Genomic DNA, 461,373 nt, shown 5'->3' on the forward strand with positions numbered 1-461,373 from the left:
AGCAATGTATGCAGCGGACTGATACTAATAGGTCGAGGGCTTGACCTAAATTTGATTTGGGTAAACTCGGAAAAATGCTTCTGTCGAGTTCATCGTTGTTCAGTTTTGAGGGTGCAGAAATGCAAACCAAAATAGTAGGTGTTGATTGTGATGAGGGTACACCCGTTCCCATTCCGAACACGGTAGTTAAGCTCATTTACGCTGAAAATACTTGGCTGGTGACGGCCCGGGAAGATAGGTCGATGCCTACATCAAAAACGGAACTGATTTTTTCAGTTCCGTTTTTTTGTGAAAATATCTATTCGGAGGAACAACACGTGACATATTTGATTATTTGTCCGCTGGTATTTTTAGCCGGATTTGTGGATGCAGTTGCAGGCGGTGGTGGATTGATTTCACTGCCTGCGTATATGCTTGCTGGGCTGCCGGTACATAATGCGATTGCCACAAATAAAATGAGTTCTACAATGGGAACATCCATTGCTACGTACCAATATGCAAAGAGCGGGTATATTCCGTGGAAATTGGTTGGATTCTGCATTGCTGCAGCATTTGCCGGTTCTACCTGCGGTGCAAATTTAGCGTTGATTGTAGATGATTATTATTTTAAAATTCTGATGCTGATTATACTGCCGCTGACTGCTTTTTATGTCACACGCCCACGTTCCTTTGCAGACGACAAAATACCATATTCGCAGACGCGGACAACAGTATACAGCATGTTTATCGCATTGGGTGTCGGTGTGTATGATGGATTCTATGGCCCGGGTACCGGTACTTTTTTGATTCTTTTTTTGACCGCGCTTGCACACATGGACTTGAAAAAAGCAAACGGAACAACCAAAGCGGTTAATTTGACAACCAATATATCTGCCTTGGTGATTTTTTTGCTCCATGCAAAAGTTGTTCTGCCGCTTGGTATCATTGCGGGTGCATTTAATATTGCAGGAAACTATATTGGCACGAAGTTTTTTGACCGAGGCGGCGCAAAATCGGTAAAAATGCTTACGATTGTGGTCATCGCCATCTTTTTTGTCAAAATTTTATTGGAAGTGTTATCTTAATTGTATTTTGCTCAGGCTGGACGTCGGTTCAGCCTGATTTTTTTATAATTGGCAAGAAAAATGTAAAAAAGTTTTCCTGTGTTATTGACTTTGTTTTGGGTCTATACTAATATTTTATATAAAGATTATTGTGTAAAGAGGAACGTGTTTTATGAAGATTGGCTTTGATAATGACAAATATTTGAAAATGCAGTCCGAGCATATCCGTGAACGGATTGCAAAGTTCGATAACAAATTGTATCTGGAATTTGGCGGAAAGTTGTTTGACGATTACCATGCATCGCGTGTTCTGCCGGGATTTCAGCCGGATTCCAAGCTGCAGATGCTGATGCAGCTGAAAGATCAGGCTGAAATTGTTATTGTAATCAATGCAGAGGATATTGAGGCCAATAAAATCCGCAGTGATTACGGTATTTCTTATGATTTGGATGTTCTGCGTCTGATTGATGAATTTCAGAATGTGGGATTGTACGTCGGCAGTGTTTGCCTGACTCGCTTTGCATCGCAGCCGTCTGCGATTCTATTCCGCAAGAAGCTGAAGGAACTGGGCATCAAATCGTATTGCCATTATTCGATTCCGGGTTATCCGAGCGATGTCGCTCATATTGTCAGCGATGAGGGATATGGACGAAATGACTATATTGAAACGGAACGCCCGCTGATCGTCATTACGGCACCGGGTCCGGGCAGCGGCAAAATGGCAACCTGTCTGTCGCAGCTGTATCATGAATACAAGCGCGGTGTAAAGGCTGGATATGCAAAGTTTGAGACATTCCCGATTTGGAACTTGCCGCTCAAGCATCCAGTCAATTTGGCATATGAAGCGGCGACTGCCGATTTGAATGATGTGAATATGATCGACCCGTTCCATTTGGATGCATACGGAAAAACAACGGTCAATTACAATCGAGATATTGAAATCTTTCCGGTCGTTCGCGCCATGTTTGAGCTGATTGCCGGCAAGAGCCCATATCAGTCTCCGACAGATATGGGTGTCAATATGGCGGGCAACTGCATCATAGACGATGATGCGTGTCGCAGAGCATCGGAGCAGGAGATTATCCGCAGATATTACAAGTGCCTGTGCGACAAAAAACGAAACGGCACGACAAAGGATGATTTGAATAAGCTGGAGCTGCTGATGAATCAGGCTGGTGTCAGCGTGCACGACCGCGCGGTGCGCAATGCGGCGCTTGACAAAGAAGAACAGACAGACGGACCGAGTGCCGCTATTGAATTGCCGGATGGCACCATTGTGACGGGAAAAACCAGCGCGCTGCTGGGCCCGATGGCAGGCGCACTGCTCAATGCACTCAAGCACTTGACAGGTATTGACAAAGAAACCGATTTGGTATCTCCGCAGGCAATTAAGCCGATTCAGGATCTCAAAACAGTCTATTTGGGAAGCAAAAACCCGCGTCTGCACACCGACGAAGTTTTGATTGCGCTGTCTGCATCGGCAGAAGACAATGTGCTGGCGCGTCAGGCGATGGAAAAGCTGCCGGAGCTGCGCGGCTGCGATGCACATTGTACTGTGCTGCTGTCCAGTGTGGATGAACAGATTTGCAATCGTCTGGGAATGTATTTGACGTGTGAACCGAAATATGAGGAAGCATCTCGGTTGTATCATAAAAATTAAGAACGAACAACATGGAACGGCTGATTTTTCATATTGATGTCAACAGCGCATATCTTTCTTGGGAGTCAGCGCGACGCCTCAAAGAAGGAAAAGAAGATTTGCGGTTGATTCCTGCCTGTATTGGCGGAGATCCGAAAAAGCGTACCGGTGTTGTTCTGGCAAAATCTATTCCGGCAAAACGGTTTGGCATTTGCACGGGAGAACCAATGGGAGCGGCACTGCGAAAGTGTCCGCAGTTGGTCATTGCTCCACCGGATTTTTCCCTATATCAGCAGTATTCTGAGGCATTTCTTGCGATTTGCCGTCAATATGCACCGGCTTTGGAGCAGTTTTCCATTGACGAATGTTTTTTGGATATGACCGGTACGCGCACAACATATCCGGATCCGATTGCACTGGCATATGAAATCAAGAACGTCATTCGCGACACCTTGGGGTTCACAGTAAATGTGGGCATTGCACGCAATAAACTGCTTGCAAAAATGGCGAGTGATTTTGAAAAGCCGGATCGCGTACATACGCTGTTTCCGGATGAACTGGAAAATAAATTGTGGCCGCTTCCGGTCGGACAGCTTTTGACAGTCGGAAAAACAACCGCGAATAAGCTGCAAAAAGCGGGTATTGCGACGATTGGAGATTTGGCACAGCAGCCGGCTGCGCGATTGCAGGCCATGCTTGGAAAAAAATGGGGCATACAGCTGCACGCGTATGCAAACGGCATTGACCATTCGCCGATCATCGATGTGCCGCAAAAGGCCAAGGGATACAGCATTTCGACAACGGTAGAGGACAACGTTTCTTCCGCCGAACAGGCAAATCACATTTTATTGACGTTGGCGGACAGCGTTTCTGCGCGTATGCGGGCGGATGGAGCGAAAACCGCGTGCATTGCTGTTAGCATTCGTTCCAATGACTTCCGCAACCGTTCGCATCAGTGCAAGCTGCATCAGCCGGAGGACACCACGCAGGTCATTTACGAAACCGCAAAACAGCTGTTCTCAGCCTTGTGGGATCAGCACACGCCGCTTCGGCTGCTTGGTATTTCCCTGACAGAGGTGACGTGGGATGAGAATGAACAGCTTTCTTTGTTTGCCGACCCAAAGCATGAGAAGGAAAGAAAGCTGGATCGCGCGGTGGATGCCATTCGGAAGAAATATGGCATGGATACCATTGCGCGCGGAGCAGTTTTGGGTGACAAGCATATTGTTGGCAAAAAGTATCGCGCGCAAGTGGAAAATAAGCGAAAAAGATAGACAAAACCCGTGGGTGAAACAATCACTCACGGGTTTTGCTGTTAAAATGAAGCATGGAGCTCCAATTGCCGCATATGCTGCATTTCCTGTCGAATCATAAAGACGCTGACAACGGCGGCTACACCGTCCGCAATGGGGCCGGAATATAAAATGCCGTCTATGCCGAAAAATAACGGTAGAATCAAAATCAGCGGCAGCAGGAATAAAATCTGTCGGGTCATGGACAAGAACAGTCCCTTGACCGGCTGACCAATTGCCGTGAAAAACGTAGAGAAAATTGGCTGCAGACAATTCAAAAACGTGCAGAAGAAAAAGACGCGGAAGTACGAAATCGCGAATTCAAAATACAAGGCATCGCCGGAGCCAAACAGAGAGGTAATCTGCCGCGGAAACAGCTGAAATACGACAAACGATGTGATAGAAATCACGAAGCCGCAGCGGATGGCAAGGTGGTATACCTTGCGGACGCGGGCATATTGCTGTGCGCCATAATTGAAGCTGGCAATTGGCTGTACCGACTGCGAAAGACCGATAATCACGGAGAAGAAGATCTGATTGACCTTGGTGATGATGCCGGCGCAGGCGAGCGGAATTTCTTCGCCGTATATCGACATGGCGCCGTAATGCGTCAGAGACTTGTTCAGGGCGATTTGTACGACGGTCATGGCAATCTGATTGAAGCTCTGCGCGGCGCCCAGCGCGGCAATGCGGCACACGCAATCTTTGCGAGGATGCAAATGCTGGCGGGTGATAGCGACTGTTTTATAGTGCATGAGATAGCGCACCGCCAGTGCAGCGGAGACAATTTGTCCTATAATGGTCGCCAGTGCGGCGCCTGCCATGCCCCAATGAAAACCAAAGATAAAAATAGGGTCTAGAATCAAGTTGATGATTGCGCCGACCAGATTGCAAGTCATGGTGAAACGCGGGCTTCCGTCTGCGCGAATCAAATGTCCGCCGCCGGTAGCCAAAATCAAAAACGGAAAACCAAACGCTGTAATCGCTGTATATGTTCTCGCATAGCCCAAAATGTCTTGGGTGGAGCCGAAAAACCGAAGCATGGGCGTCAGAAATAGATGGGCGACAATACACAGCACGACACCGCAGATGACGAGCATGGAAATCGCGTTGCCGACATAGAAAGCGGCGCGCTTGGCGTCTCCTTCGCCCATGGTCAGATTAAAGGCAGAGGCGCCGCCGATGCCGAACATCAGCGCGATGGCGATGCAGATGGTTGTCAGAGGAAAGGCAACGTTTGTCGCAGCGTTGCCAAGAGCGCCGATGCTCCAGCCGATAAATACCTGATCGACAATGTTATACAGCGCACTGACCAGCATGGCGATGATGCTCGGAATGGCAAAGGTGCGCAATAATTTGCTGACTTTCTCTGTTTTCAGCGGATTTTGAACTGCTTGCAAAAGAAAACTCCTTTCTGAATCATCGTGAATTTTACGGAGTATTAGTGTACCAAATACAGGGATAAAAGTCAAGAAATGCAAACATGCACTGCCGAAAATCGACAGTGCATGTAATTATTATATGCGGAATCGTTTGATAGAAAGTTTTTTCAGTTTTTTCAGCTTTTTCCATACCCATGGCGTGACAAACCAGCCGACGCAGCTTCCCAGAAGGATGCCCCCGAGCACATCTGTCGGATAGTGCAGATACAGATATAGGCGGGAAAACGAAATGAGACCTGCGAGAACATACGCCGCCATGCCCGCACGTTTGTGATTGCGCAGCAGAGCGGTTGCCGCAGCAAACGAAGAGGACGTATGTCCGGATGGAAAGGAAGATGTCGTTGGCAGCGCAATCAGCATTTGTGAAATGGGATGTACGACAAACGGGCGGGCGCGATTGAGCAGATGTTTGAGAATTCCCTCGCCGAGTGCCAGATTGACCAGCAGGCAGACAGCCATGCAAAGACCTGCCGTGCGTGTCTTTTTTCTGTACAACAGGACAAGAGTAATCACAATCCAGATAAAACCGGCGTTGTTCAGCTTGGACAGCACAGGAAAAATGACATCCGAAAATCCGCACCGCAGGTGTTCCTGTATTTCCAATAAGATAGAGAGGTCGAGATTTGTAATCGCTTGCAGCATCGTGCACCCTCAGGCAAACAGATGCGCCAGACCGACAACACCGCGCGAAGCAACGGTCATAATGATGCCGGCGGTCAGGATGCCGAGCAGAACGGCAGGAAAGGACTTTTTCGGCGGAACTTCCAGCAGAGACGCGATGACGGAACCGGACCATGCGCCGGTGCCTGGCAGCGGAATGCCGACAAACAGCCACAGACCGACAAATGCCACCTTCTGGATGGTGTCCGATTTGCTGAGCAGGTGCTTTTCGTACCAGTGGGTCAGGCGGGAAAGCATCGGCAGCGTTTTCATCCAAGCGATGAGCTTTTTTCCGAAAATCAGGATAAACGGAATCGGAATCATATTGCCGACAATGCTGAGCAGCAGCACGTTGAGCCAAGGCAGGCCAAACGCTGTGCCGACGATGACGGAGCCGCGCAACTCAATCAGCGGAATCATGGAGACGATGAATACCGCACCATATGCACTGATGTGCGCAACGAGAAAATTGAATATAGTGTTGATCATGTGCAAACTCCTTGTATGCGGTACTCGATGTACTCGCAGAATATGTAAGATATAGTATACCACAAATATACGGGAGAAACCGTAAATAAATTGGAAAATATACACGATACAAACGGGAGTCTTTGTGTGCACAATCATGAAATCATCACGAAAAAAACAGAAGCCGAACGCGTGCGCGGTTGCAAGATGCGTGGGGTTGTGATACAATCATTTATATGCGTATTCTTTTGTATAACAGAAGCTGCGAAATTTAAAATTCATTGACAGGAGCGTTTATGATGGAATATAAAATTGCTGACCATATTGCGGCAATGAAGCCGTCCGCAATTCGTGAGATTTTCAAAGTTTTGGTAGATCCGGAAGTCATTGCACTTTCCGCAGGTTCCCCAGACTCCAGCGCGTATCCGGTAAAGGAAATGGCAGAAGTGGGCGATGAAATCTTTGCAAATGAGTTTGTCACCACGCTGGGCTACGGCACGACAGAGGGCTACACGCCGCTTCGCGAGCAGACCAAGAAGCGCCTGCGCGAGAAATATCAGACCGGCACAGATGACGACGATGTTATCATCACAACCGGCGGTCAGCAGACAATCAGCCTGTTTACCCAGACCATGATTAACAAGGGCGATGTCATTGTATGCGAGGAGCCGAGCTTTATCGGCGCACTCAATGCATTCCGCAGCTTTGGCGCACAGCTCAAGGGCGTTCCGATGGATGATGACGGCATGCGCATGGATCTGCTGGAGGAAGTGCTGTCCACGACAAAAAATGTCAAGTTTATTTACGTCATCCCTACCTTCCAGAATCCGTCTGGCCGTACTATGACACTGGAGCGCCGCAAGCAGCTGCTTGAACTGGCAAAGAAGTATGACGTACTCATTTTGGAGGACAACCCGTACTTTGAGCTGCGCTATGAGGGCGAACCGGTGGCAACCGTGAAGTCGATGGATACCGAGGGCCGCGTGGTATATGCAGGCTCGTATTCCAAGGTGCTGTCTCCGGGCATGCGTATTGGCTTCTGTCTGGCAAACAAGGAAATCATCAATCGCATGGTTGTGTGCAAGCAGGTCAGCGATGTACACACCAACATGTACTTCCAGATGCTGGTATCGAAGTATTTGGACAAGTATGATCTGGATGCACACATCAAGGAAATCTGTGAGCTGCATAAAATCAAGCGCGATGCTATGCTCAAGGCACTGGAAAAGTATGTAGACCCGCGCGTGACCTTTACGCATCCGAACGGCGGCCTGTTTATCTGGGGCGAACTGCCGAAGGGCTATGACGGCTTCAAGCTGTGCCAGGAGATTACCAAGAAGAAGGTCGCCTGTGTGCCGGGCAATGCATTCCTGACCGATGAGAACGGCGTGTCGAATGGCTTCCGTCTCAACTTCTCGATGCCGAGTCTGGAAAACATTGAAATTGCCTGCCAGCGCATTGGCGAAACCGTTGCAGAGTTCTTGAAGTAACAGAAACTACTGTGTTTTTGAGGAAATTAACGATATGGATGAAGTATATCAGGTTGTGCTGAAGGTACTGGCGGCGTTTTTTGTGACAGGAATTTTGTCCTTTTTGCTGACGCCGCCGGTCAAACGACTCGCACACCGCATTGGTGCGATTGACGTGCCGAAGGATGCGCGCCGTATGCACAAAAAACCGATTCCGCGTCTGGGCGGTCTGGCAATCTACATCAGCTTTGTTATTGTCAGCTTGGTGCTCGGACAGTGGAATATGCAGAATTTTACCATTCTGATCGGTTCGGCGATCATTGTCGTTTTGGGCATTTTCGATGACAGAAACGCGCTGAGCGCCAAATTTAAGTTCGGTATTCAGCTGATTGCAGCGGCAATTCCGGTGGTATTCGGCAATTTGCGCATCGAGCTGATTACCAATCCGAATCTGTTCAGCGGAGAGCTGTATGTGAAGTTCGGTGCACTCGCGATTCCGATTACAATTATCTGGATTGTTGCCATTACCAATGCGGTCAATCTCATTGACGGCTTGGATGGCCTGGCGGTTGGCGTCTCTGCGATTGCCTGCATGACTATGCTGGCGGTATCGCTGCTGATTGGTGAGGTGCCGATTGCGATTTTGCTCGCCGTGCTGGCGGGTGCCTGTGTGGGATTTATGCCGTTCAATTTAAATCCGGCAAGCATCTTCATGGGAGACACCGGCTCGACATTTTTGGGCTTTATGCTGGCAACACTGTCCATTCAGGGCATGTTTAAGGTTTATGCCATTATTTCGTTTGCGGTTCCGTTTTTGATTTTGGGTCTGCCGATTTTTGACACGGCGTTTGCATTTACACGCCGTATTCTGTCCGGACGCAGCCCGTTTTCTCCGGATCGCGGACATGTACATCACAGACTGATTGACATGGGATTCAATCAGAAGCAGACCGTGGCGATTTTGTATATCATTTCGACGGTGTTGGGATTGCTCGCCGTTGTGCTGACAACCTCTGGTGAGTACCGTGCCATTGTGATGGTACTGGTTGTGCTGATTACCTGTGTGGTCGGCGGAGGCATCTATTTGTCTGCGGAACGCAGAAAGATGAAGCTGCACGAGCAAAAGCTGCACGAGCTCAATCAGCAGGAGAATGAACAACAAAAAATTGCAGAACAGACGCAGGATGCCGATGACACATCGGATCGCGGAGGATTTGACAATGAAGACAATTAAGGTAATGACAGTCTTTGGCACACGGCCGGAGGCCATTAAAATGGCTCCGCTGGTGCATGAGCTGGAGCGCACGGACGGTGTAGAATCCATCGTGTGCGTCACGGCGCAGCATCGTCAGATGCTGGATCAGGTCATGGACATTTTTCATCTGAAGGCAGACTATGATCTGGACATTATGCAGCCGCGCCAGACACTGGCAACCATTACGACAAAATCGCTGGTCGGACTGGATGAGGTGCTGGATGAGGCAAAGCCGGACATCGTTTTGGTTCACGGCGATACATCAACGACGTTTGCAGGCGCACTGGCTGCGTTCTATCATAAAATTCCGGTAGGACATGTGGAAGCAGGTCTGCGCACGTTTGACAAGTATTCTCCGTTTCCGGAGGAGATGAACCGCAAGCTGACCGGTCAGATTGCCGAGCTGCACTTTGCGCCGACCGAGCGCAACCGCAAGAATCTGGCAGCAGAGGGCATTACAAAGGGTGTCATTGTGTGCGGCAACACCGTTGTCGATGCGATTCACTCGACGGTCAATCCGGATTTTGTATTCCGTGATGATACCCTCAACCAGCTGGATTATGAGAACCGCCGCGTGATTCTCGTCACGGCACATCGCCGAGAAAACTACGGCGAAGCAATGGAACATATCATGCGTGCTCTGCGCCGTCTGGCGGATGATTTTGAGGATATTGATATTGTATATCCGGTACATCTCAGTCCGTATGTGCGCGAAACTGCGGCAAAATATCTGTCCGGTCATGAACGCATTCATTTGATTGAGCCGCTTGCCGTTGATGAAATGCACAATTTGATGGGACGCAGCTACATGGTCATGACGGATTCCGGCGGACTGCAGGAGGAAGCACCGAGCCTTGGAAAGCCGGTTCTGGTTCTGCGCCGTGAGACCGAGCGTCCGGAGGCCATCGAGGCGGGTACGGTTCGTCTGGCAGGCGTGGAGGAAGATACGATTTACTCCATGGCATGCACGCTGCTGCGTGATGAGAACGAATATCATCAGATGGCGCATGCGGTCAATCCGTATGGCGACGGCCATACCTCGCGCCGCATCGTGCACATGATCCGTCATTATTTCGGTCAGCTGCCGGATTTGCCGGATGAATTCCGTCCGTAACGAGGAGAAACAAGGATGGAGGAAAAAACGCAGGCACAGAAAGAAAAATCTCCCAAGCGCAAGCATGTGGGGCTGATTGTTTTTGCCTGTGCTGTGCTTTTGGCGATCATTCTCGCTGTGTGTTTGACCGGAACGCCGCGCCATGCGATTACGCTGCCGACCGGCAGTGCGGATGTATCCGCGGGGAAGGAACAGGCAGGATATCAGCTCAAAGATACCAACATTACGGTTGACAACGTACAGCAGGTTATTGCAAGCATGAAACGGCCGAGTTCGTACAGTGCATCCGTGACCAACACGCTGTACTGGAGCGGAAGCTGGCAAAAAATTAACGCCATGACCTATGTGCGCGACGGCATTTCCGTGACGGAATATAAAAACGCACAGGGAACAGCGGATCACTATATTGCCATTCGGGACAATCTGTATTATGCGTGGAGAAACGGCAGTACGGCGCAGTACACAGCGTCTACAGGCTCAATTTCCGCGGACGATACCAGCATGATTCCGACATACGAGACGGTTGTGTCGGCGAGCAAGCAGTCCATTTCTGCGGCAGGTGAGCGCACGGTCAATGGAGAATCGTGTATTTATGTCACCGTGCAGGCGGACAATGGATACAGCTTGACGTACTGGGTATCTACCGTCAGCGGTCTGCTGATTCAGGCGGACTACACAAAAGAAGGAGATCTTGTGCGCAGTGTTGTTCTGGACAATATTCAGAGCAAGGAGCCGGATGACGCTTGGTTCCAGCTGCCGGACGGAACCAATCTTTTGGAGAAAGAAACAGCCAATGGCTGATGCAATGGCAGAAAAAAGGACGGAGTGCAGAGATGCGCCGTCCTTTTTGATGAGATGAAGAGGTTACACATGCAGTACATATGGAGTGAACAAGGGCAATTGCCTGTACAAGCACAGCGCATTCGGCGCGATGTGTTTATGCAGGAGCAGGGCTTTTGTGATGAATTTGATGCATTCGATAAAAAAAGCTGGCATGTTTTGCTGCAAACGAATGGCAAGACCATTGGCACAGCGCGGATGTTCTGGGAGCAGAATCATGTGATGCATATTGGCCGCGTGGCTGTTTGCAAAGATGCCAGAGGCGGCGGAAACGGTGCACGCATTTTGCAGGCGTGCTGTGAAAAAGCAAAGGCAGTGGGTGCCAAGCGAGTGATTCTCGGTGCACAGTGCCGCGCAGTGGAATTTTATAAAAAGAGCGGATTTACGCCTTACGGCGAGATTTTTGACGATGAAGGCTGTCCGCACCAGATGATGGAGAAGAAATTATGAGTTTTTTAGATATTTCCGAAGAAATTCGCCAGCTCGGCGCACAGGCTGAAAAGGCGGTTCGCCCGTATTTTGACGTAATTGACGAAATCAGCGAATACAATACCGAAAAGGTGCTGGCGGCATTTGCAAAGAACCGTGTGGCAGAGGCTATGTTCGCAGGAACAACCGGTTACGGCTATGATGATAAGGGCCGCGATACGCTGGATCAAATCTATGCCGATATTTTCGGCACGGAAGCAGCACTCGTGCGCATCGGCTTTGTCAATGGCACCCATGCGCTGTGCTGCGCCATGTATTCGGCAGTCAAGACCGGTGACGTTGTGCTGTCGGCGACCGGTCCGGCATACGACACGCTGATGAACACGATTACCGGCGATATGGCTGGCAGCATGAAGCAGTATGGCATTGGATACCGTCAGGTTGAAATGAAAAACGGTCTGCCGGATGTGCCGGCGATTGCCGAAGCGGCAAAGGCAGAGGATGTCAAGCTGGTATTCATTCAGCGAAGCAAGGGATATGGCGTGCGGGAATCGCTGTCCTGTGAGCAGATCGGTGAGGTTTGTCAGGCGGTTCGCGCGGTGAATAAAGACGCCGTGATTATGGTAGACAACTGCTATGGCGAATTTGTGGAAAAGCTGGAGCCGACACAGGTGAGCGCAGATATCATTGCCGGTTCACTGATTAAGAATCCGGGCGGCGGATTGGCACCGACCGGCGGCTATATTGCCGGCAGAAAAGATTTGGTAGAAAATGCTTCGTTCCGTCTGACGGCGCCGGGCATCGGCGCGGAGTGCGGCTGCACGATGGGACAGAACCGCCTGCTGTATCAGGGCCTGTTTATGGCGCCGCATACGACTGCACAGGCCGTCAAAACCGCCGTGTTCGGCGCACAGGTCATGCAGATGATGGGATTCGAAGTGCATCCGCTGCCGGAAGATCCACGCCATGACATCATTCAGACCATTGCGTTTGGCAAGCCGGAACCGCTGTGCCGCTTTTGCGAGGGTATTCAGGCGGGCGCACCGGTGGATTCCTTCGTGACGCCGGTTCCGTGGGATATGCCGGGATATCAGGATCAGGTTATCATGGCGGCGGGCGCCTTTGTGCAGGGCGCTTCGATTGAGCTTTCCGCAGATGCACCGATGCGTGAGCCGTATGTCTGCTATATGCAGGGCGGCTTGACTTATGCATCCGGCAAAATGGGTGTTTTGCTGGCAGCACAGCGCATTCATGCGGCCGGCTATGGAAAGTAATGCAAAAAACAAGCGAGTCTTGTCAAACCGACGGGAATTTCTTGTGAATTTACGCAAAATGTGGTACACTAAACAAGTATATAACCTACAGCGGAGGTGCACATGCTGATACTGGGAATTGACCCGGGCTATGCCACGGTGGGCTATGGATTGGTACAGCATGAACGCGGAAAATTTACGCATATTCGGCACGGTGCGATTACAACGCAGCCGCATGTTCCGATGCATTTGCGGCTGAAAGAAATCCATGAGGATATGCTGACGCTGCTGGACACATTTCATCCGGATGCTGTTTCCGTGGAAGAATTGTTCTTTAATACGAACATTACGACCGGCATTCAGGTTGCCCATGCGCGCGGGGTTATCCTGCTGGCATGCGCAGAACGCGGCATTACGCCGGCAGAATATACGCCGTCACAGGTCAAACAATCGGTTGTCGGCTACGGCAGGGCGGAAAAGCGGCAGGTTATGGAAATGACCAAAACCATGCTGCATCTCCAGCGCATGCCGCGGCCGGACGATGCCGCAGATGCCTTGGCGCTGGCGATTTGTCATGCGCATACAGAGGGCTCGCAGCTTGTGCGGCAGCGCTTGCAGAAATTTGAAGTGGATGCCGGACAGGGCGGCACGAGAAAACGATAAGCGCATGCGGAAAGGACACACAATTTGTTTTATTATTTGGAAGGAACCGTTGCTCTGATTGAAAAAGAGCTGGCTGTCATTGACTGCGGCGGTGTCGGCTATGCCTGCCACACCTCGCAGAACACCTGCGCTTCGATTCGAATGGGCGAAAAGACACGGCTGTATACCTATCTGAGCATTCGGGAAAATGCTTGTGATTTGTACGGATTTGCACAGCAGGAAGAACTCAACTGCTTCAAGCTGCTGCTCGGCGTGTCCGGTGTCGGTCCAAAAGCGGCGCTTGCCATTTTGGGCATCGCGCCGCCGAGTCAGCTGGCTCTGTCTATTATTACTGAGGACGCCAAGTTCCTGACACAGGCACCGGGCATCGGCAAAAAGATTGCGCAGCGCATTTGTCTGGAGCTGAAAGACAAGCTGGCAAAGGAGCAGGGCAGCTTGCCGACAGGCGGCGGCTTGGTGATGACACCGAAAGCTGCGGCGGCCGGCGCGGTCGATGCAGTCAGCGAGGCGGTTTCCGCGCTGGTTGTGCTGGGCTATTCGCAGGCAGAAGCGCTGCAGGCGATGGAAGGCATCCAGACAGACGGCACTGTGACATCAGAACAACTCATTCGTACCTGCCTGAAAAAATTGGCGGCACAGTAATCGAGGAAAGATTCTATGAGCATTGAATTTGATGATGAATTTTCCGAACGCATTGTCTCGACCGATGCGACACCGGCGGATGACGGAGAATTTTCTCTGCGTCCGAAGTCGATGGAGGAATACATCGGGCAGAGCAAAGCAAAGGAAAATCTTGCCGTCTTTATTGAGGCGGCAAAACGGCGGGGAGAACCGCTCGACCATGTCTTGCTGTATGGTCCGCCGGGTCTTGGCAAGACGACACTGGCGAACATCATTGCCAATGAGATGGGCGTCAATATCCGCGTGACCAGCGGTCCTGCCATTGAAAAGGCGGGCGATTTGGCGGCGCTGTTGACCAATCTCAGCGAAAATGATATTTTGTTTATTGATGAAATTCATCGTCTGGATCGCAGTGTAGAAGAAATTCTGTATCCGGCGATGGAAGATTTTGCATTGGATATTATTATCGGCAAGGGACCGTCGGCGCGTTCGATTCGTCTGGATTTGCCGCGGTTTACGCTGATCGGCGCGACGACACGCGCCGGACAGATGACCTCTCCGCTGCGTGACCGCTTTGGCGTGATGCTTCGACTGGAGCTGTACACGCCGGAGGAATTGCAGCAGATTGTCGCGCGGTCTGCAAAAATCCTGCAGGTTGACGCACAGCCGGAGGGCACGTATGAGATTGCGCGCCGCTCCCGCGGCACGCCGCGCATTGCCAATCGCATGCTGCGCCGCGTGCGGGACTTTGCCGAAGTACAGTTTGACGGCGTAATTACGCGGGAAGCCGCGGATACGGCGCTGCGTGCGCTGGAGGTCGATGAGCTGGGCTTGGATGCGATTGACCGCCGCATGCTGCGCAGCATTATGACGACATTTGGCGGCGGTCCGGTCGGCTTGGAGACGCTGGCGGCAACGATTGGCGAGGAAGCCGTGACGTTGGAAGATGTCTATGAACCGTATCTGATGCAGATTGGATTTTTAAACCGCACGCCGCGCGGACGCTGTGTCACAGCGCTGGCGTATGACCATATGGCGATTCAGCCGAATATGCCGGCGGTACCGGAACAGATGCGGTTGGACGAAAACCCCAATAGCAAATAATAGCCTGTGCCGCATAGATTGGGGCACACGATTTTATCTGATAGTAGAGGAGTATTGATTGTATGGGCAAGTATTTTGGAACAGATGGCATCCGCGGTGTTGTCAATGTAGAACTGGACGCACATCTGGCATTTAAAGTAGGCCGCGCCGTTGCATATGCGCTGTCTCAGCAGACCAAGCACCGCACCAAGATTTTGATTGGCAAGGATACTCGTATCTCGTCCGATATGCTGGAAGCTGCCTTGGTTGCCGGCATTTGTTCTTCCGGTGCGGATGTAGAGTCGCTGGGCGTTATTCCGACTCCGGCGGTGGCACATTTGACCATCAAGCACAAGGCGGATGCGGGCATTGTGATTTCTGCATCGCACAATCCGTATGAGCACAACGGCATTAAAATCTTTGCCGGCAGCGGCTATAAGCTCTCGGATGAGCTGGAAGCGCGCATCGAGGAGTATATTGACCACGTGGATGAGCTGCCGAAGGCAACCCACGATGCCATTGGCCGCGTGCTGCCGCTGAGCATTGATCCGGTAGAAGAATATACCGATTATCTGGCAGAGACCATAACGGGAGATTTGTCCGGTCTGCGCGTTGCGGTAGACTGCGCAAATGGTGCATCGTCTGCAACCGCTTCGGTTCTGTTCCGCAAGCTCAAGCTGGATGCTGCCATCCGGTACTATGAGCCGGACGGCACCAACATCAATGCACACTGCGGCTCGACACATCTGGAAGCGCTGCAGAAGATGGTCAAGGACGGCGGCTATGATGTCGGCGTGGCATTTGACGGCGATGCGGATCGCTGCCTGATCGTCGATGACAAGGGCGAGGTGCTGGACGGTGACCGCATCATGGCTGTGTGCGCTGTCGAGCTCAAGCGCCAGAATAAGCTGCGCGGCAATGCATTTGTGGCAACGATTTTGTCCAACATGGGTCTGCACGCATATGCAAAGCAGCACGGTATCAGCATCGAGTGCTCCAATGTTGGTGACCGCTATGTGCTGGAAAAGATGCTCGACAAGGGATATATTCTCGGCGGCGAGCAGTCGGGTCATGTCATCTTCTTGGAGTATGCGACGACCGGCGACGGTGAGCTGACGGCTATTCAGTTCCTCAAGATGCTGAAGGACAGCGGCAAGCGCGCCTCGGAAATTGCGGCAGAGGTTGTTCCGTGGCCGCAGATTATGATTAACGTTCAGGTGCCGACGGCAATGAAGTACGCCATTTCGGATCGTCAGGAAGTACAGGACGCGATTGAGAAGGAAAAGCAGGGTCTCGGCGAAGGCCGCATTCTGGTTCGCCCGTCCGGTACGGAGCCGCTGGTTCGTGTCATGGTAGAGGGCAAGGACAAGGATTCCGTATACAAGGCAGCAGAGGCTGTTGCCGGTGTCATCGAATCCATCTTATAATTTGTGAAACGACAACGGTCTGGTCGGATGCCGTGCGGCGGAAGACCAGACCTGTTTTCTGCTTTGCACAGCGAAATATGCACAAAAGTAAAAAGTAAATTTTGATACTTGTTGACTGGAATATACAAAGATTCGTTGACATTTTTTTGATGATAGGGTATAATGAGTAACAATATGATGTATGGCAAAGAATCTTCGGGACAAAAAACGGTTTCGGATGAGAACCTGTGCCGGCTGGCGCAGCAAGGAGACCGCAATGCGGAAGAACAGGTGGTCGTTCGGTATTTTGGCTTGGTAAAAGCCTGTGCGCGGCCCTATTTTCTTGCGGGCGGCGACGGAGAAGATCTCATTCAAGAGGGCATGCTGGGACTGCTCAAAGCAGTCCGGACATATGAACCGACGCGCGGCGTTCCATTTGAAGCGTTCGCGCGCTTGTGTGTGACGCGCCGCGTGTACAGCGCCGTGAGCGCAGCGGCGGCAGACAAGCACGAACCGCTCAATCATTCGGAAGACCTTGCCAAGACCCCTCTGTTTGACGAACATTCCAAAGCAGCGCATACCGCTGCGGATCCGGTGAATTTGGTCATTGACAGGGAAGAGCACCGCGAACGGCAGGAAAAACTAAAGGATTCCCTGTCCGCGTTTGAAGCACGGGTTCTCGCATTGTATTTGGACGGCAACTCCTATGAAGAGATGGCGTCCGAGGTCGGAAAACCCGTGAAATCCGTGGACAATGCCATTCAGCGCATTCGCCGCAAGGCAGCAGCGTTGTTTCCGGACGAACATCGGTAATCCCGAATGATTCTAAACACCGCCAAAGAGAGAAAGGAAAAATCATGTATCAGGACAAGACGATCGTATGCAAAGACTGCGGACAGACATTTGTTTTCACCGCCGGAGAGCAGGAATTTTACGCAGAACGCGGTTTTCAGAATGAGCCGCAGCGCTGCAAGAGCTGCCGCGACAAGAGAAAGAATGGCAGCCGTCCGGCACGAGAGTATTTTACTGCGACCTGCGCTGCCTGCGGCGGAGAAGCGCGCGTGCCGTTCCAGCCGAAGGACGACAGACCGGTATATTGCAGCGAATGCTTCGCAAAGATGCAGGCAAAGGACTAATTCAGTCAAATCTACAGAACACCCGCGGATAAAGTGGGTGTTCTTTTGTGCGATTGTATCAAATTGTTGGAATGTGTATTGAAAAAACACAACGGAGACAGTATAATACAAACAGAATTTATTTAGAAATACAGGAGGTCATTCCTATGGCTATGGTTACCAAGAGCACCACAATCGGTGAGGTTCTGGCTCGTGATATCAATACCGCTCAGTTTTTCATCAACATCGGCATGCATTGCCTGGGCTGCCCGCATTCGCAGGGTGAGAGCATCGAAGAAGCATGCATGGTGCATGGCACAGATGCAGATCAGCTGGTAGAAGAAATCAACAACTACTTCCAGAGCATCGGCTAATTTTTGCCGAAGAACGAAACAACAAGGGGAGCCGATACGATGTGTGTCGGCTCTTTTTTCTACAGAAAGGAACGCTATGCAGGAAAATCGCATGCATTTGACACCGCGGCTGCGCACCATTATGCAGCAGGTGCCGGAAGGCGCACGGTTGGCGGACATCGGGACAGATCACGCACTGATTCCGACGGCGCTGCTGCGCCGCGGTGTGATTCAAAGCGCCATTGCGTCGGATTTGCGCGAGGGGCCGCTGGACAGCGCTGCGCGCACGGCAAAACAATTTGAGGTGGAGCACAAGCTTTCTCTGCGTCTGGGCGGCGGACTGCAGACGGTAAAACCCGACGAAGCAGATACCATCGTTATCGCCGGCATGGGCGGCGAGACCATTGCGCAGATTTTGGCGGATGACGCGTGGGCGCTGGACGGAGCGCATTTGCTGCTGCTGCAGGCTATGACTGCACAGCCGTATTTGCGGCAGTATCTCGCGGCGCATGGCGGTGTCATTCAAAAAGAGTCGTTGTGCCGAGAGGGACAGCGCATATACACGGTTATGACTGTCGTTGGCGGCGGAAAGCGGGAACAGAAAAAACTGTCCGCGTGCTGCATTTCGGATGCGCTGCTGTGCGATCCGATGGCGGAAGAATACATACACAAGCTGCTGCATCGAGAGCAAAAAATTGCGCATTCTCTGGAAACAGCCAAGCATCAAAAACCAGAGAAGCTGCACATGCATCGGGAAATGATTGCGGTGCTCTCGCAGGCATTACACGCGCTGGGAAAGGACGATTAGTATGATTCAGGTAAAACAGATTTTACACTGTCTGGAACAGGCAGCGCCGTATGAGTTGGCGGAGCACTGGGACAATGTCGGCTTGTTGGTCGGAGATCCAGAGGCGCGTGTGGAAGGCGTGCTGTGCGCGCTGGACATCACGGAAACCGTGGTAGAGGAAGCGGCAGAGCGCGGCTGCAATGTGATTGTGGCGCATCATCCGGTCATTTTTACTTCGGTAAGCCGTGTGACTGCCGATACCGTCACTGGACGCATTGTCATCTCTATGATTCAGAAGGGCATTTCCGGCATTTGCATGCACACCAATATGGATTGCGCGGATGCCGGTGTCAATGATTTGCTCGCAGCATCGCTGGGTCTTACCGATGTCGTAAACATGGGCGCAGGCGAAGGCGGCAACCTCGGCCGCGTCGGCAATCTGCCGCGCCCGATGACGCTGGAGCAGTTTGCACAGCACGTCAAGCTGTCTCTGGATGCCGGCGGTGTTCGCGTGGCAGACGGCGGAAAAATGGTGCGGCGAGTCGCTGTCGGCGGTGGTGCCTGCGGTAAGATGATGGATGAAGCGGTTGCCAAGGGGGCAGACACGTTTGTCATCGGCGACTGCAGCTATGATATTATGATGCGTGCGCACGACATCGGATTGAATCTGCTGGATGCCGGACATTTTCCGACGGAAAATCCAGTTGCACGTGGATTCCGCGACTTGGTTGCAGAACATTTTCCGGATGTACCCGTCTATGTATCTCAGCAGCACAAGGATTGCATTACATTTTATTAAAACAAAAAGAACCGCGGCACAGCTGCGGTTCTTGCATTGTCAGTGTAAAAATAGACGCACGAGATGGGAATAGCTCTTGCGATAGGGCTGATAGCGCATCGGCAAATCCAGCCAGGTTTTCTTGTCTACGATGCTTTTTCTGTGTGAAAACGTTTCGAAGCCGGTCTTTCCGTGATAGGCACCCATGCCGCTGGCGCCGACACCGCCAAAGCCTATGTGCGGTGTTGCTAAATGGATGATGGTGTCATTGATGCAGCCGCCGCCAAACGAGCAGGTTTCTGTGATATGCCGGATGGTCTTTTTGTCCTCGGAAAACAGGTACAGCGCGAGCGGGTGCGGATGGCTGTTGATGACCGTGAGTGCCTCGTCCAGCGAACCATACGTCAAGATGGGAAGAATCGGCCCGAAAATTTCTTCCTGCATCACGGGATCGTCCCATGTGACATCGGTCAGAATGGTGGGGCTGATGCGGTGCTGCTCCGGCTGGAATTTGCCGCCATAGACCAGCTTATTTCGGTCAATGAGACGGGAAATTCGGTCAAAATGCTTTTGATTGATGATTTTTCCGTATTTGGGATTACACAGAGCATCCGCGCCGAATTGACGGCGGATTTCGCGCATGAGTGCTTTTACCAGCGCATCGCGCACGCGTGCATCGCAGTAAATATAATCCGGTGCGACGCAGGTTTGTCCGCAGTTTAAGAATTTGCCGAACACAATGCGGCGCGCGGCGCGTGCGATGTTGGCGGTGCGGTCCACAATGACCGGACTTTTGCCGCCGAGCTCCAATGTACAGGGCGTCAAATGTGCCGCCGCACGGCGGAGCACCTCTCTGCCGACCGCTTGACTGCCGGTAAAGAAAATGTGGTCAAAGACTTCGTCCAATAGATGCCGGTTTTGCTCTCTGCCGCCGGTCACGACAGCGACGTACTGCGGGGCAAAGCATGCGGACAAAATGGTCTGTATCACAGCACTGGTGCAGGGAGAATAGGCGCTCGGTTTGACGATTGCGGTATTTCCGGCGGCAATCGCGTCGATGAGCGGATCGAGAGTCAACAGAAACGGATAGTTCCAAGGGCTCATGATGAGCACCACACCGAGAGGGGACGCCTTGGTATAGCTGCGGGCGGCGAACTGTGCCAACGGCGTACGGACGCGATGCTCCTTGGCGTAGATGCCGGTATGGCGGAGCATAAATGTCAATTCATCCAAAACCATGCCGATTTCGCACAAATAGCTTTCCTCGGAGCTTTTGCCAAGATCTTGATATAGGGCGCGCGCAATGTCTGCTTCATGCCGGACAATGGCGGCCTTGAGTCTGCGCAGCGCATCCAGCCGGATGCCGACAGGCAGCGTTGCGCCGCTGGAAAAATAGCTGCGCTGTGCGGAGACAATTTTGTGAATCTGTTCCGGTTTCATAGGACTCCCTCCAACAGGTTTCTAGCTGCATTGATGATAGCACAAGATGTCCGCGGCGTCAAACGAATCTAGAACGGGATGCCTTGACATGATGTTGTGTGGTCAAGTATAATTTTATGTGAAAAAGATTACGAATAAAGGAGTAAGCGTATGCCTTTAGATGCTGTGTGCCTGCTGGCGACCGTGCGGGAAATCAATGCCCGCACGGCAGAAGGACGCATTGATAAAATTTACCAGCCGGAGCGCGATGAGATTGTTTTGTCGATCCGGCTGATGCGCGGAAGCGTCAAGCTGCTGCTGTCTGCCGGTGCAGGCTCTCCGCGCATGCACTTTATTGAAAAAGGACGGGAAAACCCATCCGCACCGCCGATGTTTTGTATGCTGCTGCGCAAGCACCTGCAGGGCGCCAAAATTGTGTCGGTTGTATCGCCGGATATGGAGCGTATGGCGATTATCACCTGTGATACCGTTGACGAGATGGGCGTTCCGAGCAAAAAGTATTTGGCTGTCGAACTGATGGGCAAATATTCCAATGTCATTTTGTACGACGCGGACGGGCGCATTCTCGATGCACTCAAACGTGTCGACGGTGATACCTCCGGCAAGCGGCAGGTTCTCCCGGGGCTGTTTTACCGCATGCCGCCACCGCAGGACAAATTGAATTTGCTGGAAATTTCACCGGCAGGTGTCGCGGCAGCCATTCGAGCCGCAGAGGAAGAAACCGGCGTGGATCGCTGGCTGCTGAATCATTTTAAGGGCTTGTCTCCGCTTGTCTGCAGAGAACTGGCATGCCGTGCCTGCGGAGAGACCGAAAAGCCGATGCACGCTTTGACGGATGGAGAGCGCGGCAGTCTGGCGGATGTGCTGGCGGATTTTGTACAGATGATTGAGAAAAATCGCCTCAAACCGTACCTGCTCACAAAGCGTGCAGACGGAACGGTCTTTGACTTTACGGTCATGCCGGTCAAGCAGTACGGAGATCTGATGCAAAACACGCAGGCAGACAGCTTTTCACAGATGCTTGCGGATTTTTATGAGAAAAAGAGCAATACCGAGCGCATTCGACACCATGCGGCGAATATGACGCACACCCTGCAGAATGCGCGCGACCGCATGCGCCGCAAGCTGGCTGCACAGCGCAAAGAACTATCTGATTCCCAAAATCGCGACAAATTCAAGCGGCGCGGCGATTTGATTACCGCCAATTTGTATCAGATTGAGCAGGGCGCGCGCAAAGTAAAAGTCATTGACTATTACGATCCGGCGTGTCCGGAGGTCGAACTGAATTTGGATGCGCGCCTGACGCCGCAGCAAAATGCACAGCGGCAGTTTAAGCTGTATACAAAGGCGAAAAATGCCGAGGAGCATTTGACGCAGCAGATTGCGCAGGGCGAACAGGAGCTGGAATATCTGGACAGCGTGCTGGAAGCGATTACCGAGGCGGAAAATTTGACGGATTTGGCGCAGATTCACGAAGAACTGGTCAAGACCGGCTATCTGTCCGCCAAGCAGGACAAGAAAAAACGCCGCAACGCAAAGCCTGTTCAGGGCAAGCCGTTTCACTACAGGACAAGCGACGGGTTTGACGTTTTTGCCGGCAAAAATAATATACAAAACGATTTGCTGACGCTGAAAACCGCATTTAAGCGGGATATGTGGTTCCACACGCAAAAGATTCACGGTTCGCATGTTATTTTGGTTTGTGACGGGCGGGAGCCGACGGATGAGGCGATGACCGAGGCGGCAGAGATTGCGGCATGGCATTCGCAGGCGCGGGGTTCTTCGCAGGTTCCGGTGGATTATTCGCAGGTGCGCAACATCAAAAAACCAAACGGTGCAAAGCCGGGCATGGTGATTTATCATACCCATCAAACAGCATACGTCACACCGGATGAGAAAAAAATCGAAAAACTGCGTGTGGAGTGAGAAAAACGCTTGTTGTTTTGGCACAAGTGTGTCATAATAAATAATATATTGAATTCACAAAAAAGGAGTCGTACAGATGCAAAAGCAAGAGCTTGTTGTAATTCTTGACTTTGGCGGACAGTACAATCAGTTGATTGCCCGCAGAGTAAGAGAATGTAATGTATACTGTGAGATTAAGCCGTATACGACCCCGTTGGAAGAGATTAAGGCGCTGCATCCGAAGGGCATTATCTTTACCGGCGGCCCGAACTCTGTCTTTGATATGAGTTCTCCGCACTATACCAAGGAGATTCTGGAGATCGGCGTGCCGATTCTCGGTATCTGCTATGGCTGTCAGCTCATCGCGTGGATGGGTGACGGCGAAGTAAAGACCGCACCGGTATCCGAGTACGGCAAGATTGAGCTGCAGGTAACCGATCCGGCATCTGCGCTGTTCCGCGATGTGCCGGAGACCTCCATTGTATGGATGAGTCATACCGACTACATTGCTACACCGCCGGAAGGCTATCAGATTGTTGGCAAGACCAACGATTGCCCGTGTGCTGCCATGCAGAACACCGAAAAGAAAATCTATGCGGTACAGTTCCATCCGGAAGTAACCCATTCCGAGTACGGCAAGCAGATTCTGCGCAACTTCCTGTATGAAGTGTGTGCATGCTCCGGCGACTGGGTGATGGATAACTTTATTGAGAACACGGTTGCTGCTCTGCGCGAAAAGATTGGCGATAAGAAGGTTATTCTTGGTCTGTCCGGCGGCGTAGACAGCTCGGTAGCAGCCGGCCTGCTGTCCCGTGCTGTTGGCAAGCAGCTGACCTGCGTGTTTGTCGATCAGGGTCTGATGCGCAAGGACGAGGGTGACTTTGTCGAGCAGACATTCACGACCATGTTTGACATGAACTTTGTGCGCGTCAATTGCGGCGAGCTGTTTATGTCCAAGCTCAAGGGCGTGACGGATCCGGAAGAAAAGCGTAAGATTATTGGCACGGAGTTTTACAAGGTATTCTGGAATGAGATTCGCGGTCAGGCAGAGGATGGATTCTTTGCACAGGGCACGATTTATCCGGATCGCATTGAGTCCGGCAAGGGCAAGAGCGACGGCAAGGCAAATACTGCTGTCATCAAGACCCACCACAACATGGCGAAAATGCCGGATGACATTCAGTTCCTCGGTGTCATTGAACCGCTGGGCGATTTGTTCAAGGATGAAGTGCGCGAAGTAGGCGAAAAGCTGGGTATCCCGCACGAGCTGGTATGGCGTCAGCCGTTCCCGGGTCCGGGTCTCGGCGTGCGCATTATTGGCGAAATCACCGCGGAAAAGGTCAAGATTCTGCAGGAAGCAGACTGGGTACTGCGTGATGAAATGTCCAAGAACGGCTATGAGTCTCAGCTGTCTCAGTTCTTCTGTGTTCTGCCGGGCGTCAACACGGTTGGCGTTATGGGCGACCACAGAACCTATGACAATCTGGTTGCCATTCGCGCCGTTACCACGGACGACTTTATGACTGCGGATTGGGCAAAGATTCCGTATGATATTCTCGCAAAGGTATCCAACCGTATCACCAACGAGGTAGAGCACATCAACCGCGTTGTGTATGATATTACCTCTAAGCCGCCAGGAACGGTAGAGTGGGAATAAGTTCCTCAAAATAAACATCAAGACTGCTTTCTATTCAGAAGGCAGTCTTTTTAAATTTATTGCAAAATGTGGAATAAAACCGCAAATAAAATAACGAAAGCGTTTCAAAAGCCAAAAACAGGCAGACGAAAGAAGACGGAATATATCCTAAAAAAATTCAAATAAGCGAATGTTTTTATAAATCACAGCAAATAGCTATGCGTTTGTAAAATAAACGCAAAATAAACATGAAAGAAAAGAGAAAGAAAAAGCCGAAAATTTAAATGAATATGGGTTAAAAAGTTATTTTAAATTCATTATTTCGGTATTTCGAACGAACATTCGATAAAACGGCATAGGGGGATGAAGCTAGAAGCATAAGGCACCGCTGTTTGAGACGGCAAACGATATTTTTTGTACATACAGTTTGAAAACTAACTATTTTTTACGATGAATACTTAGGGAAATTTGTATAAAATTGTAGTTTATTTTTAGATATGTTTCTGGAAGAAACTAAAAAGGGGCGGTGTGCTTATCTCTAAATGGTTGACATTTGCTGTTGCAGACCGTATAATAATGATAACCATCATACGCGTAATTGTGAAAAGCGGGGGGAAGTTTTGTGAAGATTACGGTATGATTAGCAGAATATATGTTTTCCTACGCTTGTAGAAACGAATGAAATCGGATGATTTTGTCAGGATGCTCCGCTGTACAAGACACAAGGGGAATGATAAGGAGATTTTTACGAATGAACGAAAGTAAACCAACGCAGACAGGTGTTCCGAGCGCAGACCGCCCGTGGATGCAGTACTATCCGCCGCAGCTGATTGAAAATCTGGAAATTCCAGAGCAGACCATTGGCGAATATCTGCGCGCACACTGCCCGGGAGACGATGTCGTTGCCATGCATTACTATGGAAATGACATCACATGGAAGCAGCTGTTTGAGCAGGTTGATGCGACTGCACGCGGTCTGAAGGCGCTGGGTCTCGGTGAAGGCGATGCGATTCCGACCTTCCTGCGCGCTGTGCCGGAATTTATCTATCTGTTGTTGGCAGCAGAAAAAATTGGCGCGTCGATTCTTTGCCGCGACAACACGCTGGAAGAAAACGTAGAAGCGGTTCGCCGCTCCGGCGCAAAGGTTATCTTTACGCAGGATTATCTCTCACAGAGAGAACTGAACTCATACCGTCACGGCTCGGAGACGCAGATTGCGGTGCTGGTATCTCCGTACCGCAGCGCACATTACGCATCTATGCCGGCGCATATTCAAAAGTACATTGACAGCAACTATCCGGATAAGCCGGCATACGGCGGCAGAACCATGTCTTGGGATTGGATTCTTGAGATGGGCGAGAAGTATACCGGTCAAGTGGAAGCGCCGAGAGACATAGATCGTCCGCTGTTCCGCGCGTATACCAGCGGTTCGACCGGCCCGTCCAAGCAGGTTATTCATTCTGCACACACCATGATTGGCAATCTGCATCAGATGAATTTTTATGGTGCATCGGACGAATTCCGCCCGACATGGCTGATGACGCAGCTGCCGCCTAGCTTGGTTGCTGTTGTTGTAGCGATGATGCTGCTGCCGCTGGCTTCCAACAAGCTGTTGATTCTGGATCCGTTCTGTGCTCCGGAAGATGTTGACCTGGAAATGATGCGGTATCGTCCGAATTGCTGGCCGCTGATTCCGATGTTTATCGAGACCATCATGCGCAATGGCCGTGTGCCGGATGACTACGACATGTCTCATCTGTTCTCGACCGGCGCAGGCTGCGAGGCATTTAACAACAACCAGATGAAGCGTGCACAGAAGTTCCTGTATGACCACAATTGCAAGGCACAGTTCACCAGTGGTTACGGATGCAGTGAGGCAGGCTCCAATCTGACACTGCCGATGTCCTCCTATCCGCTTGGCAACGGTAATGTTGGCATTCCGATGCCGCTTTCTGTGATGTCGGTTTTCCGACCGGGCACGCATGAAGAACTGGGATACAATGAAATGGGCGAGATCTGTGTGACCGGACCGGGCAACATGATCGGTTACGATACAGCAAGAGCAACGGCTCGCGCACTGCAGAAGCACGATGACGGCCGCATCTGGCTGCACACCGGTGATATTGGATATATGAACGAAGACGGCGTTGTGTACGCGCTGACACGCGGCAGTGCACCGCGCTTTGGCTTCCCAGGCAAGGAGCTGGCAACGCTTCCGATGGAGAATCGTCTGGCAGATGCAGAAATTGAAGGCATCAAGGACGAATTCTTTGTTATCATTCCGGATACCGAGCACAATCATCATTTCCTGCCGTATCTGTATGTCGTACTGGAAGATGGTTACACGATTGACGATATTAAGGATGATGTGGATGCCTGTCTGGATGATTACATGAAGCCGATGGACATTTTCCAGCTTCCGGAACGTCCGTTCTTCCACTTCAAGACAAACCGCATTGGTTTGACGCAGGAACTGATTCATTCCGATTTATAATTGGCTCTTAGACCGCACAAATCCGGTCAGAAGCATATGATGAACAGCAAAAGGGCAGTGTGCGGCGCAGCGCGCTGCATATTGCCCCATCACTGGGAATACTCTAAAAACAAGAAAAGGGGTGTTACATTGGCGCGTTTTCCAAAGGAAAACAAACCAACCAACGCAAGGGAAATGTATGATAAGGGAAGGGCACGTTCACAAATTTGGACAAAGATGGAGAAAAGATTATGAATCAAAAATTCAAACGAATTTTGAGTCTGTTCCTGTCTTTACTCATGGGCATGTCGGCATTGCCGGCATATGCAGCTCCGGAGCAGGCGGCAGACCAGTCCTCCACAACATCACAGACCGCTGAAACAAACACAGAGACAAACAAAACTGCTGCCAAGCAGAAAATCTCTGCAAGCGGTTCGATTACCGTAGGAGACGAGCAGGTTCCGTTCAGCATGGACGAGTCTGACATCAATGCAGCAATGGTTGCGGATAATTCCGAGGATACAACCGTTGATACATCTGATCCGGCTGTCAAGTCCGTAAAGAAGGAACTGAAAAACATTCGAGTAAAGTCTACCAAGGCAGACGGCACCGAAGAAAAGAAAAAGCTGACCGCAGAACAGCAGCAGCAGGTTCTGGTTATGTTCCAGAATTATCAGGACAACTGGAAGGCAAATGCAGACGTACTGGGTGCACAGCTTCCGTTCTACATGCAGTACAATGACAAGGGCGAAGACGGTCTCGGCGTTCTGGGCGAGATGCTGATTCTGGCGAATAAAACTGTAGATGATGTCAGAAACGGCAACTACAGCTTTGACGATCTGGTTGGCACTATCCGCACTTTCATGTACGGCGATCAGCTGGGTGTAGAGTACTATGGCGGCACTGTACGCGACAAGCGCGACGACGCCATCGAGGCTGTCAAGGCATCCGGCGCAAAGACCGAGTATCAGAAGCTGTTGGTTCTGAATGACTGGCTGGCATCGCAGGATACGTTTGATATGTCCTATATCATGAATATGGGCAAGGATACTCCTACCATGGCGGCGGAGACTCCGAAGGATCCGGATCATTATAAGGATGTACATGATACGCTGTATGCTGATTATGAATCGCAGATTCGCAGCAACTTCCATGATCAGATCTATGCGGGAGTTAAAGAAAATTTCCGTCAAGAGTACTACAAAGGAGCAATCAAGAAAGCAATTTATCTTCGGTCTTTAGGTAAGGCTGAAGAAGATGCAACAGCTGAAGAGAAGACTGCTGCAAATGAGCAGGCAGATGCCTATATGAAGGACAATGAGAAAGACATTTCCAAGGATCCAGAAGGCTTCATCAAGGAAAACTTTGGCGAAAATGCACAAGCCATGATTGATGGCGTAGAAGCATCGCTTGAAGACGCGGAAAAAAATGGCGTAGATGTTAAAGGCGATGGAAATAAAGTAACCTTTGAGCAGATGACCCAAAATTCCATGGCAACCGATAAGATTGCTGACTTGGATAAGGACGGCGTAAATGAAGCAACTGCGAATGAGGCGATTCCGGCCTATGCAGAGCAGGCTGCACAAGGATTGACTGACGGTGTTATCAACTACTGGGAAAGCAACCAGTTTGGTGCGCTGGCACTTGGCAAATCCGTTTGCTTGGGTTACTCCAAGACCTATGCATATCTGATTCAGTGCATGCATCCGGAAATCTACGGCAAGAACGGCGCTTCTACCGATATGTCCAAGGCGGACAACTGGAAGGAAGCCAAGGATCTGTACACCTTCAGCTCTGACGGCAAGAAGGTGAACACCGATGGCAACTACAGTGTAGACTTGGTTCGTATTACGTTCAAGGCTAATGTTACCATGTATGGTGAGACGCAGCCGGACTTCAACTCCGACCATTTCTGGAATGCAGTCAAGGTAGGTAAAGAGTGGTATTATGTTGACCCGTGCTACACCGACTGCTACAGTGAAGTTATGACGCGCGACCGCGTGGAGACCGATGGTTACATGAACCATATGTACTTCATGTTCAGCGATACGACCGCAAGAAATCTGTACGATGGCTACTTCCAGACATTGAATACGGCTTATAAGGATATAGCTACCGACAAGACCTATGAGGACGCTTGGTTTGCTCGTGCAAAGAGCGATGTCAGCTCGGATGGCACGAACATGTACTATGTATATGATTCTACCAACCTGATTAAGCGGCTCAATGATTCACAGCAGGATCAGACGACAACTTCTCAGGAAGATACGAAGTATAAGCTGGTCAGCCACCCGATTACCAATAAGGATTCCGGCGATGGCGATACCGATTATAAGACCCTGATTGATTTCACCTACAAGCCGGATTCCGACAAGGACGATACGGTTGTTCAGGTTTACAATCCGGAAACCAAGAATATGGAAACCAATGATATGCTGACCGAGCTGTATGCAAAGCATGCAGAACAGGCTGATATCTATCCGTCTATCGCAATCACTTGCGCACAGTATGAGGGTAAGCTGTACTTTAACCTGTCTAACTACATCCTGAGCTATGATTTGACCAGCGGTGAAGTTGCAACTGTCAAGAAGTACGATACCGTTTATGGCAAGCGCGACAAGACCAACGCATTCGGCGGCATGTCGTTCGCTCTGGTAAACAGCGCAGATGGCGCAGACTTTACGTTCCGCGATCATCCGATTGCAGGCATCAGCCTGAAGAGCGATGGCAAGCTGTATGTTTCCGTCGCAACCAATCTGGCTTACATCTCCGGTAAGGATGATGTAAGCAACCGTACCAAGCCGACCGATTCTAAGGATTATACCATTGACAGCAAGGACAATGGCTATGGTTACGAATTTGAGGAAAGCAACTACAATCCGGACTACAGCAACTACAGCAACGATAAGTACAGCGATTCGATGATGGAGCAGTTCGGATACACAAGAGAAATCAACGACAACGATGAGTTCATGTGGGTCGCAAACCTGAGAGGTACCGAGGCAATGTCCAGCATCGCTGGCGAGAGCGTTGAGTACAAGAAGGAAACTTGCGATCATCATTACATCCATTTTGACGAAACCTACTTCACCAAGAAGAAGGATTCTGACGGCAATAAGACCGATGAATGGAACACTGGCGAGAGCTATGTCTGCACGGTTTGCGGCAAGTCTGTAGAGGAGCCGACCGAACCGAAGAAGAACAGCATGGGCAGCAACAGTGACTACGAAAAGAAAAAGGCACAGTATGATAAGGACAAGGCAGAATACGACGAAGTTGTAAAGAATGCCGGCCATACCTATACTGCAAAGGATCCGAAGTGGACCAAGAACGATGACGGCACCTATTCCGTAACCTTCGATACGCTGGTTTGCTCCTCTGTTTGTGAGAAGGAAAAGAATCAGCGCGACTGCTTGGTCAATGATGATACCATCACGATTAAGCTGAACAATCCGGTTACAGCACAGGCAGAAATCACCAAGACCGAAGGCGCTTGCACCGATGAAGGCGGCGTAAAGGTAACGTATACCGCTACCGGCGAGGCTGAAGGTCACAAGTACACCGTAAGCAACGTTGTAGAGACCGGCAAGGGCGAGCACACCCTGAAGTCTGAGTTCAAGTGGACCAAGCTTGAGGACGGCGGCTATTCCGCTACCGTTTCTGCAAAGTGCGAAGTTTGCGGCGCAGAAGAGAAGGACGTACAGGCGGAAGTAACTTCTGAAAAGAAGGATGCAACCTGCACAGAAGATGCGCAGATTACTTATACTGCAAAGGCAACCTGTCTGGGTCAGGAACTGACCGAAACAAAGGCTGCTGAAGTACAGGAAGGTACTGCTCTGGGTCACGATTACAAGAAGTCCATCGTATGGAACGACGACAAAACAGCAGCAACTGGTGAGTTCACCTGCTCTCGCTGCGAGTTTAAGGAAGAAGTTCCGGCTGAGGTAAAAACCGAGACCAAACCGGCAACCTGCACCGAAAACGGCGAGACCACAGCTTATGCAAAGGCAGAGCTGAAGGACAAGGACGGCAAGGTTATTCAGACTGTTGAGAGCACCGTCGTTACTGAGACGATTCCGGCACTGGGTCACGATTACGAGTCTAAGTTCGACTGGGCAGAAGATGGTTCTTCTGCAAAGCTGACGCTGACCTGTAAGAGAGGCGACGACAAGCAGACTCCGGAAGTTAAGGTAGCGAAGGACGAGCAGAACAGTGTTGCAGCAACCTGTGACAAGGCTGGCAAGAACGTATTCGTTGCAACTGCAACTTATGACGGCAAGGACTACACCGACACATACACTGTAGAGCTTCCGGCAACCGGTCATACCTATAAGGGCGATGGCGTAATTGTTTGGGGCGAGAATGATAAGTCTGCTGTTGGACAGTTTACCTGTGATACTTGCAAGGCTGTGACAGAAGTGAAGGCTGACGTAACAGAAAAGACCGATAATGCAACCTGCACGACCGGCGGCAAGGTAACGTACACCGCAAAGGCAGAGCTGAAGGACAAGGACGGCAAGGTTCTTGCAACCGCAACCGATACCAAGGAAACCACTGTTGATGCACTGGGTCACGATTACGAGTCTAAGTTCGACTGGGCAGAAGACGGTTCTTCTGCAAAGCTGACGCTGACCTGTAAGAGAGGCGACGACAAGCAGACTCCGGAAGTTAAGGTAGCGAAGGACGAGAAGAACAGTGTTGCACCGACCTGCACCAAAGCTGGCAAGAACGTATTCACTGCAACCGCAACCTACGAGGGCAAGGACTACACCGACACCAAGGAAGTAGAAGTTCCGGCAACCGGTCATACCTATAAGGGCGATGGCGTAATTGTTTGGGGCGAGAATGATAAGTCTGCTGTTGGACAGTTTACCTGTGATACTTGCAAGGCTGTAACAGAAGTGAAGGCTGATATTAAGAACGAGAGCAAGGCAGCCACCTGCACAGAAGATGGCATCACAAAGACAATTGCTACAGCAGAGTTGAAGGACAAGGACGGCAAGGTTCTTGCAACCGCAACCGACTCGAAGGAAACTGTAATCAAGGCAACCGGTCATGATTATGACGCGAAGTTTACGTGGGCAGAGGACGGTTCTTCCGCAACCGTTGCGCTGACCTGTAAGAAGTGCAATGATAAGCAGAATCCGAAGGTAACAACAGCCAAGGATGAAAAGAGCAGTGTTGCACCGACTTGTACCGAAGCTGGCAAGAATGTATTCCATGCAACGGTTGAAGGATACGATTTCACCGACACCAAGGAAGTAGAGCTTCCGGCACTGGGTCACAAGTACAAGGGCGCAATCAAGTGGAGCGAGGATTACAAGTCTGCAAATGCAGAGTTCACCTGCGAAGCTTGTAAGGACGTACAGCATGTCAATGCTGACGTAGCTGCAAAGACCGATGATGCAACCTGCACCACCGGCGGCAAGGTAACGTACACCGCAAAGGCAGAGCTGAAGGACAAGGCTGGCAAGGTTCTTGCAACCGCAACCGAGTCCAAGACTGTGGATGTACAGGCACTGGGTCATGAGTACGAGTCTAAGTTCGACTGGGCAGAAGATGCTTCTTCCGCAAAGGCAACGCTGACCTGTAAGAGAGGCGACGACAAGCAGACTATTGACGCAGTTATTGCCAAGGACGAGAAGAGCAGTGTCGCACCGACCTGCACCGAAGCTGGCAAGAATGTATTCGTTGCAACTGCGACTTATGACGGCAAGGACTACACCGACACCAAGGAAGTAGCAGTTCCGGCACTGGGTCACAAGTACAAGGGTGCAATCAAGTGGAGCGAGGACTTCAAGTCTGCAACTGCAGAGTTTACCTGCGAAAATTGTAAGGATGTTCAGACTGTCAAGGCTAACGTAACCGCAAAGACCGATGATGCAACCTGCACGACCGGCGGCAAGGTAACGTACACCGCAAAGGCAGAGCTGAAGGACAAGAACGGCAAGGTTCTTGCAACCGCAGCCGATACCAAGGAAACCACTGTTGATGCACTGGGTCACGATTACGAGTCTAAGTTTGACTGGGCAGAAGATGCTTCTTCCGCAAAGGCAACGCTGACCTGTAAGAGATGCAATGACAAGCAGACTGTTGACGCAGTTGTTGCCAAGGACGAGAAGAGCAGTGTCGCACCGACCTGCACCGAAGCTGGCAAGAATGTATTCACTGCAACCGCAACCTACGAAGGCAAGAACTACACCGACACCAAGGAAGTAGCAGTTCCGGCACTGGGTCACCACTATGTTGATGGTGTTTGTGATCGTTGCGGTGCAATCAAGCTGCCGTTTACCGATGTAAACGAGGGCGATTGGTTCTACGACAAGGTAGCATATGTATATCACCATAAGCTGATGACGGGCACTTCTGAGACGACCTTTGAGCCGAACGCAACACTGACCCGTGCGATGATGGTTCAGATTCTGTACAACAAGGAAGGTCGACCGGCAGCAACCACGAACGGAAATCCGTACACGGACGTTCCGAAGGATCAGTGGTACTACAATGCTGTACAGTGGGCATATGAAAACAAGATCACGAGCGGTACCAGCGAAACGACCTTTGAGCCGAACAGCGAGGTTACCCGTGAGCAGTTTGCACGGTTCATGTACAACTATGCAGGCAATCCGGCAGTTAGCGGCAAGCTTGACTTTGTAGATGCTGATCAGGTTTCTGATTGGGCATATGACGCAATGGTTTGGGCAAACCAGAACAACATTATCCTTGGTAAGAAAAAGAGCGATGGCAGCGTTGTTCTTGATCCGAGAGGAAATGCAACCCGTGCTGAAGCAGCAACCATTCTGATGGGATACTGCAAGGCGCAGGAAAATCAGTAAAAGAGTCGGAACGATTCCGATAAACTGATTCAGAGAGTCATATCTCTGGCCCCGCAGTGGTTTTCACTGCGGGGCTTCTTTTTCATCCGGAATTCACAAAAGAAGAAATTGGAAAAATTGTGATTTTTCTTGATTGTGGTATAATGGAACAAGATGCATGCAGGGAGGTGCGAAATATGGAAACAGAGAAAAATAGATTTAGCCAGCTTCTCGAACAGCTGATGAACTTGGGAGAAATCAAAAATGCAGCGCTGGCGAAGGCTTTGCAGTATGATGTGAGCTACATCAGCAAATGGGTCAGCGGGCGGATGCTTCCGGCGGAGAAAAATAAGCGCAATGTGCTAAAGCGCATCGGACAAGAGCTTGTGCGGCTGAGTTCCCAAACAGGCAAAGAAAACCTGTATGAAAATTATCAGATTTGGAACGATGCAGAGCTGGGAGAAGCGATTTTTGACAACTTGGAAGCGGAATATGATTTTGTTCAAGATACACAACGCCTATATGGCTCCTCGATTGAACCGAAAACCGTATTTTTTGCGGAGCTGAGCCCTGCACAATACATTGCGAAAATGCATCATCCTGTGCTGCGGAGAGTGAGTCAGCTACACATTACGGCGGAAATGGACTTGCTTGCGCTCACACATGAATACCGCTTACAGATTATTCAGGGCAATATTCGGCGGGATATCCATGCATTCTATCCGGATGTGCACTTTTCGCTGATGGTAGATCTGTCTCCGGAAAAATTTGATTATACATATGATCCGATTTTTCTTATCAATATGATGTCGGATATGGCGCGTATTGATTTTAAGCTGTATAAAGGGGCGCAGGCGGCAGGACGGCTGATTTTTGCCGTAAAAGATGAATTTATGATCAGCGGTATGCTGATGGACTTCAATCGCTGCATGGCAGTTACAGTGAGCAGTGATGCGGAAAACAGCAATCCCATGTACCACAGCATTCGGGATTTGTGCACGCGGGAGATGCTTTTATACCGCAGCACGACCATGCAGAAAATGATAGATGGAAAATACTATGTGCGTGCAATCTTGGCTGTAAATCAAAAATGGGTTGTCGGGCATCTAACGGAACATTTTCTGCCGGATGACCTGTTCGAAGAACTGCTGGAACAGGTAAAAGAACAATACGATGAGGAGCAGGAGCAACGCATCAGGTATCTGCATACGCTGACCAACAAAATGATGGAAACGACAAATATATCTGTTATCCTGCACAGCATCGCTTTGGCCAATCTTGCGGTAGACGGAGAACTGGACTTTTTTGATCATCCCATGCATCTGTCGCTGCAGCAGAGAAAGCGCTGTTTGCAGTATATTCTAGAACTGTGCACACAGCGAGAGAATTTCAATGTGAAATTGGTATACGGCTGTTTAGTGGCGGATTTTCAGTATGCCGAGACACAGTGTGTATTTTTGTCGGATACCATTTGTTATGTCAGACTGCACACGGAAAACCGAAAGAATAATCTTGCTCTCTTTAATCATCCGGATATGAAAACAATCTTCCTGCGTTTTTTTGAACACATGTGGTCAAAAAAGAGAAAAGTTATCCGAGAAGAAACCGAAGAGATTTGCGCATTTATTCAGGAGGCAATCCAAAGAGTTGATATTTTGGATCGTGCCAGTAAAGAAAAAGAAACCGATTGACAAATCGTAACCAGCTGTTCGTATGACGAATAGCTGGTTTTTCCGCTTTTTTGTAGCCTTCCACTTTTTTCACGTTCATTCCTGTGTTTTCATGGTAAACTATATTCATCTAATAAGATGATTCATATAATTAGATGGATAACAAAGTAGGGCTAAAAAAAGAAAGGGGAATACATATGAACAAAACGTTGACTGGCAAGCCGAGCGTAGATCGTCCGTGGATGCAGTATTATCCGCCGCAGATGATTGAGGGGCTGAGCATTCCGGAGCAGACAGTGGCAGAGTATCTGGAGGAGCGCTGCCCGGGAAGCGATGTTGTAGCCATGCATTATTACGGCACAGACATTACATGGAAAGAATTGAACGAACAGGTCGACAAGACAGCCCGCGCACTGCGCGCGTTGGGATTTGGTGAGGGAGACCAGATTCCGACTTTCCTGCGTTCGGTTCCGGAGTTTTTGTATCTGCTTTTGGCAGCAGAACGAATCGGTGCATCGTTGCTCTGCCGCGATAACACGATTGAGGAAAATGTGGACGCGGTGAAAAAATCCGGTGCAAAGATTATTTTTGCACATGATTTTCTATCGCATGATGACCTGAATGCATACCGCAATGGTGCCGGTGTGCACGGTGCGGTTTTGCTCAGCCCGCTGCGCAGCGCCGACCGGACACAGATGCCGGATTATTGCTGGGATTATATGGATTCGCTTTACAGCGACTATCCTGCATACGGCCCGTGCACGATGTCTTGGGATGCATTCCTGCATCAGGGTGACGGATTTACCGGTACCGTAGAGGCGCCGAGAGACATTGACCGTCCGCTGTTCCGCGCATATACCAGCGGTTCGACCGGTCCGTCCAAGCAGGTTATTCATTCTGCACACACAATGATCGGCAACATGCATCAGATGAATTTCTATGGCGGTGCCAGCGATTTTCGCCCGACATGGATGGTAACACTTTTGCCGCCGACGCTGGTTGCCGTGGTGGTAGCTATGCTGCTGATGCCGCTGGCATCCAACAAGCTGTTGATTCTGTCTCCGTTTGTTGATGTCAATGACGTGGACTTGGAACTCATGCGCTATCGCCCCAATGCGTGGCCGCTGATTCCGATGTTCATTGAAATTGTGATGAGAAACGGCCGTGTGCCAGACGATTATGACATGTCGCATCTGTTTGCGGCTGGCGCAGGCTGTGAGGCGTACAACAACAACCAGCTCAAGCGTGCACAAAAATTCCTGAATGACCACAATTGCAAGGCGCGCTTCACAACCGGATACGGCTGCAGCGAGGCAGGTTCGAATATGACGCTGCCGATGACACCGCATCCGATTGGAAACGGCAACGTTGGCGTGCCGATGCCGCTGACCGTGATATCCATTTTTAAGCCTGGCACAGAGGAAGAGCTGACCTATAATACAATGGGTGAGATTTGCCAGTGCAGCCCCGGAACCATGATGGGATATGATGACCCGAAGGCAACAGCAAAGGCAATCAAGGTTCATTCGGATGGCAAGAGATGGCTGCACACCGGTGATATTGGCTATATGGCAGAGGACGGCACAATCTATGCGCTGACACGTGGTTCTGCACAACGCTATGGCGGCGGAGAGCTGATGACACTGCCGATGGAGAACCGTCTGGCAGATGCCAACATTCCGGGCATTGATGATGAGTTCTTCGTTATCATTCAAGATCCGGAGCATCACCATTGCTTCGTACCGTATCTGTTTGTCGTGCTGGAAGACGGATACACAGTGGACGACATTCGCGAGAAAGTCGCTGCATGCTTGGAGGATTACATGCAGCCGGTTGAAATTTATGCACTGCCGGAACGCCCGTTCTTCCACTTTAAGACCAACCGCATTGGCATGGTAAAGGCAATTTGCGAGGGGACTTTGGGAAAAAAGTAAGCGTATAAACACAGAAATGGCATAGGGTACATCGTTGGCACGGTGATGCTGGTCGGTGCTTTGGCATCCGGCGTCACGACGCATGTTCCCAATTATTTGATGTCTGTCGGCTGGACGACGCAAGGAACAGGCTATATTTTGTCTGTATACTCTATTGTCGTTTTGGTTGCCACGATTATTGCAGGATTTATGATGGATCGCTGGGGCATTCAAAAAACGGTGCTTACCATGTCTGTTTTGATTGTACTCGGCATGATTTGCCTGTACTTATCAGAGTTCAACATGAATTTTGCGTGGGGATACTGTGTGTTCTTCGGGCTTACGATGAGCCTGCCGAGAATGCTTCCGTCTCTTTTGACTTCCACAGTATTCGGCACAAAGGATTATGCAGGAATCTATGCGTTTTTGAATCTGTTCTTCCTGATTGGTGCAGCGGTCGGCTCTGTGCTGACGAGCATTTTGCAGGGCATCTTGGGATATGGCATCACGTGGATGATTTATGCAGGATTTGCAATCTTGCTGTTCTGCTGCGTGACGGTTGCACTGTCTAACGGAAATAAACTTCGCACGGTATATCCGGATGGAGAGCTGGCGTAACCGTAAAGAAAACATAAAAGCTGTGTGTGGTAAAAACCATGCACAGCTTTTTTCGTCTTGACAAAATAGATAGCGTGTGCTAATATGAAGCTAACTTCACGAGAAGTAAACTTCATATTCGAGGAGGCTCGAATGAAAACAAGAGTCAAAGAGCTGCGGCAAGCGGCAGAAATGACACAGCTTCAGCTGGCAAAACGCGTGCATGTGTCATCACGCACGATTATTTCCATTGAACGAGGACAGTACAATCCATCGCTCATGCTGGCATATCGCATTGCACAGGTGTTCGGCGTCAGCGTAGAAGATTTATGTTGCTTGGAGGAAAACAAGCAGGAGGAGGATAAACAATATGAAGGTTTATAACAAGAACGACTTGATAGGCGGCATCAATCGGATTTGGATGAGTGTGATCTGGATCGCTTTGGCTGTAGGTGAAAAAGGAAAGACGCAATGGATCTGTGCCGGTCTATTGGTTGTGAGCAGCATCGTTCTTATCATGCGCGCCGTTAAAAAGCCGTCTGCTGGGGAACAGATTGCAGCCTTGGATGAGAGAAACCAAATGATCGACTTAAAATCCAAAAGCCGAACCTATGATATTATGAATGTGCTGGACGTTGTGCTGATGATGATTTTTATCGTGTTGGGAAAATATTGGGATATATCCGCCATTTCATTTGTTGGCATCGGTATCGGCATCGTGGGTGTTGTCACGTCTCTGGCACAGAGTATCACGTACAGTTATTACAATGAAATCTAAACAAAAAATGCCGTGTTAGAGAACTTTCTCGAACACGGCATTTTTATACGATAGATTTTAAATTTTCAGTTTGCCGACTGCACAGAACAACGCAAACGCAACAATATTGACCGCAACGATGGTAGAACCGACCGGTGTGCTGGCGAGAATGGAAACAAGGATTCCCAAGAATGCGCAGATGACGGACAACACCGCGGAACAAATGGTCACAGCGCGGAAGTTTTGAAATACGCGCATCGCGGACAGCGCAGGGAAGATGACCAGTGCGGAAATCAGCAGCGAGCCGACCAAATTCATCGCCAAGACAATGATAACGGCAATGACAATTGCAATGAGCAGATTGTATGCGTTGGCGTTGGTTCCTGCGGACAGCGCAAAATTTTCATCAAAAGTCACAGCAAAAATTTTGTTGTAGAACAAAATAAAGATAGCAATGACAACGAGCGACAGAATCGCACACAGCCAAACCTCTCCCTGCGTCAGGGTCAGAATAGAGGTAGAGCCGAACAGTGTACTGCACACATCACCGGATACATTGGAGGAAGCGGAGAACAGATTCATAATCAGATAACCAATTGCCAGTGCTCCGACAGAAATCATAGCAATGGCGGCGTCACCCTTGATTTTTGTGTTTTGTCCGGTGCGCAGCAGCAAAATCGCGCACACAATGGTGATTGGAAAGACCAAAATCATTTGGTTGGACAGATTGAGAACCGCTGCTATGGCGATGGCGCCGAACGCGACGTGGGAAAGACCGTCTCCGATGAAGGAAAACCGCTTGAGCACCAGCGTCACGCCGAGCAGAGAGGAGCACAGCGCAATGAGTACGCCGACAATCAACGCGTATCGAACAAACGGATAGGCAAAATAAAATGCCAGTGTGTCCAAGAAACTCATTGTGCGTCACTTCCTTCCAGAGAGGCAAAGCGTTTGCCGATTTTGCTGTTGAGATATTGTGCCTTGGTGCCATAGAACGAGGTCTCACCGATGTGAAGGATGTGAGTCGCATAGTGCAGAGCAGCATCCATATCATGAGAAATCATGATAATGGTGATGCCGTCCTGCTTGTTCAGGTCATCAATGATGCGGTACATCTCGGTGGTGACTTTCGGGTCGAGACCAGCAACCGGTTCGTCGAGCAGCAAAACCTTTTGCGTGGCGCACAGAGCACGTGCGAGCAGAACGCGCTGCTGCTGTCCGCCGGAAAGCTCTCGGTAGCAGCGGTTTTCCATGCCGTCCAGCCCCAGCTTGTGTATCATTTCTGCGGCAAGCTTTTTTTCCTCGCGATTATAAAAGGGACGCAGTCCGCAGCGCCCTTGACAGCCGGAAATGACAACTTCGCGGATAGAAGCCGGAAAGTCGCGCTGTACTGCTGTTTGCTGCGGCAGATAGCCGATTTCATTGGGGCGGAGACCGTCTCCGGCTTCAATGCTGCCGCTGATGGGCGGCTGTAAATGCAGCAGCGTTTTGATAAGCGTGGATTTACCGGAACCGTTTTCGCCGACGATGCACAAATAGTCGCCGGTGTGAACGGAAAAATCAAATGCTTGTGTGATGGCTCGGCCGTCGTAGCCGAGAACCAAGTCTTTACAGGTAATGAGTGCCATGGGGTATATGCTCCTTATTGCAAAGCTGCCGACAAAACAGAAAGGTTTTCTTTCATGATGGAAAGATAGGTTGTGCCGGATGCGAGATCGTTGGATGTGACAGTCTGCATGGAATTGAGGGTGCGAATCTGCTGATCTCGGCTCTGCGTGTTTTGAATGATGGTGTTCGCAATTTTATCATCGGAATTTTCAATGGTTAGAATGCTGTGCAGTCCCAATTCGTTGACTTTGTCTGCCAGAAAAATAATGGTATCAAAGCTGGCCTGTGTATCCGCCGAGCAGCCGGAAAACGCCGCATAATACGACAGCCCGTAGTCATCTACAAGATAGCGGAATGGAAAACGGTCTGCAAACAAGACGGTTTTGATCGGCGCGGCGTCTACCGCGGATTGATAGGCGGCGTCCAACTGTGCCAATTGTTTGTTGTAAGCAACCGCATTGGCAGCATATGCATCTGCATGGGCGGTATCTGCCTGAGAAAGGCTGTCTGCAATGGCGGAAACAAACAGCTGCGCATTTTTGAGGGATAACCAGACATGTTCATCATATTCCGGTTCTTCTTCAGACGATTCTCCGCTTCCGTGCTCGTGGTCATGGTCATCGGCACCCTGCATCCCTTCGACAGTTTCTTCTTCCTTAGCATGTTCGCCGAGAACATCCAGCAGATTGATTACCTGCATGTTTTTGTTGGATGCATTTTTCAGCGCATCGGACGCCCAAGCGTCCGATTCACCGCCGACGTACACCAAGACATCGCAGGAAGAAATCTTCATAATATCTTCTGCGGAGGGCTGATAGCTGTGCATGTCTACGCCGTTGTCAAGCAGAAAGGTGATTTCTGCATTGTCCGCCTGATCGCCCAACACTGTCCGCACCCAATCGTATGTCGGGAAGATGGTTGTGACAATGTGAAGCGATTTGGTTTGTGTGTTTGGTGCGCTTGTATCAGAGGCTGTTCCGCAGCCGGTGAGCAGTCCTGCCAGCAATACCAGTGTTAAGCAAAAAGAAAATATTTTTTTCATGTGTGTCCTCCTGTCTGCTGACAATCTTCGCAAAGACCATAAATAACAGAACGCGGTGCGTCCACCTGAAATCCGTGATCGTTTAACAGGTGCAGGTACACAGCTTCCAGTTCTTTGCAGTGCAGATGAATCAGCTTGCCGCATTTTTTGCATTTGCAGTGAAAGCAGACGGTGGGATGACAATGCGATTTGTCGCCGAGATACTCAAAGCAAGCGCTGCTTTTTTCATCGACAACATATTTGGTAACAATGCCCTCTGCCACCATGCGGTCCAAATGCCGATAAATGGTTGTTGTTCCGACCGAAATATTTTTGCTCTTGAAATAAGCATGAATATCGTGCACCGTCACATGGCTGCCCTGCATAGATTGCAGGTACGAAAGAATCTCTGCCATCTGTTTGGTGCGGTATTGTGATTTATTCGCCATATAGTATGCCCCCATAAATTGAAAACCATTTTCAAATTATAGCACAAGCGCGGAAAAAGTCAATATGAAATGGATTTTCAATTTCGCTTTTTTGTATTTTGCTCAAACTTAAGAAAAATTAAGAATTCTTTATGGTACAAATGCGGCAATCTTTTGTATAATAGAAGCACAGAACTGGTAAGGAGCGTGAAACAATGATGACGAGAATTTTGCTGATAGAAGACGATGCAGACATTCGGGAAGGTGTTCGATTGCTCCTGTCCGCTGAGGGGTATGAAATTATAGAAGCGGATTGCGGCACCAAAGGCTTGGAACAATTGGACGAATCCATTGACTTGGTAATTTTAGACGTGATGATGCCGGGCATCTCCGGCATCAAAACATGTGAAGAAATTCGCAAGGTATCCTATGTTCCGGTGCTGTTTCTCACGGCAAAATCCAGCGAAACGGATAAAGTCATGGGACTGATGGCGGGCGGAGACGATTATATCATCAAGCCGTTTTCCTACGCGGAGCTGCTGGGACGTGTCAAAGCGCTGCTGCGCCGATACCATGTGTACAGCGGCAAAAAAACCGTCGAGGAGACTGCGGCAGAGCAAACGATTATTCAAGTCGGTGATATCAAAATCAATGAATTGATGAAAGGCGTCTGGAAAAACAACCGGCCGATTCGCGTGACAGAAATCGAATATAAGATTTTATTGCTGCTCATGAAGCATCCGGGAAAAGTCTTTTCTGCACAGCAGGTATATGAAAACGTTTGGAAAGAACCATATTTGTATGCCTCCAACAGTACCATCATGGTGCACATTCGAAATCTGCGCATAAAAATTGAAAATGTACCGGAAAGTCCGGAACACATCAAAACCGTTTGGGGAAAGGGTTACCGCTTTGAATAAGCTGAGACTGAATCTGAAAAATCAGGCGATTGCAGTCGTGTGTGTTTCTGCGCTGATTTCTTGTGTGTGTTATCTGATTCTCAACAGTGTCGGTACATATCTGCTGGATCAGTGTCTGTCCAAACAAGTGCATGTCGAACAGCGGAATAAAGAGATGCTGCAGTCTTTGCAGGAGTATGTGTCTCAACAGGATTTACACGTAGAAGATACGAATGACATTGATATTTGGCTGGACGGTCAGCGCGAAGGCTATTTGATGATGGGCATTTATCAAAACGACCAGCTGATTTACGATTCGACAGCCTACCGCTTGGGAACAGGATATTTTAACAAGACGTATTCGGAAAGCGAAACAGACGGCTTTACGACACAAACCATTGCATTTGCCGATGGAGATGCGCAGGTTCTGCTGTACGGATACTACGACAGTGCGTATTATACAACTGCGACCGTTATAGAAATCGGCATCTGTGTCATCTTGTTTGTCCTGCTGTTTGTGGGCTGGTTTAGCAAAAAGATTGCCTATATCCGAAAACTCGAGCAGGAAATCAAAATTTTGGAGACCGGCGGCTTGGAAAAACCGATTACCGTGCGCGGAACCGATGAGCTGGGTACGCTGGCAAACGGCCTCAATCAGATGCGCATGGCGCTGGCGGAAAACATGGAAAAGGAAGCAGAAGCCAAGCGGGCGAACTATGAGCTGATTGCCGCGGTATCGCACGACCTGCGCACGCCGATGACCAGCCTGAGCCTGTATTTGGATTTGCTGCGTGAGGGCAGATATGATACCGAACAGGAGATGCATCAGTATTTGGACAAGAGCCGCGAAAAGGTTGTCCAAATCAAGCAGCTGTCCGATCAGTTGTTTGACCGGTTTTATATGTCCAAAAAAAGTTCCGTTCAATTGGAACCGCCCGTCAAAGCCCAGTTTATTCTAGAGGACTATCTGTCTAATCTGGTGGGATTTTTGGAGATCAATGGCTATCACATACAAGCACAGCTGGATTGGCCGGAGGCGTATATCGCCGTATCTATGGAATATATGGGACGAATCTTTGACAACATCGGCTCCAATATTTTGAAATATGCCGACCCGCAGCATCCGGTGCTGCTGACGGTTTCCGGCAGCAGACGGCAGCTTGTCATTCGATTTGAAAACGAGATTCTATTGCAGAGCAAAAATCCGGAGAGCACGGAGGTCGGTGTGCGGAATATTTGCCTGATGATGGAGAAAATGCACGGACTCTGTCAGGTGCGAAAGACCAAGGGACGATATTGCATCCAATTGGCATTTGCTGCTGAGAGAGAATAACGAAGGAAAGGAAGAACATCATGAAGAAACACATTTTAGGAGGTTGTTTGGCGGCTTCTCTGTTGCTGCTGTGCGGCTGCGGAAGTGGAACAATCAACCAGACTGTGTATGTGCAGAGTGTGGGGGATATTCTGGGATATGACACAACGGCGAGTCAGTTTTCCGGTGTCGTTGAGTCGAGCAAGGCGCAGAAAATCGAAAAAGACGATGATAAGACGATTGACGAGGTCAAGGTACAACAGGGAGACAGCGTGAAGAAGGGACAGGTTCTGTTCTCTTACAATAAAGATTCTTTGCAAATTTCCGTGGATTCTGCGAAGCTGGAAATAGAATCTATCCAGAACAAAATCACATCGTATCAGCAGCAGATTACACAGCTGAAAAAAGACAAGAAGTCGGCGGGAAAATCCGAGCAGCTCAGTTATAACCTGCAAATTCAGGAAGCACAGCTGGATCTGACGTCGGAGCAGTACAATTTGAAGAAAAAGCAAAAAGAACTGGAGGATCTGCAAAAGAATTTGCAGAATGCGGACGTTGTCGCAGAGGCAGACGGCGTGGTGCAGTCGATTTCTACGGGCAAATCGTCGGACGGCAGCGATACCTTTATGACAATCCTGCAAACCGGCGCATACAAGATTAAGGGTAAAGTCAGTGAACTGGAAGTTGGAGATTTGGAAAAGGGCGCAGAAGTGACCATCCATTCCCGCATTGACGAGAGCAAGACTTGGGCGGGCACCATTTCTCAGGTGGATACAGAAGGTGCGGTCAGCGAGTCGGATGATTCTTCCATGGGAAATGACCAGAATGCAGACAATACCGCGTCCAAGTATACGTTTTATGTGGTGCCGAATACACAGGATGATATGATGATCGGACAGCACGTGTATATCACGCTGGGCAGTCAGGAAACCGATAAGGGTATCTGGCTCAATGCAGACTATGTTGTGCAGGACGGCGATGACACCTACGTTTGGCTGGCGAACAACGAAGGCAAGCTGGAAAAGCATCATGTCACGATTGGCAGACACAATGAAGAAACCAATACCTATGAAATCACAGACGGTCTGACACTGCGTGATTATTTGGCGTTCCCGACGGATACCTGTAAGGAGGGCGAAAAGACAACCGTCTCCAATGCCGGTGACTCCGGTGAATCAGAGGATTCGTCTGCGGATACATCCGGCGATATGGGCTCTGCAGCGATGCCGGCCGAGGAGGGAGCGTCATAATGAGTCAAATCATTGCATGCCGCGATATTTTCAAAGATTATGCGCGGGGAAAGCTGACGGTTCCGGTGCTCAAGCATGTGACTTTTACGGTGCAGCAGGGCGAGTACATCGCGATTATGGGACCGTCCGGTTCGGGAAAGACCACGCTGATGAACATTATCGGCTGTTTGGATGTTCCGACCTCCGGTACATTTTCGCTGGATGGAGAAGAAATTTCCGGTTTGTCGGAAAATCGAATGGCGGAAATCCGGAATAAAACACTGGGGTTTGTCTTTCAGCACGCGGATTTGCTGCCGGAACTGACAGCACTGGACAACGTCGCGCTGCCGCTGCTGTATCGCGGCGTGCGCAAAAAAGAACGCCGCGCACGGGCGGCAGAGGTACTGGAAAAAGTTGGACTGGGTGACCGCATGGAGTTTTACCCGAATCAGATGTCCGGCGGTCAGTGCCAGCGCGCAGCGATTGCCCGCGCAATTGTGGGCAATCCGAAGCTTTTGCTGGCGGATGAACCGACCGGCGCATTGGACAGCCAGTCCGGTAAAAATATTATGCAGCTGTTCCGACAGCTCAACCAAGAGGGCATTACCATCATCACCATTACCCATGCGGCAGAAGTCGCGCAAGAAGCGGACAAGTGCTTTCATATTTATGACGGAGAACTGTTTACAGATAGGGAGGTTTCGGCACGGTGAAAAAGATTCCGAAAAAAGCAAAAATAATCGTAGGTGCTGCCGTGCTGGCGGGTGCGGTCGGATTTGGCTGCTTCTGTGTGTATCAGAGCCATTTCAACGGAACGGTTGCCGTCTATTCCGCTTCCGATGACAGCATTTCGATGAGCGAATCCAACTGGTGGGGTGGCGGACAATACGATGGCACCATACAGGCAGACGGCGTGCAGACCGTCATGATATCCGAATCGCAGACGGTAGGCGAAGTAGCTGTCAAAGAGGGACAGCAGGTGAAAAAAGGAGACAAGCTGTTTTCCTATGATACCACGCTGTCCGATTTGGATATGCAGCGGGCGCAGCTCGACATCAAAAAGCTGGAACTACAGCTGAAAACGGCAAAAAACAACCTGAAAATTGTGCAGAAATATCGTCCGGGCGAACCGATTCAGGAACAGATTACGCAGATAGATCCGGTTGAATCAGGCGGTTCGGACAGCAAGGATTCCGGAAGCAACATGACCAATACCGGTGCGTCCGGCTCGGCTGTAAAGGTCGTGCTGCTGGGCGGTGACGCAGAGTCGGTCAAGAAACCGGATGACGATGCGCCAAGCGGGGAGGCGGACGACAAAAACGGGTCTCAAGCGCCGTCTGATGCCGCGGGAAACGGAGAAAACATTCCGGCAGATGACAACGGAGAGACCACCTATACCAAACAAGAAATCGAGCAGATGATCAAAGAACAAAAAGAGTCGATTCGAGATTTGGATTTGCAGCTGCGGCAGGCAAAGCTGCAGTACACAAAGAAGCAGAAGGAAGAACAGAACAACACGGTTTACAGCGAATTGGATGGAACGGTGACATATGTTGGCGATTCGAGCAATAAGAGCAAGGCTTTTATGAAAATCAGCGGTGGCGGCGGTTATCTGGTAAAGATTTCTGTCAACGAATTTACTCTGAAAGAAGTTCAGGTTGGTCAGTCTGCGACGGTGCAGGATTGGATGACCGGAGAAAGCTATACAGGCAAGGTCAAGAGCATCAGCACCTATCCGAGTGATGACCAAGGATATACAGGCAACACCAATTCGTCCTACTATCCGGTATATATCCAGCTGGATGACAGCGGCGAGCTGACAGATCAAAGTTCGGTTAGCGTTACGCTGGAGACCGAATCGGAACAGAACAGTTTGTATTTGGAATCCGCCTTTATTGTGAAAGAAAACGGCAAAAACTATGTGTATGTGCAGGGCGAAGATGAAAAATTGGAAAAGCGCCAAGTTACAATCGGAAAATCGTTGGATGGCTATTATACACAAATCAAAAACGGATTGACCGGAGATGACTGGGTTGCCTTTCCGTATGGAAAAAACGTCAAGGAAGGCGCTGCGACACGGCAGGCGGATACTTCCGAGCTGTGGCAGTAAAGAAGGAGTGAAACGATGTTTGAAAATATGAGGCTTGCCTTTCAAGGCATTTGGAGCCACAAAATGCGTTCCGCTCTGACGATGCTGGGCATTATCATTGGCATTGCGTCCATCATCTCGATTGTATCCATGATGAAGGGAACCAATGAGCAGATCAAGCAAAATTTGATTGGCAACGGAAATAATATTGTCGAAGTACAATTGTGTCAGGATGACAATCCCATTCAGCTGGATTATCAGTCGGTGCCGAACGGCGTTTCTACCATTTCCGAGTACACACGGCGAAATCTGATGGACATTGACCACGTAGAGGGCGTGTCGCTGTATACACAGCGGCAGTACAGCAATGATGTGTATTATCAGAATCAAAGCTTCAGCGGCAATGTGAATGGCATAGACGAAAACTACTTGAACGTGTATAAGTATCAAATATCTGTTGGGCGGCCGTTTACCACAAGCGATTATATGCAGCGCCATAAGGTCGCGCTGTTGGATGAAAAAGCATCGGTGACCATGTTTGCGGGAGAAGACCCAATCGGCAAGACCATTGAAATTAAGGGAGAACCCTTTCAGGTGGTCGGCATTGTCGCGGTTTCCAGCAAATCAACAAAGGTCATTAACAGTTACAGCGATTATCATATGTACGCAGACAACGGAAGTAGCGGCACGGTTATGATTCCCAATACGGCTTGGCCGATTGTCTATCAGTTTGATGAACCGCAGAACGCAGCACTTCGCGCAGATACAACCGACAATATGACACAGGTTGGTGAAACGGCGAGTGAAATTATCAACGCGTCATTTCCGACACTGGACACCTCGGAAGCTTGCTATGACAGCCCGAGCATCAAACAGGCGGCACAGCAGCTGCAGGATTTGTCGGATTCCTCCGGCAAGCAGCTGATTTGGATTGCGGGCATCTCGCTGATTGTCGGTGCGATTGGCGTCATGAACATCATGTTGGTGTCCGTCACAGAACGCACGCGGGAAGTGGGCTTGAAAAAGGCACTGGGCGCAAAGCGTGGTGTGATTTTGGGTCAGTTCCTGACAGAGGCATCTGTACTGACCTGTATTGGCGGTTTGATTGGTGTAATCAGCGGTTTGGTTCTGGCGAAGATTATCAGCCTGCTGACAGGAACACCGACGGCGATCAGCATTCCCGCCATGCTGCTGGCGGGAATGCTGTCCATTGTGATTGGCGTCATTTCCGGTGTGATTCCGGCTGTAAAGGCGGCAAATCTCAATCCGATTGATGCGCTGCGCAGAGATTGATAGTACAATAAAAAAAGGCTTGAAAGAGACATCTTTCGAGCCTTTTTTGCAGGAAAAATAGAATACAGGAGCTGCGCGGGCGGATTTCCTGCAAAAAAAGAAAAATTTGTTGGTTCTGACCATAACAGTTTCTTAACAAAGGCTTTTCAATTCGCGCAAAAGGCGGTATACTAAGATGTAAAATACTGTCGAATCTCAGAGCATCTGCGATTCGAGAGAGGAGAACATATGAAGGGCAATATGAGAAAGAAAAAAACCATTCTCAAACGGTCTATTCTGACGCTGATTGCAGTGGTGTGTGTGGTGCTGCTGGTCATCGCGCGTCAGGCGGGCGATGTGACAGGAACGGCATGGGCGCTTATGCCGCCAATTGTGGCGATTACGTTGGCGCTGCTGACAAAAGAGGTATACAGCTCCTTGTTTGCCGGTATTGTCGTTGGCGGCGTGCTGTTTTCTGGCTGTAGCTTTGAAGGAACTGTGACGCATGTGCTCGAAGACGGCTTTTTGTCTGTGCTGTCAGATTCCGGCAATGTGGGCATCTTGATTTTCCTGATTCTGCTTGGCACGATCGTTGCACTGATGAATAATGCGGGCGGTTCTGCGGCGTTTGGTGAATGGGCAAAATCGCACATCAAAACCAAAGCCGGCGCGCAGCTGGCGACGATTTTGCTGGGTATCCTCATCTTTATTGATGACTACTTCAATTGCTTGACGGTTGGCAGTGTCATGCGTCCGGTGACAGACGGACACAATGTATCGCGTGCCAAGCTGGCATTTTTGATTGATGCAACGGCTGCGCCGGTGTGCATCATCTCTCCGATTTCGTCTTGGGCTGCTGCCGTTTGCGGCTTTGTAGACGGTGAAGACGGCATGAACCTGTTTGTCAGTGCCATTCCGTACAATTTTTACGCCATTCTCATGGTCGTGCTGATGGTTGGCATGGTACTTGCCAAGGTGGAATTCGGTCCTATGGAGCTGCATGAGCGCAATGCTGAGCGCGGTGATCTGTTATCAAACGGCAGCATCCGCGTGCAGGAAGATGTCACGGAGAAGGACGGCAAAAAGGGAAGTGTGGCGGATCTCGTCATTCCGATTATCAGCTTGGTTATTTGCTGTGTGATCGGCATGATTTACACCGGCGGATTTTTCTCCGGCGCCGATTTTGTCACGGCATTCTCTAACAGCAGCGCTTCTGTTGGTCTGTCTATGGGCAGTTTCTTCGGTCTGGTTATTACTATTCTGCTCTATCAGGTTCGCGGCGTTTTGTCGTTCCGCGACTGCATGGATTGTCTGTCTGAGGGCTTCAAGGCGATGGTTCCAGCAATTCTGATTTTATCGTTTGCGTGGACGTTGAAGGCAATGACCGACAGCATTGGCTGTAAGGAATTTGTTGCAGGCAGTATGAAGCTGGTTGCAGGCGATTTACAGATGTTCCTGCCGGCTGTTATCTTCTTGGTTGGCTGCTTCTTGGCATTTGCGACGGGCACCTCATGGGGCACGTTTGGCATTCTGATTCCGATTGTTGTTGCGGTATTCGAGGGCACCAACCATGAACTCATGCTGATTTCCATTTCGGCGTGTATGGCAGGTGCGGTTTGCGGCGACCATTGTTCTCCGATTTCGGACACGACCATTATGGCGTCCGCCGGTGCACAGTGCGATCATATGAATCATGTATCCACACAGCTTCCGTATGCCGTCTTGACAGCAGTTGTGTCGTGCGCAGCATATGTTCTGGCAGGTTTTGTACAGTCTGCATGGATTGCACTGCCGATTGCAATCGTTTCCATTGTGCTGATTATTCTGCTGCTGCGGTTTGTACAGGCGTCTAATCGCAAACGCGAGGAAGAATTAAAAGAAGTACATTGAAGATAAGAGAAAAAAACCAGCATGGATCATTCCATGCTGGTTTTTTGCGTGCGAATATTCTTTTGCGGCAGGGGAATCTGTGACAACAGCACAGCGGCAAAGACCAAAACACAGCCGAGAAATTCGCGCAGAGAAAAGCTCTGGTGCAGAATCAGCCAGCCGGACAGGGCGGCAAAGACAGATTCCAAGCTCATCAGCAGGGTGGCGGAAGTCGGATCCGTGCGCTTTTGACCGAGAATCTGCAGTGTATAGGCAACGCCGCACGACATCACGCCGCTGTATAAAATAGAGGAACGCGCGGCGAAAATATGCGCCCATGTCGGCGATTCCAAGGCAAACATCGCAATCAGGCTGATGCCGCCAGCGACAAGAAACTGTACACAGGACATCAAGACGCCGTCTATGCCCTTTTCGCCGAAATGGTCGATGACCATAATATGAATAGAGAAAAAGAATGCACAGCACAAAACGAGCAAATCGCCGGTTGAAATGGTAAATTGCTCGGTGACACACAGCAGATAAAAGCCGAACAATGCGGCGGCGACGCAGAACCAAACAATTTTGGGGATTTTCTTTCCGATAAATATGCCGAGCAGCGGGACAATGACGATGTACAGGGAGGTGATAAATCCCGCTTTGCCCGGAGATGTCGTGGTCATGCCAAACTGCTGCAAATCACCGGCGATACACAGCACGAGACCGCAGCAGATGCCGCCGATGAGGGACATGCGGTCTATGTGCCGCTGTACTTCCGGCGCACGGCGCTGCGCTTTCGACTGCATGCGCCGCTGGAACAAAATAACGGGAATCAAAACCAGTCCGCCGAGCACGGTACGAATGCCCATGAACGTAAACGGCTGCACATGCTCCATGCCGGTTGTCTGTGCGACAAACGAAGAGCCCCAAATCAGAGCTGTGAGCAGCAAAATAAGATTTCCGGTTTGTTTTTTTATCATAGACTGCCTTCTTTCTTTGAAACATTCTTGAATAGTGTACCATATTTTCCGCCGCAGTACAATTGATATTGGTCATTCGGCACGAAATTTGACGAAACAAACGGAAGAATATTACCGGATTGCACGTAGTTTGCAGGAATATGAAATTTAGACTTGAAATATGTGCAAAAAGCATGTAAAGTTAAATGTGTATTTTCAAAAGTGCAAGTTTCCTGCCAACGACTGGCAGATAGAAAATTCCGGAGGTTTTCAAGAATGAAAAAGGTTGTAAAGTTTGGCGGCAGTTCTCTTGCCAGCGCTGAACAGTTTCAGAAGGTAGGAGAGATCATCCGGGCGGATGAGAGTCGCGTATACGTCGTTCCGTCCGCACCGGGCAAGCGTTTCTCTGACGATACGAAGGTGACCGATATGCTGCTCCATGCATACGATTTGGCTAGTCAGGGCAAGGACATTGCCGAGCAGATGGCTGCCATCAAGGCTCGCTATATGGAGATTATTGAAGGTCTGCATTTGGAGAATTTCTCTCTGGATGAGGATTTTGCAATCATTGAAGAACAGCTGCGCAATGACCCGCAGAAGGACTACACGGCATCTCGCGGCGAGTATCTCAACGGCAAGATTATGGCAGAGTATCTGGGCATCGAATTTATCGACGCACAGGATGTCATTTTCTTCAACGAGGAAGGCAATCTGAACCCGTACAAAACCGAACGCGTGCTGGGTGCTCGTCTGGCAGAGGCTTCCCGCGCAGTCATTCCGGGCTTCTACGGCTTGGGCAAGGACGGCAACGTCAAGACCTTCTCCCGCGGCGGCTCTGATGTCACTGGTTCTATCGTTGCACAGGCGTGCAAGGCGGATATTTACGAGAACTGGACCGATGTTTCCGGCTTCCTCGTAGCTGACCCGCGCATCGTAGACGATCCGATCAGCATCCGTTATATCACCTATCGCGAGCTGCGTGAGCTGTCTTACATGGGTGCTTCGGTTCTGCATGAAGAAGCAATCTTCCCGGTTCGTCACTGTGGTATTCCGATCAACATCCGCAACACCAATCGTCCGCAGGATCCAGGCACTTGGATTGTAGAGACTACCGGTCAGAAGCCGGATTACGTGGTAACCGGTATTGCCGGCAAGAAGGGCTTCTGCACGATTCTCGTCACCAAGGCAATGATGAACTCTGAGGTTGGGTTTGGCCGCAAGGTGCTGCAGGCACTGGAGGACAACAACATTTCCTTTGAGCATATGCCGTCCGGCATTGACACCATGACCGTTATCGTGCACGAGGACGAGTTCATGAACAAGGAACAGCAGGTCATTTCCGCTATTCATCGTCTGGCAAAGCCGGACAGCGTAGAAATCGAGTCGGATTATGCGCTGGTAGCAGTTGTCGGCCGCGGCATGCGTTCCGCCAGCGGAACCGCTGCAAAGCTGTTCTCTTCTCTGGCAGGTGCAGGCGTCAATGTCCGCATGATTGATCAGGGTTCGTCTGAACTCAACATCATCATTGGAATCAAGAACGATGATTTTGACAAGGCAATCCGTGCTATTTATGACGGCTTCGTAAGAAACCAGACCAAGTAAGGCTAACCAGATAAAAAAATACCGCTGTGCGTTCGATGCTTCATCGTTCACACAGCGGATTTTTTTGCACTTTTTTTAAGCGTTTTCAGTCAGCAGGGTGCAGAGAATGTCAATGCAGCTCTCTACGCCCAGTGTGCCGGTATCCAGACAGATGGTATAGTTCTTGTACAGACCCATCGGGTGACCTGTGTACTGCTTGTAATAGGTCTCGCGCTTCTGGTCTTTTTTGACAAGAATCTTTTTGAGTTCCGGAGAATTGGGACGGCCTTCCAGCTCTGCGGCGCGTTCCAAGCGGTGTTCCTCGTCTGCATACAGGAAGATTTTGAATGCCGGAATGCCCTTCTGGGTCAGAATATGGTCAGCACATCTGCCGACGATAATGCACGGCTTCTGTGCCAGATTCAAAACAACTTCTTTCTGTGCCTTGTAGATGCCGTCATAGGAACTGGAATAGGCGTTTGCGTTGTTGAGCAGGCTGTTCATAAATTTGCTTGCCGGACTCATGTCCTCGCCCTCGCGCACGATATCTTCTTCGGAATATCCGCTCTGCTTGGCGGTCTCTTTAACAAAGTCCTTGTCATAGAACGGGATGCCCAGACGGTCGGACAGACCCGCTGCGATGGTGCGGCCGTAAGCGGCATACTCGCGGCTGATTGTAATTACCGGATATTTGAGTTTTCCTTCCATATCGAGATTACCTCCTCTGTGGGTTGCGTGTCGTTACTGCGCGGCAGCTTTCCGCTTTTTAGAAAGCACATACTGGAATCCAAGGCTTACAAATACGATAATCAGACCGACAAGATCCGTTGCCAGTGCCGGATGAATGAGCAGCAGACCGCCGGCAGCGATAACAATGCGGATGACAGCGTTCATATTGGCGAAGCAGTAGCCTTCCAGTGCAGCGGCCAGCGCAAAGATACCGATGAATGCAGTAATGGCAATCTGTACAACCTGAATGGCTGTCGTGTCGATCAGCAGCATAGCAGGGTTGAAGCAGAACATGTACGGTACGATAAATGCGGCAACGGCGAGCTTGGACGCGTTGAATGCGGTTTTCATCGGGTTGCTCTTGGCAATGGCAGAACCTGCGTAGGCTGCCAGCGCAACCGGCGGGGTGATATCTGCGACGATGCCGAAGTAGAATACAAAGAAGTGTGCAGCCATAACCGGAACGCCCATGCGAATCAGAATCGGAGCAGTGGTAGCGGCCATGATGCAGTAGTTTGCAGTTGTCGGAACACCCATGCCCAGAACAATACAGCACAGCATGGTAAGAATCAGTGCGATAATCAGGCGGTCACCGGCAACGCTGACAATGGCATTGATGATGTCATTGGCAAGACCGGTCATGGTGATGGTGCCGGAGATAATACCTGCAACGCCGCATGCAGCGCCTACGGTGATGGCACTCTTGCCGCCGGCTTCCAGTGCTTCGAGAATCTTGCCCGGTGTGATGCGGTTGTCCTTGTTGAACAGGCTGACAACCACCGTCAGTACGATGGCGAGGGAAGCGGCTTTCTGCATGGTCATGAAGTTGCCGGACACCCAAACAACGAGCATAATCAGCGGAAGCAGCAGATAAATTTTCTTTACCAGCTTTCTTGCCTTCGGGAGCTGTTCCTTCGGCATGCCGTGCAGATCCAGCTTTTTCGCTTCCAGATGAACCGAAATGAAAATGCCTGCAAAATACAGGATGGCCGGCAGGATGGCGCGGCCGATAATGCTGGAGTACGGTACGCCGACAAAGTCCGCCATCAGGAAGGCAGCAGCACCCATGATCGGCGGCATGATCTGACCGCCGGTGGAGGAGGTTGCTTCAACAGCGCCGGCGAACTCCGGCTTATAGCCGGTTTTCTTCATCATCGGGATGGTGACGGAACCGGTCGTTACCGTGTTGCCGACAGAGGAGCCGGATACCATGCCGCACAGAGCGGAGGAGATAACCGAAACCTTGGCAGGGCCGCCTGCAAAGCGTCCTGCGATGCAGTTCGCCAGATCAATAAAGAAGTTGGAGATGCCAGTGCGCTCCAAAAACGCGCCGAAAATAATAAATACAACGATATATTTGGAGCAGACATTTACCGGAGTGGAAAAGATGCCTTCCTTGGTGTAAAACAGGTTGCGCACGAGATAGCGCAGTCTGCCAAAGAATTCCGGATTTGTCAGGCCGTATGCCAGTGCGTATACGATGAAAACACCGGCAACAATCAAAATCGGCAGACCAACACAGCGGCGGGTCACTTCAATCAGTGCGAGAATCGCAAGAATACCGATGACAATCTGGAACCACGTAAAGCGGGTGCCCTGATTGATAATCTGATTGACGTTAAACGTAAAGTAAAAGAAGGAGCCGACACCGACGATCATAAAAATAATGTCGCTGATCGGCATGTGATTGACTTTCTGATCGCCCTTCTTAGACGGATAAATCAAAAATCCCATCAAAATAATGAGACCCATGAAAGAAGTCAAACGGATTTCTTCCAAAAATGTTGCGAACAATGTGACATAGATACACCACAGAGAGAACGCGGCGAGAATGACAGTAATTGCAATCTTCGGCTTGCCCTCCCAGATACGGGTGTTGGACTCTCTGTCATATTTTCGCATGACGGAGTCCACATCAGCCTGCACATCCGCATCTGCAGAAAGCATGTCCGGATCATGCAGCTTGGTTTTTTCTTCGTTCTTATTCACAGATACCGTACCCTCCTTTATTCATCTGTATTCACGGTGATGCCGTGTTCCGCATAGTACTTTGCTGCGCCTGCGTGATAGGGAACCGTCGTGATGCTCGTCGCGGTTTCCAGTTTCAGCTCTGCGCCCTTGGCATTTTCCTTTGTGATGTCATCGACATGGTCAAAAATAGCCGAGGTCAGCTTGTAAACGGTATCTTCATTTGCCTGTGCAGAGACGACAACGGTAGCCTGTACCGTGATGGTGTTGACCGGTTCCGCCTGTCCTGGATAGGTATCCGCCGGAATGGTATAGGTCTTGTAGTACGGGCACTTGGACAGGATGTTGTCACGAACGGTGCCGTCAATGTTGATGAGGTTGACGCCGTTTGTCGTGGCAAGCTCAGTAATCGCAGAGGTCGGAGGACCTGCGACAATAAATGCGGCATCAATCTTGCCGTCCTTCAGAGACTCCTTCGAGTCCTCGAACGACTGATACTGCGGCTTGATGTCCTCAATGGTCATGCCTGCGCCTTCCAGAACATCCACTGCGTTAAAATACGTGCCAGAACCGGCCTGACCGATGGATACGCGCTTGCCGCGCAGATCTTCTACCGAGGTGATGTCCTCATCCATTGTGAGCAGCTGTACGGTTTCCGCATACAAGGCGCCGAGGGTACGGAAATCATGTGTCGGGCCGTCCTGCTCAAATGCGCGGGTTCCGTTCCAAGCGTATGTCATAACATCGGATTGCGTGAATCCGAGCTGGAAGTCTCCATCCTGAATGCTCTGGATGTTGACCTTAGAACCGCCGGTCGATACCGCGGTTGTGCGTACGCCAGCATATGTTTTCATGTACTGCGCGAGGATGCCGCCGTATGAATAATACGTGCCGGCAGTACCGCCAGTGCCGAACATCATTCTGGTCTGCGACTCGGAACAGCCGCTCAGACAAAAGACCATCATGACAGCGAGAAACAAGCTGATCAGTTTGAATCGGAATTTCTTCACTTTTTGTTCTTCTCCTTTTTCGTAGTTCGATTTGCAGAAATTTCTATATTCCTACAAATATCATTGTACCATGGATTTGTGCAGGATTCAATGTAAATACGACGAAATCAGACAGGATGTTTTGAGAAAAGCTGCAAAATTCTCGATATTATCCCAGATATATGCAAGGAAAAGAATAGAACGCAAGAAAAAACAAATCGCGCTGCCGGCGCAAAATGAATGGAAAGAAGTATAAGGGAATATTATGCTTCCGACGGGATATTGCAGCGGAACTTGATGGAGATGTCTGTCAGCTGAATACGCTGCTCCGGCATTTGATGGTTGGACAAATACTCATACAGAATCTGAATCGGGCGGGTGCCCTGTGTTTCGATGTCCTGCCCGATGACAAAATCGACAATGCCCTGCCTGACAAGAGAAAGATTGGACGGGGTAATGTCGTGAATAATTACGTGGATTTTTCCGGCAGTGCCGGTCTCCTGCAAAGCCTTTGCGACGCCGCGGCGTCCCATAGAAGAAACAAAGATGCCGTTTAATTCCGGATCCGCCTGAATTGCGCGGCAAGTGATGCGTTTGGCAAGCTCTCCATCCAAAAAACAGCATTCCGGATGCAGAATTTCAATATCTGGATAGTTGGCGGACATTTCTTCCAGAAATCCGGTTAGGCGTTGGCTGTCGGCATAGTGACCGCTCTGCTGACCGAGAATCGGGAGAATGTGCCCGCGTCCGCCGGTCAGCATGCCCATCAGCGCCGCGGCAGACCGTCCGGCAGCAATGTCATCCGGACCAATGTACGCGAGACGATTGGCATCGCCGATGTCGGTATTCAATGTGACAACGGGAATGCCGTTTTTTTCACTGATTTGATTGATTTTTTCGCGGATTAAGCTGTTCGCCAGCGGCATGAGGGCGAGCGCATCAATGTGTTCGATTTCTACCAGCTCGTCAATCAGCGCCAATTGATGCTGAATGTCCACGCCGTCCATGGTGCGCAGGATAATTTTGACGGGAAGCAAGCTGCTGTTTGGGAACTGCTCAAATAAATGTGCCAATTCTTTGACGAAATCGGAAGCGGCAGAGTGCAGAACAACGCCGATTTTCCACGTATTGAGCAGAGAGGGCATGAGCCGCGACGAAATATACCCCATATCCCGTGCTTTTTCACGGACACGGTCGGCGACCTCCGGACGAATGCCGGGTTTGTTGTGTAGGGCACGGTCTACCGTGCCGCGGGAGACGCCGCAGGCATCTGCAATTTGCTGCATTGTTACCATGATTTATCACGCTCCTAATGCTTGTATCATATCATAGATTTGTGGACTTGAAAAGATGTGACAAATGCACGAAACTATTTTTTGTAACATGTGGACTCTGCGGGAAAACAAGAGATTCTTGGGCAATACATCTAAATAAATAGAGGAAAAACTAGGAGAAATCACGGGATTTTGCACGCGAAAATGATAGTACGGCAAATTGCTTGAAACAAATGCACAAAAATGGTATCGTAAGAGACAGAAGAGAGGACGACCAAAACAAAGCATGATGTGGTTCGGCGCGCAGCACAATTTGCTGCTCTTTTCTGCGGATTTCCGATGCATACGATCCCAAGCCGTGTGCATCGGGCTCCATCCGCTTCTTTCGACAACAACAATGTAATAAAAGGAGAGTATACACATGAGATTAGGTTTTAATGAGGCAAACGACCGCTTTTGTCAGGGACACACGGTGATGCAGGATCTGGAGCTTTGCGAGAAGTACGGCTTTGACTGCATCGACATCCAGTCCGAGTGCCTGAACCGCGATTTGGAAAAAGGCATCGTGACCATCGAAGAGCTGGGTACATGGTTCGCAACGCATCATCTGAAGATGCTGTCTTACAATGCACTGTGCTTCTTCAATATGAAGCAGACGGCAGAGGAAAAGCAGGCAGTGATGGACGAACTGGACGAAATCATCCGCCGCTGCAACATTCTGGGCTGCAAAATGATTGTTGTCGTTCCGTCTCAGGACATGAAGGCACGCGGCCTGCAGCCGACGCGCAAGGAAATCCGTGAGGATGCCGTTGCCGTTCTGAAGGAAATGGTGAAGAAGGTAGAGCCGCACGGCATCAAGCTGAGCTTGGAGTTCTGCGGTGCACCGGATATGACCATCAACCGCTTTGAAGATGCCTATGCCATTGTGGAGGCTGTTGACTCTCCGCTGGTTGGCGTGACGCTGGATCAGTACCACTTCTACGCAATGGGCTCCGGATGGGAGTCTCTGGAGAAGGCTGACGGCAAGAAAATTTTTGTATGGCATCTGAACGGCACGGAGGATATGCCGTGCGGTGCATACTACAATAACGATGAAAAGCGCCTGTGGCCGGATGCAGAAGGCGATTGCCTGCCGCACGCACGCTATGCAGACACGCTGAAGAAAATCGGATTTGAGGGCGACTGCTGCACCATCGAAATCTTCCGTCCGGCATACTATGAGATGACGCAGGAAGAAAACGTAAAGAAGTCCGCAGAGGTTACCCGCGCACATGTGGAAAAGTACTGCAAATAAGTACCATCGGATATAGAAAAAATCCCGTGCTGACCCAGTCGGCACGGGATTTTTGACAAAAAGAAAACAGCGAGAAGAAAATTCTTCTCGCTGTTTTTGGTGCCGGTGACCGGACTCGAACCGGTACGCTGTCGCCAGCGGTGGATTTTGAGTCCACTACGTCTACCAATTCCATCACACCGGCACATAACAATATGTATTATACAGGAATGCGGTAAGGTTTGCAAGTGTTTTATGAAAATTTTTCAAAAAAAACATCCAGACAATGCTGTCTGGATGTATCGGTTAAAAATCTGCGTCATCGTCCGCCCAGGAATCCACCAACTGGATGGTCTTGTAGACAAACAGAGCGACGGATGCAACAAACGCAAAAACGACGAAACCGCGGTGCTTTTTGAAAAAGTCAGAAAAAGCAGTGCCGATTAAAACACCAAAAGAAATCAGCATCAGTTTGAGTACAAAAACTTCGGACAATACAAACTTGCTGAGCAGGGAAGACAACTGGTCGTGCGCGGTGTTGTATCCGAGCTGCGCATACTTGCGGAGATCTTCCGCATGAGCGGCTGCCAGATCGCGGTACTTTTCCGTCTGTTCAAATACATGGTTTCTCATGAGTGTTTGGCTCCTTTCTCTGCGGTCAACCGGCGCTTGGCATAGTAGCGCCGCCGACTTTCCTGTTTTTTCTTTTCCGACTGAATTTTTTTGCGAATTTCTGCCGAAGTAGAGCAGCTTTGCCGTCCTGCCTGTGAAACATGTCCGATGCGCATTTCCAGAGCATCCATTAAATCTTCGGTCTGGAAACAGTGCTGACTCTTGAGCGCCTGCGCAAAGATGAGACCGCACGCGCGCGCGTCAGACAATGCTTCGTGATGATTGAGGCGAATGTCCAAATCGCTGCACACGGTATCCAGCTTATGATTCTGCATTTCCGGCCAGAGCAGCTGGGAAATTTTCACCGTGCAGACGTAATCGAAGTTCGGCACCGGAATGCCGTAGTACTCCAGCAGCTTGCACAGAACGGCCGTGTCAAACGCGGCGTTGTGGCAAACAATAAGCTGGTTTTCAATGCTGCTGTGAATGCGCTCCCAAACTTGGTCAAAGGTCGGAGCATCTTTTACCATATTCTTTTTGATGCCGTGAATGCGGACGTTGTACCAGTTGAATTTTCCATATTCCTCCGGTGGACGAATCAACGTGATGGTTTCCTTGACTGGAACGTTATCTTCAAACTCAACGACGCCGATTGAGCAGGCGCTGAGCATGGATGCATTAGCGGTTTCAAAATCAATTGCTGTGAATTTCAAAAACAAGCCTCCAGATTTATTGATGGCGAACCCGCTCTTCGGCCGTGCGAAGAAAATAGTAAAACGGCGCAATTCGCTTCAGATGATATATCATTATATCATAGAATGAGCCGTCAAACAAGGCGGTATGGTCGTCACAGAAGTAACTGACGCCAATATTTTTTCGATTTAACCATGTTTGTTCGCTCTCCGGCGCATCGGGAAACGGCGGACGCTTGTAGCAGTCGCCGTACAGGGAAAAGGCCGGTGTCTGTTCAAGAGCTTGTCTTGCCTGCTGATACCGCATGTCATGATGCAAAATCATCCGGCGAAATTCATCGCGGACATCAGTGGGAATGTGATAATAGCCCACGCCATAGCCCCAGCCTTCCTGTTCGATTTCAAAATAATAGCACAGAGAATCACTCAAATGCTTTTTTGGATGACGGAAGGTCAGCCAGAGATGGTCACGGTATAAGTCTTTGTTTTTGGTGAAGCGGTTGTCGCGGCGCACGCGGCTGAGCACTTTGTACGGCGTCACGACAAACTGCGGGTCGATTTCCAGCATGGTCGGCGCCAGATGCTCGGTCAAATGATAAAACGGCTCGATGGCAAGCCTGCGGCAGTCTGCTTTGTGTTCTTCGTACCAGACTTTGCTGTTGCGGATGTGATTTTCTGCGAGAAAATCCAGCATTTGCGGGGTAAATTCTTGAAATATCATAAAGATACTGTCTCCTTGTGTGGTTGTAGAATTCTATTGTAACGCATCTCATTTCTTGTTTCAAATTTTTCTGATATATGATATAATCAATTTGCAAAACTGAACGATTTATTGGGAGGAACGCATGGAAAAAGAGACCAAGCAGGAAACACAGGATAAGCAGGAAAAGCCAAAGAGAAACAAGAAGAAAATCGCGATAATTGCGGTGCTTGTTATTATCGCAGGCGCTTTCTGCGCCACATCCCTCGATCGCGTCGGACAGGGCGAGGTCGGCGTCGTGTACACGATGCGCAGCGGCGTACAGGACAAAACGCTGTCACCGGGCTATCACTTTATTGCGCCGTGGGCAACGGTCAAGCATTATCCGGTTGCACAGCAGCAGTTGGTGCTGTCCGACAATCCGGAGGATTACCACGGGGACGAAAGTGCAGATTGGCATGTGGACGCGCCGGCAAATGGCGGCATGGTGAAGCTGAATATGACGGTCAACTACAATTTCATTCCGGACCGCGTGACGGATCTGTATGAGAAATTCAATGGCATGGACGGCGACCAGATTGTGGATACCATGGTGCAGAACAGCATCATCGCGTACATCAAGGAAGTGACACCGCAATTTTCGGTCATGGACATTTACAGCGACAAGCGTTCGGAGGTCAGCAAGACCATTACAGAATATCTGAACGCCAAGCTGACCGAGGAGTACGGCATCAATATTTCCTCCGCACTGATTATTGACGTACAGCTGGATGAAGCCCTGCAGGAAAAGGTAAAGGCGAAGGAACAGGCCAAGCAGGATGCAGAAAAAGCCGAGCTGGACAAACAGACCGCCATTGCGCAGGGTGAAGCGGACAAGGCGCGTGCAGAAGCCGCAGCAGCGGTTACGATTACCAATGCAAAGGCGGAAGCAGAGGCAAACAAAATCATCTCCGACTCCATCACGGACAATTTGATTCGTATGACGGAGGCTGAGGCGCGCAAAAAGCACGGATGGGTCACCGTAAAGGGTGCAGATACCGTGGTTGCCGATGCGACAAAAGGACAATAATGGCGGCACACACGTGACGCACAACCATAGTTTTGCAGCAAACGGCCGTTCTTCTTGCAAGAGCGGCCGTTTTATTTTGGTAAAAATTTTTGCAACATGCGCAGTTATACTTTCCTTTCTGCCGATTCTGTTGTATACTTATTAGTACTTTATGAATCGCAGGAGGTTTTCTTATGCATAGAATTTTACAGCTGCTGGAACAGGATGCCCGTATTACACCGGCTCGCATTGCGAAGATGCTTGGCATGACCGAGCAGGAGGTAAAAGACAGCATTCGCAAGTATGAGCAAGATGATGTCATTCTGGGCTATAAGGCGATTGTTGACTGGGGCAAGATCAAGCGCGATAACGTCACTGCGTTGATTGAGGTTCGCGTTAGACCGCAGACCGGCGCCGGATTCGATGAGCTGGCACAGCGCATTTATAACCACAAGCAGGTTGTAGATATGTATCTGATGAGCGGTTCGTTTGACTTTACGATTATTGTCAATGGCCGTTCCCTGCAGGAGGTTTCCCGTTTTGTATCGGAGAATCTGGCTCCGATGGAGAACATTATCTCGACCTCGACACACTTTGTGCTTAAGACTTACAAGAACGCAGGCATTGCGTTCAACCCGATTGACGAAAGAGAGGATTTCCGGAATGATTGATTACTCGGCTCTGATCTCGGACAAAGCACGGGACATCAAGCCGTCCGGTATCAGAAAATTCTTTGACATCGTCAATACCATGGAGGACGCAATCTCTCTGGGTGTCGGCGAGCCGGATTTCCAGACACCTTGGCAGATTCGCCGCGCAGGCATTGATTCGCTGCAGCAGGGCAAAACGTTCTACACGTCCAACTGGGGCTTAGCAGACCTGCGCAAAGAGATTTCTCACTATGCGATGGAGAATTATCATCTGGAATACGACTACCACGATGAGATTATCGTAACGGTTGGCGGCTCCGAAGCGATTGACAACGCCCTGCGCTCGTTTGTATCTGACGGTGATGAGGTGCTGATTCCGGAACCATCCTTTGTGTGCTATACACCGCTGGCCATGATGGCGGGCGGTGTGCCGGTTCCGCTGGAAACACGCATGGAGGACGGCTTTAAGCTCACCGCAGAGACATTGAAAAAGGCGATCACGCCGAAAACCAAGGTGCTGATTATGCCGTTCCCGAACAATCCGACCGGCGCCATTATGACGCGGGAGGATTTGGAGGAAATCGCAGCGGTTTTGCGCGACACCAATATTGTTGTCATTTCGGATGAAATTTATTGCGAGCTGACATATGGCGGCAAGCAGCATGTCTGCTTCGCAGAGCTGCCGGGCATGCGCGAGCGCACAATTGTCATCAATGGTTTTTCCAAATCGTTTGCGATGACGGGATGGCGACTCGGTTGGGTCATGGCGCCGCGAGAGATGCTCAAGCCGCTGGTAAAGATTCACCAGTTTGGCATCATGTCCGCACCGACAGTCAGCCAGTTTGCCGGCATTGAAGCGCTGCGCACGGGACGAGAGGACATCAAGTACATGCGTGAGCAGTATGATCTGCGCCGCCGCTTCATGTATTATCGTCTGCAGGAAATCGGCATGCCGTGCTTTGAACCGGAGGGTGCTTTCTATATCTTCCCGTCTATCCAGAAGTATATGGACGATGATGAGAAGTTCTGTGATGAGCTGCTCCGAAAGAAAAAGGTTGCCGTGGTTCCGGGCAGTGCATTCGGCGAAAGCGGCCGCGGACATGTCCGCATTTCGTATTCGTATTCTATGATGCATCTGGAAACTGCAATGGAACGCATCGAAGAATTTGTGCAGGAACTGTAACAAAAAATGCAATGGCAGAGGACAGGACGCGTGCTGTCCCTGCCATTTTTCCTGTTTTCAAAACTGTGCTGATAAAATAAGCCAAAACTGTACATTTTATTGTGTACAGTTATGCGATATAATAGCTGCAATGAGAAAATTACATCTGTAAGAGGTGACACGACATGAGTAATTCAACGTATACAACGCGGTTTTTGTGTCTGACGGCTGTTATGGCTGCAATTACTTGCATTGCGACCATGGTTATCCAGATTCCGATTCCGCTGGGATATGCGCATCTGGGCGATGCATTTATTTTGCTGACTGTTTTGTTTATCGGCAGAAAGTCCGGTATTTGGGCAGGCGGCATCGGTTCGGCACTGGCTGATTTGCTGACCGGTTATGCGTACTGGGCGATTCCGACTTTTATCATCAAGTCTCTGATGGCATATTTTGTAGGAAAGATTGCGTATAAGGATGACGCGTGCAAGCTGTTTTCCGGCAGAACGCTGCTCGCCTGTGTTGTCGGCATGGTCTGGATGGTTGTCGGTTACACGGTAGCCGGTGCATTTCTGTATGGCGGATTGACACAGGGACTGGCATCTACGCCGGGACTTTCTGTCAAGGCGGTGCTCAATTTGGCTGTTTGCTACGGTGTCGGTGCGCTGCTTGAAAAAGCAAACGTTCGCACCTTCCTCGCCACGGACAGAAAGGGTCGTGCATGATAGATCACAACAGACAAAAGAAGATTGCTGTTATCAATGACTTTTCCGGCTTTGGACGCTGCTCAATCGCAGTGTCCATGCCGATTTTGTCTGCTCTGAAGGTTCAGTGCTGTCCAGTCCCGACGTCGATTTTTTCCAATCACACAGGCTTTCCACAGTTTTTCTTTGACGATTACACGGATAAAATGCAGTCATATATTGACAACTGGAAAAAGCTGAACTTGCAGTTTAACGGCATTCAGACGGGTTTTCTCGGCTCAGAGCGCCAGATTGCCATTGTGCAGAAATTTCTGGAGGATTTTTGCACGGCGCATACCACTGTGGTCATTGATCCGGTGATGGGCGATCACGGCAGCATGTATCCGACGTATACCGAGGGCATGTGCCAGTCTATGAAAAAGCTGGTGGCATATGCGGATATTTTGACGCCGAATTTAACGGAAGCATGTATTCTGACGGATACGCCGTTTCACGAAGGGCATTGGACCATGAAGGAACTGGATGTTCTCGCGCGAAAATTGGCGGAGCAGGGGCCGGAAAAGATTGTCATTACCGGCATTCCGCAAAAGGCATATGTCTCCAATCTGATTTATGAAAAGGGCGGAGACGCCAAGCTGCTGCGCACACTGCGCATCGGCAGCGAACGCTCGGGTACCGGCGATGTCTTTTCTTCTATCATTGCGGCGGATGCCGTCAATCAGGTACCGTTCGAAACCTCTGTGCGCAAGGCATCTCGATTTATCAAAAAATGTATTTTGCGTTCCATTGAAATGGGACTGCCGAAAACAGACGGTGTTTGTTTTGAAGAATATTTGACTACCTTGAAATAAGGAGCATTGTACGATGAAAAAAGAAATGACGATTGTATATGATGTACACGATGGATTGTACATCAATCTGACAAACCGCTGTCCGTGCGCCTGCACCTTCTGCCTGCGCCAGACGATGGATACCGTCGGCCAGTCTGGCGGGCTGTGGCTGGAGCATGAGCCGAGCTTGGAGGAAGTCAAACAAGCCATTGACGGCGTTGACCTGAAGCACTATGCGGAGATTGTATTCTGCGGATTTGGTGAACCGACCGAGCGGCTGGATACGCTGCTCCAGACTGCCGCCTATATCAAGCAGGTATGTCCAGATAAGAAAATCCGCATCAATACCAACGGTTTGGGCGATTTGGTCAACGGAGAGCCGATTGCACCGAAGATGCGCGGGCTCATTGATGTCGTGTCGGTCAGCCTGAACACGCCGAATGCGGAGAAATATCTCAAGCTGACACGCAGCAAGTTCGGCGCACAGTCGTTTGATGCGATGCTGGCATTTGCCGAGAGCGCGGGCGAGCAGGGCATCGAAGTAGTGATGACAACGGTGGATACGACTATTTCCCATGAGGAAGAAGCGCAGTGTCAGGCAATCTGCGACCGCATTGGCGCGCGCTATCGCATCCGTCCGTGGGAGGACTAAAACCGCAATATTTCGATATGAAATAAATTGAGATTTTCTCATAGAATCCGTATATTTTTTGTACGGAATGCGGATTGTAAACAATATGTAAACGTGATAGGATAAATTGGTACCGGATTTTTCGGTACCAATTTTTTTGCAAGAGGATAGAAATACATGAAAGATATGACAAAAGGAAATCCGACGCGGCTGATTTTGCAATTTGCGATTCCGCTGCTCATCGGACAGCTGTTCCAGCAGGTGTACAGCCTGACAGATACACGCATTGTCGGCAGCTTTCTGGGAGAGAACGCGCTGGCGGCTGTTGGTGCGACCAATTCGCTCAATTCGTTGGTCATTGGCTTTTTGATGGGCATGACAAACGGTTTTGCGATTGTCACGGCGCGTTTTTTCGGCTCCGGCGATAAAAAGAGCATGAAGAAGGCGATTGCAGGCACGGTTGTTTTGAGTGCGGGGACGATTGTTGTGCTCACGCTGCTGTCTGTGGGCTTTTTGAAACCGCTGCTGCGCGTCTTAAACACACCGGAAAATCTTCTGCCGCTGGCATGTTCGTATTTTCGTGTCATTTTGCTGGGTATGATCGTCACCGTGTTTTATAACGCATGTGCCGCGACCCTGCGCGCCGTCGGAGACAGCATCACGCCGCTGATTTTTCTGTTGGTTGCTACAATCGGCAATGTGGGATTGGATTTGCTGCTCATCTGCGTCTTTCATATGGGCGTTGCCAGTGCCGCCTGTGCAACGGTATTTTCACAGTTTATTTCCGTCATCATGTGCTTGGTGTTTATCAAGGTCAAATATCCGGAATTGGTGCCGTCTCGCGAAGATTTTTCTCGATTCTTGCACGATTCGCATACGTTTAAGTGGATGTACAGCACAGGCCTTTCGATGGGCTTTATGCTGTCGCTGGTCAATCTGGGTTCTGTGGTATTGCAAAGCGCAATCAATTCGTTTGGCGCCAATATCATCGTTGCGCATACCGCGGCGCGCAAGCTGACGGAACTGTTTATGATGCCGTACTCTGTTCTTGCCACAACCATGGCAACCTATTGCAGCCAGAATTTGGGCGCCGGCAAGCTCAAGCGCATCACACAGGGCATCTGGCGGGCATTGATTTTGTCATGGATTTGGTGTCTGCTTGTTGTTCTCATGGCATACACGATTGTTCCGTCTCTTGTATATATGGTGACGGGTACACATGTGCCGGAGATTATCGAGACAGCGTCGCTGTACTTGCGCATCAATACCGTGCTGTACTTTGTCACAGTGGTCATTTCGGTACTGCGCAATTCGCTGCAGGGCATGGGCGATATGGTGACGCCGTTGGTATCCAGTGCTATTGAACTGATTGGCAAGGTTGCCGTTGTATTTTTGCTGGTGCCGCGTTTGGCGTATATGGGCGTCATTTTGTCCGAACCGATTATCTGGTGCATCATGGTCATTCCGCTCATCGTGCAAATTCTGTTCGGCAAGCGTTTCCGTGATTTGCGTGAGGAAGCAAGACAGACAGCGTAAAACAAATAGAGAGATAAAAATCCCGTTGGACACAAGCAAAGTGCCAACGGGATTTTTAATGAAAGGAGTAAAAAATGAAAAAGAAAAGATATCATCAATTCACATTCAGTCGTGCTGAATGGAGCTTGTAGGTTGTCTGCCTCTTTTCAGCGATTGCTGCGGTTGGGCAGTTAACCGATTGAGTTAAACTATGTTTTAAGTCGCGTGTTTTTTTGTTTTCCTTAACTCTGGTATTAGTATACCGCAAAATATCTGGCTTTGGGTGAACATATGAAGAACAGTTTTTGAAGAAATTCGGTAGAAATTATTACGAAATTGTTGCAGAAATGATTGGAAATCCGGAACCTCAGCATGAAAAAAGCCGCGGCGTCATGCCGCGGCAATTTTTTCGGAAAGGAGAAAGAAAAAGAAAAAATATATAGGAATCTTTTTTGACGTCTTTGTTCAAAAAAGAGAGATTGGTAGTCTGCCGCTTTTGAATAGAAATTCAGGTCGGGCAGCTGACCTTTTGTGAAAGTGCTTCATTCGTTTGTCTGATACTATCATACACGATCCTGCATCCGGAATGGTGACGAAATTTGAAAGAGAATTTAAATAATTCATGGAAAATTTATGTCTGAATTGTAAAGATATCCGGCGCGGCATAAAAACACCGCAGGTACATACCTGCGGTGCTTTTAAGAAAGGAAAAATATGAAAAAATATAAGGGTGATTGAAACGAAAGAAAAGAGGAACTTCCGCTTCAATTGGAAGAGTTTTGTTTTGGGTGCAGGTCTCATCTGCACTGGTATTATCATACACGATTTCGAACGAGAATGCATGAACAAAAATAGAAAAAATTATTGATAAAATGTGAACAAAAAAAGAAAGCTCAGACAGAGCTTTCTTTTTGAAATTCAGATGGCGCGGAATACAGCATCCATGATTTCCGAAATACGGGTGCCGGTTACCGAGCGGTCTGCGCAGTTTAAATAAATCTTTTTGCGCTTGTTGAACAGCAGGCGGGTTTGCTTTTCTTTGTCTCCCTGCAGCAGCGGGCGGGAGGTGTCGCGGCTTAGATTTTGTACGATGCGATAAAACGGTGTGTTGAGATGAATGAGCAGACCGTTTTTCTTGTACAGCGCTACGTTCGTCTGCCGCAGGACAGCACCGCCGCCCAGAGCAATGACACATCCGGTGCGGTCGGAAATCTCGCGTGCGCAATCGGTCTCAATGTCGCGGAAACCGGATTCGCCGACTTCTGCGAAAATATCAGCGATTTTTTTGCCCTCGCGCTTCTCCAGATAATCGTCCATATCAACAAACTCATACTGCAACGCGCGCGCGAGCTTTCTGCCAATCGTCGTTTTGCCGCTGCCCATAAATCCGCACAGCACAATATTTTGCTTGCCGTATACGTCGTGCAGACGCTTTTTCGCCATATCACCGGATAACAGCCGCAGGATGCGGGTCAAATCCGCAGAATCAAACTGCGTGCCAAACCAAATGGTCTGTGCATATGCTGCCTGCAACACCAGCATGAGCAGTCCGTTGCGCGTCTTGACGCTGCGTGGAGCCAGCTTCATCAAGGCAGTCTCCGGCGGATTATAAATTGTGTCAAAGACATATTCGGTTCCGATGGGCAGTTTTTCCAGCGGGCTGGCATGTTCATTCGGATACATGCCGAGCGGCGTGCCGTTGACGACAATCGCTGTAGCCCGCGGCAGCTGTGTCGCAGGCATAATGTTGATGCTCGCCTGCGGGAGGTAGGAGCGAATGTCATTGCGCAGCGCCTTTGCCTTGGTTAGGTTGCGGCCGGTAATCAGAACATGTGCTCCTGCATTTGCCAGATGGTAGCAGATGACGCGGGCGACACCGCCATATCCGCACACAACAGCGGTTTTGTTTTCCACGGAGATGCCGTCAAATTCCAACGAACCGGAAAATCCCAAAATATCCGTGTTGTAACCGACAGAAGTGCCGTCATGAAAGAAAACCGTGTTGACACTGCCGAGATTTTTAGCCGTTTCATCTACGGCATCTAAATATTGAAAGACCGCCTTTTTGTGCGGAATTGTCAGATTGAGACCGCCGCACGTCTGCGATGCAATGCGCATGGCTTCTTCCAAATCTTCCGGCGGCACATCGACAGCAAAATATTCACAGTCTTTGCCGGAAGCGCGAAACAACTTGCTGTGCAGCTCTGGAGACATCGTGTGTGCGATGGGATGACCAAACAAAGCAAACGTTGGCTTTTCCGGCACATACTTGCGGAATTCATCCATTGTCAGAATCATGAGCTCATTCTCCTTTCTGCTTGAGTGCGTCCAGCGTTTCAAAGAATGTCGGATAGGAAATGGCAACGCAATCCGGATCGTCTATCGAGGAGTCGCCCTCGCAGGCGAGTGCACACACTGCCATACTCATGGCAACGCGATGGTCGGCATAGCTTGCAAAGTTTGCGCCGTGCAGAGGCTTGTCGCCGCGGATAATCATACCATCTTCGGTCTCGCGGACATCCGCGCCGGTTTTGGAAAGCTCCGCGGTCATGGTTGCGATACGGTTGGACTCTTTTACTTTTAACTCCTGCGCGTCACGAATGACGGTTTCGCCCTCTGCAAACGCAGCGGCGACAGCGAGAACCGGAATCTCATCAATCAAACGCGGAATCATATCGCCGCAGATGGGCGTGCCGTGCAGGTGAGAGGAGCGAACGCGCAGGTCGCAAATCGGCTCTACCGTACCGCGCTCGTTGAGACGCTCGATATTTGCGCCCATGGCCTCCAGTGCGTCAAGAATACCGGTTCGCGTCGGATTGATGCCGACATTGCGGATGACAATGTCACTGTCCGGTAAAATTAAACCGGCAACCAAGAAATATGCGGCGGACGAAATATCGCCCGGAACTTCTACATTGACGGCATGCAGTGCTTTCGGCGGCGTCAGCGTAATTTCCGTTCCGTTGGAAACAACTTGTGCGCCAAGACCGCGCAGCATGCGCTCGGTGTGATCGCGGGATGGAGCGGGTTCAACGACCGTTGTCGGGCTGTCCGCGAACAAGCCCGCGAGCAGAATGGCAGACTTCAGCTGTGCCGATGCGACCGGCATGGTGTAGTGAATGCCGTGCAGTGGGGCAGGATGAATGGTCAGCGGACAGAGATTGCCGTCTTTGCCGGAAATATCCGCGCCCATTTCGCGCAGCGGCTTCATGATACGTCCCATCGGGCGCTTTTGAATGGAAGCGTCACCGTTTACCGTGGAAGAAAACGGCTGACCGGCGAGAATGCCGCACAGCAAACGGGTGGTTGTGCCGGAATTGCCGGTGTACAGCAGTTCATCCGGCGCCTTGAGACCGTGCAGCCCTACGCCGTGTACAACAACTTCTTTTTCAGATACGTCGATGGACACACCCATTTTCTTGAAACAGGAAATGGTAGACAGACAATCTTCTCCCATCAGGAAACCGGTAATATGCGTGTCGGCATCTGCCAGAGCGCCGAACATGACAGCGCGGTGAGAGATGGACTTGTCGCCTGGAACCGTTACGTCACCGCGCAGAGACTGCGCGGCAGTCAGTGGATAACTCATGCTTTCACCTCACTGTCTTGCGTTACAGAGTAAGAACCCAGAATGCGAACATACGAACACTCCTGCATGGTCTGATAAATCAGTGCGCGGGTATCCTGACGCAGGAGATTGCCGTCAAAATCAATATAAAAACAATAATTCCAAGGCATGTCGCGCAGCGGACGCGAATGAATCTCCGTCATGTTGACGCCGTAATCTGCAAATACGGCGAGCGCACCGTACAGACTGCCGACAATGTGCGGCAGTGTCAGCACAAGACTGACGCGCGTATCCGCTTCCTGTGTGGACAGGAAACGAGAGACCGCAATAAATCGTGTCTGATTAAAATCTGCATCATTGACGTGATCTTCCAAAATTTCCAGACCATACAGCCTTGCTGCGGCTTCGGAGCAAATTGCAGCGCGAGTCAAATCACCGCTCTGTGCGATGGCGTGCGCGGCAACCGCCGTGTTGCTTTCTTCTACCGGCGTCAAATTGTGTTGCTTGATGTATTGCTGACACTGGCGCAATGCCTGCGGGTGCGAGTGTACCTCTTTGATCGTGTCAAACGATGCGCCTTTGCAGGCGGCAATGCAGTGACGGATGCGCTTGATGTGCGAATGCGTGATATACAGACCATACTGCTCCAGCAGGTCATAGACTTCATTGACGGTTCCAGCGGTTGAATTTTCTACCGGAACGACGCCGATATCTGCTTTTCCGTCCAAAACAGCATGGAATACATCTTCCCAAGAGTTTTGCGGGATGCGCTGCGCATGCGGAAATAAATCTTTGGCGGCAATGTCTGCATAAGACGCCGGCAGACCGCCATAATATACGGTTTTCGGGTCGTTGTTGCGCGGATGCAGATCCAATTGCAGACGCTGCGGTTCCGCTTCCAGCATACGTGCGTACTGATGCTTGCGGCTGACGCGCGTCGTTGTGCGCAGCAGGGAGGAGTACTCCAGCTTGAGTTCGTCCGGAATATCCTGCAGCATCGTGTTCATCAGTTCGGTCTCGCGGGACGGAACGAGAACCTGTCCGCCGTGCTCCATTTTGTAGTCGGAAACTTCCTCTGCGCATTTCATGCGCTTGAGGAACAGCTTTAAAATTTCGTGGTCAATCGCGTTGATGTCGCGGCGTACATCTTTAAGATCTCGCATATCCGTAAGCCTCCAAATACAAATCCGTCACAGCGACAGCCACGGCAGCTTCGATAACCGGTGCAGCGCGCGTGACGATACACGGATCGTGGCGTCCCTTGATGACCAGCGGTTCGACCTGCTGATCTATGAGGTGTAATGTGCGCTGTTCACGGGAAATGGACGGCGTCGGCTTGATGGCTGCGCGGACGATAATCGGCATGCCGTTGGTGATGCCGCCCAGAATGCCGCCGTTGTTGTTGGTCTCGGTCTTGACGGTGTCACCGTCCAAATACATGCAGTCGTTTGCCTCAGAGCCGCGCATTGCTGCGATGGAGAAACCTGCGCCGAATTCTACGCCTTTGACAGCCGGAACAGAAAACAGAATCGAGGACAGACGGCCCTCTACCGGAGACAGCATTGGAGAACCAATGCCGACCGGCATGCCGGTGACAGCGCATTCGATGATGCCGCCGACAGAATCCTGTGCTTCACGCGCTTGGTCGATCTGTACGAGCATGGCTTCCTCTGCGCGCGGATTGATAACCGGATATGCCTGCGTGCGCAGTTTTGCCAGCAGTTCGGTTGGTACATGGACGTCATCGAACGGGGTGTCCATGATCTGACCGATGGCAGAAATATGCGAGCCGACTTCGATGCCCTTGGAACGCAAAAACAGCTTGCACATGGCGCCGGCAAACACCAGCGGCGCAGTCAGGCGGCCGGAAAAGTGCCCGCCGCCGCGGTAATCGTTGCAGCCCTGATAGCGCACGCGGCCGGTATAGTCTGCGTGTCCCGGACGCGGCTGCTCAATCAGATTGCGGTAATCCTTGGAACGCGTGTCCGTGTTTTCAATGACACAGGAAATCGGCGCACCAGAGGTTTTGCCCTCAAACACACCGGAAAGAACCTTGGGAAGATCCTTTTCTCGGCGCGCCGTGGACTGGCGGTTTTTGCCCGGTGCGCGGCGATCCATTTCGGCGAGAATAAATGCTTCATCGTATGGCACGCCGGCCGGAAAACCATCGAGCACACAGCCGATGCCGCCGCCGTGTGATTCACCAAAGATGGAAAGCTTGATTGCATTTCCCCAAACAGAACCCATATGACGATCTCTCCTTATTCAGCGGTGAGCAGAGTATGCAGCTGCTCCAGCGGGATTTTATGAATGTTTGCCTTGCCCATAGGATGTATAAGAATCATGTTGATGCTGTCACCGGCACGCTTTTTGTCGTGCAGCATGGCGGCATATACCTCCTCGATGGGATACGGCAGCTGTGTCGGCAGCTCATGTGCCTGACAGATTTCCGTGATTTGCTGGGTATAATCCGTCTCTCCCAACTTGGCTCCGAGCTTTGCCGCCTGCACCATGCCGATGGCAACGGCCTGACCGTGCGTCAGTTCGGTAAAATGTCCGACTTTCTCTGCGCCGTGGCCGATGGTATGACCGAAATTCAAAATCATGCGCAGACCGGTGTCATGCTCGTCCTGCTGGACAACATCGCGCTTGATGCGCACGCATTCGTAGACAATATGCTGCATATTGCTCTTGAAGTCCGGCTGAGCAATCATGTTCAGAATGTCCGGATTGGCAATGCAGCCATATTTGATCACTTCCGCCATGCCGTCGTTGAAGATGTGTTCGGGCAGGGAAGTGAGAATATCGGTGTCGATGATGACCAGCTCCGGCTGATAAAATGCGCCGACCAGATTTTTGCCCTGCGGCAGATCGACGCCGGTTTTTCCGCCGACAGAAGAATCCACCTGTGCAAGCAGGGTGGTCGGAATCTGGCACACATGAATGCCGCGCAGATAGGTCGCTGCGGTAAAGCCGGTGATATCACCAACAACACCGCCGCCCAGTGCGATGACCAGATCCGAACGGGTCAGTTCCGCTTCGCTCAGATCCGCATAGATACCCGCGACGGTATCTAAGGTTTTGTATTCCTCACCGGCCGGAATCACGGTAGTGGTAACTCCGATTGGGAACTCTGCGCGCAGCTGTTCGAGATACAGCGGTGCGACGTTGGAATCCGTGACGATGTGAATGCGGGTTGGCTGGAATTTTTCTGCGATGTGCTTGGCAGTCTGTGAGAAAATGCCGGAACCGATGTAAATATCCGAATCGGTGTTGGAGCCATGAAGGGAAAGATGATACATAATATGTATAGCCTCCTGCTTAGACTTCGCGGCCGACAGCAGCTGCGACAGCGCGCACCTTATCCATCGTGCGTGCGAAGTGCTTGTAGGTCAGAGACTGTGCGCCGTCGGACAGCGCATGCGCCGGATCATTGTGCACCTCGATAATCAGACCGTCTGCACCGGCAGCGACAGCGGACATTGCCAGAGGTTCTACCATCCAGTAGATGCCAGCAGCATGAGACGGGTCAACAACGACCGGCAGATGGCTCAGGCGCTTCAGAGCCGGAACAGCGCTGATATCCAGTGTGTTTCTGGTATAGGTTTCGTAGGTACGGATGCCGCGCTCGCACAGGATGACCTGATCATTGCCGCCTGCCATGATGTACTCGGCGGACATCAGGAATTCTTCCAGTGTATTGGCGAAACCGCGCTTGAGCAGAATCGGTGTGTTGGTCTTGCCCAGCTCCTTGAGCAGCTCAAAGTTCTGCATGTTGCGGGCGCCGACCTGATAGCAGTCTACGCGGCCTTCGAACAGCTCGATGTGCGCCGGGTTGGTGATTTCTGTGACGATCGGCATGCCGGTCTTTTCCTTTGCGATGCAGAGCAGATCCAGACCCTGTGCCTTCATGCCCTGGAAGGAGTACGGGGAGGAACGCGGCTTCCATGCGCCGCCACGCAGAATGGCTGCACCCTGACGCTGTACTTCTTCAGCAATTTCGCAAATCTGCGGCTCGCTCTCGACAGAGCACGGGCCTGCCATCACGACGATTTTTTTGCCGCCGACTTCCACATTGCCGCCGATCTTTACAACGGTGTCATTCGGGTGCATCTGACGGTTTGCCAGCTTGAACGGCTCCTGTACCTTCATGACGCGGTCAACCCAGTGGTTGAGCATCAGCGTGTCTTTTTCAACGGCAGAGGTATCGCCGACCAGACCCAGAATGGTAGTTTCTTCACCGACGATTGGATTTACAGATACGTGAAAATGCTCGATCCAGTTGGTAAGGCGTTCTACTTCTTCCTTCGGGCATCCTTTTTTCAATACAACGATCATGATATTTTTTCTCCTTGGAAATGATATTTCCCGGCTGTGCCGCACAAAAGTGAGCATAAAAAAAGCCTTTCAGCCCGCGAACAGGGACGAAAGACAACTCCGTGGTACCACCCAAATTCGGCATAAACATGCCGCACTTTTTCGAATACGAGGCCGGGAAGCCCGATATTCTAGCCTACTAACGGGGGCGGCCGTTCGCACCTACTTGTATTCAGCGCAAAAGCTCAGGAGGGAACTTCAATCCGACTTGTTCAAAGCGCGCTCTCAGTCTATGGCACGCTATCCCTGGTAAACCGTTCCGGAACTACTTTTCTCCGTCATCGCTGTGTTGGTATCAAATTCTGAATTCATTATACATCGGATAAAAGTGCGATGTCAAGGGCTTTTGTGCGAAAAAGTTATGTTTCTTTTTGGATAACTTTTGTTTGGCTTTGATTCTTTTGCAAAAAAATTGCGGGGGAACGCTTGACAGACGCGAAAGAAGTGAATATAATGTTAACCATAATCATTAAATACTCAAATGTGATGAAAAGGTTTAGTAACTGTAAGCCGTCTCCAGAGAGCTGCCGTTTGGTGCGAGGCAGCGGCGTTCAGCAGTGAAACTCGCCTTGGAACAGTCCGCTGAAACAGATGTATGTACCGTCTGATTAGGTTGGAACGGATCTCCCACCGTTACAGGGGAAACGCATTGCTGGATGCGTTGAGCGGTCGTCTTACGGTACAAGTAGAAGTATGGCGGCAAGTAGAGTGGTACCGCGGAAGTTTGCTTTCGTCTCTGTTTCCAAAGTTATTTTGGCGAGATGAGAGCTTTTTTTTATGCCCATCGCGCACACCGTCTGAATTGGTAATTTTTTTACATTTGTATGGAGGATATACGTTATGTCAAGACAGATTCGCATTTTTGATACGACACTGAGAGATGGCGAGCAGTCTCCCGGCTGCAGCATGAACCTGAGCGAGAAAATTGAGGTAGCTCGTCAGCTGGAAACTTTGGGCGTTGATATTATGGAGGCAGGCTTTGCCATTGCATCCCCGGGTGATGCCGCTGCAATTGCAACCATTGCACATACCATCAAGAATTCTACCGTATGCTCTCTGGCGCGCTGTGTTGAGAAGGACATTGACGCCGCTTGGGGCGCAGTCAAGGAAGCTGTTGATCCGCGCATTCACGTATTTCTGGCAACTTCTCCGATTCACATGCAGTACAAGCTGAAGATGAGCCCGGAGGAGGTTCTCGAGAGCGTTCGTTACCATGTGTCGTACACCAAGAAGTTCTTGAACAACATCGAGTTCTCCGCTGAGGACGCAACCCGTTCGGATTGGGATTTCCTGTGCCGCGTTGTCGACACGGCAATCAAGGCCGGCGCCAATACCATCAACATTCCGGATACCACCGGTTATCTGACGCCGGGCGAGTACTACGATCTGATTAAGTACCTGCGCGAGCATGTAGATGGTGTGGAAAACGTCATTCTGTCCTGCCATAACCACAATGATCTGGGTATGGGCGTTGCAAACTCTCTGGCCGGCATTCAGGCAGGCATCGGTCAGGTAGAGTGTACCATCAATGGCATCGGCGAGCGCGCCGGCAATGCTTCTCTGGAAGAAATTGTCATGGCACTCAAGACCCGCAAGGACTACTTTGACTGCGATACCCGCATTGACACCAAGCAGATTTATCGTTCCAGCCGCATGATTCAGACCATTACCGGCGTTCCGGTTGCTCCGACCAAGCCGATTATCGGCGCAAATGCATTTGCACACGAGTCCGGCATCCATCAGCACGGTGTACTCAACAACAAGTCCACCTACGAGATTATGACGCCGGAGTCGGTTGGTATCCCGAAGAACGCGATTGTTCTGGGCAAGCATTCCGGCCGCCACGCATTCGAAGCTCGTCTGAAGGATCTGGGCTACACCCTGACGACAGAAAAGCTGGATAAGGCATTTGAGAAGTTTAAGGTACTGGCTGACCGCAAGAAGGTCATCAAGGATCGTGACTTGGAAGCACTGATCGGCGTTGTTCCGGTATCCGGTCCGGTTCGCTACACGCTCCAGCAGTACGTTATTAACAGCGGCAATACCATCAGCACCACAGCTGTTATTAAGATGTCCAAGGGCGATGAGAGCTTTGAGCGCGCTGCGCTGAGCGATGGCCCGATCAATGCATCGTTTGCAGCAATCGACAAGATTACCGGTCTGAAGGTTCAGCTGGAGGACTACCAGCTTCGTGCACTGACCGATGGTCAGGACGCACAGAGTGAGGCTGTCGTAAAGATGATTATCGGCGAGAACAGTCAGGACGTCATCACCGGCCGCGGCGTTTCCGTCGACATTGTAGAGGCTTCGATCAAGGCTTACATCAACGGCGTAAACAAGTACCTGAACAACTAAACAGATAGAGAAAAGCCCTGCCTGCTTTGGCGGGCAGGGCTGATTCATATACAGAGGAGGTAAGCCACCTATGGCAATGACAATGACACAGAAGATCCTTGCAAGCCACGCAGGACTGGAAAGCGTAACCGCAGGCCAGCTCATCGAGGCAAATTTGGATCTGACCCTGGCAAATGATATTACCGGTCCGGTTGCAATCCGCGAAATGGAGAAGGCTGGATTTGAGCATGTATTCGACAAGAATAAGATTGCGCTGGTTATGGACCATTTTGCACCGAATAAGGACATCAAGTCCGCAGAGCAGTGTCTGACCTGCCGCAATTTCTCCGGCAAGCACGAAATTGTGAATTTCTTCGACGTTGGACAGATGGGCATTGAGCACGCGCTGCTGCCGGAAAAGGGTCTGGTAGGCCCGGGTGAGCTGATTATTGGTGCGGACTCGCATACCTGTACCTATGGTGCGCTGGGCGCATTCTCCACCGGCGTAGGCTCCACCGACCTCGCAGCAGGCATGGCAACCGGCAAGGCATGGTTCCGTGTTCCGTCCGCCATTAAATTTAATCTGACCGGCTCTCTGCCGAAATATGTTTCCGGCAAAGACGTCATTCTGCATATTATTGGCAAAATCGGCGTAGACGGCGCACTGTATCGCTCGATGGAATTTGCTGGCGACGGCGTTGCCTCCCTGACCATGGATGACCGCTTTACTATTTGCAACATGGCAATTGAAGCCGGCGCAAAGAACGGCATTTTCCCGGTAGACGATAAGACGCGTGCATACATCAAGGGCCGTGTAAACCGTGAGGTGACCGAGTTCGCAGCAGATCCGGATGCACAGTACGATGAGGAGTACACCATCAATCTGTCCGAGCTGCGCCCGACCGTTGCTTGTCCGCATCTGCCGGAAAACACCAAAACCGTAGACGAGCTGGGTAAGATTGAGATTCAGCAGTCCGTCATTGGTTCCTGCACCAATGGCCGCATTCAGGATATGCGCGATGCCGCAGCCATTTTGAAGGGCAGAAAGGTAAAGAGCAACGTTCGCACCATTGTTATTCCGGCAACACAGGAAATCTACCTGCAGTGCATCGAAGAAGGCTTGGCAAAGATTTTCGTGGAAGCGGGCGCCATTGTTTCCACGCCGACCTGCGGTCCGTGTCTGGGCGGTCATATGGGTATTTTGGCACATGACGAGAAGGCAATCTCTACGACGAACCGTAACTTTGTCGGTCGTATGGGACATGTTTCTTCCGAAATCTATCTCGCCAATCCGGCTGTTGCAGCAGCTTCTGCTGTCACCGGCTATATCACCGATCCGGCAGAGCTGGACTAAGGAGGTTTTTACACATGAAAGCAAGAGGTTCTGTTTTTAAATATGGCGATAACGTCGATACCGACGTTATCATTCCGGCGCGCTATCTTAACATTGCAGATCCGGTAGAACTGGCTACCCACTGCATGGAAGACATTGATACCGAATTCGTAAAGAACGTAAAGAAGGGCGATATTATGGTAGCAACCAAGAACTTTGGCTGCGGCTCTTCCCGTGAACATGCCCCGCAGGTTATCCGCGACAATGGCATTTCCTGCGTCATCGCATCTTCTTTTGCTCGCATTTTCTATCGTTCTTCTATCAACATCGGCCTGCCGATTATGGAGAGCGAAGAAGCTGCCAATGCAATCAGTGCAGGAGACGAGGTCGAGGTTGATTTTGATACCGGCGTTATCACCGATATCACAACCGGTCAGACGTTCCAGGCAGCAGCATTCCCGCCGTTCCTGCAGAACATCATTTCCGCAGGCGGTCTGCTCAAGAGCCTGAAAGAAAGAGAGGACAACAAGTAATGCAGTACAATATTGCGGTTATTAAGGGCGATGGTATCGGTCCGGAAATCGTTACAGAAGCAATGAAGGCAATGGAAGTTGTCGGTGAAAAGTTTGGCCACACTTTCAACTTTACCGAGTGCTATGCGGGCGGCAACGCCATTGACAAGTATGGCATTCCGCTGCCGCAGGAAACGCTGGATGTATGCAAGGCATCGGATTCCGTTCTGCTGGGTGCTGTTGGCGGCCCGAAGTGGGACAGCGTTCCGTCTGATAAGCGTCCGGAGCGCGCGCTGCTGGGTCTGCGTTCCAATCTGGAGCTGTTTGTCAATCTGCGTCCGGCACAGATGCATGCCGCTCTGGCAGATGCTTGTCCGATTAAGCCGGAAATTATCGGTGACGGCTTTGATATTCTGGTTTGCCGCGAGCTGACCGGTGATGTTTACTTTGGTAAGCGCGGCCGCCGCGAGAGCGAGCTGGGCGAGACCGGCTGGGACGATATGAACTACTCCGTAACCGAGGTAGAACGCATTGGCCGCCGTGCATTTGACATGGCAATGAAGCGCAACAAGAAGCTGACCTCCGTGGACAAGGCAAACGTACTGGAGACCTCCCGTGTATGGCGTGAGACCATGCACAAGCTGCGTGAGGAATATCCGGAAGTAGAATATCAGGATATGTATGTGGACAATGCTGCGATGCAGCTGGTTCGCAATCCGGGTCAGTTTGACGTCATCACGACTGGCAACTTGTTCGGTGATATTTTGTCCGACGAAGCAAGCATGATTACCGGTTCTATCGGTATGCTGCCGTCCGCTTCTATCGGCAAGACCAAGCTGGGTATGTATGAGCCGATTCACGGTTCTGCTCCGGATATCGCAGGCAAGGGCATTGCAAACCCAATTGCAACCATTCTGTCCTGCGCAATGATGCTGCGCTATTCGTTCGGTCTGGGCGAAGAGGCTGATTGCATCGAAGCAGCAGTGGAGAAGGCGTTGAATGACGGTCATCGCACCGCAGACATCGCAAAGGAAGGCGAAAAGGTTCTGTCTACCTCTGAGATGGGCGCAATTATCTGTGAAAACATCAAGGGATAATTCCTAGATAGATAAAAACGGAGTCTAGTGTGATGCTAGACTCCGTTTTTGATTTTTTGTAAAATTTCAATATCTGCCGGACAAAATTCAAATGCATTGATTTCAGCCGGTGTAATCCAACGCATATCGTGATGCTCGAGCATTTGAGGTGTGCCGGATGCGATTGCCGCGTCAAATAACGTCAGATGCACTGTCAAATCCGGATAGAAATGCGTGACTTCTGTGAAAACATCGCCGACGGAAAGTGTGACGGCAAGTTCTTCCTGACATTCCCGAATCAATGCCTGCTGCTTGGTCTCGCCGGCTTCTACTTTGCCGCCGACAAATTCCCACAGCAATCCGCGCGCCTTGTTTTTTGGACGCTGACAAATCAAGAATCGCTTGTCTTGCCAGATGAGTGCCGCGACAACTTCTGTTGTTTTCAGAATCTGAATTGCGGTTTGATATTTCTCTCTGCGTGCCAGATCCGCCTGCGTCACAGTTGATAGCCGCGACAAATCGCTGTTGTGTGCAAGGTCCGCCAGCTTGACGCGGACAGCAATGGGATCACTGCGCAAATTGCGGATGTAATCTAAATACGGAACTTCTGGCTTGCGCGTCAGATGACAAATAGAATTCACAGCGCGTTCCGGAATGCCTGCCTGCATCAAGCTTTCAGCGGTCATCGGTGTGTCCTCTAAGACGTCGTGCAGCACAGCGACAATCGTGCTCAATTCATCTGGCATGTGCTCTGCAACGTGCAGCGGATGACAAATATACGGCAGACCTGCCTTGTCCGTTTGCCCGCGATGCGCTTGGTACGCAAGCTGTACCGCGAGATTGGTTTGCTTGGTATCAATCATGGTTACTTCCCTTTGATTTGAATGGATGCTGTGCCGTCGTCGCCAATGACCAGAGAAAGCGATTTGACGTATTTTTGATAAAATTGATGCTTTTCCGTGTCCGACATGACTGCGCGTGTGGATGTATATAGATGATCCATCATGTCTGTGACATTCAGATCAATGTGTGCCGCCAGATAGCGTTTCATTTCCGTCAGCATGGCTGTGAGCTTGATGTCCTTGCCAGAGCCGGAATAGAAATCATCAATATAGCAATAGAAAATTCCGCTGTCATCTAGTGCTTCTTTCAGCTTGCCGCTGCATTTTTCGTGCTCTACCATGACGAGAAAGCGTGCTTCTTTCAATGTGCTGATGACGCTCCAATAGTCCGAATCACTGGCGACAATGACAAACGAATCAACATGGTTGGCATAGAATTCGCGCACCACATTGGCAGTCAAATGTGTATCGACAAGCGATTTGTCCTCCTTGAGCCGAGCAACTTCGATGCGCTCAATGGGAATATCCGTGTGCTCCTGCAATACCTTCCAAGCGGAAGACGTATGTACATCATCAAACAGCATGATTTTTGAGATTTTATCCCGCAGATAATCTTCCAAATCGTTCAGGGTAGCGCACAGATCGTAGGGGTCTGAATTTTCGCAGTCAACGACAATAACCGTATCGCGGCTTTCCGACAAAAAGTCATAAATATTATTTTTGACCGTGTTGTCGACGTTGGATACCTTGTTCAAATCGGAAAAATCATCCTCATGCCAACGATACAGCAGCGTAACAAACTTTTTATCATTATACAAAATGTTTCCGTCATTTTGAAAAAATACCCAGTTGATATATGTTTGATACGGATAGCAGTCAAACGACGCATAATAATTATCCGATGCCTGTTTGGTGCCGGTTTCCGTCAAGCCGTCCGGCATGATAAAAATATCCTTGATATAACGCCATTCCAGCCAGAGCGGAAAGAGATTTTTACAGTTGTTGATACGGTCGGAAATATATTTATTGATGTCTACGATGTACTGCGCCAGACGTGTATTTTTCTTTAACAGATTGATGCCCCAATTGCCGAGCTCATGAATGCACTGCACCGGAATGTATTCCTTTAGGGAAGACAACAGCCGATAATTGTGAAAAACCTCTTGGTTCACGCGCTTGAAATTGCGGATAATTGCGGTTCGAACCATACATAGATCGCGAATGATACAGGCATTTCGATTGAATTTTAATTTTTGGTAAATGGCTATATCGGGTGCTTCGTGTTCGTTTTCAAAAATATGTTCTGGAACACCGATTAAAAAAGCAACAGTTGAAATGACGGTATAGGTACTGGTCGAGCTTTTTTCATGGTGAATCGGGCTTGCCGAGATTTCTGTAACAAGGTCAAGATTTTGCATGGTAATGATTGTCCTTTCTGAAAAGATTATAGTATTATTGTATCGTATTTTAGATAAATTTTCAATCTTTATCTAATTATACCGCATCCGGCTTGTATTGTTTGTACAAAATGTGGTAAAATTTTATCAGGAGAGGATGGTGGAATAGTTGCAAAGGGATTTTATCACAGTTTTGACGGAAAAAGAAGTCAATATTGTAACGGATGAAACGCTTCGTGAAATGAAGAAGCACGGAACAGAGCGGTTTCCGTTTCAATACTATCAAGAGCATTTCAATTGGAACCGGTTAGAAACGGTGGAGTGGCATTGGCATAGTGAGCTGGAGTTTGTAGAAATTTTGCAGGGGGCGATTGAATGCCACATCGGAGAGGAAATCATAGAGCTGCGAGAAGGAGATACTTTTTTTATCAACAGTGGTGTGATACATAAATATCAGGCGCCGAAGGTATGCAGAGAGAAGCAATGTATGTTTTCGGATATTTTGTTTCTGCCGGAAATCATCGCGCCGAATTCTTCTTTGATTTATGAAAAATATATTCGTCCCATTGTGCTGTATGGAAAACCATTTCTTGTCATGCGGCAGACGCAGGCGTGGGAAGAATCGGTTCAAAATCTATACCATCATATTGTAAATGTCTGCTTGGCCGAGGAGGATTTGACAGAATTGCGCATACAAGCGGGTGTTTCAGAGTTGTGGACGCGGTTGTTTCATTATTTGTATCGAGAAGAATCGGAACAGCAGGAAAACAAAAATATTTTGGCACAGGCGCGGCTGCGAAAGATGATGCAGTTTATTTGGGATCATTTTCATGAAAAAATCACGTTGGATGATATAGCGGCTTCTGCGAATATCAGCAAGAGCGCCGCGCTGCGTTGTTTTCGCTCGGGGATGCAGACATCGCCGGTCGGCTATTTGAACGATTTTCGTCTGAACCGTGCAAAGGAACTGTTATTGACCTCGCACAGCACAGTGTCAGAAATTGCGGTTTCTGTAGGATTTGACAATGTGGGATATTTTGACCGCGTATTCCGCCGTACATTTGGACTGACACCAAAACAATTTGCAAAGCAGGGCGGGGAGTGTGTGTGAAAATACACTCCTCGTTTCAAAAAAATGGTTGACAAAGGGTAGATTTTTTGGTATATTAATATCACTGTTTAGCGATACGGACACTTAGCTCAGTTGGTAGAGCATCCGCTTGACGTGCGGAAGGTCAGCGGTTCGAGACCGTTAGTGTCCACCAAAACGAATCCCCTAGAATCTGCGCGGTTCTAGGGGATTTCTGCATGTATTCGAAACTTTTAAGTAGAAATTGTTTTGAAATATGAAGATTTCTATTTTTCGGTTTAAGCGGTGTTAACCGCTGTATTTGGAGCTATTCCTGAAAATGTGTGGCAAAAATGTGGCAAAGATGTGGCAAATAAAATTATTCAAAATTCCAGATTGACGTTACATCAATCTGTGCTGCAAGCCGCTTGGCATCATCGTTTTCGATGTGGCTGTAAATATTTGCGGTTGTCCGAATATCTGAGTGACCTAGTAAATATTGTGCTGTTTTCAGGTCATATCCGGCACGATGCAGCTGAGTTGCATATGTATGTCGCAGATAATGCGGCGTAATGGATTGGTCAATAGCGTGATTCACAACGGCGTTACGATATGTCTTTGCGCCGGCTGTCAAATCCCACGTCCGCATGAAACTGTGCCAGAGCCGCCGAATTTTCGTCTCAGACATGCAGCTTCCATTTGCGTTGCGAAAAACAAAGCCGCGACGAATGTTGTGCGATTCGATGTATTGCAGCAGATCGGCACAGAGGTCATCCGGCAGCGGAACGCAGCGTGTGCTGCTTGATGTTTTTGTATCTTTTATCCGGCCGCTGTTGCCGGATGCGTATTCGACAGAATGCACGACATGGATCAACGAATCTGCCGTGTTGATGTCCTCAACGCGCAGAGCAACCGCCTCGCCGCGGCGCAAGCCACACTGCAGCATAAGCCGCACCCACAAGCCGCCACGGTGTTTTCTTGCTGCCTGCATGAAAGTAGATATCTCTTGTGAGGTCAACGCCCTGCGCGTCTCTGCTGCGCTGCAAACAGGTCTCACAAGCTTGCGGGCGGGAGAGACTTCTATCAATCCGTCGATTTCGGCTCGTTCAAATATCTGCCGCAGGGTGCCCATCAATTTATCCATGCTGGACTGCGAGCGAGCGGGGGAACGGTCCAATACCTCCTGCAAATGAAACGCTTTGACTTGCCGCAAATCCATGTGGCCAACGACGGGACAAATGTGTTTGCGAAGCAGAATGTCATAGTTCCGCAACTGTGACACGCCAACACTTGGTTTTTTGTACTTTTCAAGCCAGGCATATGCGTACTGCTCCACGGTAATGCCTTTGCCTACAACTTGCACGCCTTTTGCATACAGATTTCGGTAATACCGTACCTTTGCGTCAAATTCCTTTTTGTTATTGCTGCGAATTTCCTTCCTGATCGGCTTTCCGTCCGGTTTATTGCCGACTACAAATGTTTGCCTATATTTGTAAGACACAAAAACCACTCCTTTTATTTACTCTTAAAATATGATATAATAAAAGGGCTGAATATAACCTGGTCAAAAGTTTTTCAGCCCATGTCCCGTTTCGGTGCTACCAACACCGGAGCGGGATTTTTTTATTTACTGCATTTCGATTCCTTGTATTGTGTGCTGATACAGAAATTCTTTCAAGTCTGCGCTGCTGCCGGTGTTGTAATATTGCAGCAGCAATGTATTGAACTGCTCCATGTGCTTGTCTGTAATGGTAAGGATACCGGCACCGGCAGAGACAAGAATCTTGTTTGCGAGGGTCATGCTGGTGCGCTTGTTTCCATCCCAAAAGAATTGGCCGCGTGCGCCCCACACGAACGCCTCCAGTGCTTTTTCTGTGGCGGTCATATCAGTATTATTTATCAGTGCATGAAGTGCGTCGGACACTTCCTCATAGACAGGAACAGGCGGCATATAATCTGTACCGGAGATTCCAACGGAACCGGTGCGCAGTACGCCCCATTCCAGAGCTTCATTGCGTGCAATGAATTCATTGAGCTTGCACAGATATTCCAGCGTGACCGGCGCATCTATTGTCTTGACCAGGTACTTCCATGCATCACGCATGTTCAAAATCGCCTGTATGTCATCCAACTGGACATTCGGAACATTGACACCGTTCAAGATGGTCTGTGTCTGCGGAAATGTGACCGCTCTGTTTTCCATTTTCATACCGCAGTAAATGTTTTCGTCCCACTTCTTTTTTGCGAGAAATAAGCTTTGCTGCGGCGTCAGATGGTATTTATCTTCAAAATGCATATTTATATCACCTCCGTAATGCGTTCACCAATTGGCTGAGTGCTCAACAAAATTTTGCATAAAAGTAAATGCGCGGTTTTCAGGGCTTACCATATATTTTTCAATAAAGTGGCAAAGAGAACCAATTTCAACTTGTAATGATTCATCACTGGCGGCATATATATCATCGTAAGGCATATGCGTTAAATACCCATCACTACCTTCTTGACCAAGAAGGATTTGAAAATCTTGCCAAGGTGGATCTGAAGAATCAGGATTTGGATAGATGACATCCAGGAACAAGATGAATGTGTTATCAAATACAGTATAGAAACATCGGCTATAGTTCAGTTTGTATTTTCCTGTTTGATTGTCAAAATCATCAAGCAAATATTTTTGATACTCTTCAGGAAAACGAAAAGAGCCGATATTGTAAATCTGACGCCAGTGAATGTTGCCTGATTTTGTAGATGTTTTCAAAGAACGGATAAAATTTTTTGTGGTTTCTGATTCCGATATATCTAGTTCGGTAAATACGTTTTTTCTTTCCGGTGAAGTGTTCATATTTTTTCACTCTCCATTTTACAAATAATATCGTTCAGCAATACGCTAGTTTGCTGACATAACCGCATAATCTCAACATTCATATTTTGAGATTGGGAAGAATTTTTTAATTTTTCTAAAAGTTCGTGATAATTTTCGCTAATATTTCGGATTTTTCTTCGATGTCTAAAGGGAAAAAGTGAACTTGCTTCTTTCAAATGAATAATGCAAGCGCCCAAATCTTTTTGAATAGAAATAGGAGAAAGCGATGGTAGATTATCGTCAATAGAACATTCGATAGATTTAATGTTTGTTCTATATCTCTTTAGTTCTTTTATGATGTTTTCAGAACGATTTCCGATATACAATTGCTTCTTGAGACCTTTTGCTGTTTTCCATGTGAGAAATGTAATAGATAATGAGATAATATCTGCTAAGCTAAAGAGATAAAAGTTGCTAGATGATATGTAATTTAATATGTAACTTACTATTCGATTTACCATGTGCGAATGAATTCTTTCTTAAAATTAAACAGGGCGAATGATGACGAAATTTTATTGTTGCAATACCTTTTTAAATCAGTTACACTAAAGATAGCATAAAATAGAAAGAAGGAGTGTACAGTGTATTCGATTATCGTTGCGGTTATTGTTTCGCTACTTATTTGTACGTGTGTATGCGGTACGACGTATCATATATTGAAAACAAAACAGGATAAAATGCTCCTGCTTTTTTTAGATGCTAGAGCAGAGTTACATTTATTGAAAGATGAATTGAAATCTAATGGCCAAATAAAATAAGGTTTGCTTTCCCGCTGACATTTGTCGGCGGGATTTTTTTAATTATTTAATACGTACTCGCTGATAACACGATTGATTTCCTGAACGTTACAGTTCGCGGCGAATTCAAACCGAACCTTTCCGACCGAAGAGAACCAAAGATCAAGCTCGGCATCCAAATCAAACGTGCCGGCCGTTTCTACAGAAAATGCCTGGATTTTTGAATACGGAAGAGAGGTAAAATCCTTTTTTGCACCAAGAAATCCTTGGATATTAATAGCAATAACACGTTTATTTGTGAAGATCACCTTGTCTCGCACCGTTGTATAAGTTTGATACGCTTCCTCACCGGCAACAAGAATGTCTTTTACCAGCCCCAAATCCAATTTTTTGTCCAACGTTAGCTTAAAGACTGCTGATTTGCTGAAATCAATCATTTCTCTACCTCCTAATTTTCCTGATAGTTAAGACTTTATTTCATTTCAATTCACACACCCATGTGCGGTGCGATTCGTTTGCCCTACCAATCAATCCAACGTGAATTCAACTTTTACAACCTTGCCGATAATATGAATCGGCGTATGCTTCAAATTATAAATCTGCGGCATATGCTTGGGATTTGTTGATTGCGGCATGAGAGTGACCGTATCGCCGTCCTGATAGAAGCGCTTCATAGTTGCTTCATTATCACCGACCAGAACTACACAGATGGTACCGTTATCTACATAATCCTGCCGTCTGACAATAACCAGATACCCTTCTTTGATGCCCAAGGCGTCCATACTGTCACCATGCACTCGTAAAGCAAAATATTCGCCGCCATGATTTAAGTCTGTGTATGTGTAGCCTTCTATCTGCTCATCGGCATATAGAGGCAAGCCCGCGGAAATCCTGCCCAGAATCGGAATGCGCTGCGTCGGCGCGTAGGGGATAGCGTCGGGTGGGAGGGACGGCTGTGGGTGCTCCTCTGCATTTATAGATACTTGAGTATCTGGGTCAAGTATTGCAATGAGGTCATTAAAGTCCGTATTCATAGCAGTTGCCACGCTTTTAATAGTTGCTACTGATGGAATAGGTTGTTTTTTGTTAACCGGATTGAAGTTCCGTTCTAAAATAGATATATATGCTTTGCTCAATCCTGTTAAATCTGCAAAGGCTTGTTGACTCATGGAGTGCTCTTTGCGATATTTCTTTATAAGATTACCTAGTGTCATGAGATCACCTCCGTTTTGTCTAGTATACAATACAAAAAAATAAAAATCAAGATTTCTTGTAAAATATGCTTGACAAATATTGTCTAGCATGCTAGACTTTAATCAGCTCAAGAAGAGCGAACAAAATAGAAGAGAGGAGGATACAGCGATTGAACTTTAAGATTCGTGAAATCCGTACAGGCTTGAAGATGACGCAGGAAGACTTGGCACACAAGTCTGGCGTATCGAGAGCGACAATTTCAGGGTTGGAAAGTGGCAATATTCGAGTTACCACAACGGAAACTCTGCGCAAGATTGCTATTGCACTCGGAGTACAAGTCAGTGATCTTATTTTTTTAGAATAAATGTCTAGCAAGCTAGACAAAATTAACAAGACAAGAAAGGAGACTATATGAACGAGATCATCAACATCAACTACAGCAGCGACCGCCCGACTGTGTTGGGCAGAGAGCTGCACGATATGCTTGAGGTTAAGACACCGTATGCAAAATGGTTTAGCCGCATGTGTGAATATGGATTTTCTGAAAATGTCGATTACATGACGGTGGTCAAAAATGTCCTCCGTGTTGACGGCACAGAAATGCCACAGACGCAAACCGACCACCAGCTGACCATCCCGATGGCGAAAGAGATTTGCATGTTGCAGCGTACAGAACGCGGCAAGGAATGCCGACAGTACTTCATCCGGATTGAGGAGGAATGGAACAGTCCGGACGCGATCATGCAGAGAGCGTTGCAGATTGCGAACAGCCGCGTAGAAAAACTGAGGGGTGAGAACCAGATACTACTTGAGCAAAATACAGCCATGCAGCCGAAAGCACTGTTTGCCGATTCTGTGTGTGCGAGCAGCACATCTATCTTGATCGGCGAGCTGGCAAAGATTCTCAAGCAGAACGGCGTTGCAACCGGTCAAAACAAGCTGTTTGCATGGATGCGCGATAACGGCTATCTGATTCGCCGCAAGGGCGCAGACTACAACATGCCGACGCAGCGCAGCATGGAAATGCAGCTGTTTGAAATCAAAGAGACGGTCGTGACCCACGCAGACGGTCACACAAGCATCAACAAGACCACGAAAGTGACCGGAAAGGGTCAAGTCTACTTTGTGAATAAGCTGTGCGCAGGAGTGTGAAAAGCTATGAAATACATGACGGTGACTGACGTAAAAGACCGCTGGGGTGTCAGCAGTGACGTTGTGTACGACTATATCGCTGCTGGACGGCTCAAGGCGGTCAAATTCGGACGCGCTTGGCGTATCAAGCAGTCTGATTTGGAGACGTTTGAGCGCAACAAGTATACAGAGGACGCAGCGGAGCTTCGTGCGCGCAGAACAGGAGGCTTTGTGTAATGCGCAAGGATATTATTGCTGTAGCGCTTGCAACGGCAATCACACTGGGAATTTATTATGCAATCTGCATGGCGGCTCTCGCCGTGCTGACGGAATTAGGAGGTATTTTATGATTACATTTTTGAGTGGTATGGCGGCGGGTGCTGCCGCGCTGCTGGGGCTTTTCAAGGTGTGCTGTGTGCGCTGGGAGCGGATGGAGCGCAATAAGCGCCGCCGTGCAAAGCGTGCGGCACAGAGCAAACCGCGCGGCTTCTGCGGTGACATACGGCGGGACAACACTTGGATGCAGGAGACAACGAGATTATGAAGCAACAAACCTCAACCATTCTGCGCCGATGCCTGCGCAAGGAAATGGAGAAGGCCGCCAGTGCAGCGGAATACTACCCGAACTGGCATATCCAAATCGAACAGGCACGGCGGCAGGGCGTGCGTCCGGATTTAATTGCGGCGCACGAACGGCATCTGAAAAGAAAAAGCACCCAGCGGAACGGCAATTCCAACTGAGTGCAAACAAAATACAACAAAGCTATTATAGCTGAGAGGAGATGGAAAATCAATGATTTTCTATAGTGACGATCCAGAGAAGGATTTCGAGCGTTGGGACGCATGGTGCCAGCAGGAAAACGAGCGCATCCGAGAGGAGGAGCAGGAAGATGATTCGTAAAATCAGCACCGCGAACATGACGCGGGAGGAATGGCTGGAAGCGCGAAAGCATAGTGTCGGCGGCTCTGAAATCGGCGCAATTTTAGGCTTGAACCGATACCAGACCGCGCTGACCGTCTGGTCAAACAAGACCGGACGGCTGCCGGACGCAGAGGACAACGAAGCGATGCGGCAGGGCAGAGACCTTGAAGCATATGTCGCTGAACGCTTCTGTGAGCTGACCGGAAAGAGGGTCAAGCGGAACAACTACATCATGACAAACGATGACTTTCCGCACTTGCACGCGAATGTTGACCGGTTGGTGATCGGAGAGCACGCCGGATTGGAGTGCAAGACGGCGAGCGCATACAACGAGGACAAGTTTCAGACTGACGAGTTCCCAGACAGCTACTATGCGCAATGTGTTTCCTATATGGCAGTAACCGGACTGCCGATCTGGTATCTCGCCGTGCTCGTGATGGGCAGAGCATTCAAGGTGTATGCTCTTGTCCGCGCTCCGAGCGAGTTTAAGAAGCCGGAATGGTGCGAAAGCATCACGAAGGTTAATGAGGAAGAATTTGCGGCAATCCGCGAGACCGTACAGACATTCTGGCGGCACGTAGAGACCGACACACCGCCCGCGCCGGACGGCAGCACGACAGACAAAGAAGCTCTCGGCAAGCTGTACAAGGACTGCGACGCGGACGCAGAGGTGATGCTGAGCAAAGACCTGCTGCGTGAATACGAGGAGGCAAAAGACCTCCTGAGCCGTGCAGAGGAGCGCAAACGCGGCGTCGAAAATCAAATCAAAGCGCAGATGGGCGAATGCTGCACCGGATACACGGACGGTTGGAGTGTCACGTGGAAGCCGCAGCAGCGCAACACCTTTGACCGCAAGGCATACGAAGCAGCCTGCGGAACGATTGACAAGAAATACTTTAAGACCAGCAGCACGCGGGTGCTGCGTGTGAAGAAAATGGAGGATTGACCATGGCAATGGAAGGAAAAATTACGAAGAAGCAGCAGGCAGCTGCACCGGCAGAGAACCGTAAAAAGACGATGGCGGACTACATCAAAAGCATGTCCGGCGAAATCGCGAAGGCGCTGCCGAAGACTATCACAGCGGAACGCTTTACCCGCATCACGCTGTCCGCGCTGAGCAGCAGCCCGAAGCTGCAGCAGTGCACGCCGAGCAGCTTCTTGGCGGCGATGATGACCGCCGCACAGCTGGGTGTCGAGCCGAACACGCCGCTGGGACAGGCGTATCTGGTTCCGTATTACAGCAAAGGTGCGCTGGAGTGTCAGTTCCAGATTGGCTATAAAGGCTTGATTGACCTTGCGTATCGTTCCGGTGAGGTGCAGAGCATTCAGGCGCACGAAGTGCACGAAAACGACGAGTTTTCTTATTCCTTCGGCTTAGAGCCGGAGCTGCATCACGTGCCTGCCATCCGCGACCGCGGCGCAGTCATTGCCTACTACGCCGTCTGGAAGGGCAAGGACGGCGGCTATGGCTTTGAGGTCATGAGCCGCGAGGACGTAGAGCGGCACGGACGGAAGTTCTCAAAGAGCTTCTCGTCGGTTCCTTGGAAAAGGAACTTTGACGAGATGGCGAAGAAAACCGTGTTGAAAAGGGCGCTGAAATATGCGCCGATGAAAACCGAGCTGACCTATGCAGCTGTCGCAGACGAGACGGTAAAGCACGGGCTCTCCGAGAATATGTGGGAGGTTGAAACTATTCCGGTGGATGAAGAAACGGAAGAAACGGAGACTGACGAAGTGGTTTCCGAGCTCGATCCGGATCAGGTGACGATCGTTGAGAGCTAAGTATCACAATCGAAAAATTACCCGCGACGGCGTGACCTTCGACAGCAGGAAGGAATTCCGCAGGTATGAGGAATTGATGCTGTTACAGCAAGCCGGAGAGATTACAAATCTCCGGCGGCAGGTCAAATTCGTACTCATCCCGACACAGCGCGAGCCGAGTAAAATCGGCACGCGCGGCGGGGTGAAAAAGGGCAAGCTGCTTGAGCGTGAATGCGCTTATGTTGCGGATTTTGTGTATTCAGAAAACGGCAAAATCGTCGTTGAGGACACAAAAGGTTTGCGCACGAAAGAGTATATAATAAAGCGCAAATTGATGCTTTATGTGCACAACATCCGCATCCGCGAGGTATAGGCGCAGATTTGTTGCGAACGGCGACGGCATAGCGCAGAGAAGCGCGGCAAAGGCAAAGCAAAGCTGAGAGCGGAAAAGGCGCTGCAAGGCAAAGCGTGGACAGGCGAAGGCGCAGTTGGGCTCAGATCAGATACGCAAAGGCAATGCAAGACATTGCAATGCACCGCAACGGAAATGAGACGCCGAGAAAAGTTAGGAACCGCAACGGAAATGCAGAGCGGGGCGAAGATTAGCAACGGAAGAGCGCAGCAGAGCGAGGCAAAGGCGCAGAAATGAACCGAGCAGCTAAGGCAGAGTAGAGCAGAGAACTGCGACGATAAGCAAGGCGAGGAGATGCGAAGAACCGCAACGGCAGGGTCTTGTGCAGCAGAGCACTGAATCGCAATGGCATAGCGGAGCCGTGAGAGGCAGCGCCATGTCAAGGCTGAAACAAACGACAAAAAACAGGAGGAAATCAAAATGGAAATCAAGGAAATGCACGTAAGATGGACTTTTACGGAGGACGCACTGGGCGGACTGCCGGAAAACCGCGACATCTACCGCGAATACATCGCGAGCAAGGCGCCGGACGCGGAAGGAATCGAGGATGAGGTCGCAAACCTCGGCATCGAGGGCGCGGCAGAGAAGGGTAAGACCGTGTTCCCGAAGCTGCCGGACGGTACACCGTTCGTTTACGATTACCAAATCCGCGGATTTTTTAAGTCCGCAGCTGGTGCACTGCGCCGCGTCAAAGGCAGCAAATCGGCAAAGATGTCCGCGTACAAACGCAAAATCGACTTGCTTGTTTTTATCGAGCAGCGCCGAAACCCGATCGACATGCACGGTATGCTGCTCGACGAGTGCACACGCCCGCTGCGCGCGTCTACGCCGCAGGGCGAGCGTATATCTATCGCGTGCAGCGACAGCGTTCCGGCAGGCTCTACGGTTGACTTTACCGTGCAGATGCTTGACGGAGATTTAGAGCCCTTTGTGCGCGAATGGCTCGACTACGGCAAGTTCAACGGCTACGGACAATGGAGGAATAGCGGCAAGGGACGCTTCCTCTGGGACGAGCTGGACAAAGACGGAAACGTGATTGGAGGTAACAATGCTTAATAAGTCAATTCTGATGGGTCGCCTGACGCGCGATCCGGAACTCAAGCACACCAACAGTAATCTGCCGGTCATCCGCTTCTCTATTGCGGTTGACCGGAACAGAACTGGACAAAACGGAGAGCGACAGACGGATTTTATTGACATCGTCGCATGGCGAAAGACCGCAGAATTTGTTTCGCAGTGGTTCACCAAAGGGCAGATGATTGTTGTAGTGGGCAGCATCCAGTCCCGCCGCTGGCAGGACAAGAACGGCAACAACCGCACATCAATTGAAGTTTTCGCGGATGAGGTGCAGTTCGGGGACAGCAAGAAAACCCGCGAGGGCGGCACGCAGCAGCGGCAGAACAACTATCAGCCGTATGCCGATCCGGCACCGGCACAGAGCTACAATGTGCCCGCCGCGAACGACTTTTCGGAAATTTCGGACGATGACGGGGAGGTGCCGTTCTGATGAGTGAAAGGCGACTGTACTGGCTCAAGCTCAAGGAAAGTTTTTTCACGGACAAGGCGATGAAAAAGCTGCGCCGCATGGCAGGTGGGGATACATACACTGTGATTTATCTCAAGATGTTGCTGCTCGGTTTGAAAAACAACGGTCGCATTTACTACGACGGCGTAGAAGATACGTTTCACGAGGAAATCGCGCTGGAGCTGGACGAAGAGCCGGAAAACGTACAATTCTGTATGCTGTTTCTCGAAAAGAACGGACTGCTTGAAAAAGTTTCGGAAACTGAGGCTTTTTTGACGGAAACGCCGGAATTAACTATCTCTGAAGCTGCATCTACCGCGCGCTCTAGGCGCAGTCGAGCAAAGAAAGCGTTGCAATGCAACAGTGCTGCAACAGTAACGCAACAGTGCTGCAACAAAAATGCGACGCTAGATATAGAGAAAGATAATAAGAGAAAAGATAATAAGAGAAAAGATACAGATATAGAAGCTTATATAGCTCCGAGCTGTGAAACAGCATCGGAACCAGCACCAGCCGAACCTGCTGTATACACACTGCCTTGTATCAAGAACGAGGTCTATCCTATCGTGCAAAGTCAGATTGATAGCTGGGCAGAGGCGTATCCAAATGTTGACATTGATCTGGCAATCAAGCAAATGGTTGCATGGTTGGACGCGAATCCGAGGAAACGGAAAACACGTGCAGGCGCTCCGCGGTTTGTGAACATCTGGCTGGGGAGAGAGCAGGATAGCGGCAAAACGCCACGACGTCACGAAAAGGACGGCGGCGGAACAAAGCTGGACGACTGGGAACAGGACTGGCTGGCAGAGTACAGAGCAATGACAAAGGAACAGGAGGAACAGAATGAACAGAAAGCAGCGGCGGGCGAAGCGTAAGCAGCCGGTCAAGACGAATCACAGCATGACGATCCAGCTGGCGAAAGCGCGAGACTTAAAAACTCTCGCGCATCGCGTGGAGAGCGACAGACAGGCGCAGCGGTGCTTATGGCTCGCAGTCGTGAGCATGAACGATGCGTTCGGCATCGGCAAAGACCGACTGAAAATCTGGGCTCAAAAGCTCAAGGAAAATACAGCGGAATACGCAAGGATGAGCCGTGAAGTCGATGCAGATTATGCGAACGAGAAGTTGAGACAGCGCGTCTCGCAGGTGTACGGAGAAGAAGTATCGTGCCTGTACGAGGACGAATTGAGAGGTGGAAAATGACAAAATCGGAAATTGTTAAGAGGCTACAGACAATACGCGACATAATGCAAAAAGGCGATTTATTTTACGCGGACGCTGAGGTGATGACTGCAGCAATCGAGGCTATCAACGCACCGGACACCGGCAAGCTGTACACGGCGTTTGACGTTATCAAACTTGTGCAGGCAGCCGTCAGCGACGCAGTTTGCGGGATGGGCGCGGAAGAGTCGGCTGTGACCGCGTATGAGATTGAGCGCGAGATTATCGCAAAGCTGGTGCAGGAGGACGCGAATGACGATTGAGGACAAAGCAATCTTGCGATTGCAAGAAGCTGCACAGATGTCGCAGCAAATTTACGAAAAGCCGCTGCTGCTTACTTATTCCGGCGGCAAGGATTCTGATTTGACGGTAAATTTGGCAGTAAAGGCGGGCATTCCGTTTGAGATTGTGCACAGCTTGACAACAGTAGACATGCCGGAGACTGTGTACCACACACGACAGGTTTTTGCAAAGTTGGAAGAAAAAGGGTTTTCGTGCAAAATCATAAAGCCAACCTACAAAAACGCTCCGGTGACGATGTGGACACTCATACCACAGAAGTCTATGCCGCCAACGCGCTTTGCGCGATATTGCTGCTCGGTGTTAAAAGAAACAGCCGGTAAAGGCAGATTTATCGCAACAGGAGTTCGGCGTGCGGAAAGCGCAAAACGTGCGTCAAGAGAGTCTTTTGAGATTATCGGTTCGCGAAAACAGTACAGTGTTTTATTGAGCGACAACGAAGTTTTTATGCAGGACAACACGGAAAAACGCACGATGTTTGAGACGTGTCGACCGAAGGCAAAACGAACCGTGAATCCCATCATCGACTGGACAGACGATGATGTATGGGATTATATCGCGGCAGAAAACATTAACGTCAATCCCAAGTATCGTGACGGGTACAAACGTGTAGGCTGTGTAGGCTGCCCACTTTCAAGCAAGTGTAACCGAACGCGGGAATTTGAAGAATACCCTACTTATAAGAGGGCGTATATCCGAGCGTTTGACAAAATGCTGGACGTGCGAAAAGCAAAAGGCTTGGCTACTGAATGGAAAACTGGCGAAGAAGTTTTTGAATGGTGGGTAAACAGATAGCAAGAGGATAACACATGAAAATCGGAGAACAAGTCAACGTGCGCATGGGCGCAACAGGGACATTGCAGCAGGGGACAATCGTGTATGTACATCCAGCAGGACGGTACGCAGTGGCAGACGTAGAACTGCCGTATGACGCACATGTCCGAGAGACCGTGTACCCATACGAGAGAGGCACCGAGGATGGCGAATAGTGTTTTTGAAACGTCAGGGATTTTAGATTTGAGAAAGTGATTTTAGATTCTGTACGGGAGGATTGAATGAAAACAACAGAAGCGATTGGCTACATCGACAAAATAATCTGCGATCAGGAGCGATACGAGGAGTGGGCGCTGGAGGAAAAGAGCGAGGACGAAGAACTGCTGCACGAGATTGAGTGTGAGCTGGAAGCTCTGCGCATGGCCGTGCAGGCGCTGAAAGAAAAGCCGCGCTGGATTCCGTGCGCAGAGCGCTTACCGGAAATGCACGAGGAAGTCGACTACACCGGCAGACAAGAGGAGTCCGACTTTGTGCTGGTTTGTGATGCGAGCGAGTTGCACCCACAGGTGCACGTCGGACGCTGCGTGAAAATCGAGGACAGAACGTGGTGGAGGACGAGAGAGTGGAAGGTGCTTGACAAGGTGACGGCATGGATGCCGCTGCCGAAAGCATATGAGGAAGAACGATGAATACTGATGTGATGTTTTCAAGTAAAACAGATCTGTGGTCAACTCCGCAAAACTTTTTCGACAATCTTAATCAAGAGTTTGATTTCAACCTTGATGTGTGTGCATTGTTGGAAAATTCAAAATGCGAAAAATTTTATAGCCCAGATATTGACGGTCTGAAACAGGAATGGGGGGGGCGCGTGTGGTGCAACCCACCGTATGGCAGAGGGATTGCCGAATGGGTCAAAAAAGGTTTTGAATCCGTACAAGATGGAACTGCTTCTGTCTGCGTTATGCTTTTGCCAGCAAGGACGGACACACGATGGTTTCATGAGTATATTTACAAAAAAGCTGAGATTAGATTTGTAAAAGGGCGGCTGAAATTTGGGAATAATAAAAATCCAGCCCCTTTTCCATCAATGGTTGTTGTGTTTAAGCAAAACAAGGAGGAACGCGGTGAGAAAATTTGAAACAGTGGTGGCGTTAACAATCAAAACGCTGGTATATGTGTGCGCGATTGCGGGCGGCGTAGTGTTTGGGATTGGGATGGCGGACTGCATCACGTTCTCCGAGTTTAGCAATGTTGCTTTGGTGCTCCCGATGAGAATTGCGGTCGGAGTTTTTACCGGATGTTGTGCGACGATCATGTGTTTGATTTTTTTAGATGGTCTGCTTGACCTGTGAGAGGAGGAGTGCATGACAAGCTGGCAAAGACAACAAGATATTGACGACGAGGAGGATTAACATGATAAAGACAAGACCGAGAGATTACTTAACAGAAGGCGAGCTGCTCTGCCAGCTGGCGGAAGAAAGCGCAGAACTCGCGCAGGCGGCGCTGAAAGAGCGTCGCGCGTTAGAAGATGATAATCCAACGCCGGTTTCGTACCCTGATGCTCACGCGAATCTGCTGGAAGAGGTCGCGGATGTATACGTGAGCTTGGGTGAACTGCTCAGCTTAGCGGATTGGGAGACAGTCGCGCACACCAGAGCGAAAAAAGAAAACCGCTGGATCCGGCGGTTAGAGGAAAGGGAGAGCAAGTGATGCGCATCATTGACGGCGCGAATCCGACGCCGGTAACACCGGAAGCAGGTTGGAAAAAGCTGCTTGAAGAATCGGCAGACGTGCAGGTCTGCTTGGGTGAAATCCTGTCCATTGCGGACTGGGAGCGCGTGGCGCACACCCGAGAGGAAAAAACAGCACGCTGGGTGCAGAGACTGGAAGAGAAGGAGGGCAAATATGAAACGGCCTTGTGACACGTGCGGGGCAACCGCGTGTGCAGCTGTTCGCGGCTGTGGCTGGAAGCAGTGTGAAAGATACAAGGCTTGGTTGCGCGAGTACTGGAAGGCTTTGCCTGATGCTGCACGCAGGCTGGATCACATCAATTGGATGCTTCGACATCTGCGGCTGAAAGAAAGAACGGAGGATGAACATTGAACTGGGTCAAAGAGGCGGAATCGAAGCTGCGCGATTATGCAGCGAAAGAACAGTCGCTTGAATCTGTGGCAGAGCGTATTGCACAGCTGCAAGCAGAGATGACTTGCGTGCGGTCGGCAACAACGGATAGCACAGCGGTACACGGCGGCGGAAATTGCCGCGAGGACGCGCTGCTGAACAACATTTCTGAACGAACAGAGCTGGAACGAGCAAAACAAAAAACGGCAGAATGGGTAGAGTGGGTAAATAAAGCCCTCAGAGCCTTGACAGACACCGACAGGCATCTGCTTGACGTGTTTTACATCAACAGGCACAAAGGATATGTAGAGCGGCTCTGTGAGGAAATGAACATTGAGAAGTCGCAGGTGTACAATCGAAAGAATGCTGCACTGCGGAAATTTACAATTTCACTGTACGGCGTTACCGAGACATAACGCAAAGTTGGAAAAAAACTGGGCGATTTTCGAAAAAGCATCTGCTATACTGGTAGTGTCCAAAAGGTGAACGAAGCAGCGGGCTGGGAATCTGCTGCTTGCACCGCAAACGCATTGGTTCCTTTTTTCTCCAATATAAAACAACACATACTTTGCTTGTTTCCCTGACAGCCGGGAAAGACCGGCAATACGCTGCTGTAGCTTCAGTGGTAGAGCAGCCGACTTGTAATCGGCAGGGCGTTGGTTCAAATCCAACCTGCAGCTCCAATGACATTTTTGTCATGGCATATTAAATCTCCTTTCAGCGGGCCGCTCCAATCGGGGCGGCTTTGCTGTACAAAAAAGACCGCCGGCATGAACCGGCGGCTTGCAATCAATTACTGATTGTCTTCAATATACTGGTTGATAAACTTCTTGATTTCAGTAGTAGCTTTCGTTCCGTTCTTCTCACAAGCGGCGCGGAAAGCTTCTAATACGTCCGGCTTGAGATCAAGCGGAAAACGAACGTAATTCTTGCGGAGATTCTTCATTTGAGACTGATATTTACTTTCTGACATGTTGATGTTCCTTTCTTTCGGTCAGATTCCGCCGTGCACAAGCAGATAAATCAATGCGCACAAGAAAGCGAATAATCCGATGCAAATAGCGACATGGAAAATAAGTCTGAAAAATTGATTTTTCATCTTGAATTGAAAGAGCACTTTATGCTATGATTCTTATGAGGGTGGGGGCTAAGCCCCCACGGTCTCAATAGAACAGCTTTATCAGAATCAGTATCCAGCCGACAACTGATATAAGCTGTATGAGGAGTTTTTCAAGCTGTTTCAGCAGTTCGATGAGCTCCTCTATTTTGTTTCCCAGCTCTTTCACTTGTTCACCTCCTTTCTATGTTCTTATCATAACATACGGACGTATAAATGTCAAGCATTCCACAGTAAAAAATTCAAAAATATTCAAATTATTCCAACCGTCTGCGGATTTCGTGGGCGGTTTTGTTATGCTATGAAAAAGGAAGGTGGTGACGGTGGCGAATGAAGAAAACTTGATACCGAATGAAGAACGAACTCCGAGCGAACGCCGAGAAAACGCAAGGAAAGCCGGCATCGCATCCGGTAAGGCAAGACGCAGAAAGCGCAGCATGAAAGAAGCTGCTGATCTGTTTCTTTCGTTGCCGGTATCCGACAAGCGAAAGTTTAACAAGGCGGTACGGCGGTATGTCGATGTAGAAGATATTGACAATCAGATGCTCATGATTATGGGATTGGTTGATGCGGCAACGGACGGCGATGCCGGAGCGGCAAAGGTTGTTATTGACCTACTAGGAGAACGAACGCCGCGAGAGGATGCAGAGCAAGACCAGCTTGCGCGTGCAGCTGAGTTGTTAGGAGGGATTGACAGCGCCATTGACTGAGTATCAGCAGATGTATTTACGACATTGCAATCACAGGTGGAATGTCAAAACTGGTGCAACCGGCAGCGGAAAGAGTTGGATAGATTACGCTGTGACGATTCCGAAGCGCATCATGGCGTGCCGCGGCGAGGGATTGATTGTCTTGATCGGCAACACACAGGGCACGTTGGAGCGCAACATCCTAGACCCGATGCGGAATATCTGGGGAGATGTGCTTGTCGGTACAATCAACAGTAAAAACACTGTGCAGCTATTTGGTAAGAAGTGCTATGCGATTGGCGCAGACAAGAAGAATCAAGTGGCAAAGATTCAGGGCGCAACAATGGAGTACGTTTACGGCGATGAGGTTACAACATGGTCAGTCGATGTATTTCAGATGCTGAAATCGCGTTTGCGCTGCGAACACAGCCGCTTTGATGGGACGTGCAATCCAGACAGCCCGCTACACTGGTTTAAGCAGTTTTTGGATTCGGACGCAGATATTTATCAGCAGTCATACACGATTGATGACGGATGCCTGCCGGAAAATATTGTGTCGGAGCTGAAGAAAGAATATGCTGGCACAGTTTATTATGCACGGTACATTCTCGGTCAGTGGCAGCGCGCGGAAGGTTTGGTGTATCCGACATTCAGCGCAGAAAAGCATGTTGTGTCAAGCTGTCCGGACAAAGGGCTGTATTACATCAGCTGCGACTATGGCACGATGAACCCGTGCTCTATGGGGCTGTGGTGCATTGATGGCGGCACAGCGTACCGCACAGCAGAGTACTACTACAACGGACGCGAGGAGCGCCAGCAAAAGACGGATGAGGAGTATTACAGCGCACTGGACAAGCTGGCGAGAGGTCGGACGATTCAGGCGATTGTAATAGACCCGTCTGCGGCATCGTTCATCGAGACAATTCGGCGGCATGGCAAGTATCGTGTCATCAAAGCAAATAATGCTGTGCTGGACGGCATCCGCGTTACAAACTCACTGCTCAACGCGGAGCGTATCCGAGTTCATGAGAGCTGTACGGATATTATTCGAGAGTTCGGCGCGTACAGCTGGGATGACAAAAAGCAAGAGGATGCAGTGATTAAGGAAAACGATCACGCGATGGATGACATGCGCTATTTTTGCATGACCGTTCTGCACAAGAAATTCAGGTGGTAAGATGTTTCAAAAATTTTTGTCATGGATAAGGCAGGTGGTAAGCAAGATGCTTGGTGCATCAAATATCAAACAGGCAACACACATGGATGTAGATGTTTCCAGCGATATGATAGTCGCGCTGGAACAGTGGGAGAGGATGTACCGCAACGAGCCGGATTGGAAAAATAGCACAACAGTTCCGCTTGGGCTGCCTGCTGCTATCGCTGGAGAATTGGCGCGTCTTACCGTGCTGGAAGTAAAGAGCGAGGTAAGCGGCAGCACACGAGCTGAATACATCAATGAGCAGTACAAGCATTTGCTTGCGGGATTGCAGCAAAAGATTGAGCAGGGCTGCGCACTGGGCGGCATGGCGTTCAAGCCGTATCCTACAGATGCGGGGCAGCTCGTTGTTGACTGCGTTCCGGCAGACCGATTTTTCCCGACTGGTTTCGATTCATCCGGCAATCTGTCCGGCGGCGTATTCGTTGACAGATACACACGAGGACGGCAGTTTTATACGCGCTTTGAGTGTCACCAGTTGACCGGCACAACGTACACGATCAAAAATGTTGCTTACATGTCGTATGATCGTGACAGCATCGGCGTACCCGTGTCGCTGGATGCGGCGCCGCAATGGGCTGGGCTGGATAGTGAGCTGACGCTTGACGGCATTACACGCCCGCTGTTTGGCTATTTCCGTGTACCGACGGCAAACAACATTGACCGCGACAGCCCGCTCGGTGTATCGGTATATGCACGTGCGGTTGATACCATCCGACAGGCAGACGAGCAGTGGAGCCGGATGCTGTGGGAGTTCGAGGGCACGGAACTCGCCGTAGATATTTCTGCACAGGCATTTATGCCGGATGAAAACGGCGGTGTCAAGATTCCAAAGCGATTCAAGCGGCTATTCCGCGCGTTGGATTTAGGTGATTCTGACAATCCGTTGTATCAGGTGTTCAGCCCGCAAATCCGGGAAGAGCCGCTATATAAGGGGCTCCAGCACGTGTTGCAGCTGATTGAGTTCCAGTGTGGGCTTGCCTATGGCACATTATCAGATCCGCAAACAGTCGAAAAGACGGCGGAAGAAATCAAGGCGAGCAAGCAGCGATCGTATTCCACAGTTGCATCCCTGCAAGCGGCGCTGGAACATGCATTGAACGATGTTGTCTACGCGATGGATGTATGGGCAACCATCAACCATCTTGCACCGGCGGGAAAATATGAAGTATCGTTCGGCTGGGATGACAGCATTGTTGTAGACACTGACAAGGAGTTTGCGCAGCGTATGCAGATGGCATCGGCACAGTATATCCGCCCGGAACTGCTGCTATCGTGGTACTTCGGGTGCAGCGAGGAAGAAGCACGGAAGATGATGCCGGTGCAAACAGACGAAGCGGATCCGTTTGGGTTGAACGGCGATGCTTGACCCGAATGTACTAGACAGCTTGCCGGATGCGCTGGTTGCGCTGTATGCACAGGCTGAGCAGGATATTCTTGCTGACATGGCGCGGCGGCTGGCACAGTATGATTACTGGATACCGGCGGCAGAGCACCAGCGGCAAAAGCTGCGTGAAATGAATGTGACGCAGCAGGAAATCATCAAGCAGCTGTCACAGCTGACCGGCAAGAGCAAAGATGAAATCAAACAGCTGATGCAGCAAGCCTGTGACGATGCACTCGAAACTGACCGAGAGTATTACCGACAGCATGGTACAGATGTTCCGACGGCATTGTCACAAGAGATGAAGAATATCCTGAATGCCGGATATACATCAACTGGAAAGTTGTTTAAGAATCTGACGAAAACAACAGCGTCCGCTGGTCAAACACAGTTTGTACATGCGCTTGACCGCGCTTGGCTGGAAGTACAGAGCGGAGCTTTTGACTACAGCACAGCAATACGCAGTGCAGTCAAAGAGCTATCACGGCAAGGCTTGCACGCGGTACAGTATCCGTCCGGCAGATCGGACACGCTGGAAGTGGCGGTCAGGCGGTCTGTTGTAACCGGCATCAACCAGACAGCGGCACAGATGCAGCTACAGCTTGCGGATGAGTTGGACAGCGACTTGGTAGAGACTACGGCACACGCCGGTGCGCGTCCCTCACATGTTGTGTGGCAAGGGCAGGTGTTCAGTCTGTCTGGGAAAAATCCAAAGTATCTAGATTTCCGGTCAGCAACGGGATACGGAACAGGCGCGGGCTTGTGTGGCTGGAATTGCCGACACAGCTTTTTTCCGTACTTCGAGGGTGCAGGACATGCATACACATCTGACCAGCTGAGAAGCTACGAGGATAAGAGTATTTCCTACAACGGGAAAATGTACACCGAGTATGAAGCAAGCCAAATGCAGCGACATAATGAACGCCAAATCAGACGATGGAAGCGTGAGTATGCAGCAATGGAAGCCGCTGGATTGGACACGACAGAAGCAGCAGTTAAGCTGCGTAGCTGGCGGGAACGACAGCGGGATTTCTTGGAGCAAACCGGATTGAAGGTTCAGAGCGCAAGACAGGAAACCGTTGGGTTTGGCAGAAGCCAGGCGAGAAAAGCGGGCACAACCGCGAAAAAGCAAGCTGATATGATAGAAAACTTTTCTCAAAAGATGCGAGAGAAGGGTTACACTGTGAAAGGCTTTGATAGATACTATGGAGATCAAGAGACTTTATCGCATATGTTGTCGGCTTTTGAGCGCATGGCAACTGTATATCCACAAGTCGCGGAAGGCTTAACCATAGCGTATTCTTACAGCAAAAATTCTGATACCGTTGGTTGGTATAACCCTAAAACAAAAACGATAGGATACAACAAACAGACCATAGGTAATTGGAATTATCATTGTGAAGAGTATGAAAAATTGGTAAAAGAAGGATGGTTTCCGCGGGGCACAACTCCGGATGGTGCATTCTATCATGAGTTCGGACATGCTTATGCATATGCGAACAACATGACGGGTTATAAAAAGAAAATAGATAAAGTTCTTAAAGATATGGGATATGGCTACGTTAATGTTCAACAACGTGAAAATGCACTGACGAAAGAACTATCTCAGTACTCTACAGTAGATACCATCCCTATATGTCAAGAGGTTATTGCAGAATCATTTAGCGAATGGTATACTAGTAACAAGCCAAGAGAATTCTGTACTACATTCATGAAGGAGGTTGGTGCTATATGACATTAAGTGATCATGTGAAAAAATTATTGTATTTTAAAACCAACCCTGAGTGGGTATGGTATGATGATGAAGAACTGCCACATCTGACAGAGAAAGCTCCGCCAGAAGCTGTGGAATCGTATAACTATTGGAAAGAGTATTACGAAGAGCAAAAAAGAACAGGAATTATCAAATACTGAAATCAGAAACCGCCAATCTTCGGAAAGGCGGTTTTGTTATACCCGTTTTTAGGAGGAAACTATGATTTATGGAATTATGCTGTTGATGATTGGACTAAAGCTGAAAATGTCTGCGGTATATTACTTGCTGCTCGGCGTGGCGGCTACATTGGAAGTTGTGAGAGCGTTTGTAAAAGCTGTTGCGAAAAACAAGTGAACCTTGTTTCTGAAAGGAGACACCATGAAGTATAAAAAGAAGCCGATAGTCGTTGAAGCATTTTGCTGGACGGGTGACGAGAACCAGCTGGAAGACCCTACGTGGATTGCTGAGATGATTAAATCCGGCACATGTGAGATTCTAACGGAAGAAAGAGGTTATCTTGGTATGGGTCTCAATCCTAGAATCTGTCTGGCAATCAAAACCTTAGAAGGAATACATTATGCTCTTCCGGGTGATTATATCATTCGCGGCATTAAGGGTGAAGTATATCCCTGCAAGCCGGATATTTTTAAACAAACATATGAGCTTGTTTGATTATTAACAACAGAATACCAAGGCTATTGCGTAACAGCAGTAGCCTTTTATTATGCCCTGAGTACGGCGTTAAACTGCTCTATTTTTGACCGTGCCGAAGTCGCAAAACTACGGCGCCGCAGCGGATGCGACCCGCGACAACAAAGCGCAGCGGCAGGAGGAACACACGATGAAGCGTGAATTTATCAAGGGTTTGCTGCCGGACATCGGCGATGACGTTTTGAAGCAGATCATGGATCAGCACAGTACAGATGTCGGTGCGCTGAGAAGTAAAATCGAAGCACTGGAAACCGAACGAGACGGACTGAAAACCCAGCTGAACGATGCCAATACAGAAATTCAGTCGTATAAGGATATGGATATTGACGGCATCAAGCAGAAGGCGGCTGATTGGGAAAACAAGTACAACACAGACACACAGGCATTAAAGGATAAGCTGTCCGAGCAGGAATATAGCTATGCTGTCAATGGTGCGGTGTCTGGTATGCAGTTTACCAGCGCAGCAGCCAAGAAGGCGTTTGTGTCCGATCTCAAGGATAAAGGTTTGAAGCTGGAAGATGGCAAGCTGCTGGGTCTTGACGATTATGTAAAGACCTACAAGGAAAGCGACCCACACGCTTTCGCGGACGATGACGGCGGGGATCCGCAGCCGCGCGTAGTCGGAAGAACAACTGGCGGAAATGCTGGGGGTGCAATGGCTGCCATGCGTGCAGCGATGGGGCTTCCAAATAACACAAAGGAGTAAACAATAATGGCAAATGCAATTGAATTGGCAAAGCAGTATGTGCCGCTGCTTGACGAAGCATACAAGCTGGCTTCGTGCACATCCGTACTGGATGGCGCGTCTGATCTGGCGCGACAGGGCGCAAACGCAAACGAGCTGATTATCCCGAAGATGTCTATGCAGGGTCTGGCAGATTACAGCAGAAACAGTGGCTATGTCTCCGGTGACGTGACACTGACGAACGAGACCGTGAAGTGCAATTTTGACCGCGGCAGATCTTTCGTTATCGACAGCATGGACGATCTGGAAACCGCAGGCATTGCGTTCGGCCGTCTGTCCGGCGAGTTTATCCGCACAAAGGTTGCACCGGAGCTGGACGCATTCCGCTTTGCAACGTATGCAGGTATCACCGGCATCTCTAAGATTGCCGCAGGTGCTGCGCTTGCAACTGGTGACGCTGTCATCAAGGCGATTCGTGCCGGCGCAACTAAGATGGACGAGGACGAAGTCCCGGCGGATCAGCGATATTTGTTTGTGACACCGACTCTGTACGGCATGATTCAGGATCTGGAAACCTATAAGTCCCGCGCTGTGCTGGAAAACTTTGCACAGGTTATCACTGTGCCGCAGACACGTTTTTACACTGCGATTGACCAGCAGGACGGCACATCTTCCGGCGAGGAAGCAGGCGGCTACATCAAAGAAAAGACCAGCGGCAAGAACATCAATTTTATGATTATTCATAAGCCTGCGGTTATCCAGTTTGAGAAGCACGTTGCGCCGAAGATCATTACACCGGAAGCAAACCCGGATGCGGATGCGTACAAGTTCGGTTATCGCAACGTCGGTATTGCTGACGTGTACGACAACAAGGTTGCAGGCATTTATCTGCACTATGCTGCATCGTGATGGGCAGATTCGTAGGGCTGCGGCAGCCGAAAAAGCCGAAGGAAAACAAGACGCAGGACGTAAAGATTGATAAGTAGGTGTTTGCATGTGTTACGCAGACTATGACTATTACATCAACGATTATTGCGGCAAGACAATCGCCGAGGCAGACTTTATCCGTCTGTCTCGGCAGGCGTCCGCTTATCTGGATATACTGACGCTGGACAAGATCACAGACGATTGGACAACGGATGAGCGCGTGAAAAATGCGTGCTGTGCAGTCGCAGATGTGTACGCGAAGCAAGATGCAGGCGGCGAAGTCGCCAGTGAGAGCAATCATGGTGTGTCTCGAACATATGTGGCATCCGGTAAGAGCACAGACAAGCAGTTGTATGATGCTGCGGTGCTGTACCTTGCAAACACCGGACTACTGTACAGAGGTGTTACATGATGATTGGATACAATGCAACGGTAACGGTTTACAACAAATCACTGACAGACGATGCGGTGGCATGGGAACCGACAACGGTAAACGGTGTGTACACAGAGGATGTTCGGGCGATCAACGCAAGCAGCACAACGACCGCAAGTGCACCAGCTACGTTGGTAGATTTTCCGGCGGATGCCTGGGCAGAGTGCACCGTGCATCAAGGTGATTACATCGTTGTTGGCGGCTGTGACATTGGGGCGTTTACGGGCAATGCGGCTGCACTGATAGACGCAGGCGGGCGTCAGGTCGAAAACGTATCAAAGTATCTGTTTGGTACGCCGTTGGATCATGTGGAGGTGACAGCGCGATGAGAGTGCAGATTACCGGGGTTGCGGCATCCATTAACACAGCGGAGATTTTACGCCGCAGAGGGCTTGGACAGAGCACGGCAGCTGTAAAAAAGCTCGGTACTACAATCGCACGCTATGCAGACTGGCGCGTACCAATGCAGACTGGCGCGCTGAAAAATAGCAAGCAAATCATCGTAAGCGGAGGCGGAAACGGATACATTGTGTATCCAGCACCATACGCACACTACCAGCACGAGGGTAAGGCGATGGGCGGTCGCGCACCGAAGCACTACACAGGCAAAGCGCTAACCTATCACGGGGCGCCGACGCGCGGATCTAAGTGGGTAGATCGGACGATGAAAGAGGATGGAAAACGTATATTGTCTGACTTTGCTAAAGCGGTAGGAGGAAAAATCAAGTGAACGGAAAAGACACAATGATTTCCGGCTTGAGAAGGTGGCTGCAAGGATATGACGGCATGTCGGGCGGTCGGCTGAACGTAGACGGCAATCCGGGAAAAATTGGTGACTTTTCTATTGTTGCTGATGATATACCGGAAGACGTGACGCAAATGATGTGGGCGCGTCATCGCAAGCGAACATTTTATCTTGTGCGAGATTGTCCGTTTGATGCCGAGGATATTGCGCAAAATACAGAGAATCTGAACTGGTACGAAGATTTTGCGCACTGGATATATCAGTGCAATTTAACCGGGAATTATCCGAGTTTAGGTGAAAACATCACTTGCGTTAGTGTGATCGACAGCAGCATGGGTGCGATTGTAACCGTCGTTGAAGACGGCCGCGCGGCGTACCGAATCACGCTGCAAGTGGAATACGTAGAAAGGATTTTTTGAATGAAAGTAAGCGAATTGATTAAGTCGGCCGGATTCACGCCCGGAACTAAGGGCGAAGGAGAAGTAAAAACTAATCACTTCATCCTGGGCATCCAGACCGAAACGTCTCAGGCTAAAGAGGTGGATTACACAGTTGCGGGTCCGCATGTAGAAGCGCTTGGTCAGAGCATTGAATCTGAAACAGAGGATGCGAACTACATGTATGAAGGCAAGTCTACGAGTCGAACAAGTGCACAGAGAAAGTTTAAAGTTTCCGGCAAGCGCTTGGTTGGCGATGCCTTTCAGGACTGGGCTTGCAGTCATAAGATTAAGTACGGCACCGGTTCGGGTGTAATTGTACCATATGTGTATTTCAATGCACTGACCGGCATGGGCGAGAAGGGCAATTTGACCATCAATGTGACATCCGATGGTGATGGCGACGCAAATGCGCTGGCTGCGTTTACCGTAGAGGCATCGTCCGTCGGCATTCCGACAGAGTACACATACAGTGCAACCTAAGGGGGGAAGAAAACATGGGCTTTGAATTTAAAAAGAAGGAATTGACGCTGGATATTGCAGGATCGCTCTTTAAGGTGAAGTTGAACGCGGAATTCATGGAAAAGGTGCTGAAAACAGGTAAGAAACTGCAGGAATACGGCAATGATCCGGCGGTCGAGGCGGATACGCTGGAAGATCAGTTTGCGTTTGCTTGCGATTGCATTGATGACATCTTGGGCGCCGGAGCGGCTGATAAAATTTTCGAAAACGCGGAAGAACCGGATGCATTTGACGCATTTGACGTGCTGCAATATATCGTCGGCGAAGTAACGAAAGCGGATCAAAACAGAGCGCAGCGCAGGACTGCGGCGAAGCAGAACAGGCCGAGCGGCAGCAAGAAGCGGCGCTATAAGGGCAATCACAAGTGATGTTTCGCAAGCCGCCAATGTCCGTGCGTGTTGATGGCAGAAAATACCGAATCAATCCAGATTTTCGCATTTTCGCAAAGCTGGAAGCAGATGTACACCGTGATAAAATAAATATCGAACAGGTCTTACGGGCGTTTTACCGCAACGACATCCCCGACAATGTGGATGCCGCGGTAGAGCGCCTGATCTGGTTTTATCGCGGCGGCGCGGAGCAAAAGGAAGAATCAGGTGACAAACGCACCGTACAGCTTGGATACGACTTTGAGCAAGATGAAGATGCGCTGTATCAGTCGTTTGCGCGAGATTACAAGATTGATTTGTACACAGTAAATCTCCACTGGTGGAAATTTTGTCAGCTGTGCGCCGGGCTGAGTGATGACGCGCCATTTCGGCGGCTGATATACATTCGCACGGTTGATACATCAAAGTTGCCGAAGGAACAGCGGGCATCGGTTATGAAAGCGCGTGAGCAATGCCAATTAGGATTTGATGCGCAGCAGCAGCCGCGAACAGTTGAAGATTATGAAGCGGCAAGAATCGCGGAATTGCGTAAGGCATACGAAGAAGCATGAAAAGAAACAAACTGAAAAAAATATGCTGCCCATTTTGCGGACGAGAAAACGCAGCTGTGCAATACAAAGACACCGCCAATAGCACTGGAATGTGGGCGGTATGCAAGAACCGGGCGTGCAAACGAACGTTTGAAATTATTATTATAGACGGAAAACAGATCACCTAACAGTGCCAATGTGCCTGTGATCTCCTGAAAGAAGGAGGGACGGCATTGGCATCAGAAAGCGGATCGGTAATCATCAAAATTGAAGGTGACGATACCGATTTTAAGAGTAAAGTAAACGGCCTTGGAAAAACTGCGGAATCTGGCGTAAGTAAATTAGGAAACGTAGTCAAAACGGCGGCTGTAGGCATCGGCGGTGCAATGGTTGCAATAGGCGGATATGCAATCAAGGTCGGCAGTGACTTTGAAAGCGCTATGTCAAACGTTGCTGCGATCAGTGGCGCGACTGGCGATGATCTGCAAATGCTGAAAGATACGGCGCAGGAAATGGGTGCAACGACGCAGTTTTCCGCGACGGAAGCTGCGAATGCGTTGTCATACATGGCACTTGCGGGCTGGGATGCGAATCAGTCCGCAAGCGCTCTGCCGGGCGTTTTGAACCTTGCTGCAGCGTCCGGAATGGAGCTGGCATCCGCGTCCGACATGGTGACAGACTATATGTCTGCCTTCGGTATGTCTTGCGAGCAATCTGGGTATTTTGCAGACATGCTGGCGTATGCGCAAAGCAACGCAAATACAACAGCTGAACTGCTAGGTGAATCGTATAAAAATTGTGCGGCCAACATGGCTGCTGCCGGACAGGATGTAGAAACCACAACGTCCTTGCTGGCAATGATGGCAAATCAGGGCTTAAAGGGCAGCGAAGCTGGTACAGCCCTTGCGGCTGTTATGCGTGACCTGACTGCTAAAATGTCGGATGGCGCAATTAAAATCGGTGATACATCTGTCGCTGTGCAGGACGCAAACGGCAATTATCGTGATCTAACGGATATTTTGCAGGATGTCGAAAGTGCGACAAACGGTATGGGCGACGCCGAAAAGGCGGCTGCGCTATCAAGCACTTTTACTGCAGATAGCATCAAGGGATTAAACCTGATATTAAACGCAGGTGTCAGCAATGCGGCAGATTTTGAAAATCAGCTGCGAAATTCCGGCGGCACGGCGGAAAATATGGCAAATGTCATGAACGACAACCTGGCGGGCGCGATGAAATCGTTACAATCCCGCGCAGAAACGTTCGGAAACGCTATATACGAAAGTTTTTCGGTCCAGCTAAAAGATGCGGTTAACACAGCTGCTGATGCGCTGGGCAGTCTGACGGATGCGTTCAAAACCGGTGGAATCGAAGGGGCTTTTAACCAGTTAGGAATACTGGCACAGCAAGGCATACAGACAATTATTGCGCAAGCTCCTGCTATGACGCAGGCTGCCGCACAGATGATAAACAATTTTGCATCCGGCTTGGCGGAAGGCATACCGAACGTGCTGGCGCAGGCACTTCCGCTGATTTTGCAGTTTACCGAATCGCTGCGGGAAAACGCAGGAACGCTGATTGACGCAGGACTGAATTTAATCTTGCAGCTGGCGCAAGGAATTGCAAACAGCTTGCCGCTGCTGATTGAATACATTCCGCAGATTGTCACGAATATAGCAGGGATCATCAATGACAATGCGCCGAAAATACTTGCAACGGGTGTACAGATACTCGCAACGTTGGCGCTGGGCATTATACAAGCGCTTCCGGTTTTGATTGCCAGCCTGCCGAATATCATTTTGGCAATTGTAAATGTGTTCAGTGCATTTAACTGGATCTCGCTGGGTCAGTTGATTGTAAACGGCGTCAAAGCCGGAGTTTCGCTGCTTGGCACTGCGCTAAAATCAGCAGGCACGGCCGCAGCAAATGCATTCCGGTCAATCAACTGGGCATCGGTCGGACAAGCTGCGATCAACTTCATCAAGTCGGCAATTTCCGGCGCCGCAGGATTGGTTTCTAGCGGTCTGCGCTCGGTCGGAACACAGGCCATGAATGCATTCCGGTCGATCAACTGGGCAAGTGTTGGACGTGCTGCAATCAATTTTATCAAGTCGGCAATTACCGGCGCAGCAAGCTTAGTGGCGAGTGCATTGAGAGCGGCGGCAACAGCTGGAATGAACGCTTTCAAGAGCGTGAACTGGGGAAGTGTCGGCAAGCACATTATTAGCGGTATTGTTAATGGCATCAAAGGTGCCGCGTCGGCTTTGTTTAATGCATTAGCTGGACTTGCGAAAAATGCGCTGAATGCAGCAAAAAACGCGCTCGGAATTAAATCGCCGTCGCGCAGATTCCGCGATATGGTTGGTAAATTCATCCCGTTAGGCATTGCGGCAGGTGTAGATAAGTACAGCAATACGGCGGCGAATGCGGTATCAAACATGTCAAGCAAATTGACGGATGCTGCAAGTGTGTCTGCATTAAACAACAAACTAAAAGCTGCGGTTAGTGCACAGAGTTTGAATATGACTGCGCAGCTGTCTGGTAAATCGGATAAGCCGAGCGAACCAAGCGGGCAGAAGATCATATATATCACATACGCGCCCGAACAAAAATTTGACGAACCGATCACGCTGTCACAGCGGGAAGCAATGAACCGCCGTGACGCGCGAAGGATAGAAAGGTTAGTAAAAAATGCTTAAAGGGTTTTATTCCATACCGGCGGGATCTGCGGCGATCCCTGCCGGTAGCCCAAACTTAATACACATTGACCGATTCGGCATTCGGGAAATTGACGGTGTCGGCCGACCGCAAGCGGACATGTACACAACCGAGCTGGTCGGCGCGGATGCGTCAGTATACAGCGGACAGACGGTTAAAAACCGCACGATTACACTGTCCGTCGATGCGCAGAACGAATATGCTGCGCGTGAACTGTATAGACAATTTCCGTACAATACAAGGCGGCGTTTTGTGTTTGAAACAGAATACGACACATACTTTATCGAAGGAATCATAAAAGGTATGCCGCGCACACAAGGAACCAGTCGCCGATCAGAATTTGAAATACCGATTTTTTGTCCGTATCCGTGGTTCCGGTCACTGCGTGCGCACGAAGTATCTGTGCCGTATGGCACAAGCTTTTCTGCGCGGCAGGCGGGAGATATTCGCGCCGGCATAGTTGCATATGCAGAGATGGCGGCGGGCGGCAAGTTGAGGACATTTGAGCTATCCGACAATGTGGGCAACGCAGTGTCGTACAGAAGCTCTATTTACTACCAGCACGTTGGAACAAAAGGATATGTACGATTAGTTGATACAACACCGGGCGCACACGGATTCATAACTATGAAAGCAATACAGGATATTACGCTGACGAATGATTGGGTCACGGTGCCGCCGGACGAAGAAGGAATAACAATAACAGCAACATTTAACACAAGTGAGACACAAAACGGGAAATTCGTCTGGTATGACACGTGGGGCGGGATTTAATGGAAATTATTGCGAACATCTACGACAAAGATCTGAACAACGTGGGATACTTATATAATGTATCGGAACTTGTAAGAACGCATAAATACCGAGAACCGGGCAAATTTTCCATGCGCCTTCCGGCGTCTGCGGGTGATGTCGGTTTAATGATGACGGGATTTATCATCGTGTTTTCGGACGACACAAAAGAAGGATATTTAATCGAAACGGTTGAGCCGTCTGAAGATTATCCGAATGTGGCGGAAATTGCAGGGCGCGACTTGCGAGCAGTGTTTGCGATGCGAATTATTCAAAACATGACGGTAGACGGGTCAATGTCAAACCGTATGTGGTGGATGATCCATAATCATGCGGTTGCGCCGTCAGACAGCAACCGTGCACTGCCGTTTGTGCAAGATTTAGATAGGTCGCCTGTTGGAGACGATATTGGTCCTGCAGCAAATCAGCAGCTGACGGGAAAAAACTTGTTGACGGCTTTGACGGATACAATTGGGCAGGACGCATACGGCTGGCGCTGTGACTTGAATTTGAGCGAAAAAACAATTACGCCTGTATTTTATCGCGGCACAGACCGGACAAAGACAGTGCTGTTTGACGATGTACTGTGCACAATGGATAGCTGTGATTACACGCGCGATGTCTCTAAGTATTGCAATGTTGCAACGGTCGCAGGAGAGGGCGAGGGCAGCGCTAGAAAATACGCCGGCATTGACATTACCGGAACTGCGTCAGGAACATTTACCGGCTTCAATCGCCGCGAATTATTTGTTGATGCTCGTGATTTACAGTCGGAGACAGAGGACACGAACGGAAACAAAACAACCATGTCGGATGCCGATTACACAAGGGTACTGCAAACACGCGGACTGGAAAAGCTGAAAGAAAACGATGTAGAAACTAAGCTGGAATTATCGGTGAATGAAGCTTATTTGACGTATGACGAAGATTATACACTGGGTGATGTTGTGTCATTTGCAAATCACCGGCAGATCGGCATTACCGGTACGGCGCGCGTAACATCTGTACAGATTGACGGCGTAGGTGCAGAAAAAACAGTAAAGCCGGAATTTGAGGTTTTGACAATCGAGGTAGGAACGGAGGTGCTTGAGTGAAAATTGAATTTACGCAAGAAGGGCAGTCGTTGAGACTCACAAGCGATAGTAAGCCGGTGCAATTTGGTGATAATATCCCCGTTGCGATTGCGGTAGATACTGAATATAGTAGCGCGACAGAAATTGTTTTGCTGACACAGGCATACAAATCACTGCCAGCGCGCTGTGTGTTGACACTGTCGGGAAACACGGCGTCAGGAACAATGAGTCGTGCACAATTGACGGAGTGCGGAACTGTAAACTTTGTGCTGGCGGGAAAGATTAACGATATGATATTGCCGACCGCTGCAGCAAAGATTGATGTGCTTCCGTCTGTAGATCCGCAGAGCGCGGAATTTGTGCAAAATCCTGCGTCAATCAAAGACATCATCGCCGAAACGGTAGGAGACTATTTAAACAGCAATCAAAACTTAGTTGAATCGGTAAACAGTGCAGTTTATACGTATCTTGCCGAACATCCGGACGACCGCGTTGCCGTATCTGGTTATGACAGTAAAGATGCAGGAAAAATACCGGTCGTGAATACGTCGGGAAATCTGACTGTGCGCAACGTACATATGTTGCTTGAACAGGCGGACGGCGAAGATGCGCTTGTCCTGCGCGGCGCAGTCAATCAGATTGTTGCATCAGTCGCAATTGCAGATCTGAAAAATGCGCTTGGCATCTCGAACGGTGCAACCGTATTAGACATGTATCCGGTCGGCTCGATCTATCAGACTACCAGCAGCACGTTTGATCCGGCTGCCGCTTGGGGCGGCACGTGGGAGCGCATCAAGGACAGATTTCTGCTCGCGGCGGGCACTGCGTATGCAGGCGGCAGCACCGGCGGCGAAGCGACGCACAAGCTGACCGCACAGGAGATGCCGAGCCACACGCACACCATGTACGTCAATAACGATGGCTCTGCCTCTAGCTGGTCTCCGACATTTGGTGACTACCTGATCAAGCCGGATGGTGTCACGACCAGTAAGAAAAACTATCAGGCCAAGCTGGCGCAAAACGGCGCAGGTCTCGATCAGGCACACAACAATATGCCGCCGTACCTCGCCGTGTATATTTGGAAGCGGACAGCGTGAGAGGTGTAAAAAACCATGTTAATGATTAAAAACGGAAAAATCATGTTGACCCGTGGCGACAGTGCCTATATTACAGTAACATTGAAGGCACAGGACGGCGCGGCATATACGATGCAGGCGGGCGACAAGCTGACGCTGACAGTACGCAAACAGGCAGTTGATACATCATCTATACTGCTGCAATCTGTCAGCGATTCAAACACAATCAAGCTAGCGCCGGAGCAGACCGAGAAGTTAGCATCCGGCAGTTATAGCTATGACATTCAGCTGACAACGGTTGCCGGAGATGTCTTTACTGTTGCGGGCGCAACAAGCATTAACAGCAATCTGGCTAACTTTATTGTGCTGCCGGAGGTCACGGTATGAGCAAGATCATTGGCGAGTTGAATGCTGGGATTTGCGGCAGTACGAACACAGCAAACATGACCGGCACAATCGGGAACGGCGTTGTGAAGTATGATAGCAGTACGGAATTATATACCGGCGAGTATGATATTGTACCGAAAGCTGCCGAAGAACAGAAATTGCCGTGTGCAGGCAAGAAGATGGAAAAGGATGTTACGGTACAGAAGGTACCGTATTATGAGACATCAAATGATACCGGCATCACGGTATACATAGCATCGGAGGTATAAAATGGCAGATGTAAAATATAAAAACAAGGTCGTGTACGATGGGGAGGTTTTGATTGATCTGACCGCCGACACAGTTACACCGGACAAGCTGGCATCCGGCATTACTGCGCACGACAAGTCCGGCGCACCTGTTACCGGCACGAGCACAAAGGACAGTGACACCAGCAACGACACGGCGGCTGTTGCCGAAATCTTAAAGGGGAAAACAGCGCACGCACGCGGTGTACAGCTGGTTGGCACGATGCCAAATAACGGCGCGGTCACGGGTACGATTTCAACCAAAGCTGGGTCGTACACTATCCCGCAGGGCTATCACGACGGCTCTGGTAAAGTGGCAATCAGTACCACGGAGCAAGGAAAAATTGTTGCTGGTAACATCAAGTCTGGTGTGTCTATCCTTGGCGTAACTGGTACTTACTCTGGCGCGTCTATCAAGGCGCAGACAAAAACAGTAACGCCGAAAGCAACCGCACAGACGGTTCAGCCCGACAGCGGTTACGACTACTTGTCTGCCGTGACCGTTGAGAAAATCCCGTATGTGGAAGCAGAGAACGCTGCTGGCGGCATCACTGTAACAATCGGGTGATTAGATGGCAGCTAGTGTAAATCAGGTAATCGTGAATGGTGAAACCATCATCGACTTGACCAACGATACCGTAACCGCAAACGATTTGGCTGAAGGGGTTACGGCACACGATTCGTCAGGTGCATTGGTCAACGGAAATCTTTCTGAGATTGAAGCGTTTGAAAACAATCCAACCATTACATTTAGGACAGAAGGCCCGTTTGGCTTGTTTAGATGCTATCCTATTGTACGCAAAGATTATATTATACGAAAGACAAGTAAACCGATTGTTTTTTTAGACGCTGACGGTTTCGGTGACGCAATGGTGGCTGATGTAATTAAAGGTAAAACCTTTACGTCTAAAAACGGGTTGAAAGTTAGTGGAACATACGAACCTCCGAGCACTGAACCAACGCTGCAAATCAAATCCGTTACCCCGTCAGCAGCACAACAAGTCATCGCGCCGGACAGCGGCTATGATGGTCTGTCGCAGGTCACTGTATCCGGTGACAGCAATCTGACACCGGAGAATATTAAGTCCGGCGTAAGCATTTTTGGCATCACCGGCACGCTGGCGGCAGCTGCATCGGACAACAACTGCGAGGCGTATGTGATTGACGCCACGAACCCAACTGTCAGTTTCAAGGCGAGCGGCACCATTAAAGTGTATGGATATGGATACACAACCAGCTCGTCCGGCTGGGGCGGCTCGACAACCACCGTACACGCGTTTTGCGGCGACGGGTATTATAAAGCGGCGAGCTGGGGCAGTCCGTCAAAGACCAACTGCACGTTTGGTGTATCTGGCGGCAAGCTGACCGGTCTGCCGAGCCTGAATGGCGGCACGCTGATTGCGGTGTGCGGAATCTGAAATATGTGAAGTCAGTTGAGAAATTTTATTAAGGAGTTAGGTGATAATGATGATTTATGCAATCACATGTGCATTTATCGTGCTGGATTTTGCGACCGGACTGATTAAAGCAGTCGCAACTGACAAATTCAAAAGTTCGATGATGCGGCAGGGACTTTTCCACAAGGTCGGAGAAATTTTGTGTGTTGCGCTTGGCATCCTGATTCAGTATGCAGAAGGCTATTTGGATTTAGGCATCAATCTTCCGGTCGCTGCAGCGATTTGCACGTACATTGTGCTGATGGAAATCGGCAGCGCGGTAGAAAATATCGGTGCAATCAATCCGGACCTTGTGCCGGCAAAGTTACGCAAAATTATTGGGATTGGAGGAGATGACAAGTGAGCTACAATGTACATTTTCAGACAGACGCGTCCTACAAAAATGTCAAGTATGGACAGGGCACGGTATATAGTAGCGGCTGCGGCCCTGCCAGCCTGTGCAACGCACTTGATGCGCTGGGCATCGCAAAGGTCACGGTAAAGACTATGTGTGCCTATGCGGTCAGTGTAGGTGCAAGAGTATCCGGCGGCACGGATGAAGCAACGCTGTTGAAACATGCGGCGAAAAAGTACGGATTTACATATCGCGCAACCAGTAAAAATTCGAAACTGCTGGCGCATTTGAAAGCTGGCGGCGTGGCAATCCTGCATGGCGGCAGCTCGCACAAGCTGTTCAGCAGCGGCGGTCACTTTGTCTGCGCGGTCAAAGCGTCCGGCGAAACAATTACTGTGCTGGACAGCTATTGGTACGCTGGTAAATATACTTCCACCAAGCTGCGCAGGCAGAAAGCAAAGGTGCTGGCAAAGGGTGTCATTACTACGAGCCTGTACCAGTGTGGACTTGCGACAGCGGACCGTGCACCGAGCTACTACCTTATTAGTAAGGCAATTCAAAAGCCGCAGAAGCCGGCAAGCAGCAATACAACAACAGACAAAAAGCAGGAGGACGATGATATGACCTACTACAAGAAATTCGAGAATATCCCGACATGGTACCAGACGGCCGTGAAGAAGGCGATGGACGCGGGCGCGCTGAATGGCACCGGAAACGGCGAACTGAATGTGTCCGAGGATTTGTGCAGAACGTTGACCGTGCTGGACAACATGGGACTGCTGGACAAGAAGTAAACCTATTTGCCGATGTCGGCAAAATGGGCAGGTGCGGAAAGACCTAGGGTGATTGCCCTAGGTCTTTTTTGATGCTCGCAATTTTATAATAAATGTGTTATAGTAACATTAAGGTTAGCAGTGCTTTTGAAAAAACATGTGGCAAACATGTGGCAAATATTAAACGCAGACTTGCGGAAAATTCCCAAATTTCGGTGCATTTGAACATTTTTGTCTTTTGCTTGACGTGCGGAAGGTCAGCGGTTCGAGACCGTTAGTGTCCACCAAAACGAATCCCCTAGAATCTGCGCGGTTCTAGGGGATTTCTGCTATTGTAAACATCATTTGACAACGAACCAGAGATTGCCGAAATTGACATAGATTCTGGAATTCCAAACGCTTGTTATGGACTGATGGAATCTGAGATTTCTGACATAGAAGAACTGAAAGACTGATTGCATGACATGCGGCACAGCGGCATATAGTTTGGAAAGAAACTTTGGGGGATGCAGCTATGTGGAGAAAGAAACGTGTGATTTTGGCAGCGATTATAGTGCTGGCTGTTTTATCTGTCGTTTTTCCGTATTATAATCAAACCATGCTTTTTCTTGCGTTTGCACCGCATCATAATCAAAACACGTTGGTGCTGGATGCCGGACATGGCGGCATAGACGGCGGCGCGGTGGCAGAGGATGGGACGGCAGAACAAGACATCAATCTGGCAATTGTTCAGAAATGTCAGGCATTGGCAGAGTTTTTCGGTATTCGTACCGTTTTGACGCGCACAGACCGGAATTCTTTGCAATATGATCCGAACCAGACGGTGCGGTACAATAAAATACAAGACATTCATGCGCGGGAAACGCGCACCAATCAAACGCAAAACCCTATTTTTATATCCGTGCATCTCAATAAATTTTCAGACAGTCGCTACACAGGAGCACAAACCTTTTGGTCAAAGAACAATCCGGAGGGGCAGCTGCTGGCGCAGTCGATACAAAAGCAATTGACAAACGGCCTGCATCCGGAAAAACAGCGGACGGCAAAGCAGGCGCCGGACAGTGTGTATTTGATGAAGCATTTGACGTGTCCGGCGATGATTGTAGAGTGCGGATTTTTGTCTAATAGAGAAGAAACCGAACGGTTAAAGCAAGACGGTTATCAGAAAAAGCTATCTGTTTGTGTGATAAACGGATATTTGAACTATTTAGAAGGATAAGCAATTTATGAAACAAAAAACAGTGTTTTTATGCAATGAATGCGGCTATGAAAGCCCCAAATGGTATGGAAAATGTCCGTCCTGCGGTGCTTGGAATTCTATGGATGAATTCAAAGAGGCAAAGGCAGCCGCTGCGCCGCGCGGGGTGCTGCCTAAGACCGAGAGAAAACGCAATCGGCCGCTGGAAATCGGAAAAATTGAAACCAACGAAGAAACGCGCTTTCGCACTGGCATCTCAGAATTGGATCGTGTGCTGGGTGGCGGCGCAGTGCATGGCAGCTTTGTGCTGGTCGGCGGCGAACCGGGCATTGGAAAATCTACACTGCTGCTGCAAATGTGTCAGGAGATGAGCCGGCAGGCAAAGATTTTATATGTATCCGGCGAGGAATCTTTACGGCAAATTCGTCTGCGTGCCGATCGGCTGCATATTTCTTCTCCGGAATTGTTTGTGCTGGCAGAGACAGACTTGGAAGAAATTTTGGCAGAGACAGAGCTGCTCCTGCCGGATGTTCTGATTGTGGATTCCATTCAGACCATTTATAAATCGGACTTGAACAGTGCGCCGGGCAATACCACGCAGATCAAAGAATGTGCGATGACGCTCATGCAGTATGCCAAGCGGCACAATGTCACGATTTTCATTGTCGGTCATGTTAACAAAGAAGGCACGCTGGCAGGACCGAAAATTTTAGAGCACATGGTGGATTGTGTGCTGTATTTTGAAGGAGAAAAGCAGGTCTCTTTTCGCTGTCTGCGCGCTGCGAAAAATCGCTTTGGTTCGACCAATGAAATTGGTGTATTTGAAATGAGCGACTGCGGCTTAGTCGAAGTACCGAATCCGTCCGCCGCGATGCTTTCCGGTCATCCCACAGACGCCTCCGGCAACTGCATTGCCTGTACGATGGAGGGCAGCCGGCCGATTCTGGCGGAAATTCAGGCACTCGTGACAAAAACAGCGTATGGCACGCCGCGCCGCATGTCTGCGGGTGTGGACTATAATCGGATGGTGCTGCTGCTTGCTATTTTGGAAAAGCGAGTGGGGCTGTATTTGTCATCCAGCGATGCCTATATCAATGTCATCGGCGGGATGCGTCTGGATGAGCCTGCGATTGATTTGCCGATTGCGCTGGCGGTTGCGTCGAGTTATCGGGATCAGCCGCTTCCGGAAGGTGTGATGTCGTTTGGAGAAGTTGGTCTGACCGGAGAACTGCGGGCGGTTACTGCAGTGAGCCAGCGCATCCACGAGGCAATTCGTCTGGGCTTTACGACTTGCATCATGCCGAAACAGGACATTGGACGCATGGAGATTCCCAAAACCTTCCGCATTGTACAGACGGAGAATATCGCACAGGCGATTGGTGCGGCATTTGGCAGGAAGTAACGATATTGTTGGCAGCAGGGCGGTGAAAACATGCAGGAACGATTGGATATTTATAATGAAGCTTGGCAGCGCATAGGCACAGCGCCGCGCGATGAAGTGCATGAAAAAGGACTGCTGCACCGTGTCGTGCACTGCTGGATTTTGGAAAATCAGCAGCCGGTGTTCTGGTTTCAGCAGCGGGCGCACACAAAAAAGGATTTTCCAGATTATTTTGATTTGGCGTGCGGCGGGCACGTCGATGCCGGAGAGACGCCGCAGCAGGCGATGCTGCGCGAGCTTGGAGAGGAAATTGGGCTGCATGTGACAGAAAAAGACCTGATTCCCCTCGGTGCGTACCGCGCGCCGGATTTTCGCATGCCGGGGTACTATGATCGAGAAATGTCATATGTGTTCATGATTCGAGTGGATGAACCGGCGTTTGAGCTGGGCGATGAAGTGCAGCGCATGGTGCGTGTTCGTGCGGAGAATTTTTATCAAATGGAGGTAAATGGACGAGAAACCATACCCGTTGAGATGGAAAACGCAAAACACATTTCCGTAAGCCGAACGCGCTGGTGCTGTCATGACGGAGAGTTCCAAGCGATGGTTTTGCCATATTTGAGCAAAAAAAATTCTGATATTTTTTCAGTGGAAGATTGACAAAATCGCTGTTTTTAGTATAATAAACGGAGTGAGTAAAGTTAGCAGTCGCGCAGACCGTGCCGAAAGGCCCTTCTGTGAGGAAAGTCCGGGCTGCGCAGGGCAGGATAACGGATAACGTCCGCCGGAGGCGACTCTAGGAAAAGTGCAACAGAAATATACCGCCGCGGCCTCGGCTGCGGTAAGGGTGGAAAGGCGAGGTAAGAGCTCACCAGTTCCATAGGTAACTATGGAACTCTGTAAACTCTATCCGCAGCAACACCGTGGAGGGACACATAGGATTTGCCCGATCCGTCCCGAGGAGGTGGCTTGAGGCGTATGGCAACATACGTCCAAGATAGATGGCTGCTCCAATGACAGAACCCGGCTTATTCTTTGCTCACTCTTTTTAGATTGAATGCAGGATAATTACCGCCCGCAGGGGCGGTTTTCCTGACATGGAATAAAAATCCCGACAGGGTAATAAAATGGGTGCTTCGCTTGGATTTGAGAGAGATCGGCGGCGAAACATGTTGGAGGTTCGAGAAATGAGTGCATATGATCGCTTTTTGGAAACCATGAGTGGCAAACATGTCACCGTCATTGGCATCGGGGTCAGCAACACGCCGCTGATTAGTCTGCTGCTGGAAGCCGGCGCACATGTCACGGTACATGATCGGAAAACGACAGAAGAACTGGGAGAAATTTATGAAGGACTGCACGATATCGGCGTAGAATTCTCCGTTGGCAGTGAGTACCTGAACAATTTGTCCGGAGATTATATTTTCCGCACACCGGGCATGCATCCGAACCAGCCGGCACTGGTAAAGGCGCGGGAACAGGGAAGCATTATCACCAGCGAGATGGAAGTGTTCATGCAGGTTTGCCCGTGCCCGATTCTGGCGATCACCGGTTCTGACGGCAAGACAACCACGACGACACTGACCTGTGAGATTCTCAAAAGAGCGGGTTATACCTGCCATTTGGGCGGCAATATCGGTCATCCGCTGCTGGCAGACGTGCCGTTTATCAATGAAAATGATTTTGCAGTTGTGGAACTATCCTCGTTCCAGCTGATGGATATGACTTGTTCTCCGGCGGCTGCGCTGGTCACCAATGTCACGCCGAACCATCTGGATATCCACAAGGATATGGCAGAGTACATCGAGGCGAAAACACACATTTTTGTCAACCAGAAGCCAGGAGCAAAGCTGGTGCTCAATGCAGACGATAAGGTCTCTCAGGATTTCCGTCCGGCAGAGGGCGTAGAGCTGCTCAAATTCTCCATGAAGGGACCGGTTGAAAACGGTGTTTACTTGGAGGACGGCGTCATCTGGTATGCTGAGGACGGCAATCGCCGCAAGATCATGAATGCAGATGAGATTCGCATTCCGGGCGCACACAACATTGCCAATTATATGGCGGCGATTTGCATGACGCATGGCAGAGTGACGTTTGACAACGTATGTGATGTGGCGCATGAATTTGGCGGTGTGGAGCATCGTTTGGAGTTGGTGCGCACGCTGAACGGCGTCAAGTATTACAACGATTCGATTGCATCCAGCCCGACGAGAACCGCAGCAGGTCTGCGCTCGTTTAAGCAGAAGGTCATTTTGCTGGCCGGCGGACATGATAAGAAAATTCCGTATGATTCGTTTGGATCGATTGTCTGCGATCACGTCAAGCGTCTGGTGCTGATTGACGCAAATCCGGATGATTCGACGGCACCGGCAATCAAGGCTTCCGTGCAGGCGGCGGACAACTATAAAGCAGACGAACTCCCGATTGACACATACGATGATTTTGAAAAGGCAGTTCGCGGTGCGGCGGCAGTCGCACAGGAGGGTGACATTGTTCTGATGAGCCCGGCGAGCGCATCGTTTGATATTTTCAAGAATTTCATGGAGCGCGGCAACCGCTTCAAGGATATTGTCAATAGCCTGTAATAAAATAACACAATCACAGCCGCCGGATGAAAGTCCGGCGGCTTCTGTGTATACAAGGAAGGATTCTATGGTATTACTCAACGCAGAACATATTTCCCTGAGCTGGGGAGAAAACACATTATTTGATGATGTCAGCTTTGCGCTGGAAGAACAGGATAAAGTCGGATTTATCGGCATCAATGGCACGGGCAAATCGACATTTCTGCGCATTCTTGCGGGGATGCAGGAGCCGGATGCGGGAACCATCACACTGGCGCGCGGCGCCCGCATCGGTTATCTGCCGCAGTCTCCGGACTTTTCCGAGCCGATAACCGTGCTGCAGCAGGTTTTTCGCGGCGCGGCAACGGATTTTGCTGAGGAACGCGCGTATGAGGCGAAGATGCTACTGACACAGCTCGGCATTACGGATTTTGATAAAGATGTGCGGCTGCTGTCCGGCGGACAAAAAAAGCGCATAGCAATTTGCTCTGCGCTCATCAATCCGAGTGAAATTTTGATTTTGGACGAGCCGACCAACCACATTGACAATGAAACCGCAGCATGGCTGGAGCAGCAACTCAAGGCATATAAAGGCGCTTTGGTCATCATCACACATGACCGCTATTTCCTCAATCGTGTGACCAACCGCATTTGTGAGCTGGATCATGCCAAGCTGTATTTTTATGAAGAAAATTACGAGGGCTTTGTCGCGCGCAAGGCGGAACGCATTGCCAGTGCGGCGGCGTCTGAGCGCAAGAGACAGACCATTCTCCGGCGGGAGTTGGAATGGATGCGCCGCGGTGCAAAAGCACGCACGACAAAGGCAAAGGGGCGCATTCAGCGATTTGAGGAGCTATCCAGCAAGACCGTGCAGGAAGAAGACGGTCAGGTAGAAATGAAGTCGATTTCCACGCGCCTTGGCAAAAAGACCATCGAAGTGTCCGGACTGTGCAAGAGCTGGGATGGAAAGACGTATATTCGGGACTTTGATTTGACCGTAGCGCGTGACGATCGAATCGGCATTGTCGGTCACAATGGCACGGGCAAATCGACATTTTTGCGCATCCTCGCGGGACAGGCGCAGCCGGATGCGGGAACCGTATCCTACGGCGAAACCGTGAAGATTGGCTATTTCGCGCAGGACTGCGGCCATATGGATCAGGAGCAAAAGGTCATCGAGTTTATTCGAGACATTGCAGAGACCGTGCGCACGCCGGATGGAACGCTGTCCGCGGCACAGATGCTGGAGACGTTTTTGTTTACCGGAGAACAGCAGTGGACGCGTATTGGCAGCCTTTCCGGCGGTGAACAGCGCAGACTGTATCTGCTCAGCGTGCTGATGTCTGCGCCGAATATCCTTCTGCTCGATGAGCCGACCAATGATTTGGACATTGAGACACTGAATATTCTGGAAAATTATCTCGAGGGATTTGAAGGCGCTGTTCTCGCCGTATCACATGACCGCTATTTTCTCGACAAAACAGCACGGCGCATCTTTGAATTCCGTCCGAACGGTGACGTACAGGAATATCTCGGCAATTATGCGGATTATTTGGACAAACGCAAAGAGCTGGAGCGACCGACTGCAGAAAAAACCGAAAAAACAGAAAAGTCGAAGCCGAAAAATACCGGAAAGACAAAGATGAGCTATAAAGACCGGTATGAGCTGGAACATATCGACGATGAAATTGCCGAGCTGGAACAAAAGCTGGCGGCATTGAAAGAGGAACAGGCGCAAATCACATCGGATTTTGTGCGGCTGCAAGAGCTTTCCGAACAGATTGAAACGGTGTCCGGCGCATTGGACGCGAAGGAAGAGCGCTGGATTGAGTTGCAAGAGATGGCGGAGCTAGAAAACAGCTGACTGCTATGCCAATTTCCAAAATCCAAGTGCGATGAGAACTATGCCGCAAGAGATCGAGCGCGCGCGTTCGCTGGGAATTGGGATTTTTGTGCCAAACCATCGCCCGTACCAAACTGCGAAGAAATTCCAAATCAACGCGATGCCGAACAGCGGAATCAACGTCCATCCAGTGGCTGTAATGCCCAAACCGCCGATCAGGGAGTCGATGGACACCGGAATGGCGAGAACGATGGATTCCGGAACCGATAAAATCTTGGAGTGGTCGCTGTCTGCACGCGTGTGGTCAAGAAACACAGCGGCGCCGACGCGCACGGGAGATAACAACGGTGTTTTCGTCTTTTCCAGCAACAGAGAAATCTGTGTGCCGAATATTTGCAGCAGTCCGATGCAGACCAACGCATAAAATCCAATCCAACGGATGGCGTCCTGCGGAAAGTCCCGAAACAGCAGGCTTTTTCCGGCAGCGGACAGAAGCAGGAACCCGCTGCTGACAGCCGCCATACACAGGCGGGAGCGCCAAGGAATCCGGATTTCTGACGTGCCGCATGCCATGGCGGCGAACATGACATCCGCCGTCACGGCGACAATAATCATAAAATCCAAGAAAAAATCCCCTTTCTCTGTAAATTGCTTATGAGCAGTGTATGCTGCCCGTGCAAAAACAGTGAGAAGGGGATTTTCTGTTTTCTTATTCGTTTGCGGAGAAATTAAAATACCTGCCAGAACGCGGCGTAGTATGGCGGAAGCTCGGAACCGCCGCCGAAATCATGCACTTCTCCGGTGATGAGGTCGCGGGCGCGGCCTGCTTCTGCGTTAAAGTGTGCGGAAAACGGCTGATCGTCGGCATTGATGGCAACCATAACGCGTTCATCCTCAAAAGCGCGCTCAAAGATGATCTGCTTGTTGGTCATCAGACGAATGGTGTAACCGCCGTAGCACAGCGCCTTGGAGGATTTCTTTGCCTTCGCGAGCTTGGCAATCCATTCGGTCAGTTCATTGGTTTGCGGCTCGTCAAAGCATGGACGCAGATTGGCGTCAGAACCCTGCTGCTTTTGTGCTTTCTCGCCCCATTCACTGCCGTAGTAAATGCACGGGATGCCCGGCATGCCAACCATCATCGCGTAAATAAGCGGCAAGTGCTTTTCGTTGGTCAAAATAGATGCGACGCGGGTGACATCGTGATTGTCGACAAAGGACAGCAGATGCTTGCCCTTGTACAGCGTCCACGGCTCCGGTCCAAACTGGCGCTGCAGCGAATGGCCGATTTCGAACATATTCATGGAGTTGAAGGAGGAGTATAAACCCTTGTAGCAATCGTAATTGGTGCAGGAGTGCAGCATACCGTCTGCCAAAAACGGAGAGCAGTCGCTGCTCATGACCTCGCCAACCAGAAAGAAATCCGGCTTGAGAGAATCGCAGAACGAGCGCAGGCGGCGGATAAAATCGCGATCCAAGGAATAGGCAACGTCCAAACGCAAGCCGTCAATGTCAAACTCTTCTACCCAGCCGCGAATGCAGTCAAAAATGTGCTGGATGACTTCTTCGTTGCGCAGATTCAGCTTCACCAGTTCATAATGACCTTCCCAGCCTTCGTACCAAAATCCGTCGTTGTAATTGGAGTTTCCGTCAAAGCTGATGTGGAACCAATCTTTGTACGGAGAATCCCACTTTTTTTCCTGTACATCCTTGAATGCCCAGAAGCCGCGGCCGACATGGTTGAACACGCCGTCCAGCACAATGCGCACGCCTTCTTTGTGCAGCTTGCCGCAGACTTCGGCAAAATCTTTGTTGGTGCCGAGGCGGCAGTCGATTTTTCGGAAATCTCGGGTATCATAGCCGTGGCTGTCCGATTCAAAAACAGGGGAAAAGTACACGGCGTTGCAGCCGACAGACGCAATGTGTGCCGCCCAATCGCCGACTTTTTCGATGCGGTTCACGGTTTTTCCGTCGTTTTCCCACGGTGCGCCGCAAAAACCCATTGGATAGATCTGATAAAAAACACTCTCATAAGCCCACATAACAGCAGAACCTCCTTGTTATGGAAAATGTATTTCCTATGACAAAACTAGTATATCATATTTGGTGAGAATGAACAACAAAAATGCACAAAATAATTCTTTATTTTTTGTATATTTCTCTTGCATTTTGCGGGTGTTCATGCTAAAATATCTAACTGAAACCGGACAATCCTCTGTTCACCCGGCTGAGAAAGGCTCGGCCCCCGGGTATGCGGCGCACAAGCATTGTGCAGGAAAAATCAGCGCAGTACCGGACAGGAGGTTTTAAAAGAGACACGATTGTCTAAGATTTGGAGGATTATACGATGGACTTAGTTAAGGTTCTCGCAGAGCAGCAGATCAAGAACGATCTGCCGGAACTCAAGGTTGGCGCTACCGTTAAGGTACACCAGAAGATCAAGGAAGGCAACCGCGAAAGAATTCAGATTTTCGAGGGTACCATCATCGCTATCAAGCACACCGGCATCAACAAGTCTGTAACCGTTAGACGTATTTCTTACGGCGTAGGCGTTGAGAAGACTTTCCCGGTACATTCCCCGAACATTGCAAAGTTCGAGATCGTTCGTAACGGTAAGGTTCGCCGTGCTAAGCTGTACTACCTGCGCGGCAGAGTCGGCAAGGCAGCAAAGGTTCAGGAAAAGCTGTAAGTTTCAGCCTGTATTCAGGAACCACAAAGGAGAGAACAGTTGTGTTCTCTCCTTTTTCTTTGAAAAATTGGGAAAACTCGGGGGATTTGCGGGTATTTTGCCGGAAATTACTTGCCATTCGGGGTGGAATCGGTATAATATAAAAATATATGTGTATCCGATGAAAGGATGATGAGACCCGATGCGCAGAGAGAAAAAATCTTCTGAAGAAGAAGCACCAAAGGGACGATTTCACAGCGAGCTGTTTGACTGGGGCGAGGCACTGATTTTATCCTTGACCATCGTCATTCTGGTTTTTGTGTTTGGCGTTCGAATTATCGGTGTAGAAGGATCTTCTATGGTGCCGACTTTGCAAAATGGCAATCAGCTGTTGGTTTCCAATCTGTTTTACACGCCGGAAAAAGGCGATATTGTGATTTTGACCAAGGATTCATTTATGACAAGCCCGATTGTCAAGCGTGTCATTGCGACGGAGGGCGACACCGTGGACATTGATTTCGAAACCGGCGAAGTGTCCGTCAACGGCGAAGTGCTGGATGAGACGTATATCGCGGAGAAAACGCAGACGCATTTTGACATGGATTTCCCGCAGACCGTGCCGGAAGGATGCATTTTCGTCATGGGAGATAACCGCAATCATTCAACGGACAGCCGCTGTGAGGCGCTGGGCATGGTGGACACGCGCTATGTCATCGGCAAGGTGCTGATGCGTATTTATCCGCTGAATGAAATCGGTACCGTATCATAAGGAGAAAAGCATATGAATATACAGTGGTATCCCGGTCATATGACGCGCACGCGTCGGCAGATGGCGGTCAGCCTGAAGCAGGTGGATGCGGTCTGTGAAGTGGTTGACGCGCGCATTCCGCAGGTCAGCCGCAATCCGGATATGGACGAAATCGCGGGCAACAAGCCGCGCATTCTGATTTTAAACCGCACGGATCTGGCGGATCCGGAAGCGACCAAACAGTGGGCTGCCTTTTATCGCAGCAAGGGCTATGCTGTTTTGACAACCGATGCCAAGAGCGGCGCAGGCGTCGCCAAGTTCTCTGCAGCAGTTCGCACGCTGCTGGCAGATAAAATCGAAAAGTGGAAGGAAAAGGGTCAGACCGGCCGTTCCGTCAAAGTCATGGTTGTCGGCATCCCGAATGTCGGCAAGTCTACGTTTATTAACAAGGTGCTTGGCCGAAAGTCGGCAAAGGCTGCGGATAAGCCGGGCGTTACGCGCGGACAGCAGTGGTTCCGCGTGGAAGGCGGCTTGGAGCTGCTTGACACGCCGGGTATTTTGTGGCCGAAGCTGGACGATGAGCGCACAGGCATTCTTCTGGCAGTGACCGGCGCAGTGAAGGATAACATCTTGGATGTTGAAACGCTGGCGTGCAAGTTGATGGAGATTTTGTACCATCATGCACCGGAGCTGCTGACCGAACGATATAAGTTTGAACTGCCGCATGAGGACGAAGAAATTGATTTTCTCGGATACGAATTGCTCATGCGTGCGGGCAGAAAACGCGGCTTCCTGATTTCCGGCGGTGAAATTGACACCGAGCGCATGGCGCGTATTTTGCTGGACGAATACCGCGGCGGCAAGCTCGGCCGCATCACGCTGGAGACACCGGATGAGTACGCGGAGGAGCAGGCGAATGGCTAAGAGCAAGCAGCCGGTTCTCCTCACGATGGAAAAAGAAGCGGAAGTGCGCGCCAAAGGCTTTACAGCCGTGTGCGGCATTGATGAGGCGGGACGCGGTCCACTGGCAGGTCCTGTTGTCGCGGCCGCAGTGATTTTGCCGGAGGGTATTGAACTTCCGGGGGTCAACGATTCCAAGAAAATTACAGAAAAAAAGCGTGAGGTATTGTTTGACTTTGTCAAGGAACATGCGCTTGCCTATGGCATCGGTCAGGCGAGTGAACAGGAAATTGATGAGATCAATATTTTGCAGGCGACGTTTCTCGCGATGCGCCGTGCAGTGGAAGCTCTAGACGTTCCGGCAGATTTTGCCTTGGTAGATGGCAATCGCATTCAAGGCTTAGATATTCCGGCAGAAACGGTGATCGGCGGCGACGGCAAAGTGCTGTCCATCGCTGCGGCGTCTATTCTCGCCAAGGTCACGCGAGATCGGTACATGCGCGAAATGGCACAGACATATCCGGAATATGGCTTTGAAAAGCACAAGGGCTACGGAACCAAGGCGCATTACGCCGCCATAGAGCAGTACGGCATTTGTCCGCTGCACCGCAGGACATTCTTGAAAAAGATTCTCAACAAATGACAACGGGACAGCGCGGAGAGCAGCGTGCGGCTGAATTTTTGCAGCGGCATGGATATGTGATTTTGGCGCGGAATTATCGCTGGAAGCACGGTGAGATAGATATTATCTGTGCGGATGCGCGCTATCTGGTTTTTGCGGAAGTCAAAACCCGCTCCGGAGAGCAGTGGGGCACGCCACGCGAAGCGGTGACAGCGCGCAAGCGCGAACGATTGGTTCAAACCGCGCAGTGCTGGCTGCTCCAGTATCCGACAACGAAACAGCCGCGGTTTGATGTCATAGAAATACTGGTCAATCAGCAGCGCGGCACGTGCCGCATTCGGCATATTCCCAATGCATTTGAGGTGAATTGATTGCGATATTTTGATCTGCACTGCGACACCATCTACCGTTTGACGGATTTCGAACAACGGCTGCCCGCGGGAGAAAATTTGCTGCAAAACACCGGACATGTGGATTTGCGGAGAGCTGGTTCTCTGGAGCAATATGCGCAGGTGTTCGCTTTGTTTTGCGGGTATCAGCCGGTGGCATCGCAGCAGGACGCGCATCAGCGGCTCACGCGCATGCTGGATACGGCGCGCAGTGCGTTCGCTGCCAACGGTTCCCGCTTGCGGCATTGTACCTGTGCCGCGGATTTTCTCGAAGCGCAGGCACAGCGGCAAGCGGCGGCATTTTTGTCCATCGAAGGTGCAGAGCTGCTGCAAACCGAGGCGGATTTGCAGCTAGCGCTGCAGGCGGGCGTGAAGATTGTCACGCTGACATGGAATTTTGATTCTGTCTATGGCTGCGGTGCATCCACAGACGATGCGGCGGGACTCAAACCTGCGGGAAAACAGCTGGCAAAGACATTGGCGCAGCGCGGCGTGTTTCTGGACGTTTCCCATTTGTCCGCCAAAGGATTTTGGGATTTGGCGGACTGCATTGATGCGCCGATTTTGGCAACGCATTCCAACAGCCGAACCGTTTGCAATCATCCGCGCAATTTGACCGACGAACAGTTTTGTGAGATTATTCGCCGCGGCGGCTTGGTCGGCATCAATTTTTACGTTCCCTTTGTCACTCATCGGCGCACGGCAACGTGTGATATGGTTGTCCGGCATATCGAGCATTTCTGTGAATTGGGCGGCGCGCACAATCTGTGTATCGGCGCAGATTGGGACGGCTGTGACCGGTTTCCCAAAGGCATTTCCGACATGACGGGGATTGCTCTGCTGGCAGAAGCGCTGGCGAGAAGAAACTATTCGGAACAGCAGATTGCTGGTTTCCTGTATGACAATGCAGCTCGATTCGTACAAACGAATTTTTAACGATAGCGAAATACCCAGGAGGTTTTCAACTCATGAATTATGTAAGCACAAGAGATAAGAAGCTGAGCATCAGCGCGGCAAAGGCGATTGCCACCGGCATCGCTCCGGATGGCGGTTTGTACTGCCCGACAGAAATTCCGCAGCTGACAGCAGAGGACATTGCTGCCCTGTGCAAGAAGAATTACCGCGGCAGAAGTGCCGATATTCTGGGTCGCTTTTTGACCGATTTCACCGCAGAGGAACTGGAGCAGTTTGCTGCCCGTGCCTATGCGGATGAAAAGTTTGGCGGCTCGGACACGGCTCCGCTGGTAAAGCTGGAGGACGGCACGTATATTTTGGAGCTGTGGCATGGCCCGACCTGCGCATTCAAGGATATGGCGCTGCAGATGCTGCCGCATCTGCTGACTGCTTCGCTGAAAAAGACCGGAGAGCAGCGCACAGCGTGCATTCTGGTTGCAACGTCCGGCGACACCGGCAAGGCTGCTCTGGACGGCTTTGCGGATGTAGAGGGCACGAAGATCATGGTTTACTATCCGGTAGACGGTGTCAGCACGATTCAGAAGCTGCAGATGGTCACCCAGCGCGGCAACAACGTACAGGTATGCGCGATTCGCGGCAATTTCGACGATGCGCAGAGCGCAGTCAAGAAAATCTTTACGGATAAGGATTCGATTCGCAAGCTGGATGAGCAGGGCATGACGCTGTCCTCTGCAAACTCCATCAACTGGGGTCGTTTGGCGCCGCAGATTGCATACTATGTCTCTGCATACTGCGACATGCTCAACCGCGGAGATATCCAGATGGGCGATGCCATCAACGTCTGCGTGCCGACCGGTAACTTTGGCAATATTTTGGCAGCTTATTTTGCAAAGCAGATGGGCGTTCCGATTGCCAAGCTGATTTGCGCATCCAATGAAAATAACGTGCTGACAGACTTCTTCCGCTCCGGCGGCACCTATGACAGAAACCGTCCGTTCCACACGACGATTTCTCCGTCGATGGATATTCTGATTTCCAGCAATCTGGAGCGTTTACTGTTCTTGGTTTCCGGATATAATGATGCTATGGTTGCGGATTTGATGAAGCAGCTCAACGAAACCGGCAAGTACTCGGTACCGGCTGACGTCTTTGAAACCATTGGCAGCCAGTTCGAGGGCGGCTTCTGCGATGACGTGCAGACCAAGCAGACCATCGCACAGCTGTTTGACGAGAAAAAATATCTGGCAGATACGCACACGGCGGTAGCTGTCAAGGTATACGAGGATTACCGTGAACGCACGGGCGATACGACACCGACGGTCATCGCTTCGACAGCAAGCCCGTTTAAGTTCTGCCAGAGCGTTATTTCTGCGCTGGGCGGCACTGTGTCCGGCGACGGCACAGAGCTGCTGGATCAGCTGCACGACATGACCGGCGCGCCGATTCCGGCACCGCTTGCTGCTCTGTCCGGTCTCAAGCCGCGCTTTGACTTGGTTATTGACCGCGAAAACATTCTGAATACCGTAGATCTGCTGGGACAGATTTAATCCATGGCGCTGTATACGATTGCAGACCTGCATTTGTCCGCCGGTGTCCAAAAGCCAATGGACATCTTCGGCGGCAAATGGCAGGGATACATGGAAAAGATTCAGAAAAACTGGCGGGCAGTCATTCAGCCGGAGGATACGGTCGTGATCGGCGGCGATATTTCCTGGGGAATCAATCTTCAGCAGAGCCTGCCGGATTTTCGGATTTTATCCGATTTGCCGGGGAAAAAAATCATCGGAAAGGGCAATCATGACCTCTGGTGGTGCACGGTAAAGAAGATGAAACGATTTTTTGAAGAAAATCAGATAAAAAATATTGATTTCCTCTTTAATAATTGTTTCATTTATGATAATATTGGTATTTGTGGAACACGCGGTTGGTTTTACGAGGAAGATTTCAAGGAAAGTCACGACGAAAAGATCTTTCGGCGGGAGCTTCTCCGGCTGGAACACTCATTTCAGGCCGCGCAGGCGCAGGGCGCGGAAGAAATTTACTGCTTCCTGCACTACCCGCCCGTCTTCACGAGCTTTCGCTGCGGGGAGATCATTGACCTGATGCATCGGTATCAGGTCGAGCAGTGCATCTATGGACATTTACACTCGGACAGCCTGCGCTACGCGGTGACGGGCATCCATGAAGGCATCAATTTTCGTCTGGTTTCCGGAGATTATATTGATTTTATGCCTGTACTGCTAAAAAAATAGAAAAAATTGTAGCCAAAAAGCCAACTATCTGATAAAATAGATTGGACATATATTTAGGAGGAGTCATTTAATATGGAACTCAAGAATACCGAAAAGCTGGAGCACAGCCAGGTAAAGCTGACTGTTGCAGTATCTGCTGAAGAATTAGATAAGGCAAAGGAAGCTGCTTACAAGAAGAACAAGAATCAGTTTCAGATTCCGGGCTTCCGTAAGGGCAAGGCAACTCGTAAGGTTATCGAGCGCCTGTACGGCAAGGATTTCTTTGTAAACGACGCAATCAACAACCTGTATCCGGAGATGTATCCGCAGGCTCTTGAGGCTGCTGGCATTGAGCCGGTTGGCCAGGGCGATGTGAAGATTGACGAGTCTCTGGAGAACTTTGACAACGGTTTTGACTTTATCTTCACTGTACCGGTTTACCCGGAAGTTTCCGTTGGCGAGTACAAGGGCATCGAGGCAGAGCGCGCTGACGACACCGTATCTGAGGATGACGTAAACGCTGAGCTGAACCGTCTGGCAGAGCGTGACGCAAGCACCGAGACCGCTGAGCGTCCGGCACAGAACGGCGATACCGTAGTCATCGACTTCGAGGGTTTTGTTGATGATAAGGCATTTGAAGGCGGCAAGGGCGAGGACTACAGCCTGAAGCTGGGTTCCGGCACCTTTATCCCGGGCTTCGAGGATCAGCTGGTTGGCAAGTCTGCTGGCGAGTCCTGCGACGTAAACGTTACCTTCCCGGAAGAGTATCAGGCTGCTGAGCTGGCAGGCAAGCCGGCTGTATTCAAGTGCACCGTGAAGTCTGTTCAGGAGACCATCCTGCCGGAAATCGACGATGAGTTTGCAAAGGACGTTTCCGAGTTCGAGACGCTGGAAGAGCTGAAGAAGGACACCGAGAAGAAGATCGCAGAGTCCAAGAAGAACGCTGCTGACCGTGACTTCGAGGAAAAGATTCTGGATAAGGTTCTGGAGACGCTGGAAGCTGACATTCCGGAAGCTATGTTCGAGGCACAGCTGGACAATGTGATGCAGGACTACGGCTACCGCATCCAGTCTCAGGGCATCTCTCTGCAGGACTACGTAAAGCAGATGGGCATGGATATGGCATCCTTCCGCAACATCTTCCGCGATCAGGCTGAGCGTCAGGTAAAGGTTCAGCTGGCTCTGAAGAAGATCTCTGAGCTGGAGAGCATCGAGCCGTCTGAGGACGAGATCGAGGCTGAGTACAAGAGACTGGCAGAGGCTTATGGTCTGGAAGAGGATAAGGTTAAGAACTTCGTTCCGGTTGATTCCGTAAAGTCTGACCTGACCACCCAGAAGACCCTCGACATGCTGAAGGAGAGCGCTGTAGCAGTAGCTCCGGCAGCTGACGCAGAGTAAGAGTTATTCAAAACCCCCTCCGGCGTTACATACCCCCGAAAGGGAAGGAGGAATATTTTATGAGTTTAGTCCCTTATGTAGTAGAGCAGACCAATCGCGGTGAACGCTCTTATGACATTTTTTCCCGACTGCTCAACGACCGCATCATTATGCTTTCCGAAGATGTCAATGATACGACCGCTTCGCTCATCGTAGCGCAGCTGCTGTATCTGGAGGCGCAGGATCCGGATAAGGACATTCAGTTCTATATCAACTCTCCTGGCGGCTCTATCACATCCGGTATGGCAATCTATGATACCATGCAGTACATCAAGTGCGATGTATCCACAATTTGCATCGGCATGGCGGCGTCTATGGGCGCATTTCTGCTGTCTTCCGGCACCAAGGGCAAGCGTTTTGCTCTGCCGAACAGCGAGATTATGATCCATCAGCCGCTGATTGGCGGAAATGGTCTGTCGGGTCAAGCGACTGACATCAAGATCCATACGGATCATCTGGTTCGCACCAGAAACAAGCTGAACGAAATCCTTGCAAAGAATACGGGCAAGTCCATTGAGGAAATTGCGCGTGATACCGAGCGTGATAATTTCATGTATGCGGAACAGGCAAAGGAATACGGCCTGATTGACGAGGTTATGGTTCACAGATAAAAAGAACGCGATCACCGGAATGGCTGGAACGTGCAGTCGTTCCGGTGATTCGACATTGTAATCCCTACCGAAGGGCAGGGATTGGAAAATCGAGGTGTATTATGGCACGAAACGACGATAAGCATGAAATTCGCTGCTCGTTTTGCGGAAAGCCCCAGTCCAGTGTGCACAAACTGATTGCAGGACCAAATGTGTATATCTGCAATGAATGCATCGAGATCTGCCAGAGTATCCTGGATGAAGAATTCGGATATGAGGAAGATACGCCGACGGCTTCCGTGATGAAGGCTGCAGCGGGTCCGGAGAAGCTTCCGACACCGCGTGAGCTGAAAGAAACGCTCGATCAGTATGTCATCGGACAGGATCGCGCGAAGGTTGCGCTGAGTGTTGCGGTATATAATCACTACAAGCGTATTTTCAAAGGCTCGGATGACGGCGTAGAGCTGCAGAAGAGCAATATTCTCCTCGTCGGCCCGTCTGGCTCCGGCAAAACGCTGCTGGCGCAGACCTTGGCAAAGACGCTGGAAGTTCCGTTTGCGATTGCAGATGCAACCACATTGACAGAGGCAGGCTATGTTGGCGAAGATGTCGAAAATATCCTGCTGCGCCTGATTCAGGCTGCTGATTTTGATGTCGAGCGCGCACAGCGCGGCATCATCTATGTCGATGAGATTGACAAAATCGCACGCAAGAGCGAAAATGCCTCCATTACGCGTGATGTAAGCGGCGAGGGCGTTCAGCAGGCACTGCTGAAGATGCTCGAAGGCACCGTGGCTAATGTTCCGCCGCAGGGCGGCCGCAAGCATCCGCATCAGGAGTTTATTCAGATTGATACCACCAATATCCTGTTCATCTGCGGCGGCGCGTTCAACGGTCTGGAAAAGATTGTTGAAAACCGCACGACCAAGAGCAGTATGGGATTTGGCGCGCAAATCAAATCTAATACAGAAAAAGACATCGGCACGATTCTCCGCGATTTGGAGCCACACGATCTGATGAAGTTCGGTCTGATTCCGGAGCTGATTGGCCGTCTGCCGGCGCTGGTATCGCTGGATTCTCTGGACAGAGAAGCGCTGATTCGTATTCTCAAGGAGCCGAAGAATGCGTTGGTGAAGCAGTACGAGAAGCTGTTTGATATGGACGGCGTCAAGCTGACCTTTGACGATGCCGCTTTGGAGCGCGTGGCAGATATTGCGCTGGAGCGTCAGACAGGTGCCCGCGGTCTGCGCGGCGTCATGGAAGACGCGATGACGGATATTATGTTTGCCATCCCGTCGGATGACAACATTCAGTCCGTGCGCATCACCAAGGATGTTATCGACAAAAAGGGAAAGCCGGAAATCACGCTGAAGCCGCAGAAAACTGCTTGACAGGAGAGGTGAGAGCGCGTGAACGAATTTACTGAAAATCCATATATCATTCGCAGTCTGTACATCCTTCCGGATGAAGAGCCGGTTGTGAAGTATCTCAACGGTACGGAAGCACAGATGGAGGAACTGGTACATGGCAAAATCGCTTCGGCAGGCATTGAGGAGGGCGTTTGCGTCATTCACAATGCGCTGAGCGAGCTGCTTAAGATGACGGAAAACCGCGTCATTGATGGAACCCAGTTTTACGGCCCGATGATTGTGGTGTCTTTTGACAATGTCGGAAACATCATTTCGCTGACCGAAGATGATGCGGAATACTTTGCGGAACAATTTGCTTTGAAAAAGTAATGCTTTGCATGTTACAGCCTACAGACCTGCTTTTGGTGTCTGTAGGCTGTTTTTGTGCGGCAATTCCCCCTCAAATAGTATAATATGAGAAAATACACTAGATTGCACGGAAAAGCGCACAAAACCATTGGTATATTTAGGAATTTTCGCCATGTATCAGATTTCTCTGAGACTTGAAAAGCACAATAAAATACTATATAATTTTAAGAAGTATGAAATATTGAAGTACAGTTCGTTCATTTGACAAGCAGGGACTCCAAATGAAGGCTGTACGCAGCGCTGGGAATTCTATCCCGCCGCGCTGCCGGGAGGAGGTAAGATCAAATGTCCCAGATTGAAGAAGTGGTACATGATACCTGTGAGGAATCCGAAGTGCTGCCGGTGCTGCCGCTGCGCGGATTGGTGGCGTTTCCGGAAATGCTGATTCATTTTGATGTCGGCCGTTTGATTTCCATGAAGGCGCTGGAGCAGTCCATGCAAGACAATCAGCGTCTGTTTCTGACAGCACAGCGTGATATTCGCACGGACGTACCGACAACAGATGATTTGTTTGTCGTAGGCACTGTGTGCACCGTCAAGCAGATTTTGCGTTTGCCGGGCGATAACATCCGCGTATTGGTGGAGGGCTCGTACCGCGCCGGTGTCGAACAGTTCTCCAAAGAGGACGATGGCTGCATGCGTGCCCGCGTTTTTCGTATGGAAACCGAGCCGGGGCGCGTGTCGGAGCGCCGCAAGGAAGCACTGGTTCGCGCATTGCAGGACAGATTTGAAGAATATGCAGGACTTGCATCCCAGATCACCAATGACGTTGTCATGACGGTGCTGGACGGCGGAGAACCGGGATATCTGGCGGATTATGTCGCACAAAATACACCGCTGGCATATGAAACCAAACAGGAGCTGCTTGAAGAACTGCATGATGTGCGCCGCTTGGAACGCGTTGTTCGCGTACTCGGTCATGAGATTGAAATTCTTCAGATTGAGAACTCCATTCAAGATAAATTAAAAGAACAAATTGATAAGAACCAGAAGGAATACTACCTGCGTGAGCAGCTCAAGATTATTCAGACCGAGCTGGGAGATCAGGATCTGGGAGAAGAAGTCGAGGAATACCGCGAAAAAATCCGTGCACTGCATTTGGATGAGGCGGCGGAAACCAAGCTGCTCAAGGAAGCAGGCCGTCTGGAAAAAATGCAGCCGATGTCCGCAGAGAGCGGCGTTGTCCGTACCTATCTGGATACCTGCTTGGAGCTTCCGTGGAACAGCACGACTTCCGAACGCGTCAATTTAAAGCAGGCACGCAAGGTGCTTGACCGCGACCATTTCGGACTGGATAAAGTAAAAGATCGCATTATGGAATTTTTGGCGGTTAAATCTCTTGCGCCGCAGCTCAAGGGACAGGTACTGTGTCTGGTCGGCCCTCCGGGTGTCGGCAAGACGTCCATTGTTCGCTCTGTCGCAGAGGCGATGAACCGCAAGTACGCACGCATGTCGCTCGGCGGTGTGCGCGATGAAGCGGATATTCGCGGACATAGAAAGACTTATATCGGTGCAATGCCGGGTCGTATTATGACGGCGCTGACACAGGCAGGCAGCAAAAATGCCTTGATTTTGATGGACGAAATTGATAAGATGGGCGCAGACTCCCGCGGTGATCCAGCTGCTGCTCTGCTCGAAGTGTTGGATGCAGAGCAGAACAATGCGTTCCGTGATCACTACATCGAGCTGCCGTTTGACTTGTCCGATGTGCTGTTTATCACAACGGCGAACACACTGGATACCATTCCGCGTCCGCTGCTCGACCGCATGGAGATTATCGAGCTGTCCAGCTATACGGAGCAGGAAAAGGCAGAAATTGCGATGCGTCATCTGTTGCCCAAGCAGCTGGAGCATCACGGTCTCAAAAAGTCCAATCTGGCGCTGAGTCGTGACACCATGGTATATCTCATTGATGCATATACCAGAGAAGCAGGCGTGCGCCGCTTGGAACAGCAGATCGCAAAGGTATGCCGAAAAGCAGCCAAGATCATTGCTGAAGATCAGCAGGAGCATCCGGATCGTAAGACGCGCAAGCGCGTGACGGTCAACCGCTCGAATATGGAGAGCTTTTTGGGTACGCCACGGTACAAACATGACAATGTCACCAAGAAAGATGAAATTGGTGTGGTCAATGGTCTGGCATGGACTTCGGTCGGCGGCGAAATGCTTCAGGTAGAAGTCAATGCCGTGCCGGGCACCGGCAAGCTGGAAATTACCGGCAATCTGGGCAAGGTTATGACAGAATCTGCCAAGGCAGCGGTTACATATGTGCGCTCTGCAGCGGAAAAGCTGGGCATTGACCCGATGTTCTATAAAGAAAAAGATATTCACATTCATTTTCCGGAAGCGGCAATCCCGAAGGACGGCCCATCTGCCGGCGTGACCATGACAACGGCGATTGCATCGGCGCTGTCAGACATTCCGGTGCGCCATGACGTCGCGATGACCGGCGAAGTGACCCTGCGCGGCCGCGTGATGCCGATTGGCGGATTGAAGGAAAAGACCATGGCGGCATACCGTTCCGGCATGAAAACCGTCATTGTTCCGGCGGAAAATGAACCGGATTTACAGGATATTGACCCGACTGTACGTGAAAATGTAGAATTTGTCATTGCAGAAACCATGGATACGGTATTACAGACAGCACTGCGCCGTCCGGCAAAGGACGGCAAAACAGAAGCGGCTGTGGTGACGGATGCTTCTGTGCAGCCTGGAAAAACCGGTGCGAGACAAGGAGAATTATGCTGAATTTACATCTGGTAGAATTTGTGCGGTCTGCTGTCAAAACAGCGGATTTCCCCAATGATAATTTGCCGCAGATCGCCTTTGCCGGCAAATCCAATGTCGGCAAATCGTCGACGATTAACCGCCTGCTCAACCGAAAGAATTTTGCCCGCGTCGGCAATGCGCCGGGAAAAACCATCCATATCAACTTTTTTGAGATTGATAAAAAAGCATACTTTGTAGACTTGCCGGGTTACGGCTATGCAAAGGTATCCAAGAAGGAGCGCGACCGCTGGGGCAAGCTCATGGATGAGTATTTTGCGAGTGATGATACGCTGACAATGGGATTCCAGATTGTGGATATCCGTCACAAGCCGACGGCGGACGACGTCACGATGACCAATTGGTTCCTGCAGACAGGCGTGCCGTTTGCAATCATTGCCAACAAGTTGGACAAAATCAAAAAGAGCCAGCTGGAAGGCAGTTTGCAGACCATTCGCACGACGCTGCACCTTCCGGAAAATGTGCCGGTTATTCCGTTTTCCGCAGAAAAGGGCAACGGCAAGGATGAAGTTCTTGCGCTGATTCTGGAACATATTCATGAAGAAAAATAATGTATCCTTCCTGTGCGGGGAGATATAGATAGAAAAGGATGATTCAGACCAATGAACGAAAAGAAACCATTTATCACCAAGGAACAGGCAGAGGCAATTGTAAAAGAATACCCGACTCCGCTGCACTTGTACGATGAAAAGGGTATCCGCGAGAATGCACGCAAGCTGTACGATGCATTTTCCTGGAATAAGGGATTCCGCGAGTATTTTGCAGTCAAGGCTACCCCGACGCCGAAGATTTTACAGATTCTGAAGGAAGAGGGCTGCGGTACAGACTGCTCCTCTCTGACTGAGCTGATGATGAGCGATGCTTGCGGCTTCAAGGGCAAGGAGATTATGTTTTCCTCCAATGATACGCCGGCAGAGGAATTTGTCATGGCGGATAAGATGGGCGCTACCATCAATCTGGACGACATCACGCATATTCCGTTCCTTGAGGACGCCATTGGTCACATTCCGGAGCGTATTTGCTGCCGTTTCAATCCGGGCGGTGTGTTCCAGCTGGGCGGCTCGGAAGAAGGCTTTCAGGTCATGGACAACCCGGGCGATGCCAAGTATGGCATGACTCGTGCGCAGATTTCTGAGGCGTATAAAACGCTCAAGCAGAAGGGCGCAAAGGAATTTGGCATCCATGCATTCCTCGCATCCAATACCATTTCGAATGAGTATTATCCGGCACTGGCACGCATCCTGTTTAAGCTGGCTGTAGAGCTGAAAGAGGAGACCGGTGCACATATCACCTTCATCAACCTGTCCGGCGGCATTGGCATCCCGTACCGTCCGGAGCAGAGCGTGAACGACATCAAGGTGATTGGCGAGGGCGTGCGCAAGGCATATGAGGAAATCCTCGTGCCGGCCGGCATGGACGATGTATCCCTGTACACAGAGCTGGGCCGCTATATGCTTGGCCCATACGGCTGCCTGCTGACGCGTGCAATTCATGAAAAGAACACTTATAAGCATTACATCGGTGTGGACGCTTGCGCTGCCAATCTGATGCGTCCGGCTATCTATGGTGCATACCATCATATCACAGTACTGGGCAAGGAGCATGCACCGTGCGATCATACCTATGATGTGACCGGCTCTCTGTGTGAGAACTGCGATAAGTTCGCTGTCGACCGCGAACTGCCGAAGATTGATATTGGCGATCTGCTCGTCATTCATGACACCGGTGCGCACGGCTTCTCCATGGGCTATAATTACAATGGCCGTCTGCGCTCCGCAGAGGTTCTGTTCCGCGAGGACGGCACCACCGAACTGATGCGCCGCGCAGAAACGCCGGCGGATTACTTCGCAACACTGGACATTACCGGCCTGTTTGACAAGTAATATCGTCTCATATCGTCGAATTTTTATGTCATGCCACAGATGATGCACGCGCTGCATCGTCTGTGGCATATTTGCGTTTGACGCACAAATGTTAAATCTATGTAAGATTTGTAAATGTGACGTATTATCTATGTAAAAAAATCGTGCAATTATGAACACAGAGTGTTATAATAAATTTCGAAGGCCGCGGAAATCTGTCTGTCGAATGTGTGTGAAGAGTGACGGCAGACCGCTTTCTAAGGCGAAACAACTCGAAACGAGGAGACTATATGGGATTTAGTAACATTCTAGCCTTGTGCGGCGGATTGGGACTGTTTCTGTTCGGCATGAAGTACATGGGTGCCGGATTGGAATTGGCTGCCGGTCCAAAGCTGAACAACCTGCTGGAGAAACTGACACGCAACCCGGTTATGGGCTTCCTTCTGGGCGTCTTCGTCACCGCCTGCGTGCAGTCCTCTTCTGCAACGACAATCATGTGTATGGGCTTCCTGAATGCGGGCATTATGGACTTGCTTCAGGCGGCTGGCGTTATTCTCGGCGCAAACGTCGGCACGACCATGACGAGTATTTTGATTGCGCTGGACGTTTCGTGGCTCGCTCCGGTATGTATCTTTGTCGGTGCGCTGATGCAGATGTTCTGCAAGAAAAAAGTACAAAAGTATGTGGGACAGATCATTCTTGGTTTTGGTATTCTGTTCCAAGGTCTGCATACGATGAGTGACTCGATGTCCGGTCTCAAGGACATTCCCGAATTTCAGCACTTTATCGCCAGCGCGACCAATCCGCTGTTGGGATTTGTTGTCGGTTTGATTTTGTGCGGTGTCATTCAGAGCTCGTCCGCAGCTGTCGGCGTACTGCAGGCACTGGCCATGCAGGGATTGATGCCGATGCATTTCGCGGCATTTCTGATTTGCGGCATCAACGTTGGCTCGTCCATCACGCCGTTCCTGTCTGCAATTGGTGCGAAGAACAATACCAAGCGTGCAGCCGTGATCTACTGCGTATACAATGTTATCGGTGCGATTATCTTCATTCCGATTTGTATGCTGACGCCGTTCGTCAACATTTACAACCTGTTTACGTCCAATACCGTGGTACAGATTTCCATGTTCCACATCACATTTAAGCTGGTGACGGCATTGGTTTTGCTGCCGTTCGTACAGTGGCTGGTCAACATTTCGTATCGCGTTATCCCGAAGAAGGTACACGAAAACGCATACCGCTTTGCGTATATTGATTCCAAGCAGATTGACGCGCCGAGCGCGACAATTCGTCAGCTGTACAAGGAGTCTGAGCGCATGGGCGGCATGGTTCGCGAGAACTTGGTGCTGGCAGCCGAAGGCATGCTGAACAATGATGTCAGTCAGGCGGAGAAAATTCGCGAGACGGAAAACGTCATCAACTTCCTCAATCACGGCATTACAGACTATCTGGTGCAATTCAGCGGCCACAGTCTTCCGGCGCATGTGCCGCAGCTCGTCGGAAACATGTTCCATCTGGTTGGTGATTTGGAGCGCATCGGCGATCATGCAATCAATTTGCTGGAAAAGACTGAGCAGTGCTTGGAAAAGAATCTGATTTATTCGGAAGAAGCACGGCAGGAACTCAAAGCGATGTATGAAGCGGATCTTCTGCTGTTTGACCGCGCGTTCAGCGGTTTCTTATGTCACAATCTGACCGAGCAGGATGCGCTGGAGCTTCACCACATTGAGGACTCCGTGGACAATATGAAGCGCAATTATGAGAACAATCATATCAAGCGCCTCAGCAACAAGCAGTGTGCGACCGAGCCGGGCATTATCTTTGTAGAAGCGCTGCACGATTTTGAAAAAATCGGCGACCATGCAGACGATATGGTATTTATTGCGCGGAAAAACGCACAGATTTCCGGCGGCATTCGTCCGCCGGTGCTGAGCACCGATCTGGCTTAAAAACAGAAACAAAAATCCGACACAACGCACGCAATCGTGCAGTTGTGCCGGATTTTGTTATATTCTTGCTATTTTACGATTTTTTCACACACGGCAAGGAAAAACGTGGTAAACTAAAAGTACATTTTAGCTGCAAGGGGAAGAACGATGAAAAAACAAGTATCTGATACATTTTCTATTCGCAATACGATGATACGCAACCGCATCTGCGTGCCGCCGATGGTTGTGTACAATTGGTCGGACGGAAGCGGTTATGTCGACGACAAGCATGTGGAGCATTATCGGCAGTTGGCTCACGGCGGCGCAGGACTGATTATTCAGGAGGCCACCTGCGTGACAGCTGAGGGACAACTCGCACAGACGCAGCTTGGCATTTGGGAGGACGGACAAATTGCCGGTCTGCGGCGCATTACGCAGGCGGTGCATGCAGAAGGATGTCCGATTTTCGTGCAGATTCATCATGCCGGCATTGTCGGCATCGCAGAGCACGCGCTGTGTCCGAGCGCCTATCAGCTGGGCGACAAGACCGGCGCTGAGATGTCTGTGGAGCAGATTCATGCAATCCAGCAGGCATTTATCCGTGCGGCGCAGCGCGCCTATCAGGCAGGATATGACGGCGTAGAGCTGCACGGCTGCCATCGGTATCTGATGTGTCAATTTTTGAACCGCAGAGTGAATACACGTGCCGATGTATATGGCGAGCATCCGGAACAATTTGTGCTGGAGATTTTGGAAGGCATTCGCAAAACCGTGCCGGAGGATTTTGTCGTGGGCATTCGTTTGGGTGCGTTTGAGCCGACACTGGAGGACGGCATCCGCCATGCCAAGATTTTGGAACAGCATGGCATTGACTTTTTGGATATTTCGTATGGCTTTACCGAGGAGCAAGAGACGGAAAAACCGGCCGGATTCCCGTACAAAGATATTGTTTATGCAGCGGGCGAAATCAAAAAGCAGGTGTCCGTTCCGGTATTTGCCGTCAACGGCATCCGCACGCCGGAAGATGCGCGCGGTGCGCTGGAGCTGACACAGGTGGATATGATTGACGTCGGACGCGGTTCGCTGGCAAATCCGAACTGGACTGCGGATGCTCTGGCAGGACGCGAAACAGATACCTGTCTGGATTGCAGCGTGTGCCAGTGGCGGATTGATCCGGCACGGTGCGCCGGACGCCTGTTACATGAGAAAAGACAGAAGTGAGTGCGATGAGACGAAAGAGACAAAACATTTGGGAAGATGAGTGGGACGACCTGCGCAGACGCGAAGAAAAGTACATCTACAAAAACTGCGTGCAGGGAACCAAACTGTTTTCCAAGCTGCAAAAAATTGTTCCGAAAAACCTGCAGTCCAAACTGGACGCCGCATTTAGCAAGGCGTTCGAGGTGATATTTGACAAGGGCACGGGCGTCATTGAAAAGACCTATAACAAAGAAAAACGTCAGTCGGAATATGAAGTGCGGGAATATGCCGCCAAAATCCGAGAGGACAAACAAAATGTGCGTGCCTTTCGCAAAAAAGCAAGCGGGTATGCCAGAAAAAATCTGCTGTTTTCTTCGTTGGAAGGCATTGGATTTGGCTTGATTGGCTTGGGCTTGCCGGATATTCCGCTGTTTGTCAGTTTGACGCTGCGCAATTTGTATGAAATTTCTCTGTCGTTTGGGTATGACTATGACAACATGGAGGAGCGCTATTTTCAGCTGCGAATCATTGAAACGGCGCTGTATAGCGGCGATGAGATGCGTGCACGCGATGAGAGCATGAACGCGCTGTGTAAAAATATGTGCGGCAGCAAGCAGCAAAAGCCGGAAGATACAAAAAAACTGGCATTTGATCTCAAAGAGCAGATTCACCGCACAGCCAAAGCCCTGTCCGACGATATGCTGTATGCAAAATTCATTCAGGGGCAAATGCTGGTCGGCGTTATTGGCGGCGCCACCGATGTGACGGTACTCAAACGCATTACGGATTACGCCATGCTCAAATACCGAAGACGGTACTTGTTGGATAGGGAATGGAAGGAAGATGCGGATGCAGCGGAATAAAAGGAAATATACATGGGTCATGCCCGTATGCATGGTGATGTATGGCGTGTTTTTGGGCGCTGCTGTCGCTTGGTTTATGGATGACTGGGGCCTGTATGAAGCAGATACAGGAACGATGATTTTGTGTATCATTCATTTCGTGATTGCAATTGTTGGAACATATATTGTTCAGACAATGATACACGAAGTAGGTCACATGATATGCGGCTTATTATCTGGGTATCATGTTTGCTCCTTTCGTATTTTTTCTTTCGCATGGGTGAAGAAAGAGAAAATCTGTTTTCAGCGGATGTCTGTAGCAGGTACAAGCGGGCAATGCTTGATGGTACCGCCGGAATTGATTGATGGTAAAATGCCATTCGTGCTGTATAATTTGGGCGGCGTGATTGCGAATCTGCTCACTGCCGTTTTGTTGGGCATATATTATTGGTATTTTGTGTATGACTTTGACGAAGCGGTTATCATATGCAGTATGGTCATAACTGGAATGTTTTTAGTTTTGCAAAATGGTATTCCATTTCCCATGCAGATGATTGATAATGATGCCTGCAATACCGTATCACTGCTGCGAAATCCAGAGGCGGTACGCTCTTTTTGGGTGCAATTAAAAGTCAATGAATGGTCGATCAAAGGCGTCCGGCTGAAAGACATGCTGGCAGAGTGGTTTGCCGTTCCATGCGATGAGACTGCGACAGACAGCATGACAACGACGGTTGGTGTGTTGGCATGCAATCGCCTGATGGATGAAAAACGATTTGAAGAGGCAGAACAATGGATGCAGCATATACTCACATCCGATTGTGAAATGACAGGTTTGCAGCGCGGTCTTGTCCTTTGCAATTGCATATATCTGGAAGCAATTGCTGCCAATCGACAAGAGAGACTGCATGCATTATTGACGGCGCAGCAGAAGCGGTTCATGCGAAAAGCAAGCACGAATCTTTCTGTTATGCGGACGGAGTATGCATTGGCTTGCCGAGAGAATAAGCAAAAAGCGGATGCAATACAAACTCGATTTGAAGCATATGCGAAGAAATGTCTGTATCTAGCAGATGTTCAATCAGAACGGGAGCTGATAGAGATAGCAGAACAAAAAGCAATAGGAAAAGAGCCGGAATTGTAATCATCTTGTTGTGTACATTGCTGGACAAATATGGTATAGTTAACGGGAAGGGAGGGAATCTTCATTGACAATGACTATTTCTCCTATTTATATTTGGGTTGGCGTGCTGATTTTCTGTCTGGTGGCAGAAGCGTGCACGGTGCAGCTGATTACCATTTGGTTTGCCGTCGGTTCTGTCGGAGCGATGGCTGCCGCCGCTATGGGATTCGGCGAGACGGTGCAGCTCGGCGTCTGTCTGACAGTCGCGATTGTCATGCTGCTGTTGCTGCGGCCGGTTGTCCGCGGCAAGCTGCTGACAACGGTGGATCGGACAAATGCAGATCGGATTCTTGACCAAACGGCCATTGTCATTCAGACGATTGATGCGAAGCAGGAAATCGGACAGATTCGCCTGATGGGGCAGATTTGGAGCGCGCGTGCGGCTGACCCGAACGATTGCATTCCGGAAGGTGAGACGGTTGTTGTCACTGCGATTTCCGGTGTAAAAGCAATCGTCAAGAGAGCGTAGGCAAAACGAGAAGGAGGACAAATTTATGGTAGCAATCATTTTGATTTTGATTGTGTTGGTTGTATTGATTTCCAATATCAAAATCGTTCCGCAGGCAAAAGCGTATACGATTGAGCGATTGGGAGCGTATCGCGTCACATGGCAGACGGGTCTGCATTTTAAAATCCCGCTGATTGAGCGCGTCGCACGCCGTGTAACGCTCAAAGAGCAGGTGGTTGATTTTGAACCGCAGCCGGTTATCACCAAGGATAACGTTACTATGCAGATTGATACGGTTGTATATTTTCAGATCACAGATCCGAAGCTGTTTACTTATGGCGTAGAAAGTCCGATGGCGGCAATTGAAAACCTGACGGCAACAACGCTGCGAAACATCATCGGCGACTTGGAACTGGATGAAACACTGACATCCCGCGATGTCATCAACACCAAAATGCGCACGATTTTGGACGAAGCAACCGATGCGTGGGGCATTAAGGTCAACCGTGTGGAGCTGAAAAACATCATCCCGCCAAAGGCGATTCAGGAATCCATGGAGAAGCAGATGAAGGCAGAGCGCGAACGCCGCGAGGCCATTCTGGTTGCAGAAGGTCAGAAGCAGTCTGCGATTCTGGTTGCGCAGGGTGAAAAGGAATCTATGGTTCTGCGTGCAGATGCAAAGCGGGAAGCACAGATTAAGGAAGCACAGGGTCAGGCAGAAGCCCTGATGACCGTACAGAAGGCACTGGCGGACTCTCTGGTACTGCTCAATGAAGCAGCACCGAATGACAAGGTTCTTCGCCTGAAGGCGCTGGAAGCATTTACCAAGGCGGCAGACGGCAAGGCAACAAAGATTATCATTCCGTCGGAAATTCAGGGAATGGCAGGTTTGGCAACCTCTCTGCAGGAGGTATGGCAGACGCCAAGCCCGAAGGAATAGAAAATATACAACAAACAGCTGGCAGGACTGCTGGCTGTTTGTTCGTTTTGAGGCCAATGATATAGCATATATCAATCTAATAAGATTCAAAATTCGAAAGTTTTGCTGTTGATTCGAAACATTTCTCAAAATAGTTGAAAAAAACGTAAATATACATTATACTAAAAATGTCGATACTTGTTGATAGAAGATACGAACAGAAGAAGGAGGAGCCTTTATGTCTGAAGAACGATTTGCGTTCGGTCCGGAGGTCTTTGGGCTGGATGATCGAAAGAGCGTAGAAGCGGTCATTCATCTGCTGGATCGCACGTATGAACAGGCGCACGCCGAACAATCGGCAGAAGATGTGCTGTATGACTTCTGCATCGCATATTTGGAACAAGCGAAGAAACAGGAAACCTTGTCGGAAGAGGATGCGAATAAGCGTCTAAAGGTCATTGTACAATGGTACGCACAGCATGCGCGCACGGCAAGCGGAGAGCAAATTATTCCGGAAGAAGCGGCAAAGGACATTCAAGATAATTGGGATGAATGGCTGCATGGACCGGAACCGTTGTTTTCCGGACTGTTCCGCAAAAAACGCAGAGAAAAACACGTGTCTGTGGATGAAACATCGGAAGAACCTGCACAGGAAGCACCGAAAGCAGAGAAACACATGCATCACGAACCGCGTGTGCATATACCCTCGCATGGTGCAAAAGTGGCACTGGTTGTTGTCGGCATGATTGTCTGTTTTCTCGTTGGCATGGCTGCCGGATGGGGACTGAGCAATTCCGGAAAAATGGTGCAGCTGACAATTGGACAGTCGGCGTCACAAAGTGATGAATCTGCCGATAAAACCGAAGAAAGCGCAAAAGAAAATGTTGCCGTGATGAAGTGGGGCATGAACGTTCGCAGTGAACCGACCACGAAAACGGAAAAGAATATTTTAGCTGCGCTCAAAAAGGGAGATACCATTACTATTTTGAGCAAGGCAGATGACGATGGCTGGATTAAGATTTCCAGCACAGATGAAGATGGAAATGTCATCTCCGGATATATGCAGTCGGTATATGACGGAGAAACCGTATATACCATGAAATAAGCGCAGAAGCATGCGGCAGCCTGCCGCATGCTTCTTTCGTGTATAAACAGCTCCGATATGGCATAGGCTGTAGACAGGAGCGTGTTATATATGCAGATGTGCTGGAAAAAGATTGGTATTGGAGTCGCCGTGTGCTTGGCGATAGGCATTGTGGCAATGAGCAGAAGTGTGGGAAGGGACGCGCCCGAACACACACCGGGAAATACAGAGATACAAGAACATACGACTGCGCACCAACAACCGGTGCAGACACAGACGTCGCACATGTATGACAGTGCGTTTTTCGTATCCCTGATACAGGATACGTGTGAACAGGTGCTGCCGCTGACAAATCTTTCCGTTGAAATCCAAGAAGATGGTGTTCTCGCTGTATCCGGACTCCTGCAAAAAGAACAGGCGAAAAAGCTATTGGAACAGCAGACGGACAGCATTTCCAAGTCCTATGCGGCTGTGTTACAGATGCTGCCGCAAGCGCTGCCGGTATCCTGCAAGCTCCAAATACAAGCACAGGATGGAACGGCGGCGTGGACGATGCTACAGCTTTCCGCAGCATCTATGGAATTGCCGAATGCATGGATGCAGACAGACATGATCGAACCATTGGAACATCGGTTTCGTGCAGAGCTAGACAAAACATTTTCTTCCATTTCTTCGATTGAAACCAAAGATGGTGTGCTGTGTATTTCGGGAGAGTGCAAATAAAATAGCCTGCGCAAAGCAGGCTATTGCCGGAAAATCCGGTATTAAAATGTTGCTTGAAACATATCGGCGGCTTCCATCGCCTCCATGAGAGAATCGCAGCGGCGATAGCCGAATTGTCTGCACCAAATTTCGGTTTCTTCAAAATCGGATAACTGCCCTTCGTCAGCCAAATCCGGATCCCATTCGTCCTCGTCGCAGACGCGGGCATACAGCTCGCATTCTTCTTCGTCATAGACGAGAAAAACACCCCAGCCAGTGGAGGGACAGATAAATACGTCTGTCATCATTTTCATGCAATATCAATCCTTTCGCAGTCAAAAATAGGAGGTATATCATGCGCGTTGTTACCGTTGCACAAATGAAACAAATCGAGAAGCTTGCGGATGCCAATGGCGTTTCCTATTATCAAATGATGGAAAATGCCGGAACGGCAGCCTATCGCATTCTTCGGCAGCGTGTGCCGCATGCAAAGCACATTGCCGTAGTTGCGGGAAAAGGAAATAATGGCGGAGACGGCTTTGTCATGGCGCGTCTCGCGGCACAAGATGGTCTGTCAGTCACGGTTGTTCTCGCGGAGGGAGAGCCGGTGACGCGCGATGCAAAGACCAATTATGCGTTGCTGCATGCACTGCCGGTTACCATCCAGACCGCAGACACGGTACGCAGTATTCATGCAGATGTTGTGGTTGATGCGCTGTATGGCACCGGTTTTCACGGTTCTCTGCGTCCGTCCGGACAAAAAGCCTGTGATTTCATGCGGACATCCGGCGCATATGTTCTCGCGCTGGATGTGCCGAGCGGATTGCAGGCGGATACTGGAATTGCGGCAGATGGCGCAGTCAAAGCGCAGTGTACGGTCGCATTTGATTCGTTCAAACAGGTACATATTGCACCGGCAGCAGCGGCGTTTTGCGGTACCGTTGTGCTGGCAGATATCGGCGTACCGGATGCTTGTCATCCGCATGCGTAACCAAAGACATCCAGCTCAAGTACGAGCTGGATGTTTTTTTGCTGCCATATTATTTCACGGCTTTTTTGTAAATCTCATAAATTGCTTCTTTATCCAAAACAACAAATTGGCCGATGGTTCGTGTGTCCATGAACGTGCACTTGTAAGCGAGTTCGTGCAGATCCTCATCGGACGGCGTGATGCCCATCTCAGAGATACGTGTCGGCATGCCGATCGAGTGGAAGAAATTCTCCATCGCATCAATGCCGCGGTTGGCAGTTTCTACATCGTTTGCACCGGCTTCCACACCGAGGACGCGTGTAGCAAACTTGGCAAATCGTGCAGGATTAGCTGGCATAACAGTTCGTGCCCAGCTGCTCCATACTGCGCACAGGCCAGCGCCATGTGCAATGTCGTATTTACCGCCCAGCTCATGTTCCAGCTGATGGCACGACCAATCTCCGCCGTCTGTGCCACATCCGGTCAGACCATTGTGCGACAGACTGCTTGCCCACATCAAACCGGCGCGCGCATCATAATCCTGCGGATTTTTCAGCGCCGCCTGTACATCCCGCATGACCGAACGCAGCAGACCTTCCGCCAACTCATCCGTCAGACCCATCGGATCGCTCTCTGCGGTGAAATAACGCTCCATCGTGTGCATCATAACGTCGGAAGCACCGCTGGCGGTCTGGTAATCCGGCAGGGTATATGTGATGGTCGGATCCATAACGGCAAATCGGCAGCGGCAGCATTCGTTGTTTAAACCGCGCTTGAGCCATCCGGCCTCGTTGGTGATGACAGAGGAATTGCTCATTTCACTGCCCGCTGCGGCAATGGTCAGGACGGTACCGACCGGCGTGCAGGAGGTTGGTATTTTTTTCTTGAGATAATAATCCCAAACGTCACCGGGATTGGCGAGACCGTAGCCGATTGCCTTGGAGGAGTCGATGACAGAACCGCCGCCGACGGCCAGAATAAAGTCGACACCTTCTTTGCGGCACAAGTCAATGCCCTCCCGCACCAGACTCAGACGCGGATTTGGCACAACGCCGCCCAGCATAACATATGCGACGCCGGACGCATCCAAAGACTGTGAAACACGGTCGAGCAAACCACTGCGCTTGGCACTGCCGCCGCCATAATGAATCAGGACCTTTTTGCATCCCTGCTCGGCAACCAGTGCACCTACTTTTTCAACAGAATCCTTGCCAAAGACCACGTGGGTCGGCGTATTGTACTCAAAACTGCGCATACAACATTCCTCCTGTCCGCATGTTCCCTTGTGTTTGGTGTATAGCATTATCATAGCATATTTACGCGAAAAAGACAATTGACAGACTTTGCGTTTTCCGTTACGATAATCGTGACAGAAATCATAGAAAAGGAGAATGATATGAGTTGTTCAAAGAGCTGCGGAAAAGACTGCGGCAAAAATCATTGTGGGGCTTGCTGCGGCGGAGCGTGTCATTCTTTGACGCTGGTTCCGGCAGAATATGCGTTGCTGCAGACGTTTGCTGTGACACCGTTTTTGCCGGTTGCCGCCAGCTGGAATTTAAAAACACCGATTTATTTGGAGGATTCGGAGTTTTCACAGGAAGAATACAGCTGGGCAGTCCAGGCCTTGGCGCTGAAGGGCTTGGTTCGCATAGATTATGATATTCCGCTGGGAAAGTTTGATTATTCGGCGTATCGTTCGTACCCCATGCACGGAAGCATGGCGCTGACAGCCGCCGGACAGGATATTGTGGAGCAGCTGGCGATTCAAGATATTACGCCTATTGACAAAAGCGAGAGAATGAACTAAAATGTGGATAAAAATAGTATAGTTTATTTTGTGCTCAGATGAATCCATCTGTTAGAAATTGAGGAAAACATGTCAATAGAAGTCGTACAGGGAATTCTGATTCCGTTTGCCGGAACTTCATTGGGTGCGGCCTGCGTTTTTTTCATGCAGCGAACCCTGCGGCCGATTGTTCAGCGCGCCTTGACCGGATTTGCGGCAGGCGTCATGGTAGCGGCCTCCATTTGGAGTTTGTTGATTCCGGCTATGGAACAGTCTGCGCCAATGGGCAAGCTGTCATTTCTTCCGGCTGTCGCGGGGTTCTGGATCGGCGTTTTGTTTTTGCTGGTTTTGGATCGCATCATTCCGCATCTGCACATGGGAAGCAGTGAAGCGGAAGGCCCTTCGGTGAGCCTGAAGCGCACGACCATGCTGGTCTTTGCGGTTGTGCTGCACAACATTCCGGAAGGCATGGCGGTCGGCGTTGTATACGCCGGTTGGCTGGCAGGAAGTTCTGGATTGACTTTGATGGGTGCGATGGCTTTGTCCATCGGCATTGCCATTCAGAACTTTCCGGAAGGCGCTATTATTTCCATGCCGCTCCGTGCGGAAGGCATGGGAAAGGGGAAAGCCTTTGTTTGCGGCGTGCTGTCCGGTGCCGTGGAACCGATTGGCGCATGGATTACCATTTTGGCAGCAGAACACATTGTTCCGTGGCTTCCGTATTTGCTCAGCTTTGCGGCGGGCGCAATGATGTACGTCGTTGTGGAAGAGCTGATTCCGGAAATGTCGGAGGGACGGCATTCCAATGTGGGAACCTTGCTGTTTGCCGTAGGCTTTACCTTGATGATGACGTTGGATGTTGCACTGGGATAAAGGGAGGCGTGTATATGCAGATATATCGTAAAACAACGCAGCAAATGATGGCGGATACAAGAGACAAATTGATTTTGGATCTGCGAAAGAACAGAGAATTTCGGCTGGGAACCATTCCGGGCGCGGTGCATATCTATTGGGAAGATCTGCAAAATCAGATGCAGGAGCTGCCAAAGGACAAGCCGATTTATATGATGTGCTATACCGGAGAAACCAGCGATGAATTTGCACAGTGGATGCAGGAGCACGGCTGGGAAGCGTACAGCATAGAGGACGGCTACCGAGGATTTTATCGTTGGCAGATTACACAGGAATAACAGACAGAAAAGCCTTCCGGCGGGAAGGCTTTTTTTACACCTATCGGGATAATCGACACGAAATCTTAATACCCAAATTGCCAGAAATACGCTATACTAAGAGCATATATGCGCGGATATGCGCGCAAAGACTTGCAAATGGTCGAAAAATGCTTTACAATAGGAAGAAATTTGTAACCATGTAAGAATACGTGTGAGGATGAGAAAAAATCAAATGAAACTGTTGAGTTTTGCTGTTCCGTGCTACAATTCGGAAGCGTATATGGAAAAGTGTATTGAGTCTCTTTTGCCGGGCGGGAAAGATGTGGAAATTTTGATTGTTGACGACGGCTCGTCAGATCGAACGGCGGAAATTGCAGACGCGTATGCAGAACGGTATCCGGGCATCATTCGCGCAATTCATCAGCCAAACGGCGGCCATGGCGCGGCAGTCAATACCGGCTTGAAAAACGCCGCGGGTATCTATTTTAAGGTGGTCGACAGCGATGACTGGCTGGATCGCGATAGCTATTTGCGCGTGCTCAAGCGCCTGCGGACACTGATCAAGCTGAATACACTGCCGGATATGTTCCTCGCCAATTATGTGTATGAGAAGGAAGGCAGCAAGCACAAGAAGGTCATGCGTCAAAAGGGCTTTCCGAAAGAGAAAATGTTCGGGTGGGACGATGTCGGACATTTGGTCAAGGGACATTATATTTTGATGCATTCGGTCATTTACCGCACGCAGATGCTGCACGACTGCGGATTGCAGCTGCCGGAACATACCTTTTACGTTGACAATATTTACGTGTACAAACCGCTGCCGTATGTCAACAACATGTACTACATGGATGTGGATCTGTATCGGTATTACATTGGACGAGAGGATCAGTCGGTCAACGAGCAGACGATGATTCGGCGCATTGACCAGCAAATTCGCGTCAATAAAATCATGTTTGCGGATGTCAATTTGCTGGCGGTCAAAGATAAAAAATGCCGCCGATACATGTTTAATTATCTGGAAATTGTCACGACCATTACCGTGACATTGGCGATTTTATCCGGCACAAAGGAAAATCTGAACAAGCGCGATGAGCTGTGGGCGTATATGAAACAGACGGATAGACAGCTGTATAACAAGCTGCATCACAGCGTCATCAGCCGATACATGAACCTGCCGGGAAGAACGGGACGGTTCTTAGGCAAAGTAGCATATCGCATTTCCCGCAAAGTCTACGGATTTAACTAAATAAACAGATAAAAAGTGTCTCTGAGAGTGTTCGGAGACACTTTTGGTATTTATTTCCAATAATGTACAAAATTTCCTTCTATCAGAAGAAAGTTGACAACCGGTTTTGTGATGCCTATAATGTAGTTTGTATAAAAATTCAAAAGATTGGTGGAAGACAAATACATGAGTAATTTGAAAATCGGTCTGCCGCGCGCCATGCTGTACCATCGGTATTCGATGTTGTGGACAGTGTTCTTCCAGCAGCTGGGCGCAGAGGTAGTAACCAGTCGGCCGACGGACAAAGAAATTTTGGATCAGGGTACCGCACTGTGTGTGGATGAAGCCTGTCTGTCCGAAAAGATTTATCTGGGACATGTGAAATCACTGATAGGCACGTGTGACTATATTCTCGTGCCGCGCATCAGCAACTTCGGGCACAAGCATATGATGTGTGTGCGCTTTGAAGCGATGCCGGACATTGTCAAAAATGTATTCCGCGATGTTCCGCAGAAGTTTTTGACGTATAATTTGGACGTGCTGCAAAAACAGGATGAGAAATCTGCCTTTTACGGCATGGGAAATCAGCTCGGGTTTGACAAAAAGACCATCAAAAAAGCCTATGCAACGGCAAAGGCTGTGGAACAGCGCGCATGGAAAAAGCAGCTGGCAGAGCAGGAGAACCTGTACAAGTCTGCGGGCACGAAAATCCTTGTTGCAGGTCACAGCTATGTTATAGAAGATCCGTTTTTGGGAAAGCCGGTCATGGATGTCCTGCGCAAGCTGGATGTCACGCCGATTCGAGCGGATATTACCGAACGCGAAGCCGCGTCCAAACGCAGTACCATACTTTCCCCGACGATTAAGTGGGAGCTGAACCGTGAAATCGTCGGCAGCCTGATGGCAAATAAAAGCAAGGTGGACGGCATCATTTTGCTCAGTGCGTTTCCGTGCGGACCGGACTCTATGATTGACGAGATGATTCAGCGCCGCATGAAGGGCGTTCCGATTCTCACATTGACGCTGGACGCGCAAAGCGGAACCGCGGGCGTGGAAACCCGATTGGAAAGCTTTGTCGACATCATTCACTTTAAGGAGGGAACATTATGACACCGGTAGAAATTCCGTCTACGTCAAATCAGAAAAAAATTATGTTCCCGCGCATTGCCCATTACAGCGGCGTGATTCGCTATTTTATCGAAGTCTGCATGGGACAGAAATACATTCTGCCGCCCAAAATGACGCGGCATACGCTGGAAATCGGCGCGCGATACAGTCCGGACACGGTCTGTACACCGTTTAAGAGCACGCTGGGATGCATGATTGAAGCGCTGGATTCGGGCGCAGATACGCTGATGATGTCACACGGTCTGTGCCGTCTGGGGTATTACGGCGAATTACAGGAGCAGATTCTTCGAGACCTCGGCTATGAATTTGATTTTATCAATCTGGCTGCATACAGCACAGGAAAGAAAAAGGATTTATTGAAAGTCCTCAAGCGTATCAATCCGAAAGTAAAGTATACGCGTATCATCCCCGGAGCAATGGATGCGCTCAAGCTGCTGGAATACATTGATGAAGTGACGGACGAATATTATCAAAACTGTGGATTTGACCCGTCCGGTGCGTATAAAAAAGCATATAAGCAGTTCCTGCGGGAGACAGAGCGCGTATCGTCCCGACAGGATATTGACCGCATCTATCGGGAAGTAAAGAAGGTATTCAGCGACACGCCGCTGGATAAACCGGCGGAACCGCTGCGTGTCGGCATTGTCGGTGAGTTCTTTACGGTTATGGATCCATTTTCCAATTTGGATTTGGAACAGACCATCGCAGATATGGGCGTGGAAGTACATCGTTGGATGAATGTATCCAACCGCATGGTGCATTATCCGGGCGAAAAGAACATGAATGCAAAGATCAAAGATCTGTGCACGTATGAAATGGGACCAACGTCTACGGCAAATATTTGGGCTGCGCGGGAGTACGCGCGCCGAGGATTTGACGGCATTATCCATGTGAAATCTGCCGGATGCACGCCGGAGATTGATGTCATGCCGGTCTTGCAGACCATCGGCGCGGAAGAAAAGATTCCGATTCTGTATTTGACCTATGATGTACAGACCGGCGAAGCGGGTCTGATGACAAGACTGGAAGCATTTTATGATATGATTGCAATGAGAAAGGATGTATTTTAACGGATGGGACGTCAACATGCATATCTTGGAATCGATGTCGGTTCCATTTCCACCAAAGGCGTGATTATAGATAAACAGAACAATATTTTGGCGAGCGCATATATCTGGACACAGGGAGATCCGATTGGCGCCGTAAAGAAGCTTGTTGCACTGCTGGAAAAGCAGTTCGACAAGCAACAGTACAAAGTCGTGGCAACCGGCACCACAGGCAGTGCGCGCAAGCTGGTCGGCGTTATTGTCGGCGCGACCATGGTAAAGAACGAAATTACCGCGCACGCTGTCGGCACGACGACATTTTATCCGGAGGTTCGCACGATTTTGGAAATCGGCGGTCAGGATTCGAAAATTATTCTGGTAGAAAATGGCGTGGCGGTAGATTATGCGATGAATACGCTGTGCGCGGCCGGAACCGGCGCATTCTTGTCCAGTCAAGCAAAGCGTCTGGGCATTGAGGTGGAGGATATTGGCGAGTATGCGCTGAAATCCAAGCATCCGACACAAATCGCCGCTCGATGCACGGTGTTTGCGGAAAGCGATTTGGTGCATAAGATTCAGATGGGTCATCCGCGTGAGGACATCATTGCCGGTGTATGCAACGCAGTTGCGGCCAACTATATGAACAATGTTGGCAAGGGAAAAAAGATTGCAAGTCCGGTCGTATTCCAAGGTGGCGTTTCCAAGAACAAGGGCGTTGTGGCGGCGTTTGAAAAGCTGCTTGGCTGCGATGTCATCGTTGACCAGAACGGCCATCTGATGGGCGCGCTCGGCGCGGCAATTTTGGCGCGCCGAAGCAACAAACGGCAGGAATTTGACTTTGCCATGGAAGAGATGGAATTTTACACCAGAGAAGCAAGCTGCGGACGCTGTCCGAATAACTGCGAGATTATCTGTGTATTCCGCGATGGCAAGCTGATTGACAGCTGGGGCAATCGCTGTGAGCGAGGCGAAGTAAAGCGATAATATGGGAGGTGCAGGATGATAGATACCGTTCTTTTTGATATTGGAACCGTTCTGGTTGAGTTTCAGTGGCAGCAGTATCTGTGCCGCATGGTGGCAGACCCCAAAGAACGGCAAATGATTGATGATGTCATGTTTCAGAGCGGCTTGTGGGATGAGGTTGACCGCGGCGTATGGACGGAACAGGAAGTGCTGGATGCATTTTTTGCCCGCGTTCCGCAGTATCGGGAAGATATTCAGCGCATCTATGACAACATCGGCACAAGCCTGATTAAAAATGCGTATGCGGACAATTGGATTGATGAGATGAAGGCGCGGGGACTGCGCGTATTGTTTTTGTCCAACTATGCGCGGTATATCATCGACAAAGTGCCGGAGAGCTTTACCTTTTTGGAAAAAATGGACGGCGGCGTTTTTTCCTGTGATGTACATCTGCTCAAGCCGGATCCGGCGATTTATCAGACCTGCTTGGAGCAGTATCAGCTGACTGCAGAGCGCTGTCTGTTTATTGATGACAGAAAGGACAACTGTGAGGCGGCGCAGAAGTTTGGCATTCATACGGTACATTTTCAGACGTTTGAGCAAGCGCACGCGGACGCACAGCGCTTGCTGGAACAGGTATAACAAAAGGCAGAGCATAAAATCATGCTCTGCCTTGGTTTTTAGATATGTAGTTTAGCCCTCACCGTTTGCCTTGCCGGAAATAATCCACGGCGCAGGCTGCGTCTCGAAGTTGTGCTTTTGATTGAGGTGAGAGACAGCGATTTGAATGATCTCCACATCAATGATTCCCATCTTTTTGCACAGCTCAGACATGCTGGCGGCAACGCCGAAATCCAATGTATAGATGACAAATTCCATATTTGGATTGAGCTTGAGCAGACATGCCATTTCCTGTTCCATGCTGGCAGATGCAACAAGCATCGTCACATCCGGAACCGGAAGATTTTGGAAGGTCTCATCGTCCACATGATCCACGATAGAAACGTTGTTGAGACCGAACTGACTGACATTGTCCTCCAGCGTCTTGCGGTCATGTTTGTTGTACTCGACAGCGATGACCGTGCCTTCTGCTGCGAGATTTGCGGCTTCCACGGCGATGGATTCACCGGAAATCACACAGATATTTTTTTGCACATCAATCTGCATCTTGCTCAGGATGACAGCGCGAATTTCTGCGCCGACGTAACGAACAGAGCCGTATGCAAAGGATTGATTGCTCATGCCGAAGCGGAACGTGCTGCGGGCATTCGGATTGAGAATCAGCATGCCGGCGGACGCATTGATGCCGCGATCCATCATGTCATAGACCTTGTTTTGCTTGATGGGACCGGATGGCTCGCTGCCTTCGTTGTAGATGACCGTGCATTCGCCCAGACCTGCGTTGAACATCCGATAGAAAATATCCGGATGGCCAGCCTCGGTAAACACAAGCGTAGAACGATGCGATTCTACCGTTGGAATCAGATTTTTATTCTTTCGCGTAATATCCAGAATCTTGACACGCTCCAGATCGACGTTTGCCTGATCGGAAAAATACTGAAGCCATGCCAGAATGTGGGCATTGGTAAAAAGATTGTTTTCCATGATAAAACAACTCCTTTGCACTTAATTTCTTATATCATATCATACTTTTGTTATAAATGCACTAGAAAATCAAAAAAAGTACGAATAAATTGTGCGAAGTTGGGAGAATACTTGGATATTTGCGAAAAAACACATAGAACGCACAGTAATTCTGGAAAAGCGAGGAAATCTGTGGTAAACTAGTTCTAAATATCAACAGATATGTGTGAAGAGGGAGAGCATACATGCGATGAACAAACGACAACGACTGCTCTGGCCAATCCATGCCATGCTCATTGGTTTGGTTATCATCTGCGTTATATCTATGGGAAAATATATTCATAATTATTATCATGCAACGGCACAAGCGCAGGCAGTGCTGGAGCATCCGGAGGTCACGGTTGAGCAAATCAACAGTCGAACGCTTGCTTTTATTCCGGAGCAGCCAAAGGCGGCATTGATTTTCTATCCGGGGGGAAAGGTTGAGTACACCGCGTACGCGCCGCTGATGCAGGAGTTATCCAAGCAAGGATTTCTTTGTCTATTGGAAAAGATGCCGGTAAATCTTGCTGTGCTGGACATCACGGCGGCGGATGGACTGCGCGAGAAGTTTCCGGACATCGAGAAATGGTACATCGGCGGTCATTCTCTGGGCGGATCTATGGCGGCCATTTATGCATCCAGACACGCAGATCAATTAGACGGATTGGTCTTGCTTGCGGCCTATTCCACGGCGGACTTACGGCGAACCAAACTGAAAACACTGTGCATTTATGGCAGCAATGACGGCGTCATGAACCGTGACAAATATAGAGGATACAAAGGTAATTTGCCGGTGTATTATGCAGAAACGATTATTAGCGGCGGAAATCATTCCTATTTCGGCAGTTACGGACAGCAGGGCGGAGATGGCACTGCAAGCATAAGCAATGAAGAACAAATGGCGGTAACCGCGAGCATTTGCCGCAGTATTTTCTTGGAAAACGATAGTTGATGAAAATCATACGCCATGTAAAGCGATTTGGCTTTACATGGCGTATTGCTGTTTGAGACGCATCCCACAGGTTTTAGACAAAATATTAGAGGGAAAATCACAATTACATATTGACTTTATCGTGCTAAAAGAATAAAATATAACATGTACTTGGCATAGCGGAATCATATATGACGTTTTGCCTATCATGAACTTTTAGGAGAAAGAAAATATGAAACTGAAAAAGATTGCAGCCATGCTGATGGCTGGCGTGATGTGTATTGGTCTCATGGCCGGATGCGGCTCGTCTGATAAAAACGCGCAGACGGATTCTACCGACCCGAAGGATCGCACCCAGCTGACTGTTGGTTTTGACGCAGAGTTCCCGCCGTATGGATATAAGAACGGCGATGATTATGAAGGTTTTGACTTGGATCTGGCACAGGCCGTTTGCGATTACTACGGCTGGAAGCTGGTAAAGCAGCCGATCGACTGGGATTCCAAGGATATGGAATTGAGCGGCGGTTCGATTGACTGCATTTGGAACGGCTTCACGATGAACGGCCGCGAGGATGACTATACATGGTCGAAGCCGTACATTGATAACTCGCAGGTCGTTGTTGTCAAGAAGGATTCTAATATCACCAGCATTGACGGTCTGTCCGGTGTCATCATGGACGTACAGGCAGATTCCTCTGCACTGGCTGCGCTTCAGGGTGACGATGCAACGGATGTCGGCAAGCAGATTGCTTCTTCTGTCGGCCAGCTGGTACAGGTATCCAACTATAACACCGCATTTATGGATTTGGAATCCGGTGCAGCAAATGCCATTGCCATGGACGTTGGCGTAGCAAATTATCAGATTGCAAATCGCGGCGCTGATAAATACACGATTCTGGATCAGAAGATTTCCTCTGAACAGTATGCCATTGGCTTCAAGAAGGGCAATGACACCCTGCGCGATCAGGTGCAGACCGCATTGGATGCGCTGGAAAAGGACGGCACACTGGATAAGATTGTAAAGGAATGGTCCGAGAAGGACGATGGCGCATATAGTTTCCTGTCTGAAACTTGGTGCTTGAACAAGCAGTAACACTCGCTTGGTTTTTGTTAACAGAGCGGCGGAGAATCCTTTTCCGCCGCTTTTTATTTCTATCATGAAGAAAGAGGGCACATGATGCAATACTTTATTTCTGTTGTGCAGGAGATCGGCGCAGGTATTTCTTCCTCGCTGCTGCTGTTTGTCCTGACATTGATTTTTTCTATGCCGCTCGGCCTGCTGGTATGTTTTGGACGCATGTCCAAAATCAAGCCGCTGTCCATGGTGTTTAACTTTGTGATTTCGGTTCTGCGCGGTACACCACTGATGCTGCAGCTGGTCGTTGTCTTTTTTGGCCCGTACTATGTATTTGGCATGAATGTATCCAATACATGGCGTTTTTGGGCGGCAATCGTCGGCTTTTCCATCAACTATGCAGCGTATTTTGCAGAGATTTATCGTTCCGGTATTCAGGCAATTCCAAAGGGACAGTATGAAGCGGCGGAAGTGTTGGGCTATACCAAGACACAGACGTTCTGCAAGATTATTTTTCCGCAGATGGTCAAGCACGTTCTTCCGCCGGTCACCAATGAAATTATTACACTGACAAAGGACACATCGTTGGCATTTGTTTTGGCATATGCAGAGATGTTTACGCTGGCAAAGCAGGTTGCAGCGTCTGACGCATCCATTGCACCGCTGTTTGTTGCAGGCTTGTTCTATTACGTGTTCAACTATGTGGTTGCATTTGTTATGGAACGTTTGGAGCGCAAGCTCGCATATTACCAGTAAAGAGGAGGGAATATCATGAAACTGCTGGAAATCAATCATTTGAAAAAATATTTTGGCGAACTGGAAGTTCTCAAGGATATTTCTATGAGCGTGGAAGAAGGCGAGGTTGTTTCCATCATCGGCCCGTCCGGCTCCGGTAAATCGACCCTGCTCCGCTGTGCAACCATGCTGGAAACAATGAATGGCGGCGATTTGCTGTACGGCGGCACAGCGGCTGTCAAAAACGGTACCTATGCCAACAAAGAACAGTTGGCAAAAATCAAAGAGTTTTACGGACTCGTGTTCCAGAATTTCAACCTGTTTCCGCATTATTCTGTCATGAAAAACCTGATTGATGCACCGGTGCATGTGCAAAAGCGCAGCAAAGGTGAAGTGATGGAAGAAGCCAAGCAGCTGCTGGAGGATGTCGGTCTGGCAGATAAAGCGGATGCATATCCGTGTCAGTTATCCGGCGGACAGCAGCAGCGCGTTGCGATTGCTCGCGCATTGGCAATGCATCCGCAGATGCTGTTTTTCGATGAGCCGACTTCGGCGTTGGATCCGGAACTGACCACGGAAGTGCTGAAGATTCTGCGTCAGCTGGCAGAGAAAAAAATGACGATGGTCATTGTCACACATGAGATTGACTTTGCGCGTGCAGTATCCGACCGTGTCATCTTTATGGCAGACGGATATATTGTGGAAGAGGGAGCACCGGCGGACGTGATCGACAACCCGCGCAACCCGCGTACACAGGCATTTCTGCGTAAGGTGCAGCGATAAGACAATATTTCAGAAAAAATTATTCAAGCAACCGAAAGGGCTTGTTGTCTGTGAATTGCAGGCGGCAGGCCCTTTATCTTTGCCTTTATCGTTATACAGCAGGCAGGCCAGACAGTAAACACTCGATTTTCAATCCGCGCGCAAAAGAAAAGAGCCAAAGCACCGCTTTTTCTTCACACATACAATTGCGTCTATAGAGAAAATATGCTATGGTAAAAGAGAATACATTCAGATTTATCAAAAGGAGTGGAGCATATGCCGCACCGTTACTTTACAACCGAAATCGCCGATGGAACTGCTTTTTTACGAGGCAAAGACGCACATCATTTGGCTCGTGTCATGCGCGCAAAACTTGGCGAAACCGTCATTCTGTGCGATGGAAATGCAGTTGAATACACCGCACATATCACCGGATTTCCGGAAGATGCTGTCGAATTTTCCGTAGAGGAAGGATACCCAAGCACCGCAGAACCAAACATCACGGTCACCTTGTACGCCGGATACCCCAAACAGGACAAGCTGGAAGAAATCATTCAGCACGGCGTAGAATTGGGCTGTGCGCGCTTTATCCCGTTTTTTAGTCGATACTGCGTCGCAGCTCCCAAAAAAGAGGAGCAAAAAAATACGCGATACAACCGCATTGCCGCTGAGGCCGCCAAGCAATGCGGCAGAGGTATTTTGCCCGAGGTTTGTATGCCGTTGAAAAACTTTGCTGCCGTCTGTGCCGATTGGGCACAGTATGATTTGGTTCTGTTCTTTTACGAATGCGGCGGGGAATCTCTGCATACATTGCTGAAGCAATTGCCGGAGAAAGACAACGGCGACTGTTTAAAAATCGCCGTTGTTACCGGCTCGGAAGGCGGATTTGCCGCAGAAGAAGCACAAGCGGCGGCACAAGCAGGCGCCAAAACGGTCGGGCTCGGTCCGCGCATTCTTCGTTGTGAGACCGCACCGCTGGCAGCACTCTCTGCCATTATGACGCTGACAGGAAACCTGGAATGATGCTGCATGGATAATATTCTGATTGCTGTCAATGCAGTTGTTCCTTTTTTGTGTTATATCCTGTTTGGATATTTCGTTCGCGTTGCCGGAGTAGTGGATGAGCCGTTTATGCGCCGCATGAACCAGATGGTTTTTCGCGTGTTTTTCCCCATTATGATGTTTTACAATTTGTATCATCATGCCTCACAGATTACACCGGACAAAAAAATGATTCTCGTCAGTGTAATCAGTGTTCTGCTCACTATTTTAGCAGCTTTTCTCATTGTTCCGCGCATTGTCAAAGAAAACGCCAAACGCGGCGTCATTATTCAGGCGATTTATCGGAGCAATTTTGTGCTGTTCGCTCTGCCGCTCTCCACCAATATCTTTGGTGACAGCGGTGCAGCGATTGCATCCGCCATGATTGCAATTATTATTCCGATTTATAATATCTTTGCCATCATGATTCTGGAGTATTTCCGCGGAGATGATATTCGGGTACTCCCGCTTCTCAAGCGCGTGCTGTCCAATCCCATGATTTTCGGCGCGCTGGTCGGACTGGTCTTTGTCGTATTGGGAATTCCCTTGCCTGCGTGCATAGAAAAACCAATCGCTCAGTTTTCTGATTTGACAACACCGCTCGCGCTGTTTATTTTGGGCAGTACACTCCACTTTTCTTCGCTGTTGGATCATGCCAAGTATGTTATTCCAACACTTGCCGTGAAATTGTTCGTACTTCCTGCCTGTATGCTGCTTGTGACGCTTGCCCTGCAGTTTGATCCGGTCAGCCGTTTTGTCTATTTGACCATGTTCGCCACACCGGTGGCGGCGGCTTCGTATCCGATGGCCGCCAACATGGGCGGTGACGGCGCCCTCGCCGGAGAACTGGTTGTGGCAAGCACTGCAGTTTCCGTCGGGACGCTGTTTTTGTGGATTTTTATTCTGAAAAGCTGCGGATGGATTTGATTTTCTCCCAAAACCATTCTTGTTTATTCTTGTACCTGTCCGATTTGCATAGCTTGCTGCACCGGACGGAGCTCTCCGGTCTTTACATCACAGATATATCCATAAATAGGAATCTTCTTGGAAATCAGAGGATGATTGCGAATATATGTCACATCATCGATGACACTCTGTTCCAGATTCCGTATGGGCTGAAAATTGATATACTGTCCGGCGCGGCTGCCGCCTTCTTTGACCGGATTGTACCAGCCGTTCCCTCCATAAACAGCGGTCTGTAAACTCTCCTCCAACAAATCACAAAGGATATCATTGGTAAAATTCATCATGCCGCAATCCGTGTGCTGAATGACAAAAATTGCCTTTGCGCCTTGGAATTTATGCGCTACAACCAGCGAACGAATCGTCTCTTCATTTGCTCTGCCGCCAGCGTTTCGAATGACATAGGCCTTGCTTTGCTCCAGACCCGGAAACTTTTTCGGGTCAAGCCGCATATCCATGCACGTTAAAATGGCAATTTTTTCATCTGGTTTTGTAAGATTCATCATAAAAACACCTCGTTTCTTGTTGTATCTATGATAATCGGAGCAAGATGTTTTGTCAATAAACTTAAGAATCATTCTTAATGTAGATTTTGTGTTTTGCTTTTTTTACTTTCTTATTTCCGGATGCCTTGGTATCTTTTGCAATCCGGTGTATAATAGATGCATGAAAAAATCACAGAAAGCACAGGTATTACTTATGGCAAAAAAGGGTTTGATTTTGGAGGGCGGCGCGATGCGCGGATTATTTACCGCCGGCGTGATGGATGTCCTCATGGAAAATCATGTGACGTTTGACGGCGCAATTGGTGTTTCTGCCGGCGCTGTATTCGGCTGTAATTACAAGTCTGAGCAAATCGGCCGCGTCTTGCGCTACAACACCAGATTCTGCAACGATCCGCGATATGCCAGCTTTCGTTCTCTGCTGAAAACAGGCGACTTGTATGGCGCAGATTTTTGTTATCATGAACTTCCCAACAAGCTGGATCTCTTTGATACAGACACGTATGAAAAAAATCCGATGGAATTTTATGTTGTGTGCACCGATGTGCAAACCGGCAAACCGGTCTATCACAGCTGCCCGACAGGAAAAGACACGGACATCACATGGATGCGTGCCTCCGCTTCCATGCCAATGGTATCACGCGTCGTAGAGGCAGGCGGACATCAGCTATTGGATGGCGGCATTTCCGATTCGATTCCGATTCGCAAGTTTCAGGAACTGGGATACCAGAAGAATGTCATTGTTTTGACGCAGCCGATGAATTACATCAAGCACAAAAATAAGCTGCTGCCCCTGCTCCGGATTGCTCTGCGTAAATATCCGGAAGTGATTCACGCCTTAGAAGTACGGCACGATATGTATAATCAAACAACCGCATATGTCCGCCTGCTTGAACAGCAGGGTGATGTCTGTGTGATTCGTCCGGATGCCCCGCTGAACATCAAACAGGTCGTACATGATCCTGCGGAACTCAAACGAGTCTATGACCTCGGCAGAAAGGCCGGAGAGGCAAAATTGAAAGACGTGCAGGCATTTTTGGCTTAAAAAAAGAAGGAATTTTGAACTGCACCCCATTTGTTAGACAGTATGATATAACGTCTAACAAATGGGGTGTTTAACTATGTCAAAAAGAAAAACGAACAAACGATATACGCCAAAATTAAAAAAGAAAGAGCCTGCCGCCTGCAATTCACAGACAACAAGCCCTTTCGGTTGCTTGAATAATTTTTTCTGAAATATTGTCTAACTTTTTTGGTCTTGTTAAAACGATGTCAGGGAGTGAAACATTTTGATTGCATATGGGTCAGTCATTCCGGCAATGTAATCGACAATCGCGCGCTTGTATTGCACTGGATTTGTCAAGTTGCCGTAAATTTTTCGATTATCAGCTTTTTGTACTTCTTGGAAGCTGTATGACTGCGTGACAATATCAGGCTCGCAATATAATGCCAACCAGTTTCCAAATCCTTTGGCAAGCTCCTCGCACCACCGCTCTTGCCGGTGAATAGCGTCAAACGTGTTTTCCGCAGCATACCAATGGCTCAATTCTGTGTAGAGTGTTGTGAGTACCAATTTGACATACTGTTTATAATAATGGAATCTTTCATTGTTATAAATATATGTGGAATTATATGCTTTTATTTCGTTCAGCAGGTGCAAAATATTTTGCGAAAATTGTAAGCCGTCAAGGGGATTACTGTGTTGGCATAAATCTGAAATGAGCGTGCTGATTAACGCCGATGTGTTTACCATATGCAAGGATGGCACGTGGTATACTTCTCCGATTTTAGTTAATATTGTGTGTGAATCTTCATCTAAAAAATTTAATCTGGCAGCATCTTCAATATCTCTGCCTAAATACGCAATCTTGTCGGATACCTTAACAACGCATCCTTCCCAAGTAAAGGGCTGATACTGTCCAGAATATTGGAATTGTGAGCGCAAGTCGATGCGCTGCGTGCGCGGTTTCAGATGGTTTTCGTCAATTTCTCCGCAATGCGAAATCAAACCGTCGCGAACTGCGTATGTTAAATTCAAATTGCATAGATGACACTGTGTGTCTTCCAACAATTCGATATCATCGACAAAGATCAAGCTGTTTTTCTCGTGAAAAAATGGTTCATCCGTGAATTGCCGAACAAGATTTTTCAGGACAGTTTCTCCCTGATGGCCGAATGGCGCGTGTCCCAAATCATGTCCTGTTGCAATTGCATTTGTTAGCTCTGTATTTAAACCGAGTGTGTGAGCAATGGTATGACTGACAGATGCAACATGCTGAACATGCTCCATCCGTGTGCAAATATGGTCGTTGTGCGTGTTAAAGAATACCTGCGTTTTGTGCTTCAACCGCCGGTATCCTAACGAATGGAGAATTCTGGTGAAATCTCGTTCAAAGGCCTCTCTCTTGTCATTTTCGTGTGTATATAGTTTGCGTTCTCTGTGTATTGCCGTCTGCCAGATGTCATTCTCCGGCACTGTTGCCACGGCAGAGAATGGTTTTTCACCCATTTTGCTTCACCTCTATACGAAAATCGAAACGCCTCCCATTCCGAGTGCGGTTTTGATGCCGATTCCGGTGTATTCTGAGAAAATAAGCAGCATTTTCCAGAGCTCTAGCATGGGAGGAGAAAGCTTGGAAGAGATGATTATTTCGCCGCAAAATCCGGGAATGGAACTCTGTTTTAACCGATATGTACTGCTTTTCAACCGGTACGAACGAATACGAAGATTATTTGTCAGCATTTGGATGGCATCATCATCTTCTAATAACATTTCAGGAAAAAACTCGTTCCAACGTTGCAATAAATTTTGGAGAATGAGCGGGACTGTTGGGAAAATCTGATATATTCCATTGGATTTAAATGAAGCTGCATTATGAAAAACAATGCGTACCGCTTGAGACGATGACAACTGCTCAGCCTGTGTGATTATAGTATCCGCAGTGAGGACATCGCTTTGCTGGATTTTTTTTATTATTATCGTCGACTCATGCAAGGACAAGTGGGTTATATTTGTCAGGATCGGTGCACAATAGCTGATAGCATCGTCTGTTAATAGAGAAACAACCCATATGCTCTGATGTTTCTCATGGTCAAAACGGATGTATTGGCTAATTGCGCTAAATCCTTGTTCATGAACAGCGTCTGCAAACTCAACGGGCAATTGTTCTAACAGTGCAGCATATAAACGATAAGCCCAAAAAGACGGAATGGACGTTCCATCCGGCGTCTGTATAAGATATTGAAAATTTTGTATCATTGGATTGTCACCTGACAGAGCCCAATAGGGTATGCGAACCTGTCGAATTCTGTTATCTTGAACGTGCGCGGGGAAATGCCGTATCCTATATCCTTTTCGTGTTTATGCTTCTGCTGCATACTTTGGGAAACAGTTTTCACCGCTTTTGCATGATTTGGAGCGTAGAGTGGATAAATAAGATTTTTGGCAAAAAATCCGCTGCCGCCGCCCAAAACAATAAAATCATCGCGGAATAAATCTTCAAATTCTTTTTTTATAGCAAAATAAGAATTGTACTCTTGGATATAAAATGCGTCAAAAGCTCGGATCGCTTCGCGTAATTCCGTCAAGATGTTTGCGCGGGAGAGAATGTTTTGATCCAACGTCAGACGAAACGTTATTTTGGTTTCCGGAGCAACACATTGCCGAACAACGTTAATTCTATTTTCAAAACCATCGGGAAGAGAATCGATTTTAGAAGCTAAAATCATACTTTTTTCATCGATAGGCTCGCTGTCAGAGATAGAAATGCCGCGCATGATACTGTTTACCATGTCGGACTGTTTGTTTGTAATCTGCAAGGTGTGCAGATATTTACTCTCCAGTTGTTTTATGTTTATAGGCTCTGCTTTGTTTGAATCGCGCAGCAGCATATTTGTGAGCAAAACCGTGCGCAGGCAGCCTTTTAATGAACTGCCTGGGATATATGCACGGCCATCGGCCCGGCGAATAAAGGCTTGTATTTCCTTTAAGGAATGGTTTTCATCTAATGCATCTGCGGCGGAAACACGGTTGACAATCAAGCTGTTAATTGTTTTGGCATCTAATTTGCAGATGTTTTTTAGAAAATACTGAATCGTATCCGATGGACGCTTGTTTAGAATAAAAGACTCGTACTTATCAATCAGATCGCGGTCAATCAGCAACTGAAAGAATCGTGTCTGATCGATAAAAGACACTGTTTGTCTGGCTGCGTCAAAAATATAGTCCATTTTTCCGTATACGACGCCAGAACCAACGAATACGGGTGCTTTTGTAGTCAGTGTAAGTGTGTATTCCTGCAAATGTCCCAGTTGCTTCATAGATTTACCCCCAGTAAGATCGGTTTGGAATACCGATAGATCGGATGATCTGGACTGAATCCGACGTCAAATAAATCGCCGGAAAAAGGCTGCGTGATGATAGACCCGCTGGACAAAAAGTATTGTGTTTGTTTTTTCAATAATTCTGCATTTTTTCCGCGGGGATGCGTAAAACCGCCGCGGCGGACTACCTGAAAGCAGGCAGAAGGAATGACTGACTCCAACTCTGCATCGGCCGGAAGAGAGGCAGAGAGCAGCATCCAATGCTTGCTGTTTGCGCAATTGAAGTGTTGGTATAACCAAGCGGTTGCTTCATCATATGTATCTTCTGCACAAGAAAAGTATGCAGTGTCTGCCACTTCAAATTTTCCATATCCGGCACTGATTTTTCCGCCGATGCCAGAGTATCCGAGTGCCTGCACCAGTTGCTCTATCTGTGCAGCATCGTCCTCTTGTTCGTATTGCAAAATAAAATACAATCCGCAGTTTTCAAAAAACTGAAACAAGCCAACGGTATATGGCACAGCATCTTCGCGGTCGGGAACAGCAGCTTTTGTCATTTCCACGGTCGTGCCGAATTTTGATTTATTTCCGGCATTTGCCCAATTATATGTTCCCTCACCGCGCAGGGCAGACAGACACGATTCCATTTCATCGACAGAAATCCATTCTGCCTTTTTGAGAATTTTTCTGTCACAATCCAATTGTTTCATAGGCTGCCAGCAAGGGCGGGGAAGATAGAGTGTTTCATCTTGATATGGCATGCAGTCGGAAAATCGGAGTGCATCCTGCTGTACAAGGCGGACGAGCCATTCTACCTTGGAGTTGCCGCCGAGCACAGAAGCAGTGTGGCATAAAGCAGAAAACAGCGTATCCGCATGGCAAGTCATTTCGCCGGTATCCAGACTATGTGCCATGGCGCCGCTTCCAAAATGGACAGGAGAGGTGAAACCCAATTTAAACAGACAATACTTCATAGTTCTCCACATCCTTAAAGACTGCACACAGCTTTTTCAGATCCAAACCAGACTCAAAGTCCTTCATTTTGAAGTTCTCAAAGGAGACACGACCGCTTCCGCGCGTGCCGTGACCACCGAGATAATCCATTTGCAGAAGCTTAAAGCCCTTTGCGAGAACCTGCATGTCCTCCAATACTTCTGCTTCGGTATCCGCAGTCACATCGTAAACAATGCGCACGGCAAAACGAACACCGGGAACAACACGTTCAATCTGTCGAGGATTGGCGGTGCAATTTTCTCGATTGATGGTGTTTTCAAACTTTACTTCGGTCAATCCAATCGATTTCATTTCATCTTTGTTGCAGACAAAAGCATCTGCGAACTGGAGGCGAGCAGTTACCGGCTTGCCGTCTGCAGATTTGCTCGCGCCGAATAGGCGAATAATGACCGCATCATCATCGTTGAAATCCGGCATATTGTGAATATTCTTCGCATAACTGCGGGCGAGAAGCGTGCGCAGTTTACCCTTTAAGCTGCTGCCCGGAACGATTGGATTTCCGTCGCTGGGATTGGAAACAACTGGGCTATCCACAGCACCGATGGCAGAAAAGACAGAGCTTCCGCCAATATGCATGCCGGTGCGAACCAAAAGCGTACAATCAATAATTACTTTTCCGTACATATCAAAAAATCCCCCTTAATCCGGATCGCCGCCATAAAAACGATGATAGGCAACAAGTGCTTCCATATAATGACAAAAACGAAGCATGTTTTCGCGATTCTTGTCGATTCCCTTGATGTATGCTAACAATTTGCTGGTTTCTACGAATTTTTTCACGCTTTGTTCGCGGCCTGCTTCATAGAGAACACGGATGCGCAGCATTTGTAATTTTGCAGCACTTTCGCTCGAAATGGAATCATCTCTCCTGCGGTTTTCTGTATTGTAAATGTCGCTGACGAGTGTCAGAATATTGCGTAGTTTGCTGGTTGTCAGCTTTCCGCCTTTCGCGTTTGATTGGCTTAGCTGTTGCATCACTGCATCCGCCGCATCGACATAGTCTTCCGGAACAGGCAGCGCCTTAATTTTCTCAATTTCTTTAGTTTCCTTTGGCTTTGTATCTCTGCGGTCGTTAAAATTGCGGCTTCGATTTTCACCATATCGATTTTGCTGATATCTGTTGTTTTCACGCACGATCGGTATCCCCCTTCATTCTTGTCTGATACACATAGATATAAATAGCTGTAATCAACTGCTGGCGGTCTGTTGGATTGCGGTACCATTGATACATCTGTTTGGAAAATTCGGCATACATGGCGTAGGACGGATTGTTTTTCTTCGGCTCCAAGCGGGCGAGAAGATATGCAAATCGCGCCAAGTTGATGCGCTGCTCGCTGTTCCGCAAAAGATCCAGTAAGCGATATAAAAAGGCTTTTCCGCGTTCCGCGTCTTCTTGATTTGCAAAGAAGCGTTCCAGCAGATTTTTCTTTTCGTTGATGACTTTATCCTGAAAGATTTGCCAAGGATATGTCTGCTGTGCAGATGCTTCGAATATCGTGACAGCATTTTTTCCATCGTGACTTTTTGCAAAGGCCTCCAGTTCTGCGGCTTCCGATGCGGAACGGCGAATCGGATATTTCGCGTTTTTGAGCAGAATACCGGCGGAAAGGTGCAGCGTATGGCATGTATACGTCTGAAAATCTTCCTGAATTCGCATGGCAGCTTCCAGAATATGATCCCAAGCGCCGACGAGAAAAACATCATCTCCGCCGGAATACACGATGGTAACAGCCAGTGCGTCCTTTGTCACGCGTGCAAGAATAGAATTGATGTAGTACTTGAAAAACCGTGACATCTGACGCGAGAACGAAGCGGTTCTGGAAATTGTCACATATTTGTACTGATCTTCTGCGGCAGCGGCATGCGGTCTTTCAAATCCAGAGATAAACGCCTTGCCCAAATCATCGACATCCATGCGGCAAACGGCAATGCGGGAGATGCCGGTGCTTTTTTCAGCAAGCTCATTGATGCGATTGGAATCGTGATATTCGCCCACAAACAGTTGGCTTGCATAGTGTGCCCCGACAGATAGAAGCGATTGCGCATTTTTTGTATAGACGCGGAGAACATCATCCGTCTGCTGTAGCAGCTGCTGTGCATCGTCTGTCTCCAAAATAGAGAGATAGGCGCAGGAATCTCCATGCGGCAATTCGATATGCAATTGGGTATACGGTGTCTCCGAAACGACAAAGACCGTTTTTCTTTTGTCTTGGATGTCACGGGATATCTGCTCGAACAGATTGCACCAATGGCATTTTTCACCGTTTAATTGCTCCACAGCACCGCAAATTTTGCATTCGCGCCCATCTTTTCTGACCGTGCCGCGGTTGAGCTCCATCAATTCTGCGGCGGAATAGCGATGCATTTTGCAGTACGAAATTTGCTGGGAAACGCGGCGGAAAATCTCTTTATATGGCGCATCTTTTTGCGGCTGATTGGTCAATTCATTGGCAGAGCACGGTGTCATGCCATCGGCGAGGAATAACCGGATACCGAATTGTTCCCGCAGCCAGCGATTGATGTGTGCGCTCTGCTGTGCCAAGCACAGTTTTGTTTTTTGCGTGTTTGGCAGCAGCATATAACAGTGTCCGCCGCCGCTGTACAGCAGATTGGCGCGGGAAAGTCCGCAGCCGTCCAGAACTTCATCAATATAGTGCTCCATGAGAAACTCTAAGAAAAAAGAGCGGCTGCGCATCGAGCGAAGGGCATTGTCTGTAGATACTGTATAAATAAAGTTTTGAATGCCGGACACATCAGCAGAGTACAAAAGAAATGCCTTTTCATCCCAGAATTTTTTACCTTGCTTGACCAGTACCTGCTGATAGTCAGAAACGGCATGTTCCAGCAAGTATTCGCTGATACACGCGGCAGTGGCAGCGGTAATCTTTTGGTGATCGTAGAGGGAGACATCGGCATATTCTCTCGTGTTGGTGCTGGAAGGAATGCTGCTTGTCCATGTCTCTAAAACCGAGAGCGTTGTGTTCATCCACTGCGGCTCCGGCGGGATGCCGCGCAATGCCTGCAGCAGGCAGTTCGCAACATTTTGATAATCCTGCTGGGTCAACGCATATTCGCCGGACGGAATCGGACGAGCATAGTTGTTGGACAGTGGTTCCAGAGGAATTTCAAAATCCTTCGGATTTTCATGCATGAGATTAAAAATAGAGGACAGCGGAAGATGTTTTTTGAACGGCTGACCGCCTTCCTCTACGTTTTCTTTTTCCCGCCGATCCGTGGCGGAAGCGATATTGTCCGCAATATAGACGACGTATGCCGGAGACTGCTTGGACAAACTAGCAGATTTCAAAGCATCTGCGTGATGATACCGAATGCAGTCGAGAATATCCGGCTGGTTCCAGACAGCTTTCAGCTTTTTATAACCGCTCTCGCTGTGCGAACCGCTTTCGCCGGCGCGGTACAGGATTTTTCCCAAATCGTGTACCAATGCACCGTAGACGGCATATAGCGTTTGATTGTGTTGCTCCATAATCTTCCCCCAATTCTCACAAATTTCATATGGACAGTCTAACACTTTTTGGACACCTTTTCAAGACGCGGTGCGAAGCAATCTGTATCTTTTTAGATTTTTTTACAGAAAAAAGAGGTTCGCACCGCGAAATATATAATTTTTTTCGAAAAAGTCACGAAATACATTGCATTTGCAAGAGATTTTCGATATACTGTAACAAGAATTGCTCCGGCAACATGCAGATTTTGTGCCCTTTTGCCGAAACAACTTACGCCCCGTCAGGGGACGAAAACCCAACGTAGCTGTCAAATTCAGACTTGCGTTCCAGAAACAACTTACGCCCCGTCAGGGGACGAAAACCTTCAAAGCGTTGGCTCTAGGGTCTTTCTTCTTCTTGAAACAACTTACGCCCCGTCAGGGGACGAAAACAGTCACGAACATCTCAACGATGATGTGATTGAAGAAACAACTTACGCCCCGTCAGGGGACGAAAACCGGTTTACGCGGCGGATGATGGATAACAGCTATTGGGAAACAACTTACGCCCCGTCAGGGGACGAAAACGTCCTTCCGGCTGTACAGCGTGATTTCCACCACGTCGAAACAACTTACGCCCCGTCAGGGGACGAAAACCATGTCGGTTAAAGAGCCGTCATACCAACTTAACCGGAAACAACTTACGCCCCGTCAGGGGACGAAAACCGGCTAGATATTGCCAGAGGTCAGTTAGCCTACGAAACAACTTACGCCCCGTCAGGGGACGAAAACGTTTACGCGGCGGATGATGGATAACAGCTATTGGGAAACAACTTACGCCCCGTCAGGGGACGAAAACTTTTACAAAATCCATATGCGGCAACAGGTCATTGCGAAACAACTTACGCCCCGTCAGGGGACGAAAACTTTTTCAGTCACGGTTAATCACCCGACCCAGAGGGAAACAACTTACGCCCCGTCAGGGGACGAAAACGCTGACCAGCCAGTTCTTCGTGATTGATGATTTTGAAACAACTTACGCCCCGTCAGGGGACGAAAACGCCGATAAACTGGCAAAGGGCATCACAGCCCAGAAACAACTTACGCCCCGTCAGGGGACGAAAACGCTATTACAATTCCAATCTTTATCGTCAATAAACGAAACAACTTACGCCCCGTCAGGGGACGAAAACAAAGGGCTATTTTTAAGGTTAAAAAGGTGTTTTTGAGAAACAACTTACGCCCCGTCAGGGGACGAAAACAGTTGCAAGCAACTCACAGACGTTTTTCAACGCCTGAAACAACTTACGCCCCGTCAGGGGACGAAAACAAGTTGATAATGACCCGCGCTGGTTGACGGTCACGAAACAACTTACGCCCCGTCAGGGGACGAAAACACGAATGGGAGGAAAAAGTACCGTTTGAAACCTCGAAACAACTTACGCCCCGTCAGGGGACGAAAACTCATTCATGCTTCGGTTAACGCGCTCGATATGGTGAAACAACTTACGCCCCGCCAGGGGACGAAAACTTTATTGCATCTCAGAGTTCTTCTATGCTTTCGCACGAAACAACTTACGCTCCGCCAGGGGACGAAAAAAGCTCCTTACCCATGTGGATAAGGAGCAGAAGGAGGTTGATACATATGAAACGTATTTTATTTAGCTGTGTTGGTTCGACCGATCCGGTGCGCGGTTTACGTGACGGCAGTATGCTGCACATTATGCGGCACTATCGACCGGACAAAGTTGTATTATATCTGTCTGCAGAAATTCGGGAAAAGGATGCAAAAGACCATCGGTTTCAGCGGGCATTTGACGATTTCGAACAGCGTGTGCCGGATTATCGGCCGGAAATCGTCCGCATAGAAAGCGATATACGTGATGTGTCGGATTTTGACTGTTTTTATGATGAATTTGGCAAATATATCCGTGAATTGCAAACAGCAGAACCGGATGCGGAAATCTTGTTAAATCTTAGCTCTGGCTCAGTCCAGATGAAAATGACGCTGGCGCTGCTGTCAGCAGATCTACGTTTTCGCACCAGAGGCATTCAGGTGAAAACACCAGAAAAAGCTGCCAGCAAGGCACAGCGCACAACCGATAAGGGATATGATTTAGAAGCAGAAATTGAATTGAATGAAGACTTTGAAACAGATGCACCCAATCGCTGTGAAGAACCACGACTGTTTATGGTTCAGCGAGAAACAGAAAAGAATCAAATACGTGCTTTGCTGGATGCCTATAATTATGAAGCAATTTCGATGATGAAACCACTGCTTCCGTCAGAGAGTATGACGTTGATACACTTCTTGCAGATGCGCGCGGAATATCGCTACGCAGAAGCAGAAGAAACAGCGAAACTTTTGGGACGGACACTTCCATTCAAACTATATCCAATCGGAAAAGATTTACACGCGTCCAAGCGAATCCGCAAAGAATATCGGGAAGTTTCAGAATATCTCTTATGCCTGAAGCTGCTGCAAAAAAATGGAAAATTGACGGATTTGGTTATTCGGTTAAATCCATTGATTCTTCGTCTGCAAAAAGCATATCTGAAATCTTGCTGTGATTTTGACTGTGAAGAAATTATTGACCACTCCAACGGCCATGAATATATCTGTCCCCAAAAAATATGTGCGTATTCCGCTGAGTTGGCGCAGCATTTGTCTGATGCTGAAAGACGGGATATCAATTTAAGCTTCTGTATGAGACTAATTGCATATTTCGGAAAAAATGAAACGGAAGAAGGAAAATTGTTCCACAAATTGAGTAAACTCAATCAAAAACATAGAAATACGTCCGCACACACGCTGAACAATATCACGGAAGAAGATATTAAAGAATCCATGGGCATCAGCAGTAAGATTTTAATTGAAAAACTGGAAAAACTGCTCAAGACGATTTATGGTGATCTGTGTGCGCCAAAGCTGTTTGATATCTATGATACCTGCAATGCGTATATCTATCAGATGATCTGACGCAAGAGAAAACCCCATATTGCGCTTTGCGGGTGATGCCGTTATAATATGATGTAGTACAGGAAAACGGAGGAAATACATATGGAATTACAGTTTCCGTTGATTTTAGACGGCGCGACCGGCACACAGCTGCAAAAGCGCGGATATACCAACGAGCAGTGCGCAGAGCAATGGGTGCTGGAACATCCGGAGGCCATTCAGGATATTCAGAAAAACTATGTTGCTGCGGGAAGCAATATCGTGTACGCGAGCACATTTGGTGCCAATCGCATCAAGCTGGAGGGCAATGGCATTCGAAACCAGACAGCTGCGTATAATACACGCTTGGTCGGTCTGTCTCGAGAGGCGGTTGGAGACAACGCGATGGTTGCCGGTGATATTGCGCCGACGGGTAAATTTTTGTATCCGATTGGCGATTTGAGCTTTGAGGATTTGCTGGATGTGTATACCGAGCAGGCACAGGCGCTGGAACAGGCGGGTGTTGACCTGTTTGTTATCGAAACGACTATGACGATTCCGGAGGCGCGCGCGGCATTGCTGGCAGTCAAGAGCGTCAGTGAAAAGCCGGTCTTTGTGACATTTACTTGTGACGAAAACGGTAAGACCTTAACGGGCACGGATGTTGTCGCGGCATTGGTTATCATGCAGAGCATGGGCGCGGATGCCGTTGGTCTCAATTGCTCGGTCGGTCCGGATAAAATGCTGCTGCAGCTGGAACGCATGGCACAGTACGCACAGGTTCCGCTCATTGCAAAGCCAAATGCCGGCATTCCGGAAATGGTTGACGGCAAGGCAGTATATACGTGTACACCGGAAGAATTTGCCGCTCTTGTACCGGAGATGGCGGCGGCCGGTGTCGGTGTGTATGGCGGCTGCTGCGGCTCAGAGCCGGCACATATTGCAGCGTTGGCACAGGCAGTTAAGCAGGCAGAAATCAAAAAGCCGGCATCCAAGCACATGGATGAATTGGTCGCTGCAACCGAACGCGAGGTCTTTGTTTTGCCGGCAGATGTTGACTGCGGAGACGTGTTCCCGTGTGATGAAGATGTTATGGATGCCATCGAAGAAGCAGAGGACAGCGAAGATGCTGTTTTGTCCATTCGCATCGAAGAAGCAGACGAATTGGAAAATTTTGCAGAGGGACAGTATGCGATTGTCAAGCCGCTGTGCCTGCACTGTGAGGATGCAGTGCTGTTGGAACAGGCACTGCGCTTGTATCAGGGCCGCGCACTGTATACTGGCAGCCTGTCCAAGGACGAATTACAGCCGCTGTGTGAGAAATACGGCTTGCTCGTTCGATAACGCTGCATGTGAATAACACAGATATAACAAAAGAGATCCGTCAGTCGTTTGCTGATAGATCTCTTTTTCTATGTTTTTTTATCCGAGCGGAAGTTCACGGAACTTGCGCGGAGAAACGCCGATTTTATCGGTAAATGCACCGGTAAAGCTGGCCTCCGTGCGGTAGCCGACTTCTGCACCAATCGCTTTGATTGGCAGATCGGTCGATTTGAGCAGATATTTTGCACGATCCATGCGCATGCAGATGATAAATTCGTGCGGGGAATAATGCAGCCGCGCGCGAAACAGACGGATTAAGTGAGAAGGACTGAGATGAACTTGCTTGGCAAGCTGCTTGAGCCGCAAATCTTCACCCAAATGCAGCTGAATATAAGAAACGGCCTGCTGAACGGGATCATCGCTGGTCAGCTCGTGATATTCTGCGCTGGGGCGCGCTGCGAGATAACATAGGGCGCTGTACAGCAGCCGCGCGTGTTCGGCTTCATTGACCAGCTGATGATTGGCAAATTGGCGAACCAATGTGCGAATCTGTGCGGCAGCTTTGGCGTGCTTTTGGGCAGCGTATAAAACTCCGCCGTTTTCCCGCGTCAAATGCTGATACAGCTCCAGCGAATTGACGCCGGAAAAATGCACCCAATAAAATTCTACATATTCCGGCGTGTGATAGGCGTGATAATCGTTTCCGTCAAACAAAAGAATGTCGCCGGAATGCGCCGTTATCGTCTTTTCATGGAATTGCAATTCCATTGTGCCGTTTTCGATGAGCATTAACATCAGGCAGTCTAGTCTCTGACGGTTAATGCGATATCGTTTGTCACAATAATAGTGCCCGCACATGTGTACGGAATAAAACAGCGCCTGCTTTTGCATGGCGAGCGTTCCGAAAAAATATTCGGAACCGGATAAAACACCGAATTCTTTCTGTCGAAGCATATAAATCACCTTTATCTTTAATTTTTAATTATATCAGGCAAACAGAAAAAGCACAATAAGAAAGAATGGGAAATACTTTCGAAAAATTATCATCTTTTTCTAATGAAAACAGACGAAATTGTTTGTGCTGTTGCTTATCCTATCATGGAATGATAAGATTTCGAAAGTTTTTTTCTAAAAATCATCAAAGAATAAAAATAATATCATATATGCGCTGAAAAATGAGCATATTTTGGTTGCATTTGGACAATGTTGCAACGGGTAAAGTGTACAAAAAGATTTTTTGGACGATTTTGCACACGTTGAAAAGCGTATTTTTCTGTGGTATGATACATGAAACGAGAAAAGTATAAGAGAAAGATATATTTTCTATGAAGTAAAAGTTTGAATAATTTCGGAAAGTAATCACATAGGAGGCACGTATATGAGATTCGATCAGTGTACCAACGGCAATATCTTTATGCATGGCTGGACCAAGGAACAGGCCGTCATGAGCGATCACGACAAGGCAATTCTGCAGGAACTGGCAAAAAAGATGGCGGCATATGCTGCAAGACCGGAAGAAGAAGCACGCATTCAGCTGTGGCGCGACCACAATGATCTGAAGGACACACGTCCGCTCATCTATATCGATCTGGAAAACGGCTGGAACGAACTTCTGCCGATGGAATTTACCTGCCAGTGCGAAGGCGAAATGGCACAGGAATGGGAGATGTGGCTGCACAAGGAATTGATTTACGCAGAGAAAATCAAGTGCGACAAGCCGATCGAAGCCAAGTTTTACATTCCGTATCAGGCACACAACACCATGTGGGGCGTTGAGAAAAAGGTTATCGGTGACGTCAAGGGCGGCGAAGCCATTACTTGGGAAAGCCCGATTACCGATGACATGATGGAAGACGACTTTGATGTCAAGGAGCTCATCAAAATTCCGCAGATTACCATTGATTGGGAAGCAACCGAAGCATATACTGCCATTGCGCACGATGTATTTGATGGCATCCTGACTGTGGAACGCCGCCATTGGTGGTGGTGGGGTCTGGAGCTCACGCATCCGTATGCCGATCTGCGCGGTTTGGAAAACATGCTGTATGATTTCTACGATTATGACGAGAAAATGCATGAGATTCTGGGACGCTTCACAGAAGGCTATCTGGCAATGATTGACTTCTTGGAGGAAAACAAGCTGTTTACGCCGAACACGGGCAACTGCTATGTCGGCTCTGGCGGACTGGGTATTACCGGCGATTTGAATGCAGCCGCTGCCGTTCCGAACAGCGCAATGGATATTTGGGGCTTCCATGAGAGTCAGGAAACCAGCGAGGTATCTCCGGAAATGTTTGCGGAGTTTGTTCTGCCGTATCAGCTGAAGCTTGCAGAACGCTTTGGCTTGAACTACTATGGCTGCTGTGAAGGATTGGATCGCCGCTGGGATTATGTCAAGAACCTACCGCGTCTGCGCCGTGTATCGGTGTCGCAGTGGGCAGATATTCCAAAGATGAGCGAGCTGCTCGGCGGTGATTATGTATTCTGCCACAAGGTAAGCCCGACAGATATCGCCGTTCCGGTCATTGACGAGGATCATATCCGCACCCGTCTGCATCAGGTTCTGACCGACTGCAAGCGCTGCGGCAACCATGTTGAACTGATTATGAAGGACAATCATACGATTGCAAATAAGCCGGAAAATGTATACCGCTGGGTACAGATTGCCAAGGAAGAAATCGCAAAGGTATACTAATTTTCCAATCGCAGAGAAAGGAGAGACAGCTGTGACGGATTGGCAAAAACAACTGCGGCATATCTGTGACAATATCACTGCGCTGACAGGGATTCCGTGCGTAGCCGCGTGGGAATATCAAAGAAATCCGGCTGTTCTCTCCTGTCTGTGTGCGCAGGACGACGTATATCATGCGGAGAAGCAGCATTTGCATCAACACGCCTTTGAACAGGCGGCGCACCAGCAGGGCATCTATGTATATCGCTGTTCCTGCGTCTGCGCATTTGCGGTGGCACTTCCCAAACGGGCGGAAAATTCTTGGATGAGCAGTTTGATTGCAGGACCGTTTTTAATAGAACAGCACGGAGACATACAATTGCCTGTTTTGACACCGAAACAGGCACAGGCTTTGGCGGAGACCATGCGGCTGTTGTGCAGTGAGCTGGAAAACAGCAATATGATGTCCTCGCAGGATTCCAATATCCAAGAGGAAATGCTGCAGGAAATGTATCTGACCGTGCACAAAGAAAATAAATCGTTTTATTCATTAAAAGAAGAACGAAAATTACAACAGCTCATTCGCACGGGAAGCAAGCAGGAGGCGCAGCAGCAGCTCAATCATTTGCTGCTGGATTTGTATGCGATGGTCGGCACGGATTTGGCGCTGCTCAAACAGCGCATCGGCGAGTTGATTACGCTGATGTCCCGCGCGGCAGCGGATGGCGGTGCAGATGCGTCTGCCGTATTCGCGCTGTGCGATCGGAGCGCCAGAGAATTGGAGTATCTGGCGGACTTTGACACTGTAGATGCATGGCTCGGCGCGATGCTGCACACATTTTTTGATATGCTGTTTGATTTTCCGGACGCCCCGCATCAGACCATCATTCAGCAGGCAGCCGCCTATATCAAAGAGCACTTGTCCGAAAAGGTCAGCTTGGAACAGGTGGCAAACGAGGTACACTTGTCCAAGTCCTATTTGTGCCGCATTTTAAAAGAGGAGCTTGGCTGTACGTTTACGGAATATACTAATAAATTGCGTGTAGAAAAAAGCAAGCTGTATTTGCATTGCGGCGAGATGTCATTGTCCGAAATCGCCTGCGCGGTTGGATTTGATGACCAGAGCTATTTTACGCGTGTGTTCCGTCGGCAGGTAGGCGTTCCGCCGGGAAAATACCGTGCGGGGAAAACAAGCGCATAAAAAACAGGCTGAATCACATGATTCAGCCTGTTTTTGCGTGTATAAGCGGCATTAAGACGGTTGAAACTGGCTGTTGTACAGCTCACTGTAAAAGCCGCCCGCTGCCAAAAGCTCTTGGTGCGTGCCCTGTTCTATGATTTTGCCGTCGCGCATGACGAGAATCAGCGACGCGTTGCGGACGGTAGACAGACGATGTGCGACCACAAAGCTGGTGCGTCCTTCCATCAGGGTATCAAATGCCTGTTGTACGAGAATCTCTGTGCGCGTATCAATGCTGGAAGTGGCCTCGTCCAAGATTAACATGGGCGGCAGACACAGCATGACACGGGCAATACACAACAGCTGTTTTTGTCCCTGACTGACGCTGTCCTCGCGCAGGACGGTATCCAATCCCTTGGGCAGACGGCGGATAAAGTCCCAGCAGTGCGCGGATTTTGCGGCTTGTATCACTTCCTGATCCGTTGCGTCCGGACGTCCAAAGCGGATGTTTTCGCGCACGGTATCACTCTTGAGCCAAGTCTCCTGCAGCACCATGCCGAAGCTGCTGCGCAGCGAGTGGCGGGAAACGCTGGTAATCGGCGTGCCGTCAATGGAAATGGTGCCGCTGTCGACATCGTAAAACCGCATGAGCAGATTGATAAGCGTCGTTTTGCCGCAGCCGGTCGGACCGACGATGGCAATGCGCATGCCGGGCTTTGTTTGCAGCGCAAACTGTTCGATGAGCGGATGAGACCGGTCATAACAGAACGATACATCACGAATGCAAACCTGTCCGCGGACATGACCGAGCTGTTGGCTGTCGTCCGGCTTCTCCTCAGGTTCCTGCATCAGTGCAAAAACGCGGGAGGCGCATGCCAGTGCGTTTTGCAATTCCGTCACAACCGAGCTGATGTCGTTAAATGGCTTCATATACTGGTTTGCATAGGCGAGCAAAACCGACAAACCGCCGACGGTCAGGCTGCCGAGCGGGATGAGCAGAACGCCGACCAAAGCAACACAGGCATAAATAATGCTGTTGACAAATCGGGTACACGGATTGGTCAGACTGCTGTAAAATGTCGCCCGCTGGCTGTACTTCATAAGCTCCTCGTTGATCTCCGCAAAACGAGCGGAAGCGCGTTGTTCATAGCCAAAGGCCTTGACAACGGTTTGACCGCCCATCATTTCGTCGATCAGCGCGGTCTGTCTGCCGCGCACTTCACTTTGCTTCTGGAACAAACGATACGAACGGCTGGAGATAAAGCGGGCGACAAGAAAGCTCAGCGGGGTCAGCACAATGACCATCAGAGAAATCCAGAAATTTTTGGAGAACATGAAAATCAGCGTCACCAGAATGGTCATGATACCGGAAAACAGCTGGGTAAATCCGAGCAATAGTCCGTCCGATAACACATCGGTATCGGTGATGATGCGGCTGACAATGTCGCCTGAGCTGTGCTTGTCCAGATATGAGAGCGGCAGTTTTTGAATATGCCGAATGGCGCGGGAACGAATGTCCTGCACGATGTGATAGGTCATGCGATTGTTGAGCAGATTCATGAGCCATGTGCACAGCGCAGAAGCGGCAGCCACCAAAAGAATCAAACGCAGATATCGCCACATCTGTACAAAATCCACGCGATGCGCGGCGATGGTCTGGTCAATGGCATCGCCGAACAGAATCGGAACATACAACTGCAAAATAACAGAGACCGCCGCGAGGATAATACTCAAGGCAAGTGCAAATCCATGTGATTTCACATAGGGAAGCAGCTGACGGAACGAAGCGGATGTGGTGTTTTTGTTTTGCTTTTTCATGCGTCCTCACGCTCCTTCTTGGATTCTTCCGGAAATTGCGATTCATAAATTCCCTGATACACCGGACAGTCGTGCAGCAGCTGTTCGTGCGTGCCGACGCCGACGAGTGTGCCGTTGTCCAAAACGAGAATTTTATCTGCCTGCCGGACAGCGGCGATGCGCTGAGATACAAGAAATGTGGTTACGCTGTCGCCGAGATTACGAATCGACTTGCGCAATGCGGCATCCGTTGCGAAATCCAAGGCACTGGAGCTGTCATCGAGAATGAGCAGCTGCGGATTTTTTACCAGCGCGCGTGCAATCGTCAGCCGCTGCTTCTGACCGCCGGACAGGTTGCGGCCGTTCTGTTCCAAGTGGAAATCCAACTTGTCAGGCTTGTTTTCGACAATTTCACGTGCCTGTGCACAGGTCAACGCCTGCCAAAGCGCCTCATCCGATGCGTGCTCATTGCCCCACTTCATATTTTCACGAATGCTGCCCTGAAACAGCAATGCGCGCTGCGGCACAATGCCGATTTTTCGGCACAGAATTTCATGCGGAAAGTCTTGGATGGGACAGCCGTTCAAGCGAATGCTGCCTTCTGTGGCGTCATAAAAACGCGGAATCAAATGCACCAGTGTGGATTTGCCGCTGCCGGTGCCGCCGATGATGCCGACGGTTTCGCCGGACATGACGGAAAAGCTGATGTGCGACAGGCTCGGTGCACCGGCGCCCTGATAGGTGAAAGAGACATCATCAAAAGCTACGGCGGGAGCAGCCGTGTGCTCCATATGGAAAGACGGCGTGCGCGCCGGATACGTCATGCTTGTCTTGATGTCCAGTACACTGGAAACGCGCTTGGCGCAGGCCAGAGACTTGTTCAGCGTGATGATCAAGGCTGCCAGTTTGATGACCTCGACGATGATTTGCAGCATGTAGTTGTACAGTGCGACTACTTGTCCCTGCGGCAGGCTGCCGAGATTGACTTGAACGCCGGCCCGCTGAATCAGAACAACGGTTGCGATGTTGATGAGTACATACGTCAGTGGATTGAGCAGCGCAGACAGCCTGCCGACAAACAGATTTAGATGGGTGAGTGCCTGATTGTTTTCCTCAAATTCCTCTACACAGCGCTGCTCGCGGCAAAAAGCGCGAATGACACGCACGCCGGTTAAATTTTCGCGGGTGAGTGCCGTCACACGATCCAGACCGGCCTGCACTTTGCCGAACAGCGGAATGCTCAGCATCATGATGAGAAACGTGACACCGAACAAAATCGGAATCGTCACGGCAAAGACCAGTGCACAGCGCACATTGATGGTAAACGCCATGACCATAGCGCCCAGCACGATGAACGGGCTGCGGAGCAGCAGACGGAGCCCCATATTGACGCCGGTCTGCACCTGATTGACATCGTCGGACAGGCGGGTGATCAGCGTATCGCTGCCGATGGCGTCCAACTCGGTAAACGAAAACGTTTGGATGTGGTCAAAGACCGCTTGCCGCACAGCACCGGCAAAGCCGACACTGGCTTTTGCCGAAAAGAATTGCGCGACAATGCTGAAGCCCAAGCCGACAAACGCCAAAAGCAGCAGCACACCGAAATACAGAAAAATCAAGTGCCGGTTCGAAGCCGCATCGGTATCGATCATACGAGCGATGACCAGCGGAACGAACAAATCAAACAGCGCTTCGAGCAGTTTGAACAGCGGCGCGAGAATGCTTTCCTTTCGGTATTTTTTCAAATAAACAGCAAGATTTTGCATTTTGGTTCTTCCTTTCCGTTTCTTGACAAACTATAGTATAGTCCATTATTATAAATATAAAAAGTATTGTTTTTGTATTTATGAGATAGTTTTTTTGTATCGCTGAGAGGAGCATGTGCATGGAACTGCGGCAGTTGGAATATTTTTGCCGGATTGTGGAGTCCGGCAGCATCCACGAGGCGGCGCGGCGGCTGAATATGTCGCAGCCGCCGCTGAGCTATCAGCTAAAACAATTGGAGCAGGAGCTGCATACCGCGCTGCTTATGCGCACAAGCAAAGGCGTTGCATTGACAGAGGCGGGGCAAATGCTGTACCAACGTGCCTGCAGTTTGTTGGAGTATGCCCGTTCGACAAGCAGAGAGGTGTCTGAAGCGGGAAAAAAACGCGTTCTGCGTCTGGGGATTACCTCAACGACGGTTCCAACGATTTTGCCGGACATTGCGCGGTTTGTCCATGCACATCCGGATGTCAACTTTGAGGTGCGTGACGGGACGACCTTTACACTGCTGCAATTGCTGTTGGACGGTATTATTGATGTGTCGGTTGCGCGCACACCGCTGCGGCTGGAAAATGTGGAGTACATGCAGCTGAGCACAGAGCCAATGATCGCGGCGTTTCCGCCGGATTCCCGTGTGGAAAAAGAGGGTGTTCTCGGCTTGCGTCACCTGCTCGGTCGACCGCTGATTTTATATCGCCGGTATGAACGGCTGATTTTGGAAGAATTTTCTCGGCAAAACATACATCCGGATGTTTTTTGCGTGTGTGATGACGCGAGAGATGCCATGCTGTGGGTCAAAGCGGGACTTGCCACGGCGATTTTTCCGCAGTCGATGCACAGTTTGTGCACAGGGCTGCGGATACAGCCATTGGAAGAAACGGCGTTGGAAACACAGACCGTGTTGATTTGGAAAAAAGGCGGACCGCTTTCGCCGGTGGTACAAGATTTTTTACAGGTTTGTCAAGCACATCATTAAAAAACGGGAAAAAGAACGGGCGCGCTGCATTTGCAGCGCGCCCTTGTTGCTGTCAGGCTGTCTTAAAATTCGTCAAATGCCATGCAGTCGATGTAATAATCCATAAAAGATGGGCTGGTAGACAGAGACAGTTCTTCGGCATTTTGTGCCATCTGTTCGGTTTTTTCGCGCAGTGCACGATTGAGAAGCAGCATGGCGGCGCCGCCAAGCGCGCCGTTGCCGATGAATACGGTTTTGTCCTGCAATCCGGCGGGGAATAAGCCAATTTTCGCCGCGGAGGCATGATTCATCGTGCTGCCGAAGCCGCCTGCGATGACAAAACGCTGAATATCCTCTGGCTCCATGCCTTCCTCATCCAAAAGTGTCAGCAAGCCGCCGCAGATGGCGGATTTTGCCAGCTGAATCTGGCGAATATCCTTTTGCGTGATGGAAATACCGCTGGTGCCAATTGCCCAGTCCTCGGCATCCTCGTCCTGCGGCTCTAAATAACCGGAGTCATCCATTTCTTCGGTTTCCAGCATGACAGCCAGCGCATCCAAAATACCGGAACCGCAGATGCCGACAGCGGGTGCATCCTGTACGGTTTCATAGTGCACGGTGTCATCCTGCAGGGATACCGCGCGGATTGCGCCGGAAGCTGCCGGCATGCCTGCACTGATGCCGGCACCCTCAAAGGCCGGACCTGCCGCTGTTGCACAGCACAACAGCTTGTCCGCGTGGAACAACGCCATTTCGCCGTTTGTGCCAATGTCGGCAAGCAATTGCGTGCCGCCGTGTTCCAAGTCCGCCGCGAGAATCGCACAGATAATGTCTGCGCCGACATATGCGCCGATGCAGCGCGGCAGATAGACCGGCGCGCCAGCCAGTGTTCTGCGGCTGAAACAGCCAAAATAGGACTGCACATCGAAAGGAGACACCGCCAGCGAAGCGGGATCCAATCCCTCATAGATATGCAGCATGGTTGCATTGCCGGTGACAATGGATTCAGAGACCGCACAAATGCCGGCTTCCTGTAAGCATTCTTGCGCCAACTGTTCAATTTGCTGCGCAATGCGATCGGACAAGGTGTCGAGACCGGCGGTTTTGCACGCCTCAATACGGGAGATGACATCCGCGCCATAGCTGCGCTGCGCGTTTTCCGCCAGACGTTCTGCGAGAATGCGGCCGGTCTCTCGTTGGATCAGCTGAACGGCAACCGTCGTTGTGCCGATATCAACGGCAAAGCCATAGCCGGTTTCGGTTTTCTCAAATGGCGGTGTTTGATACCAAGCGATGATGCGCGCCTTCTGCTCGGTCTGCACGGTCACCGCGGCATTTCCCAAAATAGTGCAGTCGCAGGCGAGACGGATGCCTGCTTGTATGTCGGTGTCCGTCAAAAATTTCTTTTCTGCGTTAGAAAGCGGAGAAAGCGCACCGGATGCCTGCACGCGGCATTTGCCGCAAGTATGATTTCCGGCACAGGGAAGGGCGAAGGACGGAACATGCTGCTGCAAAATTTCGCTGATAGATTGTCCGGCTTCAACCGGTATGCTCTGTGTTTGGTGATTCAAATGAAGTGTTAGTTCAAACATGGCTGGATTCTCCTTTCGCTGCTGTCAGTTGTAAGCTGGCTTGCGCTGTGACGCTGATGCTGGTAGAAATTTTGATTGTGCCGCTGTATGCGGGTGCTGTGACATCGCGCTGCTGTACTTGAAATGCAATGGCACCGGATGCGCCCTGCGCGCGCAAATCGGCTTCTGCCGCCTGCTGCATCTGTTGTGTGAGCCAAGCAATGGCTTCCGGTTCTTTGATGAAATATTTGCTCTCTCCGTCGTAGAGAACCTCAAAATCACCCATATTGTCCTGCTCATCGGAAACGGTCATGCCGTGCGGACGAATCTCGGCAGTCAATGTGCGTGTCATGCGGCCGGTGACGGCACCAACAGCGTTTGCGACCGGCGCACAGTCCGGAATGATGCACGCCGCACCGAGCGCCTTGGCGGCAGCGGGCAAAAACAGGTGGACAGGCCCGCCGATGCCGACCAGCACCGCCTTGGACTGAAAACAGTATTGCAGCATGGAAGAACCGCCGGACGTTTGATTGTTCCATTGTAATTCCAAAAGATGCTGCATGCCGTCATCTATGCCGTGTGTTTGATAGTAGGGCGAAGCGTGCTCCAACAGAATGTGAGAGACCGCGAGAAAGACACGATGAGAAATTTCGTTGTAGACGCGCTCACAGAGCTCCTCCAGACTGCACTGCATGGAAGCCGCCGCAAAACGTGCTCCGAGAATCGAGGCGCGCCGTTCATATCGCGTGTAGTCGCCGCGCAGATGCATGATGTCAGTTGGTGTCAGACCGGCGCGCAAGATGACACCGGCGCGCTCCAGCGATTCGGTATGTAAATTATATTTGTCGATGCCGAGTGTCTGTGCAGCCTGCTCCATGCCCAAAGCGCCGTGCTCCAAAATGGCACACAGGCGGCATTCCTGTTCTGTCAGAGATAAGGTCCGCCAATCTTTGCGGTTGAGCGTCAGAAATTCGTGCAGTGGCAGCGAATGCCACGGCATGCGCTGAAGCAAATCTTCCAATGTCGCAAGAACCTGCGGCTCGCGGGAGGCCAATACACAAAGCGGAATCATGCGGTCTGGGCCAAGCGTCATCTGTCCCTGTTTATCCCAACGAACCGCGCTGTCTCCGCCGAGCGCAAACGAGCTTGCGAATAATCCTTTGACCATGGTGCGCCATTTTCCGACACGAATGCCTTCTTTGGAAAGCAGCGGCACATTGTTTTCGATCAAAGCAATATCGGTTGTCGTGCCGCCGATGTCAACAATCACCGCGTGTTCGGCGTGGGCGAGAGTGCTTCCACCGAGTGCAGAGGCCGCAGGACCTGAGAGCAGCGTTTCCACTGCGTGCTGTGCGGCGTAGTTGAGTCCCATCAGACTACTGTCTGAGCGGACGAGATACATGTCTGCGTGAATGTTTCGCTCTTGAAAAGCACGGCTGACGGCATCGAGAAAACGGCATGTGAGCGGCAGCAATCCGGCGTTGAGCACGGCGCTGGCGGCGCGCTCCAGACTGGATAAACCGGAAAACAGCTCGCTGGCGCAGACAATCGGCAGACCGATCTCCTGCTGGATGACAGAGGCTGCTTGTTTCTCTAAGACACCGTTGTTGCGCATGCCGTAAATTTCGCAAATGGCACAGCCCTCGGCGCCGGAAAACCATTCTTTGGCGTGTGCGCGCAAAAGTGCCCAATCCGGTTCCTGCAAAATCTGTCCGGTGATTGTCGTTTTGCAGGGGAGATAAACAATGTCATCCGGATCGGTAAATCCATAATCCGCGCCAAACTGCGCAATTCCTTTGCGGTCGATGCCCATGAGCAACAGTTTGGGCCGGCGAAATTTGTTTTCCACGCAGGCATTTGTCGCGAGAGTGGTGGAAAGTCCGGCTGCACATGCCTGCCGGCACAGAGACGCATCCAACCCGTCCAATGCCTCCAAAATACCCCGTGTCAGATCGTCATATGTCGTCAGTGCTTTGTTGGAGCACAGTACCTTGCCGGTATCAAAATCATATAAGACGGCATCCGTGCAGGTGCCGCCGGTATCAATGCCAATTGCGTATTTCATCGTGCCCCTCATTTCCTTGGAATGTATGTCCATTATACCATGGGATGATACGAGAAGATAGGACGATTCTGCCTACCCTGCGCGGGGCAGATGGTACAATCTTGACCAGATGGCAAAACCACTTGCGAAGAAAACGCGAAAACGATATACTGATATTAGTGAAAAATCAGGGAGGAACAGACATGCGCATAGCAATGATTGGATGCATGGTGATGAATCGGGAAATCAGCCTGCTGACAGCAAAAAGTGAAAATATTATACGGGTTTGGTGGCTGCGGCAGGGACTGCATGATACGCCGGATGTTCTGCGCGCGCAATTGCAAAAGACCATTGATGAAATCGAACAGGAAAATCAAGCGCTACGGGAAAGCCAGCGGTTTCAGGCGATTGTTCTGGCGTATGGTCTGTGTTCCAACGGCGTGATAGGTCTGCGAAGCCGTTCGCTTCCGATTATCGTGCCGCGGTGCGATGACTGCATCTCGTTGTTTCTCGGCTCCGCGGAGCGGTATCGTATGCTGTTCCGAGAGATGCAGGGCGTGTATTGGTACAATCGCGGATGGATTGAACAGTCCTTTACGCCGTCCAGAGAGAACTACGAAATACAGCGGCAGGAATATGTGCGCGATTACGGCGAGGAAAACGCAGATTATCTGATGGAATGCACCAACAGCTGGATGACAAATTACAAGTGCTGTGCTTATATCAGCAGCCCGCTGGGCGATGAGCCGGAGATGGAGGCCTATGCCAAACAGGCTTCGGAGGATTTTGGCTGGGAATTTCGTCGTGTGCCGGGCAGCATGATGTATTTGGAGACGTTGGTCAATGGGCCGTGGAACGACAATCAATTTTTGATTTGCCTGCCCGAGAGCCGCATCGAGGCGGATTATACAGACAAAAAATTTCGTTGTGTGGCGTGCGGTGTGGACGACTGGTCCGCTAGTACAATTTAAGTAATTTTGTCCAAAAAAGAACAATCCGGTACAAGATTTTGCACAAGTAATATCGTACAATAATCTCAAAGAACAACATATAAACCAAAAGGAGAGATATTGTATGAATGAGACTTTGAATGAAATTAGTGAGTGGCTGCAGAAGGGCCGCGCACCGAAGGTAAAGGCTGCTGTAACCAAGGCTCTGGAAGAGGGCATTCCGGCAAGTGAAATTCTGGAAGACGGTCTGCTGGCAGGCATGGATATCATCGGTCAGAAGTTTAAGAACAACGAAGTATTCGTACCGGAGGTTCTGGTTGCTGCACGCGCGATGAACCGCGGCGTTGAAATCCTGCGTCCGTATCTGGTAGAAGACGGCGTAGAGACCAAGGGCACCGTTATTCTGGGCACGGTAAAGGGCGACATGCACGATATCGGCAAGAACCTCGTTCGTATGATGATGGAAGGCAAGGGTCTGGAAGTCATTGATATCGGCGTTGACGTGCCGACCGAGAGCTTCCTGGATGCTGCACGTGAGCACAACGCAAAGCTGATTTGCTGCTCTGCGTTGCTGACTACCACCATGGGTGAGATGAAGAACGTTGTAGACGCAGTCAAGGCTTCCGAGATGAACGGCAAGGTAAAAATCATGATCGGCGGCGCGCCGATTACGCAGACCTTCTGCGAGCAGATCGGTGCAGATTGCTACACGCCGGACGCAGCAAGTGCAGCAGAAGCAGCACTGAAGTTCTGCGAGGAAATGGCATAATTTTTTAGCACGGCAAAAACAAAATAGATAAAACAGCGAAGGCTTTCTTCGCTGTTTTTTTATGCTTTTCAGATGGATGCAGGATATGCTATACTAAACATAAAAGAACATGAGGAGGATGATGCGATGGAGAGCATAGAACAGGCTAGAGATGCTTTACTGGGTGTGCTCATTGGACTGTCTCACGCCTGCACCAACAATCCGAAAACGCAAAACACCGATCGTATCTATATAAATGGTCTGCGGTGCTCGGCACAAGAAACCGATATACCGACAATCCAAGCACAGACAAAAAAGACATCGGAGGAAAAAAATACCGTTGCGCCGGGCTGTGTATTTTGTCAGGCACGCTGCGGCAATACGGATGATTATGATATGGTTTGCCTGTGGCAGGCGATTCCTATCGTGCGCGATGCGAAAGAACGATTGCTGCGTGCGTTGCAGCAGCTGGCATTGGAAACCGACGCGGAACATGTGTCGGAACAGACAGCGATGCTGTTGCAGAGAGGACTGTTTGCCTTGAAAGAAGACTGGGAACCGGAACGATATGATGAAATCACACGACAAATAGGAGGAACAAGATGAGCTTTCGCATGTATGTACCAACTCGCATTATTTTTGGCGCAGGAAGCTTAAACAAGCTGAGCCGTCAAAAGCTGCCGGGCAAAAAGGCACTGGTTGTCATTTCTAACGGCAAATCGACACGGGCAAATGGATATTTAGATCGCACGCTGGAAGCTTTGCAGCAGGCGGGCGCAGAGACCGTTGTATTTGATCAGGTTATGGCAAATCCGCTGAAATCTACGGTCATGGCAGGCGGCGCATTTGCGCGGGAACACGGCTGCGATTTTATTGTTGCTTTGGGCGGCGGCAGTGTCATTGACGCATCCAAAGCCATCGCGATTGTGGCAACCAATGACGGCGACATTTGGGATTATGTCTATGGCGGCACGGGCGGCTGTCAGCGTATCAGTGTCAATCCGCTTCCGGTGATTGCCATCACGACAACAGCGGGCACAGGCAGCGAAGTGGATGCATTCAGTGTCATTACCAATGAGGAAACCAATGAGAAGATCGGTTTGGGCGGTGATGCGCGTTTGTTCCCGAAGACCGCTATTGTGGATCCGGAGTTGATGCTTTCTGTTCCGCCGAAGTTCACGGCATATCAGGGCTTTGATGCACTGTTTCACAGCGTAGAAGCATACATTGCCAAGTCTGCGAGCCTGATGAGCGATATGTATGCACTGACGGCGATAGAGAATATCGGCGGTTATTTGGCACGTGCCGTGGAAAACGGCAAGGATTTGGAAGCGCGCGAGCATGTTGCATTTGCCAATACGTTGTCCGGTGTGGTTATGACGATGTGTTCCTTGACGAGTGAGCACGCCATGGAGCACGCGATGAGTGCGTATCATCAGGAGCTGCCGCACGGCGCAGGACTTATTTTGATTTCTCTGCCGTACTATGAACACTTTGTCAAAGCGCATGCGTGTGATGGACGATTTGTTCGGATGGCACAGGCGCTCGGCAAAAAAGATGCATCTAAACCGGAAGATTTTCTGACTGCTTTGGAGGATTTGCAGAAGGCCTGCGGCGTATACGGCCTGAAAATGTCAGATTTTGGAATGAAAAAGGAAGAAGCACTGACGCTGGCGCAGAATGCCCGCGCGACGATGGGCGCATTGTTCCGCGCAGACCGCGTGCCGCTCTCCGATGAGGAATGTGCAACTATCTTTGAGAGAGCATATAGATAAGTCGAGAAGAAGAATGTGAAAAAGACGGATGTTTGAGAGAACATCCGTCTTTTTTTGAAAAAATGCCGAAATAAAAAATTACCTGTGCAAAACTATTGACAGAGAAGAAGGGTGTGATATTATATAATATGATTAGCTAAAACTAATAAAACCGGAAAGCAGGTACTTTGCGTACAGGGAGCGTTCTACATACGATGAAATTGACAGAACAGGAAAAGTGCATATACGGAAACAGTGTACAAGTTGTAGCGCGAGAAGATGACTGTACCATTTACACCCGAGAAGATGAAACAGGAACCGCACGGATGACCTGCTACCGTGTCTTTCCGGGCATTGATTTGGTTTACAATGACATCCACATGCAGAGCTCCGGCATGAAACCGGCGATGCATGGAAACTTTTTGGAAATCAATCACTGCAGAGAGGGACGGGCTGAGTGCGAGTGCGGTGACCAGTTTTACTATATCACGGCGGGAGACTTATCCATCCAGCAGCGGAAGGACTGCAGCCATGCGTCCTACTATCCGCTCAGCCATTATCACGGCATCTCCATTTTGATTGATGCAGACCATTCACCGATGTGCCTTTCGTGCTTTTTGAAGGATGTCAACGTACAGCCGACAACGTTGATTCAGAAATTTTGCAAAAATGAAGCGGGATATGTTGTCCGTTCACAACCGCGTTTGACACATATTTTTTCGGAGCTGTACACGGTTCCCGAGAGTATCCGAAAGGGCTATTTCAAAGTAAAGATATTGGAATTGTTGCTGTTTCTGAGCAGCATGTCATTGGACGATGACATGGTTCGTGAGCGCAGCTATTCCGGCAATCAAGTCACCCTGGCGAAGGATGCCGGACGATATTTGGCACAGCACATGGATCGCCGCGTGACCATCGACGAATTGGCAGAGCAATTTTACGTGTCTCCTACGCAGCTAAAAAACAGTTTTAAGGGCGTATATGGCGTTTCTATCTATGCGTACACGCGCTCGCAAAAAATGCAGGCAGCTGCCTGCGCGCTGCGGCAGACCGACGATACCGTCATGCAGATCGCCGGACGATACGGCTATGAAAATCCGAGCAAGTTTGCAAAGGCGTTTAAAGATGTGCTGGGCGTCACGCCAAATGAATATCGAAACACCTCAGAGTGAAATGTCTGTTTGGAGCAGGAAATGCTCTAAACGGAGTAGAGGAAAAGATGAAATTACCGTAAACTAACATTGTCAAACGAAAGAACGCGCCTGCGGGCGTTTTCTTTTGGATGACAGGTTAGCAAACACTAATTTAACGCACAGAGAGGTGAAAAGCATGAGTGTAGTAATTGTTGGCGGCAATGACTGTATGGTACGCCGTTATAAAGATCTTTGCAAACAATACGACTGTCAGGCAAAAGTCTTCACGCAGATGAAGGACGGCCTGAAAAACAAAATCGGATGCCCCGATCTGCTGGTGCTGTTCACCAGCACGATGTCCCATAAGATGCTGCGATATGCATTGAACGAAACCAAGGGACAGGATAGCATGATTGTCGCACGTTCTCATTCGAGCTCGATGTCTGCCCTGCGCAACATTTTGGAAGAACACGCTTGCTGAGAACGTTTCCACGCGATAAATACATTGATTTTTTTCAAGAAAGGTTGGTAATCAACATGGCAAAGGTAGCAGTAGTATATTGGAGCGGCTCCGGCAACACGGAGGCAATGGCAAATGCAGTAGTAGAGGGCGCAAAGGAGAAGGGCGCAGACGTATCTCTGTTCTTCTGCAGCGACTTCAACGAAGGCATGGTAGGCGATTACGATGCAATCGCATTCGGCTGCCCGGCAATGGGTGCAGAGGTTCTGGAAGAAGCTGAATTTGAGCCGATGTTCACCGCTTGCGGTCCGAAGCTCGGCGGCAAGAATATCGCCCTGTTTGGCTCCTATGGCTGGGGCACCGGCGAGTGGATGCACTCTTGGGAAGACCAGTGCGCAGATTACGGCGCAGTACTGGCAGCTGACAGCGTAATCTGCAACGAAGCACCGAACGATGACGGCATTGCAGCTTGCAAGGCTCTCGGCGCAGCACTGGCATAACTTTCCGGCTGGATGCGGCAGGAAGATACCCACAAACATCCTCCACAAGCATGCTGTAAGCCTCAGATAAATCCAACATACAATTCCTTAACAGCATACATGAAAAGCGGAACCGGCATGGAGCAATCCATGCCGGTTCTGTTTTGTCTATCCGGCAGATAACCGGAAGAAGAATACACAAAATCCTCCGGAACAACCCCGTCTTTGATGATGTTTTTTGCACCGTATACATCTGTACGATAATAGTGCCCAAAATGTCAAGAAGGTGTAGGTGCAAAAAATAGAAATAATGTGGATTTTGCGGCAAAAATCCGTAAAAATGTACAGGCATACTGCAAAATAGTTAGGAAATTAGATGAAAAGTAGTATATGCCGAGCGGCGGGCACATACACTATTTGCGTTCAAACCATCTGTGCGACAGGAGGAGTGGCAAATGTGTGGCATTGCGGGAATGATAGGCGAAATTCCTTCGAGGAAGGTCCTCGAACAGATGCAAAATACCATGCGCCGCCGCGGACCGGATCAGAAAGGCGTTTGGGTGAAACATGGCACAGCGCTGCTGCATAATCGGCTCGCCGTCATTGATATAGAAGGCGGCCGGCAGCCAATGCGGCGGGAACATGCTGTCATCGTATATAACGGAGAACTATATAACACCGCAGAAGTACGGACAGACTTGGCAAAACAAGGGTATGTCTTTTCAACGCATTCGGATACCGAAGTGGTGCTGACGGCTTATTTGGCGTGGGGAGAGGCTTGTCTGGAACGCTTGAATGGCATTTATGCGTTCGCGGTTTGGGATATGCAAAAACAGGAGCTGTTTTTTGCGCGCGATCGCATCGGCGTAAAACCATTCTTTTTTACAGAGAAAAACGGCACATTTTTATTTGCCTCGGAAATCAAGACCTTGCTGGCACATCCGGATATATCGGCAGAGATAGATGGAAACGGCATTTCGGAACTGGTGCTGCTGGGGCCGGGGAGAACGCCGGGCTGCGGCGTGCTGCGCGGCATGCGAGAGGTTCCTGCCGGTTGGTGCGGCACGTATTCGCACAGAACAGGGCTTCGGCTGCGGCAGTATTGGCATCTGGAGGATAAGGAGCACACCGATTCCCAACAAGAAACCATAGAAACCGTGCGCCGGTTGGTCATAGATGCCATTGAACGGCAATTGGTATCCGATGTGCCGTTGTGTACGTTTCTGTCCGGCGGATTGGATTCCAGCATTATTTCCGCTGTGGCGGCACAGCAGTACGCGCGAGAAGGAAAGCAACTGGAAACCGTCTCCGTGACGTATCGGGACAACGCCAAATATTTTCAGGCATCGCATTTTCAGCCAAACAGCGATGACAGCTATATTGGCAAAATGAATGATGCAATCGGTGCAAACAATCATCTGATTGTCATTGATACGCCGCAGCTTGTTCGAGCGCTGTTTGAGGCGGTGGAGGCGCGGGATTTGCCGGGCATGGCGGATGTGGATGCGTCTTTGCTGCTCTTTTGCCGAAAAATTAAAAAAATCGGCACGGTGGCGCTTTCCGGCGAATGTGCCGATGAAATTTTTGGCGGATATCCGTGGTATCGGGATGCAGATATTCGCCGCAAGGCGGGATTTCCGTGGGCGCAGTCTACGCAGTACCGCGCGTCCTTTTTGACGCAGGAATGGCAACAGCAAATAGATGCAGAGGCATTTGTCGACCAAAAATACCGACAGACGATAACGCAGGTACTGCCGAACGGCGTGCGCGGAAAAGATGACCAACGCATTCGAGAGATGACGCGCTTGAATTTTGCGTGGTTCATGCAGACGCTGCTGACGAGAAAAGACAGTATGAGTATGTTCAGCGGTCTGGAAGTGCGTGTGCCGTTTTGCGACCACCGCATTGCGGAGTATCTGTATAACGTCCCGTGGAGCATGAAGAATTTGCAAGGGAGAGAAAAGGGGCTGCTGCGTGAAGCGGTCAAAGGCATTGTGCCGGAAGAAATACGCGTGCGAAAGAAAAGCCCGTATCCAAAGACGCACAATCCGGCGTATATGCGGGCGGTCAGCAATTTGCTGCGGCAGGTGCTGGATGAGGGAACGTCTCCGATGTTTGATTTTATTCGCAGAGATGCGCTGGAACAGCTGCTGACGGAGACGCGGGCGCAGCCGTGGTATGGGCAGCTTATGCAGACGCCGCAGACCATAGCATATTTTTTACAGCTGCATCACTGGATGCGGCTGTATCATGTGACGATTGGGTAACCTGTGCAGGTTTGTCCGGCATAATAGACAGCAAATGAGAGACAGCGGCTTCTTTCGGCAATGCGTGAGCTGCTATCTCTCATAGCTCTTTTCAAAAGGAGAAATTTGTGCTACAATAAAAAAAATACAAGGAGGAACGCATGCATGCGACATATTATCGACCTCAGTGATCTAACAATGGATGAATTCAATGAGCTGTACAAGCTCACTTCAAATATTATCGACCGACCCGAAGGCTATACGGATGCCTGCCGCGGCAAGGTTTTAGGAAGCCTGTTCTATGAGCCGAGCACCCGAACCAATCTGTCTTTTTCGACGGCTATGATGCGTTTGGGCGGCAATGTAGTCGGATTCTCGAACCCGAACTCTTCCTCAGCAGCGAAGGGCGAAACGCTCAAGGATACCATTACGATGGTTTCCAATTATGCGGATATGATCGTCATGCGCAACCCGAACGAGGGTGCGGCAAAGGCGGCTTCCATGTTTTCTGAAGTGCCGATTATCAATGCCGGTGACGGCGGACACCTGCACCCGACACAGACGCTGGCGGATATGACGACGATTCTGCGTCTGCGTGGCTCTGCGGACAATATGAAAATCGGTCTGTGCGGTGATTTGAAGTATGGCCGCACGGTACATTCGCTGATTCATTTCCTTGCAAACTATGAAAATGTACAGTTCTATCTGATTGCTCCGCGCGAGCTGGCGATTCCGGAATACCTGCGTCAGTTTATGGTAGAGCATCAGATGAAGTTTTACGAGGTATCCGGCTTAGAGCCGGTTATTCCGATGCTGGACGTGTTGTATATGACGCGCATTCAAAAAGAACGCTTTGCGAGCTTGGATGTATATGAGAGCCTGAAGGGTACATACTGTCTGACCAAGGCAAAGCTGCGCGATGCGAAAAAAGAACTGCTCATCATGCATCCGCTGCCGCGTGTCGATGAAATTGCACAGGATGTCGATGACGATCCGCGCGCGGTATACTTCGATCAGGCACGGTTCGCCATGTATGCGCGCATGGCACTGTTGCTGACGCTGAGCAAACAGTCGCGCGTGCGCATGCCGAAGCATTTGATTGGCATGCCGAATCTGCGCTGCACCAATCCAAAGTGTATCACGCACTCGGAGACGTATCTTCCGATGGATATTATCCACACGAAGGACGGAGAACGCTGTGTGTACTGCGACCATCTGGTTGAGCATGTGCCGGAACCGGAAGTGTCGGAAGAAGGATAAGCGGTTCTCCCGTGACGGATATTTAATACTTACAATGGAAAGCAAAAGCACTTCCACTCGAGGAAGTGCTTTTGTTGTATCTTTATGGTATACTACCAGTGATAAGTGAGGCGAGCAAAACGTCCAGAAACACCGGCAGCAAAAACAGGATGACGCTATAGCTGAGGATGCTTGCCGTGCGCAGCAGGCGGGAACGGCTGCTGCAGCCGGGGAAATAACGCTGCACGTTGAGATAATCGCCGCAGAACAAAATGACAAGCAAAAATGCAGCGATAAATGCGATGCGGTCGAGCAAAACGTCGGCGGGATTATCGGATGTGAGCGTAAAGCCGATATAAAACAGCATGGCATAGCCGATGGTAGAGAACGTCATGTAAAACGGCTGAAGCGTACGAAAGCCGGGCGGAAGAAAGCGATAAAACCGCTTGCCGCGCGTCATAACAGGTTTCGAGGCCGGAAGCAGCGCCTGACAGTCACACAGCAGTGCAGAAATGCTATCATATCGCGCCTGTGGGTCGATTTGTGTACATTTTTGAATAATTTTACCAAGTGCTCCGCTGACGGGAATATGTGTATCGCCGGTCAGCAGCATGTGCAGCAGCACGCCGACGGCGTAAATATCCGTTGCGGTTGTAGAAGAACCGAAGCCGAATTGCTCTGGTGCAGCATAACCGACGGTTCCAATCAAATCGGTGTCCCGCGTTTTGTCTGCATGACACTGCTTGGCGGCATTCATGTCGAGCAGCTTAATTGTTCCATTTTCCGTCAAAATGATGTTGGACGGCTTGATATCCCGATGGATAATAGCGGGAGAAAAAGCATGCAGCTCGCGCAAGATATGGCACAGCTGGCAGATGATATCCAGCGCCTGCTGTTCGGGAAACGTCGCATTATCATCTAAAATTTCCTGTAGATTTCGGCCGGAAATATATTCCTCAATGACAATCAGCTGCTCCTCATCTTCTAGCACATCGAGCAGCTCCGGCGTGTTGGGAACATGATGCTGCAGCAATTGCAGATATACAGCTTTGTTATATTGCTTGCGCACCTTCATGACATATAGTTTGTGCGTCTGCTTGTGCTGCACAATAAAAATATTGCGAGCGGCGTTCAAATCGGCAATGTGCTGATAGCACGAGAGAGTCAACTACCCACGACCTAAAGGTCATGGGCTTGTAACTGCCCAGTCGTACTAACGGTTTACACCTCCGACCTTTAACCCCAATAGATATTGCTATCTAAAGTGGCGTTACATCATAGGGTGGTTGACAGCACCCTTTGTAGCAGAGTTTACTCTGTTACAACTGTATTAGGTACTTGGCTATCTGCAAGATAGTTTATTCCCATACGATACAGATTCATAGCTCCAATGCGGTCATCATTGGATTTGTAACCACAGTTTTTGCAAATAAATAGATGTATCTTCTTATTGCGGTTAGACTTTTCAACGTGTCCACAACAAGGGCAGCACTGACTTGTATAGCGAGGGTCTACCTTAATAACAGAAGATTGATTCTGTTTTGCTTTGTAGATTAGTTTTTGCTCAAGGTCATAGAAAGACCATGATACAGAAACATAACGGTCTTTTGTTTTAACACGTTCTGTAGCATTACGAATACCTGATAAATCTTCCAATACAAAGAGAGTGTGCTTTGGGTTATTTTTGACGAGTGCCTTTGATACCTGATGGTTAATATCCTGCATCCAACGGTTTTCTCGCCCACCAATCGCTTTCATTCTTCGTCTTGAAGATGAGGTCTGTCGCATTTGGAGTTCTTTACGAAGTTTGGAATAATTAGCACGTTTTTGCTTTATAGCCTTACCACTAACAAATCCAGACTTGTTTTTGCTGTCATAAGTGGCAACAACAAAGTTAATACCTCTATCTATACCCACAACATTACAGATGTCAGAAATATTACTTTCTTCGACATCGTAGGTTACTGGTATGTGAAGATAATACTTGCCATGCTTCTTTACAAGTTTAGCTGTACCAAACTTATAAATCGTATGGTCGAAATACTTAGACATTCCATCTGCAAAATAAGATAACTTCACACGACCGTTTAGCGTATTGATTGAAAAGCAGTTTTGTGTTAAGGAATAATCTCTGTTCCAAACCAAATCATACTGAGGCTTTTTGAACGAGGGTTTAATCCATTCATTTTGATTCTCAAAGATGGTCTTATATCTGGCGATAACAGTCTTTAAAACGGACTGAGCCATTTGCGATTTAAGATTAAACTTTTCTCGTAAAGTAGAATACAAAACCTTATTAAGTGAAAACTGCTTTAAGTCATGAGTACGGAATACATAGTCTGAAACATAATTACAGGCATTACGATAAACAGACATAGTTTCATCAAGCAAAACCTTATCTGTTTCATCTACGACTATTTGAATTTTAGCTGTAATAGTCATCTGTTCCATAGATGTACTCCTTTCATAGATATTTCACTAAATATATTATATGGTAATAATTAGTGAAAATCAATGCCTTGAGGTGAATTATGGATAATAGAAACAATCGTCACAAAAATATATTGAGAATCAGGGTTAACAATTAAAGATTTACAAGGCTCCTCCCACCACCTAAAGGTAGTGGGTTTCCGCCTATGGCAAACGAAAGGATTTTATTTATGAACTGGTTTTCCTGTGTCATATTGGATACGTTGCCTTTCGCTTTGAAGTATAGCATTTATTATAGAAATGGTAGAAAAAGTGGATGAGTAGGCGATACAGCGCAATGTAGAGACATTTATCGGCTGTTTAAGGCGGATATTGTGTAAAAACGAACACACGTATTTGAATGATCAGGTTCTTATAGATCTTTCTCATCTAAATTTAATAAACCGATGGATTTTGGAGTCCTGTTCAAAGAGGTCTCTTGATCTGCAGAATTCTTCATTTGCCAATTCTGGACAGTTCGTGCATGCATACACGATACCTAAACAGTAGCAGGCTTTTGCCAGATCTATCAAATAGGTTGATTGATTTTCCGCCACCAGCTGTTCATAAATTCTCTTTGCTCGGAGAAGCTCTTGCTTTGCAAAGTCCATGTGATGACTATCTCTATAATCTGCATACAAAGTGCCTAAATCGTAGCAAGTTCTTGCCAATTTTGCTTGATAACTGACTGATGGATTTTCAGCTACAAGTTGCTCATAAATCCCATTCGCTTGAATAAATTTCTGCTGGGCCTGCTTTGAGGAATTTTCTGTTACATAATACAATCCCCCCAACATATTAGCTGCATCTGCAATCTGACTTTTATCTCCGTTCAGTTCGATATAAGCAAAAAACCTCTCCGCCAATGGAATGGCGGTTTCGCAGTCGCCTTGTTCCTCTAAGTATGATACATACTCCCACATGGCGACTCTCTTTAGATCGTTGCTTTCTTCCAATTTAATAGCCTCTTCGAATGTCTGTTTGATTTCATCAGATCTGTTTGGATCATGTGTCCTCGTTTTCAGAATTTTGATCCTAACCAGCAAATCCTGCACGTGCTGTTCCAGCTTTTCATTTATTTGCTGGTTCATCTGCTGTGCCCAAGTCTCTGTGGCTTCGGCATCAGCCAAAATTTCGCTCAGACTCCGAGGTTCCTTCGCCTTTGCGTTTGCGTTTTCGTTCGTCATGATTTGTGTCCTCTTATTTAATAATTCATAAAAGAATATGTGTAAGTGTTTAATTGAAAATCTACCCAATCTTAAGGAATACAAATCAGAAAATGGGCAAGGACATCTCGAAAATTTTTTAGGAATTTAATTCCGATTTCTTTTAATATATCTATTATATCACATTTTTTACTCCGCTGCTTTTTTGAGAGATAACAACAATTGGGTTCAAAACCGGCAGAAGAAAGCATATGGTAGTGAACTGCATCTTGTTTACACAAATGAGGTGCGTTTTACTATGTAGAGCAATTTCACTTGCTTTTATTATTCGCATTTTATACAAAATCAGATGTGATTCTTTGCGTATGATTCACAAAGATTAAGATAATGTTAAAAAGTTGTTGCAAAACTGTTAAGATTATGTGTATTATATATGTTGCTTTGGTGAATCAAAAGCTCGGCTAGTCAGAATGTAAAAATGTAAATTGAAAAGAAAGACAGAAGGTAAAAAATGAACAAGGCAGTTATACAGCGTATTGCTCTATTTATGGCAATGCTGATTGGGTTGGAGTGTCTGCCTGTGGAAGCATTGGCGGTAGAAAATTAAGTTAATGCTTCCACATATACTCCGACTCTCGACATCAATGAAGAAGAAACTGACGGATACAAGACAGAAGCAGGAAAAGTTAACTTTAAGTTTGCTAAAAATGCAAATCAAAAAAATCTTGTTCGTATCAATCAAGGAAAATGGTGGCTGATGAGATTTAAAAATATGGGGAAAAGATCCAATAGCAAGAGGTGATGAGGTAATGAATTTGCAATTTTTCCTTAGTGAGTTTGAAGTGATTGTGAGTGCTTTCTTGTGCTATGATGTGATTTGTGATATTTTATATGGAACAGTAGGAGTTTCGCAAACATATGAATATCGAAAAAATCGTTCATGGCTGAGAAATTTTGTGGGATTTTTTCCGTTAAAGCCGCTTGGAAAACGACCCTTTGCTCGGATAGTTTATATCATCAAACACATTGCTTTCCTTTTTGCTTGTTTGCTGTTATGTGTTTATCCGGTCATCCATTTTGGATGGACAATATATGAGCCGTTTATCAATTCAATGATTGATGGAATATTCGTATATGCATGTTTGTCATGGGTGTGGGAAGGCTTTATGTTGCGGGGAACTACACTAGTAGATGAAGAGCGAGAAGTAATGAAAGCTCTTGTACGGTATAAGAAAGCCGTTGATGCGTACAAGTCTGCGGAAAAGAAGTATCGTGCTGTACAATATGATGCACGTGTTTCGCAAAAGAAACGAGAAAAAATGATCATGCTTCAAGCAAGTGCTGCGTTGGATATGTGCAAGTATCTTGTAGATTTTTACTGTTATGTCGATGCGCCTAAAGTACAAGAAATCGATCGGGACGAAGAAATACAATATACAGAGCAATGCATAGCTGAGTTATCCGAAAATCCTGTGATAAAGAAGAAAGTGTGTGAACCGGGTGATGATTTTAGAAATGTGAGTTATTTGACCGTCTATTTGGAGGCTTATGACCGTAAATATGACAAATTACAGGAAAAATTGGAATCTGCATGTGGAGCGGAGCAGAAAAAACATTGTTTCGATGAAATGATAACATGGGCGGATGAGGTCGCTGAAAAGATTGACGTTGTACATAAAAACAATGACGCGATTGAAAGAGATGATTCTGATGAAAACGCCGCGTGTGTTTCCTTTATAAATGAAAAAATGGATGCAATATCTGCAAGAATAAAAGAAGCTGGCGACCAAGCACTGATGGAAAAACTATCTGACGTATACGCAATGTATCCAACAATACAGAAATAATTCTGCTCGTTCGAATATGATGCCCTAAAGCGGCTGCTAATGTTACAGTTCAATTAATATCTAATTTTTGCACAGGAGAACGATTGTCAAGCGGAATTGCTTCAGCAACTGTTTCAGGGGCTGTAACTGCATTGTCTGGTGCAGAAACTGTTGCAAGTGCAATAGTAAATGGTGTTGCGGGAGCCGCAGTTGAAGCTCATAATCAATATAGCACGTATACTGAAAAGAAAAGACGAGGGCAGAAACAAAATACAAGGTTGGAAATTGCAGCAAGCATTGGAAAAGCAACTGTAGTTTCTGCGTTACCATCTGTTGTAGGCTCTCGATCTAAAAGTAGTGTTAAAACTATGGGGAAAGCAGCAAAAAAGATTATGAAGCAAACTAAGACTTGTGGTCGGATTTTAAGTAAGAGTGCAAAAAAAAGAATCTTCAAGGTGCGAAGAAAGCTGCAAAGATAATAATTAAAGCAAATAATCGTTCTATTTGGAAGGGTGCAGGTAGAGCTGGAGGTAAAACAGTAGCCCAAAATGCTTTTTGTTATTTAGGATTATGGACAGTTAAAGGATATGTTGCAAAAAACAAGAGGTTTCAAAAACTTAAATCTTTTTTAGACTATGGAGATAATCAACACAGAGATAATAGTTATTATATTGGTAACGGACGTTATAGGTCTTTGCTATAGAGGGATATTAGGAGACATCTTTAAAGAAAATGTAGGCGATATACGACAACGCGACATTGATTCATTGTTACCTTGGAGGATTTGGTTTTGGGGACGATATATGAATTCGTATATCCAAAAATATAAGATTCGTTATCATATTCTTCAATTCTACTATCATATGTCGATAGTTGTTTCGACTATTTTGTTGTTTTGTATTATTATCCCTGTATCTAAAAGCCCTGACATTAAATCTGGAATTGAAGCATTTACTTATATCTATGCTATTACGCTAATAGCAGCCGTGTATTTCATTCCTTGGAAATTTTTAGGTAAAGACAATCATATGGAGACGCCACCGAAGCCGACATATACATTTCATGAAGCAGTAGAACGATTCCAAGCAGCACAACAAGTGTGGGATACCATACCGCCCAAAGGACATCGAGGCTTCCGCAAAAAGATTCTAAAAGAACTTCAGAGCCGTGCGATTGATATGCAGCCGCCGCTTGTCAATGAGTGGTTGCAAATTGTTGGATGGTCGGAAGAAAAGCGAGAGGCTGGCGTGAAATATGCATTGGATTGTCTGTGTGAAGTAGAAGAGCTTTCCGCTAAGATGGGAATGCCGCGAAATATGCGGAAAGAAAGTCTGATCTTTATGACGTATGAAGATTTGGAACAGCGTTTTGAACAGGCAATGTCTGAGCTACAGCAGGCGGAAACGGAAGAAGAACAAAATCGCTGCCGTAAAAGAGCAGTTGTTGCGGCCATACATTTTGCCCGCCGTATGAAAGAATTTCATCAAAATAATGTAGCGGGGCACCGAGATGATTCTTCTGCTATCATTGAGCAATATCAAATCTTTCAAGACATGCTGGATCGCGCGGGAGACTGCCCATTTAAGGAACGAGAGCAAGATTTGTTTGATTCCATTCAAGACATATATAATTTTGCAATAAAACAAAAAGGAGTAAATAACCATGGAAACTAAGAAGAGTGCAACTGCGGCATTAGTCGTAGCAATTATCGGATTGATTTTATCTTTGCTATTCGCTTTAGGCGGGTTGGTATTGAGCATTATCGGTATTGTTCTGGCTGCAAAGGCAAAGGCACAGCAGTGGAGCAAGGCGAATGCCGCATTGGCAATTTCTATCATCGGTTTGGTGCTTGCTGTACTTAATATGGTGGTTGGTGCTATTTTGGCAGCAGCTTAACAAAAAAACAGAGAGATAAAATGATATAACGGAAAAGAGAAGCAGCTGCCTCACGCAGCTGCTTCTCACAAAACATTGACAATGCATCTAAAGTTTCGCAGGGATCGACAGTAATAGCAGAATATCAGTATGATAAACTCAATCAGTTGATTTCAGAAAAACTGCCACAGCAACATCTGAAATACACATATACTTACGATACGTCTGGCAATATTCGAAAGGTCGAAACGACAATACCAAAATGAATAAGACCACAACGGACACGTATGAGTATACGGATTCGGACTGGAAAGACTTGCTGACCAGTTACAATGGAACTGCGATTACATATGACGCTGTTGGCAATCCATTGAGCTATAATAATAGCACTGCGTGGAAATTCACGTGGGAAGATGCACATGATCTTGCAACAGCCAAGGGCAACGGCAAGTCTATCTCGTATCATTATGATATGGATGGCGTGCGCGACAGCAAGACGGTAGACGGCGTGAAGCATGAGTATATCACGCAGGGCGGTAACGTCACATTAGAACGCTGGAACGATGGCGAAGAAAAGAGCCTTGAGTTCATCTAACGGCTGGGGCGAAATCCTCAATGTCTCCAATGCAAAGGGTTCTGAAATCGGTACTATTAACCCAATGCTTTATCGTGGTTATTATTATGACTCTGAACTGAATATGTATTATCTCCAGAGCCGGCACTATGATCCGGTAATGAAGAGAATGATTGCATCAGATGATGAGAGCTTGACGTCTGATGCAACATTCTTACATATGGGTTGGGGACAGCGGCTGTATCGGGCGCTGTATCAGGCGCAATATCTACCATAGATTTACCTGTTCGCGGTGTGATGATTGCGAATGGTTTAATAACAGGAGTTGCGTCGGCTGCACAACAAGTCGTCGATGCGAAAAAAAGTCATACAAAACCTAATCCTAGATCAATTGCTACTAGGGCAGTTAAAGATGGTGCATGGGGAGCGATAGGGTCAATAGCTGGAGCAGGACATAATGTACAAAAAACATCGTATTGGAAACCAAAGTCTAAAAACGCAAAAAAGGCGCTTCGATAGTATCTAGAGCTGTTAAGAAATGCGCAAGGACTGCATCGACCAAAGCAAAGAAGACTTCTAAGATGATGAAGGCTGTAACAAAGATTCACACGAAAGCTAAACAATTTATAGGTAGATTGAAGGGTCCGAGTAGAAGAGTTAAGTGGAATAAATATGTGTGGAATACATATTGTAGCTTTGCTATAAACTTTGTGATAGGATCGGCTAGATATACTTTTGGACATTAATACTGGAATGAGGGAGAATATAATTGAACAGAAACGAAGATCCTGATGGTATTCTTTTGGGCGGTGTTTTAATAATGCTTCTTGCATTTTTAGATTCCTCGTGTGCTTGGATAGGCGGAATTGTAATTATCCTATTTGGAATAAAGAGTATGATGAATAATCCTGTTTTTAGCAAAAAATGTTTAGTTGGCATAATATTGGCTATTACAGGAAGTATACTAGGACTATGGTTGTCATAAACGTATTGCGAGCAAGCGGAGCAAGAGCAAGCATGGCATCAGTATGATAGACTGAATCAGTTGATTTCAGAAAAGCTGCCGCAGTAGCATTTGGAATACACGTATACCTATGATACGTCTGGCAATATTCGAACAGTCGAAACAACAAATACCAAAACGAAGAAGACCACAACGGACACGTATGAGTATACGGATTCGGATTGGAAAGACCTGCTGGCTAGTTACAATGGCACTGCGATTACGTATGATGCTGTTGGCAATCCACTGAGCTATATCGCTCATCGTATATATAAGTTGTGGAAAAATAAGGTAAAAAACGAAGAAAATAAGACTTCAGAGTGATAGTGGATGGGAGATGTTGTGTTATGTATGGAGACTATGAAGGAATCATTTTAGCATCTTCTTTGACTGTGATAAGTTCTTATTTTGCGATGTGGTGTGTTTTAAACAATTGCTTGGCTAGGAAGAATGTATTTAAAATTGCAAGGAGCAACGGTATTTTTGGAATTTTGTTTTTGCCAACGATGAAAAAATATGTAGTGGAATATAAGAAAATGTATCTGTTTCACAGTATCATATATTGGTTCTCTTTGCTTCAAGCAATATGCTTTGCTACATTGATTATTGGATGCAAACACGGAGTCATTTCTCTTTGGCGTGAAGAATGGTCGTTTTTATATTTGATGGGCGCAACTTTGCTATTAGGAATTGATATATTCACATTTTTTATTTGGGATTCCTGTTATGATTCACAAGCTGATTTACAAGCAGTTGCATCAAACAAAGGAAAGTATTTAGATGATAAGAAATTTAACGCCCGAGAAGCAAGAACGCGGTTACATGTAAGAAAAAACATATATGTGACGAATAAAGACAAGTTTTTATTATCAAAATCTGGCTCATACATAACAAAAAAGCGTTTAAAAATGTTAGCCTGCAATATGCAGTCAATCCAAGTTTGGATTGAATATTTGACAAAAAATGATTTGTATTTCTCCGATGATGATCGGATACAGGATATGGAATTTGTTTCAAATGAGTGGGAACAGATTCACTATTATTTTCAAAAAATGCATATAAAACAAAATATTAACGCAATTATTTAGAACTGTTTATTTAATATGGTGATTGGTACTATTTTGGCAGTAGCTGTGTTTTCCAATGGAAAAGATGCATTAGGAAAAAAGTAGACACAGCGATTGGAATATTTAAATTTTTTTCAAGAAGACGCAATAGAAAGAATGTGAAAAGGTGATTGAAAGAATTCTTGGCGGAATTATTCTTCAGATATTGAATATGCAAGGAATTTATTATTTAAACAAAGATGCTCATTATGGAAACACAAAAAATTTCTATCGGCACACGACAACCTATGAGCAAGCGCATGCTTGGCTCAAGCCATTATTTCGCTTTTGGAAGAAACACCATCGCGTGTTGAAGGTGGCGTTATACCTGCAAATTCTTCAGATAGTATCCATACTCTGGAATTTGATTCTTATTCTAGTAGCAATGATACATGGCTTTTCTGAGATTGTTGAAGTTCTCATGTTTGCATCAGATGGTGTTGTAGCCCTACTTATTATAATATGCAATTTATTTTATATCGGACGATATTAAATGTATTTGATTTTTTTGTATCGTTTTAGACAGGCTGGTTGAGAAGCAACTGTTCCTAAAGCAGCTGCTTCTCACAAAACATTGGTAATGTATCTAAAGTTTCGCAGGGATCAACAGTAACGAATTTTATGAGATATAGAAAGAGGAGAGCTAAAAGATGACTGCAAGAGGAGATTTTGTCGCGAGTATATTTATAGTCATTACAACACCAGGCATAACTCTTTTTATTTTAAGGTTGTGTTTGCATTATATATTTCAAAAAGCGATCGGGCGAAAAGACTTGAGTAAGATTGAAAAAGAACAGCCGATTTTTAGTCGAATACTCTATCTATATCCATGGAAATATATAGAGCGGTATAAAATAGTATTTGCATTAATTCAGATAATGTACTTTATAAGTATTTGTTCTATAGGAGCATCGATTGTAGTATTTCTATCAGAATATATGCATACTGGAAATTTGGTTAAGACATTGAATTCTAATCATATTGCATATGCAATGCTCCCGATGATGATTTGCATGCTTGTGACTCCGATTCTATATTCTACTTTAGAACAATTTTTAGGAAAAGAACAAGAGCCAATAGATACAGAAAGAATTGAAAAATTGCTTCGACAATATATGCAACATAAGGCTTTTTTACAAAAAAAAGATTTGTCTAGGCGGAGAATGCAACGGATAGTAGAGGATATGACTGCAACGCTAGTTTATATTTTGAAGCAAATGGATACACAAAAATATTTTTTGGACTTGGAAGAAAGAACGGAAAAAATTGTATTTGCGATTAATGGTTTAGAAGAAATAGAATTGTTTCTAGAGCAAAAACATTTGGAAAAAGATCTAAATTGGTCAACATTTACAATGTATAGCTATCCATTTGTTCATCAATATCATTGTGCAAAAGAAAAATATCTATCAAAAAAGATCGATGATAGAGATTACGAATTTGATAACATGGAGTTGGTAGTATCTGCATTTTTTAATCAGATTATGTGTTCCTATGAGTCATTTAGAATTATTGCATATGATCCCGCTGAATATTTAAAACGACCTCTAAAAATATTTTTACACTTGTTGGATGACTTTGAGCAACGTTGTTATGAGCAACAAATTGAAAATACAGAAGAGATTAAGAATTATTATTACAGGAGGTTAAACAAACTTGGTGAATAAGTTACATGTGGCATAGTATAAGTGAAGTGTTTGGATTATGTGCAGTGTTTTGTATTGTAAGAATAATTCATTACATTCGAAAGTTGGAAAAGGGCAAAAGAAAACGTCAGGTATGTGTCATGGGAGTCGGCTTAATCGTATGCATAGTCGCAGTTAGCGGCTCGTTATATTTGACAACGATTCGAGGAGAATATAATACCCCAGAAGAAGCATTAAATGCAACTTATTGGAAAGAAAAACCGGAAGTTATTTACAAAATACAAGGAGAAACAATTTGTACATTTATTGAACAAAATGAATATGATGCAGTGGGCGATTTTTCAACTGTACAATTAGGTGGTAAATGGTGTGAATTGGAAAGCAAATTGAATTCACATGTGGAATCTTGTAACGATGTTGCGTATAAAGTGATTAGTCCGAAAAAATCTTCAGAAACAGTTATTTTGGTGAATTGGTCTGGATTAAAAATGGATACGCGACTTCAAATTCGAGACTCATATGACTCTACATTCAATGAAAAAAGAGTTGATTTCCATGACGGTACATCTTATTATCTGTATGACACAATTCTGCCATGTGTTGATATAGATTATTATATTGAAATTGATGGCGAAAAAGTGAAACCTTTTTCCGAATAATTTTCTAGAGGGTGCACGGTACGAGTACATACCGGCTAACAAAAATAAAGAGAGATCGAATAGAAGAAGGCATATGGTAGTTTTACATTGCCAATTCCAGCAATCCCCAAACGGTACTTTGTTCATTCTTATAAACGTTGGTGCCAGAATATAAATAGTACAAGCTAAATAGATTGAAAACAAAAATAAAATATATTTTGATTATTTGTCTGCTTGTTTTTAGTTTTTATACAATAATTATATTTTGTTTAATTACAAAAAAATATTAGACTCACATTTACTATAGAAAGGAACACGGAAAAATGCAAGAAAAAATTACCGAGGAGTTGCTGTCCGTCTTGAAGCAGACATCTTCCGATGAGATCGGACAGGTGCTGTGTGAGGAAAAGCAAAATCTGTTTTGCGGCACAGAACCATTTTATAATTACATTCGAGACGTGCTCAAACACAAACAGCTAACCCAGCAGCAAGTGTTTCATCGGGCTGGGTTTTCCGAGCGGTATGGCTATGGCTTGCTGTCCGGCGAAAAGCATACCAATCAGCGCGACTATATTTTGCGCATTTGCTTTGCGGCACAGTGCTCGCTGGAACAAACACAACGCATTCTGCGGCTGTACGGCATGAGCACGCTGTATGCTCGCATTCCGCGCGATGCGGTGTTTCTTGTTGCGCTGAATCAGAAAATATGTGAGATAGAACAGGTCAATGCGCTGCTGGTCAAGCAAAATATGCCGCCGCTCAAAGGGAGTGAAAGTGAAAAAGGAAAGTCCCGGTAGATGTACTGGGACTTTCCTTTTTATGCAGGGATATGGGAGAAAACTGTGAAAAAATTCTCTCAATCCTGTTCTTTTTTGTCTTCTGCGTCGCCGTTTTCCAGTGCGAGCTGATGCATGATAAACTGGCGCGCGGTTCGCGGCGAACGGCCGCCTCTGCGTGTTGCAAAGCGTTCTGCGAGCAGATGCAGCTTGTCCAAATCCAGCGTCAAGCCGTAATCCTCAGCCAGCTGCTCGACGATAGACAGGTACTCGTTTTTAACCGGCTTGGAGAATGTGATCTGAATGCCAAAGCGGTCGGACAGAGATGATGCGGACTCCATGGCATCGCGGCGGTGAATGTCATCACCTTCGCGCTCGGAGAATTTCTCGCGAATGATGTGTCTGCGGTTGGAAGTCGCATAGATAACCAAATTGTTTGGCTTGCCTGCAACGCCGCCCTCGATAAACGCCTTGAGTGCAACAAAACGCTCGTCCTCGGAATTGAAGGTCAGATCGTCCAAGAACAGAATAAACTTGAACGGACTGTGCGCAATGCTCTCGCAAATCATAGGAAATGCCTGAATCTCAGACATCGGCATCTCGATGATTTTCAAGCCGCGGTCGGCGTATTCGTTGGCAATTGCTTTGACCGTGGAAGATTTGCCGCAGCCCTTGTCACCGTACAGCAAGATGTTGTTGGAGGTCTTGCCTGCGAGCAGGGCAAGCGTGTTGTCTCGAATGGTCTTTTTCTCCAGCGTGTAGCCCTTCAAATCGGTCAGGCGAATCGGATCCGGATGCTCGATCGGCTGGAACTGGTTGTCAACAATCTGATATGCGTTTGCGCGGGCAAAGTAGCCGAAGCCCTGCTTGCGGTACAGCTGACACAGACCCTCGCAGTTTCCGAACGGCAGCGGAGAGCCAGCGGGGAAGGTCGGCAGCTCCTGCAGTGTGCTGCTAAATTTCGGATAGGCCTTGCCTGCGAATTCCAGAAAATCCGCGCCGGACAGAGAAATCAGCGTATTGATCGTGTATAAATCAAAATCAATCGCCTTGCGGATTTCTGCTGACAGCGGCTGATGCAGCTGGTTGGTCAGCACGTTGATATCAAAATGAATCTCCTGCGCGAGGAGCTTGCCGAGATCTCGGTTTTCAAAATGGAATCGGCAGAGCTTTGCGTATTTCTGACAAAATTCTACCGGTGTGGTATACAGGGCAGACATCGTGTCCGCATATGCCTTGTATACCTCTGTGTTGCGCAGATTGCTGAGAACCGTCAGCGATTCCATACGCAAACGAAGTGTTGTGCTGTTCATGTTGTGGTTCACCCTTTTCAATAGCTTTCAATTGTTTAATCCTATCACACTCGTTCGTTATTTGCAAGGGACAGGCACAAATCCTGCACCTGTTTCTTATACTGATAAAGAGGAATTTTTCCGGAGGTGCGGAGATATGCAATCCAAACGTCTGATTTTGAGTCGGTCGCAGAGCGAGGCGCTCAGGTTGTCCCAAGCGCTGACCGCCTGCGGCATTGCCAATACTTTGACCCGTCCGCCGCGTTCCAAGCAGATGCCGGCATGCGCGTGGGCGGTTGCCATAGAGCAACGAGACCGAGCGCGGGCGCAGGACTGCCTGCGCCAAAGGGAAAACGATGCGTGGTGCTGGGAGGATGCCAATGATTTATCTGGATAACGCAGCGACGACACTGGAAAAGCCGCCTGCGGTATCACGCGCCATGTGCTGGGCGATGCGGCATGCCGGAGGCGCCGGCAGGAGTGCGCATCCGCCTGCGATGCTGGGAGCAGATATTATTTATGATACCAGACGGCTGGCGGCACAAGTTTTTGATGTACCGGACCCGACGCGCGTGATATTCACGGCGAACGCAACGCAGGCGCTCAACATGGCGCTGTACGCGATGGCACAGACGCGCCGCCATTTTGCCATTTCCGGCTTTGAGCACAACGCGGTGTACCGCCCGATATTGGAACTGGTCAAGAGGAACAACCTCAAGCTGACCATGCTGCACAGTGCACTGTGGGAGGATGCGCTGCTGCTGGAACAGGCGGAACAGGCCATTCGAGACGGCGCAGACTGCTTTGTGCTGTGCCATGTGTCCAACGTCTTTGGCTATATCCAACCGCTGGAACAATTGGATGCGCTGCTGTCGGAGCATGGCATTCCACTGGTTTTGGATGCGTCACAATCCGCCGGTGTTTTGCCGCTTTCCGTTTCCAAGCTGCACAGTCTTGCCGCAGTCGGAATGCCGGGGCACAAAGGGCTATACGCCCCGCCGGGAACAGGAATGCTTTTGTGGATGTCGCAGGACCTGCCCGCGCCGCTGCTGTTGGGCGGCACCGGCAGCCTGTCAGAGCAGGCGGACATGCCGGACTTTTTGCCGGATCGCTTGGAATCCGGCACGGTCAATGTGGCAGGCATCGCAGGATTGTTCGAGGGCTTACAGTTTGTATCCAAACTGGGTGAATCGGAGATTGCCGCGTGGGAGTGCAAACTGCGCGATTTAGTGACAGAAAAGCTGCGTGAAGTTCCGGGCGTGACGGTTTACGCGTCGCCGAATCCACAAAAGCAGACCGGTGTTTTGTCGTTCACCTGCCGCCAGCTGCCGTGTGAAATCGTCGCGCAGCGGCTGGCAGAGCACAACATCTGTGTGCGGGCAGGTCTGCACTGTGCCCCGCTCGCGCACAGCACAGCGGGAACGCTGGAAACCGGAACCGTGCGCATTTCGCCGGGATGGTTTCAGTCCGTGCGGCAGGTGCGAAAGTTTTGTGACATCTTAGCACACATTTGCGGAAAAGAATCTGACCAAATTTGTGACGAAGTGTTCACACACTGAAAAAAGTGTGGTAAGATAATATCAAGCATGGATTTCTATGCAGGAAGCCGTCTTATGACGGGAGTAGGGAGACGGAACAACTCTATGAACTATATGCAAGTGATTTTGCAAAATTTAATGTCTTTGACATTCTCAGATGTGATAGATATTGCGGTGGTCTCGTTTCTTATTTACCAGATCGTCAAGCTGGTGCGAGAAACGAGTTCTACCCGCATTATTCGCGGTGTCATTATTTTGATTGCCGCCATGTGGCTGTCCAGTATTTTGCAGCTGACGATGGTAAATTATTTGTTTAAGGCAGTGCTCACATGGGGCATTGTTGTCATGGCCATTGTATTCCAGCCCGAATTGCGCCGAATTTTGGAGCGCGTCGGCAAGAGCAAGCTGTCTACGCTGATGATTCGCAACGATGCAATTCCGATGGAGGAGTCGGTGATCCGTGAGATGGTGCACGCCTGTTCAGAGATGTCGTGGTCGCGCACCGGCGCGTTGATTGTCTTTGAAAGAAAAGAAAATCTGAGCGATATCATTCGCACCGGCACGGTTGTCAACGCAGACGTCAAGGATGAGCTGATTCGAAACATCTTTTATGAAGGTGCACCGCTGCACGACGGCGCGATGATTATTCGAGACGGGCGCATTCATGCTGCTGGCTGTGTACTTCCGTTGTCTCCCAACATGAATTTATCCAAAGAGCTTGGCACCCGCCATCGGGCAGCTGTCGGCATGAGTGAAAAATTTGATTCGCTCAGTCTGGTTGTATCGGAGGAGACCGGCTCCATCTCTATTGCGATTGACGGAAAGCTGCAGCGTCATCTGGTGCCGGAGCAACTGGAAGAAATTCTGCGCGCAGAACTTCTCGTGCATGATTTGGACGAAGAAAGACCCGATATGGATTCCTCGCCGAGCTTTTTTGAAAATCTGCAGGACAAGCTTCCTGGTTTCGGGAGGAAGAAAAAATGAGAAAATGGATTACACAGCATGATGTCCTGACAAAACTGCTCTCGATTGTGGCTGCGTTTATTTTATGGAGCTACTTTATGGGGGCGCAAAATCCAACACGCACGCTGGAATATAAAGATATTGCCGTACAGCTGACAGGTGTAGACCAACTGTACAACAACTACAATTTAAAAATTATCGAGGGCGCCGATGCGACGGTGGACGTCAAAGTGTCCGGTTCCACAAATCGGCTGGCAACACTCACCGCCTCACAAATTAAGGTGCAGGCGGATGTGTCGGAATCCATTACGGCGCCGGGCACATATCAACTGTCATACACGGTCATTTTGCCGGAGAGCGGCATGACCTGCGAGAGCAGAACGCCGGACAGCATCACCGTCAAGGCGGATGAAATGGAAACCAAAAAAGTGCCGGTTTCTGTCAATCTCAGTAAGTCGGCATCCAAAAACTATATCTTTGATGATCCGCAGCTGTCGGCGGAAACAGTAAAGATTTCCGGACCGGCAACCGTTGTCGATCAGGTGTCGACAGCGGTGATTGATTTGGACACGAGCGGAGTGGAAAAGACGCTGACGGACAATTATTCGTACAAGCTGGTCGATGACAACGGAAAACAGGTGGACACTGCCAATATTTCCCGCGATATCGCGAGTATCACCGTGACGCTTCCGGTCAAGGAAATCAAGTCGGTTCCGCTGGAAGTGACTGTCTCTCCGGAGGATGCAGCAGCGGCTATCTCGACGACCATTTCGCCGAAATCCGTAGAGATTATCGGAGATCCGTCCGCAGTCGATGCGGTTTCGTCCATCAAGCTGGGCGCAATCAACGCGACCACGGCGGAAAATGGTGACACGCATACGTTTGATATTGAGCCGCCGACCGGTGTATCGCTGAATGACGGACAGCCGGCCTCGGCAACCGTTACGGTATCCGTTGCGCAAGACATCACACAGAAATACACCATTACGGATATTACGCTGAGTGACGACGACAAGGATTCCAGTGCCACGGTGACACTGAATACGCAATCTTTGGATGTCACCCTGATTGGACCGGAAAAGCTGCTCAAAAAGGTGAGCACGGACGACATTCAAGCGGTTGCGGAGCTGTCATCTAAGGAATTGTCGGACGGTGAACACACCATCGGTGTCACCGTGAGCAGTCCGGACGGCACGACGGTCAGCGGAAATTACAGCGTAAAGATTACGATTTCACGAGACAATGCATAACACAGATTGCTGCCATTGACCATTCAGTGGCAGCAATTGCTATTCTACAAAGGAACGATACATGTCAATTTTAGTTGGAAACATCAGATTGCCGCTTGGCGCTGCAGATGCAGAAGCGCTGGAAGCGGCGGCAAAAAAATGCGGACTCTCCATGAGAGAGCTGTGCGGTGCACATATTTACCGCGCATCTATTGATGCACGGCGCGGAAAAATCACGCGTGTGCTGTCTGTTTTGCTGGATTTGGCGGAGACGCAGCGGGAAGAAGCTGTGGTTGCGCGCGTGGGAAAAAACGATGTACGTCTCAAAAAGCCTGCGCAGCAGCCTGTGCCGACCGGCACGGCTCACATGGAGCACCGACCGATTGTCGTCGGTTTGGGGCCGGGTGGCCTGTTCGCCGCTTATGTCTTGGCAAAAAATGGCTATTGTCCGCGTGTTTTTGAACGCGGCCAGTCGATGGAAAGCCGTGACCGCGCGGTAACGGCGTTTTTCTCTGGCGGAGCATTTGACCCTGCCAGCAACATTCAGTTCGGAGAGGGCGGCGCAGGCGCATATTCGGACGGCAAGCTGACCACACGCATCAATGATCCGATGAGTGAGTGGGTGCTGCGGATCTTTGTCGAGCACGGTGCACCGGAAGAAATTTTGTACAAAGCAAAGCCGCACATCGGCACGGACATTCTCAAGCGCGTTGTGTGCTCTATGCGCGAAGAAATCATTCGCTTGGGAGGAGAGGTTTATTTTGGCTGTACGCTGACCGGCGTGCGCAGCCGCAACGGCGCGCTGACTGCTGCCGTGATTGACGGACAGGAAATTGCCTGCGACCGTCTGATTTTGGCGATTGGTCACAGCGCGCGCGACACCTTTGAACATCTGCTGCACAGCGGTGTGTATCTGGAGCCAAAGCCTTTTTCTGTTGGTGCCCGCATTGAACATTTACAGGAAGACTTAAACGCCAGCTTGTACGGCAAACTGGCGGGACATCCCGCACTGCCTCCGGCGGAATACACGCTGTCGCATCGGGAAAACGGCCGCGCATGCTATTCGTTTTGTATGTGTCCGGGCGGACAGGTTGTCGCGGCACAGAGCGAACCGCATGCCATTGTCACCAACGGCATGAGTTATCACGCGCGGGACGGACGCAATGCCAATGCGGCTATCGTGGTGTCCGTCAATCCGTCGGATTTTCCGACTAGTGATGCGCTGGGCGGCGTGGCATTTCAGCGGGAGATCGAACGCCGTGCGTTTCAATTGACAGGCGGTTACCGTGCACCGTGTCAAACGGTTGGCGATTTTTTTGCAGGAAAGCCATCGCGCAAGCATGGACGGGTTGCACCGACCTATCCGATTGGTGTACAATATACCTCGCTGGGGAGCGTGCTGCCGGATTTTGTCCTTGCGCACATGCAGATTGGTCTGCGGCAATTCGGCAGAAAAATTCGCGGGTTTGACGCGCCGGATGCATTGCTCACTGCGCCGGAAACCCGAACCAGCTCTCCGGTTCGCATGACGCGGCTGGATAACCGGCACAGCCAGCAGATCGCCGGTCTGATTCCGTGCGGAGAAGGCGCGGGCTATGCAGGCGGCATTATGAGCGCAGCGGTAGACGGTATTGGCTGCGCACAAGAAATTTTACAAACATTCCGTCCTCTCGAAGAAAGGAGAGATGAAGTATGCAGCAAACAGCGACAGTAACCAAACTGCTGTCCAGCAATCAGGCAGAGCTGACCGTGCATCGGCAGACGGCCTGCGGACATGACTGTTCCAAATGTGGCGGCTGCGGTGAAATGGTCACCAAGCCGATCACTGTCATTGCGGATAATACCATAGGCGCGGATATCGGTGATACCGTTGTGATTACCGGCAGTTCAAAACAGGTGCTGGGATTGGCGGCGATTGTCTATGTGATTCCGGTCGTGCTCTTTTTTGCACTGTACGCGGTTGCAGCGGTCGCTTCGCTTCCGATACCGGAGTTGTGGGGCGGTGCAGGTTTCTTCCTCGGCATCGCCGGCGCACTGCTTGTCAATAGGCATCAGAAGAATAAGAAGCCGATCTACACTATTTCCAAACTGTAAATTTTCGGAGATTTACAAGGCTGGCGCGTGCGTCAGCCTTGTATTCTGAGCAAAGATACAGTAAAATGTATTTTGAGGTGAAAAAACACAATGTTCGGATTTGTTCGACCGCTGCGCGGAGAACTCAAGGTGCGCGAGTGGGAGCGCTTTCAAAGTGTCTATTGCGGCCTGTGCCACACCATTCGCCGCCGGTACGGCTTCATGCAGACGATGATGCTCAGCTATGACTGCACGTATCTGGCATTGGTGCTGGATGCGTTGGAGCCTGGCGGCGGGGAACAATGTAAACGGCGGTGCGTCATGCACCCGTTTCGCCGCCGAACCTGTGCGGCGAGCAGCGATGGGATGATACGTGCTGCCGCTGTCAGTGTGATTTTATGCTGGCATAAGCTGGCGGACACCATCGCGGATGACCGCGGTGCAAAGCGTCTGGCGGCAAAGATATTTCGGCTGTTTCTTCGCCGCGGATACCGCAAGGCGGCGGCAGAGCTGCCGCTTTTTGACCGGGAAACGCAGAGTTGCCTTGCGCAGCTGAGCGCGTTGGAACGACAAAAAACGCCGTCGCTGGATCGCCCTGCCGATGCTTTCGCATCCATTTTGCGGGCAGCGGTCGCGGACTGGCGCACAGACGGCCGCATCCTGCAAGAGATGTTTTATCACGTGGGCAGATGGATTTATCTTGTCGATGCCTGTGATGACATACAGGACGATTTTGCATCCGGCAGCTACAACCCCGTGCTGCTGCGCTGGCAGATGACGCAGCCGGAGCTGCTGCTGCCGGTGAAAGATGCGATGAATCACACGCTGCTGCAGTCGCTCGCAGCGGCATATCATGCATATATATTATTGCATCCACTGCGGGATGCGGGGATTATAGAAAATATTTTGTGTCAGGGACTGCCGGAAGTTACGCGGCTGGTTTTGAACGGCACATTTTCAAATCATGGAGGAAAGAACAGGCATGGATCCTTATAAGGTACTCGGCGTTTCGCCATCCGCTTCAGAAGATGAGATCAAGCGCGCTTACCGAGACTTGGCGCGAAAGTATCATCCGGACAACTACATCAACAATCCGCTGGCAGATCTTGCAAAAGAAAAAATGCAGGAAATCAATGACGCGTATGACACGATCATGAAGCAGCGGCAGAATGGTGGAACCGGCAGCTCCTATTCGCAGCAGAGCAGTTCCGGCGGCGCATATACCGGCGCTGCTTCCAATGGCGGATTCAATGGGTATTCCTCCAGCTATTCCGGCTCCAATGCCGGCGTGTATGTACAGGTGCGCAACGCAATCAATGTGGGCAATATCGGTATGGCGGAAGAACTGCTGTCACGCATTTCCAATCGTGACGCCGAATGGCATTTTCTGCGTTCCAATGTGTGCTATCGCAAGGGCTGGTTCGATGAGGCTGCGCAGGAAATCAATCAGGCGTGTGCGATGGCGCCGGGAAACATGGAATACCGCCGTATGCAAAATGTTTTGAACAATAGCTCGGTATACGGCGGCTATCGCCCGATGCAGCAAAACGATGCGGCGGATTGCTGTATGCAGCTGGCGTGCCTGAACTGTCTGTGCAGCTGCTGCGGAGGCGGCAGCTGTTAAAGAAACGAGGCGAAAGACATGGAACGAAAACACAACAATACATTGACATTCTGCGCCATGATGGCAGCACTCAGTATCGTCGTGCTGCTGCTCGGCTCTCTGCTGCCGGGCATGCGCCTGACTGTTGCAGCCATTGCGGGCATGATAGCCGCACTCGCTGTCCTGCGCGGCGGCTTGGGATACGGCGTTCTCACGGTGCTGGCGACGGCAATCTTGGCGTTTCTGCTGCTGCCGTCCAAAGAAGTGGCGCTGATTTATGCGGCGTTTTTTGGACCGTATACGATTGTCAAGAATCTGATTGAACGCATTCACCGACAGCCGGTCGAATGGGTGCTCAAACTGCTGTTTTGCGGTGTGGTTGCGTTTTTGCTTGTCTTTTTGTCTGGCTCGCTGCTCAACCTTATTCCGTCTGTGCTGGCAGACCACGCATGGGCGATTGAGCCAATTATTTTAATAGTCTTTGTACTGTATGATATCGTGTTCTCTAAAGTCATTGCCTATCTGTTTGAACGCCTGCATTGGTAAATGTGTATTGTGAATATGCATAGAAAAACGAGAAAATTTAAAAAATATTTAGAGATTTATTACGAAAATGGCCCGTTTTGCTTGAACGAAAGCAAGGCGGGCTGTTACAATATACTGAAGAACCCTTTTCGAGCATATGGCGAGTAGAAAAAGGGACGAAAAAACCATCAAATAGGAGGAATTTTCTTGAAAAGCATGACCGGATACGGACGAGCAAGACAGATGCTGCACAGCCGCGACATCACCGTTGAGCTTCGTTCCGTCAATCACCGCTATCTGGATGTCAACGTAAAGGCTCCGCGCATGTACGGCTTTCTGGAGGAGGCGGTCAAAACTGCTGTCAGCCAGATGATTGCACGCGGCAAAGTGGATATTTTCATTACGATTGATGCGAGCGCATCCGACGATGTGAAAATCTCTCTCAATCGGAAGCTGCTGGAAAATTATTTGGAACTGCTGCATGAGATGCGTGATGCGTATCATATGCAGGACGATGTCAGTGTGATGGCGGCTTCCCGTCTGCCGGATGTCTTTACGACAGAGAAGCAGGAAGCGGATGCTGACGAGCTGACTGCAGATGTTTTGCAGGTGCTCCAGGCCGCAGGCGCAGATTTTTGCGAGATGCGCGCCCGCGAAGGCGAGAAAATGAAGGAAGATGTGCTGTCGCGCGAGCAGACCATTCTGCGCTATGTCACAGAAATTGAGAAGCGCTCGCCGCAGGCAGTGGCAGAGTACCGCGCCAAGCTGACCGCTCGCATGAATGAGGTTCTGGCGGATACCACGATTGACCCGCAGCGTATTTTGGCTGAAGCGGCGATTTATGCAGACCGCACAGCTGTAGATGAAGAATCCGTTCGTCTGCGCAGCCACATGCATCAGCTGGAAATCATGGCGGCAGAAGAAAAGCCGATTGGCCGCAAGCTGGATTTCTTGGTACAGGAAATGAACCGCGAAGCGAATACCATTGGTTCCAAGGCAAATGATATGGAAATGGCACAGATTGTCGTGGACATCAAGGCAGAGATTGAAAAAATCCGCGAGCAGATCCAGAACATTGAGTAACGGAGGCGTCTCATGAAGCTCATCAATATTGGATTTGGCAACATGATTTCTGCGGATCGTCTCATTGCGATTGTCTCGCCGGAGTCTGCGCCGATTAAGCGCACGATTCAGGAAGCGCGTGACCGCAACATGCTCATTGATGCAACATATGGCAGACGCACGCGCGCAGTCATTATTATGGACAGCGACCACGTTGTGTTGTCTGCGATTCTGCCGGAGACCATTTCGGGAAGAATGGACAGCCGCAGTACAGAGGAGGAAAAAATCGATGTCTGAAAAAGGAATTTTGTTTGTGCTTACAGGCCCGTCCGGTGTCGGCAAAGGAACCGTGCTCAAGGAAGTACGTGCGCACAAGCCGTTGTTTTACTCTATCTCTGCTACGACCCGTGCACCGCGCGCAGGAGAGCAGGACGGCGTGCACTATCATTTTATGGCCCGCGAAACGTTCCGGCAGCTTGCGGAACAGGGCGGCTTCTTGGAGCATGCAGAGTTCAGCGGCAACTGTTACGGCACACCGGCGGCACCGGTAGATGAAGAATTACAGGCCGGCAGAGATGTTTTGCTGGAAATTGAAGTGCAGGGCGCCATGCAGGTCAAGGACATTCGGCCGGAAGCGGTTCGTATTTTCCTCGCACCGCCGAGCTTTGAAGAGCTGGAGCGCAGATTGATTGGACGCGGAACAGAAGAACCGGAAGTCATTCAGCGCCGTCTGGATACCGCCAAGCATGAGTTGACGCTCGCGCCGGAATTTGATTATATCGTTATCAACAACACCGTAGAACAGGCGGTCAGTGATGTGCTCGCTATCATGCAGGCAGAGGCATGCCGTTCTTCTCGTGTGACACTGAAATAATAAAAACAAGCGTTTATTAAAGGAGTATATATACTATGTTAAAGCCATCTATGCAGGATTTGATGAAGAAGGTCAACAACCGCTATCTGCTGGTTAATCTGTCCGCACAGCGCGCACGCGATCTGTGCTCGGAAGAAGAAACGACCGGTAAGGAGCTGCCGGATAAGCCGGTCAAGCTCGCACTGGACGAAATCAGCGACGGCACCATTGAGTACCGCGAAGGACCGAAGCCGGAGCCGGAAAAGCAGCCGGAGGATTTTGTTGCTGCTGCTTCCGCCGAGGAGGAAACTGATTTGTTTGCAGAGGACGGCGCAGACGAGACTGTAGAAACCGTTGATGAGACTGACACAGAAGAAGGAACTGCAAGCGATGAACTTTTCCGGTAAAACTGTCGTTCTCGGTGTAACCGGTGGCATTGCGGCATACAAAGCCTGTGATTTGGTCAGCCGACTGCACAAGAAGGGCATACAGATTCGTGTCATTATGACAGAACATGCGTGTGAATTTGTTCAGCCGCTCACGTTGGAAGTGCTGTCCGGAAACCGCGTCGTGACGGATATGTTCAACCGTGATTTTCCGTGGGAGGTGGAACATATCTCGCTCGCCAAGGCGGCAGATGTTTTTGCCGTTGTTCCGGCAACCGCCAACATTCTGGGCAAATATGCGCACGGCGTGGCGGATGACATGCTGTCCACAACGCTGCTCGCTACCCGTGCGCCGGTGCTGTTTGCTCCGGCGATGAACACGGCGATGTATGAGCATCCGGCCGTACAGGAAAATATCACCACGCTCAAGCGGCGCGGATGTCTGTTTGTCGAACCGGCATCCGGTCATCTGGCATGCGGAGACACCGGAAAGGGCAAGCTGGCAGATGTAGAGAAGATTGAGCAGGCAATTTTAGACGCACTGACAGAAAAGGACATGCAGGGCATGCATGTGACGGTCACAGCGGGTCCGACGCGGGAAGCGATGGATCCGGTGCGCTTTCTGTCCAATCATTCTACCGGCAAAATGGGGTATGCCATCGCCCGCAGTGCGAAGATGCGCGGGGCGGAAGTCACGTTGATTTCCGGTCCGGTCGCGCTGGAACCGCTGGACGGTGTGCGCATGGTTCCTGTTACGTCTGCATGTGATATGCGCGAAGCGGTCATGCAGGCTCTGCCGCAGTCTGATCTTGTCATCAAGGCGGCGGCTGTCGGAGATTATCGGCCGGCGACCTTTCAGGACGATAAGATTAAAAAACATGACGATGATATGTCGGTTTCTTTGGTGCGAAATCCGGATATTCTGGCGGAAATCGGTGAAAAACGCCGCGATGACCAAGTTATTTGCGGTTTTTCCATGGAAACACGCGATTTGCTGGAAAATTCGACGAAGAAGCTCCAGAAGAAAAACTGCGATGTCATTGTCGCCAATAATTTGAAAGTAAAGGGTGCAGGATTTGCAGGTGACACCAACGTTGTCACGCTGCTGTATCGAAACGGAAAAGTAGAGCCGCTGGAGCTGATGGAAAAAGACAGCGTGGCGGATATTCTGCTCGAACGTCTCGTTGCTCTGTACCGCGATAAAAATGCATGAAACAAGAAGTTTGCCGTGTAGCGATTTCCGGCGCGACGTATGCGTTTGATAAGCTGTACGACTACGACATTCCGCCGGAGCTGGCGGGAGCAGTCGTGCCCGGCGTGCGGGTGCTCATTCCGTTTGGACGCGGTGACCGCACGCGGGAGGCGATTGTTGTGCGCATGGGCTGCGACCCGCGGGCACAATATGAGCGCAAGTGCATACTGGAGGTGCTGGATGCGGAACCGGTGTTAGACGAACACGCGCTGTCTCTGGCGGCGCATTTGTGTTCCACGCTGTTTTGCACGTTTTATGATTGCGCCCGCGCGATGCTGCCGGCAGGGCTTTGGTTTCGCAAAACCGAGCGATATGAGCTGACGAAATCAACAACCGAAGCGATGAGGCAGGAGCTTGCAGCGACCTATCCGGTGCTACAGAATTTTTCCAAACGAAAGCGTGCGATTGCGGTCAAGAAATTGACCGAGCTGTGCGGTGGTGCGCTGCCGGAACAACAAATCCACGCGCTGGTGCAGCAGCACATTTTGCAGCAGACGAGTACCTTTGACCGGCGCATGAACGACAAGACCGTGACAATGCATCGGCTGGGCATGCCGTACGATGACGCGATGGCAATGGCAGAACGCGGACGCAGTTCGGTTCGTATGGACATTGTCAGTGTGTTGGCGCAGGAAGGACGCATGAGCCGGACAGACCTGAAATATATGACCGGTGCGAGCGACAGCACAATCCGTGCCATGGTCAAAAATGGTATGCTGGCTCAATGGGAGGAACAAACGTTCCGACTGCCCGAGCAGCCGGAACTGTCGGAACGAAAAGAGTTTGTGCTCAGTCAGGCGCAGCAGACGGTGTATAACCGCATGGAACCGCTGCTGCTGTCCGGACATCCGGAAGCGGCACTGCTGTTCGGTGTGACGGGCAGCGGCAAAACGCAGGTGTATATGCGGCTCATTGACCGCACGTTGCAGGCTGGGAAAAGCGCGATTGTCCTTGTACCGGAAATTGGCTTGACGCCGCAGCTGATTTGCAAATTTATGGCGCAGTTCGGCAGCTGCACAGCCGTACTGCACTCCGCCCTGTCGGTCGGAGAACGATATGACAGCTGGAAACGAATTCGCTCCGGAGAAGCCCGCGTGATTGTCGGCACACGGTCGGCAGTATTCGCACCGGCGCAGAATTTGGGGCTTATCATTTTGGACGAAGAACAGGATGACGCCTATAAATCCGAAAACAGTCCGCGCTATCATGCGCGGGATGTGGCAAAATACCGTGCGATGCAGGAAAATGCGTTTGTGCTGCTCGGCTCTGCAACACCTGCGATTGAGACATTTTATGGCGCAGAGACCGGAAAATATCCCGTGCTGCATTTGCGCGAGAGGTATTCCGGTGCAGCACTGCCGCGCGTCACGATTGCAGACATGCGCGGCACGATACAGCAAGGGTATATCAGCGCCATCGGCCCCGTTTTGCGGCAGGCCATGCAGCGCTGCTTTGCGGAGGGGCATCAGTGCATTTTGTTTTTAAATCGGCGCGGTGCTGCCAAACAAGTCACATGCCCATCGTGCGGCTGGACGCCAGCGTGTCCGTCGTGCAGTGTTTCGATGACGTATCATTCCGTCAATCACCGCCTCATGTGTCACTATTGCGGCAAGAGCATTCCCGTCCGGCGCACCTGCCCGAACTGCGGCAGCACGCACCTCAAATGGGAGGGCACCGGCACACAGCGGTTGGAGACAGAACTGCAGCAGATGTTTCCGGAGCGAAAAATTCTCCGCATGGATGCGGATACGACAAGCACCAAAGGCTCGCATGCGAAGCTGCTGGAAGCGTTTGCAGAAGATCAAGCGGATATTTTGCTTGGCACACAGATGGTCACCAAGGGATTGGATTTTGACCGCGTGACGCTGGTCGGTATTGTAGACGCGGATCAATCGCTGTTTGCGCAGGATTACCGCGCGCGCGAGCGCACGTTCTCTCTGCTCACGCAGGTTGTGGGACGCGCCGGACGCCGGCAGACACAGGGACAGGCGATTATTCAGACGTATCATCCGCAGGACGAGGTGATTTTGGACGCAGCGCGGCAGGATTACGAACGATTTTATGAGGCGGAGATAGAACGCCGCCGGATGCTGCAATGTCCGCCCATTGCGCAGTTGGTTGTGCTGACTGCCGTGGGAGAACGTGAACGCGATGTCTTGGCGGCGCTGGTCGCCGTCAAGCAGCGTATGGAGAGCTTGATGGCTGGCGCGTTTTCGGATTTTTGCTATCCGATTTTGGGGCCTGCACCGGCAACTGTGGTGCGGGTGCAAAACCGATACCGCTATCATTTGACCATCCGCTGTCCGGACAACAAGCGCCGACGCGCGTTGCTTGATGGTATTTTGCGGGAAGCAGGTGCCAGCCGCAATTTCCGCGGGGTGACCATGTATGCAGATGTCAACCCGATGCAGATATAATACAGATAGAATCATAAAAACCAAGAGGAGTTTATCAAATGGCTGTAAGACCTATTATTTATGATCCGGATCCGATTTTGTACAAGAAATGTCATCCGGTAACAAAATTTGACAAGAAGTTGGGAAACATCCTGACGGATATGACCCAGACAATGATACATGCCAACGGTGTAGGTCTGGCAGGCCCGCAGATCGGTTATATGCGCCGTGTCTGCGTGGTGCTCGACACGCTGGACAATGACAAAATTATTGAGATGGTCAATCCGGAAGTAGTTGCAACCGAAGGGGAGCAGACCGGTTCGGAAGGCTGCCTCAGCTTTCCAAATAAATTCGGTATGGTTACCCGTCCGCGCATCGTAACCGTTCGCGCGCAGGACAGAAACGGCGAATGGTTCACGGTTCAGTCGCATGATTTGACGGCACGTGCATTCCTGCACGAGATTGACCATCTGGATGGCCATGTATTTACGGAAAAGGTAACCGAGTATATCAACATGGACGAGGAAGAGGACGAAGTAGAATGAGACTGGTCTTTATGGGAACGCCGGATTTTGCAGTCAACTCGCTGGAGCGCTTGATTCAGGACGGACATGAAATTGTCGGCGTATTTACCCAGCCGGACAAGCCGCAGGGACGCAAAATGAAGCTGACTCCGCCGCCTGTAAAGCAGCTTGCCTTGACACACGATATTCCGGTGTATCAGCCGGATTCCTTCAAAAATGAGAGCCAGCTGGAGCTGCTGCGCGAGCTGAATCCGGAAGTTATTATTGTTGTGGCATACGGAAAACTGCTGCCGGGCTATGTGCTGGATCTGCCGAAATACGGCTGCATCAATGTACACGGCTCCCTGCTGCCGAAGTATCGCGGCGCGGCGCCGGTGCAGTGGATGGTGCTCAATGGCGAACAGACCGCCGGTGTCACGACGATGTATATGGATCGCGGTTTGGATACCGGTGATATTTTGCTGACCAGCGAAACGCCGGTCGGCGAGAACGAGACCGCAGGGGAGCTGTTTGACCGTTTGGCAGCGATGGGCGCGGATTTGCTGGCGGAAACGCTGGAACGTCTGCCGCAGGGCATTGCGCGCACGCCGCAGGACGATGCACAATCCACCTATGTGTCTGTACTGAGCAAAGAGATGTCGGTTGTTGATTGGAGCAAACCGGCACAGCACGTACACAACCAGATTCGCGGCTTGGATCCGTGGCCGGTTGCAGTGACCACACGCGGAGATGTGCGCCTCAAATTGTTCCAGTCGCGCATGACAGACGAAACTGCGCAGGTACCGGCAGGTACGGTGACGGTTGCAGATCCGAAGAAGGGCTTGTTCGTCGCTTGCGGCGACGGCCGTGTTTTGCAGATTACAGAAATTCAGATGGTCGGCAAAAAGCGCATGGCAGCCGGTGACTACCTGCGCGGTCATGCAATGGAGCCGGGAACGGTTCTTGGCTGCTGAGAAGCGAGAGGAGGAACAGCATGCGTGAGAATACCTCCGCCCGCGAGGCAGCGGCACGGGCTTTGTTTGCCATTCGAGAAGATGACGCATGGAGCGCACCGGCGCTGAAGAAATATGCGGCGGGTCTTTCCAAGCGCGATGCTGCGCTGGCAACTGCATTGGTCGGCGGCGTGCTGCAAAACCAAGCGATGTGCGATTTTTATCTCGCGCATTACTCCAAGGTTCGTTTGAAAAAGGTTCATCCGCGCGTGCTGGATGTCCTGCGCATGGCGGTGTATCAAATGGTTTGGATGGATCGCGTTCCCAATTCGGCGGCGGTCAATGAAAGCGTTCGACTGGCGCGTTCGCTGTGCCGCGCAGACGCGCGCACCGTGAATTATGTCAACGGACTGCTGCGAACCATTGCGCGTCATGTCGACCAGCTGCCGCAGCCGGACTGTGAGACAAAGGCGGAATACTACTCGCTGCGGTACAGCCATCCGCGCTGGCTGACAGAATTGTACTTGGAACAGTTCGGCGTGAAACAGACGCGACTGCTGCTGGAAGCGGACAACGAACCGGCACCGACTGTTTTGCGCGTCAATACGCGAAAGGCCGACACCGAAACGGTGAAATCGCGCCTTGTGCAGCAGGGTGTCAGCGTGCAAGTACACGAGAGCGTTCCGAACTGCCTGACGGTCTCCGGAACCGGCAGCTTGGAACAGCTGGATGTTTTCCGCGAGGGACTTGTCACGGTACAGGACGGCGCAAGCCAAATGAGCGTGTATGCGCTTGATCCGAAGCCGAACAGCCGCGTACTGGACTGTTGTGCGGCGCCGGGAGGCAAAAGTTTTTTTGCCGCTGAGCGCATGGAAAACACCGGCAGTGTAACCTCGTGCGATATTTATGAGCACAAGCTGCATAAGATTCAGGAAGGCGCACAGCGTTTGGGACTCGACAACATCCACACGCAATTGCAGGACGCCGCACAGTTCCGACCAGAATGGGAGGAAGCGTTTGATTATGTGCTGTGTGATGTGCCGTGCTCCGGCTTGGGCATTATTCGCAAAAAGCCGGAAATTCGCTATAAAGATGCGAGTGCATTGGAGTCTTTGCCGGAAATTCAGCTGGCAATTGTGAAAAATGCAGCACGATACGTAAAAAAAGGTGGAATTTTGGTTTATTCGACGTGCACTGTGCTGCGCCGAGAAAACGAAGAAATTGTGGAAGCTTTTTTAAACAGCACGCCGCAGTTTGAAAAACAGACATTTTCTCTGCCTGTGTGTGAACAACCTGTGGATGGGTCTGTCACTCTACTGCCGCAGGTACATCATACAGATGGATTTTTTGTTGCAAAATTCCGAAAAATGGCTTACTATGAAAAAGATGACAGCACGCAGGTGCTTTCATCGGAGATTTGACATATGACAAAACCTGAGATTAAATGCCGGACACTGCCGGAGCTGAAGGAAGAGCTGCGCGGGATGGGGGAAAAGCCGTTTCGTGCAGGACAAATCTTTCAATGGCTGCATCAGGGCGTTTCTTCCTTTGATGAAATGACCAATGTTTCCAAGCAGCTTCGCGCTAAGCTGTCCGAACAGTATCTGCTGACGGCGCCGAAGATCCTGCGCAAGCAGGTATCCAAAGTGGATGGCACAATCAAATATCTGTGGGAGCTGCACGACGGCAACTGCATTGAGAGCGTATTTATGCGGTACCATCATGGCAACTCCGCCTGTGTGTCATCTCAGGTGGGCTGCCGAATGGGCTGTAAGTTCTGCGCATCGGGTCTGGGCGGACTGGTCAGAAGCCTGTCTGCCGGCGAAATTCTCGATCAGATTCTGTTTATGCAGAAGGACACCGGCGAGCGCATCTCCAACATTGTACTGATGGGAACCGGCGAGCCGCTGGATAACTATGACAATGTCCTGCGGTTTATCCGATTGGTCGGTGCGCCGGAGGGGCTGAACATCGGACAGCGCCATATTTCGCTGTCTACGTCCGGCTTGGTGCCGCAGATTCGCCGCCTCGCTGAGGAGAAGCTGCAGATTACCCTGTCGATTTCCCTGCATTCTCCGGACAATGAGAGCCGCAGCGCTACCATGCCGGTCAACAAGAGCTTCCCTGTCGAGCAGCTGATTGCCGCCTGCCGAGATTATTTTGACATGACAGGGCGCAGAATTTCGTATGAATATACGATGATTGACGGGGTCAGCGACCGCCCATGGCAAGCGAGAAAGCTGGCTGAGCTGCTGCGCGGCCGTCCGGCGCATGTAAATCTAATCCCTTTAAACCACGTTACGGAGAGCGGACTGCGCACTTCACCGAAGGAGCATGTCGCGGCTTTTCAAAATATTTTGGAAAAGAACGGAGTCACGGCGACAGTCCGGCGCACATTGGGGCCGGATATTGACGCATCTTGCGGGCAGCTGCGCCGCAGGCACATCGGTGAAACGTTCGGGAAAGAGTGATACAATGAAAGCATATGGCAAAACCGATAAAGGTCTGGTTCGAGCGAACAATCAAGATACCTTTCGCGTAGACGTTCCGGAAAGCGGGATGGGATTTCTCGTTCTCTGCGACGGCATGGGCGGTGCCCGCGCCGGAAATATTGCCAGTGAGCGTGCAGCGAATCGGTTCTTGGAGACCATACAAACGGCGGATGCCGCAGACACCAGTACAGACACACTGGCGGATTTGGTCGAAAAGGCTGTAAAGCTGGCGAACACAGAGGTGTTTGAGCTGTCTCAATCCTCTCCGGCATACAACGGCATGGGCACGACGCTGGTTGGCGGCATCTGCGTGGATGATCGTGTGATTCTCGCCAACGTCGGCGATTCCCGCGCGTACCTGATTGATGGGGACAAAATCGCACAGATGAGCGCAGATCATTCGCTGGTTGCAGAGATGGTTCGCAGCGGACGACTGACCAAGGCGGAGGCTAAGACGTATCCGGGACGCAATCTCATTACGCGGGCAGTTGGCGTAGACAGCAGCGTCGAAGCGGATGTATATGAAATCAAGATGCACGAGGGGCAGACGCTGCTTCTGTGTTCGGACGGTCTGAGCGGTCCGGTGACGGACGCAGAGATCGCGGCGGCTGTCTCGCAGGCGCCGACGATGGAACAGGCGTGCACGCAATTGATTGAGCTGGCTTGCAAGGCCGGTGGGAATGACAATATTACTGTTGTATTGTACACCAAGTAGGAGACATGGGAATGGAAAATTTAGTTGGACAAACACTCGGGGGACGGTATGAAGTCCGCGAGGTGATCGGAACCGGTGGTATGGCCATTGTATACAAGGCCTACTGCACCGTTCTCCATCGTTATGTTGCCATTAAGGTCCTGAAAGAAGAATTTTCACAGGATGAAGAATTCCGCAAGCGCTTTTACAACGAGGCACAGGCGGTAGCAAAGCTCTCACAGAACAATATTGTTTCGATTTATGATGTATGTCATGCGGACAATTGTCCGGAGTATATCGTCATGGAATTGTGTGAGGGTGTCACCCTGAAGGATTATCTTCGCAAGAAGCATCACCTGACATGGCAGGAAACATTATATTTTGCACAGCAGGTAGCACGCGCACTGGATCACGCGCACAGCCGCGGCATCATCCATCAGGACATTAAGCCGCAGAACATCATGCTGCTGCGTGACGGCACGGCAAAGGTCATGGATTTCGGCATTGCCAGCTTTGCAAACAGCCAGGAAACACGCAAGGTGTCATCTGAGGCGATTGGCTCCGTGCACTATATCTCTCCGGAGCAGGCAAAGGGCATTACGGTCGATTTCCGCACAGATCTGTATTCGCTGGGCGTTGTGATGTATGAGATGCTGACCGGAACCTTGCCGTTCCGCGGTGATACCGCCGTTGCGGTTGTCATGCAGCATTTGAATACGGTACCGCCGGTACCGAGCAGCATTGTGCCGGAAATTCCGAAGGCGATGGATGAAATTGTCATGCACGCGATGTGCGCAAACGTCAACCAGCGCTACAGCTCCGCAATGGATATGTTCCGCGATATGGAACGCCTGCGTTCCAATCCGAATTTGGTGCTGAATTATTCCTCGCATAACAGCGATTTGGACGAAACCCGCGCGATTCCGTATCATCATGATGAAGATGCGACACAATATATTCCGCACACACCGGCGGCAGAGACGGATGAGGACGCAACACAGTACGTGCCGCGTGCGACGGACAATCTGAGCCGTTCGCAGCCGAGCAGCAATTATGTGCAGCGCCCCGCAGAACCGTACGACGACGATGATGAATACGAAGCGCCGGTCAGACAGCGTTCGAACGGCGGCAAAAAGAAATCCAGCGGTACAGGCAAGGTGGTTGCCGGTGCAGTGATTGTCGTTTTGCTGGCAGTTGTGGCGTTCTTTGCCTTGAAGATGGTGAACAGCGGCGGCGATACGAAAACATTGCAGGTACCGCAGTTCATCGGTTTGAACTACTCCAAGGACATCAAGGGCAACAGCGAATATTCCGACTTCAGCTTCCAGATTACCGAACAGGAGTTCACAAAGAGCGAAGCGGAAGATAAGAATTATTCTGACGGAGACGTCATCGACCAGAACCCGCGCGCAAAGACGACGATTGATGCCGGAACAACGGTATCGCTGACATTGGCTTCTGTCGTTGCGGATGAGGAAGAAACCAACACGGTTTCGGTTCCGTCTTTGGCAGGCAAGAGCTATGAAGATGCGCAGAGTGCTTTGCGCGCCAAGGGCTTGAAGGCAAAGCGCACCGAAAAAACCTCGGAGAGTGTGGCACAGGGCTATGTCATCGGCAGTGATCCGGAAGCCGGAGAAGATGTAGAAGTCGGTTCTACCATTACTGTGATTGTATCTTCCGGTTCGGCAAACACCAACAAGACGGTTCCGAATCTGAAGGGCATGACCGTAGAGCAGGCTACTGCCGCTTTGGAAAAAGCTGGACTGTCGCTGGGTTCCGTGCATGAGCAGGAGAGCACAGAGACCGCCGGCACGGTTATCAGCCAGACTGTACCGTACGGAACAGAAGTCGCAAAGGGCACCAGCGTTGGCATTACCATCGCCAAGGAAGCCGCAACGACGGACGATCAGCCGGATGACAACAATGGAGGCGGCAACGGCGGAACAGGTTCTGCTTCCGTCAGCGTAACTTCCTCGAAAATTACAGTGAGCAACCTCCCGACGGATCGTGACACGTGCAGTGTCACGATCTCCGTCGGCGGTTCGACGCTGTACAGCCATACCGTTCGCACGAGCGCCGGCACGGCGAGCTGCAATGTCAGCTACAGCAGCACCAAGCGCGTTGTTGTGACGGTTGACGGTTCGACCATCTACGATCAGGACGTTGATTTCAGCAAACTGTGATAGAAAAAAGGAATACAATGCTATGAAACAGGAGAATGGATTCATTCTCAAAGGAATCGGCGGATTTTATTATGTTCGCACGGATTCTGGAGTGATAGAATGCAAAGCACGCGGAAAATTCCGCAAATCATCACAAAAACCTGTAATCGGTGACCGTGTCATGATTGAAGTACAGGACGACGGCACGGGTTACATTATGTCAATTGAACCGAGAAAAAACAGATTGATTCGGCCGGCAGTCTCCAATATCGACCAGCTTGTCATTGTATGCAGTGCGGCACCTCCGGTGACAGAAACGCTGCTCATTGATAAAGTCACGGCGATTGCAGAGCACAAAGGCATGGATGTCTTGATTGTCATCAATAAGTGCGACATCAATCGAGGCGATCATTTATATGACATTTACACACAGGCAGGATTTCAGGTTTTCCGCGTCAGCGCACAGACCGGCGAGGGTGTAGGAGCACTTCGAGAACAGCTGACGGGGAAAATTTCTGCATTTGCAGGAAATTCCGGTGTTGGAAAGTCCAGCTTGCTCAATGCCATCGACGAAAAGTTCCAGATGGAAACCGGCTCAATCAGCCCGAAAACAGAACGCGGCCGTCACACGACACGGCATGTGGAGCTGGTGGAGCTGGAAACCGGTGGATTTATTGCGGATACGCCGGGATTTTCTGCTTTTGATGCAGAGCGCATGGATCTCATCCTGAAGGATGATTTACAGTACGCATTCCGTGAATTTGAGCCGTATCTGAATCAGTGCCGATTTACCGGCTGCGCCCATGTCAAGGAAAAGGGCTGTGCCATTCGGCAGGCTGTGGAGGAAGGCAAAATTGCCAAGGAACGACACGAGAGCTACTGTCAGCTGTATGAAAGTGTTCGGAATCTGAAGGAGTGGGAATTGAAATGAATGTGCTCATGATCGCAGCTGCGCCGGAGACCGATTACGAATATGTCAAACCGCTGGCACAGCGGGCGGATTATATCATCTGTGCCGACGGCGGCGTGCGTCATGCGCAAGCGTGCGGAATCCAGCCGGATTTGGTCGTTGGGGATTTTGATTCGGGAAGCTGTCCAGATTTCGATGTCGAAGTAATCCGGCTCAAGCCGGAAAAAGATGACACGGATTTGCTCAGCTGCACGCGCGAAGCGCTGCGGCGCGGCGCAGATACCATTACGTATGTGTGCGCATCCGGCGGCAGAATTGACCACTTTCTTTCCAATCTGTCTCAGTTGGAGTTTTTGTATGAACATGGATGCAGCGGTGTATTTGTGGACAGCAGAAACCGTGTGACATTTCACGGCGGCGGTACAGTGACGTATCCGGCAGATCCGGCGTACAAGTACGTCGGCATCATTCCATTGGATGACAAGCTGACCGGATTGACGCTGCGCGGCACCAAGTATGTTGTGACAAACGCAGAGGTCTCTCGTTTTGAGCCGTACACGACCTCGAATGAACCGGCCGCACCGGAATATTCGATTACGATTCAGCGCGGACGAGCGCTTGTCATTGAGAGCAAAGACAAATAAAAAATACAGGAGGATATTGAAATGAATGTATACAAGACAAAGGGAACCTGTTCCCGCGAGATTCACTACAGTGTCAAGGACGGCGTGGTAGAAAGCATCGAGGTTATCGGCGGATGCAACGGCAACCTGAAGGGCATTTGCCGTCTGATTACCGGTATGCCGGTAGAGCAGGTAATCAAGGCGTTTAAGGGCGTTGACTGCGGTGGCCGCGGCACCTCATGTCCGGACCAGATTGCACAGGCACTGGAGCAGGCAAAGTAATTGTGAAATCACATCAAAGAGCAGAGCTGTAAGGCTCTGCTCTTTTTCATGCCATGTAAAAAATGCAATATGCATGACTGTAAAATTGCATTTTATCCGCGCGTTGCAGGAAAATGAAATGCAGGCTGCATTCTCGTAAATTTCATTTGTGCAAAATGTCACGATATGGGAAAACATCTTTTGGTTTTTGTTCAAAGTATGGAAATTTCCAATTATATCGAATAGAAATGCTATTTTTGGTTGCAAAAATGGTTAGAAATCACTATAATATCAGATAGTTAAGTGAAAAGATACATGCGGAATCTCAAGCCGCAGAGGCGAAGGGCTTCGGAAAGAATTCGCCCCGGAAAGGAACATATTATGGTTAAACCAATTTCTAAAATTGCAGCCGCAATCGCTCCGTCCGCCACGCTGGCAATCAGCGCAATGGCAAAGCAGATGAAGGCCGACGGCATCGACGTTGTCAGCTTTGGCGCAGGTGAGCCGGACTTTAACACCCCGGAAAACATCAAGGAAGCAGGCATCGCTGCTATTCAGGCAAACAAGACCAGATATACCCCGGCTGCCGGCATCATCGAACTGAGAAAGGCAATTTGCAACCGCATGAAGGAAGATCTTGGTCTGGAATATGAGCCGAGCCAGGTTGTTGTAGCATCCGGCGCAAAGCACAATGTATACCTCGCTATCATGACTTGCTGTGATCCGGGCGACGAGGTTGTTGTAGCAGCTCCGTACTGGCTGAGCTACGCAGAGATGATTCGCATGGCTGGCGCTGTTCCGGTAGAAGTTCGCGCTACTGCTGAGCACCATTTCAAGATTACCGCTGACGAGCTGGAAGCAGCAATCACCGAAAAGACCAAGATGTTCATGCTCAACTCCCCGTCCAACCCGACCGGCATGGTATACACCAGAGAAGAGCTGGAAGCACTGGCTGCTGTCTGTGAGAAGCACGGCCTCTATGTTCTGAGCGACGATATCTACTACAAGCTGGTATATGATGGACTGGAATATACCTCTATTGCATCGGTTTCTCCGGCAATGAAGGAGCAGTGCATTGTTATCAACGGCGTATCCAAGACCTACGCAATGACCGGCTGGCGTGTTGGCTATGCGCTGGCAAATCCGACCGTTGCAAAGGCAATGTCCAGCTATGTCAGCCATTCCACCGGCGCTCCGGCAACCATGGCACAGTGGGCTGCTTTGGAAGCACTGGAAGGCGATCAGGGCTCTGTTGAGGAGATGCGTCAGCAGTTCGAGAAGCGCCGCGACCATCTGGTAGAGCGCATGAACAAGATTGAAGGCGTTTCCTGCATCAAGCCGCAGGGTGCGTTCTATGTCATGATGGATATGTCCAGCTTTGTCGGCAAGACCATGTACGGCAAGAAGATTGAGAACGACGGCGATTTCGCAGCACTGTTTCTGGAGAAGGCTCTCGTAGCAACCGTTCCGTGCACCTCTTTCGCTGCACCGAACTACCTGCGCTGGTCTTACGCAACCTCTATGGAGAACATTGACAAGGGTCTTGACCGTCTGGAGAAGTTCATCGCTGAGGCATAAGCGAAAAAATAAACGTTTTAGTAAGAAAGAAGTTATCTGCCAAAAGCGGATAACTTCTTTTTTTCTCCCAAATTGTATCTTATCTGCATAGGCAAATTTGTATACAAAGCATCTTGCCTTTTGGTCGATTTTCGCCTAAAATAGAAGAAACACTTGTATGTGGCGCGGGGAAAACCAGCGCCAGGAAAGGAATTTAGTGAGTATGAGCAACGTATACGAAAGTCCGTTTTGTTCCCGTTACGCCAGCCCGGAGATGCTGTATATCTTCTCTCCGGATATGAAGTTCTCCACCTGGCGCCGTCTTTGGGTTTCTCTCGCGAAGGCTGAGAAGGAGCTTGGTCTGCCGATTACACAGGAGCAGATCGACGAGATGGAAGCCAACATTGACAACATTGATTATGAAGTGGCAAAGAAGCGCGAGAAGGAAGTGCGCCATGACGTTATGGCACATGTTTACACCTTCGGCAAGGTCGCTCCGAAGGCTGCAGGCATCATCCATCTGGGTGCAACCTCTGCATATGTAGGCGATAATACCGACATCATCCAGATGCAGGAAGGCATGAAGCTGGTTCGCAAGAAGCTGGTTGCTGTCATTCACCGCCTGTCTGACTTTGCTGCTCAGTACAAGGATATGCCGACGCTGGGCTTTACCCATTTCCAGCCGGCACAGCTGACCACCGTTGGCAAGCGTGCTACTCTGTGGATTAACGAGCTGCTGATGGATCTGGATGAACTGGAGTTCCGTATTGCCAATATGCGCATGCTCGGCTCTAAGGGCACCACCGGTACACAGGCAAGCTTCATGGAGCTGTTTGACGGTGACCATGAGAAAATCCGCAAGATGGAGCAGATGATCGCTGCTGACTTTGGTTTTGACGGTGTGGTTCCGGTATCCGGTCAGACCTATTCCAGAAAGATTGACGCACAGGTTGTCGCAACGCTGGGCGGCATTGCACAGTCCGCAAGCAAGTTTGCCACAGATATGCGTCTGCTGCAGCACCTCAAGGAGCTGGAAGAGCCGTTTGAAGCACATCAGATCGGTTCCTCTGCGATGCCGTATAAGCGCAATCCGATGCGTTCGGAGCGTATCTGCTCGCTGGCTCGTTATGTCATGATTGATACACTCAATCCGGCTGTTACCTCTGCAACGCAGTGGTTCGAGCGCACGCTGGATGACTCCGCAAACAAGCGTATTTCTGTTCCGGAAGCATTCCTTGGTATCGATGCTATCCTGAACATTATGATTAACATCTCTGAGGGTATCGTGGTTTATCCGAAGTCCATCGAGAAGCGCGTGATGAGCGAGCTGCCGTTTATGGCAACCGAAAACATCATGATGAGTGCAGTAAAGCGCGGCGGCAACCGTCAGGATCTGCATGAGCGCATTCGTGAGCACTCTATCACTGCCGGCAAGCGCGTAAAGGAAGAGGGACTGGACAACAATATGGTTGATTTGATCGCTGCTGATCCGATGTTTGGTCTGACCAAGGAAGAAATTCTGGCTGAGATGGATCCGAAGGCATACATCGGCCGTGCACCGCAGCAGGTAGAGGATTTCATCAAGAATGATGTTATGCCGCGCATCGAGAAGTATCTGGCTGACGATAACATTCAGGTTGAAATCAATCTGTAAAGCCGATTGAGAGAACGCCGTTTGCGCGTATTACTGTGCAGCTGTTTCTATTGTATTTTCGATTGGCACTACAGACACCGCATTTTATTACGTATTTCATCAGAGATTGCTGGTAAACCATGTCTGATGTTATACTTTTACTCATGAGAGGTAGAGGCTTCTTTCGGGTTCGTTTGGTGTAGAAACTAAACCATAACCCATGAGCCTCTATCTCTCTATTTTTTTATTCAATTATTCAAGATATATTTTATTTTAGAACCCTGCATTGCATACCTATTCTTAGTATGATACAATAAAGCAATGTAAAAATAACCATTTAAAGGAGTGCAAAATGGATTCAACAGATAATACAGTGTACCATTATACATCGCCAAGTGGATTATTGGGCATTGTAGACAACGGGGAAGATAGCAAGAATGCGAAACTGTGGTTTACACGATGGGATAGCTTGAATGACAAAAATGAACGGTACGATATTCAAGAAGTGTTAAAAGAGTATAAGGAGTTGAAGGGAGATGATATACGCGAAGAATTTCAGGACGCTATTCAAGAGCTGATAGATACAGAAGTGGATGAATGGGAATTGTCAGCAGAACCAGTTACGATTGATGCTAATGAACGGATCGTCAGTGAAATGGATTCTAAGAATGTATACATCTGTAGTTTTTCTACAGATGGAGATTCTTTGCCGATGTGGAACTATTATTCAAAATCGAGCCGCTATGAAGGCTATGCGTTGGGAATAGATTTCGTAAAATGGGAGAATATCGAAAATCCTTATGGATATATGTTGAATAAATATCAGATTATTTATCAGGAAGAAGATAAAAGGAAAAAATTAGATGAGATTCTTTTAAAATGCGAGCAATCTTTAGAAATTTTCAAAAAAAGGCGAGATCCGGAAGATGTTAAACCGGAAGATATTGAACGAGTTAAACGAGATCTTTCGTTGTCTATAGCGGAATTGCAATTCTGCTTTAAAGATGAACATTTTTCTCACGAGAAGGAAGTACGAGTCATTTTGCGAATTCCAAAAGATAAAGATATTTCTAACGGATTACCAACAAAATATTGGACAGGAAATGGCTATATTATTCCGTATGTGGAAGCTTCTGTGCCTAAAGAGGCAATTACTTCTGTTACAGTTGGGCCGCTTTTAGAGAAGGAATTAGCAGAGAAAAATGTAAAAGAAATGATGGAAAGCAGAGGCTACTCTTGCAAAGTACATACTTCAGAGGTTCCTATACGCTTTTAAGTGTTGACAATCTCGCCTTGCCATACTATAATATACAGGTCTAAACAGAGATCGACGCTGAAGAAGAGGAGTACATTCCTGTGCCAGCAAAGAGAGAAGCCGGTTGGTGCGAGGCTTCGCGGCAGGGATTGGAAGGTAGCTTCTGAGTCAATGTGCCGAAACCAGCTTGTCTGGCGCGTAGGAACATTCGGTTTGTCGCCGTTATCCGACACAAAGTGCACGCAGGCACGCCCTGTGTGAATGCAAGGTGGTACCGCGGAGGATACAAGTCTTCGTCCTGATGAATTTAGGACGAAGACTTTTTTTCAGCTAAAGATCCAATTTCAATGATTATACAAGGAAGGAGGCAATTTTGTGACCAACGAATTGCCAAAGACGTATGACCCGTCTGCGACAGAAGACAAGCTGTACAAGACGTGGGAAGAAAAGGGCTACTTCAATGCAGAAGTAGACAAAAACAAAAAGCCGTTTACGATTGTTATTCCGCCTCCGAATGTAACCGGTCAGCTGCATATGGGTCACGCGTTTGACGAAACCCTGCAGGATATTTTGATCCGTACCAAGCGCATGCAGGGCTACTCTGCGCTGTGGATGCCGGGCACAGACCACGCAGGCATCGCTACCCAGATTAAGGTAGAGGAAAACCTGCGCAAGGAAGAGGGTCTGACCCGTTACGACCTCGGCCGTGAGAAGTTCTTGGAGCGCGTATGGGCGTGGAAGAACCAGTACGGTGACCGCATCATCCAGCAGCTCAAGAAGCTGGGTTCCTCCTGTGACTGGCGCAGAGAGCGCTTTACGATGGATGAAGGCTGCTCGAAGGCTGTCAAGGAAGTGTTTGTCAACCTGTACAACAAGGGCTTGATTTACAAGGGCAGCCGCATCATCAACTGGTGCCCGCACTGTGCAACGGCGCTGTCTGATGCCGAAGTAGAGTATGAGACCCAGCCGGGCAAGCTGTGGTATATCAAGTACGACATCAAGGACTCGGACGAGTGCATGATTGTCGCTACCACCCGTCCGGAGACCTTCATGGGCGACAGTGGCATCGCTGTCAATCCGGAGGATGAGCGCTACAAGCATCTGGTTGGCAAGATGGCAATTCTGCCGATTATCGGCCGTGAGATTCCGATTTTTGCCGATGATTATGTTGATAAGGAATTTGGCACCGGTTGTGTAAAGACCACGCCGTGCCACGACCCGAATGACTTTGAGATGGGTCAGCGCCATAATCTGGAGCAGATTCTCGTGTTCAATGAGGATGCAACCGTCAATGAAAACGGCGGCAAGTATCAAGGCATGGATCGCTATGAGTGCCGCAAGGCAGTTCTGGCAGATCTGGAAGCAGAGGGCCGTCTGGTCAAGATTGAGGATCATACCCATAATGTCGGCACCTGCTATCGCTGCGGTACCACGGTAGAGCCGATGACCTCTGCACAGTGGTTCGTCAAGATGGCGCCGCTGGCAAAGGATGCTATTCGCGTTGTCGACGAGGGCGAAATCAAGTTTGTTCCGGAGCGCTTCAGCAAGACATACACCCATTGGATGGAAAACGTGCATGACTGGTGCATTTCCCGTCAGCTGTGGTGGGGTCACCGCATTCCGGCATACTATTGCGAGGACTGCGGCGAGATGGTTGTTGCCAAGGAAGATGTGACGACTTGCCCGAAGTGCGGCGGTCATCACATTCGTCAGGAAGAGGACGTGCTGGATACATGGTTCTCCTCTGCGCTGTGGCCATTTTCCACGCTGGGCTGGCCGGATAAGACGCCGGAGCTGGAATACTTTTATCCGACGGATACGCTGGTTACCGGCTATGATATTATCTTCTTCTGGGTTGCCCGCATGATTTTCTCCGGCATGGAGCACATGAAGGAAGTTCCGTTTAAGACGGTTTATATTCACGGTCTGGTGCGCGACGAGCAGGGCAGAAAGATGTCCAAGTCTCTGGGCAACGGCATTGACCCGCTCAAGGTCATTGACCAGTACGGCGCAGATGCGCTGCGCTTCACGCTGGCAACTGGCAATTCGCCAGGAAATGACATGCGCTACTCCAAGGATCGTGTTGAGGCAAGCAGAAACTTCTGCAACAAGATCTGGAACGCTTCCCGCTTTATCCAGATGAACCTGACCATTGACAAGGTACAGCTGCCGAAGACGCTGACCATGGAGGACAAGTGGATTCTGTCCAAGTTCAATACGCTGGTACAGGATGTCACGACGAACATTGACAAGTATGAGCTGGGCATTGCCGCACAGAAGCTCAATGACTTTATTTGGGATGTATTCTGCGATTGGTATATCGAGATTGCAAAGACTCGTCTGCAGAACAAGGACGACAAGGAGACCTGCGAGAACGTACAAAACGTGCTGTGCTATGTGCTGTCCGGTTCGATGCAGCTGCTGCATCCGTTTATGCCGTTCATCACCGAGACCATTTGGCAGGCACTGCCGCATGAGGGCGAGACCATCATGCTGTCCAAGTGGCCGGAGTATCAGGACGAGCTGAATTTCCCGACCGAAGAAGCACAGATGGAAATGCTGATGGACAGCATCCGTGCAATCCGTAACCGCCGTGCAGAGATGAATGTTCCGCCGTCTAAGAAGGCACAGGTTTATGTTGTGACCGAGGACAAGGCACGTCAGGAAGTCTTTACGGAGGGTGAGGCTTGCTTCCTCAAGCTCGCTTATGCAAGTGCGCTCAATGTTTCCGCAGAAGCACCGGCTGACGCAGCCAAGATGGTTTCTGTTGTCACCGGTGATGTGCAGATGTACCTGCCGATGAACGAGCTGGTCGACTTCGAGAAGGAGAAGGCTAGACTGAATAAGGAACTTAAGAAGGCACAGAAGGATCTGGACTTCATCAACAAGAAGCTGAACAATCCAGGATTCCTGAACAAGGCGCCGGAACAGGTTGTTGAGGGTGAGCGCGTCAAGGCTGCCAAGCTCAACGATCAGATTGCCAAGCTCAACGAGAGCATCGCTGCGCTGGACTAATTTTTATGGTTGGTTACGAACAGACGTTAGAGCGCATACATGCCCACGGCAGATTCAGCGGCACACCGTGCTTGGATCGCATCCGTGCCCTGCTGGCGATATTGGGAAATCCACAAAAAAAACTGAAATTTATCCATGTTGCGGGTACAAATGGCAAGGGAAGCATCGCGGTGTTAAGTGCATCCGCTTTACAGCAGGACGGATACAAAACCGGTCTGTACACCTCGCCGTTTATCATGGATTTCTGTGAGCGCATCCGCGTCAATGAACAAATGATTCCGCGCGAAGACCTGTGCCGCATTGCGGCGCAGGTCGCGGAAAAAGAGCAGCAGCTGATTTTACCGGAAGGCGAGCACATCGGGGAATTCGAGTTCACAACCGCGTGTGCGATGCAGTATTTTGCAGAACAAGCGTGTGATATTGTCGTGCTGGAAGTCGGCCTCGGCGGACGGTATGACGCGACGAATATCATAGATGCACCGGAAGTTGCTGTGATGGCACACGTGGCGCTGGATCACATGGCGGTGCTCGGCAATACGGTAGAAGAAATTGCTGCGGATAAAAGCCATATTGTCAAGCCTGACAGTGTGCTCGTCAATTATCCGGAGCAGAAAGACAGCGTAGACGATGTTCTTGCCCGCCGCTGCTATGAGGTGACAGCGCAGTACATCAAAGCGCCAATGCCGGAAATTGCGTCCTGTACATTGGAAGGCACGGACTGTGTGATTGACGGCAAACCATTTCATCTGCGCCTGATTGGCAGACACCAAGCGTACAATGCGGCAACGGCATATGCTGTGCTGCAGGTGCTGAACAAAAAGGGCTGGCATATCTCCGCGCAGGCGATTGCTGACGGGTTTGCTCGTGCAGGGATTGCAGGCAGACAGGAGATTGTGCAGACCGACCCGCTTTTGATGATTGACGGCGCGCATAACGTAGACGGCGTGACTGCGCTGTGTGCAACGCTGGATGATTTGCTGCCAGCGGGCGGCATTTCGCTGGTATTGGGCATGGTGGCGGACAAGCAGTATGAAGCCTGTGTGCGGATGCTGGTTCGCCGCGCGGATTCCGTCTACACCGTGCAGCCGGATAATCCGCGCGCTTTGGACAGCCGCACGCTGACCACGATGATTCGCACGTTTTCTCCGTACTGCAACGTCATTGACTGCGGAGATGTGCCGTCTGCGCTCAAGCGCGCTGTGCGCTATGCGGACGAATCGGACGCCGTCATTGTATGCGGTTCGCTGTATGTTGCGGGCGAAGCAAAAAATGCGCTGGCAGATGGTATAATCTGACAGATTATTTTTCAGAAACTTTTTATAATAGAATCGTTCTTCGAGAGAAGAACGGTTCTATTTTTTTTGCCTATATTGCGAAGGTTGGGAGGAAAACAGCATGAAATGTTCGCATAAACGAGAGAAACAAGGCATTGTGATACGCTTTTGCGGAGAACTAGGGCATCATGAGGCGGCACAGTGTGTCGAATATCTGGAAAAAACCATGATACTATATGCAAATGACCCGATTATTTTGGATTTGTCCGGTTTGACCTTTATGGACAGCTCCGGCATTGCCGTGGTGCTCGGAGCGCAGCGGAATCTGTTGGGGGCGGGGCAAACATTTTGTGTGATTCGCACACCGCCGTCCGCGATGCGCATTTTCAAGGCGGCAGGCATTCAAAAACGCGTGCAGTTTTTGCCGGATCTGCCGACATTGCATTTGGAAGAGGAGGAACCGGTATGCGCAGGGAAATAAACCAGATGAGCATCAAATTTCCGAGCCGTTCGTGCAACGAGGCATTTGCACGGCAGGCAGTCGCGGCATTTGCTGCACAGCTTGACCCGACGATTGAGGAGATGAATGACATCAAAACAGCGGTCAGCGAGGCGGTCACCAACTGTATTGTGCATGCGTACAAAGAGCGAACCGGATACATAACCATACAGGCAAAGCTGTTTGAGGGCGGAGAAATACAGATTTCAGTTCGAGATAAAGGCTGCGGCATACCGGATGTGCCGCGGGCGCGGCAGCCGATGTTCACAACCGGTGACGCGGGGCGTTCCGGTATGGGATTTACCATCATGGAGAGCTTTATGGACAAGCTGCGCGTTCGCTCGCGCGAAGGCATCGGCACGCAGGTTGTGATGACCAAGCGCATAGCAATTCGTTTTGGACAGAAGTAACGAACAGCTGCGCCTGCTGCGATTGGCGCAGAGCGGCGACACAGCCGCCAAAGAACAGCTCATCAGAGACAATCAAGCGTTGGTTTGGAGCATTGTCAAGCGATACACAGGGCGCGGCACAGAGGCAGAGGACTTGTTTCAGCTGGGAAGCATCGGACTGCTCAAGGCGATAGAGGGCTTTGACTGCACATATGGCACACGGTTTTCTACCTATGCGGTGCCCAAAATTTCCGGAGAAATTCGGCGGTTTTTGCGCGATGACGGCGCAATGAAAGTCAGCCGCAGTGTCAAAGAACTGGGCTATCGCGTGCACACGGCGCGGGAAACGCTGCATCAAACGCTGTCCAGACCGCCGACCATTCACGAGATTGCCAATTGGCTGGAGGTTTCACCGGAAGAAATTGCGGCTTGCGAGACCGCACTGCTGCCGCCGGATTCGCTGCAGCGCGAAATCGGAGAGGACGGCACGACACTGGAACAGATGCTTGGAGAAGCATGCATGGAGGAACGTGTCGTTGAATCTCTGGCGCTGCGAGAAGCCATGGAGCGATTGGATGTTCGGTCGCAGCGCATTTTGCTGCTGCGATATTTTCGCGGGCAGACCCAGCAGGCGTGTGCGCGGCAGCTCGGTATTTCTCAAGTACAGGTGTCGCGGCTGGAAAAAAAGGCGGTGCAGCAGCTGCGAAAATGGCTGGCGCAAGAGTAAGTATTATGGATAACTCAAAAGAGTTATATTGAGAAAAGGCAAAAATTAAAATAGAATAAAAAAACCACTTTGAAATTTACTAGCATAAAATACGCAAATAAATAGGCAAAAAACTGCAAAAACACTATTGGACAACGCAAATTTGTGTGATATATTAAACAAAAGGCACGATACTTCTTGAAAAGAAGGAAGGGGATTATATGAAGAAAAACACAACAATTCGCATCGCAACGGGGATGATGGCTGCGTGTTTGTTATGTGGAAATGCGTACGCTCTGGATGCTGTTTCACAACAGAACAGCACGGAAATCGTTGCCGCGGCACAGCAGGAGCAGACGGTTGCCGCGAGCAAGACCGGATACGCGACTGCCAACGTGAACGTTCGTTCTAAGCCAAGCAACGACGCGGAAATTCTGGGAACGCTGAGCAAGGGCACGCGGGTGGAGATTATCGGAACATCCGGCAATTGGTACGAGATTTCTTTTTCTGGCAAGTCCGGATACGTGTACAACAAGTACATTTCGACGACCAAACCGACGGAAGATCCGAAGCCGTCTACGACACAGACGGTTTATACGACCGCTGATTTGAATGTTCGCGCACAGCCAAATACCAAGGCTACGGTTCTGGGCACGCTGAAAAAGGGAACGGAAGTACAAACGACAGCGCTCAAGGATGGCTGGTACACGATTTCTTTTGCCGGAAAGACCGGATATATCAGCGCAAGCTATACGACGACGACCAAGCCGGGACAGGCAACCACGACAGGATTCACCGATGTTCCAAAGACTGCTTGGTATTACAATGCGGTCAATTGGGCAGTGAAAAAGGGCATCGCAGCGGGTACATCCAAAACGACGTTCAGCCCCAATCAGGTCTGTACGCGTGCGCAGGCAATCACGTTCCTGTGGAGAAATGCTGGCAGTCCGGATGTGACAAAGTCTGTTGCCAACAAGTTCGGCGATGTGAAATCATCGGATTGGTATTACAAGGCCGTCATGTGGGCGGTTTCCAAAAATATCACTTCCGGCACCTCCGCAACGACGTTTAGTCCGAGCAAGACGTGCTCGCGCTGTGAAATCGTGACATTCATGTGGAAGGCAAACGGTAAGAAAAAGGCCGTTGTCAAGAATCCATTTACCGATGTCAAGGTATCTGATTGGTATTATGAACCGGTCATGTGGGCTGTTGCCAACGGCATCACCAGCGGCGTGACAAAGACAACCTTCGCGCCAAAGGATTCCTGCACCCGTGCACAGGTTGTGACGTTCCTGTATAACTCGTAAAAGCATCTCGAGGGATGAGAATTAAAAGCCGCTTTTTATGCAACTTTTTTTGCATAAAAAGCGGCTTTTTGCGTTATAGAAGAAAAAATCATACAGAATTATTTTAAACATGCTGTAAGATTGATATAATAGACGGAATTGTGGATGAAACGCGACAATATGGGAAAAATAATAACGATTTGAAGTGAGGGGCGTGCCCGCATTTCAAATCGTTATTTTTATATAAATTCGTAGAATATACCATCCTATGAAACCGCTTTATGTATATATTTTATAATTTTATGTCGAATTTGTCAATGGTTACGCCTTCGCCTGCGTTAATTTTGCCTAATAATCGTGAATTTGTACGAAATATAAGAGATTTAAGCCCGAAATCCGGGGAGATTCCTGTGCATTCGCCGTCAAAATTTTAGTCGACAGAAAGGGGTATTTCAATATGCCGAAAAAAGGTGAAAATATTTACAAACGCAAGGATGGACGTTGGGAAGGACGATACATTCGCGGCAGAAAAAACAACCGTGCCGTCTACGGATATGTTTATGGTCAAACGTACCATGAGGTGAAGGAAAAACAGCGATTTGCCGTACAAAATCTGACACAAATGAGTGGAAATCGTACGCATGAGCAATACACGCTGCGCATGGTGGCAGACAAGTGGTTTTATCATACGAAACCGCAGGTCAAAGAATCAACATACCGAAAGTATCAAAACGTGTGGACGTGGTATATCGAACCGGCGCTCGGAAATATGCCGGTTTCTCAGCTGAGAAATCAGCACATCGAATCGTTCTGTACGGAGCTGCGCGTCTCCGGCGGCGTCAAAAAGAGCGGTCTTTCTGCCGGAACGGTCACTGCTGCCGTTTTTCTTCTCAGGAGCATGCTGCATTTAGCCGTCAAGTTGGATATTTCTGTCTCTTGTGATTTGCAGGCAGTTACCGTGCGGCAGGAACAGACGGATATCCGTGTGTTCACACACAACGAGCAAGCAGTTTTATGCCGGTATCTCCTGTCGAATTTTTCGCTTAAAAACGCCGGAATCTTGCTGTGCTTGTTCACCGGCATTCGTGTGGGTGAGCTTTGCGCCCTCCGTTGGGAAAATATATGCTTGCAGGATCGTGTATTGTGCGTGCAGCACACCATGCAGCGAATCCAAACCGACACGCCGTTCGATCAAAAGACGAAGGTAATGATTACTTCTCCGAAAAGCAAGCATTCTATCCGTGTGATTCCGTTGCCGGAAGATTTCGCAAAGCTCCTTGCCTCTATCCAGCCGGAATCCTCGTCGGGATTCTTTTTGACCGGAAAAGCGTGACCATATGCAAAAACTTTCTGCGTTATTTTCCGTCAAATAACACGTCAAAGGATGTAAGAAACCTCCATATTTAGGGCTTTTATTGAGGATTTTCATAGGATGGTATATTCTACGAACAAGTCTGTCAAGGCTGCGCGCACGGGGGAGCGGAAGCCTCGGCAAGGTTTGCAGAACGATGAGACGTTCCAATATTATGCGAAAGGAGCATGCGCGGGGAAGATATGAAGCGAGAACTGACTGGAAAACGATACGGGAAATTGACTGTATTAAATAAGACGGATAAACGGAAAAATGGATGTATTATTTGGCACTGCCGCTGCGACTGCGGCAACGAGATTGAATTATCCAGCAGGAAATTAAAAAACGGCGTCACCAACAGCTGCCGCTGTGACTGCGGAAAAGAGGTTTTGCTGGCGCGCAATGTCCTGACCTCCGGAAACACAACGAGCTGTGGCTGCGGAGTACATAAAGAACCGGAAGATTTGACCGGCAAGCGCTTTGGAAAGCTTACGGTAATTTCTTATCAAGGCAAGGTAAACGGTCACAGAACTTGGAATTGTCGCTGCGACTGCGGAAAAACGACGGTTGTACGCGAGAGCAATTTGAAAAACGGACTGTCTAAGAGTTGCGGCTGTGAGCACTCACCAAAGAAAATTCTGCATTTCGTAGATGGAACGTGTCTGGAACACTTGCAGACGAGCCATATTTCGAAGGCAAATACCAGCGGTGCGCGCGGCGTATACTTCAACAAACAGCGCAAAAAATGGATTGCGCAAATTATGTTTCGAGGAAAATGTCATTATTTAGGGGGATTTGATGACTTCGATGAAGCAGTAGAAGCACGGAAGCAGGGTGAAGAAATGTTCCTTGATGTACTTCGCGCACATCAGGGAGAAAATCAATCTCCAATGGAAGAATAGAGAAATGTATGTATAAAAGAGATACGAAAAGATGGCTGAAACATGCAGATTTTATTATCATTGATTTTATATGTCTGCAGTTGAGCATGGTTGTGGCATATTTTATTCGCTTTGGATTCGGCAATCCATATGCAGATGATGTATATCGCAACGTTGATATTGTGGCGGAGTTAATCAGTCTGTTTGTTATTATTTATTTTGAGACAATGCAGGGCATCCTGAAACGCGGGAAATACCAAGAGTTTGTGAAAACACTTCATCAGGTGGTTTTGGTTTCCCTGTTGAACATAGGATATCTGTACATAATTCATCGGGCTGACGTTTATTCCCGTACCGTGATGATTTGGTCGATTGTTCTGTACTTTACTTTCGACTATAGTTTCCGGTTGGTTTGGAAAAATTGGCTGCACAAGAAAGGATGCGGAACCCATACGCGCTCGTTGCTTTTGGTGACAGTCAGCGATCGCGCAGAGCAATGTGTTGCGACATTTGAAGCCAACAACTACGAAAAATTCCACGTGGCGGGTCTGGTGATTCTGGACGATGACAAGGTGAAAACGTCTGTACACGGCATACCGGTCGTTGCGAGCGGAAAGACGCTGATAGAATATGTTCGCGGCGCATGGGTTGATGAAGTTCTAGTTGACGTGCCGGATGATATGGAAGGCATTGACGTCATCAAGGATGAGCTGTACACCATGGGCATTGTTGTGCATCGCCGTTTGATCAATGTCGTTTCGGCGTCCAAAAAACGGCAATTTGTCGAAAATGTCGGTGGATTTACCGTGCTCACGACAAGCATCAATTGTGCATCGCCGCTGGAGCTGTTGTGCAAGCGCCTGTTGGATATTTTGGGCGGTTTGGTCGGTACGGTTCTCACCGGCGTTCTGTGTTTGGTTATGGTGCCTGTTATCAAAACGCAGTCACCCGGACCAGTGTTCTTTACACAAGAGCGTGTGGGTAAAAATGGAAAACGGTTTCAAATTTATAAATTCCGCACCATGTACATGGACGCAGAGGAGCGCAAAAAGGAATTGATGGCGCAAAATCGCGTGAAGGACGGCATGATGTTCAAGATTGATTTCGATCCGCGCATCATCGGCAACAAGGTTTTGCCGGACGGCACGCAGAAATCCGGTTTTATGGATTTGGCTCGCCGCCTCAGCTTAGACGAATTCCCGCAGTTCCTCAACGTACTAAAAGGAGATATGTCGCTCGTTGGCACACGACCGCCGACGGTGGATGAATATGAAAAATACCAGCTGCATCATCATGCGCGGCTGGCAACAAAACCGGGCATTACCGGTATGTGGCAGGTGAGCGGCAGAAGCAATATCACAGATTTTGAAGAAGTTGTTCGTCTGGATACGAAATACATTCAGGAATGGACATATGGACTGGACATCCGCATTCTTCTTCGAACGGTTGCGGTTGTTCTGAAACGAGAAGGTTCGATGTAAAGAAAGAAGTTCTCATGGTTATTGATATGCATACACATATTCTTCCACATATGGATGATGGAGCGAAAGATACCGACATGACACGGCAGATGCTGCAAAAATCCTATGCGGAAGGCACCGAAATGGTGATAGCAACGCCGCATTTCTGCCATGGAATGGACAGAAAGCGCTGGGAAGCCAAGCGGCAAACGGCGTGGGAAGCTGCTTGCCGCATAGCGGAAGAAATCCATCCGGACTTTCGGATTTTAGTGGGGGCAGAGGTCTATATGGAGTCCGGCATCCGAAAGGATTTGGAAGCGGGCGTCCCGCTGACGATGCACCATTCGCGGGTCATTCTTATTGAATTTTCAATGAGTGCCAATTATATGTATATCAAGAACTCGGTGATGATGCTACAAAGTATGGGATATGAGCCAATTTTGGCGCATGTAGAACGCTATCAAGCGCTGATGCAGCAGGAGCGGGTCAAAGAATTGTCCCGAATGGGGGTAAAAATACAGACGAATACGACGAGCATACTCGGACATTCCGGCAGGAAAGTCAAACGCTATGTCATGCAGCTGCTCAAGCAGGAGCTCATTGATATGGTCAGTTCAGATGCTCATGACATGAAATACCGAGTCCCCGGTATGAAAAAATGCATGAAATATTTGAACAGAAAATTGGATGCATCGTATTGTAGACAAATCTTTGGCGAAAATATGCGTCAATTATTCATTTCATCGGTATAAGCTGGAAAACCAGTTTGTATAGAAAAACAAAACAGTATCCGTCTCAATGGATACAAGCAAAGGGAGTTATCTCATGAAAAAAATCATCAAAAGAGCCGCAGCAGTGGTTTGCGGCGCCGCACTTGTGGCAACCATGACACTTTCCGCTTTTGCTCTTCCGAGCCCGTCCGTCAGTGGATTTGTAAAGGATGTAAAGAGCGCAGTGGACGCCAACGGCAACGCAGTAAACATTATTGTACAGCTGGTAGCCGATGCAAAGTTTGATGCAGCAGAACAGAAGGCTGTAGATGCCCTGCGCGCAAACCCGACCGCTGAACTCAAGCGCATTCTGGGCAGCGAATACAAGGACACCTTGCAGCTGGTAGACATCCGCAACGTCAAGATTGACGGCGATGCTTCCAAGGTGAAGTTTCCGGTAACAGTGACCTTTGATGTTCCGGGTGTTACTGCTTCTTCCGAGGCAATTCTGCTGCACTATGTAGAAAAGGATAATCAGTGGGAAGTAATCCACGCAAAGACCGGCGATAAGACCATTGAGGCAAGCTTCAATTCCCTGTCTCCGGTAGCATTTGTTGTCGATACGACCACAGCAACGAACATGGACAAGACCGATAAGACTTCACCGAAGACGGGTGAGCCGGCTGTTCCGATGGGAGCAATTGTCGCAGTGATTGCTGTTGCAGCAGGCGGTTTGTTCTTTGCCGTAAAGAGAGGTACTGTATCTCGTGATGCATAATGTAGTCTCCGTTAATCCGCAGGGTCGGTTGGATCGACAGAAGGGGGAGATCATCCGTACCCTGCGGGCTAATATTGAGTTTACTGGGGTTGAAAATCGCGTCATTGCTATCACAAGCGCACATCCAAATGACGGAAAGAGTACAACATCGTTTTATCTTGCGGGATCGTTTGCCGATGCGGGAAAAAAGACGCTGTATGTTGATGCAGATCTTCGAAAATCCGTGTTTGTCGGCGAATACCGCATCAAACGTGCTGAATACGGTCTGAGCCATCTGCTCTCCGGTCAAAGGGAGTTTGATGAGGTTGTCTATGATACCAATATTCACAATCTGTCCATCATTGTCGCGGGCACGTTCCCGACTAATCCATCAGAATTAGTCGGAAATGCGCGTTTTGCAGACATGATAGCAAAAGCACGGCAGGAATTTGATTATGTGATTATCGACACGCCGCCGATTGGCAGTGTCATTGATGCTGCGGTGATTGCAAAGCAGTGTGACGGTTCGATTTTTCTCATTGCATCGGACACGGTTTCGCGCGGTGAAGCAAGAGAAATGGTTCGTCAGCTGCGCGCTGCCAATGAAAACATTCTCGGCGCTGTTCTGACGAAAGCAAATGTCGGCCGAGGCAAGTATTACTACTCGAAGTATGGATACTATCACAAATACGGCTATGGCGAGTACGGCGTGTACGGAGCAAAACAAACCGAGAAAGTAGGACAACGATGAACAATAACGGTATCGATATTCAGGAAGATGAAATTGACCTGCTGGAATTGTTGCATCATTTTGTGCGAAAATGGTGGTTATTTCTGATCGGCGGTGCTGTTGGCGGTGTAGTATTCTTTCTGGTTACGTCCTTTCTCATCACCCCGCTGTATGAATCTTCAGCTACCATTTATATTTTGTCGAAAACAACCAGCATTACAGCGGCGTTGGACATGACAACCGGTGAAAAACTGGCAGAAGATTTTACCATTATTGCCACCAGTCATCCGGTGCTGGATGATTCGGCAAAGCAGATCAAGCAGGATACCGGAAAAGACATTACGAGAGAGCAGATGGAAAAGATGGTCACTGTCTCGGACGATGCGACACGTTTGCTGGTCATCACAGCAACCAGCGATGATCCGGAAACCGCGGCGCTTGTCGCCAACGCTGTAGCGGCGCAGACGAGTGAAAAGATGGCTGACATCACAAAAACCGATGCACCGACAACGGTAGAGTCGGCGGAAGCAGCAAAAGAGCCATCCAGCCCGAATGTCTTAAGGGATACCGCAATCGGCATCGTTGTCGGCATTGGCGTGATCGGATTGATTCTCTTGATCGACTTCCTGATGAATGACCGCATTATCAATGAAGAGGATATTGAAAAATATCTGGGTCTTTCCACCTTGGCTGCCTTGCCGGATCGAGACCCGCACAAGACTAAGAACCGCAATCGTAAGAGGAGCAGATGAAAATCATGAAAAAAGGGCTTGGAAGAAAACAAAAGATTGTTTTTTCCCTTCTGTTTTTGTGTGTTCTAGGACTGGCTGCCGGCTGCTTCTGGCACAATAGTCAGAAGCAGCCGGTCAAATCTGCTGCGGCAGAAAACCAGACCCAGACAACAAAGGAAACAGCAGGCAGCGGTTCCGCACAGCAGACAGAAAAGCCGGAGATCCCCATTGATTTTCAGCAGCTGCAAAAGGAAAATCCCGATATTTATGCGTGGCTCCGCATTCCGGATACCACGATAGATTATCCGATTTTGCAGAGTGAGACAGATAATGACTATTATCTGTTCCATACGCCAGAGGGAAAATCCGGTTATCCGGGATCTATTTATACAGAAAATTACAACAGCGAGGATTTTCAGGATTTTAATACCGTGATTTACGGTCACAAAATGCGCAATCACACAATGTTTGCTGATTTGGAATATTACGAAGATATTGATTATCTCAAGCAGCACAATAGGATTACGATTTACACACCGGATCACATCCGGACGTATCAGGTCTTTGCTGCGGTTACCTATGACAATCGACATATTATGTATTCGTTTGACTTTGTCAACAAAGAACAGCGGCAGGCTTATTTGGATTCGCTCAAAGCGGTTCGCAATATGGCAACCTGCTGGGATGACAGCGTCGACGTGACAACAGACGATAAAATCATCACATTGTCTACATGCAATGGCAATGATAAACAGCGTTTTTTGGTGGAGGCAGTGCTGATTGATGAAACATGATTCCAAAAAAAGAAAACAAGTGATCCTTACGCTTGTCGTTATCGGAATGGTTATCGCCGTAGCGGCAGGATGTTTTGTGAGATCTGCGAGAAGAAACGCAGCCCTTCACATGGATGATATGAGTCTGGGATCAGGGGCGAGTGCAGAATCCAACACCGTGCATTACAAAGGCAAAACCTATCAGTACAACAAGAATTTGATGAATGTCTTATTCCTTGGCATTGATACGACACAAGATCTGGCACAGACGGATATGCCGGGTAATGCCGGTCAGTCGGACTGTATTTTGGTTTTGTCGATGGACAAACAGAAAAAAACGGCACGGCTTCTGCAAATCTCCCGTGATACCATGACGGATATAGATACTTATGATGTGTCCGGCAAATATGTCTCGACTATACAGGCACAAATTGCCTTACAGTATGCCTATGGAACCGGCGAAAAGAGCAGTTGCTGGGCGGCGAAGAAAACCGTATCAAGACTATTATATGATCTGCCAATAGATGCATATTTTTCTATGAATTTGGACGGTATATCTACAGTCAATGACGCAGTGGGCGGCGTGACGCTGAAATTATCGGAAGACGCAACGGAAGTCGATCCGACGTTTCAAAAAGGTTCGACCATTACGCTCCAAGGCGATATGGCTGAACGGTTTGTACGAAAGCGTGACACAAATGTTTCCGGCAGCAATGTCAGCCGAATGAAGCGCCAAACAGAATATATTACAACGTTGTTTCAGGCGATGCGAGAATTCATGAAGCAAAATGGAAATGATTTTGAGAAAACATATACAAAACTGAAATTAAAACCATATACAGTTACCGATTTGAGCATGGAACAATTGGAAGATATGTTGTCGTATGATTTCCTGAAAAAAAACATAGAAACTGTTCCTGGCACGACCAAAGAAGGAAAAGAACATGATGAATTTTATGTAGATGAGGATGGACTGCATGATTTGATCATTCAAATGTTCTATACAGAAGTGAAAGAATAAGAAACGGAGGAATTGAGGATGAAGGGGATTATTTTAGCAGCGAGAAAGACATTGCATTCCACACTGTATGGACAATATTTGCAGTGCATTTCAGCAGAATGATAAAAACAAGAATACACTTCAACGGACACAGGAGTTAAGTTATGCGTTACGATCCTGAGAGAGAATGCAGCCAAATGGTACAGCGGCTGCGGAAAATATGTGCAGCAAAAGGAATTTCTGTCTATGCCGCTGCGCGGAAAGCCAATATATCGGTATCAACGCTAAACGAACTGCTCAATGAGAAAACACGTCCGCAGTTATATACGCTGTATAAAATCTGCAATGCGTTGGATATTCGCATTGTCGATTTATTTGACGACAATGCCAGCATAAACAAACAAGATAGACAGATCAATCATATGATTGTCGAATATCAATATCTGCCGAAATGGAAACAGAAACTGGTAGAACAGTATATAGAAATGGTTGCACAGTATGAACGAAGGCTGAAATGAATGCCTATTACGATGTAGCACTGAAAGAATTCCGCCGTATGCAGTTTACAACATCGGCAACCAGAATCCGGAAAATCTACTGGACTTCGTGCAGATTCTGAGCGAGGAACTGGTTCGTGCAAAGGTTCTGCCGGAAGATTATGACTTCGAGGCTTATAACCGGAACGGGATATGTTGGTCTTTCCTTTGCTACGTTGTTATCTCAGCACCACAAGGTGACTGCTGTGGATATCATCCCTGATAAAGTGGAACTGATTAACAACAAGAAGTCTCCCATTCAGGATGAATATATTGAAAAGTATCTGGCAGAGAAAGATCTGGATCTGACTGCAACTTTGGATACTAAGGAAGCATATAGTGATGCTGACTTTGTAGTTATCGCTGCACCGACAAATGTCTACTCAACAAACCGTATTGACGTAGCAACGTCAAAAAGAACCTATTTTGCACACTATACAGGGCACTGGAATTGGCTATATTTCACAGCTATATGTACTGTAAATGCAAGATGTTTATACAAAACGCTGAACTTTTGACCCCTGCGGCACAAAATTGACACGATTTTTTCAGAAGAATCATAGAAATGGCGGAAAATAACAAAAATCCATGAGTTTATCATTAACGTCTGAAACTGCTGTTGAGTACACTATCTGACCCGCTAATGACACCTACATCATAACGATTTGTTGAGTCATGAAAATTAGAGAAAAACAGATGGTTTCTACTTCATAAAACAGCTGTTGAGTAGAGCATGGATGGTGATGATAAATACATGTTTTGAGTGGCTAAAGTAAATGATTTGTTCATAACGAACAATGAATAGTGAGAATTGGACTGGATGATATATACAGTTTTAACAAAACTCATGCGCCGACAGGGTTCGATTCAACAATCCAACACTTAGAAAAACGTCATTGCAGGGTATACGGGGTTCGACTGTATAAAACAGCACTTCGGCTATAGAGAAATAGAGACGAGTGTACTCAACGGATGTTTTATGAAGTAGAAAACAAGGGAAATATGATTGCTGGGGTAATTGAATACGACAGCATAAGAAAACACTTAGCCGAGTGAGCGGTAAGAGGAAAAAGAAATACTATCTGCGATGAGCGGATGTGTACATAGATTAGGAAGTTAACAAAAATGGAGGAATACAAATGAGCACAGTTAGCTTAGAGAATAAAACGATTTTAGTCACAGGCGCGGCCGGATTTATCGGTTCCAATCTTGTGAAGCGAATTTATCAGGAGGCTCCTTCTGCTACGGTTATCGGCATCGACAACATGAATGCTTACTACGACGTGGCACTCAAAGAGTTCCGCCTGAACGAACTGGCCAAGTATCCCACATTCACTTTTGTAAAAGGTAACATCGCTGATAAGGCACTGATCACTGAACTGTTCGAGAAGTACAAGCCATCTGTGGTCGTTAACCTTGCAGCACAGGCTGGTGTGCGTTACTCCATCACCAACCCGGATGCTTATGTGGAATCTAACTTGGTCGGCTTCTTTAATATCCTCGAAGCCTGCCGTCATTGCGAGAGTCTGGAGCATCTGGTGTATGCTTCTTCTTCCTCCGTCTACGGTTCCAACAAGAAGGTTCCGTACAGCACGGATGACAAGGTTGATAACCCGGTATCGCTGTATGCAGCCACTAAGAAATCTAATGAGCTGATGGCACATGCCTACTCGAAGCTCTATAACATTCCGTCCACTGGACTGCGCTTCTTCACCGTGTATGGTCCTGCAGGTCGTCCGGACATGGCCTACTTCGGATTCACCAACAAGCTGGTGAAGGGCGAAACTATCAAAATCTTCAACTATGGCAACTGCAAGCGTGATTTTACTTATGTGGATGACATCGTTGAGGGGGTTGTCCGTGTGATGAAGAAAGCACCTGACAAGAAGAATGACGAGGATGGTCTCCCGATTCCGCCGTATGCAGTTTACAACATTGGTAATCAGAACCCTGAGAACCTGCTAGACTTCGTGCAGATTCTGAGTGAGGAGTTAGTAAGAGCAAAAGTTCTGCCGGAAGATTATGACTTCGAGGCACACAAGGAACTTGTTCCGATGCAGCCGGGTGATGTGCCTGTGACCTATGCAGATACCAGCGCACTGGAGCGTGACTTCGGATACAAGCCGAGCACAAGTCTGCGGACTGGATTAAGAAATTTCGCTGAGTGGTACGCTGAGTTTTATAAATAAAAGAATTAGAGGGATAGAGAAATGAGAGAGTTTAAGGATTTAAAGATTGCTGTGGCTGGTACTGGTTATGTTGGTCTTTCTATTGCTACGTTGCTGTCTCAGCATCACAAGGTGACGGCAGTAGATATCATTCCTGAGAAAGTAGAGCTGATCAATAACAAGAAGTCTCCGATCCAGGATGAGTACATTGAAAAGTATCTGGTAGAAAAGGAACTGGATCTGACCGCAACGTTGGATGCGAAGGAAGCATACAGTGATGCTGATTTTGTCGTAATCGCTGCACCGACAAATTACGATAGCAAGAAGAATTTCTTTGATACCTCTGCAGTGGAAGCTGTCATTAAACTGGTCATCGAATACAATCCAGAAGCCGTTATGGTCATTAAGTCTACAATTCCGGTTGGCTATACGGCTTCCGTGCGTGAGAAGTTCCATTGCGACAATATCATTTTCAGCCCGGAGTTTCTGCGTGAGAGCAAGGCTCTGTACGATAATCTTTATCCTTCCCGTATCATTGTTGGTACTGATGTGGATAATGCTCGTCTGGTAAAGGCGGCACACACCTTTGCAGAACTCCTGCAGGAAGGCGCAATTAAGGAAAATATCGATACCTTGTTTATGGGCTTCACCGAAGCAGAGGCAGTTAAGCTGTTCGCCAACACCTATCTGGCACTGCGTGTTAGCTATTTCAACGAATTGGATACCTATGCAGAGATGAAGGGGCTGAACACACAGCAAATTATCAACGGTGTCTGCCTTGATCCTCGTATTGGCACTCATTACAACAACCCGTCCTTCGGCTACGGTGGCTACTGCCTGCCGAAAGATACCAAGCAGCTGCTGGCAAACTACGCAGATGTGCCGGAAAACCTGATCGAAGCAATCGTTGAGAGCAATAGAACAAGAAAAGATTTCATCGCTGACCGTATTCTGGAGATTGCTGGTGCTTATGAAGCAAATGACAGCTGGGATGAAAGCAAAGAAAAAGAGACCGTGGTCGGTGTGTATCGCTTAACCATGAAGAGTAACAGTGACAACTTCCGCCAGAGTTCTATCCAGGGTGTCATGAAGCGCATCAAGGCAAAGGGTGCAACTGTGATTATCTATGAGCCGACGCTGAAAGATGGCGATACTTTCTTTGGTAGCAAGGTTGTTAATGACCTGGATGAGTTTAAAAAGCAGAGTCAGGCCATTATCGCAAACCGTTATGATAAGTGCTTGGATGATGTAAAAGAAAAAGTTTACACGAGAGATATTTTCCAGAGAGATTAAGAAAGACGAGGGATACAGAATGAAAGGCATTATTTTAGCAGGTGGATCGGGCACTCGTCTGTATCCATTAACGAAAGTTACGAGCAAACAACTCCTACCCATTTTTGATAAACCGATGATTTATTACCCGATGTCAGTTCTGATGAACGCTGGCATCCGTGACATTTTGATTATTTCCACACCACAGGATACTCCTCGCTTTGAAAACCTGCTGGGTGATGGACACCAGTTTGGTGTGAATCTGACCTATGCTGTTCAGCCCTCTCCGGATGGACTGGCACAGGCCTTTATCATTGGTGCTGATTTTATTGGCAATGATTCTGTGGCGATGGTTCTGGGCGACAACATTTTTGCGGGCCACGGATTAAAGAAAAGATTGACTGCTGCAGTAGAAAACGCTGAGAGTGGCAGGGGTGCAACAGTATTTGGCTACTACGTGGACGATCCAGAGCGTTTCGGCATCGTTGAGTTCGATAAGAACGGTAAGGCTATTTCTATTGAGGAAAAGCCAGTACATCCGAAGAGCAACTACTGCGTGACTGGCCTGTACTTCTATGATAACCGTGTGGTCGAATTTGCTAAAAACCTGAAACCTTCTGCGCGTGGCGAATTGGAAATCACTGACCTGAACCGCATCTATCTTGAGGATGATTCTTTGAATGTTGAGTTATTAGGTCAGGGCTTCACTTGGCTGGATACTGGAACACACGAGAGTCTGGTGGATGCCACTAATTTCGTAAAGACTGTAGAGCAGCATCAGCATCGTAAGATTGCCTGCCTGGAGGAAATCGCATACCTGAATGGTTGGATCAGCAAGGATGAACTGATGGAAGTCTATGAGGTTATGAAGAAGAACCAGTATGGACAGTATCTGAAGGACGTCATGGACGGCAAGTATCAGGAACATCTGTATTAAAAAGGGAAAGTGTAGAGGAGAATAGATCATGAATATTATTGTTACCGGTGGTGCTGGTTTTATTGGTAGTAACTTTGTGTTCCACATGCTGAAGAAGTATCCGGATTACCGGATTATCTGCTTGGACAAGCTGACTTATGCAGGCAATTTGTCCACGCTGGCACCTGTTATGGACAACCCGAATTTCCGCTTTGTGAAGGCAGATATCTGCGACCGCGAAGCAGTGGACAAACTGTTTGAAGAAGAACATCCGGATATTGTGGTTAACTTTGCGGCAGAGTCTCATGTTGACCGTTCTATCGAAGATCCGGGTATCTTTCTCCAGACCAATATCATCGGTACCAGTGTTCTGATGGATGCTTGCCGCAAGTACGGTATCCAGCGTTATCATCAGGTTTCTACCGATGAGGTTTATGGCGACTTGCCGCTGGATCGTCCTGACCTGTTCTTTACTGAGGAGACTCCTATTCACACCAGCTCTCCGTACAGCAGCTCCAAGGCTGCCGCTGACCTGTTAGTTCTGGCTTACCATCGTACCTATGGCCTGCCTGTGACCATTTCTCGTTGCTCCAACAACTATGGTCCGTATCACTTCCCGGAGAAGCTGATTCCGCTGATGATTGCTAATGCTCTGGCTGACAAGCCGCTGCCTGTTTACGGCGAGGGTCTGAATGTCCGTGACTGGCTGTATGTTGAAGATCACTGCAAGGCTATTGATCTGATTATTCACAATGGTCGCGTTGGTGAAGTTTACAATGTCGGTGGCCATAACGAAAAGCAGAATATTGAGATCGTGAAGATCATCTGCAAGGAACTGGGCAAGCCGGAGAGCCTGATCACTCATGTTGGTGATCGTAAGGGTCATGATATGCGTTATGCAATCGACCCGACCAAGATTCACAACGAACTGGGTTGGCTGCCGGAAACCAAATTTGAGGATGGCATCAAGAAAACCATCCAGTGGTATCTCGATAACCGTGAGTGGTGGGAGACTATCATCAGCGGCGAGTATCAGAACTACTATGAGAAAATGTACGGAAATCGGGGGGAGGCATAATGAGGTTCTTCGTTACAGGCGTTGGCGGACAACTTGGACATGATGTGATGAACGAACTGCTGAAGCGCGGACATGAGGGCTTAGGCTCTGATATTCAGGAAAATTACAGTGGTGTGGCAGACGGTTCCGCGGTAACGAAAGCACCGTATGTCGCTCTGGACATTACCGATAGGAATGCTGTTGAAAAGGTAATTACAAAAGTAAATCCGGACGCAGTGATCCACTGTGCAGCATGGACTGCTGTGGATATGGCAGAGGATGACGATAAAGTAGCGAAAGTCCGTGCTATCAACGCAGGCGGCACGCAGAATATTGCAGATGTATGCAAGAAACTGGATTGTAAGATGACCTATATCAGCACGGATTATGTGTTTGATGGTCAGGGCACAGAGCCCTGGCAGCCGGACTGCAAGGATTATAAGCCTTTGAATGTATACGGTCAGACAAAGCTGGAAGGTGAGTTGGCAGTCAGCCAGACGCTGGAGAAGTATTTCATTGTCCGCATTGCTTGGGTGTTCGGGCTGAATGGTAAGAATTTTATCAAGACGATGCTGAATGTAGGCAAGGCACATGACACTGTCCGTGTGGTCAATGACCAGATCGGTACACCAACCTATACATATGATTTGGCTCGGCTGTTGGTCGATATGAACGAAACCGAAAAATACGGTTACTATCATGCGACTAACGAGGGCGGCTATATTAGCTGGTACGATTTCACGAAAGAAATTTATCGTCAGGCTGGATATAAGACAGAAGTGGTTCCTGTCACGACGGCAGAGTATGGTTTGAGCAAGGCGGCTCGCCCGTTTAACAGCCGTTTGGACAAGAGCAAGCTGGTGGAAGCAGGATTTACACCGCTTCCGACCTGGCAGGATGCACTGAGCCGTTACCTGAAAGAAATCGAGGAGTAAAAGAAAATGGGACAGATTAAAGTAGAGAAGAATGTAGGCGGCATCGAAGGACTTTGTGTGATTGAGCCTGCTGTTCACGGTGATACACGCGGTTATTTTATGGAAACCTACAATGAAAAAGATATGAAGGAAGCTGGCATCGACATTCATTTTGTACAGGATAATCAGTCCATGTCCACGAAGGGCGTGCTGCGCGGTCTGCATTTCCAGAAGCAGTATCCGCAGTGCAAGCTGGTACGCGCCGTGCGCGGAACTGTGTTTGATGTCGCTGTGGATCTTAGAAGCAATTCCGAAACTTATGGTAAGTGGTATGGTGTGACTCTGTCTGCTGAGAATAAGAAGCAGTTCCTCATTCCGGAGGGATTTGCACACGGTTTCCTTGTTCTGAGCGATGAAGCAGAGTTCTGCTATAAGGTTAATGACTTCTGGCATCCGAATGATGAGGGTGGTATGGCTTGGAACGACCCGGAGATTGGCATTGAATGGCCGGAACTGAAGGGTGAGTACAAGAGCAGCGCAAGTGCAGAAGGCTATACGCTGGAAGATGGTACTGCACTGAACCTGAGCGATAAGGATCAGAAGTGGTTGGGACTGAAAGATACGTTTAAGTTTTGAGAACACAGGGGTAGAAGAATGCAGCGGGAAAACGAAGTACAACACGTATTTCTGGTAGGAGCTAAAAGCCTAGGAGCATATGGTGGTTATGAAACCTTTGTATATAAGCTGACAGAACACCATCAGAATAAGAAAAATATTAAATATCATGTGGCGTGTAAAGCTAACGGTGACGGCTGCATGGACGAAACAAAAGTGGGAGGCGTAACGAGAATCAATGACCATGAGTTTGAATTCCACAATGCGCACTGTTTCAAAATTGATATTCCTCAGATTGGTGCAGCACAGGCGATTTATTATGATGTTGCGGCATTGAATGCATGTTGCAAGTACGTAAAAGAACATAAAATCAAGTATCCGATCGTTTATATTATGGCTTGCCGTATTGGACCATTTGCAAGTCATTTCTATAAGGAGATTCATAAGCTGGGCGGTGCGGTTTATTTGAACCCGGATGGTCATGAGTGGATGAGAGCCAAGTGGTCGGCTCCGATTCGTAAATACTGGAAGATTTCTGAGCAGATGATGGTCAAATATTGTGATCTTGCTATCTGCGATTCTGTGAATATCGAAAAGTATATCCATGAATGTTATGACGGGAAAGGAATCAAGGGCAGAAATCCTAAGACCACATTCATTGCTTATGGTGCAGATTTGACACTCAGCAAGCTGGCTGATGACGATGAAAAGCTGGTGAACTGGTACAAGGAAAAAGGTCTGACGAAGAAGGATTATTACCTTGTCGTTGGGCGTTTCGTACCGGAAAACTCTTTTGAGGTTATGATTCGTGAATTTATGAAGAGTAACAGTAAAAAGGATTTCGCCATCATCACAAATGTGAATGATAAGTTTTTGAATGAGTTGGAAGAAAAACTTCACTTCAAAAGCGACAAGAGGATCAAATTTGTCGGTACAGTGTACGATCAGGAACTCTTAAAAAAGATAAGGGAGAATGCCTACGCATATTTCCATGGTCATACAGTGGGAGGTACTAACCCTTCACTTATCGAAGCTCTTGGTAGCACCGATTTGAATCTATTGGTTGATGTTGGCTTTAACAAAGAAGTCGCAGAAGACTGTGCTTTGTACTGGAGCCGCGAACCGGGCAGCCTTGCAAGATTGATTGATCGTGCAGATAAGATGAGTACCGAGGAAACTGCAGAAATGGGTCGAAGGGCCAAGACGCGTGTGGCTGAAGAATATACGTGGGACAAGATATGCGGACAGTATGAAGAAGTGTTTTTGAACAATAAATAGAAAGAGAATGATCCAATGAACATATTGATTTTAGGAGCGGCAGGTTTTATTGGCACTAATCTTGCAATCGAACTTGCAAAAGATACATCAAACAGAATAACGCTTGTTGATAAAAAACGAATGTATTTTAGCGCAGATGTTCTGGCAGATAATGTAAACATTGTCGAATCAGATTTAGGCATAAATATGGATTATGCTATTCTGGAAAATAAGGATGTAGTTTATCATTTAGTTAGTACTAATGTCCCTACTACATCTAATCAGCATATTTCGCAGGATATAGAGGCAAACGTCTTGTTCTCAGCACACTTATTTGAGGAGTGCGTTAAGTACGATGTGAAAAAAATGGTGTTTATATCATCAGGTGGAACAGTGTATGGAAAAGAGTCATCGTGTCCACTTTCTGAGGGAACACCCACCAATCCGATATCTTCATATGGAGTGCAAAAGATAACAATTGAAAAACTTTTATATCTATATAATTATATGTATGGACTTGATTACCGTATTATTCGTCTTGCAAACCCATATGGACCATATCAAAGACCGAATGGAATTCTTGGAGCTGTAACAACTTTTACATATAAAGCACTTAAAGGTGAAGAGATTACGGTCTATGGAGATGGATCGGTTATTAGAGATTTTATTTATATTGACGATGCCGTTAAAGGAATTCTAAATATAGTTAATGGGGAAAACAAGCATCATACATTTAATTTGGGATGTGGATATGGTACAAGCATTCGAGACGTCCTTGATTCAGTTAGGAAATCCCTTGGCCGTGAAATAAGTGTTGTGTATAAAGCGGGTCGAGCGGTTGATGTACCAGTCAATTATTTAGATATTGGTAGATATGAAAAATACTACGGCAAATTAAACCCAATCTGCCTTGAAGAGGGAATTAGAAAGACTGCTGAGTTTATGAAGAGGAAAATGATTCTATGAAAAATATATTGTTTTTACATGCGGGGGCTGAGATGTATGGGGCTGACAAAGTAATGCTCGATCTCATAAAAAGACTAGATAAGTCAAAGTTTCAACCACTTGTAATTCTTCCCACGGAAGGGGTTCTGGTGGATGCGCTTAAGGATGAAGGTGTAAATGTGATGGTTATGCCTTATCCGATTATGAGAAGAAAGTACTTCAATTTAAAAGGAGTAATTCAGTACGGCTTCAATCTCATAAAATACATTAACAAAATAACATCTATAGCAAAGGAATACCACATTGATTTGATTCACACGAACACTGCAGCGACACTGGAAGGCGGTTTTGTAAGTAGAAAGCTACACGTTCCCCACCTCTGGAGCATTCACGAGATTATCGTAAGTCCGAAAATTATGTATACTGTAACGAGCAAGTTGATTGCAAAATACTCCAGCATTGCAATTACAGATTCGAAGGCTGTCAAAGATCATTTGGATGCTTCTGGTTACTTCCAACCGGATGCAGTTAAGGTAATATACAATGGAGTAGATAGTAAGAGATTCAAGCCAGAAAATGACTGTGACTACTTGTATGATGAGTGGAAGATTCCCCAAAATGCTCGAATTATAGGTATGATGGGACGTGTCAACAGTTGGAAAGGACAGGGAGATTTCCTGAAAGCAGCCAATATTATCATGGCTAAGTATTCTGATGTATATACAGTTTTTGTTGGAGCGGCTTTTGAAGGGGAAGAATGGCGTGAAAAGGAACTTGCAGATGCAATTGCTCAGTCACCGTATAAAAATCGAATTATAAATAAAGGGTATCGTACTGATAGTGAGGGGATTTATAAGCTTTATGATGTGTTCGTGCTACCAAGCACAAATCCGGATCCTTTGCCTACTGTAGTGTTGGAAGCAATGGCAACAGGAAAACCGATTGTGGGTTATAAACACGGCGGCGTATGTGAGATGGTTAAAGAGGATTACAATGGTCTGCTTGCAGAGGTGAGAAACCCAGAAGATTTGGCTTGTAAGATTGAATCACTGCTTGAAGACGACAATAAAAGGAAAAATATGGGAGTAAATTCAAGAAGTCGACTTCTTGAAAAATTCTCAATTGAGGCGTATGTTCAAAATTATGCGGCAGAGTATGACAGACTGACTAGGAATAACACATGATGGAAAAGAACATTCAATTAAAGGATAAGATTAATATTCTTTACAGAACAGGAATAAAGGCGGTGAGAGGATGCTTTAGACGACTGTTTCTTAAAGAGACGCATGGTATGCTTTTTGTAGGAAAAGGAGTACAGATTTCACACGGAAATCATATCCGGTGTGGCAAAAATGTCAAGTTTGAGGATTATGCTGAAATTCACGGCTTGTGTTCAGACGGACTGAACTTTGGAGATTATGTAACTATAAGCCGTGGGGTTATGATTCGACCATCTAGTTATTATGGTGGGGATTATGGCATAGGCTTGACGATGGGAGAACACAGTTCGATTGGTCCATACGGCTATGTCGGATGCTCTGGAAAAATAAATATCGGAAAAAATGTAATGTTTGGTCCAAAGTGTAGTCTGTTTGCAGAAAACCATGTGTTTTCTGATACGGAACACAGCATCAAAAGTCAAGGGGTTAAGCAAAAGGGCATTACCATTGAAGATGATTGCTGGATCGGAAGTAATGTAACAATTCTTGATGGAGTGACGATTGGAAAAGGAAGTGTTATCGGTGCAGGAACGCTGGTGACCAAGGACATCAAGGCTGGTAGTATTGTTGTTGATAAAAGAGAAAAAACGATAAGAGAAAGGTGAAAAGATGATTTCAAAAGAGAATACACAGATTCTAAAGGGACTGGCTATTTCGATGGTAATAGTGGAGCACTTAGGACAAGTATTGCATATCGCTGCACTAAATCCACTGGGGCCGATTGGAGTTTGCCTTTTTCTCTTTGTTTCCGGGTATGGCCTATCCTGTTCATATAAGAAGAATGGACGAAATAAATACTTTTCTAAAAGAATTCTAAAAGTTTATATCCCATATCTTGTCTCAATAGCTATATTTAGCATATGGTCGTATTTCATCGGGAAAACTCTGACTGTCAAAGCAATCTTTAGTTATGCGATATTAAAGGAACTTCCTCAAGGATCGTTTTGGTATTTGCAATTGCTGTTTTACTGGTATATGGTTTTCTATTTTCTGACATTTCTATTTGACAATGAAAAAGTATTGGCAACAGCTTTATGTGTTGCGACCTTTGTAATAACAGTCTATAGCGGGTTTAACAGACTTTACGTTTGGCAATTTGCGTCATTCCCTGCTGGTATTATAATTTCTAAGAATAAACAAATGACATTTAAAATACCTAAAAATATTAGGGGGGCATTGCTTCTCACTGTATCCGTAATTATGGTTATTTTAAAGAAAACTCAGTATGTAGAAGCACATGAATTGGGAGTTGCAGATACGATTCTTCAGATAGGAATTACATGGTGTTTAAGTTTACTTATGTTTTGTGTAACTGAGCACCTGAAAAGAAAAAAGGCGTTAGAAAAGTTGATCCTTGCGATTGGAAGTGTTTCATATGAACTGTATTTAGCTCATGTGTTACCTCTTGATTGGTTGAAACAGCAAGTGACAACAAAGAATCTTTTATTCTATGGAATAATTGTGCTGCTGTTTACCACGATTTTGTATGTAGCAGATTTTTTTATACAAAGAATAGAGAAGAACATGATGAGGAATTAGACATGAAAATTGTATCATTTACTATGGTAAATAATGAAAGTGAGATTATAGAATCCTTTGTTCGCTACAATTATAATTTTGTTGACGAAATGGTGATTATTGATAATGGGTGTACTGACAGTACAATAAAAATCGTTAGAAAATTGATAGCAGAGGGGTTTAATATTACTGTCTATGATGAATCACTGGAGGCATATAACCAGTATCGTTTAGATAATAAATATCTTAATAAAATAATTGATGAAATTAAGCCTGACATGATTTTGCCATTGGATGCAGATGAGTTTTTAACAGGTGAGAATAATCCACGTGAAATTCTTGAAAAACTTCCGCTGAATAGTATTTATTATGTAACTTGGCGTTGGTACGTCATGACAAAAGAAGATAAACAAAAGGAAGCTTTTATTCCTAAAAAAATGCAATACTGTTTGACGCGTCCAGCGTGGAACTATTCGGACGGTACACCAGTAACAAAATCAATTATTCCAGCGAAATACTATAAGAAAATGGGTCTTACCCTTTCAATGGGACATCATACCGTGTTTGGAAATGATAAGGCAAAAATTACAAGATTGAACAACCTTCAATTTGCACATTATAGGGCAATTAGTGAGCAGCAATTGATTTATAAAACATGCTGTTACACAATGCGTGATATTTCAACAATGGAGAATAATTTTGAAACTGCGCAGCGAACAAATCAAATGGCAATAATCGAGCGAGGTTCAAGCATGTGGGAAGCAGCGGAGGAATCTTCGTATGGTGGGTACACATGTGAAATAGAAAAAAGGCCATTAGAGTTAAAATTCTGCACTAAATGTGATCTTGAAATGAAATATGTGGAATTGTCTAGCGAAAGTGTAGAAAAGAGAATTTTATATACGGGACGCGAGATGGCTGTAAGAGCGTACAATTCCGAAAGGAGTAAAAAAGAAAAATTTTTTTTGAAACCAATCGTTCTTTGGCTTGACGGTATACGAGGTGAGGAGTGTGTATTTCCAGATCCTTCGAATAAATTAACAATTTTGACAGAAATGTATAATGTTCGTGGTTTGGTTACGCTAACGGAAGAAATAAAATTCCTAAAAGCTAATTATCGATTGATTGTTACGCCGGACTTTGTGAAATTCATACCGCATGAATATATTGTAATTGCTGATCAAAAGAATTATGAAGAAATTAGAAAACAACTTGTGTCTGAGGGGCTTTCTGAAGAACAGATTATTTCATTGTCCGAATACAAAAAACATCTTGGCATATTTAAAAGGGTTTATTGTGCGCTTTGCTTTATACCAAGTATGACAGGACGAGTAAATCAGTATTTAAGACGGAATGGATTCATGACTACGGTTAATAAAGTAAGACAGCGATTAAAGAATAATAGAGGATAAATATGGATGTATCAGTGATCGTTCCTTTTTATAAGGGAAATAAGTATATTAATAACATACTTAAAATGATGAAAGATAACGCAGCAGAGGCGCAGAATCTTTCTATTGAATTGATAATTGTAAATGATTCACCAGATGTTGAAGTGAAATTAGATAATAATTTAATTGAAGGATATGAATTTAGCATTATCAAGCATAGTAAGAATAGAGGAATACAGCAAGCACGTGTTACCGGAATACAACAATCACGAGGAAAGTACATTTTGATGCTGGATCAAGATGATGAGATTAAAAAGAATACAATAAAAAGTCAGTATCTAGCTGTAAATGGAGGAGATGCTGTCATCTCAAATGGATATGCTCGAGACGAATATGGGAAGAATATTCCTTTATTTACTAACTCACAGCAGATGAAATATGTTAATAATTATTCTTTTTACTTTTATTTCGGAAATGTGATTGCTTCACCAGGACTTTGCTTGATAAAGAAAAAATTAATACCAGAGTTATGGCTCAACAATATAATGAGTATAAACGGAGCTGATGATTGGCTTTTATGGGTTGCGTTCTTAAATAAGGGTGGGAAATTTGTCTTAAATGATGAACTGTTATATACACATGTAAATGATGGAGATAACACCTCAAATGATAATAAAAAAATGATAAAGTCTTCAATGGAAGCATTACAGATAGCGGAGAACAACGAATCATTTAAAAAAAAATTGCTTAATGTATATCGTAGAAGATTGAGCATGCGTCAGGAATATTTGGATGGAAGTAAGGTTAGCAAAATAATGGCATATTTAAAAAATCCTGATATTGCCGTTAGGTTGGCTAAATATAAAAAAGCGTGAGAGGTGATGGAATGCTGTACCTATTTTGTGGAATAGTATTTATAATTGGGCTGATTGCAATAAAAACTGAAAAGAAAGTCTTTAATCCGTTAACATTATTCTGCATAATGTGGTCGAGTATTCTCTTCTCGTCTACATTACAATTATATTCCCTTTATAAGGGAGATGACAGAACATACAGATTAATGATGATTGGTATAGCTACCTTTATTATAGGCTATTATTTGGCGAGACTTTTAATTGGAAATAAGCGACTCGTTATTGGAAAGAAAAGGAAAAGTGTTATAGAGTATAGTTTGAATTATCAACTTCTTTATATTTTGCTTATTATATCACTATTGTTTTACTTAAAGGATCTAATTACAGTATTTTCAAGACTGGTTACTGGTGGCTCACTTGCAGATATTCAGGTACTTGTTCAAGGAACAGATAATTTGCATAACAGATCCGGAATAGAAAATGCAATTAGGCTGTTAATTATTAATCCATTTGGTTGGGCTATAATTCCAATTTTGGCTGTTGATATTTGGATGGGAAGAAAAGATAAAAAACTGTTGTTATTAACTGGTATCCTAATGATTAGTAGAATATTAACGACAGGAGGAAGAGCAGCTTTTTTGAATTTTGCGATTTATTTTATTGTTGTGTTTTTTTTCACAGGTCAGAGTAAGAGACAAAGAATTTCTGATACGGTAAAGAATAACGTAAAAAAAAATAAAAAGATTTTTAGAGTAATGATGGTTCTTTCGGTTGTTTTACTGGGATATATGACATATTCTCGAGCAGGCGAAGGTGCACTTAAAACGATATATTTTGATTTCGCGATGGAGCCATACCTTTGTGGTGTATGGATGGACGTTGTGAATTCCAAAAGTATTGTTGGATATGGAATGATATCGTTGTCGGGCTTTATTTTCCCTGTATTATATTTAGTTAAGAACTTGCTGCGTTTTCCAACGATGCCTACTTATTATCAAGAGTTATTTGATTTAACGTTGTCATTAGACACTGAATGGAAATGGGTGGGAGCAAGAGTGTACGCAAATGCATATGTTTCTGCATTCTGGTTTTTATATTCTGATTTTAGAATGATTGGAATTATAGTTGGGATGCTTATTTATGGGTTTATTTCGAGACTAGTATACAACAATACAAAAATGATGGCTAATCAAAAAAATGTATGCATTTATGCATTGTACTATATTGGCGTTTTTTACACATTTGTTAGATTTCAATTTACTTCTACCGAGTATGCTATGGCTATTATATTTGTGGCATTATTGGCTTATCGAAAGAAAACTATATATTTACCGGAGGAAACACATGTACAATGAAGATAAAAATAGTAAATCGTTAATGACGTTGAAAACTTATTATCAAGATAAAAGAGAAGCAAACAAATTATGGGTAAAACTCTTTAACATGAATAAAATGGCACGTGAGTTCTTAAATTTTTTAAAGTTGCCATTTTATATTGGACGGCGAGATAGTCGATATATCAAATTGAAGGCAAAAGCTTTTTTGAAACCGTCACTTATTTATGATCATCAGTTGAGGTATGATTTTGACCATTCTTATGAATTGAATTATCACTCCACCGGGAAAAAAGTTGATACAAAAGTCATAGTGTATACGTCTATTTTTGGAAATTACGATCCACTGATTGAACCATTATATGAAAGTGAAAAGTGTGAGTATTGGGCTATTACTGATCAAGAAATTCCCCAAGGCAGTATGTGGAAAAAATTTGACACAAAAAATATTCCTGGATTTGATGACATGGATGGATATCATAAATCAAAATTCTGTAAAATGTTTCCTCAAATACTGTTCCCTGAGAATGAGTATTCAGTTTGGGTAGATGGAAATGTTCAAATTGTTGCAGATTTATATCCTTTAGTAGATAGATTAAAAGATAGCTGCTTTATTGCAACATTTCAAAATCCTTTTCACGATTGTATATATACTGAAATGAATTATAATATTTGTGAAAATAATGTATCCATAGATGCACTAATAAATCAGATCAATATATATAGAGCTGAAGGATTTCCTAAGCATTTTGGAATGCGAGAAATGACTATAATTGTACGGAAACACAATAATCAGGAGTGTATTGATATGATGAATCTCTGGTGGAATCAAGTAAATCAATATACTATGAGAGATCAAATTAGTTTCCCATATATTATTTGGAAAAGCGGAATGAAGATGGATGATGTTCAACTTTTAGGAACAAGCTGGAAATGGAGTCCAAGATTCTTATGGTATCCTCATAATTGGCATGTGTCTTTTGATAAAAACGGAAAGCAAATACATAGATGAGGGAATTATTATGAGAAAAAAAAGATTGGTATGGAATACAACTACGTCGCTTGTTTATCAATTGGTTACAATAATATGTGGGTTGATACTTCCAAGATTAATTTTAAATGGTTTTGGTTCAGAAGTTAACGGTCTTGTGAATTCGATAAAGCAGTTCTTAACTGTAATTTCATTTTTAGAATTAGGAGTTGGTGCTGTAGTACAATCTGCTTTGTATAAACCATTATCTGAGAATGATACTGTAAAATTAAGCCAGATTGTGACATCTGCAAACATTTTTTTTAGAAAAATAGCTTTTATATTAGCAGTATATATTGTTGGTTTGCTTGTATTCTATCCTAAAATAGTAAATGCTAAGTTTGGATATGTCTATACGGATATTTTAATAATAGCAATTTCCATAGGATCATTAGTACAGTACTATTTTGGCATTGTCGATATGCTTTTTTTGAATGCCGCACAAAGAGGTTATGTCCAATATATTCCGCAGAGTATTTCAATTATTTTAAATACTTTGATTAGCTATATTATGATTAGGTATGGTGCATCCATTCAAGCAATTAAGTTTGTTAGTTCGTTAATTTATTTGGTAAGGCCAATTGTTTTAAGAATATATATCAGAAAACACTATTCACTGAATTATCATGAGAAATATTCTGCTGAGCCTATTTCTCAAAAATGGAATGGTGTGGCACAACATATTGCTGCTATTGTTTTAGACAGCACAGACGTAATTGTTTTATCAACGTTTTCAACATTGGCAAATGTTTCGATTTATTCAGTTTATTATTTAGTAGTGTCTGGTGTAAAACAGCTATTTATGTCATTAACAAATGGCTTTCAATCATTAATCGGTGAACTGTGGGCTAGAAGAGAAATTGATGAATTGAATAGGATATTCGGTTGGTTTGAATGGTTAATTCATACAGGAACAGTTTTCTTCTTTGGATGTACTGGGATACTTATGCTTCCTTTTGTGCAAGTTTATACAAAAGGGATAACAGATGCTAACTATATTCAGCCATTTTTTGCGGCTTTGATTACGATTGCAAATGCTGGTCACTGTTTGCGATTACCATATAATATTATGATCTTATCTGGAGGACATTATAAACAGACACAGTCAAATTATATTATAGCTGCGGTGGTTAATATAATCATTTCTGTTATTGCCGTTAATACTTGGGGACTTGTTGGTGTGGCAATTGGAACATTAATTGCGATGTTCTATCAAACTGTATGGATGGCAATCTATGATAGTAAAAATTTGATAAAATGGCCACTGAGAAATTTTATTAAACAATGTTTCGTGGATTTTTTAACTGTAGTTATAGCTTCATTAATTACCAGCCAACTGAAATTGACGTCTATTGAGTATATCTCCTGGTTAATTCTTGCGATAAAAACAGCTGTTGTATGGATTATTGTAATTTGGTTAATCAACTTAGTGTTTTATAATGATAAGATACGTCATATCATGTCGAAGATTGGCATTAGTGTAGTAAAAGAGAGGTAAATTCATGAGCAAAGTAGATAAAAACAAAATATGGTCGTCAGCCTTTTTCAAATTAAAAAAAACGGGCGTTTTAAATTTGTTGCCAGATACTTTATATTTAAAATTTATGTTTAGAGCTACACTGCAAAGAAAACTGGACCTAAAAAATCCAACAACATTTAACGAGAAGTTGCAGTGGTTGAAAATTCACGACCGAAAAGACATCTATACAACAATTGTTGATAAGTATGAAGTAAAGAAGTATATTGCAAAAAAAATTGGAGCAAACTATATAATCCCTACATTGGGAATTTGGAGTAGTTTTGATGAAATTAATTTCGATGAATTACCGAACCAATTTGTTTTGAAATGTACACATGACAGTGGAGGATTGGTTATTTGCAATGATAAATCCAAATTAGATATTGAAAAAGCAAAGGAAAAAATTGAAAAAAGTTTAAAAAGTAATTTTTATTGGTTAGGTAGAGAGTGGCCATATAAGAATGTTAAACCAAGAATTATAGCTGAACAATACATGGCTGATAATCTTCGGGATTACAAACTTTTTTGCTTTAACGGTACACCCCGTATGACTCTTGTGTGTAGCGAACGTTTCACAGAGGATGGTTTAAAAGAGGATTTCTATGATGAGGCATGGAATCATCTGAGTATACAGAGACCTGCACATAGTAATGCCATTTTACCAATCCAGCGCCCGAAACAGTATGAACTGATGAGAAGGTTGGCTGCAAAACTATCTGAAAAGATGTCTTTTGCCAGAATCGATTTCTATGAAATTAATGAAAAGGTTTATTTTGGTGAGATTACATTCTATCCTGCAAGTGGATTTGAAGGATTTAGACCAGAAGAGTGGGATTTGAAGCTCGGAGAATGGATTGAATTACCGGGGGGGAAGAAGGCTGAATTCTGACGTATGCTCGATAATTATTGGGAACTCATTTTACAATAAAATGAACAAGAAAGCACTTATTGATTATAAGATATTTTGCTTTAATGGTGAAATTGATTCTGTAATGGTTTGTACTGGAAGAGAAAAAGGTCATCCGGATTTCTATTTTTATGACAGAAACTGGAATCGACTTTATTATCAACATGAAAATTTAGAAAAACAGGAGTCTATTCCGAGACCTTCTTGTTTTGATGAGATGTTGAGTCTGGCAAGTATTTTATGCAAAGGATTTACTCACATCCGAGTTGATTTGTTTGAAGTAGATGGTAACATTTATTTTGGTGAATTAACTTTCTTTGATAGCAGTGGTTTTGATACAGAAATTTCTTATAAGACGGATTTGATGTGGGGATCAAAAATGAAATTGTTGATTTAAATAAAAAAATATTCCCGCTGTTTAGGACAATAAGCGGGAATCCTCGGCACATTCTTAAGGAATGCAGAGTATAGTGGTTCAGTTGTCAAGACAAAAAACTAAGCTTTTTATAATGAACTGATATATGTAACTGGGTAGGGGAGAAAATCCCCCCTTAGGCTGCATGATCATCCAGTAACAGAATCGGATAATAGCAGGATGCAGGTGTCTGATTATTGAGTGCAGAATGACAAAGTTCAAAGTTGTAAGTGTGCACATATTTACCGATTGCCTTCCGTGCTTCTCTGATATTGTTATATTGGGTCAGATATGCTTCCTCGTACTTGAAGCTTCGGAACCATCGTTCAATCATGATATTGTCAGCCCACCGGCTTTTACCATCCATGCTTTGACGGATCTGGTTCTCTTTGAGGAAATTCATGTACTCATTGCTTGTAAACTGACAGCCCTGATCTGAATTCAGGATAACAGGTTTTGCCACTATAAACGCCTTTTTTAACGCAGTTATGACCATTCTGGTATCCAGAGTATCATCGACTTCCCAGCCAACGATACAGCGGCTGTACCAGTCAATCACAGCGGTCAGATACAGGAATCCACGCTTAATGGGGATGTATGTAATGTCGATTGACCATGCCTGATTTGGACGGTCGATAACGGCGTTACGTAGCAGATACGGGCAGACTTTAGCCTGTTGCATACGTTTAGAAAGGTTCATTTTTGGATAAATTGGATCAATCCCCATTTCATTCATATAACGGCGCGTTTTCCGGCGGCCAACCTGATGCCCACGCTTCTTCAGTTGAGCAGACAGTTGTCGTGCTCCCCAGGCCGGGTTATCCGTGTGTAATCGATCTATGATCGATTTGCAATCTAACTCCTCCTGAGATATGGGCGTGCCCTTGTAATAAACACTGGTACGATTGATATCAAGAAGCGCAGCTCCTGTTTTAACTGGAAGTTCTTTAGTCTTCAAAAGGTTTTGGACTAAATTTACTCTCGTAGTCAGCTCCAAGTGTTTCTTCAGATTTTTTTTTTCAACCAATCCACCTGCATGGTGAGCTGGCCAACTTTTTTCGCATATTCAGCTTTTTCCTTGCGCTCTAAAGCGAGCTTTTCTTTCAGGTTATCCTCTCGTGTGTCATCAAAAACCACAGATGCTTTATCGAGGAACTCCTTCTTCCAGTTGCGGAGAAGATTCGGCTGAATATTGTTTTCGGTTGCGATTGTATTTAAGTCTTTTTCTCCTTTGAGCAGTTCAATCACTAATTCTGATTTGAATTTGGCGGAGAAATTTCTTCTTGTTCGAGACATAATAATAATCCTTCTTTCTGTAGTGTTTACAGTATATCAGATTCATTAAGAAATGTCTCTTGAAGTGTCTTAAATTACGATACCATTATAGAGTAAGCGATCAATAATCCCCCGTGAAGGCAAAAAATAAGAGCACCTCGAAACCGAGATGCTCAAAAAATCGAGACAGATGGCAATATTCAGGGAGCGCCGTAGACCAAGGCAATAGCGGCAGGAGTTACTCACGAGTTGGCTCGTTTCCGAGTTTGGGAAGCTCCTGCAAAAGGAACAGAAGGTATCCAAAGGGATTCAGCTTGTTTGCTTGGGTAGTTTCAGCTATCAGACATCTTCTATAACACAGTCGGCGGAATGATTGGCGGGTTGATGTATTGTGCGGTGATGAAGGCAAGAAAGCGTCTGTAAAACTGGATGAAATTGTGATATACTGGGAGCGGTAGCTCCCTACGCTGCTCTATAAATAATCACACACCTCTCCGTGGTGAGCAGCAGGCAACGATCTTATGATCGGCTGAGATGTGAGAAGATAATTAGATTGGGGGACAATAAAATGTTTAGAATTAATCACAATGACGCAATTGAGTTGGAACATCAGGTTAGAAGGCTTTATGGCTGTGATCGAGGTGGCGTCTCTGGCATGGCTGATGCAGATTATTTTGAGGGCCATCCAATTCAGGCAGCAGTTTTGGTTGTTTCATATATTCATGCTAATCATCGTGAGAGTGGTCCGTACCAGTTCGATGAGTTCCTCAATAAATATGAGACTATTTTTGAATATCCAGACGAGAATAATGCAGCCGATGAGGTGAGAAATTATATTGATGAGCTCAGCGCAATTGTCGAGCAGTACATTTAATAATACTCAATGGAAAATGAGTGCGTGTATAAGAAAGGCTGAATGAATATGCCCAGAACGAAAGGCAGCAAAAACCGTCCCAAAATCAATACCACCAACGACTACGTATCCCAGATCGCAGAGAAGCAGGAGACTATTGCATCTCTGAATACTGAGATCGCATCCATCCAGAAAGCGATTGAAGAGCAGAAGAACACATTGAAAGAGAAGAAGTCTGCTCTGAAGAAGGTCGAAAAAGAAGTGGCAACGTTGGAAGCGAAGAAGGCAAAGGCAGATGCTAAGGCCGCTGAAGAAGCGAAGAAGACCGAAGCAGAGGCTGTGCTGAAGAAGCTGCTGGCAAGCGGGATGAGTGCGGATGAGATTCTCGAAAAACTGAAATAAACAAGAACCCAAGAAAAAAATAAATGCCGTGTGGACAAACTGAACTCCAGGAGTTTACACGGTATTTTTTGAAGGCTGTCATATAGCTTGTGATGGAAATAAAAGAAGGATAAAATTAAAAGAAATGGAGTGTGATATAAAATGAACTTATCAAAAATACATCATATTGCAATCATCGTATCTGACTACGAAGCTGCTAAGGATTTCTATGTGAACAAGCTGGGATTCTCTGTCATCAGAGAAAACTACCGCTCGGAGCGCAGGGATTGGAAGTTGGATCTTCGTGTCAATGAACTTACGGAGTTGGAGATTTTCGCTGAGGAAAACCCTCCGAAGCGTGTGAATCGCCCGGAAGCATGTGGGCTGCGTCATCTTGCTTTCTGTGTTGATAGCGTTGAGCAGACTGTGAAAGATCTGACAGAGGTTGGAATTGAATGTGAGCCAATTCGTGTTGACGATTATACAGGCAAGAAGATGACTTTCTTCCATGACCCGGATGGATTGCCGCTGGAGCTGCATGAGTAAAATGAAGAAAACAAGAAAACCAGGCGGCGGTCGGAAGAAGCTGAAGCCGGAGTACGATGTCGGGAAGAATCTGAAAGAGCAGATGGATGCGGCTGTGACGCTTTATGATTCTGAGATGTCCTTGCAGGCCATCGCCGATGCTCTAGCTCTAAACCCTATCAAAGTAAGAAAACTGCTCATCACGGCAGGTGTGTATGAATCTGAAGTGGCGGAAAAAGTAAAAAACACTTTTGAAGAATACAGAGAAACACAGGACTACAAAACCTCCATACTCTCAACTGCAAACACCCTGAAACTCTCCAAAGCCTCCGTCACTTCGTACCTGCCTTATAAAAAAGGCGTGTACTTCCCAAATACAGCAGACAAAGAGAAAATCAGTGTCGGAGCAGAGCGACAGCGGAGATACAGAGCAATGAAGCGGTGGAGGAATGATCCGACAGAAGAAAACTTCTGGGGAGTGGTTGTAGCCTATGCTGGAGTAAAATTTAAGACCTACTCCGGGTTGCCATTCTCTTACGAAATAAAAAAAGGTAGGAACGGCGAGTACACGAAAGAGCTGTGGATCGACCGTCGGGAGAAGAGTAAGAGTTTGGCATGGAGTTCTATATTTTTGGCACTAGGAAATATAAAAGAAGAAGTAGTAGAGAGACCCAAAGCTCTGGGCGATATCCGGGGAGTGACTTACATTTATGGGATGTTCTATCGGTTTGGACTGATTGATGTGCCGGATGAAGTGAAGGAGAAGATGGGACATCCGAAAACCCGCAAAAAATAGGTTGCTATGTACAGAAGTGTGCGGTAATATGTGCCGTAACTGAGGATGTGAATCTCGGTTGGGAAGGATGGTAGCATTATAGAAAAATTGAAGGAAATGCTGGAGGAGTATTTGAAGCAAACAGAGCCGGAGTATTACCCGCCAGTGGAGAACCTGCTGGATTTGATCTACGAGCATTATACAGAGAACAACCCAGTAGAGAAAAACACAGTTGCTGGGAAAGCAGCAAAGGCCAAGGAAAAGGAACTGGAAGAGTGGCTGCGTGGGCTAGATGGTATGGATAGGTTGGTAGATGACTATGTCGGAGATAAGATTCCGCTCTGGGAGAAGATCATGGACCGGCAGGGAACGGTGTGCTGTACATGGGAGAAGACCGCTTTTGAGGAAGGTCTGAAAGTCGGAATTCGGCTCATGATGGAAGTGTATAGTTTGTGACGGAAATAAAGTGAACTCCTGGAGTTCAAAAAAAGCCCTCGCTTGTTGCGGCGAGGGCGTGTGTTCTTATTTTTCAGCCTTTTCAGCTTTTTTCTTCTTCGGCGCGATTTTATGACCAGAGTAGATTGCCATGCCCATGCAGACCAGAGAGCCGCAAGCGAAATACTTGTGAGCCTGCATCAGTTTCTTGCAGCCTGTGTAGAAGCATCCTGCCATGCAGGCAAGTGCGCCGAGTGACCAATATTTATGTGCTTTCATTTTGTGTGTCCTCCTTATCTTCTTTCTGTATTTTGAGCAATTCCTCGATTTCCGTTTTACTCGCCGGCCGTACTGCCTTTTTATTATCGTGTGCTACCGCTCCATGTTGCTGTTAGCCGTACTGTAATCAATATTATTATTCTTCTGATTACCTGTGCTGTATATACATATTCCTTGCTACATGGATTTAAGGGAATCAGCAAGCTGGCAAATATTTGTATTTATATGTTCTTTGGTCTGATTGCTTTTGTGCTGCTGTTTGGTGGAGAAACACGGTATATTATTGAAACTGGTTTTTCTTCTCTTGGCCGGATGATACAGAACTTTGTTGATCTGTCTACGTTCACTGACCCGCTTCGCACATCGAATTTCCCGCAGAATTGGACGATCTACTATTGGGCTTACTGGATGGTTTGGTGTGTGGCTGCGCCGTTCTTTATCGGCAGCATTTCTCGCGGTAGAACAGTACGTCAGACAATTCTTGGTGGTTACATATTTGGTGTTGGTTCTACATTGACAAGTTTTATTGTACTTGGGAACTATTCTATGGGAATGCAGGTCACTGGAAAGGCTGACTTTATTGCGCAGTATCTGGAGAACGGAGATCTGTATGGCATGATTGTTTCTATCATCAAAACGATGCCGGGTGCACCTGTTATTATGGTAGTTGTCCTGCTAACGATGATTGCATTCTATGCAACTTCTTTTGACTCGATTGCTTTGACGGCATCTTGTTACAGCTATCACACATTGAAAGATGATGAGCAGCCGAATAAAGGCATTCAGTTGATGTGGTGTATTCTGCTTATTTTGCTTCCGATTGCTTTGCTGTTTGCAGAAAGCTCCATGAATAATCTTCAGTCAGTGAGTATTGTGGCGGCATTCCCGATTGGGGCGGTAATCGTGATGATTGCGGTCAGCTTTATGAAGGATGCTAAAAAATACATGGAAGAACTCGGCAACAATAAATAATTTATGGTTTTGTAATTTTAGACGAAAGAGAGAAATTAAGATGAACACAACATTACTTATCATGGCTGCTGGTATCGGTAGCCGTTTCGGAACAGGAATTAAGCAGTTGGAGCCGGTGGATGATGCTGGTCATATCATTATGGATTACTCGATCCACGATGCGATTGAAGCAAGCTTCAACCATGTAGTATTTATCATCCGTAAGGATATCGAGAAGGAGTTTAAAGAGGTTATCGGCGATCGCATTGCCTCCATTTGCTCTTCTCATAATGTAACTGTTGACTATGCTTTCCAAGATATCAATGATATCCCAGGAACTCTGCCAGAAGGCCGGACAAAGCCGTGGGGAACCGGTCAGGCTGTGCTTGCAGCGAAGAAGGTCATCAAGACTCCATTTATAGTCATCAATGCAGACGATTACTACGGCAAGGAAGGTTTCAAAGCTGTACATGAGTATCTGGTGAATGGTGGCAAGTCCTGCATGGCAGGCTTTGTGCTGAAGAACACGCTGTCTGATAACGGTGGTGTGACCCGTGGCATCTGCAAGATGGATGATCAGAACAATTTGACTGAGGTTGTGGAAACCAAGAACATTGTAAAGACCGCAACTGGAGCAAAAGCAGACGGCGTGGCTGTGGATGTAAATTCTCCGGTTTCCATGAACATGTGGGGATTGACTCTGGAGTTTCTGGATGTACTGGAGGAAGGCTTCAAAGAGTTCTTTGAGAAAGAAGTTCCGGGCAATCCACTGAAAGCAGAGTATCTGATCCCAATCTTCATCGGCGAACTGCTGGAGCAGGGAAAGATGTCAGTGAAGGTTCTAAAGACCAACGACACCTGGTACGGCATGACCTACCATGAGGACGTTGCAGCAGTAAAGGACAGCTTTAAGAAGATGCTAGAGAACAGTGTGTACAAGGCTGACTTGTTCAGTGATCTGTAAACGACGATGAAAGAAACGATTGATTTACTCGGAAAGATCCTCACAAACATCCTGACTGCTCTGTATGAGCCGTTTGGTTTTTCACTCCTGCTTTCCTTCCTAGCCATGTTTTTCTATCTTTATGCTTATGAGTCAATACATGCTGGCAAAGGCTGGAAGAATGCCATAGTGACATGGTATCAGGAATTCAAAGAGAGCGTGTTCTTTCGGAAACTATTCTTCTTATCTGGGAAAAGATCATGGACCGACAGGGAACGGTGTGCTGTGCATGGGAGAAGACCGCTTTTGAGGAAGGTCTGAAAGTCGGAATTCGGCTCATGATGGAAGTGTATAGTTTGTGACGAAAATAAAGTGAACTCCTGGAGTTCAAAAAAGCCCTCGCTGTGTGTGATACACAGTGCTGCTCCTGCGCACGGATTCCGAGGAGCAGCGGCAGGCACGAGAGCATCAACAGGAAAAATAGCACTGCATCGCAGGGCGCAGCCGAACGGGAACCGTTCGATCAATCAGGGGTTTTGGGGAAGATATCCCCAACGAGCAAAGGGAGATTTCCGGATGCCGGAAATCTCCCTGTTCGTCAAGTTTGTATAAACGCAGGCATTACTTGCCAAAGAACATAAATCCTTTACCGTCTCAGACGCTTTCAAAAATAAATTTGCCTGCTGTTCACAACTACGCCCTTGATTTTACCGTATGACAGTAGGCAAAAAATAAGTCGAAGGCTACGCTGTCATAAATGTTTCGGTGAGTAACGTGTACGCATCGATTACCGTGATGCTTTTTCCGCTGATTTATTGCTCCGCCACTTGCAACACACAGGCACAATAGCCGGGTTCAGGCTGATAGCAATGGATGATAAGATTCTTGTCGACCTCGGGACTGTAATCATGGAGGGTGTGCTTTGTACCGTTTAACGCCACATCTGCATATGCTACAAGCCACTTTTTATCACCATTGGGGAATACCTTGTAAAAAGAGCGGTTCAGCATTTCTTCTATGGGAATGCCTTCCACCACCGCCATTTCCGCGTTGCAGTAGCGAAAAATAAAATCCACGCCGCGGCCGTCCTCGTTAAAGATAAGCTCTATCACGCAGAATGCCAGTGGCATATCGTCCAGAAGGCTGCATTTTTCCAGCATACTCAAGGGATGAGGCTTCGTTTCGGCCAGCCTTATTTCTGCACTTAAACGGCGATGGCTGCTCATGCCGCGCTTGCGTCCCTGAAAAGTGCGGCCATCCGACATGGTATAAACGCCATCGTTGCTGATATTTACAATTTGGCTGCGGCACACGACCGTCCTCTTGCTGATGCTCAAAAAATCGCTTTCCGGCAAAGCAGACAGAACGTTGTGTACCGGTACGAACAGTGCAAATTGCTTGCCGTCCGTGCGTTGAATGACTGTTTTGCGGTCTTTGCGGTAAATATACAGGATATTTTCCGCACAAAGACCATGCTTTTGGAAGCATGCGTTCAAGTCGGTCATAGAGATGCGCCAATCAGCAAAACCAGACAACCGATACACAGAATCTGAACCAAGAAATAATCAGCACGGTTACGGCGACTGTCCTGCAAACGCTTAAGGCAACCGGTCAGATGTCTGGCGAGAGTAAAGAACATAAAAATAACAGGATGGAGTCTAAGACCGTCGATCTGGTGGGAATGTTTTTTCGCATTCTGGAAAGATTCTGGATTGTGCTGGTATGTGCTGTTATTTGCGGAATACTTGCTGAAAACAGTGTGACGACCTACAGCGCAACATCAAAGCTCTATATTGTGAACAAGGACAGTTCTGGTGTCAATATTGCAGACCTGCAATTGGGAACGGCGCTGACACTGGACTATCAGGAAGTTTTCAAAACATGGGAAGTTTACAAAATGGTGACTGAGGAATTGGATCTTCTTTATTCCTATCAACAAATGCAGTCTATGCTGACCATCAGCAACCCGGAAGATACCCGTATTCTTTATATTACGGTTACGCATCCAGATGCAAAAATGGCAGCGGACATCGCCAATTCTTATGCCAAGGCCGCAAAAATATTCATCGCCAATACCATGGAGGGTGTTGAACCCAGCGACTTTTCTGTTGCCATGGAACCCAGTGTCGGTAATGGCGCAAGTGCAGTCATTGGTTTTGTTGGCGGTGGCGTGCTGGCGGTGGCGATTCTTGCGATTCTGTTTGTGTTGGACAACCGCCCTCGTTCTCCGGAATCGATACAGCAGTACGGCGGTATTCCCACACTGTCCGTATTCCCTGCTAATAAAAATAAGCGTCATGCAGGAAAGTTTACATCGGAGAAAAAGAAAACGGCCGCAAAGAAGCCTGAGAGAAGCGGCAATTGCCTGGAAATCTCAAACTTTCAGCCATTGGATTATGTGTGCCATGAGGCAATGAATACCCTTTGTACCAATCTATCCTACTGTGGCAAGGATATTCGCAAGATCATGATTACCAGCCGCTACGCAGGAGAAGGAAAATCCTATATTGCCATGAATCTTCTGTGTACACTGTCTCAGCTCGGAAAAAAGACGGTTTTGGTAGACGCGGATTTGCGGGCATCAGGGATTCAAAGTGACTATCGTTTGAGATACAGCACACAAAATCATTATGGTCTGTCAGAATATCTGTCCGGCATTTGCAGTCTGAAGGAAGCTGTTTATCAGACGGATTGGCCGAATACATACATGATTCCTGCTGGACATGAAGCGCCTAATCCGCTTCAGCTTTTGGATACTCAGGCTATGGGTGATCTGATCGAGCAGCTTGCAGGACAGTTTGATGTAGTGTTGATAGATACACCTCCTGTAGGAATACTGGTGGACGCAGTTGCTCTGGCGAAATTCTGTGACGGTGCCCTGTTAGTAGTTGGTTACTGCAAGGGTAAGCAGCAGGAAATTAAAGATGCGGTTGAAAGCATCAAGCAGACAGGATGTAAAGTGCTGGGGGCGGTTCTCAATGGCGTAAAGTTCAACAGCATGAGTAACCGGCATTACTATTACAGCTCCGAGCGTTATGCTGGTCACTATAACAAGCGTTATTACACAAGCAAAGAGAAAAAACAATGAACCAAGTATTGACGGATATTCACCAACATTTGATATGGGGGATGGATGATGGCGCAAATTCAAGGGAAACCATGTTCTCTATGCTCCGGGAGGCTCACCGCCAAGGCATTAAAACAGTCGTGGCCACATCTCATGCAGAACCGGGTGCAAATACGATTCTGCACCCTCGAAACTATTGGGAGCGGAGATTTACGAAATATATGTTGCAGGAAGGCGGGGTGGATGCAATTGCATCGGATGCACATAACTGTGAAAACAGGCCGGTGAATCTGGAAGCGGCGTATCAATGGCTTGTCCTTCATACAGATGCGGCATATGCGCAGGAATTAGTGACCTTTAGCGGTGAGCTGATATGACAAAGTGCAGACAGACATATACCAAAGGTTCGCTGGGATGTTCGGTATCTGAAAGAATTCGGATTCTGGACAGATGTAAAAATCGTACTTTCAACCATTTCGAAGAGTATAGGAGGGAATCAGGCATTGAAAATCACGCTCATTGCAAATGACACAACATTCATCTATAACCTTCGACGGGAAGTTCTTGCAAAACTGGTCGAAGAAGGTCATCAGGTAACCGTATTGTGTCAGTTTCTCTCCCATAGAGAAGCGTTGGAACAGATTGGTTGCAGGTTGTATGATATCCCGATAGGCAGACGAAGCACAAATCCTTTGGCAGATCTAAAACTGCTTTGCAAGTTTTTTCAGATACTGAGAACAATAAAGCCGGATGTTGTTCTTACAAACAACATAAAGCCCAACGTATACGCAGGGATTGTCTGTCGCGTATTGGGCATTAAATATATTCCCAATATCACCGGTCTTGGGACGCCCGTTGAGAACTCCGGAAAACTGCAATTTCTGGCAACCCGTTTGTATAAATACGGAGTTGCTGGGGCAGATACCATTTTCTTTCAAAATGAGGAGAATGTGCGTTTTTTTGAGCAGCATCATATGATGTCGAAGAAATCTCATCTGTGTCTGTTGCCAGGTTCGGGCGTAAATCTTCAGGCACATCCGGAGCTTCCTTACTCGCCCGGTGATGTTGTTCATTTTCTTTTTGTGGCTCGTCTGCTTTTGGAAACGATGTGATGATTGGCAGAGATTTGAAGATATTCACCAAGAATCACAAAAGCGACAGGACAGATATCCCAATGAGGCTTCAAGGCTTTACAGAAATATCTTCACTCGTCATTGGAAATGATGTTTGGATCGGTGACGATGTGATCATTACGGCCGGATGCTGCCATATTGGTGAAGGAAGTATTCTGGCAGCGGGGCTACAGTAGTTCGACTTATACTACTTGACTTTGCAAGCTATTTGATTTATTATACTCGTAAGAAAGTAACTTACGAGTTACTAACTCACGAGTATAATAATTGGAGGCGAGCGGATGAGTCGGTTTTATTGCCGTGAGGAGGAGCTGCGAAAACTGAATAAACGGTACGCAGATGATAAGTTTGAGTGCATTGTCATCTACGGCAGACGGCGTGTTGGTAAAACGGCACTGATCAATGAGTTCTGCAAAGATAAGCCTACCATTTTCTTTTCTGCATGGAACACGACAGGAAAGGAAAATCTGGAAGCTCTCTCAAAGTCGATTATGAGTTATGAGCGGCCGGATATGGAGTCTGCACCGGAATTCAGGTCCTACGATGCAGCCTTGGATGAGCTGACAGCACTTTCAAAGGAAAAGAGGATTGTCTTTGTTATTGACGAATATCCGTATCTTGCGAAAGCAAAACCAGCTATTTCGGCGATGCTGCAGCACATCATCGACCACAAATGGACAGAGTCCAAAATGTACCTGATTCTTTGCGGTTCATCTATGAGTTTTATGGAGAGTCAGGTACTTGGAAAAGAAAGTCCGCTGTATGGCAGACGAACAGGCCAGTTCAAAATTGAATCGCTGGACTATAAGGAAACGGCTGTATTCCATCCGAGCCTGTCTGCAGAGGATAACTCTCTGATTTATGGAATTACGGGAGGAGTTCCTCACTATATCAACAAGTTGGATGTGAGAGACAGTGTGGATGAAGCCTTGTTGGATAATTTCTTTGACCGTTCCAGCTATCTATATGAGGAGCCAGGAAATCTGCTGAAACAGGAACTTCGGGAGCCGGCCATTTATAATGCAATCATCAAAGCGATTGCAGAAGGTGCTTCCCGAATGAACGATATCAAGATGAAAGTCGGCGAGGAGAACTCAGTCGTATCGAAGTATCTGAAAACACTGATCAACCTTGGCATTGCCAAAAAGGAAACGCCGATTACAGAAAAACCGGGCAAGAAAACCATCTATTTACTGGCTGATAATTTCTTCCGTTTCTGGTATCGGTTTGTTCCGGTCAATATGAGTGCCATTGACTCGGGCAGAATCGTAAAGACCTATCCGCATGCTGTAAAACAGTACCTTCCGGATTACATGGGTCTGATTTTTGAGCAGATGTGTCAGGATTATCTGCTTTATTATTCAGACAATCTCCCAATTGAACTGAGCGAAATCGGTCAGTGGTGGGGGACAGACCCAAAGAAGAAAAAGCAGATACAGATTGATATTGTCGGAACACCTGTTGAGGGTAAGGACTATATCATCGGTTCGTGCAAGTACAGAAATGAAAAAGTTGGTGTGGATGAACTCGATTTGATGCGGGATTACGCATCGGTATTTGGAAAAGGCAACAACTATCATTATTATATTTTCTCGAAAGGCGGATTCACGGATGGACTTCTTCAGGCACAGGAGCGTGGTGAAGTGCAGCTGATAACACTGGAAGATCTCTACAAGTAAACAACGCAAGCGCCCCTGCTGGTGAAGACTGGCAGGGTATTTTTATGCAGTTCAGTGGGTTTGTCTATCAGCTTTGCGCCCTCTGTTACACTCTGGCACGAACAACCGCCGCAGGTTAAGAAGCAGTTCCCCTTTCGATTTTTCGGAAAACCGAAAGGTAATACGGGAAACGGAAAGTGATAACGCTTCTCGTTTGTGGTATACTTTTATAGTAGTCAATTCTGTAAAAATACCGTAGAAAAAGTAAAAAACATAACAGAAGAACAGGGCGCTTGTAAATTTATGGGTTTTCCCATTGATCTAATAAAAAATTTTCATGAAAGGACTTGAAAAAACATGAAGAAAACTTTCAAACGGCTGGGAGCGGTGCTTCTTGCTGCGTTCATGCTGCTCAGCACAACCATCTGTGCGCTGGCAGATGAAAAAACACCGGCAAGCACATCGACGACTAGCGACACGATCACGCTGAAAGTCAGCAACGTCGCCGACGGCGATACGGTATCCGCGTATAAGCTTGTATGGTATAATACGAACGGAAATGGCTACGAATTTGATGAAAGTTTCGAAAGGTACATTAACACCGAGAAAAAGAAACCTGATGCACAGGCATATCTGGCAGGTTTGGACGCCACAGGCGTAAACACGCTGCTGGCAAGCTATGCAGCTAAGTGTAACGAGGAAAACTCGGGGTACACACTGCCGAATGATAAAATTGATAGTAAGGCAGCTAGTAACGACACAGCTTCACTGGAAGGTTTGACGCCGGGTTATTATCTGCTGCTCACAAGTACGTCTCCAACAAACAACCGTATTTACATGCCACTTTCCGCTTTTGTCAAAATGGACGGCAATGATCTGGTTGTTTATGCCGGCAAAAATAGCGATCCTTTGACAGCTGAGACGGACAAGTCGTATAAAGTCAGTGCCAAGGACGAAACTGGCCCGAACATTGACAAAAAGACCAATGCAACAAAGGGCAGCGAAGAAGCAACTTGGAAAGAAACCGCAGCTGCCGGTGTTGGCGAGACCGTTCGATTCTATGTCCAGGTTAATATTCCGAAATATACGGATGGCACAAAGCTGAATCTGACGGTAAACGATACGCTGACCAATTTGGAGTATAAGCCAAATTCTGCAAAGGTTTATGCAGAAAAACCTGAATTAGATGCTAAAGGTGTTATTGGCAATCCGACGACAATAGACGACGCAATTAAAAACACAACAGATATTGCCGGAAAATACAATACCGAGACTGGCAAGCAGGATCTGAAGTTTGAATTGGATTATGAGAAGATCATGAAGGATGCTACACAGTTGAGAACAGTATATGTTTACTATGAAGCTATTGTAAAACCGGAAGCTGTTAAGAATGGGAAGAATGAAGGTACAAACGTTGCAAGTTTGACCTATTCCAACGCATCGAACCCTAAGTTTGATCATACAACCGATAAGGAAACTACCAAGGTGTTTAGTTACTACCTGAAGTTAAACAAAGTGAAGGGTGAGAAGACTGACTCATTGCATGGTGCAGAGTTCTCCGTTTATACAACGGAAAAAAGCGACACACCTCTTTCGTTTGTGAAAGTGTCGGATGATAATGGTAAAACGGAATACTATCGTCCGGCGGTAGGAAATGAGGCTTCTTCTACTTCTGCCGTAACAAAGATTGAAGCTGACTTCCAGATTCGCGGTCTGGACGCAGGCACCTATTATCTGGAAGAAGTTAAGACGCCGAAGGGCTACACCAAGCCGAAAGGTCGTTTTAAAATTGTAATGACATCGCAATTTGATGAGAATGGCGAGTATACCGGTAAACTGGACTCTAAGAAAGAACAGACTTATATGGAAGCTGTAGAGGATGCTGATAAGAATTTAGTTTACGCAGGCTCTAGTGCTGATTCGAATCTAATGTATCAGTTCTCTGCAACAATCAAGAACTTCTCCACCCCGAATCTCCCGACCACGGGCGGTACCGGCACGGTGCTCCTGTCCATCGGCGGCGTTGTTCTGATGGCAGCAGGCGCATATCTGCTCTTCTTCCGCAAAAAGAAGGAAAATTAAACCATACATACCTATCAAATCGCCGTGAGGGATTTTCCTTGCGGTGATTTGATGATATGGAGAGCTCTCTAAGCAATTTAGAGAGCCGTCCATATCAAGAGAATGCAAAGAAGGAGTCACACGGATTGAAAGCACAAAAAGTCATTCGAATGATTTTTGCGATTCTCATATTTGGAGCGGGCATTGCCGCGCTGTTCTATCCGGTGTTTAGCGACATTTGGAATCAGCATCGTCAGAACAGCATGATGGATGACTATCAAGACACCGTGCAGCAAATGACAGAGGAGGATTATTCCGCCTATCTCAAAGCGGCGCAGGACTATAACGCCACATGCAGTCAACAGATATATGATTCGTTTAGCGGGGAGGAGCTGCCCACCGATGATTTGTATTGGTCTCTGCTCAATATCTCCGGTGACGGCATCATGGGCTACATAGAAATTCCCAAAATCAGTGTGCGTCTGCCCATTTATCATGGCACTTCGGAAAAGGTTTTGCAGCAAGGCTTGGGACATTTGCTTGGCACATCTCTGCCGGTCGGCGGAAAGGGAACACATTGTGTTCTGTCCGGTCATCGCGGCTTGCCGTCAGCATTGCTGCTCACCAATTTGGATAAAGTCAAAGTGGGTGATGTGTTTTATCTGCATGTGCTTCATGATACACTCGCCTATGAGGTAGACCAAATTCAAACGGTTGATCCGAGCGATGTAGAAGCACTGCAAACACCGGAAGATGGCGATTATGTAACCTTGATTACGTGTACGCCATATGGCGTGAACACCCAGCGGCTTCTTGTGCGCGGACGCCGCACGACCGTGCCGGAGAAAGCACAAGAAGTGACACCTGCGCAGCAGGTGCTGACGAGCTTTGGCTGGAAAATATATGTCTTGCTTGCAGTAATTCTTTTGTTTTTATTGTGGTTGATTTTACTTTGGCGAAAACGGCGTAAAAAACGCAAAGCGAAACAGGAGCGTGAATGTATTGAGAAGGATTCTGACAATTGGAAAGTTATCGAAGAAGTTTTTGCTCGGTCTGTTGACAGCCGCTCTTCTGATTTGTCCGGCGACAGCAATCGAGACGATACATACAGAACAGACAGGGAGTCTGACCATTAAAAGCAGCTATGGCGGACAGCCATTAACAAACGTGCCGTTTGCTGTGTATCGCGTGGCAGATGTGTCGCAGTATGGAAGCTTTACCCTTCTGCCGCAATACACGGGCAGCAAGGCGGCGGTCAATCAGCTGACACAGGATGCTGCGATAGATTGGCGCAAGGCAGCGCAGCAGCTGCGCACATGGACGCAGAACCATGCCATCTCCGCAGATGCGCAAAAAAATACCGATAAAAACGGCACAGTGACGTTATCACAGCTGCGGGCAGGTTTGTACTTGGTGGTTGGTTCGGATACGAAAAGCAAAGGAAAAACATATTGCAGTGCTCCGTTTTTGGTCTCTGTTCCGGAATTGACAGAAAATCAAACAGCATGGCAATACGATGTGACGGCAAATCCAAAAAGTGAACCGGAGCACACCAAACAGCCGGAGGACAAACCAAAAGATGACACCCCGACAAAAAAACCGAAGAAAAATCTGCCGGATACCGGCATCCTGCAATGGCCGATTCCAGTGCTGGCGGGCAGTGGCTTGGCGCTCATGCTGATTGGCTGGAAGATGAAGAAAAACAATCGAAACAAATAAAAAATATTGCTATAGGAATGAGAAGCATATGAAACATCGAATCGGCGCATGGCTTGTGCGTCTTGGTTGTCTGTGTATCTTGGCGGCATTGGTATTCCTAACGCATAATATCCGGGAAGAACAGCAGGTCGAGCAAGCAACAGACACTGCATTGACCGGTGTACAACAAGCCATTGCAGACGGAGAAGGTGAGGCGGAAACAGTCACGGTTGACGGAGAACAATATCTGGGATATTTGTCCATTCCGGATTTGAACCTGACACTGCCGATTTTGAGCACATGGGATTTCAACCGGTTGAAAATTGCACCGTGCAGATATTCCGGTTCTCTGACAGATGGCAAGCTGGTGATTGCTGCGCACAATTATGTCCGGCATTTTGCCAAGCTGTATACCTTGAAAAAAGGCTGCCGCATCGGCTTTACCGATACAGCAGGTCGAGAATATCGTTACACGGTGCAAGCAATCCAACGATTAAAGCCGACAGACGGAGAACGCATGGTTTCCGAAGATTGGGATTTAACCTTGTTTACCTGCACATATCGAGGAAATTTGCGTGTTGCTGTTCGCTGTACACAAGAAAAATAATCAATCGAGAGGTGGAAAATGAAATTGCATAAGAAAAATTGGACGGTTTTATTCACCATCTTTTGCGCTGTGCTGTGTCTGCATATGTTTGCGCGGGCAGCCCAGCCGACAAGCCGCAACGGAATCAATATAGACTCACACATTGTAGCGGCATCCATGGCATACCAAAACGGAGAAGAGTGGATTCCCATTGACGAGAACACAAGCAATATTCCGGCAGATGCCAGATTGAAAGTGATTGTGTCGTATGATAACGTCGATGCCGATGACCTGCTGCAGCATGACAGAACGCTCAGCTATACGATTCCTGATCTATTTCAGGACACATCGGTTGCAACAAATACGATTTATGATGCAGAACGCAATAAAATCGGTGATATTACTGTTGATAAAGAGACAAAGCAGATTTATCTGACATTTACAGAGGAGTTCCTCAAAAAAGAGGAAGGAGAACACATCAAGGTCAGCGGCAACTTTACCTACTATACCTCCGCCAATCAGGACGAAGTTAAAAAGAAGCCGACGCAGGAAGTTCCCATCGGCAATACAACGATTCGTCTGAACTTTGAATCGGACAGCAGTGCGCGGCTAGGCAATCTTCAAATTTTCAAGAGTGAGCCGTCCTATATAGAAGAAAACGGCGAACCGTATTTGATTTATACACTGACGGCGACAACAACAGATGACGCGATGCCGGAGGTAAAGGTTGTCGATACATTCACAGCCAATCAGTCATATGTAGATTCGTATGTCGGCGTCACCGGCACAGAAACGCAGGTTGCAGCCGGTGAAACAACGGCACATACCCCGTATGAAACTGATACGAGCAAACAAAGCACGGTATATCTGGGTGCTGCTGTGACGAATGACAATCCGATTCCGCAGCCGGCGGGAGCCAGCGCACAAAATCCGGGCGTCATGGTGTGGAATATCGGCGGCATGGATGCACACGAAACGCGGACGCTGACGTATCGTGTGAAGCTGAAGCCTGAATATATCGGCATACAGAGCCGCGGCACGATTACCAATCAGGCAAGTGCATATTCCAAGACCTATCCGCACGGCACGGCATTCGCTGCATTTACGCCTAAAACAAACGCACAAATCAAAAAGACGCTTGGCTCTTATCAGGCAGATGGAACCGGCGGCGGTACGCTGACCTATCAGATTTATGTCAAAGCAGACAGCAGCAATACCTATACGCTGAAAAATCTGAAAATTCATGATAATCTGGCAGCGACAGATTCTTCTTTGTATCCGTATATTGAATATGTTTTGGACAGCTTCAAGCTGTACAAGGGAAATACCGCAGACGAGAGCAAGAGCATGGATTTTCCGGCGAATAAGCATACCAACAAGAGCAATCCGGACATCACCAACTCTGACACCGAACAGAGAATGGATGCGTACATCGGTGACGTGGAACCGGGCGGCGAACGCGTTTTGACGTACAAAATGCATGTGAAGCCGGAGATGTTCACCAGCACAAACAACGAAATAAAAATCAAAAATACTGCCGCTGTATACTCTGACGATACAGTGAACGGCGGAAACAGCCAGTTTGCAAGCTCCAGTCAGGAAAAATCGTTGGGCAAGAAGGTCTGGAATAGAAAGCTCCAGAGCAGTGCCACGGCATATGAAAAGAAAATCACGGTGCCGGATAACGAGCTGATTTACAATACACAGCTCCAAGTAGATTCCTCCGCCGCACATAGCTTCTCTGTGCCGAAAGGCAGCTTTGAGTATCATGTTGTCGTCAATGAGGACGGCAATTGGGATCTTTCTTCCGCAATTTTCAACGATGCACTGAAAAACTATTACCTCAAGTACGCGGGATATCTAAAGATTGCTTATTATAAGGAAGGCCTAGCTACGCAGCCGTCCACAGATACAGAAGCTGCGAACCAGCTGCAAAAAAAGACCCCAGACAGTGTAAAGTGGATTGATATTCACGGACTCAGCAGCTTCACGCTCTCTCCAAAAGACTTGGGACAAAACGAAAAGGGCGCATACCTGCTGACATACTATGCGACACCGGAAGGAACCGATAATGTCACACAGGTAACGTCCGGCAATTCATTTGGCTTGAGCGGCACAGGCATCGGCCCGAACGGCGAAAATGTGGTCATTGCGGGCGTAAATGTCTCAACATCTACCGTTATCGAGGGCGGAAAAAACTTTGAAGCGTCCAAATCCGGTTGGTATTATGATTACATCAATAAAACATCAAAGGGTGACGCTAAAAACGGTAAATTGTATTGGGTAATTGAAGTAAGCGGCAATGAAATTCCAAAGGGCACGGTATTCCGCGATGTGCCGAGCACCTCAAAGGGCGAAACGCATTGGATGCGCAGAGAAAGTATGGTAAACGGCGGTGTCTTTGTCGGAAAAATCCCGAATGGCAAAAGCTTTACGGAATATTACGGCAGCATCAGCGATGTGAAAAGTGACTCTGCCATGCGAAAGCTGTCCGGCAATGAGCTTAACAAAGGAGCTGTACCGGTAAATGCTGATTACAGCTGGGATGCAGCAAATAAATGGGCAGAATTTACGATGCGAAAAACGATTTCCCTCAAAGAGGGAGAACGCATGTATATCGTTTTCTGGACAGGACCTGCTTCTTCGATCGGCAATAGAGATGCACGTACATTTTGGAATGAACTGTATACGAAGGACAGTTCCTCTTCTGATTTTGTATCGCACGGCGATACCAGTATGACGGTTGCCGGCGCCGGCAATGACTTCAAAGAAACCGGCGGTGTGTATAATTTTGACGGCACGCAGTGGACAACACAAAATTCCATCTTGGGCAACACCGACAGAAAGCTCCTGAAAAATCAGATCACAGAGGGCGGATCGTATATTGACTGGCGCGTCAAGCTCAACTATATTGGCGTCACGGAAGGAACTGTGCAGGTAGAAGATCAGCTGCCGGAAGGTGTCGATCTGACCTATGTTCGCTATTTTTGGATTGATCCGAGCATTCGAAACAATGAAAGCGCACCGAGAACAGAAGAAATTCCGGAATTAGAGAACAATCCGGATTGGAAGCGTATGGAATTGACCGGAAATCTGGACAATGCTAATGTAAAATATACGTGTATTTCGTATTATAATGCGAAAACAAGACAAATCCGAATGCAGGTCTCTAATCTGAAGAAAGGCGGAGATAAGGATAAGCGTTCGCTGGAAGTGCAGGTTGTTGCAAGGGTGACAGACGAAGCAGTGCTTTTGGATAATCAGTCGAAAAAACTTGTCAACACCATGACGGTTCGAAATGAGTCCGGCAAGACGATTTCTACAGGCAGCGCAGTCGCTTCTGTAGGTCATGCTACGATTTCCAAATCAAAAGCGGATATTGTGGACGGCAAACTGCCGTTTACCATTACAGTCAATGCATTGAGCGAAGATTTGCTCAAGGATTCCGATACCATTACCTTGGTAGACGAAATGCAAAGTCCGCTGCGTTTTGATCCGAGCTCCATACAGATTACGGACAAAAATGGTGCTGTCGTCACAAATCTTTCACCGAAGATTGAAACGACCAGCACTGGAGAAAAAATGACATTGACAATTCCGGACAATCAAAAATATACGATTACCTACAAGGCAACGCTGAATGCGCCTCCGGACACGCCGATTTCCGTCAATAACGCGGCATATTGGTTCGGTCACAACAACAATATTGCAAAGATTGAAAACACCACTGTTCAGTACCATGTAGAATCCACGGCATCTACACAGAACAGCCCTGTTCTCAAGGTAGAAAAGCTGGACAAAGACAACACAACCAAGACGTTGGCGCATGCTGTATTTACTGTACAGAAAGCGGTTTACGACACAGCAAACCAGCAGTGGAAAGCAGAGTCTTCCAGTGCAGTGCATACTGCGGAAACAGATGATACAGGCTTTGCCGTGTTTGGCAAGGATGAAACCTTGGAATACAATACCGTCTATTGTTTGAAAGAAACCAAAGCACCGGACGGATATGTACTGGATTCCACGCCAAAGTATATTGCCATAGCAAAAAAGGTCGGAGCAGTTGGAAACGAAACATATCCGGCGGAGCTGAACACATGGGCGAGTCAAGGTGTGGATGTGTACTATCTCAGCTCGATTTACTCGTATACGATGTACAATCAAAAGGGTTCTATCACGCTGGATAAGAGCTTCCTTTTCAGCAATGGACAGACAATTCCAAATGGTAAAACTCCAAATCTGACCTGTTCGTTTGCATTGTATCAATACAATGGCGGCAACTATGATTACAGCAAGGCAAAGAAGCTGCAAACGTTGGAGATTACAAGCAAAGACGGCGTGCTTTCTTACCGAAACAATGGTGCTTCTGTAGAGAAGCCGGTGTTTACAAAGCTGCCGGTTGGCGGACAGTTTTGTGTTCTGGAGTTGGATCAGGCGGGAAATCCGTTAAAAAATGGAGCGACAGGCACTCTGGCGAATGGTACGCAGTATACCGTGACGTATGAGAATGCCGGAGAAGCTCTGACCGTTCAAGGCACGAAAGAGACCGTGGCAAAGATTCAAAATCGTTTCCGCATGGAGTTGATTTTGAAAAAGATCAATGCGCAGGGAGAGACGCTTCCCGGAGCAGTGTTTGAAATCTGGAACGGAGACAACCTGCATGGAACGTATACCGTTCGTGCGGATGGAACCGTAAACATCTCTGATTTGGCAGATGGAGAGTATACCATCAAGGAAAAGCAGGCGCCTTCCGGATATAAGAAACGAAACGATTCCGTTACCATTCGTGTGGCAGATGGCCAGATTTCTTATGCAGAAAGCAACAAGGGCAACACCTCCGATTGGCTATTGGGCAAGCCGAATCAAGAAAAGAACAGCTGTGTTTTGACTGTGACGAATGAACAACTCAAGTGGCTGCCGACAGCCGGCGGGCGCGGTCTGCTGCCGCTGACGCTCCTGAGCGGCGCATTGATTGGCGCAGGCGCTTGGATACTTGTTCGAATGAAACGCAGCAGGTAAAAACTGTTTGTGTGTGCGCTGCGGACAGTGTCACTGGAATAAGACAAAAAAACTGCTTTAGCCGGTCTAAACCATGGCTAAAGCAGTTTTTTCACCAAAATCTTATTCTTCTGATTTTTTGCGCTTAAACGATGCAAGCGGGTTGTTTCGCGCGGCATCGCGCATATTGGCATCATTGATATGTGTGTAAATCATGGTCGTGTTGATGCTGTCGTGACCCAAAACATCCTGCAGCGTGCGAATATCCGTTCCGTTCTTATACATCAGGGTCGCAGCGGTGTGGCGCAGCTTATGTGCAGAATATTTGGACGGGTCTAAGCCGGCTTTGGCGATGTATTTCTTGACCAATGCTTCTACCGATGTTTTGCGAATGCGGTTGCGCTTTTTGCTGATGAACAGTGCGCCGGCATTTCCGGTGTCGTTGTTTGGTGTCAGTCTGTGCGGCAAATATTCATTGATGGCATCAATGCAGGCGTCATTTAAGTACAGCATACGTTCTTTGTTGCCTTTGCCGAGCACACGAATTTGATTTTCTTTGATGTCAGAGATATTGAGACCACATAACTCCGAAACACGAAGTCCGCAGTTGAGAAACAGCATCAAAATACAATAATCCCGCTCTTTGAATGGACCGTCTACCGATTCCAACAGTTCTACACTTTCTTCCATGCTCAGATATTTTGGCAGGGAACGGCGGACGGACGGATATTCCAAATTTTGAATGGGATTGTGGTCGAGCAAATGCGCCTTGTCAGTGAGATACTTAAAAAAAGAGCGCAGGGCGGAGACCTTTCGCGCACGCGATGCCGCCATCAAACCAATTTCGCTGTTGTCGGAATTCATGTGTTTGGGGCGATCCTGTACGGTATACATCAAAAAATCGTAGGCATCGGATAGGGTAATGGTCTTGATATATGCAATATCAATGTCTTTGATTGGAATTTCATCAAAGGGAATATCATCAACTTCGCCGCGTTTTTGCTTGATATAGCGGAAGAACATGCGGAGATCCAGATAATATTCTTTCACCGTCTTGGGAGAGGAACCCTTGATCGTCTGTATATAGGACAAAAAGTCGTTTAAAACCTGCGGGGATTCGTGGTAGTGATTCATATACTTGTACTCCTCAATGATAATGCTTCTATTATACTGTATTTTGGCGATAGACTCAAGATATAACAGAACAAAAAAACATTTTTGTTCTGTTATAAAAATTTACATATCATTGCTATTTTTTTAACAATCACGTGCGAAAAATGTGGTATACTATAAATATTGACAGGAAAGACTGTGAGACATGAAGTCTTTCTGTGCGAAGGAGGCAACACAGTATGAAGAATAATCCGAAAAAAGCGGCGGTTATCGGCTGTGGATTCGTTGGTGCAGCAACCGCATTTACCTTGATGCAGAGCAAGCTGTTTTCTGAACTTGTTTTGCTGGACGCCAATCACGACAAGGCAGTCGGCGAGGCAGAAGATATTGGACATGGCATTCCGTTTGCTGGCGAAATGGATATTTATGCTGGTGATTATGATGACATTGCCGACTGCTCGATTATCATTGTGACAGCCGGTGCAAATCAGAAGCCAAACGAAACCCGTTTGGATCTGGTTCAAAAAAATGTTGCCATTTATAAGAGCATCATTCCGGAGATTGCCAAGCGGAACTATGAAGGCATTCTGCTGATTGTCTCGAATCCGGTTGACATTCTCACGTATGTCGCACAGAAGCTCAGCGGACTGCCGGAGCGCCGCGTCATTGGTTCGGGTACGGTTCTGGATACCGCACGTCTAAAGTATGCACTGAGCCAGCATTTGAATGTTGACAGCCGCAATATTCACTCGTTTATCATCGGAGAGCACGGAGACAGTGAGATTGCCGCTTGGAGCAGCACCAATATTTCCGGTGTTCCGCTGGATGATTTCTTGGAGATGCGCGGTCATATGCATCCGGATATGGATAAACAGGAAATCGCAGAAAAGGTCAAGAACAGTGCGTATGATATTATTGCGAAGAAGCATGCGACGTATTACGGCATTGCGATGTCTGTCCGCCGCATTTGTGAATGCATTGTTCGGGATGAGAAATCTATCCTGCCGATTTCGACAGTGATGCATGGAGATTTTGGCATAGAAGATGTTTGCCTGAGCATGCCGACAATTCTCAGCGCGGAAGGCGTAGAGACTCATATTCCAATCGAACTGAGCGAAAAAGAGCATACAAGCCTGAAAAAATCAGCAGATACGCTGAAAAACATTATCGCCGGATTGGATTTGAGTATGTAATCTTTTTATACAAAATACAAGTCCCGTTGTATGAGTTATCGCGGTTCATACAACGGGACTTTTCGCATGTTACTTTTCCAAATGTTTCTCTGCAATATATGCTTCAATGACACGGGCAGTGCCTTCCACACCCAAGCTGCTGATATTCAGGCACAGGTCGTAATATTCCGCCTGTCCCCAAATCTGATTGGTGTAATACTTGTGGAATTCCTTCCGATTGTTATCGGTATCCGCAAGCAAACGTTCCGCCTTCCGCTTGGAAATCTTCTTCCAATTTTCCAAGTTTTGAACACGGACATCGCGATCTGCAGAGAGAAAAATACGGATGCTGTCCGGTCGATTCTGGAAAGCGTAATTGCTGCAGCGTCCAATGACAACGCAATCTTGCTCGCCAATCAGATTTTGCAGCGCATGAACCGGAACCTGTAATGCATCATATTCGCCATAACCTGCGGCGATCGAATACAGCAGGCTGTTGACCGGTGTTTCGCTGAAGAAATTCGGAATGCTTTCGTACAGTCCGGTTTTCTGCGCCATATCAATCAACGCGTCTTTATCATACAGCGGAATGTGATAGTGCTCAGCCAAAAGCTGACCGACTTGCTTGCCGCTGCAACCGCTTTGTCTTGCAATCGTAATAATCATACGAATTACCTCCTGTTTCTATAATCATATCAGATTTATGTATGATTTGCAACGTGGCGTGAAAAATTAAGTGTGAATTTTTACGTGAAAATTTTCAAGAAAATCCTCTGAGTGTTTGATTTAAGGCGAATTTTGTGTAAAAATGTGTTGAAAACTTAAAGTGAAGTCAAATTTAAAATTTGCCATCAATCAAGGATTGTTTCATTTTTACACCAAATAACGGAACTATAGTCGATCCGACCTGTACTGCGTTTGACAGAGCTGGAAAAGACACGTATAATGGAACAGTCGAATGTACAAGGGCGAATGCACATGATCTTGCGACAGCCAAGGGTAACGGCAAGTTTATCTCGTATCATTATGATGAAGTATCAATTCTGATTCTAGCCATAGTTATAGTGCTAATTATACGCGAAAAAAGAGCAGAGGATTTAATAATGATATGGATCACAGCAGAAGATGTAATTGCTATCCACAGTAAAATTGTTCAGATAGTCGGCGGAATAGATGGTATCCGCGATTGTGCCGGATTAGAAGCTGCAATTGCAGATAGGAGTGCCAAAGAAGCTGGTTTGCTCGATTGGATTACATTACATCTGTAACTAACCACAAGGCAACACAAATCAAATGCGATTTGCGTTGCCTTGTTTTTTTCTAAATCTATATTGCAAATTTTGTAACTGGAAAGAGCGCCAATACATTGACAAGTGTAAATCAGTCCAGTATACTATAGGTAACCGAACGGTTACTTACTCATAAGGAGGGTACATTCATGAAAGCGATTGTTTACACGACCAATGCGGGAAGTACAGAGCAATACGCCAAGCTGCTGGTGCAAGAAACAGGGCTGCCGGTATATTCGTTGGCAGAAGCAAAAAGAACGCTTTCCTCTGGCACAGAGATTGTATATCTGGGCTGGATTATGGCGAGCACGGTAAAGGGCTATGCGGACGCTGCAAAACGGTATCGCATCTGTGCGGTTTGTGCTGTCGGTATGGGACAGACGGGAACACAAGTCGATGTTGTGCGCAAAAAGAATGCGATTCCGCAGCAAATCCCGCTGTTTACCTTGCAGGGAAATTTTGATATAGAAAAACTGCATGGTATGTATCGCTTCATGATGCAAATGATGGTCAAATTCGCCGGAAAAGGTCTCTCGAACAAGCAAAACCGCACGCCGGAAGAAGATGATATGCTGGACATGATGCTGCATGGCGGCAATCGCGTGTGCATAGAAAATCTGCAAGCCGTGCTGGATTGGTATAAAAACTGTTAAACAGAATCAAATAAAACAAAACTCTGACCGTCTGATTTATGATAGACAGTCAGAGCTTCTTTTCATTTTGGAATGGTAAACGAATGCATATCGCATTTTTCCAGCGTTAACAGCTGGATTTTTTTCTCGATTCCACCTGCATATCCTGTTAAACTTCCGTTTGTGCCGACAACCCGATGACAGGGGATAAGGATGGAAATCGGGTTATGCCCGACAGCACCGCTTGTGCCGACAACCCGATGACAGGGGATAAGGATGGAAATCGGGTTATGCCCGACAGCACCGCCGACCGCCTGCGCAGACATGCGGGAAATCCCTTGCTTTTTGGCAAGTTGCCGTGCAATTTCTCCGTATGTGGTTGTATGTCCGTATGGAATTTGCAACAGCATCTCCCAGACAGATTGCTGAAACGCCGAGCCAAGCGGGTGCAATGGCGGCAGAAAATCCGGTTTCATCCCGCGAAAATACATATCCAGCCAGCGTTTTGTATCGGTCAAAACAGACGTTTCTCGTTCTTGGTGTTGCGCATCGAGGGAGCGGGCAAAATACGTTTGTCCTTCAAACCAAGCGCCGGTTAAGCCATTGGCATCAGCTGCCAACAGCATGTTTCCCAGAGGAGACATATATTGTGTAGTGTACATCATGCAAATCAGTCCGCCTTTTTCTTTCAGTATAGCGCAGTTTGCTGATGCACACAAGCGGCATGATATTTTTCACGCAGCGCAGTGCTTACAGCGCGGCTGGAAAATACGATGCCATCCAAATCATGCACCGGCATGATGCCCATGAGAGAGTTGGTAACAAAACATTCGTCAAAAGTCGTAATATCCTGCGGATAAAGAATTTGTTCCCGCACATCGGTTGTTTCGCAAACAAATCCTCGCAGGATACCGGGAAGCATTCCGCACGAGAGCGGAGGAGTCACGATTTTTCCTTCTCGTGCAAAAAAGATATTGCTGACGGTTCCCTCGCAGATTTGACCTTTCGTGTTCAAAAAGATTCGTTCCTGTTTTCCTGCCGCCGCAGCAGCCCGTTTTTCTATGATGCAGTCTCCGTAATTTAGCGTTTTATACTTTATAAGTGGAGAGGTATCGTTTCTGCGAACGGAGCTGATATCAACAGAAAACCCGTGCTGATAGGACTGCTGTGTATATGGATTTTTGCGCAGCCGAAAGAGTGTATTCCGCGGCGTGAGAACGACTTTTAATGCACAATGTGACAAATCTTCCTGTTGGTTTTCTAGGTAGTCGTGGACAGTCTGCTGCGTGATGCCGGCGGCTGAAAAATCAATCTGCAAAAATACGGCCGCTGTGCGCAGGCGCTGCAAATGCTGCTCCAAGAAGATAGGCGTTCCGTGCTCCACAGCAATGGTTTCAAATGCGCCAAGTCCAAAAGAAAACCCGTCATCTAATAAAATTTCCATAAAAAATTCTCCTTATTGCAAAGCATCTAACATAGCGCGTGCTTTTTGCAGTGTTTCCTCATATTCGAATGCCGGATCGGATTGCGCCGTGATTCCACCGCCAACGCCAAGATAATAGGTGTGGTTTGTATGCAAAGCGGTGCGAATGATAATATTCCAGTCACAATTTCCATCGAGGGAAAGATAGCCAAGCGTTCCCGTGTAAATATTCCGATTGCAGCGCTCCAATTCGTCAATGATTTCCATTGCACGATATTTGGGCGCACCGGTGATAGAACCGCCGGGGAATACTGCGCGCAATATATCGGAAAAGGAAGCGTTTGGATTTACTTGCCCGCGAACCGTGGAGACAAGATGAAATACCGTTGCATACGCTTCAATTGCAAACATCTCCGGAACAACCACACTGCCCGGCAAGCAAATGCGATTGAGATCATTGCGTTCCAAATCAACAATCATAAGCAATTCGCTGCGATCTTTCTTTGATTGCTGCAGCTCTTGCCGGAGCAATTGATCTTCTGCTGCGTTTGTGCCGCGTTTTCGCGTCCCTTTAATCGGGCGGGTTTCGCTGATGCCGTTCCGGATATGCACAAACCGTTCCGGCGATGCGCTGATGATTTGGAAATCTTCGCAATTCATATATGCGCCAAACGGGGAGGGATTATTTTTTCGCAGGGATAAAAACACATCGACAGGTGATTTTGTACTGTGTATTTCAAATTGCTGTGTCATATTGGCCACATAAATATCTCCGGCAACCATGTAGTCCATCATGCGGCGCACCGCTTGCTCATACTCCGCCTGTTCAAAATCGGCACGAACGGATAAGCAATGCTTCTCTGCCGCAGGAGAATCGGAGCATTTGGTTTTTGATTCATATATAATAGCCAGAATTGTTTCCGTAAGCTGTTGTGCCGGCTGCGTTTTGCCGTTTGCAACAAGAAACGTTTGCTTGTTCCAGCAGTCCTCGATGAGAAAAACATCATAAAACGTGAGAACGGCATCCGGCACAGCAACGGTTTTCTGTTGCTGTGAGGGGATTTGTTGCAATTTTCTGCCGTAGTCATAAGAAAAATATCCGATAGCACCAGAAACAAGCGGCAAATCCGTCGTATTTTCTTCCCGATGTGCTTCCAAATACGCGTCCAAATACTCTTCAAATGACTGACGCGTTTCCGGTTTGCCGTTTACTGTAAACGCGTCAGTCGTTTTCTTTAACTGCAAGTACGGATATAATCCAAGAATCGAATAGCGCCCGAGCTGATTCACAAGAGAAGAATCGAGAAAGGCACAATCCTTTTCGTGGGCAAACAGCGAAAAAATCTGCGCTGCCGGAATGTAGGGTGTGAGTTGTTTTATGATGCGCATCTGGCGGGTCTCCTCTCTGCAATCTGACAAAATGTTCGCAAAATATCTTTTCCATATTGCGTCATGACAGCCTCCGGATGAAACTGTACGCCGTAAATCGGCAGTGTTTTATGGGAAATCGCCATAATTTCACCGTCATCGGAATAGGCATCTATTTGATAGTCTGCCGGAAGCGTCTCTTTCCGAATAACCAAGGAATGATAGCGCGTGACATCAAAACAGGAGGGAAGTCCGGCAAATAATCCGGTGCCGTGATGATATAATTTGGTCACTTGCCCGTGCATGGGAACAGCGCCTTTCTCTACATGGGCACCCGCGCAGATGCCGAGCACCTGATGCCCCAGACACACACCGAGAATCGGAATTTTCCCGCCAAATCTCTGAACGACTTGCATACACAGCGCGGCATCCTGCGGGCGTTTTGGCCCCGGGGAGAGAATGATTCCTTCCAGCTCCATGTGCTCGATATCGGCAAGGGTCAGCTCATCGCAGCGTTTGACACGAATATTTCTGCCCAGTTCTTCAAAATAGGCTTTTAGATTATATACAAACGAATCATAGTTATCAATCATCAAATACATAGAATGCCTCCAAAACGAAAAAAGGGATAACGACAGCATGAAAAATCATGTACAGTCGTTATCCCTTGCGGTCCGTAATCTGTATGTATACCATATCGCATCAGATAAAAAATGTCAAGTGCACAAAATGGGAAATAGTTATTGACAAATAAAAACAAAACATGTTGCTATAAAATAGATAAAAACAAATAATACCTCGGCTGTTTTTGCCGTTGCTGCTGCTGTGGTCGCTGTTTCAATTTTTCCTGCCGGTCTATTAATCCGGTACAAAAGAAAGTATGCAGGCATATCGGCATCCGGTTTCTTCGGCGTCCTTGCTGTTGATGGGCATACAGCAGCTTGTCTATGTTCCGCTCTATATCTGGACCTATCTGGCATTGCCGCATTTTCAGTACATTGTTGGAATTTTGATTTTTCAGCTTGCGTGTGTGGGAACGCTTTTTGCGGCTGCGCTGTATGTATTTGGCTCTCCGACCGTCAATATGGGCATTGGACTGGCATATATCGGCGTTTCTATGCCTTTGGCGGAGAGCGTTGTTCCGCTGCTGTTTCGCCCCAATCGCATGATAGATGGATTTTTGCTTGACTATTGGGTGATTCATATTGGGATACAGCTTGCACTCTGCGTCCTCCTGTCCGCATGGCAGCGCAGGAATGCAAAATACGGCGGCGGATACCCGCGTTTGTAAAATGATTGAAAAAATTCTTGACAACGAATATTACCTTGTGATACCATAATTATAGTTTTGAAAGGCAAAATATGGTTTACAAGTCTTTTCAAAGCAATTGTTTTTGAACCACTCCAACCGGGAGTTAAGGCCATACGGACAGCCGGGTTCACTGCCGAATTGGTAACTTTGGTTGCCTTATTGATTGAGTTAGAAGCTCAAATTTTATAAGTTGGTTCCTTTATAACCAGAATTGCGCAGAAAGCGCAGACTTGTGAAACGGTCAATAAGAGTAGTAAAAGTAATAATTGCTATATAGACTCTCAAAAGACATCCATATTCACTTTTCCTTGCCGCGGCGGCAGTGTGCCGAACTTTTGACAGCAAGAAAATCGGAATGACACGCAGGTTTGCAAATTGTGCAAACCTGCGTTTTTTGTTGTTGTCGGAGCCAGAACGGAGGAAATATGAACGGAAATCATTTTACGCGCGACCAAAGCCGTGCGCCAATCCATGAAGCACTGGAAAATTTTCGCCAGATGCGCGTGGTTCCCTTTGATGTGCCAGGCCACAAACGCGGCCGCGGCAATCCGGAATTGACGGAATTTTTGGGACAACAGTGCGTCGGCGTGGATGTCAACAGCATGAAGCCACTAGACAATCTGTGCCATCCAGTCTCCGTCATTCGAGAAGCGGAAGAGCTGGCGGCGGATGCCTTTGGCGCGGCGCATGCGTTCTTGATGGTCGGCGGAACGACCAGCTCTGTGCAAAGCATGATTTTGACTGCCTGCAAGCGCGGCGATGAGATTATTCTGCCGCGAAATGTGCATCGCAGTGTGCTCAATGCGATGGTTCTGTGCGGTGCAATTCCCGTTTATGTCAATCCGGAAGTGGATCAGCGATTGGGCATTTCCCTCGGCATGCGCCGCGAACAGGTCGCAAAGGCGATTGCGGAGCATCCGAATGCCGTGGCCGTTTTGGTCAATAATCCGACATATTACGGCATTTGCAGCGATTTGCGCGCGATTGTTAAAATGGCACATGAAGCTGGTATGCTATGTCTGGCAGATGAAGCGCATGGCACGCATTTCTATTTCGGTGGCGGGCTGCCAGTCTCTGCGATGGCGGCGGGTGCAGATATGGCATCGGTTTCCATGCACAAGAGCGGCGGCAGTTTGACACAGTCCAGCCTGCTTCTGATCGGTCCCAATGTACATGCGGGATATGTGCGCCAGATTATTAACCTGACGCAGACGACCTCCGGCAGTTATCTGCTCATGTCCAGCTTGGATATTTCCCGCCGGAATCTTGCTCTGCGCGGCAGAAAAGTTTTTCATCAGGTTGCAGATATGGCAGAATACGCACGGGAAGAAATCAATGCCATTGGCGGATATTATGCGTTCGGCAAGGAGCTTGTCAACGGAAATTCGATTTTTGACTTTGATACGACAAAGCTCAGCGTTCATACGCTGGATATCGGTCTTGCCGGCATTGAAGTATACGATATTTTGCGCGATGAATATGATATCCAAATTGAATTTGGTGACATTGGCAATATTCTGGCATATCTGTCTATCGGTGACCGCGCACAGGAAGTGGAGCGTCTGGTCAGTGCTTTGGCAGAAATCCGCCGTCGCTTCCAGACAGATGGCACAGGCTTGCTCAGTCAGGAATACATTGATCCGCAGGTTGTGACCAGCCCGCAGGAAGCGTTTTATGCGGAAAAATGCAGTCTGCCGCTGCGCGAAACGGAAGGTCGTGTGTGCAGTGAATTTGTCATGTGCTATCCGCCAGGCATTCCGATTGTTGCACCGGGCGAACGCATCACGCCGGAAATTTTGGATTATATCGAATATGCCAAAACAAAGGGATGCAATGTGACCGGACCGGAAGATCCAGATATTCAGTATTTGAATGTTCTTGCGTAAGGAGGGATAACAAAATGGAAATGTGGTTTTCTGAATTTCACACACCGGATGTGAAGCACAGCATCCGTGTCAATCGCCAGCTATATTCTAAGCAGAGCGAATATCAGCGCATTGATATTTTTGAAACACCGGAATTTGGCCGTGTTTTGACGCTGGACGGCAACGTCATGCTGACAGAACGTGATGAGTTTATCTATGACGAGATGATCACTCATGTGCCGATGGCTGTTCATCAAGAAGCAAAAGACATCTTGGTCATCGGTGCCGGAGACGGCGGCGTTGTACGAGAGCTGACGCGGTATGACCGCGTCAAGCACATTGATCTGGTGGAAATGGATCCGGCGGTTGTCGAGGCCTGCCGCGCGTATCTGCCGGAGAACGCCTGCCGTATGGATGACCGCCGCGTGCACATCCATTTTGGCAATGCACTGAAGTTCATTCGTCGTTGTGAAGAAAGATACGATTTGATTATTGTAGATTCTTCCGACCCGTTTGGCCCGTCTGAGGGATTGTTTACCCGCGAATTTTACGGAAACTGCTACAATGCGTTGAAGAAAGACGGCATTATGGTCAATCAGCAGGGAAGCCCGTTTTATGCAGAGGATGCCCATGCCATGCAGCGCAGTCACAAGCGCATTGCAAGCACTTTCCCGATCAGCCGTGTATATCAGGCGCACATTCCGACGTTTGCCGCCGGATACTGGCTGTTTGGCTTTGCCAGCAAAAAGTATCATCCTGTGGATGATTTGGACGCAGAGTCTTGGAACGCACTGAATATGCGCACGCGTTATTATACGACCAGACTGCACAAGGGTGCGTTTTATCTTCCGGCTTTTCTGGAAGAAATGCTGGAAGAAGTGGAGGAGTAAGCGATGCAGCGCAATGTAGAAAATTTTATTGGCTGTGAAAGCAGCTATGAAGACGCAAAAATTGTTTTATTCGGCGCGCCGTTTGATTCTACCACGAGTTTTCGACCCGGCGCACGATTCGGGCCGGCTGCTATGCGGCACGAAAGCTTTGGCTTGGAGACATACAGCCCTTATCAGGATAAAGATCTGGAAGATCTTGCCGTATTTGACAGCGGAGATTTGGAGCTGTGCTTCGGCAGCAGTGAAATGGCACTGGCTGATATTGAAGCGCGTGCACGGGAAATTGTATCAGACGGAAAGTTTCCGCTGCTGTTAGGCGGCGAACATCTGGTCACATTGGGCGCTGTCCGTGCTGTTTTGGAGAAATATCCGGAGCTTCACATCGTACATTTCGATGCTCATGCAGACCTGCGTGATGACTATCTCGGCGCACAGCTCAGCCATGCCTGTGTCCTGCGCCGCTGTCATGATTTGATTGGCGATGGACGCATTCATCAATTTTGCATTCGCAGCGGCGAACGCGCAGAATTCCGTTTTGCAGCGCAGCACACGGACATGCATCCGTTTTCCTTTGACGGCTTAGCGGAGTTGACAGAGCAGCTCACGTGCACGCAGGTACCTGTTTACTTGACGATTGACTTGGACTGCTTAGACCCTTCGGCATTTCCGGGAACCGGAACGCCGGAAGCTGGCGGCGTGAGCTTTTTACAGCTGTTAGATGCCATTCGAACCATCACACAAGCAAACATTGTTGCGGCGGATGTCAACGAGTTGGCACCAATGCTGGACACCAGTGGTGTATCCACGGCGACAGCCTGCAAAGTTCTTCGAGAACTGCTGTTAGCCCTGCACGTATAAACATAGAGATTCAAAAAAGGAGTACATGATATGAGTAGAGTTCTCGTAATCGGCTGCGGCGGCGTAGCCAGTGTTGCAATCCAGAAGTGCTGTCAGGTCAGCGATGTATTTACCGAGCTGTGCATTGCCAGCCGTACCAAGTCCAAGTGTGATGCACTGGCAGAGAAATTGGCAGGCAAGACCAAGACCATCGTGACAACCGCACAGGTTGACGCAGATGATGTACAGCAGGTCATTGATCTGATTCGTGCGTACAAGCCGGACTTGGTTATGAATATTGCACTGCCGTATCAGGATTTGACCATTATGGATGCTTGCTTGGCTTGCGGCGTCAACTATATGGACACGGCAAACTATGAGCCGGAGGACACCGATGATCCGGAATGGCGTGCAATTTATGAAAAGCGCTGTGAAGAAGAAGGATTTTCGGCATACTTTGATTACTCTTGGCAGTGGGCATATCGAAAGAAATTTGAGGATGCCGGCTTGACTGCACTGCTCGGCTGCGGCTTTGATCCGGGCGTGACGCAGGCGTATTGCGCATACGCTGCAAAGCACGAATTTGACCAGATTGACACCATTGATATTCTCGACTGTAACGGCGGCGATCACGGCTACGCTTTTGCAACCAACTTCAATCCGGAAATCAATCTGCGCGAAGTCAGCGCACCGGGCAGCTACTGGGAGAACGGCCACTGGGTTGAGATTCCGGCCATGAGCATCAAGCGGGAATACACCTTCGATCAGGTCGGTGACAAGGACATGTATTTGCTGCATCACGAAGAAATTGAGTCGCTGGCAAAGACCATTCCGGGTGTCAAGCGCATTCGCTTCTTTATGACATTCGGTCAGAGCTATCTGGATCACATGCGCTGCTTGGAGGATGTCGGTATGCTGTCCACCACGCCGATTTCCTTCAACGGTCAGGAAATTGTTCCGATTCAGTTCCTCAAGGCACTGCTTCCGGATCCGGCAAGTCTCGGTCCGCGCACCAAGGGCAAGACCAACATCGGCTGTATCTTTACCGGCACCAAGGACGGCAAAGAAAAGACCTATTACATCTACAATATTTGTGATCATCAGTCCTGCTATCAGGAAGTTGGAAGTCAGGCCATCAGCTACACCACCGGTGTTCCGGCTATGTGCGGCGCACTGATGATGCTGACCGGCAAATGGGAGAAGCCGGGTGTTTACACGGTAGAAGAATTTGATCCGGATCCGTTCCTTGATGCACTGGATCAGTACGGTCTGCCGCGCAGCGAAAGCCATACACCGGCATTGGTAGACTGATGCAGGAAACCAGAGATCTTCGCGCACCATTCGCGCCAATTGACGGCACAATACCGGCAGAGCTTCGCGCTCTGCCGACACCGTGCTATGTACTGGATGAATCAGCCCTGATACACAATGCGCAAATATTGGGAGAGCTGGCACAGCGCACCGGATGCCGCGTATTATTGGCACAGAAGGCGTTTAGCAATTACGATTGTTATCCATTCTTTGAGCCGTATCTTGCGGGAACAGAGGCGAGCGGATTATATGAAGCGCGATTGGGTGCAGAAGAAATGCCGAACAAAGAAGTGCATGTATTCTGTGCCGGATACCGTGAGGATGAATTCGCAGAGCTATTGACATATGCCGATCACATTGTGTTTAATTCTCCTTCCCAATTGAAGCGGTTTGGAGAAATGGCAAAGCGAGCAGGAAAAAGCATCGGTTTGCGCATCAATCCGGAATATTCCACGCAAGAGGGACATGCTATTTACGATCCGTGTGCTCCGGGCAGCCGCATGGGCACAACGCGTGCGCAGTTTGACATTGCGGTAAGCCAATGCCCTGCGCTACTGGACTTGCTAGATGGCCTGCATTTTCACACGCTGTGCGAACAGAATTCCGATGATTTGGAAACAACATTGACAGCGGTTGAAAAAACCTTCGGAGACATTCTGCCGCGCATGAAGTGGGTGAATTTCGGCGGCGGTCATCATATCACAAAATCAGAATACGACATAGAACGTCTGGAACGATGCATCCGATATGCACAGAAGCAGTGGGATGTGACGGTTTATCTGGAGCCCGGAGAAGCATGGGCGTTAAATGCCGGATATTTGCTGACGCACGTTTTGGATACGATGCAAAATGGAGAAACCCAGATTGCAATTTTAGATGCCAGCGCGGCGTGTCACATGCCGGATGTGCTGGAAATGCCATATCGCCCGCCGCTGTTAGGCGCAGGCGAACCGAAAGAATTGCCCTATACCGTTCGTCTTGGCGGCCCGACCTGTCTTTCAGGAGATGTTGTTGGCGAATATAGCTTCCAGCACCCATTGAAAACAGGGGATTTGCTGGCATTCGGAGACATGGCAATTTATACGACCTGCAAAAACAATACGTTCAATGGAATGCCGCTTCCCAACATTTATCTGCGAAAGGCAGACGGCACGTGTGAGCAGTTGACCGATTTTGGGTACTCTGACTTTAAGGAACGATTGGGAAGAAGATAAACCAAATTTACGATTGACAACTTTCTTTTTAAAAGCTATACTAAACTTGTACAAATTCACAAGGGCTTACGAAAGAGGGGTTGTCATGTTGGATGAACTGATAGAAAAAGCAAAGAAGAAAAGAAAGCTGGTTAGTATTTACCGTTCAGAAGATACAGAGCGTTTTATGACCGGTTATATTCTTGCATGTTCCGATGAGTTTTTGCTGTTAAGCGAAATCGATTGCTATGGCAATTATGATGGATTCATGGTATTAAAGCGTGATGCATTATATCGCTGTGAGATAGAATCGACACACGCAAAAAGAGCGCAAAAGCTCTACTCTTTACGAGGACAGCAGCATCCAACGATCAAAGTGCAAGATGAGGAAGAAATCATTCCTTCCATCTTTCGATTTGCACAGGAAACACAAAAGGTTGTATCTATCGAACTGCGCGAAAGCGATAATTATGATGTAACAGGTATCGTCACTGCACTAGACGATAATGCGGTTTTTATCCATCAGTTAACCGATGATGGCAGTCCAGACGGTGATTCTGTTGTTCTGCTGGAAGATGTCACAGAGGTATGCTGTGATTCGCAGGATGAGCAGGCAGTTAAGATTCTGTCTGAGCATCAGGATAAGTAAAAAGCACAAAAAATTCCTCGGCATTCTCAACCGAGGAATTTTTTTATGCTCACAGAAATATTTTGACAGGACGCGAAGAAAAACAAAATGAATGCCTTCCTAAAACGAAGATGCAAAATGACAGTTAATGAATGTTCTGAGAGAGAACAAAGACTCGCAAGTACATTTTTTATATTAGTTCTTGACAAGTAACCACTTGGTAACTATAATGTAGTTACCAAGTGGTTACTTTAATAAAGGAGATAATTATGGCAGAGGGTACAAAGGAACGAATTTTGAGAATAGCGCTGGAGCTGTTTGCGCAGAACGGCTATCTGGGGACGTCTATGAATGATATTGCAGGGCGGTTGGGATTTACGAAAGCCGCCTTATATAAGCACTATGCCGGCAAACAAGAAATCTTAGATAAGATCGTGGAGCGGATGAACAAGATGGACTATGAGCGTGCCGAGGCGTATGAAATGCCGGAAACGGAACCGGACGGCTTTGCGGAAGCTTATATGCATACACCAATTCAGAAAATTCGCACATACAGCTTTGCTCAGTTTGACCATTGGACAAAGGAGCCGTTTTCTTCTAATTTCCGTAAAATGCTGACACTGGAGCAATACCGTGATCCAAAGCTCGCGCAGCTTCACCACGATTATCTGGCGGGCGGTCCGCTGGAGTACATGGCGGCTATCTTCCGTAAGCTGACAGATTCTGATGCGGACGCTATGCAGCTGGCGTTGGAATTCTATGGGCCAATGTATCTTTTATACAGTGTCTACGACGGTGCAGAGGAAAAAGAATCTGTTTCTTCTCTGCTGGCGATACATATTGATCGCTTTATTGCCAAGGTTGAATCTGATTACAGAAACAGGAAAAGAACAACATGAAAGATTAGGAGGAAATAATGATGATGTGTCCGAAATGCGGGAAAGAAATGAGAAAAGGCTACCTGTTCAGCAGCAAGGATGGCGCGTTCAGCTTTGCAAGCGAAGTGCCGAGTGCATTGGAAAATGCAAAAAACGTGGATGGCTTTGTAAAACTCACCGGATTGAAGGTTGGCGGCCGCACCAGCGTGAAAGCCTGCTGCTGTGATGCGTGCAGAACGATCATCATTCAGTATTGAGAGGTGCAGGAAAAATGAAACTCTATTTTGGAAATGCGATAACTACGGTGACAACTTTGATGCTCCTTGCCCTGCTGGGTTTTATCGGCTGGTCGGTTCTCAACCGCACGAGCATTCAATATTGGGGGCGCAGGAGCACGGTTCTGCTGGTGTTTGGACTTGTAGTGTGCTGCTTTGCAGCGGCGCGGGACGGGCTGGACAAGACCATTCAACACGCCATTGACGGCAGCTGCGCATCGGGGCTATTCCCGCTCGTCAGCGTGCCTACCATTGTTGGCTGTGTCGGTGCACTGTTGATTATTGTTGCCGCCATTGCTACGCCGATTGCAGGAACGCAAAAGATGCGCGAGATATGGTTCTATGTGATGTCGAGTGGCGTAGTGCTGAAAATCGCGACGATGGAGATCGCGCGGATCATTCTCTGATAAGAGAAAAGGAGAAAAGTTATGTCAGAAAAGAATCGTATCATTCGTCTGGAAACGAAAGACGATTACAGAGTCGTCGAAAATCTAACCCGTGAGTCATTCTGGAATGTTTATCGGCCTGGCTGTATGGAGCACTATGTACTGCACTGTTATCGAGATGATCCGGCATTTGTGCCGGAGCTGGACTTCGTGATGGAACTGAATGGTGAACTGATCGGGCAGGTTATCTATGTGCGGTCGGAGATCGATTGTGACGACGGGCGAACCCTACCGATTATGACCTTCGGCCCCATTGGCATCGCACCCGCATACAAACGGCAAGGCTATGGAAAGCAGCTGCTCGATTATTCCATGGAAAAAGCTAAGGAAATAGGTGCAGGGGCACTTGCCATTATCGGCAATATTGACTTTTACGGCAAGTCTGGCTTTGTTCCGGCAAAAAACAAGGGCGTGCGCTATGTCAACGACTCGGAGGCGGATTATTTTCTTATCAAAGAACTGAAACCCGGATTTTTGGACGGTATCTCCGGCACTTACAAAGACCCCGATGGGTATTTTGTCTGCGAGAGAAACCCAGAGGGGTTTGAACAGTTTGAAGCCACTTTTCCGGCAAAAGAAAAGCAGAAGCTGCCGGGACAGCTGTGTTAAATAGGAGGAATCATGGCATCCAGTAAAGAGTATCTTCATTTCATTTTAGAACAGTTATCCGACTTGAACGCGGTTTCTTACCGGTCGATGATGGGGGAATTTATCCTCTATTATCGCGGTAAAATCGTCGGCGGGATATATGATGACCGATTGCTTGTAAAGAAAACAAGATCCGCTTTGAAACTTATGCCTGCGGCAATTTGCGATCTTCCGTATGAGGGAGCAAAAGAAATGCTTCTGGTGGATGAAGTCGACAGCAAAGTGTTTCTTGCAAAGCTGTTTGAGGCAATGTACGATGAATTGCCCTCACCAAAACAAAAACGAAAGAACAACGGAGTGCAGTAGAAACCGCATGCCCACAGAAATATTTTGACAGGATGCGAAGAAAACCGTATAATGAAGCTGTTAGATAGGATAACAAAAGTGGTGATTATATGGGCCGTATTTGTCTATTGATTTTTTTATGCGTCATTTCAAGTGTTTGTAGTAGAATAATCTTGTTTTATATAGTACAAGCCGGAACTAATATTGAAAGAGCAAACAGAGTGAAAAAATCTCATAGATATTCATGGGATATGTTATTTATGACATATGTTAAAAAATACGCCGGCGACTGGAAGTGGCTATATATTGGATGTCAAATTTCTTTCGGATTGAGTATATTGAACGGGATATGTGGTACGTTATTCAGGCAGAATATTTTTACATGTATACTTGCTCAATCAATTGTCACAGTTCTTACTGCTTTCGCATTGCTTACAGATCCCGGCGCAAGCAAATCCGAATATAATGAATATATTATCGAATCAAGTCAGAAAAAATACAAAAATCAAAAGCAGGATTGGAACCGTGGTCAGCAAACGGGACGATTGCTTGATAAAATGTATGACAATTTGTAGCGTATGATAGACTGTAATCATGCCAGACTGATTTTTCAATATCCGATTTCTACAAATCAGTTGGACTGGGTATATTATGAGCTGGTATGGATTCGCGGTGAGTATCAGAAGAAAAATCTATATTTCAAAGATAGTGATGCTTTGATTTTTTGGATATTTCCTGACAAATACATGCATGCATATCGAGAAGCCAAACGGGAGAATAAACGTGATAACGGATTATTGTATGTACCCGATAATTATTTATTGAACATTATCTCCATCTATGAGTCCTGCCGTGCAGAAACAGGTTTTCCTGAAACAACTATTCCAAATCTTTTGGAAAACTTGAATTATATTGAAGATATTCTTTATGATTTAGAACGATTTAAGGCAAATAATATGAGCGAATACTTGGCTCAGTCGATACAAAATATTCGAGAGGATATTGCATTGCTTCGCGTGAATATTCCGACAAAAAAAGAGTTGCCGAGTGGACATTATTGTGAGTAAAATGGGGAGAATATCATATGGATATTTGGAAATCTGAAAACTGGAAAGTTTTTTACAGTGATAAAAAAGTGCGCACGGGATTGCATACAAGATTCGACACCCAAATTCCACCCGAAATAAAATGGCCGTGTTATATGTTTTGCGAATGGGCGAGGGATTATTATGAATTTCCAATTCGTGTTACGATATATTTCAAGGCCTCTGACACAGTGCGTGCTATGTCCGGAGAACAAGTCAGCGGGAAATGCAGTAAACCGTATAACCGTTTAGAAGAACCACATATTACTATCGCAACCGGTGCCGTTGGTGATTTTCGAAAGCAATGTCAAAAATATGGTCTAGAGGATACGATTTTTGCAATATTATGTACCATTGCACATGAATTGACACATTATTATCAGTGGCTCAATAATACTCGGCAAGGAGATACAGAGATTGAACATCGAAAAAATGAGCGAGAAGCTCGAAAATTAGGAGAGAAAAAGGTTTATCAGTATCTAATAGATTTGGGAATGTCACAACTAACCGAAACGTATTATGAGTGGAAAGAACAGGATGGAACTAACTTTTGAATGGATTAGAATTATTCGGACGGTGTTTGGTTGAGCTGATTTTTTGTATGCTTATTTGTTCGGCTTGCCTTTGGGTTGATTTTACCAACCGCTACGACATCATAGAGCGGAGAAAAATGCTGGATAATATGTCACTTTTTCGCAAGGCAAACATGGTCTTTATCAAATCAGCATGGTTTGAATCGGGGTTTTTGACAAAAATTAGTTATTATACATTGCGATTCAGCCAGATGCTCTTTGCCGCAGCGTGCATCTTTTTTCTATGCTGGAATCATACGGTACACGTTTGGACGGTACTAGAAAATATCAGTGTTGCATATCTCATTTTTGTATTGTTTCTCAATGGTCCGCTGGCTTTATCCGGATTTTCTGCATCCGATACAACAAAACGGGATTTTTGGTTAGAATATACCTCTGCTAAAAAGCAATTGGAACAGCTACAGCTGGATAACAGCATAAACAGCAAGGAATTTAAGAAACAAGTGCTTCGTGTGCAGAACGCGGCGTATCAATATTATCGTTGGCGTTATAGTCAGAGGGGAGAAGAATTTTCTCAATCAGCGGAAACGGAAATTCAATTTGTAATGCAGTTCTTTCAAATGGCGGATAAAGACCATTCGTTTGTCAAAAAAAGCATGTTTTTTGTTCCCGTAGAAATCTATGTTCTGGATTTTGAGAGTGCTGTTGAAAAGAAGCAGTTAGAAAGTGCATTACATATTTTGCGCTTTTTTATTCAAAAAATAGGGGACGTACATGATTGGAATACCGAAATTGGAAGAAATGATCTTTGGGAGTTGAATGACAATTGCAGCGTTTGGTTTGATTTGGCTGATAAAGCAGAAGATTTTGTCAACGCAAATGACGATATGCGGCAGCAATTGCGCTCGGTTTATGATGATGCATGCATTAGCCTAATGACAGCACCAAAGAGCTTAAAACAAGAAGCAAAACAAAGAAAAGACCTCTTAAAATAAAACAAATCCAGCTTTTACGGACACGTTCTGTAAAAGCTGGATTTTTCGTTATTCATACGCGGCGTTCAGGAACATCGGCTTAATGGCAACCACTTCGTCATGCTCCTCCTGCGATACCTGCACATCGGCGTTGAGTGCTTTGAGGTCGGCTTTGACGATTTCCAACGCTTGTTGCGCTGTCTGTGCGCGGCCTTGGATGATAACGCGCTGCATCCGCTTTAATACAATCGGGTGCGCATATCGAACTGGAACAGGGAAGGCGGGATACTTGCTCAAATATGCTTCCATGTGCTGCTGCGCCTGCTCATCGTACTGCAAGACGGACTTTTTGTTGTTTTTTGCAGTGGGTAGTACACTGAAGCCTGCAAAAGTAAAAATAGCAGCCAAACCAAACAGTGTAAAATAAATGGCAAACGTGCCGTGATGTAGGAAGGAAAAAATGCCGTATGCCAGCGCAGCGAGTCCCAAAATGGTAATTGCCATCGCTGCCCAGCGATAACTTGGGCTGGTACACTGATAGGCGCGCTTGCGTTTTGCGGATTTGCTCAGCTGATCGCTCAGCTCCGGTTTTTGTTCCAGATAGTCAATGGCACGCTGTAATTCGTCAACTTCCTGTTGAGCGGCAGCGGATAACGTCGGACGCGAGCGTTCTTCTTCAGCTCGCTGTGCTTCACGCGCAGCGAGCCGCTGTTCTGCCTGCGCACTGACTCTCTTGATTTGCGGCTGTTCCCGTGCAAGCAAGGCCAACAAATCATCCACTTCGCTCTCGTGTTTGAAATTACACTGCTTTTGTTTGCCGTGATCAAATTCAACAACAAGATATGCCATGCTGGCAAACATGCCCTTTCCGGAAAAGCCGCCCTGACTCATGGCAACGCGTTTAAATACGCGCTGGATTGCCTGAAAGGGAACATAGTATTTTCGATCAATGAAAAAACTATTGAGATACAGTGCCTTTTTGCCGACACCGCACGGACCAATTTTCCGACAGGACTTTTTGTCCGGCACCAGTTCCTGATCATCCACGGTAATTCTGCTCAGTGGAGAAGGCTTGAAGATCATAATAACAACCTCGCTTGTATGTGGAATAAGAGAAAACAGCCAGCCGCTGACTATGCAGCAGCTGGCTGAAAAACGCAGATCATGCGGTTATGCTTGAGATGCTTTCGCAGAGTGCTTCTTTGTTGCACGCAGGAAGATAATCAACAGTACAGCTGCGAAGATAATACCGATTGGGTAAGCAACAGCTGTGTTGTAGATGGTCACGCCGTCAGCTGTCTTAGAGTTAATCAAGCTGCCGAGGCACTCCGGTGCGAGAATGAAGTAGGTGCAGGAAACAGCACTCATGAATGTAGCAGGCACTGCTGTGATCCAGAAATTCTTCTTTTCGGTGAACAGATACATCGAAGCTGCCCACAGTACGATCATAGCCAATGTCTGGTTCGTCCAGCTGAAGTAACGCCAGATAACCGTGTAATCAATTGCGCCGATTGCGTTGCCAATACCAAGGATTGCGCCAACACCCAAAACCGGAATACACAGCTTCAGACGGTTTGCATAAGAACCCTGATCAACATGGAACCAATCAGACAGCGTCAGACGAGCGGAACGGAATGCGGTATCACCGGAAGTAATCGGGCATACAACAACGCCGATCATTGCGAGGGCAATGCCAACGCCGCCCATTGTCTTGGAGCATACATCATAGATTGCTGCGGACTGACCTTCTGCCAATGCAGCTGCAAGGCCGGTGCTTACGCCGCCGGTGACCTTGTACAGAGCACAACCAGCTGCAGCCCAAATCAATGCGATAATGCCTTCAGCGACCATGGCACCGTAGAATACAAAGTGACCCTGTTTCTCACTCTTCATGCAGCGAGCCATCAGCGGGGACTGCGTGGAATGGAAGCCGGAAATTGCACCGCAGGCAACCGTGATGAACATGAAGCTCCAAATCGGGGTGCCGGCCGGATGCATATTGTACATATGGCTCCAAATTTCAGGAATGGTATAATCCGGATTGGTAAAGATACCAAAGATTACGCCGATTGCCATAATAATCAAGCAAAGACCAAAGATCGGATAAATCTTGCCAATGATCTTATCAATAGAGATAAAGGTTGCAATAAAGTAGTAAACCAGAATGATAATCAGCCAGAATAAGGTTGTAGTAACAACACCGGATAGACCGCCGTTTTTACACAGCGTAACAATCAGACCGGCAGGACCTACGGCAAATACCGTGCCGACCATAATCAGCAGGACAACAGAAAATACACGCATCACGTTCTGCATACCGGAACCTAAATATTTGCCGGTTACTTCAGCAACAGAACTACCATCATTTCGCTCACTAATCATGCCTGAGAAGTAGTCATGAACACCACCGGCAAAGATTGTGCCGAATGTGATCCACAAGAATACAACAGGTCCCCACAATGCACCCTGCATCGCGCCGAAGATCGGGCCAAGGCCTGCAATATTCAGCAGCTGAACCAAAAAGAGTTTCCACTGCGGCATAACAACGTAGTCAATGCCGTCGTTGATGCGTACAGCAGGAGTTTCACGGTCATCCGGACCGAAGGTGTTGTCGACAATTTTACCATATGTAAGATAGCCGACAATCAGGAGAGCCAGACAAAGAATGAAGCTTAACATAAAAACGACCTCCTTCACATGAACAGAGGATCAGCAAATGAATTTCCAACTGATTTACTCTGCTTTCTTTACCTGTTATTATAGAATATTTGGGGAAAAAATCAAGAGAAAAATTAAAGAAATTGTAGAAAATATCCAAAGAATTTCGAAGATAGTACCAAAATTTCGAAAATTATCAAAAAATATAAAATTTTGTTTTCCGCGGCATTCTTTTTGTTTCATTTGGAAATTTAAGGCACAATCTGCTTACCATCCTAATACCTGCAATGGCTCCAGTGAATAGGCGGAATGATGATTATTCTACAAAATATGATCTAATTGTAAAATAGAAAAGGATTATAAAAGAATAAGAGCTTATCGGTAAATTTTCGCCGATAAGCTCTTGCTTTTGTTGTACTGTAAAGTTATAAACCTTTACATATATAAGCTCGTATTTTCTCGATTCATACGGAAAAGAGATAGTCTATACGGAAAAACGAACTATGAGAATGGTTACTGTTTGTGTTTGTTTGTGTTACTATTGTTAATATCTATACGATAGCTATTAACAGTTGTATACGAGCTGCAACACAAATATAGACAAGCTGCGATTGAAGCAGCTTTTTTTGCCGTATTTGGAAGGGAGACGACATGACTTGACGGGAAAGAACCGCGGAAAACGCGCGATATCTTTTTTGCTGCTGCTTTGTCTGCTAGTGCCGATGTTTCACCGCAGTATTGGCATGGACGCGAAAGCAGACAATGCAACCGACACGGTTACCATCACACTGCATGATTTATATATCGACCGAAAAGAAGCTCTGCCGGACGGAACAAAACTTGCTGATTGCCTGAAAGCATCTGAACACGCCCGCAAGATTCAAGTACCAAAGGGCACAACGTTAAAAAAAGCTCTGACAGAAAATAATGTAACACTCGGCACAAAGAGCCTGAAAGCTACCGGCGTGTACAAGAAAGAAGTTACGCCGGACGAACACGCCATGACTTCCGTTGCCAATGCCAGAGAATGCGTATGGTACACGCGCGCAGACAGCGCGGACGGCAATGGCAACGGCGGCGTAGACGGTAACAACCCGCGAACAAAGCTTGATAAGTCTACAGCAATTGACAAAGACATTCATTTATATACGTACTCATATCGCCTGCGGCTGATTACAGCGAAAGATACATACAAAGACCTGATTGTCCGCGAGGGACAGAGTAAAGGCATTGTATACGGTTCTGACACGAACACAGCGAATACAGCTATCAGCAGCTTTCTGTCGAGTACAGAGGCACTTTCTTGGACAGATGTTAACGAAGGGAAACCTTTAGAAACCACTGTCTTGTCAAACGGTCTGACCCGCAACTATACGCTTCGCGCGAGCGGCGTGAACGCGCCCACAAAGGAGATTCCGTGCTATGTCGCTGTGAACGGCGCATGGAAGCAAATTTATACCATTAATATGGACACCAACCGCGTGGACGTCTGGGGCAGAACCGGTCCGGCGCTCAATTACTATGTGACAGATGCCGAGCTAAAGACCGCATACAGCGACTACGGGTTTGGCGAGGATGTAATCTTTGAAGGGAACCCCACCAGCAAAGACAAAAACGGTTATTTTCCATTTGCTTATGGTGATGACAAGCGATTATACAATCGCCAGATGCCAAAGCAGGCGGAAGAAAGTGGCCAGTTCCGCGTTCCTCTTGTAGAGGACACCAAGGACATTAAGAAAAATCTGGCGATTTATTACACCCCGCACAGCACCACAGGTTATGTGACGACAGACAATGCCGATATCCTCAAGAACAATTCGTTCTATACGATTTCCGTTGATGAGGCAGACAAGAGCAAGTTCTCTGATACTGTCACCCTTCCGGATACGAAAATTTTGAGCGGCGGAGAAGCGACATTTGAGCTGCCTTCCAAGGATAAGGACGGAAACACCGTCACATGGTATACGGAAAAGGGCAGCGATGTAACTGCCATCTCAAAGAAAGATGAGAACACCGTAACCGTCACGGTCAAAGGTATTAACGAACAAGTGCTTTTGACCACGGATAAGTCGAAAGCGGAAGGCTTGAAGGTACATTGCTTCGTGCTGATTGACCAACAGCCGGTAAAGGTCGGCTTGCTGACAACAACGAAAACGCAATCCGATACTTCGTGGGGTACAGGAAAAAACGACACGCGTTATTATATCACGCCGGCGCAGGCGGAAACCGTATATGAAAAATACGGATTCAATGCGAATCAGTATACTCCGGATACAACGGATACCCAGAAATTCAATTTTGCGATTGGATTTTATGACCAAAACATTACCATCTATGATAACTCTGCCAGAATGTGGGCGAATATCGTGCCGATAAAAGTCGACGATGAATATAAAATCCCGATGATTTCTAAGGACGACGGAGAAGCGTATGGGAGTTGTTCCGTGTATTATATCCCGAACAATACGAAAGAAAAAAATTTTTGGACAAAAGATATCACCATAGATACGCACTCCTTTACGACTAGCACAGATTTTCTTAAAAGCAACAGCTTCTACACCGTCTCAGCGCAAGACGACGCGGGAAAATTCTCCGGCACTGCAATGCCGGAGAAGCAATGCATTTTGAACGGAAAGTCCGTCACAATGACCCTGCCGTACAAGGAAGGCGTAAAGTGGTATGCCAACGGCATCCAAGTGAGACCGGAGAATATCAATGACGACAAGGCGAACTATACCGTAACCGTCAACCAAAAGACCACTTTCACAACGGAGGTTCCGCCCCTGCCGATCAATGCGTATGTCGTGATTGATGACAAGTGGACACCGATAGCAGATGAGTGGACGTGGGACAGCACTGCCAACAAATTCACAGGCGGCAAACTGACGATACCGGAAAATCAAACGACTGTTGTGGGCAACAACGAGCGCTACTATATTACCGAGACACAATTAAAACAGATTTTTGCGGCATATGATCCTTCCATCACGATTGGAAACGAAAACCATTTCGCGCATGAAATGATTCGGCCAAAGGATCCCTCAAAAATCTGGGCGGATACAGATGTGGTCACAGTTAACGGTGCAAAATGTATCCCGTTGTATCAAACGTCGAATAAAAACAACGGCGCGACAATCTATTACACACCGAAAGAAAAAGGTGGAAAGAATGGGTTGGTAAAAAATGATCCAGACGCACTGAAAGCCAACTGTCTGAAATACTCGATATCCGCGAACAACAAAAAAGGCTATCCCTATGTCAATACAAGTTTAGAACTTCCAGAAAAAGCGTTCTTTGACACTGAAGCAAAAAATGTTTCTATTACCCTGCCAAACTTTTCAGAGAGTGCCATTCAATGGGTGGCAAAGAACACAAACGGCGAGGACTGCACAACTCAGTTTACACAGACCGTCAACGAATCAGATCACACTACAACCTACACGCTGAACCAAACAGACGGCATCCGGCAGCAGTATATCTTTGAACCGAAAAATGCCAATCAAAAGCTGCGCGTGGTGTATAACACCGATGTGAAGAAGTCACTGGAGAATATTTTTTCAGAGACCGGTCGAAAAGATCACCAAACAGTCGTGCAGCCATGCAGCATCAAGGGATCTACAACCTATACGACACCTGAAATACAGAAGGATGCGGCGCCGCACACGGTTTTGCGTCCGGATGACGACTATGCAGTGGTAAATGACACGAAATATTCCAAGCAATACTACTACACGTTTGACTGCTGGGAAGTGACCACAGTTGGAGGAGGAAAGAAAACGATTCAGGCGGACACTGCGCTGGATTACGATACGCTGCAGGAATATGCGAATGAGGACGCCGAGGTGCAGCTGCAGGCGAAGTGGAAGCTGCAAGATAAAAAAGGGCGTCCGGATTCCGTCAATTTTTTCGTCGGCTTAAGCTGTGAAATTCTGGACTATGGCGGCAATACAAAGCCACAGCCCAAAGAGAATTTTACAAAAGACTCCGTGTATTCCACCCGCATTCACGGCACGGATGACGTAATAGGCTATGATCTCAAGGATGAAAAGGAAAATAAATCAGGTATTTATGTTGCCGATGCGGCGAGCCCGAAAACCGCATTCGATTTGGATGAAGATCTCCGCAATGCGGCAAAGAATATACCGCTTCGCGTAACATCCGACGACAAGTCTATCTACTACTGTCCATTGGATAAAGGAGTTAACGAAGCGAAGATCACCGTTGACAGCATGCCGACAGATGAAGAAATTTTCAGAAAAATCCGAAACAGCAAGGAAGAGGTTTACAAATCTGACCCGAACAATCCGGACAACAAAGTAATCATTCCGAAAGAGAATCTGACCACGGACAAGTATGCGATTCGCTGGTACGTTCTAAAATATCAGAACTCGGACGGCTGGCACATTGACGGCGTGCTGGTCGAAAAAAACGCAAAGGTTATCATTAAAAAGACCTTTGTCGGCGACAAGGAAGCAATTGACGAGGTCAAGAAGAACAACTATTCGATTACCGTCACAAAAAGCAATGATACAAGCGACACTCGAACGCTGACGCTCAAGGCGGCGAGTTCGAGTGACAGTACAAGCCTTGGCTATACGACGTATGACGAAGCCACCGACACGTATACGTGGGTTGTCGAAGGATATCAGGGCGAGCAGTATACCGTCAAAGAGCACAATTACACGGCGAAGGATATAACGAGCGAGGAAACTTCCCGCGCCGGCGCGCTGGAAAAAGCGTTTACGTCCACCAGCCGCTACTCCATACACAACGCGGAGAATCACGAGCACGATACCAACGGCGATAAGCCGTATACGGACGAAGGCGTTTCGGTCACGATGGATGCGTATGCCGCCGACATTGATGCACAATACTACCAAACGGTACATCTGACCAACATCTATGCGCAGGCGGGCATCCTGACGCTGTCCAAGGCAGACAGAGTGACCGGTCATGGACTGGGCAACGTTCAGTTCAAGTTGAGCAATAAAAACGGTTCACCATTGGAATTGCTGCGCAGACCGAACACCAACCAGTATTCCGTCAAGACACAGCAGGCGGAAAAGCTCGACTATACGAAGCCGGTTCCGGACAACATTGTCCAGACCGATGCGAACGGCTATGTGCAGCTGCGCTTACCACCGCTGATCGATGGAGATACCTCGGATGTATCGTATAAAGGCGAGTACTATCTGGAAGAAATTCTTCCGGAGGGCTACACCGGCGCGAAAAAAATCTCCATTACCGTTACCGATCAAGGTAAAGTACGCTTTACAATCGTCGCGTATGATGACAACAACAACAATACCACGGGCACTTGGCTGGATAACACGCAGAACAACGCGCCGATTCTATACAACACGTCCAAGATGCTGACAACGGTTACCGCGGTGAAGAAGTGGACGGCCACAACCTTGGACGATTCCAAGGTTCCCGTCACCGTGCAGTTGTGCCGCAACGGCAGACCGCTGGAGAATGTCTCCGACAAGGTTTATACGCAGATATTGAATGTGGACAACCACTGGCAGTACACGTGGAAAAACCTTCCGCTGTATGTAGACGGAGAGATTGCGAAATATTCCCTGCGCGAGCTGTCCATCGGCAATACGAAGTACGATGCCAATGTCATCAACGACTACGACACCGACGGCTACGAGGAGTACCAGGTCATAAAGGACGCGACCAAATACTACGAGGGCAAAGATTCACCGATCGGGAGTGATGGCACGGTGGATGAATCGAAATTCAAACACACACTCGCCGCGTGGAAGGACAACAGCGGCAAGATGCACTATTCCAACCACGCACTGCTGGTTATCCGCAACGCGCCGGTATCGGCGGACATTTCGTTCGAGAAAGTCGATGCCGAGCACGGCCGTGCACTTGCCAATGCAGAATTTACGCTGTACAGTGATGAACAGTGCACGAAGATGGTAACGGGCGAAGGTTTCAAGAATCCGGAAATTTCATACCCAGACTTTGGAACCGTCCAATTCACCAAGCTTCCGGCGGGCACGTACTACTTCAAGGAGACCAAAGCTCCGCCGGGTTACAAGATGGACGACACGATTTACAAAGCGGTCATCCGAAACGGCAAGACGGACATCACACCGATGCCGAAGGGACGAGAAGAAGCATCCAAGCAGAGCAACGGCGTGACCGTCACCAATGTGTCAAAGATGAAGCTGACCATCAAGAAAGTCGATATGGACGGAAAGCTGATTACCAGCAGTCCTGCGACCTTCAAGATTCAAGAGGGCACCGATTCCACGAAGATACAGCAGACGGAAAGCGGTGAAATCACGCTGAGCAACATTGCGGAGGGCGAGCAGTACATCTTTGAAGTCTCCGCACCAGCGGGATACAAAACGCTGGATACCCATGTCACGCTGGAAATCGCAAACGGCGAAATCAAGAGTATTGAAGAAAATCCGGACGAAGATCATTGGGTATTGCAACGGTACGGCGACTGTTCGTACACGCTGACGGTCAAGAACGAACCGCTGGTTTCGCTCCCGTCTGCGGGCGGGCGCGGGTATCCGCTGGCATTGCTGCTCGGCGCGGGACTGATGTGCGGCGCGTCCGGTCTGGCGCTCTGGCTGCGCCGCCGGAGAAATCAATAGCAGATATATAATATACCGCGCGTTTGCCGAAAGGGAACGCAGATATTTTATATTCCATACAAACCCTCATTTGTTAGGTAAAAGAAAGGATGTAAAAACTATGAGGAAAACAATCAAGCGGCTGGGAGCTGTGCTCCTTGCCATGGCAATGGCGGTCTCCGTGCTGTGCACGGGAGCGCTGGCGGCGGAGACGACGTATAGTATTACGGTAAATGGTAAAGCCGGACACACGTATCAGGCTTATCAGATTTTTACTGGTACAGTCTCTGCTAATGGTAAAACTTTGTCGGATATTAAATGGGGTACTGGCGTAACTCCTGCAACGTTGTTGTCGAAATTGAAGGAAAATACTGCCGTTAGTTCCTACTTTAAGGATATTACTGAGGCTGATGACAATGCGGAGAAGATTGCTGAAATAATCGGCAAATTTAAGGACAGCAGCCAAGAGGCATATGCAGTTGCAGATGCGGTTGAAGCAAGCGTAACTGAGACTTTAACAAGTGGAACGATTACTGACAATGCAACATCGACAAAAATTACTGTTAGTCATGCAGGCTATTACCTCATCAAGGATGCGAATAGATCTCAGGACAATAATAGTGAAACGGTGTACACTCGCAATATTCTGAAAATTGTAGAGCCGAATACTACGATTACCACTAAAGATGCAGTTCCATCTTTGAAAAAAACTATCACTGGTATCAATACAACTGTTTCCGATTCCGAGAATGTAGAAGCAAACACCGCTGGCATGGGTGATAAGGTTAATTATAAGTTAACTGCCACTGTTCCGGATATGAGCGGTTATACATCTTATACTTTTAAGATTACCGATACCATGTCTAAGGGTCTGACTTTTAACAAGGATGTTGCTATTACAATTGATGGAACAGCTTTAGAGGCTACAGATTTTGAAGTTAGCAATGTTACAACTGACGACGGTAATCAGACTTTTACTATTACTATTAAAGATTTTATTAACTATAAAGATAATGCTGGTAAGAATATTATTGTTACGTATTCTGCGACTTTGAATGAAAAGGCAGATCTTTCCACGGCTGGTAATACTAACGAAGCTAAGATCACGTATTCGAATGACCCAAATAAACCTGATTCGACTGGTGACACGCCGACATCTAAGGTTAAGACATATACCACAGGTCTGAAGTTGAAAAAGGTTGCAAATACGGCAGAAGGAAAAACTTTAAACGGTGCAAAGTTCAAAATTTCTGGTACTGGTTCCAAAGTGGTTCTTGTTAATCAGACAATCTATAACAAAGATGATACGACTGGAACGTATTATCTGCTGAAAAACGGTACATATACTGAAACAATTCCAACTGAGGAGAATAAGAATACATATGATTCCACAACTCAGAAGTACAAGAAGATTGAGACTGTAACTAAGGACACTATACCGACCAATTTTGAGACAGAAGCATATGTTGATACAGATGGTGTCCTGAAAATTGAAGGCCTTGGAGAAGGCACGTATACCATTACTGAGCTTGTTGCACCGGATGGATACAATTTATTAACTAAGCCTATTACTATTACAATTTCTGCATCAAACGTAACATTTAATTCTTGCACGTGGAGTATAAAGAATGGTGATACAGACTTAAATGTTGATGAAAACGATAATACGTTGTACTTATTGACAGTAATCAACAATGCTGGTTCCACCCTTCCGTCCACCGGCGGCATGGGCACGAAGCTGTTCTACACCATCGGCGGCATCCTGATGGCTGGCGCGGCAATCGTGCTGGTGGTCAGAAAGCGCCGTTCTGACGCAGAGTAATCTTGCGGACGCAGAAACTGCACATCAAGCAATCCTGCTCCCTCTTTGAGGGAGCAGGAGATTTCCTCTGACGTATCAGGGGTGCTCTGATACGAACTTGCTTCTTTTACAATCCCTCTCTGTCTGCTTACGCAGACATCTCCCCCAAAGGGGAAGACGAGAAAAAGTCTGTGCGACAGAGTGCAATCTCACGCAGAGACCAAGCTTGCCTCTCCCTCTGGGAGAGGTGTCACGCAGTGACGGAGAGGGCTAAGAAGAAAGTCGTAATTTTAACCAACATCAGGGAGCGATTCATGAAGCAGACCAAGAAAGCAAAACAAAAGAAAAAGGGCGGTTCTTTTTCAACGGTTCTCTTACTTGTGATTTTCCTCGTGGGTCTCTCCGTTATGTTGTATCCTGTGGTAAGCAGCTGGTGGAACTCGATGCACATGTCGCGGGCAGTCGCGGCATATCAAGAAGCGGTCGAGGACACAAGCAAGGCGGAGCGCGAAGCGATGCTCGCCGCAGCAGACGACTACAATCGGCGTCTGTTCGAACGCCATGCCGGCATCGGCACAAATTTGGAGGACTATCAGTCTGTGCTGGATATCACCGGCACGGGCATCATGGGCTATATCACCATTCAAAAGCTGGATTTGGAACTGCCGATTTATCACGGCATGGACGCGAATGTCCTGCAAGTCGGTGTCGGGCATGTCTCCGGCAGCAGTCTGCCGGTCGGCGGCGAAAATACATTTAGCGTGCTGTCCGGTCATCGCGGCATGCCAGACGCGCGGCTGTTTACCGATATTGACCAGCTTGTCAAAGGTGATATCTTTATCATTACGGTCTTAGACCGCAAAATCGCGTATCAGGTGGATGATATCTCGACGGTTCTGCCGCGCGAAGTGGAAGAACTGCGCATCGTGGCGGGCAAGGATTACTGTACGCTCGTCACGTGCACGCCATACGGCATCAATACCCATCGGCTGCTTGTGCGCGGTCACCGCGTTGCCCTGCCGGACAACACCGAACTGCCGACGGCGCAGGAAAAAATGCAGGGCTTGGATTGGAAAATCAAGTTGCTGGCTGTGATTTTGGCGCTGTTGCTGCTGCTTGGCATCGTCCTACTGTGGCGCAGACGCAAAAGGAAAAAACGGAAAAGAAGGGAATTCGGTGAGGAACATCCTGAACATTGGGAAGTTGTCGAAAGAATTGCAGCTCAGCCTGCTGACCGCGCTGCTGCTGACAAGCCTCGCTCTCGCAAACGAAGCCATCGACACGACAAAAACCGGAAGCCTCACGATTGAATTGAAAAGCGGAAAAAAGTTGAATAAAAGCAGGTTTCAGCCAGCTTGCCATTTGTCACGTTACATGGTAAAATCGAAGCGAGCAGCAGTGGAGTAGAAATTGACAACAGGCGGTGATAACCCATGAATTCAAATATATTGTAAATTTTTATTGCTATGTAGATGCGCCTAAAGTAAAAGAGGTAAAACGGGACGAAGAAGTAAGATATACAGAACAATGTATAGCCGAATTGTCCCAAAATCCTGTGATAAAAGAAAAAGTGCGCACACAAGATGAAGATTTTAGAAATGTAAGCTACGTGACAATCTGTTTAGAGCCTTGCGATTATATGAAGCTGGGTGATTTATATGAATGCGGAAATTGAAAGAGAAATTGTTCAAAATTTTGTTCAGAAGAGAAGTAAGGAAAGACTCCGTTGGAAATTAAGCTCACCCAAAAAAAGATTGGGTGGCATGTCTAAAATCAATAAGAGAGAGTATTTGGATGAAAGAAAGATCTATAAAATTCCGCATTGGAGTATAGATGTGTTAATGAAACAGATTTTTTTGTTAGGCGGAACACGTAGAACCTATTATCTTTCATTAGATTCGTACTGTCAAACTGATGATTTTCCAAAAGAAGTGGATATATGCGATTAGTATGGCAAGACAAGAAATTGGAGGGTGCATACTATATTTTGGCAACGGTATAGGCTATTATCATGAAGGCGAGCCGTATGACACACATCAAGAGTATATTTTATCAGCTAGACCAATAAAACCATTTGTTAAGTAGGTACACATGATCAAATATTTGACTGAGTGGTTGCAATGGAGCTATTATCATGCGCCATTGATTCCGCAGACAAGATATATAAAACACGTCATTATCCTCATTTTACTTGTTTATATTTTAGCTGTTTTTGATATCCGTGGATTTTTGAACGGAATGTCACTTTTTTATTTGACCAAGCGACAGCGCCAGAAAAAACTCAGAAAATGTTCTTTTAAAGAAAGTTTTACCTATAGTAGATGTAGGGACGAAATTCCCAAACCGTGGATGCATTATTATTGGTTTGTTATTAGCATATATCCAATACTAATTCTGTTTATAATACTTATAAATGTATTTTGCAATACAAACCCCGTTGCACAATATGCTGTCCAACTATTAGTAAGAGGAACAGTTTGTTTATCTATAGTTGTAAGCATTCTAATAGAATGTCTATTTTTTAAGATAGGTCATGGATATGCTTACGATCGATGGATTCGAAGTCCGCAAGAACGCAAAAACAATCTCAAATGTCAAAAAAATGCGACAACAGCATTCGTTGTAGCTGTTGTCGGACTAATTTTATCTTTCCTGTTCGCTTTAGACGGATTGGTATTGAGCATGATCGGCCTTGTTCTGGCTGCAAGGGCGAAGGCACAGCAGCGGAGCAAGGCAAATGCCGCATTGGTGATTTCCATCATCGGTCTGGTGTTCGCGGTACTGCATATGGTGGTTGGTGCTGTCGCTTCATAAAAAGCATATACCCCTCAACACTGTGAAATGCCTCCAAATAGTCAGACAAATATTTATATGTAATCGTTCACAAAAGAAAAGAGCTTGCCGCTTGTAGAAGGTACATGCGGCAAGCTCTTTTCTTTTAGAGTAAGGTCGATCTCAATTTTTCGGTCAATTTTTTCTCAAAAAATCATGAGGATTTGAAATGTGCTATCATGTACTTGGAATCCATCAAAGAAAGGACGATTATTTATGATTGGAAAACCCAGAGCAATAGGAAAGACGAGATACGCTGTTTTGCAGCGCGAAGATCTGCTTTTGATCTATCAGTCCGGATATGACTGGCTGGAGGATGATCGACTGAGCAAGTTTCCGGCTGATGCGTTAGTTTATGCGACGTGGGAGCAGGTGCAGCAAGTAGTTATCGCGCGATTCCACGAGCAGAAGCTGTATTGGAGTGTCATGCTGGACGAGCTGACGCCTGTTTATGGCGTGGCAGTTGACAAGCAGACATTGCTTGTGCACGGATTTGAAGACATCCCTGACAACTGGTACGGATTCCTGTTTCATGAGGGAGACAGGCTGCGCCGCGCGAAAATGGGGGAGTTGGGAATAGACTATCGTTAAATTTCCCAGACAAAGAAGAAATTTTTGTGCAAATTGTACATAAACCTTTTGGGCTTTTTTTACGTCTAGTATATAGAAGCAAATGATGGAAGATTTCTGCGACCTGTCGAGTAGAAATTTCACCATATATATTTTATGAAGGAGGCTTTTATTATGAAGCTGAAAAAGACGATGCTTACGCTCGCAATGGCAGCAACTGTTGCCACATCCGCTGTAGCTATGCCGGTGGCATATGCTGCAAATCCGACGACCGCAATTACCGCGACGACCGCAGACACGGAGCAGAACAAAGATACTGCAGCCAACAAGGTTTGGGTGGTAGACAAGGAAGCATATGATGAGGATTATATTGCGCCTGATGGATACACTCGTAATGAATGGATTAAGTGCGAGACTTGTCGGCAGTATTTCTATTATAATCCAGACGGAGATAATTATTACACAGACAATGGAGACCATTTCTATGGTGGACACATTGATCCGCATACAGGAGAAACCTGTACACTGAAGTACGTCCCGACCTTCAGTGAGGAGAATTACAAGGTTCACCATGATGCCGTAGGCCACTATGAGGAGATCCAGGTAGATCAAAATACACTGACGATGCAGATCGGTGAAACTGCAACGCTGAAGGCTACTATTACGCCGGAGGCTGAGACCAATACAGTCAAGTGGAGTTCCGATAACACTGCAGTCGCAAGTGTTGATGACCATGGTGTTGTCACTGCTGCTTCTGAGGGTACAGCAACCATCACGGCAACCAGCCCGAATGGTGCTGTTGTAACAGTTGCAGTAACCGTAACAGAAAAGAAGTTCCAGTCTAAGTTTACCGATGTCCCGGCAGATGCATATTACGCAGATTCTGTCAAGTGGGCAGAACAGAATGGCGTTGCTGCCGGTACTTCTGAGACTACATTTTCTCCGGATCAGACTTGTACACGTGGTCAGATCGCTACATTTATGTATCGGGCATATGGAAACAAGGTAGTTGTAGAAGATAAGACTCCGTTTACCGATATTGCTGATGATGCATATTATGCGAATGCTGTGAAGTGGGCGTTCAAAAACGGTGTTACCGCCGGTACTTCTGCGACTACATTCTCGCCAGATGACAGCTGTACTCGTGCACAGGTAGTGCAGTTCTTGTGGAATGAAGCTGGCAATCCGGAGCCGAAGAATGTAAAGACTGCATTCACGGATGTATCGGAGGATGCGTGGTACGCAAAGGCTGTTGCTTGGGCAGCTGAGAATGATATTACTGCAGGCACTTCTGAAACTACGTTCTCTCCGAACCAGACCTGCACCCGCGCACAGATTGTGACGCTGCTGTATAACGATTTCATTCGTTAAGAGAAAAAAACATACGAATCCTGCCGCGATGGAGCAATCTGTCGCGGTGGGATCACAAAAAAAGGAGGAAAAACGATGAGAACAGGAAGTAAATTCTGCATGTATTGCGGACAAGCCATCAGTGAGGACGCGAAATTTTGCCCGCTGTGCGGAAAGAGCCAGAAGATAGACCGACCGGAAGAGATAGAAAAACCGGTGTCCGCTGCCGTGCAGGAAAAAGCAGAGACCATGACGTATACGATCAAGAACACACTGGCAGATGTTTCGCAGAAAGTACAGGATACAGATTTTGCAGACAAGGCGAAATCCACGGCACATACTGCGAAAGCGACATGGGATCGTGCAGGGGAAACGAAAAAGAAAACCGAGCGAAAAAAGAAATCCCATCTGTTTGAAGAGACCACATTTGAAGGCAGGGATGCTGCACAGGAGTTTCTCGACAAGAATGCCGCAACAATGAAGCGGAGCAAGTTGGGATTACAGGTTGCTGTTATTGCATCCATCTTCGGCGTGTTTTGCCTGATGCTGGCTTTTGACGTAGTCTCGATAGATTTACCGATCCCGATAGAGAATGCGATGCTGTTGATTTGTCTGGGCGCCTCCCTTGTTTCATATGTGATGGCAGGCGGTATTTTGAAATCCATTCGCTATTCGTTTCGCATTGCTATTGTTGGATGGTGTATCATTCCGATTTTTCCGATTGATTTGTGTATCGGACTAATGGCTTTGATGCTTTCAATCCTTGCGTTTATTTTTGTTCCAATTGTCAGTGTTGGCATCAATTATGTACAGACCAAAAAAGACATCGAGGATGCGGAGCTGTTTATTCGCATTTTGCAGCAGTCGGGGAGCTTGTAAATGGGAAGAGAAAATTTTCAGACGGAATGGGTGCAAAGAGCCAGAGAACAGGATCAAGAGGCATTGGAAGCGCTATATGTATGCTGCTATAGTGAGGTATACAAGACGATTCTAGAAGCAACCAGCGCGGATGGAGATACCATCAAAGATATTTTGCAGGAAACCTATATCAGAGCCTTTACCAAGCTGGATACGCTGATAGATGACAGCAAGTTTCAAAATTGGATTCATTCGATTGCACACAATGCTGCGAAAGACTTTGTGCGAAAATACAAACCGAATCTGTTTGATTCGCTTGATGCGGTGGATGAAGACGGCGTTCCGGAGTTGCAATTGGAAAATCAGGATATAGAGACCATGCCGCAGATCCAGATGGATCAGCAGGAGACCACGCGCCTGGTGCGGGAAATTCTGGATAGCCTGTCAGCCGGGCAGCGATTGGCGATTACGATGTACTATTATGAACACATGACCATCGAGGAAATTGCGCGCCATTGCGGCGTGCGCGAAGGCACCATTAAGGCACAGTTACATTTCGGCAAAGAGAAAATGAAAGAAAAAGTGCTGGAACTGGAGAAACAAGGCACCAAGCTGTACGGTCTGCTTCCGTTCCCGTTCTTTGTCATGCTGCTGCGCAATCTGGACAGTGTGCAAATCCCTGTGGATTATACGCTGTGGAACCGGATTTTACAGCAGTGCGGTATCCAGGCGGCGCCGGTACAGACAACAGACGCTCCGTCTTCCGATGTCGCGCCCAGCACGCAGGATACTGCGCCTGCCGCAACGACCTCTGCGGCAAAAACAGCCGGAACCGCGGCAGGCAGTGCGATCAAAGGAAAAATTGCTGCCGGCCTTGTCGCTGTTTCGATATTGGGTGTCGGCGGAACCGTTGCGGGCATCCAGTACATGAACCATCAGGCGCAAACGGGCGTGGTACAGGAGCAGGAACCAGTCTCCTCGAATCGGGACGCGCCGGAACAGAAGCAGTCTCCGACCGTCCCAACGCCGACAAGCAGCACCGATTCGCCGGAGGTCGCGTCGTATCGAACGCTGTTGAACACCTTGCAGGAGGACGGCACGTTTCTGCAATATGCACACCTGAAGGATCTCAACGGAGACGGAACGCAGGAGCTGATTCTCCTGCACGACAACACCGACTTGACGATCTACCAGATGAAACGGAATCAGCCGAAAGCAGTGTATGAGAAACACGCGGTCAATGGGTTTATGTGCTATGAAGAAGCGGTGACTGATGAGACCTATGAGCAGGCATACGAGGAGATGGGAAAAGATGCTGCCGGAGTGAAGATTGACTGCAACCCATCGGAGCATAAGATTTCCGTCACGCCGCTTGATGACAATTGGCTGGATGAGGCGCATTCGGTTATCGTTGACTGCGATACATGGGACGAAGTGGGCGAGGAAGATTACTACGATGGAAGTAGCGAAGGCTATCAAAACATCAGTCTCGCAGGAATTTCTCAGACAGAAGAGTTCTCAGATCAGTTGAGCTACCTGCTGGGGAAATCGGACACCATGGCGGCGTATGAGCGGTTCCTGCAATACGAGGATCGCTTTTTGGGCGCAGAGGCTTGTTATGAGTACATCTATTTAGATGACGACGATGTGCCAGAGCTTGTTGTTTCGGAAAATTCCTCGTTTGGCGGACAAGTTACGCTGTATCGCTGCAAAGACGGTCTCGTGATACCGGTAAAGGATCAGCTCGGCTCCAATGGAGACATCTATTACAAGGAGAGGGAAAATCAACTGCTGAGCAAAGTCAACAAGGACTCGGGAAAAGCTGTTCTGTATCAGCTGCAAAAGGATGAACTCGTTGCAGAACAAACGTCGTCATTTTCCATGGACGCTGAGGGCAATATGCTGTATGAGATTGATGGAAAAAGCGTCTCGACGGAGCAAGGCGAGACATTTTGGGATATGGACGGCACGGCGTATTTGGCTGCGGGTCAAGACGGCGAAAATGCGGTGCATTTTCATGAAGATACATATTTAAATGAATAAGGAGCAAAAAAATGAAACATTGGAAATTCGGACTGGGAGCAGGATTGCTCGTTACGGCGGCCATCGGATTGAGCGGATGCGGCACAACAACCATTGATTTGCAGGATTATCTCACCTATGAATTTACCGGTGTCAATGGATATGGCGAGATTGATTACCGCATCCAGAGTGATTCTATGGTGGACAATAATCTCGATGCATTTGGCATCTCCGGCGACAGTGACGCAGAGATCTTGAGCAGCATTGACACCTATCTGGATGTCGAAAAACTGTATGGATCCTGGGACAAAAAAGAAAATCTTTCCAACGGAGACAGTGTTGTTTTCACTTGGGATGAGGACACAGTACATACGATTGAGGAAAAGTATCACGTCAAGCTGAAAGACGATGCCATCAAAGCAACCGTCGAAGGCTTGCAGGATGTGGAAACATATGACGCCTTTCAGGGCTTAAAGGTGAGCTTTGACGGGTATGCGCCGTCCGGCACGGTCAGTTTGGACAACACGGAATGCGGCATCTCCTCGCTGGAATATACGGCAAAACCGAGTGACCATCTAAAAAACGGCGACAAGATAACCGTCACCGTCACGGTGCCGGAAAACTGCGCGAAACAGTACGGCAAGATTCCGAAGGCAGTGTCTAAACAGTATACGGTTTCCGGTCTGGATGGCTTTGTCACCTCGGCGGCAGAGATTCCGGACGATATCATGAACGCCATGAAAAAGCAGGCTGAGGACACCTTCAAAGCAGAGTTTGCGAAATCTGCCGGTGAAGATGAAAAACTGGACAGTATGACCTATGTCGGCAATTACTTTTTGACGGAAAAAGAGGGGGCGGTCAAGAGCTTCTGGTCTTCTAACGATAGCAATGCCATCTATTTGGTGTACAAAACCAATTATGTTGACAACGGAAAATCTGTCGGCGGATATTGGTTTTGTCGCTTTAGCGATGTGAAGGTTCTGGCAGACGGAACATACAGCGTAGACACTACATCGTATCGAACAACGAACACTTGGGACAGCACGATTGGAGAAGATCATAAGTACCCGGGCTATCCGGACGTCATCTCTCTCTTTAATCACTGTGTGACAGAAAATATGGAATCGTACAATTACGAAGACAATGTTGGAAAGGGAGATGTAAGCGCGCAATCTTAAAGTCTGCCGCAAAATCCATCAGAATAGCAAAACCTCTGGCCGATCTCCAATGGGGAAGGTCAGAGGTTTTGCTGTTTTTAAAACGATTTTTTCTTACAGCGAGTGACTTTGTACTTGCCGCTCTCTTTCCTGCTGTCCGAGCTGCTGCTGGACGGCAAGACGTCCACCCTGCCGATTGATACGTTCCAATACGATAGATTTTGAAGGTATAAAAAATACATAAGATTCTCTCATCAAAAGAAAACGACCAGTTCTCATGTAAAAACTGGTCGTTTTTCATGTAAAGTTATTGTACTTTACATATTACTCTTTTCGGCAAAGTTACAAGCATAACTGTTCCGTTTTCGGAGCTTTCTTCTGTTTTTACTGTTCCGCCGTGGAGCGAAGCGATTTCCCAAACCAACGAAAGTCCAAGTCCTACGCCGCCGTGCGCTCTGCTGCGGGACTTGTCCACGCGGAAAAACGGCTGAAAGATGCTTTCTCTGTATTGTTCGGCAATTCCAAATCCGTGATCCTTTACTCGTATGAGAATCCTGTCTGCTTCATCACAGATGGAAATATGAACTGCTGCATCACAGCGATTATATCGTATGGCATTTTCAGTTAAATTGAATATCATACGATACAGTAACGTATCGCTGCCGATTAGCGTACCATCCCCATCGTATGAAAGCGTGACCCCTTTTTCCTCGGCAAGCGGAGCGAGATCGGTCAAAATTTCTTCAAGCATTGGCGCAAGTTCCACCGTGTCATTACAGGGAACCGTGCGGAGCGCACTCATTTCCAGCAGAATTTTCGTCATCTGCGACATGCGTTCGGTCTGTTCCTGTAAAAGCTTGAGAAATTCTGCGATTTCAGGTTCTGCATCGACATGCTCGACAGCAAACAATTCAATCTGTGCTTGCATGAGCGCAAGCGGCGTGCGCAATTCGTGCGCAGCGTTTCCGGTAAACTGCCGCTGCGCTGTAAAGCCTTCATCCAAGCGGTCAATCATGCTGTTAAAGGAGCTGCTGAATTGTTTGAACTCCGGCAGCACATCTTCGCTGACCTTCATATCAGACAAATTGTTCGGCTGCACATGTTCAATTTGCGCAGCAAAGCTGCGTAAAGGCTTCAGCGCGTGACCGCTGACAAAATATGCGAGTACACCGCCAAACACGGTGACAGCAGCTGTTATGTACCAATTGGTGATTCCGAAGGATTCCTGCACACCGCTTACAATAATCGTGAGTTCCTGATCCAAGTTTTTACTCTGCGGGTCGAACGAATCCGGTTTTCCCTGATCAATGTCACTGTAAGCGGAGATGCCGTCACTGATGGAATCCATATAGTGCTTGCCGGAATAACCGATCAGACAGTTCATGAGCAGGCAGGTCACAGCGATAAGAACCGCAGTCATCAGAGTAATGCGCCATTGCAAAGACAAACGTTTCATTGCTTTTCCTCCATGACATACCCCTCGCCGATGCGATTGTGTATCGGGTCATATCCCAAGGCAGTGCGCAGTTTTTTTCTAAGGGCGGAAATGTGCACGCGGATAGAATTGCTAAAATTGTCCACGCTGCTGTCCCAAACATGTTCGAGAAGTTCTTCCTGACTGATGGGGCGTCCCTGATTGAGCATGAGGTACTCCAAGATTCCCGTTTCCTTGCGAGTCAGAGACAACGGCTCTCCGCAAACAGAAGCCTTTCGTGTTTTTGCATCGAAAGAAAGCTCCGAACAAGTCAAAACAACATCGTTTTGCGTAAAACGTCTGAGCGTCAGGCTGCGTATTCGTGCCGCAAGCTCGTCCAGATGAAACGGCTTTGTCAAATAATCATTTGCGCCCGCATCCAAACCGGCTACTTTATCGGAAACCTCACAGCGAGCGGATAAAATCAGAACTTTGGTTTCCCGATCGGTTTTTCTCAATGTTTTCAAGACCGTCATGCCGTCCTCACCGGGAAGATTGAGATCCAGCACAACAAGATCAAAACGCTCTATCGAGAGCAGTTCCACTGCCTGTTGTCCATCATAGCACGCATCCACACTGTAAGCGAGGCGTTTGAGACTGCGCACAATTGTATCGCACAGGGCTTTTTCATCTTCAACCACTAAAATATGCATATAAAATCTCCTTATACTCCTTGATTGCCATTTCTATTGTAAATTATAACACGGCACGTATAAAATTTTTATTAAGAACCGAAACTTAACAGAGATTTTATGCTTGCCGTGCTATACTGAGCCAGAAAACAGAGGGAGGGATTCAATTGTTTGGAAAGAAAAAAGCATTCTTACAGGGTACACTGTTACTCGCCGGAATGGTTATGCTGTGTTTCGGAGTCATGCGCGGCGAGGTAGATACAGTATTCAGCAAAGCCGTGCGGTTGTGTTTGGAGTGTGTTGGAATTGGATAACAGAAAACCGACTTTCTCACAGCGTTTCAGCCGCGTGCGCGGTTGGATTCAGGCAGGAGCAACGCTGCTCACCAATATACACCTGCCAAACTTCTTTCGAGGCGGCATATATCAAGGCAAAGGAAAATCGGTGTGTGTCCCCGGCTTAAACTGTTATTCCTGTCCGGCAGCATCGGGTGCGTGCCCCATTGGTTCTTTTCAGGCAGTAGTCGGCTCGTCAAAATTCGGGTTTTCTTATTATATAACCGGATTTTTGATTTTGCTTGGCGTACTGCTGGGACGCTTCATCTGTGGATTTCTATGTCCGTTCGGATGGCTGCAGGAGCTGCTGCATAAAATCCCAAGCAAAAAATTGTCTACAAAAAAGCTAAAGCCGCTCACGTATTTGAAATACATCATCTTGCTGCTGGCTGTGGTTTTACTGCCTACGCTTGCAGTCAACGATGTAGGCATGGGCGATCCGTTTTTTTGCAAATACATATGTCCGCAGGGTGTGCTGGAGGGTGCAATTCCGCTGTCCCTTGTGAATGAAGGAATACGCGCGGCATTGGGAACGCTGTTTATCCAAAAACTTTTTATTTTAATTGCGGTAGTCGCGTTGAGCATCTTGTTTTACCGTCCGTTTTGCAAATGGATTTGTCCGCTCGGCGCGTTTTATGCCTTGCTGAACAAGATTTCCTTGCTCGAAATAAAAATGGACGAACAAAAGTGTGTTTCCTGCGGAAAATGTGCGGCATCGTGCAAGATGGATGTGGATGTCAGAAAGACACCAAACCACGCCGAATGCATCCGCTGCGGCAAGTGTATCACTGCATGTCCCGCCGAAGCACTATGCTTTCATTACGGCTTCGGCTCATCACACAAGAAGAAAGAACAACAAACCAACGAGATAAACATGGAGGAACAACGATGAAACGATGGAAAATACTCACTGTACTGATGACCTTTGTGCTGGCGTTCAGCCTCACGGCGTGTTCGGCAAACAAAGACAGCAAAGACGCAGCCGATACTTCCGACATTACTTCGCTGACATCGACGGAGCCGAGCAATTTGGATGAAGCGACCAAACTGCATCAAAAGCTGATGCAAAAAGAGACCGATATTCTCTCAAACAATACAGAACTTTGGGAAAAAGTGTTTTTGGCAGCGAACAAGAACACCACGATGATTGAGGACGGTACCAACTATGGAGATTTTCTTCTCAGCACGATAGAAGGCGCCAAGGATCAATTTTCCGCAGAGGAGCTGCAAACACTAAAAACCGGCGCTGAGCAGATCAAAGAAATTGAAGGAAAGCTGACCATTCTGGAGCAAAAGTATCCCGACTGCGGCAGCAAGCCCGGAGATGGCGAGAGCGTTGATGCAGAAAGCGCAGGCATGACGAAGGAAAACAGCGAGCTGACGAAATTCCCGAGCTTTACCGGCAAGGATTTGGATGGCAATGATGTAAAAAGCAGCGATCTTTTCTCCAAAAACGATGTAACCGTCGTAAATTTCTGGTTTACTACCTGTAAGCCGTGTGTAGAGGAGCTGAAGGATTTGGAAGCCCTGAACACGGAGCTTGCAAAAAAAGGCGGTACTGTCGTAGGCATCAATACCTTTACGCTGGACGGAGATAAGGCTGCTATCTCTGAAGCAAAGGATATTCTGTCAAAAAAGGGCGTATCGTATCGCAATGTATGGTTTGACTCCAAGAGCGATGCCGGAACATTTACTTCCGGTCTGTATTCGTACCCGACCACGTATGTGGTTGACAAAAACGGCAACATCATTGGTCAGCCGATTGTTGGCGCAATCACATCCTCGGATCAGGCACAAAAGCTGCATGAGCTCATTGAGCAGGCGATTGCAAGCAGCAACGGATAAATTTCCGGTTTCAAGACAAAACGAGATGGCACCTGCCATCTCGTTTTTTATGCAGAGAAAAGAGAAACACAGACTTGCGAATTGATTTTAGATTCGCTATACTAAGTGATGCATATAATAAGTTCAATGAAAATAGAGGGGTGAAAAAATGGCTGACCCGTCAAAAAAACGGTATCGGTATATCTGGTATGTGACGTTTGAACGGACAATGATGATTCTCGCTTGCATTGTAGGTATAAATTGTGCAATAGGGTTGTATCATAGCGCCGTAAATGGAGAATTGACCGCACGTGTATCAAGCACGTTGGTTCAATCACCAGCCTATGCGATTGAGGGAGTATTGGCCATTATTTATTGGGGATGGACAATTGGTGTGCTATGGGCAGAATATTTCACCCAAAACATAGCAACAACCGAAATAAGTATTCAGAGTTTTGACTATCAAGAATATGCATGGGATGTAATAAAAAATTACTTATCTTCATTTTTGTTTCACAAAGAACGTGATTCTCTGCGCCAGTTTAGCATGAATGTGATTGTGGAAGATAAAAGAGAAATTGATTTCTTTTATATGGATGAGTCAGTTTTGGAAGATGTACGCGAAATTACGAAAAAGCGAAGACGGCAGGATAAATACGAAGAATATCCACACTTTTTTGAAATTAGTAATTTAGTGCATTACAAATACCGATTTGAAATCACTTATTTGAAGCATTCTCATTTGGTGATTCAAATGAGACCTCTTCCGAAGGAACAAAAAAGAGATTTGACGTATTTGCCGGATGATTACGTGAGCTTGCCGGATCGAGTGAAAAATTTGTATCGAAAGGTGAAAGGGAGGCTGAAGAAGAAATAAGTGCTTTGCATAAACCGCCGCGCACTCAATCCTCCAAGGAACGAATTTCATGCTGAATCAATATACCGGCTGCTTTGGCAAGCTGGTCAATGCCTTTGATTCGTGCCAATTCCTTTCCGTAAATCACGGCTGCATGCGATGCAGAGGAGGATTCTCCCATGAAAACAGCAGAAACATGGATGCCCTTTGCACGCAGCGCTCGAACTTCTGCCGCGGCGTCCTGCACGCCAAACGCATCGCCGTAATCATGCCCGAACGGATTTTCCGAAGAAGCTTGTACACGTAAGCTGTCATTCGGCGAAGCATCCGTCAAAACAAGGAGCAGATGCCGCGGCGCATTCCCCGGAAAAACAGTCAGAAGATTTTCCATTGCACGCAGTGCCAATCCATCCCGATTCCAACCAGAGGAAAAGTATCGGAAGATAGATTGGCTGCTTTTTTCATCAAAGTTCTTTAAAATGCGGAGAACCGTGTATCCGCGCAGGCTGCAAAAACTGGAAACACGCACCGGAATGCTGCATGCAAGCAGGCTTTTCGCCAAAATGACTCCCTGCGCCGCGAGAACCTCCTGACAATGCAGTCGAGAAGCGGAAGCGTCCAGCAGCAAATCTACAGTAAACGCCGGCTGATTTTCCTCCTCGCTGGCAAGAAACACGCGGCTGTCGTGCAGCAGCGGCACCCGCCAGACATGTGCGGCGTCCAATTGTCCGATGCGGGCAACCCGCGCACGCGGCTGCTGATGAATGAGAATGCAGTTTTGAATTTGTTCCGTCAATCGCAGCACGGCACTGCGGTGCAAATCCAAATTGTCCGAATAGTATGCACGATTGCGAACCGCCTGCAGTTCCGCCTGTTCCGCAAGATGCTTGGCTTCTGCCGTTGGCGCTGTTCCCGGTGTCGGCGCGCCGTCGGTAAACCACAGATGACAGCCTAAATGATTTCCCGTGCACAGCTCTTGTTCTGCGCGGTGCAGCTGTTCCGGAGAATACAACGACCGTCCGAAACAGCTCTCGATATATGCGCGGTCCTGCTGTGCGTGCTGCCGCAGTGTCACATGTGCGCGATTTTTCTCCTGCAAAAATCCGTCCTCCTGCGGCGCATCCGCCTGAGAGGAACGAACGACCGTCACGCGGTCTGTTTTGACCAATTGTGTCGGCATTGTTTTTGTAAGCAACTCTGCCAGCTTGCCGGTCACATGGACATGCAGTGCTTTTTTGTGGTGAACCTGTCCGTCAAACAACAGAAAACGCTTATACATTGCGAGAATTTCCGATTCCAACCGTTCTTTGGGCGGAATTTGTTCCGGTGTAAGAGCAGCATACAGAGACTTTTCCCGCGGAGTGAGCATGGATTGTTTGCGGCTTAATACACGGTTCCATCGCGCGGCCTGCATAGTATAAACCAGTTGATTTTTTGCCATCCATTCCTGACGCGACAGCTTATATTCCTGACCGAAGAAATCGTTCGCATATACGCGGCGCAAATCTGCCAAAATCGGACGCTGCGGCAGTTCCTGCACATAAACAATGTGCTCCAAATACAGCCATGTGAGATCGTCCAGCATGGCTTGGTGTATATCACCGGACCACCTGTCAAACAAAGAGCGGATGACACGTTCTCCATAATACTTATGTACGAGCCCGACCACACAGTTCATATACAGAGCAGGAGAACCGTCCGTGTGCTGTGCCAAAAACAGCGGCTCAAAATCATAGGTACCGGCGGCACTCCATACCTGATTGGCAGCACGGCGCTGAATCGCGGTATAAGAAGTCGTATCCATCAGTGAAAAATCTCCGAAGCATGCAGCTTTGCCGGAATCCGAGAGGCGATGGTATCTCGAATCAAATCCTGCTCATACCCGTCAAATGCCTTGTTGGTGATGCCCATATCCAACGCAGCTCCGGCACAAATGCCCTTGCGCATCAGACGCAGTGCATCCAGCATACCGCGCAAATCCAGTGCCTTTGTGGAAATTTCAGAACTTTCACATTTTTTCTGCAAATCCAAAAACAGCAAAGCAAATTGGTGCACATATTTGGACGTCAAGTCTGGGAACTGCGAGATAAGCAGGCGCTCCAAATCCGCCTGTATCATAGACGGCATTTGAATGACAACAAAACGCGATGTCAGGGCTTCGTTCAATTCTCGTGTGCCCGCATATCCATAGTTCATTGTTGCAATGAACCGCGTTTCTTCCGCCAAAGGAATGCGGTCATAGCCCGGCACATCAATGGCACGGCGGAAGTCCAAAACGGCATGCAGCACCGCTAAAGCTTCATTTTTTGCCATGTTGATTTCGTCCAGTATGCCAAATCCGCCGTGCTGTGCACAAGAATAGACCGGACCGGGGCGAAACTGCACCGCACCGTTGACAAAGGTATCTGTGCCAATCAGGGACGCGGCATCCATGTTCACATGAAACGAAATGTCCCACTCCGGCCGTCCGAACAGAGCGGCAAGATTTTCTGCCAGCACGTTTTTGCCCGTCGCTTTTCCGCCTGCCAACAACAGATTTTCTCCGCACAGCACGGCAGCAATTGCCTGTTCCCAAATAGATTTTCCGTAATAGGGAAAACGCGGCACAGGAATCCGCGGCAGCAGTGCCTCCTGCACAGCGTGCATCGCGCGGTATTCCCGTACCGCGTCAAGCAGTTCAGGCTGTATGTTTTCTTGATGAAGAAATTGAAACAAATCCGACATGTGGTAACACCTCACAACGCTCTTTTGATATTTTTATCATAGCACAAGGAGATGCATTTGTTAACAAAATTTCGCCTTATTTTGTTATTTTTTGCAAGCAAAGCGGCAGTTCCAATCCATGTTTTTCCAATACTTGCCGGTTTGTGAGAATTTCTTTTGTTGCACCGTCACAAACAATTTTTCCATTCGAAAGCAAGATCGTCCGTTCACAGGTATTCAAAATCATATCCAAATCGTGAGACGCGATAATTTTTATCTGAGAAAAAGAATTTAACAATTGAATCAGCCGTCTCCGATTGCGCGGATCGAGCGCAATAGACGGTTCGTCCATCAAAATGACATCCGGTGTCATGGAAAGAATGGTTGCGATAGATACCAGCTTTTTTTCTCCGCCGGACATTTTATAAATCTGTTTGTTCCGCAGATATTGAATGTCGATGGCATCAAGGGCATGATTGACGCGCGCATCTACTTCTTTTTTGGACAGACCGTAATTGCGCGGCGCAAATGCAATATCCTCGTATGCGTTACATTTCCCATGCTGTGAGAACAGGGGAGCCGACACAGATATAAATGATAAAGATCCAAGCGATGCTCAGCGACATGGTGCGCTTGCTGTGGGAATCCTCGGCTTGAAACCATGTGATGCGATGAAATAGCAGTGTGTATAAGATATATCCCAAAAATGTTCCCAATGTATTGGTCATCAAGTCATTGATATCGGTCGTTCTTCCGTTAAACAGCTGAGAAAGTTCAATGGCCGCGGAAAGGAGAAAACCTGCCTGCACAGCGATTTTTTTGCTGCACGGACGCCATACAATCGGCAGCAAAATGCCAAACGGAATGAATAAAATCGTATTCAACAGCATCCCCATGAAATCGGCATGGTAGAATGGAATGACATTGGTGCCAAACAATTGAATGAGAGAGCCGCCGTTTTGCACTTGATACGCGATGTTATCTATTCCCGCGGCGCCGGTCACAGAAAACATCATAGTTAATAACAGGGCCAATAGCTGCCACCCGACAAAGAAGCCCTTGGAACACTGCTGCCGTGCGTGATAGCGGCGGTACACAAAACAGCCAAATAAAAGATACATTGGCAGACCAATGAGATAATACGCAAATAAAGAAAGTATCATACCTACACCTCTGTTTGTTTTGTTATAGGCAGTATAACATGGGCGATTTACGGTATTCTTTCTGATTTCTTACAGATTTCTTACAGATTTCTTACAGATTTCTTACAGATTTCTTAAAATTTTCCGCCTGTGCAAACACGAACCCTGTAAGTTAATATTGCTAATGATGAGAGCATTAAGTATAATAATTATGATGAACTGCAACGATTGACTTGAACATCTCTCAATAGACGTGTTAATACTATGAAAAGGTGATGATTTAATGATAAAGTTATTGTCGTTATGTATATTTATATGCGTTTGCATATGTGCTGCAAGCATTATAAAATATTTCCGAGGAACACAAAGAGGAAAGACAAGAAAAAGAACTGTGTATGAATTGGCAATTATTATTGTGTGTTTATTGTTAGTCGTAACAATGTTTCATATAATGAATGTTTCTTCAGAATGGTTCAATACTCCTGAAGAAGCATGGAAAACAATAGAGTCTTATAATCAGAAAGATTTTGAACCAATTTGTAAAATAGAAGGAAGTAATATTTGTGTATTTGTAGAACGTAGTAAAGAAGATGGATTTGGTATTGACACATATATATCTGTCAAACAAGATAATAAATGGCGGCAAATGAGTGGAAAAGATAAAATAATAGAAAAATATTCTAATGGATTACAATGCACTGTTTGCTACTCGGAGGATTGTCAAGAAGCAATTGTCGTAGTAAGTCCTCTTGAATCGACAGAAAAACAATCTCAATCCAGCATTATTGTAGATTCTCAGAATTCTACATTTTCGGAGAGAAAGATACAAAGAACAGATGGTACATATTATTATCAATATGAAACTATTTTAGCATCTATTGATGAAAATTACTGGATTGAAATTAACGGTGAAAAAATAAAACCTTAAACGGCCAGAAATTGAAAGGCATTGATAAGATAAAGTCTGCTCCATCGGTCTTTCCAACTTTGAATCGGAGCGTTTGGAACTGCCGTGGTGGTATTGATAACGAGGGAGTGAGATATATGGAGCAATTACTGATTGTTGAAGATGATATCGGTTTGAATCAAGGCTTATGCAAAGCGCTGAAAGCAGATGCTCGGCAGATCATTTCCTGCCAAGACCTAAAAACGGCGAAGGAACAGCTGCTTTGCGGTAGTGTGTCTCTGATTCTTTTAGACATAAATCTACCGGATGGCAATGGGCTTGAGCTGCTCCGAGAGGTCAAGGAAAACATGCCCGAAGTTCCTGTTATTCTGCTGACTGCCAACGATACAGATATGGATATTGTAGATGGATTGGAACGAGGCGCTGATGATTACATTACCAAGCCCTTTTCTCTTTCGGTTTTGCGGGCAAGGGTGAATACCCAACTGCGAAAGCAAGCGTCAAGCCATAAAAATGCGCCGATCTGTATTGATCTTTTTCACTTTGACTTTGAGACTATGACCTTTTATGTGGGAGATTCAAAAGTGGAATTGAGTAAAACAGAACAAAAATTACTGCGTCTGCTTGTTGAAAATCGTGGTCGAACCATGACCCGCGGAGACCTTGTAGACCGAATCTGGACAGATGGCGCAGAATATGTGGATGAAAATGCTTTGTCTGTTACGATCAAGCGTCTGAGGGATAAGCTTGGTGCACAGAAATACATTAAAACCGTCTATGGAATCGGTTATAGCTGGGTGATAAAAGATGAATAAAACCGGCATTGTGATCCTGCTGCTGTGTTTTCTGGCGGCGGCAGCTGTTGTATTATGGGAGCGGAGAAAGGTCAGAAAAACGATGGAAGAAATCGAAAGGATGCTGGACGCTGCCATGACCGGCTCCTTTTCTGAAACCACTTTTGATGAAAGCCAGCTGTCTGCTTTGGAAACAAAGTTTGCACACTATCTTTCTGCCGCAGAAGCATCTTCTCAAAATATAGCGCAAGAAAAAGATAAAATCAAATCCTTGATTGCGGACATCTCCCACCAGACAAAAACGCCAATTGCAAACCTGCTGTTATACAGTGAGCTTTTGATGGAGGAAACTCTGCCTGCATCGGCGAAGGCAAATGTGGAGGCGCTGTACAAACAATCGGAAAAGCTGCGATTTTTGATCGATTCTCTCGTAAAGCTTTCCAGACTGGAAAACGGGATCATTTCACTCGCCCCTCAGCAAGCAGCGCTGCAGCCGCTGCTTGAAAGCGTAATAGAACAATATACCGCCAAGGCTTCTGAAAAAGGATTGTCTTTGCAACTGCAGGATACCGATGCTTTTGCTGTATTCGACTTCAAATGGACAGCGGAAGCGCTGGCTAATATCGTAGACAACGCCATCAAATATACGGAGCATGGCACCATTACTATTTCTGCTGTAAGCTATGAAATGTTTGCAAGGATTGATATATCGGATACTGGCACAGGCATTTCGGAAAGTGAGCAAGCGAAGATATTTGCTCGCTTTTACCGCTCAAATAGTGTGCAGAAACAAGAAGGTGTGGGCATCGGCTTATACCTTGCCCGACAGATCATATCTGGCGAGGGCGGTTATATCAAGGTTGCTTCCGTTCCGGAAAAAGGAAGTACGTTTTCCATATTTCTGCCGAAATAACAACAATTCTATCAAAATTGTTAGATTTCATCTCCCGCCGGAAAGAATGCGGAAAGAATCTTATGCGATAATCTGTATGTATCAAAGGATCATTTTCTTTCATACATACAGATTTTTTCATGGAGGTACTCATTTATGGAGGTTTTACAGGCAAAAGACCTGAAAAAGATTTATGGCTCCGGCAATAACGCAGTTCATGCGTTGGATGGAGTTGATTTAAATGTGAAGAAGGGCGAATTTGTTGCAATTGTCGGCACATCCGGCTCCGGTAAGTCTACCCTGCTGCACATGCTGGGCGGGCTGGATCGCCCTACAAGCGGCACGGTCATAGTGGATGGACAGGATATTTTCTCCCTGAAGGAGGAAGCGCTGACCATTTTCCGCCGCAGGAAAATTGGCTTTGTATTTCAGAGCTACAATCTTGTTCCGGTGCTGAATGTATATGAAAATATCATTCTACCCACTGAACTGGATGGTGGAAAGGTAAACAAGGCTTTTGTGCAGCAGATCGTGCAGACGCTTGGACTGAGCGACCGTCTGGATGCGCTGCCCAATCAGCTCTCAGGCGGTCAACAGCAGCGAGTAGCCATTGCCCGTGCGCTGGCGGCAGCACCCGCTATCATTCTGGCAGATGAACCCACCGGCAATCTGGATTCCAAAACCAGCCAGGATGTATTGAGCCTTTTGAAAGTCACCAGTCAAAAGTTCGCCCAGACAATCGTAATGATCACTCACAACGAAGAAATTGCGCAAATGGCAGACCGCATTATCCGTATCGAAGATGGTCGGATCGTCTCCCAGAACTAACGGGAGGTGGCTACGATGAATGTCAAAAACAGAAAATGTATTCGAAAGCTCAGCTTAAAATCTCTTTATGCGAACCGTCGCCGCAATCTGATCGCCATTTTTGCCATTGCGCTGACAACGCTGCTATTTACTTCCATGTTCACCATTGTCTTGTCGTTGAACGCCAGTTATGAAACCTACCAGTTTCGGCAGGTAGGCGGCTATGCACACGGCACCTTTAAGGATGTTTCCCCCGAGCAGGCGGAACGCATCGCTGACCACCCAAAGGTGAAGGCTACGGGGGCACGGAAGGTAATCGGTATCACTGCGGAGGGGGTCTTTGCCAAAATACCGGCAGAGATCAGCTACATGGATGCCAACTGCACTAAATGGAGCTATGCCACCCCCTACTACCGGACGGATGCCCGAAAGCGGCAAAGAAGTTGCCATGGATACGGCAGCGTTGCAGCTGCTTGGCGTAACGCCGGAACTGGGCGCCGAGGTCACGGTTTCCTATTCCATCACGGACAAAGATCAAACCGCCTTTACTGTAACAGATACCTTTACGCTGGTAGGCTATTGGGACTATGATGAACTAATGCCTGTTCACTACATCAACATCAGCCGTGATTACGCAGATAACATCGAAGCGCAGGCAGTGAAAACAGGGTTACAGCCTTTCCGCACCGATTTGAATGTCATGCTGGCCTCCAGCACAAACATTCAAGGGCAGATGGAGCAGGTGGATACCGATCTTGGCTACACATGGGACAGCTATACAGATCCCAATAGCGTCCGAATCGGCGTCAATTGGGGATATACCTCATCCCAGCTGGAGTCACAGCTCGATCCAGAGCTGATGGTCGCCATATCAGCTTTTTTGCTGCTGGTGATTTTCACCGGGTATCTTATCATCTATAACATTTTCCAGATCTCTGTTGCGGGGGATATCCGGTTTTACGGACTTCTGAAAACCATTGGCACAACGCCTCGGCAGCTCAAACGTATCATTCGCCAGCAGGCACTTCTGCTTTGTCTGATCGGCATTCCGGCAGGACTGTTGCTGGGCTACGGCATCGGCGCTGTTCTGGTGCCTGTTGTCTTGCGCTCCACCCAGTTGGATGCGGGCATCACCACCATCAGCACCTCGCCTGTGATCTTCCTTGGTTCCATGCTGTTTGCCCTGTTGACGGTGCTCTTGTCCTGCTCCAAGCCCGGAAAAATGGCAGCCAGGGTTTCTCCGGTGGAGGCTGCCAAATATACGGATGCGATGCAGACCAAGAAAAAACAGCGCAGCACCCGGGGAGCGAAGCTCCATCAGATGGCTTTTGCCAATCTGGGACGAAACAAGAAAAAGACGGTGCTGGTGGTGGTGTCTCTGGCACTGTCGGTGACACTGTTCAATGCGCTGTGTGCCTTTGTGGGCGGCTTCAGCATGGAGAAGTATGTATCCTCCATGACCTGCGCCGATTTTATCGTCAGCACGCCCGACTATTTCCGTTTCACCGAAGCAGATGAATTCATCACGCCAGAACAGATCGAGGAGATCGCAGCAAACACAAAGGCCAGTCTTTCCGGCACGGGATATGCTGTGCGAAAAACCGCATACCTGTGGATGACGGAGGATGCTCTGCGGCAGAACTATGCAAGGTACGAAAACACCGAGCAGTTGGACAGCCATATGAGCCGCATGGAGCACCGGGGCAATATGGTGATGGGAGATACCAGAATCGAGGCTCTGGATAACAGTCTGTTTGACAAGCTGCAAGTGTTCGACGGAGATATTTCTCCTATGCTGAAGCCAAACAATAACGCCATTGCCATTGCGGTTTCCTTAGATGACTACGGTAATCTGCCCAATCCTGAATACTACCCCAAGGTGGGAGACACGATTACCGCTACCTATGCGGATGATGTGAAATATATCGACAGCCGCACCGGAAAACTCTGCACCGAAGATACACCGGAGGAGTACCTTCAGGCAAAATTGTATGGAGCCAGAGATGTAGAATACACGGTCTGCGCCTTGGTAGAACTTCCGTATTCCATGAGTTATCGTTATGGTGGTGCTGGCTATGATGCAGTTTTGTCTGTGGACACCGCACAGAGGGACAGCGGTGGTGCAGCCATTCCGATGCTCTACCTGTTCGACACAGCGGACGAAGCTGACGAGGCCGAAGCAGAGCAATATCTATCGAAGCTCACTGCCGGTGAGTTTTCGCCCTTGATGTATGAAAGCAAGGCCACGGCTCGCTCTGAGTTTGCTCAGTTCCGGCAGATGTTCCTTCTGATAGGCGGTATCCTCTGTGCTATCATTGGGCTGGTGGGACTCTTAAATTTCTTCAACGCCATGATGACCGGTATTCTTTCCCGCCGCCGTGAATTTGCTGTGCTTCAGGCTGTAGGAATGACGAACCGACAGCTCAAAACCATGCTGATCTACGAGGGATTGTTTTACGCAATGTCCTCCGTAGCGGCGGCCTTTATTCTGTCACTGGCGGTGGGACCTCTTGCGGGGAAAATGCTGGGCAGTATGTTCTGGTTCTTTGAATATCGGTTCACCGTTCTGCCTGTTTTGCTGACAATTCCGGTATTTCTTCTGCTGGGGTGGCTGATTCCTTGCATGATGTATGATAACGCAGCGAAATGCAGCGTTGTAGAGCAATTAAGGGATGCTCAATAACTGTTAAGCAAAAACGGCCCTCTGCCAATGAAAAGGCAGAGAGCTGAAATTTAAAGTTGAAAATGATAAAGTAACGTGTGAAATGGAGGTGGAATTTGAACTGTTGGAGCATAATACAATTATGGATACTTTCCGCCGGCTTTATAGAGTGAAAAAAATGCCTAACTGCTGGAAGACACACGCCCTGAAAAGGGCTGCAGCTCATAACAGACGCATTTCTGAAATCAGAAAATATTAATCAGAATAAAGCAAAAGTTTCTGAAATGGGAAAATAATTTGATATTATGCGTATAATATGTTATACTGAGAAAAAGGAGGATGCAGATATGGTTGAACGAAAAGAATATCTTGATCGGCTTTGGGCATGGAAAGATGAGCAACAGATCAAGGTCGTGACCGGAATCCGACGCTGTGGAAAATCTGTACTTCTAGAACAGTATCAGCAGAAACTTTTAGCGAGTGGAGTCACATCAGAACAGATTATTTCTATCAATTTTGAGAATCTGGATTATGAACCTTTAAAAGACTATCTGAAGCTGTACAATTACCTCAAAGAACGCTTGTGTGCAGATAAGATGACATACATCTTTTTGGACGAGGTTCAGGAAGTTCCAGCGTTTGAAAAAGTAGTTGACAGCCTTTATATCAGAGATAATGTGGACATTTATATCACAGGTTCTAACGCATATATGCTGTCAAGCGAACTTGCAACGCTTTTGTCAGGACGGTATACAGAGATCAAGATGCTGCCGCTTTCTTTTCGTGAGTATATGTCTGTGACAGGCATGGCAAAAGAGGAAGCCTTTGCAGAGTTCATGAAAACAGGAGGCATTCCATATGTGGCGGTAATGAATCGCACGGATGAAAAAATAGATCAGTATCTGGAAGGAATCTATAACACCGTCATTGTAAAAGATATTGAGCAGCGGCAGGCGAGAAGAGAAAAAGAGAGCGGAAGACGAAAAATTACAGATATTGCGTTGCTGAAAACAATTGCCAGATATCTGGCAAGCGTCGTCGGTAGCCCAGTGTCTATGAAAAGTATAACCAACTATCTGACTTCATCGGGCAGAAAAGTATCTCAAAATACCGTCAGTGATTATGTAGAAGCCCTGACAGAGTCATTCGTTTTTTATCCTGTGGAACGGTTTGACATTGTGGGAAAGCAGCTCTTAAAGATCAATAATAAGTTTTATATAGTAGATATGGGAATCAGAAACCACATCCTTCCGAGAAAACGATATGATCTTGGATTTACCATTGAGAACATTGTATATCTGGAACTGTCGCGAAGGGACGGCAAAGTCAATATCGGAAAATATGGATCAACTGAGGTCGACTTTGTGACACAGAAGGAAGGTGTGCTTACCTATTATCAGGTGACCGCCGATATGACGGCGGAAGAAACCTTTGAGAGAGAGATGAGACCGCTGCGGAGCATTAAAGATAATTATGAAAAGATTGTTCTGACACTGGATCGATTTTCACTTGGAAATTACGATGGCATAAAAGTTGTGAATGTCATCGACTGGCTTTTAGAATGAGGAATCTGCGTATGAGTGATGTGGAAATCAGTCGAAAAGAGCAGACTAATAGTAATAATTAGGCAAAAAAAGACTCAAGCTGTGGCTTGAGTCTTTTTCTCGTTATAGATTAAAGGATTTTTGTGACTTTCATTCATTGTAGCAATATTATTGACATGATATAATAGATTATAAAACGAGTAACAATAAATACAATATATCAATTTTAAGCAGTCAAAGGACAAAAACAATGAAAACAGCAATTGTAACAGATGGAAAATACCGCATGTCAATCGCTGCAGTGCGGGCGTTGAGCCGAGCAGGGTATCGTGTTGTCGTGACGCAGACGCGTGGAGACGCAAAAGCAGCGCCGGCTGTTTCCGTTTCTCGACACTGTGCGCAGTTTCGGTGGATTGACGGCTGCGCAGCTGACACCGAATATAGGGAACGCTTGCTTTCGGTGCTGCAAGAATACGAAAAGCCGGTTTTATTTTGCGTCGGAGCTGCAACATTGAATATGGTTGCAGCACAGCGGGAAGAATTTGCATCTTTTGCAGATTTTTTGATTGCATCGAAACCGATTCTTGACCAGCTAAACGATAAAGAAATAGTACATGCCCGTGCGGAACAACTGGGGATTCCTGTACCCAAGCAGTACGATACCACACCGGATGTTTTTCCGGTTGTTGTCAAGCCGCACTGCGGAGAAAAATTTGGATTAAAAGCAGCAGAGCGTTATGCAGTCGCGCACAATGCCGAGGAATATGACGCAATCATGAAAAAAATGCGTCAATACGACCCGCAGCCGCTTGTTCAGCAGAAGATTACTGGTGACGGAGCAGGCGTCAGCTTGCTTCTCGACAGCGATAGTAAGCTAATCTGCGCGCTGTGTCATCGCAGAATCCGAGAATATCCGGTCAGCGGCGGTCCGTCTACCTGCTGTGAAAGCTTTTACGATGAAGCAATGATTGAACAAGCCTACCAGCTGCTGCATTCCTTTGGGTTTGTCGGATTTGCTATGGTAGAGTTTAAAGACTCATGTATCTTGGAAGTCAATCCGCGTGTTTGGGGCAGTTTCCCGATGACAGAGGCAACAGACAGCCCGCTTGTCGCGCAATACGCGCGTGCGGCGTCCGGACAAGCCGTGCAATACACGCCGAAAGATTACAAAGTCGGCGTTCGGATGCGATTCCTGCTCAATGATACGGTTGCTATCCTGCATTATTTGAAGGCCGGACAGATTGGAACTGCACTGCGCGGCATGGGAGATGTTTTCACGGCGAAAGAAGCGCTGCATTGCAAAGGCGATAATCAGGTATTCCGAGCCTATCTCAAACAGAGCCTGCTGAAACGATAGAAAGAAGGAAAAGGTGTATGACCATTCGGTTGGATTTACATGTTCACTCGCAGCGCTCTGCGGATGGCTGCATGTCTATATCGGAAATCGTAGCGCAGGCGCGAAAGCGCGGCCTGCAGGGGATTGCAGTCTGCGACCACGATATCGCGTTGGAAACCGTTCCGCAGTATGATGATTTTTTAATTATTCCTGGAATTGAAGTATCTACAGATCGCGGGCATGTATTGGGACTGTTTATCACAGAACAAATTTCTACCAATCAAATGGATGAAGCTGTACACAGCATTCACGCACAAGGCGGTTTGGCTGTGATTGCACATCCATTCGAACATAGTCAAGATATCCATCGTTTGGACGATGTAATAGAACAATTAGACGGCATAGAAGTTTGGAATGGACGGGCTGATCGAAAAAATAGACAAGCCAATGCCATGGCGTTGAAATTGGCAAAACACTGGAACAAACCAGTCACTGCTGGAAGCGATGCGCACATTTCAGAAGAAATCGGAAATGGTGTTGTTATATTGGAAGTTGATGCACTGCATTTGGAATCGGTTCGGCAGGCACTGCTCCAAGGTACAAATCAAGTACAAGGAAAACGCGGACGCTCTATGTGTGTTGCAAAGAGCCAGCTGCAAAAACGAAGAAAAACAAACGCGCATGCATCTGCGTATGGCAAATGGGCATTATTTGCCGCAAAATGCTTCGCGGAAGATTGTCTGACAAGAAAGGAAAAAACGCATGTCATTGATTGTAAAACTAGGTAAGAAGGGAAAACGAATCGTCAAAAAGTTTATCACACCGGTCGAAAAGCATACCGTAGGATATACACGCCGTATCGAGCGTGTCAAAACCAGCAAGCGCATTTGCGCGATGACGTTCGATGATGGTCCGATGGGAATGCCGGCATCTCCGGATCGGTTTGACGGAAAGCCATTGACGGATGTTCTGCTCGACACAATGAAAGAATACGGCGCCAGAGGCAGCTTTGATGTGATCGGTGATACCAGCGCAAACTATCCGGATAAAGCCGGTAAAATCGGCAGTGCTGCATGGGGCGGCATCAAATTTGACCATTATCCGGACATTCATTGCGATGACAAGGGCGGTGCAGAACACAATGACCGTCTCATTCGCCGCATTTTGGAAGAAGGCCATGAAATTACCAATCACAGCTACAGACATTTGATTTTTGGCAAAAAACCGTTTGTGTATGGCGCAAGAGAGCATCTCAACGGCTTAGATGATGCAGTTGCTGACTTAAATCGTCTGCATCAGTTGCTGAAAACCAAATACGATTACACCATGACGCTTTCTCGTCCGCCGCACTATGTCGATAAGATGCCGGATGGATTTACAAGCTATGACGCGTATGATGCCATGAATTATCAGTATATGGCAGCTTCTTTTGACGGTGCAGGCTGGCTTCCGTCTACGCATACCGATCCGGAACAGGCGCTGCAGGCAGAAGTGCAGGCTATGATTGATCCGATTCGTCATGCGTTGGAAAAAGATCCGGATTTCTTCTGCGGACAGATTATTTTCCAAAAAGACGGCTACAACATGGCCAAGCGCACACCGGTCGCTTTCGCACTGGGTGAACAGCTGAAAGTATTGCAGGAATATGGCTATCAGGTTGTCAGCGTGCGCGAATTGATGAAAGAAAGTCCGTTTGCGGATGTTGGTCGGGATGATCCGCTGTTTGAAAAGCTGGTAGAATTGGCGAAAGAACACGCGATTGTATTCTCTGATAATCATTTGAGACTGGATGATAAGATGACAATTGGGGAGTTGGCAATGCTGCTCGCACCAAAAAAAGAAGCAATCTCACGCCGTGTTGCAAAAATCCGAAAGAATAAGAAGGCTGGCACGTATGACGGTGCACTGTCTTGGTGTCAGGAGAACGGCATTCTGCCGACATCAGTGAAGGCAGAACAGTTCGTTGAGTCACTGCCGGAAGCATATTTTGAGCAGACCAATGATTTTACGCGCCGCGGCGTATATGCAGCGTACAAAAAATGATGATATGTTAGGAGAAATTCTAGCATATTATCATTCTGAGCTAGACAATAAATATGTACAAGAATAACCAGAAAACCCCGTCACAGAAGCGCTTCTGTGACGGGGTTTTTGCACATCAATTATTTATTCCAACGTATCCACGTTTTTACCTTCGCGTGCAATGAGTTCCTTCATCATCTTGCCGTATACTTTATCCAAGCTGTAGCAAGCTGCGATGGCGAACATAATTACCCACAGAGCAATCGGAACATACAGATAGAATGCTTTAATCGCACTAATTGCCGCAGCGGTCTGTTCAGCAGCAGTTGCCTTCAATCCGTTAAATGCCGCCATAGACAGGATAGCACTCATAACAGCAGAAGTAATACCGGAACCGGCCTTTTGACCCATGCTCATAGACGAGAACATCAAGCCCTCTACACGGATGCCGTTTTTCCAGTGACCATACTCAATCGCGTCACTCGGCAGCGAATACTGTACGCCATAGAACGGTGCAATACCAAATCCGCGCATCATACAGGTCACGACACCGAGCGGTACGCTGGTAATATTCGCAAGGAACAGCAGCTGACCGGCGATGCCCAGCAGACAGCCGGCACAAATCAAGTTGCGCTTACCGTATTTCGGCAGCAGCTTCGGCAGCAGGGCAATGCCGACAATCGTGCAAATCTTTTCAGCGGCAGACAGCGGCATAACTAAGTTTACATCACCAAGAACATACTGGCAATAATATGTCAGGTCCGTACCAATGATAATCTGATATGCCGTGTAGAACAGCATCAGACCCAGCGCAATCAGAAAATACTTATTTGTAATGGTGGCTTTGAATGCAATTTTGAACGGAATATCTTCTTTCTGTACTTCGTCTGACTTGACACGTTCCGTACAGGTTGTATACGTGTTGAGCAAGATAAATACCGAGCACAGCGCATATGCAGCGGTTACAATAACCCAAGCAATCTGTGGATTATGTGTCATGTCGGCAACTTTATTGATGAGCGGCAAGGTAAATGCCGTTACAATCATGCTTGCCGTGATAGAAAGCAGCATGCGGATATTGCAAATGGTGTCTCGCTCCGTGCGGTCACGGCTCATCAGCGATCCCAGCGAATGAAATGGCTGGCTGATTGCCGTGTATACAACGGTGTTCATCAGATTGTATGTCAAAAATGCATAGATAATCTTGCCGGTGTTGCCAAACGGCGGCATGGTAAACAGGAGAACGGCCGCTGCTGCGTACGGTAGTGCTAATCTCAAAATCCAGATACGAGCCTTACCATATTTGGAGTGCGTGCGGTCAATAATCGTACCCATCAGGACATCGGAGAATCCATCAAAAACACGCGACAGCAGCAAAATCATACCAACCGCACCGACAGAAATGCCTACAACGTTCGTGTAAAAGTAGGTGAGAAGGGTAGTTGTGATTGTGTATATGAGCGTCAGTGCCGGATCGCCAAAGCAATATGCCAATTTCTCCGACATAGGCACTTTGATAAACTCGTTCATATCCTTGTTTTTCTGCTTAAAATTAAGAAGTTCTGCTATACCGCCTTCATGACTTTTGGATTTTCTCATGCTGGTTACATCAGACTTTTCCATAATTATTCCCTCCCGTTGCACGCGTGTTTTTTACAGGGATGAAAAACACTGTGAATTTAGATTTTGTTTATTATATCACCGCGTGCGCGTGAACGCAAGCTACTTGTATGATTTTAACCGTAACAAAATTGTCAAAATCACTTAGGAAACTATCAAATATTTCGCGTAAAGAATAAAAGAAAACGAAAATCTGACAAAAATTTTTCCGCAGATATAACGTATATTGTGCACGTTCGTAAAAAAATATATGCTGGAACATACGATAGTAAAATACAAAGAATGAATATGTTATATTTATATCAAAATATAGTTAAAAAGTAACAAAAAAGTGTGGAGATTTATCATGGAGCTGTACAGGGCTGGAACATTTTTATGTATATTTTAGGGCAGCATCCAGTTGTATGGCAAAAATCGTACAAGGCGGTTGTGGAAATGGCGGAAATTGACGAACCGGAGATTCAAATGCCATAGACGCAGATGTCAAGACGTGATTTTTGGCAGACTAATTTAAAAATACAAAAATCATGCATTGGCGAACTTCAGATCCGACTCAGCCGAGTCAGATTCACAGCCGTATATCCAGCCGTTCTTGAATCGTAGATTGTAGATATGAGCCTATAGGAAATACGGGAAGCAAGCGATACATACCGATAGATTCTGAACAAAAAACTGCGCAATAATGCAACACATCATAAATCCGGCGCAAAAGCCCGAACCGGTCAGTAATTTGGCCTCGAAAGGACAAGTTTATTAACTGAACAAAATAAAAATTTTGTTCAGTTAGAGATAGGGTCTTCCGGAAATACAGCCAAAATGAACGAATTTCTTCGGTTTTACGGACAGCGAAAAACCAACATATAATTTGTAAATTTCAATTGATAGTATCTCTGCTTTGTTTCGATTTAGATTTAAATGTATTCATTAGAATTTTCAAGCAACAAATAGTCCTTGCGTTTAACAAAGACTATTTCTGCTTGAAATGTTTTTTCAATTCTGAAAAACTACAAAATCTCGATATTGCCGTTAAATTACGCCATTTTATCGTTGATTTATTGTTGATTTATGATGGTACATTTGGACGCTTGTTTTAGAAATTCAAGGGATATATTTTGTTCCCCACTGCATAATGGAATAAAATACCGGCAGTAAATCTTGCCCTTTCAGTGTTAGAGAGTATTCTACTCGCAACGGCATCTCATTGTACTGGATTCGTTGTATCAAATCATCGGCTTCCAACTCTTTGAGGGCATTTGTCAGCGCCGTATTTGTAATTGGCTTTAGCATCTTTTTCAGTTCACCGAAGCGCATGGGCGATTTAATACAAAGTTCATAGAGGATTTGGAGCTTCCATTTTCCTTGCAGCATCTGCACCACTGGCGTGACCGGGCAGTTTCCCTCATCGGTCAGAATCACGCTGCCTACCTTTTCTTTGAATTCTTCATAGGTCATGATTTTTCTTTCCTTATCGCTTTTAGTATAATCTTTGATACCAGGTATAAATGATTTGCGTACTTGACCAAATATTGCTATCAAGTATAATAAATATATCATGAGTTGGCCGTAGGGTCAATGAATGATATTTATCAGAAAGGCCTGAATTTTATGAAAGAACTGAACATTATGGAGGCAACCGTTTATACCTCCCCCAACCCGCTGACTTTAATCTGTTCTCTGAATGAGGATGGCACCACCAACTTGGCACCCATCTGCTTTGTTTCCTATCTCTCTTTCAATCCGCCGATGATTGGATTTTCCGCAGGAAAGCAGTCCCACACCGGCAAGCGTGTGCGGGAGACGGGTAAAGTCATCGTTACGATCCCCGGTGAAAGTTTGGCTGGCGCGGTGATGGCCTGCGGCAGTTCCACAGGTGCGACGGCTCATAAGGTTGCTGAAAATCACATTGAAATGAAAGCGGTAGACAGCAGCGATATTCAGATCCCGACGGACACCCGGCTGGCCATGGTAGCTACCTTGCAGCAGTCCGTGGAGGTTGGCGACCACATCCTTCACATCTGCCAGGTGGACAAATTCCTAGGCGATGAGGAAAAAAAGGGGTTGTATGCCTGGAATGGCTTTGGAAAAGTCGCGTCTGCAACAGAAGGCTAAATGCGGCGACGCCATGAAGCAGGTTTATGACGCAGGCATCCGCACTGTGTGCTTTATCGCTCCGGTTTTTCTATGGAGTGCTGCTAACGAATAAATAAACCCTCAAAAGGAGACTAAACATGAAGATTCAGCAAATTCGTAACGCCACCATTCGAATTGAGTGTGCAGGCAAACATTTTTTGATCGACCCTTGGTTTCAAAAGAAGGGTACCGGTATGAGCGCACCCTCTCCCGATCCGGAGAGGGCGAAAATTCCATCTCCTATAACTGAACTTCCTTTTCCTGTGGAGCAGATCATGGAAGGGATTGATGCTATGATCGTCACCCATATCCATCCCGACCATTTTGACCCGGAAACAGCAGCTATGCTGGACAAAAGTATTCTTGTTTTTGCTGTAAATGAAGAAACCAAAACCCAAATTGAAGGATTTGGCTACACTTCCGTCATGGTACTCAAGGATGAAGGGACTGATTTTGACGGCGTGGTTCTCATCCGCACGGAAGCTATGCATGGAGAGTCACCTGATCAGGCGGCCGGACCGGTCTGCGGCATCATTCTTCAAGCGGCTGAGGAGCCTGTCCTGTACGTGGCTGGGGATACTGTGTACTATAAAGGGGTTGAACAGGCTTTGGAACAGTATCGCCCGGACGTGGTAGTGCTCAATGCCTGCGGTGCGGAGCTGATGGGGCTTGGGCGCCTCATCATGGGGGACGAGGATGTTTTGAAGGTATGCGAGGCCGCACCGGATGCCACCATCATCGCCAGTCATATGGATGCCGTCAATCATGCAACTGTCAGCCGTGCTGGACTCCGTGATTTTCTGAAGAAACACGGTAAGGATGGACGTGTATTAATTCCAGAGGATGGAGAATGCTTAGAGTTTTCGGGAACGTAATCTCGGTATGACGAAATCATTACGGTGCTGATCATCGTCCTCTTCTGTTTCTTGAACAGCAAGTATAATGTCACCGTAAGGGCGGCAAGGCCATCAACGACCCCGCCGCTCGTCTGTTATCGCTCCTATTCTGCATGGCAAAGTAATTTGTACGAAATCTTGACATAGGAACACATAAATAAAAGAAGCCACCAGCACCACTGCGTTTCTCGCAGAAGTGTTGGTGGCTCGTTGTTCGCAATCTCGCGATTGCTGTATTGGAAATCACCTTCTCGTTTTCGTTGTATCTCCGTTTGTATCATCCCATTTTCAAACAGAGAACGTGCTTCGAGAACGCTCTTTCCATTCCATTCATCTCCCCAGAAGTGAATGCCATCCAAAAGTTATGATTGCTCTATTCGCTAAGCGAAAAGTCAAAATGCATAGCCAGCGTTTGAAACAGATGCTGCATGACTTGATCTGCCAAATGACACATGTCTAGCTTTTGAATAAATGCTATGACGTTTTTTATCTCTGATTCCGGTACGCAAAAAGCTCGCAGACTCATCGTTAAAAATCGTTCCAGTTTTTTATCCAATGTAAAATATATATCACACTTATGTGCCATATACGCTTGCATAATTCCTGCAGAGCCGATTTCCATCTCGTAAAAATCACTTTCGCTGAGCTGCGGCTGATACGAGCCAAAAATCTGATACAGCTCTTTCGCCGTGTTTCGATTGATGTACTCCGCAGCTTCTTTCTGCATATATGCTTCTACATAAATATCCCGCAAAACTTCATTCCGCTCTGTCAGTGTAAGCTGAATGCTTGTCTCCACGGCATAGATATAAATCGGCGCAGCCGCCTCTCCGGCGATCTTTCGTGCAACACCAAACTGATTGCTGAACATAAACTGTACCAGTTCGATAAGCACGCCGTCTTTTGCGTGAAAGATATTTTGAAACGTGCTGACAGAAACATGTGCCTCTCGCACAATTTCCGCAACAGTTGTTCCTCTATAACCCTTTTCTAAGAACAAGCGCACGCAGGCGGATAAAATACGTTTTTTTGCCGCAAGGCTCGCCTTTGTGATTGCGATAAGATCGCCTTCTTTCTCATACACTCCTTGGTATGTGTACCAATTATACCATGGTGTTCTCTACTTATCAATGCTGTTTCGTAAATTTCTCGCCGTCTTTACAAAAAAATTAGCAGGATTTACGAAATATCACAGTGTTCGGATAAATAGAATGGACTCGCTCCTTGTTTTAAGAAAGCAAGTCCGTTCTATTTATGAAATGGATTATAATTCCAGTCGTTTCGGGCAACTATTCGCTACCATCATATCGTGCGTGACAATCACAACCGTCTTTCCATCATCATGTAATTGATGCAACAATGAGATGACCAAATCTCGATTGCTTGGATCCAGCGAACCTGTCGGTTCGTCTGCCAAAACGACTTGGCATGGCTTTAAGAACAATCTCGCAATGGCAACGCGCTGCTGTTCACCGCCGCTTAACTCTACAACCTTCTGTTTCATCATTTCTGCCGGCAAATTCACTCGTTCCAGAGCTTCACCGATGCATTTTTTTTTATTTTTCACGTGTTGGTACGCTAGTGCCCAGTTCAAATTTTCTTCTACCGTACAATTTTCCATCAATGCAAAATTCTGGAACAAATATCCAATAGTATTCCGTCGCAGCAGCGTTGCCTGTTTGCTATTGATTTTCGGATTTCGAATATCATTAAAAAGCAATCCGCCGGACTGATATGGCTCTAACAATCCGATAATGTTAAGCAACGTACTCTTACCCTTGCCGCTGCCGCCGGTGATGGAGAGCATGTCTCCATCACCGATAATCAGGTTAAAATTGGTCAGAATATTGTGACTCCCGAACGATTTATTGATGTCTTTTAAAATAATTGGCATATAGATTCTCTCCTAGTTCTTATTTATCCTCGCGGTGCCTGAATACCCTTTCGTGCCTGCAAAACAGTCTGGACCAGCATTTCCATCAGCAATGAAGCAATACATATTCCTGCGCAGACGCCTATTCCCGCTGTAGAAGTGCCGATTACACGCATCAGATTCAGAAAAACAAATACGATAGCCCAAAATATGGCCGACTTCGCATAGTATGGAAGATTGCATCGAAAAGCTGAATATCCGAGCAAGCTCATAATGTACAGTTTGCGATGTTCTGCTTGAAGGATCGTCAAGGCACTGATAAAAATCAAAACAACAAATACAATGGAATATGCAATACTAAAGAAAATTTGTTGCCGCAATTGCTGCTCTACACGGTATATTTTGTCGGAAACGCGATCATATGCATTATTGACAATGGTTACACTATCTTCTAATCCACAGGCTTTTATATCTTTTTCAAAATAGGCCAAATTTTGTTCTGACTGTTTGGCCGGAATTTTTAGATAATTGCCACCACTGAACAAATCCGCCATTAAATTCTTGCTGATCGACACATTGTTATACACATATGAAATCGGGTCTTGAATATAACAGTCGTGCGCCATGCCAACATCCGGATCATAGGTAAAATAGTTCTGATTATCCTTGACCCAAGTAATTTGAATAGGATAATCAGAGTGTTTCTGCTCTCCATTCTTACCAAGATCATCCATGATATAGTAATCAGAAGTAATATCTTTGACAATCTGTTCTTTCAGCGTCTTTTCATAGGACTTGAACTGTTCCGGAATTAGCACATGAACAACAGCCTCATTCTGGTTGGTAAACTGCACACGGTTGCCGTCCACATCATAAATCGGATTCTGCTTTAAATACTCATAATTGATACTGATATGGTTGTTGCTGACGTACTCTTTCTTGTCCGGCGTGCTAAAATCATCCTCATCGGTCTGCTGCAAAACCGTGTCATAGTTATCGTTGGATTTTTCAATAATTGCGCCAGTAGCATTGAACAGCAATGCACCTCGCTCGTTTTGAATCGCAAAAAATTTTTTGTATTCGGCTGTTAACTCCTGTTGTCCGTTTAGGGTCTCCATTCGATCCGATGTCAACGGCAGCTCGACATAGTTTTTCAACATTTCTAACCGTTCTGCTGAATTTCCATATGCAATATTTTGCTGATATAAACCAATTGCTGATGCAATCATCGGAACCAACAGCAAAACGAGAATCAATTTATACGCATAAGCAGTTCCCAAAACACTCTTGTATGGAAACTTGTTCTTGATGATTCCAACTGGACGAATACTGGAAATCAATCCGATATGAAAAACAAAAACGATGGCATAGACAAACGCGGTAAGCACAAGCGCCAATGCAAAATATACTTTCAAAAAAGAAAATCCAAGCGTCAATCCATTGTAGCAATACAACGCAATCGCCGTCATTCCTGCCACACTAGACATCATGACAACGGATGTCGGCACATATACACGTGGCAAAAATTCTGCAACCAACTTTTGGTTACTATACCCCAATATTTTTTTGATAGTTTCCCCTTTGAGCTCTTGAAATAGCAAATAAAGTGCCAACAACGTCGTGATAATAATCAGCAAAACAAGCAACTTTCCGTATTGGGTAATCGCATCATGCAAACCATAGGTATCGTTTGCTTCTCCTCCAATAAACGTTGCTTGATATTGTGTGCCGTTTCCAATCTCATTTACTTTTTGTACGAATGCATCAGCATCCTCTTGGTCAGAAGAAACAACTTGTACTTGCTCCATGCTAACGTTTGGTTTTCTGGATGCCAAAGAGTATAGATTGATTGTATTTTCCACAGAAAAAACAGAAATCTGTCCAACCTGTTCGGAATTTTTCGATGGTTTACTGGAAACATATTCTCCAGTCTTAACCGGCATCGTTCCGCTTTTTAAGCGTTCTGTGTATTTATTTAGGTCAGATGTATACACGCTAACCGTCTTTTTTGATTTGTCATAGTCATATTTCATGACTTCCAGATTCAAGCTTTGAGCCGCTTTTGCAATTTCTGTCATGGGTTTTCCAATTTCATCCGCTGAAACTTGAATTTGTACATTAAAACAAAAACTAGGCGAGAAAAAAGTCTCTCCATTTGTATTAAAATACGTGAAAGTCATCCAACTGACCAAGCAAAATAAGCAGCCTAACGATAATGCAAAGATTTTTTTCATAATACTATTATCCATCGTTTGTCTACAGCAATCTCACTTTTTTAGATGAGATTGTTGTAGATAATGTTTGTTACTTACTATTGTACTTCATAGCCATACCATGTTCCAAAAACAATTGCTCCAAATGTTCCTAAGGTAGCGCTTGACTGCCGCATATTCTTTTCTCCCACTTCTAGCCAACCGCTCCAGTGTTTTCTATCCCAAGCACCATTTTTCGTATAAACACGAGTCTTTTTGGTACTGGACTGCGCGCATGATGTGATAGTTCCGTCCTTTAAGATACCACCATACCATGATCCCCCGTCAATGGAATCGACAGAATAGGTCGCCCAACCATCTTTTTTATTTCGGATATCTAGCAGAGAAAATACATCCCCGTAGTTAGTAACACTAGCATCATGGTCATTTGTCGTTGTAACTGTACCATAAACCCAATAAGCAATCAGTAATACAATCAATGCAATAACAACCGTAACAGATCTTTTGAACATATTATATACCTCCTTGATGTTCATCCAGTACAATCAATATATGTTGTACCATTTTGGGCCTTCATTTACTAACAACCGTCAGTAATCAGATTTTCGGACAAATATTTCAAAAAAAATTTGAAATATTTGTCTAGTAAATAATTTTGCCTCCCTTCTATTTACTACAACCATAGAAGGGAGGCAATCTCGGACAATTTTTCCAAAAAAATTTTTATTTATTTTTTGCTTGCGGTATTGTTATGTTTTTCGCTATTTTTATGAGGTTTTCTTTAGATACCGAACCGGAAAGCTCTATCACACAACCACTTTCATTCCATACCAATGAACGGAAGTTATCGCTCTCATCTTCAGTCAGAGTAGCCGTAGTGCCACGCAATTCTATTTTGGAAACTGTTGCATCTTCGCTATACCATGCAACGCTCCCAGATTCTACTGTAACAAACGTCTGATCTAATCCAAAATTCATATCATTAGAATCTTGATAAAAGACATGATAGTATCCATTTTCTTCATCTCGTGTTTCATTTACTCGCTTCATGCCATCTGGAATCCAACCGAGCTGAGCAGGTGAGAATTCGTCTATGGTATTGTCACCTCGCATTGTAACGGAATTTTCAGTATAACCGTCTTCTCGTTGAGTGAATACTTGGAAGAAATCCCGATACGCCGCACGGACATCTGTATTAAAAAATGGCAGCGCAATCGCAATAATAAGAACAGCAGCAACAGCATTTCGACTGTAACGGAGTACTTTTCTCCGCTTTTCCCGACGATTTTGTTGTTCAATCAGTCCCTGCATCTCTTTTTCAAACCACGGTGAGAAGGTATGCTGCTGTTTTTTTGCTCCTTCTGTACACGTTTCATCCATATACTGTGCCGCTTCGGATGCCGCCTCGCGGAGCATGTCATCTGTTAGTTTCATAGCTCTATTCCCTCCTCCTGCAAATATTTTTGCAATTTTTTCTTACCACGGCTGATTAGTTTTTCTACTTTGCTCACAGAATATTCTAACATCTGTGCAATTTCTCGATTGCTATAGCCCTCTGAAAATTTTAATAGAATTACTTGACGATAGCTCGGCGGAAGTTTCACAATCGCTGCTGCCAACGGCGAAAGAGATTGCGGTGGATGTTCCTCATATTCCGGCTCTTCTGTAACATCCTCCAACGAGACCGTTGTATGCTTATTTCGCTTGTGATACAAATCAATTGCCGCTCGTTCTGCAAGAATAACAACAAAATGACGTGTTTCTGAGCTGTTTACATCCCGAATTTTTTGGATATTCTTTGCGATTTTCATAAACGCTTCGCTGAGAGCATCCTCTGCCCAATAGTCATCGTGAAGGATTTCTCGTGCTCGGTACATCATGAGCGAACGATATGTATAATAAATTTCTTCTAGTTTTGCCTGTTCTTCCGGTTCATCAATCAATGCCATACCGGCAATCATTTTTTGATACCTCCATGTATGTCTGTATTTTTCACTCATTATAATCATCGAAAATTAAACTGTCAAGCAAAATCTCCCGCTTGTATAGCACAAACGGGAGATTTTGCTTACTTCTTCGTCATAAAATTCATTGCCGATTTTGCCATCAACCGCTTGGTTCCAACCTTATCAAACGTGATTTCCAGCAAAATATCGCCGCCCATCGGCTTACACGAGGTAATCATGCCGTGACCAAATGCCTTGTGATCGACTTGATCGCCCGGTTTTAATGCCGGTGCAGCGACTGTTTGGGCTGTTTTTTTCTTGGCAATCACAGGCTGCTTTTTATGTGCTCCGGAAATGTCATAGGCTCGGCTGGATTGATATTTCGGGTTTGGCTGTAAATCCAGTTTCTCCTGCATTTCCTGCCGTGTCTCCGAAATATTCGAGTCAACGAACTGTTTTGGAATTTCTTTCAAAAATTGAGACGGTTTGGAATATTGCGTTCTGCCGTACATCATACGACGTTCTGCACAAGTCAGATAGAGCTGCTGCTTTGCACGCGTCACAGCAACATAGCACAACCGCCGTTCTTCCTCCAAATCTTCTTCTTTTTCCATCGCACGGAAGCCTGGGAAAATGCCTTCTTCCATACCGACAAGAAATACCTGAGGAAATTCCAATCCCTTCGCCGAATGCATCGTCATCATAACAACAGCGTCAGAGCTTTCATCCATGCGGTCAATATCGGTGAACAGCGAGACTTCTTCCAAAAATCCTTCCAGTGTCGGCTGTTCCTGCCGAGACATAAAATCGGCAATGTTGGATTTTAACTCCATGGTGTTTTCAATTCTGCCCTGTGCTTCCTGCGTCTCTTTTGCTTTCAGCGCTTCCAAATAACCGGTTTGAACCATGACCTGTTCATAGAATTCATCCAGCGGCATATGCTCTTTCATTTTTTGCAGATTGGTGATGAGTTCCGCGAACTTTGTCAGCGCATTTGTTGCGCGTCCAAGTTCCGGATGCTCTGCTGCATGAGAAACAATGTCAAACATCGTCGTGTTGTTCAGTTCCGCCAGCATCGCAGCTGTTTCAACGGTTTTGTTGCCAATTTTGCGTGCCGGTACATTGATGATGCGGCGCAGGCGCAAATTATCTGTCGGATTGGCAATGACCCACAGATACGCCAGCATGTCTTTTACTTCTGCGCGGTCAAAGAATCGCAGACCGCTGACAATGCGATATGGCACACCGTTTCTCTTAAATGCGCTCTCAATGCTGTTGGACAGCACATGATTGCGATATAAAATCGCATAATCACTGAAGTGTTTTCCGTCAGCGACGCCTTCGGTAATCATACGAGCGACATATTCCGCTTCGCCTTCCTGCGTATCCGAACGGTGGAATCGAATTTTTGCTCCGTCACCGTTGTCTGTCCAAAGCTCTTTGCCTTTGCGGCGCGCGTTGTTGCGAATCAGCTCATTTGCCGCACTCAAGATATTTTGCGTAGAGCGATAATTCTGTTCCAATCGAATGGTCGTTGCGTTTTTGTATTGTCCCTCAAATTCCAAAATATTTGTGATGGTTGCGCCGCGGAACTTGTAAATGCTCTGATCGTCATCACCGACAACACAGATGTTTTCATATCCGCCTGCCAGCAGGCTGGTCAGTACATACTGTGCATGGTTGGTATCCTGATACTCATCCGCCATAACATAATGGAACTGTCTTTGATAGCGCTCCAAAATGTCCGGATTGCCCTGCAGCAGCTGCACAGTTTTCATAATAATATCATCAAAGTCCATGGCATTGGATTCTTTGAGCTGCTTTGCATATTGTTTGTAAATTTCTGCTACAGTAGACTTGTAATAATCCTCTGTATTTTCTATGGCGTATATGCGCGGTGTCTGTAAATTATCTTTTGCTCTGCCGATTGCGCTGGCGACACCGCGTACATCAAATACTTTGTCGTCCAGCTTGTTATTTTTAATAATCGCCGTCAAAACCCGTTTTTGGTCATCGGTATCGTAAATTGTAAATGAGCGGTCATAACCAATGGCGTCACATTCTCGGCGCAAAATGCGCACACACATAGAGTGAAACGTACTTGCCCAAATATCTTTGGCAAATTCTTCTCCTAGTGCGCGCTGCAGGCGGCTTTGAATTTCCTTTGCGGCTTTATTGGTAAATGTAATCGCCAGAATTTGCCATGGGCGGGCGGGATTGACGCGGCACAAGGTCTCTGCGCGCATACGATGTTCTTCCGTCGGATTGCGCAGGTATTCTCTCAAGAACAGCAAATCATCTTCTGTGGCGTCCTCCGGCGCATATGCATAGGAGTATCCTTCGCCAAATCGCAAAATATTGATGATGCGATTGATTAAAACCGTTGTCTTGCCGCTTCCGGCACCTGCCAGCACGAGCAGCGGGCCTTCGGTGTGAAAGACAGCCTCGCGCTGTTTTTCATTTAAATGCTGAAATTCTCGTTCGATAATTGCCGCACGCATTGCAGCGTATTGTATGTCAAATCTTGATTGCTCCATGAGCGTCTCCTTTATTTCCGTGCTTTCCTAACAAATCTAATTTATTGTATCATTGCAGGTATAAAATATCAAGTCGATGAACAACAGGGTGGCATCGGTATCATCCCGCGCCACCCTGCAATCGCTTGTCTTATAATTGCTCGATTTTTTGTTTTACCGTGTCGTAATCCGCCACGGCATTGATAAATTCCAGCAAAGCATTGGCCGTCATATGGGAAGGCAAATCCAGCGCTTGAAGCAATTGTTTGCGCTTTTCCTGACTGCCCGGCATACCGGTTAATCCCCACTCGTAAAAGTCTGCTTTGGTAATTTGCGGACGGTTGGGTCTGCTGTCCAGACAATCAACACCGGCTTTTTGGAGTGCCTGTATAATTACTTGGTTTGGTACACCCTCTACGCCCAGCGTTCCTTCTTTCGAGCCTTTTGTCTTGCGTTTTTCTTTTCCGGCAATCTGCGGAATATAGGCGTGGCGAATCTGATTGCTCGGAATCGCGCCACGCAAATAATTGCGAATGACAAAGCCCGCGCCATCGCTGTCCGTCAGCACCAAAATGCCGCGTTCCGCCGCAATGCGGCGAATCAACTTTAATTTTTCCTTGTTGTTAAAGATGGCAAAACCGCCGGTTTCGATGACAACAGTATCTACCAGCTGTTTGATTTTATTGACATCATACCGGCCTTCTACAATAATTGCCTCTTTGATGTGTATCATCGTCTGTTTGATTTCCTTTCTTCCAAGTTTTCCGCCAATTGCAGCAGCAGCAGTTCCAATACCTTCTGTCGATCAGAACCGGCGGATTTCATGGCAACATCGCTCTCTCCGCACAGCAATACCGCGCGCCGCAGCCACTTCACAGAAAGCTGCGCGGCAGACTGCTGCATTTTCCGAGCATAATATGGGGACTTGCTGCCGAGCAGTTCCATGAGCTGCGTTTCGCTGCTGTGTGCCTCAAGAGCAAGCCGTGCTGCGTATAATCTCTGCATGTGGCGTGCCACAGCGGCAAGCAATACAATCGGTTCATTTTTTTGTGCAATCAATTCTTGAACCAATCCCAATGCGCGGTCAAATCGCTGTGCCGTAATCGCGTCAGTCAAATCGAACGTTACAGCGTCCAGTACTTTGGTACACACCGCGTCAATATCACTTTTCTTGACGGAATCCGTTGCGCTGTGTGCACAGGCTTTCTCAATCTCTGACAGCAGATTGGTCATAGACGTACCGCAGATAAACAGCAAATAGTCACACGTATCGTTGTCTATCTGCTTGCCTGCCGCGCGCACATGCCGTTTGACCCATGGAATTAAATCATGCCGTTCTAACTGGGAAAAATTTGCAATACACCCTGTTTTTGCAATGGAAGCATACAATTTGGTGCGCTTGTCCGGTTTAAGTTCTATCGTATCATAGTAAAAAACCAAGCAGACGAACTCCGGCAAATCGCTTAGAATGGCGGGCAGTTCGTCTTTGAGTGCGGCAGTCGGCTTAAAGATATCCAGATCCTTCACGACAATCATGCGGCGTTCCGCCATCATCGGAAAACTGTCCACCGTATCGCGCAAATCTTCTGCGGTCAGCGAAGCGCCTTCAAATACCGTGTAGTTGAAATCGCGGAAGGTTTCATCAACGACCTCTTTGTCCAGCGCTGCCAAATAATGCTGTTTTAGGTAGGCTTCCTCTCCGCCGATGACATACAACGAACCGACCGTATGATTTTTTAAATCTTGTTTGAGTAATTGTGTTCCATCTGTCTTGCTGGACTTCTTTGCTTTGGGCGGCATCGTTTTCACTCCTCTTCTCGCACGGTTTTCCAAATAATTGTTCCGGAAACATAGGGATTGCTCGCCGGAATCCCGTCATAGCTCTCTTTGCTGTTCCAGCCATTTTCTATCACAAGCTGATTAGGACAAATGCGCCGCAAAATTTCGTGCATCTTATCCGCATCTTTCGTAAAACTGCCAGCTACCAGCAAGGTATCACAAGCCAGCGGATACTGTTCCGTCAGCTCCAGCAGCATTTTCTGTGTCAGCGCACGAACCGTTACTATGTTATGCTGTTCCGATTGCATGCGCACAACCAATTTGCGCTCGGTGCGTCCCAAAACAGACAATCCCAGTACCGGATCTCCCACCTGTAATTCGTTCTGCGGCGCGGTTTTATCATACGGGATGTTTTGCTCGCGCAATATTTTCATAAATTTTGGATACACTGCATTCTTTTCGCGGTTTTCCTCCGGCAAAATCACCATATCCACCGGAACTTCCTGCAAAAGCTCACTGGCGTTTCGAGCGGCGGATTTGTCTACAGAAGTCAGTATGAACAAATCAATATTTTGCTGATTGTTCCAATCCATGTATTGTTTGATGTCCTCCACGGCGTCATGGTATCCGGTTGCACTGCAGTCAATTAGCGCCAGTTCATCGCCGCAAGACACCAAAATAGCTTGCCCGTTTCCCTCGGATAAAACAGTAACCGTCCAATCGTCCCACGCCGCATTGCTGCGGGACAGGCTGACGCCAATCAATACGGCTGTTATCATCGGCGTGCATATTCCGAGCACGCGCTTATTCGCCAGCCACAGCATCAAAATCATCAGGATACTGACGAGAACAGACAAAAGAAAATCTACGGTATTCTCACAGTATAGCACACCGAACGGGATTGCTGCAAAGAAATCTCCAATTTGATATACATAATCTGTCAGCCATGCCGCCGGTTTCAGGACGATGCTCGCCAATGGCGCGGAAATGATGCCAAGGACACCACCGAGAAAAAGCAGCGGAAACAGCAAAGAAATAGCCCAAAGTGCCAACAAATTGGAAAAAATCGAAAAGACAGACAAATATCCAAAATGATACAGCAAAAATGGCGTCGTCAATGCGGCGGAGGAAACCGAACAGCCAAGACTTCCCATTACGCCGCGATATACTTTTTTCAATCTGCGCGGTATTCGTTTGGGAACCGAAAAGATATGCTGGTATTTCCAAGCAAAGCACAAAATTCCCAGTGTCGAAGTAAACGATAGCTGCAGGCTGACGGATAACAGCGCATCCGGCAGAACCAGCAAAATAAGCAAGAGCGCGAAAAATAGCGCATTGACACTGTCATATTCTTTTCGCAGGGCAAACGCCAATAAAATCAGCCCATACATCACACAGGCACGAACGACTGACGGTGACCAGCCGACCATGAGATAAAATGCAAGCAGCACAGGAATGCCAAGATACGTGCCGATTTTTCTTCCAAGCAGCAACAGCAGCATCGAAATCAAAAATCCTACATGCAGACCAGACAGTGCAATGACATGCGATAAACCCGCACGCCGCAGGTGATCGGTATCTGTCGTGGTCAGGGCAGTGCGATCTCCGGTTGTCAGGGCGCGCCAAAGGGCAGCCTGCCGCTCGGTTCCGTGCTGCATGTAAACAGCGCGCAATGTTTGCGCAAATGCCTTGGGATAATAGCGCAGAGGCCGATGGCTCGGTGCTGTCACAACCATGCCAAATTCTTCGTTGACGTGTGCCAAAATCGCATAGCCTTGTGAGCGATAATACGAAGCGCGGTCAAATCCCTGCGTTTGATTGGGAATATAAAAGTCAAACGTAGCAGTCAGTTCATCTCCGGGCTTGATGTCCTGCTCCGTCTTGGGCAGGTATGCCAGCGTCCGAAAATTGAGCGGGCATCCGATACGGGAGCCGATGACACGAATTTCCACGCGCTGACCGGTATCATACTGTTTTGGGAAGTCTGTCACTTCAACAATCATGGACTTACTGGTGCCGTCAAGTGCAGCGCAGGGCGCTTGAATCACTGCATGATATGCCTGTGTATAGCAGAGTCCAGACAAGACGCCTGCAAACAACACACAAGCCGGACGGAAAGCAGACCATTTCCATCCGAACAGGAAACATCCTGCGAGCAATGTCAGCGCCAATACCCACGGCAGCGAAAAAGAACGCAAAGCCAGAGCCACACCGGCGGCAAATGCCGCGGAAAACCAAATCACCGGACGCTTCATCGGTATGCCCTCCCCCCTTTTTAGATGGAAAGATCAGTTTACTATTTTTTGTAGTTAAATAAAAATATAATCATTGCATTAAAGCTAAAAAATAAGCGAACAAATAATCAAAATGTATTTTATCTTTTATTTTCAATATGGAATATTATAATAATAAAATATAAATTAAATTTTGTATTTAGATTATTTTTACTTTAATTACGCTAATACCAAAAAACTCAATTATAGAACATTTAATTATAATATGAAAATTGATACGATCACATCACTTAGAACTATACTGCGTTATAATTTAATAAACGTTCACGAGCATTTGGTGTATATATGGTGTATAATATTGGTGTTTGTTCAAATATCATACATATAAAATAAATGCGTTTTTACATCCGCTCAATCCAATGATTTCCGATACAAAGATGATAATTCATCACAAGCTTGTTGAACATTAGAATCCGCATATACATCCAGAGTTACCTGAGCGTTTGAATAACCAGCTAGATACTGTGCACTCTTTACGGACACCCCACCATTAACAATATTAGTAATAAAGGTTTTAGCATATATTGTTACTCGTTTTTGAGTAATTGGATCTGTAAAACGGTATTGATACCCAACATACGATCCCTTTCTTTCGGATTCACCAGTCTTCAGAACACGACCTTTAGAATCCTTTCGTCTACTTGACTTTGGCATTATAGCCTCCTTTCAAACACTAAAGCAAAGATTGACCCATCTTGTAATCTTATTGTATTATATCATGTCAATAATATTGTTACAATAATTGAAAGTCACAAGAATCTTTGCTTAATTATGAAAAATTAAAGGGAATAGCTGTTATTTATGAATTTTTCAAACGCCTTTCGTTTAATAAGGCGTTTATTAGCACTTACATGTAATACAAACGGACAAGTTTCGTCATTTGTAAGTGCTCGGAGTTTGTTCACTCCGATGCTAGAATAGGCAGCAGCTTCTTCTATTGTTAACAAACATTTTTTACAGATTTTTACATCTGTCTTTTTGTGCTCATAAGAGAAACACCTCCATTTCTTTTATGAGAATAACATTTTTCTATTTTCCAACAGCTTTTTGAGAAACAAAGAATGAAAATACCATAAAAATTAAAAAATGAACAAATTATAATAAAATCAAGTAATTATTGTGTAAATACTCAAAAAATCCAAAAAATTAGCTATGTGTAAAGTAATATAACTATACACTGCGTATACATGCAAAATCATTATTTTTCCGAGTTTACAAAAAATTTACATTTATTTTGAATAAATACAAATATCAAGTTTTGTAATGCTGAATTTTAAAATCAGAAAAAAGACAACTTGTGTAGTTAAGTTTACACAGGTTGTCTTTTTTTCGGAATTTAATTCCCAATTTGAGAAATTTGCATATTTCTTATGAATTCAATTGATAGGAGGAAACTATTATGATGAACGAAAATTTGGATCGTAAGGTTCAGGTGGCAAAGGCAGATGTGGAGCTGTCCAGAGGACATCTGGATCGCTTGGATGAAATCGACAATGCGGTGTATCAAATGTGTCAAGTTCTAACAGAAGATGAAGATCTTCCGTGGGGTATGGAATACATTGGAGAAATCGCAGATTTCGCTGCTGGGCTTTTAGTTAAGTGTGGATACAAAGTACGGTTTCCGTGTATTGTCGAAGAAGATAGCGAAGAACATATTGAGGAGTATGTCAAGCTGGACGAAGAATCTATTAAGCAGCTCGAAATACATTCTTTTGGTTAATCTGTTTACACTTTGTTATTTGTAACTATTTTTAGTTGCAACTTCTCTGATTATCGTGTATATTGTTAATAACGAAAGGATATGTTATGGGACAAAAAGAAAAACTCATCCAGCGTCTTAGGTCAAAGCCTAAAAACTTTACATTCGCTCAAACAAAGGCAAAACAAGCGGTTCCCGAGTCATGTTTGTAAGCAACGAACATGGAAGCATATTGCTCCATAAACTGCATCCACAAAAAGAGTTGAAATTCTATCAGCTCAAACAACTGATAGAAATTTTGGAACAGGAGGGTCTTATGTCAACTACCCATCACCTAAAGGTAATGGGCTTGTAACTGCCCAGTCGTAGTAACGGCTTACGCCTCCGACCTTTTATCCCCAATAGGAATTGCTGCCTAAAATGGCGTTACATCACAGGGTGGTTGACAGCACCCTTTACAGACAAGATATACTCATCTGTAACTGTATCAGGTACTAAACTTCCCATGCTATACAGTAGGAATTTTATTACGGATAAGATTTTACGCAATACGCGAGTTTTGTATTGCAACCTCATATCTTGTCAATGCACAAAAGAGTGTCTTTGATGAGCAGCACATCTAACGGTTTTCTCTTTAAAAACTGCTACGGTTATTGTAGCATATTGGGTAATAATTTACAAGGCTCCTCCCACCGCCTAAAGGCAGTGGGAGGAGCCTATGACAAAGGAAGGGATTTATCTATGAATAACACTATTCAATATAAAGGTTATGTTGGAAGTGTTGAATTTTCCGAAGAAAATGGCGTTTTCTATGGAAAGGTTATGGGAATTCGTTCCTTAATCTCTTACGAGGGCGAAAATGCTAAAGAACTTCTGGATGATTTTCACGGTGCTATTGATGATTATCTGGAAACTTGTAAGACCGAGGGAAAAGAACCCGAAATTGCCTTCAAAGGCAGCTTCAATGTTCGACTTTCTCCGGAGTTGCACAAGAAGTTGTTCATTTATGCTACGGCTCACCAGATTTCGATCAATAAATACATCGAAGATACTCTGGCAGATTCTCCAGCCGCACAAATTACTCTCGTGTGATTGAATCTGATAATCGGGCATCTGTTACGATTCGATTTCGCATCTGAGAAGAGATCATCATTAACGAGAAAAAGGACTCAAACTATAATATTACTACGAATTCGTGATTTTGTTAAGTTTTTTACAAAACAATTTATAAATTTACTTGATTTTTTGTTTACAAAATGTTTAAAATTATATACAATTAAACAAATTATATATAGTTCTCCAAAATTTCATCACATGCTTGTGTTGACATATTATCAAAACGAATTAGTTCTTTTCCCATCGTTTCAATAATACTTATTGGAGGAACTGGCATGGAATTAACTTCGATGGAACTCACTTGCGTAGTTCCGTTTAAGATACGATAGTATCTATCATACAATGTAGAATTAAATAGCACATAGAGTCCATAGACAATACACTCTGACAATTCCTGGTCTCCGCATCCGCAGATAAAATTGATAATTAGCCGCCGCACACTCGTGACTTTAGTCGTGAGTTAGGCGGCTTCTGTCATTGTAAAATATGCTCATATGTAGTATAATATAAACATGAATAAAGACATATATTTTTTGACACCAAACGATGTTACACATGGTCGCGGATATGTATACTCCCTGCAATACCATATCGTATGGGTTGCTACATACAGAAAACCTGTATTTATTGGTAAAATCGAGTCAGATGTTAAGAAATATCTGAATGAAATGCTCAAATCCTTGAGTATGGATGTCATTGCAATGGAAGTCATGCCAGACCACATACATCTGCTTGTAAACTGCAAACCGCAGCTTAGGTTGTCAGATGCTGTAAAAATACTCAAATGTAATATCGCCAGATGGTTGTTTTTAAGTCATCCAGAAATCAAAGAACAGCTTTGGGGGTGGGCATTTATGGAATCCATCATACTTTGTGGCAACTGTAAGCAACAGAAGTCTGGAACAGGTCGCAGGCTATAGTAATTCCCAGAAAAACAAATAGGAAAGGAGGTCTGCAGCATGCAAATGTACACCACATACAGTGTAAAAATCAAACATTATAACAGCATTTTCAAAGAGACTGTTGCCATATACAGGCATGCTGTGGACTACATTCTTAATGCCTGCCTTGAAAACTGGGAAGAAAAGCCAAACGGCAAAAGACCTTCACCACCTAAAGCCGGATATGTTTACCCTTCAATGTACCGCTCTGGAATGTATAACCAGACCGGGGACTACACTGCACAGGTTAAGGTATACACCCGCAATACATGGGACTGGATTAACATCAACCTGCGGAAATCCGACATAGACTACATAACTAAACACTGCCATGACCGTAAACAGTGCGCCCCGACGCTCCAGAAACGCGGCCATGAGTGGTTTTTGGACTTTCCGTTTGAAGAAAGACGTACACTCAACGACACCACGGTGTTCAATCAGACTATTGTTGCTGTGGATATTGGCATAAACACGGCCGCCACGGTAAGCGTGATGCAGAGTGATGGCACTATTCTCGGAAGACATTTTTGTAAACTTCCTAAAGAAACAGACCATCTGATGCACAGCATTAACCGTATTAAAAAGGCACAGCAGAATGGAAATAACAAAACACCTAGATTATGGGCAAAAGTCAAAGGCATAAACCATGACATTTCGGTGAAGGCTGCGGAGTTTATTATTAAAACCGCCGCCTCTTACAATGCGGATGTCATTGTATTTGAACATCTCGACAAAATCGGCAGGGTACGCGGTTCAAAGAAACAGCGCATAAGGCTCTGGCGCAGTCAGGAAGTCCAGTCGATTGTGACTAACAAAGCCCACAGGTTAGGCATGCACATAAGCCGTGTCTGTGTATGGGGAACTTCCGCTCTTGCGTATGACGGCAGCGGTCGCATTCTCCGTGGCAAGGATGCCGGTTTTAATGCCTATCAGATATGTAAATTCCCAAATGGGAAAATATATAACTGTGATCTGTCTGCATCATATAACATTGGTGCCAGATATTTTATACGTGAGATTATAAAATCCATGGATGAGAGTTCATGGTTGCTCATTGAGGCAAAAATTCCTCAGTGCAGTAAGAGAAGCACCTGCACGTTTGCTACATTAATTAACCTTAACGCGGAGCTTATGTCCTTAGTGGCATAAGATTTCTGAGTTAAGGCTGTACATGCAGAAACGCAGTCCCTGTCTCCTAAAGAGACTACGTGTATTTTATACACTTATGGGGAAGCACGCGACTTTAGTCGTGTGAGGCTTCACATACATACTATAAATTTGTTTTTTCTCCCTAGATCATGTGTACCATACATGATACTACAACACATGATACCCCATGATGAAGCCACGGTTGAAGGAAAAATATTGGCATTCTGTTCTGTCCCCCGCTCTCGTGATGATTTTCTGAAAAATGAATATAAAAAAGTCGAGATGTATTTCTACACCTCGACTTGAGCAGTATCATTGTTTTAGATTCTTGCTAGAAGTTCAGTCGGCATTAACGCCATAACTTTGCTTTGAGTAAAATCCTTCAGATTTCTTGTGATAATATAATCAGCATGAACAGATTCAGCAGTTGCACTTTGAACAGCATCCTCAAAATCTTTCCATTTCATGTTCACAGCTCTCTCCAACACAGTAGAACCAAAGTCCGCAAATTCAAAAATGAGGTTCAACTTGCGAAACACTTCTTCAATCCGGTCTGGATCAAGCTGCTTTCTCATGACATACATCATATTCGCATAGGTCAATGTAGAGATATATCCTTTTGCCTGTTCCGTCTCGCAGATCTTCCAAATCATCGAAGAATCTTTGACGAATCCTGGTCGATTCAGAAGAACATCCAGCACAATATTGGTATCAATCAACAGAACCATACTTTTCCCTCATGCTTTCCGCCTTGACTTCATCCAAATTATAGTCCTCCTTCAGAATTCCAGTAAGAGAATCTGTTAGATAAGATACAGCAGCATCTTTCGGAATGAAACGACCAACTTCCCGTCCGTTCTTTGTTACAATAATTTCCTGTCCAGACATCACAAGATTCAGATACCTTCCGAAATTATTCTGCATTTCAGTTGCAGTTGCGGTTGCAGTAATCATACCATCGCCTCCTTGTTTTAGCTAATTTAATTATACTATAAATTAGCTATTTTATCAACTGATTTAGAAAAATTTCTTCACTGCATTTAATTAAATCCAGAAACTCTTATTCTGTCTATATCAATATCTTTCAATTTAAGCGTTAAGAGCCTCCATCATGTCTGCAACACTATTAAACGGACCATGCATGTCCTCATCATTTTCCGCTACTTTCATTGCCTGATAAGTTGTTTCATTTGGCTCGTCTATACGCACTTCAAACGGTAGACCATGATAGCGTAATGCTTGACGATAGAAAATACCTGTAGCAGTGCTCAAATCCATTCCTAATGACTGAAAAAGTTCGGCTGCCTGTCGCTTCAGCTCCGGCTCAATGCGCAGAGTCATATTCTTTTTAGTTGCCATAGAAAATACTCCTCTTAAAATGCATTGTTTATATCTTATATTTAATATTATGCACTATATTTATTTGCTTTGCAAGTGCAATGCAAATATTTTTTGCTTTATAATATAGGGTACAAAACCCACTACCTTTAGGTGAGGGTAGTTCACATATCAGTCTTTAGGTAGTGGCCAAGACAAAAGCCGGGATGTATTTTTACACCTCGGCTTGAGTGGTATTGTAAGATCTTTTATCAGTTCACGGCTTTAGTCGTAGGTTACTGACTTTCGCGGTCCTAAAAATTTATCGCCATTTAGATGAATCATATGATCTGGCATATCGGCAATCCAAACTTCCGTTTCCCACGCAAGAGATTCTGAAAACTGCTTGATGCTATCAATGCTTATCTTCCCTGTCGGATTGAACCTAAAGCCAACGATAAGGATTCATTGTTTATAAGCCGGAACAGAAATCGAATCACAAAATGTACTGTAGAACTACTTCTTGTGAAAAAATACATTGCTGCCGCGGGGCTGGATTCAGCAAAATATTCTGCTCACAAATTACGACACACAGCAGCCACCTTAATGTATCAAAGCACCGGTGATGTTCGTGTTTTAAAGGAAGTTCTTGGTCATAGTAATTTAAATACAACGCAAATTTATGTTCATGTGAATGATTAGAATATAAAGAATGCACTTGAAAGCAACCCGCTGGCTAATATCACCGTAAACGAAAATCATAATCCTTAAAAAATACCCTCTGGTGCAGGAAAATCTCACTACATCAGAGGGTGTTCGTTGTTTAACAAGAAAATCAACTTATGCCACAATAAATCGTATAATCTTGTTATTTTTTCTTAAGTTTTTTAAAAATACGATAAATTTTAAGAAATGAGTTTTTAATTCGATCCGGCAAACTCACGTAATCATCCGGCAAATATGTTGAATCTCGTTTTTCCGTCTTTGGAAGAGGTTTCATCTGAATCACCAAATGAGAATGCTTCAAATAAGTGATTTCAAACCGGTATTCATAATGCACTAAATTACTAATTTCAAAAAAGTGTGGATATTCTTCGTATTTATTAAGAAAACAGCAATACAATATATTATCTCTAATAAGCAAGAGCATCTATCGGAAAAATCTGATAGATGCTCTTGCTATATCCGTCATTATCTTTTTATGTATCTTTTTAGTTCATTATAGAAATTTTCTCTGGTTCCGGCCATAACAACAACGACCAATTCGCCATCTATGTGCTCAATTGTATATGCGAGTTCATAATTGGTCTTGTTATAATAAATATCATAACCATAAAAATCCCTCAAATCACCACTTTTTGCTTCGCCTATTGTATAATCTTCTCTAATTTTGTCAATAGCTTCTTGATACAATTTCTTTAGTTTTTTGTCCTTCAACTTCTTAATAAACTTTGCTGCCGGAGGATCAAATCGTACTGGTAGCATGAATCAATCCTCCGTTCCAAAAACATCTTCATAGGTTGCATATTCAGCTTTACCTGCCGCAATATCCTCAGCGTTAGCAAGCATTGCTTCTGCAGCTGGTCTAATCTGTGCCTGACGTTTTTTGAACTCTGCAAGCAGTTTTTCTCCAGATAAGCCTTCCTTAATTAAATCGGCCAGAATCTGTTCAGCAAATTCACCACCTGCAACCGTCTTAATTGGACGAATAATAAGCTCACCACCTCGCACAACGCATTCTGCCTCATCACCAAATCCAAGCGATTTATAAAACTTTTGCGGAATTGTGATCTGTCGCTTTGAAGAAATACTAAGAACTTTTCTGTTCATTTTTGTGTTCCCTCTTTCTGTTACAGTTGTAGGCATAAATACTACCTCTTTCTTATCTTATGCAAACACATTTCTTTGCATTCCTATTTCTTGGTTTCTTTACTTCTGATTTTATTATAAAGGTTAGTATCACGAAAGTCAATGGCTTGATAATACCTATCAAGCCATTCCTGACCTTTTTCGCTTTCCCATGTTGTTCTATCCCATAGGAGTTCTCTAAACATATTTTCTTCACCCACTATCGGGACAAGACTATCTTTCATGAAAACTGTGATGTTACTTTCAATACAGGTCTTCACAATCTCATCCAGCCAACTCTTTTCTGGAACAACTTTATCCTTCCGATTGCCAGTCTCTGCTCCTATAATAACCCACTGTGCAAAAGTATCACACATTTTTCCAATTTCGCCGCTATAATCTCTTAGTATCGGCTCAATGCTCACAAATGTATGCCATGCGCCTCCCCAAAAGAAATTTTCATCTGGTGTTGTAGCTGTGGTTCCATACCACATATTAGCTTTAGCTGGAAGCTTACCAGCCAAAGCCAAAGTCAAGTATCTCTTTGGATTTTTAGTGAGAAATAAATATGTATGCTGCAGTGCTCTCTCACATGCCGCAAAGACTTCTTCAATCCATTCATCTGGCACCCATGAGCCGAACAGATCAGCCATGCTACACACGAAAATGGTTCGTCCTTTTTTCTTTTCATATTCAGTGAGGCGATAGCGATGAAACGTCGGAACAAATCCATATGGATATGCTTCTGCTTTCTTGCTTTCTTCTGCATAAATTTTGTTATCGAGAACACGAATTTCATTCTCGCTCAGATCCTCTCTATCCATCTTCGTACAGTGTTTTCATCAGCATCATACGCAAAACGTTCGCTGAGATTGAGATGATACCAATCCTGTTTATCATCTAAAGCCAGTGTTCGCAGTCTATCTAAAGGGATTCTTTTTACACTTATCTTCTCCAAATCTTTTTCATATTTTGCTAAAGAATTTGCTCGTTTGCTGTTTACCGCTTTTTTTTGGCAGCCAACTTTCGTTTCTCAACTTTTTCACGGACCAATCTGTATTCTTCCGTCTGAATGACAGCATTTACCTTTTGGGCAATCTGTATGCAGATACAGATCGAAAGGATAAAGCAGAACAGGAATTATTCCGATCAAAGAAAATCTATGAGCGGTTGGTGGCGGAAAATCAATCAACCTATTTGATAGATCTGGCAAAAGCCTGCTACTGTTTAGGTATCGTGTATGCATATACACGAACTGTCCAGAATTGGCAAATGAAGAATTCTGCAGATCAAGAGACCTCTTTGAACAGGACTCCAAAATCCATCAGTTTATTAAATTTAGATGAGGAAGATCTATAAGAACCTGATTATTCAAATACGTGTGTTCGTTATTTAAAGGAAGAACTCAAACATTAATTTGTTTGAGTTCTTTTTTTAGTTTATTTATTTTCCGAGATTAGAATTTAATTTCTAATTTTGCTCACAATCAAAGGAAAGAACAATAAACATCAGAGACTTATGAAGTCATCTGAGCAGAATACCAAATTTGTTTTAGTAGATTTTTTATTGACTGTTTCCACATATTTTTTATGAATTTATTAAATAGGAGGAAATTATCATGATGAACAAGAATGCAAAGGTGGTCAATCTGACCCCGCACGCAATAACTGTAGTCCGCGAATGCGAGACATCCGACGGAGGATTGGAAACATTTGCTGTCCACGAGCCTTCTGGGCGTATGGCTCGCTGCACATCAAAAACTGTGCAGACTGGAACTATCAATGGAATCCCAATCACTAAGACTGTCTTTGGTGACATTCAGCTTGTGGACGGTGAAGGCAATGTTTATCCAATGCCGGAAATCTGCGATGATACGATTTATATCGTATCCGCTCTGGTCGCACGGGCCAGTGATCGTCCAGATTTTTTCATCGTGAACGAAACTGTTCGTGATGAAAAGGGACGGATTATTGGATGCAAATCCTTTGCTCGCGTATAACGTGGCATTCATCATTCATGAAAGAAGCCAAGCATTATTAAATGCCTGGCTTCTTTCCCTTTGCAATTAACAAGCAGGGAAGTTGGCTATAATACCAATAATCCCGGCTAGATGATAAACAAGAAAAATCAATCTTATGCAATTGGTGTAAACTTGGTGTAAGGATTAAATTTTACTTTAAGTTTTCATCACGTTTTTACACAAAATCTGCCTTAAACAGCCGATAAATGTCTCTACATTGCGCTGTATCGCTTACTCATCCACTTCTTCCAGCATTTTAGATAGAAAGCGAGGTGGTGTTCCTTTTCCGGAACACCACCTCAGTTGTATCAACAAACTATGCGCATTAGCCTGGAGGCCATGTCATATCACGGCCGGACAGAACATGAAAATGCAGATGGAATACACTCTGCTGTGCCTGTTCCCCAATGTTGGAGACAATGCGAAAGCTTTCAATGCCCTTTTCCTTTGTGATTTTTGCAATTGCTTCAAAGCACTTTGCGACAATCATGCTGTTTTCCGGTGTTACTGCGGCAGCAGACGGGATATGCTGCTTGGGAATCACCAAAAAATGAGAAGGTGCCGCCGGAGCAATATCATTGAATGCATAGCAGTATTCGTCTTCGTAGACCTTTACGGACGGAATTTCGCCGGAAATGATCTTGCAAAACAAACAATCAGTCATTACCACAAACCTCCTTTATTGAAGGAAAAAGAATATAAAATTCTTATGATTACTTAACAATACCGGCAACTACAGAACAAACTGCCTGCAGTGCCTCATCCAGCTTCTCCGGCTTCTTGCCGCCTGCGGATGCGGAGTCCGGACGACCGCCGCCGCCACCGCCGCACAGCTTTGCAACTTCCTTGATGATCTTGCCAGCGTGTGCACCAGCCTTGACAGCATCCTTGCCAGCTACACACAGCAGCTGAATCTTGCTCTCACCGGTAACCGTTGCCAGAACAGCAACGCCATTTGCATTGCGCTCCTTGAGGATGTCACCAATCGAACGCATAACCTCCGGCGTGTCATCAAGCTTGGCTGCGATAACAGAAACGCCGTTGACGTCTTCTGCAGCGTTCAGCAGTTCAGATAGCTTCATCTCTGCAATCTTGCTGTTCAGGCTGTCTACATTGCGCGTCAGACCGCGAATTTCTTCAACGACCTGATCCGCACGCTGAACCAGATCGGTCGGGGTGGTCTTGAGTGCTGCTGCCGTGTCGTTCAGGGTCTTCTGGCGCTCCTCAAACAGCTCCAAGAACTTGCGGCCGGTCAGTGCTTCGATACGGCGCACACCAGCGGCAACAGAAGCTTCGCTGACAATCTTGAACATGCCTGCCTTTGCCGTGTTGTCCAAATGGGTGCCACCGCAGAATTCGATGGATACATCACCGGCGCGAACAACGCGAACGATGTCGCCGTACTTTTCTCCGAATAGAGCCATTGCGCCGAGCTTCTTTGCCTCTTCAATCGGCATCTCGTCGGTGCGAACTTCCAGACCTTCCAGAATGATATTGTTGACGATGCTTTCGACCTTTGCAATCTCTTCCGGCGTCATAGCGGCAAAGTGTGTGAAGTCGAAACGAACATGGTCAGCATCGGTGTACGAACCGGCCTGTTCTACATGGCTGCCCAGTACCTGACGCAGAGCTTCCTGCAACAGATGGGTTGCGGTATGAGAACGGCAGATTGCCTGACGGCGTTCCTTGTCAACCTTGCATACCAGCGTGTCGCCGCGGCTGACAACACCGCTCTTTACAACACCGGAGTGCAGATAAATGCGGCCGTCGCCGTTTTTCTGTACATTGGTAATTTCAATCTCGCAGTCACCGTGGGACATGGTGCCGTAATCCGGTACCTGACCGCCCATCTCAGCGTAGAACGGGGTCTTATCCAGAACAACGGTTACCTTGGAACCGGCGCGAACCGCATCCGTGCTCTCGCCTTCAGAAACCAGAGCGAGTACATTGCCCTCTGCTTCCAGCTGCGTGTATCCGCAGAATTCGGTCTTGAGAGACTTGTCCAGACCCAGATCTTCGGAAGCCCAGCCGACATCGCCCATGCGCTTGCGGTCCTCACGGGAACGTTCCTTCTGCTCCTGAATCAGAGCGTCAAAGCCGTCGCGATCGGTGCTCATGCCCTGTTCTTCCAGAATTTCAATTGTCAGATCAATCGGGAAACCGTAGGTATCATGCAGCTTGAATGCATCGGCAGCCGGAAGCTCCTTAGAACCTGCATTCTTTGCCTTCTCGATCATATCGTGCAGAATGGACAGACCAGCGTCAACCGTTGCATCGAAGCGCTCTTCCTCCACCTGAATAACCTTGCGAATGTACTCCTGCTTCTCAATCAGAGCCGGATATGCGCCGCCGCTTTCGTGAATAACCGTATCACATACCTTGTACAGGAACGGCTCGTTGATGCCGAGCAGCTTGCCATGACGGGCAGCGCGGCGCAGCAGACGGCGCAGCACGTAGCCGCGGCCTTCGTTGGACGGGATAACGCCGTCGCAAATCATCATAACTGTGGAACGGATATGGTCGGTGATAACGCGCAGAGATACATCGGTCTTGTACGATTCGCCGTACGTCTTGCCGGAAATCTTAGACACGTGATCCGTAATATTCTTAACGGTATCTACATCGAACAGGGAATCTACGTCCTGCATAACAACAGCCAAACGCTCCAAGCCCATGCCGGTGTCGATGTTTTTCTGAATCAGGTCGGTGTAGTTGCCGTGGCCATCATTGTTGAACTGGGAGAATACGTTGTTCCATACTTCCATATAACGGTCGCAGTCACAGCCTACGGTACAACCCGGCTTGCCGCAGCCATACTTTTCGCCGCGGTCAAAATAAATCTCCGAGCACGGACCGCACGGACCGGAGCCATGCTCCCAGAAGTTATCTTCCTTGCCAAAACGGAAAATGCGATCCGCCGGCACACCGATCTTCTTGTTCCAAATCTCAAATGCCTCGTCATCGTTTTCATAGATAGACGGGTACAGACGATCTTCCGGAATTTCCATTACCTTGGTCAGAAACTCCCAGCTCCAAGTGATGGCTTCTTCCTTGAAGTAATCGCCAAAAGAGAAGTTGCCGAGCATTTCGAAGAAGGTGCCGTGACGAGCGGTCTTGCCTACATTCTCGATGTCGCCGGTACGGATACATTTCTGGCAGGTCGTCACGCGGCGGCGCGGCGGCTCCTGCTCACCGGTAAAGTACGGCTTCAGCGGTGCCATGCCGGAATTGATCAGCAGCAGGGACTTATCGCCCTGCGGGATCAACGAAAAGCTCGGCAGACGCAGATGGCCTTTTGATTCAAAGAATTCGAGAAACTTTTCACGAATCTCATTCAAACCCATGTAATGCATACATTTGCCTCCATATGATATTAAAATAAATTTTAAACAACCGATATCCGTCATACAAACAAAAAAGCCCTCGCCCCAACAATAGGGGCGAAGGCTATAGCTCTACGCGGTACCACCCTAATTTGCCGCTGTGCGGCATCTCAGTGAGCCCTTAACGCGGGCAGACGACTCGGTTTATTCCGAATAGCTCAGAAGCAGCTGACCGTGTTCCGCTCTGCAAGGCTTCCACCGTCCCCTGCTCTCTAGTAGGCTTATCCACTGTCTCATTTCGTCATCGCCATTTTGGTTGTATAACAAATTTTATTATACAGTTTTTCCACGAGATGTCAAGGGTGTTATGCTTTTTTAATCGGATTTGCCGCTTTTTCCTTGCGCAGAATCGAGAACTCCGAAACCTGGAACGGGAATTTGAGATGAATGCGCATCATTGCCGAACGCGCCGCATCCAGCACTTCGCCGTCATCGTTGGTCATGTTCTCGACCTTAAACGAGTAAACCGGCTTGCCCGGCTGCATCAGTTCCAGTGTGTCGCCGCTGAAGAATCGGTTTTTCAGAACAAAAACCGCGTTGCCATCCTCATCGCAGCTGTCAAACAGACCGGAGATTTCCCAGTCTCGAATGTACATGACATCCGGATAGTACTGACCCTTCGGATCTCTGCCGAAGTAGAAGCCGGTAAAATACTCGCGGTGGCTGATTTTTCCGATTTCTTCTCGAATGTCCTCCGGAACCTTAAAATCCGGTGTCGGATTTTCAAAATATGCATCAATGGCGCGGCGATACGACGCGGTAATACCTGCGGTGTAATACGCTGTCTTGGCGCGGCCTTCGATTTTGAACGAGGTGACACCTGCTTCAATCAGCTCCGGAATGTGGTCAATCATGCACATATCTTTGGAATTGTACAGATACGTGCCGCGCTCGTCCTCATCGACCGGAAAATACTGTCCCGGGCGCTTTTCTTCCATCAGCGCGTATTTCCAGCGGCACGACTGCGCACAGGCGCCGTGGTTCGCATCTCTGCCGGTTGTATAGTTGGAAATCAGACAGCGGCCGGAGTACGAAATGCACATCGCTCCGTGCACAAAACATTCGATCTCCACCTCCGGCGGGATGTGGTCGCGGATGGTTTTGATTTCTTTCAGTGTCAGCTCACGTGCCAATACAATGCGCTCAGCGCCCATATCCACCCAGAACTGCGCCGCCTCATAGTTGAGGATGCTGGCCTGCGTGCTGATGTGCAGCGGCATGTTCGGAACAATACGCTTTGCTACGCGAATGACGCCCAAATCCGACACGATAATCGCATCGGCATGATAGAGATACAGCTTTTTCAGATACTCCTCCAGCTCCGGAAACTCCGGAGATCTGGGAGAAATATTGACCGTCACATAGATTTTGACACCGCGCTCATGCGCATAGGCGATGCCATCGCGCAGCTCTTCATCCGAAAAATTGCCGGATGCCGCGCGCATGCCAAAGTGTTTTCCGGCGAGATATACTGCATCTGCGCCGTACGCAATGGCGTACTTCAGGCGCTCCATATCTCCTGCCGGCGCCAAAACTTCAGGTTTGTTCATATTATCCATTCCATTCTTACGTTTTAATTAGATTTCGCTTCTGCTTCGAGCTGAGCAATGTTTTTGTTGTGGTCTGCCAGTGTCTTTGCATACAAATGCTTGGTTCCGGCATCATCTGCGACAAAGTAATAATAATCGGTCTGGTTCGGGTTTGCCGCCGCCTCGAGTGCATCCATACCCGGATTGCAAATCGATCCCGGCGGCAGTCCCTTGGATGTATACGTGTTATACGGGCTGTCCGATTTCAAATCTGCTTTGGTCAGATTTTTGTGTCCGACTGCGTATACAACCGTCGTGTCCATGTTCAGATACGGATATTCGGATGCATTGTTCAATCGGTTGTGGATGACACTGGATACGTTGTACATGTCCTCGGAATTGACGGATTCCTTCTGTGTGATCGACGCGATAATTACCATGTCAGAGACGGACAAATCCTTTTCCTTGCAGATCTGCGCCAGGCTCTTGCCGTTGGATGCATCATTGAGCTTGTTTTCAAAGTTGCCGAGCATCTTGTTGATGATCGTATCCGCAGAATCGCTGAGATAAAATTCATATGTATCCGGGAACAGGTATCCCTCCAACCGATTGGTCTGATTGCCCAGATCGTCCGGCAGGAAATCGTAGTTAAACGTATCGTTCTGCAGTGCAGACTGAAGCTCCTGCTTGGAGCTGAGTCCGTTTTTAACCAGTGTATCAACAATTTCGTTGACGGTATAGCCTTCCGGAATGGTGACAGTCACCGTGCTCTTACTGGTCAGACGAATCTGGTTAACAATGGCGCGGTAGTCCATGTTGGAGTTGAGCGTCCACATACCCGGACGGAACTCAACGTCTTTATAAACTGTGCTGGTAAACAGATGGAACAACGAGCCGTAATGAATCACGCCGCTTTTATCCAGCAGCTTGGATACCTCGCCCACCGTTGCATCCTCCGGAATGGTAACTGTGATGTCTTTGTCCGGCTTTGCAAGGGCAAAGAGGTCATTGCTCAGCAAAATACCGCTTCCTGCCAGCACGGCGGAAATGACAAAAATCGTCACCAGATACTTGATGGTACCGCCGATACGCTTTTTCTTTTTTTTGTTCGATTTCATATCTCTATCCTTTCTGATGTTATTTTAGGACAATTCGAATGATAAAGCTGGAAATAAAGATGAAAAATCCCGGATTAACGACACAATCTCGCACGGCATCCCATTTTGTCGATGGATTTGGCTTCATCTTGCGTAAATTCCCGCGCTGAATCTGGGTTTCCAGCGAACGCAGCGTCAAATACAGCGTCAGCAGGAATAAAATCACGTTGATAAACGTGAAGTATTTCCAGATGCCAAAGGAACTGTACAAATGAATCAGATAATTGATAATGTAATAATAACAGTTGTTGATGATGTGCGCAAGGATTGCTGGCCAGATGGAGTCAAACATGTAAACCAAATAGGCATAGGCACAGCCGGCAATCAGCGGGCCAACAAAGCTGAGCAAAGAGCCGTGCAGCATGGCAAAGCAGACACCGCTCAGCACGATGCTGACAACGGTTCCCGCCCTGCACTCAAAAGAGGAAAACAAGGCGCCGCGCACAAACAATTCTTCCACAATGGGAGAGAACACAACAATGCCCAGAAAGCTGAGGAAACCGTAATGATTTCCCGCGCCGCTTGTCGTAATCATCGCGCTGATGTCAATGTCGTTCGCACCGCACACAACATAAGCGACCAAATTGCTGAGAAACGACAAAAAAGAAACCGCAAGGGCAAATTTTACCGTAAATCCAAAGTACACAGGCAGCTTGTCCGGCTGCTTTTCCCATCGAAAATTCAGCCGGAAATTTTGATCTTGGGATTTATACAAGCAATATGTCGGCGGAACAAACGCTAAAAGTTCAATGAGAACAATGCCAAGGGATGGAAAACGGGAAAAAACAAAGTCAAATCCCATGCCGCACACCATCAAGATGACAAAGCTGGCGAACAGCATCAGACCCGGCAAAATTGTTGCTTTATTTTTCATAAACGCGCATCACCTCGTTTTCTGTCACCACGCAGTCGCAGTGCATATCGTGCTGTTCTGCGGGAACCTGCTGCAAAAATCGTTCCTGCGCGCACAGCACCATGCGGCAGGCAGCTGTCTGCGGGAGAAATCGGTCATAAAATCCGCCGCCGTATCCCAATCGGATGCCGGACGCATCGCAGGCGAGCGCAGGCACCAAACACAGGTCAATTTCTTCCGGTGCGATTTCCGGACACTGCTCTCCCGGCTCCGGAATGCCAAATGTCTGCTCGGTCAAATCCGCTTCCGAGCAGATTTGACGGGCAATCATGCGATGTCCCTTCAAACATTTGGGTACACAGACGCGCTTGCCGCGCTGCCGCGCATTGGCGAGAATCGCATGGGTGTCGATTTCCTCGTCTGTCGACCAGTACGCAAAAATCGTTTGCGCCTGCCGATACTCCGGACTGTTTATCACGTGCTGACAGATTTGTCTGTCAATCGCCTGTTTTTGCTGTCTCGGTGTCTCTCTGCGCAGCCGCAGCAGCTCGCCGCGCAGCTGCTTCTTTTGCTCAGCGACTCTCGATTCCATGGCGAACCTTCTCCACTGCCTCAGCACCGCGCAGAACTTCAACCATCTTGAGTCCCAATTCGATGGATGCCGCCGCGCCGCATGCGGTAATGATCTTGCCGTCCACGCATACCATGCAGTCCTTACGCACCTGCGCCTTGCCCATCTTCTCGTCTACGCTGAAATGGCAGACAGCCTGTTTTCCGTCCAGCACGCCTTTGGCAGCGAGAACGGACGGTGCCGCACAAATGGCGGTCATGTAGCAGTCATGCTCCATGCAATATGCAATCGCACTGTCAATGACTGGCTTGTCGAAATAATTTTTGGTTCCGGGACCACCCGGCAAAAAAATCATCTCACAGTCGGACAAATCCAGCTGCTCCGGCGTAATGTCTGCTTCAATCGTAAAACCGAGCTTGCTCGTGATGGTCTTTCCGGTCACGCCGACACGCGTAAACGGAATGCCCGCACGGGACAGCATATCCAGCGGTGCAATCAGCTCGGTGTCCTCATAGCCGTCTACATGAAAAACATATACCATGCCTGTCTGCCTCCTCTTATCAATTCAATAACAGATTAAAATATCCATTCTGCACCGACGTGTCATCGTGATACCGGATGCAGCCTAATTTTTGCTTTGCACCTGCACCTGTCAGACGCAGAGTCCGGCAATGCAGCTGGTGCAGGATCGCCTGTGCCAGCTCATCCTGCTGCACACCGCAAATTTCCTGCGCCCACAGCTTGTCGGCGCCATCGTTCCAGACGAACGCATACGCGGTCAATGTCCCATCTTGCTCCAGACCATAGACACCCGCACCGAGCGCATCGAACAATGCAATCTGCTGCTCCCAATCCGATTGTGAGCGCAGCAGACGCATATCCTGTGCCTGCATATACAAGCGGTTTAGCGCCGGAATATCTGCGCCGGTTATGCGGCGCAGCGTGCCCGCGGTATTCTGTGTTTCTGCACACGTAACGATGCGGTCGGATACATAAAATGCGGTTCGATAGCCAAACTGCTCATAAAACCCGTACAGCCATTCCTCCTGCGGAATCAGGATAGATGCCGCTCTGCCTTGTTTGACATCCAGTTCAAACGAGGCCTGCAGCAAACGATCCATGCGGTGCTGTCTGCGGTACTCCGGTGCCGTGCAGGCGCCGTAAATATAGGTCACCGGACGCACACCGCGGCTGTCGCGCAGCTGATACGGCAGCATTTGCACCATAGCACACAGCACGCCGTCCTCTTCATCAACGAGTGTCACATCCGAACGATAGATGTTCGCAAAGAACCATTCTCGAAATGCCTCGTCACCTGGGAAGCAGCGTGTCCATAAATCAATGACCGCGTTCAAGTCCTGCTGTGCCGCAAATCGAATCATGCCTTCACCGCCATGTACTTCTTGCCCATCATGACCGGATGATAGGACAGCTTTGCCTTGCGCAGTCCTTCCAGACCCAAATCGTCCTCTCGGTTGACGTAGGTATACCCGTCCATGACGTGCTGCACAAACTGCTGGTTAATCATCGGATATGCGCCGGGAATCGATGCCTCTGCCTTTTCCAGCTGCACGACAAACGTGTCATGGCTGACAGGACATCCCATCGTAAACGCAATGACCTTGCCATCCAGACGCAATATGCCGCCCTGCATACCGAGCGCTTCTCGATGATTGAGCGCCAGCGACACCGCGCAGGTTTCACCGGAGTACATCAGACCGTTCGGACAATTGTCGCCGTCCTGCGCCCAGTGAATATGGAAGTCATACGCCTCCTGCTTGTTTTCATCGGTGATGGGTTCATATGACCAGCGGCCCTCGTAGGTCTTTTTAAAGCGGTTGACAAAATTGCGCTTGGACTGCAGCTTTTTGCCGGACAATGTTGCCATTTTGCTGACATCATAGATATAATCTGCGCCGTCAATATAATCAGAAATCATATAATATCCCGGCAAAACCGCCTCAAATTCTGCGATCATATCTTCCGGAATGCAGCAAAGGGTGAATGGTATGCCGCGTTCCTCCGCATCTGCCTCCAAGTCCAACATGACCCTTTTCAGATCACCGGAGCCAATCGGAGAGAGATACATCGGGGTTTTATCCGGAAATGTTTCCATCTTGATGAGCAAATATCCTTCGTGCACGCAAATCTGCGTGTTGTAATGATCTTTCCAAATAAATAAATCCGTGAAGCAGTGCTCGCACAGGCGATAGTTCTGCTTGGACAGGCAAGCCTCTGCTTCTGTTTTGTCTTCTAATCGAATGGGGTGAAATGCTAACATAAAAAGAGAGATCTCCTTTAGAGAATCGTGTGAAGTACCTCGTCTACCAGCTGTGACGAAATATCTTCAATTGTGCGAATGGTTTTGCCGTCTGTGCACCGAATGCGGTGCCAGCCGAACTGCTCGGCGAGTTGAGAAGCCGTTTGATAGCACTGCTTCAAGTAACCGAGATCTTTTTCGTGGATGTCCTGTGTTTTTCCCTTCCGGTGCTCCAACAGATTCTTGACAGCTTCTGTAGGCATATCCAAAAAGAACACGTGATCCGGTGCCGGAATGCCCATGATGCGGTATTCAAAGTCGAACAGCCAGTCGAGAAAAGCCTTTTGTTCGTCACCTTCCAGCTTTGAGGCCTGATGCACGGCGTTGGAGGTTGTATAGCGATCCGCCAAAATGAGACCGCCGTTTTCATAATAGTCTTTCCACTCTGTCTGATAGGATGCATATCTGTCCACAGCAAAGAACGTCGATGCCGTGTACGCGCTGACATCGTCCGGATGTGTACCGAACTGCCCGCCCAGATACATGCGAATGAGTGCGGAAGATTCTTCTTTGTAGCGCGGGAACACCAGACGGCGGTACTCTATGCCGCGCGCATCCAGTGCCTGACACAGCCGCTCAAATTGGGTGGATTTGCCTGAGGCGTCCGTTCCCTCTAAAACCAGCAGTTTTCCGCTCATTTTGCACACTCCTGACGAATTTTTTCGTACTTGGCGCGGACTTCCGCAGCTTTTCCGCAGGTCATCTTGCCCTCGGAACAGGCACCGCAGGTGCAGGCAGGACCTGCCTTGCGGAACAGTGTCGGTGCAACCGCGCAAACCTGCTTGTACATCTCCTCTGCCAATTCACGGATTTCCCATTGCGCGCGATTGCAGCAGCGCAGACGGAAGAAGTTATGCAGAGAACGTGCATTGGCAGTCATGACCATTTTGGTCGCGCAGGCATTCGGCAGCACATAGCGTGCGTCCTCAATTGCCTTTTTTTCCGCCTTGCGGCGGGCTTCTTTTTCCGTGCAGCCCTCATCCAGAAAGGTCTGCATGTGCTTCTCTTGCAGAATTGCCGTCAGATTCTCATACATTTTCTGATCATCCGCCATTGCCTGCAAAAATGCCGCTTTTGCTTCCGGAATTGCCTCGATTTCGTGCGGAACGACGAATTCAAACGCATTTTCCTTGACGTAACGCTGTGACTGGACGCTAAACGACGCCATGCGGTGGCGCGTAATCTGTGCCAGCAGAGAGCGGGATACGCCTTCGATAGCAAACGTAAACGAAGCGTGCTCAATCGGGCTTTCGTGTCCGATATCCGTGAGCATCGTCAAATACGATTGTGTGGTTTGTTCATCCAAACCATCCAGCAGCGTATCCACCGTTGCCGCAGAATAGCAGGTTTTTGCGGCAGCAGAGATCAGCTGTTCCGGAGACGGGGTGCAAGCGATCAGTTTCACATTCATATTGGTAAACTTCCTTATTTCTTAGTTTTCTTTTCCTGTGATTTTCGCGCCAATTACAGTGAGCAGGAACTTCGGCAGCGCAGCCATGCGCTTGGCACGCCATGGCTCCTTCTTGAGGCGATAGAACCACTCCAGACCATGATCGACATAGAAGTCCGGTGCGCGCTCTACCACGCCTGCATAGACATCCAGCGAGCCGCCCAAGCCGCACAGCAGCGTGCCGTTGAGCTCGTCGATGTGCGTATTCATAAAGATTTCCTGTTTCGGTGCACCCAAGCAAACCAAAATGACATCCGAGTGACCGGCGGCATTGATGTCCTGAACCGCCTGCTCCTCACTCTTAAAGTAGCCGTCTCGGCAGCCGTTGATAATGAGATTCGGGTGCTTTTTCTTCAGGTTTTCCGCAGCCTTTTGCGCAACGCCCGGCTTTGCACCGAACAGAAACAGACTTCTGCCTTCCTTTTCCATTTCCGCAATCAAATCAGCGGCAAATTCGATACCAGCAACCTTTTCCGTCAGCGGCTTTTTCAAAATCTTTGCAGCATGAACAATGCCGATGCCGTCGGAAAGAACCAGCGTTGCCGCATTGAGCAGCTTTTTGAGCTGCGGATTGTTGCGTGCCATATATACAATCTCAGAGTTCGGCGTGACGACATAGCCCTTCTTGCCCTGCCGAATCGCCTCCATTGCCCGCTGGACTGCTTCTTGCTTGGTGATGGCATCGAATTTGACGCCAAGGATGGAAACCTTATTCATTCCTTCACCCTCCTTTTGTGAAATCATCAATTATTTATTATAGCATAGCCTATTCAAAAGGGAAAGAAAAATCGCAGCAATCTACATTTTCGGTCAATTATAGCAGGTTGATTCCCTCATTTCAACCAAAATTGTGTAAACAAATTCATAAGAATGCCGCTCCCTCTGTTTTGAAAGGAGCGGCATGGAATATGTGATGTTACAGGGTTACCTTGCGGAAGGACTTCTTACCCTTGCGGATAATCATGCCATCTCCGGCAAACGCATCTGCACCGTATGCAGCATACACGTCGGTAACCTTCGTGTCATTGATGGTCAGACCGCCCTGCTGGATGGTGCGGCGTGCTTCGCTCTTAGACTTTACCAGACCGGTCTTTACCAGCAGATCCATCGCGCCGATTTCACCGTCGGTCAGATCCTCTGCGGTCAGCGCGGTGGTCGGCATATCAGCGGAAGCGCCGCCGGAGAATGCAGCCTTGGCAGCATTCATTGCCTTTTCTGCCTCTTCCTTGCCATGAACCATGGCTGTAATCTCATATGCCAGACGCTCCTTTGCCTTGTTCAGACCAGCGCCTTCCAGCTTCTCGTACTCTGCGATTTCTTCCAGAGGCATAAAGGTCAGCATCTTCATAACGCGGATGACGTCTGCGTCATTGATGTTTCTCCAATACTGGAAGAACTCATACGGGGAAGTTTTCTCCGGATCCAGCCATACAGCGCCCTTTTCCGTCTTGCCCATCTTCTTGCCCTCAGAAGTGGTCAGCAGAGTAAAGGTCAGGCCGTATGCATCGTCCTTGCCGTCTACGCGGCGAATCAGATCAGCGCCGTTGATGATGTTCGACCACTGGTCATCGCCGCCCAGCTCCAGATGGCAGCCCATCGTGCGGTACAGATGCAGGAAATCGTAGCTCTGCAGCAGCATGTAGTTGAACTCAATGAAGCTCAGACCCTTCTCCAGACGGGTCTTGAAGCACTCAGCCGTCAGCATACGGTTGACGGAGAAATGCACGCCCACTTCACGCAGGAAGTCCATGTAGTTAAACTTGAGAATCCAGTCCGCGTTGTTGAGCATGGTTGCCTTGCCGTTGTCAAAATCAACCAGACGGCGCATCTGCTTGCGGAAGCACTCGGCGTTGTGGTCGATTTGCTCCTTGGTCAGCATCTTGCGCATATCGGTCTTGCCAGTCGGATCGCCGATCATGGTCGTGCCGCCGCCGATCAGTGCAATCGGATGGTGGCCGGCCTTCTGCAGGCGGGACATAACAACCAGCTGCAGGAAATGGCCGACGTGCAGCGAATCAGCCGTTGCGTCAAAACCAATATAGAATGCAGTCTGATGGTTATCCAGCAGATCGCGGACTTTTTCTTCGTTTGTGCACTGGGCAATTAAGCCGCGTGCCTGAAGTTCTTCGTAAACTTGTGACATCGTTTTGAATCCCTTTCTGTTTTTATAAGCAAACCGATAATCCGGTTACTTTTTCTTGTTTGCCGCCGCGCGTTCCAGCAGCTCCGCGGCGTTTTGCATGGAGAGCTCCGTGATGGCATCACCGGACAGCATACGCGCCAGCTCGCTCACCCGTTCTTCCTCGGTCAGAGAGAACACGTCGGTAAACGTATATTCTTCCGACAGCGATTTTTTGATGAGCAAGTGATGATCACCCATCGCAGCCAGCTGCGGCAAATGTGTGACGCACAGCGTTTGCTTTCTGCGTGAAATTTCTCCGAGCTTGAGCGCAATCTTTTGCGCCGCTCTGCCGCTGACGCCGGTATCAATCTCATCAAAAATAAGTGTACCCACATCTTCCGTCTGCGTCAAGACATTTTTTATCGCCAGCATGATGCGGGACAACTCACCGCCCGATGCAATCTTGCTCAGCGGCTTGACCGGTTCGCCCGGATTGGTCGAAATCAAAAAGCGCACTTCATCCATGCCGTGCGGATTGAGCTTGGTCTGGCTGGAGACTTGAATGCTGATGCGAACCTTCGGCATATCCAGATCCTTGAGCTGCGCAACAATCTTTGTTTCCAGCTCCTCCGCTGCCTGTCTGCGGCGCTTGGACAACTCGCTGGCGATTTCTCGCGCGCGGGTCAGCGTCCGATGGTATTCCTCCATCATCTCGTCCTTGCGGTCATCCGCATTTTCCAACTCGCCCAGCTCTTTGGATGCCTTGTCATGATAAGAGAGCACTTCTTCGATGGTTGCGCCATACTTGCGGCGCAGACGGTAAATCACATCCAGCCGTTCTTCTACGGCATCGCGCTCCTTGGGCGAAAAATCGACATCTGCCGCCAGCATAGCGACCGATGCCGCCAAATCCTCGACCTGATAGCGCGCTTCTTCGGCTTTTTGCGACAAATTATTCAAGTCCTGAGATAACGCCGCCACATCAGCCAATTCGTCTGCCGCGCGCGACAGCAAGTCCATCGCGCCGTCATCTTCTTCGCCGCCGGAAAGCAATTTGCTTGCCGCCTGCAGCGAATACGCCAGCTGTCCGGCATTTTCAAAAAATTGCCGCCGTTCGGTCAGCATTTCTTCCTCTCCCGGCTGCAGCTGTGCCGCTTCGATTTCATCTATCTGATATCGAAGCATATCAATGCGCTGTTCGCGCTGCTGTCCGCTTTTCTCTAGTTCCCGAATTTTGCTACGCAGGGTGTGCAGCTCTGCATACATCGGGCGAAACTGCTCCAACAGCGTTTCCGCCTCGAAAAAGCTGTCCAAAAAGTCAATGTGATATTCTTCCTGCATCAACTTCTGACCGTCATGCTGACCGTGTATATTGATGAGATACGGACTCAGCGTTTTGAGCACAGACGCAGATACCGGACGCATATTGACACGGCACACGCTGCGCCCTTCTGCCGACAGCTCGCGCTGGATGCGAACGGTTCCGTCATCCTCCGTGTCCAAGCCCAGTTCTTCCAGCTGGCGCTTGAGCGCTGCGGGAATATCTTCAAATACCGCACTGACAAAGCCTTTTTTTGCGCCGCTGCGAATGAGTTCGCGGCTGGTGCGCTGTCCCAAAATCGCGCCGATGGAATCAATAATAATGGATTTGCCGGCACCCGTCTCGCCTGTCAGCACGGTAAATCCCGGCTGCAGAACAATGTCTGCCTGTTCAATGATAGCAATGTTTTCAATGTGAAGCAGACTCAGCATAATGGCACCTCTTTTATTTCAAGTTTTTCTTGGTAGCTTCGCAAAATTCAACCGCGCTCTCGTTGTCCTTCATTGCAATGAATACCGTGTCATCGCCGCTGATAGAGCCCAGTGCGTTGGGAAGCCGCATGGCATCAATCGCATTGGCTGCCGCAGGCGCCAGCGCCGGAAACGTCTTAATCACGACCAGATTCTGTGCCGCTGCAACGCTGGTTACACACTCTCGAAAGATGTTCTGCAAGCGGCTGGCATAACTGTTCTCTGCCTCTTGTGCAGATGTCGCATAGCGATATTTGCCGGACGGAGACAGAATTTTAATCAGACGCAGTTCCTTGATATCGCGGGAAACCGTCGCCTGTGTGGTCTCATAGCCTAACAGACGCAGGCGCGAGGAAAGTTCCTCCTGCGTCTCAATCTCATTGGTCTCAATGAGTTCCAAAATCTTTGCTTGGCGTTGAAATTTCATGATTGTTCCTCTTTTATACGCGCCGAATGGTCAATTTTTCATTTAACAGCGAATAGAAGCTGTTTCCCTTTACGCGAAGCAGCTGGGTGAAGAACGGAGCCTTGCGAATACACACGCGGTCACCGTCCATCAGTTCAAATCCTCTGCGCCCGTCGCAGGACACAAATATCGTCGCATCGTTAAAAAATCGCGGCTCAATGCTGATCTCTCGATGCGGAGAATAGATGTACGATTTCGCGTTTACCTCGTGCGGGCAAATCGGCACAACCGAGATGTTTTCCGCAGACGGCTCGATAATCGGGCCGCCGGCTGCCAAGGAATATGCCGTACTGCCCGTCGGCGTGGCAACGATGACACCGTCGCCGTGTAGAGAGCACACGGGCTGCCGATCACAGAAAATATCCAGCAGGCTGATGCGAAAAATCGAACCGGTCTTGACAATGGCCTCATTCAGCGCCATCGAACGATATACCAGCTGATCCCCGCGAATAACATCAACATCCAGCATCATGCGGTCATCAATCGTATACTTGCCCTCAAAGATGCGCTGAATCATGCGGAACTCCGGAAACTCTACTTCCGTCATAAAGCCTACGTGTCCCATATTCACGCCGAAAATCGGCACATGATACGGGGCTGCGTGCTGCGCCATGGAGAGAATTGTGCCGTCTCCGCCGAGCACAACGATAAAATCCGCTTCAATCATCGCCTTTTGCAGAGTGTGCACAAGAAATCCGTCTGTATCAATGCCGATTTCCAGTGCCCGTTCCGCCAAAATCACCTCCGCGCCGAACTCTCGAAGGACATCCGCGGCTTGACGAACCGCCAGTCCCATGCCCTCTTTTCCGGTGTTCGGCCAAATCATGACCTTCTTGATGGGATGCTGTAAGCGTTCATTCGTCATGCTTGTCTAACGCTCCATGTGCTTCTGCAACCAAGGCTGCGGTATCTATATCGGCATCCTCTCCGTCTTTGCCGATGTATCCCAAAAATTCGATGTTGCCTTCCGGTCCCTTGATTGGTGAGAAGGTCAGATTATAGACATGGAAACCGGCTTCGTGTGCATTTTCAATAAATGCGTTGAGTACATCCAGATGAATTTCCGGCTCGCGCACCACGCCTTTCTTGCCGACCTTGCCCTTGCCGGCTTCAAACTGCGGCTTAATCAAGCAGGCAATGCGGCCGTGCTCGTTCAATAGCTGTGCAACGACCGGAAGCACCAGTTTGAGCGAAATAAATGACACGTCAATGACGGCGAACTCCGGCACATCGTCCAGCATATCCGGCGTGACCTTGCGGATATTGGTGCGCTCCATGCAGACCACGCGCGGATCTTGGCGCAGCTTCCATGCAAGCTGACCGTATCCGACATCAATCGAATAGACTTTTCTCGCGCCGCGCGTCAGCAGACAGTCGGTAAAACCGCCTGTTGATGCGCCGATATCCATCGCGCACAAATCTTTCGGGTCAATCTGGAAATATGTCAGCGCCTTTTCAATCTTGAGTCCGCCGCGGCTGACAAACGAATTGGTCTTGCCGCGAATCTCAATTTCAGCGTCTTCCGGAATGCTCATGCCGGCTTTGTCCGCCTTCTGGTTATTTACATAAACGATACCGCTCATAATGATCGCTTTTGCGCGCTCACGGGACGGCACCATGCCTTTTTCAAATAGAAGAACGTCCAGTCTCTTCTTTTTCATGCTGTATAGCCTCCAAACAGGTCTTGGCAACTGCGTTGCCGTCTAAATGGTAATATTCGTATATCTGCCGAACAGCTCCCTGCGGCGCAAAACTGCTGTCTGTGTGAAACAGGCGAATCCAGTTCATTTGTATCTGTTGCAGCGCCAGTGTTTCTGCAAGCGCCTGCCCGACGCCGCCTGCGTGCATGACATCCTCTATCACAGCAACGCGGCCGCACTGAGAAACCTGCCGCAAAAATTCATCAGAAAACGCGGCGGTCAAGATATTTATCTTGTATACGGCTGTGGAAACACCGTGTGCCTCCAGAAGCTCTGCCGCTTGCAGCGCCTCATTGATCATGATGCCGTATGACACCAGAGCAACATCCGTGCCTTCCCGCAGACAGACCGCAGCCTGTCCCTGCCAGTGATCTTCGGTATATGCGCCTTCTCCGCCGCGCGGATAGCGCAGTGCAATCGGACCGTCCGTGTGCTGCACCGCACTGCGCAGCATGCCGCGCAGCTCCGCATAGCTGGACGGCGCCAGCAGGGTCATGCCCGGAATCTGACGCAGGAATCCAACATCAAATACGCCGTTATGTGTCGCACCGTCTTCTCCGACAATGCCCGCGCGGTCAATACCCAAAACAATCGGCACATGATCAATCGCCACATCGTGAATAAGCTGGTCATATGCACGCTGCAAAAATGTCGAATACAGCGCGCAGACCGGACGCAGGCCTTGTTTTGCCATGCCGGCGGTCATCGCGACGGCGTGTTCCTCCGCAATGCCGACGTCGAAAAATCGCTGCGGATACAGCTGAGAGAAGGTTCCCAAGCCTGTACCGGACGGCATCGCTGCTGTAATCGCACAGATTTTCGGATTGGTTTTTGCTAAACGCACCAGCTCTTTGCCAAATTCTGTCGAGAAATTGGTCACGGCCTTCTTGAGCGGCTGACCGGTTGCGATATTAAATTTGGAAACACCGTGATATTTGTTCGGCTGCTGCTCTGCGTAGCTGTATCCCTTGCCTTTTTTGGTTTTGACATGGATGAGCACAGGCTTTTTCATGTCCTTTGCGATTTGAAGCAAATCGCAAATCGCCAGCACATCGTGACCGTCTACCGGTCCAAGATAGGTAAAGCCCATCTGCTCAAACATAGAGCACTGCAAAACCATAGACTTGACGGCGCGTTTGGAGCGCGAAATCCAGTTTGCCGCCCGTTCTCCGACGCGAGAGCGGTCGAGCACCTGCTTGACGTCCTGCTTCATGCGGATGTACTCCGGCTGAACGCGCAAATGCTGCAGGTGGCGGCTCATCGCACCGACATTTTTATCAATCGACATGTTGTTGTCATTGAGCACGACAATCAGCGGCTCTTTGCTGGCTCCGGCGGAATTGAGCGCTTCGTATGCCATACCGCCGCTCAGTGCACCGTCACCGATGACTGCGACGACGGAATAGTCTTCGCCCAGCAGCGTGCGCGCATGTGCCATGCCCTGTGCGACAGAAATCGAGCTGGACGCATGTCCTGTAATACACGCATCGTGTATGGATTCCGACGGTTTCAAAAAGCCGGAAATGCCGCCAAACTGCCGCAGCTGACCAAATGCATCTTTTCGTCCCGTCAGAATTTTGTGCGTATAGCACTGATGCCCTACATCAAAGAGCAAGCGGTCACGCGATGTGTCAAAACAACGGTGCAGCGCTATCGTCAGCTCCACCACGCCGAGATTGGACGCCAGATGTCCGCCTGTCTGCGAGACATGATCCAACAAAAACTGCCGAATTTCTCCGCAAAGTTCATCCAATTGTTCTTTTGTCAGTGATCCCAGCATCGAGGGCAAATCGTCCCGATCCAGAAGACCATATCGCATCGTCTCTTTCTGCTTTTCCATCTCTTAACCCCGAATTCCAATAAGATGCCGCGGAATTGCTCCTGCGGCATCTTGTTTATTTTTTCCACGGCAGGATTGACAGCACACGGCCGGTGAGAAACACGATGTCCTCGCTGTGGGAAATCGCGAATGTCTTGCCAATGGCCTTGCCGCCAATTGTCAGCGACGACACACAGCCCGTAATAACCAATGACAGGATGACAGAGCGCACGTCGGTTCCATCCTGCGTCAGCCGCGTAATAATAACAGCACTCGTCGCACCGGAAATGATACCGGAAATGTCACCGACTACGTCGTTGCAGAAGCTGCCGACCTTTTCTGCATTTCGCACGATCCAAATCGCCTGCTTGGCACCATTGACGCGGCGCGCTGCCATCGAGTGAAAGCGTTTTTCCGTTGCAACCGTTGAAGCAACGCCGATAATGTCAAATAAGATGCCTATCGAAATAAACACGAGCAAAATGACAAACGCAATGATGTTTCCTACGCTTTCCAGTGCCCGATTCGATGTGTACGACATGAGTACGGACAGCAGAAAGCTCGTGATGCTGATCGTTGCAATCCATCTCACATTGACGGCATTGCCGTTCTGCTTCTGCTTTGTCTTTTTTTTCGGTTTTCCTGTGTCGCTGTCCAAGTGATGTGTCCTCCATATTCACGATATTTGTATTTATTCTGTTGTAAACATTTTATGATGAATTACATAGTATGTCAAGCGATTTGAATTTCTTTCTAACTTTACACCAAAAAGGCGTGAAAAAAGCGCCGCGTTATCGATGATGTTTCATCGTCAGACGCACGGCGCTTTTGTATGTTTATACAAGGGTGGCAGCAGACAGAGTAAATCTTACGGCTTGAGGTTCGGTTGGATTTCCCCAGAGACGACCAACCGTTGCCAGTTGGCGGTTTCCCATTATGGTCTGTGCCGGGTCGTTACCGATTCCGGTACCGAATTGCCACTTAGTCCGTACTGCAATCCTCTGTCTGCCCAGTTACGACAGTCTAGGCGATTTCCGCGACAGCCAGTCCGACTCTTAGCCTCTTTTGCAAGGTAGGTTTCACGGGTCAATACAGGAGACGATCATGGCCATGACCATGCATCTGCGGACACCCGATCCCCCAGACTCACGCAAGGCAGGCTACGCTGCACACAGCGTCTTTGCAGTCGAGCTGCATTCGCACCGCATTGCAGGTTTATTCCGATCCCGTAAAGAATCCATCAACCCGAAGGTGTATAGGTTCTCTACAGCAACCGGTCTCCACGGTAATAGGAACTATATTCCCATGCCATTGGGAAGCATCCTAAAACCTTAACCCCCAGCATCCACCCCAAACTGGGCGTAAGAAGCAAACACCAGGGACTTCATCGATGTGCCTTTCTACGGATTTTTAGGCCCGTCTTAGGAGTCGAAGCGGCTGACTAGAATACTGCGCCACCGCGTATTACTGTACCATACTCTGCATCATTTTTGCAAGGGATACAGCAATTTATTTACAACAATTTCATCTTTGGTTTGTTTTTAATGGTTGCGATCCGCCAAAGAGTATGCTAACTCCGGCAAAATGCCGGCATCCGCAAATGATGCCAGTGCGTCCACTGCCTGCTGCGACAGCTCGTGCACGAGCGCATGGCACTTTTCCAGTCCGAGCAGCGACGGATAGGTGCTCTTGCCGTTTTCCTCATCCGAGCCAATCGGCTTGCCGAATGTCTCCGCATCGCCTTCAATATCCAGAATGTCGTCCTGAATCTGAAATGCCAGACCGATGCACGCCGCATATGTGGCAGCTGCCTGCGTCTGTTCTGCGGTTGCTCCGCCAATCAAGCAGCCGAGCTGAGCCGCTACGCTGATCAAGGCGCCGGTTTTCAGCTCCTGCAATGTTTTGAGCTGTTCCAGAGAAATGGACGTCTCCTCCGCCTGCATATCTAAAATCTGACCGCCAATCATGCCGTCCATGCCCGACGCACGCGACAGCATGCGAATCGCCTTGACCTGTGTTTCCGCCGACACCAGCTTGGTATTCGCCGGATCAGAAGCCGTTTCAAACGCCAGATTCAGCAGACCGTCACCGGCCAGAACCGCCGTTGCCTCGCCGTATACCTTGTGGTTAGTCAGCTTTCCGCGGCGGAAATCATCATTGTCCATGCACGGCAAATCATCATGAATGAGAGAATACGTGTGAATCATCTCCAACGCGCAGGCGAATGGAAGCGCCGCTTCCAAATTTCCGCCGCACACACGGCAAAATTCCAGTACCAATCCCGGACGCAGACGTTTGCCCCCTGCCATCGCGGAATAGCGGCAGGCCTCAAAGACAACGGCTTGTCCTTTGTCCTCGCTCGGCTGAATATATGTCATCAAACGGTCTTCTACCATCTTGCTGTATGCTGCAAGCTGCTCTTTCAGCGTCATCTGTCATTCTCCTTCCTGCGTGTCAAACGGAATCTCGGTCTCTGCTCCGTCGCGTACGGTTATCATCGTCACCTTTTGCTCCGCCGTGTCCAACAATTGGGACAAATACGCAGACAGCTTGGTGCCCTCCTCAAACAGCGCCATACTCTCGTTCAGCGGTGCTTTGCCGTCTTCGAGAAGCGATACGATTTCTTCCAAGCGCTGCATGGCTTGCTCAAATGTCAAATCTTCCATGCTCATATCCCCTTATACCTTCCGCTTTACCTGCTTAACCGTGCACACGGCGCCGCCCTTGGCAAAGCGAATCGTAATTTCGTCCTCCTTGTGCAGCTTGGCACTGCTGGAAATCACAGCATCGTCTTTGGTCACAACGGAATACCCGCGCGCCAGAACTTTGAGCGGACTGTATGCATCCAGATATGCCGCCTGCTCGACAAATCGCTGCCGATCCGCCGCAACAATCTGCCGCATTGCCGCGGACAATTGACCCGATATGTGTTCCAATTGATACCGCTTATCCTGAATATATCCCAGCGGCGCGCGCAGCTTGCGGCGCTTGTCCAGCGCTTCCAAACGCAGCCGAAAGCCGTGTAACATATCCAACATATCGCCGCGCATGACCGTATTGGCATGATACAGACCGTCTCGAATCGTGCGCGTGTCTGCCGCAACAATTTCCGCCGCATTGGACGGCGTAGACGCTCTGGCATCCGCGACAAAATCCGAAATGGTAATATCCGGCTCGTGTCCGACGGCGGAAATGACCGGAATTTCTGAAGCATAAAGCGCTCGCGCGACAATTTCCTCGTTAAACGCCCACAAATCTTCCAGAGAACCGCCGCCGCGGCCGACAATCATGACGTCTGCATCATGGCGGCGGTTGACTGCTTCAATCGCCGCAACAATCTGTCCAGCGGCTTCTTTGCCCTGCACAAGCACCGGATAAATAACGACGTGCGCAATCGGATACCGCTGTTTCAGAATGCGCAAAATATCGCGCACGGCGGCACCTGTCGGCGACGTCACAACAGCAATGCGCGCCGGCAGCCGCGGAATCGGCTTTTTATGTCCTTCGTCAAACAGTCCCTCTTGATACAGGCGCTGTTTGAGCTGTTCAAATGCAATCGTCAGCGCGCCGATGCCATCCGGCATCATGTCAGCGACATACATTTGATACTGTCCGCGCTGCGGATATACGCTGATACGCCCCCGCGCAATGACTTTCATCCCGTTTTCCGGCTGAAAGCGCAGACGCGCAGCGTCCGAGCGAAACATCACGGCTGAGAGCACACCGTCCGCGTCTTTCAAAGTAAAATAGTGATGTCCGGACGGATATTTCTTATAGTTTGAGAGCTCGCCTTGAATATATAGATTGCGAAAAGCGTCCTGATCTTCCAGCAGCAGCTTAATCGCGTGATTGACTTGTGTTACAGTATAGATGTTCGCACCAGATTGTCTCATGCCAATTCTCCGCTCAAAATCGCCGCCAAGACCGCAACGCCCACGGCGTTGTCTCCGGACAATACCGGTTCGGCAAACTTTGCCCCGAATTTACGGCGCATTCGTTTTTGCAGCAGCCGATTGGACATGACGCCACCTGCACACAGCACCGGCAAGCCGGTCGCTTGTACTGCCTGTTCGGTCGCTTTGACAACCGCACTAGATACAATATCAATCGCATATCGTGCGACGGTCGGCGCATCAGCGCCTTTTTGATGCAGCTGTTCAATTTTATTCTGCGCACCGGACAGCGAAAAATGAAAATCCATCACTTTGGGCCGAAACGGCTTTTCCGGCTCTTCGCACTGATTCGCCAATTGCTCCAGCTGTGCACCGGACGGAAATGGCAGATGGAGCAGATTTCCTGCGCGGTCAATGAGCTGACCTGCTGCCAAATCATCCGTGCCGCCGACAATTTCTGCCGAAAACAGCTTGCCTTCCGGTTTGACGTGCAATAGTTCGGTCGTGCCGCCGGACAAATGCCATGCCAAAAACGGCTGGCGCAGCAAATCCAGCGCATTCGCGGACAACGCCGCTGCCGCCAAATGCCCCTGCTGATGAGAGACCTCATAAAACGGCACATCGAGCGCGTGTGCCATACTGCGCGCCTGTCCCGCTCCCGCCAGAAAACACGGCATATACGAGCCTTCTACCGCTCTCGGCCGCGTGCTCGCCGCAATGGCGCGAAGATTTTTGCCAAAGCCGGCTTCCAACGCATCGATGCGCGCCGGCAGGTGCAGCACATGCTGAAACAGCGCATCGCTCTGTCTCAGACCAATGCGCCCTTCCGGCACTTCCAGCAGTCTGCCGGAATTTTCCCACTGCATCGTTTCACTGTCAAACAGCGCCGCCGATGTGCGGTAATTGGATGTATCAATACCAAAAAAGCGAGACATTTATTCCGCCTTCTCGTCTGCCTTTTCGCGTGCAACCGCGCCGAGAACGCCGTTGACAAATGCAGATGCTTCCTTGGACTCATACTTCTTCGCAAGCGCAACCGCTTCATCAATTGCGGTGCCTACCGGAACATCGTCTGCGTACTGCATCTCGTACAGCGCCAGACGAAGCAGAGACATCGTCATATGGGTCAGACGATTGGTCTTCCAGTTGGTGGAATGCGCTTCTACCACGGCGTCAAGCTCTGCGTTGTGTGCACAGACGCCGAGAACGGTGTTGCGAATATAAGTCTTCTGCTCTTCCGGCAGCTCACCTGCGTACAGCGCAACATCGCCCGCCAGCGATTCCATGACTTCCTGCTCCAGACGGGCAGAAACGAGTTCTGCGTCATCAAACTGTTTAAAGCTCAATTCAAAAATCAGATGCAGTGCAATTTCTCTTGCTTCTTTTCTTCCCACAGGGATACCTCCGTATTCGGTCAAAACTAGCCATTTTATGATTTAAAATATATTATACAACAAGTCTGCAAAAAAATAAACCCTCGACCGGCGCCGGTCAGGGTTTATTTTACTGTGCTGTGGTTACTGAACCTCAGTAGATACAGCCGTCGACGTCTCAAAGGACACACCGCCCACGTTGATATTTACCGCCGAAGTACGCATACCGGTCATGGACAGAATCGAAGAACGAACTGCCTCCTGCACCTTTTTGCTGACCTCGCAAATATCATAGCCGTACTGTGCGAGCATACTGACCTCGACTTCAACCAGATCACCATGGAACACAACCTTTACGCCCTTCGCCAAGCTCTTCTTGCCCAAAAACTCTGCGACGTTGGTGCCAATGCCGGAATAGAGGTTGCCTACGCCCTCTGTCTCAGATGCCGCAATTGCCGCAATCGACGCGATGACATCCTCAGAAATGCGAACACTGTCCTGTTCGCCGCCGGAAGTCCAGTATTCCTTACCGTCTGCCATAGGTATCACACTCCTTACGATGTGATTATACCATATGGATTGACGTTTGAAAACAAGAAATTAAAAAAAGCCGGATTATTTCGCTTCGCTGACACGCAGCATCGATGCCTGTGCACCGGTTTCAGACAATACCATATCCGAAATTGCCGCTGTAGATGAAGCATTCAGACCGCCCTTTGGTGAAGAAACAATGACGCTGATTGTCTCATCTGAGATATAGACGACCGCGTCGGTATATCCCTTGGATTTGAGCTGGCTTTCCAACCGCTCTTCTTTTACGGTATTGCCTGCGATTTGTGTAATCTTCTCGCTCGCTTGTTTTTTGGCGTCCTCCGATGCACTGTCATCAGAGACGGTTTCCCGCAGCATCGTGAGCGCTTCATCCCGTGCGGTCTCCCGCGACAATCGCGCCTGCGCGAAATAATCGGTTTTCTGCGTTTTCTTCGCAGAACCGTCGGAGGATGCATCTGCCGCCGTATCGGTATTGTCTACCGCTGTGACCGCACCGTACACGCTTCCGCTCGCCTCTGCCTGATCGGCAATGGTCAGTTCGTCCGGTGTCTGAAAATAGCTCCAGTTCAAGTAAACTGCGACGCACAGCATGAGACCAATCACGCCGTATACGGCACCGCGCTTGCGTAAGGATATCATGTTCTCCCTCCTATTGTATTCGTTTGGATACAGATATGTGGTCGCTGGAAATGCCGCACAGAGCAGAGACCGCGTGCACGATTTGCAGGCGAACCGCATCGTCATCCGCGCCCTCGCACAGTATCATCGCGCCGCGAAACGTCGGGTACTTGCTCTTAATCAAAATCGGCGCTTCTCCATAACTGCCGTCCGACAAAATCGACGTCGAACGCTCATACGATTCGCTGCTGTTGTTCTCAGCCGCTTGGCTGGATTCGCTGACGTCCGCCGCATAAACCGATTCCTCTCCGGTCTCCAGAGACAAGAGCACCGTTACGCTCCCTGCACCGTCAATCTGAGACAGACTGTCTGCCACTTGCTGCTGAAACGCCTGCAAATCAAATACCTCGTCTTGTTTCTTCGTCTCCTGCTTCTGTGATCCGGATTCCGGACGCAGATTTCCCGCTGTCAGCACAGCCCCGAGCAAAATGGCAACGACAAAGAACTTATAGCGCTCCCATAAGCGCAGCAGCATTGCCTGATACGATTGTCGCTCCTGCTTCATTGTATGAGAATGCTGTCGGCAGATATGCCGAGCTGCCGCGCAAGTGTCTGCTTGAACGCAGAAAAATCATCTGTCTGTGCTGCCCGCTGCAGGCAAACGCGCTGAATGACGACTTGATTGTCCTCTTGAATCTGTGCCGTCACCTGCGCTTTGCAGGAAAGCTGCCGGCTCTGTGCCATCTGCTCGATGTTCTGTGCGGCTTCTACCTCCACTTCTCGGAGAATCTCCTGCCGGATGAGATCCGTGGTGTCTTGGCTTCGTGCCGTTTGCCGCTCCAGCCGCGGGAGAAAATCGCCGATTGCGTGCGGTGTATATCGCTGCAGCGGCAGTACAAGCGATACAATCAAAAGCAGACCGGTTCCCATTCGAAGCACCTCCTTCATTGCGCCATCCGGAACCATTGCGAGCACGACTGCACCGAACAGAGACGCCGCTGTCACACTCAAAATCATCTGGCGCAGCAGCTCAATCATGTCACCATCACCACCGAATACACCAGCTCAAAAAACAAAATTGCCGAGCAGCTGCCCAACATGCCGAAAATCATACCAATGCTGTCCGCGATGCCGTCAGCCAATCCGCTGAGCAATTTGGGGCAAATCGGCGACAGCACAGCCGCTCCGATTTTGAACGCCAAATAGTTGACGCCAATCCGCAAAAACGGCACAAGACAAATGGCGCAGATACACAGCATGCCAAACACGCCCAGAGAATTTTTGAGTACAACGGCACCCGCCAGCACAGAATCCGTTGCACCGGACAAGATATTCCCGACCAGCGGCACCGACGAATTGAGCGCAAATTTGGCGGCCTTCACCGTCCCTGCATCCATGCCATGGCTGACAGAACCGGAAATCGTGATGTAAAAGAAAAACAGTGTCAGCAGCAGCCTGAGCGAACCGGTAATCAGCCACTTGACGCATGCCGCCAGCCGTTTGAGCATATCATTTCCAATGGCCGTGTTCACGGTGAGAATTGCCACATACGCCGACACAGCCGGAATGTATACACCGGTAATCAAGGAAATGCACAGATCCAGCGCAAACATCGTTCCGCTATACACCAGCGCGGCAGAGGCGGGCGAACCGGACAGTCCAATCGCCGTTGTCATGACCGGTAGCATAGACTTGGAAAAAATTTGTATTTGTTCTGTGGTCTCTCTGCACAAGCTGGTCAGTCCGGCAAGCGTCTGATAGACAGCCGCCGTCATGCCGAGCGCTCCCGCCAGCTGCAAAATCAGCGGAGAAATGCGAGATGTCTTAGAAAAAGCTTCCGCACAGCTGCACAACAGCATCACGGCCGCGGCGCCGGTCAGCGCCGCAACGGCCTCGGCAATTGCACCGCGCTGCTGCTGTTTTGTCTGCCGTAAAATCCGCGAAATACTTTGTGTCAAATCTTCCCCGTCGGAAATTGCGTCTAATACCATCCGGCTCTCGCCATCCAATGTCCGTCGCATATCCGCCTGTCCCTGTGTCTGCCGGTCAGAGAACATCTGCGCCGCATATGCGTGCGGCTGTATCAGGTACTGCACGAAACACAGCCCCAGCAGCATGACAATGACAAAGCGTTTCATACGTCTGCTCCTTGTGTTCGTTACAAAAGCATGGTTTCCAGCAGCGTGAACACCTCCCGCATGAGCGGAATGCACACCGCGATGGCGGCAATCACGCCTGCCAATTCCAATTTGCTGCCCAACGCGCTCTCTCCTGCATCTCTGCACACCTGCGCGGTGATGTGTACGAGAACCGCAATGCCAACTGCCTTGATGACGGGCACATATAGATTGCGGGAAACGCCCACCGCCGTCAAAAATCCGGACAACGCATCGAAAATCTGCCTGACAGGGTCAAGTACGGCGTAAATCAGCAGCAGTCCGCACGCAAGCGACGTGAAAATGGCAAAGACCGGTGAGAGCGGCTTGAGAAATGCGGCAAACAGTGCGCCGCAGACAGCCAATACCGCCAGCTTAAAAATCAAATACATGTTGAATCAACGCAAACAGCTCACTGATTTTCTGTACAATCAGCATCATGACCACAATCAGTCCTGCCAGTGTGGTCATCATCGCCTGTTCTTCTCTCCCTGAGCGGACAAGCAGCTGATTGAGTACCGCAACCAGAATACCGACTGCGGCAATTTTAAAAATCAAATCCACTTCCATAGGCGCATCATTGTCAGATTAAAACCAGTACCAGCAGAATTCCCGCCGCCACGCAGCAGGTGCGGTACACATTTCCTTTGCTTTTCATCTCCATCGAGGCAATATCCAACTGTTTGGTCAGACGCGCTTTCGCATAGGCAATGCTGTTCAGCTGTGCCTGTACGTCATATTTTCCAATGAATTCCGCCAAATCACACAAAATCACAACATCATCTTGCGTGAGCCCGACGGATGCACCGTATTCGCGCATACTTTTCATCCATTTGAACGTCATCGACAAATTGTCATCTTGCCGCATGAGCTGCTGCATGGGCTGGAACAGCCCGCAAATGCTGCTGCGCGTGTCTGCCGCAAGCTTGGCGACAATATCCGGAATGCTCGTCAGATGAAACGACAGCTCTGCCGAAATCATATCCAGCGCAGACAGCATATCACCCAGTGCAATGACGCGCCGCCGAAACTGCTGCCGCTGGGTCATTCCAATGCCGGTAAACGAACCAATTACCAGCAGCGCACCCAAAATCTTTAACATTCCGCTTCTTCCTTTCTCATTCTTATTTAAATCAGGCGCGTCACCTGATGCCCCTGTTCAATACAAAAGATGCGGGCAAAGATTTTTCGTTCCTGCAAGCGCTGATAGAGCGGCCGCAGTTGGAAATCCTCCAAATCCCACGCATGAGCAGACGCGAACACCGCCGTGCCGCAGTGTGCGGCGCATTCTGCGGCATAAATGTCCGCCTCTGAGGTAATTTCATCCAGCAGCAACAGCTGCGGAGACATGGTCTTGACCAGCATCATCGCCGCCTGTGCTTTCGGACAGCCGTCTATCACATCGGTATGCCTGCCAATGTCAAACTGCGGAACGCCGTGATACAGCGCCGCCAGCTCCGCCCGCTCATCCGCCACAGCCGTGCGAACGCCTGCATCGGCGAGCTGACGGGCAATATCGCGCAGCAGCGTCGTTTTCCCCCAGCCCGGCGGGGACAAAAACAGCGTGTTGTACAGGTGCGTGCCATCGCGGATTTGCCGCAGCAGCTCCGGCGAAGCAGCGCCCTTGATCTGGCGGGCGATACGGATATTGAGCGAGGAGATGCTGCGAAAGGAGAGCATAGCTCCGTCTTGTACAGCGGTCTGTCCGCACACGCCAACGCGATGACCGCCGCGCATCGTCAGAAATCCCTGTCGCAGGCTGCCCGCGCACGTGTGCAAAGAATACTCCGCCGCCCGCTCCAGCGTATCTTTGATTTCCGCGCTGTGAAAAACCGATTCTCCGACACGCTGTTCGCTTTCGCCAACGACAATCTGCATCGGCTGTTCGACACGCAGACGAAGCTCTTCACAGCGCGCTTGTGTGTCGATAGGCAGACGGGCCAATGCCTGTCTGCGCTCCGGCAGCAAGCAGGCACAGGCTTGTTTGAGCTGCTGTTCCACAGCAAGCCCTCCTTTCTCCGTGTGATTAATTCAGCTTATGTGTAAAGTCTTGATGATAGAACGAAAACATCTGGGATACCTTTTTGCATATCTTCGGAATCTTTTGCATAGTTATTGATTTTCGTAAAAAAAAATTCCAAAGGTATTGTGAAAATTCCTCAAATATTGTATGATAGATTCAGTTGGTTTATCTAAAAAAAGTATTGTTGATTGATTGATTTGTGTTATTTCATATGTTTTATGATATTAGGAGGATATTTTCATGTATCAAATTCTTGAAAAGCGTCGTTTGAGTTCAAACGTAGTCCTGCTGGTCATTGATGCACCGTATGTTGCAAAGAAGGCCGAGCCGGGACAGTTCATCATTCTCCGCGTTGATGCGGACGGTGAGCGTATCCCGCTGACCATCTCTGCATACGACCGCAAGAAGGGCACCATCACGATTGTTGTGCAGGAAGTCGGCGCAACGACCATGAAGCTGGGTCAGATGAACCAAGGCGACTGCCTGCATGACTTTGTAGGCCCGCTGGGCAAAGCGTCTGAATTCGACGGCATCAAGAAGGCTGCTGTTGTCGGCGGCGGTCTGGGCTGTGCCATCGCACTGCCGCAGGCACAGAAGCTGCACGACATGGGTGTTGACGTAGATCTGATCGCAGGCTTCCGCAACACTGATGCCATCATTCTCGAAGATGAGATGAAGGGCGCATGTTCCAGACTGACGCTGGTAACCGATGACGGTTCCAACGGTCACAAGGGCTTTGTTACTGATGCGCTGAAAGAACTGATTGAAGCCGGCAACAAGTACGACGTTGTCATTGCCATCGGCCCGATGATTATGATGAAGTTCGTCTGCAAGACGACTGAGCCATACGGCATCAAGACCATCGTTTCCATGAACACCATCATGGTTGACGGCACGGGTATGTGCGGCGGCTGCCGTCTGACAGTTGGCGGCGAGACCAAGTTCGCTTGTGTAGACGGTCCGGACTTCGACGGTCATCAGGTTGACTTCGATGAGGCTATGCGCCGTTCCGCTATCTACAAGCCGCAGGAGCAGGCTGCTAGAGAGCACCAGTGCAATCTCATGAAAATGGAGGTAAAGTAAAGATGGCAAAGCCGAATATGTCCCCAGTGAAGAATCCGATCCCGGAACAGGATCCGAACGTAAGAAATAAGAACTTCTTGGAAGTTTCCCTCGGTTATGACGAGGCTACCGCAGTGGACGAAGCAACTCGCTGCTTGAACTGTAAAAATAAGCCGTGTGTTGGCGGCTGTCCGGTAAATGTACAGATTCCGGAGTTCATCTCCCTGATTAAGGAAGGCAAGTTCCTGGAAGCAAACGCAAAGATCAAGGAGACCAGCTCCCTTCCGGCTGTCTGCGGTCGTGTATGCCCGCAGGAGAGCCAGTGCGAGAGCAAGTGTGTCCGCGGCATCAAGGGCGAACCGGTTGGCATTGGCCGTCTGGAGCGCTTTGCTGCTGACTATGCAATGGCACATCCGTCCAACGATCCGATCGAAGTACCGGCATCCAACGGTCACAAGGTTGCTGTTGTCGGTGCAGGCCCTGCTGGTCTGACCTGTGCAGGCGATCTGGTTGCAAAGGGCTACGAGGTTACCGTATTTGAAGTACTGCACACCGCCGGCGGCGTGCTGATGTACGGCATTCCGGAGTTCCGTCTGCCGAAGGCAATCGTACAGAAGGAAATCGACACGCTGAAGGCAAAGGGCGTAAAGTTCATGCTCAACTTTGTTGTCGGCCGTACCGAGACCATCGACGACCTGTTTGCTGCTGGTTATGAGGCTATTTTCGTAGGCTCTGGCGCTGGTCTGCCGAACTTCATGCGCATTCCGGGCGAGGGCTTCAACGGCGTTTACTCTGCAAACGAGTACCTGACCCGTGTAAACCTGATGAAGGCATACAAGGAAGATTCCGATACGCCGATTTACCACGCAAAGCGCGTCGCTGTATTTGGCGGCGGCAACGTAGCAATGGACGCTGCTCGCTGCGCAAAGCGTATGGGTGCTGAGGAAGTATACATTGTATACCGCCGTTCCGAGGCAGAGCTTCCGGCACGTAAGGAAGAAGTTCACCATGCAAAGGAAGAAGGCATCATCTTCAAGCTGCTGGCTAACCCGATTGAGATTTACGGCGATGACGACTTCCATGTAAAGAGCGTACATATCCAGAACATGGAGCTGGGTGAGCCGGATGAGTCCGGCCGCCGTCGTCCGGTTCCGATTGAGGGCAGCACGGACGTTCTCGACGTTGACGCTGTTATCGTTGCAATCGGCACTTCCCCGAACCCGCTGATTCGCACCACGACCCCGGGTCTGGACGCAAACCGCAAGGGCTGCATTGTCGCTGACGAAGTTGGCGCAACCTCCAAGGAAGGCGTATTCGCAGGCGGTGACGCTGTTACCGGCGCTGCTACCGTTATCCTGGCAATGGGCGCTGGCAAGAAGGCTGCCGCTGCTATGGACGAGTACATTCAGAACAAGAACAAGTAATTTGATCTGAACATAAAGCAATCCCCCGCCGAAAACCGGCGGGGGATTTTTCGTCTTTATGTGGGAAACCGGAGCAAGTATTTTGCTCCTTCGGGCTGCACGGTTCGCTCCGCAATGCAGATTTTCCCGTCTTGTGCTTTTACCAAGTAGTCTCCCTGCGTCAAGCAGATATGTCCTTCCTATATGTGAATGTCAGTTTAATATTTTCTGTAATTAAATGAAAATATAATTATTGCATAAAAACTAAAAAGCAAGCAGATAAATAATCAAAAATATATTTTATTTTTGTTTTCATAAGGAACAGATAGAAACATTTTTAAAGGCGGCGTACATATTGCACACCGCCTTTTGCTTTAATATCTTCCGCCACCGATATATCGTTGACTATAGTAATTTGAGTTAATATTGTCTAAGATGATTCCCTGTCTCGTATTTGCAGCATGAATCATATAACCGTTTCCGATGTAAAAACCTACATGACTAACTATTTTGGAAATTGGTGTAGATGTTGAAAAGAACACCAAATCTCCCGCTTTTAAGTTGGATTTTGATACTTTTTGGCAGTTAGAATACTGAGCATAAGATGTTCTAGGGATGGTCTTTCCCATCTTTGCATAGAGCATTTTTGTGAATCCAGAACAGTCATATGCATCCGGCCCATTGCCACCCCAAACATACGGATAACCAATATACCGCCGTGCAATGGCAATCGCTTCAGTGATAGATACATTGGCAGAAGATGGGGAGGAATTTGGCTTAGACTTTGATGTGTACTGAGAACTAATGTATCCGGTCTTGCCGTTATATGAAATTAAATACCAACCATTTGACAAATTGCGCGTTGAAACCGTCGCTCCCCTATCTCTACTTGTTCACCAGTTGTCAGAGTTCCTACAATACTACTCGTATTATAAGGATCACTCCGTAGATTGGCATCCTCGGACACACTTGCTGTTGCTGCATATGCTTTATCAACAGACAATAATGCAGAAGCACAAACAAGCAGTCCTAATAATGGTTTCTTGATTTTCAAAAAACAGATCCTCTCTTGCAGAGCTAAATTGTGGGTTATATAAGTAGAGAAATCCTCTGCATAACTTTTCTAGCAGATCGGACTAAGACCCGCCAGTTTTAATATAGAATTTTTAGGCAAAAAAATAGTCCTTGCGTTTATAACAAAGACTATTTCTGCTTGCTTTTTTCTGCTATTTGCTATTTTTAATTTTATCAGAATACTCCTGTTTCAATTCCTCTGCCAGATACATGTCGCTCATGCAGTGCATATCGGAAACGCCATCACGGATCAACTGATAGACCTGAGAGTGATAAAAGAAATCTAATGCCGCATCCAGTGAAAGTCCCTGCTGTTTAGCAAAGCACTCGATAACACGACTATATTTTTTCTGAAGCAAAATCGGGTTCGCTGTCATAATGTTTCACTCCCTTCAAAATGTAGCAGAGACAGTGCGCTCTCTGTGCGGAAACAAATTTGCAAGTTCGGCTTTTCATAACGCAGGCGGTTGATAGCTTCCACCTTATCAATCAGCCCGTCAAAGAACAGTTCCACGGTATTGAACACCTTATCATTGGCAACACCACCCACAACCAAATCATACTCTGTTGAATCTTTTCCACTGCGGCAATTGAGAATAAAATCCAGCCATTCTTCGGAATAAGAATCGAATTCCATTGTTTTCAGCTCGTTTTCCCTGCTCTCATCGTATTCATACCGAGAAATAATACCGTCTTTCCCACGGCGTTTGAATTTACCGCACCACTTCACCGCTTGTTCATACAAAGGCGTGACATAGAAGCCACGCCCGAAATCTACATTGGGGCGGGAATGTACCAAATCCGGCTTTGCAATCTCTAAAAAAGAACCATGATAGAGAATCATATTTCCACGCCCCTTTCTTTCATAACATCAAGGAGATCGTTGACAATATATTCCCGACTCTGGGTATGCAGTACTTCATATTCTGGCACGATGTAACCGTTTAGAATATCGCTCTGTTCAGTAAATGCCTGATAAACACGCTTTGCATCCACATCCAGCTTTGCCGCTACATTTTCAATACAAAATACAGCAAACTCTAGCTCACTGGAATTTTTGATTTTTTCATTTGTCATCGCACTAAAACCTCCTTAAATGTTTTTTCAATTCCAAAAAACTACAAAATCTCGATATTGCTGTTAATTTATGTTATTTGTTATTATACTGTATTTTCCGTCTTATTACAATGAAAAAACTATACACAACAAAACCTTTCGTATACTATTCTGCTTCTAATTATAATCTTCAAAGGAGTCGAATTCGACCCCTTTAGTGTTGAACTATTCTAATCTGTTTTTGACCAGCTCTCAGCGATAAGGCTCTGATTGCTTAAACACTGAACATAACAAAGATTTAATGCTTCAACAGATGATACTTGGAAAATGTCTTTCACTTTTTATTCGTCCTCCAACTAACGTAGCAGTACAATAAACATCCTCAACGTTGATAGGATTTTTCTTTGCACAGTTCAATTCCACCAAGTATTGATTCAGAGCAATCGAAAGTGCATCTAAAGTTGCAGATTTCCCATTCATTCCAGCTAAAACGTTGCATTTTGGATGAAATTCAATTTCATAATCTGGAAAATATCTGAAGTTTTTAAGTTTCAATGTCTTTATTTTCATAAAATCCTCCAGCAAAACTTCTGCCCTAATATCGGGCGGGAGAGTCAATCTTAATAATTTATACCTTTGGCAAAAAGAAATAGTCTCCTGCTGCTAAAAAAGCTGCTTGAGATGAGGCACTATGCTTTTGCACGGTATTTTCTCTGTATTCATCCTCGTGCAAAGACCAACAATGAACTACAATATCTTTATCATTCGGATCATCTTCATTCGAAGTTGGCTTTCCAACCAGAATTAAATCTTGAATTGCTTTATTTTTATGGATTAACTCAATAAAAATCTCAGAATATCCTGGAGTATCACCGATTTCAGCGACTAGAGTTCCAGATGGTACAGGAATTTCCAATCGTGTCGGCTTAATATCTCGACGTTTTAATTCTTCAATGAGTTCTTCATCGCTAAAATCTTTAAGTTTTTTATTTGGTTCACTAATAATAATAGTTTTCATCAAAAGTCCTCCATATTTTCTTCCCAACCTTCTTGTACTACATCAAATTCATTCTCATTGTAATACCGACAGCCATCAATTTCGTAAGATCCATCTTCCCATGCTTCCTTAAATTCCTGATAAGAATCTGGAAACAAGATTCCGCTTTTAAACCCTTCCTTCCAAATAGTATTCATCATATGATGATCTACATTCTTTTTCCAACTGCCAACTACCCAACTAAAACCGGTATCACTTTCGTATAGATATAACTCATGTCCGTCAATGGGTGTCTTCGTATTCTTCATTTTAGCAATAATTTTTCTCATAAGCTCCTCCTTTTGAACGTTTTTATTACAAATTATGTATTTTTCTCATCGAATTTTTGTTTAATTGCTTTTGTTCACTTATTATATCATACAAACCATTTTCATAATTTTTCGAGAAAAAAGTATCAGACCTATAAAAAATATGAAAGATATTTATGTAACTTTGTTTGTTCGGCTTTCTCATATTTATCACGAATAAAAATAATAGGAGGAAGTTTATAATGCCAAGTGCAGTACGAACAGCAAAGAAGAAGAAGGAGTCTTTCACGCAAGGACAATTGACTCCCCCAAATCGGGAGTTTATCACATTAACGTTAACTCGACTTTCCGCTACTTACAAAACAGCAAGTGGAAAAAATGAAACCCTGACAATGGAAAAAAAGTCAGATGAAGAATTTACTGTAACACAGGGAGATACCGGTGTACGCTGGAATAATAAGAAAAAGGTTCGGAAATATACTATGTCTCAATGGGATGACGTATATGCGGATCTCATTCGCTCCGGCTGGACTCTCTTCGATACACAACGCCGAAAAAGAGTTATGGTTAAATCTCAAGGGATTACGATTAACGGTCACATGTATTCGCCTATTAAAGACAAATACGTGGAAGATATCGTAGAAAGATTGGTTTCCTACGCTAACCAAATGATTGAGCGTGAATACCAGCAGTCTATTTTAGATGTTCCAGAACATGCGTTCGAGGAAGCATCTGCGTGCTTAGATACATTAGCAAAAGAATACGAAAATATGAGCAACAAGGTTTTCAACGAACACCTTATGCATATCTTCGCTGTTCTCCCGCGACGAATTGATGTATTGGGAAAGTATATTGCTTCTAAGGATGCAACTGCCAACGATAGAGCAGAAATTGTTGAAACTGAGCGAGAACGATTGCAGGTTCTTCACACCATGCTTCGAGGCGGAAACATCCACAATCTTGAAGGAAAGGAAAATATTCTGGAAGTCTACGGCATTGAAATGCGCCGTTTTACTCCAGAAGAAGAACAGTTGGCGAAAAAACTGTTGAAACATCAAGCAGGAAAATTTGTTCGAGGATGGCGTGTAATCAACAAGCGGACCGAAAAGGATTTTCTCTCTTTCTGCAGCAAAGAACATCTGTCCGAAAACCACGGTGTTGATTACCTTTTTCATGGTTCAAAGCATCAAAACTGGTGGAGCATTCTTACCAATGGTTTAACCATTAACCCAATTGGGGTTGTGATCACTGGAAAAGCTTACGGTCAAGGCACTTATTTTGCACCAGATGCAATTAAATCACTCGGCTACACATCTAAAGCGGATGCCAAATATGGTGGTGGTCACGAATCTACAGGATTTATGGCCATCTATAAAGTGGCAACCGGCAATCGATACGATGGGCGGTTAGGAACTGATGGGCAGTTAAACTGGGAGAAACTTCAGAAGATTCAACCAGGTGCTCACTGCACATGGGCAGAGTGCCGTTATTCTGGCTTTCAAATGGACGAAGTTATCGTTTATAGGAATGAACAAAGTACCATTTGGGGACTGCTAGAATTGGCAATGTAAAACAAAAAGAAGGCATACGGCAGTGTAAAACTACCATATGCCTTCTTTTTCTCTGTTTTTGTTAAGCTGCTGCCAAAATAGCACCAACCACCATATTAAGTACCGCAAGCACCAGACCGATGATAGAAATCACCAGCGCGGCATTTGCCTTGCTCCACTGCTGTGCCTTTGCCTTTGCAGCCAGAACAATACCGATAATGCTCAATACCAATCCGCCTAAAGCGAACAGTAAAGATAAAATCAGTCCGATAATCGCTACGACTAATGCCGCAGTTGCATTCTTCTTAGTTTCCATTTCAATTCTCCTCTATTTGTTTTTTTCTCTTTTGAATGTAATCAGATAATATCTTAATGTCATCATCTAATTCTTGCGTCCAGACGAGCGTTTTTTGATCTTCGGTTTGCATCGCTGTATCCTGCAATGTTTGGTTTACCTCTTTTAGCAACTCTAATGCCGTTTCAGAATCTTCTATTTGAATTTTGGAAAAATAGTGAATCTTTGTGCAATTATCATAAGAAGTTGCGATACAAGTATTCAAGCGAGCTGCGTCTTCTTTCATTTTTCGCAAATATCTTTTCCGTTTAAAACCAGATGTGTGCAAAAATTGTTGATAATCTTTCTGAAAGCAGGTATACCACCATCTTGGCAATGCCCAATACCCGCCACCTGCACCATAAGCATTATAGTCTAAATTCAACTGATGAAACCGTTCCTCAAGCTGTCTTAGACGGTCATAATACCCATCGAATTCTTCAGTCATACCCTCATACGGTTGAAAATCTCTTTTTTCCAGTAGTTCAACTGCCTTGCGAATACTCGTTCCAAGTCTAGCCGAAACGAGATTCAGCCTTTCTTCTTTTTCTTCCAATGGCATATTAGGATCATCTGGAGCCAACTTCCATTGAAATCGGCTGTTAGCATGTTGAGAACTATAATGGGCAGCCTTTTCTTCGGCGTATTTTTTCGCATCGAAGTCGTTTGAATCCCCCGAAAATTTATAGATAATATAAGAGATCAACCATATAAACCATATGACAGCCGCAGTATAGGACACATAATTGCTGATTACAGTAAGATTCCTCAATTGTAACTGCGTTTCTGTTATTTTAGCTAGTACCCAATACCGAAGCACATAATCTACTCCTAACAAGCTGTTTCCTATTAAAATTATAAAAGTAATCCAAAATTCAATTTGAAACAATCGAAACAAGAATTTACCTTGTGTTAGGTATTTCTTCGGAATGTCATTCTTTTTAATAAGTATCCACTTTTGACTCTTTCGAAGGTTTTCTTCTCTTTCTTCTCCTATAGCATCAGATACAATTCCTGACAAACACAAGTAGCTAATCCATGTAGCCATACTCATACCAAAGGTTGTAATGCACCAATTATACGAAAATGAAAAGTTGTTCATTTGATCAATTTCCTCCATGCATATAACCTTTTTGCGATCCATCTGCCCGAATTCATAAGAAAGTTGTAACAGTGACCTGTAATATTCTTCTTATGAGATTTCAGATTTTTCTTAACTTCTTTAGCGAAAGCTTTTGCTGCAATTTTAACAGATTTCGATGGATGTTTTTTTGCAATCCTGCATACTTGTTTAATGGTCTCTTTTACTGTTTTCTTAGAGGTCTTGGAAATTTTATCTGATTTTTTTATAATTTTTTTCACGACACTTCGTACACCACCAGAAGTATTTCCTGGATCTAAGGCAGCAGTCACTGTAGTATGAATTGCACTAGCAACTATATATGTAACTTCTTTTCGACTAAAGCCTTTGTCACTATATGATACAGCATTCGAAATTGCATCCGCCGCTCCTGCTGCTAAAGCACTCAATGCAGGACACGCAGCATCTATAGCTCCCGTTGCCGCCCCTGTTGCCGCTGCGCAAATCACACTTTTAGCTTCTATTTTTTCTCCATCGATCATACTCTCAAATATGCATGCAGCTGTGCTCAAGGTTGCTCCAACAACAGCACCTGCGACTATGTTCCAGAATTCGCCTACTTTATCTGCTCTATTAACTGGATTGTTATCACAATAACTGAATAAATTATGGTCTCGAAGAGTCGCTTTTTCAGATACACTTTCATCATCTGCATAAACCATTTTCTTCATTACCGGATCATAGTACCGGCTCTGGAGATAATACATATTCAGTTCGGAGTCATAATAATAACCACGGTAGCGAATTGGGTTCAGTGTGCCGATTTCGGAACCCTTTGCATTGGAGACATTGAGGATTTCACCCCAACCATTATAGGTATACTCTGCAACAGTCTTGCCGGAAGTATCAACAATACGAATGACATCGCCCTGCTGGTTCAGGATATAATAATACGTATCTACTTCATTACCACGAGAATAAATGACACTATACGGTGCGCCACCATTATCATAAATGAACTCAAGGCTCTTTTCTTCGCCATCGTTCCAACGTTCCAATGTGACGTTACCGCCCTGCGTGATATACTCATGCTTTACACCGTCTACTGTCTTGCTATCGCGCACGCCATCCATATCATAATGATACGAGATAGACTTGCCGTTGCCCTTGGCAGTCGTCAAATCATGTGCATTTTCCCACGTGAATTTCCACGCAGTGCCATTATTATAGCTCAATGGATTGCCAACAGCATCATACGTAATCGCAGTGCCATTGTAACTGGTCAGCAGGTCTTTCCAATCCGAATCCGTATACTCATACGTGTCCGTTGTGGTCTTCTTCGTTTTGGTATTTGTCGTTTCAACCGTTCGAATATTGCCAGATGTATCGTAAGTATATGTGTATTCAGATTTTGCTGTGGCAGTTTTTCCGAAATCAGCTGATTCAGTCTATCATACTGATACTCGGCTACTACTGTTGATCCCTGCGAAACCTTAGATATATTGCCAATCGCATCGTATTCATAGGACAAATTAAACGGATTAACAATACCGGTATATGCAATGTTCGCAATCTGATTGGTTGTCAGTTGCTTGCCATCTGTCGTTTGTCCGGCTCTATCTTTGTAGGTATATGTCTGCGTGATAAAGTCAGTACCACTGCCATGCTTGCTCTTGATGTTTTTCAGTCGTTTCAGCGCATCATAGCCAAAGGAAATGGTTTCTCCATTCGCCGTCTTCATGCTTTGAAGCGTACCATCCGTTGTGCTGTACGTATAATTTTTCTGACCGTCCAGCTTCTCCGCCAACAGACCAGCTCTGCTTCGTAATCCGGTTTTCTCCATCATAGATGTGCTCGCTGCGCTGAACTTCGGTTGTCTTGCCGTCTTCTATACGTTCTTCTGAGCTGTGAATCAGTCGATCCAAGCTGTCATACTCATAGTTGACTACATTGACTTCCTTTTCACTCAGACCGCTGCGCTGCACCTCGATCTTCTTTGCCAGATCACCTTCGCCATTGTACACATAGCGGTATTTGACAGTTCCATTATACTTTTCTTCTACAACTCTGTCAAACACATCGTAGACCAATTCAACCGTATTGCCATTCGCATACGTTGTTTTAATCAGATTGCCGTTTTCATAAACATATTCAACCGAAAGCTTACCGGTAATATAAGTTAAATGCTGTCGATCTGTTTCATCTTCGTATGTGTAATTTGTCGTTGTGTCACCTGTCTCAGAGGTTGACACCAATCCCTATATCGCACATATTTTTATTGTCATTTTATTCAATTATCGTGTTAATCCAATATCTATAATAAAGATAGCGTAATAACAAAAAATAGCTCCTAATATAACCGAGATGATATTTATCACGATAGCAACCAAACGCAAACGATCCGGACGCCGCAATTGCCACATGAAATTCGAAAGGATTCCTACGCCTCCGCATAAAAGCGGTACTCTAGGATCTACCAATATACATAGCAAAGCAAATATAGACAATACTAAGCAATTTTTAGCGGAACTTCCTTCACTCATTTATCGTTTCTTCCTTTTCTTCTACCAATTCCATATATTACTCTTTCCTTTGGATAGTATTGTATTTATGCAATACGTTACATGTGTATTGTATAAATAATGCTCCCACTTAATCCTTCGATGTGATTTTTTCATTTGCGCTTTGCAAGATTTAACAATTCCCTTCAATGAACTTTTTGACTTTCCAATAGCTGTCCTTATAGCCTTTTTGCTTCCTTTAGATATAGTAGAACTTTTCTTTGGCGCTTTAAGCTTAAACCTCGACTTAGATCGTGATACTTTATGTATTGGATGTCCAGGAATTGAAGAAATAAATTTAGACATTCCTACATCAACTCCTATTGAAACAGCCATTCTGGCAACATCTGATTTTTTCTTTGGCTTTCCATTGTCTTTAACCCACTGGATTCCCGATGGAACAGCGGCCATTGCAATATTAGCTACCAGTGTTATTTTTTTAATGTTAGCTATTGGTGTGAACGTATCAATTGCTCCTGAAACTGCTCCCGAAATCACAGCCCCTGCTAATCCACTTGTAAGTTTATCTCCATTTTCAGAATTAGATGCTATTTGTAAAACTGCGCTGTACCTCGATCTTCTTTGTCAGATCACCTTCACCATTGTACACATAGCGGTATTTGACAGTTCCATTATACTTTTCTTTAACAACTCTGTCAAAGACATCATAGACCAATTCAACTGTATTTCCGTTCGCATACGTTGTTTTAATCAGATTGCCGTTATTCGGTGCGTATTCGTACCGTGCCAACTCTCTGTTTCCTACACTTACGCTTGTCTTGTTTCCGAACGAGTCATAAGTATAGTTATAAGTCTGTTGAATATGCGGTGAAGAATTTGTCTCACTACCCGTATCAGATTCATAACTATTACCTGTATAGTTGATGACTAAACAATCAACTGTTTCTTCTATTAATCAGCGTTACTTAGCAAAACTTATAACACATCCAAAACTTTTCTTTCATCATTAGTATCCAAAATATATTGGATGTTCGAAGACTTAATTCTTCTCACACTGTCATATATGTTTTGAATTATGCAATGATTTTTAGAATAAATCTCAAAAAAGTTACAATCATATGCTAAAATTATAAATTCACATTTACTTTCATAAAATTCTTCATAAGTGTGAATTTCTTTGTAGTCTTCATCCAAATAAGCTGACAATTTTAGAAAAATAACCATATATCTTTTTCTAAACTCTGTTAACAGCTCTTTTCCTGTATAATACGTTCGATCCAAAAATGGTTCAACATCTCCTTGTGCTGTGTAGTACCAACCTTCCGTTTGTTTTAAGTCATTAAACCAGTGATATTTTTCCGCAGGAATAGATTCCAATATTTTACATAAAATATCATCTACATCCTCGGCGTATACTTGAAAAGACAATCCTCTAATCATTCATTCACCTACTTATTAACAAAATATGATTTAACTTTACAAAACATCATTCTCAAAATCAAATATTAGTTTTATCCGAAAATATAGCAATCCCATGAATTAGTGCAAATAATCACAATATTTGAACCAGCCTAAGCAGTCAGAAGGCGAAACAGCTTGAAAAGCACATTGTAGAGTCAACGGCTCTGCTTCCGCCAAGCGAATAGGCATACCGCCTTGTCATATTCGTATTGCATCCGCTTTCATCCAGAAACACAGATCACTTGCCTTGAATCCTTAAATCAATAGTTTCCTTGTCTCGTTGTGCAACATTTGAATCGCCTCTTTGACTTGATTCTACACCTTTTGTCAAGTAGCTGCTCTATTTTTCTGGATTGCTATAAGAACTCCAACCGAGCGTGTTTTGCAAGATATCTGCCGTGAATTTCACGTCAACAAACAATGGTTAACCACCGGAGAAGGCTCGATGTTCCTCTCCCCGAACGACGAGGATCTCAACGAGCAAATCGAGCGCATCATGGCGGGAGAAAACGAGTTCCACAAAAGCATGTTCCGTATGCTGGCGAACTTTGATGACGAAGATTTAATCGCTCTCGAACGGCTGGTAAAGAAACTGGCACAGGCAAAAGAATAGCACAAATGGCAAGAACCCCCGACACAGTTTTCCGTGTCGGGGGTTCGTTTGCTTGTTTATGCAATTACTTGTGCTCTTCGATGTACTTCATCAGGTCGCCGATGGTTACCATCTTTGCAGCTTCCTCGTCCGGAATCGTTACGCCGCACTCTTCCTCCAGATCCATCATCAGCTCAACGATGTCGAGGGAGTCAGCCTGCAGATCTTCCTTGATCTTGGTGTCAGCGGTCAGGGTGCTTGCGTCTACGTCAAACTTGTCAGCCAGCATTTCGCAAATCTTCTCAAACATAGTATGTTCTCCTTCTTAAATCATGTATTTTCATAAAAAACGCCGATCTTTCGGAATTTTTCATATCGTTGGTTTTGTAATTCCTGTTCAGACATCGCGGACAGCCGCTTGAGCGCTGCGGTCAGCGTTGTCTTGATATTTTTGAAATACGCACTCTGCGTGATTCCTTCTTTAATAATACCCTCAATCATGTCAAATTGCAAGAGGTCTTCCGCCGTAATATGCAAAGCCTGCGCCGCGTCCAATTCGCGGGAAGCATCCTTCCATAAAATGCTCGCGCATCCGCGCGGAGAGATGACAGAATAAATGGCATTCTGCATCATGTATACTTCATTGGCAACTGCAATGCCCAATGCGCCGCCGCTGCCGCCTTCTCCGGTCACCACCGAGATGACAGGTACTTTCAGTCCCATAAACTCATAGAGATTGCGTGCAATGGCCTCTCCCTGTCCGCGTTCCTCTGCGCCGACACCGCAAAACGCGCCTGCGGTATCTACAAAACAAATAATCGGGCGATGGAACTTTTCCGCTTGCTTTGCCAATCGCAGTGCTTTGCGGTATCCTTCCGGATGCGCCATGCCAAAATTGGCTTCGATGTTCTGCTCTGTCGTGTGTCCTTTGCGCTGTCCGATGACGGTCACCGGCGTGCCGTTGAGGCGCGCAATGCCCGCACACATGGCATGATCTTCGCCGTACAGGCGGTCACCGTGCAGTTCTATGAAGTCTGTGAAGATTTCTTTTACAATATCGTCAATGTTTGGGCGCTCAATGTCGTGAATGACGGCCAATTGACGAGCCATTGCTTTTTGATTCATTCTTCACACCTACCTTTCTTACCGGATACCCGTGCAGAGACAGCAGGGACGTCAGGGTTTGCTTCATCTCGCCGCGCGGAACAATCGCATCACAGAAGCCATGCTCCAGTGTAAATTCTGCGGACTGGAACGTTTTCGGCAGTTTTTCACCGATAGTTCCTTCGATAACACGCCGTCCGGCAAAACCAACCGTTGCCTTCGGCTCTGCCAGAATGATATCGCCCAGCATGGCAAAGCTCGCCGTGACACCGCCGGTCGTCGGGTCGGTCAAAACCGTGATATACAGCTGACCGGCTTCTGCCAGCTTTGCCGCTGCACCGCTCACCTTCGCCATCTGAAGCAGCGAAAACATACCTTCCTGCATGCGTGCGCCGCCGGAGCAAGTGAATAAGATCACCGGCAGCTTGTGCGCAGCACCATACTCAAACAGGCGGGTCAGCTTTTCGCCGACAACGCTGCCCATAGACGCCATCATGAAATGGCTGTCCATGACGCCAATACACGTCTTGATGCCGCCGATCAGGCAGGTGCCTGTGACAACGGCATCTTCCATGCCGGTCTTTTCCTTGAGCTGTGCCACTTTTTCCGCATAGCCTTTGAACTGCAGCGGATCCAGCGTTTGCAGCTCGCCAAACAGCTCAGAAAACGTGTTTTTATCCGCAATCTGACGAATGCGTGTCGATGCCAGTAAACGCGCGTGTGCGCCGCAATGTGGGCAGACATACAGATTTTTTCCATACTTGACGGAATCCAGCTGCGTACCGCACACCTTGCAGAAGTGACCGGATTCTTTTTTTGGTTTGATATGTTTGATTCGCTCCGAGCTTTCTCTTGTCTTGTGAAACAAATCAATCAGCATACGATTCCCTCCCCGTCTGCATTACGCATCATTGGATACGTCAAATACGCCGTCTTCCATCGAATTGGTGTTGAAATCTGCCCGTTCAAACGCATCGGACAGCAACACGGACAGCTGTCTGTCTGTGTTCGTGACAATGCCCTCAAACAGCATTTCGGACAGCGCACGTTTCATGCGGGCAGATGCCTGCCTGCGGTCTCTGCCAAACGTCATGAGCTTGCAAATCATGCTGTCATAAAACGGTGGGATATGATATCCCTGATAAATGGCAGTGTCTACGCGGACGCCAATACCGCCAGCCAGATGCATGGACTGAATGGTGCCCGGACGCGGACGAAATTCCGCGTCCTCTGCATTGATGCGGCACTCAATCGCATGTCCCAGCATCGGAACATCCTTTTGCACAAAGTCCAGCTGTTCGCCCGCTGCAATACGCAGCTGCCAAGCAACCAAATCCAAACCGGTAATTTCTTCCGAGATACCGTGCTCTACCTGAATGCGGGTGTTCATCTCGCAGAAATAAAAATTCTGCTGGTCATCCACCAAAAATTCCACGGTGCCTGCACTGGTATAGCCCGCGCGCTGCGCGAGAGCCACCGCACAAGCACACATTTTCTGCCGCTGTCCGTCGGACAGAAAAGCAGAAGGTGCTTCTTCGATCAGCTTCTGATGACGCCGCTGAATCGAGCACTCTCTGTCATACAAATGTATGGTGTTTCCGGCTTGATCCGCCAAAATCTGCACTTCGATATGACGCGGCTGAGCAATATATTTTTCGATATATAATCTGCCGTCACCAAAATTGGCAATGGCCTCTCCGGATGCCGACTGATATGCTTCTTCCAGCTGTTCCGGACGCTCTGCGACACGAATGCCCTTGCCGCCGCCACCGGCCGATGCCTTGAGCATAACCGGATAACCAATTTTCTGCGCCCACTCGCCCGCTTCTTCCAACGAACAAACAACGCCGTCAGAGCCTTCTGCGAGCGGCACGCCGGCCTCTTTGGCCAAAGCGCGCGCTTGGACCTTATCGCCGAGCAACCGCATGGACTGTTCAGACGGGCCGATAAACGCAAGGCCGTTTTCTACACAGGCGCGAACAAATTCCGGATTTTCCGACAGAAAGCCATAGCCCGGATGAATGGCCTGTGCACCACAGCCCAGTGCGGTTTCGATAATATTATTGATATTGAGATAGCTTTCCTGCGGCTGCGCCGGTCCGATGCAGTATGCTTCATCGGCAATCTGCGCATGAAGCGACTCTTTGTCCGCTTCCGAGTACACCGCAACACTGATAATGCCAAGATCGCGGCAGGCGCGAATGACGCGCACGGCAATTTCGCCTCGATTGGCAACCAATACCTTTGTAAACATACTCAATCTCCGATGGCACAGGTAAAGATACCCTGTGCAGCCTTTTCTTCACCGACCATCGCAACGCCTTCCGCCACAATCATCTTGCCGCGCTCTTTGATTACCTTGACATGCAACGTCAGCGTATCGCCCGGACGTACCATTCTGCGGAACTTAATCTTGTCCCAAGATGCAAAGTAACCGGTCTTTCCGCGAAATTCTTCACGGGAGAGAATGGCGGTTGCACCGGTCTGTGCCAGTGCCTCGATGATAAATACGCCCGGCATCACCGGATTTCCCGGAAAATGTCCCTTGAAAAACAATTCGTCGCCGGTCACATGCTTGGTACCAGTAACCGTTCCCGCTTCGATATCCATTTCTTCAATGGAATCGACCATCAGCATCGGATCTCTGTGCGGGATAATTTCTTTGATCTGTTCTATGTTCAGCTTCATGAAATGCTCCTCACTCAATGACAATCAGCGGCTGATGGTATTCTACCAGTTCGCCGTTTGTTACCAAAATTTTCTGCACCTTGCCGTCACACGGGCTCTCGATGGTGTTCATTGTCTTCATCGCCTCGATGATGCACAGCGTCTGTCCCTTGGTCACGGTATCGCCGACAGAAACAATCGGCGGCTCCTCCGGTGCATTCGCCGCATAGAATGTGCCAACCAGTGGTGCAGAGACAACCGTACCGGAATAGCTTTCTTCTTCCGGCTGCGCAGCACTTTCCTGTACCGCAGCCGGCGCCGCTGCCGGTGCTGCGGCGGTCGGAGCTACAGCCGCAGCCTCAACCGGTGTATTTTCTACTGTAATCGAGAAGTTCCCCTCGGTCACGGTAACCTTTGACAAGCCCTGCTCTGCGGCATGGCGCATCAATTCGAATGTGAATTCCTGTAAAGCTCTATCCATTTACAGCCTCTCAATCCGTGTATTTTTTAATCAAAATTGTCGCATTATGTCCGCCAAATCCCAAGGAGTTGGAAATTGCCGCGCGCACTTCTTTTTCTACCATCTGATTCGGCACATAATTCAAATCGCACGCCTCATCCGGCTGCTCATAATGAATCGTCGGCGGAATCTTATCGTTCTGTACAGCCAATGCACAGGCAATTGCCTCAATCGCGCCTGCTGCGCCGAGCAAATGACCCGTCATAGATTTGGTGGAAGAAATGGCAACGTTGTTTGCCTGCTCGCCAAATGCCAGCTTGATGGCGTTGGTCTCGCACGCATCATTGACCGGCGTAGACGTGCCGTGTGCATTGATGTAGTCTACATCAGCCGGCGTCAAACCGCCGTCCTCGATAGCCATCTGCATCGCACGCATCGGGCCTTCTCCGGTCGGGTCCGGACTGGTGATGTGATATGCATCACTAGTCGTGCCGTAGCCTGCAACCTCTGCCAAAATCTTTGCGCCGCGCGCCTTTGCGTGAGACAGGCTTTCCAGAACCAGAACGCCTGCGCCCTCGCCCATGATAAAGCCGTTGCGGCGCGCATCAAACGGACAGCATGCCTGCTCCGGATCTTCCGTGCCGCTCAGCGCATGCATGTTGGAGAAACCAGCGACTGCAATCGGTGCAATCGCCGCCTCTGCGCCGCCGACAACTGCGATGTCCAGATAGCCATGACGAATGGCGCGCATACCCTCGCCGACAGCGTGGGTGCCGGATGCACAGGCGCTGACCGGTGCAAAGCTGGAACCCTTGAGTCCAAAACGCATAGAAACGTGTGCCGTTGCCATGTTGCCGATAATCATCGGAATGCAAAACGGAGAAACGCGGTTCGGACCGCGGTCAATCATCTTGACCTGCTCCTGTCCCAGCGTCATGATGCCGCCGATACCGGAAGCCATCAGCGTGCCGGCACGAAACGGGTCGAAGTTGCCTTCCGTCAAGCCGGACTGCTTGATCGCTTCTTCTGCGGCTACCATTGCAAACTGGCAGTACAGATCCATGTGACGTGCCTCGCGCTTTTCAATGACAGCAGACGGATCGAAATTCTTGACCTCTGCTGCAACGCTGGCCTTGTAACCGGAAGCGTCAAAACGCGTAATCGGCGCCACGCCGTTTTTGCCGCTCTGCAGACCTTCCCAGTATTCATTTACGGTATTTCCGATTGGTGTCACTGCGCCCATGCCGGTGATGACAACACGTTCCATATTGTTCCTCCTTGTCTTACAGCCGGCGCTCACAGTGCCGTACTGCCGTCTACGGACAGAACCTGTCCGGTAATATACGATGCCTTATCGGACGCCAGAAAAGCGACTGCCTCTGCAATTTCTTCCGGCTTGCCGAATCGTCCCAATGCAATGCGGGATTTGGCGTTTTCTTTGATTTCATCGGACAGAGCATCCGTCATATCCGTCTGAATGAAGCCTGGAGCAACTGCATTGACGCGAATGCCGCGGCTGCCCAGCTCCTTGGCTGCTGTCTTGGTCAGTCCAATGACGCCCGCCTTTGCCGCCGTGTAGTTTGCCTGACCAAAGTTGCCGTGCAGACCGGAAATGGATGTGATATTTACAATGCTTCCGGCCTTTTTGCGCATCATCTGTGCGCCGATTGCACTTGTCATATAAAAAACGCTGTTCAGGTTGGCTTGGATTACTTCGTTCCATTTTTCTGCGCCCAGACGAATCATCAGACCATCGCGCGTGATGCCTGCATTGTTGACCAATACATCCGGCACACCGATTTCCGCCTTAATCTTCTTTGCGGCTTCCTGACAAGCGTTGGAATCGGATACATCCCAAGCCATCGGATATGCCTGTACGCCCAATGCACGGCATTCCTCTGCAACAGCTTCTGCCTTCGCTACGTTGGACACACAGTTGATGACAACATCATAGCCCTCTGCTGCCAGCTTTTTGACGATGGCAGCGCCGATTCCACGGGATCCGCCCGTAACAATTGCAAGACTCATTGATTTCCTCCGTTTATATCAGAGCAGCAGCACCGCGCAGGCGCTTTTCTGCATCTTCTACCATGTTTTGAATAATCATATGACAGGTGGACGGTTCATTGACCAGACCTGCGATCTGACCCGACATAAATGTACCTTCTTGGAAATTGCCGTCTTGTACTGCCTTGCGCAGAGAACCTGCCGTCATGGCTTCAATTTCCTCCAGCGTGCGCGTCTCGATATGTCCTTCCATCTGCAACAATTTTCTGGAAAGCGGTGTCTTGAGCGAGCGCACCGGATGACCGGACGCCTTGCCGGTGACAACAGTAGAAATATCACCAGCCTTAAACACCAAATCTTTGTATTTCTGAGAAATATGGCATTCCTCTGCGGACAGAAATACCGTTCCGCACTGTACGCCTTCCGCGCCGAGCATGCGAACCGCTGCCAGTCCGCGGCCGTCTGCGATGCCGCCCGCCGCAATAACCGGAATGTTTACCGCATCCACAACCTGCGGCAACAGAGCCATCGTCGTCGTCTCACCAATGTGTCCGCCGGACTCCATACCCTCTGCAATGACTGCATCGACGCCCAGACGCTCCATGCGGCGCGCCAGCGCAACAGAAGCGACAACCGGAATCACTGCCGTGCCCGCTTGCTTCCACTGCTGGATATACTTAGAAGGAGAGCCTGCGCCGGTCGTGACAACCGGAATTTTTTCGTCAATCACAAGCTGTGCGACATCGTCCGCATTCGGGCTGAGCAGCATGATATTGAGTGCAAACGGCTTGTCCGTCATGCTCTTTGCCTTTTTCACTTCTTCCCGGATCACTTCAATGGGTGCCGCGCCGCCCGCAATGACGCCGAGACCACCTGCATTGGAGACAGAAGCGGCCAAATAGCCGTCTGCAATCCATGCCATCGCACCCTGAAACACAGGATATTCAATATGTAACTGTTCCGTAATTCTTGTACGCATTTGCTTCTCCTTCCTACATTTGAATCAAAATGGCGCCATACGTCAAGCCGCCGCCAAAACCGACAAAAATTGCTGTTTGTCCCGGCAGCAGCAGACCGCCGCGCCGCATCTGATCCAAACAGATCGGAATCGAGGCGCTGGATGTGTTGCCTACCTTATCTATATTGCTGAAAATCTTTTCCATCGGTACGCCGTATCGACGGGAAACCATCTCCAAAATACGAGCATTTGCCTGATGCGGAACGACCCAGTCCACCTGACTCATGTCTATATCCGCTTTTTTGAGCACGCCGTCAATGGCACTTGGCACAGCCTTTGCTGTAAAACGAAAAACTGCGCGTCCGTCCATTTTCAAAAAGTCCATCTGCTGACGTCCCTGCTTGTGCAGCGTGTCACACGGGGTAAACGCCTGTGCGAGCAGCGCATCACCTTTATCGCCCTCCGCACGCATGAAAGAAGCACGAATGCCCTGCTGCGTATCGCTCCACTCATATACCGCCGCACCTGCGCCGTCTCCGAATAAGCAGCACACCGTCCGGTCTGTATAATCCATAATCTGGCTCAGAACCTCAGCACAAACAACGAGTACCGCCTTGGCCTTTCCGCTCTTTAAGAAGCTGTCTGCCACATCCGACGCATAAACAAAGCCGGAGCAGGCGGCGGTGAGATCAAATGCAAATGCATTGTCTGCACCGAGCGCAGCCTGAAGCCGGCAGCTCAGCGATGGTGTAAAACTGTCAGGTGTTACTGTGCAGGCAATAATAAGGTCTATGTCTCCTGGCAAACGACCGGAATCCGCCAAAGCCTGCTTCGCCGCAGGCAGTGCAATATCAAATACCGATTGATTTACGGCAATGCGTCTCTCATGAATGCCTGTATGCGAGACAATCCACTCGTCCGTTGTATCAACCATCTGCGTCAGCATCTGATTTGTAAGACGAGTCTCCGGAAGGAAGCTGCCCGTTCCTGTTAAAATCGTGCCGATTACCGTCACTTCCCTTCTGCCTGCCAGCCGTTTTTTCTCGGCTGAAAAGCATGTAAAATATTTAGATTGACAAACTCAGTGGAGTTTATTATAATTGAGAGCACCCAAGTTGTCAATCATTTTCGGTCAAAATATCGAATAAAGCACATTTATTGGACAGGAGGTTGAATAAAATGGAAGCAGTTGCATTGTTCCCCGGACAGGGCGCACAGTATCCCGGTATGGGGCAATCCATTTATGAAAACAGCGAGAGCGCACGGCAGATTTTTGAGCAGGCGAGCGAAATTTGCGGACATTCCATTTCGGATCTGTGCTTCCACGGCACGAAGGAAGAGCTGTCCCGCACAGTAAACAGCCAGATTGCGATCTTTACGTGTTCCATGGCAGCTCTGCGCGCCCTGCAGGAGCGCGGACTGCAGGTACAGGCATGCGCCGGTTTTTCTCTGGGCGAGTATACCGCGCTCACCGCAGCCGGTATTCTGTCTCTCGAAGACGGTCTGCGTCTGGTGCGCCGCCGCGGCGAGCTGATGCAGGAAGCTGCGGACAGCACCGACGGCTGCATGGCGGCTGTGCTCGGCTTACAGGATGACGTGGTTGAAGCAATCTGCTCCGAGACCGCCGGTCTTGTTCTGCCTGTCAATTATAACTGTGACGGTCAGCTGGTCATTGCCGGTGAACGCGCCGCAGTAGAAGCTGCTGCGGCAGCCTGCAAGGAAGCAGGTGCACGCCGCGCCGTTCCGCTCGCCGTATCCGGCGGTTTCCACACCGGTTTGATGGCTCCGGCGGCTGCAAAACTGCGTGAATTTGCGCAGACGCTGACCTTCCGCACGCCCACACTGCCGATGTATACCAATGTAACCGGCGCGCTGCTGGATACCACGGATTATCCGGCACATCTGGAGCAGCACATGATTTCTCCGGTTCGCTGGAAGCATCTCATTCACAACATGATCGCGGCAGGATACACGTCCGCACTGGAAATCGGCGTTGGAAAAACACTGACCGGATTCTCGCGCAGAATTTCCAAAGAAATGACATGCAAAACCGTAGAAACTATGGAATCTGTCATTTCTGTCACGGAATAATAGAATCTGTTTGACTATTGCACAAAAAATGGATATACTTAAGAAACGGCGGATATTCTCTCCCGCCGTTTCTTTTTATGCATTGATTTTTTTGAATCCGATTAGGAGGAAGATTTTGTCTAACGAACTGAACGAGAAGATAGAAATTACCGAAGAACCAACTGTCAGCTTTGAGGAAATGGGACTGTCCGAACCGATCCTGCGTGCCATTCACGATATGGAATTTTCTCAGCCGACGGAAATTCAGGCGCGTGCGATTCCGGCTGTCATGTCGGGCAGAGATATCATTGGCCGTTCGCACACCGGCACCGGAAAGACCATGGCATTTGGCGTGCCGGCTGTTGAATACTGCATCCGCAATCCAGAGTGCCGCGACACCATGGTTCTCGTCCTGTGTCCGACGCGCGAGCTTGCCATGCAGGCATGTGACGAGGTGCGAAAGCTGACTCGATACACCCATGGCATCCGCGCCGTTCCGGTATACGGCGGTCAGCCGATTCAGAACCAGATTCCGCAGCTGCGCCGCGGTGCGGAAATCGTAATCGGCACGCCGGGCCGTGTCATGGATCACATCCATCGTCATACACTCAAGCTGGACCATCTGGCAGCCATCGTACTGGATGAGGCGGATGAAATGCTCAACATGGGCTTCCGCGAGGACATTGAGAGCATTCTGTCCTTTGTTCCGGGCGAGCATCAGACCCTGCTGTTCTCTGCGACCATGCCGCAGGCGATTCTGGACATCACAGACCAGTACCAGAACGACCCGCTGCTCATTGAGACCAAGTCCGGACCGGAACGCACCATGGACACCATTGAGCAGTATTATTATGAAGTTCCGCTCGGCAGCAAGATGGACGCGCTGGGTCTGCTTCTTCACACCCATCAGCCAAAGCTCGCCATCATTTTCTGCAACACAAAGAAAATGGTAGAGGAGCTGAATCGCTATCTGGCAGAACACGGTTTCCACTGCTCTATGCTGCACGGTGATATGCAGCAGGAAGCCCGCACCTCTGTCATGAACACGTTCCGTTCCGGCCGCACACCGATTCTTATCGCAACCGATGTGGCTGCCCGCGGCATTGACGTGGACGATGTGGACGCAGTTTACAATTTTGATATTCCGCAGGATTACGAATACTACATTCATCGCATCGGCAGAACCGGCCGTGCAGGCCGCTCCGGCAAGGCGTACACGCTCGCTGCCGGCCGCCGTCAGGTATTTCAGGTGCGCGATATTTCCCGCTTTATCGGTGCAAAAATTGAAAATACGCCGCTGCCATGCACGCAGGATATCATTGACCGCAAGCAGGAAGAGCTGCTCGCAGAAGCGCGCCGCCAGATTGCAAAGACCAGTGAAAATTCCGCCTGCAATCCGATGATTAAAAAGCTCATCGAGGAGGGATGCAGTCCGGAATGGCTGGCAGAATGCCTGATGGAAATGCTGCTTCGCCGCGAGATGATGGACATTCCGGTGCTTACCATGCCGAAGCCGGTCAACGGCAAGCAGAGCGGCAGCCCGCTGCCGCCTCCGCCGGAAGGCTATGTTCGCCTGCGCTTCAGCGTGGGACGCTATCAGCGCGTGGCACCGAACCATATTGTCTCCGCGATTGCGACAGAAACCCGCATTCCGGGCAAGCAGATTCAGAAAATTTACTGCTATGGCGAATACAGCTTGGTGGAAGTGCCGAGCAAATATAAAAACGTCATCATCCAGAAGCTGTCCGGCAAAAAAATCGGCGGTCACGTCACGGATGTCCGTCTGTATGACCACAAGAATCCGAAGTCCTCTGCAAGAAACGCTGCAAAGCACGGAAAACCGTCAGAAAACAGAGACAATCGCGGCCAATCCCGCACTCATGTGCGCAACGGCAGAAAATCGTCCGGCGGCAATCGTCCTCCGGTAGCTGAGCGCCGCCGCCGCGTTGCCCGCGAACACGCCCGCAGAAAAAGCGGACGTCATGGTGAATAACACAAAAATCGTTCTACAATACCGTCTTTGTTCCGGCAAAGAGCTTCTTAGAAACGCCCAAAACTGCGCGCAGTTTTGGGCGTTTTCTTTTCCCGACACAAAATAAGGCTTGTTCTTTTGTCTATTTTCCACTATAATGAAACAGTAGTCTTTTCACAAACAAAGGGGGTTCTGACATGTCAGAAATCAACAACGTATCTTGTCCTATGACAGAGTATTATCCGGACATCTACAACTGGAACGGCGTCATGATGGATGCAGCAAGCTACGCGAAGCATCAGCGGCACAGCGAATCTGCACCGAAACCGGACGCTTCTCCTGCCAAAGAATCCGCAGATGCTCTGGATGACATTTTTGACGCGCCGCAGGATCTCCGTCAAATTGCCGCCGATGCCATGCAGGAGGATACCGTCAAAGAATCTTGTGACACAATCTGTGCATGGCAGACACAGACACACCAGCTTCTATTGGAAGCGCCCAAATACCTGCGCGTAGGTTCCGGCTCCTATCGCAGCTCCGGTTCGTTTGTGGTGTCGTCATATCTTTCTTCCTATCTGTCCTCTTACACAACCTCGTATCGTTCCAGCGGTTCCTTCCGTTTGCCATCGTCCGGCAGCCTGTCCTCTCTTTCCGCACTGGGCGGGTACGGACTGGATTTGATTTGATATGCAGGCATTTGTTTCCAACTGGACGCGCCCGTATGCCGTGCGCTGTCCTGACAGACCGTATCAAATGACAGATTTTGATCTGCTCACAACCGTTCTCTCGGCGCTGGTATGGCGGCGGGAAAATGGTTCTATTCGCATGATTACGGACGATACCGGCGCGCAATACTACCGTTCTCTCGGTTTGACTGACCTGTGGGACGGTGGTATTTTTACGTATCTCAATGATATTCCATCTGCTATCGACCCGTGCACCTTTTGGGCGGCGGGAAAATTATACGCACTGGCGGCAACACCGGCGCCATGTGTCATGCTGGACACAGATTTTATTGTCTGGCATTCGTTGTCCGAACACTGGCACAGGCCGCTCGCCGTGATTCATCGGGAGGCGTTAAATCCTGCCATTTACCCCGCACCTTCTGCATTTGTGTTGGCTCCCTCCTATCATTTTCCTACAAATTGGAATTGGCACGAACCGGCGTGCAATACAGCACTTACCTATTTTGGAAATGACACACTTCGCAAAACATACGTTGGGCAGGCTATGGACTTCATGCAGGCTGCGCGCGGACGGGATGGTTTAATTTATATGGTCTTTGCCGAACAGCGCCTGCTCGCCATGTGCGCACAGGCATGCGGTGTTCCCATTCACGCTTTTTCGACAGAACAGGACTTATTTCAAGGAAATCAGCGCGATTTTACTCATATTTGGGGATTCAAGCAGGCGATGCAGGAGCAGCCTGTTCTCCATGAGCTATTTTGCCAAAAATGTGCTGCGCGCATCCGGAAGGATTTTCCGATTTATGCAAACATATGCCAAACCATCCCGCAGCTGCAGCCGTATTTTCAGCAATACTCTGATTTGTGAAAAATATACAAATAAAAACACGGTTTTTCTCATTGACTTTATACAAAAATCATTTATCATTAAAAGTGGAAATACATTTGAGAAGGTGATAATCGTATGATCTATACTGTTACATTCAATCCGTCTTTAGACTATTCTATTCGCATCAATGATTTCGCATTTGGCGGACTTAACCGCATTGGAGAAGAAGCCATCCGCGTCGGCGGCAAGGGCGTCAATGTCTCCATTGTGCTGAATAGCTTGGGCGTAGATAATACGGCACTTGGCTTTATTGCCGGCTTTACCGGCAAGCATATTGAATCAGAAATGCAGCGTCTTGGCTGTACCACACAATTTACCGAACTGCCTGAAGGATTTTCCCGCATCAATGTCAAGCTGGACAAGGCTTCGGAGCCGCAGACCGAGATGAACGGACAAGGCCCCAGTGTTTCGGGGGAAGAATGCAAGCAGTTTATCGGACGTATGGAGCGCAAAATCAAAGCGGGCGACTGTCTGATTCTCTCCGGCAGCATTCCGCGCAGTATGCCGCGGGATATGTACGAGAAAATCTTAGAAGTCATCGACATGGAAAAGGTTTTGGTCATCGTGGACACGAACAGCGACTTGCTTCGCCGCACGCTCCCGTACCATCCGTTCCTTATCAAGCCAAACCTGATTGAGTTGGGTGAGATTTTCGGCCGTTCGCTGACAGATTACGATGATATCGTTGGATGTGCGATGCACCTGCAGGAAGAAGGCGCACGCAATGTGCTGGTTTCCATGGGCGCAGACGGCGCTATTCTTGTCACAGAGAATGGTCAGGTATTCTCCTCTCCGGCACCAAAGGCTGATGATCTCTCGCAGGAGCTGGTCGATGTCAACGGCGCAGGCGATGCCATGGTCGCCGGCTTCCTAGCTGGATATCTGGAGCGGCACAGCATGGTAGACGGTTTTGCAAAGGGATTGGCCGCAGGCTCCGCAACGGTATACACCTCAGGTCTTGCAGACAAGCAGCAGATCAATCTGGTTGCACAGCGCAAGTAATGCACTTTATTGCTCATTTTTTATAACCGATGTACGTTTTTGTACATCGGTTATTTTTATGTTTGAAACTATTGTGTTTTTCCAAACAACGTGATATACTATTGAAAACTACTTAGATTGACGCATGTTGATTGTTATAAAAGGAGAATTTGGTTTTGAATTTACCTGAGGTTTCTATTGGCGGGCTCTGCCCCAAACTGCCGGTCATTCAGGGCGGCATGGGTATTGGTATTTCTCTCTCCGGCTTGGCTTCTGCCGTTGCCAACGCAGGCGGCATTGGTATTATTTCCGGCGTACAAATCGGTTTCCGTGAGCCGGATTTTGAAAAGGATCCGGTTTCGGCAAATATCCGCGCTATTGGCAAAGAACTGCGCCGTGCGCGTGAGCTTGCGCCGAACGGCATCATCGGCATGAATTTTATGTCGATTGACTCACATTACACAGAATATGTCACAGAGGCTGTCAAGCAGGGCGCGGACTTGATTATTTCCGGCGCAGGCTTGCCGCTGACCCTGCCGGAATTGACCGCCGGCAGTCAAACGCGCATTGTGCCGATTGTCTCCTCTGCGCGCGCGTGCCGGTTGATTTTGACCAAGTGGCTGCGGAAACACAATCGTTTTCCGGACGCCGTTGTCGTAGAAGGCCCGCTCGCAGGCGGTCATCTCGGCTTTAAGCTGGATGATTTGTACAATCGAACCAATCAGACGCTGGAACAGGCTCTCGCAGATGTCGTTGCCTATATTCGCAAGTTTGAGCAGGAACACAACGTTTCCATTCCGATTTTTGCTGCGGGCGGCATCATGGACTATACCGACGTACAGCGCATGCTGGAAATCGGCGCCTCCGGCGTACAGGTCGGCTCGTCTTTTGTCACGACAAAGGAATGTGATGCCTCCGACCGATTCAAGCAGACCTACTTGGATGCTCGTCCGGAAGACGTTCGCATCATCAAAAGTCCAACCGGCTTTGCTGCCCGCGCTGTCAACACGAAGTTTGTTCAGCAGGCTTACGACCACGGCGGCATTCCAGTACAGCATTGCTTCCGCTGTATGCCGGAGATTTGCAATGCAGCGACCACCCCATACTGTCTGTCTCAGGCGCTGTTCGACGCAGCACGCGGCGAAAATATGGGCGGATTGGTGTTCTGCGGCGGCCGTGTCGGAGAACTGCATGAAATCGTCACGGTGCAGCAGGTCATGGATCGCCTGACAAAGCCGGCAGCCATGTAATTTTTCCTTAAAAAAACAGAAATCCCGTATCTATGAGATGTCATAAACTCATAGATACGGGATTTTTTCACTTGTGATGCGGGCGAATGCGTTTCAGCTCCGCCATAAACGAATCAACGTCATCGAAATCTCGATAGACCGACGCGAAGCGGATATACGCCACCTCGTCAATATCAATCAGGCGTTCCACCACCATCTCACCGATGGTCATAGAGGACACTTCATCCTCTTGCTGATCATAGAGCTCCTTTTCGATGTTGCTGAGCAAATCGTCCATCTGCGCCTTGGTGACGGGACGCTTTTGACAGGCTTTGAGGATGCCGCGCATGAGCTTTTCTCTGTCATACTGCTGGCGGGAGCCGTCTTTTTTTATCACCATGAGCGAACGAGATTCTATGGTCTCATAGGTTGTAAATCGTTTTCCACACTGTTGGCAAATGCGGCGGCGGCGAATACTCTCGCCGTCTACGGTCGGACGGGAATCAATGACCTTGCTCTCTGTATATTTGCAATAGGGGCACTTCATATCTCGCGTTCACTCCTTCAATTCTCTTTTCTTATAAAGAATACCATATTTTCACGCGAAAAAAAAGACCGGACAGATAAAATCTGTCCGGAATCGCATCAAATACTTCTCAATGCTTCTTTTTTCTCTGTTTTCTAGAGGTTTTCTTCGGCGTTACCTTCTTTGCCGTTACTGCCTGCGGTGCAGTAGCCGGTTCCGATACAGGCTCCTCTGCCTTCGGTGTTTCTTCCAACTTCTCCGGCTGCGGCTTTTCTGCCTTTTCCGGAGACTTGGACGCGGACACCTTCTTTTGTGCCTTTTCACGTCTGTTCTTGCGCAGCATGCCGCGGTACTTCGACCAGAAAGCACCGGACAGGAACATAGACGAATATGCACCGGCGATGATGCCGATAATCATCGGCAGTGTAAACTGACGCAGGCTGGTGACACCGAAAATAAAGATCATGCCAACCGTAAGCAGCGTTGTAATGGAAGTATTGACCGTACGTCCTACCGTCTGCCAAATACTCTTGTCTACGGTTTCCTCAAACAGCTCGCGGCGTGCAAACTTTCGATTTTCACGGATGCGGTCAAAGACAATGATACTTGCATTGATCGAATAACCGAGAATCGTCAGCGCAACGGCGATAAAGGTCGTGTTAAACGGAATGCGGAAGAGAATGTATGCAGACAGTACAACCAACAAGTCGTGCGCCAAACACGTGATGGCAGCCAAACCGGAGGTCAACTCGAAGCGAATCGTGATGTAAATCATCATGAGAACGACAGCAACCAGTGCGGCTGTAATCGCCTTGCTCTGCGTTTCCTTACCGATTGTCGCGTTGACATCGGAAATGTTCTGCGTGTCATCGTCCGTCAAATTGAATTGCTTCTGCATTGCCTGCACAACCTGCTTTTGCTGGGTGCTGTCCAGACGGGTGCATTTAATCAGAACTTCTTCGCCGTTGTCGCCGGTCTTCTGCACGGAAGACGGCGCAATGCCAACCGCTTCTTCAACCAGTTCCGGAATCGTCTTGCTGGAAATATCACTGGTGACTTCTTCGTGAAGATCAAAAGTCATACTGGTGCCGCCGATAAAATCGACGTCCATATTGAACAAATTCATGCCAAACGGAAGTGTAACCAAGCCGACGAGACCCGGCGCGATTGCGATCAGTGCAATCAATGCAAAAATCGGGAACTTTTTAATCACCGAAAATTTACCCTGTTTCATCGTCTCACACCTCCCCCTTCGTGTCTTTCTTCACACCGTACCATTTCGGATTGGTGACATGGAAATCTGCCATGCGCTGGAGCAGGAACTTTGTGACGGTAATTGCGGTGAACATGGACAGAACAACACCGATACCCAGTGTGATTGCAAAGCCCTTGACCGTACCGGTACCCATAAAGTACAGCACAACCGCCGCAATCAAGGTGGTGACATTGGAGTCCAAAATTGCCGAGAACGCGCGATGGAATCCGGCGTCAATGGCGCCGCGAATCGTCTTGCCGTTCTTCAATTCATCCTTTAAGCGCTCGAAAATAATAACGTTCGCATCGACCGCCATACCGATAGACAAAATAATACCGGCAATGCCCGGCAGGGACAGGTTCACGCGCGCAACGGACAGAATGACCAAATCCAGTGCGGTATAGAATACCAGTGCAATAGATGCGACAAAGCCCGGCAAACGATACACCAGAATCATAAACAGCATAACGAGCAGAACGCCGATGCCGCCTGCCATGACGCTGGTAGACAGTGCTTTTTCACCCAGCTGCGGGCCGACAGAGCTCATGCTGACTTCTTCCAGAGAGAACGGCAGCTGACCAATGTTGATCTGCTCTGCCAAGGTCTTGGCGCTGTCTGCGGTAAAGCTGCCGGAAATCACACAGCTGTCACCGGTGATACCGGTCTGTGCGTATTCACTGCTGACAGACGGCTGAGACAGCACCTCATCATCCATCTTGATGGCAATATAATTCTTGCCTTTCTCTGCATTGGCAGCAGCCTTCGTGGCTTCCGTCCACTTTTCCTGTGCTTCGCTGGTAAAGGTCACCTGCACATAGTGTTCGTTCGCCATGCTGGACTGCGAAATCTGACCATAGCCGGAAGTTGCCGACTTGATGCCGGAACCATCGAGAATCACGTTGCCGGCGGCATCCTCAAAGGTCAGCTGTGCCGTTGCACCGAGCACAGATACCGCTTCTTCCGGATTGTTGATGGACGGAATGTCAACCGTCACGCGGTTGTCACCGACCAGCTCAACAGTAGCCTCTGTGTATCCCAGAGAGTCCAGACGCTTTTGCAGCATCGCCTGTACAGACGCCATATCAGATGACAGGTTGTCCTTGTTGTAGTCATCCTTTAGAATCGCCTCAAAGGTAATGGACGAACCGCCGACCAGATCCAAGCCGCGACGGATGCCGTCCTCCTCGTCCATTACGCTCGCAATGGACAGCGGCCCCACATTGAGTCCAAATGCCGCTGTGCACGAGAGCAGTGCAATCACTGCAAGCACGGCGACAAAGGACAGAATACTTTTTTTCAAAATCATTCGCCTCCTAGTTGACAATAAGCAAATTTATTATATCTGATTGCGCCTAAAAAGTCAATTTTATTTGTACAAATTCACAAAAGTTCGCCAGTTTTTACGGCAATCTGTTTTTTATTTTGCTTATTCCACATGCTTGAGCGCTTCATCCATCGGTATCCGGTAAATTTTCCGATACCCCAAAGCTGCGACAATGGCATAGGTAATCAACCCGATTATTAGCATCTGTACATAAATTCTTGGCCGAATAACCAGAGGAATCCAGCCCGTCATCTCCGATTTCATGACAACCGCAAACAGTGAAGTGAGCAATTTTGTCTCTATCGGCAGACTGCACAACAGCAATACTGCCACAACAATGGATGTTGAAGCAAGATACAAGCCGCCGATTTCTCGATTGTTGTAGCCGAGGATTTTCGTCATAGAAATTGCCTGTGCATTTTTCTCAATAATAATTTTGGACAGCAAATACATGAGGATAACAAAAATTGCAATTCCAAAGCCATCTACCAAATACATCATGCTTCCCATCGAGACATCTAATTGTCTGGATACCTTGGTCAGTGCATCCAAATCAATGACAGAAGAAATATATTTCTCGTCGATATCTGTAATCGGTGTATCCGATAAATATCCGCTGAAATATGCACTGTCATAGTCCAGCATCGCGTTCAAATCTTCTTGATTCATAAACACGCACAGCGCGCCCTGATACGCATAAATATCTGAAATTTTGATGGTATAGCGCGTGTCCTTATATGCTTCTTTGAGCGCGATGGTATCGCCAATATGCAGATTATATTTTTCTGCATATGTAGCGGATACTGCCGCACCGCCGTCTGTATGCTTCCAATGGATATACCGGCTATTGGGCTGCACACCATACACTGTGATTTCTTCGCTGTTATAACCGGTATCCACGGTTTTTAACGTATATGCCGTAAATTTTTCTGCATCCTCGTTCTGCGTCTGGATGTCAAACTAAAACAACAGCATCGACATCATCGTTCCCAGTGACGGATCGTCATCCATCGCATCGTATGGCATCTGCAAAATATATTGATACTTGCACAGCATATTGTTTTTCAGATTATCTTGATAGACATCCAGCACATCCGGCAGTGCCAAACCGAACATCAACAGCAAATTTGCAAATAAGATACCAATCAATAAAATGCAATAATTTCCGATATTCTGAAAAATTACGCGCAGGCGAAACCGATGGAAAAACGGAATTTTGTCCGGCAGCCACAGTGGTTTTTTCTGACGTTTGCGCCGCAAATCTCTGCGCAGAAACTGCAGCGGAGACAGCTCCAACTTTCGGCGCAAAATCATCCAGGTCAGAATCATCATCATAAGCACAGGAATAACCGTTGTCAGCACGAATGCTTCGCCATTCCAGATCGTCACATAGGTCGGCAGACTGTAGCTTCCATAATACATACCTGCACAATAATTCTTCATGAACGAATAGCCAAGAATATTGCCGAGCAGCGCACTGACCAGCGTGACAATCACCGGCATGGTCATATAGTGTACCATGAGTTCGTGTTTGGTATAACCAGACGCCCGCAGCGTGCCAATGACCGCCGCTTCTTTTGCAATCGTGTCGCTGATAACCAGACAAAAAACAAACGCCATAATCGCGATAATCATATACAGCAGCATAATCATCATGCCGCGGTCACTGCCCATATCATTGCCAGCAAATACAATTGCCTGATTGGCATACCGCGGAATAAATCCTTCCAACTGTACTTCTCCGCTGAGAAATTTCAAAAAATCTTCGGCACGGGCATTTTCTTCCGTCTCGTCCGCCGGAGATTGCTGGTATTTCCACGCATAGCAAAATGTTTTGTTGTCTGATGAAATCGCTTCGAATGTATCTTGCGCCACAACGGCAACGCCAAATTTTGTCGCATCAAACATGGTATCGCTGTTTTTTTCAAACAGACAGCTATAATCCGGCAGCGCAAGCAGACCGGTAATCGTCCAAGTTTGTGTGCCGCTCGTCAAGGTATCTCCAAGCGCAAGCTGATTATTATCCGCATACATGCGGTCAATGGCAATCTCATTGGATTGTTTCGGCATGTCTCCCTGCATCAGACACGCCAGATTCACCTTGTCCCGCTTCGGAAAAATGCGCAGCTTACTATCATTGCTCAGCTCTTTCTCCGTGTAGAACAGCTCGTACAATGTGACATGCTGCGCCTGTATATCGCGTATCTGTGCATGATTGAGCCGGTTTTGTACGGTAAAATTGCCATCCTCCACGTGATATTTTTCAAAGCTGTCATGGTACGCCTGCAGCATACTGCCATCGGCAACCAAAAATCCGGACACAAAGCCAATGCTCGCCGTCAGCAGCAGGAAGATGACGAGATATTTGCCGATTTCCTGCTTCAAGTCACGCAGATGTCGTTTTCTCAAAGGATTTTTCATCGTTCTCACCATTCCAGTTTTTCCGCCGGAACGCGGTGCTCATTTGCATAATTTTTCATAATTGTACCGTCACGCAGGCGCACCACACGATCTGCCATATCCTTAATGGCATCATTGTGTGTCACCATGATAATGGTGTTTCCGTATTTCCGATTGACGGTTTCAATGAGTTTGAGGATTTCTTTGGATGTGTGATAATCCAGCGCGCCCGTCGGTTCATCACACAGTAAGATGTCCGGATTCTTTACCACTGCGCGTCCGATTGCCGTGCGCTGCTGCTGACCGCCGGACAGCTGATTGGGCAGCTTATTTCTATGTTCCTGCAGCCCCAACGTGTGAAGCAGCTCCTGAACATCCAACGGATGGTCGGATAGATACGCGCCCACTTCTATGTTTTCCTGCACGGTCAGATTAGGAATGAGATTATACATCTGAAAAATGTATCCTAAATGATTTCTGCGGTATAAAGTTAGCCTTTTTTCACTCATATCGGCAAGGCGCGCTCCCCTGATGCAGATATCTCCGCTGTCGGCGCTGTCAATACCGCCGATAATATTGAGCAACGTCGATTTACCGGAACCGGACGCGCCCAAAAGTACACAAAATTCCCCTTTTTCAATCGCAAGGTCAATCCCTTTCAGTACTTCTACCCGATTATCGCCCTCGCCGAAAGATTTTCGAATCTGATTGATTTCCAGAAACATATGCTGTTCTCCGTTTCTTTTAGTTAGCATTCTCTAATCAGTATATGCCTATCAAAACCAGAAGTCAAGAGAATGCCAACCATAGAAAAGAGAAAGCGCATACCAGCATTTGACTGTTATGCGCCTCTTATTTCCACTTTTTAATCTTGCGTTTGGCTGCGCTGTTCTTCTAATGATTTCCGCTGTTGCTCGTAAAGTTGCCGTTCTTTTACTCGTTCTTCCAATAAATTTCCCTTTGCTGCTTATCCAAGCGGTGAACGAAGCGTTTTTTGTACAGCAGGAACTCTTCCATGTCCATCAGGATATGATACAGCATTGCGCGGCTCTCAAACTCTTCGCGGGTTTTGGGAAGCTCCTGTTTTTTCATGTCCGCGAAAATTTCATGCAATCGTCCCAGCTGTTTTTCCGGACTATTGATTTCCACAACATAATCCGCCACATACAGCAAATATTCCGCGATAATCTGCGCTTGTTTTGGTCGGCTGCGAATGCGCCGGAGTTCATTGTGCAGATTATCCAGCACTTGACACTGTGCATGGCGCATCTCAAAGTAATCGATATAATACTCCGGATGAAAGTGAAAGGTGTTGTCCTGATATTCGTGCGCATCTTTGATATACCGCTCCAGCTCACGCTCCAATTTGTAAATATGTCCCCATAAATTGTGCGACATTTGAAACTGAATCAAATAAGCGGCAAGCTCTAAAATAATCTGCTGCAATTGATTTTCAACCGACCGCATGTTTGCAATCAACTCTTTTTTTCGTTGTCCATTGTCGTGATATAAGTTCAGCACAAGCGCGATGACAATGCCGATACAGACCAATTTGAATTCGTTGCCGATTGCCTGCGCAGAAAAATCCTGTCCGGTGAACAGGTGTGCACCGATGACCGCATTGACAGAAACCGTCGCAGTCAAGCCAAGCATGGCAGAAATACAGACGAGCAGGAACATAAACACGCCATACGCCGCATACGCATTGCTGACATGCAGAAAGATTATCCACGCGATGAGCGTTGCCAGCGCAAACGTCAGCACGCGGGAAACCGACAGCTTGACGGTCTGCCACTTCGTCGTCATCAGCGTCAGCATCGTAATGGTTCCCGCAGAGACGTCATGCGACAAGCCCAGATAGCGCGCGACAAATATCGCCAGCGCACTGCCAAATGCAATCTTTGTGCCCAAAAGCAGCGTTTTTTGCGTATGAATGCGATATTTTTCCCATAATTGTTTCACGTTTTTTATCATCCCTCGGCTCCGTTCTCATACATGGTAATTGGTTCTATTCTACCATGATTTTAACAAAAAAGAAACGCCGAAAATAAAAAATTGAGCATCAACCCATCGGTCAATGCCCAATTTTTATTTTAATTAAGGTCAGAAACAGTCATTTGAACGATTGTCATTCAAATTAGTACATGCCGCCCATGTCCGGTGCTGCCGGAGCTGCAGCCGGAGCCGGCTCCTTGATGTCGGTCACAATGGACTCGGTGGTCAGTACAGTAGAAGCGACGGATGCAGCGTTCTGCAGAGCGGAACGGTTTACCTTGGTCGGGTCTACGATGCCGGATTCGATCATCTCGCAGTAGGTCTCGGAGTAAGCGTCGAAGCCATAGCCAACCTTGCCGGACTCACGAATCTTCTCCAGAACAACAGCGCCGTCAATGCCAGCGTTTGCAGCGATCTGACGGATCGGCTCCTGCAGTGCCTTAACGACAATGTTCACGCCGGTCTTTTCGTCGCCTGTGGTCTCGCCTGCAACAGCTTCTACAGCCGGAACAGCGTTTACATAAGCAACGCCGCCGCCTGCTACGATGCCTTCCTCAACAGCAGCGCGCGTAGCGTTCAGAGCGTCCTCAACACGCAGCTTCTTTTCCTTCATTTCAGTCTCGGTAGCAGCGCCAACCTTGATAACTGCAACGCCGCCAGCCAGCTTAGCCAGACGCTCCTGCAGCTTCTCACGATCGAAGTCGGAAGTGGTCGTCTCGATTGCATGACGGATGTTTTCTACGCGAGCCTTGATTGCCTCTGCGTCGCCCTGACCGTCAACAATCACGGTGCCTTCCTTGTTGACCTTTACCTGACGAGCACGACCCAGCATAGCCATGGTGGTGTCCTTCAGTTCCAGACCAATCTCCTCGGAAATAACTTCGCCGCCAGTCAGAACAGCGATGTCCTTGAGCATTTCCTTGCGGCGGTCGCCGAAGCCCGGAGCCTTAACAGCAACGCAGGTGAAGGTGCCGCGCAGCTTGTTCAGCAGCAGCGTGGACAGTGCCTCGCCTTCCAGATCCTCAGCGATGATGAGCAGCTTCTTGCCGGTCTTTACAATCTGCTCCAGCAGCGGCAGCAGATCCTGAATGTTGGAAATCTTCTTGTCGGTAATCAGGATAACAGCGTCATCCAGAACAGCTTCCATCTTCTCGGTATCGGTTACCATGTACGGCGTGATGTAGCCGCGGTCAAACTGCATACCTTCTACGATTTCGGAATAGGTCTCAGCGGTCTTAGACTCCTCAACGGTGATAACGCCGTCAGCGGAAACCTTTTCCATAGCCTCAGCAATCAGCTCGCCGATGGTCTCATCGCTGGAAGAGATTGCAGCTACACGCGCGATATCTGCAGAGCCCTTGATCTTCTCAGAGTTCTCCTTGATTGCATTGATTGCGGTCTCAACGCCCTTTGCGATGCCCTTGCGCATAATCATCGGATTTGCACCAGCAGCAACATTCTTCATGCCCTCGCGAACGATAGCCTGTGCCAGAACGGTAGCGGTGGTGGTGCCGTCGCCTGCCAGATCATTGGTCTTGGTAGCAACTTCCTTGACCAGCTGTGCGCCCATGTTCTCAAACGGATCGTCCAGCTCGATGTCCTTGGCAATGGTTACACCGTCGTTGGTGATCAGCGGAGCGCCGAATTTCTTGTCCAGAACAACATTGCGGCCCTTCGGACCCAGAGTTACCTTAACCGTATCAGCCAGCTGGTCTACGCCGCGGCCCAGTGCACGGCGAGCTTCCTCGCCGAAAAGAATCTGCTTTGCCATAATACAATAGCCTCCTAATAATGAGTAATTTTACAATTAGTCTACAACAGCCAGAATGTCGCCCTGACGAACGACAATCAGTTCCTCACCGTCAATCTTGACTTCGGTGCCGGAGTACTTGCTGGTGATAACCTTATCGCCAACCTTGACCTGCATCACGACTTCCTTGCCGTCTACGACACCGCCAGGGCCAACTGCCAAAACTTCAGCAACCTGCGGCTTTTCCTTTGCAGAACCTGCCAGGATGATTCCGCCTGCGGTGGTCTCCTCAGCTTCGACCATCTTGATGACAACGCGGTCAGATAAAGGCTTGAGCTTCATAATAAAATCCTCCTAAGATGATAAAATACAAATTTAGAGGTTAGCACTCAAAACCTTCGAGTGCCAACGAATATATATTAAATCATTTTCCCAAAATACGCAAGTACTTTTTTCCAAAATTACAAAGTTTTTTGTAAATAAATTATGAATGGGCGTTATCCTGCCCGTTCGAGCGATTTGCGTGTTTTTTTGCAATCTTTTCCTGAAAAATCCCCGAGAAATTTTTGTGTAGCAGTCCAAGGAAAATAGTGCCAAATTTTTATCTCTTGCGGAAATCCTGCCGCTTCTTGCCGGCCGGTCTGCCTCCCTGCGGACGATTTTTGCCTGTAGGCGCCGTGCGGAACGGGCGGCGCTTCTCCGGCGGCTGATAGTACATGTACAGATTGCAGCGCAGCATACCATTATATAGCTTGCGCTTTTTATCTGCTTTCATGCCGTAAAATTCTTCAAATTGCTCGTCAGAGCTGATAATATACTGTTTCATCGGAGACTGCGCCGCAGCAGCACCAAACCCGCGCAGCAGTTTGCGCGCCGCATTGACGTCCATCATGCGCTCGCCATACGGCGGATTGGCAATCAGCGTGCCCTCCCGCTTTTTGAGCTTGCAGGCGCAAGCATCTTTCTCCTCAAAGTGAATCGTATGCTTCACACCCGCTTTTTTTGCATTGGCGATGGACAATTCAACACAGGCCGGATCAATATCACAGCCGTGAATATCGTAGGTGCGATCTCGATAGATGCCGTCCAGCGCGCGTTCGCGCTCCTGCTGCCAGATTTCCGGTGCGATAAACTCCCACTTTTCCGCGTCAAACGAACGCTTGAGACCGGGAGCGAGATTCATCGCAATCATAGCTGCCTCAATCGGAATGGTGCCGGAGCCACAGAACGGATCGAAAAATTCTCCCTTTCCGCGGAATCGCGAAATTTTGACCATTGCCGCCGCGAGGGTCTCTCGCAGCGGTGCTTCGTTGGCGTTGGCGCGGTACCCGCGCTTGTGCAGACCGGCACCGGATGTATCCAAATACAGCGTGGCAATATCACGCACGATGGAAAACTGTACCTGACAGCGCGCACCGCGCTCCTCAAACCATGTGATGCCATACGATTCTGACAGGCTCTTGACGATTGCCTTTTTGATAATGCTCTGACAGTCCGGAATGCTGTGCAGCTGAGAATCCAGCGAATAGCCCTTAACAGGGAATGCGCAGTCCTTCTCGATATAGTCCAGCCACGGCAGCTCATATACGCCTTCAAACAGCTCTTCAAAGTTTTGCGCAGGGAATTCCCCGACTTTAATTAACACGCGCTCTGCGCAGCGCAAATTGAGATTGGCCCACGCCAGTGTATGTTCGTCGCCAGAAAAAAAGACGCGTCCATTTTCTACACGCACATCGGTGAGACCGCCGTTGTGGCGCAGCTCATCTCCCACGATTCCTTCCAGTCCGAACAGCGTCGGACAGCAAAATTCATAATTCATAATTCATATCCTTATCCGAAATTGATTGTTCTTATTGTACTATATTTTATGTGGCACGACAAGATTACAGCGGTTTTTTCGTTGCTTTTTTCCGCCGTTGTGGTATACTGAACATAGCAATTTGAAGATTTGAGGTGTATCTATGGCTCGATTTGGCTTTATCCGCACAAAAGACGAAATCAAATTTCTTATCCTGACCTGCATGACGTACCTTCCGTTTCCGGTGACCTTCGCCGCAATTGTTGACATTTGTACGTGGTGTGATGACGGCTTCGGCTACTTCGAGCTGTCCGAGGCGTTTTCTGAGCTGCAGGATTCTCAGCACGTTGAGAAATCGACCGAAAACGATACAGAACTGTTCGCCATTACAGAAAAAGGCCGCGAGACCGCACAAGCCTTTCAAAGCCGTCTGCCATTTACCGTGCGAGAGGCTGCCGAACTGTCCGCCCTGCGTGTGATTCGCAAGCTGCGCCGCGATGCGCAGGTTTCTGCCGAAACCGAGCAGATCAGCGAAAAGGATTACGTGGTGACCATGACCATGCAGGATGTATTTTCTATCCAAATGCATGTGGTGAGCCAAACGCAGGCTGCATACTTAGAACAGCACTTTCAAAAGCACGCAGAGGACGTATATCAGCATTTGTTATCCACAATGACAAGCGAATACGAAACCGAATAACACACAAAAAGGCGAATGCACATTCGTCTTTTTTCATGCACGCAAACAATTACAGAAGGGAACGAATCACGATGACAAACAACAAAACCAAAGGCATTTTCTTTATTATCCTGTCGGCGTTTTTCTTCGCGCTGATGAATCTGTTCGTCCGGCTGTCCGGCGATTTGCCGCCAATGCAAAAAAGCTTTTTCCGCAATCTTGTTGCACTGGCATTCGCCGTGATTGTCCTGCTGCGCACAGAGGAAAAATTTCAGTTCAATCACAAAAACCTGCCGCAGCTCATCGCCCGTGCGACATTCGGCACGCTGGGCATCCTGTGTAATTATTACGCCATTGACCACTTGGTGCTGTCGGACGCATCCATGCTCAACAAGCTATCGCCGTTTTTTGCGATTCTGGTCTCTTATTTTTACCTGAAGGAAAAAGTAACGCCCGTGCAAATTTCCGCGGTAATCATTGCCTTTCTCGGTGCCCTGTGCATCATCAAGCCGGGCTTTTCGTCTATGAATTCCTTTCCGGCACTAATCGGTGCGCTGGGCGGCTTGGGCGCAGGCACAGCATACACCATGGTGCGCAAACTGAGCTTAAACGGCGAACGCGGTCCGTTTATCGTATTCTTTTTCTCGGCGTTTTCGTGTCTGTTCTGCCTGCCGTATTTGATTTTCGCATACCATCCGATGACATTCCAGCAGTTGGGTTTTCTGCTTCTGGCGGGTCTTTCCGCTGCCGGCGGACAGTTTTCCATTACCGCTGCGTATGCCAACGCACCGGCGCGGGAAATTTCCGTATTCGATTACTCGCAGATTATCTTTGCCGCCCTGTTCGGTTTTCTGTTTTTGCAGCAAATTCCGGATACGCTTTCCGTGGTCGGTTATCTCATCATTTGCGGAACTTCTGTCGCCATGTTCTTCTATAACCAAAAGCATACAAGCTGACATACCAAAAGCCCTCCGTGTTTCCACGGAGGGCTTGCTATTTCCATGTATGTTGTGCCTGTATCTATGCAAAAGCGAAGATCAATTGCCCTCGATCAAGCCATAGCCGCCAGCTGCTCTCTTATAGATAACTGCCGGCATGTCATCCTCCTCCGCATTGCGGAAGAAGAAGAACTGATGATCCAGCAGGTTCATCTGCAGGATGGCTTCTTCCACGGTCATGGAGTGAACATCAAACTTCTTGCGGCGAACGACCTCATATTTATCCTCTACGAAGTCTGCAAGACTTGCCTCGTTGGCTGCCATTTTATCAAAAGCACCCTGACGCAGCTTCTTCTCCAAACGGGTCTTATTTCTGCGAATCTGTCTCTCGATGCTCGAAATCATACCATCCACAGAAGCAAACATATCCGTTGTCGTTTCCTCAGCGCGGAAAACCATGCCGTTATGCCAAACAGTGACTTCTGCCGTCTGTCTGCCCTTCAGTTCACTGAAAGTAATGGTCGCAGAGGTATCCTTCTGGAAATACCGATCCAGCTTGGCTACCTTCTTGATAGCGTAATCGCGGAGCTCTTCGCTAATCTTGATTTTTCTTTCAACGATGGTGATCTTCATAACATCAACTCCTTACGGTTTGACAACCCAATTTTATATGCAATTGTCTAAGAGGAATCTGTGCGACACACGCCGCCAAAATCTGTGTTTTTCAACAAATTTCCATTTGTTTCTCCCTCTTTTGTTGGGAATATTATACCACAAGGAGTCGGTCATGTCGCATTGCAAAATTCAGCGTGTCACGACCTGAGCGGAATATATCTCCCGCTAGCTCGCGTTTTCTCACGTTTTCTTGAAATTTTGTGTTTTTAGATTTTTCCCTCTGCATGGCGGGTGACATGACAGCCGATATTGACTGCGCACGGCAGACCGGCAATGTGTGTCGGATAGGTGTCGATGGCGCACATCAGTGCCGTGACCGTGCCGCCCAGACCCTGCGGTCCAATGCCCAGCGCATTGACACGTTCTATAATCTTCTTTTCCATTTCGGCATAACCCGGATTTTCATTGAACTGACCGACCGGACGCATCAGCGCACGCTTTGCCAGATAGCATGCCTTGTCGGCCGTGCCGCCCAGACCCACGCCGATGACAATCGGCGGACACGGATTGGAGCCAGCCTTGTCACATGCTTCCACAACAAAGTCGATGATATCCTCCGGTTTTGCTGCCGGAGTAAACATCTTGAGTGCGCTCATGTTCTCGCTGCCGAATCCCTTCGGCTCTACGGTTACATGAATCTCGTCACCGGCAACAACGCGGGTGTACAAAATCGCCGGCGTGTTGTCGTTGGTATTGCTGCGGTCGAGCAGCGGGTCGCGCACGACGGACAGGCGCAGATAGCCGTCCACATAGCCCTGCCGCACACCTTCGTTGACGGCGTCCTCCAGCAGACCGCCGGTAATATGCACGTCCTGACCAACCTCTACGAAAACAATCGCCATGCCGCAGTCCTGACAAATCGGCACGGAATTCTTACAGGCAATATCACAGTTTTCGATCATCTTACCAAAAATTGTCTTGCCGAGCGGAGACTGTTCGTTCTTTTCTCCGTCCACATACGACTGTCGGATGCTCTCCGGCAGGACATAGTTTGCCTTCATGCACAGCTCGCGCACGAGCGCGGTAATTTCTTTTGCTTCGATGGTTCTCATTCTGTGTAATCCTCCTGTATATCTCTGACCTGTCATGTTCAGGCCGTACGAAACATTTCTGTGGTGCGATTTCTTGATATATCGAAAAGTTCCTCTGGTTTCTTATTATACTTGACCCTTGCGCAAATGTCCATAGCTGTCTTGCTAATTTCACGCTGAGCCGTGCGATGTTCCATTTTTGGCTTGACATTTGCCGCATAGATATAAGAAACCCACGGTGCGTGTGCATCGTGGGTTTTTGCATGCGCTGTTCTGCGCTTATTTCACCTGTTTTCCGTCAATATACACGGCTGTGACCTTGGTGCGGTAATCGAGCGGATCGCCATCGGTAATGAGCAAGTCCGCATCCTTTCCGACGCGCAGAGAGCCGATTCTATCATCCAGTCCCGCAATGCGTGCCGGAACAATCGTCACTGCGCGCAGGGCATCCATCGGCTCCATGCCCGCCTGTACGGCGGCAACAATGCACTGCATGTAATGCTTGAGCGTAGTCTCCGGATGGTCTGTCGTAATCGCCGTCTCAATGCCCGCTTGGGTCAGCAGTGCGGGCGCCTGTTCCGTCAGGTTGTGCAGTTCCGGCTTCGAGCGGTCCGTCAAAAACGGTCCTGAGCAAATCGGCACATGTTCCTCTGCCAGAATGTCCGCAACCAGATGCGCTTCGGTTCCGTGCAGAATCACCGGCTTTATCGAAAATTCCTTGGCGATGCGCAGTGCAGTGAAAATATCATCCGCCCGATGTGCGTGAAAATGTGCCGGACACGTGCCGTCCAGCACCGGCAGCAGCGCCTCATATTTCGCATCATACTCCGGCAAATCCGATGGATCTTCCGCGTGCTGCTTTTGTTTTCCGTACTCCTGCGCCTTGTGCAGCGTCTCCCGAATAAGCGCGGCCGTTGCCATGCGCGTCACCGGCGTCTCATCTTTGTCATTGTAGCACGATTTTGGGTTCTCTCCCAGCGCGAACTTCATCGCGCACGGCTGTTTGACAATCATGTCATCAATGCGGCGTCCTGCCGTCTTAATCGCCGCAATTTGTCCGGCAATCGGGTTGCAGCTGCCCGGCGAC

472 protein-coding genes, 3 tRNA genes, 1 rRNA gene, 1 other RNA gene, 5 pseudogenes, 1 CRISPR repeat array and 3 other annotated features (1 of these 486 only partly in view) are annotated in these 461,373 nt (G+C 47.9%); of the genes and pseudogenes, 314 read left to right on the forward strand and 168 right to left on the reverse strand.

The window, feature by feature from the left end; genetic code table 11:
• The first annotated feature begins 134 nt into the window (after positions 1 to 134).
• From rrf to KQI75_RS00020, 4 genes are all read left to right on the forward strand, one after another.
• A 5S ribosomal RNA gene (gene rrf, locus KQI75_RS00005) occupies positions 135 to 251 on the forward strand.
• Between the two features lie 66 nt (positions 252 to 317).
• Positions 318 to 1,064 carry a sulfite exporter TauE/SafE family protein gene (locus tag KQI75_RS00010; RefSeq protein ID WP_330655436.1) on the forward strand — a complete coding sequence of 249 codons (747 nt, stop codon included), beginning with the start codon at positions 318 to 320 and terminating at the stop codon, positions 1,062 to 1,064.
• A 151-nt stretch (positions 1,065 to 1,215) separates the two neighbouring features.
• The gene (locus KQI75_RS00015) at positions 1,216 to 2,703 is read left to right on the forward strand and encodes a DUF1846 domain-containing protein (protein ID WP_216468644.1); all 1,488 of its coding nucleotides are present in this window, start codon (positions 1,216 to 1,218) and stop codon (positions 2,701 to 2,703) included.
• A gap of 11 nt (positions 2,704 to 2,714) precedes the next feature.
• The gene (locus KQI75_RS00020) at positions 2,715 to 3,956 is read left to right on the forward strand and encodes a DNA polymerase Y family protein (RefSeq protein ID WP_216468645.1); all 1,242 of its coding nucleotides are present in this window, start codon (positions 2,715 to 2,717) and stop codon (positions 3,954 to 3,956) included.
• 41 nt (positions 3,957 to 3,997) lie between these two features.
• Here KQI75_RS00020 and KQI75_RS00025 read toward each other — a convergent pair whose 3' ends face one another.
• The 3 genes from KQI75_RS00025 to KQI75_RS00035 all read right to left on the reverse strand — a co-directional run bounded on the left by KQI75_RS00025 (position 3,998) and on the right by KQI75_RS00035 (position 6,565).
• On the reverse strand, positions 3,998 to 5,374 hold the full coding sequence (locus KQI75_RS00025; RefSeq protein WP_246566268.1) for an MATE family efflux transporter: 1,377 nt from the start codon (positions 5,372 to 5,374) through the stop codon (positions 3,998 to 4,000).
• A gap of 117 nt (positions 5,375 to 5,491) precedes the next feature.
• Positions 5,492 to 6,058, reverse strand: coding sequence for a phosphatase PAP2 family protein (locus tag KQI75_RS00030; protein ID WP_216468646.1), 567 nt, complete (start codon positions 6,056 to 6,058; stop codon positions 5,492 to 5,494).
• 9 nt (positions 6,059 to 6,067) lie between these two features.
• Positions 6,068 to 6,565, reverse strand: a complete 498-nt coding sequence (locus KQI75_RS00035; protein ID WP_216468647.1) for a COG2426 family protein — start codon at positions 6,563 to 6,565, stop codon at positions 6,068 to 6,070.
• A 275-nt stretch (positions 6,566 to 6,840) separates the two neighbouring features.
• On the opposite strand from KQI75_RS00035, the gene KQI75_RS00040 reads away from it, so the two are divergent.
• The 15 genes from KQI75_RS00040 (at position 6,841) to KQI75_RS00110 (ending at position 19,731) form a co-directional block, all read left to right on the forward strand.
• The gene (locus tag KQI75_RS00040) at positions 6,841 to 8,034 is read left to right on the forward strand and encodes an aminotransferase-like domain-containing protein (protein WP_246566271.1); all 1,194 of its coding nucleotides are present in this window, start codon (positions 6,841 to 6,843) and stop codon (positions 8,032 to 8,034) included.
• A gap of 34 nt (positions 8,035 to 8,068) precedes the next feature.
• Entirely contained in the window at positions 8,069 to 9,247 is a 1,179-nt protein-coding gene (locus KQI75_RS00045; RefSeq protein ID WP_216468648.1) for an MraY family glycosyltransferase, read from the forward strand.
• Positions 9,234 to 10,382: a non-hydrolyzing UDP-N-acetylglucosamine 2-epimerase gene (gene wecB, locus KQI75_RS00050; protein WP_216468649.1), complete on the forward strand. Its 1,149-nt coding sequence runs from the start codon at positions 9,234 to 9,236 to the stop codon at positions 10,380 to 10,382. The genes KQI75_RS00045 and wecB overlap by 14 nt, the downstream gene beginning before the upstream one ends.
• A gap of 15 nt (positions 10,383 to 10,397) precedes the next feature.
• The gene (locus tag KQI75_RS00055) at positions 10,398 to 11,183 is read left to right on the forward strand and encodes a hypothetical protein (RefSeq protein WP_216468650.1); all 786 of its coding nucleotides are present in this window, start codon (positions 10,398 to 10,400) and stop codon (positions 11,181 to 11,183) included.
• Between the two features lie 69 nt (positions 11,184 to 11,252).
• Positions 11,253 to 11,672: a GNAT family N-acetyltransferase gene (locus tag KQI75_RS00060; protein ID WP_216468651.1), complete on the forward strand. Its 420-nt coding sequence runs from the start codon at positions 11,253 to 11,255 to the stop codon at positions 11,670 to 11,672.
• The gene (locus tag KQI75_RS00065; RefSeq protein ID WP_216468652.1) at positions 11,669 to 12,925 is read left to right on the forward strand and encodes a methionine gamma-lyase family protein; all 1,257 of its coding nucleotides are present in this window, start codon (positions 11,669 to 11,671) and stop codon (positions 12,923 to 12,925) included. The genes KQI75_RS00060 and KQI75_RS00065 overlap by 4 nt, the downstream gene beginning before the upstream one ends.
• A 102-nt stretch (positions 12,926 to 13,027) precedes the next feature.
• The gene (gene ruvC / locus KQI75_RS00070; protein WP_216468653.1) at positions 13,028 to 13,567 is read left to right on the forward strand and encodes a crossover junction endodeoxyribonuclease RuvC; all 540 of its coding nucleotides are present in this window, start codon (positions 13,028 to 13,030) and stop codon (positions 13,565 to 13,567) included.
• A 24-nt stretch (positions 13,568 to 13,591) separates the two neighbouring features.
• Entirely contained in the window at positions 13,592 to 14,209 is a 618-nt protein-coding gene (ruvA, locus tag KQI75_RS00075) for a Holliday junction branch migration protein RuvA (protein WP_216468654.1), read from the forward strand.
• A 15-nt stretch (positions 14,210 to 14,224) separates the two neighbouring features.
• Positions 14,225 to 15,292 (forward strand): Holliday junction branch migration DNA helicase RuvB, encoded by a 1,068-nt coding sequence (gene ruvB / locus KQI75_RS00080; protein WP_216468655.1) that lies wholly within the window; start codon positions 14,225 to 14,227, stop codon positions 15,290 to 15,292.
• 62 nt (positions 15,293 to 15,354) lie between these two features.
• Positions 15,355 to 16,698: a phosphoglucosamine mutase gene (gene glmM, locus KQI75_RS00085; RefSeq protein WP_216468656.1), complete on the forward strand. Its 1,344-nt coding sequence runs from the start codon at positions 15,355 to 15,357 to the stop codon at positions 16,696 to 16,698.
• Positions 16,699 to 16,872: 174 nt separating this feature from the next.
• Complete coding sequence (locus tag KQI75_RS00090) at positions 16,873 to 17,490, forward strand: sigma-70 family RNA polymerase sigma factor (protein WP_246566274.1); 618 nt, start codon at positions 16,873 to 16,875, stop codon at positions 17,488 to 17,490.
• A gap of 44 nt (positions 17,491 to 17,534) precedes the next feature.
• Positions 17,535 to 17,813, forward strand: coding sequence for a zinc-ribbon domain containing protein (locus KQI75_RS00095; RefSeq protein WP_216468657.1), 279 nt, complete (start codon positions 17,535 to 17,537; stop codon positions 17,811 to 17,813).
• A gap of 146 nt (positions 17,814 to 17,959) precedes the next feature.
• Positions 17,960 to 18,166 carry a DUF1858 domain-containing protein gene (locus tag KQI75_RS00100; protein WP_216468658.1) on the forward strand — a complete coding sequence of 69 codons (207 nt, stop codon included), beginning with the start codon at positions 17,960 to 17,962 and terminating at the stop codon, positions 18,164 to 18,166.
• A 76-nt stretch (positions 18,167 to 18,242) separates the two neighbouring features.
• Positions 18,243 to 18,953 (forward strand): tRNA (adenine(22)-N(1))-methyltransferase, encoded by a 711-nt coding sequence (locus KQI75_RS00105; RefSeq protein ID WP_216468659.1) that lies wholly within the window; start codon positions 18,243 to 18,245, stop codon positions 18,951 to 18,953.
• Between the two features lies 1 nt (position 18,954).
• Positions 18,955 to 19,731 carry a Nif3-like dinuclear metal center hexameric protein gene (locus tag KQI75_RS00110; protein WP_216468660.1) on the forward strand — a complete coding sequence of 259 codons (777 nt, stop codon included), beginning with the start codon at positions 18,955 to 18,957 and terminating at the stop codon, positions 19,729 to 19,731.
• A gap of 39 nt (positions 19,732 to 19,770) precedes the next feature.
• On the opposite strand, the gene KQI75_RS00115 is transcribed toward KQI75_RS00110, so the two are convergent.
• On the reverse strand, positions 19,771 to 21,150 hold the full coding sequence (locus tag KQI75_RS00115) for an aldehyde dehydrogenase (RefSeq protein WP_216468661.1): 1,380 nt from the start codon (positions 21,148 to 21,150) through the stop codon (positions 19,771 to 19,773).
• A 150-nt stretch (positions 21,151 to 21,300) separates the two neighbouring features.
• Here KQI75_RS00115 and KQI75_RS00120 point away from each other — a divergent pair, with 150 nt between their 5' ends.
• The 9 genes from KQI75_RS00120 (at position 21,301) to KQI75_RS00160 (ending at position 38,937) form a co-directional block, all read left to right on the forward strand.
• The gene (locus KQI75_RS00120) at positions 21,301 to 23,076 is read left to right on the forward strand and encodes an Rqc2 family fibronectin-binding protein (RefSeq protein ID WP_216468662.1); all 1,776 of its coding nucleotides are present in this window, start codon (positions 21,301 to 21,303) and stop codon (positions 23,074 to 23,076) included.
• A gap of 76 nt (positions 23,077 to 23,152) precedes the next feature.
• Complete coding sequence (gene guaA, locus KQI75_RS00125) at positions 23,153 to 24,712, forward strand: glutamine-hydrolyzing GMP synthase (protein WP_216468663.1); 1,560 nt, start codon at positions 23,153 to 23,155, stop codon at positions 24,710 to 24,712.
• Between the two features lie 730 nt (positions 24,713 to 25,442).
• Positions 25,443 to 27,185 carry an AMP-binding protein gene (locus KQI75_RS00130; protein WP_216468664.1) on the forward strand — a complete coding sequence of 581 codons (1,743 nt, stop codon included), beginning with the start codon at positions 25,443 to 25,445 and terminating at the stop codon, positions 27,183 to 27,185.
• Between the two features lie 230 nt (positions 27,186 to 27,415).
• Entirely contained in the window at positions 27,416 to 34,000 is a 6,585-nt protein-coding gene (locus KQI75_RS00135) for an S-layer homology domain-containing protein (RefSeq protein WP_216468665.1), read from the forward strand.
• Between the two features lie 176 nt (positions 34,001 to 34,176).
• Positions 34,177 to 35,670: a hypothetical protein gene (locus KQI75_RS00140; protein WP_216468666.1), complete on the forward strand. Its 1,494-nt coding sequence runs from the start codon at positions 34,177 to 34,179 to the stop codon at positions 35,668 to 35,670.
• A 176-nt stretch (positions 35,671 to 35,846) separates the two neighbouring features.
• Positions 35,847 to 37,583, forward strand: coding sequence for a class I adenylate-forming enzyme family protein (locus tag KQI75_RS00145; protein ID WP_246566275.1), 1,737 nt, complete (start codon positions 35,847 to 35,849; stop codon positions 37,581 to 37,583).
• A gap of 45 nt (positions 37,584 to 37,628) precedes the next feature.
• Complete coding sequence (locus KQI75_RS00150) at positions 37,629 to 38,180, forward strand: MFS transporter (RefSeq protein ID WP_246566329.1); 552 nt, start codon at positions 37,629 to 37,631, stop codon at positions 38,178 to 38,180.
• A 132-nt stretch (positions 38,181 to 38,312) separates the two neighbouring features.
• Positions 38,313 to 38,543 (forward strand): helix-turn-helix transcriptional regulator, encoded by a 231-nt coding sequence (locus KQI75_RS00155; protein ID WP_216468669.1) that lies wholly within the window; start codon positions 38,313 to 38,315, stop codon positions 38,541 to 38,543.
• The gene (locus KQI75_RS00160) at positions 38,530 to 38,937 is read left to right on the forward strand and encodes a hypothetical protein (RefSeq protein WP_216468670.1); all 408 of its coding nucleotides are present in this window, start codon (positions 38,530 to 38,532) and stop codon (positions 38,935 to 38,937) included. Before KQI75_RS00155 ends, KQI75_RS00160 begins: the two co-directional genes overlap by 14 nt.
• A 57-nt stretch (positions 38,938 to 38,994) precedes the next feature.
• Here KQI75_RS00160 and KQI75_RS00165 read toward each other — a convergent pair whose 3' ends face one another.
• From KQI75_RS00165 to KQI75_RS00180, 4 genes are read right to left on the reverse strand one after another with little or no spacing between them, the layout of a single operon-like run.
• On the reverse strand, positions 38,995 to 39,834 hold the full coding sequence (locus tag KQI75_RS00165) for a metal ABC transporter permease (RefSeq protein ID WP_216468671.1): 840 nt from the start codon (positions 39,832 to 39,834) through the stop codon (positions 38,995 to 38,997).
• Positions 39,831 to 40,544, reverse strand: coding sequence for a metal ABC transporter ATP-binding protein (locus KQI75_RS00170; protein ID WP_216468672.1), 714 nt, complete (start codon positions 40,542 to 40,544; stop codon positions 39,831 to 39,833). Before KQI75_RS00170 ends, KQI75_RS00165 begins: the two co-directional genes overlap by 4 nt.
• A 14-nt stretch (positions 40,545 to 40,558) precedes the next feature.
• Positions 40,559 to 41,566, reverse strand: a complete 1,008-nt coding sequence (locus KQI75_RS00175; RefSeq protein WP_216468673.1) for a metal ABC transporter substrate-binding protein — start codon at positions 41,564 to 41,566, stop codon at positions 40,559 to 40,561.
• The gene (locus KQI75_RS00180; protein WP_216468674.1) at positions 41,563 to 41,994 is read right to left on the reverse strand and encodes a Fur family transcriptional regulator; all 432 of its coding nucleotides are present in this window, start codon (positions 41,992 to 41,994) and stop codon (positions 41,563 to 41,565) included. The genes KQI75_RS00175 and KQI75_RS00180 overlap by 4 nt, the downstream gene beginning before the upstream one ends.
• A 197-nt stretch (positions 41,995 to 42,191) precedes the next feature.
• On the opposite strand from KQI75_RS00180, the gene KQI75_RS00185 reads away from it, so the two are divergent.
• The 7 genes from KQI75_RS00185 (at position 42,192) to KQI75_RS00215 (ending at position 50,664) form a co-directional block, all read left to right on the forward strand.
• Positions 42,192 to 42,893 carry a response regulator transcription factor gene (locus KQI75_RS00185; RefSeq protein ID WP_281416171.1) on the forward strand — a complete coding sequence of 234 codons (702 nt, stop codon included), beginning with the start codon at positions 42,192 to 42,194 and terminating at the stop codon, positions 42,891 to 42,893.
• A complete protein-coding gene (locus KQI75_RS00190; protein WP_216468676.1) occupies positions 42,886 to 44,205 on the forward strand; it encodes a HAMP domain-containing sensor histidine kinase in 1,320 nt (439 codons plus the stop codon). The genes KQI75_RS00185 and KQI75_RS00190 overlap by 8 nt, the downstream gene beginning before the upstream one ends.
• A 20-nt stretch (positions 44,206 to 44,225) precedes the next feature.
• Positions 44,226 to 45,434: an efflux RND transporter periplasmic adaptor subunit gene (locus tag KQI75_RS00195; protein ID WP_216468677.1), complete on the forward strand. Its 1,209-nt coding sequence runs from the start codon at positions 44,226 to 44,228 to the stop codon at positions 45,432 to 45,434.
• On the forward strand, positions 45,434 to 46,126 hold the full coding sequence (locus tag KQI75_RS00200; protein ID WP_216468678.1) for an ABC transporter ATP-binding protein: 693 nt from the start codon (positions 45,434 to 45,436) through the stop codon (positions 46,124 to 46,126). Before KQI75_RS00195 ends, KQI75_RS00200 begins: the two co-directional genes overlap by 1 nt.
• Complete coding sequence (locus tag KQI75_RS00205) at positions 46,123 to 47,523, forward strand: efflux RND transporter periplasmic adaptor subunit (protein ID WP_216468679.1); 1,401 nt, start codon at positions 46,123 to 46,125, stop codon at positions 47,521 to 47,523. Before KQI75_RS00200 ends, KQI75_RS00205 begins: the two co-directional genes overlap by 4 nt.
• Positions 47,524 to 47,538: 15 nt before the next feature.
• Positions 47,539 to 48,795 carry an ABC transporter permease gene (locus KQI75_RS00210; RefSeq protein ID WP_216468680.1) on the forward strand — a complete coding sequence of 419 codons (1,257 nt, stop codon included), beginning with the start codon at positions 47,539 to 47,541 and terminating at the stop codon, positions 48,793 to 48,795.
• Between the two features lie 228 nt (positions 48,796 to 49,023).
• On the forward strand, positions 49,024 to 50,664 hold the full coding sequence (locus KQI75_RS00215) for a Na+/H+ antiporter NhaC family protein (RefSeq protein ID WP_216468681.1): 1,641 nt from the start codon (positions 49,024 to 49,026) through the stop codon (positions 50,662 to 50,664).
• 26 nt (positions 50,665 to 50,690) lie between these two features.
• On the opposite strand, the gene KQI75_RS00220 is transcribed toward KQI75_RS00215, so the two are convergent.
• Positions 50,691 to 51,620 carry a DMT family transporter gene (locus tag KQI75_RS00220; RefSeq protein WP_216468682.1) on the reverse strand — a complete coding sequence of 310 codons (930 nt, stop codon included), beginning with the start codon at positions 51,618 to 51,620 and terminating at the stop codon, positions 50,691 to 50,693.
• 255 nt (positions 51,621 to 51,875) lie between these two features.
• Here KQI75_RS00220 and KQI75_RS00225 point away from each other — a divergent pair, with 255 nt between their 5' ends.
• On the forward strand, positions 51,876 to 53,201 hold the full coding sequence (locus KQI75_RS00225; protein ID WP_216468683.1) for an aspartate kinase: 1,326 nt from the start codon (positions 51,876 to 51,878) through the stop codon (positions 53,199 to 53,201).
• A 75-nt stretch (positions 53,202 to 53,276) separates the two neighbouring features.
• Here KQI75_RS00225 and KQI75_RS00230 read toward each other — a convergent pair whose 3' ends face one another.
• The 4 genes from KQI75_RS00230 to KQI75_RS00245 all read right to left on the reverse strand — a co-directional run bounded on the left by KQI75_RS00230 (position 53,277) and on the right by KQI75_RS00245 (position 58,161).
• Complete coding sequence (locus KQI75_RS00230; protein ID WP_216468684.1) at positions 53,277 to 53,888, reverse strand: cytidylate kinase-like family protein; 612 nt, start codon at positions 53,886 to 53,888, stop codon at positions 53,277 to 53,279.
• Between the two features lie 33 nt (positions 53,889 to 53,921).
• Positions 53,922 to 55,898, reverse strand: coding sequence for a TRAP transporter permease (locus tag KQI75_RS00235; RefSeq protein ID WP_407927173.1), 1,977 nt, complete (start codon positions 55,896 to 55,898; stop codon positions 53,922 to 53,924).
• A gap of 17 nt (positions 55,899 to 55,915) precedes the next feature.
• A complete protein-coding gene (locus KQI75_RS00240; RefSeq protein WP_216468685.1) occupies positions 55,916 to 56,887 on the reverse strand; it encodes a TAXI family TRAP transporter solute-binding subunit in 972 nt (323 codons plus the stop codon).
• 242 nt (positions 56,888 to 57,129) lie between these two features.
• A complete protein-coding gene (locus KQI75_RS00245) occupies positions 57,130 to 58,161 on the reverse strand; it encodes a LacI family DNA-binding transcriptional regulator (RefSeq protein WP_216468686.1) in 1,032 nt (343 codons plus the stop codon).
• A gap of 400 nt (positions 58,162 to 58,561) precedes the next feature.
• Between KQI75_RS00245 and KQI75_RS00250 the strand changes: the two genes are divergently transcribed.
• Complete coding sequence (locus KQI75_RS00250) at positions 58,562 to 59,434, forward strand: sugar phosphate isomerase/epimerase family protein (RefSeq protein WP_216468687.1); 873 nt, start codon at positions 58,562 to 58,564, stop codon at positions 59,432 to 59,434.
• 97 nt (positions 59,435 to 59,531) lie between these two features.
• On the opposite strand, the gene KQI75_RS00255 is transcribed toward KQI75_RS00250, so the two are convergent.
• The 4 genes from KQI75_RS00255 to KQI75_RS00270 form a co-directional block, all read right to left on the reverse strand.
• Positions 59,532 to 59,618, reverse strand: a tRNA-Leu gene (locus KQI75_RS00255).
• Between the two features lie 101 nt (positions 59,619 to 59,719).
• The gene (locus tag KQI75_RS00260; protein WP_216468688.1) at positions 59,720 to 60,046 is read right to left on the reverse strand and encodes a hypothetical protein; all 327 of its coding nucleotides are present in this window, start codon (positions 60,044 to 60,046) and stop codon (positions 59,720 to 59,722) included.
• Positions 60,043 to 60,738, reverse strand: coding sequence for a 3'-5' exonuclease (locus KQI75_RS00265; protein WP_216468689.1), 696 nt, complete (start codon positions 60,736 to 60,738; stop codon positions 60,043 to 60,045). Before KQI75_RS00265 ends, KQI75_RS00260 begins: the two co-directional genes overlap by 4 nt.
• Before the next feature lie 16 nt (positions 60,739 to 60,754).
• Entirely contained in the window at positions 60,755 to 61,438 is a 684-nt protein-coding gene (locus tag KQI75_RS00270; protein ID WP_216468690.1) for a DUF2461 domain-containing protein, read from the reverse strand.
• A gap of 124 nt (positions 61,439 to 61,562) precedes the next feature.
• Between KQI75_RS00270 and KQI75_RS00275 the strand changes: the two genes are divergently transcribed.
• From KQI75_RS00275 to KQI75_RS00305, 7 genes are all read left to right on the forward strand, one after another.
• The gene (locus KQI75_RS00275) at positions 61,563 to 62,486 is read left to right on the forward strand and encodes a prohibitin family protein (RefSeq protein ID WP_216468691.1); all 924 of its coding nucleotides are present in this window, start codon (positions 61,563 to 61,565) and stop codon (positions 62,484 to 62,486) included.
• Positions 62,487 to 62,659: 173 nt separating this feature from the next.
• Complete coding sequence (locus KQI75_RS00280) at positions 62,660 to 63,136, forward strand: Lrp/AsnC family transcriptional regulator (RefSeq protein ID WP_216468692.1); 477 nt, start codon at positions 62,660 to 62,662, stop codon at positions 63,134 to 63,136.
• On the forward strand, positions 63,129 to 64,298 hold the full coding sequence (locus KQI75_RS00285) for an aminotransferase class I/II-fold pyridoxal phosphate-dependent enzyme (protein WP_216468693.1): 1,170 nt from the start codon (positions 63,129 to 63,131) through the stop codon (positions 64,296 to 64,298). The genes KQI75_RS00280 and KQI75_RS00285 overlap by 8 nt, the downstream gene beginning before the upstream one ends.
• Before the next feature lie 164 nt (positions 64,299 to 64,462).
• A complete protein-coding gene (locus KQI75_RS00290) occupies positions 64,463 to 65,002 on the forward strand; it encodes an ECF transporter S component (RefSeq protein ID WP_216468694.1) in 540 nt (179 codons plus the stop codon).
• Positions 64,999 to 65,832 carry a pyridoxamine kinase gene (locus KQI75_RS00295; protein WP_216468695.1) on the forward strand — a complete coding sequence of 278 codons (834 nt, stop codon included), beginning with the start codon at positions 64,999 to 65,001 and terminating at the stop codon, positions 65,830 to 65,832. Before KQI75_RS00290 ends, KQI75_RS00295 begins: the two co-directional genes overlap by 4 nt.
• A gap of 13 nt (positions 65,833 to 65,845) precedes the next feature.
• Positions 65,846 to 66,463 (forward strand): TIGR04100 family radical SAM protein, encoded by a 618-nt coding sequence (locus KQI75_RS00300; RefSeq protein WP_246566276.1) that lies wholly within the window; start codon positions 65,846 to 65,848, stop codon positions 66,461 to 66,463.
• Between the two features lie 156 nt (positions 66,464 to 66,619).
• Positions 66,620 to 67,978, forward strand: coding sequence for an MATE family efflux transporter (locus KQI75_RS00305; protein ID WP_216468696.1), 1,359 nt, complete (start codon positions 66,620 to 66,622; stop codon positions 67,976 to 67,978).
• A gap of 897 nt (positions 67,979 to 68,875) precedes the next feature.
• On the opposite strand, the gene KQI75_RS00310 is transcribed toward KQI75_RS00305, so the two are convergent.
• Genes KQI75_RS00310 through aroF form a run of 6 tightly spaced genes read right to left on the reverse strand, consistent with a single transcriptional unit; the run spans position 68,876 to position 75,863 of the window.
• On the reverse strand, positions 68,876 to 70,255 hold the full coding sequence (locus KQI75_RS00310) for a shikimate kinase (RefSeq protein ID WP_216468697.1): 1,380 nt from the start codon (positions 70,253 to 70,255) through the stop codon (positions 68,876 to 68,878).
• A 4-nt stretch (positions 70,256 to 70,259) separates the two neighbouring features.
• Positions 70,260 to 71,546: a 3-phosphoshikimate 1-carboxyvinyltransferase gene (gene aroA / locus KQI75_RS00315; protein WP_216468698.1), complete on the reverse strand. Its 1,287-nt coding sequence runs from the start codon at positions 71,544 to 71,546 to the stop codon at positions 70,260 to 70,262.
• Positions 71,543 to 72,688, reverse strand: coding sequence for a bifunctional chorismate mutase/prephenate dehydratase (locus KQI75_RS00320; protein ID WP_216468699.1), 1,146 nt, complete (start codon positions 72,686 to 72,688; stop codon positions 71,543 to 71,545). The genes aroA and KQI75_RS00320 overlap by 4 nt, the downstream gene beginning before the upstream one ends.
• The gene (gene aroC / locus KQI75_RS00325) at positions 72,675 to 73,772 is read right to left on the reverse strand and encodes a chorismate synthase (protein ID WP_216468700.1); all 1,098 of its coding nucleotides are present in this window, start codon (positions 73,770 to 73,772) and stop codon (positions 72,675 to 72,677) included. The genes KQI75_RS00320 and aroC overlap by 14 nt, the downstream gene beginning before the upstream one ends.
• A 14-nt stretch (positions 73,773 to 73,786) precedes the next feature.
• Complete coding sequence (aroB, locus tag KQI75_RS00330) at positions 73,787 to 74,827, reverse strand: 3-dehydroquinate synthase (protein ID WP_216468701.1); 1,041 nt, start codon at positions 74,825 to 74,827, stop codon at positions 73,787 to 73,789.
• 19 nt (positions 74,828 to 74,846) lie between these two features.
• Positions 74,847 to 75,863 carry a 3-deoxy-7-phosphoheptulonate synthase gene (gene aroF / locus KQI75_RS00335; protein ID WP_216468702.1) on the reverse strand — a complete coding sequence of 339 codons (1,017 nt, stop codon included), beginning with the start codon at positions 75,861 to 75,863 and terminating at the stop codon, positions 74,847 to 74,849.
• A 79-nt stretch (positions 75,864 to 75,942) separates the two neighbouring features.
• Positions 75,943 to 76,193: a binding site (T-box leader), on the reverse strand.
• Between the two features lie 186 nt (positions 76,194 to 76,379).
• Positions 76,380 to 76,643 (forward strand) — a binding site (T-box leader).
• A 99-nt stretch (positions 76,644 to 76,742) separates the two neighbouring features.
• Here aroF and KQI75_RS00340 point away from each other — a divergent pair.
• The 4 genes from KQI75_RS00340 (at position 76,743) to leuB (ending at position 81,178) form a co-directional block, all read left to right on the forward strand.
• On the forward strand, positions 76,743 to 78,257 hold the full coding sequence (locus KQI75_RS00340; protein WP_216468703.1) for a 2-isopropylmalate synthase: 1,515 nt from the start codon (positions 76,743 to 76,745) through the stop codon (positions 78,255 to 78,257).
• Positions 78,258 to 78,327: 70 nt separating this feature from the next.
• On the forward strand, positions 78,328 to 79,590 hold the full coding sequence (gene leuC, locus KQI75_RS00345) for a 3-isopropylmalate dehydratase large subunit (RefSeq protein WP_216468704.1): 1,263 nt from the start codon (positions 78,328 to 78,330) through the stop codon (positions 79,588 to 79,590).
• Positions 79,591 to 79,604: 14 nt separating this feature from the next.
• Positions 79,605 to 80,102: a 3-isopropylmalate dehydratase small subunit gene (gene leuD, locus KQI75_RS00350; RefSeq protein WP_216468705.1), complete on the forward strand. Its 498-nt coding sequence runs from the start codon at positions 79,605 to 79,607 to the stop codon at positions 80,100 to 80,102.
• Complete coding sequence (gene leuB, locus KQI75_RS00355; RefSeq protein WP_216468706.1) at positions 80,102 to 81,178, forward strand: 3-isopropylmalate dehydrogenase; 1,077 nt, start codon at positions 80,102 to 80,104, stop codon at positions 81,176 to 81,178. Before leuD ends, leuB begins: the two co-directional genes overlap by 1 nt.
• A gap of 35 nt (positions 81,179 to 81,213) precedes the next feature.
• Here leuB and KQI75_RS00360 read toward each other — a convergent pair whose 3' ends face one another.
• Both KQI75_RS00360 and KQI75_RS00365 read right to left on the reverse strand, forming a co-directional pair.
• The gene (locus tag KQI75_RS00360) at positions 81,214 to 81,603 is read right to left on the reverse strand and encodes a (deoxy)nucleoside triphosphate pyrophosphohydrolase (protein ID WP_216469277.1); all 390 of its coding nucleotides are present in this window, start codon (positions 81,601 to 81,603) and stop codon (positions 81,214 to 81,216) included.
• A 419-nt stretch (positions 81,604 to 82,022) separates the two neighbouring features.
• A complete protein-coding gene (locus tag KQI75_RS00365) occupies positions 82,023 to 83,417 on the reverse strand; it encodes an NYN domain-containing protein (RefSeq protein ID WP_216468707.1) in 1,395 nt (464 codons plus the stop codon).
• Between the two features lie 172 nt (positions 83,418 to 83,589).
• Here KQI75_RS00365 and KQI75_RS00370 point away from each other — a divergent pair, with 172 nt between their 5' ends.
• Both KQI75_RS00370 and KQI75_RS00375 read left to right on the forward strand, forming a co-directional pair.
• A complete protein-coding gene (locus tag KQI75_RS00370; protein ID WP_216468708.1) occupies positions 83,590 to 84,507 on the forward strand; it encodes an AraC family transcriptional regulator in 918 nt (305 codons plus the stop codon).
• 78 nt (positions 84,508 to 84,585) lie between these two features.
• Positions 84,586 to 84,661 (forward strand) — tRNA-Val (locus tag KQI75_RS00375).
• Positions 84,662 to 84,844: 183 nt separating this feature from the next.
• On the opposite strand, the gene KQI75_RS00380 is transcribed toward KQI75_RS00375, so the two are convergent.
• The 6 genes from KQI75_RS00380 to KQI75_RS00405 all read right to left on the reverse strand — a co-directional run bounded on the left by KQI75_RS00380 (position 84,845) and on the right by KQI75_RS00405 (position 89,276).
• Complete coding sequence (locus KQI75_RS00380; RefSeq protein WP_216468709.1) at positions 84,845 to 85,966, reverse strand: tyrosine-type recombinase/integrase; 1,122 nt, start codon at positions 85,964 to 85,966, stop codon at positions 84,845 to 84,847.
• Positions 85,967 to 86,092: 126 nt separating this feature from the next.
• Complete coding sequence (locus KQI75_RS00385) at positions 86,093 to 86,761, reverse strand: Fic family protein (protein ID WP_216468710.1); 669 nt, start codon at positions 86,759 to 86,761, stop codon at positions 86,093 to 86,095.
• Between the two features lie 24 nt (positions 86,762 to 86,785).
• Complete coding sequence (locus KQI75_RS00390) at positions 86,786 to 87,304, reverse strand: hypothetical protein (protein ID WP_216468711.1); 519 nt, start codon at positions 87,302 to 87,304, stop codon at positions 86,786 to 86,788.
• Entirely contained in the window at positions 87,301 to 87,786 is a 486-nt protein-coding gene (locus KQI75_RS00395) for a hypothetical protein (protein WP_216468712.1), read from the reverse strand. The genes KQI75_RS00390 and KQI75_RS00395 overlap by 4 nt, the downstream gene beginning before the upstream one ends.
• Positions 87,787 to 88,121: 335 nt before the next feature.
• Positions 88,122 to 88,499, reverse strand: a complete 378-nt coding sequence (locus KQI75_RS00400; protein WP_216468713.1) for a PH domain-containing protein — start codon at positions 88,497 to 88,499, stop codon at positions 88,122 to 88,124.
• 90 nt (positions 88,500 to 88,589) lie between these two features.
• A complete protein-coding gene (locus KQI75_RS00405; protein ID WP_216468714.1) occupies positions 88,590 to 89,276 on the reverse strand; it encodes a helix-turn-helix domain-containing protein in 687 nt (228 codons plus the stop codon).
• Between the two features lie 149 nt (positions 89,277 to 89,425).
• Between KQI75_RS00405 and KQI75_RS00410 the strand changes: the two genes are divergently transcribed.
• The 23 genes from KQI75_RS00410 to KQI75_RS00520 all read left to right on the forward strand — a co-directional run bounded on the left by KQI75_RS00410 (position 89,426) and on the right by KQI75_RS00520 (position 100,106).
• Positions 89,426 to 89,620: a helix-turn-helix transcriptional regulator gene (locus KQI75_RS00410; RefSeq protein ID WP_246566277.1), complete on the forward strand. Its 195-nt coding sequence runs from the start codon at positions 89,426 to 89,428 to the stop codon at positions 89,618 to 89,620.
• A 47-nt stretch (positions 89,621 to 89,667) separates the two neighbouring features.
• Positions 89,668 to 90,408, forward strand: a complete 741-nt coding sequence (locus tag KQI75_RS00415; protein ID WP_216468715.1) for a phage antirepressor KilAC domain-containing protein — start codon at positions 89,668 to 89,670, stop codon at positions 90,406 to 90,408.
• A gap of 6 nt (positions 90,409 to 90,414) precedes the next feature.
• Positions 90,415 to 90,624, forward strand: a complete 210-nt coding sequence (locus KQI75_RS00420; protein ID WP_216468716.1) for a helix-turn-helix domain-containing protein — start codon at positions 90,415 to 90,417, stop codon at positions 90,622 to 90,624.
• 109 nt (positions 90,625 to 90,733) lie between these two features.
• Positions 90,734 to 90,931 (forward strand): hypothetical protein, encoded by a 198-nt coding sequence (locus tag KQI75_RS00425; RefSeq protein WP_216468717.1) that lies wholly within the window; start codon positions 90,734 to 90,736, stop codon positions 90,929 to 90,931.
• A complete protein-coding gene (locus KQI75_RS00430) occupies positions 90,928 to 91,128 on the forward strand; it encodes a hypothetical protein (RefSeq protein ID WP_216468718.1) in 201 nt (66 codons plus the stop codon). Before KQI75_RS00425 ends, KQI75_RS00430 begins: the two co-directional genes overlap by 4 nt.
• 149 nt (positions 91,129 to 91,277) lie before the next feature.
• On the forward strand, positions 91,278 to 92,255 hold the full coding sequence (locus tag KQI75_RS00435; protein ID WP_216468719.1) for a YqaJ viral recombinase family nuclease: 978 nt from the start codon (positions 91,278 to 91,280) through the stop codon (positions 92,253 to 92,255).
• A 2-nt stretch (positions 92,256 to 92,257) separates the two neighbouring features.
• Positions 92,258 to 93,091 (forward strand): recombinase RecT, encoded by an 834-nt coding sequence (locus KQI75_RS00440; RefSeq protein ID WP_216468720.1) that lies wholly within the window; start codon positions 92,258 to 92,260, stop codon positions 93,089 to 93,091.
• A complete protein-coding gene (locus KQI75_RS00445) occupies positions 93,081 to 93,443 on the forward strand; it encodes a DUF1064 domain-containing protein (protein ID WP_216468721.1) in 363 nt (120 codons plus the stop codon). The genes KQI75_RS00440 and KQI75_RS00445 overlap by 11 nt, the downstream gene beginning before the upstream one ends.
• Positions 93,444 to 93,902: 459 nt before the next feature.
• Positions 93,903 to 94,538, forward strand: a complete 636-nt coding sequence (locus KQI75_RS00450; RefSeq protein ID WP_216468722.1) for a hypothetical protein — start codon at positions 93,903 to 93,905, stop codon at positions 94,536 to 94,538.
• Positions 94,531 to 94,989 carry a single-stranded DNA-binding protein gene (locus KQI75_RS00455; RefSeq protein ID WP_216468723.1) on the forward strand — a complete coding sequence of 153 codons (459 nt, stop codon included), beginning with the start codon at positions 94,531 to 94,533 and terminating at the stop codon, positions 94,987 to 94,989. The genes KQI75_RS00450 and KQI75_RS00455 overlap by 8 nt, the downstream gene beginning before the upstream one ends.
• Positions 94,989 to 95,882 (forward strand): phage replisome organizer N-terminal domain-containing protein, encoded by an 894-nt coding sequence (locus KQI75_RS00460; protein ID WP_216468724.1) that lies wholly within the window; start codon positions 94,989 to 94,991, stop codon positions 95,880 to 95,882. The genes KQI75_RS00455 and KQI75_RS00460 overlap by 1 nt, the downstream gene beginning before the upstream one ends.
• Complete coding sequence (locus tag KQI75_RS00465) at positions 95,851 to 96,210, forward strand: hypothetical protein (protein WP_216468725.1); 360 nt, start codon at positions 95,851 to 95,853, stop codon at positions 96,208 to 96,210. Before KQI75_RS00460 ends, KQI75_RS00465 begins: the two co-directional genes overlap by 32 nt.
• An 83-nt stretch (positions 96,211 to 96,293) precedes the next feature.
• Positions 96,294 to 96,491: a hypothetical protein gene (locus KQI75_RS00470; protein ID WP_216468726.1), complete on the forward strand. Its 198-nt coding sequence runs from the start codon at positions 96,294 to 96,296 to the stop codon at positions 96,489 to 96,491.
• Positions 96,481 to 97,323 (forward strand): phosphoadenosine phosphosulfate reductase family protein, encoded by an 843-nt coding sequence (locus tag KQI75_RS00475; RefSeq protein WP_246566278.1) that lies wholly within the window; start codon positions 96,481 to 96,483, stop codon positions 97,321 to 97,323. The genes KQI75_RS00470 and KQI75_RS00475 overlap by 11 nt, the downstream gene beginning before the upstream one ends.
• A 14-nt stretch (positions 97,324 to 97,337) precedes the next feature.
• A complete protein-coding gene (locus KQI75_RS00480; RefSeq protein ID WP_216468727.1) occupies positions 97,338 to 97,517 on the forward strand; it encodes a hypothetical protein in 180 nt (59 codons plus the stop codon).
• A gap of 66 nt (positions 97,518 to 97,583) precedes the next feature.
• Positions 97,584 to 97,991: a DUF551 domain-containing protein gene (locus KQI75_RS00485; protein ID WP_216468728.1), complete on the forward strand. Its 408-nt coding sequence runs from the start codon at positions 97,584 to 97,586 to the stop codon at positions 97,989 to 97,991.
• Positions 97,988 to 98,440 carry a phage N-6-adenine-methyltransferase gene (locus tag KQI75_RS00490; RefSeq protein WP_216468729.1) on the forward strand — a complete coding sequence of 151 codons (453 nt, stop codon included), beginning with the start codon at positions 97,988 to 97,990 and terminating at the stop codon, positions 98,438 to 98,440. Before KQI75_RS00485 ends, KQI75_RS00490 begins: the two co-directional genes overlap by 4 nt.
• Positions 98,427 to 98,654, forward strand: coding sequence for a hypothetical protein (locus KQI75_RS00495; RefSeq protein ID WP_216468730.1), 228 nt, complete (start codon positions 98,427 to 98,429; stop codon positions 98,652 to 98,654). Before KQI75_RS00490 ends, KQI75_RS00495 begins: the two co-directional genes overlap by 14 nt.
• Before the next feature lie 61 nt (positions 98,655 to 98,715).
• Positions 98,716 to 99,012 (forward strand): nucleoside triphosphate pyrophosphohydrolase family protein, encoded by a 297-nt coding sequence (locus KQI75_RS00500; RefSeq protein WP_216468731.1) that lies wholly within the window; start codon positions 98,716 to 98,718, stop codon positions 99,010 to 99,012.
• A complete protein-coding gene (locus tag KQI75_RS00505; RefSeq protein WP_216468732.1) occupies positions 99,012 to 99,224 on the forward strand; it encodes a hypothetical protein in 213 nt (70 codons plus the stop codon). The genes KQI75_RS00500 and KQI75_RS00505 overlap by 1 nt, the downstream gene beginning before the upstream one ends.
• A complete protein-coding gene (locus KQI75_RS00510) occupies positions 99,208 to 99,405 on the forward strand; it encodes a hypothetical protein (RefSeq protein WP_216468733.1) in 198 nt (65 codons plus the stop codon). Before KQI75_RS00505 ends, KQI75_RS00510 begins: the two co-directional genes overlap by 17 nt.
• Positions 99,402 to 99,839 (forward strand): DUF1492 domain-containing protein, encoded by a 438-nt coding sequence (locus KQI75_RS00515; protein WP_216468734.1) that lies wholly within the window; start codon positions 99,402 to 99,404, stop codon positions 99,837 to 99,839. The genes KQI75_RS00510 and KQI75_RS00515 overlap by 4 nt, the downstream gene beginning before the upstream one ends.
• A gap of 191 nt (positions 99,840 to 100,030) precedes the next feature.
• Positions 100,031 to 100,106: transfer RNA gene (locus KQI75_RS00520), tRNA-Thr, on the forward strand.
• Positions 100,107 to 100,216: 110 nt separating this feature from the next.
• Here KQI75_RS00520 and KQI75_RS00525 read toward each other — a convergent pair.
• Together KQI75_RS00525 and KQI75_RS13665 are read right to left on the reverse strand one after the other, a co-directional pair.
• Positions 100,217 to 100,396 (reverse strand): hypothetical protein, encoded by a 180-nt coding sequence (locus KQI75_RS00525; protein WP_216468735.1) that lies wholly within the window; start codon positions 100,394 to 100,396, stop codon positions 100,217 to 100,219.
• 190 nt (positions 100,397 to 100,586) lie between these two features.
• Positions 100,587 to 100,709 (reverse strand): hypothetical protein, encoded by a 123-nt coding sequence (locus KQI75_RS13665; protein ID WP_281416177.1) that lies wholly within the window; start codon positions 100,707 to 100,709, stop codon positions 100,587 to 100,589.
• Positions 100,710 to 100,863: 154 nt separating this feature from the next.
• On the opposite strand from KQI75_RS13665, the gene KQI75_RS00530 reads away from it, so the two are divergent.
• From KQI75_RS00530 to KQI75_RS00680, 32 genes are all read left to right on the forward strand, one after another.
• Positions 100,864 to 101,250: a hypothetical protein gene (locus tag KQI75_RS00530; RefSeq protein WP_216468736.1), complete on the forward strand. Its 387-nt coding sequence runs from the start codon at positions 100,864 to 100,866 to the stop codon at positions 101,248 to 101,250.
• The gene (locus KQI75_RS00535; protein ID WP_246566279.1) at positions 101,243 to 102,406 is read left to right on the forward strand and encodes a PBSX family phage terminase large subunit; all 1,164 of its coding nucleotides are present in this window, start codon (positions 101,243 to 101,245) and stop codon (positions 102,404 to 102,406) included. Before KQI75_RS00530 ends, KQI75_RS00535 begins: the two co-directional genes overlap by 8 nt.
• 46 nt (positions 102,407 to 102,452) lie before the next feature.
• Complete coding sequence (locus KQI75_RS00540; protein WP_246566282.1) at positions 102,453 to 103,814, forward strand: phage portal protein; 1,362 nt, start codon at positions 102,453 to 102,455, stop codon at positions 103,812 to 103,814.
• Positions 103,807 to 105,564 carry a phage minor capsid protein gene (locus KQI75_RS00545; protein WP_246566285.1) on the forward strand — a complete coding sequence of 586 codons (1,758 nt, stop codon included), beginning with the start codon at positions 103,807 to 103,809 and terminating at the stop codon, positions 105,562 to 105,564. The genes KQI75_RS00540 and KQI75_RS00545 overlap by 8 nt, the downstream gene beginning before the upstream one ends.
• Entirely contained in the window at positions 105,561 to 105,743 is a 183-nt protein-coding gene (locus KQI75_RS00550) for a hypothetical protein (RefSeq protein WP_216468739.1), read from the forward strand. The genes KQI75_RS00545 and KQI75_RS00550 overlap by 4 nt, the downstream gene beginning before the upstream one ends.
• A gap of 61 nt (positions 105,744 to 105,804) precedes the next feature.
• Positions 105,805 to 105,939, forward strand: a complete 135-nt coding sequence (locus KQI75_RS13670; protein ID WP_281416163.1) for a hypothetical protein — start codon at positions 105,805 to 105,807, stop codon at positions 105,937 to 105,939.
• A gap of 24 nt (positions 105,940 to 105,963) precedes the next feature.
• Positions 105,964 to 106,257 (forward strand): hypothetical protein, encoded by a 294-nt coding sequence (locus KQI75_RS00555; RefSeq protein WP_216468740.1) that lies wholly within the window; start codon positions 105,964 to 105,966, stop codon positions 106,255 to 106,257.
• Positions 106,258 to 106,426: 169 nt separating this feature from the next.
• A complete protein-coding gene (locus KQI75_RS00560) occupies positions 106,427 to 107,002 on the forward strand; it encodes a phage scaffolding protein (protein ID WP_216468741.1) in 576 nt (191 codons plus the stop codon).
• Positions 107,003 to 107,008: 6 nt separating this feature from the next.
• Positions 107,009 to 107,890, forward strand: a complete 882-nt coding sequence (locus KQI75_RS00565) for a hypothetical protein (protein ID WP_216468742.1) — start codon at positions 107,009 to 107,011, stop codon at positions 107,888 to 107,890.
• A gap of 85 nt (positions 107,891 to 107,975) precedes the next feature.
• The gene (locus KQI75_RS00570) at positions 107,976 to 108,320 is read left to right on the forward strand and encodes a head-tail connector protein (RefSeq protein WP_216468743.1); all 345 of its coding nucleotides are present in this window, start codon (positions 107,976 to 107,978) and stop codon (positions 108,318 to 108,320) included.
• The gene (locus tag KQI75_RS00575) at positions 108,317 to 108,670 is read left to right on the forward strand and encodes a hypothetical protein (protein WP_216468744.1); all 354 of its coding nucleotides are present in this window, start codon (positions 108,317 to 108,319) and stop codon (positions 108,668 to 108,670) included. The genes KQI75_RS00570 and KQI75_RS00575 overlap by 4 nt, the downstream gene beginning before the upstream one ends.
• Entirely contained in the window at positions 108,667 to 109,071 is a 405-nt protein-coding gene (locus KQI75_RS00580) for a minor capsid protein (protein WP_216468745.1), read from the forward strand. The genes KQI75_RS00575 and KQI75_RS00580 overlap by 4 nt, the downstream gene beginning before the upstream one ends.
• Positions 109,068 to 109,505, forward strand: a complete 438-nt coding sequence (locus KQI75_RS00585; protein WP_216468746.1) for a hypothetical protein — start codon at positions 109,068 to 109,070, stop codon at positions 109,503 to 109,505. The genes KQI75_RS00580 and KQI75_RS00585 overlap by 4 nt, the downstream gene beginning before the upstream one ends.
• On the forward strand, positions 109,506 to 110,006 hold the full coding sequence (locus tag KQI75_RS00590; RefSeq protein WP_216468747.1) for a phage tail tube protein: 501 nt from the start codon (positions 109,506 to 109,508) through the stop codon (positions 110,004 to 110,006).
• 14 nt (positions 110,007 to 110,020) lie between these two features.
• On the forward strand, positions 110,021 to 110,413 hold the full coding sequence (locus tag KQI75_RS00595; protein WP_216468748.1) for a hypothetical protein: 393 nt from the start codon (positions 110,021 to 110,023) through the stop codon (positions 110,411 to 110,413).
• Complete coding sequence (locus KQI75_RS00600; RefSeq protein WP_216468749.1) at positions 110,413 to 110,985, forward strand: Gp15 family bacteriophage protein; 573 nt, start codon at positions 110,413 to 110,415, stop codon at positions 110,983 to 110,985. Before KQI75_RS00595 ends, KQI75_RS00600 begins: the two co-directional genes overlap by 1 nt.
• Before the next feature lie 212 nt (positions 110,986 to 111,197).
• Complete coding sequence (locus KQI75_RS00605) at positions 111,198 to 113,663, forward strand: phage tail tape measure protein (protein ID WP_216468750.1); 2,466 nt, start codon at positions 111,198 to 111,200, stop codon at positions 113,661 to 113,663.
• The gene (locus KQI75_RS00610; protein ID WP_216468751.1) at positions 113,656 to 114,456 is read left to right on the forward strand and encodes a phage tail family protein; all 801 of its coding nucleotides are present in this window, start codon (positions 113,656 to 113,658) and stop codon (positions 114,454 to 114,456) included. The genes KQI75_RS00605 and KQI75_RS00610 overlap by 8 nt, the downstream gene beginning before the upstream one ends.
• Positions 114,456 to 115,568 (forward strand): siphovirus ReqiPepy6 Gp37-like family protein, encoded by a 1,113-nt coding sequence (locus KQI75_RS00615; RefSeq protein WP_216468752.1) that lies wholly within the window; start codon positions 114,456 to 114,458, stop codon positions 115,566 to 115,568. Before KQI75_RS00610 ends, KQI75_RS00615 begins: the two co-directional genes overlap by 1 nt.
• Positions 115,569 to 115,597: 29 nt before the next feature.
• Positions 115,598 to 116,644 carry a phage baseplate protein gene (locus tag KQI75_RS00620; RefSeq protein WP_216468753.1) on the forward strand — a complete coding sequence of 349 codons (1,047 nt, stop codon included), beginning with the start codon at positions 115,598 to 115,600 and terminating at the stop codon, positions 116,642 to 116,644.
• A gap of 15 nt (positions 116,645 to 116,659) precedes the next feature.
• Positions 116,660 to 117,010, forward strand: a complete 351-nt coding sequence (locus KQI75_RS00625) for a hypothetical protein (protein ID WP_216468754.1) — start codon at positions 116,660 to 116,662, stop codon at positions 117,008 to 117,010.
• The gene (locus KQI75_RS00630; RefSeq protein ID WP_216468755.1) at positions 117,007 to 117,279 is read left to right on the forward strand and encodes a hypothetical protein; all 273 of its coding nucleotides are present in this window, start codon (positions 117,007 to 117,009) and stop codon (positions 117,277 to 117,279) included. Before KQI75_RS00625 ends, KQI75_RS00630 begins: the two co-directional genes overlap by 4 nt.
• A 1-nt stretch (position 117,280) precedes the next feature.
• Positions 117,281 to 117,865: a hypothetical protein gene (locus tag KQI75_RS00635; RefSeq protein WP_216468756.1), complete on the forward strand. Its 585-nt coding sequence runs from the start codon at positions 117,281 to 117,283 to the stop codon at positions 117,863 to 117,865.
• A 4-nt stretch (positions 117,866 to 117,869) separates the two neighbouring features.
• Positions 117,870 to 118,715: a hypothetical protein gene (locus KQI75_RS00640; RefSeq protein ID WP_216468757.1), complete on the forward strand. Its 846-nt coding sequence runs from the start codon at positions 117,870 to 117,872 to the stop codon at positions 118,713 to 118,715.
• Between the two features lie 46 nt (positions 118,716 to 118,761).
• A complete protein-coding gene (locus KQI75_RS00645; protein ID WP_216468758.1) occupies positions 118,762 to 119,097 on the forward strand; it encodes a phage holin family protein in 336 nt (111 codons plus the stop codon).
• Positions 119,094 to 119,882: a cysteine peptidase family C39 domain-containing protein gene (locus KQI75_RS00650; RefSeq protein WP_216468759.1), complete on the forward strand. Its 789-nt coding sequence runs from the start codon at positions 119,094 to 119,096 to the stop codon at positions 119,880 to 119,882. Before KQI75_RS00645 ends, KQI75_RS00650 begins: the two co-directional genes overlap by 4 nt.
• 493 nt (positions 119,883 to 120,375) lie before the next feature.
• Positions 120,376 to 121,080, forward strand: coding sequence for an N-acetylmuramoyl-L-alanine amidase (locus KQI75_RS00655; RefSeq protein WP_216468760.1), 705 nt, complete (start codon positions 120,376 to 120,378; stop codon positions 121,078 to 121,080).
• Between the two features lie 7 nt (positions 121,081 to 121,087).
• The gene (gene radA / locus KQI75_RS00660; RefSeq protein ID WP_216468761.1) at positions 121,088 to 122,461 is read left to right on the forward strand and encodes a DNA repair protein RadA; all 1,374 of its coding nucleotides are present in this window, start codon (positions 121,088 to 121,090) and stop codon (positions 122,459 to 122,461) included.
• 30 nt (positions 122,462 to 122,491) lie between these two features.
• Positions 122,492 to 123,100, forward strand: coding sequence for an NUDIX hydrolase (locus KQI75_RS00665; RefSeq protein WP_216468762.1), 609 nt, complete (start codon positions 122,492 to 122,494; stop codon positions 123,098 to 123,100).
• Between the two features lie 32 nt (positions 123,101 to 123,132).
• Positions 123,133 to 123,486: RNase P RNA component class A (rnpB, locus tag KQI75_RS00670), an RNA gene on the forward strand.
• Positions 123,487 to 123,627: 141 nt separating this feature from the next.
• The gene (gene murD / locus KQI75_RS00675; RefSeq protein ID WP_216468763.1) at positions 123,628 to 125,025 is read left to right on the forward strand and encodes a UDP-N-acetylmuramoyl-L-alanine--D-glutamate ligase; all 1,398 of its coding nucleotides are present in this window, start codon (positions 123,628 to 123,630) and stop codon (positions 125,023 to 125,025) included.
• Between the two features lie 67 nt (positions 125,026 to 125,092).
• The gene (locus KQI75_RS00680; protein WP_216468764.1) at positions 125,093 to 126,868 is read left to right on the forward strand and encodes an ABC-F family ATP-binding cassette domain-containing protein; all 1,776 of its coding nucleotides are present in this window, start codon (positions 125,093 to 125,095) and stop codon (positions 126,866 to 126,868) included.
• Positions 126,869 to 126,871: 3 nt separating this feature from the next.
• Here the strand turns inward: KQI75_RS00680 and KQI75_RS00685 are convergent, their stop codons facing one another.
• Both KQI75_RS00685 and KQI75_RS00690 read right to left on the reverse strand, forming a co-directional pair.
• Positions 126,872 to 127,462 carry a manganese efflux pump gene (locus tag KQI75_RS00685; RefSeq protein ID WP_246566341.1) on the reverse strand — a complete coding sequence of 197 codons (591 nt, stop codon included), beginning with the start codon at positions 127,460 to 127,462 and terminating at the stop codon, positions 126,872 to 126,874.
• Between the two features lie 113 nt (positions 127,463 to 127,575).
• The gene (locus KQI75_RS00690; RefSeq protein WP_216468766.1) at positions 127,576 to 128,886 is read right to left on the reverse strand and encodes an alpha-amylase family glycosyl hydrolase; all 1,311 of its coding nucleotides are present in this window, start codon (positions 128,884 to 128,886) and stop codon (positions 127,576 to 127,578) included.
• A gap of 305 nt (positions 128,887 to 129,191) precedes the next feature.
• On the opposite strand from KQI75_RS00690, the gene rplS reads away from it, so the two are divergent.
• The 23 genes from rplS to KQI75_RS00805 all read left to right on the forward strand — a co-directional run bounded on the left by rplS (position 129,192) and on the right by KQI75_RS00805 (position 152,101).
• Positions 129,192 to 129,533, forward strand: a complete 342-nt coding sequence (gene rplS / locus KQI75_RS00695; protein ID WP_216468767.1) for a 50S ribosomal protein L19 — start codon at positions 129,192 to 129,194, stop codon at positions 129,531 to 129,533.
• A gap of 181 nt (positions 129,534 to 129,714) precedes the next feature.
• Positions 129,715 to 130,281 carry a signal peptidase I gene (gene lepB, locus KQI75_RS00700; RefSeq protein WP_216468768.1) on the forward strand — a complete coding sequence of 189 codons (567 nt, stop codon included), beginning with the start codon at positions 129,715 to 129,717 and terminating at the stop codon, positions 130,279 to 130,281.
• A 12-nt stretch (positions 130,282 to 130,293) separates the two neighbouring features.
• Positions 130,294 to 131,184, forward strand: coding sequence for a ribosome biogenesis GTPase YlqF (gene ylqF / locus KQI75_RS00705; protein ID WP_216468769.1), 891 nt, complete (start codon positions 130,294 to 130,296; stop codon positions 131,182 to 131,184).
• Positions 131,177 to 131,803, forward strand: coding sequence for a ribonuclease HII (locus KQI75_RS00710; RefSeq protein ID WP_246566287.1), 627 nt, complete (start codon positions 131,177 to 131,179; stop codon positions 131,801 to 131,803). Before ylqF ends, KQI75_RS00710 begins: the two co-directional genes overlap by 8 nt.
• Positions 131,800 to 132,153, forward strand: a complete 354-nt coding sequence (locus KQI75_RS00715) for a YraN family protein (RefSeq protein ID WP_216468770.1) — start codon at positions 131,800 to 131,802, stop codon at positions 132,151 to 132,153. The genes KQI75_RS00710 and KQI75_RS00715 overlap by 4 nt, the downstream gene beginning before the upstream one ends.
• Positions 132,154 to 133,107 carry a dipeptidase gene (locus KQI75_RS00720; protein ID WP_216468771.1) on the forward strand — a complete coding sequence of 318 codons (954 nt, stop codon included), beginning with the start codon at positions 132,154 to 132,156 and terminating at the stop codon, positions 133,105 to 133,107.
• A 32-nt stretch (positions 133,108 to 133,139) separates the two neighbouring features.
• Entirely contained in the window at positions 133,140 to 134,633 is a 1,494-nt protein-coding gene (gene thrC, locus KQI75_RS00725) for a threonine synthase (protein ID WP_216468772.1), read from the forward strand.
• Positions 134,634 to 134,636: 3 nt separating this feature from the next.
• The gene (locus tag KQI75_RS00730; RefSeq protein ID WP_216468773.1) at positions 134,637 to 135,338 is read left to right on the forward strand and encodes a metallophosphoesterase; all 702 of its coding nucleotides are present in this window, start codon (positions 134,637 to 134,639) and stop codon (positions 135,336 to 135,338) included.
• A gap of 72 nt (positions 135,339 to 135,410) precedes the next feature.
• A complete protein-coding gene (gene tig / locus KQI75_RS00735) occupies positions 135,411 to 136,715 on the forward strand; it encodes a trigger factor (protein ID WP_216468774.1) in 1,305 nt (434 codons plus the stop codon).
• Between the two features lie 59 nt (positions 136,716 to 136,774).
• Positions 136,775 to 137,365 carry an ATP-dependent Clp endopeptidase proteolytic subunit ClpP gene (gene clpP / locus KQI75_RS00740; protein WP_216468775.1) on the forward strand — a complete coding sequence of 197 codons (591 nt, stop codon included), beginning with the start codon at positions 136,775 to 136,777 and terminating at the stop codon, positions 137,363 to 137,365.
• A 101-nt stretch (positions 137,366 to 137,466) separates the two neighbouring features.
• Positions 137,467 to 138,735, forward strand: a complete 1,269-nt coding sequence (clpX, locus tag KQI75_RS00745; protein ID WP_216468776.1) for an ATP-dependent protease ATP-binding subunit ClpX — start codon at positions 137,467 to 137,469, stop codon at positions 138,733 to 138,735.
• A gap of 18 nt (positions 138,736 to 138,753) precedes the next feature.
• On the forward strand, positions 138,754 to 139,083 hold the full coding sequence (locus KQI75_RS00750; protein WP_216468777.1) for a DUF3846 domain-containing protein: 330 nt from the start codon (positions 138,754 to 138,756) through the stop codon (positions 139,081 to 139,083).
• Between the two features lie 324 nt (positions 139,084 to 139,407).
• Positions 139,408 to 141,870, forward strand: coding sequence for an endopeptidase La (gene lon, locus KQI75_RS00755; protein ID WP_216468778.1), 2,463 nt, complete (start codon positions 139,408 to 139,410; stop codon positions 141,868 to 141,870).
• Positions 141,864 to 142,460: a ribosome biogenesis GTP-binding protein YihA/YsxC gene (yihA, locus tag KQI75_RS00760; RefSeq protein WP_216468779.1), complete on the forward strand. Its 597-nt coding sequence runs from the start codon at positions 141,864 to 141,866 to the stop codon at positions 142,458 to 142,460. Before lon ends, yihA begins: the two co-directional genes overlap by 7 nt.
• A 51-nt stretch (positions 142,461 to 142,511) precedes the next feature.
• Complete coding sequence (locus tag KQI75_RS00765; RefSeq protein ID WP_216468780.1) at positions 142,512 to 143,792, forward strand: diaminopimelate decarboxylase; 1,281 nt, start codon at positions 142,512 to 142,514, stop codon at positions 143,790 to 143,792.
• 269 nt (positions 143,793 to 144,061) lie between these two features.
• The gene (locus KQI75_RS00770; RefSeq protein ID WP_216468781.1) at positions 144,062 to 145,723 is read left to right on the forward strand and encodes a Na/Pi cotransporter family protein; all 1,662 of its coding nucleotides are present in this window, start codon (positions 144,062 to 144,064) and stop codon (positions 145,721 to 145,723) included.
• A 147-nt stretch (positions 145,724 to 145,870) separates the two neighbouring features.
• Positions 145,871 to 146,923, forward strand: coding sequence for an oxidoreductase (locus KQI75_RS00775; protein WP_216468782.1), 1,053 nt, complete (start codon positions 145,871 to 145,873; stop codon positions 146,921 to 146,923).
• Between the two features lie 5 nt (positions 146,924 to 146,928).
• Positions 146,929 to 147,765 carry an EcsC family protein gene (locus KQI75_RS00780; protein ID WP_216468783.1) on the forward strand — a complete coding sequence of 279 codons (837 nt, stop codon included), beginning with the start codon at positions 146,929 to 146,931 and terminating at the stop codon, positions 147,763 to 147,765.
• Positions 147,752 to 148,888 (forward strand): zinc metalloprotease, encoded by a 1,137-nt coding sequence (locus KQI75_RS00785; protein WP_216468784.1) that lies wholly within the window; start codon positions 147,752 to 147,754, stop codon positions 148,886 to 148,888. The genes KQI75_RS00780 and KQI75_RS00785 overlap by 14 nt, the downstream gene beginning before the upstream one ends.
• A gap of 70 nt (positions 148,889 to 148,958) precedes the next feature.
• Positions 148,959 to 149,396 (forward strand): NfeD family protein, encoded by a 438-nt coding sequence (locus tag KQI75_RS00790; RefSeq protein WP_246566344.1) that lies wholly within the window; start codon positions 148,959 to 148,961, stop codon positions 149,394 to 149,396.
• Positions 149,397 to 149,421: 25 nt separating this feature from the next.
• Positions 149,422 to 150,315 (forward strand): SPFH domain-containing protein, encoded by an 894-nt coding sequence (locus KQI75_RS00795; protein WP_216468786.1) that lies wholly within the window; start codon positions 149,422 to 149,424, stop codon positions 150,313 to 150,315.
• Positions 150,316 to 150,532: 217 nt separating this feature from the next.
• Positions 150,533 to 151,399: an SH3 domain-containing protein gene (locus tag KQI75_RS00800; RefSeq protein WP_216468787.1), complete on the forward strand. Its 867-nt coding sequence runs from the start codon at positions 150,533 to 150,535 to the stop codon at positions 151,397 to 151,399.
• 90 nt (positions 151,400 to 151,489) lie between these two features.
• A complete protein-coding gene (locus tag KQI75_RS00805; protein ID WP_216468788.1) occupies positions 151,490 to 152,101 on the forward strand; it encodes a hypothetical protein in 612 nt (203 codons plus the stop codon).
• A gap of 41 nt (positions 152,102 to 152,142) precedes the next feature.
• Here the strand turns inward: KQI75_RS00805 and KQI75_RS00810 are convergent, their stop codons facing one another.
• A complete protein-coding gene (locus KQI75_RS00810) occupies positions 152,143 to 152,394 on the reverse strand; it encodes a hypothetical protein (protein ID WP_216468789.1) in 252 nt (83 codons plus the stop codon).
• Positions 152,395 to 152,435: 41 nt separating this feature from the next.
• Between KQI75_RS00810 and KQI75_RS00815 the strand changes: the two genes are divergently transcribed.
• Complete coding sequence (locus KQI75_RS00815; protein ID WP_216468790.1) at positions 152,436 to 153,071, forward strand: NAD(P)H-hydrate epimerase; 636 nt, start codon at positions 152,436 to 152,438, stop codon at positions 153,069 to 153,071.
• Positions 153,072 to 153,120: 49 nt separating this feature from the next.
• Here the strand turns inward: KQI75_RS00815 and KQI75_RS00820 are convergent, their stop codons facing one another.
• Positions 153,121 to 154,305, reverse strand: coding sequence for an iron-containing alcohol dehydrogenase (locus KQI75_RS00820; protein ID WP_216468791.1), 1,185 nt, complete (start codon positions 154,303 to 154,305; stop codon positions 153,121 to 153,123).
• Positions 154,306 to 154,446: 141 nt separating this feature from the next.
• Between KQI75_RS00820 and KQI75_RS00825 the strand changes: the two genes are divergently transcribed.
• From KQI75_RS00825 to KQI75_RS00860, 8 genes are all read left to right on the forward strand, one after another.
• A complete protein-coding gene (locus KQI75_RS00825) occupies positions 154,447 to 154,857 on the forward strand; it encodes a hypothetical protein (RefSeq protein WP_216468792.1) in 411 nt (136 codons plus the stop codon).
• A gap of 69 nt (positions 154,858 to 154,926) precedes the next feature.
• Positions 154,927 to 155,709, forward strand: a complete 783-nt coding sequence (locus KQI75_RS00830; protein WP_216468793.1) for a ZIP family metal transporter — start codon at positions 154,927 to 154,929, stop codon at positions 155,707 to 155,709.
• A gap of 14 nt (positions 155,710 to 155,723) precedes the next feature.
• The gene (locus KQI75_RS00835; RefSeq protein ID WP_216468794.1) at positions 155,724 to 156,026 is read left to right on the forward strand and encodes a rhodanese-like domain-containing protein; all 303 of its coding nucleotides are present in this window, start codon (positions 155,724 to 155,726) and stop codon (positions 156,024 to 156,026) included.
• A 214-nt stretch (positions 156,027 to 156,240) separates the two neighbouring features.
• Complete coding sequence (locus tag KQI75_RS00840) at positions 156,241 to 157,254, forward strand: glycosyltransferase family 2 protein (protein WP_216468795.1); 1,014 nt, start codon at positions 156,241 to 156,243, stop codon at positions 157,252 to 157,254.
• A 165-nt stretch (positions 157,255 to 157,419) separates the two neighbouring features.
• Positions 157,420 to 158,343 carry an acyl-CoA dehydratase activase-related protein gene (locus tag KQI75_RS00845; protein ID WP_216468796.1) on the forward strand — a complete coding sequence of 308 codons (924 nt, stop codon included), beginning with the start codon at positions 157,420 to 157,422 and terminating at the stop codon, positions 158,341 to 158,343.
• Positions 158,340 to 159,431 carry a hypothetical protein gene (locus tag KQI75_RS00850; RefSeq protein ID WP_216468797.1) on the forward strand — a complete coding sequence of 364 codons (1,092 nt, stop codon included), beginning with the start codon at positions 158,340 to 158,342 and terminating at the stop codon, positions 159,429 to 159,431. Before KQI75_RS00845 ends, KQI75_RS00850 begins: the two co-directional genes overlap by 4 nt.
• A gap of 3 nt (positions 159,432 to 159,434) precedes the next feature.
• Entirely contained in the window at positions 159,435 to 160,391 is a 957-nt protein-coding gene (locus KQI75_RS00855) for an acyl-CoA dehydratase activase (protein ID WP_216468798.1), read from the forward strand.
• A gap of 15 nt (positions 160,392 to 160,406) precedes the next feature.
• Entirely contained in the window at positions 160,407 to 161,012 is a 606-nt protein-coding gene (locus KQI75_RS00860) for an HAD family hydrolase (protein WP_216468799.1), read from the forward strand.
• Between the two features lie 51 nt (positions 161,013 to 161,063).
• Here KQI75_RS00860 and KQI75_RS00865 read toward each other — a convergent pair whose 3' ends face one another.
• On the reverse strand, positions 161,064 to 161,975 hold the full coding sequence (locus tag KQI75_RS00865) for a precorrin-6B methylase (protein WP_216468800.1): 912 nt from the start codon (positions 161,973 to 161,975) through the stop codon (positions 161,064 to 161,066).
• Between the two features lie 229 nt (positions 161,976 to 162,204).
• On the opposite strand from KQI75_RS00865, the gene KQI75_RS00870 reads away from it, so the two are divergent.
• The 6 genes from KQI75_RS00870 (at position 162,205) to KQI75_RS00895 (ending at position 167,467) form a co-directional block, all read left to right on the forward strand.
• Complete coding sequence (locus KQI75_RS00870; protein WP_216468801.1) at positions 162,205 to 162,948, forward strand: alpha/beta hydrolase; 744 nt, start codon at positions 162,205 to 162,207, stop codon at positions 162,946 to 162,948.
• 211 nt (positions 162,949 to 163,159) lie between these two features.
• Positions 163,160 to 164,020, forward strand: coding sequence for an amino acid ABC transporter substrate-binding protein (locus KQI75_RS00875; RefSeq protein WP_216468802.1), 861 nt, complete (start codon positions 163,160 to 163,162; stop codon positions 164,018 to 164,020).
• Positions 164,021 to 164,104: 84 nt separating this feature from the next.
• Positions 164,105 to 164,758: an amino acid ABC transporter permease gene (locus KQI75_RS00880; RefSeq protein WP_216469286.1), complete on the forward strand. Its 654-nt coding sequence runs from the start codon at positions 164,105 to 164,107 to the stop codon at positions 164,756 to 164,758.
• 15 nt (positions 164,759 to 164,773) lie between these two features.
• The gene (locus KQI75_RS00885) at positions 164,774 to 165,520 is read left to right on the forward strand and encodes an amino acid ABC transporter ATP-binding protein (protein ID WP_281416164.1); all 747 of its coding nucleotides are present in this window, start codon (positions 164,774 to 164,776) and stop codon (positions 165,518 to 165,520) included.
• Between the two features lie 255 nt (positions 165,521 to 165,775).
• Positions 165,776 to 166,522, forward strand: coding sequence for an RsmE family RNA methyltransferase (locus KQI75_RS00890; protein ID WP_216468803.1), 747 nt, complete (start codon positions 165,776 to 165,778; stop codon positions 166,520 to 166,522).
• A gap of 6 nt (positions 166,523 to 166,528) precedes the next feature.
• Entirely contained in the window at positions 166,529 to 167,467 is a 939-nt protein-coding gene (locus tag KQI75_RS00895; RefSeq protein ID WP_216468804.1) for an AEC family transporter, read from the forward strand.
• A gap of 23 nt (positions 167,468 to 167,490) precedes the next feature.
• On the opposite strand, the gene KQI75_RS00900 is transcribed toward KQI75_RS00895, so the two are convergent.
• Positions 167,491 to 168,009, reverse strand: coding sequence for a beta-class carbonic anhydrase (locus KQI75_RS00900; protein ID WP_216468805.1), 519 nt, complete (start codon positions 168,007 to 168,009; stop codon positions 167,491 to 167,493).
• Positions 168,010 to 168,202: 193 nt separating this feature from the next.
• On the opposite strand from KQI75_RS00900, the gene KQI75_RS00905 reads away from it, so the two are divergent.
• Positions 168,203 to 169,051, forward strand: coding sequence for a patatin-like phospholipase family protein (locus KQI75_RS00905; RefSeq protein ID WP_216468806.1), 849 nt, complete (start codon positions 168,203 to 168,205; stop codon positions 169,049 to 169,051).
• 216 nt (positions 169,052 to 169,267) lie between these two features.
• Here KQI75_RS00905 and KQI75_RS00910 read toward each other — a convergent pair whose 3' ends face one another.
• The 7 genes from KQI75_RS00910 to cas10 are packed head-to-tail and all read right to left on the reverse strand — an operon-like array spanning position 169,268 to position 176,830.
• On the reverse strand, positions 169,268 to 170,515 hold the full coding sequence (locus tag KQI75_RS00910) for a deoxyguanosinetriphosphate triphosphohydrolase family protein (RefSeq protein WP_216468807.1): 1,248 nt from the start codon (positions 170,513 to 170,515) through the stop codon (positions 169,268 to 169,270).
• A 12-nt stretch (positions 170,516 to 170,527) separates the two neighbouring features.
• Entirely contained in the window at positions 170,528 to 171,265 is a 738-nt protein-coding gene (gene cas6 / locus KQI75_RS00915) for a CRISPR system precrRNA processing endoribonuclease RAMP protein Cas6 (protein WP_216468808.1), read from the reverse strand.
• Entirely contained in the window at positions 171,262 to 172,326 is a 1,065-nt protein-coding gene (gene csm5 / locus KQI75_RS00920; protein WP_216468809.1) for a type III-A CRISPR-associated RAMP protein Csm5, read from the reverse strand. The genes cas6 and csm5 overlap by 4 nt, the downstream gene beginning before the upstream one ends.
• Positions 172,323 to 173,315: a type III-A CRISPR-associated RAMP protein Csm4 gene (csm4, locus tag KQI75_RS00925; RefSeq protein WP_330655442.1), complete on the reverse strand. Its 993-nt coding sequence runs from the start codon at positions 173,313 to 173,315 to the stop codon at positions 172,323 to 172,325. The genes csm5 and csm4 overlap by 4 nt, the downstream gene beginning before the upstream one ends.
• On the reverse strand, positions 173,284 to 173,967 hold the full coding sequence (csm3, locus tag KQI75_RS00930) for a type III-A CRISPR-associated RAMP protein Csm3 (protein WP_216468811.1): 684 nt from the start codon (positions 173,965 to 173,967) through the stop codon (positions 173,284 to 173,286). Before csm3 ends, csm4 begins: the two co-directional genes overlap by 32 nt.
• Before the next feature lie 15 nt (positions 173,968 to 173,982).
• Positions 173,983 to 174,477: a type III-A CRISPR-associated protein Csm2 gene (csm2, locus tag KQI75_RS00935; RefSeq protein WP_216468812.1), complete on the reverse strand. Its 495-nt coding sequence runs from the start codon at positions 174,475 to 174,477 to the stop codon at positions 173,983 to 173,985.
• Positions 174,470 to 176,830, reverse strand: coding sequence for a type III-A CRISPR-associated protein Cas10/Csm1 (cas10, locus tag KQI75_RS00940; protein ID WP_216468813.1), 2,361 nt, complete (start codon positions 176,828 to 176,830; stop codon positions 174,470 to 174,472). Before cas10 ends, csm2 begins: the two co-directional genes overlap by 8 nt.
• A gap of 242 nt (positions 176,831 to 177,072) precedes the next feature.
• A CRISPR array of direct repeats spans positions 177,073 to 178,388; the repeat unit is 33 nt; unit sequence GAAACAACTTACGCCCCGTCAGGGGACGAAAAC.
• A gap of 45 nt (positions 178,389 to 178,433) precedes the next feature.
• On the opposite strand from cas10, the gene csm6 reads away from it, so the two are divergent.
• Both csm6 and KQI75_RS00950 read left to right on the forward strand, forming a co-directional pair.
• Positions 178,434 to 179,768 carry a type III-A CRISPR-associated CARF protein Csm6 gene (gene csm6, locus KQI75_RS00945; protein WP_216468814.1) on the forward strand — a complete coding sequence of 445 codons (1,335 nt, stop codon included), beginning with the start codon at positions 178,434 to 178,436 and terminating at the stop codon, positions 179,766 to 179,768.
• Between the two features lie 81 nt (positions 179,769 to 179,849).
• Positions 179,850 to 181,070 (forward strand): homocysteine S-methyltransferase family protein, encoded by a 1,221-nt coding sequence (locus tag KQI75_RS00950; RefSeq protein WP_216468815.1) that lies wholly within the window; start codon positions 179,850 to 179,852, stop codon positions 181,068 to 181,070.
• A 78-nt stretch (positions 181,071 to 181,148) separates the two neighbouring features.
• Here KQI75_RS00950 and KQI75_RS00955 read toward each other — a convergent pair whose 3' ends face one another.
• A complete protein-coding gene (locus KQI75_RS00955; protein WP_216468816.1) occupies positions 181,149 to 182,003 on the reverse strand; it encodes a helix-turn-helix domain-containing protein in 855 nt (284 codons plus the stop codon).
• A gap of 424 nt (positions 182,004 to 182,427) precedes the next feature.
• On the opposite strand from KQI75_RS00955, the gene KQI75_RS00960 reads away from it, so the two are divergent.
• Both KQI75_RS00960 and KQI75_RS13730 read left to right on the forward strand, forming a co-directional pair.
• Positions 182,428 to 183,744: a uroporphyrinogen decarboxylase/cobalamine-independent methonine synthase family protein gene (locus tag KQI75_RS00960; protein WP_216468817.1), complete on the forward strand. Its 1,317-nt coding sequence runs from the start codon at positions 182,428 to 182,430 to the stop codon at positions 183,742 to 183,744.
• A gap of 31 nt (positions 183,745 to 183,775) precedes the next feature.
• A complete protein-coding gene (locus KQI75_RS13730) occupies positions 183,776 to 184,921 on the forward strand; it encodes a helix-turn-helix transcriptional regulator (RefSeq protein WP_216468818.1) in 1,146 nt (381 codons plus the stop codon).
• Between the two features lie 51 nt (positions 184,922 to 184,972).
• On the opposite strand, the gene KQI75_RS00970 is transcribed toward KQI75_RS13730, so the two are convergent.
• Together KQI75_RS00970 and KQI75_RS00975 are read right to left on the reverse strand one after the other, a co-directional pair.
• Positions 184,973 to 186,718, reverse strand: a complete 1,746-nt coding sequence (locus KQI75_RS00970) for an ABC transporter ATP-binding protein (protein ID WP_216468819.1) — start codon at positions 186,716 to 186,718, stop codon at positions 184,973 to 184,975.
• A complete protein-coding gene (locus KQI75_RS00975) occupies positions 186,715 to 188,463 on the reverse strand; it encodes an ABC transporter ATP-binding protein (RefSeq protein ID WP_216468820.1) in 1,749 nt (582 codons plus the stop codon). The genes KQI75_RS00970 and KQI75_RS00975 overlap by 4 nt, the downstream gene beginning before the upstream one ends.
• A 119-nt stretch (positions 188,464 to 188,582) precedes the next feature.
• Between KQI75_RS00975 and KQI75_RS00980 the strand changes: the two genes are divergently transcribed.
• Positions 188,583 to 189,437, forward strand: a complete 855-nt coding sequence (locus KQI75_RS00980) for a LysR family transcriptional regulator (protein WP_216468821.1) — start codon at positions 188,583 to 188,585, stop codon at positions 189,435 to 189,437.
• 62 nt (positions 189,438 to 189,499) lie between these two features.
• Here the strand turns inward: KQI75_RS00980 and KQI75_RS00985 are convergent, their stop codons facing one another.
• Together KQI75_RS00985 and KQI75_RS00990 are read right to left on the reverse strand one after the other, a co-directional pair.
• Positions 189,500 to 191,008, reverse strand: coding sequence for an ASKHA domain-containing protein (locus KQI75_RS00985; protein ID WP_216468822.1), 1,509 nt, complete (start codon positions 191,006 to 191,008; stop codon positions 189,500 to 189,502).
• Complete coding sequence (locus KQI75_RS00990) at positions 191,001 to 193,052, reverse strand: hydantoinase/oxoprolinase family protein (RefSeq protein WP_216468823.1); 2,052 nt, start codon at positions 193,050 to 193,052, stop codon at positions 191,001 to 191,003. The genes KQI75_RS00985 and KQI75_RS00990 overlap by 8 nt, the downstream gene beginning before the upstream one ends.
• A gap of 182 nt (positions 193,053 to 193,234) precedes the next feature.
• Between KQI75_RS00990 and KQI75_RS00995 the strand changes: the two genes are divergently transcribed.
• From KQI75_RS00995 to KQI75_RS01025, 7 genes are all read left to right on the forward strand, one after another.
• Entirely contained in the window at positions 193,235 to 194,002 is a 768-nt protein-coding gene (locus KQI75_RS00995) for a DUF1638 domain-containing protein (protein ID WP_216468824.1), read from the forward strand.
• A 103-nt stretch (positions 194,003 to 194,105) separates the two neighbouring features.
• A complete protein-coding gene (locus KQI75_RS01000; protein WP_216468825.1) occupies positions 194,106 to 194,750 on the forward strand; it encodes a corrinoid protein in 645 nt (214 codons plus the stop codon).
• A 126-nt stretch (positions 194,751 to 194,876) separates the two neighbouring features.
• Positions 194,877 to 195,335 carry a hypothetical protein gene (locus KQI75_RS01005; RefSeq protein ID WP_216468826.1) on the forward strand — a complete coding sequence of 153 codons (459 nt, stop codon included), beginning with the start codon at positions 194,877 to 194,879 and terminating at the stop codon, positions 195,333 to 195,335.
• Positions 195,332 to 196,504, forward strand: coding sequence for an iron-containing alcohol dehydrogenase (locus KQI75_RS01010; RefSeq protein ID WP_216468827.1), 1,173 nt, complete (start codon positions 195,332 to 195,334; stop codon positions 196,502 to 196,504). Before KQI75_RS01005 ends, KQI75_RS01010 begins: the two co-directional genes overlap by 4 nt.
• A gap of 194 nt (positions 196,505 to 196,698) precedes the next feature.
• Positions 196,699 to 197,655, forward strand: a complete 957-nt coding sequence (locus KQI75_RS01015; protein ID WP_216468828.1) for a helix-turn-helix domain-containing protein — start codon at positions 196,699 to 196,701, stop codon at positions 197,653 to 197,655.
• Between the two features lie 157 nt (positions 197,656 to 197,812).
• A complete protein-coding gene (locus tag KQI75_RS01020) occupies positions 197,813 to 198,097 on the forward strand; it encodes a DUF2325 domain-containing protein (protein ID WP_216468829.1) in 285 nt (94 codons plus the stop codon).
• Positions 198,098 to 198,153: 56 nt separating this feature from the next.
• Positions 198,154 to 198,576 (forward strand): flavodoxin, encoded by a 423-nt coding sequence (locus KQI75_RS01025; RefSeq protein WP_216468830.1) that lies wholly within the window; start codon positions 198,154 to 198,156, stop codon positions 198,574 to 198,576.
• 62 nt (positions 198,577 to 198,638) lie between these two features.
• On the opposite strand, the pseudogene KQI75_RS13675 reads toward KQI75_RS01025, so the two are convergent.
• Positions 198,639 to 198,806, reverse strand: a pseudogene (locus KQI75_RS13675) (hypothetical protein); the annotation flags it as partial.
• A 204-nt stretch (positions 198,807 to 199,010) separates the two neighbouring features.
• On the opposite strand from KQI75_RS13675, the gene asnB reads away from it, so the two are divergent.
• Together asnB and pyrB are read left to right on the forward strand one after the other, a co-directional pair.
• A complete protein-coding gene (gene asnB / locus KQI75_RS01035) occupies positions 199,011 to 200,822 on the forward strand; it encodes an asparagine synthase (glutamine-hydrolyzing) (RefSeq protein WP_216468831.1) in 1,812 nt (603 codons plus the stop codon).
• A 144-nt stretch (positions 200,823 to 200,966) separates the two neighbouring features.
• Positions 200,967 to 202,061, forward strand: a complete 1,095-nt coding sequence (pyrB, locus tag KQI75_RS01040; RefSeq protein WP_216468832.1) for an aspartate carbamoyltransferase — start codon at positions 200,967 to 200,969, stop codon at positions 202,059 to 202,061.
• Between the two features lie 82 nt (positions 202,062 to 202,143).
• On the opposite strand, the gene KQI75_RS01045 is transcribed toward pyrB, so the two are convergent.
• The 3 genes from KQI75_RS01045 to KQI75_RS01055 all read right to left on the reverse strand — a co-directional run bounded on the left by KQI75_RS01045 (position 202,144) and on the right by KQI75_RS01055 (position 205,696).
• The gene (locus tag KQI75_RS01045) at positions 202,144 to 203,208 is read right to left on the reverse strand and encodes a serine/threonine protein kinase (protein WP_216468833.1); all 1,065 of its coding nucleotides are present in this window, start codon (positions 203,206 to 203,208) and stop codon (positions 202,144 to 202,146) included.
• Positions 203,209 to 203,351: 143 nt separating this feature from the next.
• Complete coding sequence (locus KQI75_RS01050) at positions 203,352 to 204,491, reverse strand: RNA-guided endonuclease TnpB family protein (RefSeq protein ID WP_216468834.1); 1,140 nt, start codon at positions 204,489 to 204,491, stop codon at positions 203,352 to 203,354.
• Between the two features lie 404 nt (positions 204,492 to 204,895).
• Positions 204,896 to 205,696: a hypothetical protein gene (locus tag KQI75_RS01055; RefSeq protein WP_216468835.1), complete on the reverse strand. Its 801-nt coding sequence runs from the start codon at positions 205,694 to 205,696 to the stop codon at positions 204,896 to 204,898.
• 788 nt (positions 205,697 to 206,484) lie between these two features.
• Here KQI75_RS01055 and KQI75_RS01060 point away from each other — a divergent pair.
• From KQI75_RS01060 to KQI75_RS01120, 12 genes are all read left to right on the forward strand, one after another.
• On the forward strand, positions 206,485 to 207,522 hold the full coding sequence (locus KQI75_RS01060) for a hypothetical protein (protein ID WP_216468836.1): 1,038 nt from the start codon (positions 206,485 to 206,487) through the stop codon (positions 207,520 to 207,522).
• A gap of 83 nt (positions 207,523 to 207,605) precedes the next feature.
• Complete coding sequence (locus tag KQI75_RS01065; protein ID WP_216468837.1) at positions 207,606 to 207,980, forward strand: hypothetical protein; 375 nt, start codon at positions 207,606 to 207,608, stop codon at positions 207,978 to 207,980.
• Between the two features lie 324 nt (positions 207,981 to 208,304).
• Entirely contained in the window at positions 208,305 to 209,174 is an 870-nt protein-coding gene (locus KQI75_RS01070; protein ID WP_216468838.1) for a hypothetical protein, read from the forward strand.
• Entirely contained in the window at positions 209,164 to 209,397 is a 234-nt protein-coding gene (locus KQI75_RS01075) for a hypothetical protein (protein WP_216468839.1), read from the forward strand. Before KQI75_RS01070 ends, KQI75_RS01075 begins: the two co-directional genes overlap by 11 nt.
• 241 nt (positions 209,398 to 209,638) lie before the next feature.
• On the forward strand, positions 209,639 to 209,971 hold the full coding sequence (locus tag KQI75_RS01085; RefSeq protein WP_216468841.1) for a hypothetical protein: 333 nt from the start codon (positions 209,639 to 209,641) through the stop codon (positions 209,969 to 209,971).
• Positions 209,940 to 210,227, forward strand: coding sequence for an RHS repeat-associated core domain-containing protein (locus KQI75_RS01090; protein WP_216468842.1), 288 nt, complete (start codon positions 209,940 to 209,942; stop codon positions 210,225 to 210,227). The genes KQI75_RS01085 and KQI75_RS01090 overlap by 32 nt, the downstream gene beginning before the upstream one ends.
• Positions 210,228 to 210,719: 492 nt before the next feature.
• Positions 210,720 to 210,935 (forward strand): hypothetical protein, encoded by a 216-nt coding sequence (locus KQI75_RS01095; RefSeq protein WP_216468843.1) that lies wholly within the window; start codon positions 210,720 to 210,722, stop codon positions 210,933 to 210,935.
• Between the two features lie 365 nt (positions 210,936 to 211,300).
• Entirely contained in the window at positions 211,301 to 212,041 is a 741-nt protein-coding gene (locus KQI75_RS01100) for a hypothetical protein (RefSeq protein WP_216468844.1), read from the forward strand.
• A gap of 145 nt (positions 212,042 to 212,186) precedes the next feature.
• Positions 212,187 to 212,552: a hypothetical protein gene (locus KQI75_RS01105; protein WP_216468845.1), complete on the forward strand. Its 366-nt coding sequence runs from the start codon at positions 212,187 to 212,189 to the stop codon at positions 212,550 to 212,552.
• A gap of 157 nt (positions 212,553 to 212,709) precedes the next feature.
• Positions 212,710 to 213,726, forward strand: a complete 1,017-nt coding sequence (locus tag KQI75_RS01110; protein WP_216468846.1) for a hypothetical protein — start codon at positions 212,710 to 212,712, stop codon at positions 213,724 to 213,726.
• A gap of 5 nt (positions 213,727 to 213,731) precedes the next feature.
• Complete coding sequence (locus KQI75_RS01115; RefSeq protein WP_216468847.1) at positions 213,732 to 214,364, forward strand: hypothetical protein; 633 nt, start codon at positions 213,732 to 213,734, stop codon at positions 214,362 to 214,364.
• A 302-nt stretch (positions 214,365 to 214,666) separates the two neighbouring features.
• Positions 214,667 to 215,140, forward strand: a complete 474-nt coding sequence (locus tag KQI75_RS01120) for a hypothetical protein (RefSeq protein WP_216468848.1) — start codon at positions 214,667 to 214,669, stop codon at positions 215,138 to 215,140.
• A gap of 59 nt (positions 215,141 to 215,199) precedes the next feature.
• Here KQI75_RS01120 and KQI75_RS01125 read toward each other — a convergent pair whose 3' ends face one another.
• Positions 215,200 to 216,432: an ATP-binding protein gene (locus KQI75_RS01125; protein ID WP_216468849.1), complete on the reverse strand. Its 1,233-nt coding sequence runs from the start codon at positions 216,430 to 216,432 to the stop codon at positions 215,200 to 215,202.
• A gap of 136 nt (positions 216,433 to 216,568) precedes the next feature.
• On the opposite strand from KQI75_RS01125, the gene KQI75_RS01130 reads away from it, so the two are divergent.
• From KQI75_RS01130 to KQI75_RS01435, 63 genes and pseudogenes are all read left to right on the forward strand, one after another.
• Positions 216,569 to 216,808: a putative Se/S carrier-like protein gene (locus KQI75_RS01130; RefSeq protein WP_216468850.1), complete on the forward strand. Its 240-nt coding sequence runs from the start codon at positions 216,569 to 216,571 to the stop codon at positions 216,806 to 216,808.
• On the forward strand, positions 216,792 to 217,970 hold the full coding sequence (locus KQI75_RS01135) for an aminotransferase class V-fold PLP-dependent enzyme (RefSeq protein ID WP_216468851.1): 1,179 nt from the start codon (positions 216,792 to 216,794) through the stop codon (positions 217,968 to 217,970). The genes KQI75_RS01130 and KQI75_RS01135 overlap by 17 nt, the downstream gene beginning before the upstream one ends.
• Positions 217,971 to 218,054: 84 nt before the next feature.
• Positions 218,055 to 218,933 carry a diadenylate cyclase CdaA gene (gene cdaA, locus KQI75_RS01140; RefSeq protein ID WP_216468852.1) on the forward strand — a complete coding sequence of 293 codons (879 nt, stop codon included), beginning with the start codon at positions 218,055 to 218,057 and terminating at the stop codon, positions 218,931 to 218,933.
• Positions 218,930 to 220,162: a CdaR family protein gene (locus KQI75_RS01145; protein ID WP_216468853.1), complete on the forward strand. Its 1,233-nt coding sequence runs from the start codon at positions 218,930 to 218,932 to the stop codon at positions 220,160 to 220,162. Before cdaA ends, KQI75_RS01145 begins: the two co-directional genes overlap by 4 nt.
• Positions 220,163 to 220,223: 61 nt before the next feature.
• Complete coding sequence (locus tag KQI75_RS01150; RefSeq protein ID WP_216468854.1) at positions 220,224 to 221,855, forward strand: NAD(P)/FAD-dependent oxidoreductase; 1,632 nt, start codon at positions 220,224 to 220,226, stop codon at positions 221,853 to 221,855.
• Positions 221,834 to 222,235 (forward strand): SoxR reducing system RseC family protein, encoded by a 402-nt coding sequence (locus KQI75_RS01155; protein ID WP_216468855.1) that lies wholly within the window; start codon positions 221,834 to 221,836, stop codon positions 222,233 to 222,235. The genes KQI75_RS01150 and KQI75_RS01155 overlap by 22 nt, the downstream gene beginning before the upstream one ends.
• A 90-nt stretch (positions 222,236 to 222,325) precedes the next feature.
• A complete protein-coding gene (locus tag KQI75_RS01160) occupies positions 222,326 to 223,210 on the forward strand; it encodes a DUF5685 family protein (RefSeq protein ID WP_216468856.1) in 885 nt (294 codons plus the stop codon).
• Entirely contained in the window at positions 223,197 to 223,838 is a 642-nt protein-coding gene (locus KQI75_RS01165; protein WP_216468857.1) for a J domain-containing protein, read from the forward strand. Before KQI75_RS01160 ends, KQI75_RS01165 begins: the two co-directional genes overlap by 14 nt.
• Before the next feature lie 18 nt (positions 223,839 to 223,856).
• Entirely contained in the window at positions 223,857 to 224,363 is a 507-nt protein-coding gene (locus tag KQI75_RS01170; RefSeq protein ID WP_216468858.1) for a hypothetical protein, read from the forward strand.
• Positions 224,364 to 224,558: 195 nt separating this feature from the next.
• Entirely contained in the window at positions 224,559 to 225,425 is an 867-nt protein-coding gene (locus KQI75_RS01175; protein ID WP_216469290.1) for a YicC/YloC family endoribonuclease, read from the forward strand.
• Positions 225,426 to 225,437: 12 nt separating this feature from the next.
• Positions 225,438 to 225,701, forward strand: coding sequence for an extracellular matrix/biofilm regulator RemA (gene remA, locus KQI75_RS01180; protein ID WP_216468859.1), 264 nt, complete (start codon positions 225,438 to 225,440; stop codon positions 225,699 to 225,701).
• A complete protein-coding gene (gmk, locus tag KQI75_RS01185; protein ID WP_216468860.1) occupies positions 225,694 to 226,278 on the forward strand; it encodes a guanylate kinase in 585 nt (194 codons plus the stop codon). Before remA ends, gmk begins: the two co-directional genes overlap by 8 nt.
• 35 nt (positions 226,279 to 226,313) lie before the next feature.
• Entirely contained in the window at positions 226,314 to 226,664 is a 351-nt protein-coding gene (gene rpoZ, locus KQI75_RS01190) for a DNA-directed RNA polymerase subunit omega (protein WP_216468861.1), read from the forward strand.
• Positions 226,615 to 227,856 carry a bifunctional phosphopantothenoylcysteine decarboxylase/phosphopantothenate--cysteine ligase CoaBC gene (gene coaBC / locus KQI75_RS01195; RefSeq protein WP_246566289.1) on the forward strand — a complete coding sequence of 414 codons (1,242 nt, stop codon included), beginning with the start codon at positions 226,615 to 226,617 and terminating at the stop codon, positions 227,854 to 227,856. Before rpoZ ends, coaBC begins: the two co-directional genes overlap by 50 nt.
• Entirely contained in the window at positions 227,853 to 230,312 is a 2,460-nt protein-coding gene (gene priA, locus KQI75_RS01200; RefSeq protein ID WP_216468862.1) for a replication restart helicase PriA, read from the forward strand. Before coaBC ends, priA begins: the two co-directional genes overlap by 4 nt.
• 38 nt (positions 230,313 to 230,350) lie before the next feature.
• Positions 230,351 to 230,836, forward strand: coding sequence for a peptide deformylase (gene def, locus KQI75_RS01205; RefSeq protein WP_216468863.1), 486 nt, complete (start codon positions 230,351 to 230,353; stop codon positions 230,834 to 230,836).
• Positions 230,833 to 231,768: a methionyl-tRNA formyltransferase gene (fmt, locus tag KQI75_RS01210; protein WP_216468864.1), complete on the forward strand. Its 936-nt coding sequence runs from the start codon at positions 230,833 to 230,835 to the stop codon at positions 231,766 to 231,768. The genes def and fmt overlap by 4 nt, the downstream gene beginning before the upstream one ends.
• Before the next feature lie 20 nt (positions 231,769 to 231,788).
• Positions 231,789 to 233,168 (forward strand): 16S rRNA (cytosine(967)-C(5))-methyltransferase RsmB, encoded by a 1,380-nt coding sequence (gene rsmB / locus KQI75_RS01215; protein WP_216468865.1) that lies wholly within the window; start codon positions 231,789 to 231,791, stop codon positions 233,166 to 233,168.
• 3 nt (positions 233,169 to 233,171) lie between these two features.
• Positions 233,172 to 234,218, forward strand: a complete 1,047-nt coding sequence (gene rlmN, locus KQI75_RS01220) for a 23S rRNA (adenine(2503)-C(2))-methyltransferase RlmN (RefSeq protein ID WP_216468866.1) — start codon at positions 233,172 to 233,174, stop codon at positions 234,216 to 234,218.
• Positions 234,219 to 234,222: 4 nt separating this feature from the next.
• Positions 234,223 to 234,954: a Stp1/IreP family PP2C-type Ser/Thr phosphatase gene (locus tag KQI75_RS01225; RefSeq protein ID WP_216468867.1), complete on the forward strand. Its 732-nt coding sequence runs from the start codon at positions 234,223 to 234,225 to the stop codon at positions 234,952 to 234,954.
• Positions 234,955 to 234,965: 11 nt separating this feature from the next.
• Positions 234,966 to 237,116, forward strand: coding sequence for a Stk1 family PASTA domain-containing Ser/Thr kinase (gene pknB, locus KQI75_RS01230; protein WP_216468868.1), 2,151 nt, complete (start codon positions 234,966 to 234,968; stop codon positions 237,114 to 237,116).
• 22 nt (positions 237,117 to 237,138) lie between these two features.
• Complete coding sequence (gene rsgA / locus KQI75_RS01235) at positions 237,139 to 238,026, forward strand: ribosome small subunit-dependent GTPase A (protein ID WP_216468869.1); 888 nt, start codon at positions 237,139 to 237,141, stop codon at positions 238,024 to 238,026.
• Positions 238,023 to 238,649 (forward strand): thiamine diphosphokinase, encoded by a 627-nt coding sequence (locus tag KQI75_RS01240; protein ID WP_216468870.1) that lies wholly within the window; start codon positions 238,023 to 238,025, stop codon positions 238,647 to 238,649. Before rsgA ends, KQI75_RS01240 begins: the two co-directional genes overlap by 4 nt.
• Before the next feature lie 21 nt (positions 238,650 to 238,670).
• Complete coding sequence (locus KQI75_RS01245; protein ID WP_216468871.1) at positions 238,671 to 238,910, forward strand: TIGR03905 family TSCPD domain-containing protein; 240 nt, start codon at positions 238,671 to 238,673, stop codon at positions 238,908 to 238,910.
• 360 nt (positions 238,911 to 239,270) lie between these two features.
• A complete protein-coding gene (locus KQI75_RS01250) occupies positions 239,271 to 240,467 on the forward strand; it encodes a pyridoxal phosphate-dependent aminotransferase (protein WP_216468872.1) in 1,197 nt (398 codons plus the stop codon).
• A gap of 202 nt (positions 240,468 to 240,669) precedes the next feature.
• Positions 240,670 to 242,100 (forward strand): adenylosuccinate lyase, encoded by a 1,431-nt coding sequence (gene purB, locus KQI75_RS01255; RefSeq protein WP_216468873.1) that lies wholly within the window; start codon positions 240,670 to 240,672, stop codon positions 242,098 to 242,100.
• 331 nt (positions 242,101 to 242,431) lie between these two features.
• Positions 242,432 to 243,355 (forward strand): DUF2971 domain-containing protein, encoded by a 924-nt coding sequence (locus KQI75_RS01260; RefSeq protein WP_216468874.1) that lies wholly within the window; start codon positions 242,432 to 242,434, stop codon positions 243,353 to 243,355.
• A 48-nt stretch (positions 243,356 to 243,403) separates the two neighbouring features.
• Positions 243,404 to 243,638, forward strand: a binding site (T-box leader).
• A 71-nt stretch (positions 243,639 to 243,709) separates the two neighbouring features.
• Positions 243,710 to 246,349, forward strand: a complete 2,640-nt coding sequence (locus KQI75_RS01265; protein WP_216468875.1) for a valine--tRNA ligase — start codon at positions 243,710 to 243,712, stop codon at positions 246,347 to 246,349.
• 5 nt (positions 246,350 to 246,354) lie between these two features.
• Positions 246,355 to 247,644, forward strand: a complete 1,290-nt coding sequence (locus KQI75_RS01270; protein WP_216468876.1) for a bifunctional folylpolyglutamate synthase/dihydrofolate synthase — start codon at positions 246,355 to 246,357, stop codon at positions 247,642 to 247,644.
• Between the two features lie 100 nt (positions 247,645 to 247,744).
• Positions 247,745 to 248,104: an anti-sigma factor antagonist gene (locus KQI75_RS01275; protein ID WP_216468877.1), complete on the forward strand. Its 360-nt coding sequence runs from the start codon at positions 247,745 to 247,747 to the stop codon at positions 248,102 to 248,104.
• Positions 248,089 to 248,532 (forward strand): anti-sigma F factor, encoded by a 444-nt coding sequence (spoIIAB, locus tag KQI75_RS01280; protein WP_216468878.1) that lies wholly within the window; start codon positions 248,089 to 248,091, stop codon positions 248,530 to 248,532. Before KQI75_RS01275 ends, spoIIAB begins: the two co-directional genes overlap by 16 nt.
• Positions 248,519 to 249,238 (forward strand): SigB/SigF/SigG family RNA polymerase sigma factor, encoded by a 720-nt coding sequence (locus KQI75_RS01285; protein ID WP_216468879.1) that lies wholly within the window; start codon positions 248,519 to 248,521, stop codon positions 249,236 to 249,238. The genes spoIIAB and KQI75_RS01285 overlap by 14 nt, the downstream gene beginning before the upstream one ends.
• 200 nt (positions 249,239 to 249,438) lie before the next feature.
• Entirely contained in the window at positions 249,439 to 250,524 is a 1,086-nt protein-coding gene (locus tag KQI75_RS01290) for an S-layer homology domain-containing protein (protein ID WP_216468880.1), read from the forward strand.
• A 436-nt stretch (positions 250,525 to 250,960) separates the two neighbouring features.
• A complete protein-coding gene (locus KQI75_RS01295; RefSeq protein ID WP_216468881.1) occupies positions 250,961 to 251,836 on the forward strand; it encodes a site-specific integrase in 876 nt (291 codons plus the stop codon).
• 221 nt (positions 251,837 to 252,057) lie between these two features.
• Entirely contained in the window at positions 252,058 to 252,756 is a 699-nt protein-coding gene (locus KQI75_RS01300) for a hypothetical protein (RefSeq protein ID WP_216468882.1), read from the forward strand.
• An 8-nt stretch (positions 252,757 to 252,764) separates the two neighbouring features.
• Positions 252,765 to 254,216 (forward strand): sugar transferase, encoded by a 1,452-nt coding sequence (locus KQI75_RS01305; protein ID WP_216468883.1) that lies wholly within the window; start codon positions 252,765 to 252,767, stop codon positions 254,214 to 254,216.
• Positions 254,217 to 254,230: 14 nt separating this feature from the next.
• Positions 254,231 to 254,947, forward strand: coding sequence for a CpsB/CapC family capsule biosynthesis tyrosine phosphatase (locus KQI75_RS01310; RefSeq protein ID WP_216468884.1), 717 nt, complete (start codon positions 254,231 to 254,233; stop codon positions 254,945 to 254,947).
• Between the two features lie 73 nt (positions 254,948 to 255,020).
• On the forward strand, positions 255,021 to 255,683 hold the full coding sequence (locus tag KQI75_RS01315) for a hypothetical protein (RefSeq protein ID WP_216468885.1): 663 nt from the start codon (positions 255,021 to 255,023) through the stop codon (positions 255,681 to 255,683).
• Complete coding sequence (locus KQI75_RS01320) at positions 255,676 to 256,413, forward strand: CpsD/CapB family tyrosine-protein kinase (protein ID WP_216469292.1); 738 nt, start codon at positions 255,676 to 255,678, stop codon at positions 256,411 to 256,413. The genes KQI75_RS01315 and KQI75_RS01320 overlap by 8 nt, the downstream gene beginning before the upstream one ends.
• Positions 256,410 to 257,144, forward strand: a complete 735-nt coding sequence (locus KQI75_RS01325; RefSeq protein WP_216468886.1) for a YveK family protein — start codon at positions 256,410 to 256,412, stop codon at positions 257,142 to 257,144. Before KQI75_RS01320 ends, KQI75_RS01325 begins: the two co-directional genes overlap by 4 nt.
• A complete protein-coding gene (srtB, locus tag KQI75_RS01330; protein WP_216468887.1) occupies positions 257,141 to 257,917 on the forward strand; it encodes a class B sortase in 777 nt (258 codons plus the stop codon). The genes KQI75_RS01325 and srtB overlap by 4 nt, the downstream gene beginning before the upstream one ends.
• Positions 257,918 to 258,026: 109 nt before the next feature.
• Positions 258,027 to 258,917 (forward strand): LCP family protein, encoded by an 891-nt coding sequence (locus KQI75_RS01335; RefSeq protein ID WP_216468888.1) that lies wholly within the window; start codon positions 258,027 to 258,029, stop codon positions 258,915 to 258,917.
• A 143-nt stretch (positions 258,918 to 259,060) separates the two neighbouring features.
• The gene (locus KQI75_RS01340) at positions 259,061 to 259,414 is read left to right on the forward strand and encodes a helix-turn-helix domain-containing protein (RefSeq protein ID WP_246566290.1); all 354 of its coding nucleotides are present in this window, start codon (positions 259,061 to 259,063) and stop codon (positions 259,412 to 259,414) included.
• Positions 259,415 to 259,442: 28 nt separating this feature from the next.
• Positions 259,443 to 259,571 (forward strand): annotated as a pseudogene (locus tag KQI75_RS13510) (protein CapI); the annotation flags it as partial.
• Positions 259,555 to 259,809, forward strand: a pseudogene (locus tag KQI75_RS13515) (UDP-glucose 6-dehydrogenase); the annotation flags it as partial. The pseudogenes KQI75_RS13510 and KQI75_RS13515, both read left to right, overlap by 17 nt.
• A 762-nt stretch (positions 259,810 to 260,571) precedes the next feature.
• Positions 260,572 to 261,621, forward strand: coding sequence for an NAD-dependent epimerase/dehydratase family protein (locus KQI75_RS01350; protein WP_216468890.1), 1,050 nt, complete (start codon positions 260,572 to 260,574; stop codon positions 261,619 to 261,621).
• Positions 261,622 to 261,642: 21 nt separating this feature from the next.
• Positions 261,643 to 262,893: a nucleotide sugar dehydrogenase gene (locus KQI75_RS01355; RefSeq protein WP_216468891.1), complete on the forward strand. Its 1,251-nt coding sequence runs from the start codon at positions 261,643 to 261,645 to the stop codon at positions 262,891 to 262,893.
• Positions 262,894 to 262,912: 19 nt separating this feature from the next.
• Positions 262,913 to 263,809: a glucose-1-phosphate thymidylyltransferase RfbA gene (gene rfbA / locus KQI75_RS01360; protein WP_216468892.1), complete on the forward strand. Its 897-nt coding sequence runs from the start codon at positions 262,913 to 262,915 to the stop codon at positions 263,807 to 263,809.
• Positions 263,810 to 263,837: 28 nt separating this feature from the next.
• Positions 263,838 to 264,866: a dTDP-glucose 4,6-dehydratase gene (gene rfbB / locus KQI75_RS01365; RefSeq protein WP_216468893.1), complete on the forward strand. Its 1,029-nt coding sequence runs from the start codon at positions 263,838 to 263,840 to the stop codon at positions 264,864 to 264,866.
• On the forward strand, positions 264,866 to 265,780 hold the full coding sequence (gene rfbD / locus KQI75_RS01370; RefSeq protein WP_216468894.1) for a dTDP-4-dehydrorhamnose reductase: 915 nt from the start codon (positions 264,866 to 264,868) through the stop codon (positions 265,778 to 265,780). The genes rfbB and rfbD overlap by 1 nt, the downstream gene beginning before the upstream one ends.
• Positions 265,781 to 265,786: 6 nt before the next feature.
• Positions 265,787 to 266,395, forward strand: a complete 609-nt coding sequence (gene rfbC / locus KQI75_RS01375; RefSeq protein WP_216468895.1) for a dTDP-4-dehydrorhamnose 3,5-epimerase — start codon at positions 265,787 to 265,789, stop codon at positions 266,393 to 266,395.
• 18 nt (positions 266,396 to 266,413) lie between these two features.
• A complete protein-coding gene (gene cps2T / locus KQI75_RS01380) occupies positions 266,414 to 267,652 on the forward strand; it encodes a beta 1-4 rhamnosyltransferase Cps2T (protein ID WP_216468896.1) in 1,239 nt (412 codons plus the stop codon).
• Between the two features lie 15 nt (positions 267,653 to 267,667).
• Positions 267,668 to 268,597, forward strand: a complete 930-nt coding sequence (locus KQI75_RS01385) for an NAD-dependent epimerase/dehydratase family protein (RefSeq protein WP_216468897.1) — start codon at positions 267,668 to 267,670, stop codon at positions 268,595 to 268,597.
• A complete protein-coding gene (locus KQI75_RS01390) occupies positions 268,594 to 269,760 on the forward strand; it encodes a glycosyltransferase family 4 protein (protein ID WP_216468898.1) in 1,167 nt (388 codons plus the stop codon). The genes KQI75_RS01385 and KQI75_RS01390 overlap by 4 nt, the downstream gene beginning before the upstream one ends.
• On the forward strand, positions 269,757 to 270,401 hold the full coding sequence (locus tag KQI75_RS01395; RefSeq protein ID WP_216468899.1) for an acyltransferase: 645 nt from the start codon (positions 269,757 to 269,759) through the stop codon (positions 270,399 to 270,401). The genes KQI75_RS01390 and KQI75_RS01395 overlap by 4 nt, the downstream gene beginning before the upstream one ends.
• Positions 270,402 to 270,405: 4 nt before the next feature.
• Positions 270,406 to 271,335, forward strand: coding sequence for an acyltransferase family protein (locus KQI75_RS01400; protein WP_216468900.1), 930 nt, complete (start codon positions 270,406 to 270,408; stop codon positions 271,333 to 271,335).
• 2 nt (positions 271,336 to 271,337) lie between these two features.
• Complete coding sequence (locus tag KQI75_RS01405) at positions 271,338 to 272,726, forward strand: glycosyltransferase family 2 protein (protein WP_216468901.1); 1,389 nt, start codon at positions 271,338 to 271,340, stop codon at positions 272,724 to 272,726.
• Between the two features lie 2 nt (positions 272,727 to 272,728).
• On the forward strand, positions 272,729 to 273,580 hold the full coding sequence (locus tag KQI75_RS01410; protein WP_216468902.1) for a glycosyltransferase family 2 protein: 852 nt from the start codon (positions 272,729 to 272,731) through the stop codon (positions 273,578 to 273,580).
• Positions 273,581 to 273,591: 11 nt separating this feature from the next.
• Positions 273,592 to 274,914 carry an O-antigen polymerase gene (locus tag KQI75_RS01415; protein WP_216468903.1) on the forward strand — a complete coding sequence of 441 codons (1,323 nt, stop codon included), beginning with the start codon at positions 273,592 to 273,594 and terminating at the stop codon, positions 274,912 to 274,914.
• The gene (locus tag KQI75_RS01420; RefSeq protein WP_216468904.1) at positions 274,904 to 275,905 is read left to right on the forward strand and encodes a glycosyltransferase domain-containing protein; all 1,002 of its coding nucleotides are present in this window, start codon (positions 274,904 to 274,906) and stop codon (positions 275,903 to 275,905) included. Before KQI75_RS01415 ends, KQI75_RS01420 begins: the two co-directional genes overlap by 11 nt.
• Before the next feature lie 10 nt (positions 275,906 to 275,915).
• Positions 275,916 to 277,421, forward strand: coding sequence for a lipopolysaccharide biosynthesis protein (locus KQI75_RS01425; protein ID WP_216468905.1), 1,506 nt, complete (start codon positions 275,916 to 275,918; stop codon positions 277,419 to 277,421).
• A 4-nt stretch (positions 277,422 to 277,425) separates the two neighbouring features.
• Positions 277,426 to 278,331: an ATP-grasp fold amidoligase family protein gene (locus tag KQI75_RS01430; RefSeq protein WP_216468906.1), complete on the forward strand. Its 906-nt coding sequence runs from the start codon at positions 277,426 to 277,428 to the stop codon at positions 278,329 to 278,331.
• A 40-nt stretch (positions 278,332 to 278,371) separates the two neighbouring features.
• Positions 278,372 to 278,746, forward strand: coding sequence for an ATP-grasp fold amidoligase family protein (locus tag KQI75_RS01435; protein ID WP_246566291.1), 375 nt, complete (start codon positions 278,372 to 278,374; stop codon positions 278,744 to 278,746).
• 154 nt (positions 278,747 to 278,900) lie between these two features.
• Here the strand turns inward: KQI75_RS01435 and KQI75_RS01440 are convergent, their stop codons facing one another.
• Both KQI75_RS01440 and KQI75_RS13520 read right to left on the reverse strand, forming a co-directional pair.
• Complete coding sequence (locus KQI75_RS01440; protein ID WP_246566293.1) at positions 278,901 to 279,761, reverse strand: IS3 family transposase; 861 nt, start codon at positions 279,759 to 279,761, stop codon at positions 278,901 to 278,903.
• An 8-nt stretch (positions 279,762 to 279,769) separates the two neighbouring features.
• Positions 279,770 to 280,060 carry a transposase gene (locus KQI75_RS13520; protein WP_246566296.1) on the reverse strand — a complete coding sequence of 97 codons (291 nt, stop codon included), beginning with the start codon at positions 280,058 to 280,060 and terminating at the stop codon, positions 279,770 to 279,772.
• 634 nt (positions 280,061 to 280,694) lie between these two features.
• Between KQI75_RS13520 and KQI75_RS01445 the strand changes: the two genes are divergently transcribed.
• From KQI75_RS01445 to KQI75_RS01465, 5 genes are all read left to right on the forward strand, one after another.
• A complete protein-coding gene (locus tag KQI75_RS01445; RefSeq protein WP_216468908.1) occupies positions 280,695 to 280,913 on the forward strand; it encodes a hypothetical protein in 219 nt (72 codons plus the stop codon).
• A 48-nt stretch (positions 280,914 to 280,961) separates the two neighbouring features.
• Positions 280,962 to 281,294: a hypothetical protein gene (locus KQI75_RS01450; RefSeq protein ID WP_216468909.1), complete on the forward strand. Its 333-nt coding sequence runs from the start codon at positions 280,962 to 280,964 to the stop codon at positions 281,292 to 281,294.
• A gap of 141 nt (positions 281,295 to 281,435) precedes the next feature.
• The gene (gene gloA2 / locus KQI75_RS01455; protein ID WP_216468910.1) at positions 281,436 to 281,819 is read left to right on the forward strand and encodes an SMU1112c/YaeR family gloxylase I-like metalloprotein; all 384 of its coding nucleotides are present in this window, start codon (positions 281,436 to 281,438) and stop codon (positions 281,817 to 281,819) included.
• Positions 281,812 to 282,594 carry a hypothetical protein gene (locus tag KQI75_RS13525; protein ID WP_246566298.1) on the forward strand — a complete coding sequence of 261 codons (783 nt, stop codon included), beginning with the start codon at positions 281,812 to 281,814 and terminating at the stop codon, positions 282,592 to 282,594. Before gloA2 ends, KQI75_RS13525 begins: the two co-directional genes overlap by 8 nt.
• Before the next feature lie 111 nt (positions 282,595 to 282,705).
• Entirely contained in the window at positions 282,706 to 283,029 is a 324-nt protein-coding gene (locus KQI75_RS01465) for a hypothetical protein (protein WP_216468911.1), read from the forward strand.
• Positions 283,030 to 283,095: 66 nt separating this feature from the next.
• Here the strand turns inward: KQI75_RS01465 and KQI75_RS01470 are convergent, their stop codons facing one another.
• A complete protein-coding gene (locus KQI75_RS01470) occupies positions 283,096 to 283,287 on the reverse strand; it encodes a DUF6219 family protein (protein ID WP_216468912.1) in 192 nt (63 codons plus the stop codon).
• Between the two features lie 90 nt (positions 283,288 to 283,377).
• On the opposite strand from KQI75_RS01470, the gene KQI75_RS01475 reads away from it, so the two are divergent.
• Together KQI75_RS01475 and KQI75_RS01480 are read left to right on the forward strand one after the other, a co-directional pair.
• Positions 283,378 to 284,259: a BCCT family transporter gene (locus KQI75_RS01475; protein ID WP_407927174.1), complete on the forward strand. Its 882-nt coding sequence runs from the start codon at positions 283,378 to 283,380 to the stop codon at positions 284,257 to 284,259.
• A gap of 40 nt (positions 284,260 to 284,299) precedes the next feature.
• Positions 284,300 to 285,202 (forward strand): sugar phosphate nucleotidyltransferase, encoded by a 903-nt coding sequence (locus KQI75_RS01480; protein WP_216468913.1) that lies wholly within the window; start codon positions 284,300 to 284,302, stop codon positions 285,200 to 285,202.
• 791 nt (positions 285,203 to 285,993) lie between these two features.
• Here the strand turns inward: KQI75_RS01480 and KQI75_RS01485 are convergent.
• The gene (locus tag KQI75_RS01485) at positions 285,994 to 286,686 is read right to left on the reverse strand and encodes a PAS domain-containing protein (RefSeq protein WP_216468914.1); all 693 of its coding nucleotides are present in this window, start codon (positions 286,684 to 286,686) and stop codon (positions 285,994 to 285,996) included.
• Between the two features lie 110 nt (positions 286,687 to 286,796).
• Here KQI75_RS01485 and KQI75_RS01490 point away from each other — a divergent pair, with 110 nt between their 5' ends.
• From KQI75_RS01490 to KQI75_RS01535, 9 genes are all read left to right on the forward strand, one after another.
• Positions 286,797 to 288,269, forward strand: a complete 1,473-nt coding sequence (locus tag KQI75_RS01490) for a polysaccharide biosynthesis tyrosine autokinase (RefSeq protein ID WP_216468915.1) — start codon at positions 286,797 to 286,799, stop codon at positions 288,267 to 288,269.
• Positions 288,266 to 288,625, forward strand: a complete 360-nt coding sequence (locus tag KQI75_RS01495; RefSeq protein WP_216468916.1) for a CpsB/CapC family capsule biosynthesis tyrosine phosphatase — start codon at positions 288,266 to 288,268, stop codon at positions 288,623 to 288,625. The genes KQI75_RS01490 and KQI75_RS01495 overlap by 4 nt, the downstream gene beginning before the upstream one ends.
• A 126-nt stretch (positions 288,626 to 288,751) precedes the next feature.
• On the forward strand, positions 288,752 to 289,360 hold the full coding sequence (locus KQI75_RS01500; RefSeq protein WP_216468917.1) for a glycosyltransferase: 609 nt from the start codon (positions 288,752 to 288,754) through the stop codon (positions 289,358 to 289,360).
• A 302-nt stretch (positions 289,361 to 289,662) separates the two neighbouring features.
• On the forward strand, positions 289,663 to 291,060 hold the full coding sequence (locus tag KQI75_RS01510; RefSeq protein WP_216468919.1) for an ATP-binding protein: 1,398 nt from the start codon (positions 289,663 to 289,665) through the stop codon (positions 291,058 to 291,060).
• Between the two features lie 336 nt (positions 291,061 to 291,396).
• A complete protein-coding gene (locus KQI75_RS01515) occupies positions 291,397 to 293,121 on the forward strand; it encodes a SpaA isopeptide-forming pilin-related protein (protein ID WP_216469297.1) in 1,725 nt (574 codons plus the stop codon).
• A gap of 125 nt (positions 293,122 to 293,246) precedes the next feature.
• Positions 293,247 to 294,236, forward strand: a complete 990-nt coding sequence (locus KQI75_RS01520; RefSeq protein ID WP_246566300.1) for a class C sortase — start codon at positions 293,247 to 293,249, stop codon at positions 294,234 to 294,236.
• A 31-nt stretch (positions 294,237 to 294,267) separates the two neighbouring features.
• Entirely contained in the window at positions 294,268 to 294,819 is a 552-nt protein-coding gene (locus KQI75_RS01525; protein WP_330655449.1) for an isopeptide-forming domain-containing protein, read from the forward strand.
• Between the two features lie 28 nt (positions 294,820 to 294,847).
• Positions 294,848 to 295,405, forward strand: a complete 558-nt coding sequence (locus KQI75_RS01530; protein ID WP_216468921.1) for a sortase — start codon at positions 294,848 to 294,850, stop codon at positions 295,403 to 295,405.
• Between the two features lie 18 nt (positions 295,406 to 295,423).
• A complete protein-coding gene (locus KQI75_RS01535) occupies positions 295,424 to 300,403 on the forward strand; it encodes a SpaA isopeptide-forming pilin-related protein (protein WP_216468922.1) in 4,980 nt (1,659 codons plus the stop codon).
• Between the two features lie 102 nt (positions 300,404 to 300,505).
• Here KQI75_RS01535 and KQI75_RS01540 read toward each other — a convergent pair whose 3' ends face one another.
• Entirely contained in the window at positions 300,506 to 301,516 is a 1,011-nt protein-coding gene (locus KQI75_RS01540) for a tyrosine recombinase XerC (protein WP_216468923.1), read from the reverse strand.
• A gap of 218 nt (positions 301,517 to 301,734) precedes the next feature.
• On the opposite strand from KQI75_RS01540, the gene KQI75_RS01545 reads away from it, so the two are divergent.
• Positions 301,735 to 302,688, forward strand: a complete 954-nt coding sequence (locus KQI75_RS01545; RefSeq protein WP_216468924.1) for an L-lactate dehydrogenase — start codon at positions 301,735 to 301,737, stop codon at positions 302,686 to 302,688.
• 69 nt (positions 302,689 to 302,757) lie between these two features.
• Here the strand turns inward: KQI75_RS01545 and KQI75_RS01550 are convergent, their stop codons facing one another.
• Positions 302,758 to 303,333, reverse strand: coding sequence for a cytidylate kinase-like family protein (locus KQI75_RS01550; protein WP_216468925.1), 576 nt, complete (start codon positions 303,331 to 303,333; stop codon positions 302,758 to 302,760).
• Positions 303,334 to 303,512: 179 nt separating this feature from the next.
• Between KQI75_RS01550 and KQI75_RS01555 the strand changes: the two genes are divergently transcribed.
• Entirely contained in the window at positions 303,513 to 303,935 is a 423-nt protein-coding gene (locus KQI75_RS01555; RefSeq protein WP_216468926.1) for a Fic family protein, read from the forward strand.
• 170 nt (positions 303,936 to 304,105) lie between these two features.
• Positions 304,106 to 304,609, forward strand: coding sequence for a flavodoxin domain-containing protein (locus tag KQI75_RS01560; RefSeq protein WP_216468927.1), 504 nt, complete (start codon positions 304,106 to 304,108; stop codon positions 304,607 to 304,609).
• 62 nt (positions 304,610 to 304,671) lie between these two features.
• On the opposite strand, the gene KQI75_RS01565 is transcribed toward KQI75_RS01560, so the two are convergent.
• The 4 genes from KQI75_RS01565 to KQI75_RS01580 are packed head-to-tail and all read right to left on the reverse strand — an operon-like array spanning position 304,672 to position 307,981.
• The gene (locus KQI75_RS01565) at positions 304,672 to 305,253 is read right to left on the reverse strand and encodes a methylated-DNA--[protein]-cysteine S-methyltransferase (protein ID WP_216468928.1); all 582 of its coding nucleotides are present in this window, start codon (positions 305,251 to 305,253) and stop codon (positions 304,672 to 304,674) included.
• 23 nt (positions 305,254 to 305,276) lie between these two features.
• Complete coding sequence (locus tag KQI75_RS01570; protein ID WP_216468929.1) at positions 305,277 to 306,032, reverse strand: aminotransferase class IV; 756 nt, start codon at positions 306,030 to 306,032, stop codon at positions 305,277 to 305,279.
• Between the two features lie 12 nt (positions 306,033 to 306,044).
• Positions 306,045 to 307,400, reverse strand: coding sequence for an aminodeoxychorismate synthase component I (gene pabB, locus KQI75_RS01575; RefSeq protein ID WP_216468930.1), 1,356 nt, complete (start codon positions 307,398 to 307,400; stop codon positions 306,045 to 306,047).
• Complete coding sequence (locus KQI75_RS01580) at positions 307,388 to 307,981, reverse strand: anthranilate synthase component II (RefSeq protein ID WP_216468931.1); 594 nt, start codon at positions 307,979 to 307,981, stop codon at positions 307,388 to 307,390. The genes pabB and KQI75_RS01580 overlap by 13 nt, the downstream gene beginning before the upstream one ends.
• A gap of 278 nt (positions 307,982 to 308,259) precedes the next feature.
• Here KQI75_RS01580 and KQI75_RS01585 point away from each other — a divergent pair, with 278 nt between their 5' ends.
• The 16 genes from KQI75_RS01585 to KQI75_RS01660 all read left to right on the forward strand — a co-directional run bounded on the left by KQI75_RS01585 (position 308,260) and on the right by KQI75_RS01660 (position 320,560).
• Positions 308,260 to 308,670, forward strand: a complete 411-nt coding sequence (locus KQI75_RS01585) for a hypothetical protein (protein WP_216468932.1) — start codon at positions 308,260 to 308,262, stop codon at positions 308,668 to 308,670.
• A gap of 446 nt (positions 308,671 to 309,116) precedes the next feature.
• Positions 309,117 to 310,577 (forward strand): aminotransferase class I/II-fold pyridoxal phosphate-dependent enzyme, encoded by a 1,461-nt coding sequence (locus KQI75_RS01590; RefSeq protein WP_216468933.1) that lies wholly within the window; start codon positions 309,117 to 309,119, stop codon positions 310,575 to 310,577.
• Positions 310,578 to 310,591: 14 nt separating this feature from the next.
• The gene (gene speE / locus KQI75_RS01595) at positions 310,592 to 311,446 is read left to right on the forward strand and encodes a polyamine aminopropyltransferase (protein WP_216468934.1); all 855 of its coding nucleotides are present in this window, start codon (positions 310,592 to 310,594) and stop codon (positions 311,444 to 311,446) included.
• A gap of 3 nt (positions 311,447 to 311,449) precedes the next feature.
• On the forward strand, positions 311,450 to 312,304 hold the full coding sequence (gene speB, locus KQI75_RS01600; protein ID WP_216468935.1) for an agmatinase: 855 nt from the start codon (positions 311,450 to 311,452) through the stop codon (positions 312,302 to 312,304).
• Between the two features lie 30 nt (positions 312,305 to 312,334).
• Entirely contained in the window at positions 312,335 to 313,594 is a 1,260-nt protein-coding gene (locus KQI75_RS01605; RefSeq protein ID WP_216468936.1) for a saccharopine dehydrogenase family protein, read from the forward strand.
• Positions 313,594 to 314,808, forward strand: coding sequence for a carboxynorspermidine decarboxylase (gene nspC / locus KQI75_RS01610; protein WP_216468937.1), 1,215 nt, complete (start codon positions 313,594 to 313,596; stop codon positions 314,806 to 314,808). The genes KQI75_RS01605 and nspC overlap by 1 nt, the downstream gene beginning before the upstream one ends.
• Positions 314,809 to 314,893: 85 nt before the next feature.
• Complete coding sequence (locus KQI75_RS01615) at positions 314,894 to 315,436, forward strand: hypothetical protein (RefSeq protein ID WP_216468938.1); 543 nt, start codon at positions 314,894 to 314,896, stop codon at positions 315,434 to 315,436.
• Positions 315,437 to 315,684: 248 nt separating this feature from the next.
• On the forward strand, positions 315,685 to 316,314 hold the full coding sequence (locus KQI75_RS01620; RefSeq protein ID WP_216468939.1) for a TetR/AcrR family transcriptional regulator: 630 nt from the start codon (positions 315,685 to 315,687) through the stop codon (positions 316,312 to 316,314).
• A gap of 20 nt (positions 316,315 to 316,334) precedes the next feature.
• Positions 316,335 to 316,550, forward strand: a complete 216-nt coding sequence (locus tag KQI75_RS01625; protein WP_216468940.1) for a PF20097 family protein — start codon at positions 316,335 to 316,337, stop codon at positions 316,548 to 316,550.
• Between the two features lie 14 nt (positions 316,551 to 316,564).
• Entirely contained in the window at positions 316,565 to 316,975 is a 411-nt protein-coding gene (locus KQI75_RS01630; protein WP_216468941.1) for a hypothetical protein, read from the forward strand.
• Between the two features lie 21 nt (positions 316,976 to 316,996).
• The gene (locus tag KQI75_RS01635) at positions 316,997 to 317,623 is read left to right on the forward strand and encodes a GNAT family N-acetyltransferase (protein ID WP_216468942.1); all 627 of its coding nucleotides are present in this window, start codon (positions 316,997 to 316,999) and stop codon (positions 317,621 to 317,623) included.
• A gap of 12 nt (positions 317,624 to 317,635) precedes the next feature.
• Positions 317,636 to 317,968 carry a TfoX/Sxy family protein gene (locus KQI75_RS01640; RefSeq protein WP_216468943.1) on the forward strand — a complete coding sequence of 111 codons (333 nt, stop codon included), beginning with the start codon at positions 317,636 to 317,638 and terminating at the stop codon, positions 317,966 to 317,968.
• A 239-nt stretch (positions 317,969 to 318,207) separates the two neighbouring features.
• On the forward strand, positions 318,208 to 318,522 hold the full coding sequence (locus tag KQI75_RS01645) for a hypothetical protein (protein ID WP_216468944.1): 315 nt from the start codon (positions 318,208 to 318,210) through the stop codon (positions 318,520 to 318,522).
• 3 nt (positions 318,523 to 318,525) lie between these two features.
• A complete protein-coding gene (locus KQI75_RS01650; protein WP_216468945.1) occupies positions 318,526 to 319,014 on the forward strand; it encodes a hypothetical protein in 489 nt (162 codons plus the stop codon).
• Positions 319,015 to 319,031: 17 nt separating this feature from the next.
• On the forward strand, positions 319,032 to 319,586 hold the full coding sequence (locus tag KQI75_RS01655; RefSeq protein WP_216468946.1) for a hypothetical protein: 555 nt from the start codon (positions 319,032 to 319,034) through the stop codon (positions 319,584 to 319,586).
• Complete coding sequence (locus KQI75_RS01660; RefSeq protein ID WP_216468947.1) at positions 319,583 to 320,560, forward strand: hypothetical protein; 978 nt, start codon at positions 319,583 to 319,585, stop codon at positions 320,558 to 320,560. Before KQI75_RS01655 ends, KQI75_RS01660 begins: the two co-directional genes overlap by 4 nt.
• Before the next feature lie 48 nt (positions 320,561 to 320,608).
• On the opposite strand, the gene KQI75_RS01665 is transcribed toward KQI75_RS01660, so the two are convergent.
• Both KQI75_RS01665 and KQI75_RS01670 read right to left on the reverse strand, forming a co-directional pair.
• Positions 320,609 to 321,622 (reverse strand): AAA family ATPase, encoded by a 1,014-nt coding sequence (locus KQI75_RS01665; protein WP_216468948.1) that lies wholly within the window; start codon positions 321,620 to 321,622, stop codon positions 320,609 to 320,611.
• An 87-nt stretch (positions 321,623 to 321,709) separates the two neighbouring features.
• Positions 321,710 to 323,218 carry a carbon starvation CstA family protein gene (locus KQI75_RS01670; RefSeq protein WP_216468949.1) on the reverse strand — a complete coding sequence of 503 codons (1,509 nt, stop codon included), beginning with the start codon at positions 323,216 to 323,218 and terminating at the stop codon, positions 321,710 to 321,712.
• 635 nt (positions 323,219 to 323,853) lie between these two features.
• Here KQI75_RS01670 and KQI75_RS01675 point away from each other — a divergent pair.
• From KQI75_RS01675 to KQI75_RS01720, 10 genes are all read left to right on the forward strand, one after another.
• Positions 323,854 to 329,820: a SpaA isopeptide-forming pilin-related protein gene (locus tag KQI75_RS01675; protein WP_216468950.1), complete on the forward strand. Its 5,967-nt coding sequence runs from the start codon at positions 323,854 to 323,856 to the stop codon at positions 329,818 to 329,820.
• A 100-nt stretch (positions 329,821 to 329,920) separates the two neighbouring features.
• On the forward strand, positions 329,921 to 331,621 hold the full coding sequence (locus KQI75_RS01680) for a SpaH/EbpB family LPXTG-anchored major pilin (protein ID WP_216468951.1): 1,701 nt from the start codon (positions 329,921 to 329,923) through the stop codon (positions 331,619 to 331,621).
• A gap of 293 nt (positions 331,622 to 331,914) precedes the next feature.
• Complete coding sequence (locus KQI75_RS01685; RefSeq protein ID WP_216468952.1) at positions 331,915 to 332,910, forward strand: class C sortase; 996 nt, start codon at positions 331,915 to 331,917, stop codon at positions 332,908 to 332,910.
• A 348-nt stretch (positions 332,911 to 333,258) separates the two neighbouring features.
• Positions 333,259 to 333,549 carry a hypothetical protein gene (locus tag KQI75_RS01690; protein ID WP_216468953.1) on the forward strand — a complete coding sequence of 97 codons (291 nt, stop codon included), beginning with the start codon at positions 333,259 to 333,261 and terminating at the stop codon, positions 333,547 to 333,549.
• A gap of 142 nt (positions 333,550 to 333,691) precedes the next feature.
• Positions 333,692 to 334,414 (forward strand): hypothetical protein, encoded by a 723-nt coding sequence (locus KQI75_RS01695; RefSeq protein ID WP_216468954.1) that lies wholly within the window; start codon positions 333,692 to 333,694, stop codon positions 334,412 to 334,414.
• Positions 334,415 to 334,648: 234 nt separating this feature from the next.
• On the forward strand, positions 334,649 to 335,023 hold the full coding sequence (locus tag KQI75_RS01700; RefSeq protein WP_216468955.1) for a hypothetical protein: 375 nt from the start codon (positions 334,649 to 334,651) through the stop codon (positions 335,021 to 335,023).
• 153 nt (positions 335,024 to 335,176) lie between these two features.
• Positions 335,177 to 336,373 (forward strand): S-layer homology domain-containing protein, encoded by a 1,197-nt coding sequence (locus tag KQI75_RS01705; protein WP_216468956.1) that lies wholly within the window; start codon positions 335,177 to 335,179, stop codon positions 336,371 to 336,373.
• Between the two features lie 75 nt (positions 336,374 to 336,448).
• Positions 336,449 to 337,231 carry a zinc-ribbon domain-containing protein gene (locus KQI75_RS01710; protein ID WP_216468957.1) on the forward strand — a complete coding sequence of 261 codons (783 nt, stop codon included), beginning with the start codon at positions 336,449 to 336,451 and terminating at the stop codon, positions 337,229 to 337,231.
• Positions 337,232 to 339,253 (forward strand): RNA polymerase sigma factor, encoded by a 2,022-nt coding sequence (locus tag KQI75_RS01715; protein WP_216468958.1) that lies wholly within the window; start codon positions 337,232 to 337,234, stop codon positions 339,251 to 339,253.
• Between the two features lie 11 nt (positions 339,254 to 339,264).
• Positions 339,265 to 340,410, forward strand: coding sequence for a hypothetical protein (locus KQI75_RS01720; RefSeq protein WP_216468959.1), 1,146 nt, complete (start codon positions 339,265 to 339,267; stop codon positions 340,408 to 340,410).
• A gap of 286 nt (positions 340,411 to 340,696) precedes the next feature.
• On the opposite strand, the gene KQI75_RS01725 is transcribed toward KQI75_RS01720, so the two are convergent.
• Positions 340,697 to 341,845: a HAMP domain-containing sensor histidine kinase gene (locus KQI75_RS01725; RefSeq protein WP_216468960.1), complete on the reverse strand. Its 1,149-nt coding sequence runs from the start codon at positions 341,843 to 341,845 to the stop codon at positions 340,697 to 340,699.
• Positions 341,842 to 342,516, reverse strand: a complete 675-nt coding sequence (locus KQI75_RS01730; RefSeq protein WP_216468961.1) for a response regulator transcription factor — start codon at positions 342,514 to 342,516, stop codon at positions 341,842 to 341,844. Before KQI75_RS01730 ends, KQI75_RS01725 begins: the two co-directional genes overlap by 4 nt.
• A 221-nt stretch (positions 342,517 to 342,737) precedes the next feature.
• Here KQI75_RS01730 and KQI75_RS13865 point away from each other — a divergent pair, with 221 nt between their 5' ends.
• From KQI75_RS13865 to KQI75_RS01745, 4 genes are all read left to right on the forward strand, one after another.
• Positions 342,738 to 342,809, forward strand: coding sequence for a CD1871A family CXXC motif-containing protein (locus KQI75_RS13865; RefSeq protein WP_456237091.1), 72 nt, complete (start codon positions 342,738 to 342,740; stop codon positions 342,807 to 342,809).
• A complete protein-coding gene (locus tag KQI75_RS01735) occupies positions 342,802 to 343,722 on the forward strand; it encodes a 4Fe-4S binding protein (RefSeq protein WP_216468962.1) in 921 nt (306 codons plus the stop codon). Before KQI75_RS13865 ends, KQI75_RS01735 begins: the two co-directional genes overlap by 8 nt.
• Positions 343,719 to 344,675, forward strand: a complete 957-nt coding sequence (locus tag KQI75_RS01740) for a TlpA family protein disulfide reductase (protein WP_216468963.1) — start codon at positions 343,719 to 343,721, stop codon at positions 344,673 to 344,675. The genes KQI75_RS01735 and KQI75_RS01740 overlap by 4 nt, the downstream gene beginning before the upstream one ends.
• A gap of 148 nt (positions 344,676 to 344,823) precedes the next feature.
• Positions 344,824 to 345,531 (forward strand): hypothetical protein, encoded by a 708-nt coding sequence (locus KQI75_RS01745; protein ID WP_216468964.1) that lies wholly within the window; start codon positions 344,824 to 344,826, stop codon positions 345,529 to 345,531.
• 25 nt (positions 345,532 to 345,556) lie between these two features.
• Here the strand turns inward: KQI75_RS01745 and KQI75_RS01750 are convergent, their stop codons facing one another.
• The 4 genes from KQI75_RS01750 to KQI75_RS01765 form a co-directional block, all read right to left on the reverse strand.
• Positions 345,557 to 347,314 carry a vWA domain-containing protein gene (locus KQI75_RS01750; RefSeq protein ID WP_216468965.1) on the reverse strand — a complete coding sequence of 586 codons (1,758 nt, stop codon included), beginning with the start codon at positions 347,312 to 347,314 and terminating at the stop codon, positions 345,557 to 345,559.
• On the reverse strand, positions 347,314 to 348,234 hold the full coding sequence (locus tag KQI75_RS01755; RefSeq protein ID WP_216468966.1) for an AAA family ATPase: 921 nt from the start codon (positions 348,232 to 348,234) through the stop codon (positions 347,314 to 347,316). Before KQI75_RS01755 ends, KQI75_RS01750 begins: the two co-directional genes overlap by 1 nt.
• Positions 348,235 to 348,310: 76 nt before the next feature.
• Complete coding sequence (locus tag KQI75_RS01760) at positions 348,311 to 348,799, reverse strand: energy-coupling factor ABC transporter ATP-binding protein (RefSeq protein ID WP_407927175.1); 489 nt, start codon at positions 348,797 to 348,799, stop codon at positions 348,311 to 348,313.
• Positions 348,762 to 349,376, reverse strand: a complete 615-nt coding sequence (locus KQI75_RS01765) for a VanZ family protein (RefSeq protein ID WP_216468967.1) — start codon at positions 349,374 to 349,376, stop codon at positions 348,762 to 348,764. The genes KQI75_RS01760 and KQI75_RS01765 overlap by 38 nt, the downstream gene beginning before the upstream one ends.
• 262 nt (positions 349,377 to 349,638) lie before the next feature.
• On the opposite strand from KQI75_RS01765, the gene KQI75_RS01770 reads away from it, so the two are divergent.
• From KQI75_RS01770 to KQI75_RS01810, 10 genes are all read left to right on the forward strand, one after another.
• Positions 349,639 to 350,283 carry a hypothetical protein gene (locus tag KQI75_RS01770; RefSeq protein WP_216468968.1) on the forward strand — a complete coding sequence of 215 codons (645 nt, stop codon included), beginning with the start codon at positions 349,639 to 349,641 and terminating at the stop codon, positions 350,281 to 350,283.
• A gap of 116 nt (positions 350,284 to 350,399) precedes the next feature.
• Complete coding sequence (locus tag KQI75_RS01775; protein ID WP_216468969.1) at positions 350,400 to 351,077, forward strand: response regulator transcription factor; 678 nt, start codon at positions 350,400 to 350,402, stop codon at positions 351,075 to 351,077.
• Complete coding sequence (locus tag KQI75_RS01780) at positions 351,070 to 351,969, forward strand: sensor histidine kinase (RefSeq protein WP_216468970.1); 900 nt, start codon at positions 351,070 to 351,072, stop codon at positions 351,967 to 351,969. Before KQI75_RS01775 ends, KQI75_RS01780 begins: the two co-directional genes overlap by 8 nt.
• Before the next feature lie 135 nt (positions 351,970 to 352,104).
• Positions 352,105 to 352,776: an ABC transporter ATP-binding protein gene (locus KQI75_RS01785; protein ID WP_216468971.1), complete on the forward strand. Its 672-nt coding sequence runs from the start codon at positions 352,105 to 352,107 to the stop codon at positions 352,774 to 352,776.
• A 15-nt stretch (positions 352,777 to 352,791) separates the two neighbouring features.
• Positions 352,792 to 353,346 (forward strand): cell division FtsX domain-containing protein, encoded by a 555-nt coding sequence (locus KQI75_RS13530; protein ID WP_246566303.1) that lies wholly within the window; start codon positions 352,792 to 352,794, stop codon positions 353,344 to 353,346.
• A gap of 268 nt (positions 353,347 to 353,614) precedes the next feature.
• The gene (locus tag KQI75_RS01790; RefSeq protein ID WP_246566356.1) at positions 353,615 to 355,438 is read left to right on the forward strand and encodes an ABC transporter permease; all 1,824 of its coding nucleotides are present in this window, start codon (positions 353,615 to 353,617) and stop codon (positions 355,436 to 355,438) included.
• A gap of 326 nt (positions 355,439 to 355,764) precedes the next feature.
• Positions 355,765 to 356,982 carry an ATP-binding protein gene (locus tag KQI75_RS01795; protein ID WP_216468972.1) on the forward strand — a complete coding sequence of 406 codons (1,218 nt, stop codon included), beginning with the start codon at positions 355,765 to 355,767 and terminating at the stop codon, positions 356,980 to 356,982.
• A gap of 229 nt (positions 356,983 to 357,211) precedes the next feature.
• Positions 357,212 to 358,318 carry a carboxylate--amine ligase gene (locus KQI75_RS01800; protein ID WP_216468973.1) on the forward strand — a complete coding sequence of 369 codons (1,107 nt, stop codon included), beginning with the start codon at positions 357,212 to 357,214 and terminating at the stop codon, positions 358,316 to 358,318.
• 17 nt (positions 358,319 to 358,335) lie between these two features.
• A complete protein-coding gene (locus KQI75_RS01805; RefSeq protein WP_216468974.1) occupies positions 358,336 to 359,085 on the forward strand; it encodes a PHP domain-containing protein in 750 nt (249 codons plus the stop codon).
• Positions 359,060 to 360,340, forward strand: a complete 1,281-nt coding sequence (locus KQI75_RS01810) for a polysaccharide deacetylase family protein (RefSeq protein ID WP_216468975.1) — start codon at positions 359,060 to 359,062, stop codon at positions 360,338 to 360,340. Before KQI75_RS01805 ends, KQI75_RS01810 begins: the two co-directional genes overlap by 26 nt.
• 123 nt (positions 360,341 to 360,463) lie before the next feature.
• Here KQI75_RS01810 and KQI75_RS01815 read toward each other — a convergent pair whose 3' ends face one another.
• On the reverse strand, positions 360,464 to 361,942 hold the full coding sequence (locus tag KQI75_RS01815) for an MFS transporter (protein ID WP_216468976.1): 1,479 nt from the start codon (positions 361,940 to 361,942) through the stop codon (positions 360,464 to 360,466).
• Positions 361,943 to 363,037: 1,095 nt separating this feature from the next.
• Positions 363,038 to 363,391 carry a winged helix-turn-helix transcriptional regulator gene (locus KQI75_RS01820; RefSeq protein WP_216468977.1) on the reverse strand — a complete coding sequence of 118 codons (354 nt, stop codon included), beginning with the start codon at positions 363,389 to 363,391 and terminating at the stop codon, positions 363,038 to 363,040.
• Between the two features lie 120 nt (positions 363,392 to 363,511).
• On the opposite strand from KQI75_RS01820, the gene KQI75_RS01825 reads away from it, so the two are divergent.
• Together KQI75_RS01825 and KQI75_RS01830 are read left to right on the forward strand one after the other, a co-directional pair.
• Positions 363,512 to 364,048, forward strand: coding sequence for a flavin reductase family protein (locus KQI75_RS01825; RefSeq protein ID WP_246566305.1), 537 nt, complete (start codon positions 363,512 to 363,514; stop codon positions 364,046 to 364,048).
• A 119-nt stretch (positions 364,049 to 364,167) separates the two neighbouring features.
• Positions 364,168 to 364,944, forward strand: coding sequence for an MBL fold metallo-hydrolase (locus KQI75_RS01830; protein WP_216468978.1), 777 nt, complete (start codon positions 364,168 to 364,170; stop codon positions 364,942 to 364,944).
• 394 nt (positions 364,945 to 365,338) lie between these two features.
• On the opposite strand, the gene KQI75_RS01835 is transcribed toward KQI75_RS01830, so the two are convergent.
• From KQI75_RS01835 to KQI75_RS01890, 12 genes and pseudogenes are all read right to left on the reverse strand, one after another.
• Positions 365,339 to 366,049, reverse strand: coding sequence for a TetR/AcrR family transcriptional regulator (locus KQI75_RS01835; RefSeq protein WP_330655454.1), 711 nt, complete (start codon positions 366,047 to 366,049; stop codon positions 365,339 to 365,341).
• A gap of 180 nt (positions 366,050 to 366,229) precedes the next feature.
• Positions 366,230 to 366,859: a putative bacteriocin export ABC transporter gene (locus KQI75_RS01840; RefSeq protein ID WP_216468979.1), complete on the reverse strand. Its 630-nt coding sequence runs from the start codon at positions 366,857 to 366,859 to the stop codon at positions 366,230 to 366,232.
• 23 nt (positions 366,860 to 366,882) lie between these two features.
• Positions 366,883 to 369,072 (reverse strand): hypothetical protein, encoded by a 2,190-nt coding sequence (locus tag KQI75_RS01845; protein ID WP_216468980.1) that lies wholly within the window; start codon positions 369,070 to 369,072, stop codon positions 366,883 to 366,885.
• 77 nt (positions 369,073 to 369,149) lie between these two features.
• Entirely contained in the window at positions 369,150 to 369,563 is a 414-nt protein-coding gene (locus KQI75_RS01850) for a hypothetical protein (protein ID WP_216468981.1), read from the reverse strand.
• Positions 369,564 to 369,774: 211 nt separating this feature from the next.
• The gene (locus KQI75_RS01855) at positions 369,775 to 370,485 is read right to left on the reverse strand and encodes a DUF4367 domain-containing protein (RefSeq protein WP_216468982.1); all 711 of its coding nucleotides are present in this window, start codon (positions 370,483 to 370,485) and stop codon (positions 369,775 to 369,777) included.
• Positions 370,482 to 371,012, reverse strand: coding sequence for an RNA polymerase sigma factor (locus KQI75_RS01860; protein WP_216468983.1), 531 nt, complete (start codon positions 371,010 to 371,012; stop codon positions 370,482 to 370,484). Before KQI75_RS01860 ends, KQI75_RS01855 begins: the two co-directional genes overlap by 4 nt.
• A 107-nt stretch (positions 371,013 to 371,119) precedes the next feature.
• Positions 371,120 to 373,534 (reverse strand): ATP-dependent helicase, encoded by a 2,415-nt coding sequence (locus KQI75_RS01865; RefSeq protein WP_216468984.1) that lies wholly within the window; start codon positions 373,532 to 373,534, stop codon positions 371,120 to 371,122.
• Between the two features lie 130 nt (positions 373,535 to 373,664).
• Positions 373,665 to 374,246, reverse strand: coding sequence for a toprim domain-containing protein (locus KQI75_RS01870; RefSeq protein ID WP_216468985.1), 582 nt, complete (start codon positions 374,244 to 374,246; stop codon positions 373,665 to 373,667).
• On the reverse strand, positions 374,243 to 375,313 hold the full coding sequence (gene holA, locus KQI75_RS01875; RefSeq protein ID WP_216468986.1) for a DNA polymerase III subunit delta: 1,071 nt from the start codon (positions 375,311 to 375,313) through the stop codon (positions 374,243 to 374,245). Before holA ends, KQI75_RS01870 begins: the two co-directional genes overlap by 4 nt.
• 5 nt (positions 375,314 to 375,318) lie before the next feature.
• The gene (locus KQI75_RS01880) at positions 375,319 to 377,547 is read right to left on the reverse strand and encodes a ComEC/Rec2 family competence protein (RefSeq protein WP_216468987.1); all 2,229 of its coding nucleotides are present in this window, start codon (positions 377,545 to 377,547) and stop codon (positions 375,319 to 375,321) included.
• Between the two features lie 390 nt (positions 377,548 to 377,937).
• Positions 377,938 to 378,240 (reverse strand): integrase DNA-binding domain-containing protein, encoded by a 303-nt coding sequence (locus KQI75_RS01885; RefSeq protein ID WP_216468988.1) that lies wholly within the window; start codon positions 378,238 to 378,240, stop codon positions 377,938 to 377,940.
• Positions 378,241 to 378,365: 125 nt separating this feature from the next.
• A pseudogene (locus KQI75_RS01890) lies at positions 378,366 to 378,557 on the reverse strand (excisionase); the annotation flags it as partial.
• Between the two features lie 428 nt (positions 378,558 to 378,985).
• Here KQI75_RS01890 and KQI75_RS01895 point away from each other — a divergent pair.
• The 6 genes and pseudogenes from KQI75_RS01895 to KQI75_RS01915 all read left to right on the forward strand — a co-directional run bounded on the left by KQI75_RS01895 (position 378,986) and on the right by KQI75_RS01915 (position 382,491).
• Complete coding sequence (locus KQI75_RS01895; RefSeq protein WP_216468989.1) at positions 378,986 to 379,306, forward strand: hypothetical protein; 321 nt, start codon at positions 378,986 to 378,988, stop codon at positions 379,304 to 379,306.
• A 181-nt stretch (positions 379,307 to 379,487) separates the two neighbouring features.
• Positions 379,488 to 379,640, forward strand: coding sequence for a hypothetical protein (locus KQI75_RS13535; RefSeq protein WP_246566308.1), 153 nt, complete (start codon positions 379,488 to 379,490; stop codon positions 379,638 to 379,640).
• Between the two features lie 251 nt (positions 379,641 to 379,891).
• Entirely contained in the window at positions 379,892 to 380,377 is a 486-nt protein-coding gene (locus KQI75_RS01905) for a type II toxin-antitoxin system HicB family antitoxin (RefSeq protein WP_330655455.1), read from the forward strand.
• Between the two features lie 536 nt (positions 380,378 to 380,913).
• Positions 380,914 to 381,195, forward strand: a pseudogene (gene tnpA / locus KQI75_RS01910) (IS200/IS605 family transposase); the annotation flags it as partial.
• 79 nt (positions 381,196 to 381,274) lie between these two features.
• The gene (locus KQI75_RS13735; RefSeq protein WP_330655475.1) at positions 381,275 to 381,343 is read left to right on the forward strand and encodes a hypothetical protein; all 69 of its coding nucleotides are present in this window, start codon (positions 381,275 to 381,277) and stop codon (positions 381,341 to 381,343) included.
• Between the two features lie 17 nt (positions 381,344 to 381,360).
• Positions 381,361 to 382,491: a transposase gene (locus KQI75_RS01915; protein ID WP_216468990.1), complete on the forward strand. Its 1,131-nt coding sequence runs from the start codon at positions 381,361 to 381,363 to the stop codon at positions 382,489 to 382,491.
• Positions 382,492 to 382,811: 320 nt separating this feature from the next.
• Here the strand turns inward: KQI75_RS01915 and KQI75_RS01920 are convergent, their stop codons facing one another.
• The 4 genes from KQI75_RS01920 to KQI75_RS13805 all read right to left on the reverse strand — a co-directional run bounded on the left by KQI75_RS01920 (position 382,812) and on the right by KQI75_RS13805 (position 384,273).
• Positions 382,812 to 383,219 (reverse strand): PIN domain-containing protein, encoded by a 408-nt coding sequence (locus KQI75_RS01920; RefSeq protein WP_216468991.1) that lies wholly within the window; start codon positions 383,217 to 383,219, stop codon positions 382,812 to 382,814.
• Positions 383,203 to 383,445 carry a type II toxin-antitoxin system Phd/YefM family antitoxin gene (locus tag KQI75_RS01925; protein ID WP_216468992.1) on the reverse strand — a complete coding sequence of 81 codons (243 nt, stop codon included), beginning with the start codon at positions 383,443 to 383,445 and terminating at the stop codon, positions 383,203 to 383,205. Before KQI75_RS01925 ends, KQI75_RS01920 begins: the two co-directional genes overlap by 17 nt.
• 135 nt (positions 383,446 to 383,580) lie before the next feature.
• The gene (locus tag KQI75_RS01930; RefSeq protein WP_216468993.1) at positions 383,581 to 383,850 is read right to left on the reverse strand and encodes a type II toxin-antitoxin system RelB/DinJ family antitoxin; all 270 of its coding nucleotides are present in this window, start codon (positions 383,848 to 383,850) and stop codon (positions 383,581 to 383,583) included.
• Positions 383,851 to 384,093: 243 nt separating this feature from the next.
• A complete protein-coding gene (locus KQI75_RS13805; protein WP_407927180.1) occupies positions 384,094 to 384,273 on the reverse strand; it encodes a BsuBI/PstI family type II restriction endonuclease in 180 nt (59 codons plus the stop codon).
• On the opposite strand from KQI75_RS13805, the gene KQI75_RS01940 reads away from it, so the two are divergent.
• Complete coding sequence (locus tag KQI75_RS01940; protein WP_330655476.1) at positions 384,247 to 384,510, forward strand: tyrosine-type recombinase/integrase; 264 nt, start codon at positions 384,247 to 384,249, stop codon at positions 384,508 to 384,510. The two genes, KQI75_RS13805 and KQI75_RS01940, sit on opposite strands and share 27 nt — an antisense overlap.
• A gap of 489 nt (positions 384,511 to 384,999) precedes the next feature.
• Here KQI75_RS01940 and KQI75_RS01945 read toward each other — a convergent pair whose 3' ends face one another.
• From KQI75_RS01945 to KQI75_RS01955, 3 genes are read right to left on the reverse strand one after another with little or no spacing between them, the layout of a single operon-like run.
• Positions 385,000 to 385,293 carry a type II toxin-antitoxin system RelE/ParE family toxin gene (locus KQI75_RS01945; RefSeq protein WP_216468994.1) on the reverse strand — a complete coding sequence of 98 codons (294 nt, stop codon included), beginning with the start codon at positions 385,291 to 385,293 and terminating at the stop codon, positions 385,000 to 385,002.
• A gap of 3 nt (positions 385,294 to 385,296) precedes the next feature.
• Positions 385,297 to 385,674, reverse strand: a complete 378-nt coding sequence (locus KQI75_RS01950) for an AbrB/MazE/SpoVT family DNA-binding domain-containing protein (RefSeq protein WP_216468995.1) — start codon at positions 385,672 to 385,674, stop codon at positions 385,297 to 385,299.
• A 47-nt stretch (positions 385,675 to 385,721) separates the two neighbouring features.
• The gene (locus KQI75_RS01955; protein ID WP_216468996.1) at positions 385,722 to 386,480 is read right to left on the reverse strand and encodes a DUF5131 family protein; all 759 of its coding nucleotides are present in this window, start codon (positions 386,478 to 386,480) and stop codon (positions 385,722 to 385,724) included.
• 794 nt (positions 386,481 to 387,274) lie between these two features.
• Here KQI75_RS01955 and KQI75_RS01960 point away from each other — a divergent pair.
• Complete coding sequence (locus KQI75_RS01960; RefSeq protein ID WP_216468997.1) at positions 387,275 to 387,655, forward strand: hypothetical protein; 381 nt, start codon at positions 387,275 to 387,277, stop codon at positions 387,653 to 387,655.
• 346 nt (positions 387,656 to 388,001) lie between these two features.
• Here the strand turns inward: KQI75_RS01960 and KQI75_RS01965 are convergent, their stop codons facing one another.
• From KQI75_RS01965 to KQI75_RS02125, 33 genes are all read right to left on the reverse strand, one after another.
• On the reverse strand, positions 388,002 to 388,340 hold the full coding sequence (locus KQI75_RS01965; protein ID WP_216468998.1) for a histidine triad nucleotide-binding protein: 339 nt from the start codon (positions 388,338 to 388,340) through the stop codon (positions 388,002 to 388,004).
• A gap of 49 nt (positions 388,341 to 388,389) precedes the next feature.
• On the reverse strand, positions 388,390 to 391,029 hold the full coding sequence (alaS, locus tag KQI75_RS01970) for an alanine--tRNA ligase (protein ID WP_216468999.1): 2,640 nt from the start codon (positions 391,027 to 391,029) through the stop codon (positions 388,390 to 388,392).
• Positions 391,030 to 391,364: 335 nt separating this feature from the next.
• The gene (locus KQI75_RS01975; RefSeq protein ID WP_407927176.1) at positions 391,365 to 392,618 is read right to left on the reverse strand and encodes a peptidase U32 family protein; all 1,254 of its coding nucleotides are present in this window, start codon (positions 392,616 to 392,618) and stop codon (positions 391,365 to 391,367) included.
• 14 nt (positions 392,619 to 392,632) lie between these two features.
• Positions 392,633 to 393,706: an endolytic transglycosylase MltG gene (gene mltG, locus KQI75_RS01980; RefSeq protein ID WP_216469001.1), complete on the reverse strand. Its 1,074-nt coding sequence runs from the start codon at positions 393,704 to 393,706 to the stop codon at positions 392,633 to 392,635.
• A gap of 19 nt (positions 393,707 to 393,725) precedes the next feature.
• On the reverse strand, positions 393,726 to 394,619 hold the full coding sequence (locus KQI75_RS01985; RefSeq protein ID WP_216469002.1) for a CPBP family intramembrane glutamic endopeptidase: 894 nt from the start codon (positions 394,617 to 394,619) through the stop codon (positions 393,726 to 393,728).
• Entirely contained in the window at positions 394,609 to 395,190 is a 582-nt protein-coding gene (locus KQI75_RS01990; RefSeq protein WP_216469003.1) for a 5-formyltetrahydrofolate cyclo-ligase, read from the reverse strand. The genes KQI75_RS01985 and KQI75_RS01990 overlap by 11 nt, the downstream gene beginning before the upstream one ends.
• The gene (locus tag KQI75_RS01995) at positions 395,171 to 395,710 is read right to left on the reverse strand and encodes a DJ-1/PfpI family protein (protein WP_216469004.1); all 540 of its coding nucleotides are present in this window, start codon (positions 395,708 to 395,710) and stop codon (positions 395,171 to 395,173) included. Before KQI75_RS01995 ends, KQI75_RS01990 begins: the two co-directional genes overlap by 20 nt.
• 19 nt (positions 395,711 to 395,729) lie before the next feature.
• Positions 395,730 to 396,551, reverse strand: coding sequence for a GNAT family N-acetyltransferase (locus KQI75_RS02000; protein WP_216469005.1), 822 nt, complete (start codon positions 396,549 to 396,551; stop codon positions 395,730 to 395,732).
• Positions 396,548 to 397,450: a DUF2156 domain-containing protein gene (locus KQI75_RS02005; protein WP_216469006.1), complete on the reverse strand. Its 903-nt coding sequence runs from the start codon at positions 397,448 to 397,450 to the stop codon at positions 396,548 to 396,550. The genes KQI75_RS02000 and KQI75_RS02005 overlap by 4 nt, the downstream gene beginning before the upstream one ends.
• 17 nt (positions 397,451 to 397,467) lie before the next feature.
• Positions 397,468 to 398,127 (reverse strand): dTMP kinase, encoded by a 660-nt coding sequence (locus KQI75_RS02010; protein WP_216469007.1) that lies wholly within the window; start codon positions 398,125 to 398,127, stop codon positions 397,468 to 397,470.
• On the reverse strand, positions 398,124 to 398,900 hold the full coding sequence (thyX, locus tag KQI75_RS02015; protein ID WP_216469008.1) for an FAD-dependent thymidylate synthase: 777 nt from the start codon (positions 398,898 to 398,900) through the stop codon (positions 398,124 to 398,126). Before thyX ends, KQI75_RS02010 begins: the two co-directional genes overlap by 4 nt.
• Before the next feature lie 21 nt (positions 398,901 to 398,921).
• Entirely contained in the window at positions 398,922 to 399,656 is a 735-nt protein-coding gene (locus KQI75_RS02020; protein ID WP_216469009.1) for a WecB/TagA/CpsF family glycosyltransferase, read from the reverse strand.
• A gap of 199 nt (positions 399,657 to 399,855) precedes the next feature.
• Complete coding sequence (gene tyrS, locus KQI75_RS02025) at positions 399,856 to 401,082, reverse strand: tyrosine--tRNA ligase (protein ID WP_216469010.1); 1,227 nt, start codon at positions 401,080 to 401,082, stop codon at positions 399,856 to 399,858.
• A gap of 45 nt (positions 401,083 to 401,127) precedes the next feature.
• Positions 401,128 to 402,813 (reverse strand): DNA repair protein RecN, encoded by a 1,686-nt coding sequence (gene recN, locus KQI75_RS02030; protein WP_216469011.1) that lies wholly within the window; start codon positions 402,811 to 402,813, stop codon positions 401,128 to 401,130.
• Positions 402,814 to 402,826: 13 nt separating this feature from the next.
• Positions 402,827 to 403,279 carry an arginine repressor gene (locus KQI75_RS02035; RefSeq protein ID WP_216469012.1) on the reverse strand — a complete coding sequence of 151 codons (453 nt, stop codon included), beginning with the start codon at positions 403,277 to 403,279 and terminating at the stop codon, positions 402,827 to 402,829.
• Positions 403,280 to 403,292: 13 nt separating this feature from the next.
• Positions 403,293 to 404,183 carry an NAD(+)/NADH kinase gene (locus tag KQI75_RS02040; RefSeq protein WP_216469013.1) on the reverse strand — a complete coding sequence of 297 codons (891 nt, stop codon included), beginning with the start codon at positions 404,181 to 404,183 and terminating at the stop codon, positions 403,293 to 403,295.
• The gene (locus KQI75_RS02045) at positions 404,173 to 404,979 is read right to left on the reverse strand and encodes a TlyA family RNA methyltransferase (RefSeq protein ID WP_216469014.1); all 807 of its coding nucleotides are present in this window, start codon (positions 404,977 to 404,979) and stop codon (positions 404,173 to 404,175) included. The genes KQI75_RS02040 and KQI75_RS02045 overlap by 11 nt, the downstream gene beginning before the upstream one ends.
• Positions 404,945 to 406,858 (reverse strand): 1-deoxy-D-xylulose-5-phosphate synthase, encoded by a 1,914-nt coding sequence (dxs, locus tag KQI75_RS02050; protein ID WP_246566311.1) that lies wholly within the window; start codon positions 406,856 to 406,858, stop codon positions 404,945 to 404,947. Before dxs ends, KQI75_RS02045 begins: the two co-directional genes overlap by 35 nt.
• A 55-nt stretch (positions 406,859 to 406,913) precedes the next feature.
• Entirely contained in the window at positions 406,914 to 407,495 is a 582-nt protein-coding gene (locus KQI75_RS02055) for a hypothetical protein (RefSeq protein ID WP_246566315.1), read from the reverse strand.
• Between the two features lie 883 nt (positions 407,496 to 408,378).
• Complete coding sequence (locus KQI75_RS02060) at positions 408,379 to 409,269, reverse strand: polyprenyl synthetase family protein (RefSeq protein WP_216469015.1); 891 nt, start codon at positions 409,267 to 409,269, stop codon at positions 408,379 to 408,381.
• A gap of 3 nt (positions 409,270 to 409,272) precedes the next feature.
• The gene (gene xseB, locus KQI75_RS02065; RefSeq protein ID WP_330655460.1) at positions 409,273 to 409,503 is read right to left on the reverse strand and encodes an exodeoxyribonuclease VII small subunit; all 231 of its coding nucleotides are present in this window, start codon (positions 409,501 to 409,503) and stop codon (positions 409,273 to 409,275) included.
• 12 nt (positions 409,504 to 409,515) lie between these two features.
• Positions 409,516 to 410,730, reverse strand: coding sequence for an exodeoxyribonuclease VII large subunit (gene xseA, locus KQI75_RS02070; protein WP_216469017.1), 1,215 nt, complete (start codon positions 410,728 to 410,730; stop codon positions 409,516 to 409,518).
• Entirely contained in the window at positions 410,727 to 411,665 is a 939-nt protein-coding gene (locus KQI75_RS02075) for a Kae1-like domain-containing protein (RefSeq protein WP_216469018.1), read from the reverse strand. Before KQI75_RS02075 ends, xseA begins: the two co-directional genes overlap by 4 nt.
• Complete coding sequence (gene nusB, locus KQI75_RS02080; RefSeq protein ID WP_216469019.1) at positions 411,666 to 412,124, reverse strand: transcription antitermination factor NusB; 459 nt, start codon at positions 412,122 to 412,124, stop codon at positions 411,666 to 411,668.
• Positions 412,125 to 412,247: 123 nt separating this feature from the next.
• A complete protein-coding gene (locus KQI75_RS02085; protein ID WP_216469020.1) occupies positions 412,248 to 412,643 on the reverse strand; it encodes an Asp23/Gls24 family envelope stress response protein in 396 nt (131 codons plus the stop codon).
• 75 nt (positions 412,644 to 412,718) lie between these two features.
• Complete coding sequence (locus KQI75_RS02090) at positions 412,719 to 413,294, reverse strand: SpoIIIAH-like family protein (protein ID WP_216469021.1); 576 nt, start codon at positions 413,292 to 413,294, stop codon at positions 412,719 to 412,721.
• 10 nt (positions 413,295 to 413,304) lie between these two features.
• Positions 413,305 to 413,838, reverse strand: coding sequence for a hypothetical protein (locus KQI75_RS02095; RefSeq protein ID WP_216469022.1), 534 nt, complete (start codon positions 413,836 to 413,838; stop codon positions 413,305 to 413,307).
• On the reverse strand, positions 413,835 to 414,311 hold the full coding sequence (locus KQI75_RS02100) for a stage III sporulation protein AF (protein WP_216469023.1): 477 nt from the start codon (positions 414,309 to 414,311) through the stop codon (positions 413,835 to 413,837). Before KQI75_RS02100 ends, KQI75_RS02095 begins: the two co-directional genes overlap by 4 nt.
• Positions 414,308 to 415,411, reverse strand: coding sequence for a stage III sporulation protein AE (locus KQI75_RS02105; protein ID WP_216469024.1), 1,104 nt, complete (start codon positions 415,409 to 415,411; stop codon positions 414,308 to 414,310). Before KQI75_RS02105 ends, KQI75_RS02100 begins: the two co-directional genes overlap by 4 nt.
• A gap of 20 nt (positions 415,412 to 415,431) precedes the next feature.
• Positions 415,432 to 415,821, reverse strand: a complete 390-nt coding sequence (locus tag KQI75_RS02110; RefSeq protein ID WP_216469025.1) for a stage III sporulation AC/AD family protein — start codon at positions 415,819 to 415,821, stop codon at positions 415,432 to 415,434.
• Positions 415,805 to 415,999: a stage III sporulation protein AC gene (gene spoIIIAC, locus KQI75_RS02115; RefSeq protein WP_216469026.1), complete on the reverse strand. Its 195-nt coding sequence runs from the start codon at positions 415,997 to 415,999 to the stop codon at positions 415,805 to 415,807. The genes KQI75_RS02110 and spoIIIAC overlap by 17 nt, the downstream gene beginning before the upstream one ends.
• Before the next feature lie 13 nt (positions 416,000 to 416,012).
• Positions 416,013 to 416,531, reverse strand: a complete 519-nt coding sequence (locus KQI75_RS02120) for a stage III sporulation protein AB (RefSeq protein WP_216469027.1) — start codon at positions 416,529 to 416,531, stop codon at positions 416,013 to 416,015.
• Between the two features lie 26 nt (positions 416,532 to 416,557).
• Positions 416,558 to 417,430 carry a stage III sporulation protein AB gene (locus tag KQI75_RS02125; protein WP_216469028.1) on the reverse strand — a complete coding sequence of 291 codons (873 nt, stop codon included), beginning with the start codon at positions 417,428 to 417,430 and terminating at the stop codon, positions 416,558 to 416,560.
• 262 nt (positions 417,431 to 417,692) lie between these two features.
• Here KQI75_RS02125 and KQI75_RS02130 point away from each other — a divergent pair, with 262 nt between their 5' ends.
• Both KQI75_RS02130 and gltA read left to right on the forward strand, forming a co-directional pair.
• Positions 417,693 to 418,535 carry a sulfide/dihydroorotate dehydrogenase-like FAD/NAD-binding protein gene (locus KQI75_RS02130; protein ID WP_216469029.1) on the forward strand — a complete coding sequence of 281 codons (843 nt, stop codon included), beginning with the start codon at positions 417,693 to 417,695 and terminating at the stop codon, positions 418,533 to 418,535.
• A gap of 2 nt (positions 418,536 to 418,537) precedes the next feature.
• On the forward strand, positions 418,538 to 419,938 hold the full coding sequence (gene gltA / locus KQI75_RS02135) for an NADPH-dependent glutamate synthase (RefSeq protein ID WP_216469030.1): 1,401 nt from the start codon (positions 418,538 to 418,540) through the stop codon (positions 419,936 to 419,938).
• Between the two features lie 353 nt (positions 419,939 to 420,291).
• Here the strand turns inward: gltA and KQI75_RS13810 are convergent, their stop codons facing one another.
• The 8 genes from KQI75_RS13810 to KQI75_RS02175 form a co-directional block, all read right to left on the reverse strand.
• Positions 420,292 to 420,771: an NlpC/P60 family protein gene (locus tag KQI75_RS13810; RefSeq protein WP_216469031.1), complete on the reverse strand. Its 480-nt coding sequence runs from the start codon at positions 420,769 to 420,771 to the stop codon at positions 420,292 to 420,294.
• A complete protein-coding gene (locus KQI75_RS02145; protein WP_216469032.1) occupies positions 420,750 to 420,971 on the reverse strand; it encodes an SH3 domain-containing protein in 222 nt (73 codons plus the stop codon). The genes KQI75_RS13810 and KQI75_RS02145 overlap by 22 nt, the downstream gene beginning before the upstream one ends.
• 172 nt (positions 420,972 to 421,143) lie before the next feature.
• Positions 421,144 to 421,368, reverse strand: a complete 225-nt coding sequence (locus KQI75_RS02150; protein WP_216469033.1) for a DUF3791 domain-containing protein — start codon at positions 421,366 to 421,368, stop codon at positions 421,144 to 421,146.
• On the reverse strand, positions 421,365 to 421,835 hold the full coding sequence (locus tag KQI75_RS02155) for a DUF3990 domain-containing protein (RefSeq protein ID WP_216469034.1): 471 nt from the start codon (positions 421,833 to 421,835) through the stop codon (positions 421,365 to 421,367). The genes KQI75_RS02150 and KQI75_RS02155 overlap by 4 nt, the downstream gene beginning before the upstream one ends.
• The gene (locus tag KQI75_RS02160; RefSeq protein WP_216469035.1) at positions 421,832 to 422,068 is read right to left on the reverse strand and encodes a DUF3791 domain-containing protein; all 237 of its coding nucleotides are present in this window, start codon (positions 422,066 to 422,068) and stop codon (positions 421,832 to 421,834) included. Before KQI75_RS02160 ends, KQI75_RS02155 begins: the two co-directional genes overlap by 4 nt.
• A gap of 285 nt (positions 422,069 to 422,353) precedes the next feature.
• Positions 422,354 to 422,617: an AAA family ATPase gene (locus KQI75_RS02165; RefSeq protein ID WP_216469036.1), complete on the reverse strand. Its 264-nt coding sequence runs from the start codon at positions 422,615 to 422,617 to the stop codon at positions 422,354 to 422,356.
• A gap of 58 nt (positions 422,618 to 422,675) precedes the next feature.
• Complete coding sequence (locus tag KQI75_RS02170) at positions 422,676 to 423,065, reverse strand: hypothetical protein (RefSeq protein ID WP_216469037.1); 390 nt, start codon at positions 423,063 to 423,065, stop codon at positions 422,676 to 422,678.
• The gene (locus KQI75_RS02175; RefSeq protein ID WP_216469038.1) at positions 423,065 to 423,373 is read right to left on the reverse strand and encodes a hypothetical protein; all 309 of its coding nucleotides are present in this window, start codon (positions 423,371 to 423,373) and stop codon (positions 423,065 to 423,067) included. The genes KQI75_RS02170 and KQI75_RS02175 overlap by 1 nt, the downstream gene beginning before the upstream one ends.
• Before the next feature lie 221 nt (positions 423,374 to 423,594).
• On the opposite strand from KQI75_RS02175, the gene KQI75_RS02180 reads away from it, so the two are divergent.
• Positions 423,595 to 424,923: a PARP domain-containing protein gene (locus tag KQI75_RS02180; RefSeq protein ID WP_216469039.1), complete on the forward strand. Its 1,329-nt coding sequence runs from the start codon at positions 423,595 to 423,597 to the stop codon at positions 424,921 to 424,923.
• A gap of 61 nt (positions 424,924 to 424,984) precedes the next feature.
• Here KQI75_RS02180 and KQI75_RS02185 read toward each other — a convergent pair whose 3' ends face one another.
• The 9 genes from KQI75_RS02185 to KQI75_RS02225 all read right to left on the reverse strand — a co-directional run bounded on the left by KQI75_RS02185 (position 424,985) and on the right by KQI75_RS02225 (position 430,279).
• Positions 424,985 to 425,218, reverse strand: coding sequence for a hypothetical protein (locus tag KQI75_RS02185; RefSeq protein ID WP_216469040.1), 234 nt, complete (start codon positions 425,216 to 425,218; stop codon positions 424,985 to 424,987).
• A 1-nt stretch (position 425,219) separates the two neighbouring features.
• A complete protein-coding gene (locus tag KQI75_RS02190) occupies positions 425,220 to 426,356 on the reverse strand; it encodes a hypothetical protein (RefSeq protein ID WP_216469041.1) in 1,137 nt (378 codons plus the stop codon).
• Complete coding sequence (locus KQI75_RS02195) at positions 426,335 to 427,498, reverse strand: RHS repeat domain-containing protein (RefSeq protein WP_216469042.1); 1,164 nt, start codon at positions 427,496 to 427,498, stop codon at positions 426,335 to 426,337. The genes KQI75_RS02190 and KQI75_RS02195 overlap by 22 nt, the downstream gene beginning before the upstream one ends.
• A gap of 101 nt (positions 427,499 to 427,599) precedes the next feature.
• Positions 427,600 to 428,058, reverse strand: a complete 459-nt coding sequence (locus tag KQI75_RS02200) for a hypothetical protein (RefSeq protein ID WP_216469043.1) — start codon at positions 428,056 to 428,058, stop codon at positions 427,600 to 427,602.
• Positions 428,018 to 428,569 (reverse strand): hypothetical protein, encoded by a 552-nt coding sequence (locus KQI75_RS02205; RefSeq protein WP_216469044.1) that lies wholly within the window; start codon positions 428,567 to 428,569, stop codon positions 428,018 to 428,020. Before KQI75_RS02205 ends, KQI75_RS02200 begins: the two co-directional genes overlap by 41 nt.
• Positions 428,570 to 428,611: 42 nt before the next feature.
• A complete protein-coding gene (locus KQI75_RS02210; protein ID WP_216469045.1) occupies positions 428,612 to 428,860 on the reverse strand; it encodes a hypothetical protein in 249 nt (82 codons plus the stop codon).
• A gap of 21 nt (positions 428,861 to 428,881) precedes the next feature.
• On the reverse strand, positions 428,882 to 429,376 hold the full coding sequence (locus tag KQI75_RS02215) for a hypothetical protein (protein WP_216469046.1): 495 nt from the start codon (positions 429,374 to 429,376) through the stop codon (positions 428,882 to 428,884).
• Positions 429,377 to 429,419: 43 nt separating this feature from the next.
• Positions 429,420 to 429,629 carry an RHS repeat domain-containing protein gene (locus KQI75_RS02220; protein WP_216469047.1) on the reverse strand — a complete coding sequence of 70 codons (210 nt, stop codon included), beginning with the start codon at positions 429,627 to 429,629 and terminating at the stop codon, positions 429,420 to 429,422.
• 185 nt (positions 429,630 to 429,814) lie between these two features.
• A complete protein-coding gene (locus tag KQI75_RS02225) occupies positions 429,815 to 430,279 on the reverse strand; it encodes a DUF2691 family protein (RefSeq protein WP_216469048.1) in 465 nt (154 codons plus the stop codon).
• Between the two features lie 403 nt (positions 430,280 to 430,682).
• Between KQI75_RS02225 and KQI75_RS02230 the strand changes: the two genes are divergently transcribed.
• Complete coding sequence (locus tag KQI75_RS02230; protein WP_216469049.1) at positions 430,683 to 430,913, forward strand: hypothetical protein; 231 nt, start codon at positions 430,683 to 430,685, stop codon at positions 430,911 to 430,913.
• A gap of 64 nt (positions 430,914 to 430,977) precedes the next feature.
• Here KQI75_RS02230 and acpP read toward each other — a convergent pair whose 3' ends face one another.
• From acpP to KQI75_RS02280, 10 genes are read right to left on the reverse strand one after another with little or no spacing between them, the layout of a single operon-like run.
• Positions 430,978 to 431,202, reverse strand: a complete 225-nt coding sequence (gene acpP / locus KQI75_RS02235) for an acyl carrier protein (RefSeq protein ID WP_216469050.1) — start codon at positions 431,200 to 431,202, stop codon at positions 430,978 to 430,980.
• Between the two features lie 20 nt (positions 431,203 to 431,222).
• Entirely contained in the window at positions 431,223 to 432,017 is a 795-nt protein-coding gene (locus KQI75_RS02240; RefSeq protein ID WP_216469051.1) for an acetyl-CoA carboxylase carboxyltransferase subunit alpha, read from the reverse strand.
• Complete coding sequence (gene accD / locus KQI75_RS02245) at positions 431,968 to 432,876, reverse strand: acetyl-CoA carboxylase, carboxyltransferase subunit beta (protein WP_216469052.1); 909 nt, start codon at positions 432,874 to 432,876, stop codon at positions 431,968 to 431,970. The genes KQI75_RS02240 and accD overlap by 50 nt, the downstream gene beginning before the upstream one ends.
• 21 nt (positions 432,877 to 432,897) lie before the next feature.
• Positions 432,898 to 434,250, reverse strand: coding sequence for an acetyl-CoA carboxylase biotin carboxylase subunit (locus KQI75_RS02250; protein WP_216469053.1), 1,353 nt, complete (start codon positions 434,248 to 434,250; stop codon positions 432,898 to 432,900).
• 2 nt (positions 434,251 to 434,252) lie between these two features.
• A complete protein-coding gene (fabZ, locus tag KQI75_RS02255; RefSeq protein ID WP_216469054.1) occupies positions 434,253 to 434,684 on the reverse strand; it encodes a 3-hydroxyacyl-ACP dehydratase FabZ in 432 nt (143 codons plus the stop codon).
• A gap of 10 nt (positions 434,685 to 434,694) precedes the next feature.
• Positions 434,695 to 435,144: an acetyl-CoA carboxylase biotin carboxyl carrier protein gene (gene accB, locus KQI75_RS02260; RefSeq protein WP_216469055.1), complete on the reverse strand. Its 450-nt coding sequence runs from the start codon at positions 435,142 to 435,144 to the stop codon at positions 434,695 to 434,697.
• Between the two features lie 10 nt (positions 435,145 to 435,154).
• Positions 435,155 to 436,390 carry a beta-ketoacyl-ACP synthase II gene (gene fabF, locus KQI75_RS02265; protein WP_216469056.1) on the reverse strand — a complete coding sequence of 412 codons (1,236 nt, stop codon included), beginning with the start codon at positions 436,388 to 436,390 and terminating at the stop codon, positions 435,155 to 435,157.
• Between the two features lie 29 nt (positions 436,391 to 436,419).
• Positions 436,420 to 437,151: a 3-oxoacyl-[acyl-carrier-protein] reductase gene (gene fabG, locus KQI75_RS02270; RefSeq protein WP_216469057.1), complete on the reverse strand. Its 732-nt coding sequence runs from the start codon at positions 437,149 to 437,151 to the stop codon at positions 436,420 to 436,422.
• Positions 437,152 to 437,164: 13 nt separating this feature from the next.
• The gene (gene fabK / locus KQI75_RS02275) at positions 437,165 to 438,109 is read right to left on the reverse strand and encodes an enoyl-[acyl-carrier-protein] reductase FabK (protein WP_216469058.1); all 945 of its coding nucleotides are present in this window, start codon (positions 438,107 to 438,109) and stop codon (positions 437,165 to 437,167) included.
• Positions 438,110 to 438,122: 13 nt separating this feature from the next.
• Positions 438,123 to 439,103 (reverse strand): beta-ketoacyl-ACP synthase III, encoded by a 981-nt coding sequence (locus KQI75_RS02280; protein WP_330655462.1) that lies wholly within the window; start codon positions 439,101 to 439,103, stop codon positions 438,123 to 438,125.
• 164 nt (positions 439,104 to 439,267) lie between these two features.
• On the opposite strand from KQI75_RS02280, the gene fabD reads away from it, so the two are divergent.
• The 6 genes from fabD (at position 439,268) to KQI75_RS02310 (ending at position 445,936) form a co-directional block, all read left to right on the forward strand.
• Positions 439,268 to 440,179 (forward strand): ACP S-malonyltransferase, encoded by a 912-nt coding sequence (gene fabD, locus KQI75_RS02285; protein WP_216469059.1) that lies wholly within the window; start codon positions 439,268 to 439,270, stop codon positions 440,177 to 440,179.
• 115 nt (positions 440,180 to 440,294) lie between these two features.
• Positions 440,295 to 442,151 carry a DEAD/DEAH box helicase gene (locus tag KQI75_RS02290; protein WP_216469060.1) on the forward strand — a complete coding sequence of 619 codons (1,857 nt, stop codon included), beginning with the start codon at positions 440,295 to 440,297 and terminating at the stop codon, positions 442,149 to 442,151.
• 176 nt (positions 442,152 to 442,327) lie between these two features.
• Positions 442,328 to 442,816, forward strand: coding sequence for a hypothetical protein (locus KQI75_RS02295; RefSeq protein WP_216469061.1), 489 nt, complete (start codon positions 442,328 to 442,330; stop codon positions 442,814 to 442,816).
• A gap of 1 nt (position 442,817) precedes the next feature.
• A complete protein-coding gene (locus KQI75_RS02300; RefSeq protein ID WP_216469062.1) occupies positions 442,818 to 443,684 on the forward strand; it encodes a DUF6734 family protein in 867 nt (288 codons plus the stop codon).
• Positions 443,685 to 443,780: 96 nt separating this feature from the next.
• A complete protein-coding gene (gene pfkB, locus KQI75_RS02305; RefSeq protein ID WP_216469063.1) occupies positions 443,781 to 444,707 on the forward strand; it encodes a 1-phosphofructokinase in 927 nt (308 codons plus the stop codon).
• Between the two features lie 155 nt (positions 444,708 to 444,862).
• Positions 444,863 to 445,936, forward strand: a complete 1,074-nt coding sequence (locus tag KQI75_RS02310) for an NAD(P)H-dependent flavin oxidoreductase (RefSeq protein ID WP_216469064.1) — start codon at positions 444,863 to 444,865, stop codon at positions 445,934 to 445,936.
• A 67-nt stretch (positions 445,937 to 446,003) separates the two neighbouring features.
• Here KQI75_RS02310 and nrdR read toward each other — a convergent pair whose 3' ends face one another.
• The 10 genes from nrdR to KQI75_RS02355 form a co-directional block, all read right to left on the reverse strand.
• A complete protein-coding gene (nrdR, locus tag KQI75_RS02315) occupies positions 446,004 to 446,462 on the reverse strand; it encodes a transcriptional regulator NrdR (RefSeq protein ID WP_216469065.1) in 459 nt (152 codons plus the stop codon).
• A gap of 109 nt (positions 446,463 to 446,571) precedes the next feature.
• Positions 446,572 to 447,675 (reverse strand): protein translocase subunit SecF, encoded by a 1,104-nt coding sequence (gene secF / locus KQI75_RS02320; protein WP_216469066.1) that lies wholly within the window; start codon positions 447,673 to 447,675, stop codon positions 446,572 to 446,574.
• Positions 447,676 to 447,679: 4 nt separating this feature from the next.
• Positions 447,680 to 448,996, reverse strand: a complete 1,317-nt coding sequence (gene secD / locus KQI75_RS02325; protein WP_216469067.1) for a protein translocase subunit SecD — start codon at positions 448,994 to 448,996, stop codon at positions 447,680 to 447,682.
• Between the two features lie 126 nt (positions 448,997 to 449,122).
• Entirely contained in the window at positions 449,123 to 449,920 is a 798-nt protein-coding gene (locus KQI75_RS13740; protein WP_330655464.1) for an ABC transporter permease, read from the reverse strand.
• A gap of 60 nt (positions 449,921 to 449,980) precedes the next feature.
• On the reverse strand, positions 449,981 to 451,441 hold the full coding sequence (locus KQI75_RS13745; protein ID WP_330655465.1) for an ABC transporter permease: 1,461 nt from the start codon (positions 451,439 to 451,441) through the stop codon (positions 449,981 to 449,983).
• Positions 451,442 to 451,446: 5 nt separating this feature from the next.
• Complete coding sequence (locus KQI75_RS02335; RefSeq protein WP_216469068.1) at positions 451,447 to 452,145, reverse strand: ABC transporter ATP-binding protein; 699 nt, start codon at positions 452,143 to 452,145, stop codon at positions 451,447 to 451,449.
• A 208-nt stretch (positions 452,146 to 452,353) separates the two neighbouring features.
• Positions 452,354 to 453,382, reverse strand: coding sequence for an aromatic acid exporter family protein (locus tag KQI75_RS02340; RefSeq protein ID WP_330655466.1), 1,029 nt, complete (start codon positions 453,380 to 453,382; stop codon positions 452,354 to 452,356).
• 175 nt (positions 453,383 to 453,557) lie between these two features.
• Entirely contained in the window at positions 453,558 to 455,186 is a 1,629-nt protein-coding gene (gene groL / locus KQI75_RS02345) for a chaperonin GroEL (RefSeq protein WP_216469070.1), read from the reverse strand.
• 36 nt (positions 455,187 to 455,222) lie between these two features.
• The gene (locus KQI75_RS02350; protein WP_216469071.1) at positions 455,223 to 455,507 is read right to left on the reverse strand and encodes a co-chaperone GroES; all 285 of its coding nucleotides are present in this window, start codon (positions 455,505 to 455,507) and stop codon (positions 455,223 to 455,225) included.
• A 259-nt stretch (positions 455,508 to 455,766) separates the two neighbouring features.
• On the reverse strand, positions 455,767 to 456,984 hold the full coding sequence (locus KQI75_RS02355) for a THUMP domain-containing class I SAM-dependent RNA methyltransferase (RefSeq protein ID WP_216469072.1): 1,218 nt from the start codon (positions 456,982 to 456,984) through the stop codon (positions 455,767 to 455,769).
• Between the two features lie 142 nt (positions 456,985 to 457,126).
• Between KQI75_RS02355 and KQI75_RS02360 the strand changes: the two genes are divergently transcribed.
• Both KQI75_RS02360 and KQI75_RS02365 read left to right on the forward strand, forming a co-directional pair.
• Entirely contained in the window at positions 457,127 to 457,663 is a 537-nt protein-coding gene (locus KQI75_RS02360) for a DUF4364 family protein (RefSeq protein ID WP_216469073.1), read from the forward strand.
• A gap of 71 nt (positions 457,664 to 457,734) precedes the next feature.
• Entirely contained in the window at positions 457,735 to 458,598 is an 864-nt protein-coding gene (locus KQI75_RS02365; protein ID WP_216469074.1) for a DMT family transporter, read from the forward strand.
• A gap of 81 nt (positions 458,599 to 458,679) precedes the next feature.
• Here KQI75_RS02365 and hpf read toward each other — a convergent pair whose 3' ends face one another.
• The 3 genes from hpf to KQI75_RS02380 all read right to left on the reverse strand — a co-directional run.
• Positions 458,680 to 459,213 (reverse strand): ribosome hibernation-promoting factor, HPF/YfiA family, encoded by a 534-nt coding sequence (hpf, locus tag KQI75_RS02370; RefSeq protein ID WP_216469075.1) that lies wholly within the window; start codon positions 459,211 to 459,213, stop codon positions 458,680 to 458,682.
• Positions 459,214 to 459,461: 248 nt separating this feature from the next.
• Positions 459,462 to 460,307 carry a fumarate hydratase gene (locus tag KQI75_RS02375; protein ID WP_216469076.1) on the reverse strand — a complete coding sequence of 282 codons (846 nt, stop codon included), beginning with the start codon at positions 460,305 to 460,307 and terminating at the stop codon, positions 459,462 to 459,464.
• Between the two features lie 258 nt (positions 460,308 to 460,565).
• A protein-coding gene (locus tag KQI75_RS02380; RefSeq protein ID WP_216469077.1) for an amidohydrolase crosses the window boundary here: on the reverse strand, positions 460,566 to 461,373 show its 3' portion. The gene runs 335 nt beyond the window's last position; the window shows 808 of its 1,143 coding nt (coding positions 336–1,143); the start codon falls outside the window, past its right edge; it ends in the stop codon at positions 460,566 to 460,568.

The sequence above is a fragment of the Butyricicoccus intestinisimiae genome (genome assembly GCF_018918345.1).
Classification (GTDB): domain Bacteria; phylum Bacillota; class Clostridia; order Oscillospirales; family Butyricicoccaceae; genus Butyricicoccus_A; species Butyricicoccus_A intestinisimiae.

Coding starts and splice junctions, on each gene's coding strand:
- pyrB (WP_216468832.1), top strand. CDS start 200,967: ATGCGACATATTATCGACCTCAGTGATCTAACAATGGATGAATTCAAT.
- KQI75_RS00645 (WP_216468758.1), top strand. CDS start 118,762: ATGATGATTTATGCAATCACATGTGCATTTATCGTGCTGGATTTTGCG.
- def (WP_216468863.1), top strand. CDS start 230,351: ATGGCTGTAAGACCTATTATTTATGATCCGGATCCGATTTTGTACAAG.
- fabZ (WP_216469054.1), bottom strand. CDS start 434,684: ATGAAGCTGAACATAGAACAGATCAAAGAAATTATCCCGCACAGAGAT.
- KQI75_RS01495 (WP_216468916.1), top strand. CDS start 288,266: ATGAACCAAGTATTGACGGATATTCACCAACATTTGATATGGGGGATG.
- clpX (WP_216468776.1), top strand. CDS start 137,467: ATGGCACGAAACGACGATAAGCATGAAATTCGCTGCTCGTTTTGCGGA.
- KQI75_RS00115 (WP_216468661.1), bottom strand. CDS start 21,150: ATGAAACCGGAACAGATTCACAAAATTGTCTCCGCACAGCGCAGCTAT.
- KQI75_RS01920 (WP_216468991.1), bottom strand. CDS start 383,219: ATGGTTCTGTTGATTGATACCAATATTGTGCTGGATGTTCTTCTGAAT.
- KQI75_RS01705 (WP_216468956.1), top strand. CDS start 335,177: ATGAAGCTGAAAAAGACGATGCTTACGCTCGCAATGGCAGCAACTGTT.
- KQI75_RS00995 (WP_216468824.1), top strand. CDS start 193,235: ATGCGCATAGCAATGATTGGATGCATGGTGATGAATCGGGAAATCAGC.
- KQI75_RS00555 (WP_216468740.1), top strand. CDS start 105,964: ATGAAGTATAAAAAGAAGCCGATAGTCGTTGAAGCATTTTGCTGGACG.
- KQI75_RS02000 (WP_216469005.1), bottom strand. CDS start 396,551: ATGATTCGATTTGCGGCACAGCAGGACTTGAACGCGGTCATTGATTTA.
- KQI75_RS01960 (WP_216468997.1), top strand. CDS start 387,275: ATGATGAACAAGAATGCAAAGGTGGTCAATCTGACCCCGCACGCAATA.
- coaBC (WP_246566289.1), top strand. CDS start 226,615: ATGAGACTGACACAGAAGAAGGAACTGCAAGCGATGAACTTTTCCGGT.
- KQI75_RS00805 (WP_216468788.1), top strand. CDS start 151,490: ATGCAGATGTGCTGGAAAAAGATTGGTATTGGAGTCGCCGTGTGCTTG.
- hpf (WP_216469075.1), bottom strand. CDS start 459,213: ATGAAGATCACCATCGTTGAAAGAAAAATCAAGATTAGCGAAGAGCTC.
- KQI75_RS00825 (WP_216468792.1), top strand. CDS start 154,447: ATGAGTTGTTCAAAGAGCTGCGGAAAAGACTGCGGCAAAAATCATTGT.
- KQI75_RS00905 (WP_216468806.1), top strand. CDS start 168,203: ATGGCAAAAAAGGGTTTGATTTTGGAGGGCGGCGCGATGCGCGGATTA.
- KQI75_RS01415 (WP_216468903.1), top strand. CDS start 273,592: ATGCTGTACCTATTTTGTGGAATAGTATTTATAATTGGGCTGATTGCA.
- KQI75_RS00390 (WP_216468711.1), bottom strand. CDS start 87,304: ATGAACACTTCACCGGAAAGAAAAAACGTATTTACCGAACTAGATATA.
- KQI75_RS01790 (WP_246566356.1), top strand. CDS start 353,615: ATGGTCGCCATATCAGCTTTTTTGCTGCTGGTGATTTTCACCGGGTAT.
- csm4 (WP_330655442.1), bottom strand. CDS start 173,315: ATGTGGAGAACTATGAAGTATTGTCTGTTTAAATTGGGTTTCACCTCT.
- KQI75_RS01350 (WP_216468890.1), top strand. CDS start 260,572: ATGAGCACAGTTAGCTTAGAGAATAAAACGATTTTAGTCACAGGCGCG.
- KQI75_RS00430 (WP_216468718.1), top strand. CDS start 90,928: ATGAAGCAACAAACCTCAACCATTCTGCGCCGATGCCTGCGCAAGGAA.
- KQI75_RS01510 (WP_216468919.1), top strand. CDS start 289,663: ATGAGTCGGTTTTATTGCCGTGAGGAGGAGCTGCGAAAACTGAATAAA.
- KQI75_RS01545 (WP_216468924.1), top strand. CDS start 301,735: ATGAAGAATAATCCGAAAAAAGCGGCGGTTATCGGCTGTGGATTCGTT.
- leuB (WP_216468706.1), top strand. CDS start 80,102: ATGCAGTACAATATTGCGGTTATTAAGGGCGATGGTATCGGTCCGGAA.
- KQI75_RS00100 (WP_216468658.1), top strand. CDS start 17,960: ATGGCTATGGTTACCAAGAGCACCACAATCGGTGAGGTTCTGGCTCGT.
- cps2T (WP_216468896.1), top strand. CDS start 266,414: ATGCAGCGGGAAAACGAAGTACAACACGTATTTCTGGTAGGAGCTAAA.
- rsgA (WP_216468869.1), top strand. CDS start 237,139: ATGAAACAGGAGAATGGATTCATTCTCAAAGGAATCGGCGGATTTTAT.
- KQI75_RS00020 (WP_216468645.1), top strand. CDS start 2,715: ATGGAACGGCTGATTTTTCATATTGATGTCAACAGCGCATATCTTTCT.
- KQI75_RS00185 (WP_281416171.1), top strand. CDS start 42,192: ATGACGAGAATTTTGCTGATAGAAGACGATGCAGACATTCGGGAAGGT.
- clpP (WP_216468775.1), top strand. CDS start 136,775: ATGAGTTTAGTCCCTTATGTAGTAGAGCAGACCAATCGCGGTGAACGC.
- KQI75_RS02035 (WP_216469012.1), bottom strand. CDS start 403,279: ATGAAATTTCAACGCCAAGCAAAGATTTTGGAACTCATTGAGACCAAT.
- KQI75_RS01780 (WP_216468970.1), top strand. CDS start 351,070: ATGAATAAAACCGGCATTGTGATCCTGCTGCTGTGTTTTCTGGCGGCG.
- KQI75_RS02355 (WP_216469072.1), bottom strand. CDS start 456,984: ATGAATTATGAATTTTGCTGTCCGACGCTGTTCGGACTGGAAGGAATC.
- KQI75_RS01930 (WP_216468993.1), bottom strand. CDS start 383,850: ATGGCAACTAAAAAGAATATGACTCTGCGCATTGAGCCGGAGCTGAAG.
- KQI75_RS00910 (WP_216468807.1), bottom strand. CDS start 170,515: ATGGGTGAAAAACCATTCTCTGCCGTGGCAACAGTGCCGGAGAATGAC.
- KQI75_RS00580 (WP_216468745.1), top strand. CDS start 108,667: ATGAGAGTGCAGATTACCGGGGTTGCGGCATCCATTAACACAGCGGAG.
- KQI75_RS00770 (WP_216468781.1), top strand. CDS start 144,062: ATGGGATTTAGTAACATTCTAGCCTTGTGCGGCGGATTGGGACTGTTT.
- KQI75_RS01695 (WP_216468954.1), top strand. CDS start 333,692: ATGATCAAATATTTGACTGAGTGGTTGCAATGGAGCTATTATCATGCG.
- srtB (WP_216468887.1), top strand. CDS start 257,141: ATGAAAATCATGAAAAAAGGGCTTGGAAGAAAACAAAAGATTGTTTTT.
- KQI75_RS00280 (WP_216468692.1), top strand. CDS start 62,660: ATGCATAGAATTTTACAGCTGCTGGAACAGGATGCCCGTATTACACCG.
- KQI75_RS00460 (WP_216468724.1), top strand. CDS start 94,989: ATGAGTGAAAGGCGACTGTACTGGCTCAAGCTCAAGGAAAGTTTTTTC.
- cas10 (WP_216468813.1), bottom strand. CDS start 176,830: ATGGAGCAACACAATCAAACGCTATATGCCGTCTACGGTGCATTGGTA.
- aroF (WP_216468702.1), bottom strand. CDS start 75,863: ATGATCGTTGTATTGAAAAAAGGATGCCCGAAGGAAGAAGTAGAACGC.
- KQI75_RS02360 (WP_216469073.1), top strand. CDS start 457,127: ATGGCTCGATTTGGCTTTATCCGCACAAAAGACGAAATCAAATTTCTT.
- KQI75_RS00395 (WP_216468712.1), bottom strand. CDS start 87,786: ATGGTAAATCGAATAGTAAGTTACATATTAAATTACATATCATCTAGC.
- KQI75_RS02375 (WP_216469076.1), bottom strand. CDS start 460,307: ATGAGAACCATCGAAGCAAAAGAAATTACCGCGCTCGTGCGCGAGCTG.
- KQI75_RS01395 (WP_216468899.1), top strand. CDS start 269,757: ATGATGGAAAAGAACATTCAATTAAAGGATAAGATTAATATTCTTTAC.
- KQI75_RS02225 (WP_216469048.1), bottom strand. CDS start 430,279: ATGATTAGAGGATTGTCTTTTCAAGTATACGCCGAGGATGTAGATGAT.
- KQI75_RS00425 (WP_216468717.1), top strand. CDS start 90,734: ATGATTACATTTTTGAGTGGTATGGCGGCGGGTGCTGCCGCGCTGCTG.
- KQI75_RS00045 (WP_216468648.1), top strand. CDS start 8,069: ATGGATGAAGTATATCAGGTTGTGCTGAAGGTACTGGCGGCGTTTTTT.
- KQI75_RS00405 (WP_216468714.1), bottom strand. CDS start 89,276: ATGACACTAGGTAATCTTATAAAGAAATATCGCAAAGAGCACTCCATG.
- KQI75_RS00490 (WP_216468729.1), top strand. CDS start 97,988: ATGAATACTGATGTGATGTTTTCAAGTAAAACAGATCTGTGGTCAACT.
- rfbB (WP_216468893.1), top strand. CDS start 263,838: ATGAATATTATTGTTACCGGTGGTGCTGGTTTTATTGGTAGTAACTTT.
- KQI75_RS00015 (WP_216468644.1), top strand. CDS start 1,216: ATGAAGATTGGCTTTGATAATGACAAATATTTGAAAATGCAGTCCGAG.
- rlmN (WP_216468866.1), top strand. CDS start 233,172: ATGACAAAACCTGAGATTAAATGCCGGACACTGCCGGAGCTGAAGGAA.
- secF (WP_216469066.1), bottom strand. CDS start 447,675: ATGAAACAGGGTAAATTTTCGGTGATTAAAAAGTTCCCGATTTTTGCA.
- KQI75_RS01000 (WP_216468825.1), top strand. CDS start 194,106: ATGAATGAGACTTTGAATGAAATTAGTGAGTGGCTGCAGAAGGGCCGC.
- KQI75_RS02170 (WP_216469037.1), bottom strand. CDS start 423,065: ATGAAAACTATTATTATTAGTGAACCAAATAAAAAACTTAAAGATTTT.
- KQI75_RS02020 (WP_216469009.1), bottom strand. CDS start 399,656: ATGAATAAGGTTTCCATCCTTGGCGTCAAATTCGATGCCATCACCAAG.
- KQI75_RS01075 (WP_216468839.1), top strand. CDS start 209,164: ATGGAAACTAAGAAGAGTGCAACTGCGGCATTAGTCGTAGCAATTATC.
- KQI75_RS02295 (WP_216469061.1), top strand. CDS start 442,328: ATGTCAGAAATCAACAACGTATCTTGTCCTATGACAGAGTATTATCCG.
- KQI75_RS01155 (WP_216468855.1), top strand. CDS start 221,834: ATGCAGCAAACAGCGACAGTAACCAAACTGCTGTCCAGCAATCAGGCA.
- fabD (WP_216469059.1), top strand. CDS start 439,268: ATGGAAGCAGTTGCATTGTTCCCCGGACAGGGCGCACAGTATCCCGGT.
- KQI75_RS01390 (WP_216468898.1), top strand. CDS start 268,594: ATGAAAAATATATTGTTTTTACATGCGGGGGCTGAGATGTATGGGGCT.
- KQI75_RS00985 (WP_216468822.1), bottom strand. CDS start 191,008: ATGTTTGAACTAACACTTCATTTGAATCACCAAACACAGAGCATACCG.
- KQI75_RS01485 (WP_216468914.1), bottom strand. CDS start 286,686: ATGACCGACTTGAACGCATGCTTCCAAAAGCATGGTCTTTGTGCGGAA.
- KQI75_RS00505 (WP_216468732.1), top strand. CDS start 99,012: ATGCGCATCATTGACGGCGCGAATCCGACGCCGGTAACACCGGAAGCA.
- KQI75_RS01655 (WP_216468946.1), top strand. CDS start 319,032: ATGGATATTTGGAAATCTGAAAACTGGAAAGTTTTTTACAGTGATAAA.
- KQI75_RS01070 (WP_216468838.1), top strand. CDS start 208,305: ATGAATTCGTATATCCAAAAATATAAGATTCGTTATCATATTCTTCAA.
- aroC (WP_216468700.1), bottom strand. CDS start 73,772: ATGGGTTCTGTTTGGGGAAATGCAATCAAGCTTTCCATCTTTGGTGAA.
- KQI75_RS00630 (WP_216468755.1), top strand. CDS start 117,007: ATGAGCAAGATCATTGGCGAGTTGAATGCTGGGATTTGCGGCAGTACG.
- KQI75_RS01050 (WP_216468834.1), bottom strand. CDS start 204,491: ATGGAACAGATGACTATTACAGCTAAAATTCAAATAGTCGTAGATGAA.
- asnB (WP_216468831.1), top strand. CDS start 199,011: ATGTGTGGCATTGCGGGAATGATAGGCGAAATTCCTTCGAGGAAGGTC.
- priA (WP_216468862.1), top strand. CDS start 227,853: ATGAAACAAGAAGTTTGCCGTGTAGCGATTTCCGGCGCGACGTATGCG.
- KQI75_RS01995 (WP_216469004.1), bottom strand. CDS start 395,710: ATGGTATATGTTTTTCATGTAGACGGCTATGAGGACACCGAGCTGATT.
- guaA (WP_216468663.1), top strand. CDS start 23,153: ATGCAAAAGCAAGAGCTTGTTGTAATTCTTGACTTTGGCGGACAGTAC.
- KQI75_RS01785 (WP_216468971.1), top strand. CDS start 352,105: ATGGAGGTTTTACAGGCAAAAGACCTGAAAAAGATTTATGGCTCCGGC.
- KQI75_RS00895 (WP_216468804.1), top strand. CDS start 166,529: ATGGATAATATTCTGATTGCTGTCAATGCAGTTGTTCCTTTTTTGTGT.
- KQI75_RS00635 (WP_216468756.1), top strand. CDS start 117,281: ATGGCAGATGTAAAATATAAAAACAAGGTCGTGTACGATGGGGAGGTT.
- KQI75_RS01590 (WP_216468933.1), top strand. CDS start 309,117: ATGAACGGAAATCATTTTACGCGCGACCAAAGCCGTGCGCCAATCCAT.
- KQI75_RS01400 (WP_216468900.1), top strand. CDS start 270,406: ATGATTTCAAAAGAGAATACACAGATTCTAAAGGGACTGGCTATTTCG.
- KQI75_RS00980 (WP_216468821.1), top strand. CDS start 188,583: ATGGAACTGCGGCAGTTGGAATATTTTTGCCGGATTGTGGAGTCCGGC.
- KQI75_RS02180 (WP_216469039.1), top strand. CDS start 423,595: ATGCCAAGTGCAGTACGAACAGCAAAGAAGAAGAAGGAGTCTTTCACG.
- nspC (WP_216468937.1), top strand. CDS start 313,594: ATGCAGGAAACCAGAGATCTTCGCGCACCATTCGCGCCAATTGACGGC.
- KQI75_RS01645 (WP_216468944.1), top strand. CDS start 318,208: ATGACATATGTTAAAAAATACGCCGGCGACTGGAAGTGGCTATATATT.
- accD (WP_216469052.1), bottom strand. CDS start 432,876: ATGCTGATTGATTTGTTTCACAAGACAAGAGAAAGCTCGGAGCGAATC.
- KQI75_RS13670 (WP_281416163.1), top strand. CDS start 105,805: ATGATTTATGGAATTATGCTGTTGATGATTGGACTAAAGCTGAAAATG.
- KQI75_RS00550 (WP_216468739.1), top strand. CDS start 105,561: ATGACATTAAGTGATCATGTGAAAAAATTATTGTATTTTAAAACCAAC.
- KQI75_RS01945 (WP_216468994.1), bottom strand. CDS start 385,293: ATGCTACCAGTACGATTTGATCCTCCGGCAGCAAAGTTTATTAAGAAG.
- KQI75_RS00560 (WP_216468741.1), top strand. CDS start 106,427: ATGAAGCGTGAATTTATCAAGGGTTTGCTGCCGGACATCGGCGATGAC.
- KQI75_RS01885 (WP_216468988.1), bottom strand. CDS start 378,240: ATGCCAAAGTCAAGTAGACGAAAGGATTCTAAAGGTCGTGTTCTGAAG.
- KQI75_RS01335 (WP_216468888.1), top strand. CDS start 258,027: ATGGATGATATGAGTCTGGGATCAGGGGCGAGTGCAGAATCCAACACC.
- KQI75_RS00150 (WP_246566329.1), top strand. CDS start 37,629: ATGCTGGTCGGTGCTTTGGCATCCGGCGTCACGACGCATGTTCCCAAT.
- aroB (WP_216468701.1), bottom strand. CDS start 74,827: ATGTATCATCTTTCCCTTCATGGCTCCAACACCGATTCGGATATTTAC.
- pabB (WP_216468930.1), bottom strand. CDS start 307,400: ATGCGCATCATAAAACAACTCACACCCTACATTCCGGCAGCGCAGATT.
- KQI75_RS00685 (WP_246566341.1), bottom strand. CDS start 127,462: ATGATTATTGTCGCCGTGACGGCGGATGTCATGTTCGCCGCCATGGCA.
- remA (WP_216468859.1), top strand. CDS start 225,438: ATGAAGCTCATCAATATTGGATTTGGCAACATGATTTCTGCGGATCGT.
- KQI75_RS00285 (WP_216468693.1), top strand. CDS start 63,129: ATGATTGATTACTCGGCTCTGATCTCGGACAAAGCACGGGACATCAAG.
- KQI75_RS01605 (WP_216468936.1), top strand. CDS start 312,335: ATGAGTAGAGTTCTCGTAATCGGCTGCGGCGGCGTAGCCAGTGTTGCA.
- KQI75_RS00525 (WP_216468735.1), bottom strand. CDS start 100,396: ATGTCAGAAAGTAAATATCAGTCTCAAATGAAGAATCTCCGCAAGAAT.
- KQI75_RS13530 (WP_246566303.1), top strand. CDS start 352,792: ATGAATGTCAAAAACAGAAAATGTATTCGAAAGCTCAGCTTAAAATCT.
- KQI75_RS01585 (WP_216468932.1), top strand. CDS start 308,260: ATGCAGGCATATCGGCATCCGGTTTCTTCGGCGTCCTTGCTGTTGATG.
- KQI75_RS01710 (WP_216468957.1), top strand. CDS start 336,449: ATGAGAACAGGAAGTAAATTCTGCATGTATTGCGGACAAGCCATCAGT.
- KQI75_RS01815 (WP_216468976.1), bottom strand. CDS start 361,942: ATGGAAAAGTCTGATGTAACCAGCATGAGAAAATCCAAAAGTCATGAA.
- KQI75_RS00300 (WP_246566276.1), top strand. CDS start 65,846: ATGAAAAAAGAAATGACGATTGTATATGATGTACACGATGGATTGTAC.
- KQI75_RS01775 (WP_216468969.1), top strand. CDS start 350,400: ATGGAGCAATTACTGATTGTTGAAGATGATATCGGTTTGAATCAAGGC.
- KQI75_RS01450 (WP_216468909.1), top strand. CDS start 280,962: ATGCCCAGAACGAAAGGCAGCAAAAACCGTCCCAAAATCAATACCACC.
- KQI75_RS00110 (WP_216468660.1), top strand. CDS start 18,955: ATGATTCAGGTAAAACAGATTTTACACTGTCTGGAACAGGCAGCGCCG.
- KQI75_RS02155 (WP_216469034.1), bottom strand. CDS start 421,835: ATGATTCTCTATCATGGTTCTTTTTTAGAGATTGCAAAGCCGGATTTG.
- KQI75_RS00305 (WP_216468696.1), top strand. CDS start 66,620: ATGAAAGATATGACAAAAGGAAATCCGACGCGGCTGATTTTGCAATTT.
- KQI75_RS01425 (WP_216468905.1), top strand. CDS start 275,916: ATGAGAAAAAAAAGATTGGTATGGAATACAACTACGTCGCTTGTTTAT.
- KQI75_RS00035 (WP_216468647.1), bottom strand. CDS start 6,565: ATGATCAACACTATATTCAATTTTCTCGTTGCGCACATCAGTGCATAT.
- KQI75_RS01150 (WP_216468854.1), top strand. CDS start 220,224: ATGTCAATTTTAGTTGGAAACATCAGATTGCCGCTTGGCGCTGCAGAT.
- KQI75_RS00710 (WP_246566287.1), top strand. CDS start 131,177: ATGGCTAAGAGCAAGCAGCCGGTTCTCCTCACGATGGAAAAAGAAGCG.
- KQI75_RS01560 (WP_216468927.1), top strand. CDS start 304,106: ATGAAAGCGATTGTTTACACGACCAATGCGGGAAGTACAGAGCAATAC.
- KQI75_RS02045 (WP_216469014.1), bottom strand. CDS start 404,979: ATGAAAAAGAAGAGACTGGACGTTCTTCTATTTGAAAAAGGCATGGTG.
- groL (WP_216469070.1), bottom strand. CDS start 455,186: ATGGCAAAGCAGATTCTTTTCGGCGAGGAAGCTCGCCGTGCACTGGGC.
- KQI75_RS01700 (WP_216468955.1), top strand. CDS start 334,649: ATGATTGGAAAACCCAGAGCAATAGGAAAGACGAGATACGCTGTTTTG.
- KQI75_RS00545 (WP_246566285.1), top strand. CDS start 103,807: ATGCTTGACCCGAATGTACTAGACAGCTTGCCGGATGCGCTGGTTGCG.
- KQI75_RS01490 (WP_216468915.1), top strand. CDS start 286,797: ATGTCTGGCGAGAGTAAAGAACATAAAAATAACAGGATGGAGTCTAAG.
- KQI75_RS00510 (WP_216468733.1), top strand. CDS start 99,208: ATGAAACGGCCTTGTGACACGTGCGGGGCAACCGCGTGTGCAGCTGTT.
- KQI75_RS00200 (WP_216468678.1), top strand. CDS start 45,434: ATGAGTCAAATCATTGCATGCCGCGATATTTTCAAAGATTATGCGCGG.
- KQI75_RS01245 (WP_216468871.1), top strand. CDS start 238,671: ATGAATGTATACAAGACAAAGGGAACCTGTTCCCGCGAGATTCACTAC.
- KQI75_RS01770 (WP_216468968.1), top strand. CDS start 349,639: ATGATAAAGTTATTGTCGTTATGTATATTTATATGCGTTTGCATATGT.
- KQI75_RS02190 (WP_216469041.1), bottom strand. CDS start 426,356: ATGGAGGAAATTGATCAAATGAACAACTTTTCATTTTCGTATAATTGG.
- KQI75_RS00655 (WP_216468760.1), top strand. CDS start 120,376: ATGTGGAGAAAGAAACGTGTGATTTTGGCAGCGATTATAGTGCTGGCT.
- KQI75_RS02110 (WP_216469025.1), bottom strand. CDS start 415,821: ATGTATTTGATTTTTAAGCTGGCGGTATTGGCTGTCTGCGGCGCACTG.
- rfbA (WP_216468892.1), top strand. CDS start 262,913: ATGAAAGGCATTATTTTAGCAGGTGGATCGGGCACTCGTCTGTATCCA.
- KQI75_RS00450 (WP_216468722.1), top strand. CDS start 93,903: ATGGAAATCAAGGAAATGCACGTAAGATGGACTTTTACGGAGGACGCA.
- KQI75_RS00775 (WP_216468782.1), top strand. CDS start 145,871: ATGAAAAAACAAGTATCTGATACATTTTCTATTCGCAATACGATGATA.
- xseA (WP_216469017.1), bottom strand. CDS start 410,730: ATGAGACAATCTGGTGCGAACATCTATACTGTAACACAAGTCAATCAC.
- KQI75_RS01580 (WP_216468931.1), bottom strand. CDS start 307,981: ATGTATTTGATGATTGATAACTATGATTCGTTTGTATATAATCTAAAA.
- KQI75_RS01855 (WP_216468982.1), bottom strand. CDS start 370,485: ATGAAACTAACAGATGACATGCTCCGCGAGGCGGCATCCGAAGCGGCA.
- KQI75_RS00970 (WP_216468819.1), bottom strand. CDS start 186,718: ATGAAAAAGCAAAACAAAAACACCACATCCGCTTCGTTCCGTCAGCTG.
- KQI75_RS00810 (WP_216468789.1), bottom strand. CDS start 152,394: ATGAAAATGATGACAGACGTATTTATCTGTCCCTCCACTGGCTGGGGT.
- KQI75_RS01090 (WP_216468842.1), top strand. CDS start 209,940: ATGGCGAAGAAAAGAGCCTTGAGTTCATCTAACGGCTGGGGCGAAATC.
- KQI75_RS00565 (WP_216468742.1), top strand. CDS start 107,009: ATGGCAAATGCAATTGAATTGGCAAAGCAGTATGTGCCGCTGCTTGAC.
- KQI75_RS01405 (WP_216468901.1), top strand. CDS start 271,338: ATGAAAATTGTATCATTTACTATGGTAAATAATGAAAGTGAGATTATA.
- murD (WP_216468763.1), top strand. CDS start 123,628: ATGAGTGCATATGATCGCTTTTTGGAAACCATGAGTGGCAAACATGTC.
- KQI75_RS01275 (WP_216468877.1), top strand. CDS start 247,745: ATGAAATGTTCGCATAAACGAGAGAAACAAGGCATTGTGATACGCTTT.
- KQI75_RS00180 (WP_216468674.1), bottom strand. CDS start 41,994: ATGGCGAATAAATCACAATACCGCACCAAACAGATGGCAGAGATTCTT.
- glmM (WP_216468656.1), top strand. CDS start 15,355: ATGGGCAAGTATTTTGGAACAGATGGCATCCGCGGTGTTGTCAATGTA.
- gmk (WP_216468860.1), top strand. CDS start 225,694: ATGTCTGAAAAAGGAATTTTGTTTGTGCTTACAGGCCCGTCCGGTGTC.
- KQI75_RS01470 (WP_216468912.1), bottom strand. CDS start 283,287: ATGAAAGCACATAAATATTGGTCACTCGGCGCACTTGCCTGCATGGCA.
- KQI75_RS02120 (WP_216469027.1), bottom strand. CDS start 416,531: ATGTTAAAGATTTTGGGTGCGCTGCTGGTAATTGGTTCGTTTACCGGC.
- aroA (WP_216468698.1), bottom strand. CDS start 71,546: ATGAGTTATCCACTGACTGCCGCGCAGTCTCTGCGCGGTGACGTAACG.
- KQI75_RS00960 (WP_216468817.1), top strand. CDS start 182,428: ATGAGATTCGATCAGTGTACCAACGGCAATATCTTTATGCATGGCTGG.
- KQI75_RS01730 (WP_216468961.1), bottom strand. CDS start 342,516: ATGCATATTTTAGTGGTTGAAGATGAAAAAGCCCTGTGCGATACAATT.
- KQI75_RS00610 (WP_216468751.1), top strand. CDS start 113,656: ATGCTTAAAGGGTTTTATTCCATACCGGCGGGATCTGCGGCGATCCCT.
- KQI75_RS00800 (WP_216468787.1), top strand. CDS start 150,533: ATGTCTGAAGAACGATTTGCGTTCGGTCCGGAGGTCTTTGGGCTGGAT.
- KQI75_RS02100 (WP_216469023.1), bottom strand. CDS start 414,311: ATGATTGAGCTGCTGCGCCAGATGATTTTGAGTGTGACAGCGGCGTCT.
- spoIIIAC (WP_216469026.1), bottom strand. CDS start 415,999: ATGGAAGTGGATTTGATTTTTAAAATTGCCGCAGTCGGTATTCTGGTT.
- KQI75_RS00435 (WP_216468719.1), top strand. CDS start 91,278: ATGATTCGTAAAATCAGCACCGCGAACATGACGCGGGAGGAATGGCTG.
- KQI75_RS00310 (WP_216468697.1), bottom strand. CDS start 70,255: ATGATTCTGACAATGGATGAATTCCGCAAGTATGTGCCGGAAAAGCCA.
- KQI75_RS02335 (WP_216469068.1), bottom strand. CDS start 452,145: ATGTTTCTGGAAATCAATCAGATTCGAAAATCTTTCGGCGAGGGCGAT.
- KQI75_RS01055 (WP_216468835.1), bottom strand. CDS start 205,696: ATGACGAACGAAAACGCAAACGCAAAGGCGAAGGAACCTCGGAGTCTG.
- KQI75_RS01060 (WP_216468836.1), top strand. CDS start 206,485: ATGAATTTGCAATTTTTCCTTAGTGAGTTTGAAGTGATTGTGAGTGCT.
- KQI75_RS01955 (WP_216468996.1), bottom strand. CDS start 386,480: ATGGATAGAGAGGATCTGAGCGAGAATGAAATTCGTGTTCTCGATAAC.
- KQI75_RS01480 (WP_216468913.1), top strand. CDS start 284,300: ATGAACACAACATTACTTATCATGGCTGCTGGTATCGGTAGCCGTTTC.
- KQI75_RS13535 (WP_246566308.1), top strand. CDS start 379,488: ATGTTTGTAAGCAACGAACATGGAAGCATATTGCTCCATAAACTGCAT.
- KQI75_RS00455 (WP_216468723.1), top strand. CDS start 94,531: ATGCTTAATAAGTCAATTCTGATGGGTCGCCTGACGCGCGATCCGGAA.
- fabF (WP_216469056.1), bottom strand. CDS start 436,390: ATGGAACGTGTTGTCATCACCGGCATGGGCGCAGTGACACCAATCGGA.
- KQI75_RS02040 (WP_216469013.1), bottom strand. CDS start 404,183: ATGACGAATGAACGCTTACAGCATCCCATCAAGAAGGTCATGATTTGG.
- KQI75_RS00135 (WP_216468665.1), top strand. CDS start 27,416: ATGAATCAAAAATTCAAACGAATTTTGAGTCTGTTCCTGTCTTTACTC.
- KQI75_RS01115 (WP_216468847.1), top strand. CDS start 213,732: ATGTGGCATAGTATAAGTGAAGTGTTTGGATTATGTGCAGTGTTTTGT.
- dxs (WP_246566311.1), bottom strand. CDS start 406,858: ATGGAAAAGCAGAAAGAGACGATGCGATATGGTCTTCTGGATCGGGAC.
- KQI75_RS01765 (WP_216468967.1), bottom strand. CDS start 349,376: ATGATACTTTCTTTATTTGCGTATTATCTCATTGGTCTGCCAATGTAT.
- KQI75_RS00220 (WP_216468682.1), bottom strand. CDS start 51,620: ATGATAAAAAAACAAACCGGAAATCTTATTTTGCTGCTCACAGCTCTG.
- KQI75_RS00860 (WP_216468799.1), top strand. CDS start 160,407: ATGATAGATACCGTTCTTTTTGATATTGGAACCGTTCTGGTTGAGTTT.
- KQI75_RS00815 (WP_216468790.1), top strand. CDS start 152,436: ATGCGCGTTGTTACCGTTGCACAAATGAAACAAATCGAGAAGCTTGCG.
- pfkB (WP_216469063.1), top strand. CDS start 443,781: ATGATCTATACTGTTACATTCAATCCGTCTTTAGACTATTCTATTCGC.
- KQI75_RS01240 (WP_216468870.1), top strand. CDS start 238,023: ATGAATGTGCTCATGATCGCAGCTGCGCCGGAGACCGATTACGAATAT.
- accB (WP_216469055.1), bottom strand. CDS start 435,144: ATGGATAGAGCTTTACAGGAATTCACATTCGAATTGATGCGCCATGCC.
- KQI75_RS01755 (WP_216468966.1), bottom strand. CDS start 348,234: ATGTCGGATTTGTTTCAATTTCTTCATCAAGAAAACATACAGCCTGAA.
- KQI75_RS00900 (WP_216468805.1), bottom strand. CDS start 168,009: ATGATGAATCTTACAAAACCAGATGAAAAAATTGCCATTTTAACGTGC.
- KQI75_RS00540 (WP_246566282.1), top strand. CDS start 102,453: ATGCTTGGTGCATCAAATATCAAACAGGCAACACACATGGATGTAGAT.
- KQI75_RS01540 (WP_216468923.1), bottom strand. CDS start 301,516: ATGAATCACTACCACGAATCCCCGCAGGTTTTAAACGACTTTTTGTCC.
- KQI75_RS00575 (WP_216468744.1), top strand. CDS start 108,317: ATGATGATTGGATACAATGCAACGGTAACGGTTTACAACAAATCACTG.
- KQI75_RS00820 (WP_216468791.1), bottom strand. CDS start 154,305: ATGCGCAGTTTTGAGTACAATACGCCGACCCACGTGGTCTTTGGCAAG.
- tig (WP_216468774.1), top strand. CDS start 135,411: ATGGAACTCAAGAATACCGAAAAGCTGGAGCACAGCCAGGTAAAGCTG.
- KQI75_RS01740 (WP_216468963.1), top strand. CDS start 343,719: ATGAAACGATGGAAAATACTCACTGTACTGATGACCTTTGTGCTGGCG.
- KQI75_RS00230 (WP_216468684.1), bottom strand. CDS start 53,888: ATGGAAGGAAAACTCAAATATCCGGTAATTACAATCAGCCGCGAGTAT.
- KQI75_RS00875 (WP_216468802.1), top strand. CDS start 163,160: ATGAAACTGAAAAAGATTGCAGCCATGCTGATGGCTGGCGTGATGTGT.
- KQI75_RS00290 (WP_216468694.1), top strand. CDS start 64,463: ATGAGTAATTCAACGTATACAACGCGGTTTTTGTGTCTGACGGCTGTT.
- KQI75_RS01975 (WP_407927176.1), bottom strand. CDS start 392,618: ATGGATAATATGAACAAACCTGAAGTTTTGGCGCCGGCAGGAGATATG.
- KQI75_RS00665 (WP_216468762.1), top strand. CDS start 122,492: ATGCAGGAACGATTGGATATTTATAATGAAGCTTGGCAGCGCATAGGC.
- KQI75_RS01630 (WP_216468941.1), top strand. CDS start 316,565: ATGAAACTCTATTTTGGAAATGCGATAACTACGGTGACAACTTTGATG.
- lepB (WP_216468768.1), top strand. CDS start 129,715: ATGCGCAGAGAGAAAAAATCTTCTGAAGAAGAAGCACCAAAGGGACGA.
- KQI75_RS00950 (WP_216468815.1), top strand. CDS start 179,850: ATGGAATTACAGTTTCCGTTGATTTTAGACGGCGCGACCGGCACACAG.
- KQI75_RS00865 (WP_216468800.1), bottom strand. CDS start 161,975: ATGGAAAACAATCTTTTTACCAATGCCCACATTCTGGCATGGCTTCAG.
- KQI75_RS00690 (WP_216468766.1), bottom strand. CDS start 128,886: ATGTGGGCTTATGAGAGTGTTTTTTATCAGATCTATCCAATGGGTTTT.
- KQI75_RS01685 (WP_216468952.1), top strand. CDS start 331,915: ATGAAGCAGACCAAGAAAGCAAAACAAAAGAAAAAGGGCGGTTCTTTT.
- csm3 (WP_216468811.1), bottom strand. CDS start 173,967: ATGTACGGAAAAGTAATTATTGATTGTACGCTTTTGGTTCGCACCGGC.
- KQI75_RS00095 (WP_216468657.1), top strand. CDS start 17,535: ATGTATCAGGACAAGACGATCGTATGCAAAGACTGCGGACAGACATTT.
- KQI75_RS02085 (WP_216469020.1), bottom strand. CDS start 412,643: ATGGCAGACGGTAAGGAATACTGGACTTCCGGCGGCGAACAGGACAGT.
- KQI75_RS01325 (WP_216468886.1), top strand. CDS start 256,410: ATGAACAATAACGGTATCGATATTCAGGAAGATGAAATTGACCTGCTG.
- KQI75_RS01175 (WP_216469290.1), top strand. CDS start 224,559: ATGACCGGATACGGACGAGCAAGACAGATGCTGCACAGCCGCGACATC.
- KQI75_RS02165 (WP_216469036.1), bottom strand. CDS start 422,617: ATGAAAATAAAGACATTGAAACTTAAAAACTTCAGATATTTTCCAGAT.
- tyrS (WP_216469010.1), bottom strand. CDS start 401,082: ATGTCACAAGTTTACGAAGAACTTCAGGCACGCGGCTTAATTGCCCAG.
- KQI75_RS01295 (WP_216468881.1), top strand. CDS start 250,961: ATGCCGAAAAAAGGTGAAAATATTTACAAACGCAAGGATGGACGTTGG.
- KQI75_RS01160 (WP_216468856.1), top strand. CDS start 222,326: ATGTTCGGATTTGTTCGACCGCTGCGCGGAGAACTCAAGGTGCGCGAG.
- wecB (WP_216468649.1), top strand. CDS start 9,234: ATGAAGACAATTAAGGTAATGACAGTCTTTGGCACACGGCCGGAGGCC.
- gloA2 (WP_216468910.1), top strand. CDS start 281,436: ATGAACTTATCAAAAATACATCATATTGCAATCATCGTATCTGACTAC.
- KQI75_RS00090 (WP_246566274.1), top strand. CDS start 16,873: ATGATGTATGGCAAAGAATCTTCGGGACAAAAAACGGTTTCGGATGAG.
- KQI75_RS00165 (WP_216468671.1), bottom strand. CDS start 39,834: ATGAGTTTCTTGGACACACTGGCATTTTATTTTGCCTATCCGTTTGTT.
- KQI75_RS13745 (WP_330655465.1), bottom strand. CDS start 451,441: ATGAAAAATCCTTTGAGAAAACGACATCTGCGTGACTTGAAGCAGGAA.
- KQI75_RS01290 (WP_216468880.1), top strand. CDS start 249,439: ATGAAGAAAAACACAACAATTCGCATCGCAACGGGGATGATGGCTGCG.
- KQI75_RS01905 (WP_330655455.1), top strand. CDS start 379,892: ATGAGCAGCACATCTAACGGTTTTCTCTTTAAAAACTGCTACGGTTAT.
- KQI75_RS00885 (WP_281416164.1), top strand. CDS start 164,774: ATGAAACTGCTGGAAATCAATCATTTGAAAAAATATTTTGGCGAACTG.
- KQI75_RS01010 (WP_216468827.1), top strand. CDS start 195,332: ATGAGCTTTCGCATGTATGTACCAACTCGCATTATTTTTGGCGCAGGA.
- alaS (WP_216468999.1), bottom strand. CDS start 391,029: ATGCATTACATGGGTTTGAATGAGATTCGTGAAAAGTTTCTCGAATTC.
- KQI75_RS02150 (WP_216469033.1), bottom strand. CDS start 421,368: ATGACAGCGAACCCGATTTTGCTTCAGAAAAAATATAGTCGTGTTATC.
- KQI75_RS00730 (WP_216468773.1), top strand. CDS start 134,637: ATGGCGCTGTATACGATTGCAGACCTGCATTTGTCCGCCGGTGTCCAA.
- pknB (WP_216468868.1), top strand. CDS start 234,966: ATGGAAAATTTAGTTGGACAAACACTCGGGGGACGGTATGAAGTCCGC.
- KQI75_RS01315 (WP_216468885.1), top strand. CDS start 255,021: ATGAAAAAAATCATCAAAAGAGCCGCAGCAGTGGTTTGCGGCGCCGCA.
- KQI75_RS01850 (WP_216468981.1), bottom strand. CDS start 369,563: ATGTTCAAAAGATCTGTTACGGTTGTTATTGCATTGATTGTATTACTG.
- KQI75_RS00835 (WP_216468794.1), top strand. CDS start 155,724: ATGCAGATATATCGTAAAACAACGCAGCAAATGATGGCGGATACAAGA.
- KQI75_RS01950 (WP_216468995.1), bottom strand. CDS start 385,674: ATGCCTACAACTGTAACAGAAAGAGGGAACACAAAAATGAACAGAAAA.
- KQI75_RS00365 (WP_216468707.1), bottom strand. CDS start 83,417: ATGCAAAATCTTGACCTTGTTACAGAAATCTCGGCAAGCCCGATTCAC.
- KQI75_RS02240 (WP_216469051.1), bottom strand. CDS start 432,017: ATGAATCAAAAAGCAATGGCTCGTCAATTGGCCGTCATTCACGACATT.
- KQI75_RS00855 (WP_216468798.1), top strand. CDS start 159,435: ATGGGACGTCAACATGCATATCTTGGAATCGATGTCGGTTCCATTTCC.
- KQI75_RS00890 (WP_216468803.1), top strand. CDS start 165,776: ATGCCGCACCGTTACTTTACAACCGAAATCGCCGATGGAACTGCTTTT.
- KQI75_RS00060 (WP_216468651.1), top strand. CDS start 11,253: ATGCAGTACATATGGAGTGAACAAGGGCAATTGCCTGTACAAGCACAG.
- KQI75_RS01720 (WP_216468959.1), top strand. CDS start 339,265: ATGAAACATTGGAAATTCGGACTGGGAGCAGGATTGCTCGTTACGGCG.
- KQI75_RS01435 (WP_246566291.1), top strand. CDS start 278,372: ATGAACAAGAAAGCACTTATTGATTATAAGATATTTTGCTTTAATGGT.
- KQI75_RS00780 (WP_216468783.1), top strand. CDS start 146,929: ATGAGACGAAAGAGACAAAACATTTGGGAAGATGAGTGGGACGACCTG.
- holA (WP_216468986.1), bottom strand. CDS start 375,313: ATGCCGCCCAAAGCAAAGAAGTCCAGCAAGACAGATGGAACACAATTA.
- leuC (WP_216468704.1), top strand. CDS start 78,328: ATGGCAATGACAATGACACAGAAGATCCTTGCAAGCCACGCAGGACTG.
- KQI75_RS01515 (WP_216469297.1), top strand. CDS start 291,397: ATGAAGAAAACTTTCAAACGGCTGGGAGCGGTGCTTCTTGCTGCGTTC.
- thrC (WP_216468772.1), top strand. CDS start 133,140: ATGAATTATGTAAGCACAAGAGATAAGAAGCTGAGCATCAGCGCGGCA.
- KQI75_RS00195 (WP_216468677.1), top strand. CDS start 44,226: ATGAAGAAACACATTTTAGGAGGTTGTTTGGCGGCTTCTCTGTTGCTG.
- purB (WP_216468873.1), top strand. CDS start 240,670: ATGAGCAACGTATACGAAAGTCCGTTTTGTTCCCGTTACGCCAGCCCG.
- KQI75_RS01825 (WP_246566305.1), top strand. CDS start 363,512: ATGAATGATATTTATCAGAAAGGCCTGAATTTTATGAAAGAACTGAAC.
- rfbC (WP_216468895.1), top strand. CDS start 265,787: ATGGGACAGATTAAAGTAGAGAAGAATGTAGGCGGCATCGAAGGACTT.
- KQI75_RS01410 (WP_216468902.1), top strand. CDS start 272,729: ATGGATGTATCAGTGATCGTTCCTTTTTATAAGGGAAATAAGTATATT.
- KQI75_RS00420 (WP_216468716.1), top strand. CDS start 90,415: ATGAAATACATGACGGTGACTGACGTAAAAGACCGCTGGGGTGTCAGC.
- KQI75_RS00790 (WP_246566344.1), top strand. CDS start 148,959: ATGACTATTTCTCCTATTTATATTTGGGTTGGCGTGCTGATTTTCTGT.
- KQI75_RS02105 (WP_216469024.1), bottom strand. CDS start 415,411: ATGAAACGCTTTGTCATTGTCATGCTGCTGGGGCTGTGTTTCGTGCAG.
- KQI75_RS01260 (WP_216468874.1), top strand. CDS start 242,432: ATGGATTCAACAGATAATACAGTGTACCATTATACATCGCCAAGTGGA.
- KQI75_RS00400 (WP_216468713.1), bottom strand. CDS start 88,499: ATGATTGATTTCAGCAAATCAGCAGTCTTTAAGCTAACGTTGGACAAA.
- KQI75_RS00880 (WP_216469286.1), top strand. CDS start 164,105: ATGCAATACTTTATTTCTGTTGTGCAGGAGATCGGCGCAGGTATTTCT.
- rsmB (WP_216468865.1), top strand. CDS start 231,789: ATGCGTGAGAATACCTCCGCCCGCGAGGCAGCGGCACGGGCTTTGTTT.
- KQI75_RS01225 (WP_216468867.1), top strand. CDS start 234,223: ATGAAAGCATATGGCAAAACCGATAAAGGTCTGGTTCGAGCGAACAAT.
- xseB (WP_330655460.1), bottom strand. CDS start 409,503: ATGGAAGATTTGACATTTGAGCAAGCCATGCAGCGCTTGGAAGAAATC.
- fmt (WP_216468864.1), top strand. CDS start 230,833: ATGAGACTGGTCTTTATGGGAACGCCGGATTTTGCAGTCAACTCGCTG.
- KQI75_RS01915 (WP_216468990.1), top strand. CDS start 381,361: ATGCAAATGTACACCACATACAGTGTAAAAATCAAACATTATAACAGC.
- KQI75_RS01250 (WP_216468872.1), top strand. CDS start 239,271: ATGGTTAAACCAATTTCTAAAATTGCAGCCGCAATCGCTCCGTCCGCC.
- KQI75_RS00385 (WP_216468710.1), bottom strand. CDS start 86,761: ATGCATTTTGAAGATAAATACCATCTGACGCCGCAGCAAAGCTTATTT.
- KQI75_RS01130 (WP_216468850.1), top strand. CDS start 216,569: ATGCAATCCAAACGTCTGATTTTGAGTCGGTCGCAGAGCGAGGCGCTC.
- KQI75_RS01125 (WP_216468849.1), bottom strand. CDS start 216,432: ATGAACAGCACAACACTTCGTTTGCGTATGGAATCGCTGACGGTTCTC.
- KQI75_RS02175 (WP_216469038.1), bottom strand. CDS start 423,373: ATGAGAAAAATTATTGCTAAAATGAAGAATACGAAGACACCCATTGAC.
- KQI75_RS02365 (WP_216469074.1), top strand. CDS start 457,735: ATGACAAACAACAAAACCAAAGGCATTTTCTTTATTATCCTGTCGGCG.
- radA (WP_216468761.1), top strand. CDS start 121,088: ATGAAACAAAAAACAGTGTTTTTATGCAATGAATGCGGCTATGAAAGC.
- KQI75_RS00250 (WP_216468687.1), top strand. CDS start 58,562: ATGAGATTAGGTTTTAATGAGGCAAACGACCGCTTTTGTCAGGGACAC.
- KQI75_RS01810 (WP_216468975.1), top strand. CDS start 359,060: ATGTCATTGATTGTAAAACTAGGTAAGAAGGGAAAACGAATCGTCAAA.
- KQI75_RS01020 (WP_216468829.1), top strand. CDS start 197,813: ATGAGTGTAGTAATTGTTGGCGGCAATGACTGTATGGTACGCCGTTAT.
- KQI75_RS00715 (WP_216468770.1), top strand. CDS start 131,800: ATGACAACGGGACAGCGCGGAGAGCAGCGTGCGGCTGAATTTTTGCAG.
- KQI75_RS01620 (WP_216468939.1), top strand. CDS start 315,685: ATGGCAGAGGGTACAAAGGAACGAATTTTGAGAATAGCGCTGGAGCTG.
- KQI75_RS02300 (WP_216469062.1), top strand. CDS start 442,818: ATGCAGGCATTTGTTTCCAACTGGACGCGCCCGTATGCCGTGCGCTGT.
- KQI75_RS00155 (WP_216468669.1), top strand. CDS start 38,313: ATGAAAACAAGAGTCAAAGAGCTGCGGCAAGCGGCAGAAATGACACAG.
- KQI75_RS00595 (WP_216468748.1), top strand. CDS start 110,021: ATGGGCTTTGAATTTAAAAAGAAGGAATTGACGCTGGATATTGCAGGA.
- KQI75_RS00030 (WP_216468646.1), bottom strand. CDS start 6,058: ATGCTGCAAGCGATTACAAATCTCGACCTCTCTATCTTATTGGAAATA.
- KQI75_RS02350 (WP_216469071.1), bottom strand. CDS start 455,507: ATGAAGCTCAAGCCTTTATCTGACCGCGTTGTCATCAAGATGGTCGAA.
- KQI75_RS00955 (WP_216468816.1), bottom strand. CDS start 182,003: ATGCTTCGACAGAAAGAATTCGGTGTTTTATCCGGTTCCGAATATTTT.
- KQI75_RS01670 (WP_216468949.1), bottom strand. CDS start 323,218: ATGTTAAGCTTCATTCTTTGTCTGGCTCTCCTGATTGTCGGCTATCTT.
- KQI75_RS01965 (WP_216468998.1), bottom strand. CDS start 388,340: ATGACTGATTGTTTGTTTTGCAAGATCATTTCCGGCGAAATTCCGTCC.
- KQI75_RS00065 (WP_216468652.1), top strand. CDS start 11,669: ATGAGTTTTTTAGATATTTCCGAAGAAATTCGCCAGCTCGGCGCACAG.
- KQI75_RS01270 (WP_216468876.1), top strand. CDS start 246,355: ATGGTTGGTTACGAACAGACGTTAGAGCGCATACATGCCCACGGCAGA.
- KQI75_RS00055 (WP_216468650.1), top strand. CDS start 10,398: ATGGAGGAAAAAACGCAGGCACAGAAAGAAAAATCTCCCAAGCGCAAG.
- csm6 (WP_216468814.1), top strand. CDS start 178,434: ATGAAACGTATTTTATTTAGCTGTGTTGGTTCGACCGATCCGGTGCGC.
- KQI75_RS01665 (WP_216468948.1), bottom strand. CDS start 321,622: ATGATCTTCAAGCCTTCTCCACTGAGCAGAATTACCGTGGATGATCAG.
- KQI75_RS01985 (WP_216469002.1), bottom strand. CDS start 394,619: ATGAAAAATAAAGCAACAATTTTGCCGGGTCTGATGCTGTTCGCCAGC.
- KQI75_RS00440 (WP_216468720.1), top strand. CDS start 92,258: ATGGCAATGGAAGGAAAAATTACGAAGAAGCAGCAGGCAGCTGCACCG.
- KQI75_RS01110 (WP_216468846.1), top strand. CDS start 212,710: ATGACTGCAAGAGGAGATTTTGTCGCGAGTATATTTATAGTCATTACA.
- ruvB (WP_216468655.1), top strand. CDS start 14,225: ATGAGCATTGAATTTGATGATGAATTTTCCGAACGCATTGTCTCGACC.
- KQI75_RS01005 (WP_216468826.1), top strand. CDS start 194,877: ATGGAGAGCATAGAACAGGCTAGAGATGCTTTACTGGGTGTGCTCATT.
- KQI75_RS01100 (WP_216468844.1), top strand. CDS start 211,301: ATGTATGGAGACTATGAAGGAATCATTTTAGCATCTTCTTTGACTGTG.
- KQI75_RS00840 (WP_216468795.1), top strand. CDS start 156,241: ATGAAACTGTTGAGTTTTGCTGTTCCGTGCTACAATTCGGAAGCGTAT.
- KQI75_RS00680 (WP_216468764.1), top strand. CDS start 125,093: ATGGTATTACTCAACGCAGAACATATTTCCCTGAGCTGGGGAGAAAAC.
- KQI75_RS00850 (WP_216468797.1), top strand. CDS start 158,340: ATGACACCGGTAGAAATTCCGTCTACGTCAAATCAGAAAAAAATTATG.
- KQI75_RS01820 (WP_216468977.1), bottom strand. CDS start 363,391: ATGACCTATGAAGAATTCAAAGAAAAGGTAGGCAGCGTGATTCTGACC.
- KQI75_RS00210 (WP_216468680.1), top strand. CDS start 47,539: ATGTTTGAAAATATGAGGCTTGCCTTTCAAGGCATTTGGAGCCACAAA.
- KQI75_RS01845 (WP_216468980.1), bottom strand. CDS start 369,072: ATGAAAAAAATCTTTGCATTATCGTTAGGCTGCTTATTTTGCTTGGTC.
- KQI75_RS02060 (WP_216469015.1), bottom strand. CDS start 409,269: ATGACGCTGAAAGAGCAGCTTGCAGCATACAGCAAGATGGTAGAAGAC.
- KQI75_RS02160 (WP_216469035.1), bottom strand. CDS start 422,068: ATGACAAATGAAAAAATCAAAAATTCCAGTGAGCTAGAGTTTGCTGTA.
- gltA (WP_216469030.1), top strand. CDS start 418,538: ATGGCAAAGCCGAATATGTCCCCAGTGAAGAATCCGATCCCGGAACAG.
- KQI75_RS00615 (WP_216468752.1), top strand. CDS start 114,456: ATGGAAATTATTGCGAACATCTACGACAAAGATCTGAACAACGTGGGA.
- KQI75_RS00245 (WP_216468686.1), bottom strand. CDS start 58,161: ATGGTAACAATGCAGCAAATTGCAGATGCCTGCGGCGTCTCCCGCGGC.
- KQI75_RS01015 (WP_216468828.1), top strand. CDS start 196,699: ATGAAATTGACAGAACAGGAAAAGTGCATATACGGAAACAGTGTACAA.
- KQI75_RS01300 (WP_216468882.1), top strand. CDS start 252,058: ATGAAGCGAGAACTGACTGGAAAACGATACGGGAAATTGACTGTATTA.
- speE (WP_216468934.1), top strand. CDS start 310,592: ATGGAAATGTGGTTTTCTGAATTTCACACACCGGATGTGAAGCACAGC.
- KQI75_RS00465 (WP_216468725.1), top strand. CDS start 95,851: ATGAACAGAAAGCAGCGGCGGGCGAAGCGTAAGCAGCCGGTCAAGACG.
- KQI75_RS00040 (WP_246566271.1), top strand. CDS start 6,841: ATGATGGAATATAAAATTGCTGACCATATTGCGGCAATGAAGCCGTCC.
- leuD (WP_216468705.1), top strand. CDS start 79,605: ATGAAAGCAAGAGGTTCTGTTTTTAAATATGGCGATAACGTCGATACC.
- KQI75_RS01805 (WP_216468974.1), top strand. CDS start 358,336: ATGACCATTCGGTTGGATTTACATGTTCACTCGCAGCGCTCTGCGGAT.
- KQI75_RS00500 (WP_216468731.1), top strand. CDS start 98,716: ATGATAAAGACAAGACCGAGAGATTACTTAACAGAAGGCGAGCTGCTC.
- KQI75_RS02185 (WP_216469040.1), bottom strand. CDS start 425,218: ATGGAAACTAAGAAGAATGCAACTGCGGCATTAGTCGTAGCGATTATC.
- KQI75_RS01385 (WP_216468897.1), top strand. CDS start 267,668: ATGAACATATTGATTTTAGGAGCGGCAGGTTTTATTGGCACTAATCTT.
- KQI75_RS00215 (WP_216468681.1), top strand. CDS start 49,024: ATGAAGGGCAATATGAGAAAGAAAAAAACCATTCTCAAACGGTCTATT.
- KQI75_RS01840 (WP_216468979.1), bottom strand. CDS start 366,859: ATGCCAATTATTTTAAAAGACATCAATAAATCGTTCGGGAGTCACAAT.
- KQI75_RS02200 (WP_216469043.1), bottom strand. CDS start 428,058: ATGAAGACGGCGAATGGAGAAACCATTTCCTTTGGCTATGATGCGCTG.
- KQI75_RS01340 (WP_246566290.1), top strand. CDS start 259,061: ATGCGTTACGATCCTGAGAGAGAATGCAGCCAAATGGTACAGCGGCTG.
- KQI75_RS02075 (WP_216469018.1), bottom strand. CDS start 411,665: ATGTCTCGCTTTTTTGGTATTGATACATCCAATTACCGCACATCGGCG.
- KQI75_RS00475 (WP_246566278.1), top strand. CDS start 96,481: ATGACGATTGAGGACAAAGCAATCTTGCGATTGCAAGAAGCTGCACAG.
- KQI75_RS01880 (WP_216468987.1), bottom strand. CDS start 377,547: ATGAAGCGTCCGGTGATTTGGTTTTCCGCGGCATTTGCCGCCGGTGTG.
- KQI75_RS00160 (WP_216468670.1), top strand. CDS start 38,530: ATGAAGGTTTATAACAAGAACGACTTGATAGGCGGCATCAATCGGATT.
- KQI75_RS01680 (WP_216468951.1), top strand. CDS start 329,921: ATGAGGAAAACAATCAAGCGGCTGGGAGCTGTGCTCCTTGCCATGGCA.
- KQI75_RS01865 (WP_216468984.1), bottom strand. CDS start 373,534: ATGGAGCAATCAAGATTTGACATACAATACGCTGCAATGCGTGCGGCA.
- KQI75_RS02095 (WP_216469022.1), bottom strand. CDS start 413,838: ATGAAGCAGGAGCGACAATCGTATCAGGCAATGCTGCTGCGCTTATGG.
- KQI75_RS01990 (WP_216469003.1), bottom strand. CDS start 395,190: ATGGAATCGAGAGTCGCTGAGCAAAAGAAGCAGCTGCGCGGCGAGCTG.
- rpoZ (WP_216468861.1), top strand. CDS start 226,314: ATGTTAAAGCCATCTATGCAGGATTTGATGAAGAAGGTCAACAACCGC.
- KQI75_RS01625 (WP_216468940.1), top strand. CDS start 316,335: ATGATGTGTCCGAAATGCGGGAAAGAAATGAGAAAAGGCTACCTGTTC.
- nrdR (WP_216469065.1), bottom strand. CDS start 446,462: ATGAAGTGCCCCTATTGCAAATATACAGAGAGCAAGGTCATTGATTCC.
- KQI75_RS01165 (WP_216468857.1), top strand. CDS start 223,197: ATGGATCCTTATAAGGTACTCGGCGTTTCGCCATCCGCTTCAGAAGAT.
- KQI75_RS00105 (WP_216468659.1), top strand. CDS start 18,243: ATGCAGGAAAATCGCATGCATTTGACACCGCGGCTGCGCACCATTATG.
- recN (WP_216469011.1), bottom strand. CDS start 402,813: ATGCTGAGTCTGCTTCACATTGAAAACATTGCTATCATTGAACAGGCA.
- fabK (WP_216469058.1), bottom strand. CDS start 438,109: ATGCGTACAAGAATTACGGAACAGTTACATATTGAATATCCTGTGTTT.
- KQI75_RS01320 (WP_216469292.1), top strand. CDS start 255,676: ATGCATAATGTAGTCTCCGTTAATCCGCAGGGTCGGTTGGATCGACAG.
- KQI75_RS00225 (WP_216468683.1), top strand. CDS start 51,876: ATGAAAAAGGTTGTAAAGTTTGGCGGCAGTTCTCTTGCCAGCGCTGAA.
- KQI75_RS00120 (WP_216468662.1), top strand. CDS start 21,301: ATGCCTTTAGATGCTGTGTGCCTGCTGGCGACCGTGCGGGAAATCAAT.
- KQI75_RS01715 (WP_216468958.1), top strand. CDS start 337,232: ATGGGAAGAGAAAATTTTCAGACGGAATGGGTGCAAAGAGCCAGAGAA.
- KQI75_RS01550 (WP_216468925.1), bottom strand. CDS start 303,333: ATGATTATTACGATTGCAAGACAAAGCGGTTGCAGCGGCAAGCAAGTC.
- KQI75_RS00470 (WP_216468726.1), top strand. CDS start 96,294: ATGACTGCAGCAATCGAGGCTATCAACGCACCGGACACCGGCAAGCTG.
- KQI75_RS01830 (WP_216468978.1), top strand. CDS start 364,168: ATGAAGATTCAGCAAATTCGTAACGCCACCATTCGAATTGAGTGTGCA.
- KQI75_RS01430 (WP_216468906.1), top strand. CDS start 277,426: ATGAGCAAAGTAGATAAAAACAAAATATGGTCGTCAGCCTTTTTCAAA.
- KQI75_RS02005 (WP_216469006.1), bottom strand. CDS start 397,450: ATGTTAGCATTTCACCCCATTCGATTAGAAGACAAAACAGAAGCAGAG.
- KQI75_RS00830 (WP_216468793.1), top strand. CDS start 154,927: ATGTCAATAGAAGTCGTACAGGGAATTCTGATTCCGTTTGCCGGAACT.
- KQI75_RS13520 (WP_246566296.1), bottom strand. CDS start 280,060: ATGTCTCGAACAAGAAGAAATTTCTCCGCCAAATTCAAATCAGAATTA.
- KQI75_RS00785 (WP_216468784.1), top strand. CDS start 147,752: ATGCAGCGGAATAAAAGGAAATATACATGGGTCATGCCCGTATGCATG.
- ylqF (WP_216468769.1), top strand. CDS start 130,294: ATGAATATACAGTGGTATCCCGGTCATATGACGCGCACGCGTCGGCAG.
- KQI75_RS01530 (WP_216468921.1), top strand. CDS start 294,848: ATGAAACATCGAATCGGCGCATGGCTTGTGCGTCTTGGTTGTCTGTGT.
- KQI75_RS00990 (WP_216468823.1), bottom strand. CDS start 193,052: ATGAAATACGCAATTGGCATTGATACCGGCGGCACCTGCACGGATGCC.
- csm5 (WP_216468809.1), bottom strand. CDS start 172,326: ATGAAGCAACTGGGACATTTGCAGGAATACACACTTACACTGACTACA.
- KQI75_RS01025 (WP_216468830.1), top strand. CDS start 198,154: ATGGCAAAGGTAGCAGTAGTATATTGGAGCGGCTCCGGCAACACGGAG.
- KQI75_RS00140 (WP_216468666.1), top strand. CDS start 34,177: ATGGAAACAGAGAAAAATAGATTTAGCCAGCTTCTCGAACAGCTGATG.
- KQI75_RS01135 (WP_216468851.1), top strand. CDS start 216,792: ATGATTTATCTGGATAACGCAGCGACGACACTGGAAAAGCCGCCTGCG.
- KQI75_RS00765 (WP_216468780.1), top strand. CDS start 142,512: ATGAACGAAAAGAAACCATTTATCACCAAGGAACAGGCAGAGGCAATT.
- lon (WP_216468778.1), top strand. CDS start 139,408: ATGTCCCAGATTGAAGAAGTGGTACATGATACCTGTGAGGAATCCGAA.
- KQI75_RS01145 (WP_216468853.1), top strand. CDS start 218,930: ATGAGAAAATGGATTACACAGCATGATGTCCTGACAAAACTGCTCTCG.
- KQI75_RS01445 (WP_216468908.1), top strand. CDS start 280,695: ATGGCTGATGCAGATTATTTTGAGGGCCATCCAATTCAGGCAGCAGTT.
- KQI75_RS00270 (WP_216468690.1), bottom strand. CDS start 61,438: ATGATATTTCAAGAATTTACCCCGCAAATGCTGGATTTTCTCGCAGAA.
- KQI75_RS00845 (WP_216468796.1), top strand. CDS start 157,420: ATGAGTAATTTGAAAATCGGTCTGCCGCGCGCCATGCTGTACCATCGG.
- KQI75_RS01310 (WP_216468884.1), top strand. CDS start 254,231: ATGGTTATTGATATGCATACACATATTCTTCCACATATGGATGATGGA.
- KQI75_RS00170 (WP_216468672.1), bottom strand. CDS start 40,544: ATGGCACTCATTACCTGTAAAGACTTGGTTCTCGGCTACGACGGCCGA.
- spoIIAB (WP_216468878.1), top strand. CDS start 248,089: ATGCGCAGGGAAATAAACCAGATGAGCATCAAATTTCCGAGCCGTTCG.
- KQI75_RS00590 (WP_216468747.1), top strand. CDS start 109,506: ATGAAAGTAAGCGAATTGATTAAGTCGGCCGGATTCACGCCCGGAACT.
- KQI75_RS01355 (WP_216468891.1), top strand. CDS start 261,643: ATGAGAGAGTTTAAGGATTTAAAGATTGCTGTGGCTGGTACTGGTTAT.
- KQI75_RS01170 (WP_216468858.1), top strand. CDS start 223,857: ATGGAACGAAAACACAACAATACATTGACATTCTGCGCCATGATGGCA.
- KQI75_RS00320 (WP_216468699.1), bottom strand. CDS start 72,688: ATGCGAGATCTTAAAGATGTACGCCGCGACATCAACGCGATTGACCAC.
- KQI75_RS00275 (WP_216468691.1), top strand. CDS start 61,563: ATGGAAAAAGAGACCAAGCAGGAAACACAGGATAAGCAGGAAAAGCCA.
- KQI75_RS01745 (WP_216468964.1), top strand. CDS start 344,824: ATGGCTGACCCGTCAAAAAAACGGTATCGGTATATCTGGTATGTGACG.
- KQI75_RS02250 (WP_216469053.1), bottom strand. CDS start 434,250: ATGTTTACAAAGGTATTGGTTGCCAATCGAGGCGAAATTGCCGTGCGC.
- KQI75_RS01120 (WP_216468848.1), top strand. CDS start 214,667: ATGCAAGAAAAAATTACCGAGGAGTTGCTGTCCGTCTTGAAGCAGACA.
- KQI75_RS01725 (WP_216468960.1), bottom strand. CDS start 341,845: ATGAAACGTTTGTCTTTGCAATGGCGCATTACTCTGATGACTGCGGTT.
- speB (WP_216468935.1), top strand. CDS start 311,450: ATGCAGCGCAATGTAGAAAATTTTATTGGCTGTGAAAGCAGCTATGAA.
- KQI75_RS01305 (WP_216468883.1), top strand. CDS start 252,765: ATGTATAAAAGAGATACGAAAAGATGGCTGAAACATGCAGATTTTATT.
- KQI75_RS02010 (WP_216469007.1), bottom strand. CDS start 398,127: ATGAGCGGAAAACTGCTGGTTTTAGAGGGAACGGACGCCTCAGGCAAA.
- KQI75_RS01860 (WP_216468983.1), bottom strand. CDS start 371,012: ATGATTGCCGGTATGGCATTGATTGATGAACCGGAAGAACAGGCAAAA.
- rplS (WP_216468767.1), top strand. CDS start 129,192: ATGGACTTAGTTAAGGTTCTCGCAGAGCAGCAGATCAAGAACGATCTG.
- KQI75_RS01420 (WP_216468904.1), top strand. CDS start 274,904: ATGTACAATGAAGATAAAAATAGTAAATCGTTAATGACGTTGAAAACT.
- KQI75_RS01565 (WP_216468928.1), bottom strand. CDS start 305,253: ATGATGTACACTACACAATATATGTCTCCTCTGGGAAACATGCTGTTG.
- KQI75_RS00415 (WP_216468715.1), top strand. CDS start 89,668: ATGAACGAGATCATCAACATCAACTACAGCAGCGACCGCCCGACTGTG.
- ruvC (WP_216468653.1), top strand. CDS start 13,028: ATGCTGATACTGGGAATTGACCCGGGCTATGCCACGGTGGGCTATGGA.
- KQI75_RS00795 (WP_216468786.1), top strand. CDS start 149,422: ATGGTAGCAATCATTTTGATTTTGATTGTGTTGGTTGTATTGATTTCC.
- KQI75_RS01640 (WP_216468943.1), top strand. CDS start 317,636: ATGGCATCCAGTAAAGAGTATCTTCATTTCATTTTAGAACAGTTATCC.
- KQI75_RS02090 (WP_216469021.1), bottom strand. CDS start 413,294: ATGATATCCTTACGCAAGCGCGGTGCCGTATACGGCGTGATTGGTCTC.
- KQI75_RS01535 (WP_216468922.1), top strand. CDS start 295,424: ATGAAATTGCATAAGAAAAATTGGACGGTTTTATTCACCATCTTTTGC.
- cdaA (WP_216468852.1), top strand. CDS start 218,055: ATGAACTATATGCAAGTGATTTTGCAAAATTTAATGTCTTTGACATTC.
- KQI75_RS00295 (WP_216468695.1), top strand. CDS start 64,999: ATGATAGATCACAACAGACAAAAGAAGATTGCTGTTATCAATGACTTT.
- yihA (WP_216468779.1), top strand. CDS start 141,864: ATGCTGAATTTACATCTGGTAGAATTTGTGCGGTCTGCTGTCAAAACA.
- KQI75_RS13525 (WP_246566298.1), top strand. CDS start 281,812: ATGAGTAAAATGAAGAAAACAAGAAAACCAGGCGGCGGTCGGAAGAAG.
- acpP (WP_216469050.1), bottom strand. CDS start 431,202: ATGTTTGAGAAGATTTGCGAAATGCTGGCTGACAAGTTTGACGTAGAC.
- KQI75_RS01925 (WP_216468992.1), bottom strand. CDS start 383,445: ATGATTACTGCAACCGCAACTGCAACTGAAATGCAGAATAATTTCGGA.
- KQI75_RS01800 (WP_216468973.1), top strand. CDS start 357,212: ATGAAAACAGCAATTGTAACAGATGGAAAATACCGCATGTCAATCGCT.
- KQI75_RS01750 (WP_216468965.1), bottom strand. CDS start 347,314: ATGGATACGACTTCTTATACCGCGATTCAGCGCCGTGCTGCCAATCAG.
- cas6 (WP_216468808.1), bottom strand. CDS start 171,265: ATGATACAAAATTTTCAATATCTTATACAGACGCCGGATGGAACGTCC.
- KQI75_RS01615 (WP_216468938.1), top strand. CDS start 314,894: ATGTTGGATGAACTGATAGAAAAAGCAAAGAAGAAAAGAAAGCTGGTT.
- KQI75_RS02130 (WP_216469029.1), top strand. CDS start 417,693: ATGTATCAAATTCTTGAAAAGCGTCGTTTGAGTTCAAACGTAGTCCTG.
- KQI75_RS00175 (WP_216468673.1), bottom strand. CDS start 41,566: ATGAAAAAAATATTTTCTTTTTGCTTAACACTGGTATTGCTGGCAGGA.
- KQI75_RS01635 (WP_216468942.1), top strand. CDS start 316,997: ATGTCAGAAAAGAATCGTATCATTCGTCTGGAAACGAAAGACGATTAC.
- KQI75_RS01085 (WP_216468841.1), top strand. CDS start 209,639: ATGAATAAGACCACAACGGACACGTATGAGTATACGGATTCGGACTGG.
- KQI75_RS00570 (WP_216468743.1), top strand. CDS start 107,976: ATGTGTTACGCAGACTATGACTATTACATCAACGATTATTGCGGCAAG.
- KQI75_RS00975 (WP_216468820.1), bottom strand. CDS start 188,463: ATGCAAAATCTTGCTGTTTATTTGAAAAAATACCGAAAGGAAAGCATT.
- KQI75_RS00130 (WP_216468664.1), top strand. CDS start 25,443: ATGAACGAAAGTAAACCAACGCAGACAGGTGTTCCGAGCGCAGACCGC.
- KQI75_RS01870 (WP_216468985.1), bottom strand. CDS start 374,246: ATGATACACATCAAAGAGGCAATTATTGTAGAAGGCCGGTATGATGTC.
- KQI75_RS00600 (WP_216468749.1), top strand. CDS start 110,413: ATGTTTCGCAAGCCGCCAATGTCCGTGCGTGTTGATGGCAGAAAATAC.
- KQI75_RS01650 (WP_216468945.1), top strand. CDS start 318,526: ATGATAGACTGTAATCATGCCAGACTGATTTTTCAATATCCGATTTCT.
- KQI75_RS00480 (WP_216468727.1), top strand. CDS start 97,338: ATGAAAATCGGAGAACAAGTCAACGTGCGCATGGGCGCAACAGGGACA.
- fabG (WP_216469057.1), bottom strand. CDS start 437,151: ATGAGTCTTGCAATTGTTACGGGCGGATCCCGTGGAATCGGCGCTGCC.
- KQI75_RS00870 (WP_216468801.1), top strand. CDS start 162,205: ATGAACAAACGACAACGACTGCTCTGGCCAATCCATGCCATGCTCATT.
- mltG (WP_216469001.1), bottom strand. CDS start 393,706: ATGAAATCGAACAAAAAAAAGAAAAAGCGTATCGGCGGTACCATCAAG.
- KQI75_RS00640 (WP_216468757.1), top strand. CDS start 117,870: ATGGCAGCTAGTGTAAATCAGGTAATCGTGAATGGTGAAACCATCATC.
- KQI75_RS01795 (WP_216468972.1), top strand. CDS start 355,765: ATGGTTGAACGAAAAGAATATCTTGATCGGCTTTGGGCATGGAAAGAT.
- KQI75_RS00485 (WP_216468728.1), top strand. CDS start 97,584: ATGAAAACAACAGAAGCGATTGGCTACATCGACAAAATAATCTGCGAT.
- KQI75_RS00625 (WP_216468754.1), top strand. CDS start 116,660: ATGTTAATGATTAAAAACGGAAAAATCATGTTGACCCGTGGCGACAGT.
- KQI75_RS01895 (WP_216468989.1), top strand. CDS start 378,986: ATGATGAACGAAAATTTGGATCGTAAGGTTCAGGTGGCAAAGGCAGAT.
- KQI75_RS00340 (WP_216468703.1), top strand. CDS start 76,743: ATGTCAAGACAGATTCGCATTTTTGATACGACACTGAGAGATGGCGAG.
- KQI75_RS00260 (WP_216468688.1), bottom strand. CDS start 60,046: ATGAGAAACCATGTATTTGAACAGACGGAAAAGTACCGCGATCTGGCA.
- KQI75_RS00145 (WP_246566275.1), top strand. CDS start 35,847: ATGAACAAAACGTTGACTGGCAAGCCGAGCGTAGATCGTCCGTGGATG.
- KQI75_RS01690 (WP_216468953.1), top strand. CDS start 333,259: ATGAATGCGGAAATTGAAAGAGAAATTGTTCAAAATTTTGTTCAGAAG.
- KQI75_RS02210 (WP_216469045.1), bottom strand. CDS start 428,860: ATGAGTGAAGGAAGTTCCGCTAAAAATTGCTTAGTATTGTCTATATTT.
- KQI75_RS01570 (WP_216468929.1), bottom strand. CDS start 306,032: ATGGAAATTTTATTAGATGACGGGTTTTCTTTTGGACTTGGCGCATTT.
- rfbD (WP_216468894.1), top strand. CDS start 264,866: ATGAGGTTCTTCGTTACAGGCGTTGGCGGACAACTTGGACATGATGTG.
- thyX (WP_216469008.1), bottom strand. CDS start 398,900: ATGAATGTGAAACTGATCGCTTGCACCCCGTCTCCGGAACAGCTGATC.